The sequence below is a fragment of the Pseudomonas sp. 9Ag genome, assembly GCF_902506445.1.
GTDB lineage: Bacteria > Pseudomonadota > Gammaproteobacteria > Pseudomonadales > Pseudomonadaceae > Stutzerimonas > Stutzerimonas stutzeri_AB.
Window position 1 is genome coordinate 1478607 of the sequence record NZ_LR733836.1, and the last position, 461373, is coordinate 1939979.

General features: G+C 60.3%; 397 protein-coding genes, 4 tRNA genes, 3 pseudogenes and 3 riboswitches (2 of these 407 running past the window's edge). Of the genes and pseudogenes, 194 read left to right on the forward strand and 210 right to left on the reverse strand.

Annotated elements, in window-relative coordinates:
* From garD to kdgD, 4 genes are all read right to left on the reverse strand, one after another.
* Positions 1-1356: the 5' portion of a galactarate dehydratase gene (gene garD / locus ALTERO38_RS06550; protein ID WP_159969647.1), read on the reverse strand. 198 nt of this gene lie to the left of the window's left edge; only the first 1356 of its 1554 coding nucleotides appear in the window; the start codon lies at positions 1354-1356; its stop codon lies beyond the left edge, outside the window.
* A gap of 197 nt (positions 1357-1553) precedes the next feature.
* Complete coding sequence (gene gudD, locus ALTERO38_RS06555; protein ID WP_159967726.1) at positions 1554-2897, reverse strand: glucarate dehydratase; 1344 nt, start codon at positions 2895-2897, stop codon at positions 1554-1556.
* A gap of 120 nt (positions 2898-3017) precedes the next feature.
* On the reverse strand, positions 3018-4460 hold the full coding sequence (locus tag ALTERO38_RS06560; protein WP_159967727.1) for an aldehyde dehydrogenase family protein: 1443 nt from the start codon (positions 4458-4460) through the stop codon (positions 3018-3020).
* Between the two features lie 89 nt (positions 4461-4549).
* Entirely contained in the window at positions 4550-5461 is a 912-nt protein-coding gene (gene kdgD, locus ALTERO38_RS06565; protein WP_102835225.1) for a 5-dehydro-4-deoxyglucarate dehydratase, read from the reverse strand.
* A 519-nt stretch (positions 5462-5980) separates the two neighbouring features.
* On the opposite strand from kdgD, the gene ALTERO38_RS21760 reads away from it, so the two are divergent.
* From ALTERO38_RS21760 to ALTERO38_RS06590, 5 genes are all read left to right on the forward strand, one after another.
* Positions 5981-6160, forward strand: a complete 180-nt coding sequence (locus ALTERO38_RS21760) for a DALR domain-containing protein (RefSeq protein ID WP_146030692.1) — start codon at positions 5981-5983, stop codon at positions 6158-6160.
* A complete protein-coding gene (locus ALTERO38_RS06575; RefSeq protein WP_159967728.1) occupies positions 6093-7487 on the forward strand; it encodes an enolase C-terminal domain-like protein in 1395 nt (464 codons plus the stop codon). Before ALTERO38_RS21760 ends, ALTERO38_RS06575 begins: the two co-directional genes overlap by 68 nt.
* Before the next feature lie 64 nt (positions 7488-7551).
* The gene (locus tag ALTERO38_RS06580; protein ID WP_159967729.1) at positions 7552-8520 is read left to right on the forward strand and encodes a tripartite tricarboxylate transporter substrate binding protein; all 969 of its coding nucleotides are present in this window, start codon (positions 7552-7554) and stop codon (positions 8518-8520) included.
* A gap of 68 nt (positions 8521-8588) precedes the next feature.
* Entirely contained in the window at positions 8589-9077 is a 489-nt protein-coding gene (locus tag ALTERO38_RS06585) for a tripartite tricarboxylate transporter TctB family protein (RefSeq protein ID WP_148924259.1), read from the forward strand.
* Positions 9078-9086: 9 nt separating this feature from the next.
* A complete protein-coding gene (locus ALTERO38_RS06590; RefSeq protein ID WP_159967730.1) occupies positions 9087-10607 on the forward strand; it encodes a tripartite tricarboxylate transporter permease in 1521 nt (506 codons plus the stop codon).
* An 81-nt stretch (positions 10608-10688) separates the two neighbouring features.
* Here ALTERO38_RS06590 and ALTERO38_RS06595 read toward each other — a convergent pair whose 3' ends face one another.
* Positions 10689-11843: a mandelate racemase/muconate lactonizing enzyme family protein gene (locus ALTERO38_RS06595; RefSeq protein WP_159967731.1), complete on the reverse strand. Its 1155-nt coding sequence runs from the start codon at positions 11841-11843 to the stop codon at positions 10689-10691.
* Positions 11844-12212: 369 nt separating this feature from the next.
* Here ALTERO38_RS06595 and ALTERO38_RS06600 point away from each other — a divergent pair, with 369 nt between their 5' ends.
* The 6 genes from ALTERO38_RS06600 (at position 12213) to ALTERO38_RS06625 (ending at position 17972) form a co-directional block, all read left to right on the forward strand.
* Positions 12213-13037, forward strand: a complete 825-nt coding sequence (locus tag ALTERO38_RS06600) for an NAD(P)-dependent oxidoreductase (protein ID WP_159967732.1) — start codon at positions 12213-12215, stop codon at positions 13035-13037.
* A gap of 35 nt (positions 13038-13072) precedes the next feature.
* A complete protein-coding gene (locus ALTERO38_RS06605; RefSeq protein ID WP_159967733.1) occupies positions 13073-13972 on the forward strand; it encodes an SMP-30/gluconolactonase/LRE family protein in 900 nt (299 codons plus the stop codon).
* A gap of 86 nt (positions 13973-14058) precedes the next feature.
* The gene (locus tag ALTERO38_RS06610) at positions 14059-15033 is read left to right on the forward strand and encodes a TRAP transporter substrate-binding protein (RefSeq protein WP_148924265.1); all 975 of its coding nucleotides are present in this window, start codon (positions 14059-14061) and stop codon (positions 15031-15033) included.
* A gap of 66 nt (positions 15034-15099) precedes the next feature.
* On the forward strand, positions 15100-15627 hold the full coding sequence (locus ALTERO38_RS06615) for a TRAP transporter small permease (protein ID WP_159967734.1): 528 nt from the start codon (positions 15100-15102) through the stop codon (positions 15625-15627).
* Positions 15628-16908, forward strand: coding sequence for a TRAP transporter large permease (locus tag ALTERO38_RS06620; RefSeq protein WP_148924267.1), 1281 nt, complete (start codon positions 15628-15630; stop codon positions 16906-16908).
* Between the two features lie 155 nt (positions 16909-17063).
* Positions 17064-17972, forward strand: a complete 909-nt coding sequence (locus ALTERO38_RS06625; RefSeq protein WP_159967735.1) for a DMT family transporter — start codon at positions 17064-17066, stop codon at positions 17970-17972.
* A gap of 126 nt (positions 17973-18098) precedes the next feature.
* Here ALTERO38_RS06625 and ALTERO38_RS06630 read toward each other — a convergent pair whose 3' ends face one another.
* Positions 18099-18851, reverse strand: a complete 753-nt coding sequence (locus tag ALTERO38_RS06630; protein ID WP_159969648.1) for a FadR/GntR family transcriptional regulator — start codon at positions 18849-18851, stop codon at positions 18099-18101.
* Between the two features lie 169 nt (positions 18852-19020).
* Between ALTERO38_RS06630 and ALTERO38_RS06635 the strand changes: the two genes are divergently transcribed.
* Complete coding sequence (locus ALTERO38_RS06635; RefSeq protein ID WP_019339072.1) at positions 19021-19266, forward strand: hypothetical protein; 246 nt, start codon at positions 19021-19023, stop codon at positions 19264-19266.
* Between the two features lie 559 nt (positions 19267-19825).
* Here ALTERO38_RS06635 and ALTERO38_RS06640 read toward each other — a convergent pair.
* From ALTERO38_RS06640 to uvrY, 8 genes are all read right to left on the reverse strand, one after another.
* Positions 19826-20101, reverse strand: coding sequence for a hypothetical protein (locus tag ALTERO38_RS06640; RefSeq protein ID WP_159967736.1), 276 nt, complete (start codon positions 20099-20101; stop codon positions 19826-19828).
* Between the two features lie 184 nt (positions 20102-20285).
* Positions 20286-20372 (reverse strand) — tRNA-Leu (locus ALTERO38_RS06645).
* Between the two features lie 143 nt (positions 20373-20515).
* Complete coding sequence (locus tag ALTERO38_RS06650) at positions 20516-20710, reverse strand: PLD nuclease N-terminal domain-containing protein (protein WP_159967737.1); 195 nt, start codon at positions 20708-20710, stop codon at positions 20516-20518.
* 162 nt (positions 20711-20872) lie between these two features.
* Positions 20873-20946 (reverse strand) — tRNA-Cys (locus ALTERO38_RS06655).
* A 44-nt stretch (positions 20947-20990) separates the two neighbouring features.
* Positions 20991-21066: transfer RNA gene (locus tag ALTERO38_RS06660), tRNA-Gly, on the reverse strand.
* A 70-nt stretch (positions 21067-21136) separates the two neighbouring features.
* Positions 21137-21694: a CDP-diacylglycerol--glycerol-3-phosphate 3-phosphatidyltransferase gene (gene pgsA, locus ALTERO38_RS06665; protein ID WP_159967738.1), complete on the reverse strand. Its 558-nt coding sequence runs from the start codon at positions 21692-21694 to the stop codon at positions 21137-21139.
* A gap of 34 nt (positions 21695-21728) precedes the next feature.
* On the reverse strand, positions 21729-23549 hold the full coding sequence (gene uvrC, locus ALTERO38_RS06670; protein ID WP_372239356.1) for an excinuclease ABC subunit UvrC: 1821 nt from the start codon (positions 23547-23549) through the stop codon (positions 21729-21731).
* Positions 23549-24193, reverse strand: coding sequence for a UvrY/SirA/GacA family response regulator transcription factor (gene uvrY / locus ALTERO38_RS06675; RefSeq protein ID WP_159967740.1), 645 nt, complete (start codon positions 24191-24193; stop codon positions 23549-23551). Before uvrY ends, uvrC begins: the two co-directional genes overlap by 1 nt.
* A 219-nt stretch (positions 24194-24412) precedes the next feature.
* Here uvrY and ALTERO38_RS06680 point away from each other — a divergent pair, with 219 nt between their 5' ends.
* Positions 24413-25141 carry a hypothetical protein gene (locus tag ALTERO38_RS06680; protein WP_256663801.1) on the forward strand — a complete coding sequence of 243 codons (729 nt, stop codon included), beginning with the start codon at positions 24413-24415 and terminating at the stop codon, positions 25139-25141.
* Between the two features lie 86 nt (positions 25142-25227).
* Here the strand turns inward: ALTERO38_RS06680 and ALTERO38_RS06685 are convergent, their stop codons facing one another.
* The 3 genes from ALTERO38_RS06685 to arsB are packed head-to-tail and all read right to left on the reverse strand — an operon-like array spanning position 25228 to position 27579.
* A complete protein-coding gene (locus ALTERO38_RS06685) occupies positions 25228-25464 on the reverse strand; it encodes a thioredoxin family protein (RefSeq protein WP_159967742.1) in 237 nt (78 codons plus the stop codon).
* A gap of 19 nt (positions 25465-25483) precedes the next feature.
* On the reverse strand, positions 25484-26488 hold the full coding sequence (locus ALTERO38_RS06690; RefSeq protein WP_159967743.1) for a permease: 1005 nt from the start codon (positions 26486-26488) through the stop codon (positions 25484-25486).
* An 11-nt stretch (positions 26489-26499) separates the two neighbouring features.
* Entirely contained in the window at positions 26500-27579 is a 1080-nt protein-coding gene (arsB, locus tag ALTERO38_RS06695; RefSeq protein ID WP_159967744.1) for an ACR3 family arsenite efflux transporter, read from the reverse strand.
* Positions 27580-27858: 279 nt separating this feature from the next.
* On the opposite strand from arsB, the gene ALTERO38_RS06700 reads away from it, so the two are divergent.
* The 6 genes from ALTERO38_RS06700 to arsJ all read left to right on the forward strand — a co-directional run bounded on the left by ALTERO38_RS06700 (position 27859) and on the right by arsJ (position 32276).
* Positions 27859-28215 carry a metalloregulator ArsR/SmtB family transcription factor gene (locus ALTERO38_RS06700; protein WP_102835500.1) on the forward strand — a complete coding sequence of 119 codons (357 nt, stop codon included), beginning with the start codon at positions 27859-27861 and terminating at the stop codon, positions 28213-28215.
* A gap of 185 nt (positions 28216-28400) precedes the next feature.
* Positions 28401-29114 carry an arsenical resistance protein ArsH gene (gene arsH / locus ALTERO38_RS06705; RefSeq protein WP_159967745.1) on the forward strand — a complete coding sequence of 238 codons (714 nt, stop codon included), beginning with the start codon at positions 28401-28403 and terminating at the stop codon, positions 29112-29114.
* Between the two features lie 17 nt (positions 29115-29131).
* The gene (locus ALTERO38_RS06710) at positions 29132-29626 is read left to right on the forward strand and encodes a tyrosine-protein phosphatase (protein WP_159967746.1); all 495 of its coding nucleotides are present in this window, start codon (positions 29132-29134) and stop codon (positions 29624-29626) included.
* Positions 29627-29632: 6 nt separating this feature from the next.
* Positions 29633-29959, forward strand: coding sequence for a YnfA family protein (locus tag ALTERO38_RS06715; RefSeq protein WP_102835200.1), 327 nt, complete (start codon positions 29633-29635; stop codon positions 29957-29959).
* Positions 29960-29975: 16 nt separating this feature from the next.
* Positions 29976-30983 (forward strand): ArsJ-associated glyceraldehyde-3-phosphate dehydrogenase, encoded by a 1008-nt coding sequence (locus tag ALTERO38_RS06720; protein WP_159967747.1) that lies wholly within the window; start codon positions 29976-29978, stop codon positions 30981-30983.
* Positions 30984-31043: 60 nt separating this feature from the next.
* A complete protein-coding gene (arsJ, locus tag ALTERO38_RS06725; protein ID WP_159967748.1) occupies positions 31044-32276 on the forward strand; it encodes an organoarsenical effux MFS transporter ArsJ in 1233 nt (410 codons plus the stop codon).
* A 68-nt stretch (positions 32277-32344) separates the two neighbouring features.
* Here the strand turns inward: arsJ and ALTERO38_RS06730 are convergent, their stop codons facing one another.
* The 11 genes from ALTERO38_RS06730 to ALTERO38_RS06780 all read right to left on the reverse strand — a co-directional run bounded on the left by ALTERO38_RS06730 (position 32345) and on the right by ALTERO38_RS06780 (position 45751).
* Positions 32345-34021 carry a NahK/ErcS family hybrid sensor histidine kinase/response regulator gene (locus ALTERO38_RS06730; RefSeq protein WP_159967749.1) on the reverse strand — a complete coding sequence of 559 codons (1677 nt, stop codon included), beginning with the start codon at positions 34019-34021 and terminating at the stop codon, positions 32345-32347.
* Positions 34005-35168 (reverse strand): alcohol dehydrogenase-like regulatory protein ErcA, encoded by a 1164-nt coding sequence (gene ercA / locus ALTERO38_RS06735; RefSeq protein WP_102835196.1) that lies wholly within the window; start codon positions 35166-35168, stop codon positions 34005-34007. Before ercA ends, ALTERO38_RS06730 begins: the two co-directional genes overlap by 17 nt.
* Positions 35169-35267: 99 nt before the next feature.
* On the reverse strand, positions 35268-37166 hold the full coding sequence (locus ALTERO38_RS06740) for a S9 family peptidase (RefSeq protein WP_159967750.1): 1899 nt from the start codon (positions 37164-37166) through the stop codon (positions 35268-35270).
* Positions 37167-37210: 44 nt separating this feature from the next.
* Positions 37211-38365, reverse strand: a complete 1155-nt coding sequence (gene pqqE / locus ALTERO38_RS06745; protein WP_159967751.1) for a pyrroloquinoline quinone biosynthesis protein PqqE — start codon at positions 38363-38365, stop codon at positions 37211-37213.
* Positions 38337-38615 carry a pyrroloquinoline quinone biosynthesis peptide chaperone PqqD gene (gene pqqD / locus ALTERO38_RS06750; RefSeq protein ID WP_102835193.1) on the reverse strand — a complete coding sequence of 93 codons (279 nt, stop codon included), beginning with the start codon at positions 38613-38615 and terminating at the stop codon, positions 38337-38339. Before pqqD ends, pqqE begins: the two co-directional genes overlap by 29 nt.
* A gap of 85 nt (positions 38616-38700) precedes the next feature.
* A complete protein-coding gene (gene pqqC / locus ALTERO38_RS06755) occupies positions 38701-39453 on the reverse strand; it encodes a pyrroloquinoline-quinone synthase PqqC (RefSeq protein WP_148924298.1) in 753 nt (250 codons plus the stop codon).
* 94 nt (positions 39454-39547) lie between these two features.
* Positions 39548-40459 (reverse strand): pyrroloquinoline quinone biosynthesis protein PqqB, encoded by a 912-nt coding sequence (gene pqqB, locus ALTERO38_RS06760; RefSeq protein WP_159967752.1) that lies wholly within the window; start codon positions 40457-40459, stop codon positions 39548-39550.
* A 49-nt stretch (positions 40460-40508) separates the two neighbouring features.
* Positions 40509-40580 (reverse strand): pyrroloquinoline quinone precursor peptide PqqA, encoded by a 72-nt coding sequence (gene pqqA, locus ALTERO38_RS06765; protein WP_003253598.1) that lies wholly within the window; start codon positions 40578-40580, stop codon positions 40509-40511.
* 156 nt (positions 40581-40736) lie between these two features.
* Entirely contained in the window at positions 40737-41852 is a 1116-nt protein-coding gene (locus ALTERO38_RS06770; RefSeq protein WP_159967753.1) for an NADH:flavin oxidoreductase, read from the reverse strand.
* A 244-nt stretch (positions 41853-42096) separates the two neighbouring features.
* The gene (locus ALTERO38_RS06775; protein WP_159967754.1) at positions 42097-43617 is read right to left on the reverse strand and encodes an aldehyde dehydrogenase family protein; all 1521 of its coding nucleotides are present in this window, start codon (positions 43615-43617) and stop codon (positions 42097-42099) included.
* Between the two features lie 355 nt (positions 43618-43972).
* Positions 43973-45751 (reverse strand): PQQ-dependent methanol/ethanol family dehydrogenase, encoded by a 1779-nt coding sequence (locus ALTERO38_RS06780; RefSeq protein WP_159967755.1) that lies wholly within the window; start codon positions 45749-45751, stop codon positions 43973-43975.
* A gap of 284 nt (positions 45752-46035) precedes the next feature.
* Here ALTERO38_RS06780 and ALTERO38_RS06785 point away from each other — a divergent pair, with 284 nt between their 5' ends.
* The gene (locus tag ALTERO38_RS06785; protein WP_159967756.1) at positions 46036-47271 is read left to right on the forward strand and encodes an ABC transporter substrate-binding protein; all 1236 of its coding nucleotides are present in this window, start codon (positions 46036-46038) and stop codon (positions 47269-47271) included.
* A 188-nt stretch (positions 47272-47459) separates the two neighbouring features.
* A complete protein-coding gene (locus tag ALTERO38_RS06790; protein WP_159967757.1) occupies positions 47460-48659 on the forward strand; it encodes an MFS transporter in 1200 nt (399 codons plus the stop codon).
* Between the two features lie 54 nt (positions 48660-48713).
* Here ALTERO38_RS06790 and ALTERO38_RS06795 read toward each other — a convergent pair whose 3' ends face one another.
* From ALTERO38_RS06795 to pedF, 8 genes are all read right to left on the reverse strand, one after another.
* Positions 48714-49403, reverse strand: coding sequence for a response regulator (locus ALTERO38_RS06795; RefSeq protein WP_159967758.1), 690 nt, complete (start codon positions 49401-49403; stop codon positions 48714-48716).
* Positions 49400-52054 carry a sensor histidine kinase KdpD gene (locus ALTERO38_RS06800; protein ID WP_159967759.1) on the reverse strand — a complete coding sequence of 885 codons (2655 nt, stop codon included), beginning with the start codon at positions 52052-52054 and terminating at the stop codon, positions 49400-49402. The genes ALTERO38_RS06795 and ALTERO38_RS06800 overlap by 4 nt, the downstream gene beginning before the upstream one ends.
* Positions 52055-52059: 5 nt before the next feature.
* Positions 52060-52626: a potassium-transporting ATPase subunit KdpC gene (gene kdpC, locus ALTERO38_RS06805; RefSeq protein ID WP_159967760.1), complete on the reverse strand. Its 567-nt coding sequence runs from the start codon at positions 52624-52626 to the stop codon at positions 52060-52062.
* Positions 52627-52666: 40 nt separating this feature from the next.
* Positions 52667-54718 (reverse strand): potassium-transporting ATPase subunit KdpB, encoded by a 2052-nt coding sequence (gene kdpB / locus ALTERO38_RS06810; RefSeq protein ID WP_159967761.1) that lies wholly within the window; start codon positions 54716-54718, stop codon positions 52667-52669.
* Positions 54719-54729: 11 nt separating this feature from the next.
* A complete protein-coding gene (kdpA, locus tag ALTERO38_RS06815; protein ID WP_159967762.1) occupies positions 54730-56427 on the reverse strand; it encodes a potassium-transporting ATPase subunit KdpA in 1698 nt (565 codons plus the stop codon).
* Positions 56428-56435: 8 nt separating this feature from the next.
* Positions 56436-56525 carry a K(+)-transporting ATPase subunit F gene (kdpF, locus tag ALTERO38_RS06820; RefSeq protein WP_063880480.1) on the reverse strand — a complete coding sequence of 30 codons (90 nt, stop codon included), beginning with the start codon at positions 56523-56525 and terminating at the stop codon, positions 56436-56438.
* 263 nt (positions 56526-56788) lie between these two features.
* Entirely contained in the window at positions 56789-57688 is a 900-nt protein-coding gene (locus ALTERO38_RS06825) for an ABC transporter substrate-binding protein (RefSeq protein ID WP_159967763.1), read from the reverse strand.
* Positions 57689-57693: 5 nt separating this feature from the next.
* The gene (gene pedF, locus ALTERO38_RS06830; RefSeq protein WP_148924309.1) at positions 57694-58131 is read right to left on the reverse strand and encodes a cytochrome c-550 PedF; all 438 of its coding nucleotides are present in this window, start codon (positions 58129-58131) and stop codon (positions 57694-57696) included.
* 339 nt (positions 58132-58470) lie between these two features.
* On the opposite strand from pedF, the gene exaA reads away from it, so the two are divergent.
* The 4 genes from exaA to ALTERO38_RS06850 all read left to right on the forward strand — a co-directional run bounded on the left by exaA (position 58471) and on the right by ALTERO38_RS06850 (position 62523).
* Positions 58471-60330, forward strand: coding sequence for a quinoprotein ethanol dehydrogenase (exaA, locus tag ALTERO38_RS06835; protein WP_159967764.1), 1860 nt, complete (start codon positions 58471-58473; stop codon positions 60328-60330).
* 145 nt (positions 60331-60475) lie between these two features.
* The gene (locus ALTERO38_RS06840; RefSeq protein ID WP_159967765.1) at positions 60476-61126 is read left to right on the forward strand and encodes a pentapeptide repeat-containing protein; all 651 of its coding nucleotides are present in this window, start codon (positions 60476-60478) and stop codon (positions 61124-61126) included.
* Positions 61127-61232: 106 nt separating this feature from the next.
* A complete protein-coding gene (locus ALTERO38_RS06845) occupies positions 61233-61877 on the forward strand; it encodes a 3'-5' exonuclease (protein ID WP_159967766.1) in 645 nt (214 codons plus the stop codon).
* 106 nt (positions 61878-61983) lie between these two features.
* On the forward strand, positions 61984-62523 hold the full coding sequence (locus ALTERO38_RS06850; protein WP_148924313.1) for a DUF421 domain-containing protein: 540 nt from the start codon (positions 61984-61986) through the stop codon (positions 62521-62523).
* A gap of 16 nt (positions 62524-62539) precedes the next feature.
* Here the strand turns inward: ALTERO38_RS06850 and ALTERO38_RS06855 are convergent, their stop codons facing one another.
* The gene (locus tag ALTERO38_RS06855) at positions 62540-63535 is read right to left on the reverse strand and encodes a potassium channel family protein (RefSeq protein WP_159967767.1); all 996 of its coding nucleotides are present in this window, start codon (positions 63533-63535) and stop codon (positions 62540-62542) included.
* A 213-nt stretch (positions 63536-63748) separates the two neighbouring features.
* On the opposite strand from ALTERO38_RS06855, the gene ALTERO38_RS06860 reads away from it, so the two are divergent.
* On the forward strand, positions 63749-65434 hold the full coding sequence (locus ALTERO38_RS06860; protein ID WP_159967768.1) for a diguanylate cyclase: 1686 nt from the start codon (positions 63749-63751) through the stop codon (positions 65432-65434).
* Here ALTERO38_RS06860 and ALTERO38_RS06865 read toward each other — a convergent pair.
* The 4 genes from ALTERO38_RS06865 to ALTERO38_RS06880 all read right to left on the reverse strand — a co-directional run bounded on the left by ALTERO38_RS06865 (position 65409) and on the right by ALTERO38_RS06880 (position 68318).
* A complete protein-coding gene (locus tag ALTERO38_RS06865; RefSeq protein WP_102835175.1) occupies positions 65409-65726 on the reverse strand; it encodes an EthD family reductase in 318 nt (105 codons plus the stop codon). The genes ALTERO38_RS06860 and ALTERO38_RS06865 overlap by 26 nt on opposite strands.
* A 200-nt stretch (positions 65727-65926) precedes the next feature.
* Positions 65927-66580: a response regulator transcription factor gene (locus tag ALTERO38_RS06870; RefSeq protein ID WP_019339033.1), complete on the reverse strand. Its 654-nt coding sequence runs from the start codon at positions 66578-66580 to the stop codon at positions 65927-65929.
* Positions 66561-67844: a sensor histidine kinase gene (locus tag ALTERO38_RS06875; RefSeq protein WP_159967769.1), complete on the reverse strand. Its 1284-nt coding sequence runs from the start codon at positions 67842-67844 to the stop codon at positions 66561-66563. The genes ALTERO38_RS06870 and ALTERO38_RS06875 overlap by 20 nt, the downstream gene beginning before the upstream one ends.
* 36 nt (positions 67845-67880) lie before the next feature.
* Positions 67881-68318 (reverse strand): copper-binding protein, encoded by a 438-nt coding sequence (locus tag ALTERO38_RS06880; RefSeq protein ID WP_019339031.1) that lies wholly within the window; start codon positions 68316-68318, stop codon positions 67881-67883.
* A 152-nt stretch (positions 68319-68470) separates the two neighbouring features.
* Between ALTERO38_RS06880 and ALTERO38_RS06885 the strand changes: the two genes are divergently transcribed.
* From ALTERO38_RS06885 to ALTERO38_RS06910, 6 genes are all read left to right on the forward strand, one after another.
* Positions 68471-69664, forward strand: a complete 1194-nt coding sequence (locus ALTERO38_RS06885; RefSeq protein ID WP_159967770.1) for an ABC transporter substrate-binding protein — start codon at positions 68471-68473, stop codon at positions 69662-69664.
* The gene (locus tag ALTERO38_RS06890; RefSeq protein ID WP_159967771.1) at positions 69661-70140 is read left to right on the forward strand and encodes a tetratricopeptide repeat protein; all 480 of its coding nucleotides are present in this window, start codon (positions 69661-69663) and stop codon (positions 70138-70140) included. The genes ALTERO38_RS06885 and ALTERO38_RS06890 overlap by 4 nt, the downstream gene beginning before the upstream one ends.
* Positions 70141-70183: 43 nt before the next feature.
* Positions 70184-71155, forward strand: coding sequence for a YVTN family beta-propeller repeat protein (locus ALTERO38_RS06895; protein ID WP_159967772.1), 972 nt, complete (start codon positions 70184-70186; stop codon positions 71153-71155).
* Entirely contained in the window at positions 71152-71880 is a 729-nt protein-coding gene (locus ALTERO38_RS06900; protein ID WP_159967773.1) for an ABC transporter ATP-binding protein, read from the forward strand. The genes ALTERO38_RS06895 and ALTERO38_RS06900 overlap by 4 nt, the downstream gene beginning before the upstream one ends.
* A gap of 55 nt (positions 71881-71935) precedes the next feature.
* Entirely contained in the window at positions 71936-72727 is a 792-nt protein-coding gene (locus ALTERO38_RS06905; RefSeq protein WP_159967774.1) for an ABC transporter permease, read from the forward strand.
* Between the two features lie 331 nt (positions 72728-73058).
* Positions 73059-73724, forward strand: coding sequence for a response regulator transcription factor (locus tag ALTERO38_RS06910; RefSeq protein WP_102835168.1), 666 nt, complete (start codon positions 73059-73061; stop codon positions 73722-73724).
* 171 nt (positions 73725-73895) lie between these two features.
* On the opposite strand, the gene nahK is transcribed toward ALTERO38_RS06910, so the two are convergent.
* The 5 genes from nahK to ALTERO38_RS06935 all read right to left on the reverse strand — a co-directional run bounded on the left by nahK (position 73896) and on the right by ALTERO38_RS06935 (position 82902).
* Complete coding sequence (gene nahK / locus ALTERO38_RS06915) at positions 73896-76544, reverse strand: hybrid sensor histidine kinase/response regulator NahK/ErcS' (RefSeq protein ID WP_159967775.1); 2649 nt, start codon at positions 76542-76544, stop codon at positions 73896-73898.
* On the reverse strand, positions 76462-77655 hold the full coding sequence (gene nosP / locus ALTERO38_RS06920) for a nitric oxide-sensing protein NosP (protein WP_372239357.1): 1194 nt from the start codon (positions 77653-77655) through the stop codon (positions 76462-76464). The genes nahK and nosP overlap by 83 nt, the downstream gene beginning before the upstream one ends.
* 188 nt (positions 77656-77843) lie before the next feature.
* Complete coding sequence (locus ALTERO38_RS06925; RefSeq protein ID WP_159967777.1) at positions 77844-79031, reverse strand: porin; 1188 nt, start codon at positions 79029-79031, stop codon at positions 77844-77846.
* Positions 79032-79309: 278 nt separating this feature from the next.
* Positions 79310-81841, reverse strand: a complete 2532-nt coding sequence (pqqF, locus tag ALTERO38_RS06930) for a pyrroloquinoline quinone biosynthesis protein PqqF (RefSeq protein WP_159967778.1) — start codon at positions 81839-81841, stop codon at positions 79310-79312.
* A 104-nt stretch (positions 81842-81945) separates the two neighbouring features.
* A complete protein-coding gene (locus ALTERO38_RS06935) occupies positions 81946-82902 on the reverse strand; it encodes a MerR family transcriptional regulator (RefSeq protein ID WP_148924325.1) in 957 nt (318 codons plus the stop codon).
* A 94-nt stretch (positions 82903-82996) separates the two neighbouring features.
* On the opposite strand from ALTERO38_RS06935, the gene ALTERO38_RS06940 reads away from it, so the two are divergent.
* The 5 genes from ALTERO38_RS06940 to ALTERO38_RS06960 all read left to right on the forward strand — a co-directional run bounded on the left by ALTERO38_RS06940 (position 82997) and on the right by ALTERO38_RS06960 (position 88244).
* Positions 82997-83395 carry a thiol-disulfide oxidoreductase DCC family protein gene (locus ALTERO38_RS06940; RefSeq protein ID WP_159967779.1) on the forward strand — a complete coding sequence of 133 codons (399 nt, stop codon included), beginning with the start codon at positions 82997-82999 and terminating at the stop codon, positions 83393-83395.
* 285 nt (positions 83396-83680) lie between these two features.
* The gene (gene folE / locus ALTERO38_RS06945) at positions 83681-84238 is read left to right on the forward strand and encodes a GTP cyclohydrolase I FolE (protein WP_148924327.1); all 558 of its coding nucleotides are present in this window, start codon (positions 83681-83683) and stop codon (positions 84236-84238) included.
* Complete coding sequence (gene folX, locus ALTERO38_RS06950; protein ID WP_159967780.1) at positions 84238-84624, forward strand: dihydroneopterin triphosphate 2'-epimerase; 387 nt, start codon at positions 84238-84240, stop codon at positions 84622-84624. The genes folE and folX overlap by 1 nt, the downstream gene beginning before the upstream one ends.
* A gap of 323 nt (positions 84625-84947) precedes the next feature.
* A complete protein-coding gene (locus tag ALTERO38_RS06955) occupies positions 84948-85394 on the forward strand; it encodes a PAS domain-containing protein (protein ID WP_102835160.1) in 447 nt (148 codons plus the stop codon).
* 213 nt (positions 85395-85607) lie between these two features.
* Entirely contained in the window at positions 85608-88244 is a 2637-nt protein-coding gene (locus ALTERO38_RS06960) for an EAL domain-containing protein (protein WP_159967781.1), read from the forward strand.
* 37 nt (positions 88245-88281) lie between these two features.
* Here the strand turns inward: ALTERO38_RS06960 and hemH are convergent, their stop codons facing one another.
* Together hemH and ALTERO38_RS06970 are read right to left on the reverse strand one after the other, a co-directional pair.
* Entirely contained in the window at positions 88282-89307 is a 1026-nt protein-coding gene (hemH, locus tag ALTERO38_RS06965; RefSeq protein WP_159967782.1) for a ferrochelatase, read from the reverse strand.
* Between the two features lie 72 nt (positions 89308-89379).
* Positions 89380-90279 (reverse strand): TIGR01777 family oxidoreductase, encoded by a 900-nt coding sequence (locus ALTERO38_RS06970; RefSeq protein WP_159967783.1) that lies wholly within the window; start codon positions 90277-90279, stop codon positions 89380-89382.
* A gap of 178 nt (positions 90280-90457) precedes the next feature.
* Between ALTERO38_RS06970 and ALTERO38_RS06975 the strand changes: the two genes are divergently transcribed.
* The 7 genes from ALTERO38_RS06975 to ALTERO38_RS07005 all read left to right on the forward strand — a co-directional run bounded on the left by ALTERO38_RS06975 (position 90458) and on the right by ALTERO38_RS07005 (position 97330).
* The gene (locus ALTERO38_RS06975) at positions 90458-90673 is read left to right on the forward strand and encodes a TIGR02450 family Trp-rich protein (protein WP_148924333.1); all 216 of its coding nucleotides are present in this window, start codon (positions 90458-90460) and stop codon (positions 90671-90673) included.
* A 137-nt stretch (positions 90674-90810) separates the two neighbouring features.
* Positions 90811-91773: a DUF523 and DUF1722 domain-containing protein gene (locus tag ALTERO38_RS06980; RefSeq protein ID WP_159967784.1), complete on the forward strand. Its 963-nt coding sequence runs from the start codon at positions 90811-90813 to the stop codon at positions 91771-91773.
* Positions 91774-91775: 2 nt separating this feature from the next.
* Positions 91776-92717, forward strand: a complete 942-nt coding sequence (locus ALTERO38_RS06985; protein ID WP_159967785.1) for a MerR family transcriptional regulator — start codon at positions 91776-91778, stop codon at positions 92715-92717.
* Positions 92714-94141 (forward strand): deoxyribodipyrimidine photo-lyase, encoded by a 1428-nt coding sequence (gene phrB, locus ALTERO38_RS06990; RefSeq protein ID WP_159967786.1) that lies wholly within the window; start codon positions 92714-92716, stop codon positions 94139-94141. The genes ALTERO38_RS06985 and phrB overlap by 4 nt, the downstream gene beginning before the upstream one ends.
* Positions 94138-94566, forward strand: coding sequence for a nuclear transport factor 2 family protein (locus ALTERO38_RS06995; RefSeq protein ID WP_148924337.1), 429 nt, complete (start codon positions 94138-94140; stop codon positions 94564-94566). The genes phrB and ALTERO38_RS06995 overlap by 4 nt, the downstream gene beginning before the upstream one ends.
* 218 nt (positions 94567-94784) lie before the next feature.
* The gene (locus tag ALTERO38_RS07000) at positions 94785-96281 is read left to right on the forward strand and encodes a methyl-accepting chemotaxis protein (protein WP_159967787.1); all 1497 of its coding nucleotides are present in this window, start codon (positions 94785-94787) and stop codon (positions 96279-96281) included.
* Positions 96282-96559: 278 nt separating this feature from the next.
* Positions 96560-97330, forward strand: coding sequence for an NAD-dependent deacylase (locus tag ALTERO38_RS07005; protein ID WP_159967788.1), 771 nt, complete (start codon positions 96560-96562; stop codon positions 97328-97330).
* 66 nt (positions 97331-97396) lie between these two features.
* On the opposite strand, the gene ALTERO38_RS07010 is transcribed toward ALTERO38_RS07005, so the two are convergent.
* Positions 97397-98017, reverse strand: coding sequence for a glutathione S-transferase (locus ALTERO38_RS07010; protein ID WP_159967789.1), 621 nt, complete (start codon positions 98015-98017; stop codon positions 97397-97399).
* Between the two features lie 83 nt (positions 98018-98100).
* A complete protein-coding gene (locus tag ALTERO38_RS07015) occupies positions 98101-100080 on the reverse strand; it encodes a DEAD/DEAH box helicase (RefSeq protein WP_159967790.1) in 1980 nt (659 codons plus the stop codon).
* A 326-nt stretch (positions 100081-100406) separates the two neighbouring features.
* Here ALTERO38_RS07015 and uvsE point away from each other — a divergent pair, with 326 nt between their 5' ends.
* Positions 100407-101435, forward strand: coding sequence for a UV DNA damage repair endonuclease UvsE (gene uvsE, locus ALTERO38_RS07020; RefSeq protein ID WP_159967791.1), 1029 nt, complete (start codon positions 100407-100409; stop codon positions 101433-101435).
* Between the two features lie 51 nt (positions 101436-101486).
* Here uvsE and ALTERO38_RS07025 read toward each other — a convergent pair whose 3' ends face one another.
* Positions 101487-102077, reverse strand: coding sequence for a YqaA family protein (locus ALTERO38_RS07025; RefSeq protein ID WP_159967792.1), 591 nt, complete (start codon positions 102075-102077; stop codon positions 101487-101489).
* A 226-nt stretch (positions 102078-102303) separates the two neighbouring features.
* Here ALTERO38_RS07025 and ALTERO38_RS07030 point away from each other — a divergent pair, with 226 nt between their 5' ends.
* Positions 102304-103980, forward strand: a complete 1677-nt coding sequence (locus ALTERO38_RS07030) for a bifunctional diguanylate cyclase/phosphodiesterase (RefSeq protein ID WP_159967793.1) — start codon at positions 102304-102306, stop codon at positions 103978-103980.
* 94 nt (positions 103981-104074) lie between these two features.
* Here the strand turns inward: ALTERO38_RS07030 and ALTERO38_RS07035 are convergent, their stop codons facing one another.
* Together ALTERO38_RS07035 and ALTERO38_RS07040 are read right to left on the reverse strand one after the other, a co-directional pair.
* The gene (locus ALTERO38_RS07035; RefSeq protein WP_234484575.1) at positions 104075-104350 is read right to left on the reverse strand and encodes a hypothetical protein; all 276 of its coding nucleotides are present in this window, start codon (positions 104348-104350) and stop codon (positions 104075-104077) included.
* 202 nt (positions 104351-104552) lie between these two features.
* On the reverse strand, positions 104553-105686 hold the full coding sequence (locus tag ALTERO38_RS07040) for an aminotransferase class V-fold PLP-dependent enzyme (protein WP_159967794.1): 1134 nt from the start codon (positions 105684-105686) through the stop codon (positions 104553-104555).
* A 628-nt stretch (positions 105687-106314) separates the two neighbouring features.
* Here ALTERO38_RS07040 and ALTERO38_RS07045 point away from each other — a divergent pair.
* From ALTERO38_RS07045 to ALTERO38_RS07085, 9 genes are all read left to right on the forward strand, one after another.
* Entirely contained in the window at positions 106315-108012 is a 1698-nt protein-coding gene (locus tag ALTERO38_RS07045; protein ID WP_159967795.1) for a glycoside hydrolase family 5 protein, read from the forward strand.
* A 229-nt stretch (positions 108013-108241) separates the two neighbouring features.
* Positions 108242-109330 (forward strand): endonuclease/exonuclease/phosphatase family protein, encoded by a 1089-nt coding sequence (locus ALTERO38_RS07050; protein ID WP_159967796.1) that lies wholly within the window; start codon positions 108242-108244, stop codon positions 109328-109330.
* A 411-nt stretch (positions 109331-109741) separates the two neighbouring features.
* Positions 109742-113689, forward strand: a complete 3948-nt coding sequence (gene putA, locus ALTERO38_RS07055) for a trifunctional transcriptional regulator/proline dehydrogenase/L-glutamate gamma-semialdehyde dehydrogenase (protein WP_159967797.1) — start codon at positions 109742-109744, stop codon at positions 113687-113689.
* A 288-nt stretch (positions 113690-113977) separates the two neighbouring features.
* Positions 113978-115192: an MFS transporter gene (locus ALTERO38_RS07060; RefSeq protein WP_159967798.1), complete on the forward strand. Its 1215-nt coding sequence runs from the start codon at positions 113978-113980 to the stop codon at positions 115190-115192.
* 56 nt (positions 115193-115248) lie between these two features.
* Positions 115249-117216, forward strand: a complete 1968-nt coding sequence (locus ALTERO38_RS07065) for a TonB-dependent receptor domain-containing protein (RefSeq protein ID WP_178114574.1) — start codon at positions 115249-115251, stop codon at positions 117214-117216.
* 54 nt (positions 117217-117270) lie between these two features.
* The gene (locus tag ALTERO38_RS07070; RefSeq protein ID WP_159967799.1) at positions 117271-118308 is read left to right on the forward strand and encodes an iron ABC transporter permease; all 1038 of its coding nucleotides are present in this window, start codon (positions 117271-117273) and stop codon (positions 118306-118308) included.
* 2 nt (positions 118309-118310) lie between these two features.
* Positions 118311-119354 (forward strand): iron chelate uptake ABC transporter family permease subunit, encoded by a 1044-nt coding sequence (locus tag ALTERO38_RS07075; RefSeq protein WP_159967800.1) that lies wholly within the window; start codon positions 118311-118313, stop codon positions 119352-119354.
* A complete protein-coding gene (locus ALTERO38_RS07080) occupies positions 119354-120220 on the forward strand; it encodes an ABC transporter ATP-binding protein (RefSeq protein ID WP_159967801.1) in 867 nt (288 codons plus the stop codon). Before ALTERO38_RS07075 ends, ALTERO38_RS07080 begins: the two co-directional genes overlap by 1 nt.
* On the forward strand, positions 120217-121161 hold the full coding sequence (locus ALTERO38_RS07085; RefSeq protein ID WP_159967802.1) for an ABC transporter substrate-binding protein: 945 nt from the start codon (positions 120217-120219) through the stop codon (positions 121159-121161). The genes ALTERO38_RS07080 and ALTERO38_RS07085 overlap by 4 nt, the downstream gene beginning before the upstream one ends.
* A 46-nt stretch (positions 121162-121207) precedes the next feature.
* On the opposite strand, the gene ALTERO38_RS07090 is transcribed toward ALTERO38_RS07085, so the two are convergent.
* From ALTERO38_RS07090 to ALTERO38_RS07130, 8 genes are all read right to left on the reverse strand, one after another.
* Positions 121208-122656, reverse strand: a complete 1449-nt coding sequence (locus ALTERO38_RS07090) for an amino acid adenylation domain-containing protein (RefSeq protein WP_159967803.1) — start codon at positions 122654-122656, stop codon at positions 121208-121210.
* The gene (locus ALTERO38_RS07095; protein ID WP_256663807.1) at positions 122653-127374 is read right to left on the reverse strand and encodes a non-ribosomal peptide synthetase; all 4722 of its coding nucleotides are present in this window, start codon (positions 127372-127374) and stop codon (positions 122653-122655) included. The genes ALTERO38_RS07090 and ALTERO38_RS07095 overlap by 4 nt, the downstream gene beginning before the upstream one ends.
* Before the next feature lie 18 nt (positions 127375-127392).
* Entirely contained in the window at positions 127393-128151 is a 759-nt protein-coding gene (gene dhbA / locus ALTERO38_RS07105; protein WP_178114575.1) for a 2,3-dihydro-2,3-dihydroxybenzoate dehydrogenase, read from the reverse strand.
* Positions 128152-128165: 14 nt separating this feature from the next.
* A complete protein-coding gene (locus ALTERO38_RS07110) occupies positions 128166-131261 on the reverse strand; it encodes a non-ribosomal peptide synthetase (protein WP_159967804.1) in 3096 nt (1031 codons plus the stop codon).
* Complete coding sequence (locus ALTERO38_RS07115) at positions 131258-132130, reverse strand: isochorismatase family protein (protein ID WP_159967805.1); 873 nt, start codon at positions 132128-132130, stop codon at positions 131258-131260. Before ALTERO38_RS07115 ends, ALTERO38_RS07110 begins: the two co-directional genes overlap by 4 nt.
* An 11-nt stretch (positions 132131-132141) precedes the next feature.
* Positions 132142-133767, reverse strand: coding sequence for a (2,3-dihydroxybenzoyl)adenylate synthase (locus ALTERO38_RS07120; RefSeq protein WP_159967806.1), 1626 nt, complete (start codon positions 133765-133767; stop codon positions 132142-132144).
* Positions 133764-134936: an isochorismate synthase MenF gene (locus ALTERO38_RS07125; protein ID WP_178114576.1), complete on the reverse strand. Its 1173-nt coding sequence runs from the start codon at positions 134934-134936 to the stop codon at positions 133764-133766. Before ALTERO38_RS07125 ends, ALTERO38_RS07120 begins: the two co-directional genes overlap by 4 nt.
* 421 nt (positions 134937-135357) lie before the next feature.
* Positions 135358-135834 carry a GreA/GreB family elongation factor gene (locus tag ALTERO38_RS07130; protein WP_159967807.1) on the reverse strand — a complete coding sequence of 159 codons (477 nt, stop codon included), beginning with the start codon at positions 135832-135834 and terminating at the stop codon, positions 135358-135360.
* Positions 135835-136046: 212 nt separating this feature from the next.
* Here ALTERO38_RS07130 and ALTERO38_RS07135 point away from each other — a divergent pair, with 212 nt between their 5' ends.
* The 20 genes from ALTERO38_RS07135 to ALTERO38_RS07230 all read left to right on the forward strand — a co-directional run bounded on the left by ALTERO38_RS07135 (position 136047) and on the right by ALTERO38_RS07230 (position 157673).
* Complete coding sequence (locus ALTERO38_RS07135) at positions 136047-136475, forward strand: DUF2141 domain-containing protein (protein ID WP_159967808.1); 429 nt, start codon at positions 136047-136049, stop codon at positions 136473-136475.
* 300 nt (positions 136476-136775) lie between these two features.
* Positions 136776-137048, forward strand: coding sequence for an HU family DNA-binding protein (locus tag ALTERO38_RS07140; RefSeq protein ID WP_019339665.1), 273 nt, complete (start codon positions 136776-136778; stop codon positions 137046-137048).
* A 668-nt stretch (positions 137049-137716) separates the two neighbouring features.
* A riboswitch (guanidine-I (ykkC/yxkD leader) is annotated at positions 137717-137815 on the forward strand.
* 122 nt (positions 137816-137937) lie between these two features.
* On the forward strand, positions 137938-138753 hold the full coding sequence (locus ALTERO38_RS07145) for an ABC transporter permease (RefSeq protein WP_159967809.1): 816 nt from the start codon (positions 137938-137940) through the stop codon (positions 138751-138753).
* Positions 138750-139586: an ABC transporter ATP-binding protein gene (locus ALTERO38_RS07150; RefSeq protein ID WP_159967810.1), complete on the forward strand. Its 837-nt coding sequence runs from the start codon at positions 138750-138752 to the stop codon at positions 139584-139586. The genes ALTERO38_RS07145 and ALTERO38_RS07150 overlap by 4 nt, the downstream gene beginning before the upstream one ends.
* A gap of 1 nt (position 139587) precedes the next feature.
* The gene (locus ALTERO38_RS07155; protein ID WP_159967811.1) at positions 139588-140316 is read left to right on the forward strand and encodes an urea amidolyase associated protein UAAP1; all 729 of its coding nucleotides are present in this window, start codon (positions 139588-139590) and stop codon (positions 140314-140316) included.
* A 12-nt stretch (positions 140317-140328) separates the two neighbouring features.
* Positions 140329-140964 (forward strand): urea amidolyase associated protein UAAP2, encoded by a 636-nt coding sequence (locus ALTERO38_RS07160; RefSeq protein WP_159967812.1) that lies wholly within the window; start codon positions 140329-140331, stop codon positions 140962-140964.
* Positions 140965-141196: 232 nt separating this feature from the next.
* Positions 141197-144805, forward strand: a complete 3609-nt coding sequence (uca, locus tag ALTERO38_RS07165; protein ID WP_159967813.1) for an urea carboxylase — start codon at positions 141197-141199, stop codon at positions 144803-144805.
* 133 nt (positions 144806-144938) lie between these two features.
* Positions 144939-146741: an allophanate hydrolase gene (gene atzF / locus ALTERO38_RS07170; protein ID WP_159967814.1), complete on the forward strand. Its 1803-nt coding sequence runs from the start codon at positions 144939-144941 to the stop codon at positions 146739-146741.
* A 203-nt stretch (positions 146742-146944) separates the two neighbouring features.
* Complete coding sequence (locus ALTERO38_RS07175) at positions 146945-147916, forward strand: aldo/keto reductase (RefSeq protein ID WP_159967815.1); 972 nt, start codon at positions 146945-146947, stop codon at positions 147914-147916.
* A 373-nt stretch (positions 147917-148289) separates the two neighbouring features.
* Positions 148290-148392, forward strand: a riboswitch (guanidine-I (ykkC/yxkD leader).
* Between the two features lie 47 nt (positions 148393-148439).
* Positions 148440-149447 (forward strand): ABC transporter substrate-binding protein, encoded by a 1008-nt coding sequence (locus ALTERO38_RS07180; protein ID WP_102835128.1) that lies wholly within the window; start codon positions 148440-148442, stop codon positions 149445-149447.
* Between the two features lie 42 nt (positions 149448-149489).
* Complete coding sequence (locus ALTERO38_RS07185) at positions 149490-150512, forward strand: fatty acid desaturase (protein ID WP_159967816.1); 1023 nt, start codon at positions 149490-149492, stop codon at positions 150510-150512.
* A 2-nt stretch (positions 150513-150514) separates the two neighbouring features.
* Positions 150515-151303 (forward strand): SDR family NAD(P)-dependent oxidoreductase, encoded by a 789-nt coding sequence (locus ALTERO38_RS07190; RefSeq protein ID WP_159967817.1) that lies wholly within the window; start codon positions 150515-150517, stop codon positions 151301-151303.
* Positions 151303-152061: an SDR family NAD(P)-dependent oxidoreductase gene (locus ALTERO38_RS07195; protein WP_159967818.1), complete on the forward strand. Its 759-nt coding sequence runs from the start codon at positions 151303-151305 to the stop codon at positions 152059-152061. The genes ALTERO38_RS07190 and ALTERO38_RS07195 overlap by 1 nt, the downstream gene beginning before the upstream one ends.
* Entirely contained in the window at positions 152061-152942 is an 882-nt protein-coding gene (locus tag ALTERO38_RS07200; protein WP_256663808.1) for a DMT family transporter, read from the forward strand. The genes ALTERO38_RS07195 and ALTERO38_RS07200 overlap by 1 nt, the downstream gene beginning before the upstream one ends.
* Positions 152939-153715 carry a creatininase gene (locus ALTERO38_RS07205; RefSeq protein ID WP_159967820.1) on the forward strand — a complete coding sequence of 259 codons (777 nt, stop codon included), beginning with the start codon at positions 152939-152941 and terminating at the stop codon, positions 153713-153715. The genes ALTERO38_RS07200 and ALTERO38_RS07205 overlap by 4 nt, the downstream gene beginning before the upstream one ends.
* Complete coding sequence (locus tag ALTERO38_RS07210) at positions 153712-154356, forward strand: cysteine hydrolase family protein (protein ID WP_256663809.1); 645 nt, start codon at positions 153712-153714, stop codon at positions 154354-154356. The genes ALTERO38_RS07205 and ALTERO38_RS07210 overlap by 4 nt, the downstream gene beginning before the upstream one ends.
* The gene (locus ALTERO38_RS07215) at positions 154353-155147 is read left to right on the forward strand and encodes an N-acyl homoserine lactonase family protein (RefSeq protein WP_159967821.1); all 795 of its coding nucleotides are present in this window, start codon (positions 154353-154355) and stop codon (positions 155145-155147) included. Before ALTERO38_RS07210 ends, ALTERO38_RS07215 begins: the two co-directional genes overlap by 4 nt.
* Positions 155144-155947 carry a hypothetical protein gene (locus tag ALTERO38_RS07220; protein ID WP_159967822.1) on the forward strand — a complete coding sequence of 268 codons (804 nt, stop codon included), beginning with the start codon at positions 155144-155146 and terminating at the stop codon, positions 155945-155947. The genes ALTERO38_RS07215 and ALTERO38_RS07220 overlap by 4 nt, the downstream gene beginning before the upstream one ends.
* Positions 155944-156837 carry an ABC transporter permease gene (locus tag ALTERO38_RS07225; protein ID WP_159967823.1) on the forward strand — a complete coding sequence of 298 codons (894 nt, stop codon included), beginning with the start codon at positions 155944-155946 and terminating at the stop codon, positions 156835-156837. Before ALTERO38_RS07220 ends, ALTERO38_RS07225 begins: the two co-directional genes overlap by 4 nt.
* On the forward strand, positions 156834-157673 hold the full coding sequence (locus ALTERO38_RS07230) for an ABC transporter ATP-binding protein (RefSeq protein ID WP_159967824.1): 840 nt from the start codon (positions 156834-156836) through the stop codon (positions 157671-157673). The genes ALTERO38_RS07225 and ALTERO38_RS07230 overlap by 4 nt, the downstream gene beginning before the upstream one ends.
* A 126-nt stretch (positions 157674-157799) precedes the next feature.
* On the opposite strand, the gene ALTERO38_RS07235 is transcribed toward ALTERO38_RS07230, so the two are convergent.
* The 6 genes from ALTERO38_RS07235 to ALTERO38_RS07260 all read right to left on the reverse strand — a co-directional run bounded on the left by ALTERO38_RS07235 (position 157800) and on the right by ALTERO38_RS07260 (position 166637).
* The gene (locus tag ALTERO38_RS07235) at positions 157800-158534 is read right to left on the reverse strand and encodes a proteasome-type protease (RefSeq protein ID WP_159967825.1); all 735 of its coding nucleotides are present in this window, start codon (positions 158532-158534) and stop codon (positions 157800-157802) included.
* A gap of 85 nt (positions 158535-158619) precedes the next feature.
* Entirely contained in the window at positions 158620-159414 is a 795-nt protein-coding gene (locus ALTERO38_RS07240) for a transglutaminase family protein (protein ID WP_102835117.1), read from the reverse strand.
* A complete protein-coding gene (locus ALTERO38_RS07245; protein ID WP_148924375.1) occupies positions 159411-160361 on the reverse strand; it encodes an alpha-E domain-containing protein in 951 nt (316 codons plus the stop codon). The genes ALTERO38_RS07240 and ALTERO38_RS07245 overlap by 4 nt, the downstream gene beginning before the upstream one ends.
* The gene (locus ALTERO38_RS07250; RefSeq protein WP_148924376.1) at positions 160361-161773 is read right to left on the reverse strand and encodes a circularly permuted type 2 ATP-grasp protein; all 1413 of its coding nucleotides are present in this window, start codon (positions 161771-161773) and stop codon (positions 160361-160363) included. Before ALTERO38_RS07250 ends, ALTERO38_RS07245 begins: the two co-directional genes overlap by 1 nt.
* Positions 161774-162122: 349 nt before the next feature.
* Entirely contained in the window at positions 162123-165506 is a 3384-nt protein-coding gene (gene amt / locus ALTERO38_RS07255) for an ammonium transporter (RefSeq protein ID WP_159967826.1), read from the reverse strand.
* Positions 165507-165614: 108 nt separating this feature from the next.
* Positions 165615-166637 carry an alpha/beta fold hydrolase gene (locus ALTERO38_RS07260; protein WP_159967827.1) on the reverse strand — a complete coding sequence of 341 codons (1023 nt, stop codon included), beginning with the start codon at positions 166635-166637 and terminating at the stop codon, positions 165615-165617.
* A gap of 141 nt (positions 166638-166778) precedes the next feature.
* Between ALTERO38_RS07260 and glnT the strand changes: the two genes are divergently transcribed.
* The 4 genes from glnT (at position 166779) to ALTERO38_RS07280 (ending at position 171249) form a co-directional block, all read left to right on the forward strand.
* Positions 166779-168143, forward strand: coding sequence for a type III glutamate--ammonia ligase (gene glnT / locus ALTERO38_RS07265; protein WP_159967828.1), 1365 nt, complete (start codon positions 166779-166781; stop codon positions 168141-168143).
* A gap of 22 nt (positions 168144-168165) precedes the next feature.
* Positions 168166-169239, forward strand: a complete 1074-nt coding sequence (locus ALTERO38_RS07270; protein ID WP_159967829.1) for a putative urea ABC transporter substrate-binding protein — start codon at positions 168166-168168, stop codon at positions 169237-169239.
* An 82-nt stretch (positions 169240-169321) separates the two neighbouring features.
* On the forward strand, positions 169322-169930 hold the full coding sequence (locus ALTERO38_RS07275) for a TetR family transcriptional regulator (RefSeq protein ID WP_159967830.1): 609 nt from the start codon (positions 169322-169324) through the stop codon (positions 169928-169930).
* Between the two features lie 221 nt (positions 169931-170151).
* Complete coding sequence (locus ALTERO38_RS07280) at positions 170152-171249, forward strand: hypothetical protein (RefSeq protein WP_159967831.1); 1098 nt, start codon at positions 170152-170154, stop codon at positions 171247-171249.
* Between the two features lie 44 nt (positions 171250-171293).
* On the opposite strand, the gene ALTERO38_RS07285 is transcribed toward ALTERO38_RS07280, so the two are convergent.
* On the reverse strand, positions 171294-171656 hold the full coding sequence (locus tag ALTERO38_RS07285) for a response regulator (RefSeq protein ID WP_159967832.1): 363 nt from the start codon (positions 171654-171656) through the stop codon (positions 171294-171296).
* Positions 171653-173443, reverse strand: coding sequence for a PAS domain-containing protein (locus tag ALTERO38_RS07290; RefSeq protein ID WP_159967833.1), 1791 nt, complete (start codon positions 173441-173443; stop codon positions 171653-171655). Before ALTERO38_RS07290 ends, ALTERO38_RS07285 begins: the two co-directional genes overlap by 4 nt.
* Positions 173444-173671: 228 nt before the next feature.
* On the opposite strand from ALTERO38_RS07290, the gene ALTERO38_RS07295 reads away from it, so the two are divergent.
* The 6 genes from ALTERO38_RS07295 (at position 173672) to ALTERO38_RS07320 (ending at position 181717) form a co-directional block, all read left to right on the forward strand.
* Positions 173672-175183, forward strand: a complete 1512-nt coding sequence (locus tag ALTERO38_RS07295) for a CoA-acylating methylmalonate-semialdehyde dehydrogenase (protein ID WP_159967834.1) — start codon at positions 173672-173674, stop codon at positions 175181-175183.
* 67 nt (positions 175184-175250) lie between these two features.
* Complete coding sequence (mmsB, locus tag ALTERO38_RS07300) at positions 175251-176141, forward strand: 3-hydroxyisobutyrate dehydrogenase (protein ID WP_159967835.1); 891 nt, start codon at positions 175251-175253, stop codon at positions 176139-176141.
* Positions 176142-176143: 2 nt separating this feature from the next.
* Positions 176144-177199 (forward strand): enoyl-CoA hydratase/isomerase family protein, encoded by a 1056-nt coding sequence (locus ALTERO38_RS07305; protein ID WP_159967836.1) that lies wholly within the window; start codon positions 176144-176146, stop codon positions 177197-177199.
* 10 nt (positions 177200-177209) lie between these two features.
* Positions 177210-178361 carry an acyl-CoA dehydrogenase family protein gene (locus tag ALTERO38_RS07310; protein WP_159967837.1) on the forward strand — a complete coding sequence of 384 codons (1152 nt, stop codon included), beginning with the start codon at positions 177210-177212 and terminating at the stop codon, positions 178359-178361.
* A 277-nt stretch (positions 178362-178638) separates the two neighbouring features.
* Positions 178639-180291 carry a long-chain fatty acid--CoA ligase gene (locus tag ALTERO38_RS07315; protein WP_372239358.1) on the forward strand — a complete coding sequence of 551 codons (1653 nt, stop codon included), beginning with the start codon at positions 178639-178641 and terminating at the stop codon, positions 180289-180291.
* 346 nt (positions 180292-180637) lie between these two features.
* Positions 180638-181717, forward strand: a complete 1080-nt coding sequence (locus ALTERO38_RS07320; RefSeq protein ID WP_159967838.1) for a CaiB/BaiF CoA-transferase family protein — start codon at positions 180638-180640, stop codon at positions 181715-181717.
* 75 nt (positions 181718-181792) lie between these two features.
* Here ALTERO38_RS07320 and ALTERO38_RS07325 read toward each other — a convergent pair whose 3' ends face one another.
* The 6 genes from ALTERO38_RS07325 to ALTERO38_RS07350 form a co-directional block, all read right to left on the reverse strand.
* Complete coding sequence (locus ALTERO38_RS07325; protein WP_159967839.1) at positions 181793-183505, reverse strand: cation:proton antiporter; 1713 nt, start codon at positions 183503-183505, stop codon at positions 181793-181795.
* Positions 183506-183811: 306 nt separating this feature from the next.
* Positions 183812-184942, reverse strand: coding sequence for an acyl-CoA dehydrogenase (locus tag ALTERO38_RS07330; RefSeq protein ID WP_159967840.1), 1131 nt, complete (start codon positions 184940-184942; stop codon positions 183812-183814).
* A gap of 9 nt (positions 184943-184951) precedes the next feature.
* Positions 184952-186139 carry an acetyl-CoA C-acyltransferase gene (locus tag ALTERO38_RS07335; RefSeq protein ID WP_159967841.1) on the reverse strand — a complete coding sequence of 396 codons (1188 nt, stop codon included), beginning with the start codon at positions 186137-186139 and terminating at the stop codon, positions 184952-184954.
* Positions 186140-186153: 14 nt separating this feature from the next.
* Positions 186154-186921, reverse strand: coding sequence for an SDR family NAD(P)-dependent oxidoreductase (locus tag ALTERO38_RS07340; RefSeq protein ID WP_159967842.1), 768 nt, complete (start codon positions 186919-186921; stop codon positions 186154-186156).
* Between the two features lie 158 nt (positions 186922-187079).
* The gene (locus tag ALTERO38_RS07345; protein ID WP_159967843.1) at positions 187080-188126 is read right to left on the reverse strand and encodes an AraC family transcriptional regulator; all 1047 of its coding nucleotides are present in this window, start codon (positions 188124-188126) and stop codon (positions 187080-187082) included.
* A complete protein-coding gene (locus tag ALTERO38_RS07350; protein WP_148924429.1) occupies positions 188123-189013 on the reverse strand; it encodes a LysR family transcriptional regulator in 891 nt (296 codons plus the stop codon). The genes ALTERO38_RS07345 and ALTERO38_RS07350 overlap by 4 nt, the downstream gene beginning before the upstream one ends.
* 174 nt (positions 189014-189187) lie before the next feature.
* Between ALTERO38_RS07350 and ALTERO38_RS07355 the strand changes: the two genes are divergently transcribed.
* The gene (locus ALTERO38_RS07355) at positions 189188-189964 is read left to right on the forward strand and encodes an enoyl-CoA hydratase (protein ID WP_148924395.1); all 777 of its coding nucleotides are present in this window, start codon (positions 189188-189190) and stop codon (positions 189962-189964) included.
* 206 nt (positions 189965-190170) lie between these two features.
* Here ALTERO38_RS07355 and ALTERO38_RS07360 read toward each other — a convergent pair whose 3' ends face one another.
* The 8 genes from ALTERO38_RS07360 to ALTERO38_RS07395 form a co-directional block, all read right to left on the reverse strand.
* A complete protein-coding gene (locus ALTERO38_RS07360) occupies positions 190171-191196 on the reverse strand; it encodes a branched-chain amino acid ABC transporter permease (protein ID WP_102835096.1) in 1026 nt (341 codons plus the stop codon).
* A gap of 2 nt (positions 191197-191198) precedes the next feature.
* Positions 191199-192086 (reverse strand): branched-chain amino acid ABC transporter permease, encoded by an 888-nt coding sequence (locus tag ALTERO38_RS07365; RefSeq protein WP_102835095.1) that lies wholly within the window; start codon positions 192084-192086, stop codon positions 191199-191201.
* Between the two features lie 79 nt (positions 192087-192165).
* Positions 192166-193383, reverse strand: a complete 1218-nt coding sequence (locus ALTERO38_RS07370) for an ABC transporter substrate-binding protein (RefSeq protein ID WP_102835094.1) — start codon at positions 193381-193383, stop codon at positions 192166-192168.
* A 222-nt stretch (positions 193384-193605) separates the two neighbouring features.
* On the reverse strand, positions 193606-194322 hold the full coding sequence (locus tag ALTERO38_RS07375; RefSeq protein WP_148924396.1) for an ABC transporter ATP-binding protein: 717 nt from the start codon (positions 194320-194322) through the stop codon (positions 193606-193608).
* A complete protein-coding gene (locus ALTERO38_RS07380; protein WP_102835092.1) occupies positions 194319-195092 on the reverse strand; it encodes an ABC transporter ATP-binding protein in 774 nt (257 codons plus the stop codon). Before ALTERO38_RS07380 ends, ALTERO38_RS07375 begins: the two co-directional genes overlap by 4 nt.
* A 246-nt stretch (positions 195093-195338) precedes the next feature.
* Positions 195339-196601, reverse strand: coding sequence for an OprD family porin (locus tag ALTERO38_RS07385; RefSeq protein ID WP_159967844.1), 1263 nt, complete (start codon positions 196599-196601; stop codon positions 195339-195341).
* Between the two features lie 104 nt (positions 196602-196705).
* Positions 196706-197299: a peroxidase-related enzyme gene (locus ALTERO38_RS07390; protein ID WP_159967845.1), complete on the reverse strand. Its 594-nt coding sequence runs from the start codon at positions 197297-197299 to the stop codon at positions 196706-196708.
* A 63-nt stretch (positions 197300-197362) separates the two neighbouring features.
* Positions 197363-199039, reverse strand: coding sequence for an AMP-binding protein (locus tag ALTERO38_RS07395; RefSeq protein ID WP_159967846.1), 1677 nt, complete (start codon positions 199037-199039; stop codon positions 197363-197365).
* Positions 199040-199276: 237 nt separating this feature from the next.
* Here ALTERO38_RS07395 and ALTERO38_RS07400 point away from each other — a divergent pair, with 237 nt between their 5' ends.
* The 4 genes from ALTERO38_RS07400 to ALTERO38_RS07415 all read left to right on the forward strand — a co-directional run bounded on the left by ALTERO38_RS07400 (position 199277) and on the right by ALTERO38_RS07415 (position 204968).
* Positions 199277-200440, forward strand: coding sequence for an isovaleryl-CoA dehydrogenase (locus ALTERO38_RS07400; protein ID WP_102835090.1), 1164 nt, complete (start codon positions 199277-199279; stop codon positions 200438-200440).
* Between the two features lie 152 nt (positions 200441-200592).
* Positions 200593-202200: a carboxyl transferase domain-containing protein gene (locus tag ALTERO38_RS07405; RefSeq protein ID WP_159967847.1), complete on the forward strand. Its 1608-nt coding sequence runs from the start codon at positions 200593-200595 to the stop codon at positions 202198-202200.
* Positions 202201-202254: 54 nt separating this feature from the next.
* Positions 202255-203058, forward strand: a complete 804-nt coding sequence (locus ALTERO38_RS07410) for a gamma-carboxygeranoyl-CoA hydratase (RefSeq protein WP_102835088.1) — start codon at positions 202255-202257, stop codon at positions 203056-203058.
* On the forward strand, positions 203055-204968 hold the full coding sequence (locus tag ALTERO38_RS07415; RefSeq protein ID WP_159967848.1) for an acetyl/propionyl/methylcrotonyl-CoA carboxylase subunit alpha: 1914 nt from the start codon (positions 203055-203057) through the stop codon (positions 204966-204968). The genes ALTERO38_RS07410 and ALTERO38_RS07415 overlap by 4 nt, the downstream gene beginning before the upstream one ends.
* Before the next feature lie 200 nt (positions 204969-205168).
* On the opposite strand, the gene ALTERO38_RS07420 is transcribed toward ALTERO38_RS07415, so the two are convergent.
* Positions 205169-206791 (reverse strand): methyl-accepting chemotaxis protein, encoded by a 1623-nt coding sequence (locus tag ALTERO38_RS07420; protein WP_102835086.1) that lies wholly within the window; start codon positions 206789-206791, stop codon positions 205169-205171.
* A gap of 170 nt (positions 206792-206961) precedes the next feature.
* On the opposite strand from ALTERO38_RS07420, the gene ALTERO38_RS07425 reads away from it, so the two are divergent.
* The 8 genes from ALTERO38_RS07425 (at position 206962) to ALTERO38_RS07460 (ending at position 214988) form a co-directional block, all read left to right on the forward strand.
* On the forward strand, positions 206962-207858 hold the full coding sequence (locus tag ALTERO38_RS07425; protein WP_102835488.1) for a hydroxymethylglutaryl-CoA lyase: 897 nt from the start codon (positions 206962-206964) through the stop codon (positions 207856-207858).
* 40 nt (positions 207859-207898) lie between these two features.
* Entirely contained in the window at positions 207899-208594 is a 696-nt protein-coding gene (locus ALTERO38_RS07430) for a CoA transferase subunit A (protein WP_159967849.1), read from the forward strand.
* A 2-nt stretch (positions 208595-208596) separates the two neighbouring features.
* Positions 208597-209223, forward strand: coding sequence for a CoA transferase subunit B (locus tag ALTERO38_RS07435; protein ID WP_159967850.1), 627 nt, complete (start codon positions 208597-208599; stop codon positions 209221-209223).
* 132 nt (positions 209224-209355) lie between these two features.
* Positions 209356-209751 (forward strand): MerR family DNA-binding transcriptional regulator, encoded by a 396-nt coding sequence (locus tag ALTERO38_RS07440; RefSeq protein WP_102835083.1) that lies wholly within the window; start codon positions 209356-209358, stop codon positions 209749-209751.
* Positions 209752-210128: 377 nt separating this feature from the next.
* Entirely contained in the window at positions 210129-211214 is a 1086-nt protein-coding gene (locus tag ALTERO38_RS07445; RefSeq protein WP_159967851.1) for a TRAP transporter substrate-binding protein, read from the forward strand.
* A 208-nt stretch (positions 211215-211422) separates the two neighbouring features.
* Positions 211423-212037, forward strand: a complete 615-nt coding sequence (locus ALTERO38_RS07450; protein ID WP_256663810.1) for a TRAP transporter small permease subunit — start codon at positions 211423-211425, stop codon at positions 212035-212037.
* Between the two features lie 16 nt (positions 212038-212053).
* Positions 212054-213421 carry a TRAP transporter large permease subunit gene (locus ALTERO38_RS07455; RefSeq protein ID WP_102835080.1) on the forward strand — a complete coding sequence of 456 codons (1368 nt, stop codon included), beginning with the start codon at positions 212054-212056 and terminating at the stop codon, positions 213419-213421.
* A gap of 76 nt (positions 213422-213497) precedes the next feature.
* Complete coding sequence (locus tag ALTERO38_RS07460) at positions 213498-214988, forward strand: sigma-54-dependent Fis family transcriptional regulator (RefSeq protein ID WP_102835079.1); 1491 nt, start codon at positions 213498-213500, stop codon at positions 214986-214988.
* A gap of 202 nt (positions 214989-215190) precedes the next feature.
* Here ALTERO38_RS07460 and ALTERO38_RS07465 read toward each other — a convergent pair whose 3' ends face one another.
* The 3 genes and pseudogenes from ALTERO38_RS07465 to ALTERO38_RS21485 all read right to left on the reverse strand — a co-directional run.
* The gene (locus tag ALTERO38_RS07465; RefSeq protein WP_102835078.1) at positions 215191-215961 is read right to left on the reverse strand and encodes a 3-hydroxybutyrate dehydrogenase; all 771 of its coding nucleotides are present in this window, start codon (positions 215959-215961) and stop codon (positions 215191-215193) included.
* 555 nt (positions 215962-216516) lie between these two features.
* Complete coding sequence (locus ALTERO38_RS21480; RefSeq protein WP_306109797.1) at positions 216517-217689, reverse strand: M28 family peptidase; 1173 nt, start codon at positions 217687-217689, stop codon at positions 216517-216519.
* Positions 217672-218574: pseudogene (locus ALTERO38_RS21485) on the reverse strand (LysR substrate-binding domain-containing protein); the annotation flags it as partial. The pseudogene ALTERO38_RS21485 and the gene ALTERO38_RS21480, both read right to left, overlap by 18 nt.
* A gap of 122 nt (positions 218575-218696) precedes the next feature.
* Between ALTERO38_RS21485 and ALTERO38_RS07475 the strand changes: the two are divergent.
* Positions 218697-219101, forward strand: coding sequence for a RidA family protein (locus ALTERO38_RS07475; protein ID WP_159967853.1), 405 nt, complete (start codon positions 218697-218699; stop codon positions 219099-219101).
* Between the two features lie 57 nt (positions 219102-219158).
* Here the strand turns inward: ALTERO38_RS07475 and ALTERO38_RS07480 are convergent, their stop codons facing one another.
* From ALTERO38_RS07480 to ALTERO38_RS07495, 4 genes are all read right to left on the reverse strand, one after another.
* On the reverse strand, positions 219159-222041 hold the full coding sequence (locus ALTERO38_RS07480; RefSeq protein ID WP_159969655.1) for a hybrid sensor histidine kinase/response regulator: 2883 nt from the start codon (positions 222039-222041) through the stop codon (positions 219159-219161).
* A 480-nt stretch (positions 222042-222521) separates the two neighbouring features.
* Positions 222522-224186: a phosphoglucomutase (alpha-D-glucose-1,6-bisphosphate-dependent) gene (gene pgm / locus ALTERO38_RS07485; protein ID WP_159967854.1), complete on the reverse strand. Its 1665-nt coding sequence runs from the start codon at positions 224184-224186 to the stop codon at positions 222522-222524.
* Positions 224187-224410: 224 nt separating this feature from the next.
* On the reverse strand, positions 224411-225004 hold the full coding sequence (locus ALTERO38_RS07490; protein WP_159967855.1) for a LysE family translocator: 594 nt from the start codon (positions 225002-225004) through the stop codon (positions 224411-224413).
* A gap of 104 nt (positions 225005-225108) precedes the next feature.
* Positions 225109-225948 carry an AraC family transcriptional regulator gene (locus tag ALTERO38_RS07495; protein ID WP_159967856.1) on the reverse strand — a complete coding sequence of 280 codons (840 nt, stop codon included), beginning with the start codon at positions 225946-225948 and terminating at the stop codon, positions 225109-225111.
* 262 nt (positions 225949-226210) lie between these two features.
* Between ALTERO38_RS07495 and ALTERO38_RS07500 the strand changes: the two genes are divergently transcribed.
* Positions 226211-228733 carry an EAL domain-containing protein gene (locus tag ALTERO38_RS07500; RefSeq protein WP_256663811.1) on the forward strand — a complete coding sequence of 841 codons (2523 nt, stop codon included), beginning with the start codon at positions 226211-226213 and terminating at the stop codon, positions 228731-228733.
* Between the two features lie 64 nt (positions 228734-228797).
* Here ALTERO38_RS07500 and ALTERO38_RS07505 read toward each other — a convergent pair whose 3' ends face one another.
* The 3 genes from ALTERO38_RS07505 to ALTERO38_RS07515 form a co-directional block, all read right to left on the reverse strand.
* Positions 228798-230906, reverse strand: a complete 2109-nt coding sequence (locus tag ALTERO38_RS07505; protein WP_159967858.1) for an ATP-binding protein — start codon at positions 230904-230906, stop codon at positions 228798-228800.
* Between the two features lie 281 nt (positions 230907-231187).
* Positions 231188-233773: an EAL domain-containing protein gene (locus ALTERO38_RS07510; protein ID WP_159967859.1), complete on the reverse strand. Its 2586-nt coding sequence runs from the start codon at positions 233771-233773 to the stop codon at positions 231188-231190.
* Positions 233774-233970: 197 nt separating this feature from the next.
* Positions 233971-234864, reverse strand: coding sequence for a LysR family transcriptional regulator (locus tag ALTERO38_RS07515; RefSeq protein ID WP_159967860.1), 894 nt, complete (start codon positions 234862-234864; stop codon positions 233971-233973).
* 114 nt (positions 234865-234978) lie between these two features.
* Here ALTERO38_RS07515 and ALTERO38_RS07520 point away from each other — a divergent pair, with 114 nt between their 5' ends.
* The gene (locus ALTERO38_RS07520) at positions 234979-235404 is read left to right on the forward strand and encodes a VOC family protein (protein ID WP_148923790.1); all 426 of its coding nucleotides are present in this window, start codon (positions 234979-234981) and stop codon (positions 235402-235404) included.
* Between the two features lie 645 nt (positions 235405-236049).
* On the forward strand, positions 236050-236466 hold the full coding sequence (locus ALTERO38_RS07525) for a hypothetical protein (RefSeq protein WP_102835067.1): 417 nt from the start codon (positions 236050-236052) through the stop codon (positions 236464-236466).
* On the opposite strand, the gene ALTERO38_RS07530 is transcribed toward ALTERO38_RS07525, so the two are convergent.
* Positions 236463-238103 carry a Na+/H+ antiporter gene (locus tag ALTERO38_RS07530; RefSeq protein ID WP_159967861.1) on the reverse strand — a complete coding sequence of 547 codons (1641 nt, stop codon included), beginning with the start codon at positions 238101-238103 and terminating at the stop codon, positions 236463-236465. The two genes, ALTERO38_RS07525 and ALTERO38_RS07530, sit on opposite strands and share 4 nt — an antisense overlap.
* 521 nt (positions 238104-238624) lie before the next feature.
* On the opposite strand from ALTERO38_RS07530, the gene ALTERO38_RS07535 reads away from it, so the two are divergent.
* On the forward strand, positions 238625-240352 hold the full coding sequence (locus ALTERO38_RS07535) for a tannase/feruloyl esterase family alpha/beta hydrolase (RefSeq protein ID WP_256663813.1): 1728 nt from the start codon (positions 238625-238627) through the stop codon (positions 240350-240352).
* Positions 240353-240630: 278 nt separating this feature from the next.
* Positions 240631-241887, forward strand: a complete 1257-nt coding sequence (locus tag ALTERO38_RS07540) for an OprD family porin (RefSeq protein WP_159967862.1) — start codon at positions 240631-240633, stop codon at positions 241885-241887.
* 84 nt (positions 241888-241971) lie between these two features.
* Here the strand turns inward: ALTERO38_RS07540 and pcaD are convergent, their stop codons facing one another.
* The 18 genes from pcaD to ALTERO38_RS07630 all read right to left on the reverse strand — a co-directional run bounded on the left by pcaD (position 241972) and on the right by ALTERO38_RS07630 (position 261953).
* Positions 241972-242760: a 3-oxoadipate enol-lactonase gene (gene pcaD / locus ALTERO38_RS07545; protein WP_159967863.1), complete on the reverse strand. Its 789-nt coding sequence runs from the start codon at positions 242758-242760 to the stop codon at positions 241972-241974.
* 199 nt (positions 242761-242959) lie between these two features.
* The gene (pcaF, locus tag ALTERO38_RS07550) at positions 242960-244165 is read right to left on the reverse strand and encodes a 3-oxoadipyl-CoA thiolase (protein WP_159967864.1); all 1206 of its coding nucleotides are present in this window, start codon (positions 244163-244165) and stop codon (positions 242960-242962) included.
* A complete protein-coding gene (locus ALTERO38_RS07555; RefSeq protein ID WP_102835062.1) occupies positions 244162-244956 on the reverse strand; it encodes a CoA-transferase subunit beta in 795 nt (264 codons plus the stop codon). The genes pcaF and ALTERO38_RS07555 overlap by 4 nt, the downstream gene beginning before the upstream one ends.
* Positions 244956-245825: a CoA transferase subunit A gene (locus ALTERO38_RS07560; RefSeq protein WP_102835061.1), complete on the reverse strand. Its 870-nt coding sequence runs from the start codon at positions 245823-245825 to the stop codon at positions 244956-244958. Before ALTERO38_RS07560 ends, ALTERO38_RS07555 begins: the two co-directional genes overlap by 1 nt.
* A gap of 186 nt (positions 245826-246011) precedes the next feature.
* Entirely contained in the window at positions 246012-246854 is an 843-nt protein-coding gene (locus ALTERO38_RS07565) for an IclR family transcriptional regulator C-terminal domain-containing protein (protein ID WP_148925999.1), read from the reverse strand.
* Positions 246855-246945: 91 nt separating this feature from the next.
* The gene (locus ALTERO38_RS07570) at positions 246946-248217 is read right to left on the reverse strand and encodes an OprD family porin (RefSeq protein ID WP_159967865.1); all 1272 of its coding nucleotides are present in this window, start codon (positions 248215-248217) and stop codon (positions 246946-246948) included.
* 96 nt (positions 248218-248313) lie between these two features.
* Positions 248314-249525, reverse strand: a complete 1212-nt coding sequence (locus tag ALTERO38_RS07575; RefSeq protein WP_159969657.1) for a benzoate/H(+) symporter BenE family transporter — start codon at positions 249523-249525, stop codon at positions 248314-248316.
* Positions 249526-249881: 356 nt separating this feature from the next.
* Positions 249882-250820 carry a catechol 1,2-dioxygenase gene (gene catA, locus ALTERO38_RS07580; RefSeq protein ID WP_159967866.1) on the reverse strand — a complete coding sequence of 313 codons (939 nt, stop codon included), beginning with the start codon at positions 250818-250820 and terminating at the stop codon, positions 249882-249884.
* Positions 250821-250893: 73 nt separating this feature from the next.
* Positions 250894-251184 (reverse strand): muconolactone Delta-isomerase, encoded by a 291-nt coding sequence (gene catC, locus ALTERO38_RS07585; RefSeq protein WP_159967867.1) that lies wholly within the window; start codon positions 251182-251184, stop codon positions 250894-250896.
* A 15-nt stretch (positions 251185-251199) separates the two neighbouring features.
* Positions 251200-252321: a muconate cycloisomerase family protein gene (locus ALTERO38_RS07590; protein ID WP_159967868.1), complete on the reverse strand. Its 1122-nt coding sequence runs from the start codon at positions 252319-252321 to the stop codon at positions 251200-251202.
* A 28-nt stretch (positions 252322-252349) separates the two neighbouring features.
* Positions 252350-253693: an MFS transporter gene (locus ALTERO38_RS07595; RefSeq protein WP_159967869.1), complete on the reverse strand. Its 1344-nt coding sequence runs from the start codon at positions 253691-253693 to the stop codon at positions 252350-252352.
* Between the two features lie 103 nt (positions 253694-253796).
* Positions 253797-254576: a 1,6-dihydroxycyclohexa-2,4-diene-1-carboxylate dehydrogenase gene (locus tag ALTERO38_RS07600; RefSeq protein WP_159967870.1), complete on the reverse strand. Its 780-nt coding sequence runs from the start codon at positions 254574-254576 to the stop codon at positions 253797-253799.
* A 72-nt stretch (positions 254577-254648) separates the two neighbouring features.
* Positions 254649-255659: a benzoate 1,2-dioxygenase electron transfer component BenC gene (gene benC / locus ALTERO38_RS07605; protein ID WP_159967871.1), complete on the reverse strand. Its 1011-nt coding sequence runs from the start codon at positions 255657-255659 to the stop codon at positions 254649-254651.
* A 10-nt stretch (positions 255660-255669) separates the two neighbouring features.
* Positions 255670-256158 (reverse strand): benzoate 1,2-dioxygenase small subunit, encoded by a 489-nt coding sequence (gene benB / locus ALTERO38_RS07610; protein ID WP_159967872.1) that lies wholly within the window; start codon positions 256156-256158, stop codon positions 255670-255672.
* Positions 256158-257519: a benzoate 1,2-dioxygenase large subunit gene (gene benA / locus ALTERO38_RS07615; protein ID WP_159967873.1), complete on the reverse strand. Its 1362-nt coding sequence runs from the start codon at positions 257517-257519 to the stop codon at positions 256158-256160. The genes benB and benA overlap by 1 nt, the downstream gene beginning before the upstream one ends.
* A gap of 226 nt (positions 257520-257745) precedes the next feature.
* Positions 257746-259671 (reverse strand): PAS domain-containing sensor histidine kinase, encoded by a 1926-nt coding sequence (locus ALTERO38_RS07620; protein ID WP_159967874.1) that lies wholly within the window; start codon positions 259669-259671, stop codon positions 257746-257748.
* Positions 259672-259873: 202 nt separating this feature from the next.
* A complete protein-coding gene (locus ALTERO38_RS07625) occupies positions 259874-260827 on the reverse strand; it encodes an AraC family transcriptional regulator (RefSeq protein WP_159967875.1) in 954 nt (317 codons plus the stop codon).
* A gap of 226 nt (positions 260828-261053) precedes the next feature.
* A complete protein-coding gene (locus ALTERO38_RS07630; protein WP_159967876.1) occupies positions 261054-261953 on the reverse strand; it encodes a LysR family transcriptional regulator in 900 nt (299 codons plus the stop codon).
* Between the two features lie 167 nt (positions 261954-262120).
* On the opposite strand from ALTERO38_RS07630, the gene ALTERO38_RS07635 reads away from it, so the two are divergent.
* The 4 genes from ALTERO38_RS07635 to ALTERO38_RS07650 all read left to right on the forward strand — a co-directional run bounded on the left by ALTERO38_RS07635 (position 262121) and on the right by ALTERO38_RS07650 (position 266235).
* Complete coding sequence (locus tag ALTERO38_RS07635; protein ID WP_159967877.1) at positions 262121-262819, forward strand: CoA transferase subunit A; 699 nt, start codon at positions 262121-262123, stop codon at positions 262817-262819.
* 24 nt (positions 262820-262843) lie between these two features.
* Positions 262844-263503: a CoA transferase subunit B gene (locus ALTERO38_RS07640; RefSeq protein ID WP_159967878.1), complete on the forward strand. Its 660-nt coding sequence runs from the start codon at positions 262844-262846 to the stop codon at positions 263501-263503.
* Between the two features lie 75 nt (positions 263504-263578).
* Complete coding sequence (locus ALTERO38_RS07645) at positions 263579-264760, forward strand: acetyl-CoA C-acetyltransferase (RefSeq protein ID WP_159967879.1); 1182 nt, start codon at positions 263579-263581, stop codon at positions 264758-264760.
* A 134-nt stretch (positions 264761-264894) separates the two neighbouring features.
* On the forward strand, positions 264895-266235 hold the full coding sequence (locus ALTERO38_RS07650; RefSeq protein WP_159967880.1) for a short-chain fatty acid transporter: 1341 nt from the start codon (positions 264895-264897) through the stop codon (positions 266233-266235).
* Between the two features lie 87 nt (positions 266236-266322).
* On the opposite strand, the gene ALTERO38_RS07655 is transcribed toward ALTERO38_RS07650, so the two are convergent.
* The 3 genes and pseudogenes from ALTERO38_RS07655 to ALTERO38_RS21770 form a co-directional block, all read right to left on the reverse strand.
* Positions 266323-268284 carry a methyl-accepting chemotaxis protein gene (locus ALTERO38_RS07655; protein WP_159967881.1) on the reverse strand — a complete coding sequence of 654 codons (1962 nt, stop codon included), beginning with the start codon at positions 268282-268284 and terminating at the stop codon, positions 266323-266325.
* Positions 268285-268690: 406 nt separating this feature from the next.
* A complete protein-coding gene (locus ALTERO38_RS21765; protein WP_372239405.1) occupies positions 268691-269533 on the reverse strand; it encodes a methyl-accepting chemotaxis protein in 843 nt (280 codons plus the stop codon).
* Between the two features lie 15 nt (positions 269534-269548).
* Positions 269549-270409 (reverse strand): annotated as a pseudogene (locus tag ALTERO38_RS21770) (cache domain-containing protein); the annotation flags it as partial.
* 632 nt (positions 270410-271041) lie between these two features.
* Here ALTERO38_RS21770 and ALTERO38_RS07665 point away from each other — a divergent pair.
* The 4 genes from ALTERO38_RS07665 to ALTERO38_RS07680 are packed head-to-tail and all read left to right on the forward strand — an operon-like array spanning position 271042 to position 275846.
* Positions 271042-272580, forward strand: a complete 1539-nt coding sequence (locus tag ALTERO38_RS07665; protein WP_159967883.1) for an MBOAT family protein — start codon at positions 271042-271044, stop codon at positions 272578-272580.
* 30 nt (positions 272581-272610) lie between these two features.
* The gene (locus ALTERO38_RS07670) at positions 272611-274530 is read left to right on the forward strand and encodes an HAD-IIIC family phosphatase (RefSeq protein WP_159967884.1); all 1920 of its coding nucleotides are present in this window, start codon (positions 272611-272613) and stop codon (positions 274528-274530) included.
* Positions 274527-274775 (forward strand): acyl carrier protein, encoded by a 249-nt coding sequence (locus tag ALTERO38_RS07675; RefSeq protein ID WP_159967885.1) that lies wholly within the window; start codon positions 274527-274529, stop codon positions 274773-274775. Before ALTERO38_RS07670 ends, ALTERO38_RS07675 begins: the two co-directional genes overlap by 4 nt.
* Before the next feature lie 3 nt (positions 274776-274778).
* Positions 274779-275846: a hypothetical protein gene (locus ALTERO38_RS07680; protein ID WP_256663814.1), complete on the forward strand. Its 1068-nt coding sequence runs from the start codon at positions 274779-274781 to the stop codon at positions 275844-275846.
* 72 nt (positions 275847-275918) lie between these two features.
* Here the strand turns inward: ALTERO38_RS07680 and fahA are convergent, their stop codons facing one another.
* A complete protein-coding gene (fahA, locus tag ALTERO38_RS07685) occupies positions 275919-277220 on the reverse strand; it encodes a fumarylacetoacetase (RefSeq protein ID WP_159967886.1) in 1302 nt (433 codons plus the stop codon).
* 16 nt (positions 277221-277236) lie between these two features.
* Positions 277237-278523 carry a homogentisate 1,2-dioxygenase gene (hmgA, locus tag ALTERO38_RS07690; RefSeq protein ID WP_178114634.1) on the reverse strand — a complete coding sequence of 429 codons (1287 nt, stop codon included), beginning with the start codon at positions 278521-278523 and terminating at the stop codon, positions 277237-277239.
* 134 nt (positions 278524-278657) lie between these two features.
* Between hmgA and ALTERO38_RS07695 the strand changes: the two genes are divergently transcribed.
* Complete coding sequence (locus tag ALTERO38_RS07695; RefSeq protein WP_159967888.1) at positions 278658-279431, forward strand: IclR family transcriptional regulator; 774 nt, start codon at positions 278658-278660, stop codon at positions 279429-279431.
* A gap of 114 nt (positions 279432-279545) precedes the next feature.
* The gene (locus ALTERO38_RS07700) at positions 279546-279731 is read left to right on the forward strand and encodes a hypothetical protein (protein ID WP_159967889.1); all 186 of its coding nucleotides are present in this window, start codon (positions 279546-279548) and stop codon (positions 279729-279731) included.
* Positions 279732-279795: 64 nt separating this feature from the next.
* On the opposite strand, the gene ALTERO38_RS07705 is transcribed toward ALTERO38_RS07700, so the two are convergent.
* The 3 genes from ALTERO38_RS07705 to ALTERO38_RS07715 form a co-directional block, all read right to left on the reverse strand.
* Complete coding sequence (locus ALTERO38_RS07705) at positions 279796-281757, reverse strand: TonB-dependent receptor domain-containing protein (protein WP_159967890.1); 1962 nt, start codon at positions 281755-281757, stop codon at positions 279796-279798.
* A gap of 136 nt (positions 281758-281893) precedes the next feature.
* Positions 281894-283171 (reverse strand): sensor histidine kinase, encoded by a 1278-nt coding sequence (locus tag ALTERO38_RS07710; RefSeq protein ID WP_256663815.1) that lies wholly within the window; start codon positions 283169-283171, stop codon positions 281894-281896.
* A gap of 8 nt (positions 283172-283179) precedes the next feature.
* Entirely contained in the window at positions 283180-283875 is a 696-nt protein-coding gene (locus ALTERO38_RS07715; RefSeq protein WP_102838222.1) for a response regulator transcription factor, read from the reverse strand.
* Between the two features lie 243 nt (positions 283876-284118).
* Between ALTERO38_RS07715 and ALTERO38_RS21490 the strand changes: the two are divergent.
* Positions 284119-284241: pseudogene (locus ALTERO38_RS21490) on the forward strand (IclR family transcriptional regulator); the annotation flags it as partial.
* Between the two features lie 145 nt (positions 284242-284386).
* Here ALTERO38_RS21490 and ALTERO38_RS07720 read toward each other — a convergent pair.
* The 4 genes from ALTERO38_RS07720 to ALTERO38_RS07735 form a co-directional block, all read right to left on the reverse strand.
* Positions 284387-285922: a sensor domain-containing diguanylate cyclase gene (locus ALTERO38_RS07720; protein ID WP_306109785.1), complete on the reverse strand. Its 1536-nt coding sequence runs from the start codon at positions 285920-285922 to the stop codon at positions 284387-284389.
* A 323-nt stretch (positions 285923-286245) separates the two neighbouring features.
* Positions 286246-287448: an HDOD domain-containing protein gene (locus ALTERO38_RS07725; RefSeq protein ID WP_159967892.1), complete on the reverse strand. Its 1203-nt coding sequence runs from the start codon at positions 287446-287448 to the stop codon at positions 286246-286248.
* Positions 287449-287881: 433 nt separating this feature from the next.
* Positions 287882-288097, reverse strand: coding sequence for a hypothetical protein (locus ALTERO38_RS07730; RefSeq protein ID WP_102838220.1), 216 nt, complete (start codon positions 288095-288097; stop codon positions 287882-287884).
* 297 nt (positions 288098-288394) lie between these two features.
* Positions 288395-289162, reverse strand: a complete 768-nt coding sequence (locus ALTERO38_RS07735; RefSeq protein ID WP_148926026.1) for a TerC family protein — start codon at positions 289160-289162, stop codon at positions 288395-288397.
* A 618-nt stretch (positions 289163-289780) separates the two neighbouring features.
* On the opposite strand from ALTERO38_RS07735, the gene ALTERO38_RS07740 reads away from it, so the two are divergent.
* The 3 genes from ALTERO38_RS07740 to ALTERO38_RS07750 all read left to right on the forward strand — a co-directional run bounded on the left by ALTERO38_RS07740 (position 289781) and on the right by ALTERO38_RS07750 (position 293043).
* Complete coding sequence (locus ALTERO38_RS07740; protein WP_159967893.1) at positions 289781-291418, forward strand: AMP-binding protein; 1638 nt, start codon at positions 289781-289783, stop codon at positions 291416-291418.
* A 199-nt stretch (positions 291419-291617) separates the two neighbouring features.
* Positions 291618-292406 carry an alpha/beta fold hydrolase gene (locus ALTERO38_RS07745; protein ID WP_218581722.1) on the forward strand — a complete coding sequence of 263 codons (789 nt, stop codon included), beginning with the start codon at positions 291618-291620 and terminating at the stop codon, positions 292404-292406.
* A 220-nt stretch (positions 292407-292626) separates the two neighbouring features.
* Positions 292627-293043 (forward strand): GFA family protein, encoded by a 417-nt coding sequence (locus ALTERO38_RS07750; RefSeq protein ID WP_159967895.1) that lies wholly within the window; start codon positions 292627-292629, stop codon positions 293041-293043.
* A gap of 182 nt (positions 293044-293225) precedes the next feature.
* Here the strand turns inward: ALTERO38_RS07750 and hppD are convergent, their stop codons facing one another.
* A complete protein-coding gene (gene hppD / locus ALTERO38_RS07755) occupies positions 293226-294305 on the reverse strand; it encodes a 4-hydroxyphenylpyruvate dioxygenase (RefSeq protein ID WP_102838211.1) in 1080 nt (359 codons plus the stop codon).
* A 643-nt stretch (positions 294306-294948) separates the two neighbouring features.
* On the opposite strand from hppD, the gene ALTERO38_RS07760 reads away from it, so the two are divergent.
* Positions 294949-295320 carry a YgaP-like transmembrane domain gene (locus ALTERO38_RS07760; RefSeq protein ID WP_148926032.1) on the forward strand — a complete coding sequence of 124 codons (372 nt, stop codon included), beginning with the start codon at positions 294949-294951 and terminating at the stop codon, positions 295318-295320.
* 229 nt (positions 295321-295549) lie between these two features.
* Positions 295550-295759: a hypothetical protein gene (locus ALTERO38_RS07765; protein ID WP_102838210.1), complete on the forward strand. Its 210-nt coding sequence runs from the start codon at positions 295550-295552 to the stop codon at positions 295757-295759.
* Between the two features lie 200 nt (positions 295760-295959).
* Here ALTERO38_RS07765 and ALTERO38_RS07770 read toward each other — a convergent pair whose 3' ends face one another.
* The gene (locus ALTERO38_RS07770) at positions 295960-297123 is read right to left on the reverse strand and encodes an NAD(P)-dependent oxidoreductase (RefSeq protein WP_159967896.1); all 1164 of its coding nucleotides are present in this window, start codon (positions 297121-297123) and stop codon (positions 295960-295962) included.
* Positions 297124-297242: 119 nt separating this feature from the next.
* A complete protein-coding gene (gene rfbD, locus ALTERO38_RS07775; RefSeq protein ID WP_159967897.1) occupies positions 297243-299297 on the reverse strand; it encodes a dTDP-4-dehydrorhamnose reductase in 2055 nt (684 codons plus the stop codon).
* Between the two features lie 370 nt (positions 299298-299667).
* Here rfbD and ALTERO38_RS07780 point away from each other — a divergent pair, with 370 nt between their 5' ends.
* From ALTERO38_RS07780 to ALTERO38_RS07795, 4 genes are all read left to right on the forward strand, one after another.
* A complete protein-coding gene (locus tag ALTERO38_RS07780) occupies positions 299668-300021 on the forward strand; it encodes a hypothetical protein (protein ID WP_102838207.1) in 354 nt (117 codons plus the stop codon).
* 88 nt (positions 300022-300109) lie between these two features.
* On the forward strand, positions 300110-300430 hold the full coding sequence (locus ALTERO38_RS07785; RefSeq protein ID WP_178114578.1) for a hypothetical protein: 321 nt from the start codon (positions 300110-300112) through the stop codon (positions 300428-300430).
* A 343-nt stretch (positions 300431-300773) separates the two neighbouring features.
* A complete protein-coding gene (locus ALTERO38_RS07790; protein ID WP_159967898.1) occupies positions 300774-301106 on the forward strand; it encodes a hypothetical protein in 333 nt (110 codons plus the stop codon).
* Positions 301107-301361: 255 nt separating this feature from the next.
* On the forward strand, positions 301362-302315 hold the full coding sequence (locus ALTERO38_RS07795; RefSeq protein ID WP_306109786.1) for an NADP-dependent oxidoreductase: 954 nt from the start codon (positions 301362-301364) through the stop codon (positions 302313-302315).
* A gap of 261 nt (positions 302316-302576) precedes the next feature.
* Here ALTERO38_RS07795 and ALTERO38_RS07800 read toward each other — a convergent pair whose 3' ends face one another.
* Positions 302577-303923 (reverse strand): esterase-like activity of phytase family protein, encoded by a 1347-nt coding sequence (locus ALTERO38_RS07800; protein WP_159967899.1) that lies wholly within the window; start codon positions 303921-303923, stop codon positions 302577-302579.
* Positions 303924-304699: 776 nt separating this feature from the next.
* Between ALTERO38_RS07800 and nirB the strand changes: the two genes are divergently transcribed.
* From nirB to ALTERO38_RS07820, 4 genes are all read left to right on the forward strand, one after another.
* Entirely contained in the window at positions 304700-307273 is a 2574-nt protein-coding gene (nirB, locus tag ALTERO38_RS07805; RefSeq protein ID WP_159967900.1) for a nitrite reductase large subunit NirB, read from the forward strand.
* Positions 307273-307650 carry a nitrite reductase small subunit NirD gene (nirD, locus tag ALTERO38_RS07810; RefSeq protein WP_102836396.1) on the forward strand — a complete coding sequence of 126 codons (378 nt, stop codon included), beginning with the start codon at positions 307273-307275 and terminating at the stop codon, positions 307648-307650. Before nirB ends, nirD begins: the two co-directional genes overlap by 1 nt.
* Before the next feature lie 78 nt (positions 307651-307728).
* Entirely contained in the window at positions 307729-308544 is an 816-nt protein-coding gene (locus tag ALTERO38_RS07815) for a formate/nitrite transporter family protein (RefSeq protein ID WP_064482442.1), read from the forward strand.
* Between the two features lie 40 nt (positions 308545-308584).
* The gene (locus tag ALTERO38_RS07820) at positions 308585-310306 is read left to right on the forward strand and encodes a bifunctional protein-serine/threonine kinase/phosphatase (protein ID WP_159967901.1); all 1722 of its coding nucleotides are present in this window, start codon (positions 308585-308587) and stop codon (positions 310304-310306) included.
* A 9-nt stretch (positions 310307-310315) separates the two neighbouring features.
* On the opposite strand, the gene ALTERO38_RS07825 is transcribed toward ALTERO38_RS07820, so the two are convergent.
* A complete protein-coding gene (locus tag ALTERO38_RS07825) occupies positions 310316-310642 on the reverse strand; it encodes a hypothetical protein (protein ID WP_159967902.1) in 327 nt (108 codons plus the stop codon).
* Positions 310643-310794: 152 nt separating this feature from the next.
* On the opposite strand from ALTERO38_RS07825, the gene ALTERO38_RS07830 reads away from it, so the two are divergent.
* The 8 genes from ALTERO38_RS07830 (at position 310795) to ALTERO38_RS07865 (ending at position 318470) form a co-directional block, all read left to right on the forward strand.
* Positions 310795-311103: a hypothetical protein gene (locus tag ALTERO38_RS07830; RefSeq protein WP_159967904.1), complete on the forward strand. Its 309-nt coding sequence runs from the start codon at positions 310795-310797 to the stop codon at positions 311101-311103.
* A 308-nt stretch (positions 311104-311411) separates the two neighbouring features.
* Entirely contained in the window at positions 311412-312089 is a 678-nt protein-coding gene (locus tag ALTERO38_RS07835) for a TIGR04211 family SH3 domain-containing protein (protein WP_148926044.1), read from the forward strand.
* A 970-nt stretch (positions 312090-313059) separates the two neighbouring features.
* Complete coding sequence (locus ALTERO38_RS07840) at positions 313060-313911, forward strand: STAS domain-containing protein (RefSeq protein ID WP_102836390.1); 852 nt, start codon at positions 313060-313062, stop codon at positions 313909-313911.
* A complete protein-coding gene (locus ALTERO38_RS07845) occupies positions 313911-314273 on the forward strand; it encodes an STAS domain-containing protein (RefSeq protein ID WP_102836389.1) in 363 nt (120 codons plus the stop codon). Before ALTERO38_RS07840 ends, ALTERO38_RS07845 begins: the two co-directional genes overlap by 1 nt.
* Positions 314270-314674: an anti-sigma regulatory factor gene (locus ALTERO38_RS07850; protein ID WP_159967905.1), complete on the forward strand. Its 405-nt coding sequence runs from the start codon at positions 314270-314272 to the stop codon at positions 314672-314674. Before ALTERO38_RS07845 ends, ALTERO38_RS07850 begins: the two co-directional genes overlap by 4 nt.
* Complete coding sequence (locus tag ALTERO38_RS07855; RefSeq protein ID WP_159969660.1) at positions 314671-315675, forward strand: ATP-binding protein; 1005 nt, start codon at positions 314671-314673, stop codon at positions 315673-315675. Before ALTERO38_RS07850 ends, ALTERO38_RS07855 begins: the two co-directional genes overlap by 4 nt.
* Positions 315668-316522, forward strand: coding sequence for a sensor histidine kinase KdpD (locus tag ALTERO38_RS07860; protein WP_159967907.1), 855 nt, complete (start codon positions 315668-315670; stop codon positions 316520-316522). The genes ALTERO38_RS07855 and ALTERO38_RS07860 overlap by 8 nt, the downstream gene beginning before the upstream one ends.
* Complete coding sequence (locus ALTERO38_RS07865) at positions 316515-318470, forward strand: response regulator (RefSeq protein WP_159967908.1); 1956 nt, start codon at positions 316515-316517, stop codon at positions 318468-318470. The genes ALTERO38_RS07860 and ALTERO38_RS07865 overlap by 8 nt, the downstream gene beginning before the upstream one ends.
* 22 nt (positions 318471-318492) lie before the next feature.
* Here ALTERO38_RS07865 and ALTERO38_RS07870 read toward each other — a convergent pair whose 3' ends face one another.
* A complete protein-coding gene (locus ALTERO38_RS07870) occupies positions 318493-318699 on the reverse strand; it encodes a DUF3079 domain-containing protein (protein WP_102836386.1) in 207 nt (68 codons plus the stop codon).
* Between the two features lie 233 nt (positions 318700-318932).
* On the opposite strand from ALTERO38_RS07870, the gene ALTERO38_RS07875 reads away from it, so the two are divergent.
* Positions 318933-319982 (forward strand): sodium:calcium antiporter, encoded by a 1050-nt coding sequence (locus ALTERO38_RS07875; protein WP_218581723.1) that lies wholly within the window; start codon positions 318933-318935, stop codon positions 319980-319982.
* A gap of 8 nt (positions 319983-319990) precedes the next feature.
* Here the strand turns inward: ALTERO38_RS07875 and ALTERO38_RS07880 are convergent, their stop codons facing one another.
* On the reverse strand, positions 319991-322354 hold the full coding sequence (locus tag ALTERO38_RS07880) for a DNA polymerase II (RefSeq protein ID WP_159967909.1): 2364 nt from the start codon (positions 322352-322354) through the stop codon (positions 319991-319993).
* A gap of 221 nt (positions 322355-322575) precedes the next feature.
* Between ALTERO38_RS07880 and ALTERO38_RS07885 the strand changes: the two genes are divergently transcribed.
* Positions 322576-323697: an SMP-30/gluconolactonase/LRE family protein gene (locus ALTERO38_RS07885; RefSeq protein ID WP_159967910.1), complete on the forward strand. Its 1122-nt coding sequence runs from the start codon at positions 322576-322578 to the stop codon at positions 323695-323697.
* A gap of 72 nt (positions 323698-323769) precedes the next feature.
* On the opposite strand, the gene ALTERO38_RS07890 is transcribed toward ALTERO38_RS07885, so the two are convergent.
* The 3 genes from ALTERO38_RS07890 to ALTERO38_RS07900 all read right to left on the reverse strand — a co-directional run bounded on the left by ALTERO38_RS07890 (position 323770) and on the right by ALTERO38_RS07900 (position 328279).
* A complete protein-coding gene (locus ALTERO38_RS07890) occupies positions 323770-324678 on the reverse strand; it encodes a chemotaxis protein CheV (RefSeq protein WP_102836382.1) in 909 nt (302 codons plus the stop codon).
* 125 nt (positions 324679-324803) lie between these two features.
* On the reverse strand, positions 324804-325991 hold the full coding sequence (locus ALTERO38_RS07895) for an acetyl-CoA C-acyltransferase family protein (RefSeq protein ID WP_159967912.1): 1188 nt from the start codon (positions 325989-325991) through the stop codon (positions 324804-324806).
* A 152-nt stretch (positions 325992-326143) separates the two neighbouring features.
* Positions 326144-328279: a NosR/NirI family protein gene (locus ALTERO38_RS07900; RefSeq protein WP_159967914.1), complete on the reverse strand. Its 2136-nt coding sequence runs from the start codon at positions 328277-328279 to the stop codon at positions 326144-326146.
* Positions 328280-328483: 204 nt separating this feature from the next.
* Between ALTERO38_RS07900 and ALTERO38_RS07905 the strand changes: the two genes are divergently transcribed.
* The 4 genes from ALTERO38_RS07905 to ALTERO38_RS07920 all read left to right on the forward strand — a co-directional run bounded on the left by ALTERO38_RS07905 (position 328484) and on the right by ALTERO38_RS07920 (position 329952).
* The gene (locus ALTERO38_RS07905; RefSeq protein WP_159967915.1) at positions 328484-328795 is read left to right on the forward strand and encodes a hypothetical protein; all 312 of its coding nucleotides are present in this window, start codon (positions 328484-328486) and stop codon (positions 328793-328795) included.
* 62 nt (positions 328796-328857) lie between these two features.
* On the forward strand, positions 328858-329151 hold the full coding sequence (locus tag ALTERO38_RS07910; RefSeq protein WP_102836378.1) for a GNAT family N-acetyltransferase: 294 nt from the start codon (positions 328858-328860) through the stop codon (positions 329149-329151).
* A gap of 72 nt (positions 329152-329223) precedes the next feature.
* Positions 329224-329577, forward strand: a complete 354-nt coding sequence (locus ALTERO38_RS07915) for a YkgJ family cysteine cluster protein (protein WP_102836423.1) — start codon at positions 329224-329226, stop codon at positions 329575-329577.
* A gap of 33 nt (positions 329578-329610) precedes the next feature.
* Entirely contained in the window at positions 329611-329952 is a 342-nt protein-coding gene (locus tag ALTERO38_RS07920) for an FKBP-type peptidyl-prolyl cis-trans isomerase (protein ID WP_159967917.1), read from the forward strand.
* Between the two features lie 115 nt (positions 329953-330067).
* Here the strand turns inward: ALTERO38_RS07920 and ALTERO38_RS07925 are convergent, their stop codons facing one another.
* From ALTERO38_RS07925 to ALTERO38_RS07970, 10 genes are all read right to left on the reverse strand, one after another.
* Complete coding sequence (locus tag ALTERO38_RS07925; RefSeq protein WP_159967919.1) at positions 330068-331333, reverse strand: D-amino acid dehydrogenase; 1266 nt, start codon at positions 331331-331333, stop codon at positions 330068-330070.
* Positions 331334-331486: 153 nt separating this feature from the next.
* A riboswitch (glycine riboswitch) is annotated at positions 331487-331584 on the reverse strand.
* Between the two features lie 205 nt (positions 331585-331789).
* Complete coding sequence (locus ALTERO38_RS07930) at positions 331790-334867, reverse strand: ATP-binding protein (protein ID WP_159967921.1); 3078 nt, start codon at positions 334865-334867, stop codon at positions 331790-331792.
* 238 nt (positions 334868-335105) lie between these two features.
* Positions 335106-335456: a hypothetical protein gene (locus ALTERO38_RS07935; RefSeq protein ID WP_102836373.1), complete on the reverse strand. Its 351-nt coding sequence runs from the start codon at positions 335454-335456 to the stop codon at positions 335106-335108.
* Positions 335457-335614: 158 nt separating this feature from the next.
* A complete protein-coding gene (locus ALTERO38_RS07940) occupies positions 335615-337024 on the reverse strand; it encodes a DegQ family serine endoprotease (protein ID WP_102836372.1) in 1410 nt (469 codons plus the stop codon).
* Between the two features lie 285 nt (positions 337025-337309).
* Positions 337310-338572 carry a DUF2254 domain-containing protein gene (locus ALTERO38_RS07945; protein ID WP_102836422.1) on the reverse strand — a complete coding sequence of 421 codons (1263 nt, stop codon included), beginning with the start codon at positions 338570-338572 and terminating at the stop codon, positions 337310-337312.
* A gap of 98 nt (positions 338573-338670) precedes the next feature.
* Positions 338671-339339 carry an HAD family phosphatase gene (locus ALTERO38_RS07950; RefSeq protein WP_159967923.1) on the reverse strand — a complete coding sequence of 223 codons (669 nt, stop codon included), beginning with the start codon at positions 339337-339339 and terminating at the stop codon, positions 338671-338673.
* A gap of 124 nt (positions 339340-339463) precedes the next feature.
* Entirely contained in the window at positions 339464-339937 is a 474-nt protein-coding gene (locus tag ALTERO38_RS07955; RefSeq protein ID WP_159967924.1) for a DoxX family protein, read from the reverse strand.
* Positions 339938-339958: 21 nt separating this feature from the next.
* Entirely contained in the window at positions 339959-340738 is a 780-nt protein-coding gene (locus ALTERO38_RS07960; RefSeq protein WP_159967926.1) for a DNA-binding domain-containing protein, read from the reverse strand.
* Positions 340719-341564, reverse strand: coding sequence for a DUF692 domain-containing protein (locus ALTERO38_RS07965; RefSeq protein ID WP_372239406.1), 846 nt, complete (start codon positions 341562-341564; stop codon positions 340719-340721). Before ALTERO38_RS07965 ends, ALTERO38_RS07960 begins: the two co-directional genes overlap by 20 nt.
* Positions 341565-341583: 19 nt before the next feature.
* A complete protein-coding gene (locus ALTERO38_RS07970; RefSeq protein ID WP_159969662.1) occupies positions 341584-341856 on the reverse strand; it encodes a DUF2282 domain-containing protein in 273 nt (90 codons plus the stop codon).
* A gap of 219 nt (positions 341857-342075) precedes the next feature.
* On the opposite strand from ALTERO38_RS07970, the gene ALTERO38_RS07975 reads away from it, so the two are divergent.
* The 3 genes from ALTERO38_RS07975 to ALTERO38_RS07985 all read left to right on the forward strand — a co-directional run bounded on the left by ALTERO38_RS07975 (position 342076) and on the right by ALTERO38_RS07985 (position 343955).
* Positions 342076-342642, forward strand: coding sequence for a sigma-70 family RNA polymerase sigma factor (locus tag ALTERO38_RS07975; protein ID WP_159967931.1), 567 nt, complete (start codon positions 342076-342078; stop codon positions 342640-342642).
* Entirely contained in the window at positions 342639-343280 is a 642-nt protein-coding gene (locus ALTERO38_RS07980) for a DUF1109 domain-containing protein (protein WP_159967933.1), read from the forward strand. Before ALTERO38_RS07975 ends, ALTERO38_RS07980 begins: the two co-directional genes overlap by 4 nt.
* An 87-nt stretch (positions 343281-343367) precedes the next feature.
* On the forward strand, positions 343368-343955 hold the full coding sequence (locus ALTERO38_RS07985; RefSeq protein ID WP_159967935.1) for a LysE family translocator: 588 nt from the start codon (positions 343368-343370) through the stop codon (positions 343953-343955).
* Here the strand turns inward: ALTERO38_RS07985 and ALTERO38_RS07990 are convergent.
* Positions 343937-344815, reverse strand: a complete 879-nt coding sequence (locus tag ALTERO38_RS07990) for an AraC family transcriptional regulator (protein WP_159967937.1) — start codon at positions 344813-344815, stop codon at positions 343937-343939. The genes ALTERO38_RS07985 and ALTERO38_RS07990 overlap by 19 nt on opposite strands.
* 118 nt (positions 344816-344933) lie before the next feature.
* On the reverse strand, positions 344934-345896 hold the full coding sequence (locus ALTERO38_RS07995) for a hypothetical protein (RefSeq protein WP_159967939.1): 963 nt from the start codon (positions 345894-345896) through the stop codon (positions 344934-344936).
* Positions 345897-346061: 165 nt separating this feature from the next.
* Here ALTERO38_RS07995 and ALTERO38_RS08000 point away from each other — a divergent pair, with 165 nt between their 5' ends.
* The gene (locus ALTERO38_RS08000) at positions 346062-347231 is read left to right on the forward strand and encodes a DUF1615 domain-containing protein (RefSeq protein WP_256663818.1); all 1170 of its coding nucleotides are present in this window, start codon (positions 346062-346064) and stop codon (positions 347229-347231) included.
* A 59-nt stretch (positions 347232-347290) separates the two neighbouring features.
* Positions 347291-348544, forward strand: a complete 1254-nt coding sequence (locus ALTERO38_RS08005; protein WP_159967941.1) for a cation:proton antiporter — start codon at positions 347291-347293, stop codon at positions 348542-348544.
* A 51-nt stretch (positions 348545-348595) separates the two neighbouring features.
* Here the strand turns inward: ALTERO38_RS08005 and ALTERO38_RS08010 are convergent, their stop codons facing one another.
* Together ALTERO38_RS08010 and ALTERO38_RS08015 are read right to left on the reverse strand one after the other, a co-directional pair.
* Complete coding sequence (locus ALTERO38_RS08010; protein WP_148926066.1) at positions 348596-349189, reverse strand: exopolysaccharide biosynthesis protein; 594 nt, start codon at positions 349187-349189, stop codon at positions 348596-348598.
* 271 nt (positions 349190-349460) lie between these two features.
* The gene (locus ALTERO38_RS08015) at positions 349461-349772 is read right to left on the reverse strand and encodes a general stress protein (RefSeq protein ID WP_148926067.1); all 312 of its coding nucleotides are present in this window, start codon (positions 349770-349772) and stop codon (positions 349461-349463) included.
* Positions 349773-350211: 439 nt separating this feature from the next.
* Here ALTERO38_RS08015 and ALTERO38_RS08020 point away from each other — a divergent pair, with 439 nt between their 5' ends.
* The gene (locus ALTERO38_RS08020) at positions 350212-350382 is read left to right on the forward strand and encodes a hypothetical protein (RefSeq protein ID WP_159967943.1); all 171 of its coding nucleotides are present in this window, start codon (positions 350212-350214) and stop codon (positions 350380-350382) included.
* A gap of 45 nt (positions 350383-350427) precedes the next feature.
* Here ALTERO38_RS08020 and ALTERO38_RS08025 read toward each other — a convergent pair whose 3' ends face one another.
* The 3 genes from ALTERO38_RS08025 to ALTERO38_RS08035 all read right to left on the reverse strand — a co-directional run bounded on the left by ALTERO38_RS08025 (position 350428) and on the right by ALTERO38_RS08035 (position 354045).
* Positions 350428-351615 (reverse strand): MFS transporter, encoded by a 1188-nt coding sequence (locus tag ALTERO38_RS08025; RefSeq protein WP_159967945.1) that lies wholly within the window; start codon positions 351613-351615, stop codon positions 350428-350430.
* Positions 351616-351795: 180 nt separating this feature from the next.
* Entirely contained in the window at positions 351796-352701 is a 906-nt protein-coding gene (gene yedA, locus ALTERO38_RS08030; protein WP_159967947.1) for a drug/metabolite exporter YedA, read from the reverse strand.
* Positions 352702-352815: 114 nt separating this feature from the next.
* Entirely contained in the window at positions 352816-354045 is a 1230-nt protein-coding gene (locus ALTERO38_RS08035) for a Xaa-Pro peptidase family protein (RefSeq protein WP_159967949.1), read from the reverse strand.
* 162 nt (positions 354046-354207) lie between these two features.
* On the opposite strand from ALTERO38_RS08035, the gene ALTERO38_RS08040 reads away from it, so the two are divergent.
* The 6 genes from ALTERO38_RS08040 (at position 354208) to ALTERO38_RS08065 (ending at position 360811) form a co-directional block, all read left to right on the forward strand.
* A complete protein-coding gene (locus tag ALTERO38_RS08040; RefSeq protein WP_045426588.1) occupies positions 354208-354771 on the forward strand; it encodes a cupin domain-containing protein in 564 nt (187 codons plus the stop codon).
* A 250-nt stretch (positions 354772-355021) separates the two neighbouring features.
* Positions 355022-356623 (forward strand): ABC transporter substrate-binding protein, encoded by a 1602-nt coding sequence (locus tag ALTERO38_RS08045; protein WP_159967951.1) that lies wholly within the window; start codon positions 355022-355024, stop codon positions 356621-356623.
* A gap of 170 nt (positions 356624-356793) precedes the next feature.
* Positions 356794-357804 carry an ABC transporter permease subunit gene (locus ALTERO38_RS08050; protein ID WP_159967953.1) on the forward strand — a complete coding sequence of 337 codons (1011 nt, stop codon included), beginning with the start codon at positions 356794-356796 and terminating at the stop codon, positions 357802-357804.
* Between the two features lie 12 nt (positions 357805-357816).
* Positions 357817-358728: an ABC transporter permease subunit gene (locus tag ALTERO38_RS08055; protein ID WP_159967955.1), complete on the forward strand. Its 912-nt coding sequence runs from the start codon at positions 357817-357819 to the stop codon at positions 358726-358728.
* Positions 358729-358779: 51 nt separating this feature from the next.
* A complete protein-coding gene (locus ALTERO38_RS08060) occupies positions 358780-359808 on the forward strand; it encodes an ABC transporter ATP-binding protein (RefSeq protein WP_148926075.1) in 1029 nt (342 codons plus the stop codon).
* Complete coding sequence (locus tag ALTERO38_RS08065) at positions 359798-360811, forward strand: peptide ABC transporter ATP-binding protein (RefSeq protein WP_148926076.1); 1014 nt, start codon at positions 359798-359800, stop codon at positions 360809-360811. The genes ALTERO38_RS08060 and ALTERO38_RS08065 overlap by 11 nt, the downstream gene beginning before the upstream one ends.
* Positions 360812-360949: 138 nt before the next feature.
* Here ALTERO38_RS08065 and ALTERO38_RS08070 read toward each other — a convergent pair whose 3' ends face one another.
* Together ALTERO38_RS08070 and ALTERO38_RS08075 are read right to left on the reverse strand one after the other, a co-directional pair.
* On the reverse strand, positions 360950-361222 hold the full coding sequence (locus ALTERO38_RS08070) for a DUF1652 domain-containing protein (protein ID WP_159967957.1): 273 nt from the start codon (positions 361220-361222) through the stop codon (positions 360950-360952).
* A gap of 325 nt (positions 361223-361547) precedes the next feature.
* Positions 361548-361637 (reverse strand) — tRNA-Ser (locus ALTERO38_RS08075).
* A gap of 128 nt (positions 361638-361765) precedes the next feature.
* On the opposite strand from ALTERO38_RS08075, the gene ALTERO38_RS08080 reads away from it, so the two are divergent.
* The 7 genes from ALTERO38_RS08080 (at position 361766) to ALTERO38_RS08110 (ending at position 365968) form a co-directional block, all read left to right on the forward strand.
* On the forward strand, positions 361766-362434 hold the full coding sequence (locus ALTERO38_RS08080; RefSeq protein ID WP_159967959.1) for a Bax inhibitor-1/YccA family protein: 669 nt from the start codon (positions 361766-361768) through the stop codon (positions 362432-362434).
* Between the two features lie 89 nt (positions 362435-362523).
* The gene (tusD, locus tag ALTERO38_RS08085) at positions 362524-362916 is read left to right on the forward strand and encodes a sulfurtransferase complex subunit TusD (protein WP_148926079.1); all 393 of its coding nucleotides are present in this window, start codon (positions 362524-362526) and stop codon (positions 362914-362916) included.
* Entirely contained in the window at positions 362916-363275 is a 360-nt protein-coding gene (tusC, locus tag ALTERO38_RS08090) for a sulfurtransferase complex subunit TusC (protein WP_159967961.1), read from the forward strand. The genes tusD and tusC overlap by 1 nt, the downstream gene beginning before the upstream one ends.
* On the forward strand, positions 363275-363577 hold the full coding sequence (tusB, locus tag ALTERO38_RS08095) for a sulfurtransferase complex subunit TusB (RefSeq protein ID WP_102836351.1): 303 nt from the start codon (positions 363275-363277) through the stop codon (positions 363575-363577). The genes tusC and tusB overlap by 1 nt, the downstream gene beginning before the upstream one ends.
* A complete protein-coding gene (locus ALTERO38_RS08100; RefSeq protein ID WP_159967963.1) occupies positions 363574-363909 on the forward strand; it encodes a TusE/DsrC/DsvC family sulfur relay protein in 336 nt (111 codons plus the stop codon). Before tusB ends, ALTERO38_RS08100 begins: the two co-directional genes overlap by 4 nt.
* A complete protein-coding gene (locus ALTERO38_RS08105; RefSeq protein WP_159967965.1) occupies positions 363906-364886 on the forward strand; it encodes a glycosyl transferase family protein in 981 nt (326 codons plus the stop codon). Before ALTERO38_RS08100 ends, ALTERO38_RS08105 begins: the two co-directional genes overlap by 4 nt.
* Positions 364887-364969: 83 nt before the next feature.
* Entirely contained in the window at positions 364970-365968 is a 999-nt protein-coding gene (locus ALTERO38_RS08110) for a glutathione S-transferase family protein (protein WP_159967967.1), read from the forward strand.
* Between the two features lie 29 nt (positions 365969-365997).
* Here the strand turns inward: ALTERO38_RS08110 and cysG are convergent, their stop codons facing one another.
* The 6 genes from cysG to ftsK form a co-directional block, all read right to left on the reverse strand.
* Positions 365998-367395, reverse strand: a complete 1398-nt coding sequence (gene cysG, locus ALTERO38_RS08115; RefSeq protein ID WP_159967969.1) for a siroheme synthase CysG — start codon at positions 367393-367395, stop codon at positions 365998-366000.
* Between the two features lie 151 nt (positions 367396-367546).
* Positions 367547-368827, reverse strand: coding sequence for a serine--tRNA ligase (gene serS / locus ALTERO38_RS08120; protein WP_159967971.1), 1281 nt, complete (start codon positions 368825-368827; stop codon positions 367547-367549).
* A gap of 72 nt (positions 368828-368899) precedes the next feature.
* A complete protein-coding gene (gene crcB, locus ALTERO38_RS08125; protein WP_148926086.1) occupies positions 368900-369274 on the reverse strand; it encodes a fluoride efflux transporter CrcB in 375 nt (124 codons plus the stop codon).
* The gene (locus tag ALTERO38_RS08130; RefSeq protein WP_159967973.1) at positions 369271-370596 is read right to left on the reverse strand and encodes a replication-associated recombination protein A; all 1326 of its coding nucleotides are present in this window, start codon (positions 370594-370596) and stop codon (positions 369271-369273) included. The genes crcB and ALTERO38_RS08130 overlap by 4 nt, the downstream gene beginning before the upstream one ends.
* 75 nt (positions 370597-370671) lie before the next feature.
* Positions 370672-371298 carry an outer membrane lipoprotein chaperone LolA gene (gene lolA / locus ALTERO38_RS08135; RefSeq protein ID WP_102836343.1) on the reverse strand — a complete coding sequence of 209 codons (627 nt, stop codon included), beginning with the start codon at positions 371296-371298 and terminating at the stop codon, positions 370672-370674.
* 15 nt (positions 371299-371313) lie between these two features.
* A complete protein-coding gene (gene ftsK, locus ALTERO38_RS08140; RefSeq protein WP_178114579.1) occupies positions 371314-373716 on the reverse strand; it encodes a DNA translocase FtsK in 2403 nt (800 codons plus the stop codon).
* A gap of 214 nt (positions 373717-373930) precedes the next feature.
* Between ftsK and trxB the strand changes: the two genes are divergently transcribed.
* From trxB to infA, 4 genes are all read left to right on the forward strand, one after another.
* A complete protein-coding gene (gene trxB, locus ALTERO38_RS08145; protein WP_148926088.1) occupies positions 373931-374878 on the forward strand; it encodes a thioredoxin-disulfide reductase in 948 nt (315 codons plus the stop codon).
* 44 nt (positions 374879-374922) lie between these two features.
* The gene (gene aat, locus ALTERO38_RS08150; RefSeq protein WP_148926089.1) at positions 374923-375603 is read left to right on the forward strand and encodes a leucyl/phenylalanyl-tRNA--protein transferase; all 681 of its coding nucleotides are present in this window, start codon (positions 374923-374925) and stop codon (positions 375601-375603) included.
* A 52-nt stretch (positions 375604-375655) separates the two neighbouring features.
* Positions 375656-376363 (forward strand): arginyltransferase, encoded by a 708-nt coding sequence (locus tag ALTERO38_RS08155; protein WP_102836340.1) that lies wholly within the window; start codon positions 375656-375658, stop codon positions 376361-376363.
* Positions 376364-376462: 99 nt separating this feature from the next.
* Positions 376463-376681 (forward strand): translation initiation factor IF-1, encoded by a 219-nt coding sequence (gene infA / locus ALTERO38_RS08160; protein WP_002553999.1) that lies wholly within the window; start codon positions 376463-376465, stop codon positions 376679-376681.
* 186 nt (positions 376682-376867) lie between these two features.
* On the opposite strand, the gene clpA is transcribed toward infA, so the two are convergent.
* Entirely contained in the window at positions 376868-379138 is a 2271-nt protein-coding gene (clpA, locus tag ALTERO38_RS08165) for an ATP-dependent Clp protease ATP-binding subunit ClpA (protein WP_102836339.1), read from the reverse strand.
* Positions 379139-379167: 29 nt separating this feature from the next.
* Entirely contained in the window at positions 379168-379530 is a 363-nt protein-coding gene (gene clpS / locus ALTERO38_RS08170) for an ATP-dependent Clp protease adapter ClpS (protein WP_102836338.1), read from the reverse strand.
* 213 nt (positions 379531-379743) lie between these two features.
* On the opposite strand from clpS, the gene cspD reads away from it, so the two are divergent.
* Positions 379744-380001 carry a cold shock domain-containing protein CspD gene (gene cspD, locus ALTERO38_RS08175; RefSeq protein ID WP_045426519.1) on the forward strand — a complete coding sequence of 86 codons (258 nt, stop codon included), beginning with the start codon at positions 379744-379746 and terminating at the stop codon, positions 379999-380001.
* 61 nt (positions 380002-380062) lie between these two features.
* Here cspD and icd read toward each other — a convergent pair whose 3' ends face one another.
* The gene (gene icd / locus ALTERO38_RS08180) at positions 380063-381319 is read right to left on the reverse strand and encodes an NADP-dependent isocitrate dehydrogenase (protein WP_159967975.1); all 1257 of its coding nucleotides are present in this window, start codon (positions 381317-381319) and stop codon (positions 380063-380065) included.
* Positions 381320-381685: 366 nt separating this feature from the next.
* On the opposite strand from icd, the gene ALTERO38_RS08185 reads away from it, so the two are divergent.
* The 10 genes from ALTERO38_RS08185 (at position 381686) to ALTERO38_RS08225 (ending at position 392968) form a co-directional block, all read left to right on the forward strand.
* Positions 381686-383911 (forward strand): NADP-dependent isocitrate dehydrogenase, encoded by a 2226-nt coding sequence (locus ALTERO38_RS08185; protein ID WP_159967977.1) that lies wholly within the window; start codon positions 381686-381688, stop codon positions 383909-383911.
* A gap of 115 nt (positions 383912-384026) precedes the next feature.
* Positions 384027-384467 (forward strand): NUDIX hydrolase, encoded by a 441-nt coding sequence (locus ALTERO38_RS08190; RefSeq protein WP_159967979.1) that lies wholly within the window; start codon positions 384027-384029, stop codon positions 384465-384467.
* Between the two features lie 66 nt (positions 384468-384533).
* Positions 384534-385664 carry a tRNA 2-thiouridine(34) synthase MnmA gene (gene mnmA, locus ALTERO38_RS08195; RefSeq protein ID WP_159967981.1) on the forward strand — a complete coding sequence of 377 codons (1131 nt, stop codon included), beginning with the start codon at positions 384534-384536 and terminating at the stop codon, positions 385662-385664.
* On the forward strand, positions 385661-386284 hold the full coding sequence (hflD, locus tag ALTERO38_RS08200) for a high frequency lysogenization protein HflD (protein ID WP_102836333.1): 624 nt from the start codon (positions 385661-385663) through the stop codon (positions 386282-386284). The genes mnmA and hflD overlap by 4 nt, the downstream gene beginning before the upstream one ends.
* Positions 386285-386395: 111 nt before the next feature.
* Positions 386396-387766: an adenylosuccinate lyase gene (purB, locus tag ALTERO38_RS08205; RefSeq protein ID WP_148926094.1), complete on the forward strand. Its 1371-nt coding sequence runs from the start codon at positions 386396-386398 to the stop codon at positions 387764-387766.
* A 74-nt stretch (positions 387767-387840) separates the two neighbouring features.
* Positions 387841-389007: a cupin domain-containing protein gene (locus ALTERO38_RS08210; RefSeq protein ID WP_148926095.1), complete on the forward strand. Its 1167-nt coding sequence runs from the start codon at positions 387841-387843 to the stop codon at positions 389005-389007.
* Positions 389000-389425: a GNAT family N-acetyltransferase gene (locus ALTERO38_RS08215; RefSeq protein ID WP_159967983.1), complete on the forward strand. Its 426-nt coding sequence runs from the start codon at positions 389000-389002 to the stop codon at positions 389423-389425. Before ALTERO38_RS08210 ends, ALTERO38_RS08215 begins: the two co-directional genes overlap by 8 nt.
* Positions 389426-389429: 4 nt before the next feature.
* On the forward strand, positions 389430-390059 hold the full coding sequence (locus ALTERO38_RS21495; protein ID WP_256663822.1) for a histone acetyltransferase HPA2: 630 nt from the start codon (positions 389430-389432) through the stop codon (positions 390057-390059).
* On the forward strand, positions 390056-390862 hold the full coding sequence (locus tag ALTERO38_RS08220; RefSeq protein ID WP_159967985.1) for a secretin N-terminal domain-containing protein: 807 nt from the start codon (positions 390056-390058) through the stop codon (positions 390860-390862). The genes ALTERO38_RS21495 and ALTERO38_RS08220 overlap by 4 nt, the downstream gene beginning before the upstream one ends.
* Before the next feature lie 510 nt (positions 390863-391372).
* The gene (locus ALTERO38_RS08225; RefSeq protein WP_102836327.1) at positions 391373-392968 is read left to right on the forward strand and encodes an isocitrate lyase; all 1596 of its coding nucleotides are present in this window, start codon (positions 391373-391375) and stop codon (positions 392966-392968) included.
* Positions 392969-393676: 708 nt separating this feature from the next.
* On the opposite strand, the gene ALTERO38_RS08230 is transcribed toward ALTERO38_RS08225, so the two are convergent.
* From ALTERO38_RS08230 to ppsA, 7 genes are all read right to left on the reverse strand, one after another.
* Positions 393677-394669 (reverse strand): OmpA family protein, encoded by a 993-nt coding sequence (locus ALTERO38_RS08230; RefSeq protein ID WP_102836326.1) that lies wholly within the window; start codon positions 394667-394669, stop codon positions 393677-393679.
* 99 nt (positions 394670-394768) lie between these two features.
* Positions 394769-395359, reverse strand: coding sequence for an RNA polymerase sigma factor SigX (gene sigX, locus ALTERO38_RS08235; protein ID WP_159967987.1), 591 nt, complete (start codon positions 395357-395359; stop codon positions 394769-394771).
* 82 nt (positions 395360-395441) lie between these two features.
* A complete protein-coding gene (locus ALTERO38_RS08240) occupies positions 395442-396266 on the reverse strand; it encodes a mechanosensitive ion channel domain-containing protein (RefSeq protein WP_148926100.1) in 825 nt (274 codons plus the stop codon).
* 2 nt (positions 396267-396268) lie between these two features.
* A complete protein-coding gene (locus ALTERO38_RS08245; RefSeq protein ID WP_102836323.1) occupies positions 396269-396514 on the reverse strand; it encodes a CrfX protein in 246 nt (81 codons plus the stop codon).
* A 54-nt stretch (positions 396515-396568) separates the two neighbouring features.
* Positions 396569-397561 (reverse strand): zinc transporter ZntB, encoded by a 993-nt coding sequence (locus ALTERO38_RS08250; RefSeq protein WP_148926101.1) that lies wholly within the window; start codon positions 397559-397561, stop codon positions 396569-396571.
* Positions 397562-397629: 68 nt separating this feature from the next.
* Positions 397630-398118 carry a ribonuclease E activity regulator RraA gene (gene rraA, locus ALTERO38_RS08255; protein WP_102836321.1) on the reverse strand — a complete coding sequence of 163 codons (489 nt, stop codon included), beginning with the start codon at positions 398116-398118 and terminating at the stop codon, positions 397630-397632.
* 220 nt (positions 398119-398338) lie between these two features.
* Positions 398339-400711, reverse strand: coding sequence for a phosphoenolpyruvate synthase (gene ppsA, locus ALTERO38_RS08260; RefSeq protein WP_148926102.1), 2373 nt, complete (start codon positions 400709-400711; stop codon positions 398339-398341).
* Between the two features lie 156 nt (positions 400712-400867).
* On the opposite strand from ppsA, the gene ALTERO38_RS08265 reads away from it, so the two are divergent.
* The gene (locus ALTERO38_RS08265; RefSeq protein ID WP_148926103.1) at positions 400868-401686 is read left to right on the forward strand and encodes a pyruvate, water dikinase regulatory protein; all 819 of its coding nucleotides are present in this window, start codon (positions 400868-400870) and stop codon (positions 401684-401686) included.
* A 110-nt stretch (positions 401687-401796) separates the two neighbouring features.
* Here ALTERO38_RS08265 and prpF read toward each other — a convergent pair whose 3' ends face one another.
* The 5 genes from prpF to ALTERO38_RS08290 form a co-directional block, all read right to left on the reverse strand.
* Positions 401797-402984 (reverse strand): 2-methylaconitate cis-trans isomerase PrpF, encoded by a 1188-nt coding sequence (gene prpF / locus ALTERO38_RS08270; protein ID WP_159967989.1) that lies wholly within the window; start codon positions 402982-402984, stop codon positions 401797-401799.
* A gap of 116 nt (positions 402985-403100) precedes the next feature.
* Entirely contained in the window at positions 403101-405704 is a 2604-nt protein-coding gene (gene acnD / locus ALTERO38_RS08275) for a Fe/S-dependent 2-methylisocitrate dehydratase AcnD (RefSeq protein WP_159967991.1), read from the reverse strand.
* Positions 405705-405779: 75 nt separating this feature from the next.
* Positions 405780-406907, reverse strand: a complete 1128-nt coding sequence (gene prpC / locus ALTERO38_RS08280; protein ID WP_159967993.1) for a 2-methylcitrate synthase — start codon at positions 406905-406907, stop codon at positions 405780-405782.
* Positions 406908-407000: 93 nt separating this feature from the next.
* Complete coding sequence (prpB, locus tag ALTERO38_RS08285) at positions 407001-407888, reverse strand: methylisocitrate lyase (protein ID WP_159967995.1); 888 nt, start codon at positions 407886-407888, stop codon at positions 407001-407003.
* The gene (locus tag ALTERO38_RS08290; RefSeq protein WP_102836314.1) at positions 407885-408607 is read right to left on the reverse strand and encodes a GntR family transcriptional regulator; all 723 of its coding nucleotides are present in this window, start codon (positions 408605-408607) and stop codon (positions 407885-407887) included. The genes prpB and ALTERO38_RS08290 overlap by 4 nt, the downstream gene beginning before the upstream one ends.
* 266 nt (positions 408608-408873) lie before the next feature.
* Between ALTERO38_RS08290 and ALTERO38_RS08295 the strand changes: the two genes are divergently transcribed.
* Genes ALTERO38_RS08295 through pabB form a run of 4 tightly spaced genes read left to right on the forward strand, consistent with a single transcriptional unit; the run spans position 408874 to position 413327 of the window.
* The gene (locus ALTERO38_RS08295) at positions 408874-409410 is read left to right on the forward strand and encodes an ATP-dependent zinc protease (protein WP_159967997.1); all 537 of its coding nucleotides are present in this window, start codon (positions 408874-408876) and stop codon (positions 409408-409410) included.
* A gap of 4 nt (positions 409411-409414) precedes the next feature.
* Entirely contained in the window at positions 409415-410941 is a 1527-nt protein-coding gene (locus ALTERO38_RS08300; RefSeq protein WP_148926108.1) for an inactive transglutaminase family protein, read from the forward strand.
* A gap of 3 nt (positions 410942-410944) precedes the next feature.
* A complete protein-coding gene (locus ALTERO38_RS08305; RefSeq protein ID WP_102836311.1) occupies positions 410945-411928 on the forward strand; it encodes an alpha-L-glutamate ligase-like protein in 984 nt (327 codons plus the stop codon).
* Positions 411929-411977: 49 nt separating this feature from the next.
* Positions 411978-413327 (forward strand): aminodeoxychorismate synthase component I, encoded by a 1350-nt coding sequence (pabB, locus tag ALTERO38_RS08310; RefSeq protein ID WP_159967999.1) that lies wholly within the window; start codon positions 411978-411980, stop codon positions 413325-413327.
* A gap of 40 nt (positions 413328-413367) precedes the next feature.
* On the opposite strand, the gene thrH is transcribed toward pabB, so the two are convergent.
* The gene (thrH, locus tag ALTERO38_RS08315) at positions 413368-413985 is read right to left on the reverse strand and encodes a bifunctional phosphoserine phosphatase/homoserine phosphotransferase ThrH (RefSeq protein ID WP_148926111.1); all 618 of its coding nucleotides are present in this window, start codon (positions 413983-413985) and stop codon (positions 413368-413370) included.
* Between the two features lie 181 nt (positions 413986-414166).
* Between thrH and ALTERO38_RS08320 the strand changes: the two genes are divergently transcribed.
* Positions 414167-414901 carry a phosphoadenylyl-sulfate reductase gene (locus ALTERO38_RS08320; protein WP_159968001.1) on the forward strand — a complete coding sequence of 245 codons (735 nt, stop codon included), beginning with the start codon at positions 414167-414169 and terminating at the stop codon, positions 414899-414901.
* A gap of 98 nt (positions 414902-414999) precedes the next feature.
* Here ALTERO38_RS08320 and cysB read toward each other — a convergent pair whose 3' ends face one another.
* Positions 415000-415974: an HTH-type transcriptional regulator CysB gene (cysB, locus tag ALTERO38_RS08325; RefSeq protein ID WP_102836307.1), complete on the reverse strand. Its 975-nt coding sequence runs from the start codon at positions 415972-415974 to the stop codon at positions 415000-415002.
* Positions 415975-416282: 308 nt separating this feature from the next.
* Entirely contained in the window at positions 416283-417230 is a 948-nt protein-coding gene (locus tag ALTERO38_RS08330; RefSeq protein ID WP_159968003.1) for a putative 2-dehydropantoate 2-reductase, read from the reverse strand.
* Between the two features lie 272 nt (positions 417231-417502).
* Between ALTERO38_RS08330 and ALTERO38_RS08335 the strand changes: the two genes are divergently transcribed.
* A complete protein-coding gene (locus tag ALTERO38_RS08335; RefSeq protein WP_159968005.1) occupies positions 417503-418579 on the forward strand; it encodes a 3-deoxy-7-phosphoheptulonate synthase in 1077 nt (358 codons plus the stop codon).
* Between the two features lie 40 nt (positions 418580-418619).
* Here the strand turns inward: ALTERO38_RS08335 and ALTERO38_RS08340 are convergent, their stop codons facing one another.
* The gene (locus ALTERO38_RS08340; protein WP_159968006.1) at positions 418620-418910 is read right to left on the reverse strand and encodes a GNAT family N-acetyltransferase; all 291 of its coding nucleotides are present in this window, start codon (positions 418908-418910) and stop codon (positions 418620-418622) included.
* Between the two features lie 422 nt (positions 418911-419332).
* Here ALTERO38_RS08340 and ALTERO38_RS08345 point away from each other — a divergent pair, with 422 nt between their 5' ends.
* Positions 419333-419587 (forward strand): Lpp/OprI family alanine-zipper lipoprotein, encoded by a 255-nt coding sequence (locus ALTERO38_RS08345; RefSeq protein ID WP_029404583.1) that lies wholly within the window; start codon positions 419333-419335, stop codon positions 419585-419587.
* 88 nt (positions 419588-419675) lie between these two features.
* On the opposite strand, the gene ALTERO38_RS08350 is transcribed toward ALTERO38_RS08345, so the two are convergent.
* From ALTERO38_RS08350 to ALTERO38_RS08355, 3 genes are all read right to left on the reverse strand, one after another.
* Positions 419676-420638 carry a L,D-transpeptidase family protein gene (locus ALTERO38_RS08350; RefSeq protein WP_159968008.1) on the reverse strand — a complete coding sequence of 321 codons (963 nt, stop codon included), beginning with the start codon at positions 420636-420638 and terminating at the stop codon, positions 419676-419678.
* A gap of 67 nt (positions 420639-420705) precedes the next feature.
* Entirely contained in the window at positions 420706-420987 is a 282-nt protein-coding gene (locus tag ALTERO38_RS21500; protein ID WP_102836302.1) for a hypothetical protein, read from the reverse strand.
* Between the two features lie 45 nt (positions 420988-421032).
* On the reverse strand, positions 421033-421638 hold the full coding sequence (locus ALTERO38_RS08355; RefSeq protein WP_159968010.1) for an arylesterase: 606 nt from the start codon (positions 421636-421638) through the stop codon (positions 421033-421035).
* A gap of 10 nt (positions 421639-421648) precedes the next feature.
* Here ALTERO38_RS08355 and ALTERO38_RS08360 point away from each other — a divergent pair, with 10 nt between their 5' ends.
* The 5 genes from ALTERO38_RS08360 (at position 421649) to ALTERO38_RS08380 (ending at position 427705) form a co-directional block, all read left to right on the forward strand.
* Positions 421649-422335: an ABC transporter ATP-binding protein gene (locus tag ALTERO38_RS08360; RefSeq protein ID WP_159968012.1), complete on the forward strand. Its 687-nt coding sequence runs from the start codon at positions 421649-421651 to the stop codon at positions 422333-422335.
* A complete protein-coding gene (locus ALTERO38_RS08365; protein WP_159968014.1) occupies positions 422332-424833 on the forward strand; it encodes an ABC transporter permease in 2502 nt (833 codons plus the stop codon). Before ALTERO38_RS08360 ends, ALTERO38_RS08365 begins: the two co-directional genes overlap by 4 nt.
* A gap of 64 nt (positions 424834-424897) precedes the next feature.
* Positions 424898-425395 (forward strand): transcription elongation factor GreB, encoded by a 498-nt coding sequence (greB, locus tag ALTERO38_RS08370; protein ID WP_159968016.1) that lies wholly within the window; start codon positions 424898-424900, stop codon positions 425393-425395.
* 344 nt (positions 425396-425739) lie between these two features.
* Positions 425740-426636 (forward strand): triacylglycerol lipase, encoded by an 897-nt coding sequence (locus ALTERO38_RS08375; RefSeq protein ID WP_372239408.1) that lies wholly within the window; start codon positions 425740-425742, stop codon positions 426634-426636.
* Between the two features lie 49 nt (positions 426637-426685).
* On the forward strand, positions 426686-427705 hold the full coding sequence (locus tag ALTERO38_RS08380) for a lipase secretion chaperone (protein ID WP_159968020.1): 1020 nt from the start codon (positions 426686-426688) through the stop codon (positions 427703-427705).
* 4 nt (positions 427706-427709) lie between these two features.
* Here the strand turns inward: ALTERO38_RS08380 and ALTERO38_RS08385 are convergent, their stop codons facing one another.
* Complete coding sequence (locus ALTERO38_RS08385) at positions 427710-429119, reverse strand: transglycosylase SLT domain-containing protein (RefSeq protein ID WP_159968022.1); 1410 nt, start codon at positions 429117-429119, stop codon at positions 427710-427712.
* 175 nt (positions 429120-429294) lie between these two features.
* On the opposite strand from ALTERO38_RS08385, the gene ALTERO38_RS08390 reads away from it, so the two are divergent.
* Both ALTERO38_RS08390 and ALTERO38_RS08395 read left to right on the forward strand, forming a co-directional pair.
* A complete protein-coding gene (locus ALTERO38_RS08390; RefSeq protein WP_159968024.1) occupies positions 429295-430107 on the forward strand; it encodes a TatD family hydrolase in 813 nt (270 codons plus the stop codon).
* A gap of 110 nt (positions 430108-430217) precedes the next feature.
* Complete coding sequence (locus ALTERO38_RS08395; protein WP_159968026.1) at positions 430218-431690, forward strand: methyl-accepting chemotaxis protein; 1473 nt, start codon at positions 430218-430220, stop codon at positions 431688-431690.
* Positions 431691-431758: 68 nt separating this feature from the next.
* Here the strand turns inward: ALTERO38_RS08395 and ALTERO38_RS08400 are convergent, their stop codons facing one another.
* From ALTERO38_RS08400 to selD, 8 genes are all read right to left on the reverse strand, one after another.
* The gene (locus ALTERO38_RS08400; RefSeq protein ID WP_159968027.1) at positions 431759-432556 is read right to left on the reverse strand and encodes an acyl-CoA thioesterase II; all 798 of its coding nucleotides are present in this window, start codon (positions 432554-432556) and stop codon (positions 431759-431761) included.
* 98 nt (positions 432557-432654) lie between these two features.
* Positions 432655-434676 (reverse strand): DUF3488 and transglutaminase-like domain-containing protein, encoded by a 2022-nt coding sequence (locus tag ALTERO38_RS08405; protein ID WP_159968029.1) that lies wholly within the window; start codon positions 434674-434676, stop codon positions 432655-432657.
* Complete coding sequence (locus tag ALTERO38_RS08410) at positions 434673-435635, reverse strand: DUF58 domain-containing protein (RefSeq protein ID WP_159968031.1); 963 nt, start codon at positions 435633-435635, stop codon at positions 434673-434675. Before ALTERO38_RS08410 ends, ALTERO38_RS08405 begins: the two co-directional genes overlap by 4 nt.
* Before the next feature lie 31 nt (positions 435636-435666).
* Complete coding sequence (locus ALTERO38_RS08415) at positions 435667-436584, reverse strand: MoxR family ATPase (RefSeq protein ID WP_159968033.1); 918 nt, start codon at positions 436582-436584, stop codon at positions 435667-435669.
* A gap of 192 nt (positions 436585-436776) precedes the next feature.
* A complete protein-coding gene (locus ALTERO38_RS08420; protein ID WP_159968035.1) occupies positions 436777-437379 on the reverse strand; it encodes a flavin reductase family protein in 603 nt (200 codons plus the stop codon).
* A gap of 90 nt (positions 437380-437469) precedes the next feature.
* Positions 437470-437748: a hypothetical protein gene (locus ALTERO38_RS08425; RefSeq protein ID WP_073299532.1), complete on the reverse strand. Its 279-nt coding sequence runs from the start codon at positions 437746-437748 to the stop codon at positions 437470-437472.
* Between the two features lie 26 nt (positions 437749-437774).
* Complete coding sequence (mnmH, locus tag ALTERO38_RS08430; RefSeq protein WP_159968037.1) at positions 437775-438881, reverse strand: tRNA 2-selenouridine(34) synthase MnmH; 1107 nt, start codon at positions 438879-438881, stop codon at positions 437775-437777.
* Positions 438881-439915 carry a selenide, water dikinase SelD gene (gene selD / locus ALTERO38_RS08435; protein WP_159968039.1) on the reverse strand — a complete coding sequence of 345 codons (1035 nt, stop codon included), beginning with the start codon at positions 439913-439915 and terminating at the stop codon, positions 438881-438883. The genes mnmH and selD overlap by 1 nt, the downstream gene beginning before the upstream one ends.
* 175 nt (positions 439916-440090) lie before the next feature.
* Here selD and ALTERO38_RS08440 point away from each other — a divergent pair, with 175 nt between their 5' ends.
* Positions 440091-441077 (forward strand): patatin-like phospholipase family protein, encoded by a 987-nt coding sequence (locus tag ALTERO38_RS08440; RefSeq protein WP_159968040.1) that lies wholly within the window; start codon positions 440091-440093, stop codon positions 441075-441077.
* A gap of 51 nt (positions 441078-441128) precedes the next feature.
* On the opposite strand, the gene ALTERO38_RS08445 is transcribed toward ALTERO38_RS08440, so the two are convergent.
* The 8 genes from ALTERO38_RS08445 to ALTERO38_RS08480 form a co-directional block, all read right to left on the reverse strand.
* Positions 441129-442223 carry an AI-2E family transporter gene (locus ALTERO38_RS08445; RefSeq protein WP_159968041.1) on the reverse strand — a complete coding sequence of 365 codons (1095 nt, stop codon included), beginning with the start codon at positions 442221-442223 and terminating at the stop codon, positions 441129-441131.
* Between the two features lie 84 nt (positions 442224-442307).
* The gene (locus ALTERO38_RS08450) at positions 442308-443111 is read right to left on the reverse strand and encodes a DUF4892 domain-containing protein (protein WP_159968042.1); all 804 of its coding nucleotides are present in this window, start codon (positions 443109-443111) and stop codon (positions 442308-442310) included.
* A gap of 178 nt (positions 443112-443289) precedes the next feature.
* On the reverse strand, positions 443290-444147 hold the full coding sequence (locus tag ALTERO38_RS08455) for an alpha/beta fold hydrolase (RefSeq protein ID WP_159968043.1): 858 nt from the start codon (positions 444145-444147) through the stop codon (positions 443290-443292).
* The gene (locus ALTERO38_RS08460) at positions 444144-444950 is read right to left on the reverse strand and encodes an alpha/beta fold hydrolase (RefSeq protein ID WP_102836281.1); all 807 of its coding nucleotides are present in this window, start codon (positions 444948-444950) and stop codon (positions 444144-444146) included. Before ALTERO38_RS08460 ends, ALTERO38_RS08455 begins: the two co-directional genes overlap by 4 nt.
* A gap of 109 nt (positions 444951-445059) precedes the next feature.
* On the reverse strand, positions 445060-445515 hold the full coding sequence (locus ALTERO38_RS08465) for a hotdog fold thioesterase (RefSeq protein WP_102836280.1): 456 nt from the start codon (positions 445513-445515) through the stop codon (positions 445060-445062).
* An 83-nt stretch (positions 445516-445598) separates the two neighbouring features.
* On the reverse strand, positions 445599-446057 hold the full coding sequence (sixA, locus tag ALTERO38_RS08470; RefSeq protein WP_159968044.1) for a phosphohistidine phosphatase SixA: 459 nt from the start codon (positions 446055-446057) through the stop codon (positions 445599-445601).
* Positions 446054-446392 carry a DUF4389 domain-containing protein gene (locus ALTERO38_RS08475; protein ID WP_102836278.1) on the reverse strand — a complete coding sequence of 113 codons (339 nt, stop codon included), beginning with the start codon at positions 446390-446392 and terminating at the stop codon, positions 446054-446056. The genes sixA and ALTERO38_RS08475 overlap by 4 nt, the downstream gene beginning before the upstream one ends.
* Before the next feature lie 19 nt (positions 446393-446411).
* On the reverse strand, positions 446412-447434 hold the full coding sequence (locus tag ALTERO38_RS08480; RefSeq protein ID WP_102836277.1) for an NAD(P)H-dependent glycerol-3-phosphate dehydrogenase: 1023 nt from the start codon (positions 447432-447434) through the stop codon (positions 446412-446414).
* A 395-nt stretch (positions 447435-447829) separates the two neighbouring features.
* On the opposite strand from ALTERO38_RS08480, the gene fabA reads away from it, so the two are divergent.
* Both fabA and fabB read left to right on the forward strand, forming a co-directional pair.
* Positions 447830-448345: a 3-hydroxyacyl-[acyl-carrier-protein] dehydratase FabA gene (fabA, locus tag ALTERO38_RS08485; RefSeq protein ID WP_045426348.1), complete on the forward strand. Its 516-nt coding sequence runs from the start codon at positions 447830-447832 to the stop codon at positions 448343-448345.
* Positions 448346-448356: 11 nt separating this feature from the next.
* Entirely contained in the window at positions 448357-449574 is a 1218-nt protein-coding gene (gene fabB / locus ALTERO38_RS08490; protein WP_159968045.1) for a beta-ketoacyl-ACP synthase I, read from the forward strand.
* Positions 449575-449703: 129 nt separating this feature from the next.
* On the opposite strand, the gene sstT is transcribed toward fabB, so the two are convergent.
* The 11 genes from sstT to lpdA form a co-directional block, all read right to left on the reverse strand.
* Entirely contained in the window at positions 449704-450942 is a 1239-nt protein-coding gene (gene sstT, locus ALTERO38_RS08495) for a serine/threonine transporter SstT (protein ID WP_159968046.1), read from the reverse strand.
* 276 nt (positions 450943-451218) lie between these two features.
* Positions 451219-452229 carry an amidohydrolase family protein gene (locus ALTERO38_RS08500; RefSeq protein WP_256663942.1) on the reverse strand — a complete coding sequence of 337 codons (1011 nt, stop codon included), beginning with the start codon at positions 452227-452229 and terminating at the stop codon, positions 451219-451221.
* A 157-nt stretch (positions 452230-452386) separates the two neighbouring features.
* Positions 452387-454294 (reverse strand): molecular chaperone HtpG, encoded by a 1908-nt coding sequence (gene htpG / locus ALTERO38_RS08505; protein WP_159968048.1) that lies wholly within the window; start codon positions 454292-454294, stop codon positions 452387-452389.
* Between the two features lie 140 nt (positions 454295-454434).
* Positions 454435-455685, reverse strand: coding sequence for an MFS transporter (locus ALTERO38_RS08510; RefSeq protein ID WP_159968049.1), 1251 nt, complete (start codon positions 455683-455685; stop codon positions 454435-454437).
* A gap of 44 nt (positions 455686-455729) precedes the next feature.
* Complete coding sequence (locus ALTERO38_RS08515; protein WP_102836271.1) at positions 455730-456176, reverse strand: PaaI family thioesterase; 447 nt, start codon at positions 456174-456176, stop codon at positions 455730-455732.
* A complete protein-coding gene (locus ALTERO38_RS08520; protein WP_159968050.1) occupies positions 456173-456631 on the reverse strand; it encodes a PaaI family thioesterase in 459 nt (152 codons plus the stop codon). The genes ALTERO38_RS08515 and ALTERO38_RS08520 overlap by 4 nt, the downstream gene beginning before the upstream one ends.
* A 56-nt stretch (positions 456632-456687) precedes the next feature.
* A complete protein-coding gene (locus ALTERO38_RS08525; protein WP_102836269.1) occupies positions 456688-457413 on the reverse strand; it encodes a DUF599 domain-containing protein in 726 nt (241 codons plus the stop codon).
* Positions 457414-457506: 93 nt separating this feature from the next.
* Positions 457507-458817 carry a branched-chain amino acid transport system II carrier protein gene (brnQ, locus tag ALTERO38_RS08530; protein WP_159968051.1) on the reverse strand — a complete coding sequence of 437 codons (1311 nt, stop codon included), beginning with the start codon at positions 458815-458817 and terminating at the stop codon, positions 457507-457509.
* 274 nt (positions 458818-459091) lie between these two features.
* Positions 459092-459979 (reverse strand): succinate--CoA ligase subunit alpha, encoded by an 888-nt coding sequence (sucD, locus tag ALTERO38_RS08535; protein ID WP_102836267.1) that lies wholly within the window; start codon positions 459977-459979, stop codon positions 459092-459094.
* Positions 459979-461145: an ADP-forming succinate--CoA ligase subunit beta gene (sucC, locus tag ALTERO38_RS08540; RefSeq protein WP_102836266.1), complete on the reverse strand. Its 1167-nt coding sequence runs from the start codon at positions 461143-461145 to the stop codon at positions 459979-459981. Before sucC ends, sucD begins: the two co-directional genes overlap by 1 nt.
* A gap of 175 nt (positions 461146-461320) precedes the next feature.
* On the reverse strand, positions 461321-461373 hold the 3' end of the coding sequence (gene lpdA, locus ALTERO38_RS08545; protein ID WP_102836265.1) for a dihydrolipoyl dehydrogenase. It continues 1384 nt past the right edge of the window; 53 of the gene's 1437 nt are visible here — the last part of the coding sequence; its start codon lies beyond the right edge, outside the window; it ends in the stop codon at positions 461321-461323.

The following is a 461373-nucleotide window of genomic DNA, read 5'->3' on the forward strand; positions in this document are numbered from 1 at the left end:
GGTACGGGTCGCCACCTTGACTACCGGCGCCATGGCCAGGCCGTATGGCGTGCCGCGGCCGGTGGTGAACACGTGCAGGTTCATACCAGCTGCCAACTGGAGTGTGCCGCAAACAAAATCGCTGGCCGGCGTCGCGCAGAAGATCAGCCCCTTGCGATCAACCCGCTCGCCCGGACCGACCACGCCATTGATGGCGCCGCTGCCTGATTTGACGATCGAGCCTAGTGATTTCTCGACGATATTCGAGAGCCCACCTTTCTTGTTACCCGGCGTGGTGTTGGCGCTGCGGTCGGCGGCACCGCGCTCCAGGTACTGGTCGTACCAGTCCATCTCGGCGATCAGCGCGTCGGCGACTTCAGTCGACTCGGCACGTGCGGTGAGCATGAACACCGCGTCGCGCACCTCGGTGTTCTCGGAGAACATCACGGTGGCGCCGGCGCGAACCAGCAAGTCCGAGGCATAACCCAGCGCCGGATTGGCGGTGATGCCCGAAAAGGCATCGCTGCCGCCGCACTGCATGCCCAGCACCAGTTCGGACGCCGGCACCGTCTCGCGGCGGCGCTGATCGAGCTTCTTCAGCCGCGTTTCGGCCAGGGCCATGATCTGCTCGATCATTTCGCCGAAGCCGGTGTTGGATTCCTGCAGGCGATAGAGCCAGGGGTCGCGCAGATCCACCGAAGGATCGCCCTCGTGCATCACCTGCTCGGCTTGGAGCTTTTCGCAGCCGAGGCTGATCACCAGCGCCTCGCCGCCCAGGTTCGGGTTGCGCGCCAGGTTGCGCACGGTGCGGATCGGGATGTAGGCGTCGCGTGCGTTGATGGCCACCCCACAGCCGTAGCTGTGAGTCAGCGCGACCACGTCGTCGACGTTGGGGTATTTGGGCAGCAGCTCGTCACGGATGCGCTTGACTGCATGCTCCAGCACGCCGGTCACGCACTGCACGGTCGTGCTGATGCCGAGGATGTTGCGAGTGCCCACGGTGCCATCGGCGTTGCGATAGCCCTCAAAGGTGTAGCCCTCCAGCGGCTCGAGTTTGTCCGGCACGGCGTTTGCGCGCGGCAGGCTGTCGAGCGGCGGCGCGCTGGGCATCTTCAGCTGGGTTTCCTTGATCCAGGAGCCTTGGCGCAGTGGCTCGAGCGCGTAGCCAATGATCTGGCCATAACGGCGTACCGGCTCGCCTTGCGGGATATCGACCAGCGCGACCTTATGACTCTGCGGCACATTTTCGACCGTCACCAGGCCGTCCTCGAACCGGGCACCGGTCGGTACACCACCATCGTTGACCACTACGGCCACGTTGTCCGCCTCGTTGAGGCGAATGTAGCGTGGCGAATCCTGATGCTGAATCAATTCCACGGCGTCGTTCATCTCGGTCTCCGGTCAGGCCGGTTGTTGTTCTGGTCTGGTTGCGCAGCGCGGCAAGGTGGTTTCAGCCCACCAAGGTAGATGTTCAGGCTGCAAGCGGTGGGCTGAAGCCCACCCTACTCGCCTGCGCAGCCGCGCATTTCCCTTGGGCTGTCTGCTTTGCTCTAGCGCGGTTTCTCGCGTCGGTCTCAACGCACCAGACAAGGCTTCTTGTTGTTGAAGGTCCATTCCGGGATCAGGTACTGCATGGCAACGGCATCGTCCCGCGCGCCCAGGCCTTTTTCCAGATACAGCTCATGGGCCTTCTGTAAGGCATCTTCATCCAGTTCCACGCCCAGACCCGCCTTCGCCGGGACGGCCACCTTGCCGCCTACGATCCGCAGCGGTTCGCGGGTCAGGTACTGGTTGTCCTGCCAGATCCAGTGGGTATCGATCGCAGTGATCTTGCCCGGTGCGGCAGCCGCCACGTGGGTGAACATGGCCAACGAGATGTCGAAGTGGTTGTTCGAATGCGAGCCCCAGGTCAGTCCCCATTCGTGGCACATCTGCGCGACGCGCACCGAGCCGCTCATGGTCCAGAAATGCGGGTCCGCCAGCGGGATGTCCACGGAGTTCAGCTGAATGGTATGACCCATCTGCCGCCAGTCGGTGGCGATCATGTTGGTCGCGGTCGGCAGGCCGGTGGCACGGCGGAATTCGGCCATGACTTCACGGCCGGAATAGCCGTTTTCTGCACCACAGGGGTCTTCGGCATAGGCCAGCACACCGTGCAGGTCCTTGCACAGATCGATGGCTTCAGCCAGCGACCAGGCGCCGTTGGGGTCTAGGGTAATGCGGGCATCGGGGAAACGCTCGGCCAGTGCGCGGATCGCCTTGACCTCTTCGCTGCCCGGCAGCACGCCACCCTTGAGTTTGAAGTCCTTGAAGCCGTACCGCTCGTAGGCAGCTTCTGCCTGGCGCACGACGGTCTCGGGGGTCAGCGCTTCTTCGTTGCGCACGCGGAACCAGTTATCGCTGGCGTACGATTCGTCGCGGTAGCCAAGGTCGGTCTTGTTGCGGTCGGCAATGAAAAAGAGGTAACCGAGCATCTCGACTTCGTTGCGCTGCTGACCGTCACCGAGCAGTGCTGCAACCGGCACGCCGAGGTGCTGGCCGAGCAGGTCGAGCAGTGCCGACTCGATGGCGGTGATGGCGTGAATGGCGATACGCAGGTCGAACGTCTGCAAGCCCCGGCCCGCGACGTCGCGATCGGCGAATGCCTTGCGCGCCTGGTTCAGCAGACCGTTGAAATTGCCGACCGACTGGCCGATCAGAATCGCGCGAGCATCGTCCAGCGTTTTGCGGATGGCCTCGCCACCGGGGACTTCGCCGACACCCGTGTTGCCGGCGCTGTCCTTGAGAATGAGGATGTTGCGGGTGAAGTACGGACCATGGGCGCCACTCAGATTGAGCAGCATGCTGTCTTGTCCTGCGACCGGGACCACCTTGAGCTCAGTGATGACCGGAGCACCTTGATTCACAGAATCGTTCATATGTGTCTCTCTTTTGTTCTTATGGTCCACATTGCGGTGTAGCAATCTATTTGCCGCTGGCGCGGCCCGCCGAGTCATTGAGTGACTCGTACGGGTTGCGCCTTTGGGCGGCTCAGCTGATCAGCCGATGTAGGTAGTCTTCACCGTGGTGTAGAACTCCTGGGCGTAACGGCCCTGCTCGCGCGGGCCATAGGACGAGCCTTTGCGACCGCCGAACGGCACGTGGTAGTCGACGCCAGCGGTTGGCAGGTTGACCATCACCATCCCGGCCTGGGAGTGACGCTTGAAGTGATTGGCGTACTTCAACGACGTGGTGCAGATGCCCGCGGACAGGCCGAACTCTGTGTCGTTGGCCATCGCCAGCGCTTCGTCGTAATCCTTCACCTTCACCACGTTGGCGACCGGCCCGAAGATCTCTTCACGGCTGATACGCATGTCGGCGGTGCTGTCGACGAACAGGGTTGGCGCCAGGTAATAGCCCTCGGTGCCGCAGCTCACGCGCTCGCCGCCACAGGCCAGGCGTGCGCCTTCTTGCTTGCCGATTTCGATGTATTTCAGATCCTGGTCCAGCTGGGCCTGGGAAACCACCGGGCCTACGTCAACGCCCTGCTCCAGTGCCGAACCGACTTTGATCTTCTTGATGCGCTCGATCATGGCTTCGACAAAGCGGTCGTAGATGCCTTCGGTGACGATGATGCGGCTGGAGGCGGTGCAGCGCTGGCCGGTGGAATAGAACGCGCTCTGCGCGGCCAGTTCGACGGCAGTATTGAGGTCGGCATCGTCCAGAATGATTTGCGGGTTCTTGCCGCCCATTTCCAGCTGAACCTTGGCCTGACGACCCACGCAGGTCGCCGCAATGCCACGACCGACGCCCACCGAACCGGTAAAGCTGACGCCATCGACGCGCTTATCGTTGACGATGGCTTCGCCCACTTCGCGGCCCTTGCCCATCACCAGGTTGAACACGCCGGCCGGGAAGCCGGAGCGCGAGATGATGTCAGCGATGGCCCAGGCGCAGCCGGGAACCAGATCAGCCGGCTTGATGACAACACAGTTGCCGTAGGCCAGTGCCGGAGCGATCTTCCAGGCCGGGATGGCAATCGGGAAGTTCCACGGGGTGATCAGGCCGATCACGCCCAGCGGCTCGCGAGTGACTTCAACGCTGACGCCCGGACGAACCGATTGCAGCGTCTCGCCAGCCTGACGCAGGCATTCGCCAGCGAAGTACTTGAAGATGTTGCCGGCGCGGGTGACTTCACCGATGGCTTCCGGAAGGGTTTTGCCTTCTTCTCGGGCCAGCAGGTTGCCCAGCTCTTCGCGGCGGGCAAGGATTTCCAGCCCGACCTTTTCCAAGGCGTCAGCACGCGCCTGGATACCGGACGTGGACCACGCAGGGAAAGCCTTGCGTGCGGCGGCGATGGCCGCTTCGACTTGCGAGGCGTCCGCCTGGGCGTATTCGCCGATAACGTCCGACAGATCGGACGGGTTGATGTTGGCCTGGTAATTCTTGCCAGCTACCCATTGGCCATCGATGTAATTGTCATAACGTTTTGCGTCTGCCACGTAACGCTCTCCTTCGTGAGATCCGCCGCAGTGCCTGTCTCAATAAAGGCACCGCAGTGGTTGGGGCGAGTGATTGGTCTGACGTGCTCTTACTGAGCGCCCTGCTTCTCGATCAGCGCTGCAAGTGCTTCGTACTCGTCCGGGCGCAGGTCGGTCAGTGGTGCGCGGACGGGACCGGCGTCATACCCGGCGATCTTCGCGCCAGCTTTGACAATGCTGACTGCGTAACCCTTGCAACGGTTACGGATGTCGAGGTACGGCAGGAAGAAGTCGTCGATCAGCTTGCCGACGGTTTCGTCATCTTCACGCGCAATGGCGGCGTAGAAGTCCATGGCCAGCTTCGGTACGAAGTTGAAGACTGCCGATGAATAGACCGGCACGCCAAGGGCCTTGTAGGCAGCGGCGTAGACTTCTGCGGTCGGCAGACCACCAAGGTAGGTCAGGCGATCGCCCAGGCGACGGCGGATGGAAACCATCAGCTCGATATCACCGAGGCCATCCTTGTAACCGATGAGGTTCGGGCAGCGCTCGGCCAGTTGCTCGAGCAGCGGTGCGGTCAAGCGGCATACGTTGCGGTTATAGACCACGACACCGATGTTCACTGACTTGCACACTTCTTCCACGTGCAGTGCAACACCTTCCTGGCTGGCTTCGGTCAGGTAGTGCGGCAGCAGCAGCAGGCCCTTTGCACCAAGACGTTCAGCTTCCTGGGCGTACGCGATGGCCTGACGGGTTGGACCGCCTACACCGGCAAGAATCGGTACCTGACCGGCGCAGGTATCGACGGCGGTCTTGATGATGTCCGGATATTCCTGCGGGGTCAGCGAGAAGAACTCGCCCGTGCCGCCCGCGGCGAACAGTGCCGTTGCGCCGTAAGGAGCCAGCCATTCCAGACGCTTGATGTAGCCGGCACGGCTGAAGTCGCCTTGCTGGTCAAAGTCGGTGACCGGAAAAGACAGCAAACCAGAAGAGAGGATGGCCTTCAGTTCTTGTGGGTTCATTGTTCGAGCATCCTGTGAAACAAAGAGTAGATGATATAGGGCCTCAGCCTTGGAGATACGTTATCGTACAACATGTGGCTGCGCTACCTCTTTGTTGAAGATTTTCGTCGGCCTGCCCCTGCAGCTTCAGGTAGCGACGCTCACCCTGGACAGGCGAACAAGTGAAGCATAGATGCAGTATTCAAAAGCAATCTATGCCTTTGAAACAAAAAAATGACCGTCGGGTCATACGAGGCCCCGTTAGTTTGTTTCACCGATTTGACAAGGGCGAACCGCACTGATAAAAATCTCCACAAGTCATACGACAACGTATGACATTTAGAACAACCAGAGCTTGAAAGCCATGTATCAGCCTCCGATCTCTCGTCTTGAGCGCGCCCTGCCCTTCCTTGCTCAGCCCAGTCTGCTAGCTGGAACCACTACCTCAGTGGGTTTCGTTGGTTGCAGCATCGGTTCGGACCCTTGTCGCTCCGCACCTCGGGATATTCGGACGGCCTCGTCTTTAGTTGATTTCCAAACATCTATGCCAGCTCGACCAGGTCGAGGGCATGGACCTTTGGCGACTTCAACACGGCAATAGGCATTGCCCACCTTATTAAGCTCATAAAAATAATCAGGAGCAAGACAGCAGATGCAAGACACACGAACCGCGACGCCAGTGGTCAAGGAAATGCAAGTCATCCCGGTCGCGGGATATGACAGCATGCTGTTGAACCTGTGCGGGGCGCACGCGCCCCACTTCACTCGCAATCTGGTGATCCTCAAGGACAGCGCCGGGCGCACTGGTATCGGTGAAGTGCCGGGTGGCGAAGGCATTCGGCAAGCCTTGGAGCGATCCAAAGACCTGGTGATTGGCCAGCCCATCGGCCGCTATAACGGAATCCTCAACGCATTGCGCCGCAGCATTGCAGGCGGCTCGGCCAAGGGTCCGCAAGCTACGCAGCATGAGGTCACGTCCGAAGCGGAAGCGGCGGTTCTGAAGCAGCCGCACGAGATCAATCTGCGTTTGGACAACGTCATCACCGCTGTCGAAGCGGCCCTTCTCGATTTGCTTGGCCAGCATCTCGACGTGCCAGTTGCAGAACTCCTTGGCAGTGGCCAGCAGCGCAACAGCGTGCCGATGCTCGCTTACCTCTTCTATATAGGCGACCGCACCCGTACCGACCTGCCGTATCTGACCGGCACCGGTCCGGCTGATGACTGGTATCACATCCGTCATCAGGAGGCGGTGACCCCGGCCTCCATTGTCCGACTGGCCGAGGCCGCTACGGCGCGCTACGGTTTCAAGGATTTCAAGCTAAAGGGCGGTGTAATGCGTGGAAGCGAAGAGATGCAGGCGATTGCCGGCATCAAGTCGCGCTTCCCTGACGCCCGCGTGACGCTTGATCCCAATGGGGCCTGGTCACTCGCCGAAGCCATCCAACTGTGCAAAGGCCAGGGACATATCCTTTCCTACGCAGAAGATCCATGCGGGCCGGAAAACGGTTACTCCGGTCGGGAGATCATGGCCGAGTTCAAGCGCGCAACCGGCATTCCTACCGCCACCAACATGGTTGCAACCGACTGGCGGCAGATGGGCCATTCGTTGCGTCTCGAATCGGTCGACATCCCGCTGGCCGATCCGCACTTCTGGACCATGCAGGGTTCGGTGCGCCTCGCGCAGATGTGCGAGCAGTTCGGCCTGACCTGGGGTTCGCATTCGAACAATCACTTCGACGTGTCGCTGGCGATGTTCACCCACGCCGCCGCCGCAGCACCGGGCAACGTCACTGCGATCGACACCCACTGGATCTGGCAGGAAGGCCAGGAGCGGTTGACCCGCGAGCCGCTACAGATCGTCGGCGGTGCGGTTCAGGTTCCAGACAAACCGGGCCTGGGCGTTGAGCCGGACATGGATCGGATCATGGCTGCGCACGAGCTATACAACCAGGTCGCCACAGGCGCGCGTGACGACGCCATGGCGATGCAATACCTGATCCCTGGATGGAAATACGACCCCAAGCAACCCAGCGTGGGTCGCCCATAAAAGAAGATAAGCACTAGAAAAGAGATATCAAGCGCCGCAACCCCAACCACCGGAGAGACATACAATGAAAAAAGCAATCAGCGCCTCCCTTGTTTCCGCCCTTCTAGCCACTGCCGTAAGCGGCGCATTCGCTGCTGAAACCGAGTGGCCCACTCGCCCGGTACAGGTTGTCGTCATCGCCAACGCTGGCGGAGATACCGACTTCAATGCCCGTACCATGGCCAAGTACTTCACCAAAATTACCGGTGAAGCGATGGTCATCACCAACGTTGCCGGCGGTGGCGGCACCCTGGCGGCCGAGCAGGTAAAACAGGCCGACCCGGACGGCAACACCATTCTCTTCACCCATACCGGGCAAATGATCGTCAACGAAGTCGCTGGCCTGACCGAAGACAGCCTGCACGCCTTCGACATCTGCTGTATCGCCGGTGTGGACAAGGGCACCGTCTTCGTTGCCTCGAAGAGCTCGGGTCTGAAATCGCTGGAAGATCTGATCTCCAAATCCAAGGCTGAGCCGAGCAGCGTCACCTACGGTACCGAGATGGGCAGCTATTCCCATCTGCAGGGTTTGATGTTCGAAGGTTTGACTGATACCAAGTTGAAGATGGTCGATGCTGGCACGGTATCCGAGAAAGTTGTCGCTCTGCTGGGCGACCGTATCGACCTCGCTGCCATCAGCTACGGTTCGGTACAGGACTACGTCACGAGTGGTGAGATGGTTGCCCTGGGTCAGCCCAACGCCGAGCGCAACCCACTGCTCGGCGACGTACCGACCTTCAAGGAGCAAGGCGTCGATTTCGTCATGGAAAAGCCTTACATCGTGGCGTTCCCGGACGGTACCGATCCGGCGATCATCGAGAAGATGTCAGGCATCGTGAAGCAGATCACCGAGATGCCTGAATACGAGGAAGAGCTGCGCAAGACCTTCAAGCAGCCGGTCAGCTATTTCGATACCAACTCGTCGATTGACCGCCTGACGAACACCCGCGAAGACTTCATGAAGTACAAAGACGAACTGCGCCAGAGCAAGTAAGCCCGCGGCATGATGCCGGGCGCCGTCACTGCGCCCGGCAGCCTTTCCTCTGAATCGAGAGCTCTCCCATGGATACCTACAAGAGAAAGGAGTTACTGGTCGGAGCCCTGATGCTGGGCGCCGGCCTGTTCTACCTGTTCCTGACCATCAACCTTCCGCGCAAAGGTTTCATCGACGCTTCGACCGTGCCCTACGTGCTATCCGTTGGGCTTTGTCTACTGGGCGTGCTTCAGCTGCTGACGGCGACCAAGGCCACCCAGCCCCCTGTTGATCCGGATGCGGACGCCGACCCGTCGGCTGCAACGCCGCCGGACTACCCAACGGTGTTCAAAACGCTGGGGCTGATCGCGGTTTATGTCGCCCTGCTGCAAAAGGTCGGCTTCCCGATCATGACCGTGCTCTATCTGTATGCGCAGTTCATCGTCATCACGCCGCGCGAGCAGAAGATTAACCACATCACCTACATCGTCATCGCGGTCATCACCTCCGCCTTGATCTTCTTCACCTTCCGGCAGGGCTTCGATCTGATGCTCCCGACCGGCTTTCTGAAAATCTAGGAGGCGGCCATGTTCGAATTACTGCAGGCCGGCTTTGGCGCGGTTTTCTCGCCCTACATCTTTATTCTGATCACCCTGGGTGTTGCCGTCGGCATCGTCTTCGGTGCAGTTCCGGGGCTGTCGGCCACGATGGCAATCGCCCTGTGCTTGCCATTGACCTACACCATGGGCCCAGCTGCAGGGCTGTCGCTATTGGTGGCCCTGTTTATCGGTGCGACATCTGGTGGCCTGATCTCAGCCATTCTGCTGAAGATTCCAGGCACGCCCGCCTCCATCGCCACGACCTTCGACGGTGGCCCGATGATGGAAAAAGGCGAAGGGTTGAAGGCACTGGGCGTCGGTGTGGTGTTCTCCTTCCTCGGCACCATCTTCAGCATCGTCGCACTGATGTCCATTGCGCCCTCGCTGGCCAAGATCGCCTTGCGCTTCGGACCTCATGAATACTTCTCCATCGCGATCTTTTCGCTGACGCTGATCGCCACGCTGTCCACCGGCTCGCTGCTCAAAGGCATCTATGCCGGCACGCTTGGATTTGCGTTTTCGACCGTGGGTATCGCCCCGGTGGACGCCATCCGCCGCTTCACATTCGATTCGCCGAACCTCAACGGTGGATTTGCGATGTTGACGGTGATGATCGGCATGTTTGCCGTGGCGGAAGTGATCAAGATCGCCGAGACCGGCAGAGCGGCACACAAAAGCAAGATCGCCTCGGTCAGCATGAAAGGCGTGAAAGGTTTTGGTTTCTCGCTCAAGGAGTTCTTTGGGCAGATCCCCAACGCGTTTCGCTCTGCGCTGATCGGTATCGGAATTGGCATCCTCCCAGGCATCGGTGCCGGCACGTCGAACATCGTGTCCTACATCATCGCCAAGAAGCGCTCCAAGCATCCCGAGCAATTCGGCAAGGGTGCCGTAGACGGCGTAGTGGCCAGCGAAACCGCCAACAACGCAGGCATCGGCAGCGCCATGATCCCTCTGATGACCCTCGGCATTCCTGGCGACACCGTGACCGCGATTCTCCTTGGCGGCTTCATGATCCACGGCATCCAGCCTGGTCCGCTGCTGTTCATCAGCCAGGGCGCGTTGGTGTACACCATTTTTGCGGCGCTGATCCTCGCCTCGGTGATGATGCTGGTTCTGGAATTCTATGGACTGCGCATCTTCATCAAGTTGCTGGCCGTGCCCAAGCATATTTTGCTGCCGATCATTCTAGTGCTGTGCGTCGTGGGTGCGTTCGGTCTGAGCAGTCGGGTGTTCGATGTCTGGACCATTCTGTTGTTCGGCCTGATCGGCTACGGCTTCGTCAAGGCTGGCATGCCCGCGGCGCCGTTCATCATCGGCTTCATCCTCGGCCCCATGGCTGAAACGAATCTGCGGCGTGGCTTGATGTTGTCAGACGGGAGCTTCATGGGCTTTCTCACCAATCCCATCTCTGCGGTGTTCCTGTTCCTGGCGCTGGCTTCGGTGGCCTGGCACCTGTTCAGCGCGCTGCGTAGTCGCAAAGGCACTGCAAGCAGGCTGCAGGAATCCTGAGTCAGGCGCGCCCAGCCTGCGCTGACAGGCTGGGAGCTGTAACAGAGGATCGAGACCGCGCCCTAGGGCGCGGTCTTTCGTTCAGGCGCGCTTGCCGAACTCCACTTGGGCTTGCGTCCAGCCTGCAATCTGGTCGCTCAGGCTCAGCCCCAAGCCTGGGCGGTCCGGGACGATCATCTGCCCGTCGCGTATCTCGAGGCGTTCGTTGAAGGCTGGTTCCAGCCATTCGAAGTGCTCGACCCACGTCTGATGCTCGTAGGCTGCTGCCAGATGCAGGTGAATCTCCATTACGAAGTGTGGCGCCATGATCATGCCGCGCTGCTCGGCCGCATGTGCCACCTTGAGAAACGGCGTGATGCCTCCCAAGCGAGGGGCGTCGTGCATGATCACGTCCACAGCGCCGGTGTCGACATAACCCAGAGCTTCGGTGGCGCTGGTGAGCATTTCGCCGGTGCCGATTGGCGTATCCAGTTGTGCAGCCAGGGCGGCGTGGCCGGCAACGTCGTGCGCGTCCAGCGGCTCCTCGATCCACTCCAGATGGTACTGCTCCAGCTCGCGCCCCATACGCAGTGCAGTGATGCGGTCCCATTGCTGGTTGACGTCTACCATCAGCGGCACTTCATCGCCGAGATGCTTGCGCAAGGCCTCCACGCGTTGCAGATCTAGTCGCCGGCTCGGTTGGCCGACCTTCATCTTTATGCCACCAATGCCGCCCTCTCGTGATTGGGTGGCTTTATCGAGCACTTCCTCGATCGAGGCCTGCAGGTAACCACCCGAGGTGTTGTAACAGGGAACCGCGCTGCGGTGCGCGCCAAGCAATTTGGATAGCGGCAGCGCGGCACGGCGGGCTTTCAGATCCCAGAGCGCCGTGTCGATCGCCGCAATCGCCTGCGCCGCAACCCCACCGCGGCCAACCGATGCGCTGGCCCATATCAACTTGCTCCAGAGCCGTGCAATGTCGCTGGGGTCTTCTCCGAGCAGCAGCGGCGCTATTTCCTGAGCATGGGCATATTGTGCCGGGCCACCCGTGCGCAGGCTGTAAGTGAAACCGAGCCCGCTGTGACCCTGACTGGTTTGAATTTCCGCAAACAGCAGACTGACCGATTCGAGCGGTTTCTGTCGTCCAGTCAATACCTTTGCGTCGCTGACGGCTGTACGCAGGGGGAGCGTCACCAGCCTGAGTTTTATCCAGCAGATGCAGTCCCCTGCCCGTTCACCATTGGCCTGAATTGTCATTGTTATCCTCGTTCAGGTTAGCCAAGTCGCAGCGCGACTCGCAGCAATGTCATCATACAACTCGTAACCACAAGCGCGTGATTGATCGCCAAGCTGTGCCCGGATCGGATACTCGACTTTAGTGGTATGTGATTGCATCAGATTGCTCGCTAATTTTGTGTTCTGAGTAAATCAGCAACCACTGAAAGCTAGAAACTGCGCGGCATTGAGAGGCCTTTTCGATAGATAGGAGGCAGCTCGGCAGGTGCTCTCATCGCATCAACAAGTTCGAGCAGGCAGGTTGACAACAGCGCGGGCTGGCGGAAATAATCGAGGCAAGTCATCCGACAACAGATGACACCAAAAATAATAAGCGACGGGCAGACCTCAATGACAAACACGACGACCGCTCCCACACCCTTCAATCGCCTCCTGCTGACTGGCGCTGCAGGAGGACTGGGCAAGGTGCTACGTGAAACGCTTCGCCCTTATGCCAAGATCATCCGTCTCTCCGATATCGCCCCCATGGAGCCCGCAGCCGGCGAACATGAAGAAGTCGTGCAATGCAATCTTGCCGACAAAGCCGCTGTGCACACCCTTTGCGAAGGTGTCGATGCAATCGCGCATTTCGGTGGTGTGTCGGTAGAGCGGCCTTTCGAGGAAATCCTCGAAGGCAACATTCGCGGCGTATTCCATATCTACGAAGCGGCACGCAAGCACGGCATCAAGCGTGTGATTTTTGCTAGCTCCAATCACGTCATCGGTTTTCACAAGCAGACCGAGACCATCGACGCCAGCGCTCCACGCCGCCCTGACAGCTACTACGGCCTGTCCAAATCCTACGGCGAGGACATGGCAAGCTTCTATTACGATCGCTACGGCATCGAGACCGTCAGCATCCGCATCGGCTCTTCGTTCCCCGAGCCGCTGAACCGCCGAATGATGGCGACCTACCTCAGCTATCGCGACCTGACCAATCTGATCGAGCGGTCACTGTTTACCCCGAACGTGAAGCACACCGTCGTCTATGGTGCCTCGGCGAATCGTGACGCGTGGTGGGACAACCACATGGCTGCGCACCTGGGCTTCGAGCCTCAGGATACCTCGGAAGTGTTTCGCGAAAAGATCGAACAGCAACCGCCCTACGCGCCTAATGATCCAGCTCTGATCTATCAGGGTGGCGCCTTCTGCGAAGCAGGCCCATTCGAAGACTGATTCCGCCACGCCGCGAAAACAACAAGAGAATCGCCATGGCAAACTCAGCAGAACTGATAGTCGACGCACAGAACGCAACGGGCGAAAGCCCGGTCTGGGTAGCTTCGGAACAGGCGCTGTATTGGGTCGACATACCCAACAAGCAGCTGCTGCGCTGGAATGCTTCGGATGCCTCCGTGACACGCTGGATGGGTGACCAGATGATCGCCTGTATCGCTCGCCGCGAAGGTGTCGCGAACCGTTGGGTAGCCGGCATGGAAGACGGCATCTTCGATGTGGTTCCGCAGAACGACGGCACACTCCGCACTACCCGGCTTGCTGGCGTTCAGCATGGCGCAGGCAACATGAGATTCAACGACGGGCGCTGCGACCGCCAGGGCCGCTTCTGGGCCGGCACCATGGTCATGGATATGGCCGCGGGCACTCCGGCCGGCGCGCTGTACCGACTCGACGGCTCGGCTGACAGCGAGTCGCTCAAGGCTCATCTGCAGGATTTCATCGTACCCAACGGGCTGGGTTTCAGCCCCGACGGACGCACCATGTACCTGTCCGACTCCCACCCCAGCGTTCAGCGCATATGGGCCTTCGATTACGACATCGACAGCGGTACGCCGAGCAACCGCCGCCTGTTCGTCGACATGAACCAACACCCCGGCCGACCTGACGGCGCTGCGGTGGATGTCGATGGCTGTTACTGGATCTGCGGCAACGATGCCGGCCTCGTTCATCGTTTCACCCCGGATGGACGCCTCGATCGCTCGCTCCAGGTGCCGGTGAAGAAGCCCGCCATGTGCGCCTTTGGTGGCTCCGGCCTGGACACCCTGTTCGTCACATCCATTCGCCCAGGCGGTGATCTGTCCGATCAACCATTGGCGGGTGGCGTATTCGCCTTGCAACCCGGCGTCGCCGGACTGGAGGAATCGCGCTTCCGATAACGATTCACCGATAAGGACGGGCGAGACGACCGTTCAGCTCTTAAAGCGCAACACTGCATACCAACAAAAACAAGACGGAGATTCACATGGACTTCAAACGCAAGTTGCTCATCGCTGCACTTCCCCTGGCCTTCTGCCTGTCGACCACCGCCTACGCGGAAATGACGCTGAAGATTGCTGAGATCCACCCCGCCGGTTACCCGACTGTTGTGGCTCAGGAAAACATGGGCAAGAAGATTGAAGAAGCCACCGACGGTGAGCTCAAGTTCCGCATGTTCTCAGGAGGTGTACTGGGCTCTGAAAAAGAAGTTGTTGAGCAGGTCCAGCTCGGCGCGGTGCAGATGACCCGGGTTAGCTTGGGCACCCTCGGCCCGGTCGTACCGGACGTGAACGCCTTCAACATGCCCTTCGTGTTTCGCGATCACGAACACATGCGCAAAGTGATCGACGGTGAGATCGGCCAGGAAATCCTCGACAAGATCACCAACTCCGATTTCAACATGGTCGGCCTGGCGTGGATGGACGGTGGCGTTCGCAACCTCTACACCAAGGAGCCGGTGCGCAACCTTGAAGATCTCAAGGGCATGAAAATCCGTGTCATGGGTAACCCATTGTTCATCGATACGCTGAACGCCATGGGCGCTCAGGGTGTGGCGATGAACACCGGTGAAATCTTCAGTGCCCTGCAGACCGGTGTGGTCGATGGCGCCGAGAACAACCCGCCAACCATGCTTGAGCACAACCACTTCCGCGCTGCGAAAAACTACTCGCTGACCGGTCACCTGATTCTTCCTGAGCCGATCGTGATCTCCAAGACCACCTGGAACAAGCTCACCCCGGAGCAGCAGGAAATCGTCAAGAAGTACGCCAAGGAAGCGCAGATGGAAGAGCGCAAGCTGTGGGATGAAAAGACCGCCAGCAGCGAAGCGAAGCTCAAGGAAGAAGGCGTCACCTTCATCGAAGTTGACAAGAAGCCCTTCTACGATGCCACCGCCCCGGTTCGCGAGAAGTACGGCGCACCTTACGCCGAGCTGATCAAGCGTATCGAAGCCGTTCAGTAATTCGTTCTCTCCAAAAAAACTCGCGGCGACGGGCCTCGCTCGCCGCCGCGCCTGTGGTGAAGTCTGATGAAAAACACGCTGCTGCGCGTCAACGACGCGATCTACATGACCTGTGTTTGGGTCGCGGGGCTGGCCATCGTGGTCATGTCCATGATCATCCCCTGGGGGATATTCGCGCGCTACGTGCTGGGCTCTGGCGGCGGCTGGCCTGAACCCGTAGCCATCCTGCTGATGGTGATCTTTACCTTTCTCGGTGCAGCGGCGAGCTATCGAGCCGGTGCGCATATGGCGGTGACCATGTTCACCGACCGCCTGCCCCAGTTCCTGCACCGTCACGTCGAGCTGCTGGTGCAAATTCTGATGGGCATCATCTGCCTGTTCATGACGATCTGGGGCGTCAAGCTGTGCGCTGCGACCTGGAATCAGTTCATGAGCACGCTGCCGACACTTCGTGTGGGTATCACCTATTCCCCGATCCCAATCGGCGGCGCTATCACGCTGCTGTTTGTCATCGAACGCATTATCTTCGGCGACCAGAGCCATCGGCGTGCGGTCAACTACGAGCTGGTCGAAGACAGCAAGGAGGCCGCGTAAATGGACGCGCTGATTCTACTCGGCAGCTTTGCCGTACTTTTTCTCCTGCGCATGCCTGTCGCATACGCCCTGGGCATGTCAGCGCTGATTGGCGCCTGGTGGATCGACATTCCGTTCGATGCGGTGATGATTCAGGTCGCCGGGGGCGTTAACAAGTTCTCGCTACTCGCTATCCCCTTCTTTGTGTTGGCTGGTGCGATCATGGCCGAGGGTGGCATGTCTCGCCGACTGGTGGCGTTTGCCGCGGTGCTGGTCGGCTTCGTGCGCGGCGGCCTGTCCTTGGTAAACATCATGGCGTCGACCTTTTTCGGCGCAATCTCCGGATCATCATTGGCAGACACTGCTTCGGTAGGTTCGGTGCTGATCCCGGAGATGGAGAAGAAGGGCTACCCTCGCGAATTCTCCACGGCCGTTACGGTCAGTGGCTCAGTCCAGGCGTTGCTGACGCCACCCAGCCATAACTCGGTGCTGTATTCGCTGGCCGCTGGCGGCACTGTCTCGATCTCATCACTGTTCATCGCGGGTATCGGCCCCGGTCTGCTGCTCAGCGCGGTGATGATGACCATGTGCCTGATCTTTGCTCGGGTTCGCAACTACCCCAAGGGCGAGGTCGTCCCACTCAAGCAGGCATTGAAGATCTGCGTTGAAGCGCTGTGGGGCCTGATGACCATGGTCATCATTCTCGGCGGTATTCTGTCCGGTGTGTTTACCGCGACCGAATCGGCATCCATCGCCGTGGTGTGGGCCTTCTTCGTCACCATGTTCATCTATCGTGACTACAAATGGCGCGAGCTGCCAAAGCTGCTGCACCGCACCGTTCGTACCCTGTCGGTGGTCATGATTCTGATCGCCTTCGCCGCGAGCTTCGGCTACATCATGACGTTGATGCAGATCCCGTCGAAGATCACCACGATGTTCCTGACTCTGTCGGACAATCGCTACGTGATCCTCATGTGCATCAACATGATGTTGCTGGTGCTCGGCACGCTGATGGACATGGCGCCGCTGATCCTGATCCTTACGCCGATTCTGATGCCGGTAATCATGGGCATTGGTGTCGATCCGGTGCACTTCGGCATGATCATGCTGGTGAACCTCGGCATCGGGCTGATCACGCCACCGGTAGGCGCGGTGCTCTTTGTCGGCGCGGCGATCGGCAAGGTCACCATCGAGAATACGGTTAAGGCGCTGCTGCCTTTCTACGTCGCGCTGTTCATGGTGTTGCTTGCAGTAACCTACATCCCCGCAATCTCACTCTGGTTGCCCAACCTGGTGCTCTGACAGCCGTGCATGCACGGACGAGGACGCCGCCCACCGGGCGGCGTTTCTCTTTGTAAGCCAGTAAGCCGTTAACGCAACCAAACGACGAACCGCTGTCATGCTTACCACAGGCCGCAACCGAACCCAGTGAAGCTGCTCAGGACAGGATTGAACCGATGCAAACTGCCACACCCTTTCCGCGTCACATTGCTGTAGTGATTCTGGCCACCCTGGCTTGCTCGTTCGCCGCCAATCATATCGCTGCTCGCATTGCCTTCGATCACGACACCGGCCTGTTGCTGGCCATGCTCTGCCGCGCGGGTGTGACGCTGCTGGCCCTCGCTGCGCTCGTGCTCTGGCGGCGCGAGTCCTTGCGTTTGAGCGCTGCAACGTGGCGCTGGCAGACTCTTCTGGGACTGTTGATCACGATCCAGAGCTTCTGCATCTATTCGGCGGTCGCGCGCATTCCTGTCGCACTGGCTCTGCTGGTGGTCAATCTTTCACCCATCATGCTCGCGCTCCTGAGCTGGGCGCTTGGCGGCCCGAGACCGACCCGTCAGGCGCTGGCGATCATGGGGCTGATTCTGATCGGCCTGGTATTGGTGCTCGATGTTCCGACGCGGCTGATCAGCAGTGAGGCGCCTGAAGGTCAATGGGTGGCGGGCATTCTGTTCAGTCTGACCGCCGCCGCGGTGTTTGCCCTGGCGTTGTGGGTCACCGAGCATAAGCTGTCTAGCATGGCTGGCTCGGTACGGAGCATGCTAACGCTGATTCTGGTGTTCAGCGCCTCGGCCCTGCTCGGTGCCAGCGGTCTGATCCCGGGAGGGCTAGGCCTGCCCAGCGCAACCGTCGGCTGGATCGCGCTGGGGTGCCTGGTGCTTCTCTATGGCGCGGCGTTTTCCACACTGTTCATCTGCATGCCGCGGCTGAACATCGCTCGCAACGCCCCGGTCATGAATATGGAGCCGGTTGCCGGAATGCTGCTTGGGTGGCTGATACTTGGCCAGATGTTGGGTCCACTGCAAATACTGGGTGGCTTCATCGTGGTGGGAGGCATTGTCCTGCTGGCTTACCGCAAGCACTGATCAGGCGAACCGGTGATGGGTAGGCGCGAACAGCGCCTACGGATCGGAATTTACTTCAAAGCAGTATTGCCAGCGGCCCGATAGAGACCGGATGGGCCACTGGCGTTGTGGGGGCTGAAGAGTCGATCAGCTGACCTTGTCCGTCTCCGCCTCTTCATGGGCCTGGCGCAGACGCTCGCGGCTGTTGGTGAGATGCAGGCGCATCGCAGCACGGGCTGATTCAGCGTCCTGGCGGGCAATGGCGTCGTAGATCTGCTCGTGTTCACGACCGAGGCGCTGCTGGTAATGCGGCTGATCATCATGTGCCAGGCGTGCGGAATTCAGCCGACTGCGCGGGATGATCGCCGTGCCAAGGTGATTCATGATGTCCGTGAAGTAACGGTTGCCCGTTGCTTCAGCGATTTGCAGATGGAACTGGAAATCCGACACGGCGGCTTCACTGGAAAGCGCCGCACTTCGCTGGAGCGAATCCAGAAATTCCCGCATAGCTGTCAATTGTTCGGGAGTCCGGCGCTGTGCCGCTAGTCCAGCGGATTCGACTTCCAGGCTGATCCTCAGCTCCAGAATCGACAACACGTCGCGTAGCGTTCCGATAGTAGCCGGATCGATGCGCAGACCTGTGGTGCTCGGGGTATCGAGCACGAAAGTGCCAATGCCATGGCGAGTCTCGACCAGTCCGGACGCTTGCAGCCTGGAGATCGCCTCACGCACTACTGTGCGACTGACCCCCTGAGCCTGCATGATCGCTGACTCTGTCGGCAGCTTGTCGCCGCGTTTGATAGCGCCGTCGCGGATCTGCTGCGACAGCTCGGTCACCAGCTCCTGTGCGAGGCTGCGGTGCTTACGGCGAACACGCGGCTGAGCAATCTGATTTTCCATGGACACATCAATCTCGTTGAAGCGAAGTAACCCGTATCATAGCTCAGTAGTTGTACGATAACTATCCGACCACCGTCTATTGCTCGATCCTACCTTGCGTCCGAAAAACGGCGGGGTTCAGCGTGAATCCTATACTGCACTGACACTCATCAGTCAGGAGACCGACATCATGCGCCGAATCATGTTACTGCTCGCGGCCGCGGTTGTAAGTACGCCGCTTTGGGCTATGCACTGCCCGATGGACATGGCCAAGATCGACAAGCAGCTCGAGACCAATCCGCCAAGCGATCCGGCAACGCTGGAAAAAGTAAAAGAACTCCGAGCGGAAGGAGAGCAGTTGCACAAAGCGGGCGACCACACTCAATCGCTCCAGGTTCTCGAGCAGGCCCAGGCGTTACTCGATTCCGCTGATTGATCGTCCCAAGCGGACGGCCCGCTCCTGCGGCCGTCCCAACTAGGGCGGGTTTGCCTCACCTGTGCATCTGACTCGCAACTCCTTTCGTGCAAAATCTTCTTCGCTGCTGAGGGTGTCGTAACCCTCTGGACAGAGCTGCTCTGCACGAGTCTCACATCCAGGTTGCTCAACTTTCTCGCAGGCCAATACGTACTCGTCTGTTGGTTGAGCGGCTGGCACGCCCTCGAACGCACTGCAGCCAGCCAGCGTCAGCAACGCCCCTGCGGCAAGGCTGACGCGATAAACGCTTTTGATCATGGGCAAAGTATCTCGCTCGATATATACACCGATGCGTCGATCGCCTACTCGGCGTAAGCCTCGGCTGACCCACACTGGTGAAGTTGGATGATTTCGCGTCGTCTCTGTCTCGCCTACTCTAATCACAAGTAGCGCAGGACGCGCAGCGGGCCAGGGAGGCTCGACAAGGAGCGTTCGCAGGAGTGCGAGTTAAAGGACAACGGAACGACTGGCTAAACGCCTGCAGCCCCGCCCCGTGCGGGGCTTTTTAATTGCGCGACTGCTAACGGGGATTAGGTGCGTCATCCAGTTCTGCACTGTCGGGGTCGACATCAGGGACATTATTCATCTCCCCTCCTCGCTTGGCATTGTCTCGTGGAGTCTTGCCGTCATTGTTCGGCAACTCATCCACGCCTGCTTCGCTACCGGGACTGACATCCGTTCGCTCGGATCCCAACGGAGGTGGTGAACCGGGAATGATCACATCCTCTTTGCCCGCGCGCTCGGCGTGCGAAGGATCGTTATTCTGGTTTGAGAGACCGTCAGGGTCATTGGCCATCGTTAATCTCCTCTGCCATAGCAAATGCACTACAGGATAAGAGGAGAGTGTCGGCGCTGCGTTCACGACGATAGGGTGCCACTGGTCACATGCAATGAGCCATAGCGCAGAGGCGGGCTGCTCTATAAACAATAAAACCGGCTGCGGCGGCCGGTTTAGATACGGATGTATCAGTGTGTCCCGATGGTGCCCGGAGCGGGAATCGAACCCGCATACCCTTTCGGATGAGGGATTTTAAGTCCCTTGCGTCTACCAGTTTCGCCATCCGGGCGGGACGGTGATGCGCGACGTTGATCGCGGCGCAGGACTATAACGGGGCTCTGGCCGAGGCGCAACCCGAACGGCGATGCCGGCGCGTCTGTAGCGAGTTTGCTGCCATGGAACAGCCCGAAGTTAGGCTTACGACGTAACGATTCAATGACGACGGCGCATGCCGACGATCAACCAGAACACCAGCCCGAGAATCGGAAAAATGGCGATACCCAGCGCCCATAGGGCTTTCGCACCGACGCTTCGATCGCTTTTGAACACGCTGATGATGACCAATAGATCCAGCACGATAACGGCGCCAGCAAGCGCAATTGCAAGGTAGCTCATCGCATCTGACATAGAGGACTCCTTAATAGACTCTATGTTTCAGTCACCGTCCGAGGCGCTACAGTTCCGGCTGGAGAGGATGCTCACCAGACCAGGCCAAGCTGCAGTGTCACGAATCACAAATTGAGCGCGCATAAAAAAACCGCAAGCTTTCGCTTGCGGTTTTTTTATTACTGGAGGCCGATGTCGGAATCGAACCGGCGTACACGGATTTGCAATCCGCTGCATAACCACTCTGCCAACCGGCCTCAAAACGATAACGCCGCATGCAGCGGCGTCATCGTCAACAAACTGGAGCGGGAAACGAGACTCGAACTCGCGACCCCGACCTTGGCAAGGTCGTGCTCTACCAACTGAGCTATTCCCGCATCGTCTTGGTGACGGGCGCCATTTTATAGTTTCAGCACGCCCCGTCAAGCCCTTGATTAAAAAAGTTTTTTATTTCTTTTCAGTAGGGCTCAGATGGGGCCAGGCGGCCATCAGGTAATTGGCCATTGACCACAACGTCAGCCCGGCAGCGACGATCAGCAACGCATAACCCAGCCCAACCCAGACCGTAGTCAGCGGGGGGTTAGCCAGCAAAATGATGAGCGCCACCATTTGTGCCGCTGTTTTCCACTTGCCCAGATTGGACACCGCCACCTGTGCCCGGGCGCCCAGCTCTGCCATCCATTCGCGCAAAGCTGACACCACAATTTCCCTGCCAATAATGATCGCTGCCGGCAAGGTCAACCAGAGGTTCGAATGCTCCTCAACCAGCAGCACCAGGGCCACAGCCACCATCAGTTTGTCCGCCACTGGATCAAGGAAGGCGCCGAAGGGTGTGCTCTGCTGAAGTTTGCGGGCCAGATATCCATCCAGCCAGTCGGTGATGGCCGCGATGGCGAATACCGCGCTTGCCGCAAGATAGCTCCATTGGAAAGGCAGATAGAACAACAGGATGATGATCGGTATCAGCAGTACGCGTAGCACGGTGAGAATGTTTGGGATGTTCATCGATACCACTGGTCCGCGGATTTAGAGGGAGATTCTACTCACTGTGCAGAGCGGCATAAATCGACTCGGCAAGCTTTTTACTGATACCCGGCGCCTTGGCGATCTCGTCAAGGCTCGCACGGCTAAGTTCTTGAAGACCACCGAAGTGTTTGAGCAGTTCTCGGCGGCGTTTCGGTCCGATGCCGGCAACCCCCTCTAATGTTGAGGTGGTGCGCGCCTTTCCCCGTCGCGCTCGGTGGCCGGTGATCGCGAAACGGTGGGCTTCGTCGCGCACCTGCTGGATCAGGTGGAGCGCTGGCGAGTCGCCTGGTAGCGTGAATTCATGCGCTGCATCGTTCAGATAGAGGGTCTCCAGGCCCGGCTTGCGGGTGACGCCTTTTGCAACGCCCAGCAGGATCAAGTCGGGCACGGCGAGTTCCTGCAGCACCTCACGGGCCATGTTGAGCTGGCCCTTGCCACCGTCCACCAGCAAGATGTCCGGTAGCTTGCCCTCCCCCTCGGCTGCTTTTCTGAAGCGACGGGATAGCGCCTGGTGCATTGCCGCATAATCGTCACCTGCGGTAACGCCTTCGATGTTGTAGCGCCGGTAGTCAGACTTCAACGGCCCTTCCGGACCGAACACTACGCAGGACGCCACGGTAGCCTCGCCACTGGAGTGGCTGATATCGAAGCATTCCAGCCGACTTGGCTGTTCATCCATCTCCAATGCTTCGGCCAGCGCCTGGAACCGTGCAGCCAGATGCTGGCGGCTTGCCAGTCTTGCACCGAGTGCTTGCTCGGCGTTGGTCAGTGCCAGCTGCTGCCAGCGCGCGCGGGTACCGCGTACCCGATGGGTGATGGTCAATTCGACGTCGCGTAACTCGACGACCGCGCTGATGAGTGTTCCGAAGTCTTCGTGCACGGCGTTGACGATCAACTCGGCCGGCAGATCGCGCTCCATGGAGCTGAGGTAATACTGCTCCAAAAATGCCTGCAGTACGTCGCTGACACTTTCCTCTATTGCCACCTGAGGGAAGAAATTCTTGCTGCCCAGCACTCTTCCACTGCGCACGCTGATCAGGTGGACGCAAGCGCCGCCCGGGCTCACCACGGCTGAGACGATATCGACGTTGCCGCTGCCGCCTTCCATGCTTTGCTGATCCTGGACACGTCGCAGGATGCCTATCTGATCGCGTATTTCCGCGGCGCGCTCGAAATCAAGCGCCATCGCCGCCTTCTCCATGTTCTTTGAAAGCTCCTCAGCCAGAGCATTGCTGCGCCCTTCCAGAAACATCACCGAATGGCGAACGTCCTCAGCATATTCCTCTGGATTCACGAGGTTCACACACGGCGCCTTGCAGCGTTTGATCTGGTACTGCAGGCATGGGCGGGTGCGGTTTCGGTAGTAGCTGTCTTCACACTGGCGGACGAAGAATGCCTTCTGCAACAAGCTCAGGCTTTCGCGGATGGCCCCGGCGCTGGGATAGGGGCCGAAATAGCGACCGATCTCCTTCTTGGCGCCTCGATGAATGCTGAGCCGAGGAAAGTTCCCACTGGAAAGAAAAACATAGGGGTACGACTTATCGTCGCGTAGCAGAATGTTGTACGGCGGCCGCCATTGCTTGATAAGCGTTTGCTCAAGCAGTAGCGCTTCGGTTTCGTTGGCCGTAATCGTCGTTTCGACCTGGGCGATTCTGACCACGAGCGCGGCTGTTTTCGGTGCTTGCCCGACCTTGCGAAAGTAACTGGCCAGGCGCTTTTTAAGGTTCTTCGCTTTTCCTACATAAAGCAGCTTGGCTTCGGCATCGAACATCCGATAGACGCCGGGACGTCCGCTGCAAGAAGCCAGGAATGCTGAGGAATCGAAGCCGCTCATCAATTGATGGTGTCGACCATGCCGTGTCGTACGGCGAGCAACGCTAGCTCGACGTCACTGGTGATCGACAGCTTTTCATAGATGCGATAGCGGTAGGTGTTCACGGTCTTAGGCGACAAACAGAGCTTGTCGGAAATAGCCTGGACCTTTTGACAGTTCGCGATCATCAGCGCGATCTGGATTTCCCGTTCGGACAATAGATCGAAAGGAGAGCCGTTGACCTTGGGCTGAAAAGACTTCAGTGCGAGTTGCTGGGCGATCTGTGGGCTGATGTAGCGCTGGCCGGCGAACACCATGCGAATCGCCTGGATCATTTCTTCCAGCGCAGCGCCTTTGGTCAGGTAGCCAGCCGCACCGGCCTGAAGCAGCCGTGTTGGAAACGGATCTTCCTCGCAAATGGTGACCGCTATGACCTTGATGTCAGGATGGCTGCGCAGCAGCTTTCGTGTCGCCTCGAGGCCGCCAATGCCAGGCATCTTGACGTCCATCAAGACGACGTCCGGCTTGAGCTCACGGGACTTCTTGATCGCCGCCTCACCGGATTCCGCCTGACCGACCACTTGCAAGCCATCGATATCGGCAAGCATGCGGGAAATGCCTGTGCGTACTAGATCGTGGTCGTCGACCACAAGCACTCTAATCAAGCAGACACCTCTTTCTGGACAAATTCAAAGCTGGGCTGGCTGCTCGCTTCATAAGCGGCGAACTTTAACAAAAAAAATACCGCATTACCCAGACCATACATCGCAACATGGCGTTATGGCATCACAGGATCGACTTACGGGGCTTGTCGAGTGAACGCGAGAGCGCAGACTGAAGTCATTGGTAATGACCAACATCGTCACCCATGCATGGAGTCCCTCTTGTTTGCCAGCTTCGTCGCCGCCTTTGTTCTGGCTACCGTTCATGTTTTTGCAGGCCGTTTGCGCAGGCTCGATAGCCTGCCTCGTAGCCGATGGCTTTCCATGGCTGGCGGCGTTTCGGTCGCCTACGTGTTCGTCCATCTGCTGCCCGAACTGGCGCGCGGTCAGGCGGTAATGGACGGCAGTGATATCTGGGTGCTCAGCTATTTGGAGCATCATGTCTACTTGCTGGCGCTGCTTGGCCTCGCCTCATTCTATGGCTTGGAACGGCTGATCAAGGAACATCGCCGTCGCTTGCCGGAACATGCCGAATCCCATGCGGGTGTGTTCTGGCTGCATATCGGCGCATTCGCTGTCTACAACGGTCTCATTGGTTATCTGCTAATTCAGGGTGAAAACAGCAGCCTGACTACACTGGTGCTCTATTGTGTCGCGATGGGCCTGCATTTTCTGGTCAATGACTTCGCCCTTCAGCACGACCACAAAGGGTTATTCAGACGCCGCGGTCGTTGGTTTCTCGCCGCGATGCCGCTGGCCGGTTGGACGCTCGGCCTCGCTACGGAGATTTCGGAGCTCGCCGTGTCGGCACTGACCGCTTTTGTAGGCGGCTCGATCATTCTGAACGTATTGAAAGAGGAGTTACCCGAAGAGCGCGATAGCCGCTTCAGTGCCTTCCTGCTCGGCTCGGTCGGCTATTCGGTGTTGCTGCTCAGCTTTCAGGGCGGCTAGCCGGGGCGAGCGTGGTCCGCGGCCTGTACCGTCACTGCGCCATGAAGGCGGGTAAATATGCGACCAGCTATGGGAGGGCTCTCGGCTCAGCGAGCCTTCAGCAACCGCTCGATTTCGCTTGGCGCCAGTACTTTCCCCATCGACACGACTTTATCGTCAACCGCCAGAGCCGGGGTCGACATGACGCCGTGAGCGGCGATCTCCGCCATGTCGGTGACCTTGACGATCTGTGCTTCGATACCGAGATCGCTGACCGCTTGCTGAGCATTCTCAGTGAGTGCAACACACTTTTTGCAGCCTGTACCAAGGATTTTGATGATCATGAAATGATTCCCTTACAAGTCATTGAAGTAGGTGGCTGATGCTGTTGAAGAAGTAACCGATCAGCATGATGCCGACTACCACGATGCCAAAAAAGAGAGCCAGCAGCGGCGCCTGAACAACCTTTTTCAGCATGATGAGTGACGGCAGGGACAGCGCAGTCACCGCCATCATGAAGGCCAGCACAGTGCCAATGCCGACACCTTTTCCGACCAGCGCCTCTGCAATAGGCAGGGTGCCGAAGATGTCGGCGTACATCGGCACACCGACGAGCGCAGCCAGCGGCACCGACCACCAGTGGTCCTGACCAATGGCGTCGGTGATCACCTCTTCCGGAATCCAGTTGTGTATCGCCGCGCCAATGCCAACCCCGAGCAGCACGTAAAGCCAGACCCTTTGCGCGATTTCGATTACCTGATCCCGTGCATAGACAAGCCGATCACGCAGTACCAGTTGCTCTTCAGGGAGCTCGAGAGCCTTGTGCTGGGTTACGAAGGCTTCGACGTAGCGCTCCATCTGCGCTTTGCCAATGAGCGTCCCGCCAACTACCGCCAGGATGATGCCGACCACGAGGTAGGCCAGCGCGATGGACCAATTGAACACGCTGGCCAAGAGGATCATCGAGGCAAGGTCCACAAGCGGCGAGGAAATGAGAAAGGAGAAGGTCACGGCTAGCGGCAGTCCGGAGCTGGTAAAGCCGATGAACAACGGGATCGACGAGCAGGAGCAGAAAGGCGTGACTGTGCCGAGCAACGCTCCAGTCAGGTTTGCCTTGAAACCATGCATGCCGCCAAGAATCCGCCGAGTGCGTTCCGGCGGAAAGTAACTTTGTACCAACGAAATCAGGAAGATCAAAGCCGACAGCAGAATGAAAATCTTAATTACGTCATATATGAAGAAATGCAGACTGCCCCCCAGGCGGCTGGCCAGGTCCAGGCCGAATACGTCTTCGAGCAGTAAGCGCACCAGAGAGGACAGCCAATCCATTCGCAACAGCTGGTTATTGAGCCACGTGAAAGCGTCCACCTGTCTCTCCTTTAGCCTCGCGGCAGCGCCCGCTCGTACCAGTCTCGGCTTTTGTTGACGGTACGAACCAGCCAAAGCATCACCGGCACCTCGATGAGCACCCCTACGACCGTCGCCAGTGCCGCGCCCGAGTTGAAGCCGTACAGCACGATGGCGACGGCCACCGCGAGCTCGAAGAAATTCGACGCACCGATCATGGCGGACGGCCCTGCGATGTCATGGCGCACTTTCAGCTGTCGGTTGAGCCAGTAACCCAACGCGGCAATCACGAGTGTTTGCAGCAGGATCGGCACCGCCAACATGGCGATCACCAGAGGCTGTTCGACAATCGCTTCACCTTGAAAGGAGAACAGCAACACGAGCGTCGCCAGCAGCGCCAGGATAGCGAACGGCTGAATACGGGCCAGTGCTGCCTGAAATCTGTCTTCACCGCGCCTGCGAAGGCGGGAGCGAATGAGCTGAGCAATCGTCAGTGGGATGACGATATACATCACGACAGAAAGGATCAGCGTATCCCACGGCACAGGGATCGACGAGACTCCTAGCAGCAAGGCCACGATGGGCGCAAAAGCAAACACCATGATCAAGTCGTTTACTGCTACTTGAGTCAGGGTGAAGTTGGCGTTGCCGTTACACAGGTTGCTCCAGACGAACACCATGGCTGTGCAAGGGGCCGCGCCGAGCAGGATCAGGCCGGCGACGTAGCTATCGATCTGGTCAGCCGGCAGCCAATTCGTGAATACGTGCCGAAGAAACAGCCAGGCGAGAAACGCCATGGTGAAGGGTTTGATAGCCCAGTTCACGAGAAGGGTCACGCCCATACCGACGCGGTGCTCAAAGACCTCATGAAGTGCGCTGAAGTCGATTTTCATCAGCATCGGGATGATCATCACCCAGATCAGCACCCCTACGGGGATGTTCACGTTTGCCAGCTCCATCGCACCGACCGTCTGTGCCGCGTTTGGCGCAAACAGGCCGATAAGCGTCCCGGCAACGATGCACAGAAAGACCCAGAGGGTCAGGTAACGCTCAAAGAAACCGATTGGCGCACCTGCGGCTTTTTTTCCTATGGTTTCGCATTGGGTAGACATGGAGCTTCTCGTTATTTCATCTAGGTCGCAGTTCTGAAGTGTTAGCAGCCGGTGGCAGCTCCGTCAGCATCGAAGTCATCTGATGGGCCATGGGCCGCGCACGGCAGTTCACCCCCATCGAAGTCACGGCCCGGTCATGCTGCTGCGCTTTTGCAGCCGAGCTTGCCAAGAAGCCGCCTGAGCATATTCGCTTTACAGCATATGCGGCTATCAATATATTCTCAGCTTTCCGTGTGGAGCCTGCTCCACGTCAATCACATCGTCCAGGCCATGAATTCCATGATCGAACCTCTAACGCCTGACATGGTTTTTAAATGCCTCTCCGATGAAACCCGAGCGCGCATGACCTTGCTGATCACGCTCAAAGGGGAACTGTGCGTTTGCGAGCTGACGACCGCGCTTGAGCAAAGCCAGCCGAAGATTTCGCGGCATCTCTCCCAGTTGAGAAGCTGCGCAATCCTTGAAGACAGACGCCAGGGGCAGTGGGTGTATTACCGACTGCACCCGCATCTACCCGATTGGGTTCACGAGATGCTGCAGGTCGTGCTCAATGCCAATAAACAATGGTTGAGTAGTGATGCTGAGCGCCTTGAACGCATGCATGAACGGCCTGACCGCGCGGCAGTCTGCGGCTGAATCGGAGCGATCCGTGAGAGCGCAATGGCCGTGCACAGCAAGCGCGGCTTCGCACGCATCAGCCCGTGCGCGTTCGACGACAGGCTCGAATTTCCAGGTACGCATGGCGGCTATCCCCGCCCTTCCGCAACCGGCTCGATGCGAACGCCGCGAATGATGAGTGACGCCCTGATGCGAGAAAAGCAATGAACGAAAGTCTTCCCAATATCGACCTCGAGCATCTCGACCTACCGAGTCTGGATAAGCTCAACCTGCCCAGCGATCCAGCACACAAACCGCGCATTCTGTTGCTCTATGGCTCGAACCGCGAACGCTCGTTCAGTCGCTTGATGAGCCAGGAGGCGGCGCGTCTGTTGGAGGCAATGGGTTGCGAAACGCGAATCTTCGACCCCGCCGGCCTGCCCTTGCCAGACGACGCCCCCGAATCTCACCCCAAGGTGAAGGAGCTGCGCGAGCTGGTGATCTGGTCGGAAGGCCAGGTGTGGTGCTCGCCGGAACGACACGGGGCGATGAGTGCGGTGTTTAAGGCACAGATCGACTGGGTACCGCTGAGCATGGGTGCCGTCCGCCCGACGCAGGGCAAGACGCTGGCGCTGATGCAGGTCTGTGGGGGCTCGCAGTCCTTCAATGCGGTGAATCAGATGCGCGTGCTGGGCCGCTGGATGCGGATGGTCACGATCCCCAACCAGTCTTCAGTACCTAAGGCGTTTCTGGAGTTCGACGACGCCGGGCGAATGAAACCTTCAGCCTATTACGACCGGGTCGTGGACGTGATGGAGGAACTGGTCAAATTCACGCTGCTGGTACGTGGACGCGGTGGCTACCTTGTCGATCGCTACTCCGAACGCAAGGAATCGGCCGAGGCCCTGTCAGCACGCGTTAATCAGCGCTCGATTTGAAACACGGAAAGGCAACCATGTCGCACCCCTATGACCTTCTCGATATCCCGGATCACGCGGGCCGCTTGATGTTCACGCCATGCCCCGGCACCAAGGGCACCGGCGTAAGTGAAGCGCTGACGACGATCGAATCAGCTGGCGCGCAGGTGCTCATCACGCTGATGCCGAATGCCGAGCTGGCAGCCAACCAGGCGGATAATCTTCCGGCTCGCTGCGCCGAGCTTGGCATGGAGTGGTTGCAGCTACCGGTGTCCGATGAACAGGTCCCGCTGGCTGACTTCGATTCTGCTTGGCATCGCCATCGGGAAATCATCGTTGCGCGACTGGCCGAAGGCGCCACGCTGGCGATCCACTGCAAGGGTGGTTCCGGACGCACCGGGCTGATTGCCGCGCGCATCCTGATCGAGCTGGGCATGCCCCGGGAGACCGCCGTGAAAGAGGTCCAGGCGCTTCGGCCCAAAGCCATTCAACACCCGGCCCATGTCGGCTGGCTCGCACAATTTGGCGACTGACCTCTGATGCTGAAGACCTTTGGCTTGTTCTTCATCACCGCACTGGCCGAAATCGTCGGGTGCTATCTGCCGTACCTATGGCTTCGTCAAGGCAAAAGCGCCTGGCTCCTGATACCTGCCGCGGCATCATTGATGCTGTTTGCTTGGCTGTTATCGCTGCACCCGACAGCAGCCGGGCGCGTGTATGCCGCCTATGGCGGCGTTTACATCGGCGCTGCAATCGTCTGGCTGTGGCTCGTCGACGGCATCAGGCCTACCGGCTGGGATCTACTGGGGTCGGCCGTCGCATTGGTCGGCATGGCCATCATCATGTTTGCGCCTCGCGGCGCCTGACTTACGGAAATCAACCATGACGCTCAAAATCGGTATCAACGGTTTCGGCCGGATCGGCCGTCTGGCCCTGCGCGCGGCCTGGGACTGGCCGGAGCTGGAGTTCATCCAGATCAACGATCCCGCCGGCGACGCAGCTACTCACGCTCACCTGCTGAATTTCGACTCGGTGCACGGCCGCTGGCAGCACGAAGCAAGCAGCGACGGCGATTGCGTCGTGGTCGGCGGCAAGCGAATCCGGGTCACTGCAAACAAAGCCATTGCAGATACCGATTGGTTCGGCTGTGATCTGGTCATCGAAGCCAGCGGCAAGATGAAGACGGTGGCCGTGCTTCAAGGCTATCTGGACCAGGGCGTCAAGCGTGTCGTCGTCAGCGCGCCGGTCAAGGAAGCCGGGGCGCTCAATATCGTCATGGGGGTCAATGACACGCTGTTCGATCCAGCGCTGCACCGGATCGTTACCGCAGCCTCCTGCACCACCAACTGTCTCGCCCCGGTGGTCAAGGTGATCCATGAACACCTGGGCATCCGCCATGGTTCGATTACCACGATCCACGACCTGACCAATACCCAGAGCATCCTCGATCAGCCCCATAATGATCTGCGTCGCGCCCGCGCCTCGGGCATGAGCCTGATCCCAACCACTACCGGTTCAGCCACCGCGATCGCCGAGATCTTTCCGGAGTTGCGCGGCAAGCTCAACGGCCACGCGGTACGCGTCCCGCTGGCCAATGCATCGCTGACCGACTGCGTTTTCGAAGTCGAGCGAGCCACCTCTGTCGAGGAGGTCAACGCGCTACTGCAGGCCGCGGCAAACGAAGGCCCACTCAAGGGCATCCTCGGCTATGAAACGAGGCCGCTCGTTTCCATCGACTACCGCACCGACCCACGCTCCTCGATCATCGATGCATTGTCGACCATGGTCGTGAACGGTACACAGGTGAAGCTGTATGCCTGGTACGACAACGAGTGGGGCTACGCCAACCGCACCGTGGAATTGGCACGCAAGGTCGGTCTAGCCGATTGATCCCGAGGATGGCGCGCTCGCGACGCCATCCGTACCCTCCGCACCGCAACAGGACTCGTCATGCACGCCCTCTCCCGCCTCGCTCCGGAGGTTCGCCAGTATTTGCTGGTGACCGGCAACTACTGGGCCTTCACCCTGACCGATGGTGCGCTGCGGATGCTGGTAGTGCTGCACTTTCATGCGCTGGGCTATACGCCATTGCAAATTGCCGCCCTGTTTCTCTTCTACGAAGTGTTCGGTGTCATCACCAATCTGGTTGGCGGCTACCTGGGAGCCCGAATTGGGCTCAACCGCACTATGAACATTGGCCTCGCCATGCAGGTCGTGGCCCTAATGATGCTCACGGTGCCCGCCGCATGGCTGACGATTCCGTGGGTGATGGGCGCGCAAGCGCTGTCAGGCATTGCCAAGGACCTGAACAAGATGAGTGCCAAGAGCTCGATCAAGCTTTTGGTGCCGGAGGGTCAGCAAGGCACGCTGTACCAGTGGGTAGCTGTGTTGACCGGGTCGAAGAACGCGCTGAAGGGTGTCGGTTTTTTCCTCGGCGGTGCCCTGCTTGCAGTTATCGGCTTTCGCGGATCACTTCTCGTCATGGCCGCGGCACTGTCGCTGATCTGGATTTCTAGTCTGGTACTGCTGAAAAAAGACCTGGGCAAGGCCAAGGCGAAACCGAAGTTTCGCGAAATGCTCTCCAAGAGCCGGGCCATCAATGTTCTGTCAGCCGCACGGCTGTTCCTGTTCGGCGCCCGAGATGTCTGGTTCGTGGTGGCGCTACCGGTCTATCTGTCCGCGGTGTTTGGCTGGGACTTCTGGCAGGTAGGCGGCTTTCTCGCGCTCTGGGTGATCGGCTATGGCATCGTCCAGTCACTTGCCCCAGCTATTACGGGCAAGAGGCGTGGTGATGTTCCAGACGGGCGCTCGGCGTTTGGTTGGGCGCTACTTCTGGCCGGCTTGCCGGGGGGAATCGCGTTGGGGCTGGGCACCGATTGGTCAGCCCAGGCGGTACTGCTCGGCGGCTTGCTGCTGTTTGGAGCGCTTTTCGCCATAAACTCATCGCTGCACAGCTACCTGATCGTCTCTTATGCAAAGGCCGACGGTGTATCGCTGGACGTCGGCTTCTATTACATGTCCAACGCGCTGGGCCGACTGGTTGGCACCCTCCTCTCTGGTTGGGTCTATCAGCGATATGGACTCGAGGCCTGCCTCTGGATCTCGAGCGTCTTTGTGCTGCTGGCTGCACTGATCTCGATCGCCCTGCCTCACCGTGATCACGCAATCACACCAACCAGTTGAGCGTGACGCAGCGAACAACGCGACATTCCGGTCTGCGCCGGTACATCGCCAGTTCGCGTTCTGGGTTATCAGCGGTGACTTTCGCTGAGCAAGTGACTCAGTACTGATCGCAATTTCCCCGCCTTGACTGGCTTGTTCAGCACTGGCACGCCAAACCCGTGCAGTTGGCGGCGACACTGGTCGCTGCGATCGGCCGTCACCATCACCACGGGAATTGGCAGCGCAAAGTGCTCCCTCAACGCAGTGGCAACTTCCCAGCCGGTCACGCCCTGATCGAGATGGTAGTCGGCGAGAATTGCCTCCGGCGGCGCTCCGTCGAGCACAGCCAACGCGGCTTCCTGGTCGGTGGCCGTCAACACGTCGCAGCCCCATTGCCCCAGCAACGCAGCCATGCTGTGGAGGATGCTCAGCTCGTTGTCGAGGACCAGCAAACGACGCCCCGGTAGCGGGTTGCCAAGCACTGGCATCAACCCAGGCGCTTCGACCGGCAGGTGCTCCGGCGGATCGGCCAGTGGCACATCAATGCTGAAGACGGAGCCTCGACCAAGCTGCGAACGCACCTGAATCGGATAGGCCAGCATCGAGGCAATGCGATCGACAATGGCCAGACCCAGCCCGACGCCGGGGCGCTCGGTGGCGCGCTGTACACCCAGCTGGTTGAACTCGAGGAAGATCGATTGCATCTGATCCGCTTCGATTCCGCGACCGGTGTCCCAGACCTCGATGCGCAGGTATTCGCCGCGCTTGCGCGCGCCCAGCAATACTCGGCCGTGATCGGTATAGCGGCAGGCATTGCTGAGAAAATTACGCAGGATGCGCGTCAGCAGCCGGAAATCGCTGCGCAACGCGTAGGCCGGAATGTAGTGGTCAAAACCAAGGCCGGCTGCATCTGCCACGGACTGAAATTCAGAAACCAGTGGTAACAGCACTTCATCGAGACGATAAACATCGATGTCGGGCTTTATCGCCTGCTGGTCCAATTTGGAAATATCCAGCAAGTCCGTAAGCAGATCTTCAGCCCCTTCAAGCGCCTGATGCGCCCGCTCGACCAGATTGGTCTCAGCATCCGGCAGCCGGCGCTCCCTTAGTGTCGAAATTAAAAGACGCGCAGCATTGAGCGGCTGCAATAGATCGTGGCTGGCGGCGGCCAGGTATTTGTCTTTGCTGTGGTTCGCCGCCTCGGCAGCATCCCGCGCCTTACGCAGCTCTAGGGTCCGCTCGGTGACCCGCTGTTCAAGCTGCTCGTTGAGTTGCAACAGGCGCATCTGGGCCAGTTTGCGATCGGTGATGTCCGCTACAAAACCCTCGACCAAGCCGTCTTCGTCGGGCTTGAGCAAGAGGTTCATGATCACATCGATAGCGGTGCCGTCCTTGCGGCGCAGACGGGTGTCATACCCGAACAGGCCTTGCTGGGTCTTCAGGGTGTGGCGAATTTGCTCGAGCTCGGCCTCACCACCGATGAACAGATGATGCGACAGATCGGTCAGGTGCCAGAGCGCCTCGGCCGGGTTTTCGTAGCCGAGCATCCTTGCCAGGGCTGGATTGGCTGCACGGATGCCTTCCTGAAGGCTTGCCTGGAAAATGCCGTGCACAGCATGTTCGAACAGCCATTTGTAGCGGTTGCGCTCGGCCTCGAGTTCTTCAAGACGGGCCACGAGCTCAGGGTAATGGCTCTTGCGGGCGGAATGTGTACCCAGCCCAAGGAGCCCGGCGAGCGCATCGTCTTGTTCAGAGTGCTTCGGCATAGACCACTTCAACGTCTCGTTGGGTCGACGAACGAGGGTTGGTCAGAATGCAGGGGTCCTGCATAGCGTGCTGCGAAAGAAACGGGATGTCGGAGAGGTCCACGCCATGCAAGCCCAGTGTTTCGTGGAAACCAATGGCCTGCTTGAGGCTGATCAGATGTTGCATGAGCCGTTCACGGATCTGCCGATGGCTCAGCCCGCGACTATCGATACCCAGGGTTTCAGCGACCACTTTGAAGCGATCCGGCGCTGAATCGTAGTTGAACGCCACCACGTGCTCGACCAAAACCGCATTACACAGACCATGCGGTAGGTCCAGGTAACCGCCCAAGCTGTGCGACATCGCGTGTACTGCGCCAAGGATCGCGTTGGAGAAGGCCAAGCCGGCCTGCATGCTACCGAGCATGATTTTCTCGCGCAGTTGGATGTCTGCCGGATTGGCGATCATCTCAACCAGATGGCCGTTGATTAGCCGCATCGCCTCCAGCGCGTGAGGGTCGGTCAGCGGTCCATGGCCAGTCGAAACGAAGGCTTCGATGGCATGGACCAGCGCATCAATACCCGTACAAGCCGACAGGAACGGATCCATGCTGAGGGTGGTTTCCGGATCGATCAGTGAGACATCCGGTACGGCGCCCTTGCTGACGATGGAAAACTTCATCCGCTCGGTCTGGTTGGAAATGATCACGAACTGCGAAACGTCGGCAGAAGTGCCCGCGGTCGTGGGAATCAGAATCAACGGTGGGCTTGGCACACGCAGCGTGTCGACGCCCTCGAACTCGATGATATTCCGGCCATGCGCCACCGCGATACCGATGCCCTTGGCGCAGTCCATCGGGCTGCCGCCGCCAACCGCGACGATGACGTTACACCCCTCGCTGCGGTACATCTCGGCACCCAGCATCACTTCTTCTGAGCGGGGGTTGGCCGACACCTGGGTAAACAGGTGGTAGTCGATGTCCTGCCGGCTCAGGCTTGCCTGGACATCACCGACCCAACCGGCAGCTACCACGCCCGGATCAGACACGAGCAGCACCTTTCGGGCGCCGAAATTTTTCGCGTAATTGCCGGCGCTGTGCCGACAGCCCGCGCCGAACACGATCTCTGGGGATACGAACTTACGTTGCAGGCTAAGGTTGGGGCTCATACGACGGCCTCTCGTTATTATTTGTTACTTTTGGCAAGCGTACTGCTTTCCTCCATCAAAGCAATCGGCAAAACGGAGCATGGCGGTGCGAGGGCTGCTTTACTGGCCGCCGGTTCGACCCAGCAGCGACATATAGAAGCGGCACTCGCGCTCCAATGCATCTGCCAGGTTGGCTGCCTGGCGAAAACCATGACGTTCTTGCGGATAGAGGCAATATTCCACCCGCACACCCTGCTCGCGCAATGCGTCCACCATGGACCCGGTTTGTTCGGGCAGAACCACCGCATCCAGCGCGCCCTGGAAGAAAATCACCGGAACCCGTATCCGTGCAGCGTTGTTAAGCGGCGTCCGCTCCTTGTATCGCTGGGCGTCACGCTCAGGATCACCTATCAGCCAATCCAGATAATCCGCTTCGAATTTGTGCGTCACTCGCCGCAAGGCCATCGGATCGCTGACCCCGTAGAGGCTGGCGCCGCCAGTAAAGCCGGCATCGGCGGCCAACGCGCAGAGTGCACTGTAACCGCCGGCGCTGGAGCCTCGAATGAAGGTGCGCGCGGAATCGATCTGGCCGCGAACGGCCAATGCCTGCACCGCCGCGCACGCATCCTCGACGTCCACTACGCCCCATTTGCCGCGCAAACGCTGCCGATAGGCTCGGCCAAATCCACTGCTGCCCCGGTAATTGACATCGGCGACGGCGAAGCCCCGTTGCGTCCAGTACTGAATACGCGGGTCGAAAACCGGATAGCTCGCGGATGTCGGCCCGCCATGCATGAACACGACCAGCGGTGGTTTCTCCCCGGGCAGGCCAAGGCAGTCGACATTACGGGGTGGATAGAAAAAAGCGTGCGCCACCTCCTCCTGGCCCGTCGCAACACTGAACGGTTGCGCGCAAGACAGCTGCTCGGCCGGCAGGGGCTGTTCGCCGCCAGCCAGGATCGCAATTTCACCGGTTAGACGTTCGATCGCCAGCACGGCGGGCATCCGATCAGGAGCCCCGGCAATGCAATAGTAGTGGTGCTCATCCACGGCCAACTGACGACAACGACTGTATGCAGGCGCGAGCTGCCGCTCGCTTCCCCCGGCGTCATGCTCGAAAAGCAGGCCGTACCCCTCCACCAGCCGAGTCGATAGCCAGGCACCGCCAGTTAACGGCACATAGCTGACGGTCGCTAACTGCCAGGGCGCCGGAGCGTGGTCGAAGCGGTGTCGAGCGAAGCGCTCCGCGGGCACGAGAGAATCGCCTTGGCTCCGCCAGGGCTGCCACCAGCCGGCGCGGTCGGTCAGGCAAAACAGGTCGCCGTTGCTGGCGAAGCGAGGCTGTTGCAGTGACTCCGAATCGTCACTGCCAGCCATGCACACCGCGGGGCCGAGTTGGCCGTCTGTTAGGACGTCGGCGATCCAGAGACTGGTAGCCGTCCAGGGTTGCTCGGGACGCTGCCATTGAATCCAGGCCAGACGCTCACCTGTAGCGTCCAGCGTAGGCGAGGCATAGAAGTCGGCACCTTCGACAAGCATCTGATGCACGCCTGCAAGCGAAACGCTTACCAACCGATGCCGGACGTCCTCTTCATCATGGGCTTCCTCGACCGCCAGGATCGCGCCACGGCGTCGATCATATTGCAGATCACCGTAACGGCACTGCAGGCGCGAGGTAAGCGCCGCCGGCTGACTCGCACTCGAACCGTCAACGGCTTGCAGATAGATCTGCTGATCCTTTTCGTTGACGAACGCAACGCCATCATCGGTGAGAGTAAACGCACCGCCACCGTATTCGTATACCCGGCTGCGCAGCGAGAAGCCCGTAGGGGTCAGGCACTGTGTTGTACCGTTGCGCCAATACCACAGCGTGCAACGGGCGTCGGCTGGGTCGTATTGGATCCAGAACAGCCCGCCATGGCCGGCGCGCAGCTCAGCGAAGTCGCGGCTGGCCGAGGCCGCTTTTTCAGCGGTCCATTCACTCATCCAAAAGCCGTAGGGCGTTTCTGTCTTGATCATCACTGTCGATCCCGGTCGGTCAGGCTGCCGTTCTTTAAACGGACCTACACCTTGAGAATCAGCTTTGACGCCTTTTCGTTGCGGAAGGTCAGTTCATCCAGGCCGCGCGGAGACTGCTCGGCCTCGGTACGCGCTGCAAGAATCTTGTCGTGATGAGACGACTTGCTGCACACGGGATCGGCGTTGGCAGCATCGCCTGTGAGCATGAAGGCCTGGCAGCGGCAGCCGCCGAAGTCCTTTTCCTTCTCGTCACATGACTGACACGGCTCGGGCATCCAGTCGAAACCGCGGAATTTGTTGAAGCCCATCGAGTGCTTCCAGATCTGCTCGATGCTTTGCTCGCGGACGTTCGGAAACGTGATGGGCAGCTGTCGCGCACTGTGGCACGGTAGTGCCGTACCGTCTGGAGTGATGTCGAGGAACAGGTTGCCCCAGCTGTTCATGCAGCCCTTGGGACGCTCTTCGTAATAGTCCGGCGTGACGAAGATCAGCTTGCAGGGATGGTTCTCGGCAGCGAGCTTGTCGCGCCATTCATTGGTGATGCGTTCGGCACGCACCAGCTGTTCCTTGCTCGGCAGCAGGCCGGCGCGGTTGAGCTCGGCCCAGCCGTAGAACTGACAGGTCGCGAGTTCGACGAAGTCCGCTTCCAGCTCCAGACAGAGCTGAATGATGCGGTCGATGTTGTCGATATTGTGCCGATGGGTCACGAAATTCAGCACCATCGGATAGCCGTGCGCCTTGACCGCGCGCGCCATCGCAAGCTTCTGTGCGAACGCCTTCTTCGAGCCCGCCAGCAGGTTGTTCACCTCTTCGTCGGCGGCCTGAAAGCTGATCTGAATATGGTCGAGCCCAGCATCGGCGAACGAAGCGATCTTCTCCTCGGTCAAGCCGATGCCGGAGGTGATCAGGTTGGTGTAGTAGCCCAGATCCCGTGCCGCCTTGATCAGCTCGGCCAGATCCTGGCGAACCAACGGCTCGCCGCCGGAAAAGCCCAATTGTGCCGCGCCCATCTCGCGTGCCTGGCGGAACACCTCGATCCACTCGGCAGTGCTCAGCTCATCGTGGCTGCGCGCAAAATCGAGCGGATTCGAGCAATACGGGCACTGCAGCGGGCAGCGATAGGTCAGCTCGGCCAATAGCCACAGCGGTGGACCGGGCTCGAAACCCGGCTTAGCGAAGCTCGATCCAGAACCGTTCAACGGCTACCTCCAGGAATGCGACGATGTCCTCCTCAATGCCCTCGGCATCGGGAAAGCGGCTCTGCAGATCAGCCACAATGGCGCCCACGCTCCGAGTGCCATCGACCTCGCCCAGAACCGCTGATGCGCTCTCATTCAGCTTGATCATGCCTTCGGGATAGAGCAGCACATGACAGTTCTGCGCCGGCTCCCATTGAAAGCGGAAACCGCGGCGAAAGACTGGGATCTGCGTCAGTTGGATATCGCTCATGGTCCTCTGTCTCGCCAGTAATACATCATCGGTATGGGGCGGTGGGCTGCCGTCCCAGGGCTCATCAGGCCGTTCAGTCAGCCGGTTAAAAGCTGATGCCCTTATGCCAGACGCGCTCACGGGTCACCGTATGGTACGGCGGACGGTCCAGCTCATAAGCCATGCTCATGGCATCCAGCATGCTCCAGAGGACGTCCAGTTTGAACTGAAGAATATTCAGCATGCGCTCCTGTGCTTCTCGCGTCTTGTAGTGCTCGAGCGTGATGCGCAAGCCGTGCTCGACGTCGCGGCGCGCTTCCTTCAAGCGTTTGCGGAAGTAGTCGTAACCGGACGCATCAATCCAGCTGTAGTGCTGTGGCCACGCGTCCAGACGGGATTGGTGAATGGTCGGGGCGAACAGCTCGGTGAGTGAACTGCTGGCAGCCTCCTGCCAGACGGCGCGGCGGGCGAAATTGACATAGGCGTCGACGGCGAAGCGCACGCCCGGCAGCACCAGTTCCTGCGACAGCACCTGCTCGCGGTCCAGGCCCACCGACTCGGCCAAGCGCAGCCAGGCCTCGATGCCGCCCTCCTCGCCTGGGCCTCCATCATGATCGATGATGCGCTGGACCCACTCCCGGCGGGTATCGCGATCCGGACAGTTAGCCATGATCGCCGCATCCTTCACCGGGATGCAGACCTGATAGTAGAAGCGATTGGCGACCCAGCCCTGAATCTGCTCGCGGGTCGAGCGGCCTTCGTACATGGCGCGGTGAAACGGATGATGAATGTGGTAGTAGTCGCCCTTGGCGCGTAGCGCTGCTTCGAACTCGGACGGAGTCATGGCTGGCAGGGTCATAAAAACTTCCTTACGGGTTGTGCGGGCTGTTCCTTCAGGCACAGGTGAGCACCTTCAGCCACTGAGTTCTCTGGTGATCGCGGGCGGATGCAGGCTACAGCTCGATACTCATGCCATCGAACGAAACCTCGATCCCATGCTCCTCGAGCACTGCGCGTTCAGCGGAATCCTCGTCGAGGATCGGATTGGTGTTGTTGATGTGGATGAGAATCTTGCGTGCGGCGGGCATACCGTCGAGCACTTCGATCATGCCGCCAGGCCCGCTTTGTTGCAGGTGGCCCATTTCGGAGCCCAGCTTGGTCCCGACTTCGCGCACCTGCATTTCGTCGTCGCGCCAGAGCGTACCGTCAACCAGCAGGCAGTCTGCACCTCGCATCAGCTCCAGCAGCTCAGGGCTGACCTTACCGAGGCCCGGTGCGTAGAACAGCTTGCCGCCGGTGTTATGGTCCACGATCAGCAGGCCGATGTTGTCACCGGGATGCGGGTCGTTGCGGTGCGGCGAATACGGCGGCGCCGAGCTGCGCAGCGGGATCGGCGTGATTTCGAGCTGCGGGCAAGTCGGAATGCGGAAGCTGCCTTCCAGCGCAATCCGATTCCAGCGCAGTCCGCCGTTCCAGTGTTCCAGCATGTTGAACAGCGGGAAACCCGTGGTGAGGTCCTGGTGGACCATCTCGGTGCACCAAACCTGGTGCGGGCAACCTTCGCGCAGTGTCAGCAGACCGGTAGTGTGGTCGATCTGGCTGTCCAGCAGAATGATGGCGCCAATCGCCGTGTCGCGCGGCGCCCGTGCCGGCTGCAGCTTGGGAAAGGCTTCGAGCTGCGCGCGGATATCAGGCGAGGCGTTGCACAAGATCCAATCCTCGCCATTGTCGCTGATGGCGATGGACGACTGGGTGCGCGCCTGAGCACGGAGCGTGCCGGCTCGCAGCCCGGCGCAGTTGGCACAATTACAGTTCCACTGAGGAAAGCCGCCGCCAGCAGCAGAACCTAAAATCTGGATGAACATGGGCAGCTCCCAAAAAAACGGAGCCCCGACCGGGGCCGGGGCAGTTCAATCAGCGATTGGCGAAGTACATGGTGACTTCGAAACCAATGCGCAGGTCGGTAAAAGCAGGTTTAGTCCACATGGCTGATTCCTCTTTTTGTGATGACGGAAGTATTCCGGCAACTCATTAAGCACCCTGATCCGTCAAAAGCGGAATGGTACTTTGGAAGGAGACAGCGCTCTGCATTGGTAGTGCCTCGACTGCCTCCGTTTTCGTAACGCGCGCTAACCTGCCTGCTCAGCGGCGCACAGCAGAGCGGCCGTGGGTGCCGCGCCAGGCCAGCTCGTTGGTGATTGTCGCCATCGGCGAGAACATATCGAAGTCGAACGCGGTCAGCGGGGCCTGGTCCTGTACACGCAGCGGCCAGTCATGATTGGCCAGCGCCGCCTTGCCTATCGCCACGAAGTCCAGCACGCCAGCGTCGAGCAGTTGTTGCGCCTGATCACCGGTGCCGATGGCGCCGTTGCCGATGATCGGAATCTCGACGGCACCTTTGGCAATAGCCGTCAGACTCTCGCCCTCCTCGAATGCCGGGGCACTGATGTCGGCTTCGGTTACGTGGATATAGTCGAGCCCGGCGGCGGCTAGCGTGGCGATACGATAGCGCGCGGCCTCAAGGCCCCCGTCCCATTTGAGCCGGCTGTCAGTGACCATGCCTTGTGACAGCCGCATACCCACGACAAAGTCCGGCCCGACCGCTTCACGTACCGCGCGGATGATTTCCAGCGGCAGGGCCAGTCTCGCCTTGTAGTCACCGCCCCACCGATCGATGCGCTGATTGAACTCGGCTGTCATGAACTCGTGCAACAGATAACCATTGGCGCCGTGCAACTCCACCCCATCGAAACCGGCGTCGCGTGCATGTTTTGCTGACTGGACGAAGCCGGTGATCGCTTCTTGGATTTCTGCCTCGGTCATCTCCGCCGGCGTTGCGTAAGGGCCTTCGCCGCCGTAGAAGCTCAACTGCCGCCCGCCAGGCTGGACTGCCGATGGGGCTACGTGACGGGCGTGATGGATGTTGCCCTGGGTCTGGGCGCCGCCGTGCATCAGCTGGGCAATGATGGCTGCACCGGCCTGATGGACCGCACTGACAATCGGCTTCCAGCTGTCACGTTGTGCCTCGGTGGCCAGGCCTGGCTGGTTCAGGTAACCCTGGCTGTAAGCGATGTCTGTGTAGGTGCCTTCGGTAATCAAAAGGCCGAATCCGCCCTCGGCAAACGCCTGGTAGTAGTCACGCATCAATTCGTTCGGTTGCCCTTCCGGCTCGGCGCTTACGCGGGTCATCGGAGCCAGCACGGCGCGGTTGCGCAGGCGCAGCTGATTCAGCTGGGCAGGTTCGAGCAATTTGGGCATCAGCAAGTCCTCATGAGACGCGGGTCATGCTGAATCTGAGGCGCAACGAGCGCTGGAGTTCGCCACACGAGTGCGCTTGGTTTTGCGAGGACATAAAAAAACGCGGCCTTTGGGGCCGCGTTGCGTTGATGGACCACCTGCCGCACCCGGTCGGTCGAGGGTCCCCGCACTGATCGCGTGCGAGCAAGTCAGCCGGCGCGCTGGAGCGAACGCGCCGGGTCTCTCAAGTTGCAGTGCCGCGCGCTTAGAAGAAGCCCAGCGGGTTGATGTCGTAGCTGATCAGCAGGTTCTTGGTCTGCTGATAGTGATCGAGCATCATCTTGTGGGTTTCACGACCAACACCGGACTTCTTGTAGCCGCCGAACGCCGCGTGCGCTGGGTACAGGTGATAGCAGTTGGTCCAGACGCGACCGGCCTTGATGCCACGGCCCATGCGGTAGGCGCGGTTGATGTCGCGGGTCCAGACGCCAGCACCGAGACCGAACTCGGTGTCGTTGGCAATCGCCAAGGCTTCGGCCTCGTCCTTGAAGGTCGCAACCCCAACCACTGGCCCAAAGATCTCTTCCTGGAACACGCGCATCTTGTTGTGGCCCTTGATCAGGGTCGGCTGCACGTAATAACCGGTCGCCAGGCCGCCTTCGAGCTTCTCGGCGGCACCGCCTGTGAGGATCTCAGCACCTTCCTGCTGAGCGATTTCCATGTACGACAGGATCTTGTCGAACTGCTGTTCGGAGGCCTGAGCGCCGACCATGGTGTCGGTATCGAGCGGGTTGCCACGTTTGATCGCCTTGATCTTCTTCATTACCACTTCCATGAAGGGTTCGAAGATCGACTCCTGAATCAGTGCACGCGACGGGCAGGTGCACACTTCACCCTGGTTAAAGAACGCCAGTACCAGACCTTCAGCGGCTTTTTCGATGAATGCCGGTTCAGCATTCATGATGTCTTCGAAGAAGATGTTCGGGCTCTTGCCACCCAGCTCCACGGTGCTTGGAATGATGTTTTCGGCAGCGCAGCGCATGATGTGCGAACCAACCGGGGTGGAGCCGGTGAACGCGATCTTGGCGATACGGGTGCTGGTAGCCAGCGCCTGTCCTGCTTCGCGGCCGAAGCCTTGAACGATGTTCAGCACGCCTGGTGGCAGCAAGTCACTGACCAGCTCGGCAAAGACCATGATCGACAGCGGCGTCTGTTCGGCCGGCTTGAGCACGATGCAGTTACCCGCGGCCAAGGCCGGAGCGAGCTTCCACGCAGCCATCAGCAACGGGAAGTTCCACGGAATGATCTGACCGACTACACCCAGGGGCTCGTGGAAGTGATAAGCCGCGGTGTGCTCGTTGATTTCAGCGGCGCTGCCTTCCTGCGCACGGATGCAACCGGCGAAGTAACGGAAATGGTCAGCCGCGAGCGGCACGTCGGCGTTCAATGTTTCGCGGACCGCCTTGCCGTTGTCCCAGGTCTCGGCGATGGCCAGTTTTTCCAGGTTGGCTTCGATACGGTCGGCGATTTTCAGCAGCACCAGAGCGCGGTCCTGCACAGAGGTCTTGCCCCAGGCATCAGCGGCGGCGTGGGCGGCATCCAGAGCGTGCTCGACATCCTCGACCCCGGAGCGCGGGAATTCGGCGATGACTTCTCCGTTGACCGGCGAGGTGTTGACGAAATACTCACCCTTGACCGGCGGAACGAATTCACCACCGATGAAGTTGCCATAACGTGGCTTGAACGTAATGACGGAACCTTCTTTACCGGGTTGGGCGTAAATCATGAGCGGCCTCTCTAATTTTTCTGCTTGTCGGAGCCTGACCGAACATGGACAGGACATGGGACGATCTTAGGCAGCCCAACCGCTTGCCCGGAATGCACCCAAGGGACAGATGCGTTCCTCATTTGGTAGTAGATGCAATGGAGCTGTACGAGTCTCGGTGTGATGCACCACTAATGCGAACCGACCAAAACGGGCGAAACAGTCGAGTGCCGAGTGGTTCCTGTTAGGTCGCCAAGTCACAGTGCAAGAGTCGGTCAGCACTTTTGACGGTTCCGCTCCACAAACAAAAAACCCGCCACGAGTGGGCGGGTTTTTGCAGCATTGAGGCCGGATATCGGCCCCGTTGAATTGCCGCTTAGCGCTTGGCTACGACCTCATCCTTCGGCAATTTGAAGGTCCAGACCATGCCACCCTGGTTGAAGTCCTTGATGCGCTTGGCGACTTCGCCGCCCCAGAGCGGTACAGCGCCGCCCCAGCCGGAAAGGACCGAAACGTACTGTTCGCCATCCATTTCCCAGGTAACCGGAGAACCGATCACGCCGGAGCCGGTGTTGAACTCGTAGACCTTCTCACCCGTCTTGGCATTGAACGCCATCAGGAAGCCTTCAGGGTTACCGGTGAACACCAGATTGCCCTTGGTTGCCAGTACGCCACCCCACAGCGGCGCGTAGTTCTTGTAGCGCCAGACTTCCTTGCCGGTTTTCGGATCAATGGCGCGCAGCACGCCAATGTATTCCTCGTTCAGCGGATGGATGGTGAAGCCGGCACCCAGATAAGCCGCGCCCTTCTTGTAAGCGACGCCTTCGTTCCAGATGTCCATGGCCCATTCGTTAGACGGCACGTAGAACAGTCCGGTGTCCTGGCTGTACGCCATTGGCATCCAGTTCTTGCCGCCGAGGAACGATGGCGCCACGGTGACGGACTTGCCCTTGTCCGCCTCTCCTGGTGCGCCGGGACGGTTGGCGTCGTCGTAGATCGGACGGCCATCCTTGTCCAGACCCTTGGCCCAGGTGATCTTGTCAACGAACGGGAAGCCGCGGATGAACTTGCCGTTGGTGCGATCCAGTACATAGAAGAAGCCGTTACGGTCCGCAGTACCGGCTGCTTTGACGGTTTTGCCGTTCTCCTTGTAATCGAAGGAGATCAGCTCGTTGACACCGTCATAGTCCCAGCCGTCATGCGGCGTGGACTGGAAGTGCCATTTGATCGAACCGTCGTCCGGGTCCAGCGCCAGGCGCGAAGAGGAATAAAGGTTGTCGCCTGGGCGCAGGTGCGAGTTCCACGGCGAAGGGTTACCGGTGCCGAACAGCAGCGAGTCGGTGTCCGGATCGTAGTAGCCACCCAGCCAAGGCGCTGCACCGCCGGTCTTCCACAGGTCGCCGGGCCAGGTCTTGCCGGCTTCGCCGCCGGAAATGCCGTTCTCGACCTTTTTGCCGTCCTTCATCACGTAGCCCATATGACCTTCGACGGTCGGACGAGTCCACAGCAGTTCGCCGTTCTTGGGATTGAAGGCCTGGATCATGCCTACAACGCCGAACTCACCGCCGGCCAGGCCGGTGATCAGTTTGCCCTTGACCACCATCGGAGCGGCCGAGATGGAGTAGCCAGCCTTATAGTCGGCCACGGTCTTTTTCCAGACGACCTTGCCGGTGTCCTTGTTCAGCGCGACCAGCTTGGCGTCCAGGGTGCCGAAAATCACCAGGTCGTCATACAGGGCTACGCCACGGTTGATCACGTCACAGCAAGGCATGATGCCGTCCGGCAGGCGAGCGTCGTACTGCCACAGTTCCTTGCCGGTGCGGGCATCGACCGCAAACACGCGGGAGTAGGAGCCGGTGAGGTACATCACGCCGTCTTTGATCAGTGGCTGCGCTTCCTGGCCACGTTGCTTTTCGCCCCCCAGGGAAAAGCCCCAGACCGGGCGAAGCTGACTGACGTTTTCGGTGTTCAGGGCATCCAGGGTGCTGTAGCGCTGGCCTTGCAGCCCCAGGCCGTTGGTAACGATCTGATCGGTGGACTTGGCGTCATCGAGAATTTCCTGATCGGTGACTGCCCATGCCGACACGCTGGACACGGCCATGGCGGCGCAAAGCGCTGTCAGGGCGAAGGGCTTGCGAAGACCGGTGTGCTTCATTGCGGCTACCTCTACGGGTTCATTGTTATCGTCGCCGGGAAGTTTTCCCGGTCTAGTAGCGATTCTTGGATCTAGCCGCTCCTGCAACAATTACACGCAGTACCGATTTTTCTCCTCCCTTGGTAGCAATACTCGCCGTAGGCCACGCCATCCGTGCATCGTGATGACAGAGCCGGGCGACCACACCGGCACCGAAGTTGGGGTCGGTGTGCCCGAAAAGACAATTTCTCGCGCCGAGTTCGAGGCTTACAACGGACGCCCCTCTGCTCACAAGGACACGAGCCATGCGCCGCCTCATCATCTGCAGCATCCTGTTGGCATTGGCTGCCACCGCCAACGCCGCTCAGCCAATTCGGCTGGGCTTGAATTACCCAAGCACCGGCAACTACAAGAGTGAAGGTCTTGAGCTGCGCCGCGGCGCCCTCCTCGCCATCGAGACCATCAACCAACAGGGCGGCGTGCTGGGTAGACCGCTCGAGCTGATCAGCCGCAACTCAGCCGCCCGCGAAGAAAAGGCGCGGGCCAACATCGACAAGTTTGCCGCCAAAGGTGCCTCGATGGCCTTTGGCGGTGCCACCAGCGAGGAGGCCATAGCCGCCGGCCAGCGCGCCCGCGAGCTGGGCATGTTGTTCTTCCCTACGCTGGGTTACGCCAACGCAATCACCGGGCACGACGGCCAGCGCTACCTGTTCCGTGAAACCAACAGTGCCTTGATGAGTGCACGCGTGCTAGGCGAGTACCTGAGCTGGCATCTGCCGAACCGTCGCTACCACTACGTCAGCCTTGACGACACCTGGGGCCACAGCATGGAGCAGGCACTGCGCGAGGCCACCCGCAGCCGGGACCGAGCTCGCCACGGTTTCTCGCGCATCAGTGCCAGGGGCGCACACCATGAGGAGTATCGCGCCGCGCTGAAGAAGGCCGCGGCCAGTGACGCCGATGTATTGGTCGTCATCCTGCTCGGCCAGGATCTGGTGCAGACCATGCGTCTGGCGCATGACCTCAAGCTCGACCAGCGGATGCAGATCATCGTGCCCAACCTGACCGGCAGCATCGTCGAGCAGGCAGGCCCACAGGTGATGGAGCATGTTATTGGCACGGCAGCCTGGACCTGGCGCGTCCCGGCCCTGGTCAAAAGCGAGCAGGGCCAGGCCTTCGTCGATGCCTTTATCGCCCAGCATCAGCGCTACCCCGACAGTACAGCCGCATCCGCCTTCGCCATCGTTCAGCAATGGGCTGAGGCGGTACAGCGTGCAGGCAGCCTGCACAGCGAAAAAGTCATCAAGGCGCTGGAAGACCATCACTACAGCCTGCTCAAGGACGAACAGTACTGGCGCAGCTTCGACCATCAGAATGTTCAGAGCATCTACGCTGTCCGGGTCCGATCGCGTGATGAGATCATGCAGGACAGGTTCAAGCAGGATTACTTCACCATCATCCATCGCATGGATGGCGAAGCGGCAGCCCCAAGCCTCGATGATTGGCACGAGGAGCGCGGTGACGAGCTGATCTTGCGCTAGGCACTGCGTTGCGCAAGGGAACACCACAGTTTGAACGCCGGGCTCATGGGTCGTTAATCACCGAACGAATGAATGCCCGGAGTTCAATTCGAGCCGATACAGTAGGCGCCTAATGATCAGGGCGTTCATGTCCCCATGCGGGGCAGCGCTGGAATGACGCCATTCTCACGTCAAATCGGGCTTTATCAATGAAACAAACGTGGTCCCCTTTTCCCTGGGTGTGCTTCGCCATGTGCGTCGGTGTCATGGGCACAGCGCTCATCTCGCCGCTATACCCGCTGTACAAGCAGGCGTGGCAGCTTCGTACCAGCGATATATCGCTGATTTACATCATCTATATGGCAGGGGCGCTTTTCGGGCTGTTGTTCATGGGCCGCCTGTCCGACACCCTGGGCTTTCGCAAGGTCATGCTCAGTGGCTTGCTGCTCGGTTGGGCTGGGACGCTGGTGACGATGCTGGCGTGGAACCTGCCGAGCCTCAACATCGGCCGTTTTGCGGTCGGTCTTTCTTCAAGCCTGATCGTGACCAGCGCGTCAGTGGGCCTGGTGCAGATTTCCCGTGATGGCGCGTCGCAGCGGATATCGATGATCACCAGCTTCCTGCTTGCCTTGGGCTTCGGCCTTGGCCCGCTTACTGGCGGCGTCATTGGCCAGTGGTTCGCGCACCCGCTGAAAACCACCTACATCCCGTCCTTGATCCTCGGCGTGCTGGGTGTCTACGCCTTGATACGGGTGCAGCTCAAGCCGCATCCAGAGCTCAGCGCAGCCGCACCACTGGGTTTACGTACGTTCATTCCGCGGCTGACCTGGGCCTCACGCCAGGATTCGCTGGCGTTTCTGCTGACCTGTGTGTGCCCTTTTTTCGCCTTTGGCGTATTCGGGATCTACGCGTCGATGGCCCCGCTGTTTCTAGAGAAGATACTGCCCTGGCATGGCCCGGTGGTGAGCGGCACCTCCATTGGCGTCATTCTGCTGGCTTCCGCCATGATGCAACTGGCCTGCGCGCGGATGAGTCTGCGCTGGTGCGGACTGCTCGGTCTGTTGTCAGTGGTGTTGAGTAACGCAATGCTCGTACTCAACTTCACGGCCGGCTCGTCGCTGGTATTCATCATTGGGGTCTGCGCTGCTGCTGCGGGCCATGGCATGTGCCTGTTGGCCGGTATCAGCATGGTCAACCGTATTGCCAGCCCTGCCGAGCGCTCGGGGCTGATTTCGACCTATCTGGTGTGCGGCTACGTTGGCAGCATCGTGCCCTTGCTCGGCGTCGGCTGGGTCGCCGACCACTACGGTCTGCCTGTTGCGATCAGCTTGCTGGGCTGGATGGTGGTAGCACTCGCTACGCCGCTGGCCGTGTGGTTTTTCCGGCATCCGCGAATGCAGCCAGCCTGAGCGCGCTGCGAACCGACACCCAGGCCAACGAATTTGAGATGTAACCCGGAACGTCTAGTCCGTGACCAAGCGGTAGCCCACTCCCGCCTCGGTAATGATGAACCGCGGCGCGGACGGGTCATCCCCGAGCTTGCGCCGCAGATGCCCGACAACCACGCGCAGGTAATGGGTATCGCCGCTGTGGCTGGGGCCCCATATGTCCTTGAGCAGCTGCTGCTGCGTGACGACCCGGCCTGTGTGCTGGGCAAGCTCAGCCAGTACCGCGTACTCCTTGCGGGTCAGGCTGATCTCCTGCCCGTCCAGGCTAACCCGTCGGTACGCGAAGTCGATGCATAGCGGACCTGACATCGCCTGCGCCGGCCCGCTCGACGCGCCTTGGTTCTGACGCAGCAGTGCACGGACCCGAGCGAGGAACTCCTGGATGCCGAATGGTTTGGTCACGTAGTCATTCGCTCCGCCATCGAGCGCCATGACCTTCTCGGTCTCGCTCGAGCGTACCGACAGTACGATCACCGGCACCTGACTCCACTCTCGCAATTCGCGCAGCACAGTCTGCCCATCCATGTCCGGGAGGCCTAGGTCGAGCACGATCAGGTCAGGTTTGTTCAAGGCTGCCGAGGCCAGACCGTCCTGACCGTCTCCACTCTCGCTCACGCGATAACCCTGCGAGCCGAGGCTTATGCGAAGGAATTTCCTGATCTGCGGCTCATCGTCGATGATCAATATGCTGGCTTGCTGACTCACGTGAGGTCCTTTTCCATCTCAGGCTGAGGTTGTAGCGGAAGCTCCAGGGTGACGCTCGCGCCTCTTCCGCCGAGCCCGTCTGCAACCAACACCCGCCCCCCATGGGCGCCGATCATGCCTTGGCAAATAGCGAGGCCGAGTCCAGTGCCCGGCCCGCCCCGATCGCCGCGTGCGGCCGTATAGAACATGTCGAAAATGCGTTCACGTTCGGCCTCGGGAACGCCTGGGCCCTCATCGCTGACGATGAAACGCAGGGTGCCGGCTCCTGTCGAGACTGCAATCTGCAGCCTGCCTTGAGGTGCAGAAAAACGGGCCGCGTTCTCCAGCACATTGACCAGCGCCTGTTCGACCAATGCAGGGTGGACGTACAAAAGCGGCAGATCATCGGGGACCAGCACCTCAAGCCGCAGGTCTGCTAGCACACGGTGCAGGCGTTGCAGCGCACTGGCGATGATGTCGGCAGGTGTCGTCCAGTCACGGATCAGCTTCAGGCCGCCGTGACCGAGGCGCGTCATGTCCAATAAATTTTGAATGTAGCGGTCAAGGCGCTCGGCTTCGTCACGCGTCGCCTCAAGCAGTTCCTGCCGATCCGCCTCACTCATGCTGTGCCCCAGACTCGCCAGGCTGTCGATAGAGCCACGCATGGCTGTAAGCGGCGTGCGCAGATCGTGGGACACGGATGCAAGTAACGCGCTGCGCAGCTCCTCGGTCTGCCCGTGCAGTCGGGCCGCCTCCAACTCCTGAGCCAGCGTGGCGCGCCCCAGTGCTTGCGCCAGGGGTTGAGCGAGCGCAGCGATCAGGCGACGCTTCTGTAGCCCTGCCGGGTCTGCACCCAGCTGGCGAATGCCTAGCAAGCCCAGCGGCTGACCGTCGCCACTCAACGGCAACCACCACCATTGCCCACTGGGCAAGGTGTCGGTTCCCTTCCCCGCTGGCTGACCATGCTTGAACGCCCATTCAGCAGCTCCCCTTTCCGGCTCGGCCAGCAGCGGCTCAGCCCCGATGAACATCCATTTCCCCTGCTTGCCGCGCGTCGCGATGACGGCTTCCAGGTTCGCCACCAGTTGCAACTGGCGAACAGCGGCAGCGCCTACGGCCTGAACATCGGTGGCAGCACTCAACTGGCGCGAGAGATCGAGCAAAGCAGTGGTCTGCGCCTGAGTCTGACGCAACGCCTGAAGCTGTCGCCGTTGGCGGCTGGCAAGATTGCCCGCAAGGACAGCCATCAACAGGAAAAACATAAGCGTCAGAACGTCTTCCTGACGCGCGACGATGAACGTGAACGTCGGTGGAATGAACAGGAAATCGTAAAGAACAAACGACAGTCCCGCACATGCCAGGGCCGGCCCCAGACTGCTGCGTACGGCAACCACCAGCACGGCCGCGAGGAATACCAGCGAAATGTTAGGTAACGCGAGATAGCGGGACAACATCAGTGCCACGCCTGTGGCAGTCAAGGTCGCCAGCGTAGCAAGCAGATACTGACGCCAATCCAGAGTGGCGGTGGTTCTCACGGGTGCTGCGGCCAGTGCAGGCTCTTGGCCGAGCACACTGATCTCCAGACCGCGCCCTCCCTTGATCAGTTGCTCAGCTATTGATCGGCGCATCGAGAACTTCCAAACCCGACGGACTCGGCCGCCGCCTACCAACACGAGGGTGGCGCGACGCTCAACGGCATGTTCGATGAGCGTTCGCGCCACCCGCTCGTCACGCAACTCCACAACCTCTCCGCCAAGACGTTCGGCCAGTTGCTGGGCGGACTGGAGATAGCCGAGCTGAATCTCGCCTCGACTCGCGCCGGTGTCGACATGTACGACTGACCATGGGAGATGCCGGCGTTCAGCGACCCGGGCTGCATGCCTGACCAGTCCTTCCGCGTAGGCATCACCATCGATCCCTACCAGCAAGCGGCCCCGGACTGCTGGAGCGGTTTGACCCTGCAACCGGTGGCGTCGATGCAGGTCTGCATCCACTCGCGCCGCTGCGGTCTGCATCGCCAATTCGCGGAGCGCGGTCAGGTTGGTTTGAGTGAAGAAGGCATCGATCGCGGCCCGCGCCTGCTCCGGCACGTAGACCTTACCCTCACGAAGACGCTCCAGCAGCTCGCGCGGCGGCAGATCGATCAGCAGAATATCGTCGGCTTGATGAAGCACCCAGTCCGGGACCGTTTCCCTGACCTGCACACCGGTTATACCGCGCACCTGATCGTTGAGGCTCTCGAGGTGCTGAACGTTGACGGTGGTGTAGACATCGATACCCGCTTCGAGCAGCTCAAGGACATCCTGCCAGCGTTTGGCATGCCGGCTGCCGGGCGCGTTGCTGTGCGCCAGCTCGTCGACCAGCGCGAGACTTGGCCGCAATTGCAGCAGGCCGTCGAGGTCCATTTCGAACAGCGTCACACCTCGATACTCGCTGCGGCGCATCGGCTGTTCCGCCAATCCGACCCGCATCGCCTCGGTTTCTGCCCGACCGTGGGTCTCGATCACCCCCATCCGCACATCGCGCCCTAACTGTCGCTGGCGCTGTGCGGCCTGAAGCATCGCGTAGGTCTTGCCTACGCCAGGTGCCGCGCCGAGGAATACCTTGAGCCGCCCGCGTCCTTCACGGGGCGCGTCATCAAGCAGGGCATCGGCACGTTGAGCATCGCTCATTCATTTCACTCGCCGGAATCGGGCTGCGGATTGTCCGCCAGGGCGAGGTTCAGAGCCAGTACGTTGACGATCGCGGGGCCTACAAGAGGCGTCGTCAGCTGCGCCTGAATCAGGCGATCCAGCGCTTGCTCAGAGACCCCTCGAGCGGCAGCAACACGGACAGCCTGAAACTTCGCGGCGGCCAAGGTGAGGTGCGGATCCAGGCCGCTACCGGACGTCGTCACCAGCTCCATCGGTACGGGCTGTTGAGCCGTGCCGTTCCATTCGCTGACGCGCTCACGGACCTGATCGACCAACAGCGGGTTGCTCGGAGCCAGATTACTAGCGCCGCTGGCAACGGTTGCATAGCTGGCGGCAGACGGACGTGGTTGAAACCATTCTGGCCCGTCGAAAGGCTGGGCCAGCAACGTACTGCCTCTCACCTGCCCCTCCCGGTCGCGCACCAAGCTTCCGTTGGCCTGCTCGGCGAACGCCAACTGCGCCACGGCCGTAACAGACAATGGATGGAGCACGCCGGTTATCAGCGTCATCAGGATCAGCGCTGCAAGCGCCGGACGGATGTGTTTGAACATGTTTTTTCTCCAAAAGCCGCGCCGTCAGGCGCGGCAGCGTTCAGACCAGATCTGCCGCAGTCAGCAGCATGTCGATCAACTTGATCCCAACGAAGGGCGCGACCAACCCACCCAGGCCATAGACCAGCAAGTTGCGCCGCAAAAGGCTGGCCGAGTCGGCCGCTTTGACGTTGACGCCCCGCAGGGCCAGCGGAATCAAGGCAATGATGATCAGTGCGTTGAAGACAATGGCTGACAGGATCGCGCTCGATGCGCTGTGAAGCTGCATCACATTCAGCGCGGCAAGTTGCGGGTATAGGCCAATGAAAAGAGCCGGCAGGATGGCGAAGTACTTCGCCACGTCATTGGCAATCGAGAACGTGGTCAATGCGCCTCGGGTTACCAGCAGTTGCTTGCCCACCTGCACCACATCCAGCAGTTTGGTCGGGTCCGAGTCGAGGTCGACGAGATTCGCAGCCTCGCGCGCGGCCTGAGTGCCATCGTTCATGGCCATGCCCACGTCCGCTTGTGCCAGCGCTGGCGCGTCGTTGGCGCCGTCACCGCACATCGCAACCATCTTGCCGTCTGCCTGCTCCTGGCGAATCCGCTGCAGCTTCTTTTCCGGCGTCGCTTCGGCGATCACGTCATCGACGCCCGCTTCGGCGGCAATTGCAGCGGCCGTCAGGGGGTTGTCTCCGGTGACCATGACGGTCCGTATACCCAGCTGGCGCAGCTGGGCAAAGCGCTCTTTGATGCCCGGCTTGACTACGTCCTTGAGATGGATCGCGCCGAGCAGGCGGTCATCCGCGCATACCAGCAAGGGCGTCCCCCCGCTCTGTGCAATCGTTTGAATTTCTCTCGCCAGCACCATCGGAATCTGCTCGCGTACAAGTCCCAGATGGCCCAACACGGCATCGACAGCGCCTTTGCGGTAGCAGTGGCCCTCATGATCCGCACCCGACAAACGGGTTTCGGCAGTGAAAGGGATACCTGCCACTTCATGCCCAGCCGGCGCCTTTACCGGGTCAAGGCCGCGCAGATATTCAACGATGGATTTACCTTCTGCCGTGTCGTCGGCCAGCGATGACAGCAGCGCAGCCCATGAGAGTTCGGTCGATGAAACGCCTGGTGCCTTGAACATGGCCGTGCAACGACGATTGCCAAAGGTGATGGTGCCGGTCTTGTCTAGCAGCAACACCTGAACATCGCCGGCGGCCTCCACTGCCCGTCCAGACTTGGCGATGACGTTGAGCCGCACCAGTCGATCCATGCCGGCGATCCCGATGGCAGAAAGCAGGCCGCCAATGGTGGTAGGAATGAGCGTGACCAGCAGCGCCACCAGGTATACCAGCGGGAGATCCCCACCTGAGAATCGGGCAAAGGGTTGCAACGTGGCAACCACGACAAGAAAGATCAGCGTGAGCCCGATCAGCAAAACGTCGAGCGCGACTTCGTTGGGTGTCTTCTGTCGTTTGGCGCCTTCCACCAGCGCAATCATACGATCCAGCGTGGACTCGCCTGGATCGCTGCTGATACGCACAAGCAACCAGTCGGAAACCACGCGCGTATTGCCGGTGACCGCAGAGCGGTCGCCGCCCGATTCGCGGATAACGGGTGCCGATTCACCGGTAATCGCTGCCTCGTTGACGGCGGCGATGCCCTCGATGACTTCACCATCACCGGGGATCAGTTCACTGGCCTCGACCCTCACCACGTCTCCGCGTCGCAAGCTGCTGGCGGCAATGCTTCGGAACGCGCCGGTCTCCGTTCGCAGATGCGCCTCCAGACCCTGCGACCCGGTTTTCAGGCTATCCGCGCGGGCTTTGCCGCGGCCTTCAGCCAGCGCCTCGGCAAAGTTGGCAAAGAGCACCGTGAACCACAACCAGAGTGCGATCTGCACGGCGACACCCGTGCTGACCGCCTCGTTGGGCAGCAAGCACAGCACGCTGGTCAGCACTGCGGTGAGCTCTACCACCAGCATGACCGGCGAACGTGCCAACGTCCGGGGATCAAGCTTGATGAAGGCCTGGCGCAGCGCAGGCTTGCACAGCGAAGCGAAGGACGTGGCGGTGGTTTGCTCGGCACCCTCGAGTGCCGTTTGATGGACGTTCATCATGACGCTCCTCAGAAGCCCTGTAGCAAGAAATGTTCGGCGACCGGCCCGAGTGCCAGCGCAGGCAGAAACGTGAGCCCGCCGACGAGCAGAATCACCAGCGTCAGCAGGAGCACGAACATCGGCCCGTGGGTGGGGAAACTGTTTGCATCGATCGGCGCACGGTTCTTGGCCGCGAGGCCACCGGCAATGGCAAGCACCGGCAGGATGAAACCAAAGCGGCCCAGTAGCATGGCGAACGCGATCATGAGGTTGTGGTAAGGCGTGGCCGCGCCAAACCCGGCGAAGGCCGATCCGTTGTTTCCAGTGCCGGAGGTATAGGCGTAAAGGATTTGGCTGAGGCCGTGCGGCCCAGGATTGGTGATCGACTCGGCAGGCCCTGAAAGACTGACGCCGATAGCCGTGAGCACAAGAACACCCACCGGCATCACCAGCAGCGTTGCGACCAGCAGCCGAACCTCGCGCGCTTCAAGTTTCTTGCCCAGATATTCCGGCGTGCGCCCGATCATCAGGCCAGCCAGGAACACCGTGATCAGCACAAATAGCAACATGCCGTACAGCCCGGCCCCGACGCCGCCAAAGATGATTTCGCCCAGCATCATATTGACCAGAGGCACCATGCCGCCCAGCGCGCTGAAGCTGTCATGCATAGCGTTGACAGAGCCATTGGACGCCGCGCTGGTTGTTGTCGCCCATAGTGCCGAGGCCGCGATACCGAGTCGGCTCTCCTTGCCCTCCATCGACCCGACCTGCTCAACCGCCAGACCGGACAGCATTGGATTCACTTGATGCTCGGCTGCCAGCGTGACGCCAAGGCCCAGGACGAACACGGTCAGCATGCAGGCAAGAATGGCCCGGCTCTGCCGCAGGTCTCGTACGTAATGGCCGAACATGAAGACCAACGCGGTGGGAATCAAGATGATCGAGACCATCTCAAAGAGGTTGCTCCAGGCGGTCGGGTTCTCAAAGGGATGCGCCGAGTTAACGCCGAAAAAGCCGCCGCCGTTGGTACCCAGTTGCTTGATTGCGATCTGGCTGGCCGCTGGCCCCAGAGGAATGGTTTGCTCGCCGCCTTGCAACGTGACGGCCTGAACGTAGCCCGAAAAACTCTGCGGCACCCCCTGCCAGACCAGAACCAGCGCAAGCACGACGCAGAACGGCAACAGGCAATAAAGCACTGCTCGGGTCAGATCGACCCAGAAATTTCCGATTGCCTTTGCCGAACGGCGTGACAGTGCGCGACAAAGCACCACCAACACAGCCAGCCCCACTGCCGGACTGACGAAATTCTGCACGCCAAGGCCGACCATCTGGCTGAAATAGCTGAGCTGGGCCTCGCCGCTGTAGGCTTGCCAGTTGGTATTGGTCACGAAGCTCACAGCGGTATTGAAAGCAAGGTCCCACGCCATGCCCGGCACTGCTTGCGGGTTGAGCGGAAGCCTGGCTTGCAACATGAGCATCGTGAACAGCGATACCAGGCTCACAGCAGTCAACGCCAGTAACGCCAGGCTGTAGGTTTTCCAATCGTGCTCGCTGTGTTCGTCAATCCCGGCGGAGCGGTAGCAGATGCGCTCGATCGGGCCGAGAACAGGCGTCAACCAGGTACGTTCACCCTCCATGGCTCGAAACAGGTAGCGTCCCAACCAAGGGGCAGGTATCAGGACCAGCGCGAAGAACGCCGCGATCATCCAGTAATCGTGAGTGTTCATTGGCTCTCCTAGCTGCGTTCGGCGCGCAGCAGCGCAACCAGGAGATAGATGAACAGGGCGATGGCCAAGGCCAGCGATAGCCCGTCGAGAAATGTCATGGGATCAGCTCCGTAGGTCGCATCAGTGCGGTACGGAGAGTTTCAGAGCGAGGGGCGTAAAGATTCGATTGCGCCTTCAGCGCAGCGGCGTAAAGAAAGCGTATTTTTTCAAACGACTCGGCTGACTCATGCACTCGCATCGGCCTGGCCGAATGCGCTTAAGCGCAGCTTCAACCCAACACCTGGCAGCGTCCGGTTGAAGCCACCTGTACAGCGCCATGAGGACGGCGATATCAATCGAAGCAACGGTTTACCGTTGGACGTCAGTTCTCGCCCAGCTGCACCTGATACAGCTCGGGCAGTTCATAGCGCAGCCCGTAGTTGGCATAAATCGCTTCAACAGCACCGTCTTTGACCAGGCCCTCCAGCTCGCCCTCGAGCGCATAGGCCAGTTGCCGATTGGATTCGTGCACGGCCATACCCAGCTCCCATACCTGCTTGCCCATGTTCGGATAGGCGTTTTCTGCAGGTTTGAGATGACTGTCATTGGCCTGCCCGAGCATCCAGTCGATTTCACCGCGCATGGCCATCGTCGCGTCAACTTCTCCGGCCTGCATCGCTGCGAATGCGGCCTGGGCTGTCGGGTAGTGATGCAGCATCTTGGCGATGCTGCCGTTGAACACCGACGACAAATAGAACGAGGGAACGCTCTCCACTTCAACCCCGACCGGGTGGTAGCGGAACACCGCGACACTGGAGAGATCTTCCAGGCGGCGATCGTCATAGGCCGACTGCCAGCGCTCGCGCTGGTACGGACCAAACATGACCACCAGCTCGTTGATCAGCTCGCCCAGCTCGTTCTGTTTGTAGGAGAACTCGCGATCGTATGGCACGCGCATCATCACGTCGGCCAGTACGTTCGGTCTCAGGTAATGCCCTTTCCAGATGAAGTTGCGTAGGTCGTCATCCAGCGTCTCGTCTGGCGTTACCCACAACACTTCGATCTTCAGCCCGAGTTTGGACGCCAGTTTTTGCGCGAGGTCGAAGTCGACCCCACGCGGCTTGCCATCGGCCATGAAGCTGTAAGGCGGGAAGTTTTCATACATCGCCACCTTGAGTACGCCTGAATCGATGATGTCATCGAACGCACGCACCTTCACTACTTCCGCCTGTGCCAGCGCGCAAGCCATCAACAAGCAGAGCCCCGCAAGCAACTGGCGCATGATGATCACCGCTTGGCAGCTTCACTTTCGATGTAGGTACGGATCGCCCAGAGCGCTTCCTGGCTGAGGTAATCGGCCATACGTGGCATGTAGACGGCGCCGTCTCGAACGGCACCGTTGATTACACGTTCCTTGAACCACTCGTCACCATCGTAGTCCGCTTCAAGCTCACGCAGGTCGGGTGCGATGCCGCCGGATATTGCCTCAAGGCCATGGCAGCGCGCGCAGTTCTGGTTGTAGGCCGAGGAACCGATTTCAACAGCTTTGTCATGATCTTCGCTGGGCGCGCGGTAGGGGTTCTCGTCGACCCACTCTTCGCCTAGCGGCGTCAGCCCTTTGGTTTCCACGGTTTGCGGCGTGACATCGCCATGGGCAAAGGCAAAGCCGGCGAAGCCGAGCAGACCAGCAGCAAAGAGCGCACGCAATTCAGTTTTATTATTCATGACTACCACCGTTGAGTTCGAATACCTGAGCAAGGCAGCCCCAGTAGGAGCGCATGGTGGTCATCTTGAACATTGCATCCTGATGGCAGAATCCTGCTTTGGTTGTCGGAGTCTCCTCCCTTGGTAGTAGGGCCTCGTGCAACACCGATGTGGCACACAGGTAGCAGGCCGAAAATACAGCCGTATTGGGAAGTTTTCCCTGAATCAGCGGGAGCTTTTCCGTATCAGCCGTCGCGGCACCGTCCCAATAATCGAATCGCCTGACCAGCTGCTGCGCACAACCGATGCCTGGCAAGCGCCACAGCTGGTCGCGTCCGAATCGACCAAGGGAAACCAACCATGACAACAACAGCCCCCCTGGGCAGCAAACGCTCCCTCGCCATCGCCGTTCTGATTGGCGGTCTCTCAATCAGCGGCTTGGCAGCTGCCAAGAATGTCACCTGGGAAGACATAGCCAACGACCACCTCTCGACCGAAAACGTATTGCAGTACGGCCTGGGCACCAACGCCCAGCGCTGGAGCCCGCTGCAACAGGTAAATGACGAAAACGTCTTCAAGTTAACCCCGGCCTGGTCTTTTTCTTTCGGTGATGAAAAGCAGCGAGGACAGGAGTCCCAGGCGATCGTGCACGATGGGGTCATCTACGTGACCGGTTCGTACTCACGCGTGTTCGCGCTCGATTCGCGTACCGGCAAACGTCTCTGGAGCTACGCCCACCGCCTGCCCGCGGACATTCGCCCCTGCTGTGACGTGGTCAATCGAGGCGCGGCGATCTATGGCGACAAGATCTACTTTGGCACGCTGGATGCCCAGGTGGTCGCACTGAACAAGGACACTGGTAAGGTCATCTGGAAGAAGAAGTTCGGTGACCACGGCGCGGGTTACACCATGACCGGCGCACCAACTCTGATCAAAGACCAGAAAAGCGGCAAGGTGCTGTTGATTCATGGCAGCTCGGGCGACGAATTCGGCATTGTAGGCAAGCTGTTCGCCCGCGATCCGGACACCGGTGAAGAGGTCTGGATGCGTCCCTTCGTCGAAGGGCATGTAGGGCGGCTGAATGGAAAAGACAGCACACCAACAGGCGATGTGAAAGCGCCTTCCTGGCCGGATGATCCCAATTCACCCACCGGCAAGAAAGAAGCCTGGAGCCAGGGCGGCGGTGCCCCATGGCAGAGCGCGAGCTTCGATGCCGAGACCAACACCATCATCGTCGGTGCGGGTAACCCGGCGCCCTGGAACGGTTGGGCGCGTACCGCTGACGGCGGCGAGCCGAAAGACTACGACAGCCTTTATACCTCGGGGCAGGTAGGTGTCGACGCCACCACGGGCGAAGTGAAGTGGTTCTATCAGCACACACCGAACGATGCCTGGGATTTCTCCGGCAACAACGAGCTGGTGCTGTTCGATTACAAAAACAAGGACGGAAAAACCGTCAAGGCGACGGCCCACGCTGACCGCAATGGCTTCTTCTACGTGGTCAATCGAGAGGACGGCAAGCTGCAGAACGCCTTCCCTTTCGTCGACAACATCACCTGGGCCAGCCACATAGACCTGAAGACCGGTCGGCCTGTCGAGAACGAAGGCCAGCGCCCACCCATGCCCGAGCCAGGCGAAGCGCATGGCAAATCAGTGGAGGTTTCGCCGCCATTTCTCGGCGGCAAAAACTGGAATCCCATGGCCTACAGTCAGGACACAGGACTGTTCTACGTGCCGGCCAACCACTGGAAAGAGGACTACTGGACCGAAGAGGTCAGCTACAAGAAGGGTAATGCCTACCTCGGTCAGGGATTTCGCATCAAGCGCATGTACGACGATCACGTCGGCATTCTTCGCGCCATGGACCCGGCAACGGGCAAGGTCGCCTGGGAACACAAGGAGCCGCTGCCGCTCTGGGCTGGCGTGCTTGCCACTAAGGGCAACCTGGTATTCACCGGGACCGGTGATGGTTACCTGAAAGCCTTCAACGCCAAAACCGGCGAAGAGCTGTGGAAATTTCAGACCGGCAGCGGAATCATCGCCCCGCCCATCACCTGGGAGCAGGACGGTGAGCAATTCATCGGTGTGACCGTCGGCTACGGAGGCGCCGTACCGCTGTGGGGCGGTGACATGGCTGCGCTGACCAAGCCGGTTGCGCAAGGCGGCTCGTTCTGGGTGTTCCGGATCCCGAGTTGGGACAAGCAGACCGCCAAACGCTAAGTCGAGGCTGCGCCGTGATGCGGCGCAGTCACCCGCGCTGGACAGCTGGCGTTGCCAACTCGGTTGAACCGCAAGGGTTGGCGCTCTCCGGTTCATCGAGCCGTCACACATCAGCTGTCCTTCCCCCTTCGAATACGGAGCTGCCATGAACCCGATTCTTCTTTTGCTGCCCGTTGCATTGCTCGCCAGCACCTCGTTGCTCGCTGACGACGATCAGCCAACCATCATCAATGGCTGCGTCATCCAGCCAGAAAGCAGATGCCCCAACGCCGACCTACGTAATGCCGACCTGAGCAATCAGGACATGCGCAAGATGGACCTAGGCGGTGCCAATCTGGCAGGTGCCAACCTGCGTCATGCGAATCTCGATCTGGCTAATCTGGAAAAGGCTGACCTGACCGGCGCGACCCTCACCCGCGCCAGCCTGCAACAAGCCAACCTGCGGGTGGCGAACCTCACCAATGCCCATCTGGTGGCGATTCAGGGATGGGGCCTGTTCGCTCAGGCCGCACGCTTTAACGGGGCTGACCTGACCGCAGCAAATCTCGAGTTTGCGCGTTTGAGCGGGGCGAAAATGCAGGGCGCAAATCTAACCGCCGCCAACCTTGAAATGACCTGGCTGAGCAAGGCCGATCTTGCACGCGCAACGTTGACTGACGCGAACCTGCAAGAAGGCAAGTTCAACGATGCCAACCTCGCAGAGGCCACCCTGACTGGCGCGCGCCGGCACTATGCAACCTTTCAAGGTACCAATATGGATAGCTGCATCGATTGCCCTATGGATTGGGAGAAGTGAGGGATACGCATCAAATATGCGTCTGGGCGCGTTGTGCGATAGTCTCGCCTGCATCAACGACGCCACTGCACCCCGCTGCTCTTGTCAGCGCTTGCCGGAACCCTTCATGCCCCTCATCCGTATTCCGCAGGTCGTCGAATTGGATGCCCTGCCCCGCTTCGATGGCCTTCATCTCGATCTGATCATCACACCCGAAACCCCCGAAGCCTTCAGCCAAGCCAAGGAAGAGCTGCTGGGCTGGCCGCAGGTCGGCTTCGATACCGAATCCAAACCGACCTTCAAGGTGGGTGAAGTATCGACGGGGCCGCATTTGATTCAGTTTGCCAGCCCCGAGAAAGCTTACCTGTTCAAGGTCGGCTCGGATGGCTGTAGCGAAGCCGTCAGCGCAGTGCTCCAGTCAGATCGGGTGTTGAAGGTGGGGTTCGGGCTGAGCACCGACCGCAGCCGTTTGCGCAGCCGCCTGGGTATCGAAATGCGGTATTTCATCGACCTAGGCACAACCCTGCGCTACCAAGGCAAAAAGGGCCAGGTCGGACTACGCGGGGCGGTTGCGGCCGTATTGGGCTCCCGGGTGAGCAAGTCACGGAGCGTATCCACCTCGAATTGGAGCAATCGCTCACTTACGGATGCGCAACGGCTTTATGCGGCGAATGATGCCTACGCCGCACTCATGGTCTTTCTCGCCCTGAGTGGCGATGACGAAGGTGTTTTTGAAGACCGGATTGTTGCTGGAATGCAGCTAAAGCGCTGACCCGGCGGCCGGCTGACGCAGCCGCTTCTGCGTACTCATCGTACCGAGCGTGCAACCCATCTATCTCAGAGGCGTCTATCAAGAACCGACTCTTGAGGATATAGATGTGGAAGGCATGTTTTTCAGCGGCTGGTCGACACTGGTCCGCACCCTGGTCATTGGCATCCTGGCTTATATAAACCTGATCGTGCTGCTACGTATTTCCGGTCGCCGCACGCTCTCCAAGATGAACGCATTCGACCTGATCGTCACAGTAGCTCTGGGGTCGACCTTCGCTACCATTTTGCTGAACCGCGATGTATCGCTCGCCGAAGGCACCTTGGCTTTAGCGCTTCTGATCGGTTTGCAGTATCTGGTCACATGGTCCAGCGTCAGAGTCGGTTGGGTACGCAAGCTCGTCACCGGTGAACCAGCACTGCTGCTGTATCAAGGGCAGATGCTCAGCAGTGCGATGCGGGTGGCTCGGGTAACTGAAGACGAAGTTCGCTCGGCGATACGATCCAGCGGATCTTCTTCCATCGATGACGTTGAAGCGGTCGTTCTGGAGACAGATGGCAGCTTCAGCGTGATCAGCCAAGGTTCCGGCAGCCAGCGCTCGAGCCTATCCGGTGTCATGACGCCGGGTCCTAGAGACGTCGAGCTTTAGGCGAACACACTGGCCGTCAACGGCTCCGGTACACGTGGTGCCATCCCCAGCCGTCGGCGGCCAGTAACGCGCCCAACAAACGGCGCCGCTCGGGTGCGTCGAGCACGTGGTCCTGGTTCGATCTAAGCGGTATTCCGGCTTCTCCAAGTGACGCGAGATCCATGACCGGGGCCTTGGCGTGGCTATCTATGCGGCCGAGGTAATTGGCACGTTGCATCTCGAGATGCTGGTCCAACGCTGAAACGAGCATTTTGTGCTTCAGCGTATCTTGCGGCACCTCTCCAGCGACCCCTTCGAGCAACTGCAACACCTCGTGCAAGGTCGCCATGGCAGGTATGACGTTTTTCTCCGCCTGCTTGTTATGAAAGCAACGAATCACCGGATAGGCGTGATGATTAAGGGTGTGCTCAACCAGCATCTGCCGTATGTCGCTGGCGTTGTCGTAAAAGCGCGAAAAGTCAGACCCGTTCCAACTGTTGACGAGGATTTCCTGCGGCGTCCGGCCCATGCTGCTGATGAGCAGACTCAGCTGGTTTTGCAGGCTGACAGCCGACAGCACCGGAACGATGTAGGTGATCGCAGCCGTGATGAAGGTCAGCCCGCAGAAGGCTGCGGCACTGGTCAGTACCCGCCAGCCATCGGCGGATGCGGAGAAATCGCCCACACCTAGCGTCGATAACGTGAAGCCCGCGTAATAAAACGTCTCCCACCTGTCCGCGATGAGCTTGGTAGTGTCATTAACCACCGCGCCTGGATCCGACGCGAGCATCAAAAACAGGCTGAGCCATAGACTGGCGATCCAGGTGAGTAGCGCCAGCAGCAGCACGCATTGCCCGGCATACTCCAGCAGCCTGGACTCCCCTCGCCGTCCCGCAGCGCTGAAGAAGCAGTGCCATACCATCTTGGAAACCGCGTTGGTGATCAGCCCACCGCCTCGCGTCGACAGGGTGGTTTTGATGATATCCATCGCTGTAATCAGAAAAAGCACAATTCCCAAAACAAGAAAAACCATATGGCGCGTGTTGCTCCATTGCTGAAGGATTCAGAAGTTATGAAGAATCCAGCCGCTGTTAGTTCAGCGCCGGTTTCCTCTACCGAGTAACCAACCCGGCAAGACAGGCCCAACGCCACTACAAACTTTCATGTCAGACCCAGCGCTTTGAGGTATCTTCACCCACCAAATTAGCGCTCCCACACACCTATCGAATTGCCAGAGGACGGCCCGATGTCGGCCTGTTTGAATTCAGGCTGGAGTTTTTCAGCTCCGGTGCTGATGACGCTGCTAGTCGGCCTGGGCGTCGCGGTATTGGCACGCTGGGTCCGTCATCAACCGCAATTCGCCGGCAGTTCCGCTTTCACGCTGATGCATCTGGCCATCCTCTGGTGGCTCGGCGCCGCTGCCTTGGAAATGAGTGTCCACCAGCAGAGTTGCAAGATGTTCTGGGCAGGCATGGCCTGGCCCGCCATTCTCGGCGTCCCGACGTTCTGGTCGGTGTTTCTCTGGCAATACGTCAACAGTATTCGCAGCCCCCTCAGACCGCTCACCATTACGGCCTTGATGGCAATGCCAGTGGCGTTCTGGTTGTTGGCACTGAGTAATCCCTGGCATCTCCTGTTTTACGGTGCCGCGAGCGCGCCAATTTCATCAGCGCCAAACGCTCCGATTGCCTATCAGCACGGGTCGCTGTTCTATCTGGCAGCAGCTTACGGCTACCCCTTCATGATTTTCTGCATGGGTATCACGCTGCGCGCAGCCGCCCTCAGCAGCGGCCTGCATCGACGGCACTATCTTGTGTTCCTGGTGCTGACTACGATCCCATGGGGCGCCAATATCAGTTATGTGGCGTTCGATTGGACACTGTTCGGCTTTGATCCGACGCCATTCAGCTTCGCATTAACCATCGCCGGCTTTGGCTGGTTGATCAGCGGGCTGCGTCTGTTCGATCTGTTACCGGTGGCGCGCCACTTGCTGCTCGACGCATTGATCGACCCGGTGCTGGTGATCGATCCGCAACGCCGTGTTATCGAGGCCAACCCAGCCGCACTTCGCATGGCAAATCTGAAGAAGGACTGGCATGGCCGCGCCCTTTCGCAATGGCCTTACATAGGCGAAATGCTGGACGGCATATCGCAACGGACGGTGCTGGAAGAGTCACCCCAGCTTTTAAGCGTTGCCGCACGAAAACAGCACTTTGAGGTGCGTGTTCAGACAATCTCACGCACGACACGGGAAGGACCGGTGATCCTGGGCCAGATGCTCTATCTGCGCGATATCACAGAGTTTCAGCGCAGCCAGCAGCAGTTGGCCGAAGCGCTGGCGTTGAGCAAGCAGCAGTTGGCGACCATCTCGGACTTGCATGAAACCCTGCAAAATCAGGCACTGCGCGACCCGCTGACGGGTCTCTACAACCGCCGTTACCTGGATGATTTCTTTGCCCGTGAACTGGCTCGAGCGCAGCGTGATAACGCAGCTATCACCTTGGCCATGGTTGACCTTGACCATTTCAAGCTGCTGAACGATACCCACGGCCACGGGGTGGGAGACGATGCCTTGAAGGGCGTGGCGGCATTTCTATTAGGCGAACTGCGCAACACCGATGCGGCATTTCGTATCGGCGGCGAGGAGTTTTTGCTGATGTTGCCGCGCACGCAGCCGACAGAAGCCTTGGCAAAGCTGACGCGACTCTGTCGGCAATTCGCGGCTCAACCGCTGGAAACGCGTGCAGGACCTATGCAGCTGACCATGTCGATCGGCGTAGCGCACTGCCCATCGCAAGCAAGCGACCTGGACGGCCTGATGCAGCAGGCCGACAGGCAGCTTTATCTGGCCAAGGGCAGCGGGCGGAACCGGGTCATGGCGATGCCCGAGTTAATTGACGCAGCGGTCAGTGCCCGACCACTACCTCACTGATCTGCCGGACGGGCGTCAGGTCGGTGTAGTTGGCAATGTCAGCCACGATCTCCTCGGCATGCGGAGCGATACCCGCTTGGAAGGCCTCCAACGAGTCGCTGAAAATGTGACACATCGCGACATACGGCGCCGGTTCGTCAGGAGTGCGTCCGCAGATCGCCTTATCAATGGTGTAGTAAAGGCAGGCATCGCCCATGCGGGCCTTGAGAAGCGGTAGGTGCTTGTCGCGGTAGTAATCGTGATCGAACCTCGCGCCGGGGGTGTTGGGGTACATCACGCTGACTTTGATCATGGTTATCTGCCTATATGGGGACGTAACGCGTTCAGGACCCTTGCTCGATTGCAACCGTTGCGTGTGCAGTATCAACGTTCAGACACGACGCCACGAGGGTCAGCTTCTGACAAGCTGCGATGCCCAACGTTTTGCACAAAGAACCGTCAGTTCGCACTGCCGCCGACAAAGGCAACGTCATCATATCCCGGCCTACCGAGCTAACCGGCTGCACGATCACCCAGCCGCAGAATACCGGTATCGATGGCCAGATGAACCAGCTCGGCATGGGAGCTGACCTGCAGCTTGCTCTTGAGTAGCGTCAGGTAGTTGGAAACCGTCTTGCCACTGATGCAAAGCCGTTCGGCGATCAGCCTCGTTGGGGTGCCCTTGGCGAGCATCACGAAGATTTCAAATTCACGCTGGGTCATCCCTTGCAGACGTGGATCCAGCGCATTAGCGGTCGCCGGGTTGCGTGCCAATTGAGTAGCCAGCGGCTGTTCGATATAGGCATAACCAGCCAAGGTTCGGCGTACCGCATCCAGCAACACATCCGGCGACGAACTCTTGGTGATATAGCCGGCGGCCCCAGCATCCAGTGCCTGTCGTACCAGGGGCAATTCGTCGTGCATGCTAAAGAACAGCACGCGCAGTTGTGGCAGCCGCTGCAACAGACGCCGGGTGGTTTCGACGCCGCTGATGCCGGGTAGCCCCACATCCATGATGACCAGGCTTGGGGAAGCCTCCTGAGCTTTGGCCAGGGCCTCCTCGCCGTCGCAGGCCTCAATAACCTGAACTTCGGGTAGCAAGGCGCGTAGCAGCGCAGCGTAGCCTTGGCGGACCACAGCGTGATCGTCAACGAGAAGGATCTTCATTGGAGCATGACTCCCTGATCGGAATGTCCAGATAAACCACCCAGCCGTAACCTACTCGCCTGCACGCGATCAACCGGCCATCCAGCGCCCGCGCACGCTCATGCATCGAGCGCAGGCCAATGCCCGGCCGTCCGGGTGCGCCGTGGCCGTGGCCATTGTCACGGACAAGCAGCCTCAGTCGACCGCCGTTCATGCGCAGGCGGATGGACACGAAGCTGGCGCAGGCATGCTTGGCCACGTTTGTGAGCGATTCCTGCAGCAACCGGTACAGCTGTTCTTTCTTGCTCAGCGGAAGACAAGGAATGCGCCGGTCGATCCGCACGCGCAGCTCGATCCCTTGCGCGCTTTGCCACTGCTCGGCCAGCAACTGTATTGCTTCAGGCAACTCCAAATGGTCGAGCATCACGGGATAGAGCTCGCGCGTCAGCCTGCGAAAACCGTCCTGCAACTGTTCACAGTGATCATCCAGAGTGCGTGCCGTTGTGCTGACCAGCTGCGGCTGGTCTTTTATCGCCTGTAGCAGGCAGGCCTGGGCGCGGATACCGGCCAGGTATTGTCCAAGGTCGTCATGCAGCGCCTGAGCAAGCTGTGTGCGCTCCCGCTCCTGCAGCTCCAGCAACGAGCGCGTCAGGTCATCGTTTTCCCGCCGGGTGTACTCCAAGGCGCTGACCATGCGGTTGAAATGCCCGGAGAGCTGCTCTGCCTCCAGCAGGGAGTGGCTCGGCAGACGCGTATCGAGGCGGCCTTGGGAAACTTGGCCAAAGGCTGCAAGCAATTCGTTCAGCACGCCGAGCGCCGGCCGGACAGCCCACCGGATCGTCAGCAGGCTCAGCAATAACGCACTGCCAAACCATACCAATAGCTGTACCAGAGAGTCCTCTACCTCCTCAATTTCGTCTTGTGGGTCTACGCTCAATTGCAAGGTCCGACCTTCAGGCATCTGGACTGTCAGGGGCGCGGGCAACTCGGCGGGATACAACAGGGTCTCGAGCAAGGTGCTTCGCTGTGGGCGGATCTCACGGCTCGGAACGCCCGGGCCCAACCAGCGAACCTGCACATGGCGCAAATGACGCGTCAGCTCAGGTTGGAGTGCAGCGGGATCGCGTTCCGCTATATCGCCGAGATAGCTAAGCACGGCACCCGCCGCAGCCAGTTCACGGCTTACATCTTGGCTCGCCTGACGCAACAGTACGGCCAAGCAGACAGCCGCAACCAGGCTAAAAAACAGCGAGACCAGTAGGCTGATACGCCAGAGTGCTGACATGTTCAATGTCCGCTTCAAGAGCAGCAGGTTGCTGTGCTACTTGACCACGAAGCTCCCTTCCATGCCCTTGTTCTGCAGCCCTTTGCAATAGAAAGGGAAACGCCCGGGCTTGATCGGCAGGAAGAAAATTTCCGCCTCGCCCGCTTCTTCGAACTCCAGTTCGACGAGCGTCACGGCTTTGATCTCCACACCGCCGGCCTCGACCTTGCGCAGGAAGATGGCCTGTGAAAACTCAGGAGCCTGAAAAGCACACTCTTTCTGGCCATCGGCGATGACTTTGAGTTGATAGGCGACGCCGGTTTCCAGCTGGTATTCCTTCTGGGAAACCGCGTAATCGCTTTCTTCGGAGCCAAACCTGAGATCGGGCAGCGATTGTGTTCGACGGGTAAGGTCACCGGCGGCAAGCACCTGATCGAAGCCGATCAGGCTGGCGATCAGCAAGAGGTGAAGTGTTAGCGCTTTGAATGGAGGCATGGGGCTTCTCGTTTTTGTTATGGATGGCTTCATGCTAGAGGCGCTTGCCAGGGTCCGGTTTACTACCTTGGTACACAGCAGCTGGTACTTTCTGCATATTTCCCCACGCCGATAGGCTTCCTATGCTGACCGCAACGCCATAGGAGTCGTCCATGCGCCCTCTTTTGTATCGTACCGGTTGCTCGATCGCCCTTGCCTGCTGTGCCGTTTTCGTCAGTACTGCAGGCGCGGCGGGGCCAGAACTCTCGGCGCGCATCGGTTACCTCGGTTACCGCCCAGACCCAGGCCCGCTGCTATCGAATGTGATACCTGAGCCGGTTGACGCGGGCTTGAGCGGCGCCGAGCTGGCCATTACCGACAGCAACAGCACCGGTCGTTTTCTCAAGCACAGCTACACCCTGGACCGCGTCACGGCTGAAACCCCAGAGCAGCTACTGGACGAAGCGCGGCAGCTGCATGATCAGGGTGTGCGCCTGTTTGTGGTGAACGCTCCCGCGCAGAGCCTGGAAACGTTGGCCGGGGCCATGCCGGACAGTCTGCTGATCAATGCCGGCAGTCCCGATGATGAGCTGCGAACGTCTCGTTGCCTGGGTAACGTGCTGCACACCCTGCCAAGCCGCAGCATGTTGGCCGACGCGCTGGGGCAGTTCCTCGCCGTGCGCCGCTGGAATCGCTGGCTGGTGATCAGCGGGCCGACTGAAGAGGATCAGGCCTATGCCGAGGCACTCAAGCGGGCAGCCAAACGCTTCGGCCACAAGATCATCGAGGAAAAACCCTGGTCGTTCGATAACGACCAGCGGCGCACAGCCCAAGCCGAGATGCCTCTGTTCACCCAAGCTGGCGAATACGACGTGGTCGTGGTTGCCGATGAGCGCGGCGACTTCGGTGAATATGTGCCCTATCACACCTGGTTGCCGCGGCCGGTTGTGGGCACACAGGGCCTGACCCCGACCGGCTGGCACAAGACGGTCGAAACCTACGGCGCGGCGCAGCTGCAGAAGCGCTTCGAAGCCCATGCCAATCGCTGGATGAATGACCGCGACTTTGCCGCCTGGATCGGGGTCCGCAGCCTGGCCACTGCAATCACCAAGCTCGGAACCACGGACCCACTGGCAATCCGCCAGATATCGCTGAGCGAGTCGCTGCCGCTCGATGGGTTCAAGGGCCGCAAGTTGACGTTCCGGCCCTGGAACGGCCAGCTGCGGCAACCAGTTCCGCTGGTGCATCCGCGAGGGCTGGTCAGCAATTCGCCCCAGGATGGCTTCCTGCACCCCACCAGCGAGTTGGACACCCTGGGCTTCGATCGGCCTGAGAGCCAGTGCCGGCTGAGCGAGGCGACCCGATGAAAGCCATATCTCGCTGCGTCTCCGGTCTGCTTCTTGCCGGCTTGGCACAAACCGCGAGCGCCAGCGAGCTGGGGTATGACGCCTACATTGACAGCCCGAAGCGAATCAAATGCATGTACGGCTACGTCACTGCCAAGACCGGAAACTTTGGAGCTGCCAAGCAGATATTCGAAGACTGCATCGCGCGCTGGAACGACGTGTATTCGATGATCTGGCTGGCTCAGATGTATGAATCTGGCTCGGGCGTTCCGGTAGATATGGACAAAGCCGCTGCGCTCATAGAGCTCGGCGCTAATCAGCCAGATGAGGCTAGCTATGTAAGTCTGGCTCGCTACCACTGGGGTACCGCATTAGCCGAAGGGCGCGGCGTAAAAAAAGACCGGAAGGCCGCGCGCATGTGGCTGCGCCGGGCATCCGAAGGCGGGCAGACCGAAGCGGACGAATACCTGCTGCGCATGGAACAGTCGCCAAATTAATTCGCCCGCTGAGCGGTTCACACCACAACAAGAGAATATTCCAATGACCCGAACACTCCTTGCTGCTGCTGTTTCCTGTGCACTGGCTTGCGCCAGCGCATCCGCCCTCGCCGCCACCGCCTATGTGTCCAATGAGAAGGACGACACCGTCAGCGTGATCGATCTGGATACCCTGGAAACGGTCGAAACGCTTGACGTTGGCCAGCGTCCACGCGGGTTGACGCTGTCGCGCGACAACAAGCTGCTCTACATCTGCGCCAGCGACTCGGACACGGTTCAGGTCATGGACCTGGCGACCCGGAAGATCATCAAACAGCTGCCGTCCGGCGCTGACCCCGAACAGTTCGCGCTGCACCCGAACAACAAGTGGCTGTACATCTCCAACGAGGACGATGCGCTGGTGACGGTGGTCGACGTCGACAACGAAGAGGTGCTCGCACAGATCGATGTCGGCGTCGAGCCTGAAGGCATGGGCGTCAGCCCGGACGGCAAGTGGGCGGTGAACACTAGCGAAACCACCAATATGCTGCACTGGATCGACACCAGTACCAACCAATTGGTGGACAACACCCTCGTCGACCAGCGCCCGCGCCACGTGGAATTCAACAAGGACAGCACGCTGCTCTGGGCCTCGTCGGAAATCGGCGGGACGGTCAGCGTCGTTGACGTTGAGAAGCGGGAGATCATCAAGACCCTGAACTTCAAGATCAAGGGCGTGCATCCCGACAAGGTCCAGCCAGTCGGCATCAAACTCAGCTCGGACGGCAAATACGCCTTCGTCGCGCTCGGCCCGGCCAACCACATAGCCGTTGTGGATGCGAAGACCTACGAGGTACTCGACTACCTGCTGGTGGGGCGTCGGGTCTGGCACATGGCATTCAACATCGATGAGAGCCGACTGCTGGCCACCAATGGTGTCAGCGGTGATGTTTCGGTGATCGACGTGGACTCGCTCAAGGTGATCAAGTCGATCAAGGTTGGCCGCTATCCCTGGGGAGTGGTGGTCGCACCATGACGGCCTTGCGGGTTGAGGGCGTCAGCTTTGCCTATGGGGAACGTCAGGCGTTGCGCGACGTGAGTTTCAACACGGCAGCGGGCGGCTTCACCGCCCTGCTCGGCCCTAACGGAGCCGGAAAATCGACGCTTATCGCGCTGCTGACGCGCCTCTACGACTTGCAGCAGGGCGACATCCAGGTTGCCGGCTTCAGTCTGCGCAGCCAGCCGCGCGAAGCCTTGCGGCGGCTTGGGGTGGTCTTCCAACAAAGCACGCTGGACCTGGATCTCAGCGTCGAGCAGAACCTGCGCTATCACGCCGCCCTGCATGGCATGCCGCGCAAGGTTGCCAATGACCGGATCGAAGTGGAGCTGGATCGTCAGCAACTGGGCGAGCGCCGCAAAAGCAAGGTGCGAGAACTCAATGGCGGTCATCGCCGAAGGGTGGAAATTGCCCGTGCCCTGCTCCACAAGCCGAGCCTGCTGCTGCTCGATGAAGCCAGTGCGGGGCTCGATCCCGCCAGCCGCCAGAACCTCAACGATCACGTGAGATCCCTTTGCGATGAGCAAGGCATGAGTGTGCTCTGGACCACTCACCTGCTGGACGAGGTGCAGGCAAGTGACGAGCTGATCATCCTCAACCGCGGAAACCTGGTCGCGCAGGGTCGAGCCGATACGCTGGCTGCCGCAGATGGCAGTCTCCAGCAGACCTTTGCCCGGCTCACGCGTAACGCGGTGCCAGCGTGATGCGCTCCAGCCATGCCATACGCCCCAGGCCATGTCCAACTCAGGAATCCTCGCCATGACGCCCTATTGGGAATGCCTGCGAGCCATCGTGTTTCGCGAGTGGCTGCGCTTCGTGCAGCAGCGCTCGCGGTTCTTCAGCGCCCTGGTGCGACCGCTGCTCTGGCTGGTGGTGTTCGCTGCCGGATTTCGCGCCGCCCTGGGCATCGCCATCATCGAACCCTACGAGACCTATATCACCTACGAAACCTGGATCGTGCCGGGCCTGGCCTGCATGATCCTGCTGTTCAACGGCATGCAGGGCTCGCTCTCCATGGTGTACGACCGCGAGATGGGCAGCATGCGCGTACTGCTGACCAGCCCTCTGCCGCGCAGCTTCCTGCTGGCGAGCAAGCTGCTGGCAACTGCGCTGATCTCGCTGCTGCAGGTCTATGCGTTTCTTTTCATCGCCTGGTTGTATGGCGTACAGCCGCCTGCGACAGGCCTGCTGACGGCTCTGCCAGCGCTGTTGCTGGTAGCGTTGCTGCTCAGTGCCCTGGGATTGCTGTTATCCAACGGCATCAGGCAGCTGGAAAACTTTGCCGGGGTGATGAATTTCGTCATCTTCCCGATGTTTTTCCTGTCATCGGCGCTCTATCCGCTGTGGAAAATGCGCGAAGCCAGTGAGTGGCTGTTCTGGATCTGCTCGTTCAATCCCTTTACCTACGCCGTGGAGTTGGTTCGCTATGCGCTGTATGAACGTCTCAATCCGCTGGCGCTGGCGGTTTGCTTCGGCCTGACGCTGTTGTTCAGTCTGCTTGCAGTGCTCAGCTTCAATCCGCAGCACGCTGCGCTACGACGGTCTACCTGAGCAGTTCACTACTACTTTGGTGCTGGTTTTACTGTCGATTGTAGGATTTCAAACTGCGGCACTTTGCCCTGTAATGTGGCCGACTGAAGTACTGGAAAACAGGACATGCCAGAGCCCACCAGGCTTTGTAGCAAATCCAGACGCTATTGCGTCCAAACCCACGACTGTTTCCCCATGGTTTTCTTTCGCAGGACTGGGCAAGCTTGTCGGTGAACAGAACCTGATCAAATAGGCGCCGCACACAGGCTGCCATTGGTCGATCGAAGCCGCGCACAACGAAGGTCTTCTTCCGATCTACCCCACCATAATCACAACAATGAGGTGACCGGCCATGTACAAGATACTGATCGCTGACGACCACCCGCTTTTTCGTGAAGCCATCCATAACGTCATCCAGGACGGCTTCCCAGGCAGCGAGATCCTCGAAACTGCCGACCTCGACAGCGCGCTGTCGATGACTCTGGAAAACGACGACCTCGATCTGGTGCTGCTCGACCTGAACATGCCCGGAATGCACGGCCTTAACGGGCTGATCAATATGCGCAACGAGGCACCGACCATTCCCGTGGTGATCGTCTCTGCCGAGCAGGACAAGCAGATCGTGCTACAGGCGATCACCTATGGCGCGTGCGGCTTCATCACCAAATCATCGCCACGCGCGCAGATGACCGAAGCCATCGAGCAGATCCTCAACGGCAATGTTTACCTCCCTTCGGACATCATCCGCAGCCAGAAGGCGACCACCCGCCGCTCCCAGCACAACGAACAGAGCATCCCGCCCGAGCTGCTACAGGCGCTGACCCGCAAGCAGCTGCTGGTGCTGGAACGCATGACCAAGGGTGAGTCCAACAAGCAGATCGCCTACAACCTCGACATCGCCGAGACCACGGTCAAGGCCCATGTCTCGGCCATCCTGCGCAAGCTCAACGTGCACAACCGTGTGCAAGCTATCCTCTCGGCGGGCGACATCGACTTCACGGCATATCTGCGCCGCTGATCGGCAATTACCAACGCGGCCAGGTACGCCCCAGCGACAAGCCCTGTAGGAGCCAGTTTGCTGGTGATATCCGGGGCTCCTGAGTTACAGCTGATCGCGAGCAAGCTCGCTCCTACAGATTGACCATAGACGTCAGCGACGCCGAGCAATTGTAGAGCGAGCCTGGCGGTTCTAAGAATGCCCCTGTTCCATCATGTGGCACATGGCAGTCTTCAATTTCATCGGACGCACCGGCTTGTGCATCAGCATGTGCCCCAGCTCACGCACCTGTTGTTTCAGTTCATTGCTGTAATTGGCGGTGATCATCAGCGCCGGTAGCGGGCTGGCACGCCGGGCATTGACCGTCTCGACTACGTCGACGCCGTTGCAGCCGTTGTCCAGGTGGTAGTCGGCGATGATCAGGTCGGCATCGGCGTGGAAGTTGTCGACCTGCCCGGCCAGGTCCTGTTCCGAGAGCGCCGTTACAACGTGACAGCCCCAGCCTTCCAGCAATGTGCGCATGCCGGCACAGATCGCGGTGTCGTTATCCAGAACCCAGACGCGCGCGCCCTTGAGCCGTTCGAGCAACTGGTCGGTAGCTGACGGCTCTACGCTGGCTTTCGGCGCCCGCTTGGCCAGGGGCACTTCAATGGCGAATTTGGAGCCGCGCCCAGGCACCGAACTGACTTGAATCCGGTGGCCGAGAATACGCGCGATCTTCTCGACAATCGCCAGACCCAATCCAAGCCCACGATCCTGCTGAGGCCTCACGCCTTCGCCGCGTTTGAACTCGTGGAAGACCTCCTCGAGCTTGTCCTCGTGGATGCCGATTCCCGTGTCCCACACCTCGATTGACAAGCTCTGCCGCCGGCGACGGCAACCCAGCATCACACGGCCATGCGGCGTGTAGCGAATGGCATTGGTCAGCAGGTTGCGCAGGATGCGCGCCAATAGCTGGATGTCGCTGCGTACCAATGCTGAACAGGGAATGAAGTCCAGCTGCAGCTGTTCACTGCCGGCGATCTGGCGAAACTCCGCAGCCAGGGTCTCCAGCAGTTCACTGACGGCAAACGGGGCAATATCGGGCTTGATCACGCCTGCATCGAGCTTGGAAATGTCGACCAGCGTACCCAGCAGGTTTTCCACGTCTTCCAGAGAATTGCTGATGTTGCGGATCAGTCCGCCACTCGGTGCTGAAGGTTGCTCCAGCAGTGCGCTGGTGAACAGCCGAGCAGCGTTCAAGGGTTGCAGCAAGTCGTGGCTCACCGCGGCGAGAAACTTGGTCTTCGACAGGTTGGCCAGTTCCGCCTCGCGCTTGGCTTCACGCAACCGCGCCTCGGCGTGAGCGCGCTCGTCGATTTCGCATAGCAGCTGGTCGTTGAGGCTGGTGAGTTCTGCCGTGCGCTCACGGACACGCTGTTCGAGGTTCTGATAGGCCTGGTGCAGTGCTTCGGCCGTGCGCCGGCGATCCGTGATGTCCTGAATCAGCACAAAAATGCCAACCACCTCGCCGCTGGCCTGCCGGTTCGGCACATAAGAGCGCAGCATGTAACGCTGCTGCCCAGAGTGATTGTGCTCGGCCATCTCGAAGCTGACGCTTTCGCCGCACAAGGCTCGATCAATATAGGGCTCGAGCTGCTGCCAGTGTTCGCCGCTGTGGATGTCCCGCAGCGACTGGCCGAGCATGCCTTCGCTGGGCCAGCGATACCATTCCTCGTAGACCTTGTTGGTGAATTCGTAGGTCAGGTCGGCAGACACATAGGCGATGAGCGCGGGCACGTGGTCGGTGATCAGGCGGATCCAGCGCTCGCTCTCGCGCAGCGCTTCGGCATGGCGGTAACGTTCGGTGATATCGGTGAAGGTGTTGACGAAGCCGCCTGTGGGCAACGGATGTGTCCGAACTTCAAGCGTCCGCCCGTCGAACAGGTGCTGTTCCAGCTCCTTCAGGGGCTGGCCTTCGGCGTCAAGCGTGTTGGGCGTCAGCAGTTTCAGCTCACTGTCGGCCATCACCTCGTCGAATGGTCGATGCGCCTCGATGGGCGCCAAGCCGCAGAGCTCAAGAAAGCGACCGTTCCACAGCTCCAGGCCACCATCGGCGCTGACCATGGCCACGCCTTGGGAAAGGTTGTCTACGGCGCGCTGCAACAAGCGGGACTTCTGCGCCAAGGCCTGCTCGCGGCGCATGGTTTCGCTGATTTTTACCTCGGTGATGTCGGTGTAAAGCATCACCAGACCACCCTCGCGGGTGGGCCGCTCGCTGAGCTGCACCCAGCGTCCGTTTTGCAAACGGTAAACCGTCGGTTCGTTGGCCTTGCCCCGGTGTTCTTCGGCGATCAGCCCGCTGCTTTCAGCCAACCGCTTGAGCTCCGAGAGCCGAGTGCCGCTGTTGATGCGCGCTCGGGTTCGGCTCCAGAGCGCCTTGAAGCGCTTGTTGAACAGAACGATGCGCTGGTCCTTGTCGAACAGCACGAAGGCATCGGAAATGCTCTCGATGGCATCGACCAGATGCTGATGCGCAGTTTCGGCACGCAGGCGGGCGTCGCTGAGCAGGCGGTTGCTGGCTTTCAGTTCGGCCATCGCCTGGTTCAGCGCATCGGTGCGTTCGCGCACCTGCTCGGCCAGCTCTACCGAATGCTGGAAGGCGGCGTAAGACGCGTCGCGCCCGGTGCTGCTGGACTCGATTCGCTCGATCAGCGCCGCGTTGATGCGCCGCAGCTTATGGTTTTCGCGCTCGAGCTCGGCCTGCCGGTCGAGTTGCTCAACGGGCACCTCTTTCTCCAGCCCGTCCACCTGGCCGGCCGATGGCGACGCCGGTGAAGGTCTGGTTGATATGCATGCCATTGAACTGCTCTCCGTAGGTGTTGAAACCGATCACCTGCTGGCGTCGAAGGAACGCCGAGATGTCGTCGCTGGAGCCATTGCCGTCGATCTCCAGCCGTCGCAGAAAACAGTCGCAGCCGATGGTCAGCAACGGCGGGCCGAGACGCTGTTCGAGACGCTCGAACACAGCTTCGAGGTTGGGCATCAGCGGCCCCGGATGCATCGCGGTCAGCACGATGCCGTTCTCAACCGCGCAATAAAACGTCAGGCTGAGATCATCGTTGACCTTCTGAATCGAACGTACGTAGTAATGCTCGTTGATACGCACCGCCAGCGGATGCGCAGCGAACAGGCGGTGATCGAGATCGCTGACCTCGACACCGATAAGCCGTGCGTATTCTTCGGCGGCGGGCTCAGCGTTCAGTTCATAGACACGACGCGCATGGCTGTCCACGCGTGTCACCACCAGCTTGTCTGTGCGCGGCAGCATGTGATGTGTGGTGAACACCTCGAAATCCAGCCAGGTGTTGATCAGTACGACCGCCGCTGCCCCACTGTGGAACTTGCCGTCGTAGTAAACGTGCGTGTCGGCCAGGTGATTGTCGTCGCCGGCGGAGCCGCCGAAATGCGGAATGCTGCCAAAGGCAGCGCTGAGTGCGGAGAGCACGATTTCTTCGCGGCTGGACAGCCCGTCCAACAGGGTCAGTGCAAAGCTGTGATCCTTGATCGGCGCCAGCGAGTTGCTGCGGCAATCGCTGCCCAGCCGCTCTACCAGTTGCTGAGCATCGGTGAGGCTGAAACGGTCCATCTCATCGATCAGCTCGCAGGCGATGGAGAAGTTGCGGTGATCAAAGCCAACCGCGGTCACGCAGCTGCGCCCATAGCCCTGCGAGGTGATCTCACCAGCCGACGTACAGCCGACCATGCGCACGCCACCGAAGTACTGGTGCAGCGCATCACCCAGTGCCGGCAGATCGTACTCTGCAGAACAAAAGAACAGGACAAAGCCGAGATGCGGATGAATCAGCTGGCGTGCCAGGTCCTGGGCCACCGTTTCGGCGTCCCGCGCTTCAGACATTGCTGTGCGCACTGCTAAGGATTCTTGCTCGACCACGCACCCCACCCCATACATCGATATCGTATGACCGCATTCTTGGTCAGGGCATAGGGTACGAACATGCTACTTCAGTACCGGCTGCGGCCTGCCAAGGTAGCAAAGCGACGAAACACCACGGCGCCTGTTGCTGCGGCAGCGGGGGGCGCCCCAAACAAAAAAACGGATGCCCCGAAAGGCATCCGTCTGATTGTCGCCGGCTGGAGTTAGAAGCTCAGCGTGGCACCAATGGCGTAGGTGCGGGTTTCTTCATCAATGGCACTGGTATCTCGACCGGTCAATTCGAACTGGTTCACTTCCGCCACCAGCTTCAGGTTGTCATTGATGGTGCGGAAATAGGCGATGCCACGGGTTTCGTAATCGGCCGCCGTTCCCAGACCATTGCCGTCATCCTTGGTCTTGCCGGATGACAGCGCGATGCGGTTCTTGCCAAAGGTGTAGGAGCCTTGCAGCAGATAGCCATCGCTGTCCACGTCGCGCAGCTGCGCTTCGCCTGCGTTGTTGGTGTAGAAGGGGTTGATGCCCTCGGCCTGGAAGCCTGAGGCGGTCACGGAGAAGCCGGCCATCTTGGCCTGTACGCCGTAGCCGATGCCTTGAGAATCAACTTCGTCGATGGTGCTGTCTGTGTTTTTCGAGGTCTGCTGCATGCCGTTGACCCAGGAATAGATCTGAGCACCGCCAACTTCGAACTGATAGGTAATCTCGGTTTCGAAGCGCGGGCTATCCTGGTAGGCCTCGTCCAGCGCGCTGCTGGCGTCGTTCGTGGTGTCGACCGGGTCCATGATGCCGACGGCCACACGCAGGCCGCTCATCACCGGCGAGCGGTAGGTGACCTGGGAGGTTGGGAACGGATAGGGGTAACCCGTGCCAATGTTGCCAAAGGACACGCCACCGAAATCAACCAGGCCCAGGGTGTCGCTAACCTGACCATAGCCGGTCAGCATCTCGTCGAGGAAAATGTTGGAGCGGCCGAACAGGCCGAAGTCCTTACCGAAAAGCACCTCGCCCCACTGGTCGTTAGACGCCGTGCCGTAGAACTGACGAACGTCGATGCCGGTCTCGGTGCCGTTGGTGTCACTGTCGTTGATCGTGACCCAGAAGGAAGAGCGGCCGCCGACCTTGAGGTCGTCGAGCTGCTTGCCGAAGTTGAAGCCGATGTAATTGGGCAGGAAGCCCATCTTCACGCGGGACTGATCCCGGTCGAATTGCTCCCCAGCGCGATCGACATCGCTGCTGACGTAGAAGGTGTTGAAGTAGCCGTCTACGGTAAAGGTGGTGTCGTCTTTGTCGTAAAGCATGATTTCGGCAACTGCCGACTGGCTTAGGGTCATGCCAATCGCGCTGGCCAGAGCCAAAGGCAATAGTGTGGTAACCGCTTTCTTCTTGTTGTGCATGGCGCTCTCCGCTGATGTGACGACAGGCAGTCGTGTCGAGGCGGATTATCGAAAGCACAACCGGAGGGCCATACGCTCCAATGGCGGCGACTGGCTACTACTTTCGCCACGCTTAACGAATCAGGCGTTAAGGCCCTGCCTGCCGTTCCGTTCGGAGTAGCGCTTAGGTCTTACGCCGTTGCGCTTAAGTAGAGCAGCAGACGCAAGGCGGCAGCTCCGGACACGCATATGCGCGGTCAGGCAGTTCCAACGGAGCGTGTTTTTAGGAGCTGTTGAGGTCAGCGCCAGCTCAAGTCTGGGGCCGGCGCGTTGGCCACCGCTATCCAGCTGGCGTCATCCCGGCGCAGTGCATCCAGGGCTGCCATCAGATCCTGTCGCTGAAGCATGCGCATTTCGGCGGCAACTTCGGCAGGTCGATCGAGTTTATGTCCAGCCTGCAGGCACTGCCATGCCTGTTCGGCTTGGGCGCGAAAGTCTGCTCTGCTGGCTACGTGCTGGTCACCGGCCTGGCGTGCAGCTCGCTCGACCTCAATGTCTGCTTGGTCGGCCAGTTTCACCGCGCTGTCGTCGAGAAACTTCACGACATGCACGAGGATTTCCTTGGCCGACGCCCTCGGTGACTGCACCGCGAAAAGTATTCCAACATGCTCACCGAACTGACAGAAGCGGCTGAAGATAGCGTAGCCCAGTTGCAACTCGCTTCTTAACCGCCGGAAGAAGTCGGCTTCGATCACTCGCGCTAACAGCCGCCTGGACGCCTCGCACTTGGCGGTGCGGTCCGGCAACGGGCAGAACAACAGGAATCCGGTTTCGGCCATCGCGCTGACGCCGCGGACGTCGTACCAACGTTTCAAAGCTGCGGGCGTACGTCGATCAGGGGATATTACCGCAGGCGTTCCAGGCAATGCTTTGATGGCGTCGGCCAGCGGTCCACCCAGGGACGGCGCGAAGCCGATGGCCAGACCATGCCACTGAGCTGATTGCCACAGCCGAGACAGTGAGCCAGGGCCGATGTCCGCAGCCTGGCCGTCAACCGCAGCAGAGTCCGTCAGCAGTCGAGGCAGATGTTTAAGTAACTGGCGAATCAGCATCTCATCGTTGCCGAGCGCAGCATCGCGCTCGGCCAGTGCAACGCCCTCGGCGAACGCTGCGGCTGGCGGCGCGCCAAGCACTGGAATAATGTCAGTGAGAATTGCCGGTATGGCGTCGGCAAAACCTTCCAACCTGAGACACCAGGCACTCCCGAAATCCTCGAAGCGCAGCGTTACACCCGCTTGCTGCGCAGCCCATACAGCTGGCTGCAGGGCATGCACCACGGTGTGCCACAAAGCTGTGGAAGATTGGCCTCGCACCCAACGCCAGAGCAGAAACAGGGCGCCCTGCCCGCTCATGTCTTCCGGACCCTGCCAACGAAGTGCAGGCGTGATAGCACCCGCCTCATGGCGAACGATGTTGGGCTTCAACCAGGGATTCGCAGCGGGTTGTTGCCAGCGCCAGTCAGCCGGGACCGTCTGCTGCGGCGGCTCCGTTTTCAAGCGCAGCGGAAAACCGCAGGTTTCGATGGGCGGACAGTCGCTCTTGTCGGTGGTTAGGACCAGTGGCGGGGCCCCTAGCATCTGCGCCGTAAGCGACCGCAGCGCCAGGCGAATCTCGGCTTCATCGCTATCGAGGCCCCATGCCTGCGGATCCACCCAGTAACGTAGCCGTGCCAGAGGCTCCGCGTTTTGCAGGCCTCGCTCACGGATCAGTTGGTATTCCTCGCGGTATGCCTGCCAACGCGCGTCATCCGAGAAGAAACCTATCCAGTCGAGCACCGCAGCGACGACAGCGGCGCGAGCGTCCAACCCCCGCTCTGTCAGCAACAGCTCGATGACCGCAACGCCCTGCCCTGCATACCAGTATGGGGTGCGCAGCTTTACCGACTGGCACAGTCCGGCTTCTCGCAGCCGTTGAGAGAGACCTCCTGGCGCTTCGGAGGCGAGCCAGACAGACAGATAATCCAGCGCAGGCCCGGCATGCTCCGTCAACTGATCAAGCACAAACGCCAGGTGCAGGCGTGGCTGGGCATTGCTGAGTTGCAAGCGAAACCAGGCGTTGGCGTTCCAGCGCAATGGGCGAGCCTCATGTGGCACGAACGAATGGCTAGCAAGTTCAGCGTCCATCCGCTCGGCGAGATGCTGCAACGTGTCCTCATCCTGAGGCCCGGCCAGCAGTAACTCGATCTGGCCGGTGTGATAGAAGCGCCGGTGATAGCCAAGCAGCGCCTGCTGAAAGGCAGCGTCCTCTATCGGCAGCGTGCTGCGGTTGCCCGCATGAAAGCCTCCGAACGGATGGGCTGGATCGGTTGCATGCCCGAAAGCCGCATCGCACAGCGTTTCGGCATCCTGCGCACGCGCCAGATACTCAGCCTGCAACACCTCGCGTTCGCGCAGCTGCGCTCCGCGGTCGAGCAGCGGATGGGCGAGCATATCCAGGAGACGGTGCAAACCTTCTTCGAACTGACTGGCCGGTAGTTGAAAAAAGAAGTCGGTATGCCGTTCTCGGGTCGAGGCGTTCAGCTGCCCTCCGCACCGTTGGACGAAGGGCATCAGACCTTCTGCTGCAGAGTAGTTGTGACTGCCGAGAAACAGCAGGTGCTCAAGAAAGTGCGCCAATCCCGGATAGGCACTCGGCGCGTCATGAGAGCCGGCGTGCACTCGCACCAGTGCTGCCGCCTTCGAGTTGCCAACCAACGGCAACAGGCGCACGCGTAAACCATGGGTAAGGGTTTTTTGCGGTGGTCGCTGGGCGGGATCGGCTGACGAATGCATTGGCAAGTGTTCCGGCTGAGAGTTGGAGGATCGCGCCGAGGTTCGCTTGACACAATGCTGCCTAGGCATCAAACCCTGATCAGGCTCGGCAAGGCCCGCGGTCGTCAGGTGTCCAGATGCCCATCGAGAAACTGCAGCAGACGGCGCTGCATCAGTTTGCCGGCATTGCCCAGACAGGCGATCGGCGATCCGCGCAGCCCTTCCTGAGAAAACTCGGCCGCTTCGCCCGCCATAGCCAAGGGGCAGTCGAGGCTCAGCGCAAGCTTGGCCAGTTGCTTTAGCAAAGCTGCATTGGGCGGAACGTTGGAGTACAACACCAATGCGCGCGGGCGGACTTTTTCGCAGATCAGAGTCAGCTCATCCAATGGCTGGCCGATGGCCAATACGCTGGCGGCGACCTCGTCGCTGGAAAGCAACAGGCCGGCAATCAGTAATTCCAGTTCGCGGCATTGACCAGGGACAGCCGCCAAAAGCACGCGATCTTGCGCCTGGGCTCGGGCAAGTTGCAGCCGCTGCAACACGCGAGCACGCAGGAAGTTGTCGAGGAAGAGCCACTCGCTGGTTTGACCGAACTCATCCTGGCGCACCAGCAACTGTTGCCACAAAGGCAACAGCACGTCCTGAAATACCACGGGTAGTGGATACGTCGAGAAGACCTGTCCATACACTTGATCGAGGCGGCTCTCATCGAAACTGCTCACTGCCCGCTGCACCTGAGCCTGCCATTCACCCCACTCGCCGGCGACGGCCTCCTGCTGTTCAGGCGGCACCGCCGCTCGGGTTGCAGCGCTGCGTGACAGAATGCTGCCCACCTTGCTCACTGCCACGCCACGTTCCGTCCAAGCCACGATGCTGCGCACCGCCTCGACATCAGCCATCGAATAAAGGCGATGACCGCTTTCGGTGCGAGTCGGTTGGATCAAGCCATAGCGTCGTTCCCAGGCACGCAAGGTGACCGGGTTGACACCCGTCAGGCGTGAAACCTCTCGGATCGGGAACAACTCTTCCTGCTTAAGGGATGAAGAAGAAAGCAGCGAAGAGGCACGGGCAAATTCGGTCATGACGCGCACAGCTCATGCAAAGGAATGGGCGCATTGTAACTCAGGGCCTGCAGGCATAGGCTGTACAGAAGTTATACAAGTACAGGATTGTGCAATGTATCCTAAGCTACCGCTTACGCTCTATGTCGACGGTGCCTGCCCGCTCTGTGCCCGCGAAGTCATTTGGTTGCGGCGTCATGCCACACAGGAGCGCCTGCGACTGGTGGACATCAGTTCGCCTGGTTTCGTTAGCGAGGAGCGATCGCTTGACCAGCTCCGCGGCAAGCTTCACGCGCGCAGCGCCGATGGGCACTGGCTTACAGGTCTTGACGCGACCTACTGGAGCTGGCGCGCGGCAGGCCTTGGCAAATGGGCCGCGCCTCTGGGTTGGCGTCCGTTACGACCCCTGCTCCTGCTCGCCTATTGGCTGTTCAGCCTGGCGCGACCTCATCTTGGCTGGCTACCCCATCCCGAAGGCAGCAGCCGTTGTACCGACCGTTGCGATCCTTTTTGACACCTTGCCGCCCAGAAAAACCTCTACAGGCACAGATGCTCATGCGTGCTGCATTGTTCAGCTCAACTGCTCAGAAAACGCTACAAGACGCGGGAGATAAAGCCAGTTCAGCGGTTCAGGCTCTGATCTCATGGCGCCAGGCTGTTGTAATTTTATTGTACAGATAAATTATTTGGTATAGCTTTGCCTCACCAGCGAGGCTGTACAGGCTGCTCGCCATTGACGCCTTCGCCACGACCCAAACACGTAGGGTTTGCCTACGGATGGCTTCCCAGAGGATCACCCATGAACGAACTACCCGGCCATTTTCACCAAATACTTCTGGGGGTCGGTGAAGACCCGCAGCGCGAAGGCTTGCTCGACACCCCGAAGCGCGCCGCCAAGGCCATGCAGTACTTGTGCAATGGGTACGGCAAGAGCCTCGAGGAAGTGGTCAACGGCGCCCTATTTGCCTCGGATAGCGACGAAATGGTCATCGTCCGTGACATCGAGCTCTATTCTCTCTGCGAACACCACATGCTGCCCTTCATTGGCAAAGCACACGTTGCTTACATCCCGACCGGCAAGGTGCTCGGTCTGTCCAAGATTGCACGAATCGTCGACATGTATGCGCGCCGTTTGCAGATTCAAGAGAACCTCACCCGCCAGATCGCCGAGGCGATTCAGGAGGTGACTCGCGCAGCAGGTGTTGCGGTGGTCATCGAAGCCAAGCACATGTGCATGATGATGCGCGGGGTCGAGAAGCAGAACTCGCTGATGAACACGTCGGTGATGTTGGGTGCCTTCCGGGAGTCCTGCACCACCCGAATGGAATTCCTGCAGCTAATTGGGGGGAATCGCTAATGCCTCGTCTGGAATCCGGCATGGCCCGCATCCGCGTCAAGGATTTACGTCTGCGCACCTACATCGGCATCAATGAGGATGAAATCCTCAACAAGCAGGACGTGCTGATCAACCTGACGGTGCTCTACAAGGCCGTCGATGCGGTTCGCGATAACGACATAGACACTGCATTGAACTACCGGACGCTGACCAAAGCGGTCATCTCCCACGTCGAGCACAATCGGTTCAGCCTGCTGGAGCGCATGACACAGGAAATCTTGGACCTGGTTATGCGCCTGCCCAGCGTTGAGTACGCCGAGGTCGAGGTCGACAAGCCACATGCGCTGCGGTTTGCCGAATCGGTTTCCATTACGCTCGCTGCCAGCGGCGGGCAACGCCTCGCCTGAACCACTCCCCTCGTCAGCTGACGGGCTATCCATCGCTCGGCCGCACTTTCTACCGCCGGTACCGGAGCATCTGCTCTGCGCCAGCCCCTATAGATCTGCCGGGGCCGTGCCGAGGCTCTCGGCCTATGGCGACCGCAACTTCGCAACCAATAACCCAGCCGTTTACCAGGCACTGCGGGAGCGCAACGACTGAGCGCTTTCGCAGCCACCGTTGAGGCGTCAACCGACTTGCCAACCGGCAGAACCGCCTCGCTACAAAAAGCCTTGTGCCAGCCTTCAGGTAGTTGTTCTAGAATGCCGAAAAACGCACAAGAGACACCCTGATGATCAATGCCAAACTGCTGCAACTGGTAATCGAAGCCTCCAACGACGGGATCGTGGTAGCCGAGCAGGAAGGCGACGACAATATTCTGATCTACGCTAATCCTGCGTTTCAGCGCCTCACGGGCTATGAGGTCGACGACATCCTCTACCAGGACTGCCGTTTCCTGCAGGCGGACGACCGTGACCAGCCGGGTCTTGCAGCGATTCGTGAAGCAGTTCGAAGCAACACTCCCTGCCGCCAGATTATTCGTAACTACCGTAAGGACGGCAGTGCCTTCTGGAACGAACTGTCCATTACACCTGTGTTTAACGAGGGTGATCAGCTCACCTATTACATCGGTATCCAGAAGGACGTCACCCCGGAAGTCGAAGCCAAGCAACGAGTCCGTGAGCTTGAAGCCGAAGTCCAGCAACTCCGGGAGCAGCTTGCGGCCCTCCAAAGCTAACCAGTGTGCCGCATGTCGGCCTGTGCTCCGTGGCACTTCAGCCTTCATCAGGGCTGCCGATAAGGCTGGTAGGCGCTTCAGCCTGAAGTCGCGGCAACACTTGTGACCAGAAAGTGCATTTATTGATGCAGACTGCTGGGAAAACACGAATAATTGCCATCTGCCATTACATTCCCGCCAACTTGGACGGCGGCTGAATTCAGGTCCGCTTCTTTGACTTCCTACGCTTTCGTTGAAAACGCAACGGTGCTGCTTGCGCTTTGCTGGCTGCTATCGGTTACCGCGCGTCATTGGGGCCAGAGCCACCAGCTATGGGCGCAATGCACGGCCGGCATCTGGTTCGGCGGAGCCTGCATCGTTGGCATGCTGATGCCCATATCCGTCCAGGACGGTGTCATCTTCGATGCGCGCACTGTTGTGCTGAGCATGGCGGCCTTGTTTGGAGGCCCGATCGCCGCGGGTATCGCGGGTCTGGTTGCCGGCGCGTATCGGCTGTGGGTGGGTGGCGTAGGCGTCTGGGTCGGGTTGATCAACGTACTGCTACCCATCGCCCTGGGACTTGCCTACCGTCACTTCCATCGCCGCGGCCAGATCGCCGTCGGCAGCTGGCAATTGCTGATCTTTGGCCTGGTCCTGCATGGCGGTGTCGTAGCCTCACTGTTGTTGTTACCGGCTCAACTTGTCGCACCTACACTCGAGCAGGTTGCGGTGCCCATGTTGCTGGTGCTGCCAACAGCGGTAATGCTATTAGGTCTGCTATTGGCCGATCTGCTCAGACGCGACCAGATCGAACGTGCGATGCATCTCAGTGAGGCACGTTTGAGGGCGATCACTCAGGCGATCCCCGACGTGCTGTTGGTGCTTGATGAGGACGGTCGCTACCTGGAGGTGATCGCCAACGACTCGTCGCTGCTTCAAGGAGGCAGCCCAAACCTGATCGGTAAGACTGTGGATGATGTGCTCCCTCCCATCCAGGCAGAACGCTTCCGCGAACTGATTCGTGACACACTTTCAAGCGGCACACCCGGCCTGCTTGAATATTCTATCCAGACCGCAAACGGCTTGAAGATATTCGAAGTACGCGCCCAGCGCCTGCCACTGGCGCAACCGTACAAGCCAGCCGTGGTGTGTTTGAGCCGTGACATCAGCGAGCGTGCCAAAGCCGAACAGGAGCGTCGCATCGCCGCAATCGCCTTCGAATCCCAGCAGGGCATGATCATCACCGACGCCAAGAACCGCATTCTGCAGGTTAACCAGGCATTCACCGAGATCAGCGGCTACAGCGCAGACGAGGCCATCGGACAAGACACGCGCCTGCTCGCCTCCGGTCGCCACGCGCCCGATTTCTACCTGACCATGTGGCGCAGTATCCAGCAGACAGGGGCGTGGCAGGGCGAGATCTGGAACCGCCGCAAGACTGGCGAGGTATACCCCGAGTGGCTGTCGATCAGCACCGTGCTCGACGCTCAGGGCGCTGTGTCCAACTACGTGGCGGCCTTCACCGACATAACCGAACGCAAGCAAGCCGAAGAACGCATTCATAACCTCGCTTTTTACGACCCCCTGAGCGGCCTGCCCAACCGTCGCCTGTTGCTCGATCGCCTCAAGCAGGCCCTGGCAGCCACTGTACGCAGCCAGCATTACGGCGCGCTGATGTTCATCGATCTGGATAACTTCAAAAACATCAATGATCTTCATGGCCACCAGGCCGGCGACCAATTGCTCTGCATGGTGGCCGAACGCCTGAGCGGTGAGGTCCGTGGCATCAACACCGTTGCCCGCCTCGGCGGCGACGAATTCGTGGTCATGCTCGAAGATCTGGATGCCAAGGCGGAATACGCAGCAGCCCAGGCCGAGCAGATAGGCGAAAGGATTCTGTCGGCATTGGGTCAGCCTTACCGACTGGGCGCCCTGTTGCTGCACAGTAGCGCCAGCATTGGTGTGGTTTTGCTGAACAGCAATGACGGGGACGCAGAAGAGCTGATGAAGCGCGCCGACATGTCGATGTACGAAGCCAAACAGGCCGGCAAGAACGCCCTGCGCTTCTTCGACCCGCGCATGCAGCAGGCTGTACAAGAACGCCTGCGCTTGGAAGACGAAATCCGCCGCGGCCTGACAGCGGGCGAGTTTGTGATTCATTTCCAGCCCCAAATTGAACGCCATCGTGGGATCGTCGGTGCTGAAGTTCTGGTTCGCTGGCAGCATCCGCAACGCGGCTTGCTCAGCCCTTTCCACTTCATCGGGCCGGCCGAAAGGGCCGGGCTGATCGAGACATTGGATTTCGTGGTGCTCACCCAGGCCTGCGAACAGCTCGCCGCTTGGGCCAAACAGCCGCGCTGGGCGACACTGACGCTTGCCGTCAACTTGAGTGCAAGTCTGCTCTATCAGGCCGACTTCGTTGATCGTGTGCTCGCGTTGCTCGAACGCACCGGTGCCAATCCGCGACTGCTCAAGCTTGAAATTACCGAATCCCTGTTGCTCGATGATATGGAAGAAGCGGTAGTTCGAATGAGGACGCTGAAGCAGCACGGCATTCGGTTCTCGATCGACGACTTCGGCACAGGTTATTCGTCCATGGCCTACTTGCAGCGGTTGCCGCTCGACCAACTGAAAATCGACCAGTCGTTCGTTCGTCAGCTGGTCGATGATGTCAGCAGCCAGACCATCATCCGTGCCACCTGCGCGCTTGCCTCCGGGCTCAATCTGGAAGTGATCGCCGAAGGGGTCGAGACGGAAGAGCAGCGATCACTGTTGGTCGCCAATGGTTGCGACATGTTCCAGGGTTATCTGTTCAGCCGTCCCGTGCCGCTAGAAGCGTTCGAAGCGCTGGAGCTCGAACCCGTGGCGTGAGGGTCGCATTCGCGTACCTCACGCCGAGATGGGCCGCTTACAGCGCCAGCGGGGCCCGGCGACACAGGGTGACCAGCGCCTGCACCCACTGCTCATGGGTATTCAGGCAAGGGACCAGCTGTAGATCCATACCACCGGCCGCAACGAACTGTTCGCGGCCTCGATCACCGATTTCCTCAAGCGTTTCGATGCAGTCGGACACGAAGGCCGGGCACATCACCAGCAACTTCTTCACGCCTCTGGCCGCCAGCTCTTCGAGCTGCGCCTCGGTATAGGGCTCGATCCACTTGGCACGCCCCAGTCGTGACTGGAATGACACCGACCACTGTTCGGGGTGCAAGCCGGCACGCTCGGCAAATGCCGCTGCGCTCTGAATGCACTGCGCGCGGTAGCAGCTGGCGAGCACCGCGCCTTCGGCACGCTGGCAGCAATCATCGGTTTTCAGGCAATGCGCGCCGGTCGGATCCGTCTTGCGCAAATGCCGCTCAGGCAAGCCGTGATAGCTCAGCAGAAGGTGGTCGAACGATTGTTCCAGGTGCGGTTGAGCACTCGCAACCAACGCCTCGAGATATTCCGGCTGGTCGAAAAACGGCTGCAGAATGGACAGCTGAATGTCGAGGCCGCGTTCGCGAATCACCCGCCGTGCCTCTTCAATGACGGTGGTCGTGGTGCTGTCCGCGAATTGTGGATACAGCGGCGCCAGAGTGACCTGCCTGATGCCCTGCCCTGCCAATTTCAAGAGCGAGCGCTCAATGGACAGTTCGCCATAGCGCATCGCCAGCTCGACCGGGCCCTCTTTCCAATACGGCCGAACAGCGTCGGCCAGGCGTTGGCTCAGCACCACCAGAGGTGATCCTTCCGGCCACCAGATGGATGCATAGGCATGTGCCGACTGTTCCGGGCGCTTGATCAGGATGAGCGAGACCAGCAGCCGGCGAACGGGCCAAGGCAGGTCGATGACATAAGGGTCCATCAGAAACTGATTGAGATAGCGGCGAACATCGGCCACTTCGGTGGACGCCGGAGAACCCAGATTGACCAACAACAACGCCTGCTCGGACATGCACATTTCCAACTACTGATTTAATGGATCGCGCCGCACCCCTTGGGCCGCGACGCTATTTTCACACAGCGGTCACGCCTTGCGCAGGTCTGCCAATGCCGCATCCAATGTCACGAAACGAAACTGAAATCCTGCGACCTGCAATCGCAACGGTCGCACTTTTTGTCCGCCAAGGATCAGCCCGGAAAGTTCGCCCAAGCCGACCTTCAAGGCCAGCGCAGGCACCGGCAGTATTGCCGGACGCCCCATGCTCGCTGCGAAGGCTTTAGCAAACTCGGCATTGCGTGCCGGCTGTGGTGCGCACGCATTGTAGGGGCCGCCTGCTTCGGGCTGGTGTAACAGAAAATCTATCAGGCCGATCTGATCGTCTATGTGAATCCAAGGCATCCACTGACGGCCATTGCCCTGTCTGCCGCCAAGCCCAAGCGCGAACAGCGGCCTGAGACGTTGCAGAAAGCCGCCTTGAGGTGCCAGCACCAAGCCGGTCCGGATCAGGACCACGCGAATGCCCAACGACTCCGCTCGCATTGCACTCTCTTCCCAGGCAGCACACAGCTGGCTAGCGAAATCGTTGGTAACCGGGCTGTCGTCCTCGCTCAGTTCCCGCTCACCACCGTCGCCATACCAACCGACCGCCGAGCCGGAAATCAGCACACTGGGTTTCTGCTGCCGCGTCGCAAGCCATTCCACCAGCTGCTCGGTCAGTTTGATGCGACTGTTCCACAGCAGCAAACGACGGGACTTGGTCCAAGGCCGATCGGCAATCGGTGCACCTGCCAGATTGATAACTGCATCGAGCTGGACCTGGTCCAGTTCGCGAAGCTCGCCAATGCCTTTTACCGACTCGCCGCAACGCTCCGCAACCTGCTCGGGTGACCGACTCCAGACCCAGAGCCGATGCCCCTGTGGCAACCAGTGTTTACACAGCGCCTGACCAATTAGGCCAGTCCCGCCGGTGAGCAATATGTTCATTGCAGCCTCCGCATCTCAGCTGTGGGCCCGCACCAATGACTCAGCGGGCTGCTACATTCTGACGCCACACCTATACAGAAATCAAACGCTGTATAACTTGGTAATGCAAGCGTAGTCTATGTACAACTACTCAACAGGCTGCCAGTGCTCTTTCAGTCTTTTCAGGTGTCCGGTCGTTATGAATCGATTCAATCCAGACAAACTGCTGCTTTCCAAGTGGACGTCCACTACGCCCCAAAACAAGGAAAAGCACTTCCTCATTACCGAGCTGTTGCGGGATGAAAACGACGTTCTGCTGCAAGTTGAGCTTCAGGCTGTCCTCACTCAACGAAGCCAGTGGATCGACTGGCAGGTCCTGCGCGACGATCAGCAATGGCTGTTCGGGTGGCGTTAAAGTAGGCGCTTGGCAGGCAGCATCAGCTGCCTCACGGAATCTTGTACATGTAGTATTGACTTGTACAAGTAACCACTTATGATGGCCTCATATTGTACAGAAAACCCTACCTGTACAAGTGCAGCGAGGTCGATCACATGCCTAATAGCTCTCGTCCCCCGATCAAAGTCGGTATCAGTGCCTGCCTGCTGGGCAGCCCGGTGCGTTTCAATGGTGGCCATAAGGAATCGCGCCTATGCAGCGAAACGTTGGCCAGGCATTTCGAATTCGTGCCGGTCTGCCCTGAGGTCGCCATAGGTCTCGGCACGCCCCGTGAGCCAATCCGTCTGGTCGGTGATCCCGACAGTCCTCGCGCAGTGGGCACCGTGCACCCGGAGCTGGACGTAAGCGAAGCCCTGACTGCATACGGCAAGCAGATCGCTCGCGAACTGAGCGATATCAGCGGCTATATCCTGATGCAGAAATCCCCCTCCTGCGGGATGGAACGGGTCAAGGTCTACCAAGCCAATGGGCATCCCATTGACGGCGGCGGCACCGGCCTGTTCGCTCATGCGCTGATGGAAGCGCGACCGGACCTGCCCATCGAGGAAGACGGTCGGCTGAACGACCCCGTACTGCGAGAAAATTTCCTCACAAGAATTTTTGCCTACGCCGAATGGCAGCGTTTGCTCGAAGCCGGGCTTACCCGCAAGGCACTGGTCGAATTTCACTCGCGTCACAAGTATCAGCTGATGGCGACCAACCCTGGGCAATACAAAGCCCTCGGCCGGATGGTCGCAACGGTGGGCATAAAGCCGCTCGATGAGTTCGCACCGATCTACTTCAGCCAGCTGATGGCCGCGCTCAAGACCACCGCATCGCGCGGCACCCACAGCAATGTGCTGCAGCACCTGAGCGGGTACTTGAAGAACGATCTTTGCGGCGACGACAAGCAGGAACTGCAACGCCTTATCAGCCAATACCGCGAGGGCATCGTGCCGCTCGTCGTACCGATGACATTGCTCAAGCATCACTTCCGCCGTCATCCGGATCGCTATGTGGCCAGCCAGGTATATCTGCAGCCGCACCCCGAAGACCTCAGCCTGCGCAACGGCATCTAGACATGACCCTGACTGTTGATGACGACATCAATGTGAGCCGTGAAGACGGCTGGTTCCCGATCAGGGAAGTTGCGCGCCTCACCGGCGTCAATCCGGTCACGCTGCGTGCGTGGGAACGGCGCTACGGGCTGATCGTGCCGCGCCGCACACCCAAGGGCCATCGGCTCTATGACGACAGCCACGTCAAGCGGATCCAGAGCATTCTCAAGTGGCTGAATCGGGGCGTAGCCGTCGGCCAGGTCAAGCAGTTGCTGGATGCTCGCCAGACTCTCAATCTGAACGAGCACAGCCCATGGGGCGGTCTGCATGACCAGATGTTCCTGGCCGTCACCGAACTCTCCGAACGACAGCTCGACGACAGTTTTAACCGTGCGCTTTCGCTGTATCCGCCATTGACCTTGTGCAAGCACCTGTTGCTGCCACTGCTGCTGAGTCTCGAACAACGCTGGACCAGCTCTTTCGGCGCAGAAGTCGAGCGTGGATTGTTCTGTTCGTGGCTGCGAACCAAACTGGGCACTCGCATCTATCACAGCAACCGTCAGCATGGCGGCGCACCGCTGCTGTTGACGACCCTGTGCGATCAGCGCTTCGATCCGGGGCTGTGGCTCAGCGCCTGGCTGGTGTCCAGTGCAGGTTGCGCTGCCGAGGTGATCGAGTGGTCTGTACCACTGGCGGAACTGCCACTGGCCCTGGAGCGAATCAAACCGCGGGGTCTGCTGCTGTATGCCAGCCAGTCACTGGACAGCGGCTACCTCAAGCGGCATCTGCCCCGGCTGGCCGACCCGGAAGACATGCCGCTGCTGCTGGCGGGGCCGGCAGCCAGCATTCACTTTGCTGAACTGCGTGACATACCCGGCCTGACCCTCGCCGTTGACCCGCTCGCCGCGCTCGAAGCCCTGCAGGCTGGGTCGCTGCTTGAAAACCCTAAAGGGTATCTGGAATGAACCAGCTTCTCTGGCTACGCACCGACTTGCGCGTCAGTGACAACAGCGCCCTGGCAGCCGCGATGAGCGCCGGCCCCACTTTGGCGCTCTATCTGATCACGCCGGGCCAATGGCATGCCCATGACGATGCGCCTTGCAAGGTCGATTTCTGGCTACGCAACCTGGCTGAGCTGTCGCTACGCCTCTCAGAACTGAACGTTCCGTTGCTGATCCGCACCGTTCAAGACTGGCAGGCAGTGCCCGCAGTGATTGCCGACCTTTGCCGCACCCATGAGATCGGTACCCTGCATGTCAATGACGAGTATGGAGTGAACGAGCAGCGCCGTGACGAGGCAGTCGCCAAAGCGCTTCATGCAACCCCCACAAGCATGCGTCGCCACCTTGATCAGCTGCTGTTTGCCCCAGGAACTATCACTACGCAGTCGGGTGGCTACTTCAAAGTCTTCAGCCAGTTTCGAAAGGTGTGTTATGCCCGGCTGGCAGGGTCACTTCCCGCGTGTCTACCCGTTCCGGATCGCCAGGCATTGCTGCTGATTCCCAGCGACTCGGTACCGCAGACAGTCGATGGATTCGCCCAACCCAGCGATTATCTGCGCTCGCTGTGGCCGGCAGGCGAAGACTTCGCCCAGCTGCGCCTCGCCCAGTTCGCTGAAGATGACCTTGCAGACTATCAACAGCGTCGTGACTTCCCTGCCGAGCCTGGTACCAGCCAGATTTCCGCCTATCTGGCTGCGGGCGTCGTTTCGCCTCGGCAATGTCTGCATGCCGCGCTGAGAGCAAATCGCGGTGAACACGACAGCGGCAATCCAGGTGCCGTCACTTGGATCAATGAGCTGCTCTGGCGCGAGTTCTACAAACATATCCTGGTGGGCTATCCACACGTATCGATGGGCCGAGGCTTCCGGCGAGAAACCGAAGCCCTGCCCTGGCGTCACGCACCCGATGAGCTGGCCTCCTGGCAGCAGGGCCGTACCGGTTTTCCGATCATCGACGCGGCAATGCGTCAGTTGCTGGCGACCGGCTGGATGCATAACCGCCTGCGCATGATCGTCGCCATGTTTCTGAGCAAGAACCTGCTCATCGACTGGCGTGAAGGTGAGCGGTGGTTCATTCAAAACCTGATCGACGGCGACCTCGCAGCCAACAATGGCGGCTGGCAGTGGAGCGCCTCGACGGGAACCGACTCGGTGCCCTATTTCCGACTGTTCAATCCGCTCAGTCAGTCTGCCAAGTTCGACCCGGACGGCCGTTTCTTGCGGCGTTGGCTGCCTGAGCTGGCCGAGTTGGACAAACGCGCGATTCACAACCCTGCGAAACTCAACGGTCTGTTTGCTGCAGTCGATTACCCGACCCCTATCATCGACCTGCCGATGAGCCGGGACCGCGCGCTTACGGCCTTCAGGCAACTGGGGGAGGCGCTGTGAGCGGCTTTCTGCAGCAATTCTCGGCCAACTTCGCCCAGCTTAATGCTCATAACCTCGACCGCCTGAGTGAGCTCTATGCAGAAAACGTTCACTTCACAGATCCGCTGCATGAAATCTGCGGGCTGGCCGAACTGCACGAGTATTTCGCGGAGCTTTACGCCAACGTCACTGCCCTCGACTTCGCATTCTTCGCCTTCGACGAGGTGCGCGAAGGCGAAGGCTATCTACGCTGGATCATGAGTTTTCGTCACCCCCGCCTCAACCAAGGCCAGCTCATCAGCCTGGAAGGCTGCACCATGCTGCGCTGGGACGCTGCAGGCAAAGTGGTGCGTCATCGCGACTACTTCGACGCGGGCGCCCTGCTTTATCAACACGTCCCCGTCGTTGGCTCGATGATTAGATGGCTGCATCGGAGGATCGCGTGAACCCGACGCGAAGCTTCTGGCTCGTCCCATAGAACCAGCCTACCCCGCACCGTTGAGCGTCACCGACGTGCCGTGTGAACTGGGTTGAGCGCCCTGCCCTAAAGCAACCCGCTTGTTTAAAGCCACACATTGCCGCTGAGGCGATGAACGGTCTGATAGCCAGTTCAAGCCCAGCCGATATAGCAATGCGCGCCCGAGCGCTTTACGAGAGACACTCTATGAGCAACACGACCATCACCATGCAGGACCATTACCGCAAGGCCGACCGCATCATGCTCGGCGTGCTGTGGTTTCTCTTCGTATATGCGCTCGGTCTGGCTGCGATGAGTGGCAGCTGGGCACAGGCCTTCGTCATTGGCGGCGGTACCGCCCTCGCGATGACGGTGCTCAACGCACTGATTGCAGGCGAGCGGTTGATGCGTTGCCTCATCGGTGCAGCGTTCATGGTCATGTCAGCGCTGCACATCAACCAGGAACACGGCATGCTGGAAATGCACTTCGGCATCTTCGCCCTGCTCGCGTTTCTGGTGTACTACCGGGACTGGCTGCCCATCGTCGTGGCTGCTGCGACCATTGCAGTGCATCACTTGTCCTTCTTTGCACTGCAGCAACAAGGTGCCGGTGTGTTTTTGATGCCTGAGGGCAATTGGGGCGAGGTCTTCCTGCATGCGTTTTATGTGGTGCTTGAGAGTGCCATCCTCATTTACCTGGCGGTGCGCGCCAATGCCGAAGCGAGCGAAGGCGAGGCATTGCTCCGCGCTGCGGCAGAGATCACCCGCAACCCCGAACGGATCGACCTCAACCAGCGCTCTGCTGCCAGTGGCCCTGTGGGCGAGCGGTTCAATCACTTGCTCGATCAACTCTCCGAACTGGTGAGTGCGGTGGTAGCGGATGCGCGCGGCCTCGACGGCACGGCTGGCAGCCTGAACACTGCCACCCGGCAAATGCGTAATGGTGCTGACCTGCAACTGGGTGAAACCGCACAAATGGTCGATGCGATGCAACAGATGTCGACCGCCATCGAGGAAGTTGCCGGCCACGCCGATCGGGCCTCACAGGCGGCACAGGCTGCAAACGCGAAGGCGGGACAGGGGCGCCAATCGGTCCTGACTAGCCGTGAGGAGATCACCCTGCTGGCGCACCGCATCGACGGAACCGACGAGGTCATGCAAGACCTGGCCGCACAGTCCGAGCAGATCGGCCGCGTTTTGGAAGTGATCCGCAGCATCGCTGAACAGACCAACCTCCTGGCCTTGAACGCCGCTATCGAAGCCGCTCGGGCCGGGGAGCAAGGTCGAGGGTTTGCCGTGGTAGCCGATGAGGTACGTAACCTCGCGCAGAAAACGGCGACCTCGACCCGCGAGATCCAGGAGATCATCACACGCCTGCAGCAGAGCAGCCGAAAAGCGGCCGATTCGATGCAAGACAGCCGACTGAGCGTGGCCCGCTGCGTCGACGACAGTCAGAAAACTACTGTACTGCTGGAATCCATGGCGCAGGAAATCGAAGCCATCAGCCACATGAATGAACTGATAGCCGCTGCCACCCATGAGCAAACCGCGGTCTCTGCGGATATCGCCAGTCACCTGCAGAGCGTTCAGCAGATTGCCGAACAGAATGCCGTGGATGCGAGCCAGCTGGAGCAGGACAGTGCCGGGTTGAGTGCACTGGCTTCTCGACTTGGCACACTCAGCGGTCGCTTCGCCATTCGTTGACCGAATTCCTTAGGGCCCAGTTGAACACTGGCGCCCTGAGGCCATCGCTTGCTACCCCTCGCGGAGTTGCGCTTTCACTGAAACATCAGGCTGACATGCTCCCTGTTGTGCGCATCAATCAGTGGCATGTAACAAGTCTCTAAACCATCCCAGGGATGGAGCTTGAACAGTCGAAGTAGCCGAGCAAGACCTGGGAGAAATCGCTGCCGCTGGCGTATCGGTGTCCTCAGTGGTATCGATCCATGCCCGCTTAGCCGCTGATGCAAAGGAGTCAGTCTATGATCCCGGACCCACTGATCGACGCGCTGCACCGAGCCAGGCACGTTGTGGTTTTTTCAGGCGCAGGCGTGTCAGCAGAAAGCGGCATTCCGACATTTCGCGACTCGCTCACTGGCCTGTGGGAACGCTTCGACGCCGCATCGCTGGCTACGCCAGAAGCCTTCCGAGCTGACCCGGCTCTGGTCTGGGGGTGGTACGAGTGGCGGCGCATGAAGGTGCTGCAGGCTCAGCCGAACCCCGCCCACATGGCGATTGCCGAATTGGCTCGGCACGTCCCCCGTCTCACGCTCGTCACCCAGAACGTCGACGATTTGCATGAGCGAGCCGGCAGCACCGACGTTAACCATTTGCACGGCAGCCTCCATCAGCCTCGCTGTTTCAACTGCGGTGAACGCCCGGACACATCGCCGACCATGCCGGACGAGCCCGAAGGTGGCCGCCGTCTGGAGCCGCCACGTTGCGCGGCATGCGGTGGTCAGCTGCGTCCAGGTGTGGTCTGGTTTGGCGAAAGCCTGCCAACTGAGGCGATGAACACCGCTTTCGCTGCCGCGCAATCGTGCGACCTGCTGATCTCCGTCGGCACGTCTGGGATGGTCTACCCCGCCGCCGAGGTTCCGGGCTTGGCCTGGCGCGCCGGTGCTGTGGTCGTCCACGTCAATCCGCAACCCCAAACCGATCACAGCGAGCGGGAATTTGCATTGGCCGGGCCGGCTGGTGAACAGTTGCCACTGCTGATCAGGCAAGTTTTCGGTCAGGTGACCCCAGGTTGACCGAAGACTGAATTCCCTACAGATGTCAGCGCTGAAGCGTCTTCAAACGGGCCCGGGCGCGCCGCATCATGTCAAAGGCGTAACAACAGCGATCTGATACGCCCTACGCTGCTGAAGCCGCTCATACCAGGCCCGTAGGTGCGGCAGGTCAGGACGTTCGATGGGCATCTCGAACCAGGCATAGGCGAAACAACCCAGCGGAATGTCACCCATGGCGAACGACGCTCCGGACAGGTAGGGTTGGTTCGCCAGTGTTCGGTCGGCGATCGCCAGCAACTTGCAGCACTCTGCTGTTGCGGCGTGCACCGCAGGCATGTCGCGCTGCTCCGGCGCGGTGCGCACCATGTTCCAGAACACCGTGCGAAACGGCGCAGCCAGGGACGAGGTGACCCAGTCCATCCACTTGTCAGCCTCGGCGCGTTGCGCCGGATCGACCTGCCACAAGATGCCCTCACCGTACTGCGCCGCCAGATAACGAACGATGGCGTTGGATTCCCACAGCACCAATTCGCCATCCTCCAGGCAAGGCACCAGCTGGTTGGGATTCTTCGCAATGTAGTCCGCCTCACCAACCACCCCAAAGACTCCGCCGGCATCGACACGGGTGTATTCGATATTCAGCTCTTCCAGGCACCAGAGTGCTTTTTTCACGTTGGTCGAGTTAGTCCGGCCCCAAAGTTTCAGCATTCGATGTGCTCCCGTGCGTCGATATCAGATTCAAGCGCCCTCACCCTAGCTTCTGACGGCTATCGGCCGCCAGCCGGCCTTACTCATTGCGCCTTGCGATGGTCGGCTAGCAGCCGCGTTGCGCCCTGAACTTTCTGGGTATACCAGAACACCCGGCTAACGCCACGGGTGATCGCCACGTAAGCCAGGCGCAGGCTCTCGTCGGCCATCGCCTGGTCATAGCTGTTACGGAAAAAACCTGAGTAGGCATACAGCGCGTTTCGCAAAGGATGGCGCTCGGCTGGCAGACAATCATCGACGATGATCGCGACCTCAGCCTGCAGGCCCTTGGCGCGATGAATGGTGTAGGTCTTGACCGGCAGCTTGCGGTCCAGCTGCGCCTCGATGGCCCGCAATGGCTCGTTGCGCCGGCTGAGTACCAGTACCGCGTTGCGGTCAGCATTCGGCCGAGCGGCAACATGTTCGCATTGGGCCTGGATCTCGCAGATCAGCTCTGGCAGCCGGCTCTTCACATCGAAGCGAGTTACCAGTTTTACGCCATGATCGCCCTGTTGCGTCGCCTTGGCCGCTTGGCTGACCTTGGTCTGCTTGAACGTCACCCCGCTCAACACGGCCTCGCCATCGCGGATGACTGGCTCGATTGAACGGTAGTTGGTTTCCAGCATCAGCACCCTGCTCTTCTTCGATGCGCCGCGGCCAGGGAAGTATTTGTCGAAATCCATGAACAGCTCCGGCGAACTGCCGCGCCAGCCGTAGATCGACTGCCAGTCGTCGCCAATGGCCATCAAGCTGACGGCCTCGCCCTGGCTCGACAGCGCACGGTGCAGCGCCTGTAGCCACTGCACGATCTGCGGCGAGATGTCCTGAAATTCATCGATTAGCAAGTGGCTGAACGGCGTCAATGCCGCTGACGACACACTGCGGTCGGCCGCCGCAAGACGTTGGGTCAAGGCTTGGAACGCACCGTTGAAGGTGGTCAATCCCTGAGATGCGAGCAGCGCCTGGAAATGCCGCCAGAACAGCACCAAGGCCTCGCTGAAGGCACGTTCCACCGACGAACCCTGCAGTCGGGCGGGTTGCATCTGGTCGATGCGAATACCAATGCTTTCGATAAAACCGGCTTGCACGTAGAACGCCTCGAACAGCGGCGCAGGGGTGAACTCACCGGCCAGCTTGAATACGTCCAGAGGCGCCTTTGGGGCGCGCTTTTTATCGTCTGGCAATGGCAAGCGCAGTAGCTCGTGCACCAACGTGCGAAAACGATCCTCTTCGGCATAGCAGGACTGATAAGCCTGTTTGAGCAGTCGCTGTTGTGCCGGCCGCATGCGTGAAGCGGTCAGGGGGTTATCCAGATCTAGAGGCGAGGCACCCTTTTCGTCCAGTTGCTCGAACCAGACCGGCTTGCCCAGCACGTCCCTGGTCATTGCTGCCATGGCCGAATGGAACGTTCTAACGCACTGCCGCGCACTAGCGGGATCGAAATCGAAATTCCAGAATCCCAGCACCCGGATCAGCTGTTCGCGCAGTTGAGTGCAGGATGCATTAGTGAAGGAAATGACGGTCAGCCGTTCTGGCGCGATGCCCAAATGGCAGAGCATGAACACCACACGCAGCACCAGGGTGGTGGACTTGCCCGAGCCGGCACCAGCGAAGATGCGCGTCACTGGGCTGTCTTCGAGGATCATTGCCCATTGCTCATCCGACGGCGCGCAGATCACGCCAGCCTCTACCGCGCGACCGACACGAAGACGCATTGCCTGAATCTGCTGCTCATCGACCGTCAACTTAGCCGGCCCATAAATGCCTTCACTGGCCGGCTTGCGAGCTTTTGCGCGGGGCTTGGCTGGGGTAGCTGCCCCCGCAGGGGACTTGGTCGTACGGCCGATCTTCGCAGCTGCAGCTGACTTTTTGCTCGTACGAGGCAACGTCTGTTTGGACACGGCGTTCGGCCAGCGCCGCACTAACAGCTCCTCTTCCGACTGCAGATAAGCGGAGGTACGAGGGAAACAACGCGCCAAGGCACCCGACACCAGGAGCTTGTAGCGCTTGACGGCAGAAAACATTGAAATAAACAACCAAGGCGTCAACAGGTGGTTGATATGTTACGGGTTTTTCATCGCTGACTGATGGCCGAGCGAGCAATGGTCACGTCGACCAGCAATCACTTATCCCCGACTGCATCACCGTGCCTGCGGGACGATGGCTCGACGCTCCTGTGTACGGACCAAGATACGGATGCGACCCTTGCTGCCCCCACTGGGTGTACACATCACGTTCGGGCCGCGGCGGTCGACTGTTCATCAGAGGCAGGGCACCTGCCGCAGCGTCCGAGTACTAAACAAGACAGTCACTTGTAGCGGCTACACCAGCCGTCCGGCATAGGTCATTTATGTACAAAATCGGTTTCGCCTGCATGTACCGACACCCCGGCCACAGCGAGTCGCTGAAGGAGCTGGAAACCATCGAACGCGCCTTCAATCCGCGCTCGACCACGCTGCGCTGGCTCAACAGCGTGTCGCAGGACGCGGCGCGCGAGAAGCTGAATGGCATCATCGAACACAACCTGGCCGCGCAGTTGCGCTTGCTCGAATACGTCGAGACCTTGCCACCACCACTGCGCATGTTGCGCCTGAGCAGCGACTTGCTGCCGTTCTACAGCCATCCGGAAGCAGCCGACTTCTACCGTCAGGCCGAGGTGCAAGCAGCGACGGAGAAAGGCTTTGCCCTGATTGGCAAGCGTGCCCGAGCAGCCGGCATCAGGCTGTCGCTGCACCCGGGTCAATATTGCGTGCTCGGCTCGGACAAGCCTCAGGTCGTCGAGAACAGCCTGGCCGAGTTCGAATATCACGCCGACATGATCCGCATGATGGGCTTCGGTCGGCAGTTCCAGGACTTCAAATGCAACGTGCACATTGCCGGTCGCCTGGGCGGCGAAGGCATCCGCACGATCTGGCCGCGACTCTCTACCGAGGCGCGTAATTGCATCACCTTCGAGAACGAGGAAAAGACCTACGGCGTCGACGACTGCCTCCAGCTTGCCGACCTTGCGCCAGTGGTACTGGACATCCACCATTGCTGGATCAATGAAGACCGGTATATCGACCCACAGGACCCGCGTGTGGCGCGCATCATCGACAGCTGGCACGGTGTACGGCCGACCATGCATTACTCGCAGCCGCCGGAAAGCCTGATGGAGCTGGGATTCAACGTCGATGAGAAACTGGAAATACCGGCGCTGCTGGAAAAGGTCAGCAAACGTGACCTCTACAGCCACAGCAAACGCATGTGGAATCGCTGGACCAACCTTTATGCGCGTGAATTCCTCGACCGGTTTGACATGATGTTTGAGGCCAAGGACAAGAACCTCGCCACGCTGGACTACTATCGCGATTATCTTGAAACGGCCAAAGTCGAGTAGTCGCCACCGCGGAGCCAAAGCGCTTTTTTCAGCTATTAAAGACGCAGCGGCTCAAGCGCCCCATTTGAACCATACCCACACGCCAAACAACACAAGCCCGGCAATACCTATGGGTTTGGCATGTCGATTCCAGATATCCAGGGCCGCCTTGCCCGCCACCGCTATCAACAGCGCAAGACCGAAATAACGAGCCCCTCGGGCGAGACAGGCAGCGGCGAGAAAGAGAACGATGGGATAGGCGCTGGCGCCCGCTACGAGCATGGCGATCTGAAACGGTATAGGGACAATCCCGATGGCCAGGATTGCCATGAAACCGTCTTCCTGGAACTGCTTGTCGAATTCCTCGTACGCAGCCTCACCGCCAAAGAGCCCGACCAGCGTGTCGCCCCATTGATCCATCGCGAACATACCAAGGTAGTAACCCAGTGTGGCTGCGGTCAGGTTCCCTGCCAGCGCGACCGTCGCGATTCGCCATTTACGGTCCGCGTGGCAAAGCATCCAAGGGATGAGGATGACCTCGATCGGGATGGGGATCAGCAAGGTTTCCATCATGGAGGCTAGGAATAGCAGCGTCATCGCGTGACGTGACTTGTCGAGGCGATCAAGCCAGGCGCGTGCGGAGGTGAGGTTGGCTTGGGACATGAATGACGGGCTCGTCGTGGCTTAAAAATAGCGGGTTGATGAGCTAATCGGACTCGCCGACTAACGACCCATTCCAACCTATCGGAAAACAATGTGGGGGCATTGGTTCGAGAAGGCCGCCTATATCCGACCGTAACGCTGCACTTTTCCAAAGGCGTCGAGTCAACTAGTGCAACGGGCCACCTTCGAGCCCATAAGTGCGTAGCAGCCTTGCACGGATTAGTAGATGACAAACGATAAATACCGCACTGCAGTAGACGCTGCTGCTATTTATTCGGAGACGGACCTCCACGGCATGATCACTTATATCAACGATCAGTTTTGCGCCATTTCTGGCTACAGCCGTGAAGAACTGATCGGCGCCAACCATCGGCTGCTCAACTCCGGCCATCACTCGCCCGAGTTTTTTCGCAACCTCTGGCGCACCATCGCTGACGGGCGAATCTGGAAGGGCGAGATCTGCAATCGTCGCAAGGACGGCTCGATGTACTGGGTCAACAGCACCATCGTGCCCATCATGGACGACATGGCGTCGCGTGTAGAAAAGTACATTTCCATCCGTTTCGATGTAACGGAAAAGCAGGAGCTCCTCGAGGCCCTGCAATGGCGCGCCTCCCATGATGTGCTCACCGCTTTACCCAACCGCGTATATCTGCACGATCGAATGCATCAGGCCATCGCTGCCGCCCATCGCCATCAGCGTTCACTTGCGGTGTGCATACTCGATCTGGATGGTTTCAAGGCAGTGAATGACCGCTTCGGACACGCCATCGGCGACATGCTGCTTATTGAAGTCGCCAATCGGCTGACTCGTGAGATGCGCACCGAAGATCTGCTGGCGCGTCTGGGCGGTGATGAGTTTGTCCTGCTGCTTGACCAGGTCGACGAGCTACTTCTGCCCGCCGCGCTACAGCGGATCCTTGACGTGATAGCTGTTCCTTTTCACATCGATGGCAATTTGCTCAACGTCGCGGGCTCGCTCGGCGTCTCCATATACCCGAAAGATAACGAGGGCCCTGATACCTTGCTACGCCATGCCGACCAGGCGATGTACGAGGCCAAGCAAAACGGGCGCAATCGATACCGTTTTTTTGATGTCTCGATCAGCAACGAGACCAGAGCAGCGTTTCAAACGATTGAATGTATGCGGCATGCGCTGGAACGCGACGAGCTTGAGCTCCATTATCAGCCAAAGGTCAACCTGCGCAGCGGCACGGTGACGGGTTTCGAAGCTCTGCTGCGCTGGAACCATCCGGCACGGGGAATGCTCCTGCCGGACACCTTTCTCCCCGCAGTCGAGCGCACTGACTTGATAATTGATATCGGGGAGTGGGTAATTGATCGCGCGTTACAGCAGATCGAGTCATGGGCGGGTGAAGGCCATCACCGGCCGGTCAGCGTAAACATCGCGGCGCGGCATTTCCAACTTCCCGATTTCGTGGAGCGGCTGCGAATTTTGCTCGGACGACATCCCAGCGTTTCGCCGCATTACCTTGATATAGAAATCCTAGAGTCCACCGCAATCGACAACCTCGAGCATGTCAGCCAGTGCTTGATCGACTGCCAGAAAATAGGGATCACCTTCTCTCTGGACGATTTTGGTACCGGCTTCTCTTCGCTCAACTATCTCAAACGCCTACCCGCGCAAACCATAAAGATAGACAAGTCATTCATACGCGACATCCTCCATGACAAGGAAGACCTGGCGTTATCCGAGGCAATCATCAATTTGTCACGTACCTTCGAGCGTGAAGTCATTGCTGAAGGCGTCGAGACGAGCTTGCAGGAAAGCATGCTGCTTGGATTGGGCTGCTACCTGGCTCAGGGTTACGGCATTGCAGCGCCAATGCCGGCCCACGAGGTTGCAGAATGGGCGGCCCACTATGAATTTACCCATAAGTGAGGCAGCTAAGCTGGCAAATGGAAGGCGACGAGAACAACAGCGGAGGATGTTTATCCTGCGCGAACCGCACGGGTCGGCGCAGGATGGCAGGTGGTCAGGAATTCCTTAGTTGAATGTCATGCTCCCGACGTCTGGCCAACATGTCTGCAGCAACGAGCGCCAGTAACGGCAGCACGCCGACCTTGAGGCCCAGCTCCCATGATCCAAGGAACCCAATCAGTACCGCTCCTACAACAACGATGGCAGCAACGCAGTGTGCGCAAAAGCGCCATAACTCGAGTGCAACGACCTGAGCATTCTGGTTGTTGGTCATAGTTAGCCCCTCTTTCTTGTTGTAATAAGCTTTGTACAATTTCAGCGTAGTCAGCATAACGGCTCGTGCAAACACAATTTTGTTTCAAGAATGTGTCTATCTCGCAGGTTCCAGCCGCTTAACCCCCTCCCAACGACAGTATTCACGAGGCCTCCGGCACGCGGAATGGGTAAACAACTGGGCCGCGAATCGTTATTGACGCCTTTTGATTGCTCGACGAGCGGTCTTTATTCTTCCGGACCGCTCTTATAGCCGTGACCTAGACGGGAACGATCTCATTGAGCGCGCGCTGCAAGATATTCAAAGTCCGATCGATATTTTTCAGTTTTTCAAGACCAAATAGCCCCATGCGGAAGGTCTGGAAATCCGCTGGCTCGTCGCACTGTAGGGGCACACCCGCAGCAATTTGCAGCCCCTGCGCCGCAAACTTGCTACCGTTCTTGATGCCTGCATCGTCGGTGTAGCAGACCACTACGCCGGGCGCTTCGAATCCTTCGGCAGCCACACTCTTGAAGCCCTGCTGAGCCAGCAACGACCGAACTCGCTGACCGAGTTCCAGTTGCTGTGCACGAACGGTTTCGAAGCCGTAATCCCGTGTCTCCAACATGACGTCGCGAAATCGCGCCAATCCGTCGCTTGGCATGGTCGCGTGATAGGCATGACCGCCCTGCTCGTAGGCCTGCATGGTCTGCAGCCACTTCTTGAGGTCGCAAGCGAAACTGCTGCTCTGTGTCGCCTCGACGCGTGCCTGGGCAGCCTCGCTGAGCATCACCAGCGCGCAGCAGGGTGACGCGCTCCAGCCTTTTTGTGGCGCACTGATCAGCACATCCACACCGCTTGCCTGCATATCCACCCACAGCGCACCTGAGGCGATGCAGTCCAGAACAAATAGCCCCCCCACCGCGTGTACCGCATCGCTGACTGCGCGCAGGTAGTCGTCGGGGAGGATGATCCCAGACGATGTTTCCACGTGCGGAGCGAACACGAGGTCCGGCTTATTGGCGGCGATGTTGGCGACGACTTCTTCTATTGGCGGGGGCATGAAAGCAGCTTGCGCCGCCTGATCCACCGGTCGAGCCTTTAGCACCGTGGACTGCGCCGGAATGCTGCCCATATCGAATATTTGCGTCCATCGATAGCTGAACCAGCCGTTTCGGATAACCAAGCAGTTGCGGTCATGCGCAAGCTGGCGCGCAACAGCTTCCATTCCGAAAGTGCCACTGCCGGGCACCACTACAACCGAGTGGGCGTTGTAGACAGATTTCAGTGTGGTGGATATGTCGTTCATGACGCCCTGGAACGACTTGGACATGTGGTTTAGCGATCGGTCCGTGTAGACAACTGAATATTCGATCAGTCCATCGGGGTCGACGCGGGGGTATAGCTCCGACATGAGTTCACTCCGTAGATAGAAGCCTGGCTTCGACCCTGCCCGAAGCATCAGCGCTTTACAAGCACAACCAAAACCCTTCGTCAACGTAGCCACAAACTCGCGAACTGCGTGAGCGCAAGCCTCGCTTCGGGTGGCTTATCCGTGTACCGATTCGCCATGAACTTCACCCGCCTGCAAATAGTTCAAAAATAATGATGCCGTTTATCGGATTATCTCTGCCGCCTGAAGCGAGACGGCGTTAACGGTGAATTCAAAAAAATGACGCCACCATTACTGCCGCCTTTATAGCTAGGGGCTTCCAGCCCTTCTCGAAATCCGGTAAGCATGGCATTTGAATATCAAATTGATATCAAGCTTATAAGCGGACTTTTTTTTGACGACTTATAAAAGGCGCTTAATGTTTAAGCGATATATGAAATAAATTATAACTATCCAAGCGGAACGGGCGGCCTCGCAAGCCCATTTCGCTTACCCATTGGTTCGTTCTGTTTGTGGTATCCGCCTGCCTTTGCAGCGCCGCTTATTGATCAACCTCCCCCTGTCACTTCATCGAAACCTGCGTTTCGATGTTCATGATCACGGTGAGCCGATGTTTACCTCGTTTGTTTCTAAGGCCTGCAAAGGGCCCATGTCCGCAATTGCCCTGTCCACGCTGTTGGCTTTGGCCCCTGTAAGCGGTCTATACGCCGCTACCACCCCGACTACGGGCGTCTCGACTGTCTCCTACTCGGCGGTGATTAATAAATTCACCAACAGCTACTGGCTGAACGGCTCCTGGCGCGCATCGGCTGGGGTTTCGGTCGCCGCGACAAAACAGAACATGGCCGCTTTCAAAGTCGGCACCGCGGTGCGAACGGCAGATGGACAGATTCGAACTGTCACCGCGCTCAAACCCGCCAGCGGGGCGCTGACGGTGTTCATGAACGGTCCGGTGCTCAACGGCAATCTGGTCGGTTATCCCAACAGGCTCCGCGTGAGTACCGTGGCGAGCACGCTGCCCATGCCAGTCGAACCGAGTCCAGCTCCGGTTTCCGCTCCGAGCCATGCGGCGCTGATCAACAAATTCACCAATAGCTACTGGCTGAACGGCTCCTGGCGGGCGTCGGCGGGCGTCTCAGTCGCTGCGACGGCACAGAACAAGGCCGCCTTCATAGTTGGCGCATCGGTACGCACGGCCGACGGCCAAGTGCGCACCATCACCTCGGTGAAGCCCGCCAGCGGCGCGCTGTCTGTGTTCATGGATGGCCCTGCGCTTGACGGCAATCGTGTTGGGTACCCAAACAAACTGAGGCTGGCCGCAGGGCCGGCTCTTCTGCCCGCCGGATCTTCGCCGATAGGCAATGTCACGCTGCCAGCAATCGAGCCGGTCCAACTGGTCGGCGTTGCCTTGTCCGGGGCTGCCTTCGGTCCTTCTGTTTTGCCGGGCAGGCACGGGACCAATTACATCTATCCTGCCGAGTCCTATTACAAGAAGTACGCCGAACAAGGCCTGAAACTGGTCCGGTTGCCATTCCTATGGGAGCGCATCCAACCCCGGCTGGACACTGAACTCGACACTGCGCAACTGACATTGCTTACCCAGTCACTCGACTTTGCCCACAAGCACGGCGTCAAGGTTGTGCTGGACATGCATAACTACTATCGCTACTACCGCCAACCGATCGGATCCGAAACTGTATCGATCCAGTCGTTCGCCAATACCTGGAAGCGTATCGCGCAGAAAATCGGCAATCATCCGGCACTGAGTGGTTACGGACTGATGAATGAGCCAAACACCAAGGGACTTTGGCCCCAAGCGGCGTTGGCGGCCGCGAAGGAAATCCGCAAAGTCGACCGCACACATTGGATCTACGTGGCTGGCGACCGCTTCTCAAGCGCCTGGCATTGGCCGCAATCCAACACCCAGCTGATCGCGGATCCCTGGATGCGCGATCCGAACAACAAACTGATCTTCGAAGCTCACATGTACCTGGACCGTGACACCTCGGGCATGTACGCCGACAAGACCGAAACCTTTGCCCCGGAGCTCGGCATCAATCGCGCCAAGCCTTTCGTGGACTGGCTGCGGACCAACAACCTGCGCGGTTTCATCGGCGAGATGGGCGTGCCCAACTACGCCCCCGACGCGATCGTCGCGATGGATAACCTGCTCGGCTATCTACGCGAGAACTGCGTTCCAATGACCTACTGGGCCGGCGGCCCCTGGTGGGGCAACTACATTCTTGCCCTGGACGTAGCAGGAGGCGCGGAGCAGCCCCAGTTGGCGGTGTTGAGAAAGCATGCCGCGACGCCGAACAGCTGCGCAGCCATAGGCGAGCCGCTGTAACAGCCAGAGATAACCGTTCCAGCGAAGGCCTGACACGTTTTGCGTGTCAGGCTTTTTTGTGGGCTCCTTTTACTCAGCGCTTCCTTAACGCTGCCGCCCTCTCCCCGTTCCCTCCAGCACATAACAAGCGGAACCAATGAAGGCATCAACGGGACGAATCCCTAATGCCTGCTTTCAGGTACCCAAAAGGCCGATATCACATCGCGCCGAACTCCATGGAGAGTCGATCATGACGGAAGGGATCTTGTTGGCAGCGACTGGCCTGCTGGTCGTGCTAACGCTTCTACCGCTATGGAAGAACCCGGTCTGGTGGGTACGCGGGCTGGATTTTCCTCGCCTGCAACTGTGCGTACTCGCCTTTGCATTGCTACTGGCCCAGGCATTATTGCTGTCCTATTCAGAACCGCTGCAGGTTCTGATCAGCGCCCTGGCGATTTTCTGCCTCGCCTATCAGGCCTGGTGGATCATTCCCTACACCCGCTTGTGGCGCTCTGAGGTCAAAACCGCCGTCCCAGGCCGCGACAAGCCTCGCATACGCGTCATGGCGGCCAACGTTCTGACGCCGAACCGCCAGACGGACAAGCTCAAGGCGCTTGTCCGTGAGTATCGCCCCGACATTCTGGTGACACTCGAAACAGACCAATGGTGGGAGGATCAGCTCGAGGAGCTGAGCGACGATTACCCCTACTCCTGCCGGTGCCCGCTGGACAACCTTTACGGTATGCATGTCTGGTCCCGGTTGCCGCTGGAAAACGCGGAGACTCGTTTCCTGGTCGAAGACGATGTGCCGTCGATGCACGTCAAGGTCCATCTGAATGATGAGTTGGCGATTCGCATGCACTTCCTGCACCCCGCCCCGCCTAGCCCCACGGAAAACGACGAATCAACCGAGCGCGACGTCGAACTGCTGGTAGTGGCCGAAAGCGTTCGGGACGATCTGGAAGATATTCCGGTCATCGTGACAGGCGATCTCAACGATGTAGCCTGGTCACCCAACACACGTCTGTTTCGCAAGATCAGCGGCTTGCTGGACCCCCGGGTCGGGCGCGGCATGGTCAACAGTTTTCATGCCCAGCACTGGTTTCTACGCTGGCCGCTGGACCACCTGTTTCATAGCCACCATTTCCAGCTGGTACGCATCCAACGCCTGCCGGCGTTCGGCTCTGACCATTTCCCCGTGCTGGTCGAACTGCAATACGACCCAGCGCCTGATCAGCAGAGCCTGCAAGGCGACGAGGACGATGAACTTGAAGCGGAGGACAAAATCCGCGAGGAAGGAGTCAGCGTGACCGACGTGCCTGAGCCTGAAAAGCGTTGAGCTGAACAGGTTACTCGGGCGTGGTTAGGGCACCGAGTACCGGACAGGCGAGCAGCGACCCAGCGAAAATTGGCGCTCAGTGGGGTGCATCCACATCCCGTTGAACCGGCTGAATTGGGCTAATTCACGCTTGCTCATAGGAGTTGCGATGCTTGCGCGTCACTGGCCACTGCTCGCGCTCGAGAAGCCCAGTCGCATGCGGTTGAGCCAGCGCGCAGATGACCACGCACTCCGGCAACGGCCTGCACCGTTCTCCGGAGGACGGTCCAACGCACTGCAAGGGTCTACGCTGAGGAGGAGACACACGGATGCCGACCACGTTCGCATTCGGCTATCGGTCGACATGACAGACTGCATTGACCGTGCCGCCGCCCAGGTATCCAGCCTCACCTCACCCCGGAGGACAGCCACATGGTCACCAGCACGCTCGGTGTCGAGCTCGACGAGGCAATGCGCAATCGGCTCGAGGAGGCGGCCAGCCGGCTTGAGCGCCACCCACAGTGGGTGATCGAGCAAGCGCTGCTGCGCTACCTTGAACAGGTCGAGAGCGACACTCAACCACACGACGCCGAGCCGCCGCCGCAGGCCAGCCCGGACCATACGGCTGAAGTCACCCCTGGCAGTCAGCCATTTCTCGAGTTTGCCGAAAGCATCCTGCCGCAGTCGGTGCTCCGCGCGGCCATTACTGCAGCCTATCGCCGCCCCGAACCAGAGGCATTGCCGATGTTGTTGGAGCAGGCGCGGCTGTCACCGGAAAAGGCCGAAGCGACCCACCGTCTCGCGCTGCGCATCGCCGAGAAACTGCGTAATCAGAAAAGTGCCGGCGGACGTCAGGGGCTGGTTCAAGGGCTGCTTCAGGAATTCTCGTTGTCATCCCAGGAAGGCGTCGCCCTGATGTGCCTGGCCGAAGCGCTGCTCAGGGTGCCGGACAAAGGCACACGTGATGCGTTGATCCGCGACAAGATCAGCACCGGCAACTGGCAACCGCACCTGGGTAACAGCCAGTCGGTCTTCGTCAACGCCGCCACCTGGGGCTTGATGCTCACCGGCCGGCTGGTGGCCACGCACAATGAAACCAGCCTTTCCTCATCACTGAATCGCCTAATCGGCAAAGGTGGCGAGCCGCTCATCCGCAAGGGCGTGGATATGGCGATGCGGCTGATGGGCGAGCAGTTCGTTACCGGCGAAACCATCAACGAGGCGCTGGCCAATGCCCAAACCATGGAGGCAAGAGGCTTCCGCTACTCCTACGACATGCTTGGCGAAGCGGCGCTGACCGCTGCAGACGCACGTCGTTATCTGGCCTCGTACGAACAGGCGATCCACTCCATCGGCATGGCTTCGCGCGGTCGGGGGATCTACGAGGGCCCAGGCATCTCGATCAAACTGTCGGCGCTGCATCCGCGTTACAGCCGTGCGCAGTACGATCGGGTGATGGACGAGCTCTACCCGGTCCTGGTGTCGCTGACTGAACTGGCACGGCGCTACGACATTGGCATCAACATTGATGCCGAGGAAGCGGACCGTCTCGAGCTGTCGCTGGAACTGCTCGAACGGCTCTGCTTCGAGCCTTCACTGGCCGACTGGAATGGCATCGGCTTTGTCATTCAGGCTTACCAGAAGCGCTGCCCCTATGTAGTGGATTTCCTGATCGACCTGGCCAAGCGCAGCCACCATCGCTTGATGATCCGCTTGGTCAAGGGCGCTTACTGGGACAGCGAGATCAAACTGGCGCAACTTAACGGTCTGGAGGGCTACCCGGTCTATACGCGCAAGGCTTATACCGACGTGTCGTTCATTGCCTGTGCACGCAAACTGCTCGCTGCGCCCGAGGCGATCTATCCGCAGTTTGCCACGCACAATGCGCACACGCTGGCTGCGGTCTACCACTTAGCCGGCCAGAACTATTACCCCGGCCAATATGAATTTCAGTGCCTGCACGGCATGGGCGAGCCGCTGTACGAACAGGTAGTTGGCAAGGGTGAAGACCGTCTAAACCGGCCTTGCCGGATCTACGCACCGGTTGGCAGCCATGAAACCCTACTGGCCTATCTGGTGCGTCGCCTGCTGGAAAACGGCGCCAATACTTCCTTCGTCAACCGCATTGCGGACAAGAGCATCTCGTTGGACGAACTGGTGGCCGACCCGGTAACGACGGTCGAGCAGTTGTTCGCCTCGGAAGGCACCCTCGGCCTGCCGCATCCACGGATTCCGTTGCCGCACAATCTCTATGGCGAAGGCCGTCTCAACGCCTCCGGTATCGACCTGTCCAACGAGCAAAGGCTGGCCTCGCTTTCGTCCGCCTTGCTTGCCGGTGCACGCTTGCGCCTCACCGCCAGCCCATTGCTCGGCTGCGACACCGTTTCGACGACCTCTGCTGCCCCCTTGCTCAATCCTGCTGACCATCGAGACATCGTCGGTCACGTGCAAGAAGCGAGCGAAGCGGACGTCGATAATGCCCTGCGCTGTGCTCTCGACAGTGCCAGTGCCTGGCGCACCACACCACCGGCAGAGCGCGCCGCGGCATTGGAAAAAGCTGCGGAATTGATGGAACAGCGCATGCAGCAGCTGCTGGGTGTGCTCATCCGTGAAGCGGGCAAGTCGTATGCAAACGCCATCGCGGAGGTGCGCGAAGCTGTCGACTTCCTGCGCTTCTACGGCGCCGAGGTGCGTGACAACTTCCACAACGACACTCATCTCCCGCTCGGCCCGGTGGTCTGCATCAGCCCTTGGAACTTCCCATTGGCAATCTTTACCGGCCAGGTCTGCGCCGCGCTGGGCGCCGGCAATACAGTACTGGCCAAGCCCGCGGAGCAGACACCCTTGATTGCCATGCTGGGCGTGCAGATCCTGCATGAAGCAGGTGTGCCTAAAAGCGCGCTGCAGCTACTGCCGGGACGCGGCGAAACCGTCGGTGCCCAGCTGATCGCCGACGAGCGCATCCGCGGCGTGATGTTCACCGGCTCCACCGCGGTCGCTTCGATCCTGCAGCGCAGCATTGCCGGGCGCCTGGATGAGCGCGGCCGTAGCATTCCCTTGATTGCTGAAACCGGTGGCCAGAATGCGATGATCGTTGATTCGTCAGCATTGGCCGAGCAGGTGGTCATGGACGTGATGGCGTCGGCTTTCGACAGTGCCGGTCAACGCTGCTCAGCCCTGCGGGTGTTTTGCATACAGGAGGATGTCGCCGAAAGAGTTATCGGCATGCTCAAGGGTGCCATGGGCGAAGCGCGTATGGGGAACCCGCAGCGCCTGTCAGTGGATGTCGGCCCGGTAATCGACGCCGAGGCGCGCGACAACATCGAGCGCCACCTGCAAGCCATGCGCGACAAGGGTTGCCGCGTGCATCAGCTGGCCCGTGTCGATGAGAAAGCCTGTGCTCATGGCACTTATGTAACACCTACGCTGATCGAACTCGAACGCCTTGATGAGCTGCAGCAGGAAGTCTTCGGCCCGGTACTGCATGTGTTGCGCTATCGCCGCACCGAGCTTGATCAATTACTGGACCAGATCAACGCGGCGGGCTATGGACTGACGTTAGGGGTGCATACGCGCATCGACGAAACCATCGCCAGGGTCATCGACCGGGCCAAGGTGGGCAATCTGTACGTCAATCGCAACATCGTCGGCGCGGTTGTCGGGGTGCAGCCGTTCGGCGGCGAAGGGCTGTCCGGTACCGGCCCCAAGGCTGGCGGCCCACTGTATCTGTATCGTCTGCTGTCGGAGCGACCGGACGACGCACTGTTGCGCGCACTCGACTTCAGCGGTTCTCCTGCGCAGCCCGAAGTGCGTCGTTCCCCCGCCCAGGTCGACGCCGCCAGGCAGTTCCAGGACTGGGCCCGGCGAAACGGCCGGGAATCAATTGCCGCGTTGTGCGACCGTTACGCCAGTCAATCTCAGAGCGGCACCACGCGCCTGCTCAACGGCCCCACCGGTGAACGTAACAGCTACAGCCTGCTACCACGCGAACATGTCCTGTGTCTGGCGGATGACGAAGGCGACCTGTTGACCCAGTTGGCTGCGGTATTGGCCGTTGGCAGCGAGGCGGTGATGGCGGATCTACCGTCAGTACAAGCGCTGCACGGCACGCTCCCGCAGGCAGTTCAAACCAGGATCACGCTGACACCGGATTGGACCAGCGACGCGACGCGTTTCGATGCCGTGCTGTACCACGGCGAAACCGACCAGCTGCTTGAGGTCAGCCAGCGGCTGTCGCAGCGCAGCGGTCCGATTATCGGCGTGCAGGGAATGATGAGCGGCGACACAGACATTCCGCTTGAGCGGCTGTTGATCGAGCGGGCATTGAGCATCAATACCGCTGCGGCGGGGGGCAATGCCAGCCTGATGACCATCGGCTGATCGGCGTGGGTGACAGGCTGCATTAACGGAGAAGGTCACGCTCTCGCGGGTTTGGTCTCGACATGCTGGTCGACCGAACCCACCCACTCCGCTGCGAAATAAGCCGCCGCGACGCTGCGGTTTGAACATGTGGGTTGCGGTTTGGTGCGTTGCGCAATGTTCCTGTGGCATGTGAAAGCAACAACCGACATCGCCTGATTATGCTAATGCGAACGATTTGTGTTTGATATAGCGTTAAGCTTGTCTTAGGATGCAGCCCGCCTGACTAACCGAGCGTGCCGCAATCCGATGAAAGTTGCCGTCCAGACAAGGATCGCCGTTCACCTAGCGATGCTGATCAACATGCTGTCCATTGGCAGCCTGATGATGGTCATGCCGCTGGGGCCGGACCTCGTGCGCGAGCTCGGCATGACGGCCAGCCACATCGGCTACATCAGCGGCGGCGCCACCTTGGCTGCCGCGTTGAGCGGATTCGTCAGTGCACCCTGGTTGGATCGTTTCGACCGTAAGCGTGCACTGGTCGCCCTCCTCGTTTTGCGCTTTCTCCTGCTGCTCAGTTGTGCCTGGGCGACCGGGCCCAACCAACTGATTGCGTTTTTCGTGTTGTCCGGTCTGGTGGCGGGACCGATGGGCGCAATCCTGATGGCCACCATGCTCGACCTGATACCGCCCGCAGAGCGCGGCCGTCAGCTCGCCTACGTTGGAATGGGATTTTCACTTGCTGCGATCCTGATCATTCCATTGGCCTTGGAATGCTCGATTCGCTTGGACTGGACCGCTCCTTTCTTACTGTTGGGCGGCACTGGGCTGCTGCTGGCATTACTGTGCCAGTTGTTGCTTCCCAAACCCGTGACCATTGAGCGCCCGAAAGCCTCGGTCAAATCGCTGCTGGCTTCGCGCCTCTGCCTGGCCGCGCTCGGCATCACATCGTTACAGATGTTCGGGCACTTCCTGTTGGTGCCCCACTTCGCCACTTACTTTGAATTCAACCTGGGTTTTCCCCGCGCGCATCTCGGCATGCTGTATCTGCTCGGCGGGGTGGCCAGCCTTGCGGCCATGCGGATCGGCGGCGCCTGGATTGATCGCGGCAGCGCCGTAACAGTGGTGCTTGTCAGCAGTGGCTGCCTCTCGCTGGTGACGCTGCTCGGGTTCGCCGCCCCGGTTGGCATCACCCTTTACGTCATCTTCACGCTGTTCATGGCGCTGAGTGCCGTGCGCACCAACAGCAGCATGACCATTGCCGCCGGCGTTCCCCATGCTCACCAACGCGCAGCGTTCATGGCCTTTCAAGGAACGGTTTCGAACATCGCAGCGGGACTCGGCAGTCTGTTTTCAGCGCGCTACCTGAGCGAAGGGCCTCAACACCAGGTGATCGGCTTCGAACAGCTAGCAGCCTTCTACGCATTAGCGGGCGTCGTGGCCGGTCTGGGCGTGCTTTACCTGCTTCATGGCATCAGACAGCGCGACATGAGCCCGACCTCAACCAAACAACAGGCGGGCTAACCCGCCGCGGATACGTGATCAGTCCTTTCGACCCTCGAGCAGCAACGGAGCATGCTATGTCAATCGCACTAAACCGGGGTCTCAGCCGTCCCCGTCACCTATCCCTGACCATTCTGGCCAGCCTTATGCCGCTTGCCGCCCTTGCGGCCGAGCCTGTTGCCCTGGAACAGCAAGTCATCACCGCCACGCAGACCTCGCATAGCGAACTCAGTGCGCCGGCCAGCGTATCGGTCGTTACCCGCGAAGAGCTCGAGCAGCGTCCGGTGTACAACCTGGCCGATGCGGTGAAGTACCTGCCGGGCGTCCATCTCAACCCGTCGTCTACCTACGGACGGCAGGAAATCAAGCTGCGCGGAATGGACTCGGACTACACCCTATTGCTGGTCAACGGCCGCCGGATCAATTCACGCGATGCGCTGTCCTCCAACTATGCCAACGACTTCGATCTGTCCTCGATCCCGATGGCGGCTATCGAGCGCATCGAAGTGATTCGCGGCCCGATGTCATCGCTGTACGGTGCAGATGCGCTGGGCGGCGTGGTCAACGTGATCCTGCGTCAGCCCACCGAAGAGACCAAGGCCGGTATCGCCTACACCTACGAACACCCCACCGAGGGCGAATCGGGCGACAGCCATAAGGCTAGCGGGTACGTCAGCGGCTCGCTGATCGAGAACAAGCTGCTCGGCAATCTCATTCTGGAAACGACAGACCAGGCCGCCTGGCTCAGCGAACAAACGGTCAACCCCAATACCGATGCAGTCGAACAGCGCCAGGCCACCAGCGCATACGGCTCCCTCAGTTGGTTGCTGGACGAACGTCAGACGGTTGACCTGGATATCACCCACCGCAAGGATGACCGCGAAGCCGAGTGGAATAACTTCGGTGCGGTCGTTCAAAACATTCAGGAGATGGAGCGCTGGAGCTTTGGCCTCGGCCATACCGGCAACTGGGACGGATTCAACACACGGGTTCGGTATTACTACGAAAACGTGGAGTTGATGGACGACTCGCAGATCATGACCAACCTGCGCGGCATGAAAGGCGACATCGAGCAGAAGAACCACACCGTTGACGGCCAGGTGACCGCATTTCTCGGCAACCACCTGCTTACCCTCGGCAGTGAATTGCGCCGTACCGAGCTGGCTCACAACCAGAACCTGGGCAGCGAAACGGAGGTCGATCAGAAGGCTGTCTACCTGCAAGATGAGTTTTCTATCGGTGATCTGGACGTAACTCTGGGTGGACGCCTGGATGACCACGACAGCTTCGGCAGCGAATTCAGCCCTCGCGCCTATGGCGTGTACAACCTCACCGACAACTGGGTAATCAAAGGCGGCGTAGGTCGTTCGTTCAAGGCACCAAGCATTTATCAGTCTGACGAAACCTATGGCGTCTTGGCCTGCCGTGGCATGTGCACGTTGGTTGGCAATCCGAACTTGAAACCCGAGACGGCGACCAGCTACGAGATTGGCACGCTCTACCAGAACGAGCGCGTTGAGGCCGGCATCATGCTGTTCAACAACGATATCGACGACATGATCATCACCGACACCTGGCGTGTCGGCTACCGACCTGCCGTGATGACCTATAGCAATGTCAGCAAGGCGCGCGTTCGGGGCTACGAGTTGCAAGGTCGTTATAACCTGAGCGATACCATGGGACTGCGGGCGAACTACACCTATTCGGATGCAGAGGATCGAGATACCGACGAACAGCTGCGCAACAGCCCGCAGCATGTCGCCAACATCGGCTTCGACTGGCAGGCCATGCCGGATTTGGGGCTGAATCTGGATTACCAGTACACCGGTAGCCAACTCCTCTACGTCTCGGCAGCCCAGCCAAACGTTGAAAGCGGTGCGTTCCATCAGCTGAATCTTGGTGCGAGGTATCAGGCCACCCGCGAGCTTTCCCTGAAAGCCGGCATGAACAACCTGACCAACGAGAAGCGCGACGATGTCGCCCAGTCAGTCGACAACATCCTCATGGGCCGCACGGTGTTCGTTGGCTTCAGTTACGACATCTAACCCCCGCTACACCCCGGCAGCTCGCTGCCGGGTTCAGGAATTTGCTTAAAACCAATGACACGAACTGACGCGACTTTCCCCGGCTACCAGCAAGCTGTCCTCGTTATGGGTGGCGCGCTTCTGATGAGTTTGCTGGTGATCTCGATGAGCACCGGCGCCGGAGTCTACGGCGCGGTGGACGTGCTGCACTTTCTGCTCGGAGACCAACTCGCCGTGGCGGATGAAAAGCTCGCCATGGTCGTAGAAACACTGCGTTTGCCACGTACGCTGGCAGCGCTTGTTGTTGGCGGAAGTCTTGCCATTGCCGCCTCGCTGTTGCAAAGCGCGACACGTAATCCGTTGGCCGAACCCGGCTTGCTCGGCGTAAATGCCGGCGCCGTACTGGGTCTGGTCATCGGCCTCATTTTCTACGGCGTCGAATCGACACAGGGCTACCTGCTCTGGTCCGGTGCTGGTGCCCTGCTGGGCAATCTTGTGGTACTCGGCATCGGCCTCATGCTGGGCCAGGCCAGCCCGCTGAAACTCATTTTGGCCGGCGTGGCGCTGGCTGCGATATTCGGCGGTCTTTCGAATTTCATGCTGCTGTCGACACGGGTGGCGCTGGAGCAGTTTCGGTTCTGGAATCTGGGCTCCCTCTCGGCCACCCGGCTCGATGCGGTGGGCACCGTCACGCCCGTCGCGCTGATAGGCCTTGCGCTTGCTGGGCTGCTGTGCCGACAACTGACCCTGATGCAGATGGGTGACAGCCAGGCCCGGGCCCTGGGTATTCACACGACGTGGGTGCGACTGGGCGTACTGGTCGCGTCGACCTTGCTCACGGCCTGTGCGATCTCGTTAGCCGGGCCCGTTGGTTTCGTGGGGTTCTTGGCAGCGTACTGCGCTCGCTTGATCGAGCCGGTCGCCCTGCTCCGACAGCTGCTGTTCTCAACGCTTTTCGGCATGCTGTTTTTGCTTGCAGCTGACGTTCTGGCCCGCTGGCTGTTGCAGCCCTTCGAGCTGCCCGTCGGAACCTTGCTGGCCGCGCTTGGCGCGCCGGCGCTGATCGCTATCGTCTTGCGCGGTGGCTTCCGCTCTCTGTTGGCGGTGAGGTAAGAATGGAATCAACCACTCCCAGTGGCGTATGGGCCCTGAGCATCGGCGGCCTGAGCCTGCTGCTGCATCGCCGCAACTGGCTGATGTGTGGCCTGCTGACCCTGTTGCTTGCCGTACTGGCTACGCTGGCGATCAGTCTGGGCTCCGGCAAGATGGGCCTACAAGATGTGATCGCCACCCTGCTCGGCAATGGCAGCAAGCTGCACGAGATCATGGTGTTCAAGATACGTATGCCGCGGGTGGCAGCCGCCATCGTTGCCGGCCTCGCCATGGGCATGGCGGGCTGCCTGATACAGACACTGGTGCGCAATCGTCTGGCGACACCAGACATGATCGGTGTGAACGAAGGCGCCTCCCTGGCAGTAGTGGGTTTTTCCCTGTACCTGACGCTAGGTAGCTGGCCCTGGTGGGCTTCACCGCTGGGCGCGGTACTGGCCGCTGTGGCGTTGTTCACCCTGTGTCGGCGCCCCGGTGAGCAAGGCTATCTGTTCATTGTCATTGGTATCGCGCTGTCGGAGCTACTCGGGGCGATCGGTGACTTCGCCATGTCCACTCAACCGCTGGTGCACCTGGGCAGTCTCTATCTCTGGACCATGGGGCACTTCGCTGGCGTCAGCTACCAGACCGTTAACCCAATCGCCATGGTGCTGCTAGCGCTGTGTCCGCTGATGGCCTTGGTCAACCGCCCCCTCGCCTTGTTGCGCTTTGGCGACGCCACTGCGCAGAACCTGGGCATCCGCGTGCCGCTGGTGCAGCTCGGCGTGCTGGGCCTGGCCATTCTGGTGGCCTCGCTGGGTACAGCGATTGGCGGGCCAGTGGTGTTTATCGCCATGGCAGCGCCCATTCTGGCGTCGTGGCTGGCGCGCGATAACCTGGCCCCGCTCTGGCTATCGGCTCTTTGCGGAGCGGTCCTGCTGTTGGGCAGTGACACCCTGGTTCGGGTACTGGCGCAGCCGGCAGAGATCCCCACCGGCATCATGACACGGCTACTTGGCGGCATCCTGCTGCTGGCATTGCTGCTCAAGGACAGACGAGGAGCTGACTGATGACGGTACTGAGCGTCGAACACCTTCATTTCGCCTATCAGGACAAGGTGGTCCTGGACGACCTAACGTTCTCGCTGCCCAAGGGCCGGTTGATCGGAATCGTCGGGCCCAACGGCAGCGGCAAATCGACCCTGCTCAAGCTATTGGCGCGTCAGCTGCCCTTGCAGCGTGGCGAAATCCACGTGCATGGGCAGTCGCTTTCCCGTTACTCGATGAAAAGTCTGGCTCGTCAGCTGGCGTTTCTCCCGCAGCGCCCCGTGATGGCCGAAGGAATTCGTGTCGAGCAGTTGGTGCAGTACGGCCGGCATCCGCATCAAGGCTGGTTCAACCAGTGGACTGATGAGGATGCGCACCAGGTCGCCCGCGCACGTACCGCCATGCAGCTCGACGCCATCTGGCATCGCCAGGCTTCCTCGCTCTCCGGCGGCCAGGCGCAGCGAGCGTGGCTCGGCATGATCCTGGCGCAGAACACCGATCTGATCCTGCTCGACGAACCCACCAGCGCACTGGATATCGGCCATCAGGCCGAAGTCATGGAAGCGGTTCACCGGATCGCAGCCGAAGGCCGCACGGTGCTGATCGTCATCCATGACCTGGGCATCGCCGCGCGCTATTGCGATGAACTGATTGCCCTCGCCGATGGGCAGATTCAGGCCATGGGGCGTGCACGCGACGTGATGACCAAAGCGCTGGTGGACCGCCTTTACCAGACCGAAGTGGACATCCTGCCGGCACCCGGTGACGGCGCTCCGGTGATCGTCCCGCGTCGCCGTTCGCGCGCCGAGTCTGCGCTTCCCGCCTCTGCGCCATCAGCCACCCGCACCCCAGCGGTGCACGAACCCGCTCAAAAGGACACGACCCAATGATCAAACGAACCCCCTGGCACCTCACCATCGCACTTATAGCGGGGTTGATGACGCTCAGTGCGCACGCCGCCTCCCGTCAGGTGGAAGATGCGTTCGGCAACACCGTCACCGTTCCGGCCGAGCCTGAGCGTGTTGTCACGCTCAACGAAATCGATCTGGATACGGCGCTGACACTGGGGGTGACGCCGATCGGCACCGTCAACGGTCGCGGCCAGGCGGCACCGCCGCGTTACCTGGAAGGCAAGGTGCCGTCAGGCATCAAGGTCGTCGGCGATCTGGACAACCCCAACCTGGAGACACTGCTTGAGCTGGAACCGGATCTGATCCTCACCGGTCCGGTCAAGCCCGAGCAGCTGGCGATACTCAACGAGATCGCGCCGACCGTCACGACCTTTAAATGGGCGGAACCTTGGCAGTCCAGCATGCAGCGAACCGCTCATATCCTGAACAAGGATGCTGAAGCCAAGGCTTTTATGGACCGCTACGAAGCACGTGCAGCCGAGGCGCGTGAGCGTTTGAAGGACCATCAAGGCGAGACGTTCAGTATCGTTCGCTGGAACCCGAAGGGCCCGTCCTACATGTTCAAGGACGCGTTCTCCAGCACTGTGGTGGAAGACGTCGGCCTGGTCCGCCCGTCTCACCAGCAGGACCCAGGCCACACTCATTCCATGGCACTGAGCCTTGAATCCCTTGAACTGTTGGATGCGGACTGGCTGGTGATCGGGACTCTGGCCACCAGCGGCGAAGCCGTCGAGGCGCTTAGCCAGGCTGAAGAAACACCAGCGTTCCGCCAGCTCTCGGCTATCCAGGCCAAGCGTTTCGCCGCCGTCGATGGATCGCTATGGACCTCACTGGGTGGGCCGATGGCTGCCCTGCAGGTGATCGAAGATGTGGAATCCATCGTCGGCAAAACAGACGCTGAGCCGGTCGCGAAAAACTAACGCAGATCGTCCCGTGGCCGCCCGGGCCACGGGCTAGCGCACTCGATCAGACCGGCTCGGGTAACCGCTTACGGTCGATCTTGCCACTCGGAGTTTTCGGCAGCGAGTCCAGCAGCACGATGCGACTCGGAACCATATAGTGCGGCAGGCTCAGATGCAGTGCCCGGCGGATCTGAACCCGACCGGGCGCACCTTCGCCTCGTATCTCCACATAGCCGACCAGGCAGGCCTCGTCGCCTTTACCCAGCAACCGTACCGCAGCATCCTGTACCCCCTCGATGCGCCACAGGTTGGCTTCGATTTCGCCCAGTTCGATTCGAAAACCACGCAACTTGATCTGATCGTCACGACGTCCAAGGTATTGGAATTCGTCGTCGCCGGTGCGGCGAACCCGATCCCCGGTACGGTACAGACGCCGCCCTTGCCAGCTGATGAAGGCCTGCTCGCTCAGATCGCTGCGTTGCCAGTAACCCTGTGCCAGCGATACCCCTTCGATGCACAGTTCACCCTCGCCGCCCGGCCCGATGTCATTGCCGTTCTCGTCGAGAACCCAGTGTCGGTAGCCATCGAGTGAACGCTTGAGCCGCACACCATGGTCCGCCAATGGCTGTTCGACCTGCGCCATCATCGACCAGACGGTCGCCTCGGTGGGGCCATAGCAGTTCCACAGCTGCCCCACCGACTCGCTGAGCCGTGCCGCGAGCGTAGCGTCCAGAGCTTCACCACCACAGAGCGCGGTCAGACCTTCGCGCCCTTGCCATCCCGCTTTGAGCAGCATTCGCCAGAATGCAGGCGTGGCCTGCAGGGTGTTCAGGTCCGGCCGGCTGTCGAGCAACTGCAGCAGCGCCACCGGGTCTTTGTGAGCTGGTGCGCAGACCACTTCGACATAGCCGCCTACCCAAAGTGGCCCGAGCATCTCCAGCAGAGAGATATCGAAAGCCGGCGTGGTGGTGAACAGCCAACGTGTGTCCGGCCCGATCCCGACACGCCGGGTCGCGGCGTCGAGGAAGTTGCTTAAGGCAGCCCGGCCAATCACGACGCCCTTGGGTTTTCCTGTAGAGCCGGAGGTGAACATCATGTACGCAGGCAGCTGATCATCGAGCACCAGCGGCTCGGGCATCGCTGCCAGACCGGGTCTCAGGCGCAGCGAAGGTGCCAGCGACCGCGACGGCTGTTCATCCTGAATGATGCGGTGCAGGCATGCGTCGTCGGCGATGCCCTGCAGCCGGTCAAACGGAAACTCCGGCTCGAGTGGTACGAAACAAAGCCCTTCATGCAGGCAAGCGAGCAGCGCCGCAATCAGATCCGGCCCACGGGAAAGATGCAGCCCGACGCGATCACCTGCAGTCAATCCGTCTGCGCGCAGTTGCAACACGATGGCCGCGACGCGTGCCTGCAACTCGGCGTAGCTGAAACTGGCGCCGAGGCACCCTAGCGCCGGGCGCTCGGCGTGACGGGCGAAAACGTGGGCGAGCTGTAGGTTCAATGACGTCATTGCAGCTCTCCGCCAAGTGCAGCCAGGGTTTGCAGGTTAGTTCGCAACGACTGCAAAAAGCGGACACCGAGGTCCGAGCGCAGGCTGCCGATCTGCCGCAAGGTCAGCAGGCCGTCAAACACGCCACCATGCAGGCTGATCAGTTCTGCAGACAGGTTTCCAGCACCGCTCGGGTTGCCCGGTGGCAACGGCAATGGCTGCCACTCGCCTGCTCCGCTCTGGTAATTGCCGAGGTAATTCAGCGCGACGGCGGGCAGCGGAAGACTGTCACGATGCGCCGGATTGCTGCGCAGCGGCAAATAGCCAACGCCCTTGTCCGGCACCTGCCGCAACTGCTCGGCAGCGTGCTGAACCAGCGCCGGCCAGTCCGCCTGGTTATGCACCCTGACCGGGAACATGCTGGTGAACCAGCCCACCGTGCGGCTGACGTCCAACCCGGCATCAATCGGTTCGCGGCCGTGACCTTCCAGCATGATCAACTGCTGCTCGCCGAGCCCCAGCTCCACCAGCGACCGAGCCAGCGCAGCCAGCAGCAACTCGCGGACGTCGACCTGCAATCGCCTGGTCGTCATCTGAGTCAGTTGCCGAGTGGTGACTTCATCCAGCTGCAACAGTTGCGGCTCGGAGTGCTCGCTGGACGACCATTCTTGGGGAACGGTTTGATTGGTAAATGCCTGGCCCATCGCACCGACCTGCTCACGCCAGTACGGCAGCTGCGCTTCAGCACGCTGCGCATAGGCAGCGAGCCCCTCGCCCCAATGGCGGTAGCTGCTGGTCTTGTCCAGCAACCCATCGCCGCGGGCCAATCGCTGAAGGTCTTCAATCAGAATGCGCCATGACACCGCATCGATGACCAGATGGTGAAAGGCGATGAACAGCCCTCGCTGGCCGTTCGGCAAGTTCTCGATAACGGCCCACGCGAGCGTTCGAGCGCTCGCTGCATCAAAGCGAGATTGCAGCTCGGTTAGCGCGTGCTGTAATCCTGACTCGCCCAGCTCTGCCGCATCCAGCCATGCAGGTTCGGGCAATGACAAAAATTCGCGATAGCACTGGCCCGACGGCATGACCACCAGCCGAAGCGCATCGTGCTGAGCTAACAATTGCCGCATGTAATCCATAAGCTGGAGCTGACTCACCTCGGCCGGCAGACTCAGCACTACACCTTGGTTCCAATGCTGGGGTTGAGCGAACGGCTGGTCGAAAAACCACTCCTGGATCGGCTGCAGAGGGAAATCGCCAGCGAGAAGACCTTGGTCGGCGCGGATCATCTGGGTCTCGCGAGGTTTTTCGAGCACACGGCACAGTCGGCGCACGGTCTTCGCTTCGAATACTTCTTTTACGCTGCAGGGATAACCGGCATCGCGCAGGCGTGTGGCCAGTTGAATGCTCAGGATCGAATCGCCGCCCAACCGGAAGAAATCACTTTCAACGCCCAGCGGCTGCTCCAGCACACCCTGCCAAATCTCCAGCACGTGTCGCTCTAAATCGCCAGCAGGCGGCACGAGCTGTTCAGCTTCGGCCAGTTCAACCGTTGGCAGCAGCCCCTGATCCAGCTTGCCGTTGGCTGTAAGTGGCATTTTGTCGAGAATGATCAGACGCTTGGGCACCATGTATTCAGGCAGTCGGTTGGCCGCTGCCTGCAACACTGCGTCTGGCTCGGGTTTCGGTTCGCCAGCGGCTACCGTGGCGTAGGCGACCAGCGCCTGACGCGCGCCCTGACCGATGACGATGACCTTTACTTCCTGCAGGCCAGCACAGCTGGCCTGCAACTGGGCTTCGATTTCGCCCGGCTCGATGCGATAGCCGCGCAGTTTGATCTGCGCATCCAACCGACCCAGGTACTCGTACTCACCACTCGCCAACAGCCGTGCGCGGTCCCCGGTGTGATAGAGCCGTACCTTCACCCCGGCGATATCATGCTCACGGAACGCCTCTGCTGTGCGCTCCGGCTGGTTGAGGTAACCACGAGCCAGCCCCAGCCCCGCAAGACAGAGCTCACCCGGAACCCCTGCCGGACATACAGCGCCATACCGATCCAGAATCACAGTCTGCATCCCGTCTATAGGCCGGCCGATGGTCAGGCGAGTGCCTGTAGCGAGCGTTTTCGTCAGCGCCGTAACGGTGGCTTCTGTCGGACCATACATGTCGATCAGGCGGAACTGACTTGCCCAACGCTGCGGAATCGCAGACGGGCAAGCCTCCCCGCCAAACCCCACCGCTTTCATGGCCGGCAATGGGCGCTCCGGCAGTGTCGCGAGCAGCGCTGTGGGGAAGATCATCTGTGTGGTTTCGGTGCGTTCGATCTCGTCCAGCAGGCCCTCGCCGGGGTCGGCCCAGAGCAGGCACGCACCGTGAACCAACGGCACCAGCGCGCACATGTTGCCCGCATCGAACGACAACGACATGCAGTCCAGCATTCGATCACCCGGAGCGACATCGAGCCGCCGACCATGATCGAGCAACAGGTTGACCAGCGATCCATGTTCGATCATCACGCCCTTCGGCATGCCGGTCGAACCGGAGGTGTAAATCACCTGAGCAAGTTGCTGCGGGTCATGCTCGAGCGGCGGCGCGGTTGGCGACTGCGCATCCAGCTGCGCCTGGGTTCCCTGGCTGGCCAGATCCACCCAACGCTGGGTCGGCTCCAGCTCGAATGGCGCTGATCCCTGCCCGATGACCAGCTGCACGTTAGCGTCCCGCATGATGTAGCTAAGGCGCTGCTGGGGATAGCTCGGGTCCAATGGGACATAGGCCGCACCGACTTTCCAGCAGGCAAGTAACGCGACCGTAAAGGCGTTTTCACGCCGCGCAAGAACGCCAATCAGATCGCCCGGCGCGTTGCCCTGAGCCTGCAACCAGTGCGCAAGCCGGTTGGCACGGGCGTCCAACTCCGCATAACTGACATAGCCTTCCCCCTGCTGCAGCGCGGGACGATTTGGATGTAGCCGAGCCATCTCGCTGAACATCGAAAGCGCGGTCAGTCTTTCGGGAAAAGTCGCGGGCAATGCCGACAGACGCTCAGCGGTCTGCTCCAGCAATAATGGATCGTGCAAGGGCAGATGCCAGATGTCCTGCTCCGGTGCATCGACCACAGCCTTCAACAGATTCAGCAGGCGACTCGCATAGCCTTCTATACTGCTGCGGTCGAACAGCGCCGTCGCGTAAAGCCAATCGACTCGTACCGAATCCACAAGCTCGGTGACCTTGACCGAAATATCGGTCTTGGCAGGCAGTACCGGCGAGGTCTCCTCCACCGCGTCACAGCCAGGGATCAGGTCTTTGAAGTCGACCCGCGCCTGATACACCAGCATGATCTGGAAGATCGGGTTGATCGCAGTGTGGCGGTCCAGGCCCAATGCTTCGCTCAGCGCCTCGAACCGATAGAGCTGGTGATCGAACGCCTCGAGGTCGTCAGTGCGGCACTGTTGCAAATAGTCGACAAACCTTTGCTGCTCGGGAAGCTGCGTGCGCAACACCAGCGTGTTGACGAAGAAACCTACCAAAGGCTCGATATCCGCCCGCTCGCGGTAGGCCAAGGGGGTGCCAATGACAATGTCGCGCTCACCGGAATGGCGTGCCAGCAGCAGCGCGAACAGCGCATGCAGGCCGATGAAGGGTGAAGTGTTGTGTTGCTGACACAGCCCTTTGAAGCGCCCCCAGAGCGTATTGTCGATGGTCGAGAACACCACCTCGCCACCGCTGACGGGTTGGGCGGGCCGGGCTTTGTCCAGCGGTAGGCTGTGCACCTCAGGAATACCCGCCAAGCGTTCGACCCAGAACGGCTTGAACTGCTCGTGATAGTCACGGAACAGGGGCGAGTTGAACCAGAGTGCGTAATCGATGTAGGTCAGAGCGGGTTCGTCCCAGCGAACTGGCCCCTGCAAAGCTACCTGCGTTGGCAATACGTCGTTAAACACAGCCTCAGAATGCTCATTTACCGAACGTAAACTCCGCTTCTTCGGCTGTGTTTGCCTCGTCTTGCCTGCCTCGCCTACGTTTTGCAACGACCAGTTAAGCGGCTCACGATTCTGGTAAGCGAGAAAAGCGGTCTTGAGGTCCGCGAACATGTTCTTCACCGACCAGCCATCCGAAATGATGTGGTGCTGGTTGATCATTAGCACATGCTCACGCTCGCCCAGCTCCAGCAGCGTGACGCGCGTCAGTTGCCCACTGGTGATGTCGAACGGACGCTCGATCTCTTCCCGCACGTGCTGCGCGACTCGGTCCTCACGGGCCTGTGGCTCAAGGGAGCTCAGATTCTCCCGCGCCAGATGGAACCCGGTATGCGGGAGTATCTCCTGCTCGCCGCGGCCCTCGGCGCTGCGCTGGAAGCGCGTACGCAAACTGGCATGACGGGCTATCAGCGCATCGAACGCGAACTCCAGCGCCGCCACATCCAGCTCGCCCGTCAGGCGGAAGAAGACGGGCATGTTGTACAGGTGGGAATCCTGCTCGTACTGCTCGATGAACCAGAGCCCGCTCTGGGAGGAAGACAGCGGACCTACGCTGAGATGTTGCGGCACGATCGGCTCAATGAACGCGCGTTGGGCCCTCAGGCACTCGATAATGGCGTCGCGGTTGTCACGAATCTGCTGCCCGAGCGAGGGGTTCATTGCCTCTTTGCTCGACTGCGAAACCAGCTGTTGCTGATCGTTGAGCGCAAGGTGCACCCCCTGCTGAGCCAAGCGCTTCAGCAGGCCGATTATGTTCTTTTGCATCTGCTACCTCTCGGAGTCTCAGGCCGCCAGGGTGGCGCCGCCGTCGACGACGATGTCCTGCAGGGTAATGTGGCTCGCCAGGTCCGATGCGAGGAACAGCACGGTGCGGGCGACCTCTTCTGGCGTGGCGATCTTGCGCAGCGGAATCCCCAGCTTGTACTGCTCAGGGAAGCCCGCGATGGTCCGTTCCCGCGCGTCCTCGCTGTGCCACATACCGCGCTGCATGGCGGTATCGGTAGACCCCGGCGAGACCAGGTTGCAGCGCACGCCGTGCTCGGCCAGCTCCAGGCCCGCCGTTCGGACCAAACTGGTGAGTGCAACCTTGGATGCGCTGTACGCAGCCATCTGCATGCGCGGAACGTGGGTTGCGTTGCTGCTCACCGCCACCACCGCTCCGCTGCCTTGCGCCTTGAACTGCGGGATAAGTTCGCGTAGCAGATAAAAAGGGCCGGACACGTTGACGCGCATCGAATCGTCCCAGTCGGCCAAACTCAGCTCCTCGATAGCCCCAAGCCGCAAGATGCCCGCGACGCTGGCGAAGACATCAACCCGCTGTTGCCCGTCCAGCAGCTCGTGGCACGCGTGGCGCACCGCGTCCGCGTCACCGACATCAAGCAGGTAGGTGGTGAAGCCGTAGTCACGTTCGGAAAAGGTGCGGTCGAAACCAATGACTTGGCCACCCAGCCGCGCAAAGCCTTCAGCCACGGCGCGGCCGATGCCCTGTCCGGCTCCGGTAACCCAAATGCTGCGCCCGTTGAAACCCATCTGCTCATTCATTTGCCCGCCCCCTTTCACCAGACCATTTCCACGAGTTCTTCTCGTTGCTGCAGCCGGCTGTCCAAAAAGCTGCAGAAGTCCGCCAGCTGCGGGTGATCGAAGACATCGGAGACCTTCACTGCAGTGCCGAACTCCGCACCAAGTCGATTGACGATCTGGATGGTCTGCAATGACTGCCCTCCGAGCTCGAAGAAATTGTCGTCCGGTTGAATGCCGCCCACTCCGAGGATTTGCTGCCAGATAGCGCTGACGCGCCGCTGCGTCTCGTCGTTCAATACGCGTTCGGACGTGCCTTGCACGTAGGCCTGCTGAAGGCGCTTACGGTCGATCTTGTTGCTACCGGTGCGGGGCAGGACGTCGAAATGACGGTAATCGGTCGGCACCATTGCTGCGGGCAGTACGGCACTCAGCTCGCGCTTGATTGCTCGAACGTCGTCCCGCGGGCCAGCGAAAAACGCCACCAACCGACGCACCCCGGCATCGAGTTCCAGGCCCAGCACACACGCTTCGTCTATACCCTGTAGTGCCAGCATCCGGGCCTCGACCTCCCCCGGCTGGATGCGATAGCCGCTGATCTTGAATTCGTTGTCCAGTCGGCCTAGGTACACCAGCTGCCCGTCTACCAGCCGCACGCGATCACCGGTGCGGTAGACCCGCACCGTCTCGTCGCCAATGCGAATATGGGCAAACGCCGGCGAGTCGCTGTTGAGGTAACCATTGGCCAGCTGCGGACCGAACAACACCAGCTCACCTTCCGATCCGGGGCGATTGCCTCGCTCCAGAACCAGCGCCTCGACACCTGCCAATGGTTGACCGATAGGCAGCCGTTCGCGATTGGGTTCGAGGCTTTGCAGATCACAGCTAGTCGCTACAACCGTGGTCTCGGTCGGGCCATAGGTATTGACCAGGCGAACATCGTGCCGCCCGACGCGTTGCCAAGCCTGAAGCTGCTCGGGGTATACCGCTTCGCCACCTATGATCACCGTCTTGAGCGATGCTGGAATCTGCGCTTGACCACTGCGCAACGCCACGACCCACTCATTCCAAAAAGCCGTGGGCAGGTCGACTACGCTGATCGCCAGCTGCTCTAGCCCCTCTACAAACGAGGACATCGACTGCAACATCGGGTCGGTACGCAGCACCAATGTCGCCCCGGCCGACAAGCTGACGAAGACTTCTTCGATGCTCGCATCGAAGTTGAACGGTGCGAATTGCAGGACACGGTCGGCTGAATCGATGCCGTAGCGCTGCCGAGCCGCGTGAACGAAATGCGCCAATGCGCGATGGCTGACTTCAACCCCCTTCGGCGCACCTGTCGAACCGGAGGTAAACATCAAATAACAGCCCGCATCGGTGCTGCGCGGGCTGTATGTCCGGTTGGGCGAGGTCAGCAATCCGATCAGTTGGATCGGGCCTGAATGTATGTCCGCCAAACGATGCCGATAAGCTGCCTCAGTGATGACCAGAGCCAGGCCTGCCGTCTCGCAGATTAGCCTTTGTCTATCGGCGGGCTGCTCCGGGTCCAACGGCACATACACCGCACCTGCGAGCAAGACCCCCAACTGGGCGAGGATTGCCTGTGGCGACCGGCTCAGCATTACACCGACGCGCTGGCCAGGCTCAATCCCCTCATCGACAAGCGCGGCAGCGACCATCTCGGCCCGAGCTTGCAGTTCGCCGTAACTCAGCGCCTGCTCATGCTGAACCAGCGCGATGCCCTCGGGCTGGGTCTGTGCCTGTAGGCGTATGGCATCTAATACGTTGCTCGGTTGCACATGGGCGGCACTGCCCGGAGCCTTAATAACTTGCCAGGCTCGGCGAACTGCAAACAGCTCTTCGAGCAGCACAGCTCGTGGCTGCTGCGGCTCGGCCAGCCAGCATTCGAGCAGATCGAACAGTTCCTCCTGCAGGCCGCGCACTTGGTCGAGGCTGTAGCAGGCCGGATTGGCGTCGTAGTCGAGTATCGGCATACCGTCGGCGCCGATCTGGACTTCCAGCGTCAGATCCTCCACCGGCCCGGCGCTCAAGTTCAGCGTTCGCGCCGGGCAGTTGCCGTAAGCCAGTGGACGGTCGAACGGCATGATGTTGATCAGAGGGCCAAACAGGCGCTGCTCTCCACCAACACGACCGAGGTCCCGACGCAGCGATTCGTAGCGGTAATGCTGATGTTTGCGGCTGCTCCGACGTAGCTTACCGATGGTCTTGGCACTGACGATGAGATCAGCGTCGTCCGGCAGATCCAGACACAAGGGTGCGATGTTCATCTGCATGCACGGCACATTGAATGATGCCGAGCCGATGCGATTCATCACCATCAGCCCCAGTACCTGGGAGCGCGCCCCGCTCACCTGCCTGAGATGAGCGGATATACCTGCCAGAAGGAGGTCCGGCCAGCCCACGCCGTGAGCTTCGGCAACGTGGTTGAGAGCCCGCCATAAAGGTTCTGTGAACGGGGCGCCATGACGAATGAACGCCGCCGAAATGGGCGCACTGCGTTCGCTGAAGCTGGCCGGCTCCGGCATGCGTGACAACGTTTCCAGCCAGTAACCGCGCGCAGCGGCGGTACGGCCCTGGGCGTCCCGCTCGGCGTCTTCCTTGAGCACATCTTCATATCGGCCAAACCCATTGACGGGCGCTGGGTCACCGTTCAGTGCGGCGCCGTAGAGCTCGGCGATCCGCTGGTAAAGCAGGTTGGTGCCGTAACCATCCAGGGCAATGTGATGCACACAGCTGTAGAGAAAGTCGCGACCTCCTGCCTGTAGCAACACGAACCGGCACGGCAGTTCGCGTTCGAGATCGATCGGTACGCGAATGTCGCGCATGGCCCAATCACGGACCCACTCTTCCGGATCCTCTGTCACCGGAACCTGGACCTGTTGCACAACAACTGGCAGTTCGCAGGGTTTGAAAAATGCCGCGTCCTCATCCGCCACAAATAGCCCGGATAGCGCCTCGCACTCCCGCACCGCCTGTTGCACTGCAGCAATCAGCGTCACTGCGTGAATCTTGCCGGCGAACGCTATGCATTCAGCGGTATTGAACATGGCGCGGTCTTCGTTGAGCAGGTAGCCGAACCAGAGCCCTTGCTGGGCAGTCCCGAGCGCTCTCATCGGGCACCTCCATGCTCGCTGATCAGGGTCCACCAGCCGTTTAACGTCGGGGTCTTGGCCAGATCGGTGAAGCTCAGTTCAAGGCCCTGCTCGCGCCATTCGCTTAGCAGCGTCATGATCTGGATCGAATCCATACCATAGTCGAGCAAATTTTCGTCCGGATCGAAGGGCTCATCCATCTCGTCGAGCATCGACAGCAACCGGGCCTCTAGCCCTTCCCTGCTCGGTAATGCCCGGTTTACCGAGCCCAGTTCGAGCACTTCGCGGCAAGTCACTACCTTGCCGCATCGCGTCGCCACGTAGTTCAGGGCCATCTCGTGTTCGGCCGCCCCGAAATCAGCGATACCGTCCGCCAGCACGAAGGGTTGAATGTCTCGCATGAAGGCATCACATGCGGTCATCAGGCAGCCGATATGGCCGTAGATGCCACCGATGATCAGCTGGTCGCGGCCTAGCTCGTTCATCATGTGTTCCAGCGGTGAACGCTGGAAGGCGCTGTAGCGCCATTTCACCAAGACCGTGTCATCCTCCGCGGGAGCCAAGCCAGAGACGACCGTCTGACGCTCGGGATATTGGGTAATGCCCGGCCCCCACATATCGTTTAGCAGCGCCCTGTCCGCATCGGCTTGCTCGCCTGGCTGGGCGGTGTAGACGACTGGAATCCCCAATTCTTTGCAGCGCTGGCGAACCTGTGCCAGACGGGAAACCAGTTGGTCGATGAAGGCGCTGTCCTGGCCCCAAAAATCACAGAAGTACGCTTGCATGTCGTGAACCAGCAGAACCGCGCGATTCGGTTCGAGCGGCCACTGCACTTTGTTCGCGCTCCATTCGCTGGGCAGGCGGTATGGCGTCAGAGTGGGAATTGCCATGAAACGAATCCTTATTCGGTAACGGTCAGTTGTTCAGCGACGCGGCGGCGTAGGCGGTTCTTGTCCACCTTGCCGACTGCGGTCATCGGGAGCGCGTCGATGTCCTCGAATCGGTCGGGAAGCTTGTATTCAGCAAGGCCGAGCCCACGCAGAAACTTGCGCAGCACGACTCCCTTGAGCGTTGCGTCGCGGGTGACGATGTAGGCGCAGCTCTTCTCGCCCATGGCCTCATCAGGCACCGAAACCAGCGCCGCCTGCGCTACGGCGGGATGCGCCATCAGTAGGTTTTCCACTTCTTCGGCGGCGATCTTTTCGCCACCGCGGTTGATCTGATCCTTGATCCGGCCGACGACGACGATGTAGCCGTCATCCCGCTGACGGACGAGGTCACCGGAGCGATAGAACCCTTCAGCATCGAAAGCGACGGCGTTGTGCTCAGGACTTTGGAAGTAACCGCGAATCGTGTACGGCCCACGCGTCATCAGTGCCCCGACTTCGCCAACGGCCACGGGATTACCCTGACGGTCGACCACCCTGACCTCATCAGCTGGACTCATTGGCTGGCCCTGGGTCAGATAGACATGCTCGTCGCCATCATCCAACCGGGTGTAGTTGACCAATCCTTCAGCCATGCCGAAGACCTGTTGCAGCCTGCATCCCAATACCTGAGGGACACGCCTGGCCTGGGCCTCCGGCAGCTTGGCGCCGCCAACCTGAATCAACTGCAGCGAATCGAGCTCACCGTGGCTACTCGGTGCGGCCTGCAGCCACATGGCCAAAGCCGACGGCACTAGCGCGGTAACGTTGACCTGCTGCTGAGCAATCAAGGGAAAGCAACTCGCCGGACCGGGATCCGGACTCAGCACAACACGGCCGCCAGCGAGGAACACGCCCAGCGCGCCGGGTGAGCTCAGCGGAAAGTTGTGCGCAGCAGGTAGTGCACAGAGATAACGGGTGTCGCGGTCGAACTGACAGATCTCGATGCTGCGCCGAACGCTGTAGAGATAATCGTCATGGGTGCGGGGAATCAGTTTTGGCGTGCCGGTGCTGCCACCGGATAGCTGAAAGAACGCCACCTCGCCGGCCGGTGTCGGTCGGAACGACCGCAATTCCTTGGCCGGTTCGAACCAGCTCTGCAGACATAGCTCTGGATGGGGGTCGTCGTGCAGCAAGACGGTATCAAGGTCAGGAATACTCTCCGTTAGCTCTTCGACAAACGCATCTCTTGTGAACAGTGAATGAGCCCTGCTGGCAATCAGCAGTCGCGGGCGGATTTGCGCGGCATAGGCCACCAGCTCGAGACGGTTATGACTGAACAATGCGTTAACGGGCGCGATTCCAGCCTTGATCAGGGCGAAGAACACAACGTACAGCTCGGCCTGATTGCCCAATTGAACGAGGGCGCGGTCGCCCTGCCCCAGACCGCGGTTCGCCAGCCGCTGCGCCAGGTTCGTCGAAGCTTGGTCCAGATCGGCGTAGCTCATAACCTTGCTACCGTCGATTACGGCAACGGCGTCCGGCTGGGTGCTGGCCTGCTCAACGAGCATCTGGCTCAGCGGTTCGCCCCACCAATAACCGGCCTGGCGGTATCGCTCAGCAAATTCCTCAGGCCAGCGTGTAAACGGAACCAGGCTCATACAGCCTCCCGGTCAAGACCGAACGCCGCGAGCATGGTGCCAAGCTTGGTGCCGGTCTCGCGCCATTCAGACTCAGGGCAGGATTCCGATACCAGACCAGCCCCGGCAAACAGCCGAACTTTTCGCTCATCGATGACGCCACAGCGAATCACCACAGCCCATTCACCATTACCTGCCGCATCGCACCAGCCGACGATGCCGCCGAACACTCCCCGATCAAAGGGTTCGAGTTCTGCGATCAGCTGTTTGGCTGCTGCCGTAGGAAAGCCACAGAGCGCTGGGGTCGGGTGCAATTGGCAAGCAAGCTTGAGGGCTGACACGGGCTCGGCAAGCTCACCTTCAATTCGCGTGGACAGGTGCCATAGTTTCGCAGTGCTCATGAGGGATGGTGCGTCGGGAATATGCAGTTCCCGGCATATAGGCCGTAACTGGCGCTCCATATCGCGGATCACCAAGCGGTGTTCGTGCTGGTCTTTTGCAGAATCAAGAAGACACTGCGCCGAGTATTCGTCTTCCGCCGGTTCGGCATGGCGGCGGGCCGAGCCTGCCAGGGGGTTTGTTTCCAGACGTTGGCCGGTTTTGCGCAGTAGCAGCTCGGGACTGGCGCCGATCAGTACGCCACCGTCAGGCAGATCCGCGAAGAAGTGGTACGCCTCGGGATTCTGCTGACGCAACCCCTGAAAGATCGTTGTCGCGCAGGGCGGTTCGTCGAACTCAAGCTGCAACAGACGGGACAGCACCGCTTTGTCGAGACGCCCGTTACGAAGCGCTGCGAGCGCTCGGGTAACGGCCTGCTGAAAACCGGCCTGGTTGGGCTGCTCGATGCACTGACGGGCATTGCCACAGCCAAACCCGCAGATTGATGTGGGCGGTGCCGTAGGAGGGAGATGGCTAATGTGTCGCGGAATGAACAAGCTTGAAGGTTGCTGTTTATCGAAGGGGATCACGCCGACCAGTACCGGGTTACTCAGCCCGGCCGCCTGGGCTTCGGCGAATCCACGCTGGACATCCCGCTCCAAGCATGGCCCGGCACCCTCCGCCGGCGTGTCTATCACTTTGAAACAACCGCTGGCTTCGATACCCCCAGCCGGCGAATAGAATCGATACGACGAGGGGAATTTGTAACCTTCCCGAGGCCCGTCGTAGACGACGCGAGTCAGTGCGTTCACCATCACCTCCGCAAATACTAATGAGATTGCTTATCATCTGCATGCGGCACGATAGTCAGCTAGACGGAATGCGTCAAATTGTTTCTAAGCGAGTTGAAGGGTGGCATTTAGCTAGCGGGAACCGCCGCTGCGCCACCCGTGCAACTTGTTTGAATGGTTCGACAGAACGGTTGAGAGAGAGAGCTTCAGCTAGAAGGAAGGCAGGGAGTTATTATTATTTTTAACGTTTATAATCAGTAGGTTATAGAGCATTTTTGATATCGTTTATCTGATATCTTTGCGGCTCGCATGCTCAGCAGGTAAGTCGAGACAAAACCGATAATCGACATTAATTAAAACGCCTATCTAACTGATTCAAATGATAATAAACAGATTTATAGCGCTTCGGAGCCCTTCCGCTCCGTGCGCGCTGGATGCTGACTCAACTGACGCTTAACAGACTGTATCGAAGGGACTGTCCCTCGACCTTGATCTCGGCTTCATCACCTTCCTCGCAGCCCAGCAGTGCTCTGCCCAGCGGCGAACGCGGAGAGATCACCAGCACCTCTTCGCCTTCGACCGTCACACTCAGCCCAGCGGCATCCGGTCCCAGGAACACCCAACGGCAACTGTCAGCGGACTCCAGCGAAACCAGCGCGCCCAGGGTGATGGCTTCATTGCGATGCGATCGTACGGGCAGGTTTTGGTAGCTTGAGATCGCTGTCTCTATTTCGTGAACGCGCTTCCGTTGCCCATCGGCCAGGTAGGCGGCTTCCAATCCTCGGGTGTCGTACTTGTTCTCCGCTTTGCTTTCGGCGTGCGTCGCCGCCTCGTGTGAGGCCTTCAGTGCATCCTTTGCAACAGCCAGATCGGCCTGCAGCTTGTCGATTATCAGCGTCTGAAGATGGGTCTTGTTCATGCGGGCTCGGTAGATAGGTCGTTGGCGCCTAGCATCGCATTGCTGAGTTCGTGGAGCCACGGCGGCGTCATTCAATACAAGGCGAGACTGACTGGTCAGCCGTTTGGCTGGCCGATCCGTTAGAAGCACGGCACTATCGCCAGACATTTTGGGCAGCCTGATGCGCCCGCCCTCGATTTATTCGATAGACACGTCGACCAGGAGCGAATCCTATGACACTGCGCGTAGCGCTAACCTTGGTAACAATGGTGATAGGTCAAGCGGCTTTCGCCGATGGCCAGCCGTTGACAGTCAAACTCAACAACCTCGAGCACGATCGCGGCACTGTTCGCGTGGCTTTGTTCTCTGATCCGAAGACATTTCGTAAAGCGGACCAGGCCTTTGCCTCCAGCGAGTCGCCTGCCAAGGCCGGAACCGTCACCGTGATGTTCGAAGGCGTTCCAGCCGGTGAGTACGCGGTGATGGCCTACCATGACGAAAACGCTAACGGCGAATTGGACCTCAGGTTTGGCATGTTTCCCACCGAAGGCTATGGCTTGTCCAACAACCCCAAGGTGATGGGCCCGCCGGCGTTCGAGGATAGCCGGTTCGATGTGCCAGGCGACAAGCCTCTGGAGATCGGCATCGACGTCCATTATTGAAGTTGAAGACGAGCCAATCAGCCTGTGAATAGACGGTTACTGCCTTCAGATCTCGAACCATGTGTTCCATGCTGCGTGAGGGGCGCTTATGGCGCATCCAGCAGACAGCAAGCTACCAATGGTCGGGAGGGCAATGAACCGGAGCCAAAATTTCGATGTCCAGACAAAAGCGTCTGGATCAGGCAACCAAGTGATTTGTCGCCCCGCACGGGATATTTTTGAAAAAGAGGAAATTTGCCGCAGGCGACAGGGCAAGACGCTGCTTATACTGACCACCCATTCCAATCTGGAGCCACACCCGTGAATAAAGCCGAGTTGATTGAAGCGATCGCCGCCTCCGCCGATGTACCGAAGAGCACTGCCACTCGTGTGCTGGATGCCTTCACCGAAAGCGTGACCAACACCCTGCAGAACGGCGACAGCGTGACGCTCGTCGGCTTCGGCACCTTTGCTGTCAAAGAGCGCGCAGCCCGTGACGGCCGCAATCCGCAGACAGGTGCAACGATCAAGATCTCCGCAGCAAAGCTGCCAGGCTTCAAGCCAGGCAAGTCGCTGAAGGACGCAGTGAACTAAGTCACTGCATCCAGGAAACCGGGCCGCTGACGTCCTCGCGGACGCAGCGCCTGCTCGGACCCTCCCACCCTGCTCTATCCCACCTGATTCCAACGCGTCGCTCCGGTCCAGGACCGCGCCTTATGAACTCCGCATCTGTAGAAACCGAATAAGTCGGCAGATTCGCAACCCCTCCTGTACTCCAAATACCCAAACCACTATCAAGCGACACTGATCGGCTCGGCAAAACGTTCCGGCTGCCGGTTAAGGCTTACGCCTATGCGCACCCGGTCTCGATCAAACGCTCAGCGTTCGCTTCGCGTACGAAAACATGATCTGGGACCGGCTATGTCCAGGTGCGGCCACAACGTGGCGACGCAGATCACCGCCATGCCAGAGCGGGCTCGGCGTGCCTGACAGCGCAGTGAAGCGCGCATTACTTGGGATACGCCAGAACGACGCACATTACTACTGGCGAAGTCCGACTTCGCCCGGCCCCACCTGAGCTGCCGCCTATTCCAAATCGATGCTTCGAAACGAAGCACGCGACGCGCGCATCGCACCATCAAGGCGCGCCAGAGCTGCCCGCCAGCGTGGCAATGGCCCAAACCAGGCAAATCTGCGCTTGGCACCGCATTTGCAAAACCACTTATGCCAGGAAGCTGCGGCTCAGGGACGAGAAAAATTTAGAAATAGCCGACTAGGGTTCCGGCTCGCGTTGCGAGTGGCTGGTCCGAGAGTTGGCGACCTCCAGTGAGGTTACACGGCGGGATAAAAGCCCGGGAGACGGCGTTCGACACGCAGCTCCTTTGCTATGCCCACTCACTGGAGGCCCTTATATGCCACCGCTCGGATTCGACAAGACGACCGGCCCGCGGCAACACCCCCCAATCAAAAGGGGGTACTCCCCATGCGTCTAATCAATCGCGTTCCCGGCCGCACCGGCTGGACGCTGCTGGTAATTCTGCCCTTTGCCATCCTGCTGTTCACCTACCTGACCAGCTCTGCACAACGGCTTGAAACCAACCCCAACGACAAGCTCCTGCCCAGCTTCACGCAGATGTCCAGTGCAGTGGAACGCCTCGCGTTCACCCCGGACAAACGCAGCGGCGACTACCTGTTCTGGCAGGACACCGCGTCCAGTCTCAAACGCCTGGGTGTCGGCCTCGGCATTGCAGCGGTTGCCGGCTTGTGCCTCGGTGTTGCGGCTGGAACGCTGCCGCTGTTCAGCGCACCTCTGTCGCCGTTGCTGACGGTGCTGTCGATGGTTCCGCCGCTGGCAATCCTGCCGATTCTGTTCATCGTCTTCGGCCTCGGCGAGCTGTCCAAAGTCATGCTCATCGTCATTGGCGTAACCCCGGTTCTGGCGCGCGATCTGGAGCAGCGCGCTCGGGAGTTGCCGCCGGAGTTGCTGATAAAGGCACAGACGCTGGGTGCCAACACCTGGACGCTGATCCTGCGCGTGGTACTGCCGCAACTGCTGCCGCGCCTGTTGATCGCGCTGCGCCTGGTGTTGGGTTCGGCCTGGCTGTTTCTGATCGCCGCCGAGGCCATCGCATCCACTGACGGTCTGGGTTACCGCATTTTTCTGGTTCGCCGTTATCTGGCAATGGACGTGATCCTGCCGTATGTGGCCTGGATCACCCTGCTCGCCTGGAGCATGGATTTCGGTCTGCGCAAGCTCACCCAGCTGGCCTTCCCCTGGTACGAAGGAGCCAAGGCATGAGCGATGTCATCCGCACGGTAGGCGAACAACCTGCCAAACCATTCATACGAGTCAACAACGTCTGGCAGGAATATGGCGATCAGGTGGTGCTTGAACGCCTGAATCTGAGCGTCGATGAAGGTGAGTTCTGCACCCTGGTCGGCGCCTCCGGCTGTGGAAAATCCACTTTTCTACGCCTGTTGCTCGGCCAGGAACGGCCCAGCCGGGGCGAAATCCTGCTCGACGACGCTTCCATCGCCGGAGAGCCGGACGCCAGCCGCGGCGTCGTATTTCAGCGTTATTCGGTGTTTCCGCATCTGTCGGTGCTGGACAACGTCGCCCTTGGCCTGGAGCTGCCCAAGGCCCCGCTACTGGGCAGGCTGTTCGGCCGCAGCAAGCGCGAAGCACGCGAGCAGGCCGAAGTGATCCTGCGCAAGGTGGGCCTTGGACACTCGCTGGACAAGTACCCGGCGCAGCTCTCCGGCGGCATGCAGCAACGTTTGGCCATCGCCCAGGCACTGGTGATGAAGCCCCGCGTGCTGTTGCTGGACGAGCCGTTCGGCGCGCTTGATCCCGGTATTCGCAAGGACATGCACGAGCTGCTGCTGGAACTCTGGCGTGAAACCCGACTGACTGTGTTCATGGTCACCCATGACCTCTCCGAGGGTTTCACCCTCGGCACCCGCATTCTGGTGTTCGACAAGACCCGCCTTGATCCTCACGCCCCCGGCGCCTATGGCGCACGCGTCACTTACGACATCCCGCTGAACACCGATCGCCACGTTGCGCGCGCCTCTGCTGGCGACCTGCCGACGCACCTGGGCCATCTGCACACCGACAATCAAGGAGCCTGACATGAGTGCTTCACTCGCCATTCGCCCCACGCTGTACGAGGAACTCGTTCCTGGCGGCGGCCACACTTCTTTCATCCTCAAGCGCGGTCAGTTGCTGCGCCTGACCGATCTCGAAGGCGGCGCCAACGTCAGCCTGCTGATGTTCAACGCGTACGAAAAAAGCGAGCGCCTCAACCTGCCGGACACCCTGAAGTGTCAGCACACCGCCAAACTCACCGCCGGCCACTGCCTGTATTCGGACATGGGCCGGGTCCTGGCCTGCATCACGGCTGACACCTGCGGCTGGCATGACAGTTTCGGTGGCGTACTGAACGCAGACGAAGTCGCCGAGAAATACGGCCAGGGTCGCTATCAGGAACTGCGCAACGGTTTCTTCCGCAACGGCACGGACAACCTGCTGGTGGAAATGGGCAAGTGGAACCTGAACCTGCAGGATCTGCTGATGACCCTCAACCTGTTCAGCAAGGTCACCGTCGACGCCAATGGCTGCTTCGGCTTCGAGTCCGGCAACAGCAAAGCTGGCAACTATTTCGAGCTGTACGCGCCAATGGACACGCTGGTAGTGCTCACCAGCTTGCAGCACCCAATGGACCCGAATCCCGAGTACGCGCCAAAACCCGTGCAGCTCAGCTGGCACCGCGTCGACAGCGACGGTATCAGCGTCCTTTGCCGAACCTCGCGCCCGGAGAACGCCCGCGGCTTCCACAACACCGAACGACTCTACATCTGAGGGGGCGCCAACATGACCATCCACGAAAGCAACTTGCACCCCGAGGCCGCCACTTTTCGCCATATGATCCCGGCCGGCGAGCCTTATCTGTTCGAAGTGAAGGCCGGCCAGACCCTGCGCCTGCTCGACCTTGAGGGCAATCAGGCGGTCGATACACTGTTCTTCAGTGCCACGAACCCGCGTGAGCGCTATGACCCCCAGCGCACCCTGCGCAAGCAGAACAAGGTCTACCTCACCACCGGCACGGTGCTCTACTCCAACCTCGGCAACCCGCTGCTAACCATCGTTGCCGACACCTGCGGTCGCCACGACACCCTCGGCGGCGCCTGTGCACAGGAGAGCAACGTGGTGCGCTACGCACTGGACAAGCGCTACATGCACAGCTGCCGCGACAATTTCCTGCGCGCCAGCCTGCATGACGGTCGCCTGGAGAAACGCGATGTCGGCGCCAACATCAACTTCTTCATGAACGTTCCGGTCACGCCCGATGGCAGCCTGACCTTCGAGGACGGTATCTCCGCCCCGGGCAAATACGTTGAGCTGAAAGCCCAGCAGGACGTGATCGTGCTGATTTCCAACTGCCCACAGCTAAACAACCCGTGCAACGGCTGGAATCCCACGCCGGCCGAGGTACTGGTATGGGACTGATGCCGTTGCTGCAGCGTTATGTGCTGCCGCTTATGCAGGCGCGCGCCGGTCAGCGGCCTGCGACGCATGCCCCGGATGCGTCCGGCTCAGCACCTGCGAAAACCACTCGCACAGCCCCAGACAGCGGCCCGCCGCTTTGCTGAAACCACCCTACAGACGATTCAGTCCCTGGACGACCGGGGGCGACGACGAAAGAAAGCGGGACGGCCCGCCTCCCCCTGAGGGAATGAAGATGTTCGACAAACTCCTGATCGCCAACCGCGGCGCCATCGCCTGCCGCATTCTGCACACGCTGCGCGCCCTGGACGTAAAAGGCGTGGCCGTCTATTCAGAAGCGGATGCCGCCAGCTTGCACATCCAGCAGGCTGATGAAGCCCATAGCCTCGGTGAAGGCGCTGCATCGAACACCTATCTGGTGATCGACAAGATCCTCGGTATCGCGCAGGCCGCCGGTGCGACGGCGATTCATCCCGGCTACGGCTTTCTTTCCGAGAATGCCGCCTTTGCCGAGGCGTGCGAGGCGGCCGGCATCGCCTTTGTCGGGCCGACGCCCGAGCAGCTTCGGGTGTTTGGGCTCAAGCACACCGCCCGAGCGCTGGCCAAGCAGCACGGCGTGCCGATGCTGGAAGGCACCGAACTGCTGGAGAGCCTCGAAGCCGCGCTGGAAGCCGGCCAACAGGTCGGTTATCCGGTCATGCTCAAGAGCACGGCTGGCGGCGGCGGCATTGGCATGCGCGTATGCCGCTCGGCCGAGGAGCTGTCGGATGCCTTCGACGCAGTTAAACGCCTGGGGCAGAACAACTTCAGCGATTCGGGTGTGTTCATCGAAAAATACATTCAGCGCGCCCGCCATCTGGAAGTGCAGGTATTTGGTGATGGCCAGGGCGAGGTGATCGCGCTGGGCGTTCGCGACTGCTCGGTGCAACGCCGCAACCAGAAGGTGCTGGAAGAAACACCGGCACCGAACCTGCCGACCGGTATGGTCGAGGCTCTGTGCGAAGCCGCCATCAAGCTGGCCAAGGCGGTGAGCTACCGCAGCGCTGGAACCGTCGAGTTTGTCTATGACGCCGAGGCCGAGCGCTTCTACTTTCTCGAAGTGAACACCCGCCTGCAGGTCGAACATGGCGTGACCGAACAAGTCTGGGGCGTGGACTTGGTGCGCTGGATGATCGAACTGGCCGCCGGCGACCTGCCGCCGTTGGCGGAACTGGCGAAGGACTTGAAGCCCAGCGGCCATGCCGTCCAGGCACGCCTCTACGCCGAAGACCCGGGCCGCGACTTCCAACCGAGTCCGGGCCTGCTGACCGCCGTGGATTTCCCCAAGGGGGATCGCAAGTGCCTGCGCATCGACACCTGGGTCGAGGCTGGCTGCGAGATTCCGCCCTACTTCGACCCGATGATCGCCAAGCTCATCACCCATGCGCCGACCCGTGAAGCGGCCCACACTGCGCTCAAACAGGCTCTGGCCGACACCCTGCTCTATGGCGTCGAGACCAACCGCGACTACCTGCGTCAGATCCTCGCCTATGCGCCCTTTGCCGAAGGCAATCCCTGGACCCGCTGCCTGGAAGGGCTGACTTACCAAGCTGCCTCCTTCGAGGTGCTCGCAGCCGGCACTCAGACCACCGTGCAGGACTTCCCTGGACGGCTCGGCTACTGGGCTGTCGGCGTGCCACCGTCCGGTCCGATGGACAGCCGTGCGCTGCGCCTGGGCAATGCGCTGCTGGGCAATCCGCCCGATGCCGCGGGCCTGGAAGTCACCATGAGCGGGCCGATCCTGCGCTTCAATACCGATGCGGTGGCTGTGGTAACCGGCGCTGACATTCCAGTGACACTCGACGACGTCGAGCAATCGATGTGCACCGCGATTATGGTCAAGGCTGGCAGCACGCTTTCCCTTGGCACCATCGCCGGAGCCGGTGCTCGCAGCTACCTAAGCGTGCGCGGCGGACTGCAGGTGCCCGATTATCTGGGCAGCAAGAGCACCTTCACCCTCGGCCAATTCGGCGGCCATGCCGGACGGGCCTTGCGGGCCGGTGACGTGCTGCACCTTCCCGAGCTGGCTGACGACAGCGTTGGCGCAAGCCTGCCGCTGGAATTGTGCTCAGCCTTGCCCGCAGTGCGCGAGATCCGCGTGATCTACGGCCCGCATGGTGCACCGGAGTATTTCACCGAAGGCTATATCGACAAATTCTTCACCACCAACTGGGAAGTGCACTTCAACTCAAGCCGGACCGGCGTGCGCTTGATCGGCCCGAAACCCGAGTGGGTACGCGACAGTGGTGGCGAGGCCGGCCTGCACCCGTCGAACATCCACGACAACCCCTACGCCATCGGCGCGGTGGACTTCACTGGCGACATGCCGGTAATCCTCGGTCCGGACGGCCCGAGCCTCGGCGGCTTCGTCTGCCCGGTGACCATCATCGAGGCCGACCTCTGGCAGATGGGTCAGCTCAAGGCTGGCGACAAGGTGCGTTTCGTACCAGTGGAGGTGACCACCGCGCGGCAGCTGGCGAAGGCGCTGAGCGACGAATGTGCGCTTCGTGGCAGTCAGAGCGGCACCGTCGCTCCTACAAGTGCGCAAGCGCTCACCTCGCCCATCATCCTCGATCTAGGTGAGGACGATACACGGCTGGTCGCCCGCCTCTCCGGCGACACCCACCTGTTGCTGGAAATCGGCGCGCCTGAGCTGGATCTTGTTCTGCGCTTTCGTGGCCATGCGCTGATGCAGGCTCTGGAGGCGAAGAACCTCGACGGCGTAATCGACCTCACCCCCGGGATTCGCTCCCTCCAGGTCCACTACCAGCCAGAAACCCTGCCGTTGCGGACGTTGCTCGACATCGTCGAGGGCGAATGGGACGCGGTGTGCGCCGCCCGCGACCTGAAAGTCCCTTCGCGAACCGTCTACCTGCCCTTGTCCTGGGACGACCCGGCCTGCCAGTTGGCCATCGAAAAATACATGACCACCGTACGCAAGGATGCCCCGTGGTGCCCTAGCAACCTGGAATTCATCCGCCGCATCAACGATTTGCCAAACCTCGACGAAGTGTATCGCACGGTGTTCGAGGCCAGCTATCTGGTGATGGGCCTCGGTGATGTCTATCTCGGCGCCCCGGTCGCGACCCCGCTCGATCCAAGGCATCGGCTGGTGACCACCAAGTACAACCCGGCACGCACCTGGACCGCGGAAAACTCCGTGGGCATCGGTGGCGCTTATATGTGCGTCTACGGCATGGAAGGTCCGGGTGGCTACCAGTTCGTCGGCCGCACCCTGCAGATGTGGAACCGCTACCGCGCGGTGGAAGCCTTCGGCGGCAAGCCATGGCTGCTGCGCTTCTTCGACCAGATTCGCTTCTACCCGGTCTCTGCCGAAGAGCTCTTGAAGATCCGCCGCGATTTTCCCCTGGGCCGCTACCCGCTGAAGATCGAAGAGAGTGAGCTGCGCCTGTCCGACTATCAGGACTTTCTGGCGAAGGAAGCCGAAGGCATTGACGCCTTTCGCAGCCAGCAGCGCGCCGCGTTCGACGCCGAACGCCAACGCTGGATCGCCTCAGGCCAGGCGCACTTCGAGAGCGAGGAAGTCGCCGCTGAACTCGGTGAAGACGCCCCGCTCGGCGCCGGCGAGCACGGTATCGAAAGCCACATTGCCGGCAACCTCTGGCAGGTCTCGGTGGCCGAGGGCGCACGGGTGGAAGCCGGCGACGTGCTGGTGATCCTGGAAAGCATGAAGATGGAAATCCCGCTCACCGCCCCTGTTTCCGGCGTGATCAAGGAAGTCCGTGTGCAACCCGGCTCGCCAGTGCGCGCCGGACAGCGCGTGGTAGTGATTGAGGAGGCGTGACGCCCCAGGACCAACGCACAGATAACCGTAGGGTGGATCACGCTTCACCGATCCACCAACCGGCCCAACGGGTCGGCAACGAACATTGCGGTGGGAAAGGCTTTGCCGTTTTCCACCTTACGAGGAATACAACGTGACCATCGACTTCGATCTACGCCTCGACACACTGCGCACGGCTTACTCCGGCGCACAGCTGTCACCGCGCAACCTTATCGCTGCAGTGCTCGAGCAAGCCACCGCCCTGCAAGCCGAATTCAATCTCTTCATTCATCTGCTAACAGAGGATGAACTGGAGCCCTACCTCGCCGCTCTGGACAGTAAATCCCCGGAAGATCTGCCGCTGTACGGCATCCCCTTTGCCATCAAGGACAACATTGATCTGGCCGGCATCCCCACCACAGCCTCCTGCCCGGCCTTTGTCTACACGCCCAAAACCAGCGCCACCGTCGTCGAGCAGCTGATTGCCCTTGGCGCGATCCCGCTGGGCAAGACCAACCTTGACCAGTTCGCCACCGGCCTCAACGGCACTCGCTCGCCCTATGGTGAATGCCGTAACAGCGTGCACCCTGCCTACCCATCGGGCGGCTCCAGTGCCGGCTCATCCCTGGCCGTCGCGCTGGGCATCTGCAGTTTTGCACTGGGCACCGATACCGCCGGCTCCGGTCGGGTGCCGGCGGCGCTGAACAACCTGGTCGGCCTCAAGGCCAGCAAGGGACTGATCTCCACCGCAGGCGTCGTGCCGGCGTGCCGTACGCTGGACTGCGTCACCTTTTTCACCGCGACCGCAGCCGAAGCCAGCCAGCTTCTCGCCCTGACCGCCAGGCTGGATCCGCGTGACGAATACAGCCGCGCCAACCCGGCATGGAACGACGGTTTGGCCTTCGGCAAGATCGCTACCTTCCGCTTCGGCGTGCCAAGCGGGCTGGAGTTTCTCGGTTGTCCGGAAAGCCCGGCGCTGTTCGCCGCCACCATCGAGCACCTACAGGCCCTTGGTGGCGAGCCAGTCGAGATCGATTTCGCTCCGTTCCTTGAAGCAGCGCGCTTGCTGTATGAGGGGCCCTGGGTCGCAGAACGTTACAGCGTCGCCGGCGAGCTGATCGAACTACAGCCGGACGCCGTGCTGCCGGTAATCAAGGCCGTGCTGGAAAAGGCGCCCGGCACCACCGCGGTTCAGCTGTTCCGCGCGCAGTATCGGCTGCAGCAGCTCAAGACAATCTGCGACCGGATCATGGCGGAGGTCGACTGCATCCTCACGCCTGCCTACCCGCGACCGGTCACCCTGGACGAGCTGCACGCCGAACCGGTCAAGCGCAACTCGGATCTGGGCTATTACACCAACTTCATGAATATGCTCGACTATGCCGCCGTTGCGGTGCCCGCCGGCACAATGCAGAACGGCCTGCCGTGGGGCGTTACCCTGTTCGGTCGCGTGTTCACCGACCAGTACCTGCTGAGCCTGGCCGACGCACTGCAGCGTGGCACCGTAATCCCACTGGTCGGCGGTCAGTCCATCACCAAAGCCGCGCCGACACATCCGGCGCGCAATGACCGGGCCCGCCTGGTGGTTTGCGGTGCGCATCTGGACGGCCTGCCGCTGAACTGGCAGCTCAAGCAGCGCAATGGTCGGCGGCTGGAAGCCACCCACAGCTCAGCGGACTACAAGCTCTACGCGCTGGCCGGCGGCCCACCGTTCCGCCCCGGCATGGTCCGTGTTACCGATGACGGAGCCGCCATCGAAGTGGAAGTCTGGGAAATTCCCAGCAGCGAACTGGGCTCTTTTCTCACCGGCATCCCCGCGCCGTTGGGGCTGGGCAAGGTGCAGCTGGCCGATGGCCGCTGGGAAACCGGCTTCATCTGCGAGCCCTATGGCTTGGACGGTGCTGTCGACATCACCGAATTCGGTGGCTGGCGGGCCTATATGAAGAGTCGGCGCTAACAGCCATCCGGGCCGGATGATCCGGCCCTACGAACACCGCCACTCGCATCTGCTGCCGCTCGGCCTGGCTGCGACGTGGCTCGGTGTTGGGCGGGATTGATATCGCCACTCCTTTTCGTCCCCGCCGGAACATCCCTTACTGGACGTCCTCCGATGCAAAGCGACGCCGAACATTCGGCTCAATCTGCATCAGAGGAGGCTCCATGCGCATCACCCTTCCACCTCTCGGCTTTGGCGGCGCACCGCTGGGCAACATGTTCCAGCCACTCGACGAAGCCACCGCCGACGCGACGCTCAAGGCCGCCTGGGAAGCGGGCATCCGCTATTACGACACCTCGCCGCATTACGGCGCGGGTCTTGCCGAACAGCGCTTCGGCCGCCTGCTGAGCCACAAGCCGCGCGACGAATTTGTGCTGAGCACCAAGGTGGGCCGCCTGCTGCAGCCCGCGGCGGCACCGGAAAACGCCAAGCCTTTCGTTGATGAGCTGCCCAACAAGCGCGTCGTGGACTACTCCGCCGATGGCGCCCGCCGCTCCATTGAAGACAGTCTTGAGCGCATGGGCGTCGATCGAATCGATGTCGCCTTCATTCACGACGTGTCTGAAGACCAATGGGGGCCGCAGTGGACCGAGTACTTCCAGCAGGCCATGCAGGGCGCGGCGAAAGCCCTGACGCAAATGCGCGACGAAGGCCTGATTCGTGGCTGGGGCCTGGGCGTGAACCTGGTCGAGCCCTGCCGTCTGGCGCTCGAGCAGTCCGACCCTGACGTATTCCTGCTAGCCGGACGCTACTCGCTTCTGGATCACCGCGAAGCGCTGGACACCTTATTCCCACAGTGCGTGGAGCGTGGCGTTGGGATCGTCGTCGGTGGCCCCTTCAACTCCGGTGTGCTGGCCGGCGGCGAGCACTACGACTATGCCGACGCACCCGAGGCGATCCGCAAGAAGACCCAGGCGATCGAGGCCGTGTGCGGCGAGTTCGGCGTCGATATCCGTGCCGCAGCGCTGCAATTCTGCCTGGCTCATCCAGCGGTGCTGTCAGCCATCCCCGGCACCAGCAACCCGAAGCGTCCGGCGCAGTATGTGCAGCAGTTCGAAGCCGAGATACCGGCCGCGTTCTGGCGGGCACTGAAGGACAAGCAACTGCTGCCTGAGGATGTGCCGGTGCCGGCGTAGCGCCGACCGCAAGTATTAAATTGCTGGCATGACGCAGGACGTTATGCCAGCAATTGCTTGAGCCCCGCACACCCACTGCAGAACACCACGAGGCATCCCTCTCTCCCGGTTGATGCCTCGTCCTCCCCCTGATGACGTCCGTCGTGCTCCTCCCCTGTCACGACCAACGGGGCACCATTGCAGCGCACAACTCACCATTTGAGCGCAGCCCGGTTACGGCCATAGCGTGACGATCGGTCGAGATATGCCGGCCAACTCATTGAATCCGTTCAGCAAAAATCCACCAGATAAAGATGGCACGCAACCTGCTCATCCCAGATAGAACGGGATGAGTCGCCACCACGCTCATGACGCTCGGCACACAGGAGCAACACAACAGGCGAACTAGGGTTCCGGCTCATGCAGATGAGCGCTGGTCCGAGAGTTCTCCGGTCCCACGGATTGGGACTACACGGCGGGATAAAAGCCCGGGAGGACGCGATGTCATCCCGTGCCGGTTCTTCCACTGTGTAGGAGTTTCATCATGACTGGACCACTGCTGCGTTCGCTGCACCACACCTTGCTTGGCGCCACGCTGGCGGCCGCGACGATATTTGCTCCGCTGGCGGCCCAAGCAGCGGAAACGATGAAAATCGGCACTGTGGTATGGGCCGGTTATGGCCCCTTCTACGTCGCCGACAAGAAAGACCTGTTCAAGCCCCACGGCCTGGATGTCGAACTGCAGTTCTTCAACGACCCGGCGCTGATCCCCACCGCCATGCTCAGCCGCGCTCTGGACGGCGGCATGCTCACCTATGACCAAGTGGTGGCCTCGGTCGCCAAGGGCCTCAAGCACCGCGTGGTGATGCCCATCGACTTTTCCAACGGTGGTGACGCTATCGTCGCCGACGCTTCGATCAACTCTGTGGCCGATTTCAAAGGCAAGAAGGTGGGTTACAACCCGCTGTCACCTTCTGACTTTCTGCTCGCCTATGCGCTGCAGCAGAACGGAATGACCGAGAAGGACATCGATCCAGTCAACATGACGCCCGAAGGCATTCCCGGCGCCATGGCCTCTGGCAATCTGCCGGTCGGCGTGACCTACGAACCCAACGTTTCGCAGATCCTCTCCATGGGCAGCGGCGATAAGTTCAAGGTGGTGTATTCCTCCAAGGATGCGCCCGGCCTGATCACAGACGTGCTGGTGTTCGACGAGGCGGTAATCGCCAAGAAGCCGGAAGCCATCAAGGCGATGATCCAGGGCTACCTCGACGGCCTCGCCTATATGCAGGCGCACCCTGAAGAGTCAGCAGAAATCATCGGTGAAGTGCTGGGCGTAAGCGCCGAGGAAGCCACCGAGCAGATGTCCGGCGCCTACAACATTCCGCTCGCTGAAATGGGCAAGAGCTTCGCCCCCGGTGACGACACCCATTCTTTCCATGGCAGCGGCGCGATCATCGCCAAGCTGCTGGTCGACAACGGACAGATCCCGGCCATGCCGGACTTCAGCAACACCTACGACGCCCAGTTCATCGAGACGCTCGCCAAGTAGTGCATGCCGGGCGAGCCACCGCTCGCCCGGTAGGAGACCGATATGCAAACGCGCAAACCGCTCTACCGATATGCCGATGGCCGCGTGCCGAACAGCCTGGCCATGACCTACACCCTGCTCGGCTACCTCGCCGGCCTGGCACTGCTGTTCCCGGCCAATGGCTGGCTCAATGCCCTGGGCACGCTGTTGCTCGCTCACGCGATGATCATCGCTGCCTACCTGATCCACGAGTTTGCCCACGGCACCATTTTCAGCGTGCCCAAGCACAACCAGTGTGCCGGCAACGCCTGCAGCTGGCTGGCCGGCAGCTGCTACGCCGATTTCCAGGACCTGCGCAAAAAGCACATGCGCCACCACGTCGACCGTGCCGATGTGATCACCTTCGACAGCAAGGCCTTTCTCAAGGCACGCCCCGTGTGGTTCCAGAAGCTGGTCATCGCGCTGGAGTGGGCCTACGTGCCGGCGGTCGAGCTGATCATGCACCTCTACGTGATTGTGCTGCCCTTCGTGACCACCAACGAGAAGCACCGTGCCCGCCGCGGCAAAGTCGCCCGCGTCATGCTGATCCGGGCTCTGCTCTTTGCCCTGCTCGGTTGGGTATCGCTCAAAGCCCTGGCGCTGTATGCCGTGGCCTGGTTGCTGATGGTCACCGTGCTGCGCTTTGCCGACGCCTACCAGCACACCTACGACGCCTTCGCCGTGCTGGAAGACGGCCAGGTACCCGAAGACAAGCCACGCGACCGCGCCTACGAACAGCTCAATACCTACAGCAACGTGGTGTCCGCCCGTTGGCCATCGCTCAACCTGCTGCTGCTCAACTTTCCCTACCACAACGCCCACCACGAGAAACCCGTCGCGCCCTGGTATCGCCTCCCCGCGCTGCACGCCGAGCTGTATGGCAGCGCCTACAACCAGGTCATTCCGATGCGCGACCTGCTTGGCAGCTTCCACCGCTATCGCCTGCGTCGTGTACTGGATGACGACTACGGCGCAGTCAGTGAAGGTCCGCGAAAAGCAGAGGGTTTCTACGGTGCAGTTGGCGTGTCTTTCCTCACGGCGGTGTGAAAATGCATAAAGCACTCGATTATCGCGGACGTTGTGTCGTACTCACCGGGGCTGCTGGCGGCATTGGTCGGCAGCTGGCCAAGACCTACGCCGAGGCCGGCGCCACACTGGAATTGGTCGACCGCGACTCGGACGCCCTCGCCGAACTGGTCGAAAGTTTGCAACCGGAGGGCCCGCTGCACGCCACCACGCTTGAGCTCGGCGATTGGCGGGCGGTGCAGCTCTTCGCTGACGACCTCGCCTGCCGCAACCGCTCGGTCGAGGTGCTGGTGAATAATGCCGGTGTCGAGTACCAGACACCCATTACCGAACCCACTGCCGTAGCTGACGCTTGCTGGGCGCAGCTACTGGATAACAACGTGTCGTCCATGCAGCGCCTGACCCGCGCGCTGCTGCCTCGCCTGCGCGCCGGTGCCAGCGTGATCAACCAGGCTTCGATCTGGGGCTTGAAAGGCGTGCCAGGCTTTTCCGCCTATGCGGCAAGCAAGCATGCAGTGATCGGCCTGACCCGCTCCTTGGCGTGGGAACTGGGGCCTCGGCGCATCCGCGTCAATGCCGTCTGCCCTGGCTGGATAGGCACCGATGCCGCGATGCGCTCGCTGCGCATCATGGCAGCGGAAAATGGCCGCAGCGAGACCGAAGAACTGGTCGCCGTGCTGGCCGCGCAGGCCATTCCGGAATTGCTGACTCCCGCTGACCTGTCCGGCACCTTTCTGTTTCTCGGCTCGCCGTTGGCCGCGGCGCTGACGGGTCAGGCGCTGTCGGTCAGCCACGGCGAGGTCATGCATTGATGGATCGTCTGCCACTGGAGGGCAAGGTGGCCCTGGTCACCGGCGCGGCGACCGGCATTGGTCGTGCAACCGCCGTGGGCCTGGCAAGAGCCGGCGCGCGGGTCTGGATCAATCACCTCGGCCAGCACGAACTGGCGGAACAATTGTGTGCAGAAATCGAATCGCGCGGTGGCCAGGTGCGCCATGTCGAGGCTGATGTTGGTTCTGCAGCCGCCGTTGCAGGGATGTTCGAACAGATCCTCGCCGACGGGCCGCTGGATCTGCTGGTCAACAATGCCGGGATCATCCTGGAGAAACCTTTTCTCGACACCACAGAACAGGACTGGGCGCAGGTGCTCGGCGTCGACCTGCATGGCGTCTACCGCTGCTGCCAGCACGCACTGCGCCATATGCAACCGCGCGGCTGCGGGGCCATCGTCAATGTGGCCTCGGACCTCGGTTTTCTCGGCCGCAGCGATTACGCCGCCTATTGCACCGCCAAGGCCGCAGTGATCGGCCTGACGCGCTCACTGGCCCGCGAATTCGCCGCCAGCGGCATCCGTGTGAACGCCGTCGCGCCGGGTCCCATCGCCACGGCCATGGTCTCGCCAGCGCTCATGAGTCGTGAGTGGATGGCCAAGGAACTCGACATACCCATGGCCCGGCTTGGTACGCCGGACGAGGTCGCGGCCGCCATTGTTTTTCTGCTCTCGCCTCAGGCCAGCTACTTCACCGGGCAAACACTCGGGCCCAATGGCGGCTCCTGGATGGGCGCGTGATGACCCTGCTCCCGCAGATCTTACTGGTCACCGGCGCAGTCGCCTGGGGCCTCGGCTGGCTGCCCCTGCACCATTTCGCCAGCGTCGGGCTGGTCGGCATGCCGCTGGTGCTGCTGGTCTATGGCTTGCTCAGCTTCTTCGCCATTCCAGTGCTGTGGTTCGAGCGCCGTGCGTGGGTGTCGCAGCGCAACGGTTTGCTGGCCATCGCCGTCTGTGGAGGCGGTGCGACCGCTGCGCTGGTCACGGCGCTGGCCATCGGCGAGGTGGTGCGGGTCATGCTGCTGTTCTACCTCGCACCGGTCTGGGGCGTACTGGGTGGCTGGTTGCTGCTGGGCGAACGCCTGACGCCGCTGCGTATCGGTGCCCTGCTGCTGGCCATGCTCGGCATTGCCTTGACGCTGAATATCAGCAGCGCACTGACCCACCCACTGAGCGGCAGCGACTGGCTCGCACTCGCCGCTGGTCTCGGCTTCAGCCTGAACAATCTCGCCACACGCGCCGCCGATCAGGTGCCACTGGCGAGCAAGACGTTGGCGCCGTTCCTGGGCAGTGCACTGATTGCCGTTGTGCTCTGCCCTGTGCTTGGTGAATACCCGCCACCGCTGAGTCTCACGCTGAGCTGGCAGATCGGCCTGATGGCGCTGGGCTGGCTGCTGAGCATGGCTGCGGTGCAGTACGGCGTCAGTCACATCGAGGCCGGGCGCGCTGCGGTGCTGGTGGTCTTCGAACTGGTGGCCGCCGTGCTCTCTTCCGCCTGGCTCGGCAACCAGGCCATCGGCACCCATGAATGGCTGGGTGCAGCCCTTGTCATGATTGCCGCACTGACCGCCAGCTGGCCAGAACGCCCGGCCCTGACCGTAATTCGGAGTCCTTCGCTATGAACAGCGTGCACATGGATCAACTGAGCTGGGTCGAGTACGAACACCGCGTTCGTGACGGCTCCGTGCTCTTCCTGCCTTGCGGTGCCACCGAGCAGCACGGCCCGCACCTGCCACTGGGCACCGATGCGCTGCTTGCCAGCGCCATCTGCGCTGATGTGGCGCAACGTGTCGGCGGGCTGGTCGCGCCAGCGCTGTCCTACGGCTACAAATCACAGCCCAAATGCGGTGGCGGCCAGCACTTCTGCGGCACCACCAGCCTTGATGGCGCCACGCTAAGCGCCCTGGTGCGCGACGCCGTACGCGAATTCCATCGGCACGGCGTGAAGCGATTGGTGCTGGTGGTTGGCCATTACGAAAACCAGTGGTTCGTTGGCGAAGGCATTCAACTGGCGCTACGTGATCTGGGACCGGATGCGGGGCTCGAGGTCATGCGCCTGGAGCATTGGGACTTCTGCCGTGAGGACACCCTGGCCGATGTGTTTCCAGACGGTTTTCCAGGCTTCGCCCTGGAGCACGCCGCTGTCATCGAAACCTCGCTGATGCTGCATTACTACCCCAGCCTGGTGGCGCTGGAGCGCATCCCGGACGAAGCCCCCGCCGACTTTCCAGCCTACGACATGTATCCGCCCCGCACCGAGTGGGTACCGCCGTCTGGCGTGCTGTCTTCGGCCAAGGGCTCGACGGCAGCAAAAGGTCAGCGCATGGCCGACGACATCGTGGGCGGTATTGCTGCCGCTGTGCGCGGTGAGTTTGCTCTGGAGAATCTCCTGTGAATCCGGCATTGGCGCATACCGCGCTGCTGGTAATCGACATGCAGCGTGACTTCTGCGCACCGGGTGGCTATGCCGATCAAGCCGGCCTGGACATCGAGCGGCTGCGAGCGCCCATCGAGCCGATCCGCCAGTTGCTGGTCGCCGCACGCCGTTGCGGCCTGTTCATCGCGCACACCCGCGAAGGCCATCGGGCCGACCTCAGTGATCTGCCCGAGACCAAGCGGCGGCGCGCCGAAGCCAGCGGCGCCCCCATCGGCACGCCCGGCCCCATGGGTCGCCTGATGGTGCGTGGTGAATACGGCAATGACCTGATCGATGAACTGCAACCCGAGGCGGGTGAGCCGGTGATCGACAAGCCAGGCTACAGCGCCTTCGCTCACACCGACCTGGAATTGCTGCTGCGCAATCGCGGCATTCGTCAATTGATCCTGACAGGCGTGACCACCGAAGTCTGCGTGTCTTCGACCCTGCGACACGCGGTGGACCTCGGTTTCTCCTGCCTGACCGTCGCTGATGCCTGCGGCTCGGCCTACCCCGCGCTGCACGCGGCCGCCCTGTCGATGATTGGCGTCGAGGGCGGGCTGTTCGGTGAAGTCATCACCAGTGATGCGCTCATTGCCCTGCTGGAGATGCCCGCATGACCGATGTGCTCAAACTCTGGCCGCTGCTCACCGCGACCCATCGCTACGACAAGTCCATCTCGACCCGCAATCGGGGCCAGGGTGTCCAGATCGAGGCGCCGATCCTGGCGTTTCTGATCGAGACCCGGCAGGGCCGCATCCTTTTCGACGTCGGTTGCGACTACGCCAAGCTCAGCGATCCGGAACTCAGAGCCCGTTGGTACGACCCGGTGGAGTTCCCCATGGGCCCGCCGCAGATGACCGAGGAACAGCGCCTGCCCGCGCATCTGGCCCGGCACGGCCTGACACCAGCCGACATCGACCTGGTGTTTCTCAGCCACCTGCACTTCGACCACGCCGGTGGGCTGTGCGAGCTATGCGGTTGTGATGTGCACGTGCACGAGGCCGAACTGGAGGCTGCGCTGGCCGAGGCCGACGATGCCTACTTTGCGGACGACTTCTCCGACACCATCGTCGACCAGCAGCGCTGGAAATTGCAGCGCGAGGAATACCAGCTGGTGCCGGGTGTGCAGGCGATCAACACGCCTGGGCACACCGCCGGCCACATGTCATTGATGGTCGAGCTGCCGCACGGCAAGCCGGTGATTCTGACCGGCGACGCGGCCGACCTGCAGGAAAACCTCACCGATGAAATCGCGCCCGGTCTCTGCTGGCAAGACAGAGAAGACCTGGCGCTGGACAGCATTCGCAAGCTCAAGGGATTGGCCGCCGAAGCCAAGGCTGAGTTGTGGCCGAACCACGACATGGCCTTCTGGCGAACCCTAAAACGCTTCCCGGAGTACCACGCATGAACAGTGTTCCCGAATCTTATCTGGGCGTGTGGCGACGCCGTCTGTTGACCACCACCGACGGTCGCCGCGATGAAACCAGCGATGTCTACTGGCTGCAGACCGCCCAACTGCACGCCGACATACGCATCCCTCACCCGCCCACCGCCTCCGCGTCCCTGGCTACCTGTTCGCAGGCGCAACAGCTCGACCTGTGCGAGCAATCCGGCTTTGCCGGGCTGACCCTGGTGGAGGGTGACATCTGCCAATGGCAGCGTTTGATCGATTACCAGCCACCAGGCGCTGCATCGGACATCGGCCGTATGCGTTTCGAAGGAGCGGATCAGTTGCTTGAAGACGGTTTGGACGGCCGCTATCACGAGGTGTGGCAGCGCGTTCCCGAATCGGCAGGGACCAATTGGGGCCTGTGGCTGCGCTCAGCCGATGAGCCGGAGCGACAGGCCTGTCTGCTGGTCGCCGGAGACTACTTCATGTTCGCCGCCGACCGGCCCGTGGCCCTGGACGCGGATGGCAGTCGCCTGCGCGATCAGGTCGCCCGCGCCGCGCCGGCAAAACGGCTCGAACTGCTGGCCTGCGAGGTTTCCTTCGGCCGCCAACGCAACGGTGCAACGCCCTGGATGATCAGCCACTCGACCCTGCCCGGACGTGTCGGTGACAGCCTGCTGCCAAGCTATTGGAATTTCAGTCAGCCGTCCGGCGTTCCCGAAGAGGATTTGGCCCGCATCGGCCATTTTCCGCCGGCGCTGGGCTGGGTCAGCGTGGCGAATCCGCATTTACCGACCGTTCAAGAGGTAGTCGCATGACGGCGCATTTATCCCTTACCGCAGACACCGCTCAGGATCGTCCCACGGCGGCGGAAAGGCAGCCCGCCAGCACGCCGCACTCCGTCCCGGCCAAGCCACGCCGAGCGCGCTGGTGGCGCATCCGAGGCGATCTGCCGAAAACCACGGTCTGGGCACTGGCAGCCGCAGGCCTGATTGCGCCCTTCGTGCTCTGGTGGGCCTATACCGCTCTGGGGCTGGCGGACCCGATGTTCATGCCCAGCCCCAGCGCCGTGCTCGAACGCCTGGGCCGCTGGTGGACCAGCGAAGGCTTGCTCACCGACATAGGCATCAGCGTCTGGCGGGTGATGGCTGGCTTCGGCGCCTCGGCTCTGCTCGCGCTGCCGCTGGGGCTGTACATCGGCACCTATCGCCCGGTGCAGGCTTTTCTCGAGCCACTGACCGACTTTATCCGCTACATGCCGGCGGTAGCCTTCATTCCGCTGGTGATGCTCTGGGTCGGCATCGACGAGGGTTCGAAAGTGCTGATCATCTTTATCGGCACCTTCTTCCAGATGGTCTTGATGGTGGCCGAGGACGTGCGCCGTGTACCGATGACGCAGATCGAGGCGGCGCAGACCATGGGCGCCAACCGCGGCGAGATCGTCAAGCTGGTGATCCTGCCGTCGGCGCGTCCGGCCATTCTCGATACCCTGCGCATCACCTGCGGCTGGGCCTGGACCTACCTGGTCGTCGCCGAGCTGGTGGCCGCCAATTCGGGCCTCGGCTACGCCATCCTCAAGGCACAGCGCTACATGCACACCGACAAGATCTTCGCCGGCATTCTGCTGATCGGCATCATCGGCCTGCTCACCGACCAGGGTTTCCGCTGGCTGTCACGCCGGGCCTTCCCATGGAGAAAACAAGCATGAGCGACGCCAAGATCCGCATTCAGCAGGTGGGCAAGACTTTCCTCAGCGAGAAGCGTGAGGTCGAGGCCCTGAAGGCTGTCAGCCTGGATATCCAGCCAAACGAATTCATCACCTTTGTCGGCGCATCGGGCTGTGGCAAGTCCACCCTGCTGCGCATCATCGCCGGGCTGGAAACACTCAGCCGTGGCGAAATCCTGCTCGATGGCAAGCCGGTGGATGGCCCGGGGGTCGACCGCGCCATGGTGTTCCAGCACTACAGCCTCTACCCCTGGCTGACGGTGATGAAAAACATCAAGTTCTGCCGTCAGCTCAAGGTCATCTCTGACACCGTGCGCGGCGACGGCGATGTGGAAACGGCGGCCGGCCGAGCCGATGCGTTGCTCAGTTTGATGGGCCTGACCAACTTCGCCGAGGCCTTTCCAAGCCAGCTTTCCGGCGGCATGCAGCAGCGCGTAGCCATTGCCCGCGCCTTGATGCCCAAACCCGCCACCCTGCTGATGGACGAGCCCTTCGGCGCGCTGGATGCGCAGACCCGCGAGGTGATGCATGACCTGATCCGCCATGTTCACAGGCTGGAGAAAACCACGATTCTGTTCGTCACCCATGACGTCGAGGAAGCCATCTACCTGGGCGGCCGTGTGGTGCTGATGGCGCCGAGGCCGGGGCGCATCGATTCGATCTACGACGTCCCGCTGCCTTCACAGCGCCATCAGGACATGAAGCTCTCGCCTGAATTCACCGCCCTCAAGCGCGAGATCCTCGGGCGCATCCGCGAGACCTCCGGCATGCAGACCGACCTCGACCAGCTGGCGAAACTGACGGCCATCGCGGGTTAAGCGGAGTCCTGTTCAGCGGGCGCTCATAGACCCGTGCGCCCCCGCTTTTGAGAGAAAGACAGCGGGGCCGCAAGGTTTTACATCCAGGCGCACCCTGTGCGCCATCGTGATTGAAAGCCCAGCCCTTCAGTCGAGATAAAAAGCCGGCGCTGGCGGCAACTCTTCAAGCAAACGTCGCAGAGTGCTGCACCATTGCTCACGGATCTCCAGAAAATACGGATCGCCCTCGGTAATCCGGTGGCCTTCAGGAAGCTCCAGGCTGTCCTTGCGGTAGACCATCAGGTCCAAGGGCATTCCGACCGATAAATTGCTGCGGATGGTTGAGTCGAAGGAAATGAGCGCACAACGCATCGCCTGATCCAGCGTGGTGGTGTGGCTGAGGGCGCGGTCCAGAATCGGCTTTCCGTACTTGCTTTCGCCGATCTGAAAATAAGGCGTGTCAGTCGTTGCGCAGATGAAGTTTCCTTGCGGATACAGGTTGTACAACTCGGGTTCTTCACCAGCGATTTGTCCGCCAATCAGGAACGAGCTGCTCATGTCGATTTCCGGGCCTGTGCTTGGAGCGCTGTCGTGTGCGACGACCTCCCGCATGGTTTCACCCACCAGGCGAGCCGCAGCGAACATGGTCGGCACGTTGTTCAGATGAATGCCCTCACCCGTCAGTCGATGGCGCAGCAAACTGACTACTGCCTGCGATGTTGCCAGGTTGCCGGCCGTTTGCAGCACGATCATCCGCTCGCCGGGGACCCCAAATCGATAGAGTTTGCGAAACGTCGCGATGTGATCAACGCCCGCGTTGGTTCTCGAATCCGAAACGAACACCAGTCCGTCTGCCAGGTTCATGGCTACACAATAGGTCATGCTTTTCTGGCTCGTTAAGTAAAGGCTGGCCGTATAGGAGGCGCAGATAAATAGCCTCAGTGAGCGCCGGTAATTGACCCGGTCGCTACTGCGCCGCCATTTGCATAGGCATCACCTGTACGTGTGCATGCATCGACTCGCTTCCGCCGCCGCGGCGCATGCCCCGAACTGGACAGGCATCAAGATAATCCAGCCCGACTGCCAATTTCAGATGGCGGTCGGGGCGGATCAGTCGATTGGAGACGTCAAAGCTGTACCACTGCCCCTCGAACCACGCCTCAACCCATGCGTGACTGGCGAGATGGCCGCTGTCGTCGGTCAGCAAATACCCAGACACATAGCGTGCAGGAATGCCCAGCGAACGACTACATGCGATGAATGCATGACTGTGGTCCTGGCAGACACCGGCACCGCCGGCAAATGCCTGGGCCGCGGTGCTTTCCACCTGTGTGGAGCCAGGCGTGTAGATCATGTGGTCGGCCAGTGCGTTCATCAATCCACTCAGCGCCTCTCGATCGCGACGCGCACCGCACTGGCTATGGGCGAAGTCTTTGAGGGCGCCGTCGGCCTGGGTCAGGGGGCTCGATCGCAAGAAAGGCAGCGGCGATCCCTCTTCAGCCTCACACTCACAGGATTCGTCGATTTCCACTTGCCCCTGCGCACGGATGACCAATTCGTCATGCGGCTCATCGAGCGTCAGTACATGCAAGACGTTTCCATAGGGATCACGTTGTGCACGCACGGGTCTGGGCAACTCAAGCTGCCAATTGAAGACGTGCTGCCGTTGGCTCTGCTGAGGTGTCAGCCGCAGGTACTGAATACTTGCGCGCACCTGATCCTGATAGCGATAGCTGGTGTCATGGCTGATGGATAGTTTCATGCGGCCTCCAGATAAGAAGAATGAATGGCGCTGCCCAGTCGCCCGATCTGGTCGATATAGGCCGTGATCCAGTCATGCAGACCGGTATCCAGCACTTCATCGATAGAGGTGTAACGCAAGCCCGCTTCAAGCTCGGAGGCCAGGCGTTGGGCGGGCCGACCGTTATCTCCCGGCAGACTCGCCAGAATCAGTTGCAGTTCGACCAGACAGGACCGCAGCGAACGCGGCACATCAGCCCTCAGCAGCAACAACTCGGAAACCTTTGCCGTGCGTGGAGAGCCGCGATAGATCTCGGCGAACGCTTCGAATGATGACAGCGCACGCAACAAGGCGCTCCACTGGTAGTAAGCGCGAGCGGATCTGTCGTCGAGGTTTTCGCTTTCTTCGCCAAGCAACTCGTGCCGGGCGTCCAGCAAGCGCAGCGTGTTATCGGCCCGCTCGATGAAGGTACCGAGACGGATGAACCGGTAGGCGTCGCTGCGCATGATGGTGCCCACCGTGGCGCCTCTGAACAGATGCGAGCGCTCCTTTACCCATTCGCAAAAGCGGTTGATACCGTATCGCCCGAGCCCTTGCTCCGCGATGCCAGGCATTTCCAGCCAGGCCGCATTGATGTTCTCCCACATGTCTGACGTGATGCGCCCGCGCACAGCGTGAGCGTTGCTACGCGCCAAGCGCAGGCAATTGAAGAGGCTAGCGGGATTACTCTCGTCGAGCGCAAAGAAATGCAGCATCCGGTCGACGTTCAGTTCACCCTGCTGCTCCCGATAGTGATCCAGCGTACCGGTGATCAGCAGCGGCATGGCCAGTTCGTCGAGGCCATCGCCGCGGCCATCTTGCGGCATCAATGAAAGCGAGTAGCTGACCTCCAACATGCGCGCCATGTTCTCGGCACGCTCCAAATAACGAGACATCCAATACAGATCGGCAGCCGTTCGACTGAGCATCAGCAGTCCTCCACAATCCAGGTGTCCTTGGTGCCGCCACCCTGAGACGAGTTGACGACCAGCGATCCCTCCCGTAGCGCCACGCGTGTCAGGCCGCCAGGGACCAACCGTGTCTCGCGACCGCTCAAGACGAACGGACGCAGGTCGATGTGCCGAGGCGCGATGCCGTTTTCCACGAACGTTGGGCACGTCGACAGGCAGAGGGTCGGCTGAGCGATATAGGCGCTGGGATTGACCTTGATGCGGGCACGAAACATCTCGATCTCGGCAGCGCTCGCGGCCGGTCCGACCAGCATGCCGTAACCGCCAGACCCCTGTGTTTCCTTGACGACAAGATCCTTCAGGTTCGCCAGTACATGAGAGAGATCGGCCGGCTTTCGGCATTGCCAGGTCGGCACGTTGGCCAGAATCGGCTCCTCATCCAAATAGAAGCGGATCATGTCGGGCACGAATGGATACACCGACTTGTCATCGGCAACGCCGGTGCCGATGGCATTGGCCAGGACCAGATTGCCCGCCCGATAGGCCGACAGCAGACCCGGCACGCCCAGTGAAGAGTCGGGGTTGAAGGCCAGCGGATCCATGTACGCATCGTCGAGGCGACGGTAAATGACATCGACTTTGCGAGCTCCGGAGGTGGTGCGCATGTACAGGCATTCATCACGAACAAACATGTCCGCACCTTCGACCAGCTCCACGCCCATCTCGCGGGCAAGAAAGGCATGCTCGAAATACGCACTGTTATAGCGGCCCGGCGTCATCACCACTACACACGGATTATCCAGAGGACTGGCGTTCTTCAGTGTCTCCAACAGCAGGTTGGGATAATGGTTGATCGGAGCAATGCGCTGGGCTGAAAACAGCTCAGGAAACAGCCGCATCATCATCTTGCGATCTTCCAGCATGTAGCTGACGCCGCTTGGCGTGCGCAGATTGTCTTCCAGTACGTAGTAGGTCCCGTCACCGTCGCGAACGAGGTCGACGCCTGCGATGTGTGCATAGAGGTTGCGGTGCAAATCCAGGCCCTGCATGGCCGGCTGATAACCTTCGTTGGCCAGGACCTGCTCTGCTGGAACCAGTCCCGCCTTGATGATGCGCTGGTCTCGGTAAAGATCGGCAAGAAACATGTTGAGCGCCTGCACCCGCTGAATGCAGCCCCGCTCCACGACTCGCCACTCGCTCATGGGGATCGAGCGAGGAATGGTGTCGAACGGCAGAAGACGCTCGGTGCCTTGGTCATCTCCATAAAGGGTGAAGGTTATCCCGGCACGGTGAAACAGGAGGTCGGCCTCGCGCCTCCTTTGCGCGAGCAGCTCGGGTGGCGTATCGGAAAGCCAGGTCGAGAACGCTTGGTAGTGCGAGCGGCATTTGCCCTGCGCATCGTACATCTCATCGTAAAAAACGCGGTCCATGCGGAGCCCTCGAACAGAAACCTGCCCAACAGCAGTGCAAACTACGCGCCACGCGGTATAGCCCCACTGATTACGATGACATTGGGCTGTGGATCAGCGCAGTCCGCACCGTTACTGAGCATTCTGAACGGGGCTGGGAACGCGACGCTCCGTTTTGAGACATGGCTCACGATTTTGAAGGCGTTGGCTCTGCGAAATGCTTCGGCATTACGAATGCCTGCAAAGACGCCGGCGCCATCAGACAGCAATGCGGCAACAGCCCGACTTCCGACCTATCACTACGAAAACAATCGGAAGCGAGCAGCGCTCAAACAGCGATGTGCGTCGCCACGTCAGCCGACGCTGCCCTTCAGCGCGGCATCATCCGCACCCCGGACAGTTCGGACAGCGGTCCCGGCCGGCCCAGGTGATAGCCCTGCACGTAGTCGACGCCGATCTCCTGCAGGCACTCGAGAATGGCCGCCGACTCGACGAACTCCGCCACCGTGCTCAGCCCCATTTCGTGGCCGATGTTGTTGATCGAAGCCACCATGGCTCGTGCAATCGGGTCCTGGTCAATGTCGCGTACGAAACTGCCATCGATCTTCAGATAGTCCACTGGCAAGGTCTTCAGATAGCCAAAGGACGACAAACCGGAGCCGAAGTCATCCAGCGCGAAGCTGCAGCCGACCGCCTTGAGCCTCTTCATGAAAGTCATCGCGCGGCTAAGGTTGGCGATTGCTGCGGTTTCGGTGATCTCGAAACAGAGGCAATTGGGGGGGATCCGGTGACGCTCGATGGCTGACAGGACGAATTCGAGAAAGCCCTCCTCCCCCAGCGAGGTTGCCGACAGGTTGATCGAATAATGCCCGAGCGACGCACCGGGGCGACGTCGCAGATCGCCAACCCATGCCAGAAAATTACCCACGACCCAGCGGTCCACCGCCGGCGCCAGGTCGTAGCGCTCGGCCGCCGGCATGAACGCTCCGGGCGGAATGATGCTGCCATCCTCGCCCTGCATGCGTACCAGCACTTCATAACGCTGCGAACCGTCGTCGCCTGCGGCACGCACGATGGGCTGGACGAACAGCCGCAACAGGTCGCCGTCCAGCGCTTGCCTGAGCCGCTGCGTCCATTGCATCTCGCCGCGACGTTCCATCAGTTGTTGATCGTCCGCCTGATACACATGCACGCGATTGCGACCGCCGTCCTTGGCCGCATAGCAGGCGCTGTCAGCGGCGCCCAGCAAAGGCCCCAGGGTTTTGACGTGTTCATCAATGGCTACCAGGCCGATGCTGGCGCCAACCGCAAAGCTCTTGCCGTCCCAACTGAAGCGAAACTCGTCTACCGCGTGGCGTATGTCTTCGGCTATCCGCACCGCCTGCTGCAACGAGCAGTCGTTGAACAGGATGCCGAATTCATCGCCGCCCAGCCGCGCCAGCAGATCACTGCCACGCACGCGGCCTTTCAGTAACTGGCCCAGTTGGCGCAGCAGCTCGTCACCGGCTGCGTGGCCACAGGTGTCGTTGACCACCTTGAACTGATCCAGATCCATATAGCAGAGAACATGGTCGCCACCGCTGCACTCACGTAGCAGCGATTCGATTCGACGTTCGAACGCAGAGCGATTCATCAGCCCGGTGAGGTTGTCGTGGTTGGCCTGGAAGGTCAGCTTGCGGGCCAACTGGTGAGTAACCGTGACATCACGAAAGGTCAGCACCGCACCGATGATTACCCCTTCGGCGTCGCGGATGGGCGCCACCGCATCCTGCACCGCCAGTCGTGTGCCATCTGGCCGCTGCAGAAAGCCCGGCGGCCGTTCGGTACGATCCTGACGGTCGCTTCTGCGCCGCAGACCGAGGCTTGCGGCGTTGGGCAGTCGCGCACCAGTCGCTTCGTCGAAGAGCTGATACACCTCATCAAGCACCAGCCCCTGTGCGGCGGCCTGGCTCCAACCGATGAGACGCTCTGCACTGGGGTTGAGATAGCGCACACGCCCGAGCCTGTCGGTGGTGATCACACCATCGCCAATGGATGCCAGGGTGACCTGGGCGAGCATTTTCTCTGCAAACAGCTGCTCTTCGACCTGCCGGCGCTCGGTGATGTCTCGCACCATGCAGACAAACGCGTCATCCGGGCGACCACCCTGGCTGGCGGTCAGCTCTGCGGCGAACAACTCACCGTCTTTGCCGTGCAGCATCATTTCGGCTTTCATCTCGCCGCCGGCCTCCGGCAGCAGCGACGCGTTGCTGCCTAAGACAAAACGTTGAAAGGGCTGCCCGATGATCTGCTCGGCCGGCAAGCCGAACAGCCGCTCGGCACCCGGGTTGCAGCTGGTCAGGATGCCGTCTCGCCCATAAGTGACGATGCCGTCGCGAATATCCCGCACGATGGTCTGCGTCTTCGCCACGGCATCTTCCAGAGCGCGAATTACCTTGTTGTATTGCTCCGCGATCTGGCCTACCTCGGTGAAGGGTTCCACCTCCACTTCGCGCTGGAACTGCCCTTGCCGCTGATGCTCGGCCATGGCGTCAAGCAGCTCGATCAGTTCGGTGCGTGCGCCATGCTCGCTGACGTTCAGCCCCACCCGCTCGTCATCGGGGTCCACCCGCATCGGGTAATAACGATTGATCACTCGCAACAGCAGATAGGTCACGCCAAAGGCCCAGACCGCACACACTAATACGCCCTGCAGCTGAACCATCAGCTGATCGAGGCGACCCAGGCCAGTGCCGAGCAGTAGCGGGTCAGCGAACAGCGGCACCGCAACGGTGCCCCACAAGCCGGCCGCCAGGTGCACCGGCACTGCGCCGACGGCGTCATCGATACCGCAGCGCACCAATAGTCGGTCCGACAGCCACATGGCCAGGCCCCCGCCCGCGCCGATCAGCAGGGAATCCGCAATACCGACCGCATGCGCGCTGGCGGTAATGGCCACCAAACCTGCCAGCATGCCGTTGAGCAACGCGACGGGCGCGATGTAGCCGTGGCGCCACTGCGACAGCAACATCGACAAGGCCATGCCGGCCATGCCTGCCACTACGGTATTCACGACAATCCCCGGCACACGCCCGTCGAAGCTTAGGGTGCTGCCACCATTGAACCCAAACCAGCCGAACAGCAGCAGCAAGCCGCCCAGCATCGCCAGCGGCAGGTTCGAACCCGGCATGTTCTGCCGCAACCACTTGCTATCGAAGCGTCCCGCCCGAGGGCCGATAACCATAATGGTTGCCAGCGCGATCCAGCCACCGACCCCGTGCACCACGGTGGAACCGGCAAAGTCGACAAAGCCTTGCTGCGCCAGCCAACCCTGCCCCTCACGCAGGGCACCACCCCAGGCCCAATGGCCGAACAACGGGTAGATCAAACCAGCCGAAAGTGCAGCAACGATCAGATAGGCATTGAAACGCATGCGCTCAGCCGCTGCGCCGGACACGATGGTGGCGGCGGTCGTGCAGAACATGGCCTGGAACAGGAAAAACGCCATCGGCCAGCTGTCGTCGATGGCGAAGTCGAGCATGAACAAACCCGAGCCCATCAGGCCGTCCTGACTGGTGCCGAACATCAGCGCAAAGCCGAACAACCAATACAACAGCAAGGCGATGCACAGGTCGGCCATGTTCTTGGTTGCAACATTGATAGCGTTCTTGCTGCGCGTCAGACCGGCCTCCAGGCACAGAAAGCCAATCTGCATGTTGAACACCAGCCCGGCGCAGAGCACTACCCAGAGAATATCGATGGAATCTTTCGGCATAGGTGTCCCATGGAAGAAGTCGGCAGCGGCAGCGGTATGCACAGCACCTGGCAGCGCTGGCCAATAGCTATTAGCGAGAAACGTGCCAGTCCGGAAAAGACTTTTTGGTCAGGATGCGAGCAGGTCATGCATGGCAGAGAAGACCTGCGCCATGGCCTCTGGGCTGCGCCCAGGCCCGCCCGCGCAATGGCCCCAGTCCGACTCCAGCACGCGCAGTTCGGCGTTGGGCATCAGCGAGGCTTCGTGGCGCGCGTCCTCCACGGTGAAGTAAAGGTCGGTGCTGCTCGGCATGATGATCGCCCGCGCCGAGAGGCGGGCCAGCGCGTCCTCCAGGCTGCCCGCGCCGGCCAGCACCGACGGATCAGCCGACTGCCAGGTAGCCAGCACGCACAGCAGATCGTTGGCATCCTGTTCCAGATGGTCTTGCTCCCAGTAGTCGAGCAAGGCGTCGAGACTGGTGAAACCCAGTTCACGCCACTGTTCGTTGCGAAAGAACGCCTGCGAGTAGGCCCAACCGGCATAGGCGCGACCGAAGGCTCGCAGGCCGCGTTCGGGTGCTTGGGTATAGCGCCCGCCCCGCCAGGCCGAGTCAGCCTGCAACGCAGCCTTTACACCTTCGAGGAAGACGAAGTTGTGCGGCCAGCATCGCGCCGTGCAACAAAACGGCAGGATGCTTTGCACCTTTTCAGGGAACACCAATGCCCAGTAAAGCGCCTGCATCCCGCCCATGGACCAGCCCGTCACCAGCCGCAATTGCCAGGACGGCCCGAACAGCTGGTCGAGCAGCATGCGTTGAGCCCACACGTTGTCAGTCAGCGTGATGCGGGGAAAGTCAGCGCCCTGCTGCCCTGCGGCGGCATTACTGGGAGAGCTGGACCAGCCGGCACCGAACAGATTGGTCAGCACCACACAGTAGTCACCACCGGCCAGGGGGCTACCTGCACCAAGCAGGGGCAGACTGCCCCAATGCGAGCCACCGTAGTAGCTGGGAACCAGCGCGATGTTGTCTTTCTGGGCATTTGGCGAACCCACAACCTGATAGCACAACTGCGCTTTTTGCAAAGTCTGGCCACTGTCGAGCACTAGATCGCCCAACTCTGCGTATTGCTTTAGTCGTTCAACTTCAATCACTTGCAGGCCTCCTGAGGCACATTGGCGACGACCTTTGCGGGCTTCGCCATACCGTTTCTATACACACTGGCATGTATATTGGATGAAGGATTCGTGCCACAGCGCATGACGCTGGCCCGAATTCAGCAAGGGATTTTCACCATGACGACCTTTCCGCTTTCCCAGATCGACGAACTCAAACAAGGCCTGCAGGACAAGGGCGTCAAGTACGCCATGGCCAGCTACGTGGACATGCACGGGGTAATCAAGGGCAAGTTCGTGCCACTGGCTCATCTGGGCCAGATGCTGCGCGGTTCCGAGCTCTATACCGGCGCTGCGCTCGACGGCGTGCCGCAGCAGATCAGCGACAACGAAGTCGCCGCTATGCCGGATCCGGCCAGCGCCACCCAATGCAGTTGGAACCGCAGCCTGGCCTGGTTTGCCAGCGACCTGTACCTGGACGGCAAGCCCTTCGACGCCTGCTCACGCGGCATTCTCAAGCGCCAGACCGAAGCAGCGGCCGAGATGGGCTACAGCTTCAACCTGGGCATCGAAACCGAATTCTTCCTGTACAAGGACACGCCGGACGGCGGTTTCGCCCCGCTCAGCGATCGCGACACCGCGGCCAAGCCCTGCTACGACCCACGCCTGCTGATGGACAACCTGCCGGTGATCGATGAGCTGGTCGAAGCCATGAACGAGATGGGCTGGGGCGTCTATTCCTTCGACCATGAAGACGCCAACGGCCAGTTCGAAACCGATTTCAAGTATTCGGACGCGCTCACCATGGCCGACCGCTTCGTGTTCTTCCGCATGATGGCCAACGAGATCGCCCGCAAGCACGGCGCCTTCGCCACCTTCATGCCCAAACCCTCAGCGCAGCGCACCGGCAGCGGCGCGCACTACAACATGTCGCTGGCGGACCTGGCCTCCGGCAAGAACCTCTTTGAGGTAGACGGCAATGACCCCCATGGTTGTGGCGTCACCCCGCTCGCCTACCACTTCATTGCTGGCGTGTTGAAACACGCCAAGGCCATCTGCGCCGTGATCGCGCCCACCGTGAACAGCTACAAGCGCCTGATCCGCAAGGGCGCCATGTCCGGCTCGACCTGGGCGCCGGTGTTTGTCTGCTACGGCAACAACAACCGCACCAACATGCTGCGCATTCCATCCCAGGGCGCGCGCGTGGAATGTCGCGCGGCGGACATCGGCTGCAACCCTTATCTCGGCGCCGCGATGATCCTCGCCGCCGGCCTTGAAGGCATCCGCGAAAAGCTCGAACCGGGCCAGCCGCACCGCGAAAACATGTACGACTACAGCGAAAAAGACGTCGCAGACATGGGCATCGAGACCCTGCCGCGCACGCTGTCCGAAGCCATCGACGCCTTCGAGGCCGACCCGCTGTCGCGCCAGGTGTTCGGCGATGCCATGTACCAGGCCTTCGTCGACTACAAGCGCGACGAATGGAATGCCTACCACACCCACGTTTCCGACTGGGAAATCCAGCGCTACCTGAAATTCTTCTGACCAGATGACAAGGAGATTCACCATGCAAGCCAATACCTTCAAGCGAGCACTCTGTGCCGGCGCCGTCATCTTCGCTGCGCTTTCGCCGTTCGCCGCCCAGGCTGAAGAAAAGAAAAGCTTCGACATCGCTTGGACCATCTACGCCGGCTGGATGCCCTGGCAGTACGCCGACGAGTCGGGAATCATGAAAAAGTGGGCCGACAAGTACGGGATCGAGGTCAACATCACCCAGATCAACGACTACGTTGAATCCATCAACCAGTACACCGCGGGCCAGTTCGACGGCGTGGTCGCCACCAGCATGGATGCACTTTCGATCCCGGCTGCGGGCGGCGTCGATACCACAGCACTGATCGTTGGCGACTACTCCAACGGCAACGATGGGCTGGTGATGAAGGGCAGCGCTGATCTGAAAAGCCTCAAGGACCAGCAGATCCATCTGGTCGAACTGTCGGTCTCGCACTACCTGCTGGCCCAGGCGCTGGACAGCGTGGGGATGAGCGAGCGCGACGTGCAGGTGGTGAACACCTCGGATGCCGACCTGGTCGCCGCCTTCAGCACCGACGACGTGCGCAACGTGGTGACCTGGAATCCGCTGCTGGATGAAGTCGCCGCAATGCCCGACGCGCACAAGGCCTTCGACTCCAGCAATATCTCCGGTCACATCAAGGACTTGACCATCGTCAACAGCGAAACGCTGGCTGACAACCCGGACTTCGGCAAAGCGCTGGTCGGCGCCTGGTACGAGGTGATGGGCATTCTTGAAAGCGATACCGAGGAAGGGGCGAAAGCACGTGCGGCCCTTGGTCAGGCATCGGGCACCGATCAAGCCGGTTACGAGAGCCAGCTCAAGGGCATGAAGATGTTCTGGACGCCAACCGATTCGTTGGCCTTCATTCAGAGCGATGAGGCTTATCAGGCGATGGACAGCGTTCGTCAGTTCTCCTTCGATCACGGCCTGCTGGGCGACGGCGCCGACTCGGTTGATTTTGTCGGCATCGCCATGCCGGGCGACAAGTTGCTCGGCTCCGAGAGCAACGTCAAACTGCACTTCGATACCACCTACATGCAAATGGCGGCGGATGGAAAGCTGTAGAAAGCGTCTGGCTTCTAGCTTCCGGTCCAACGCTGGAAGCTAGAGCGCCCTCGCCCCACCCTCAACCCCGACGATCAAGCCCATGCGCCGTACGAAAGAAGACGCCGAGCAAACCCGCCTGAAGATCATCGCTGCCGCGCTGGAGCTGTTCAGCAAGAACGGTTATTCCAATACAACGCTGGCGATGATCGCTGACGAAGCGGGTTTCAGCCGTGGTCCGATCTACTGGCACTTCAAGAACAAGGACGAGTTGTTTCAGGCGGTTCTGGGATTTTCCCAGCAGCCGCTGGAGCAGTTGATCTCGCAGAGCCTGGGCATGGCGGATGAGCCGAGGTCGGCGCTTGAACACTTCATCAGCGAGTGGTTCCGCCTGTTGCTTGAAGATCGCTGGCACCGGCAGTCGTTCGAGATCTTGTTGAACAAGACCGAGTTCACCGAGCAGATGGCCGATACGCTCAAGCGTGAGCGCAAACTGACACGCGACATTGTCAAGCTGCTGGAGCAGCTGATCGAAGCGGCAGACTCCGGCAACAGCCCTGCTCCAGCCAAGTCGCACAGCCGTGCGCTGTTTCTCTATGCAAGCCTCATGGGCATCACCCACAGCTGGCTGTTCTCGCCTGAACTGTTCAGCCTCAAGTCGCAACAGGCATTGTTCACTCAGCAACTGCTGGCCGCCTGGCCACGGACCTAAGCAGACGCGGCCCCTTGCCACGCGGCCCTGCGGGTTCTTTATTTCCAATCGGTACAAAGCACAATGGTGGCAATACCCGCCTGAGACTCAGTGACTGCGTCTAATACAGAGCGACGGTGACCGGATTAATCCTCCATCCGCGCCAGATAAGCTTTCCGGCGGATACACAGCGGCAAACCCGACGAATAGAACTCAGGCTCCTGCACCGGAGGGACTCTGACATGCAAGCCACAAGAACGATTCTGGCAGCCGCCATTTCCGTACTGCTCATCAACCACGCCTACGCGGTCACTGAATCAACCCAGGACCAGGCGGGGTCCGACAACTACGCCGATGTCTTCCAGCGAGGCGAAGACAGCAGTATTTCCCAGCGCCAGAGCGGTACAGGCAACGTCGTTTACACCGACCAACGCGGTGCCGGGATGACGGCCGACAGCGAACAGGTCGGCAGCGGCAATATCTCAACCACCGATCAGAGTGGCGTTAACGGTAACGTCGCGATCAGCCAGGACGGGGAATACAACCTGGCCACGGTTCTTCAATCCTCGATAGGCACAGGCCAGTCGGTAGCCATATCCCAGGCCGGGATCAGCAACGTGGCTTATGTCGAACAACCAGACGGTGCCGGCAACGCCGCCACGGTTACCCAGAATGGCCAGGGCAACGCCACCGAGGTGTTCCAGGTTGGCCGTCTAGGGAAAAGCTACACCGGCGTTCAGAACGGTGACGGCAATACGGCCTACATCGAACAGACCGGCGGCGCCGCTGCCGATACCGAGCAGAGCGGTACAGCCAACGTCATCAGGCTCACCCAGGATGGTTTCCCTTATGGTGCATACGCGTCGATCAGCCAGAACGGCATAGGTAATGAGGCAACCCTAGACCAGCGTTCCGGGGGACGCTATTCGTCCGGTGATGTAACGCTGGTGCAAATCGGTACGGACAACGTCGCCGATGTCGTGGAGTCTGGTGGCTTCTCTTCGTTCTCTTTCACTCAGGATGGCACTGGCAACGTGCTGACCGCAGAGCAAGGCGGACGCTCGACGACAGTCGTCGGTCGCTCTACGGGTAACGAAAACCGGGTCGACATCGAGCAGAGCTTCGATGGCAGTGGTCTCGTCATCGACCAGAACGGGACGGCCAACGAGATCGATGTGGTTCAGATGGGCTACTACAGCAGCGGCACCGTCGAGCAGACCGGCACGGAGAATTACGCTTCGCTCCTGCAGACCGGTGCGTGGGACAACGTGCAGCAGTACGACGCGACCATCAGGCAGGACGGCATGGGCAATTCGGCGATTGTTACGCAGGGGCCATAACGCCCAGCGCCTGCAGCCGCCTCATTCCGCAGCAGCAGGCCAGTTCAATCAGCAGCCAGGGCCCGGCGCACGACTTGTTCGAGGTCACTGAAGAAGAAAGGTTTTTGCAGCGTCGGAATGTGCGCGTAGCGCGGGTCCATTCCGACCGAGCCATAGCCGGTCGCGAATACCAGCGGAATGTTGCGGCCAATCAGTCGATCGGCAATCGGAAAGCTACTTACCCCGTCCAGATTGACGTCCAGCACCGCCAGATCGAAATCACCGTTCTCGGCAGCCTGCATGCCTTCGGCAAACCGCGGCACCAGCTCCACATGCTCGCAGCCGATATCCTGCAGCATGTCTTCCAGCAGCATCCCGACCAGCGCCTCATCCTCGATGACCAGTACTCTTGAACACAGTCCGCTCATTGCAATGGCACCTCGATATCGCAGACAACGCCACCACTGGGAAAAGCGAGACGTACTTCAGCGTTCAGTTCACCGGCCAGACCGCGTTCGAGCAGGCGCGACCCGAAGCCTTTTCGCACGGGGGGTGAAACGATCGGCCCGCCGCCCTCTTCCCAGTGCAACTGCAAAGTGGCTGTCTGCTCTGACTGTGACAACTTCCAGACGATGCGAACCTGGCCCGAATCGATGGACAAGGCCCCATATTTGGCCGCGTTGGTGCACAGCTCATGCAGTGCCATGGCCAGCGCCAGTGCCTGCTTGGGCCGCAACCGCTGCGCCGGCCCCTCACTGATGAAACGCTGGCGACCATCGACCCGAAACGGCGCGATAGCCTGTTCAATCACCTCACGCAGGTCAGCGGCTTGCCAGTTCTCCCGAGACAACACGTCGTGCGCCTTTGATAGCGCAATCAGCCGCCCTTCAAACCAGTGATAGCCCTGGTTGCTGGCGTCTCGACGAAAGCTTTGCGCAGCGATCGACTGCACCGTCGCGAGCGTGTTCTTGACTCGATGATTGAGCTCATTGAGCAACAGCTGGCGGTGGTCTTCGGCGACTTTGCGCTCGGTGATATCGACCAGCATGTTGACCGCACCGATCAGCTCGCCCGCGCCATTGCGCAGCGGCGCGGGATAAGCGAGAAACGGCACGCGGGTTCCGTCAGGGCGCTCGGCTATCGCTTCGGCGCCCTGAATGGCGCTGTTTTCGGTAAGCGCCACCGCCATCGGGCAATCCTCGTGACCCATCGGTGTGCCGTCTGGCCAATACAACCGCCAGGTCACGCACCACTCATCGCTCCCGATCACCGGTACACGCCCGGCCAGCTCGACACAAGCCTGGTTGAAATAGCTGACCTTGCCATTCGCATCGGTGGTGTAAACGGCTGTGGGCAAGGCTTCCAAAAGATCGCGCAAGCGCTGTTCTGCCTCTCGGTTAGCGGCCTCCAGCTGCTTGCGTTCGGTGATGTCGCGGGTAATTGCCAGTTGCACGTAACCGCCGCTGGATCCGTTGCTGCCGTCTGGCATCGTCATGGGCACCGCGTGGGTTTCCATGTGCCGTCGTTCCCCAGCGAGGTTGATGATGTCGAATTCCCAGCTGAGTTTTTCGCCGTCGCAAACGCGCAGATGTTGCTCCTGCCAATACGCGCGGTGCTCAGACGCAACCAGCTCGAATACGCAGCCACCCTCTACGTCCTCTGAAGCATTTGCTGCCAGCATCTTCAGGCCGGCGGGGTTCATCTGGACCAGCGTCCCGTCGCGATCAACCACCTTCACGCACTCGGGCGTGTGGTTCACCATCGCACTCAACCAATCGACGTTACGCCGCCGGTCAGCACTCGATTGCCGCGCTGGCGTAATCGCCTGAAAGCAGACGACGGCGCCGGTGATCTGCCCGGCGTCGTTGCGCAGCGCTTCGATATTGGCCAGTGCGGCCGCCGGAATGCCATCGGGACGCTCGATCAGCAGCGCGACGTCCTGAGCGGCGCGTCCCGTGCGGATCGTGTGCGCCAAAGGGGTATCGGCAAGGGGAATCAGCTCGCCATCGCTTCGGACTATTCGCAGACGGCTATGACTGGCTAACACACCGCCGCACAGCTGATCGGCCATTCGGTTGTAGCGCAGCACGGCGCCATTGGCGTCGAGCACGCACACACCCATAGGCATGACGTCGAATACGGGATCATCGAACGGCGACGACTCCGCAAGGGATTCGGCTACCAGGTTCGCACCGGGGATATTTGCAATCTGCATCAGCACCTTTCACGACCAGTCGATGGATGTCCCGCCGACAGAGTTTACCGAACCAAGCGAGACGGCGGGTCCAGGCAGCCCAGCAGTATTCACCGCGAAGGACAGCGTGTGCATTTATGCAGACCAGCTATGCAGCGAGCCGCATTGATGTCGGCAAATATGCACTCTAGGATCAGGACAGCTCCATCCATTCTTCTATCCAAAGAACAACAATCGCTAGGACACGCCATGACCCAGTCAAGTGCCATCCCCACAGTCAAACTCCTGATCGGCGGTGAGCTGGTCGAGTCATCAACCAGCGAATGGCGCGACATTGTCAACCCGGCGACGCAGGAAGTCCTGGCCCGCGTGCCCTTCGCCACCGAAGCCGAAATGAACGCCGCAGTCGCCAGTGCCAAGGAAGCCTTCAAGACCTGGCGCAAGACCCCCATCGGCGCACGCTCGCGGATCTTCCTCAAGTACCAGCAGCTGATCCGCGAGAACATGAAGGAGTTGGCGGCGATCCTCACCGCTGAACAGGGCAAAACACTGCCAGACGCCGAGGGCGACGTTTTTCGCGGCTTGGAAGTGGTTGAACACGCCGCCGGTATCGGCAATCTGCAACTGGGCGAACTGGCCAACAACGTCGCCACCGGCGTCGACACCTATACCCTGCTGCAACCGCTGGGTGTCTGCGCCGGCATCACGCCGTTCAATTTCCCGGCGATGATTCCGCTGTGGATGTTCCCCATGGCGATTGCCACCGGAAACACTTTTGTTCTCAAACCATCCGAGCAAGACCCGATGGTGACCATGCGTCTCGCCGAACTGGCGATGGAAGCTGGCGTGCCGCCGGGCGTGCTGAACGTCATTCACGGCGGCGCCGACGCGGTGAATCTGATCTGCGATCACCCGGACATCAAGGCCGTTTCCTTTGTCGGTTCGACCAAGGTCGGCACCCATGTCTACAACCGCGCCAGCCAGGCCGGCAAGCGCGTGCAGTGCATGATGGGCGCCAAGAACCACGGCATCATCCTGCCCGACGCGCACAAGGAGCAGACCCTCAACAACCTCGTCGGCGCGGCCTTCGGCGCAGCTGGCCAGCGCTGCATGGCGCTGTCGGTGCTGATCCTAGTGGGCGAAGCACAGAGCTGGCTGCCGGATCTGGTCGCCAAGGCCAAAACACTGAAGGTTAATGCGGGTGCTGAAAGCGGGACCGATGTCGGCCCCGTGGTGTCCTGCACTGCGCTGGATCGCATCAGTTCGCTGATCGAGCACGGCGTGTCGGAAGGTGCAGAACTGGTGCTGGACGGCCGCAATCCGCAGGTCTCGGGCTTTGAGAAAGGCAACTTCGTCGGGCCGACCATCTTTTCCGGGGTGAAGCCGGACATGACCATCTACCGGGAGGAAATCTTCGGCCCGGTGCTCTGCGTGATGCAGGTCGACACACTCGACCAAGCCATCGAACTGATCAACGCCAACCCCAACGGCAACGGCACCGCCCTGTTCACCCGTTCCGGCGCCGCAGCCCGGCATTTTCAGGAAGAGATCGACGTTGGCCAGGTCGGCATCAACGTCCCGATCCCGGTACCGGTACCCATGTTCTCCTTTACCGGCTCGCGCGCCTCCAAGCTTGGCGACCTCGGCCCGTATGGCAAGCAAGTGGTGCAGTTCTACACTCAGACCAAGACCATCACACAGCGCTGGTTCGATGAAAACGAGGTCGGCGGCCCGGTGAACACCACCATCAACCTCAAATAACCGGATCGGCGTCGGCTAAACACCCGGCGCCGTTTCAGCCGTCAATCAGAACAAGAAGGAAACGGCCATGCATATCGGATTTCTAGGGCTCGGCAACATGGGTGGGCCCATGGCGCGCAACCTGCTCAAAGCCGGCCATCAAGTCACTGTGTTCGACCTTTCTGCAGCAGCTGTATCGGGCCTTGTCGAAGCCGGCGCCAAAGAGGCGACCTCTCCGGCTGCCGTCGCGGGTGCAGGCATTGAAGCCATCATCACCATGCTGCCGGCTGCCGCGCATGTGAAGCAGGTCTACCTCGGTGAAGACGGGCTTCTGGCCAACGTCCAATCCGGCGTTCTGCTGATCGACTCCTCCACCATCGACCCAATGTCCGCACGGGAAGTCGCCGCCGCCGCAGCAAACAACGGCAACCCCATGCTCGACGCTCCGGTATCCGGTGGCACCGTCGGCGCCGCAGCCGGCACCCTGACCTTCATGGTCGGCGGCAGCGAGGCGGACTTCCACAAGGCACAGCCAATCCTGGCGACGATGGGCAAAAACATCGTCCATTGCGGCGACACCGGAAACGGTCAGGTAGCCAAGGTCGCCAACAACATGCTGCTCGGCATCTCGATGATTGGCGTGGCCGAGGCCATGTCGCTGGGCGTGGCCCTGGGGATGGACGCAAAGGTGCTGGCCGGAATCATCAACTCGTCGAGCGGACGTTGCTGGGCATCGGAGATCAACAACCCCTTCCCTGGTGTACTGGAGAACGGCCCGGCCTCGCGCGGCTACAGCGGCGGGTTTGGCACCGACCTGATGCTCAAGGACCTCGGGCTGGCCAGCGAAGCGGCCAAACAAGTGCGCCAGCCGGTTATCCTCGGTGGTCTCGCGCAGCAGCTGTACCAGGCCTTCAGCATGCAAGGTCACGGTGGGCTGGACTTCTCCGCGATCATCAAACTCTACCGCCAAGAGGACTAGACATGACCCAGGCAGAAGCGCCGGTACTGATCGAAGTACGCAATCGCGTCGGCTATCTCACGCTGAACCGCCCCGCCGGGCTGAATGCCGTTACGCTGCCCATGGTGCGTATGCTCCACGAGCAACTGCAAGCCTGGGCGGACGACCCCGATGTGGTCGCCGTGGTGTTGCGCGGCGCTGGCGAGAAAGCCTTCTGCGCCGGCGGCGATATCCGCTCGCTGTACGACAGTTACAAGAGCGGCGACAGCCTGCATCGGGCGTTCTTCGAGGAAGAATATGCGCTGGACCAGTACATCCATGCCTACAGCAAACCCCTGCTGGCGCTGATGAACGGCTTCGTGCTCGGCGGCGGCACGGGCCTGGTTCAGGGAGCCTCGCTGCGGGTGATTTCCGAGCGCACGCGAATGGGCATGCCGGAGGTCGGCATCGGTTACTTCCCGGATGTGGGCGGTAGCTATTTCCTGCCGCGCCTGCCGGGCAACCTCGGCCTCTACATGGGCCTGACCGGTAACCACGTCGGCTCGGCTGACGCGCTGTATGCCGGTCTCGCCGATTATTGCGTGCCCTACGAGCGTTTCGCCGAGCTTGAACAGGCGCTGGACCGCCAGGACTGGAGCACTGCGCCGGTGCAGGCACTGACCAACCTGCTGGTGTCCATGGGTTGCACCGAGTTGCCGGATGCGCCGTTCAAGGCGCTGTTCCCAGCCATCGAGCAGCATTTCGCCCATGACAGCGTCGCTGCCATTCACCAGTCGCTGGCCGCCGAAACACGTCCCGAGTTTCGCGATTGGGCGGCCGAGACACTCAAGACCATGGACAGCCGCTCGCCGTTGTCGATGAGCGTCACGCTGGAAATGCTCCGTCGTGGTCGCACCCTGTCGCTGGCCGACTGCTTTGCCATGGAGCTTCACCTGGACCGCCAGTGGTTCGACGAAGGCGACATCATTGAAGGCGTGCGCGCGCTGATCGTCGACAAGGACAAGAACCCTCGCTGGAACCCGCCTACGCTGGAAGAAGTGACGCCCGAGCGCGTGGCGGCCTTCTTCGCCGGCGCCTGAGGAGCTGCATATGCAAGACATTGAACTGAGCGAAGAACAACGGATGATCCGCGACATGGCGCGCGACTTCGCCCGCGCTGAAATCGCGCCCAAGGCCGAGGCCTGGGAACAGGCCGGCTGGATCGGTGACGACACCGTGACCCAGCTGGGCGAGCTCGGTCTGCTGGGCATGATCGTGCCCGAGCAGTGGGGCGGCACCTATATCGACTATGTCGCCTATGCCCTTGCCGTCGAGGAAATCTCCGCCGGCGACGGCGCCATCGGTGCGCTGATGAGCATCCACAGCTCGGTGGGCTGCGGTCCGATTCTGAAATACGGTACGCCGGAGCAGCAGGACGAATGGCTGCCGGACCTGGCGGCGGGCCGTGCCATTGGCTGCTTCGCCCTGACGGAACCGCAGGCCGGTTCCGAGGCGCACAACCTGCGCACCCGCGCCGTGCTGGAAAACGGCGAATGGGTGATCAATGGCGCCAAGCAGTTCGTCAGCAACGGCAAGCGCGCCAAGATTGCGATCGTCTTCGCCGTCACTGATCCGGAGCTGGGCAAGAAGGGCCTGTCGGCGTTCCTGGTGCCCACCAATAACCCCGGTTTCGTCGTCGACCGCATGGAAAAGAAGATGGGCATCCGCGCTTCGGACACCTGTGGCGTGACCCTGCGTGACTGTCGCATTCCGGAAGCCAACCTGCTCGGCCCACGCGGCAAGGGGCTGGCCATCGCCCTCTCCAATCTCGAAGGCGGCCGCATTGGCATCGGCGCCCAAGCGCTGGGCATCGCCCGCGCCGCGTTCGAGGCAGCGCTGGGTTATGCCCGCGAGCGCATCCAGTTCGACAAACCGATCATCGAGCACCAGAGCGTGGCGAACATGCTGGCCGACATGCACACCCGCCTGAACGCCGCGCGATTGCTCATCCTGCATGCCGCGCGATTGCGCAGCGCCAACCTGCCGTGTTTGTCCGAGGCCTCCCAGGCCAAGCTGTTCGCTTCGGAAGTTGCCGAATACGTCTGCTCCAAAGCCATGCAGATCCACGGCGGCTACGGGTATCTCGAGGATTACCCGGTCGAGCGCTACTACCGCGATGCGCGCATCACGCAGATCTACGAAGGCTCCAGCGAGATTCAGCGGCTGTTGATCGCGCGGGAGCTGAACAACTACGGGCTTTAAAGATCGCGGGGGGAAACCTGGGCAACCGAGCGGACTTCGTCATTCGCGAGCAAGCTCGCTCCTACAGGTTTTGAGCGCGCGCGATGGCTGTTGAGAATTTGTAGGAGCGAGCTTGCTCGCGAAAAAGATGCTGAAGCGCCCGTGAAGCGCTAGGTCAGCATGACCATCACCTCATCCGGCGGGCAAAACCCGTACAAAAAAACAGCAGTAAGTAATGCGAATGACAGATGGCGGCAAGCGCGGCCGCCATTCAGACAACAATAAGAAGGATACGACGATGCTCAAAGGTACGATGCAGCAGACCCCGCTGATGATCAGCGGCATTCTGACCCATGCCGCCCTCGCCCATGGCGACCGGGAAATCGTCTCGCGGCTGGTGGATGAACCTATCTGGCGCTACGACTACGCCGGGCTCGCCACACGCACCGGCCAGGCAGCCGCAATGCTGCGAAGCCTGGGCGTGAAAGCTGGCGACATGGTGTCGTCCATGGCCTGGAACACGCATCGTCACTTCGAGCTGTTCTTTGCCGTACCCGGCATCGGCGCGGTGCTGCACACGGCCAACCCGCGGCTGTCGGACGAGCAGATCATCTACACCTTGAACCACGCCGGCAGTGGCGTGCTGCTGTTCGATCGCAGTTTTCTCGCCGTGGTCGAGCGCGTTCGGCCACGGCTTGAACATATCCAAACTTTCATCATGCTGTCGGATGCCGAACGCACCGAGCCTGGGGACGTCGGCGCGCAAAGCTACGAAACGCTGATCGCTCGGGAAGAGCCAATCACGGACTGGCCTCAGTTCGATGAAAACGCCGGCGCCATGCTCTGCTATACGTCCGGCACCACCGGCAATCCGAAAGGCGTGGTCTACAGCCACCGCTCGGTCGTTCTGCACGCCATGGCAGCCGGCCTCACCGGCGCCTTCGGCTTCTCGGCCTTCGATTGCATCATGCCCTGCTCCTCGCTCTACCACGCCACCGCTTGGGGCGTGCCTTTTACCGCTGCGATCAATGGCTGCAAGTTCGTCCTGCCGTGCGACAAGATGGACGGCGCCAGCCTGCAGGAGCTGATCCAGAACGAGGGCGTCACCTTTTCTGGCGGCGTGCCGACAATCTGGACGATGTACCTCAATCACCTGGAGCGCACCGGCGAAGATACCGGCAAGCTCAAGTGCCTGGTCATCGCCGGCTCGGCCGTGCCGCGCGCGCTGGCCGAGAAATTCGAGACGAAATATGGCGTCAGCGTCCGCCAACTCTGGGGCATGACTGAAACCAGCCCGCTCGGTGTCGTCGCCACGCCGACGCCCAAGCTCGCCGCCATGGGCGAAGCGGCCACCAACGAGGCCATCTGGACCCGCCAGGGCCGGCTGCAATTCGGTATCGAGTTGAAGATTGTCGATGAGGCAGGCAACGCACTGCCGCATGACGGTATCAGTTCCGGCGCCTTGCTAGTTCGCGGCCCCTGGACGGTCGAGCGTTACTTCCGCAGCGAAACCACCGCGCTGGACGCTGACGGCTGGTTCGACACCGGCGACATCGCGACCCTCGACCCCAACGGCTACATGCGCATCACTGACCGCAGCAAGGACGTGATCAAGTCCGGCGGCGAGTGGATCAGCTCCATCGACATCGAGAACATCGCCGTGGCCTGCCCCGGCGTGCGCATCGCCGCAGTGGTAGGCGTTACGCACGAAAAATGGGAAGAGCGCCCGATCTTGATCATCGAGCCCCACGACGACACCGAAATCTGCATCGAAACCGTGCTCGCCTTTCTCGAGCCACAGATCGTCAAATGGTGGATGCCCGACGCCGTCATCATCGACAGCGTCCCACTGACCGCGACCGGCAAGATCGACAAGAAAACCCTGCGCGACCGTTACCGCGACCATTTGATCGAGCTGGAGGAAAGCGCAGCGGATGCGGCGAGCCTCTAGCGCGACAGAACCGTGTGGCGCGCCGTAGGGTGGGCTTCAGCCCACCGTTCTCACCCAGCCAAGCGAGCGTAGCGGGCCGCACCGTTTCGCAGATTCACCCCGCCATCTCCGGCGAGCTAGCTGGCGACCCGTGAGCTGGAGCTTTGGCCCACCGCTCTCGTCTACTCGAGGGATCTAACGAACCGCGCCGTTTCACTGACTCACCGCGTCATCTCCGTGCGCATCCGTGAACTCAGCCATCAATGCCACTTAGCACGCCAGGCCGATCACAACCGCCCGCGCTGGAACCACACGGATGCCTGCACGTACGGGCGCGATGGACCCATCACCAAAAGGAACGCGCCTTATGTCGACCGCCACTGCCACCCCTCGCCAAGGACCGCTGCTCGGTCTGCGAGTACTGGAGTTCGCCAGCATTGGCCCCGGCCCACACTGCGCGATGTTGCTGGCTGACCTCGGCGCCGAAGTGATTCGCATCGAGCGCGAAGGCGGCAATGGCTGGCCCAATCCGGTGGTTGATCGCGGTCGCAAACACCTGACGCTGGACATCCGTACCGACGCCGGGCGGGAGCAATGCCTCACGCTTACCGAAGGTGCCGACGTGCTGATCGAAGGCTTCCGTCCTGGCGTAATGGAACGGCTTGGCCTCGGCCCGGAACAGGTTCATGCGCGTAATCCACGGCTGGTCTACGGCCGGATGACCGGCTGGGGTCAGACCGGACCCTTGGCCCAAAGCGCCGGCCATGACATCAACTATCTGGCGATCACCGGCGCTCTGGCGGCCATCGGTGGACGCGAAGGCCCGGCGATACCGCCGCTCAATCTGGTCGGGGATTTCGGCGGCGGCTCGTTGTATCTGGCGTTCGGCATCATGGCCGCGTTATGGGAACGCGAGCGGTCAGGCCTGGGCCAGGTGGTCGATGCCGCCATCGTCGACGGCGTGTCCTCGATGATGACCTTATTCGCCGGCCTCTTGCCCAGCGGCGCCATCTCGCTGGAGCGCGACCGCAACCTGCTCGCAGGAGCCGCCCCGCACTACCGCTGCTACACCTGCGCCGACGGCCGCGACATTGCCATCGGGCCGCTGGAGCCGCAGTTCCTGGCTGAACTGATGCAGCGCATCGATGCGCCCGACCTCTTGCGTCAGGGCTGCAACGACCCAGCGCTATGGGCCGAGCAGAGCGAAGCGCTCGCCTCGTTATTCGCCAGCCGCACCCAAGTCGAGTGGTGCGCCCTACTCGAAGGCAGCGACGCCTGCTTCGCCCCGGTGCTGAACCTGGAAGAAGCCGCGCAACATCCGCATATGCGCGAGCGCGGGGTTTATCACGACATCGATGGCGCCTTGCACGCCGCCCCCGCGCCGCGGTTTTCAAGAACGCCGGGGTCGATTACGGAGCCCATCGAAAACACAGGCGGTTGGGACTGATAGCGCGGTGTGAGAGCTCGATCTTGGTCAAACCGGATGGCTCATATCAGCCAATTGGCCGTACGACGCTCCGCTTCACCCCCACCCTTGCACGCCGCGCGGACCAAACGATGGTGCTGTGCCGCTAGTGCCGTGCCTTTTTTCCAAATCACTCACCAGCCAACGTGCCGCAAAGTCTGCTGCGTCGGTAAAGGGGTTGAGCACCATTGCGACACCGGCGTCATCGAGCGACCGGCCGTGCTGGTCGTCTCTTACCACCCCGGCCACCTGGCCACCGAAGCCTGCGACCCGCAGTGCATGTAAAAAGGCCCGGTTCGATTCCCACTGCGGGAAGGTGGTCACGACCCAGTCGGCATGCTGCAGCGGCAGCGCCTCCAGCAGACTGGGATCCTCCCCGTCACCAAAGCGCACATTTAACCCGCCCTGGGCCAGCGCACGCACCGCTTCGGGATCGAAATCAACACCCATTACGGTGACCCCCGCGCCGTCAAGCTGCCGCAGCAAGCGCGCACCATAGCGACCCATTCCAAAAACCAGAACCTGTGGCTGGCCTTCGGGACGCAACGGTCGGTCCACTTCGAGTTCGCGGAACGGTCGCTTGCGCTCGAACACGCCAAGCCAGGGCATCAAACGCTCGTAGAGCGGTTGTGAGAACAGAATCATGTAGGTCGACAACATGATGGTGACCAGCCCGACCAGGGTAGTCAGTCCCAGCGCATGGGCATCGACGTGGCCCAGGGTGATGCCCATGGCGACGAACACGATGGAGAACTCGCTGATCTGCGCAACGGTCAGCCCGGCCAGAAACCCTGTGCGCTTGCGATAACCCATGAACTCCATGATCGCCATGACGATCAACGGGTTGCCGATCAGCACGAAGAGCGACAGCACCACTGCGGGCAGCGCCTCACCGCCAAGGGTGGAAAAATCCAGTTTGGCGCCCAGGTCGATGAAGAAAAACAGCAGCATAAAATCACGAATCCCGGTCAATCTCGCGTTCATCGCTTCGCGGTACCCAGTCGAGGCCAGCGAGAAGCCGGCGATGAATGCGCCGGCCTCCTTGCTGAAGCCTGCCCACTCGCCGATCACTGCGAGCCCGCAACCCCACGCGATGGCGAAGATCAGCAGCAGCTCCTGAGAGCGAGCCATGGCGGCCATCACCCTCGGTAAGACATAGCGCATCAACAGAAACATCAGCAGCGCGGCGAGCACCAGGCGCAAGATCAGCGAACCCGCGATTTCCAATGTGCCCGCCTCGCCAGCCCCCCGCAGCGCACTCATCGTCATCATTGCCAGCACCACGGCCAGATCCTGGACAATCAGGAAGCCGACCGCGATGCGCCCGTGCAGCGAGTCCAGCTCACGTTTATCCGAAAGCAGTTTGACGATGATGATGGTGCTGGAAAAAGTCAGCGCGACGGCGATGTAGATCGCCTCCACCGGTGTCTTGCCCAATGCCAGCGTCAGGATAAATCCGAAGACGATGGTAAACGCTAACTGACCGAGCCCAGTGGCCAGCGCCACCGGTCCGATATGACGAATATGCTGCAGGTCGAGTTTGAGCCCGACCACGAAGAGCAACACCGTTACGCCAATTTCCGCCAACAGGTTGATCTGGTCATGCGCCCTCACCAGGCCGAATACCGCCGGGCCGACTAAAATGCCGATAACGATATAAGCGATCAACACCGGCTGTCGGAGCCGGACGGCAACCGCACCGGCTGCTGCCGAAAACATCAGCAGCACCGCGAATTCGACATAGGGCCCATGGGCCAGAATCGTCTCCATCCTCAGTCCCCCTCGCCAGCGCTCGGCATGCGGTTGCGAGGAAGTCTAGTTAAGACGGCGACGCTACGGGCTGGCTGAGCGTATCCAGTCGTTGCCGGCAAGGCTGGCCTCACTGGAACTGGGGAAGTGCGCGGCATTGAAACTATTGCTCGAAACGCAGCGCATCGTCTTGGCGGCTCGCATACCAGATGTGAGACACAAGCGTATGTGGGGGACTTGCGCCAAACGGACGGTGGGCGAGCGGCTCTGTCGCAAGTCGCGCAGCGAACGCAGGCCGCCCATGTAAGTTGTGACCGGGCCAGTCTCCTACCCCAAATTACGCGCGATCACCAACCGCTGGATGTCGCTGGTGCCTTCGTAGATCTGGCAGACCCGCACGTCGCGGTAGATGCGCTCGACTGGAAAGTCCTTGAGATAGCCGTAACCACCGAGCGTCTGGATCGCCGCCGAGCAGACCTTCTCGGCCATTTCCGAAGCGAACAGCTTGGCCATCGAGGCCTCGACCAGCGCTGGCTGACCGGCCTCGCGCAGCGCGGCGGCGTGCAGCACCATCTGCCGCGCCACGGCGATCTGGGTCGCCATGTCGGCCAGGCGAAAGGCGACGGCCTGGTGTTCGGTAAGCGCCTTGCCGAAAGCCTCTCGGTCTCGGGCGTAATCGCGGGCGGCTTCGAAGGCTGCACGCGCCATGCCCACAGCCTGGGCGGCAATGCCGATGCGCCCGCCTTCCAGGTTCGCCAAGGCAATGCGGTAACCCTCACCCTCCTCGCCCAGGCGCTGGGACTCATGCACGCGCATGTCCTCGAAGGCCAGTTGGCAGGTGTCCGAGGCGTGCTGGCCGAGCTTGTCCTCGACGCGTACCACCTGATAGCCGGGCGTGTCGGTGGGCACGATAAAGGCACTGATACCGCGCTTGCCAGCCTCCGGGTCGGTTACGGCGAACACGATCACCGTGCCGGCGTGCTGACCCGAGGTGATGAACTGCTTGGCGCCGTTGAGCACGTAGCTGTCGCCGTCACGCCGCGCGCGGGTGCGCAAGCTGCTGGCATCGGAACCGGCATGCGGCTCGGTAAGGGCGAAAGCACCGATCTGCGCACCACTGGCCAGTGGCGTCAGGTAGCGCTGCTTCTGTTTATCATTGCCAAAGCGCAGGATCGGCACGCAACCTACCGAGTTGTGCACACTCATGATGGTCGAGCAGGCACCGTCACCCGCCGCGATCTCCTCCAGCGCCAGCGCATAGGCGATGTAGCCGGTCTCGCTGCCGCCCCACTGCTCCGGGCAAAGCATGCCGAAAAAGCCGAGCTCGGCCATCTCGCCGATCGCCTCGGCCGGGTAACGGTGTTCACGGTCCCAGTCGGCGGCAAACGGCTTGAGGCGCTCCTGAGCGAACTGCCGGGCCATATCGCGAATGCTGGTTTGATCTTCATTGAGCAGCATGGCAAGTCCTCAGTCGAGCAGTTCGACGGCCATGGCAGTCGCTTCACCACCGCCAATGCAGATGGCAGCGATGCCCTTGCGCAGGCCACGGTCGCGCAGTGCAGCGATCAGCGTCACGAGAATACGTGCACCGGACGCGCCGATTGGGTGGCCCAACGCGCAGGCTCCGCCATTGACGTTGACCTTGGCCTGATCGAGCCCCAGCTCGCGCATGGTGACCATGCTGACCACCGCAAAAGCCTCGTTGATCTCGAACAGATCGACCTCGTCGAGACTCCAACCGGTGCGCTCCAATAGCTTGTGGATGGCCCCGATGGGCGCAGTCGGGAACAGATTGGGCGCGTCGGCGAATACCGCATGCCCATGAATCACCGCCTGAGGTTTCACCCCGAGTTGTTCGGCGTGGGAACGTCGCGTCAGTACCAAGGCGGCGGCACCGTCAGAAATCGAACTGGAATTGGCAGCCGTTACGGTGCCTCCTTCGCGGAAGGCCGGCTTGAGCGACGGAATCTTCTCCGGCATCGCCTTGGGTGGCTGCTCGTCTTCACTAACGGTGCGCTGCGCGCGTCCTTGAGTTACTTCAAGCGGGACGATTTCGCTGGCGAAGCGGCCACTGGAAATGGCATCGCGGGCCCGCTGCAGGGAGGCCAGCGCGTAGGCGTCCTGCTCCTCACGCGTGAACCCGTGATTCTGCGCGCAATCCTCGGCAAAGGTCCCCATCAAGCGGCCTTTGTCATAGGCGTCCTCAAGGCCGTCGAGGAACATGTGGTCGAGCACCTTGCCATGGCCCATGCGATAGCCACCGCGGGCTTTTTCCAGCAAATAAGGCGCATTGGACATGCTCTCCATGCCGCCAGCGATCACCACATCGACCGAGCCGGCACGTAACGCATCGTGGGCGAGGATCGCCGCCTGCATACCCGAGCCGCACATCTTGTTCAACGTGGTGGACGCGGTCGCCTTGCCCAGCCCCGCACCGAGTGCAGCCTGGCGGGCCGGCGCCTGGCCGAGGCCTGCCGGCAGCACGCAGCCCATCAGCACTTCCTGCACCTGTTCGGCGGCGACACCGCTGCGCTCGACCGCGGCGCGAATTGCAGCTGCGCCCAGCTCCGGCGCGCTGAGGCTTTTCAGATCACCCTGAAAACCGCCCATGGGGGTACGGGCCGAGCCCAATATGACGATTGGATCGTTGTTCATCACGTGTCTCCCGATTATTTCGCGGCCATGCGCAGCGCGCCGTCGAGGCGTATCACCTCGCCGTTGAGCATGTCGTTCTCGACGATATGGCGGACCAGCGCCGCGTATTCACTGGCACGACCCAGACGTGGCGGGAACGGCACACCCGCGGCCAGCGAGTCGCGGACCTCTTGGGTCATGCCAGCCATCATCGGCGTCTCGAAAACGCCCGGCGCGATGGTCATAACGCGGATACCATGGCGCGCCAGTTCACGCGCAGCCGGCAACGTCATGGCGACCACACCGCCCTTGGAAGCTGCATAGGCAGCCTGGCCAATCTGCCCGTCGTAGGCCGCGATAGAGGCTGTATTAATGATCACGCCACGGTTGCCCTGAGCATCGGGCTCGCCGCGGGCGATAACCTCGGCGGCCAGGCGCAGCATGTTGAAGCTGCCGATCAGGTTGAGGCCGATGACCTTGCTGAAACTGTCCAGGCCATGTGGGCCCTGACGACCGAGGATCTTTTCGCCGCTGGCGACGCCGGCGCAGTTGACCAGCCCGTGCAGGCCGCCGAACCGTTCGACCGCTGCGCTCACCGCTGCCTGCGCGGCCGCCTCGTCACACACATTGGTGACCACGGCGTGGGCGTTGGCGCCCAGCATTTCGCTGCGCTCGTTCAGCAGCTCGGCATTGATGTCGGCCAGCACCACCTTTGCGCCTGCGGCGACCAGCGCTTCGGCAGCGGCCGCACCCAGGCCGGATGCACCACCAGTGATCAGGAAAACCTTGTCTTGAATGTCCACAGCACGACCTCATGAAGATGGATGGGATCGCGGCACATTGGCTGCCGGATCCTGCTGGGCTCATCTTCTTCAGACCTATGGGTACGAACAATGGTCGATGCACGCAATCGCGATGACCGGTTTGGCCAAGCCAGGCGCTAAGGTCGGTGTGGGCTTCGTTATGAAAAGCGCGAAATAACCGGTTCGTCCGCCCGCAATATCAGGCTGCGGTACTGCCCCGGATTGGTCCCGGACCATTTGCGGAACGCCTTGTAGAACGAGCTGACATCGGCGAAACCCAAGCGCTCGGCGATTTCCGCGTAGGTGATGGAGGCGTCTGCCAGCCACAGGGTGGCCATTTCCTGGCGTACCTGGTCCTTTATCGCCTGGTAAGTCTGCCCAGCCTCAGCCAGCCGACGGCGCAGGGTCGAGGCTGATACGCACAACGTCTGCGCCAGCGCTTCGCTGGTCGGCCATTCTTCGGCTGGCAATTCACGCAGCTGCACCTTGATGCGGCTGGCTAGGCTCGTGGTGTCGCGGTATTTGACCAGGATGTTGGAAGGCGCATGCGCCAGGAAGCCGTGCAACTCCTGCTCGCTGCGGCGCACCGGAAGGTCGAGCACTTCGGCTGCGAAAATGATCCGTGTGGTCGGCCGTGCGAAGCGCAGGTTGCGCGAGAACATGACGCGGTAGTCGTCGGTGTAGGCCGGCTCGTCGCAACGCAGCTCGACGGCCAGCAGCGGGATGCGCCGTCCAACCAGCCAACAGGCCAGGCCGTGCAACAGCATCCAGAAAGTGAAGTAGCTGAAGGCTCTGAGCGGCCGGGCACCGGGTGGCTCCGACAGCGTGATTTCAGCCAGGCTCTCGCTGCGACACAGCTCGCCGCGAAAGCCTTCGAAGGTCAGCCCGAAGAAATCCAGGGCCACACGAAGTGCGCCATCGAGGGTTTGCTGGGCCATCGCCGCTCGGCATACAAAGGCGAAACTGCCGGCACGCATGCGCCGCGCATCCATACCAAAAAACTCATCGTCGAAGTGCCGCGCCAGGCGCCGCCAGAGCTTGCTGAAGTCAGCCACATCGATTCGCGCCTCGGAATCGGCGAAGTCGACCGACATCAGCCCGAGCTGATGCAGCAGCTGATCGGCTGGCAACGAGGGCGAGGTGAAGGCTTGCAGCGCCTCGTCCACCAGCCTGACGGAAATGGTGCCCTTGCCGTCGCGGTTCATGCGCGCCCCATCATCACGTCATGACTATTGGCGGCAACGTCCCGCAGGAAATCCCAACACACACGCATCCGCGCCAGGTCCTTGTTTTCCACCGGCATCAGCATCCAGAAGGTTCGGGTGAATTCGATTTCGCCAACCAGGACTTCCTTAAGCAGCGGCTCCTTGCGCGCCAGGAATGCCGGCAGGATGGCCAGCCCGGCCCCGGCTGCAACGGCTTCTTGCTGGGCAAGGATGCTGGTGCTGCGCAGCGAGTGCTGACGGGGACGAACAATCTCGTCGAGGTAGAACAGCTCCTTGCTGTACAGCAGGTCCTCGATATAGCTGACGAAGACATGACCGCTGAGGTCCTCCCGGCTGCGGATGGGCGGGTGTGACGCCAGGTAGGCTTCGGACGCATAAAGCCGCAACACGTAGTCGGTGAGCTTGGTGATCACATAAGGGCCACGCTCGGGGCGCTCCAGCGTGATGACGATGTCCGCCTCATGCCGCGCCAATCTGACCGAGCGCGGCACCGCCAGCAGATCCACGCCCAGGTGCGGGTAATCGCGGGTCAGGTTGGCCAGTTGGCCTGCCAGCATCACCGTGCCGTAGCCCTCGGTCGCACCAATGCGTACCTGGCCTGAGAGTTTGTCGGCGGTGAGGCTCGGTTGTTCGATGGAGGCAATGGCGCTCTCCATCGCCTCGGCCTGGGCCAGCAGTTCGCGGCCCGCCTCGGATAGCCGGTAGCCTGCTTTGGCACGGATGAACAGTTGCCGGTCCAGGCTTTTCTCCAGCGCCTGCACCCGTCGGGCCACCGTGGTGTGGTCTACAGCCAGGCGCCTGGCGGCGACCGTCAGTTTGCCCGCACGCGCGAGTTCGAGAAAAAAACGCAGGTTGTCCCAATCCACTGCAGACTCCAGATCCATCGAGTTGACGCGTGCCGTCCGCGGCGCGCTGTGCAAAAACACAGAATACCTCTGCATTTCGCACCATGGGTTTACTATTTTTACACTGCTAGGCTCGTCTATCGAACCTCGTATCGCCTCAGCGCGACCGTCCCCTTTCAAGCACAAGGAACCGACATGAGCCAGAAGATCCATCTCGAAATGCGCGACCACACGGCGCTGCTGACCATTGCCAATCCACCTGCCAATACATGGGATCGCGAGTCGCTAGCGGCGCTGGAACAGATGATCGGCCAGCTCAACGACAATCCAGACGTCTACGCGCTGGTCATTACCGGCCAGGGCGACAAATTCTTCTCGGCAGGAGCTGACCTCAAACAGTTTGCCGACGGTGACAAGAACGGCGCGCGAGAAGTCGCGCAACTCTTTGGCCGTGCCTTTGATGCACTGACGCGCTTTCGCGGCGTTTCCATCGCGGCCATCAACGGATACGCCATGGGTGGCGGCCTCGAATGCGCGCTGGCTTGCGACATTCGCATTGCCGAAGAACAAGCTCAGATGGCCTTGCCGGAAGCCAGCGTGGGTCTGCTGCCCTGCGCCGGAGGCACGCAGAACCTGCCTTGGCTGGTGGGCGAAGGCTGGGCCAAGCGCATGATTCTCTGCGGCGAGCGCATCGATGCTCAGCGCGCCGAGAAGATTGGTTTGGTAGAAGAAGTGGTCCCGCGTGGACAATCCCTGGACGCAGCCCTGAAGCTTGCCGAAGGTGCCAGCAAGCAGAGCCCTTCCTCGGTCAGCCGTTGCAAGCGCCTGGTAATGAACGCGCGCAACGACGATCACAGCTCAGGTTGGGCTGAGGAACGCGAGTTGTTCGCCGAGCTGTTCGACACCAAGGATCAGAAGGAAGGTGTCAACGCGTTCCTGGAGAAGCGCAAGCCTAACTGGCAGAACGCTTGAGGCGCTTCTGACCATCAACGGTACAGGCTGACAAGACGGGCTCAGGGAAGAGCCTGAACGAGGCGACGATGTTGCACCTCGTACGCTGGTACTGCGTCAGACCGATGCCATCCGGCCCCAGTGGAGGCATGCCCGGCCACACCTTTCGGCTCCCCTCTCCCGCCGCGTGTGGCTAACAGCGGCGGCGCGTCAGGAGCAGCGGCCCGCTATTTGAAGTTGCGCTTGATCAAGCGCTCCACCCACCCAACGATCCCCGAGCGGAACAGCAGCACGCAGAGCACGAAGATCACCCCGAGAATCACGTGCACCCATTCACCCAGCGGGCCGTTGGACAGCGAGCTCTGCAGCGTGACCACCACCGTCGCGCCCACCACCGGGCCGAGAATGGTGCCGACGCCGCCCAGCAGGGTCATCAGGATCACCTCTCCGGACATGTGCCAGTGGGCATCGGTCAGCGAGGCAAGCTGGAACACCACTGTCTTGGTCGAGCCAGCCAGGCCGGTCAATCCCGCGGAGATGACGAAGGCCAGCAACTTGTGCGCGTCGACGTTGTAGCCCAGCGAGATCGCCCGCGGCTCGTTTTCGCGAATCGCCTTGAGCACCTGACCGTAGGGCGAATGAATGGTGCGTTGGATGATCACGAAGCCAAGCACGAACACCGCCAGCACGAAGTAGTACAGGGACATGTTGTTCTGCATGTCGAACAGACCGAACAGATGCCCGCGCGGTACGCCCTGCATGCCGTTTTCGCCACCGGTAAACGGCGCCTGGACGAAGACAAAGAACACCATCTGCGCCAACGCCAAGGTGATCATCGCGAAGTAGATGCCTTGCCTGCGAATCGCCAGCAAGCCGAAGACGAAGCCCAGCACGGTGGACGCCAGTGTCCCGGCGACTATCCCCAGTTCGGTACTCAGACCCGTATAGGTACTCAGCATGTAGCCAGTGATATAGCCGCCGCAGGCGAAGAATGCAGCGTGGCCGAAGGACAGCAGCCCGGCGTATCCCAACAGCAGATTGAATGCACAGGCGAACAGGGCGAAGCACAACAGCTTCATCAGGAACACCGGGTACACCATTAGCGGCGCCACCATCGCTATGCCCAGCAGCGCCAGATAAAACAGGTGCTGGCGCCGTCGCGCAGCACGGCGGCGCTCGCGCTCGGCATTGGCGCGCACTTGTAGCGCCGAGGCCTGCATGGGAGACGCTTGAATGTTTTCTTGAGTCGACATGTTCATGCCTCCTTTCCGAACAGACCGGCTGGCCGCAGCAGCAGTACCAGCACCATGATCACGAAGATCACCGTGTTGGCCGCCTCCGGATAGAACACTTTGGTGAGCCCTTCGATGAGGCCCATCGCGAGTCCCGTGACAATCGCGCCCATGATCGAACCCATCCCGCCGATCACCACGACGGCGAACACCACGATCAGCAGATTCGAGCCCATCCCAGGCGTGACGGCGTAGATAGGCGCGGCGAGCACACCAGCGAACGCGGCCAGCGCGACGCCATAGCCGTAAGTCAGGGTGACCAGCAGCGGAACGTTGATACCGAAGGCCTGCATCAGTTTCGGATTCTCCGTACCGGCGCGCAGGTACGAGCCCAGCCGGGTGCGTTCGATCATGTACCAGGTCGCGAAGCACACCGTCAGGGCCGCAACGATCACCCAGCCGCGGTAGGTCGGCAGGAACATGAAGCCCAGGTTATGCCCGCCCTTCAGCAGGTCGGGCATCGGATACGGCGATCCGGACACGCCGAACAACTTGACGAAACTACCCTCGACGATCAGCGCCAGGCCGAAGGTCAGCAGCAGACCGTACAGATGGTCTTCCCCGGCGATACGGCGCAGCAGACCCCGTTCGATACCCATGCCCAGCAGGCCGATCAGCAACGGCGACAGCAGCAAAGCCATCCAGTAGTTGATGCCCAGGTAATTCAACCCGATGAAGGCGGCAAAGGCACCGAGCATATATTGCGCGCCGTGGGCGAAGTTGATGATGCGCAGCAAGCCAAAGATGATGGCCAGGCCGAGGCTCAACAGCGCATAGAACGACCCATTGATGAGGCCGAGCAGAAGCTGCCCGAACAGTACGCTCAGGGGAACGCCGAAAATGAGAGTCATGATTCACTACCCAAAGGGATTCCGGAAAACCCGGCCAGCGCAGCATGGCTGCTGACCGGGTAGCGGTACGCCAGTCTGGTCAGCCCTTCGGAGCCATCTGCTGGCACTGGCTCTCACCGATGGGACGGAAGGCCTCATCGCCCGGAATGGTGCTGACCACCTCATAGAGGTCCCACTCGCCCTTGGATTCGGCTGGGGTCTTCACCTTCACCAGATACATGTCGTGCACCATGCGGCCGTCTTCACGGATCTTCCCGTTCTTGGCAAACATGTCGTTGACCGGTGTCTTGGCCATCTGCGCGCGAACGACCTGGGCGTCGTCGCTGCCCGTTTCCTTCACGGCGTTGAGGTAATGCATGGTCGCCGAGTAGATACCGGCGGGGACCATGCCTGGCATGCGGCCAACGCGCTCTTCGTAACGCTTGGCCCAGGCGCGGGTTTCTTCGTTCATGTCCCAGTACCAGCCGGTGGTCAGCATCAGTCCCTGGGTGACGTCCAGCCCCATCGCGTGGATATCGTTGAGGAAGACGACCATGCCGGCGAGTTTCTGTCCGGATTGGGTCACGCCAAATTCGCTGGCGGTCTTCAACGAGTTCACCGTGTCTGCACCGGCGTTGGCCAGCGCGACCACATCGGCGCCTGAACCCTGGGCCTGGAGGATGTAGGAGGAGAAGTCACTGCTCGGGAATGGGTGGCGTACCGTGCCGACCACGCTGCCACCTTCGGCTTCGACGACCTTCTTGATGTCGTTTTCCATGGCGTGACCAAACGCGTAGTCCGCGGTGAGGATGAACCAGCTCTTGCCGCCATCTTTAAGCACGGCATTGGCGGTGCCGTTTGCCAGCGCGAAGGTGTCGTAGGTCCAGTGAATATGGCTTGGCGCGCAGTACTCGTTAGTGATGCTCGAAGCGGCGGCGCCGGAAATGAGCGCAAGCTTGCCGCCCTGCTCTACCACCTTGGCGGCTGCCAGCACCACGGAGCTGGCGACCATGCCGGTCACCATGTCGACGTTACGCTCGTCGATCCACTGGCGAACCGTATTGGCACCCACGTCGGGCTTGTTCAGATCGTCGGCGTTGAAGGTGACGATCTTCTTGCCGTTGACCGTGCCACCGAAATCCTCGATGGCCATTTGCAGTGCCTCCAGTCCACCAGGGCCAGACAGATCACGGTAGGTTCCTGACATATCGGCGAGATAACCGATGCGAACTTCATCGTTGCTGATTTCGGCCTGGGCGGCACCGGCGATCATGCTGGATACAAGGATGGCGGCTGCGGTTTTCTTGAGCATTTTCATATTCACCCACTGTGATTGTTTTTGTTGTGGCTATTGATCACCGGCATCTACTGCGGACCGGCTGGCTTGCAGGCGTTGTGAAGACATAACGAACGACGGGAAGGCAAGGCAAAAACAGGGGAGGATGCGGAGTTACGAGCTGTAAATGAGCATTCCAATCCTGTTCTTAACGCTGCATTACCGAGCGCAGTAGTTTTCACAATGACTGCTTGGCGAGGGTGGTCACACCCCCAGACAACTATTCAAAAACTCCTTTTTCGAATCCAGGTCTGCGGCGCTGATCTCTTCGATAATCTGCCCGTGCTCCATTACGTAATGACGGTCGGCCAGTGGTGCGGCGAAGCGGAAATTCTGCTCCACCAGCACGATGGTCAGGCCACGTTTCTTGAGCTTGATCAGGACCTCCGCGAGCTTTTGCACGATCACCGGAGCCAGACCTTCGGTGATTTCGTCGAGTAGAAGCAGATTGGCACCGGTGCGCAGGATGCGCGCCATCGCCAGCATCTGTTGCTCGCCGCCGGACAACCGCGTGCCTTGGCTGAAGCGACGCTCGTAGAGGTTGGGGAACATTTCGTAAAGCTCATCCAGCCCCATTCCGCCGCTGCGCACGGTCGGCGGTAACAACAGGTTTTCCTCGACGTTGAGACTGGAGAAAATGCCGCGCTCTTCAGGACAGTAGCCGACGCCGAGCCTTGGGATCTGGTGGGCAGGTATGCCGATGGTTTCGTTGCCATTGACGATGATGGAGCCGGTGCGCCGGCCGACCATGTTCATGATGGCGCGCAACGTGGTGCTGCGGCCGGAGCCGTTGCGACCCAGAAGGGTAACGAGTTCGCCTCGCCCCACCACCAGATCAACCCCATGCAGAATGTGGGATTCGCCGTAGAACGCATGCAGGTCATCGACCCGCAGCTGGTCGCGATCAGCTTTGGGCGTCATGCGTGAGCCTCCTCTGCGTTGGCTTCGCTACCCATGTAGGCCTCGCGCACCTCAGGATTTGCCGAGACGCTGTCGTAATCGCCCTCGGCCAGGACCGAACCGCGCGCCAGTACGGTGATGCGGTCACAAAGGCGGCTGACGACGCTGAGATTGTGCTCGACCATCAGCACCGTACGGTTTTCGGCAGCGCGTCGTACCAGCGCCACGACCATGTCGACGTCTTCACCGCCCATGCCTTGAGTCGGCTCGTCGAGCAGCAGCACGACCGGGTCCAGCGCGAGCGTAGTGGCCAGCTCAAGCGCGCGTTTGCGTCCGTAAGGCAGCTCGATGGCCAGCGTCTGGGCATAGCTTTCCAGATCGACCTCGGCAAGCAGCTGCAGCGCGCGCTCGTCGAGCTCGCGCAGAGTGCCTTCGGATTTCCAGAAGTGAAACGAATTGCCCATTTTCTGCTGCAATGCCACGCGCACGTTTTCCAGCACGCTCATGTGGCCGAACACCGCAGAAATCTGGAACGAGCGCACCAGGCCGAGACGTGCGATCTGATTCGCCTTCATCGAGGTGATGGCCTTGCCGCGGTAGAGGATCTCGCCCCGTGTAGGCGTCAGAAACTTGGTGAGGAGATTGAACACTGTCGTCTTGCCAGCCCCGTTGGGGCCGATCAGTGCATGGATGTGTCCCTTCTGTACACGCAGATCAACGGAATCCACTGCGGTGAAGCCGCGAAATTCCTTGGTCAGACCGCGCGTTTCCAGCACGAATTCCGGTGCCATGGGATGCCCTCTAACCCTGATTATTGTTGTTGGTTATGGCGCAGATCACTGGGTGACCTTTACGTAAACGATAACAACCGTTTACGAGTTGAAGCAAGCATCCTTTTCAAACGCTCGATTGAGCGTACTACTGGTCATGTCGGGCTATACAGCAGCAGCTGTACACGTGAAATGCCCTGAAAAAACCGGGCCGCAAGGGCCCGGCAAAAGATCAACGAGGAGTCATTGCTGTGTTGCTTTCTGGTCTTACCAGAGCGCCAGGGTGTAGCTGAGAATCACGCGGGTTTCGTTGATGTCACTGCCGAAGTTGCTGCGCACGGTTGCGTTGCGCACCTTCATGCCGAGGTTCTTCAACGGCCCGCTCTGGACTACATAGGCGATGTCGGTGTCGCGCTCCCACTCTTCACCTTCTGCGCCGCCTGCCAGGTTGACGTTGTCACCGGACACGTAGCGAGTCATCAGGCTCAGCCCGGGGATGCCCGCCGCAGCGAAGTCATAGTCGTAGCGAACCTGCCAGGATTTCTCGTCTTCGTTACCGAAGTCGTTGATCTGCAGCAGGTTGATCAGCATGTTGTCGCCACCGCTGATATACGCAAAACCGGTGTCGCCGCTCAACGTCTGGTAACCGCCAGTAAACGCGTGGCCGCCGAGCTTGTAGGTGAACAGTGCGCCGAAGGCGTTGTTGTCGACGTTGCTGCCGCCGTCATCGGTGGAGCGCACGTAGCGCAGGTCGGTCTTGAAGCTCTGGTTTTCGCCGAGCGCCATGATGTGGACCAGCTGCGTGTTGTGCTGCTTGTAGATGCCGTCCAGGCCGCCGTAGTAATAGCTACCGGTCAGTTCAGGCATGAACTGGTATTTGCCGCCGGCGAACATGAACTCGTCGCTGGTGGCGGTATTCCCCAGCACAATATTTCGCGCGCCGCCATTGAACACCGCCATCTCTTCGTAGTTCGAGGAGTCACGGTAGCTGGTGCGATCGAGCATGCCGACATCGAGCGTCAGCCCATCGACTTCCTTGCTCTGCAACCAGGCACCACGGTAGATGCTAGGCAACAGACGGCTGTCGTTGCGCATCACCACCGGGATGATCGGTTGCAGGGTGCCGACGTGCAGGGTCGTGTTGGACATCTTTGCTTTGGCAGTCAGGCCGGCGGTGCCGTAGTCGTCAGACGGCTGACCGGACGAGTCTCTCTGCAAGACACCGGTACCGGAGCGATCCGGGCTGGAATCAAGCTTGACGCCCAGCAGACCAAGGGCATCGAGGCCAAAGCCGACCGGCCCTTCGGTGTAGCCTGATTCCATTTTCAGAATGAAACCCTGCGCCCACTCGTCAGCCTTGGACTGCGGAGCGCCGGACTGACGGAAATCACGGTTCATGTAGAAGTTACGCAGCTCGACGGTGGCCTTGCTGTCATCGAGAAACGCGGCGGATGCCATGGTTGAGGTACCTAGCGCAGACGCTGCCAGGCTGCTGAAGAGGAAGAAACGGCTCAGGGGTTTCAATTGCATGATCATCTCTCTTGTTATTGTCTTCGTTGGTGCAGCTGATGGACCCGACCTCGCTCCTGTCGAGCCTCATTTACCGTCAGAGCGGTAAATCTCTTTACTGCCGCTCAATTCGCGACAGCCTTGGGCACCCGGCCCAGCAAATAGAATTCGTCGTTGGGCGGTGTTCTCGCCATCGACACCAGACGATTGGAAAGACCGAACAGCGCGGCAATCGCGCCAATGTCCCAAATGTCGTTCAGAGTGAAGCCCATCTTTTCCAGTCGCGCCTGCCACGCGTCATCCAGTACGCCACGCTCAGCGGCGAGATGCAGCGCAAAATCGAGCATAGCCCGCTGACGCTCACTGATTGTCGCGGTGCGGTAATTGACCGATATCTGGTCGGCGAGCAACGGATCCTTGGCGAGAATTCTCAGAATCGCGCCGTGCGCCACGACGCAGTACAGACAGCCGTGATCGGCACTAACCGCCACGACGATCATCTCCTTCTCGGCTTTGGTCAGGCTGTCACCTTCCCTTTCCATCAAAGCATCGTGGTAGTTAAAGAAGGCACGAAATTCATCGGGTCGATGAGCCAACATAAGAAAAACGTTAGGCACAAAGCCTGCTTTTTCCTGCACGGCGACAATCCGCTCGCGGATATCTGCCGGTAGCGCGTCCAGGTCATCGACCAGTGGAAAACGACTGATGGCTTGAGTCATGTGGCGCTCCGAATGGATACAGGGATGAACTACCGGCCAACCTCTGCCGACCGGGTAACCGTTCTAGTCGGCAAGCCCCAGCTCGGCGACGCTCACCTCACGCATGCGAAATTTCTGCACCTTGCCGCTGATCGTCATTGGAAACTCTTCCACGAACTTGATGTGCCTGGGCGTTTTGAAGTGCGCGATGCGGCCTTTGCAGAAACCGCGCAGATCGTCAGCACTGGCCTCATGCCCCGGATGCAGTTTGACCCAGGCAACGATCTCTTCACCGTAGGTCTTGTCAGGCACGCCGATCACCTGCACGTCTGCGACGGCCGGATGGGTAAACAGGAACTCCTCGACTTCCCGCGGATAAACGTTCTCACCGCCGCGAATAATCATGTCCTTGTTACGTCCGACGATCTTGATATAGCCCTCGTCGTCCATGATTGCCAGGTCGCCGGTATGCATCCAGCGCGCACCGTCAATCGCGCCGGCGGTAGCCTCCGGATTGCTCCAGTAGCCGAGCATCACGCTGTAGCCGCGTGTGCACAGCTCGCCGATCTGCCCGCGCGGAACGATGCGGTTGTGCTCGTCGACAACCTTGCTTTCCAGATGCGGCTGGGTACGCCCAACGCTGGTGACGCGGCGATCGAGGTCATCATCCGGGCCGGTTTGAGTCGAGACAGGACTGGTTTCGGTCATGCCATAGGCAATCTGCATCTCGGCCAGGTGCATATCGTCGATGACACGCTTCATGACTTCGATCGGGCAGGTGGAGCCGGCCATGATTCCGGTGCGCAGGTTGCTCAGATCCAGCGACTGGCGCTCTGGGTGGTCGAGCATGGCGATGAACATGGTCGGCACGCCGTACATGCCGGTGGCCTTTTCTTCGGCCGCTGCCTGCAGCGCCGCAAGCGGTTCGAACGCGGCACTTGGATAGATCATCGTGGTGCCGTGGGTGACGCAACCCAGATTGCCCATGACCATGCCAAAGCAGTGATAAAGCGGGACCGGAATCACCAGCCGGTCATGCTCGCTGAGTTTGAGGCTCTCACCGACCATGTAACCGTTATTGAGGATGTTGTAATGACTGAGCGTGGCGCCCTTGGGGAAGCCTGTGGTGCCGGAGGTGTACTGGATGTTGATCGGGTCATCGAACTGCAGCTGCTCGCCGCACTGGCGCAGTTGTTCCGGGCCTACGTTATCAGCCATGCCCATCAGCCCCTTCCACAGCAACATGCCATCTACCGGTTTGTCGCACAGGCTGATGACGCCACGTAGCTCCGGCAGCATATGGCTCTGCAGCGCGCCGATAGCGGAGCACTCCAGCTCCGGCAGCAGCTCATGGAGCATCGCGTGATAGTCGGAAGTCTTGAATGCATCTGCGCAGATCAGCCAACGGCAGCCGGACTGCTTCAGCGCGTATTCCAGTTCGTTCAGGCGATAGGCCGGGTTGATGTTCACCAGCACCACGCCCACCTTGGCGGTTGCAAACTGAGTGATGCACCACTGCGCATTGTTGGGCGACCAGATGCCCACCCGCTCGCCAGGCTTAAGGCCGAGCGCCAGCAAGCCGCGTGCGCAACGGTCCACTTCGTCGGCCAGCTGTGCCCAGGTGTAACGCAGGTTCTGGTGACGGACGACCAAGGCCTCACGGTCGGAGAACCGCTCGACAGCCCGGTCGAACGCCGCACCGATGGTCATCGGCAACAGGGGTTTGGTCTGCGGTCCGCAGGTGTAGCTCGGAAGACTCATGTCGAAATTCCTCAGTCTTATGTTTGTTATGAGGCCTTACTGCCACGAAGGCTGCAGTTGACAGTCATTCGGGACGTCGTTACGTTAACGTAAAGGTAACAGCGTGACAACCCACCGCACCCTACGCCTAAAGTCGGTATGGAAGCGGGACAAACGACAGGCTGAACCGCAGGTGAAAACCGGCTCTACTCCCTTCGGCGGCCGGATGAGAACAACTACAAGACAGACAGGTGGCACATGAACTATTCAGGCCTCAACTTCGCTCTCGGTGAAACCGTGGACATGCTTCGCGACCAGACCCGCGGTTTCGTTGCGAATGAACTGGCGCCTCGCGCCGAAGCCATCGACCGTGACAACCTCTTCCCCAGCGACATGTGGCGCAAGTTCGGCGACATGGGCCTGCTCGGTATCACCATAGACGAGGAATACGGCGGCGCTGGCATGGGTTACCTGGCGCATGTCATCGCCATCGAGGAGATCAGCCGCGGTTCAGCCTCGGTGGGCCTGTCCTACGGCGCGCATTCCAACCTCTGCGTCAACCAGATCAACCGCAACGGCACACCAGAGCAGAAGGCGAAGTACCTGCCCAAGCTGATTTCCGGTGAGCATGTCGGCGCACTGGCCATGAGCGAGCCCAACGCCGGCTCCGACGTGGTCTCGATGAAGCTGCGCGCCGACAAGAAAGGCGACCGCTACGTACTCAACGGCAGCAAGACCTGGATCACCAATGGTCCGGATGCCAACACCTACGTGATCTACGCCAAGACCGACCTCGACAAGGGTGCCCATGGCATCACGGCATTCATCGTCGAGCGCGACTGGAAGGGGTTCTCACGCGGCAGCAAGTTCGACAAGCTCGGCATGCGCGGCTCCAACACCTGCGAGCTGTTCTTCGATGACGTCGAGGTGCCGGAAGAGAACGTGCTGGGCGCCGAAAATGGCGGCGTCAAAGTACTGATGAGCGGCCTGGACTATGAACGCGTGGTGCTGGCCGGCGGCCCGGTCGGGATCATGCAGGCGTGCCTGGATGTCGTGGTGCCTTACATCCACGACCGCAAACAATTCGGCCAGAGCATCGGCGAATTCCAGTTCATCCAGGGCAAGGTGGCCGACATGTACACCCAGCTCAACGCCAGCCGCGCCTACCTGTACACCGTCGCGCAGGCTTGCGACCGTGGCGAAACCACCCGCAAGGATGCCGCCGGCGTGATCCTCTATACCGCCGAGGCGGCAACGCAGATGGCGCTGCAGGCTATCCAGATTCTCGGCGGCAACGGCTATATCAACGAATTCCCCACCGGCCGCCTGCTGCGAGATGCCAAGCTCTACGAGATTGGCGCTGGCACCAGCGAGATTCGTCGGATGTTGATCGGCCGCGAGCTGTTCAACGAAACCAAATAAGACAAAGCAGCAGAGGCGGAACGCGGTAACCGTAGGGTGGGCTTCAGCCCACCATTCCCGGAGGTGGTGGGCTGAAGCCCACCCTACCCAGGATGAAGTGCCACTTCGGCCATCGTCCAGCTCCAGCCTCCAGCGCTCTTTTCGAGGGTTCTATGGCCATCCTGAATACCCAGATCAACACCCGTTCACCCGAATTCGCCGCCAACCGCGTCGCGATGCTCGAACAGGTAAACAACCTGCGCACGCTGCTCGGGCGCGTCAGCGAAGGTGGTGGCGAGAAAGCCCAGCAACGCCACGTCGCCCGCGGCAAGCTGCTGGTACGCGACCGCATCAACGCACTCCTCGATCCCGGCTCAGCCTTTCTCGAAGTCGCGCCCCTGGCGGCTTATGAGGTCTACGGTGAAGACGTTGCTGCTGCGGGTGTGGTGGCTGGCATCGGCCGAGTCGAGGGCGTCGAATGCGTGATCATCGCCAATGACGCCACGGTAAAAGGTGGCAGCTACTACCCACTCACGGTGAAAAAACACCTGCGCGCGCAATCCATCGCCCAGCAGAATCGTTTGCCGTGCATCTATCTGGTGGATTCAGGCGGCGCCAACCTGCCGCGCCAGGATGAGGTGTTCCCGGACCGTGAACACTTCGGTCGCATCTTCTTCAACCAGGCCAACATGAGTGCCATGGGCATCCCGCAGCTCGCGGTGGTGATGGGCTCCTGCACCGCCGGTGGCGCCTATGTGCCAGCCATGGCTGACGAAACCATCATGGTGCGCAACCAGGCGACGATCTTTCTCGCCGGCCCGCCGTTGGTCAAAGCCGCGACGGGCGAAGTGGTCACCGCCGAAGATCTCGGCGGAGCCGATGTGCACTGTAAAACGTCCGGTGTGGCAGACCATTACGCCGAGAACGACGAGCACGCGCTGGCCATCGCCCGGCGCTGCGTCGCCAACCTCAACTGGAAAAAGCTTGGCCAGGTTCAGCCGCGCCAACCGCGTGCGCCGCTGTATGCCGCGGGCGAGCTTTATGGCGTAATCCCCGCACAATCCAAGCAGCCCTACGACGTGCGCGAGGTCATCGCGCGGCTGGTCGATGGCAGCGAATTCGACGAGTTCAAGGCGCTGTTCGGGACCACACTGGTCTGCGGCTTTGCCACGCTGCACGGCTACCCGATCGCGATCCTGGCGAACAACGGCATTCTGTTCGCCGAAGCCGCTCAGAAAGGTGCGCACTTTATCGAACTGGCCTGCCAGCGCGGCATCCCGCTGCTGTTCCTGCAGAACATCACCGGATTCATGGTTGGGCAGAAATACGAAACCGGCGGCATTGCCAAGCACGGCGCCAAGCTGGTCACTGCGGTCGCCTGCGCCCAGGTGCCGAAATTCACCGTAGTCATCGGCGGCAGCTTCGGTGCCGGCAACTACGGCATGTGCGGCCGAGCCTACGACCCGCGCTTCCTGTGGATGTGGCCCAACGCCCGTATCGGCGTGATGGGTGGCGAGCAGGCTGCCGGGGTATTGGTGCAGGTCAAGCGAGAGCAGGCCGAGCGCAGCGGACAGACCTTTTCGGAGCAGGACGAGGCGCAACTCAAACAGCCGATCCTCGAGCAATACGAGCACCAGGGGCACCCCTACTACTCCAGCGCGCGACTGTGGGATGACGGTGTTATTGATCCGGCGCAGACGCGCGACCTGCTGGGCCTGGCAATCTCGGCGAGTCTCAACGCACCGATCGAACAGACCCGGTTCGGCGTATTCCGGATGTAAGGCCCGCAACAGAGCGCAGTACTGACCGCTGGCTGGCTCGTATAGGAGAAGCAGATGACCGATTTCCAGACCATCGAATTGAACAAAGACGCGCGCGGCTTCGCCACCCTGTGGCTCAACCGACCGGAAAAGAACAACGCCTTCAACGCCGAAATGATCCGCGAGCTGGTACAGGCAATCGACACGGTACAGGCGGACAAGAGCCTGCGCTTCCTGCTGCTGCGCGGCCGCGGTAAGCACTTTTCGGCCGGGGCGGATCTGGCCTGGATGCAACAGTCGGCGAAGCTGGATTTCGATGCCAACCTCACCGACGCCCGCGAGCTGGCCGAACTGATGTACAGCCTCTACCACCTCAAGCTGCCGACGTTGGCGGTGGTGCAAGGCGCGGCTTTCGGCGGTGCAGTCGGGCTGGTGGCCTGCTGCGACATGGCCATCGGTGCGCATGACGCGCTGTTTTCCCTCTCCGAAGTGCGCATCGGCCTAGCGCCCGCGGTGATCAGCCCTTTCGTGGTCAAGGCCATGGGCGAACGCGCCACACGCCGCTACGCCATGACGGGCGAACGCTTCAGTGGCGAGCGCGCCCGCGACCTCGGCCTGTTGTCCGAGACCTACGCCGCCGCCGAACTGGATGACGCCTTGCACGGCTGGCTCGACAACCTGTTGCTCAACAGCCCGCAGGCCATGCGAGCCAGCAAGGATCTCTTACGCGAAGCCGCCAGCATCTCGCTGAGCCCGGCGCTGCGCCGCTACACCGAAAATGCCATTGCGCGCATACGGGTCAGCCCCGAAGGACAGGAAGGCCTCAACGCCTTTCTGGAGAAGCGCAAACCCAATTGGACGCAGGAGCCAGAACAATGATAACTACCCTGCTGGTCGCAAACCGGGGCGAAATCGCCTGCCGCGTGATGCGTACCGCCAAGGCCATGGGCCTCACCACCGTAGCTGTGCACAGCGCCATCGACCGTGATGCCCGGCATGCACGCGAAGCCGACATTCGCGTTGACCTCGGCGGCGCCAAGCCGGCCGACAGTTACCTGCTGATCGACAAGCTGATCGCCGCCGCCAAGGCCAGCGGCGCGCAGGCGATTCATCCGGGCTACGGCTTCCTTTCCGAGAATGCCGACTTCGCTCGCGCCATCGAGGATGCCGGCCTGATATTCCTTGGCCCGCCTGCCTCGGCCATCGATGCCATGGGCAGCAAATCGGCGGCCAAGGCACTGATGGAAAAGGCTGGCGTGCCACTGGTGCCCGGCTATCACGGCGAAGCCCAGGACGTGGAAACCTTCCGCATCGCTGCAGAAAAGATTGGCTACCCGGTATTGCTCAAGGCCACTGCAGGCGGTGGCGGCAAAGGCATGAAGGTGGTCGAGCGCGAGGCTGATCTGGCCGAGGCGCTGCAATCGGCCCAGCGCGAGGCGCAGTCGTCGTTTGGCGACTCGCGCATGCTGGTCGAGAAATACGTCCTCAAGCCCCGTCACGTCGAGATCCAGGTGTTCGCCGATCAGCACGGCAATTGCCTCTACCTCAACGAGCGCGACTGCTCGATCCAGCGCCGGCACCAGAAGGTCGTCGAGGAAGCGCCCGCCCCGGGTCTCTCCGCTGAGCTGCGCCGGGCCATGGGCGAAGCCGCGGTGAAGGCTGTGCAGGCCATCGGCTACGTCGGCGCCGGAACGGTCGAGTTCCTGCTTGATGCCCGTGGCGAGTTCTTCTTCATGGAAATGAACACCCGCCTGCAGGTCGAGCACCCGGTCACCGAGGCCATCACCGGACTCGACCTGGTGGCCTGGCAGATCCGCGTTGCCCGTGGCGAACCGCTGCCAATCACCCAGGATCAGGTACCGCTCACGGGCCACGCTATCGAAGTGCGGCTGTATGCCGAAGATCCGGACAACGACTTCCTGCCGGCCACCGGTACGCTCGACCTGTACCGCGAATCGGCCGCAGGGCCTGGGCGTCGGGTCGACAGCGGCGTGACAGAAGAAGACACCGTTTCGCCGTTCTACGACCCGATGCTCGGCAAACTCATCGCCTGGGGTGAAAACCGTGAAGAAGCGCGCCTGCGTTTGCTGGCGATGCTGGATGAGACCTGCGTTGGCGGCGTGCGCACCAACCTTGCTTTTCTGCGTCGCGTAATCGGGCATCCGGCGTTCGCAGCGGCAGAGCTGGACACCGGCTTCATCCCGCGCCACGAAGCGGAGCTGATGCGCGCACCCGGCGAACTGCCCGACGCGTTCTGGCAGCTGGCCGCCGGGCTGTTCGTGCAGACCGAGCCGGCGAAAATTCGTGAGGACGACCTTCATTCGCCTTGGGCAAAGCGCGATGGCCTGCGCTTCGGTATGCCGGCGCGGATCGGCGTGCACCTGCAATGCAACGGTGAAAGCCGACTGGTGCGCATCGATACTGCCACCGCCAGAAGCGAGTTGGCCGCCTCGCAAGCCAGCCGTCAGCCAAAGACCATCCGAAAGGACGAAACGCTTTACCTTGAATGGAATGGCGAGTTGCAGGCGGTCAGCGCGTTCGATCCCATCGCCGAAGTCGAGGCCAGCCACCACCATCACGGCGGCCTCACCGCCCCCATGAATGGCAGCATTGTTCGCGTACTGGTCGAGGCCGGGCAGACCGTCGAGGCCGGCACCACACTGGTCGTGCTGGAAGCGATGAAGATGGAGCACAGCATCCGAGCCGCCGAAGCGGGCGTGGTGAAAGCCGTCTTCTGCACTGAAGGCGAGATGATCAGTGAAGGCACCACTTTGGTAGAGCTTGAGTGATTAAAGCCGCCGCAGGCCAGGCAATCGGGCAGGCTCTGCCGGCCTCGCCAGGCACTGGCGGCGTAGGGCCGGCCGCTCAGAACGGCTGTTGTAGAAGCAAGCCTGCTTGCGAAGGCAGCGACCCGAGTGGTCGCCGTTCTCGCGGACGAGCAATAAATCTCCCTTCACGCTCCGGGAGCTGCGCAGTCACAGCGCAGCGGCTACATCCGGAAACGACTCACCAGTCCATTCAGATCCACCGCCAGGCGCGACAGCTCCTGAGTCGCCACACTGGTTTGCTGGGCGCCAGCAGAGGTTTGCACCGAGAGATCACGAATGCTGACAAGGTTACGGTCAATCTCACGGGCGACCTGCGCCTGCTCCTCCGACGCACTGGCGATGACCAGGTTGCGCTCGTTGATTCCGGCGACCGTCTCGGCAATCCGCACCAGGGCAACGCCAGCCGCTTCGGCCTTGTTCAGGGTGGTCTGCGCGCGCGAGGCGCCTTGTTGCAGCGCTTCGACTGTCAGCCCGGTGCCTTGCTGAATGCTGCCAAGCATCGACTCGATTTCTCGGGTCGACTCACCGGTACGTTTCGCCAATGCTCGCACCTCATCCGCCACCACGGCGAAGCCGCGGCCGGCGTCTCCGGCTCGCGCCGCCTCGATGGCAGCGTTCAGGGCCAGCAGGTTGGTCTGCTCGGCCACCGCGCGGATCACATCCAGCACACGGGTGATGTTGTGGGTCTGATCGGCCAACTCACCGGCACGGGCCGAGGCGCTGACAACATCAGCCGCCAAAGCCTGTATCGATGCAATGGCGTCTTCGAGCTGCATACGTCCCTGTTGAGCCGACTCGCTGGAAGCCCGCGACGCCTCGGAGGTGGAAACGGCATTGCTGGCCACCTCTTCGACCGCACAAGTCATCTCATTCACCGCCGTGGCGGCCTGTTCAATCTGATCGTTCTGCCGCTGCAAGCCCTCGGTGCTGTCCAGCATGACAGCGCTCATTTCTTCGGCCGAAGCCGTCAGCACATGGGCCGAATCGTTGATCTGCCCGATGATGCTACGCAGGTTGGCCTGCATCTCGCTCAGCGAGGTCAGCAGCTCAGTGGCTTCGTCGTTGCCATTAACATGAACTTCATGGGTGAGGTCGCCTTTGGCAATCTGATTCGAAACGGCGACAGCGCGACGCATGGGCCGCACGATGCTGGCGGTCAACAGCAGCGCCAGCGCAACGGTCGAGACCAACGCAACCAGGATCACCGAGGCGATCACCCTCTGCGCGTTCCGATAAACGGACGTGGCCGCCTCGACAGCATGATGGGCGCCCTCCTCGTTAAACGACCGGAGTTCCAACAAAGCCTGTTCGAGCTGGTGGCTAAGCTCGCTAACCCGCGCGTTCACCGCGGCAGCCCTGTCCTCGCTCGGGTTGGCGGCAAGCACGCGCTGGCGATCCTGAAGCGCTTGGGGATAGCTGGCGTATACATTCTTGACGACACCGAACACGCGAGCCTCATCAGGATTGGATATGTGCTCCTCGTAACGAGCCATCAGCTGGCTGAGCTTGGTCATTGCTGCAGCGATCTGCTCGTCGCTCTTGCGAAGCGTTTCGGCGTCTTGGAAGGCCAACTGCCGCATGGATTCGATCCGCACGTGAGCAAGATTCAGCGCCATATCGTCAGCGGCCGCCTGGCTTGGCATCCAATCGGAGTCGATCTCGCTGCCCGCAGCACGTATCGCGGACATCTGCATCAGGCTGAACAACCCAAGCGCGGCCAGCAGCACGGCTACAAGCGCAAAGAACAGCAGCGTGCGATGGGAGATTTTCAATTTGCGTAGCATGGCGGTTCTCAAACGTGGTGCCGCCAGCAAGAGGCGGGGCTTCCAGTTTTATCTGCCATGCTGTTGATAACTTGAGCCGCAGAGTCTTGCTATGACCTGCCGGTCATCGGCTTTCACCGCACGGCGCTCGAACTTGTTCATGAGGACAACCAATGACTCCAACCACTGAAATGCCACGTCGGGTACGCCTTGTAGAAGTCGGCCCCCGCGACGGCCTGCAGAACGAAAAGCAGCCCATCAGCGTTGCAGACAAGGTTCGCCTGGTCGACGACCTCACCAGCGCGGGGCTGCACTATGTCGAGGTGGGCAGCTTCGTCTCGCCCAAGTGGGTGCCACAAATGGCGGGTTCTGCCGATGTGTTCGCGCAGATCAAGCAGAAGCCCGGCGTCACCTACGCCGCGCTGACGCCCAATATGAAAGGACTCGAAGCAGCCATCGAAGCCGGAGTCAGTGAAGTGGCTGTGTTTGGCGCCGCCTCGGAAGCCTTCTCGCAAAAGAACATCAACTGCTCCATCGACGAAAGCCTGGCGCGCTTCGCTCCGCTGATGACTGCAGCGCGCGAGAACGGCATTCAGGTACGCGGCTACGTCTCTTGCGTGTTGGGCTGCCCTTACGAAGGCGAAGTAGACCCCAAGCGCGTCGCGCATGTGGCGCACGAGCTGTTCGCCATGGGCTGCTATGAGGTTTCGCTGGGCGACACCATCGGTGCCGGCACACCGGGCAAAACCCGTCAGCTGATCGAGGCGGTCAGTCGCGAGGTTCCGCGTGACAAGCTCGCCGGTCACTTTCACGACACCTATGGTCAGGCGCTGGCGAACATCTACGCCAGCCTGCTGGAAGGCGTCGGCACCTTCGACAGTTCGGTCGCAGGCCTCGGCGGTTGCCCCTATGCCAAAGGCGCCAGCGGCAATGTGGCCAGTGAAGACGTGCTCTACATGCTCGACGGCCTGGGCATTCAGACCGGCATCGACCTGAACGCGCTGATCGCGGCCGGTCAGCGCATCAGCGATGTGCTGGGTCGTCCCAACGGATCACGCGTCGCGCGGGCCCGACTGAGCGCTGAGTAACCCGAGTCTGTAGCCAACCTCAGATAACAAGAGGCATTTCATGAACAAGATCTATCCCAACGCCAAGCAGGCGCTCGACGGCCTGGTCGAGGATGGCATGACGCTCGCCGTTGGCGGTTTTGGCCTGTGCGGCATTCCCGAGGCACTGATCGAGGCACTGCGCGACACGGGCAAGAAAGACCTCACCGTGATCAGCAACAACGCTGGCGTCGACGGCTTTGGCCTCGGTCTGCTGCTCGAGACGCGCCAGGTGCGCAAGATGATTTCCTCCTACGTCGGTGAGAACAAGGAGTTCGAGCGCCAGTACCTGGCCGGCGAACTGGCACTCGAATTCACCCCGCAAGGCACCCTGGCCGAGAAACTGCGCGCCGCTGGCTCCGGCATACCCGCGTTCTATACCCGTACCGGTTACGGCACGCTGATCGCCGAAGGCAAGGAAACCCGCCAGTTCAATGGCGAGTGGTACGTGATGGAAGAGTCGCTGCCCGTCGACGTATCGCTGGTCAAAGCTTACAAGGCGGACAAGGCCGGCAACCTGGTTTTCAACAAGACCGCGCGCAACTTCAACCCGCTGGCGGCCATGGCAGGCAAGGTTTGCGTGGTCGAGGTTGATCATCTGGTGGAAACCGGAGAACTGGACGCCGACCAGATCCACCTGCCGGGCATTTACGTGCAGCGCATCATCCATAACCCGAACGCCGAGAAACGCATCGAAAAACGTACGGTGAGGAGCTGATCATGGCCTGGACACGCGAACAGATGGCGCAACGCGCCGCGCAGGAGCTGCAGGACGGTTTCTACGTCAACCTGGGCATCGGCTTGCCGACTCTCGTCGCCAACTACATTCCCGAAGGGATGGACGTCTGGCTGCAGAGTGAGAATGGCCTGCTCGGCATCGGTCCCTTCCCTACCGAAGACGAGATCGACCCGGACCTGATCAATGCCGGCAAGCAGACCGTCACCGCCCTCCCCGGCAGCGCCTTCTTCGACAATGCGATGAGTTTCGGCATGATCCGCGGCGGCCATATCAATCTAGCCATTCTTGGCGCCATGCAGGTCTCGGAGAAAGGCGACCTGGCGAACTGGATGATCCCCGGCAAGATGGTCAAGGGCATGGGCGGTGCGATGGATTTGGTGGCTGGGGTCAAGCGCGTGGTCGTCTTGATGGAGCACACCGCCAAAGGCGCGCACAAGATCATCAAGCAGTGCGACCTGCCGCTGACCGGCGTCGGTGTAGTCAACCGGATCATTACCGATTTGGGCGTGCTTGACGTAACCGAGCAAGGCCTGAAGCTGGTAGAGCTGGCCGACGGGGTGAGCTTCGAGGAGATGCAAAACGCCACTGGTTGTTCGATCCAGCAATGAGTGGCGCGATATGGCCCGACGCCACTGTGCACCGGGCCAACGCAGCGTGTAGCCTTGACTCGCTTTCAAACCGTAGTAAACGCGCCCGGCTCCACGTGAGCCGTGGGTGGATAGGCAGAACTGGATACCTTCATGGCAAAGCAGACGTACAGCATTTCCGATTTGGCCAACGAGCTCGATATCACCACCCGCGCCATACGCTTTTATGAGGAACAAGGCATGCTCTCGCCGAAGCGGCGCGGCCAGGAGCGTATCTACACCCCTAAGGATCGTGTCGCCCTGAAGCTCATCCTGCGTGGCAAGCGCATCGGCTTCTCGCTCGCCGAATGCAAGACCCTGATCGAACTCTACGACCCCAAGGCCGGCAACCAGAAACAGCTGAACATCATGCTTGGCATGATTGCCGAACGCCGCCAGCAGCTCGAACAGCAATTGCTTGATATTCAGCAAATGCAGCTGGAACTTGATACCGCCGAAGAACGTTGCCTCACCGCGCTGAAGGCGACCGTGGAAAAGGATGTGGGCTGAGTCCGGCCCCCGCTTTCGCTTAAAGCACCCTAGAGGGAAAGATCGCAGCGCTCCTAACGTCATGCTTGCTGCCGGATTGAGCCTTCGGGTCCAGATATATAGACATCAGTCCAGAGGTTTGGACAGCCCTTAGGTCGGCGCGGATGAGTGTCCGGCCAGTTGGACACATGCAAAATTGGCTGAACGCCGATAAGCCTCTGGCCCGTGGGTTATCAGGTTTTCCCACAGTCAGGCACAGAACCTGCTAAGTAATACAGGCAAGACGCCAGAACACCTGGCGGGACGATAAATCAGTGCTGCCTCGTCTCGCTTTCCGGCCAACTGAACGCCGGCCCGCGCCTCTGGTTACCAAAACAAAAAAAAGAAGGAAACCTGCAATGTCGATATCCAAAAAGCTGTCCCGACTCGCCTGCGCCATCGGTGCTACCACCCTTCTCAGCGCCAGCCTGATCAGCGCTGACGTCATGGCAGCCGAGAAGATTCGCTGGCAAGTGCCCCTGGCCTTTCCCTCTCACCTGGTCGGTCTGACCACACCTATCAAGCATCTCTCAGAATCCCTCAAAGCCATTTCTGGCGGTGATATCCAGCTGCGCTACTACGAGCCTGGCGAACTGGTGCCACCCTTCGAAATCATGGATGCAGTCAGCAACGGCAAGTACCCCGCTGGCTACACCTGGATCGGCTACGACCAGGGCACAATTGCCTCACTACCCCTGTACTCCGGCGCACCCTTCAACATGGAGCCGCCAGCGTATCTGGCCTGGTACTACGAGGGTGATGGCAAGAAGCTGCTTGAAGAGATTTATGCCGAGCGCAACATTCACCCGATGCTCTGCAGCATCATCGGTCCTGAGGGTGCGGGTTGGTTTGCCAAGCCAATCGAGAAGCTGGAAGACTTCGATGGCCTACGCATCCGCTTTGCCGGCATCGGCGGCAAGGTACTGGAGAAGCTCGGCGCCTCGGTCACCATGATCCCCGGCGGCGAGATCTATCAGGCGCTGGAGCGCAAGACCATCGACGCCACCGAGTTCTCGCAGCCAGCAATCGACAAGATGCTGGGCCTCGATCAGATCATCAAGAACTACATCATGCCGGGCTGGCACCAGACGCTGACCACCTCGCACCTGCTGGTCAACAAGGACGTCTGGAACAAGCTTGAGCCACAGAGCCGCGCGTTGATCGAGATGGGTTGCGAGTCGGCCACGCTCAAAGGCTTTGCAGAGAGCGAGTGGGCCCAGCCGACCGCCTTGCGCGAGTACGAAAAGCAAGGCGTGAAGGCCCAGGTGCTGCCTGAAGAAGTACTGCGTGAGCTGGAGCGCGTAACCAACGAAGTGCTCGATGAAATCGCCGCCAAGGACGAGATGTTCAACCGCGTTCTGAGCAGCCAGCGCGACTTCATGAAGCATCACTCGATCTGGCACGGCAAAGGCTACTTGCCGCGCGATTACTACCAGTACGAGTGATCCACTCAGCAAAGCCTAGTACCCGCTAGGGTTGGCCTTTCATAAACGTTTGGATCCTGCTGTGCTGAGGTCTCTGCGGTCGGTCGGCAACTGCCGAAGCGCAGTAACGCAGTCTTAGCACAGCAGGTGAAGAATCTTGCCGACCTGACAGGTCTCTAGCGCACGGTTCGCGCCGTGCTTTCTCCTGGTTCGGATCTCCGAGGTGGCCGTGTCCGCTCATCCCGTTTCCCCTGATGACGCAGTGCCTGCCGCTCAAGCGGATGCACTGCCTCACAACAAACTGTCCTGGTGGCTGGACAAGGCGCTGGTCGCCATTGGCGAAGCCAGCGCATGGATCTGGCTGCTGGTTCTGGCAGTGGTGCTGACCAACGTGTTCAGCCGCTTCGTGCTGTCTCGCGGCTCGATTGCGTTGGAAGAATTGTCCTGGCATCTGTTCGGTGCCGCTTTGATGCTCGCCCTGGCCTATGCCGTGGTGCGTGACGACCATGTCCGCGTCGACGTGCTGCGCGAGAAATTCACGCTGCGCAGCCAGGCCATCATCGAACTGCTGGCGATCCTGATATTGGCATTGCCAATCGTGGTGTTGATGGTCGATGCGCTGGTGCCCTTCGCCTACCAAGCCTTCATCTATGACGAGCGTTCTCAGGCGCCAAGCGGGCTGCCGCACCGTTACATCTTCAAGAGCGTATTGCCCATCGGGCTGACGCTGGTTGCGCTGGCCTTGCTGTCACGGGCCACGCGCTGCAGCACGCTGCTATTCAACTTTCCCCGGGCCTTCGTAGCCCCGACGCATGACCGCGACCGCGGCCATTCGCAGCCCTGATGGAGTAGCCGTAATCATGGGTCTGGAAGAAATTCTCGTCATCAGCATGTTCGCCACCTTCATGGGGCTACTGCTGCTTGGCTTCCCGGTCGCCTGGTCACTGGCCGGCATCGGATTGTTGTTCGCGGTACTCGGGCACGTCATGGTCGAACACTTCGATGCTGACCTCTGGTTCACCTGGGACGGCACCATTGGGGTACTGGACGCACGCATCTACGGCATCGTCGCCAATGAGCTGATGGTTGCCCTGCCGCTGTTCATCTTCATGGGCATCATGCTCGACCGCTCCGGCATCGCCGAGCGGCTGATGCACAGCCTGGTCCGGGTGCTCGGTCCGTTGCGTGGTGGTTACGCCGTAACGGTCGTGCTGGTGGGCATCCTGCTGGCCGCTTCTACCGGTATCGTCGGCGCCTCGGTGGCCTTGCTCGGCATGCTCTCGATCGGGCCGATGCTGCAGGCCAAATACAACAAGAGCCTTGCCGTCGGCACCGCTTGTTCGGTCGGTACGCTGGGCATTCTGATTCCGCCTAGCATCATGCTGGTCCTGATGGCCGACCGACTCGGCACCTCCGAAGCCTCGGTGGGCAAGCTGTTCATGGGTGCTCTGGTACCAGGGATGATGCTGGCCCTGATGTACATCCTCTACATCGTGGTGGTGTCGTGGCTGAAGAAGGACTTTGCGCCTGCTCCTGCCAATCGCCAGAAGCTTGATGCCAAGGCGCTGATCGATGTGTTCTGGGCAGTGGTGCCGCCCTTCGTCCTGATTCTGGCCGTGCTCGGCTCGATCTTCTTCGGTATCGCTACAACGACGGAAGCGTCTGCGGTCGGTGCGTTTGGTGCGGTGCTGATGGCGGCCCTCAGCCGCAAGCTGAACATGGCGGTATTGAAGGAAGCGCTCTACCAGACCAGCCGCACCTCGGCATTCATCTTCGGCATCTTTATCGGCGCCACGGTGTTCGCCGCAGTGTTGCGCGGCCTGGGCGGTGATGACGTGATCCGTGCCGCGCTCACGGGTTTGCCGTTCGGTCAGACCGGTGTGCTGCTAACCGTACTGTTCATCACCTTCCTGCTGGGCTTTTTCCTGGACTGGGTGGAGATCACGCTGATCATCCTGCCGCTGGTTGCGCCGGTGCTGTTTTCCATGGGTGTCGACCCGCTCTGGTTCGCGGTGCTCTTCGCGCTGTGCCTGCAAACCTCCTTCCTGACTCCGCCCGTGGGCTTCGCGCTGTTCTACATCAAGGGGGTCTGCCCTCCGGAGGTCACGACGCGGGACGTCTATCTCGGCGTTATGCCCTACATCCTGATCCAGCTGCTCGGCCTGGCCTTGGTGTTCTTCTTTGCGCCGTTGGCGACGTGGCTGCCCAACGAGGTGTACGGACTCTGAGCCCGGACCGGCTGCCTTGCCCACGGCAGCCTGCGCCTTCCATAATCGGCCGAACCTCACCGGACAGCTCGAACCCATGGCAATCGCCCGCAACGACCTTGACCTCAACGGCCTGACCATCGGCGTATCTCCCGAACGCTTCCGGGCGGTGGCCATGCCGCTGCTGTTCGACCACCTCAATGCCCAGTGCGAAGGCACCATCGCGGTCAATCGCCAGGCGCGTATCGTCTGGATCAATGACAAATACGCGGAAAAGATCGGCATCAGCGACCCGCGCAGTGTTCTCGGCAAGGAAATCGAAGAAGTGCTGCCCGCCAGCCGCTTGCGTGAAGTGGTGGAGAGCGGCCAGCCGAGCATGCTCGATCTGATGGCCTTCGGCAGCGAGCATTTTGTCGTGACGCGAATCCCGCTTCGTGACGAGGACGGCACCCTGGTCGGCGCCCTGGGTTTCGTGCTGTTCGACCGGGCCCGGCACCTGAAGCCTTTGATGTCCAAGTTCACCACGCTGCAGACGCAGCTGGTCGCGACCCAGAACGAACTGGCCAAGGCTCGCCGGGCGCGCTACACCATTGCAGGCTTTATCGGCACCAGCCCGGCGGCCAGTGAAGTTAAACGTCAGGCTCGTCGCGCCGCACAGCTGGACGCCACCGTGCTGATCCGGGGAGAGACCGGCACCGGCAAGGAGCTGCTGGCTCAGGGCATTCATAACCTGTCGCCGCGCGCCAATGGGCCTTTCGTTGCCGTCAACGTCGCGGCGATTCCAGAGACATTGGTCGAAGCCGAGCTGTTCGGCACCGCGCCTGGCGCCTTTACTGGTGCTGATCGCAAGGCACGCATCGGCAAGTTCGAAGTGGCCAACGGCGGCACACTTTTTCTCGACGAAATCGGCGACCTGCCGTTGGCCCTGCAAGCCAAGCTGTTGCGGGTGCTGCAGGAGCAGGAAATCGAGCCACTGGGCTCCAATCAGGTCAAGCCACTGAACGTGCGGGTGATCGCCGCCACGCACATTGATCTGGAAGCCAAGGTCGCTGCCGGCGAGTTTCGCGATGACCTCTATTATCGACTCAACGTGCTGGCGCTGCAGGTGCCGCCGTTGCGCGACCGTGCCGCCGACATACCCGCCGTGATCGAACATCTGCTCGATGACATTGCCAACCGCTCCGGGCAGGCTCCGATGGAACTTGCGCCGAGCGCCATTGCATTGCTCTGTAACCAGCCCTGGCGCGGCAACGTGCGCGAATTGGGCAACCTACTAGAACGCGCACAGCTGAGCGCGGATGGCACACCGCTGGAAGCGCGCCATTTCCTGCCGCTGTTGGGCGCGAAGACTGCCGCCGCGCCGCAGGCTGCGTTCACCCCCAGTGAGCCGATGCTTGCTGAACCCACACCGGAACCCAACGCCCCCCTGCAACTCCTCGCAGAGAGCATCGCCCAGGCCGAACGCCGCGCCTTGCAGACCGCCCTGCTCGCCTGCAAAGGCAACCGCCGCCGCGCAGCGGTCGAGCTGGGCATATCCAGAGCAAGCCTGTACTCAAAGCTTCAGTTGCATGGCTTGAGCGAGCGCTGAAGTCACGCCGCAAGATCATCGAGATACGCCACGAACTCGTGGACAGGTCAAAGCGCCGCTGCACGCGGTCGGCTGCTTCGTCCCAAGCGGTCAAGAAAACTTGCCGCAGGGTGTGAGCGATCGAGTCTCCCCGTCCGCACCCTGCGACAGCTCAGCGGAACCGGTTGGAACCGTACCGCTGCACCATGGTTTTTTCAGGCAGCTACTGCGCGACCCAGCCTCCATCCATGTTCCAGGCGACACCACGCACCTGAATGGCGGCATCGCTGCACAGGAAAAGCGTCAATTCACCGAGTTGCTCGGGCGTCACGAAGTCCAGTGACGGCTGCTTCTCCATCAGCAACTCACGCGTTGCACGCTGGGGGTCGCCATGGGCTTTGGCAATGTTGTCGATCTGCTGCTGCACCAGAGGCGTCAGCACCCAACCCGGGCATATGGCGTTGCAGGTTATTCCGGTAGTGGCGGTTTCCAGCGCGACACTTTTGGTCAATCCGACCAAGCCGTGCTTGGCCGCCACGTAGGCAGACTTCTGAGCCGAAGCCACCAGCCCGTGGGCCGAGGAAACGTTGATGATCCGCCCCCAGTTGCGCTGCCGCATACCGGGCAAGGCCAGGCGGATGGTGTGAAAGGCCGAAGACAGATTGATGGCGATGATGCTGTTCCAACGCTCTGCCGGAAAGCTCTCGATCGGCGCAACGTGCTGAATACCCGCGTTGTTCACCAGCACGTCCAGGGTGCCGAATTCGCGTTCGGTCTCGGCGACCATTTCCGCAATCTGATCGGCGTCCGACACGTCAGCTGGGTGATGCAGGACGCGGGTGCCATACGCTGATACTTGCGCAACGGCGGCATCGACATCGCCAAAACCATTGAGCATCACATTCGCGCCCGCCTCCGCCAGCTTGCAAGCGATGCCGAGCCCTATTCCGCTGGTCGAGCCAGTTACGAGAGCCGATCGGCCGTTGAGTTTCATACTGGCCTCCGCAGGCGCACAGCGTCACCTATAGCGGCGCGGGACATATCGCGCGCGCAATACACAGCATGAGCCATCAAGAGTAAGACGGAGACAGACGACACAAAGCAGACTGACGCGTCAGCAGATTCGGGACGGGGCTTCATTGCAAGATTCCTTATTGTTCTGGCGCCACATTTGGCGGTCCGGTTCGCTGAAAGATACCGAGCGAACAGGCAAGACCCAGACAACGGAGCGAAAGCCGTGCCAATAGGTTGGATGAGCTATAAAAGCCTCAGGCGTCCCTGAAATCGCCACGTTGCAGGGCTTTTTAAAAGGTTCCGTGACTCAACGACAGCCGACCCGATGTCTAGGAATCTGTACATGCGTACCCTGGCATACATAGCGCAACGCCAGTGTCCGATTGGCTGGACGCCCTTGCGTTCAATGACGCCGAAGGGGTGAGGTGCTTGGTCTGATTGAGCCTGAGACAAGCAGAGCACCCATGTTTGCTGCTTCGCCTTGGCTCAGTTGCGCCTGTGACGGCGAGAATCCGGCCAGCTGCGGCCAGCCTGTTTACGCTGCATTCAGTAGGTACTCGATGAGCGTGCGCGCACAGGCGTGCATACCGCCATCGGTAATCAACTCGTAGCCGTGCGTATTTTCCGTTGGAATAGCCAGGCAGCCGGCTTGAGGCGAAGAGCCCGAGCTGAGCACTGCGCTGGCATCGGAGGCAAAGCCGGGCATCAGCGCCGGTTGAGGGGTGTAGCCACAGCGGATGGCCGCGCCCAACAGGTCATCGGAGACGGACTTGGTGTACAGGCCCTTCTCGTCCCCGGTAAGGATGACCGGGTCCGCGCACAACCGCGTGCCGTACTCTTGCGCGATGGGTCCCACTTCAACCGCGATGCACACCACGCCCGGCAGTGTTCGCGCCGCGTACTGCGCGCCCGAGTTGGTTTCCTCTTCGTTGGTGGTCAACACGAAATACAGGTCCTGTTCGAGCTCGCCCTTGCGCTCAGCCAGCGCCTCGGCTGCACGCAGAACGGCGACCACCGGCGCCCGGTCATCGAGGAAGTGGCCGGCAATGGCGTCGTGTACGCGGAATGGTCGACGCCAATGTTGACTCAGAACGACCCGAGTGCCCGGTCTTACGCCCATTTGCGCCAGCTCGTCTTTGGTTCGCCGGGTGATGACGTGTACATCGCGCCACTGCACATTGCCGCTGAGGATATCCATCGACTGGGTCGATTCGGCTGTCCCGTGCATGGTGCCAAACGACAGCACCCCCGGCAGATTTTGCGATTCGCCCATCACATCGACCGGACACATCCCGAAGTTCACCGGAAAGGCCCCTCCCAGCGCAACGACGTGAAGCCGCCCATCGTCGCCGATGCGTTTGACCACCATGGCGATCTCATCCTGATGTGCCATGACCCGAATCGCTCGTGACTGCGCCGTTTCTCGCGCCACGTTTGCTGCACGGATCACCCCGATCAGGTTGTTCGCCGCATCTACCCAGACCTCATCGCAGCTCGCTTCAAGTTCCGCGCGGCACACCGCCCGGACTTCCTCTTCCTGGCCGCCAGGCCCACGGGCCAGCAACAGTGATTCAAGCAGTGAAAAATCCGCCTCGACCGACATGCACCCTCCTGTTCTGTCTACTCCTCGGTGTGACAGCAAGGCATCCGCAGGGTGCGGCAGTGGTTTCGCGCGCTCCCGACGCGCAACCGGCGCTTGCTGAGCCATCAGCTCAGCGATCCAGTCGATGAAGACGCGCACCTTCAGGCTGACGTGCCGGTTCGGTGGGAAGGCGACATACAGCGGCATCGGCTCAAGGCGCCAGTCTTCAAACAATGGCACCAAGTCGCCGTTTTCCAGATGAGCGTGGGACAGGTAGTCAGGCAGCCATAACACACCCAATCCCGCCAGGCCGGCAGCCAGATAGGCGTTGCCGTCGTCCACAGAAAGCACGTAACGACCCATGACGCTGACGCGTTCGCCGTCGCGATGCATGGCGTAGGGAAAGACCTTCCCGGTGCGCGCCCACAAAAATCCCACGATGCGGTGATGCGTGTCCTCCAGCTCACGTGGATGGGACGGCGTTCCTGCTCGCTCGAGGTAGCTGGGTGCGGCATAGACCCCCAGCTGGAGGTCGCCAATGTGCCGAGCCATGAGTGACAGGTCGGTGAGTTCACCCCCGCGCACCACGCAATCGACGTTCTCATTGATCAGATCCACCATCCGGTCGCTGACACCCAGGTCCAGCTGAATTTCCGGATACCTCGCATGAAAGGTGGGAAGCGCTGGTATCAGGATGGAACGCGCAAACGGGCTGGGCACGTCCACCCTGAGGCGACCACGCGGCGATGTCGACGCACTGGACAGGCTGGTTTCGGCATCATCCAGATCCGCCAATAACCGCACCACGCGCTCGTAATACGCGGCACCATCGGCGGTGACATTGACTTTGCGTGTCGTTCGGTTGAGCAGCTTTACGCGCAGCCGCGCTTCGAGCTGTTGCACCAGTTGAGTCACGCTGGTTTTGCTCAGGTGCAGTGTGTCGGCAGCTCTGGTGAAGCTGCCGGTTTCGACCACTCGAGCAAAGGCCTGCATCGCGACAAAGCGGTCCATGTCGGCTCCGGGCGCTGGGATTGTTTGGAATTTGAGAACAGTGCTTAACAGGCTGGCGAGTTTATCCCTACAACGGGCAGCTCTACAGTCTCCATCGAGATCAACCGACGCAAGAGGCTCTTATGAACACACGTGACGTGGTTTTCCCTGCTGGGCGACAAGCACTTTATGAGCAGAACCGTTACTCGCCGGCCGTTCGATCCAATGGAATGCTGTTCGTATCGGGCCAGGTCGGCAGCCGCGAGGACGGATCGCCGGAACCTGAACTCGAAGCTCAGGTAAGACTCGCCTTTGCGAACCTGAACGCGGTGCTCAAGGCTGCCAGTTGCACGTTTGACGATGTGGTTGACGTGACCGTATTCATGGTCGACCCACAGGCCATTTTCGAGCGAGTCTGGAGCGTTGTGCCGGAATATTGGGGCAGCGCGCCGCACCCTACCGTGACGGCCGTTGGCGTGACCTGGCTGTATGGGTTTCAGTTCGAAATCAAGGTGATCGCGAAGCTGCCCGGGTCATCTACCCACTGACGTCAGCCTTCAGACAGGCGCAAGCCGCCATCGTTAACGGTGCTCCCACCCGACAGGCTACAGAATCATCAGCCCCTGAACCCTGGTGGTAAGCGTGTCGATAGCGAACGGCTTCGTCAGCACCTGCATCCCTGGCCCAAGCGTTTGATACCCAAGGGCTGCGCTCTCTGCGTAACCGGTGATGAACAAAGTTTTCAGATCGGCACGGACTTCCCGGCCCGCATCGGCCATCTGCCGTCCGTTCATGCCGCCGGGCAAGCCGACGTCTGTGATGAGCAGATCGATGTTGACGTCCGATTGCAGCACCTTGAGGCCGCCGATGCTGTCGGCCGCTTCAATCAGCGTATAGCCAAGTTCGCCCAGGACATCCATGAGAAACAAGCGCACGGTGGGTTCGTCATCGACAATCAGAATGGTCCCCCTGGCTTCGCCGAGGACACTATCAGTGCACGCCGGGACAACTACTGACTCGCTCACATCACCCCTATAGCGCGGCAGGAACAGTGACACCCGGGTACCGCGCCCGACCTCTGAATCAATACGAACCTGACCACCAGACTGATTGGCGAAGCCATAGATCATCGACAGTCCCAGGCCTGTACCCTGACCGATCGGCTTGGTCGTGAAAAAGGGTTCGAAGGCCTTGGTAATCACTGCAGGCGTCATGCCCGTTCCGGTGTCGGTAACGCTCAATGACAGATATTGGCCTTCAGGAACATCGTAGGCACGGGCCGATTCGCCCTCGAGCCATCTGTTGGCCGTCTCGATGGTGATCCGTCCGCCGTCCGGCATGGCATCGCGTGAATTGAGGCACAGGTTGAGGATGGCACTCTCAAGCTGGCTGGCGTCGACGGACGCCGACCACAGGTCATCTGCACTGACAGTGTTGACCTGGATGCCAGGGCCGACCGTGCGCTGAATCAGCTCTGTCATACCCTCCACCAGCAGATTTGCGTCGATCGGCCGTGGATCGAGCGTCTGCCTCCGTGAAAACGCCAGAAGCCGGTGGGTCACACTGGCTGCGCGTTTTGCAGCGCCCTGGGCGGTCGCCAGGTATCGGTCGATATCGTCCAGACGGCCTTGGGACAAACGCAGGCTCATCAGCTCCAATGCACCCGAGATACCCGCGAGCAGGTTGTTGAAGTCATGGGCGAGCCCGCCAGTGAGCTGTCCGACTGCTTCCATCTTCTGCGCCTGTCGCAGCTTGTCTTCAGCCTGCATCAGTGCTGCAGTCCGGTCGGCCACACGTTGTTCCAACGTGTCATTGAGCGTTCTCAGTGCTGCGGTTGCCCGGTCGCGCTCTGCCTCGATCGACCGCTTGTGCTCGACATCGATCAGAACGCCCGGGAAATTTTGAGGGGTACCGTCCAGGGCATGATCGACACGTCCATTCGCCTCTATCCAGTAGTACCTGTCGTCAGCACGCCGTACCCGGTATTGGTGGGCATAGGCACCGCCGCGGGAAATTGCTTCCGCAATGGCAGCCTGCAGTCCTTCCCGGTCCTCGGCGTGCACAGTGGCGATGACCTGCGCAAGGCTCAGACCTTCACGACCTAAAGCCGGGTCGAGGCCGAAGGCACGGGCAAAGCCTTCATCGACCGTGAACCGGTCGTTCGGCAGATGCCAGTTCCAGGTGCCGATGATCGCGCCCGCCGCCAGGGCAAGCTGAACGCGCTGAATGTTTTCTCGCGCCAGCGCTTCACTGATGCGCAGACGCTCTTCGGCAGCTCGCCTTTGCGTGACATCGCTGAATAGAATCGCGATCTGGCGCTCGGCGGGGTCTCCGACCCGAACCGCCCTGACATCGAACCAACGCTCGAATGCTTCCGCATAATTCTCGAAACTGGCCGGTTCACCGGTTTTGGCAACATGGCCGTAGGTTTCAAACCAGAACTGCTCCAGCTCCGGGGCGAATTCAGTAACCCATTTGCCTCTCAGATCGACGCCAGCCTGCCGTTCGAAGGCTGGGTTGGCCTCCAGGAACATGTAATCCACGGGCTGATCATTGGCATCGAATTTGACCTGAACAATCGCGAACGCTGCTTCGATCGTTTCCAGAATGGTCCTGAAACGCTCCTCACTCTGACGTAACGCTATTTCCACGGCGCGCAGGCGCGTCAGATCAAGCATCGCCCCAATCATGCGAACCGCCCGACCTGCAGCGTTGCGAATGACCTGGCCGCGGTCGATTACCTCGGCGTATGTGCCGTCCTGACGTAGAAAGCGGTACTCATCTGTCCATGTGGCCCCGTTTCCATCGATAACGGCGTAGATCGATGAATGAATCCGTGTGCGGTCGTCGGGGTGGATGCGGCCGATCCACCACTCTGCCGCATTGTCGACGTCCGCTAGCGAGTAGCCATACGCCTGTTCCAACGCTTCGTTCCAAAGCACTTGGTTGCTGCTCAGATCCCAATCCCAGATGGCGTCATTGGTAGCTTCTGCAGCCAGGCGATAGCGCTGTTGGGATTCCTCGATAGCACGGCCCGCCAGTTGTTCGCTGGTTCGGTCCTGGAGCACTTTCATGTAGCCGATGTGGCTTCGATCATCGGCATACAGCGGCGACATTGCCTCCGACATCCAGTACTGCTGACCATCCTTGTGCAGATGCCAACGTTCATGGGTCATGCGACCCTGGTGGAGGGCATCGTCCATTTCCTGTTTGGCCCGATGCGTGGCTCGATCGGCGGCCGTAAAGATACGTTCGATGCTCTGGCCGATCATTTCTTCCGCGCGCCACCCCATCACCCGCTCGGCGCCCGCATTCCAGTCGGTAACGACACCGGCCGGGTCGGTCAGGATAATCGCCAGCTCGTCGAGGTTGTGGAACACCGCAAGTCGGCGTGCGTCGTTACTGACACCCGCGCCCGAGCTGGTAGCAGTTTCCCCGGCAGGTCCCTGCACCTGCGCCGGACCGTTCGCGCTTGTCGCCTGAGTCATCATTCCGGCAGCCGGCTGCGGGAGATCGGGGCACGTCTGCTGCTCAGCATTGGTTCCTGCCTGTTCGAGCAGCGTGCGCAGGCGCTTTATCTCTGCCTCAAGCGCCTCTCGGGTATGGTCTTTCAAGCGATACCTTTCTCTCTGATGACGGCGGCGGCCAATCTCCGCGACCTGCTGGCTAGATGACCTGTTGGCCTTATTCAGCCTTCATACAACACAAGCACAATCACCCCGGCTTTGGCGGAGCGAGCCCAAATGCACGTCAGGCCGCACGACAACCTGATTGCATCCACCGCCATTACACCGAACGCGTTCACAGCCTCAGCTGGGAATCGTGCCCCAGCAGAGGTGTGTGCTTTAGGCCGCGTCGACAGTAAACGGCTTCGCTGCCAGGAGCTGGCGTTTAAGTCGCACAAAGCAAACGCCTGCTCCGTTCAAACCAACCTGCAACACCTTGCCGCCCTGGCAGTGCAGAAACTCTTATCCTGCGAGCACGTTGTCGACCAGCGCCTTGGCCTCGTCCTGAATGCGCTTGAGGTGAGCGTCGCCCTCGAAACTCTCCGCATAGATTTTGTAGACGTCCTCGGTACCGGACGGCCGCGCGGCAAACCAGCCGTTGTCGGTTACCACCTTGAGGCCGCCAATGGCAGCGCCGTTGCCTGGAGCTTCAGTAAGGATCTGGGTAATTGGCTGACCCGCCAGTTCGCCCGCCGTGACCTGGGACGCCGAGAGTTTGCCGAGTTTGGCCTTCTGCTCACGGTTGGCAGGAGCATCGATACGCTGATAGACCGGAGCGCCGAAACGTTCGGTCAGCGCCTGATAGCGCTCGCCTGGGTCCTTGCCGGTCACTGCGGTGATCTCTGCCGCCAGCAGGCCGAGGATCAGGCCATCCTTGTCCGTCGACCAGGCGCCACCCTGCTTGCGCAGGAAAGACGCGCCAGCGGATTCCTCACCGCCGAAGCCCAGGCTGCCGTCCATCAAACCGTCGACGAACCACTTGAAGCCCACCGGCACCTCGACCACCTTGCGGTCGATGCCTTTGGCGACGCGGTCGATCATCGAAGACGACACCAACGTCTTGCCGATGCCGGCAGTGGCGCTCCACTCGGGGCGATGGGTGAACAGGTATTCGATGGCAACCGCCAGGTAGTGATTGGGGTTTAACAGACCCACCGAGCGCGCGACGATACCGTGGCGGTCGTGGTCGGTGTCGCAGGCAAAGGAGACGTCGAAGCGGTCCTTGTTCTCGATCAGACCAGCCATGGCATGCGGTGAACTGCAGTCCATACGGATCTTGCCGTCCCAGTCCAGGCGCATGAAGCGGAAGGTGGGATCCACGCGGGTCGAGAGCACCTCAAGCGGCAGGCTGTAGCGCTCGGCAATGCGCGTCCAATAGTGCACGCCAGCCCCGCCCAGCGGATCGACGCCAAACTTCAGCCCGGAATTACGGATCGCTTCGAGATCGATCACCTGCTCCAGGCCGCTTACATAGCTGTCGATGAAATCGAAGCGCTGAGTAGTGGGCGCCTTGAGCGCCTGGGCGTAATCCATTCGCTGGACGCCCTTGAGCCCGGCGACCAGCAGCGCATTGGCACGCTCCTGGATCCACTTGGTCACGCCGGTATCGGCCGGGCCGCCGTTGGTGGGGTTGTATTTGAAGCCGCCGTCAGCGGGCGGATTGTGCGACGGCGTGATGACAATGCCGTCAGCCAGGCTGCTGCTGCGACCGGCGTTGTACTCGAGAATGGCGTTGGAAATAGCAGGCGTCGGCGTATAGCCCGGCTCGCCGTTGGTTTCGCTGCAGCCGGCGTCGATGCGTGTCTCGACGCCGTTTGCCGAGAGCACTTCCAGCGCCGATACGAAAGCGGGCTCGGATAGCGCATGGGTGTCCATGCCCACGAAGATCGGGCCATTTATGCCCTGCTCCCGGCGATAGTCACAGATCGCCTGGGTGGTCGCCAGGATGTGCCACTCGTTGAAGCTCGCCTTCAGCGAGGAGCCGCGATGCCCGGAGGTGCCGAAAGAAACCTGCTGCGCCGGATCGGACGGATCTGGTCGCTCGCTGTAGTAGCGCGAGATCAGGCGCGGAATGTTGGTCAATGAATGTTCTTCCGGGAGGCGTCCTGCGTTGAGGTCGATGCTCATCTATCGTTCCTTTGAAGGTAAGTAGGTCGCCTCAGGCAACAGCGCCGCACGGGAGGCAATCGAAAACCACGACCGGTGGTGGTCATTGTCTAGGCGCTTCGACCCTCATAGATCCGGCTTTGGTTCCCCAGCCGTCACGATGAAAGTGCAAGCGTCCCGTCGGCGCATGATAGTTGCCTTTGCGAACCAGGCGTAGCGCGCTAAACGCAGCCCCAGAAAACGCCTCACATCAGCAGGCTGCTCCATGCTGAGACGAGCAGCAGCAGCGCCATGGCCTGATTGAAACGCCGCAGCGACGCTCTGGATCGCAGCAGTTTGGCCGCCCCGCGACCAAGTGCGGCCCATCCAATCAGGCAAGGCATCGCTATGCCAAGAAAGATGAGCGCGTAGACCGCGTATCCTGCCAGACCTGCATCAGCGCCCGCGAATACGCTGACTACCGCAAGTGCCATCATCCATGTCTTGGGATTTATCAGCTGCAAAGCCGCCCCGCCCCATGCCCCGATGCGTATGCCGGTCGAGTCTGTATCCAAGGGCTCATCGGCGCTGCGCCAGAGTTTCCAGGCCAGCAGCGTGATCCAGGCAACGCCCAACCAGGCCATCGCATGTTGCACAGCTGGCAGCCGCATCAATATTTCGCCCAACCCCAGGCCGACTAGCATGACGATCAGCGCGGCGCTTAGGCAGGCGCCCGTCAGCAGAGGGAGAGCGGCGCGCCAACCGAAACGGGCGCTGCTGCTGAGCACGAGCATGTTGGTGGGCCCAGGGGTGATCGAAGCGACAAAGGTGAAGAGTACAAACGGGAGAAGCTGGTTCATCGCCGCCCCCCGCTAACAGGTCGGGGAGCGATAAATGAATGGGGGGCGGTGGAAGGCATGGGCAGGTCTCCATTTTCGGTCCTGCCACTTTGTGTCTGTTCGACTCAGCAGTCTGGAAGGTTTGAGCAGCTTTTTCGATACGCCGCGGGGCTGAGGCCGTAGGTCCGGCGAAACCACCGTCCGAGGTGGCTCTGGTCCGCGAAGCCCAGCTCCATAGCGACGCTCGCGGGTGCCAAACCCTGCCGCAGCAGCTTGCGAGCGGCGCTTAGCCGGAGCTGAACGAGATAGGCATGGGGTGCCAGTCCGAAGGAAGCTTTGAACGCACGGGTCAAGCGGAAGCGGTCTACCCCAGCAACAGCTGCAAGCTCATCGAGCCCTAGGTCCTGGTCAAGATGAGCATGAAGGTAATCCCTGGTCCTGATCGCAACCGAAGGTAGCGGCGCGGAAGCCTCCAGGCGCTTGCGCCAGTGCATCCGCCCCGACAACACATCCAGCAGACCGTCGAGTGCGGCATGCCGCACGATGCGTAACTCGTTGAGGTGAACGGCCTGAAATGCGTAGGCGATGTGCTTCACCAGGCCCGGCTCATCGGCAAGGGTTTCCTTGAAACTGGGCAGGCAATCGCTCGGTGCGTCTTCGAACAGCCCGCGCAGCTGGGCCTCCAGCCAATGGGGCTGCAGGTAGAAGGTCGAGTAGGTGAAGCCGCCGGGAGTCGGCGCACGGCCATCGTGGATCTCGCCCGGCTCCAGCAGAAACGCCTGCCCTACGATGCTGCTGTGCAGAGCCCTACGGCAGTGGAACTGCTGAACGCCTTGCTCCGTAAAGCCGATGAGGTAGCTGTCATGCCAATGCGGATCGTAGGCATGGCCTTCGAAATGCGCGCGGATGGTCTCGATGCCTGTTTCGGCATCCAACTTCAGGTCGATCCAGCTGCTGTCTTTCATGTCGCCCCCGGCTTCTGGCCACCGCGTATCCGACGGAGATTATCGACTCGCGGAGGAGCAGGTGAGCTAGAACGTTTGTGCAGCGATAAGAATCGCACCTCGCGCCATCGGTCGGAATCTGCCGACCAGCACAGCGGCAAGACGGGCTTCAGCCGATACAGACCGTGCAAGCGTTCTCAGCGCAACTCACTCGAGCCCGGCCATATCGATGATACGTCCCATCGCAACTAGCATCCCCAACGAAGCAGCAGGCTACACCGCCATGACCCGCCGAGCCTCACTCGGCTTCATCTATGTGCTCGCTGCGCTGTTCATAATCGTCGCCCTGGCGCTGGTCTATCTGTGCATGGAGCTGGACGAACACCAGGTACAGCACAGCGAAACAGACGCAGCCAAGGCAATGGAGAGCCGGCGAGACAAGATCGGCACCGCGCTGGCCGACTACGCTTTCTGGAACGATGCCTACAAGCATATGAGCGGCAAAGTCGATGTGGACTGGGCCTTCGAAGGCGACAACATCGGCCCGTCGCTGTTTTCCACGTACGGCCTGGACGGCGTTTTCGTTCTGGGGCCCGACGCATCGACCCGCTATGCCATCGTCGATGGCGAGTTGAGCGACGTCGAAGCGCACGACTGGATAGCCGGCGACCTGCCCGCGCTGTTGGCCAGCGCCCGCAGCCGGTCTGCCGAAGACGGTGTCACGCAGGTCTACTTTTCAGTCACAGGAATGCCGGCCGTGGTGTCGGCCGCTGTGATACGGCCGGACAGCTCGTACGATGATTTCGAACAGCTGTCCTATCTCGTCTATGTCGACGTGCTGACCGGCCCGAAGCTGAAGGTGCTGGACGAAGCATTCGACCTGACCGGCCTCACTGCTACCGTCGGCACCATTCCCGACGGCTCGAGACCCATGCTGACGCTGCAAGAAAGCATCGGCATGGCCACCACTTTGCAATGGCAAAGCGAGGCGCTGGGCAGGTCGGTGTTGGAGAAATTCCTGCCGATGTGGTCGCTGCTCGGAACACTGGTCGCCATGCTGATGTTCTGGCTGCGTCGCCGCGTTATCCATGCAGCGGATATGATCGATGAAGCCCAGCAGGCGCTGCGGGTCAGCGAGCAACGGTTCAAGAATATTTCGGAGGCGTCCTCGGATTGGATCTGGGAAACCGATTCAGAACAGCGGCTGACGTTTCTGTCCGAGCGTTTCACGCAGGTTACGGGGCTAGCCTGCCACGCCTGGATAGGGCGTCCGCTCACCGAGTTGCTGGCGTACGACAAACAGCTGATGGCAGCCATTGCCGAAGGCGGCGTCGCTGCCGGTCGCAGACCAATTCCATGTGAAATGCGCGACGACCACCAGAGCCCACGTTATTGCCAGCTCTCCGCCCGCGCCGTGCGAGTTGCAGAACAGTTGCAGGGTTATCAGGGCACTGTCTGCGACATCACCGAGGAAATCGAAGCCAAGGCGCGCATCGAGCACATCAGCCAGCACGATGCCCTAACGGGGCTGGCCAATCGTCACCGTCTGAACAACTTTCTCAACACCCGCTTGAGCGAAGGCCTGAGCGGTGACCACCCCGTGTTTCTTCTCGCTTTGGATCTGGACCGCTTCAAGCCTGTCAACGACACCTTTGGTCACGCTGCGGGCGATGTGGTGCTTCGCGAAGTGGCCAAGGCGCTCACCGGCGGCACACGGGAGACAGACCTGGTAGCAAGGCTTGGCGGCGACGAGTTCATCGTTGTGGCCACCGACTGCCGCACCCAGGAGCAGGCAGAGCGCCTATGCCTGCGGCTGATCGAGCAGATCAACCAACCTATACGAATCGGAACCAACGACGTCAGCGTAGGCGCCAGCATCGGTATCGTTTCGGCGCCCTTCGACGGGCTGACCGCGGAGGACCTGCTGCGCTATGCCGACATCGCGCTGTACGAAGCCAAGTCCAGCGGCCGTAACCTGTTCCGGTTTTACGAGCCGGCGATGAACGAGCGAATCATGGAGCGTCGCCAACTCGAAATGGACATGCGACAGGCGTTGCGCCGCCATGAGTTCCGCCTCGATTTCCAGCCGCGCTACGATGCGTCTTCACAAACCATCGTCGGTGCCGAGGCGCTGGTGCGCTGGCAGCATCCGATCCGTGATCTGCTCAGCCCGGCCTGTTTCATCCCATTGGCCGAGGAAACAGGCCTGATCGTGGAGCTCAGCGACTGGGTGCTGCGTGAAGCCTGCCTTAACGCCCTGAGCTGGGGCGATGAGCTGATGGTTTCGGTGAACCTGTCTCCGGTTGAGTTTCAGCGCAGTGATCTAGTCGACCGTATCGCAACCGTTCTCAAGAGCACGGGCATTGCGCCGCAGCGTCTTGAGCTGGAAATCACCGAAAGCGTCATGCTCGAAGATGCCGCCTCGGCGCTGACGACCATGAACGCGCTCAAGGCGCTGGGAACTCGCCTGTCCATGGATGACTTTGGCACTGGCTATTCGTCCCTGAGCTACCTTCGCAGCTATCCGTTCGACGGCATCAAGATCGACCGCAGCTTCATCTCCGGACTTGACCAGTCACAAAGCAGCGAAGCAATCGTCCACGCCATTGTCAGCATGGGTCACGCCCTCTCGCTGACCGTTACCGCCGAAGGTATCGAGACAGTTGCACAGCTTGGAAAGCTGACCGAGCTTGCGTGTGACCAGGCACAGGGCTTCTATCTCGGTCGACCCATGTCACCGCTGCTGTTCCAGCAGGTCCTGGCGGATGCGCGGGTGGAGCAAGTCGTCGAGGCCGGCGGGAGCTAAACGGCGATCAAGCCAGCAGGCACTGGCCAGCACCTGTGCCTGTGCCTGCCCTGTGCGTGAGTCTTCAAATAGCGCCCGATGCAGCCTGCGCTTCAAAGGCGGCTGAAACCGTATCTGCCAGATGCTCGAGCGTGAAAGGTTTGGTCATCATGCTCATCCCCACGCCGAGAAACTCGGATCGAATCGCCGCGTTTTCCGCGTAGCCACTGATAAACAGGACGGGCAGATCTGGCCGTTTCTGCTGGATGATTTCTGCCAGCTGGCGGCCGTTCAGACCGGGCAACCCGACGTCGGTTATCAACAAGTCCAACGCATGCAAGCCATCGAGCAGACTCAACGCCTGCTGACCGTCTTCAGCGAGGTGGACTTGATAGCCAAAGTCTCCCAGCGCCGCGGCTAGCAGCAGGCGTACCGAATCATCGTCCTCGACCACCAGGATCGTCTGCCCTTTACCGCAGGTAAAATCCACGGGTGTGATGGTCGATGTCTTCTCGACAGCAGACGTCTGCGCCAGTGGTATATACAAGGTGATCGACGTACCGGCGCCCTCCTCGCTGCTTACCGAGACGAACCCGCTGCTCTGCTGGACGAATCCGTAAACCATGGAAAGGCCCAGCCCAGTACCTTGTCCCAAAGGTTTGGTCGTGAAGAAAGGTTCGAAAATTTTCCCCAGCACAGACTCAGGGATACCAACCCCGGTGTCCGATACCCTGATGCTGACATAGCAGCCCTTGTTACCACCCAGACGAATCGCGTCTGCCTCATCGACATCAGCCCGGCTGGTCACAATCGCCAGCGTGCCCCCGTCGGGCATGGCATCACGCGCATTGATGCAGAGGTTCAACAAGGCATTTTCAAGCTGGTTGGGGTCGACCAAAGCCAGTCCAGCATTGTCGTCAAGCTGAAGCTCAAGCTTGATTCGCTCCGTCATGGTCCGTTTGAGCAAATCACCTAACGACAGGATCAGTGGGTTAACCGACGTAGCGCGGGCTTCAAGCGACTGTCGGCGGGAGAACGCCAATAAACGCTGGGTCAGGGCCGCCGCGCGGCTGGCGGACGTGTGAGCGGCGGTCATGTAGCGATCCAGATCGCCGTATTGCTGCCGACCAATACGAAGGCGCATCAGGTCCAACGCGCCGATCACACCGGTCAGCATGTTGTTGAAGTCATGAGCGATGCCACCCGTGAGCTGACCCACCGCGTCCATCTTCATGGATTGACGAAGCTGTTCTTCGGTTCGGGCGCGCTCCTGGCTCTCCTGCGTCAGCTTTTCCAATGCCTCTTCCAGCGCACGGGTGCGTGCCTTAACCTGGTACTCGAGATCATCGTTGAAACGGCGCAGCATCTCTTCGTTCTGCTTTTCAGCGTTGATGTCGATGACCACCAGAGCGGCGCCTTTGATCTTCCGCTGGCTGTCATACAACGGCACGGCATTGACGCGCGTCCACAGCTCTGGCCCTTCGTCTGGGTAGTAGCGGAAATCCGCTCCTTCCACCGTTTCTCCGCGCAGCGCACGGGCGCCGGCGAACCGATTGCGCGGTATCAGTTGACCCTCGCTGTCCAGCCCCACCCACCGTTCGGCATGCTGAGTGTCGGCAGATGGGATTCTGCGATTGGGCACATACCGCTCGTAGGTGGGATTGCTGAGTACGGTGGTCCCGTTCACGTCGATCAGGCATATGCCAACCGGAAGGTGTTCGACCAGCCTCTCTAGCGTCGCCTGCTGCTCAGCAAGTTCGACAAGGCGGTCTGCAATTTCGAACTGACGGAGCCGTGAGCGCCAAGCCATCGCCACAGTACTCAGCAGAGCTGCCGGTGTTACCGGTTGCTCAAGAATCACCAGGTCCGTTAACCATGCAGGCAACCGCTCCTTGATCGCGGTGAAGTCGTCGCGTGATTCACTCCGGGTGTCGGAAATCAGGATAAAGGGGATATCCGCTTTGTCGCTTGGCTCCGCGATGGCGCCGCCGCTTACCATCGCCGATGAAAGAAATCGGTCGGTGGCGATCACCGCACCGACACGGTGATCCAGGTGTTGGAAGAAATTGTCGCTGGAGCAGAAAGCGATCTCATAACCCTCTTCGTCCAGTAGCTGGATCAGGTGAGAGAAATCGACGCCGCAGCCAGTGCCAATCAATAGCCGCCTGGCCTCGGATGAAATGTCAGCAGTCACGTCGATGCTTTCCGGTAGTTTAGGAACAGGTGAGGTTGCCCTTCGCGTCCGTTTAGCATTTAAACGTCTGCATAGAAAAAGCCGCTAAGTAAGCGCCCGATAGTCTGAAGGGACTGCTGTGCTGGACAGCAGTGCGCCAGTCAGCCGCCGCAGCGGTCTGGCCAACGCATCTAATGTAGTGGTGTAGGCAAATGGTACAGAGCCGACCGTGCGGGCAGAAGCCACCGTGCATCTGATTCCTACAAGAAACGAGTGCAGCGCGGGCAGTAACGGCGTAAAGCTCAACTCGCCCGGCGATCGATGATGTAGTCCCCAAGCTTGGTCAGCGGCATGGGCTGGGCGAACAGATAGCCCTGCGCCTCGTCGCATGACGACCGCATCAACTGACGCAGCATATCGGCATCCTCCACACCTTCGGCCACGACGCGCATGCCAAGCGAGTGACACATTTCGGTCACTGCCTTGATGAAGTCGAGACAGTTGTCGGCCTTGCTCGAGGGGCAGAGAAATGTCCTGTCGAGCTTCACGACATCAATAGGGTACTGGCGCAAATAGGCGATCCCGGCGTATCCGGTGCCAAAGTCATCGATTGCAAGCCGCACGCCGATGGCCCCAAGGTTTCTCAGCAGCTGATGCGACGTGTCGGTGTCTTCGATTAGCCCGGACTCGGTCAGCTCCAGTTCAAGACGGTGCGTATCCAAACCGGCCGCACTTAATGCTCCACTGACTTCGCTGCACAATGTCGGCGATTTGAGCTGCACCGGTGACACGTTGACCGATAGCATCAACTCGGTACCGATGCGTTCGGTCAATTGCTGAATGTCTTTGCACGCCTGCTGCAGCACCCAGTTACCGATCTTGCAGATCAGGCCGGTGGCCTCGGCGATGGGAATGAACACTGCCGGTGAAACCAGTCCCTTGCTTGGGTGGTTCCAACGGATCAGCGCTTCCACACCGCACGGCGTGTCGTCGTCCAGGCAGATGCGCGGCTGGTAATGCAGCACGAACTCGTTTCGTTCCAGCGCTTCGCGCAAATCGAGCTCCAGCGCCATGCGGTTCTTCGTCTCGATGCTCATCTCGGCGGAGAAGAACTGCATCCCGGTGCCGCCTGCATCCTTGGCGCGATACATGGCGATATCGGCGTGCTGCAGCAATTCGTCGATGGTGGTGTCAGGGTTTGGATACAGACACATGCCCATCGATGCCGAGGGGTAGTAACGGGTGCCGAGCACATCGCAGGGCACCTGGATCGCACGCAGCAGGTCGGTCGCCAGCCGCTCGGCCGAGCGCACGCCGTCAGGTAAATGGGCCACCACCACAAATTCGTCCCCGCCCAGGCGCGCCACCAGATCACCGGATGGCAGCGCCTCGCGCAGGCGATGGGCAATCTGCACCAACAGCACGTCGCCGTAGCCATGCCCCATCGAGTCGTTCACTTCCTTGAAGCGATCCAGGTCGATCAGCATGATCATCAGCTGCTGGTTTTCCGGGATGAAATTGACCAATTCGCGCAAGTGATCGTTGAGGTAGGTTCGGTTGGGAAGTCCCGTCAAGGAGTCATGCGTGGCCATGTGGTGCAGCCGGTGCTCGACCTGCTTGCGGTCGGTGATGTCGGTCAGCCCGCCTGACCATTCCTTCATAATTCCGCGGTCATCGAAGATGGGCACGGCATGACCGGACATATGCCGATACTCGCCGTCCGCCCGACGAATGCGGTACTCCGCGCGCTTGTTGGTATAGACCGAACGCATTTCTTCCATGACGGATTCAAGCTCGGCGCGATCTTCTGGATGCACGGCCTCAAGCCAGCCCTTGCCCCGCGACTGCTCAAACGTCTGGCCTGTGAATTCAATCCAGTCAGGCTGTGGCTCGACGATGTCCACCAGCGGGCTGGTCGACCAGACCAGACTGTTAGTGGCCCTGACCAGCCCCCTGAAGCGGCGCTCGTTGGCTGCCATTTTTCGTTCAACCTTGACCCGGGCCCGGTTGGCTCGATCTCGCTGCACCACCAATGCCGCCGTGTTGGCCAGGAGGGTGATGCCTTCCTGCTCCAAAGACGATGGCGCTGCACAGACAGTGCTGTAACAGGCGATGGTGCCCATCACCTCGCCGCCGTCGGAAAGCACGGGTGTCGACCAGCAGGCACGCAGGCCATTTTCGAGCGCCTTGTCCCGGTGCGTGGCCCAGTACGGATCGCTACCGATATCCACGGCAACACTTGGCTTGCCGGTGCTTACCGCCAAGCTGCAACTCGATTCATTGGAACCGGCATCCATTTCATCTACCGCTGCGACAAAATCCGCTGGGAGGCTGGAGGCTTCAACGAATCGCAGCTTGCCATCCTCATCCAGGCGCATGATCGCAGCACGAATGGTTCCAGCCGACTGCTTTTGCGCCGAGCGGGTAAGTTCAACCAGCACCTCCGTCAAAGGTGCACCGGCCACCGCCAGCTCGAGTGAGCGCATCTGCCCTTCGGCAATCGCCTCGGAGCGGCGGCAGTCGGTCACGTCCTGGCTGATGAAGTGCAGCGCGCGTAGTTCGGGATGGGCGGTGGAGCGACCGGTCACGCTGACCATTTGCACGCCGCTGTCGCCGACCAGAACACGGCATTCGAAGCGCACCTCATTACCGGTCGAGAGCGCTATGGCGACATGTTCGGCGACCGGATCGCGGTCGTCGGGATGGATATGTTCAAGAAATTCGGTGAGCGAGGTGCTGCCTAACGAACAGGCATCGAGCGCATGGGTAACGGCTTCGACCGTCGCCTGGGTATCGCTCAGCGAATCGTCCAGTTCGACGTACCACTCCAGCAATCCAGCCGATTGCAGCGTGAAAGCAAGCCGGGATTGCAGATCTGGTTGGGCCATGCAGATTATCCAATGGAGTGTATGGCGGGCTTCAGGTTGGACCCACAGAGTCGGTTACCGTTCTGAGGCGAATCCATATGCGCGGCATTGCATTGCCTTCAACCTTGACAAGGGTAGCCCAAGAGCCCGGCATGCCCCGGAAAAAGCCTTCTGTAGCCGACGTTCGGCGCGGCAGGCAGACGCTCTATCTCGTCGATTCACCAAGCCGGGGCCGGACGTCCCTGCTCCGCCAGCACTTCCCGCACACAGCGGCGAAACAGCTGCTGCACCGGCAGCTGTCGGGGGCTGTGTCGGCCAACCAAGACCAGCTCCCGGTGAAAGGTCGCGTCTCCCAGACGCAAGACGCGAACGGTCGGCTGACGCTCGAGCCATAAGCCGGCCTCTGGCACCAGCGCGACGCCTAAACCACAGGCGACCATCTTGACGATGGCATCCAGCTCATCGAGTTCCAGGCCTGGGCGTACATCCAGATGATGTTTGCGCAGGAACTGACTCACCTGCCGACCGCCAAACGAGCTGCGGTCGTAACGCACGAAAGGCTGCTCGACGAGCAGTTTCAGCGGGTCATCACCGGCTACATCGAGCGGCGTGATCAGCACGAACGGCTCGCGTTGAATCAGCTCGGCGTGCAGTTCCTTGGGCAGGGCGAAAGGCGGTCGGATCATGATGGCCAGGTCGATCTCGCCAGCATCGACCTGCGACAGCAGGTTCAGCGAAACGCCGGGAATCAGCTTTGGCGCGACACCCGGCGCCTGTTCCAGCAGGCGAAGCAGCACTGACGGTAACAGCCCTGTCTGTACGGTCCCGATCGCACCGATGCGCAGTTCGCCCCGGTAGTCTTCGAGAGAGTCCGGCTGCCCCATCAGACTGAACGTCTCCAGGATCTGCTCGGCCATCGGCACGGCCCGCAGTCCGGCCGGGTTGAGATAAGCCGAGCGGCCCGTTCGATCAAACAAACGCAGGCCCAGCGCCGTTTCGAGATTCTTGATCTGAGCGCTGACGGCGGATTGAGTCAGACCGACCTTGTGGCCTGCAGCAGCAAAACTGCCGCAGCGGGCAACCGCGAGAAAAGTTCTCAGTTCACGGATCATAAAGACCTAGATTGATCGAAATATTCGAGGCTCGACATGAACGATATCCGCTGTTGACGGGTGCGACAAATCGGCAAGATGGCACTCAAGGCCCCACAACAGAAGGAAGCCCTGATGAGCCTCTCCCCTTTTCACCTTGCGATTCCCGTCTACGACTTGCCCGCCGCGCGCCGCTTTTACGGTGAAGTCTTCGGCCTGGCCGAAGGACGATCGTCCGAGCACTGGGTCGACTTCGACTTCTACGGCCATCAACTGGTCATTCACGAGCACCCGCGCACTGCTACGCAGGAAGCCGCACACACCAACGCGGTAGACGGTCATGACGTCCCGGTCCCGCATTTCGGCATCGTGCTCAGCTGGCCCGAGTGGGAAGCCTTGGCAGAGCGCCTGCGCGCCCGCGGCACTCAGTTCGTGATCGAACCCTACGTGCGCTTTCAGGGGCAGGTCGGCGAACAGGCCACCATGTTTCTCTTCGACCCCTGCGGCAATGCCCTGGAATTCAAAGCCTTCAAGGACATGAGCCAGCTGTTCGCCAAATGACGTTAATGGTCTGGTCGGTTTTAGCATCGTCCATCAACTGCGCTGATTTTCACGGACGTCAACGCACTGCGAAGCAACGCCACTGACCTGCTACCGCGACCGGATGCGTATTGTTGGGACGGCGGTGCTGGCCAGGGACTTGCAACAGATCGCGATGAAGCATCGCAGCGGATTGCCTACTGATACTCAAACCCCGCTGCGAGCGAGTGCCGGTGTAACGCCGGCCTGAACGCACTCGTGCTGGTTAGTAGGTGTGGTTGGACTCCAACGACTAAGCGGAGCTCTCGCATCTGATTTCGAGATGGCGTTCGCCAGAGCGTCATCCGTTCGCTGCAGCCTGCTGTCTCCCCGCACGCCTTCGTTCTGCTCGCGTACACCCCTGCGGATACTCGATTACCTACACCGGGAATGGTGGCAGCGACAAAGGCATTCAGCAGATAAGAGCTGCGTGACGGACGAACTTTTCGCGCGCTCGGGGCTAAACAAAACCCTCGATCAACCGATAACCCGTCATGCCAAGCGAAGGCTCAACAGTTCACGGCTGAAGGCCCCGCACCGCGCTATCTCGCGAATTTCGTCCTGCTGCGTATTGATCGCTTCAGCTCGAAATGCGCAACCACCACCCTGCTGACGGAAGCCATTACCGTGCAACTCATTGATAACCGAGCGCTGATCAACGATGCCTTGAGCCAGTCTGCAGAGCTGACGGGGGGGCGTTTCGATCATCGCTATTGGTTGAGCAAGGTGGCGGATGTAAAGCTGCTGATCATCTCCAAGCCGGAAGTGCTTTTCGATCTTTCGGTCAAGGTCTACATCCCCTTACCAGCCGGGCAGCACACGCCGCTGACCTATGGCGATGGCTGGTTCAACTGGCACTTTCTCGGCAGCAAGAGCGCGGTTGTCACCATTGCTCGCGAGATTCTGGCGATCGCGATGCGCAACCGGAAATCTCACTCTCCGGTGCTGCAGGCCTGGTTGACCCAGCTGGTGGCGTTCAAGCACAGCGACCATACGATCGCCGTACTTGAACCCGAGCAACAACAGGACTCGGTAGGCGGTTAGACGCTCTCACCAGCGCCCAGCGCAGCCTCTTCGTAATCGAGTTCACGTAGCAGCGTCTGCAGCATCTGCTCGTCGATCTCGTGCCGCTTTCTCATCCGGTACATTTCCTTGCGCTGCACAGCAATGGCGTTGAGGCGGATATCGCGCTCCAGCGCCATGGTTTCACGTGCCTGATTCGCCCGGCCGTGATGATCCATCAGGGCCTCGATGTCGTGCCGGTAGGATTCGGTAACCCGCGCCGTGACTTCACTGCGCAGCAGCATCTCGTCCGGGTTCTCGACCGGGTTGGCCTGTTTCCAGTTCTCCAGCCAGCTGACCGCCGCCTGAGCGGCGATTCGGCGGGCTTTTTTCAACTCTTCCCGATGTTCTTCGAAGTCGTTGTTGGGTAACTGCTTGAGGAAATAGGGAATACCCAGCGCCCCGATCAGCAGGGACAGGATGATCACCGCCGCAGCGAGGAAGATCATCAGATCCCGGCCGGGAAACGGCGTGTCGCCGATCATCAATGGGATCGAGAGCACACCGGCCAGGGTGATCGCGCCGCGCACGCCAGCCACCGCGCTGAGTGCCGAGAACAAGCCAAGGGGCTTGGGCTGAACCGTCTTGCCGAGCAGGCGGCGCACCCGGGCCTCGCCCCAGTGATAGGCAAACACGAACACGAAGCGCACTACCAGCAGCAGCGCCATGATCGCCAGCGCACTGAACACCAGCATCGGCATGCTGTAGGTCTCGTGCCCGGCCGCTTCCCAGACACGCTCAACGATCCGCGGAAACTGCAGACCCAGCAACAGGAACACCAGTCCGTTGAAGCTGAAATCGAGCATTTCCCAGATGCTACGGTTGAGGATGCGGGTGCTGGTCTTGACCGGCAACATGTCGATGCGGCTCTGCACCATGCCTGCTGCCACTGCCGAAAGAATGCCGGACATGCCGGCATGCTCAGCCAGGAAGAACGCAGCGAACGGCAGTAGCAGGATCATCACCACGTAGGTCGAGGGATCGAACAGGTCCCGCGCGGTCATCCACTGCTTGGCCTTGCCCACTGACCAGCTCAGCCCTGCTCCGATTGCCAGCCCGCCCAGCGCAATAACGAAGAACTCTCCGGTGACGTTCAATAGAGAGAACGAACCGGTGATGGCCGCAGCCAAGGCGAACTTGAACGAGACCAGGCCCGTGGCGTCGTTCATCATCGCCTCACCTTCCAGTTGGTGAGACATGTGCCGTGGCAGCCGGCCCTGGGCGATGGCGATCACCGCCAGCGCATCGGTTGGCGAAAGGATCGCGGCCAGGGCGAAACTGGCGCCCAGCGGGATGGCCGGCAACAACCAGTGAATGAAATAGCCCACCACCACCAGAATGATCAGCACCAGCACCAGCGCCATGGCGGTCATTTCCGGACCGTGCTCGGTAAATTCGCGCTTGGGTATCTTCCAGCCGTCGTAGAACAACAGCGGGGGAATGAACAGCAGCATGAAGATCTCGGGCCGCAGTTCCACGCCCATACCAAACGGCGGGAGCGCCAGCACGCTGCCCATGATGATCTGCATGATCGGCAGTGGTAGCGGAACGACATTGGCCAGGATGCGACTTGCGCCGACTGCGAGCAGCAGCAGGAAGATGAGGTAAAGCGTTTCCATGGGGCGGGCTGATCTCTACAAAAAATAGGCGGGGGCATGCGGCCTGTGCGCGCACGCGACGAAAGTATAGTCGGGAGGTTTTGGAATAGCCGGTTCGCGGATCAGATCCGCTTGGACTAACTGGCGACAACCGCGACGCTTCGCGTGCTACAAGCACAGACGTCATCGCTCAGGCGCCCCGTCACGCCTGAACGCAGCTTTTCTGCGACTCTCCTCGCACCGCCTGTCGAAAAAGTTCGAGTAGCCATACAGAGTGTCCAGACGGGACGACATTGCGCCCGTCTATGTCCTGCAATCTGGACAGACGAGAACGTCTGAGAGCACCGCGTTCAGCCTGCTGCTCGACGCGCTAGAGCGGTCCGCCGGTGATCTGGTGACCGGTCATCGGCCTCAACCTCCACCCACGTATGACTGGCACAGCTTTGGCTCAACCTCCAGGCCCGGTTGCAGCGCTGTCTTCTCGGGTATCCACCTTGTGGCGTCAGCTGCAAGGCATGACAACAAGAAGAAGGAAACGCCAGATGAAAGCACCCCATGCACCCCGCTTTCGCTACGCCACATCCCAGCGGCTGCGGCTGACGATCCCGGCCTTACTCGCGCTGGCAGCGGCCGAACCCACGCTCGCTGCCAGTTGCGCTGAGTTGAACGGTGCCCAGATTCCTGCCGCTGCGATAGCTCTGCCAACCTCTGGGGCGAAAGTCACCGCTGCGACGTTGGCGCCAGGCGGTGGCAGCGCACCGCAGACCTTTGGCCCATATTGCGACCTGAGCGTGGAGATCGCGCCGATAGACCGGAGCGCGCCCAATATCAGGATGCGCATCGTTCTGCCTGAACAATGGAACAGCAAGGCGATGATGTATGGCGGTGGCGGCTATAACGGCACCGTGCCTAACGTGGCCGGCAATGTTCCGGCCGGCCCGGTCGACCAGCCGACGCCGCTGGGCCGGGGCTATGCGGTATTCGCCAGCGACTCGGGCCACGTGGCCAATCCCCTCAACCCCGGCGACTTCGCCTGGAACGAAGAGGCCTTGGCCAACTACGGTCACGATGCCTTGAAGAAAACCCGTGATACGGCGATGTACCTGATCGAGCAACGCTACGGCCAGCCTCCGGTGCACAGCTACTTCGCCGGCGGTTCCACGGGGGGCCGAGAGGCGCTTGCGGTGGTGCAGCAGTGGCCAACGGATTTTCACGGCGCGATCGTGCTCTACCCGGCCTACAACGCCGCCGCACTCGATCTGCAATTTGGCCGCATTACCCGCGCGCTAGCCGCGCTGGGCGCCTATCCCAGCCTGGAAAAGCGCTCTGCCTTGCTGGAAGCCTCGATGCAGGCCTGCGACGGGCTTGATGGCGTGCGCGACCGGGTGATCAGCAACCAGGCGGCATGCAACGCCCAGTTCGATCCAGCCACCGCCAAGCTCAACGGCCGCCCCTTGCGCTGCCCCGATGGCGCTGACACGGGTAGCAACTGCTTGTCCGATGCGCAGATCAGTGCGCTCAAGGTGTTCGATACGCCGATCCGTTTCAGCCAGCCCCTGGCCAGTGGCGAACGCGGCTACCCCGGCTTCAATACCTGGGGCACCGATCTGGGACGGCCTGGCGAAGGCCTGCAAGCGATCGTCAACCGGCTTGGCCTCAACACCCTGCAGCCCGACTATCCGATGCCGGTACACGGCACAGGCTTTGCCGAGGGCGCGCCCTACCACTCCGGGTTCTGGGATGAGTGGGTGCGCTATTTCGTGACCCGCAATCCAGCCTTCAACTCGCTGACACTTGACCCCGCCAACCTTGGCCCGTGGCAAGCGCGAGTCGATGCGCTGTCGTTGCGTCAGGACGTCAACCAGACTGACCTGTCGGCATTCGTTGCCAATGGCGGCAAGATTCTGATGGCTCACGGCACTTCGGATCAGCTAGTCAGCACCCGCGCCACGGCCGATTATTACCGGCGCGTGCAACAGGACATGGGCGTTGGGCAGACCCGTCGGTTCATGCGCTACTACGAGATTCCCGGCTACGCCCATGCGGCCAGCACGGTGTTCAACGCCGCCTGGGATTCGCTGTCGGCGCTGGAAAACTGGGTCGAGTTGGGCATCGCGCCCAAGCGCCAGGTCGTCACAGACACCGTCGCCGTCCCCGGTCGCACCCGCCCACTTTGTGAATACCCCGGCTGGCCGAAGTACAAGCGACGCGGCGATGTAAACGACGCCTCCAGTTTTGTCTGCGTGAAGAGCCATCAAGGCCGGCACTGAAGCCGCCGCCGCATTCATGCTGCTCAGGATGAATGCGGCGCTTCATAGTCTCCCCGACAAGCGTCCAGCGGACTGAACACTTCCTGGCTCCTGCCCTGAACATGTCCGCACGACTGGACATCCGATCCGTTGCCGCTGCCTCAGATCCTCGGTGCAGCAACTGCACATCCTGCTCCGATGACGCTCTGCGCACGCTGCTCCGGGATTTGTTAGCGCGCCCTGCCAGAGCTGGCACGGCATTCGCTGAGGCCAACCCAATAACAACAAGAGGAAAGACCATGCAAGACCACCGCAAGACCACCCGCAGCCTCCTTTGCCTAGGCGTTGCGCTAGGCACTGCCGGCACCGCCAACGCCGCATTTCTCGATGACAGCAAGGCTACCGTCGAGCTGCGTAACTTCTACATGAACCGTGATTTCCGTCAGTCCGGCGCACCGCAGTCCAAGGCTGACGAGTGGGCGCAGGGTTTCATTTTGAAAATGGAATCAGGCTACACCGAAGGGCCGGTCGGCTTTGGCCTCGATGCCCTAGGTCTGCTGGGCGTCAAGCTCGATTCCAGCCCGGATCGCTCCGGTACCGGTGTCTTGCAGAGAGACTCGTCCGGTCAGCCGTCTGACGACTACGGCACCGCCGGCCTGACCGCCAAAGCAAAGATGTCCAATACGACCCTGCACGTCGGCACCCTGCAACCGATCATCCCGGTGGTGATGCGCAACGACAGCCGTCTGTTGCCTAGCATCTACCGTGGTGCCTGGTTGCAGAGCAAAGAGGTCGATGGGCTGACGCTCGATCTCGGCATGCTCGACCGCACCAGCTACCGTGACTCCTCGAACTACGAAGAGATGGCGGTGTTCAATGGCGGCGCGCGAAATATTGTGCTGGGGAATACCGACACCAGCGACGAGTTCATGTTCGCCGGCGGCAAATACCAGTTCATGCCCGAACTGACCGGTAGCTATTACTACGGCGGACTGGACGGCATCTACAAGCAACACAACACGCAGCTGGTCCACATCATGGCGCTCGGCGAAAACCAGAGCTTCAAGACCGACCTGCGCTACGTGCGCTCCACCGATGACGGCGGCAGCAACGTCGACAACAACGCCTTCGGTGCGCTGTTCACTTACAAGCTCGGCGGCCACGCGTTTACTGGCGGTTACCAGACGTTGAGCGGCGACACCGGTTTTGCGTATATCAGCGGTGGCGACAACATGCTGATCAACCTGCTGCAGATCAACGACTTCGGTAACGAAGACGAGAAATCCTGGCAGGTCCGCTACGACTATGACTTCGCCGCGGCGGGCATCCCCGGGCTGAGCCTGATGACCCGCTATGTGTCCGGTGACAACGTCAACCTGGCAGGCGGCGGAGAAGGTGAAGAGTGGGAGCGCGACACCGACATCGCCTATGTAGTCCAGAGCGGGCCGTTGAAGAACCTCGGCATGAAGGTGCGCAACGCCACCGTGCGCAGCAACTTCGGCAGTGACATCAATGAAACCCGCGTGATTCTCAGCTACACCCTGGCGCTCTGGTAAGACCAGAAAGCAACACAGCAATGACTCCTCGTTGATCTTTTGCCGGGCCCTTGCGGCCCGGTTTTTTATCGAATCGAGGATCGCTCAGCCGCGCAGAAACGCCAGCACCGGACGGGTGAACTCATCGCCTGTCTCGACATTCGACAGGTGCGCCGCCTCCAGTTCGATCAGCTGTGCACCGTCCACATGAGCCTGGATGAAGCGCCCGTGCTCAGGTGTCGTGACCGGATCGTGGCGGCCACAGACCACCAGCGTCGGTACCTTGATCGCGCCCAGCTGCTCCCGATAATCGGCATCGCGCACCGCAGCGCAGTTGGCGGCGTATCCAGCCGGTGAGGTGCCTGCGATCATCTGGGTAATACGGCCAGTCTGCTCGGGCGAGCGACCGGCAAAGGTCGCTGTGAACCAGCGTGAAATGGCGGCATCGCGCATGTCGCGCATGGCCTGCTCGCCGCCGCGCAGCACGCCGTCGATCCGCTCGTTCCACACCGCGTCGGTGCCGATTTTCGCGCCGGTGTTGCACAGCACCAGACGGGTCAAGCGCTCGCCTGCGTGGATGCCCAGCCATTGGCCGATCAGGCCACCCATGGACAAACCGCAGAAGGCAAAACGGTCGATTGCCAGGGAATCGACCAGATCCAGCACGTCCCGGCCGAGCTGCTCGATGCTGTAAGGGCCGGGGGTGACAGACGAGCTGCCGTGGCCACGGGTGTCATAACGCAGCACACGAAAGTGCTCGCTGAATGCAGCGACCTGTGCATCCCACATCTCGAATGTCGTGCCCAGCGAGTTGGAAAGCACCAGCACAGGCGCATCCACCGGGCCATCGAAGCGGTAATTCAGTTCGCCATCGGCGAGTTTAATGCTGGGCATGGGAGCCCTCCTGAAAGTCGAATCAAAGTTGGCCGCCCGCACGCGAGAAAGACGCGGTGCCTGCAGTCACACAGTGCCGTGGCGCGGCAAATGCCGTCGTGGGTAGCACTGGTGGCCGAAGCCCTCCCTACACGGGCGCGACATTAACGGCCGTTGTTGGGCCGCGCGGCGTTCCGCTGCAGCCCACCCTGGCGAGACCTCAGACCTTTTCCAGTGCCAGCGCCAAACCCTGCCCCACGCCGACGCACATGGTCGCCAGCCCCAGCTTGCCGCCGTTCTTTTCCAGCGCATGCACGGTCGTCAGTACCAGCCTGGCGCCGCTCATGCCCAGTGGGTGGCCAAGGGCAATGGCGCCGCCCTGCGGGTTGACCTTCGGGCTGTCATCTTCCAGCCCGAGGTCACGCGTCACCGCCAGCGCCTGGGCGGCGAAGGCTTCGTTGAGTTCGATCACATCGAAGTCGCTCACGGCCAGATTCAGCCGCTCGCACAGCTTGCGCACTGCCGGCACCGGACCATAACCCATGACCCGTGGCGCCACGCCGGCGCTGGCCATGCCGAGCACTTTGGCGCGAGGCTTGAGGCCGTACTTCTTAACCGCTTCGGCGCTGGCGAGAATCATCGCTGCCGCGCCGTCGTTGACACCCGAAGCATTACCGGCGGTCACCGTCTTGTCCGGCCCGTTGACAGGTTTGAGCTTGGCCAGCGCTTCGGCGGTGGTGTCCGGACGCGGATGCTCGTCGGTATCCACGACGGTGTCGCCCTTACGGCCGTTGATCACCACCGGGACGATTTCCTCGGCAAAGAACCCGGCCGCCTGCGCCTTGCCAGTACGTTGCTGACTGCGTAACGCGAAGGCGTCCTGGTCCTCACGACTGATCTGGTGCTCTTCGGCCACGTTGTCGGCGGTCTGCGGCATGGCGTCGACGCCGTACATCTCCTTCATCTTCGGGTTGATGAAGCGCCAGCCAATGGTGGTGTCCTCGATCTTTTGCGTGCGACCAAAAGCGGTATCGGCCTTACCCATCACGTATGGCGCGCGGGTCATGGACTCGACGCCGCCGGCGATGGCCAGCTCCATCTCACCGCAGGCGATGGCGCGAAAGGCGCTGCCCACGGCATCCATGCCCGAGGCACAGAGCCGATTGAGTGTCATGCCCGGTACAGTTTCCGGCAGCCCGGCCAAGAGCGCGGCCATACGCGCGACGTTACGGTTGTCCTCACCCGCCTGGTTGGCGCTGCCCATGAAGACCTCGTCAACCGCCGCCGGGTCGAGCCCGGGGTTGCGCTCGAGCAGTGCCTTGATCGGCGTGGCAGCCAGATCATCGGTTCGCACGGCAGCCAGCGCACCGCCGAAGCGGCCAATGGGCGTGCGTACTGCATCGCAGATATAGACTTCGCGTGTCACTCGTCACCTCCAGCTTGTCCGTGGGCGGCGGCAGTGCGGGCCTCAAGGGCACGCAGGGCCTCCAGTTCAGTAGTGGTCGGCGCCTCGGTTTCGCCCAGCTGATCGGCGAAACGGATGGCCCAGCCGGTGTTCTCGATCACCTGTTCACGGGTCACACCCGGGTGCAGCGAGGTCACCACGAATTCGTTGGACCCGGCTTCGGGCTCCATGATGCACAGGTCAGTGATGATTCCCACCGGCCCATTGCCCGGCAGCCCGAGCTGCTTGCGGTGGTCACCGCCCTCGCCAAAGCCGACCGAGGTGATGAACGCCAGCTTGTCGACAAAGGTGCGGTGCGACTGTTTGAGAATGATCAGCACCTGCTTGGCCGACCCTGCAATTTCCGGCGCCCCGCCCGCCCCTGGCAAGCGAACTTTCGGTTGGTGATAGTCACCGATCACCGTGGTGTTGATGTTGCCGTACTTGTCGACCTGCGCCGCGCCGAGAAAGCCGACGTCGATGCGGCCGCCTTGCAGCCAGTAGCGGAAGATCTCCGCGGTGGGCACCACAGTGTCAGCGGTCTCGGCCAACTCGCCGTCGCCGATGGACAGCGGCAGCACGGACGGCTTGGCGCCAATGGGGCCGGATTCGTAGATCAGCACCACTTCCGGTGCGTGAGTCAGGCGCGCCAGATTGGCGGCTTTGGACGGCAGGCCGATGCCGACAAAGCAGACGCTTCCATCACCGAGCCGGCGGGAGGCGGCAACGGTCATCATTTCATTGGTGCTGTAGTCATTGGCGTGAGCGCTCATCACTTGGCTTCCTGCTGCGCGGCCAGCTTGGCCCCTATCTTTTCTTGAAACGCTGAGAAATCTTCGGTACCGCGAATGAACTCATCGATCCAGGCGGTGAAGCTGTCGCGGTCGCGAGCGATTGGATCCCACTGCTGATAGAAGCGGTTGTCGCGCTCGTAGTAGCCATGCGCGTAGGACGGATGCGCCCCTCCCGGTACCAGACACACGGCGCTCAGTGCCCAGGTCGGCAATACGCAGGCATTCATCGGTGCCTGCAGGTCATCGACGATTTCCTCGACGGTGACGATGCAGCGCTTGGCCGCCAGCGCCGCTTCCTTCTGCACACCCAGAATGCCGGCGATCAGCACGTTGCCCTTGCGATCGGCTTTTTGCGCGTGAATCACGGTGACGTCCGGGCGCACGCTGGGAACTGCAGCCAGGGTTTCGCCGGTAAAGGGGCAGTCGATGAACTTGATCATCGGATTGACCTTCGGCAAATCGGAACCGAGATAGGCGCGCAGGACGGCAAACGGCAGTCCCGACGCACCGGCAACGTAGGCGTTGGCCAGATCGGCATGGCTGTGCTCTTCGATTTCTAGCGGCTGCGGCCACTGCTTTTCCACCGCATCACGCAGGCGATGCAAGGAACCCACACCCGGATTGCCGCCCCAGGAGAACACCAGCTTCTTCGCGCAACCGGCGCCGATCAGCAGGTCATAGACCAGGTCGGGGGTCATCCGCACCAGGGTCAGGTCCTTCTTGTCCTGACGGATGAGTTCATGGGCGGCGGCGGTGGGAATCAGATGCGTGAAGCCTTCAAGCGCAACGGTGTCACCGTTGCTGACGAAGCGATCCACTGCTTCGCGAAGGGAAAGGAGGTCGGCCATGGGTCAGTCTCGTGTGAATAGCGAAATGCGCGTGATGCGCTTGCGATCCACACTACCCATCGAGCCCCGCCGGGACAATCCGATAATCGATTAGCCGTGCGATTAACGAACACTAACCTCGACACCTCGGTCCCACCAAGACAGAGTCCCCTCGCCATCCGCAGCATTCGGATAACGGCTGCAGCATCAGTGAAACAGACGGGTGCTCAGCTCCTGGCTTGCCTCCAGTAACACCGGCAGGAAGCGTGTCTCAAGCTCCTGCTTGGTCATGCGGCTGGCGTGGGTGCCGACGTTCAGCGCGGCCAGCACTTGACCCGCAGAATCCTTGAGCGGCACGGCCAGCGACCGCAGGCCGACTTCCAGCTCCTGGTCAATGATCACCCAGCCCTTCTGGCGTATCTCGGCTATCGAGCCACGGATGGCCTCGGGCGTATGCAGCGTACGGCTGGTCTTGATCTGCAGATTGGCATGTTCCAGATAGTCGTCTAGCGCCGCATCATCCAGCGCCGCGAGCAGAATGCGGCCCATGGACGTGCAGTACGCAGGCAACCGGCTGCCAACGCTAAGATCGACCGAAATCAGCCGCTGTGGCGTGGCCGAACGCGCCACGTAGAGGACTTCATCGCCTTCCAGCGTTGCCATCGAACAGGCTTCGTGGAGTTGATCGCTCAGGCGGTCGAGGATCGGCTGCGCGGTGACCGCCAGCGGCGTTGAGGACAGATAGGCATGGCCGAGGGTCAGTACCTTGGGCAGCAGCGAATAGGTGCGACCGTCAGTCGTGGCGTAGCCCAGCTTGATCAGCGTGTGCAGGCAACGCCGCACGGCGGCCCGGGGAATTTCCGTGCGGTGGCTGATCTGGGCAATGGTCAGGTGGCGCTTGCGCTCCTGAAACGCATGTATCACCGCCAGCCCCCGCGCAAGCGAGGTCATGAAATTCGGGTCACCGGTCAGCGCTTCGATGCGTTTGGCCGGCGACGCGATGATGGCCGGCGCCATTGGAGCAAGACTGGGGCGGGATTCGTCATTCATGGCAGGTGTCCTTGGCGAAAGCGATGGGCGATTATCGTACTAGCGTTCGATAATCGCAGAGCTGATCACTTAAAGCCAAGGGCTGTAGCTGTTACAAAAGTTGCCAGGTGTAGTTGAAGATCAACCGATTTTCGTCGATATCGCTGCGATAGTTGGAGCGCGCGGTGACGTTGCGCACCCGTACCGCCAGATTCTTCAGCACGCCGCTCTGGAAGGTGTAGCCAAGGTCCAGATCGCGCTCCCACTCTTCGCCCTCGAAGCCACTGCTGGTGTCCACATTGTTGCCGCGCAAGTAGCGCAGCGTGGTCACCAGCCCAGGAATGCCGACAGCGGAAAAGTCGAAGTCATGCCGCAACTGCCAGGATCGCTCATCAGCGCCAGCGAACTCGTAGGTGGGCACTTCGTTACCCAGCGGGCTGACATTGTTGAAGACCCGGGGAAAGGCATCGTCGCCAAACATCGCCTGGTAGCCGACCGAAAAGGTGTGGCCTCCACGCTTGGCCGACAGCAGCGAAAACAGCGCTTGGTTGTCGATTTCACCCAGCATGCGCTCGCCGTCCTCTTCAGAATCATAGAAGCCGAGATTGGCGCCGAACACCCAATCTCCCACTGGCTCACTGTGCTTGAAGTTATAGAAACGCTGGTTGTAGATGTCCTTGAGCTGCGCATACCAGATCCCGGCGCTGGTGCGCTTGTCGTTGAAGGCATAGTCCGCGCCGGCATAGTTGAAGCGGTCAGTCTCGGCATAGCCACCCAACTGCGGGACATGGCCGAGCTTCGCGCGCATCTTGCCGTCACCCGCTTCGTTGAGCACGCTGGCCGAGCGGAACTGACCGGCCAGCACGGTCAGGCCGTCGATTTCCTGGGATACGAGACTGGCGCCCTGATAGGTCGGTGGCAGCAGGCGGATGTCACTGAAGGTCAGCACTGGCAGGTTCGGGGTCAGCTCGCCGATCTTGAGTTCGGTCTTCGACAGCCGGGCCTTGAGCGCCGCGCCAATGCGACCGAAGTCATCTGCCGCATTGCCATCACTGCCGGTCGGAAGCAAGCCGGTGTTGACCCGACTTCCGCTGCTGTCGAGCTTGAAGCCGAGCTGGCCAAGCATATCGACGCCAAAACCGACCGTGCCTTCGGTGTAGCCCGACCTGACGTCTAGAATGAAACCTTGCGCCCACTCCTGCGCTTTGGATTGCAGGTTAGGCCCGACGATGTCGGAGAAATCGCGACTGAAGTAATAGTTTCGCGCCTGCAGTGTTGCCGTGGCGCCGTCGATGAAGCCCACCTCGGCGGCATGCGCTGCACAAAGGCTGAAGGTGGTTCCGATAGCCAGGGCGATGCGGGACGGTTTTAACTTGTTTGTCATCGTTATGGACTCGTTGTTGTTGTTTTTCAGGTACACGCCGCCGTACCGCCAGCATGAGCGGGCAGACAGACGAGGTTCAGGTGGAAGCGGTGTGGCTCAGCGCGTTGGCTGTTTCTCTTCAAGTACCGGGGCGCCAACCGGTGTGGTCGACCGAGGCCGTCGCGCCGCCAGCAGCAGATGAGCGGCCAGGCCGAAGATCAGCCCCCAGAATGCCGCGGACAAACCGAGCAACGACATCCCGGAGGCTGTCACCAGAAAGGTGATCAGTGCGGCTTCGCGATCCGCTGGCACTGACATCGCAGCGCTCAGTGCACCGCCGATGGCGGCCAGTAGCGCCAGCCCGGCCAAGGCAGCGATCAGTGCCGCGGGAAACGCCGTGAACACCGACACCAGGGTGGCGCCAAAAATACCCAGCAACAGGTAAAACACCCCGCCGGAGACGCCTGCGACATAGCGTTTGGCTGGATCCTCGTGGGCTTCCTTGCCAGTGCAGATGGCGGCGGTGATTGCCGCCAGGTTCAGGCCGTGGCAACCGAAAGGCGCCAGGATCAGCGAGCCCAGCGCACTGCTGCTGATCAAGGGGCTCGCCGGCGTCTGGTAACCGTCGTTACGCAGTACCGCCATGCCCGGCACGAACTGCCCGGTCAGCGCCACCATCGCCAGCGGCAAGGCCACGCCTACGACGACCTGCCAGCTGAATTCAGGGGTGATCCAGACCGGTGTCGCCAGCCCGATCACCAACGCCTCGCTGTGCAGCTCGCCGCTGGCAACGCCTACCACCAGCACGGCCATCACGGCATAGCGCGGCATTGCCCGCTTGAACAGCAGATAGGTTGTGAACATCGCCAGAACCAGGCCGGGCTGATCCTTGACTGCCACGAACAGCCCGGTGCCGAAGCGAAACAGAATGCCCGCCAGCATGGCCGCAGAGATCGCTGCGGGCAGCTTGCGAATGATTCGGTCAAATGCGCCCGACAGACCGACCAGCAGCACGATCAGGCTGGAGACCAGGTAAGCGCCCACCGCCTCGTTCAGGCTGATGTCGGGAAGCATACTGACCAGCAATGCCGACCCTGGCGCTGACCAGGCAATGATGATCGGCACGCGGTAGCGCAGACTGAGAACGATGCCCAGCACACCGCTCCCGATGGACACCGTCCACACCCAGGAAGACAGAATGTCGCGCGGCAAGCCGCCCGCCTCCGCCGCCTGGAAAATGATCACCAGTGGCCCAGCGTAGGAAATTATCGTCGCGATAAACCCGGCGACCACCGCCGACAGGGAAAAATCTTGGTACAGCGCTTTCATATCGCCTCGCACGTCAGGCATGGCACTCCGTGACAGTGTCCGGAGCGCTCTTGTTGTTGTGGTCATGCAGTGAGCCCGTTGAACGTAGGGTGTATGTCGCTTCACCCATCCACCTCCGACACCGCATGCAGCCGGTTGATGAAAAGAGCGTCATCCACCCTAAGTTGGCGTTGCCGTAGCGATACTTCGATCCACAGCGCCGACCCGCGCATTCGCCACGCTCACCTGCCGCATCTATGCGGGGATGTCCCTTCAGCCATCCACCTCCGGCACCGCATGGAGCCGGTGGATGAAAACGGCGTCATCCACCCTACGTCAGCCGCGACATCCGTGCTTGCCACCGCCGCCGCCGTGCCTCACGCCTTCTGCAAGGCGCGCGGGCGACTGCTGCGTTGCTCGGCAGTCGGTGCGGGCGCCTGCTGCAACTGAAAGTCGAATTCGACTTCGGCAAACCGCCCCTGCACCCCGCGAGCCTGCGCCGCCTCTGGATCGTTGTTGAAATGGATATCGCCGACCAGGCCGTCACGGGTGGCGTAGGCGAAGTCGTCCCACAGGTACTTGTCGCCGGCCAGGTTGATCTGGGTGGTCAGATGACGATGACCCGGTGCGGAGATAAAGAAGTGAATGTGCGCTGGGCGCTGCCCGTGCCGGCCCAGCTGGTTCAATACTTCCTGGGTTGGACCATCCGGCGAGCAACCGTAGCCGGACGGCACGATGCTGCGAGCACGGTAGCGGCCTTCGGCATCGGTGATGATGCGGCGGCGCAGGTTGTACTCCGACTGGCTCTGGTCGAAGTACGAGTAGTTGCCCTGAGTGTTGGCGTGCCACAGGTCTACAGTGGCGCCGGCGAGCGGCTTTCCGTCCGGCCCGGTAACACGCCCCTGGAGATACATCGTCGTGGCGACACCCTCCTCGCTGCCATCGTCCATGCGGACTTCACCTTCGGCAATAGGCGCGCCGGCGACGTAAAGCGGCCCTTCGATGGTGCGCGGCGTGCCACCGGTCAGGCCGATCTGAGCGTCCTTGGCATCTTCCAGCAAGTCGAGGAAGTGTTCGAGCCCGAGCCCGGCCACCAGCAAGCCGGCTTCATTGCGCCCGCCGAGGCGATTGAGGTAGTCAACTGCCTTCCAAAATTCGTCCTGGCTGATTTCCAGGTCTTCGATGATCTTCGCCGCGTCGACCAGGATGCGGTTGGTCACGGTCTTCATCCGGCTGCTGCCGTCGTCATTGTTGAATCCGCTGGCTCCCTTGAAGAATTGCTGGATTTCCGGGGAGTGGGAGATTTTCACAGTCATGGCTCAGGCCTCATCTTGTAGTTGTGGTGACGCTGGGTCGCTGGCCGGCGGACACCGGCCTTTTTAAAATCGGTCAGCTGTCGTTTTCCCGAATCGAAGACGGGTGCCGACAGAGCGGGTTGACCTCGATTTCCATATAGGGGAACAGCGGCAGCTGCATCAGGGTGTCGTGCAGCTCCTGCACGCTGGCGACATCGAACACGCTGTAGTTGGCGTACTGACCAGCGATGCGCCACAGGTGGCGCCACTTGCCCTCGCGCATCAGACGCTGGGCCAGTTCCTTCTCGTCGGCCTTGAGCTTGAAGGCCTTGCCCGGGTCCATGTCGACGGGCAGTTTTACGGTCATCTTTACGTGGAACAGCATCGGTTCAGCCTCCGGTTATTTGCGACTGAAGAACGCCAGGCGCTCTTCATCGAGGGTCAGGCCAAGGCCCGGCGTGCGAGGCACTTCCAGCTGGAAGTCGCGATAGACCGGTGCGTCGGTGACGATTTCTTCGGTGAGCAGCAGCGGCCCGAACAGCTCGGTGCCCCACTGCAGTTTGTTCAGCGTGAGGAAGGCATGCGCCGAAGCCAGGGTGCCGATGGCACCTTCGAGCATGGTGCCGCCGTACAGCGCGACGCCTGCGGCTTCGGCGATCTGCGCGGTGCGCAGCACGGCACGTGGGCCGCCGTTCTTGGCGATCTTCAGGGCGAAAATACTGGCGGCGCCGTCGGCGGCCAGGCTGAAGGCGTCCTCGACGCTCTCGATGGATTCGTCGGCCATGATCGGCGCGGGGCTGCGCTGGTTCAGCCTGATCTGCCCGCCGCGGTTGATCCGCGAGATGGGCTGCTCGATCAGATCAATGCCGTTGTCGCCGAGGATGCGGCAGGCCCGCAGCGCCACCGACTCGTCCCACGCCTGGTTGACGTCGACGCGCACACTGGCGCGCTCGCCAAGGGCCTGCTTGATGGCGATGACGTGCTTGAGGTCGGCATTCACTTCACCGGCGCCGATCTTCAGCTTGAAGATGCGGTGGCGGCGGATATCGAGCATGCGCTCGGCCTCTTCGATGTCCTCGGCCGTGTTGCCGCTGGCCAGGGTCCAGGCGACTTCCAGGCTGTCACGTACGCGGCCGCCGAGCAGCTCGCTGACCGGCAGCCCGAGGCGCTTGCCCTGAGCGTCCAGCAGCGCGCTTTCGAGGCCGGACTTGGCGAAGGTGTTGCCCTTGGCGGACTTGTCCAGCTGCAGCATGGCGGCGTTGATATTCGCCGCATCCTGACCCACCAGCAGCGGGCCGAGGTGGCTGTCGATGTTCTGCTTGATGCTTTCCGGGCTCTCGTTGCCGTAGGCCAGGCCACCAATGGTGGTGGACTCGCCGATGCCTTCGATACCGTCACTGCACTTCGCGCGAATGACCACCAGCGTCTGCTTCTGCATGGTGTGCATCGCCAGCTTGTGCGGGCGAATGGTCGGCAAGTCGACGACGATTGCCTGGATGCTTTCGATCAGGATGGGGTTCATATCGTTTTCCAATGTGCGGGTCTCAGGATCAGGCCTTCGCGGCCGACAGCACCACCGGGGCGGAGTCGGTGCTGCGCTTGCTGGAGAAGGCGAAGACAGCCATGGCCAAGGCGGCGATAACGCCCGGTACGGCGAAGGCCATGAAGTTGAGCTGCAGCGGCAGGTTTATGCCTAGCAGCGCACCACCCAGCAGCGGGCCGACGATGGCGCCGTTGCGGCCGATACCCGAGGCCCAGCCGAGACCGGTGGAGCGGATCGACAGCCCATAGAACTGGGCAGCGGTTGCGTACAGCAGGATCTGCGTGCCGATCACCGTGGCGCCGGCGATGAAGATCAGGGTGTAGAGCACCGGCATCGGCGTCTTGAAGCCCAGCAGGCTGATGGAAACCACCGACACGGCGAAGAACACCACCACGACTTTCGACAGGTTGAAACGGTCGCCCAGCCAGCCGCCGAGAATGGCACCGGCCATCCCGCCGAAGTTCAGCGCCAGCAGGAACGACAGGCTGGAACCCAGGCTGTAACCCGCGTTGGCCATCAGTTTCGGCAGCCAGGAGCCAAGCGCGTAGACCATCAACAGGCAGCAGAAGAACGCCAGCCACAGGGAGAAGGTCCGTACGCCACGGCCGTCGCGAAACAGCTCCAGCACCGAAGCGCTCTTGCCTTTCACATCGGTCATCACCAGCTCATCGTCCGCTGTCAGCTGGCGGCTTGGATCGACCTTGTTCAGCAGCGCCCGGGCCTGTTCACCTCGCCCCTGACGAACCAGGAAACCCACCGATTCCGGCAGATACCAGAGAATCAATGGCAACAGCAGCAGCGGCACAGCAGCAGCGAAGAACATCGCTTCCCAGCCGAAGCGCGGCAGCATGTAGATTCCGAGGCCGGCCGAAAGCATGCCACCCAGCGAGTAGCCGCTGAACATGACGGCTACCAGCGTGCTGCGCAGTTTCTTCGGCGCGTACTCATTCATCAGCGCCACCACGTTGGGCATCAGCCCGCCGCAGCCGAGGCCGGCGAGAAAGCGGAAGATGCCGAACTCCGTCGGCGTGCTGGCGAAACCATTGAGCACGGTGGCCCCGCTGAACAGCACGAAGCACACTGCGATGCCTTTCTTGCGGCCGATGCGGTCGGCCAGAGTGCCGAACACCAGCGCGCCGAACATCATGCCGAACAGCGCATAACTGCCGAGGGCGCCGGCTTCCAGTGGGCTCAGCCCCCACTCTTTCATGATCACCGGCAGCACCACGCCGTAGATGAACAGGTCGTAGCCGTCGAAGATCAGCAGCAGCGCGCAGAGGCACACGACCAGCCAGTGGAAGCGGCTGAAGCGCGCGTTATCGATGATTTCGTGAACATCTACTTTTCGCATGGCAAGACTCTCTATTGTTTTTGTTAGTCGCGGTTCGGCCGCAGCGGTAGCGCTGCAAGCCCGAGGTGCCCTGACGTTGGCCGGTCAGACCGTTCTATGTGATTCAGCCGAGATCGCCACCACCCACCGGCAGCGTCACGCCGGTGATGTAGGAAGCGTCGTCCGAAGCGAGAAACAGGATGGCGCCGGCCTGCTCGTCGACTGTCCCGTAGCGTTTCATCAGCGATGAGTCGACGGTTTGATCGACGATCTGCTGGTACCAGATCTTTTCCTGCTCGCTCTGCTCGGCGGCGTTGCGCGGAATGCGGCGCGGCGGCGCCTCGGTCCCGCCCGGCGCGGTGGCGTTGACGCGAATGCCGCGCTCGGCATTCTCGAAGGCCAGGCACGCGGTCAGCGCATTGACGCCGCCCTTGGCCGCGCCGTATGGCACGCGGTTGAGGCTGCGGGTGGCAATAGAGGAAACGTTGACGATGGCGCCCGCGCCCTGCTCCAGCATGTGCGACAGTGCGGCGTGGCAGCACCACAGCGTCGGGAACAGCGAGCGCCGCACCTCAGCCTCGATTTCGTGCTCCTGGTAACGCTCGAAGGGCTTGGCCCAGATGGTGCCGCCGACGTTATTGACGAGAATGTCGAGGCGGCCGAAGCGCGCCTTCGCCGCGGCCATGACGCGATGGCAGTCGGCGAACTGCTCGAGATCAGCCGTCAGCGTCAGTGCCTCGACACCCTTCGCCCCTAGCTCATCGGCCAGTTCATGGACCAACTCAGAGCGGTCGACCAGTACCAGCCGGCCACCCTCTTCGCCCATGCGCTCAGCCACGCGGCGGCCGATGCCCTGGGCCGCGCCGGTGATGACGGCGACCTTGTTCTGAAAGCGAGTGTTCATCTACCCAACCTCTGGAATGGCGACGGATTCGGTGGGCAATGCGGCGCAGTTGCCCACCCTACGGCTGGCGAATCAGGCGCTGGCGGCGAACTTCTCGTAGTAGAAGTTCGCCGGCTCCAGCCCCTGCTCACGAATGAACTGGCTGACCGCCTCGACCATCGGTGGCGGGCCGCAGAGGTAGATGTCCACCTCACCGTCATTCAGGTGCTTGGGCTCGATGTGCTGGGTCACGTAACCCTTCTGTGGATAGGCGCTGTCCGGGCTCGCTACGCAGGCGCTGTAGGTGAAGTTAGGGATGCGCGCGGCGAAGGCCTCGAGCTTGTCCATTTCCACCAGATCGTGGTCGTGGGTGACGCCGTAGATGAGGTGCAGCGGATGCTCGCTGCCGTGCTCGGCGATCTTCTCCAGCATCGCGGTGAACGGCGCGAGGCCGGTGCCGCCCGCCAGCAACAGCAGCGGCCGCCTGATCTCGCGCAGATAGAAGGCGCCAAGCGGGCCGGCCAGGTTGACGCTGTCCCCGGCCTTGGCGAGGTTGGTCAGAAAGCTGCTCATCAGGCCGCCCGGCACGTTGCGGATCAGGAAGCTGACCTCGCCGTCCTTCTGCAGCGAGCTGAAGGAATAGGCGCGGGTCTGGTCGCTGCCGGGCACCTGCAGGTTCACGTACTGCCCGGGCAGGAAGGCCAGCTGGTTCAGCGATTCGCCCTTGATCGACAGCGCAATGGTGCTCTCGGAGAGCTGGCGCACATTGCTGATCGCAGCCTGGTAGTTGGCCTGCTGGGTCTTGCAGATGTCCGAAGCGGCCGGCACACGAATCACGCAGTCACTTTCGGCGCGCATCTGGCAGGTCAATATATAGCCCTGCTCGGCTTCGGCTTCGCTCAACGCATCCTCGATGTATTCCTCGCCGAGGTCGTAGCGGCCGCTTTCGGCGAAGCACTTGCAGGCGCCGCAGGCACCGTCCCGGCAATCCAGCGGGACGTTGATGCCTTGGCGGTACGCGGCATCGGCGACGGTTTCGCCTAAGTTGGCGTCGATGAAACGGGTGACGCCGTCTTCGAAGTTCAATGCGATCTTGTGAGTCATGGCGGCGCCCTCAGAGGTGGTACACGTCGATCATCTGGCGGATGTAGTCGTTCTTCAGCACGACCTTCTTGGCCTTGATCAGCGGGTTCTCGCCGCGGGTATCGAGGGTGTAGAAGCTGGTGCCGTAGAAGTGGTCGACCGTCTTGTAGCGAAAGCTCATCGTGTGCCAGTTGAAGCGCAGCTTGCAGACGCCATCGGCCTGCTCGAGCAGTTCGAGGTTGCTGATGTTGTGGCTCGTGCGCGTATCCGGAATGGTCGCGCTGGAGCGCTCGGTGCGGATGCGGAACACCCGATCTTCCAAGCCACTGCGGTTGCCATACCAGATCAGCGAGATTTCGCTCATCGGGTCCTGGGTCAGCTGGTCGCGATCATCCCAGGCCGGCATCCAGAAGGTGGCGTCCGGCGCATAGAGTTCGAGCCACGCTTCCCAGTCCTTGTCGTCCAGATAGCGCGCTTCGCGGTAGAGGAAGTCGCGCGCGGCGTCGTAGGAAAGAGTCATCACGCACCCTCCACGTGGATCAGCTGGTCCTGCTCTTCCTTGAGCCCCTTGATCATTTGCTGCTGCCAGTAGTGGTGCTGCAGCACGAACAGGCCTTCATCCTCGGTACGTGCGCCGCTCATCAGCGGATGCAGGTCGATCTCCTGCGCGCCCTCGTCGGCGCCATCGATCCAGTGCTTGGCACCGCGGGACATGTCGTTCCATTCCATCGCCCTTCCGGCGAAGCCCTGCTGGCAGGCGCGGAATTCTTCCAGGTCGTCGGGGGTGGCCATGCCGCTGACGTTGAAGAAATCTTCGTACTGGCGGATGCGGCGGGCGCGGGCTTCGGCGCTCTCGCCCTTGGGCGCGATGCAGTAGATGGTGACTTCGGTCTTGTCGACGGAGATTGGCTTGGCGATGCGCAGCTGCGAGCCGAACTGGTCCATCAGGTACAGATTCGGGTAGAGGCAGAGGTTGCGGGAGTTCTCGATCATCCAGTCGGTCCGCGCCTGGCCGACCTCGGCGATCATCTCGTCGCGGCGCGCATAAAGCGGACGGTCTTCCGGGTTGTCCCAGCGGGTCCAGAGCAACAGGTGGCCGTTCTCGAAGGAGTAGAAGCCACCGCCCTTCTTGCCCCAGCCGCCGGCGCTCATGGCGCGGATGTCGTCGCCCGCTTCCTTGAGCTTTCGCTGCTGTTGGGTGGCGGCGTAGTTCCAGTGCACCGCGGTGACGTGGTAGCCGTCGGCGCCGTTTTCCGCCTGCAGCTTCCAGTTGCCTTCGTAAACGTAGGTGGACGAGCCGCGCAGGACTTCGATGCCCTCAGCGGACTGGTCGACCACCATGTCGATGATCTTTTTCGATTCGCCGAGGAAGTCCTCCAGTGGCGCCACGTCCTCACGCAGGCTGCCGAACAGGAAGCCGCGATAGGACTCGAAGCGGGCGACCTTCTTCAGGTCGTGGGAGCCGTCGCAGTTGAAGCTTTCGGGGTAGCCAGCTTCCTTCGGGTCCTTGACCTTCAGCAGCTTGCCCGAGTTGTTGAAGGTCCAGCCATGAAACGGGCAGGTGTAGGTCGCCTTGTTGCCGCTTTTGAAGCGGCAAAGCATGGCGCCGCGATGGCTGCAGGCGTTAATGAAGGCGTTGAGTTCGCCCTCCTTGTTGCGAGCAATGAAGACCGGCTGGCGACCCATCTGGGTGGTGTAGTAGTCGTTCTTCTCGGGAATCTGGCTCTCGTGAGCGAGGTACAGCCAGTTGCCCTCGAAGATGTGTTTCATCTCCAGATCGAACAATCGAGGGTCGGTGAACATCTCGCGCTTGCAGCGAAAGACGCCCTTCTCTTTATCTTCTTCGAGCAGCGAATCAAGGTAGTCGAATCCCAGGGACATGGCCGGGGCCTCCATTGTTATTGTGTCTACGTGATGAAGGCTACGGCGCGGGAGACGGCATCAATATCCGATTCCTGCAGCACCTTTATCCGTTTTCTGCAAAACAATGGAGAGCGTGGCCCGAACAGGCCGGACGACCTTGCGCAACAAGCCGTGACGCCATAAGCGGCGCCGGTTGATCGCGTCAGTGCGGATTACGAGAGGAATTGATCAGACGTGCCTGCCCTCAGGGCTGGCTCATGACCGCTGTAATCTTCTCGGCCAGCGCGTCCATATCGAACGGCTTGCCCAGTCTAGGCAGGTTGCCGGCGCCCCCTCCGAGCTTGTCGGCGTAACCGGTCGCGAGAATTACTTGCAGTTGCGGATAGCGGTTCCGGATGAAGTCGGCCAGCTGGGTGCCTGTCATCTGCGGCATGGCCTGATCGGTCAGCACCAGATCGACCTGATGTTGCGTCAGCACCTCGATCGCCTGCTCGGCAGAGCTTGCCTCGATCACCTCGCAACCAAGCTCTTCGAGCATTGCCGCGGTCGTCATCAGCACCAGCGGATCATCATCGACCACCAGCACTTGCAGCGCCATCAGGCACTGTGGCTCCGGCTGCTGGACGCTGTCAGGCTTAGCCGGTGCAACCGCACTGACCGCCAGGGGCAACCACAGCTCGGCGGTGGTACCGCGGCCCTTCTCGCTTTTGAGCAACAAACGCCCGCCCGACTGAGCGGCCAAGCCATGAACCATTGAGAGTCCCAGGCCCGTGCCCTTGCCAACGCCCTTGGTGGTAAAGAACGGTTCCATCGCCTGTGCAAGCGTCGCCTCGTCCATCCCCGAGCCTTCATCGGTCAGCGCCAGGCACACGTAGTTGCCCGGTTCCAAAGGCCCCTCCTTGTTATCGAAGCGATGTTCGCCTGCTGAGATGGTGACAGTGCCGCCATTGGGCATTGCGTCCCGTGCGTTTACGGCCAGATTCAGTAGCGCCAGTTCGACCTGATTGGCATCCGCCATGACGCGCTGGAGCGAAAGCGGAAAGCGCGTTTCGATGTCGATACAGGGACCGAGCGATTGTCTGAGCAGATCCGCCATGCCGCGCACCAGAGCAGACAGATCGACCAACTCGAAGTGCAGTTCCTGGCGTCGTGCATAGGCCAGCATGCGCTGGGACAGCGATATGCCCCGCTGCGCACCCTGGATGGCGTTGTCCAGCAAGGGAACGACTCTCGGATCGCCTTCCACACGCCGACGGACGATTTCGAGGCCGCCGCGCACGGCCATCAGCAGGTTATTGAAGTCATGGGCGATGCCGCCGGTCAGCCTGCCGAGCGATTCCATCTTCTGCGCCTGGAACAGCGCCTCGCGCGTCTTCTCCAGTGCGCGCTGCGCCTCGACCGTTTCGGTGATATCGCGGGTCACCTTGGCAAAGCCGATCAGAACGCCGGTCTCGCTGCGAATCGGGTCGACCACCACGCTCGCCCAGAACTGTGAACCGTCCTTGCGCACCCGCCAACCCTGACTCTCGAACCGACCATCGCGCAACGCAGTGGCGAGGCCTCGTTGTGGCGTGCCGTTCTGCCGATCCTCCTCGGTGAAAAACAGCGAGTAGTGCTGACCGATCACTTCATCGGGCCGATAACCCTTGATGCGCTGTGCGCCCGCGTTCCAGTTGGTGACGAGCCCGGTCGGGTCCAGCATGTAAATGGCGTAATCGGTGACGCTCTGAACCAGCAGCCGGAACTGCTGTTCGCTCTGCTTGAGCGATTCCTCGGCCAGCTTGCGCTCAGTGAGGTCGCGGGTGATCTTGGCAAAACCGATCAGGGCGCCGTCCGGCGAACGAATCGGGTCAACCACCACATGGCACCAGAAGCGCGAGCCGTCCTTGCGCATCCGCCAGCCCTCGCCTTCGAACCGGCCCCTCGCCGCCAGCTCCAGAGTCCGCTGCGGCATGCCGGCCGCGCGGTCCTCAGCCGTGTAGAAGCGGGAGAAGTGCTCGCCGATTATTTCGGCCTCTTCGTAGCCCTTGAAACGCTTCGCGCCGGCATTCCAACTGACGACACGGCCATCGATATCGAGCATGTAGATCGCATAGTCGGTTACCGCTTCGATCAACAGGCGGTAACGATCATCGAGTCCCATCAGCGTGTTCGACGCGGCCCCTTGCATGCCAATATTCCTTGCCGAGCGATTTAGTCAGGATTATGGACCAGCGCTGCCCGCAGAGGATATCCGCAGCTGGCCGGCTTTCCATCAGCATAGGCACTCTGGCAACGCGAGAGTTCGCCCGCGCGGTTGGGAATCGAATCGCCAGCCAAGCGCCGTGGGATGGCGCACAGCGCAAGCAGTTGCACTACCGCCAAGCGGAAGACTAGTGATGCTTGCGCAGGGTGTCCGACGGCAGCTCACCGAAGGTGCTCTTGTAGCTTTCGGAGAATCGCCCGAGATGGAGGAAGCCGTAGTCCATGGCAATTTCGGTGATGTTGCGAACCTTGGCCGAGGGGTCGCTCAGGCGCCCATAGATCTGCTCCAGCTTGCGTTGGCGGATGTAGGACTTCGGCGTGGTGCCAACCTTGCGCTCGAACAGCGTGTACAGCGAACGCGCGCTCATGTTCGCCAGTTGCGCCAGCTGCTCGATGGAGATGTCGTGTTTGAGGTGTTCGTCGATGTAATCGGTGATGCGCCCGAACGACGGGCAGCTCTCGCTCAGCGGCTCACGGTAGATGTTATTGGCCAGGGTGCAGAGCAGCTTGGAGGCGATGATGCGGCTGTACTGATCCTGCAGCTGAGGCACGCAATGTTCAGCTTCGGCTTCCTGGCAAATCAGGCCCAGCAGGCTTTCGATGCCGTCGAGCTGCTTGAGCTCGTAACGGCTGGCGGTAAAGCGGATGCCCTCACCGGGCGCTCGCCACTGGTCATCGGCGCAGGCCTTTTCAAGAAAAGAAGCGGGTAACTTGACGATCAGCTTCTCGCAATCGTCGGAGTAGGTCAGGTCTACCGGGTCGTCCGGGTTGATCAGCAGCAGCTCGCCTGGGGTGAAATAGTGCTCCTGTCCACGACCTCGCCACAGGCAATGCCCGCGCTGCAGCAGTTGCAGGTGGTAGATGGTTTCCAGAGCTGGCGAGGTGACATGGACACTGCCGCCGTAGCTTAGCTTGCAGAGATCGAGCTTGCCGAAGGTGCAATGGCTGAGGCTGGCTTGCGGGTGGCCCGTGCGCGGCAGCTGAATGCAGTGCGTGCCGACGTGCTGATTGACGTACTCCGAGACCAGGTGAGGGTCGACCCGGTCGAAGATCCGGCTTTTGCTATTCAGCAGATTGTCCATCGCGAGGCACTCTTGTCTTTATTATGGTGAGGCCGCGCCAGTACAGCGGCGCCAGGCCTGCCCATACCTGATTCCGGGCATTGGCCGGTCGGTCGGGCTGCGAAGCAAATAACTGCCAAGAGCATAGAAGATCGGTCCGGACTTCGACATCCCAGACGGCCGGTTACCGCACGCTTTCGAAGGATCCCCTCAGGCACAGAGTCACTGCTGCCGTGGCCTCGAGCGCTCAGGCAGGACCGTATGGATAGTTCGTTTCTGCGCGCAAGGTGTCTGCAATCGCCTGCGCCGCCACCGAGAGTTCGTGACCGGGCTTGGTCAGGATGCCCACCGGTTTCTCGATCACCGGATCGGTCAGTGCAACACAGCAAGCACCGAGCTCCAGCATCTGCTGACGACACAGCGCCGGTACGGCACTGACACCCAGACCACTGCCCACCATGCGCCCCACCGTTGCCAGCTGGTGACTCTCGAACTGCACCGGTAACTGACGGCCCCGCGGGCGCAGGTGGTCTTCAAGCATGACGCGCACCGTCGAGGGGCGCTGAAGGGTAATGAAGGGATATTCCAGCAAGGCGTCCCAACTCACTTCCGTCTGGCTCGCCAACATTGAGTCAGCCGGCACCACCGCCACGAAGCGGTCGGTGTACAGCGGCGTGAAGGTCAGCGGTGTGCTGGGCTCGGGCTCGAAGGCAATGCCGATTTCCACCAGGCGGTCACGGACCATCTCCATCACCTGCTCGTTGATCACGTCATGCACGGTGACGCTGATCGAGGGGTAACGGTCGCGGAAGGTACGCAGGACCGCCGGCAGCAGGTTGCCGGCAAAGGACGGCATCGAGGCCAGCACTACCCGCCCCTGTCGCAGCGTAAACCGCTGACGCAACTCATCCTCGGCATTATCCCAATCGGCCAGCAAGCGACGCGCAAGCGGCAGCAGCGCTTCGCCTTCAGGGGTAAGGCTGACGGCACGCGTGGTGCGGCTGAACAACCGCCCTCCCAGGCCGTCCTCAAGCGCCTTGATGGTCAGGCTCAGCGCCGACTGCGACAGATGCAGACGCTCGCAGGCCTGGGCAAAGCTCAAGGTGTGCGCCACAGCCAGGAATGCGCGAAGTTGTTTGACGGTCATCAGCAGCGTCCAGGAGCAACGGGGTTGCGGTAGCCGATAGGTTGTTTCGATTTATCAATTAATAGCGCTTAAAAATCAACTTAACAAATCCACCCATCAGGGGAAGACTCAAGCCACGACCCCGTCATCATCACGATCAGGTCTCCAACAACAAGAAGGAAAGGTTTATGGCTGGTTTCGACAAGCGCGTGAATTCCTATGCCGAGGCACTTGAAGGCCTCGAAGACGGCATGACCGTTCTGGCCGGTGGCTTCGGCCTCTGCGGCATCCCTGAAAACCTGATCGCCGAAATCAAGCGCAAGGGCACCCGCGATCTGACAGTCGTTTCCAACAACTGCGGCGTCGACGGCTTTGGCCTCGGGGTACTGCTGGAGGATCGGCAGATCCGCAAGATGATCGCCTCCTACGTCGGCGAGAACGCGCTGTTCGAAAAGCAGCTGCTCAACGGCGAGCTGGAGGTCGAGCTGACGCCCCAAGGCACTCTGGCGGAAAAGATGCGCGCAGGCGGAGCCGGCATTCCGGCCTTCTACACCGCCACCGGCTACGGCACCCCCATCGCCGAAGGCAAGGACGTGCGTGATTTCAATGGCCGTCCGCACATCCTCGAGCACGCCATTACCGGCGATTTCGCCATCGTCAAAGGCTGGAAGGCCGACCGCTACGGCAACGTGATCTACCGTCACACCGCGCAGAACTTCAATCCGCTGGCCGCGGCCGCCGGCAGGATCACCGTGGTGGAGGTCGAGGAAATCGTCGAACCCGGCGAGATCGACCCCACCCAGATCCACACGCCTGGCATCTACGTTGACCGCATCATCTGCGGCACCTTCGAAAAGCGCATCGAAAAGCGCACCGTCCGCAGCTAATCAAAAGAATAAGAGGAATAGACGATGGCACTGTCTCGCGAACAAATGGCTCAGCGCGTCGCCCGTGAACTGCAGGACGGCTACTACGTGAACCTGGGCATCGGCATTCCGACACTGGTTGCCAACTACGTGCCGGAAGGCATGGAAGTGATGCTGCAGTCGGAGAACGGCCTGCTCGGCATGGGCGCCTTCCCCACCGAGCAAGAGCTCGACGCCGACATGATCAACGCCGGCAAACAGACTGTCACCGCCCGGGTCGGGGCGTCGATTTTCAACTCCGCCGAATCCTTCGCGATGATCCGCGGTGGCCACATCGATCTCACCGTACTCGGCGCTTTCGAGGTCGACGTGCAGGGCAACATCGCCTCCTGGATGATCCCCGGCAAGCTGATCAAAGGCATGGGCGGCGCGATGGATCTGGTGGCTGGCGCCGAAAACATCATCGTGCTGATGACGCACGCGTCCAAGGATGGCGAGTCCAAGCTGCTACCCAAGTGCACCCTGCCGCTGACCGGTGCCGGCTGCATCAAGCGGGTGCTGACCGATCTGGCCTATCTGGAGATCGAGAACGGCGCCTTTGTCCTCAAGGAACGCGCGCCGGGCGTGAGCGTCGAGGAGATCGTCGCCAAGACTGCCGGTGAGCTGGTGGTCCCGGATCACGTGCCGGAAATGCAGTTCGCCTGATCGGCGTCGTTCGAGAGCCTCGTGGTGCGCACAACGCATGCGGGGCTTTTCCCGTTTCGGATTGGAGAATCTTTCATGCAAGACGTCGTTATCGTAGCCGCCACCCGCACTGCCATTGGCGCCTTCCAAGGCAGCCTGGCCAACATCGCCGCGCCTGATCTGGGTGCTGCCGTGATCAAGCGTCTGCTCGAGCAGACGGGACTCAACCCTGCCGAAGTCGACGAAGTCATTCTCGGCCAGGTACTGACCGCCGGTTCCGGCCAGAACCCTGCGCGTCAGGCGTCGATCAAGGCCGGCCTGCCCCATGCCGTACCGTCATTCACGCTGAACAAGGTGTGCGGTTCGGGGCTCAAGGCGCTGCATCTGGCGACCCAGGCCATTCGCTGCGGCGATGCCGAGGTGGTTATTGCCGGGGGCCAGGAAAACATGAGCCTCGCGCCCTATGTGCTGCCTAAGGCACGCACCGGGCTGCGCATGGGCCATGCCGAGCTGGTCGACAGCATGATCAGCGATGGTCTCTGGGATGCCTTCAATGATTTCCATATGGGTATCACGGCGGAGAACCTCGTCGACAAGTACGAGATTAGCCGTGAAGCGCAGGACGCATTTTCTGCCGCATCGCAGCAGAAGGCAGTCGCCGCCATCGAGGCCGGGCGTTTCAACGACGAGATCACGCCCATCGAAATCCCTCAGCGCAAAGGTGATCCGCTGCGTTTCGACACCGACGAGCAACCGCGCGCCGGCACCACCGCCGAGTCACTGGCCAAGCTCAAGCCGGCCTTCAAGAAGGACGGTTCGGTCACTGCCGGCAACGCCTCCAGTCTCAACGACGGCGCCGCGGCGGTGTTGCTGATGAGCGCCGACAAAGCCAAGGCCCTCGGCCTGCCGGTGCTGGCGACGATCAAGGCCTACGCCAATGCGGGCGTTGACCCGGCGATCATGGGGATTGCGCCCGTTTCAGCCACCCGTCGCTGCCTGGACAAGGCCGGCTGGTCGCTCGACGAGCTGGACCTGATCGAAGCCAACGAGGCCTTCGCCGCTCAGGCACTGTCGGTGGGGCAAGAGCTCGGCTGGGATGCGAGCAAGGTCAACGTCAACGGCGGCGCCATCGCCCTGGGCCACCCGATTGGTGCCTCGGGCTGCCGGGTGCTGGTCACGCTGCTGCACGAGATGATCCGCCGCGACGCGAAAAAAGGCCTTGCCACGCTGTGCATCGGCGGTGGCCAGGGCGTTGCGCTGGCCATCGAGCGCGGCTGAACCAACCTCATTGGCTCATAGAGGAGGATTAACGCTGCGGTCAGGACCGACCGCCTCGACGTATCGAAATGACTGCGGCGCACGCCACGCACGTGCGCCGCCTTAAAAAGAAGAACAACCAAGGATCAATAGCCATGCTCAGCTCCGTTACCGCTTTGAGCGTCAAGCTCATTCAGCGATACCTCCCCTCGCCTTTCGTGTTTGCTATTCTCCTAAGCCTCATCGTCCTCGCCGCCAGCATGCTGGTCACCGGCCAGGGTTTGCCCGCCATGGCCCAGCACTGGGGTACGGGTTTTTGGAATTTGCTCACCTTCGCCATGCAGATGGCGCTGATCCTGGTCACCGGCCATGCCCTGGCCAGCGCCCCCTTGATCCATCGTTTGCTGGCGGGCCTGGCGCGAACCGCCCGCACGCCGGGCCGTGCGGTAGTACTGGTTACGCTGGTGGCGCTGGCAGGCTCGTGGATCAACTGGGGCTTCGGCCTGGTGATCGGTGCGGTGTTTGCCCGTGCCCTGGCCCGTGAAGTAAAAGGCGTCGACTATCCACTGCTGGTCGCTGCGGCCTACTCGGGCTTTCTGATCTGGCACGGCGGACTGTCCGGTTCCATTCCCCTTTCGCTGGCCACCGGAGGCGCAGACCTGGAGCGCATGACCGGCGGCGTGGTGACGGCCGCCATCGGCGTCGGCGACACTCTGTTCACCACCATGAACCTGACCATCATTGCGCTGCTGGTGATCGGTCTGCCGATCCTCAATTGGGCCATGCATCCGAAAGACCCGAAAGTTGCAGACCCTGCAAAACTGCTCGACCCCGCCCATGAGGCCCTGCCGCGTAACACCCTGGCGCAGCGCATGGACGACAGCCGCATCCTCAACGTGATCATCGTTGCGCTGGCTGTAGTGTATTTCGGTTTCTACTTCGCCGAGAACGGCTTCGCCCTCACGCTGAACATTGTCATCGGCTTGTTCCTGTTTATCGGCCTGGCGCTGCACGGCTCGCCAGAACGCTACATGCGTGCGGTACAGGACGGGATCGGGGGCATCAGCGGCATCGTCATCCAGTTCCCCTTCTACGCCGGAATCATGGGGATGATGGTCGGCGCCAACGCCGAAGGATTGTCACTGGGCCGGCAGATCACCGACACCTTCATCGCCTGGTCTTCGGCTGACACCTTCCCGGTGCTGGCTTTCCTGAGCGCTGGGCTGGTCAACGTCTTCGTGCCATCCGGTGGCGGCCAATGGGCTGTGCAAGGGCCGATCATGCTGCCGGCTGGCCAGGCGCTCGGCGTGACGCCAGCCGTCACAGCCATGGCGATTGCCTGGGGGGACGCCTGGACCAATATGATCCAACCGTTCTGGGCATTGCCGATCCTCGGCATCGTTGGGCTCGGCGCGCGCGACATCATGGGCTATTGCCTGCTGATGCTGGTGTATTCGGGCATCGTCATTTCAGGCTGTCTGTATTTCTTCGGCTGAAAAAAAGGGCTGGCACCGTAACGGTCCCAGCCCTTCGCTTTTTCGCACCTGTCGCCAGAAGCTGGCTAGCAAACTCGCCCCGCGGCCTCAGACCAGACGGAATCGGCTTACCTGGGCCTGCAACTCACCGCCCAGCCGAGCAAGATCGGAACTGGCAGCCGAAGTCTGCTCCGTAGCCGCAGCGGACTGATCTGCCACATCGCGGATTTTGGACACGCTGCGATTGATCTCCTCGGCAACCACGCTCTGCTGTTCGGAGGCCGTCGCAATTTGCTGGTTCATCTGCTGGATGCTTGAAACCGCATCGTTGATGGCCGTCAGCGCCTCACCGGCCAGCTGTGCTGCCTCGACGGTCTGATCCGCAAGATCACAGCTTTTACCCATTACCTGCACAGCGCCTTCGGTCCCGGTTTGGAGCGCGACGATCAGCTGCTCGATCTCCGACGTCGATTGCTGCGTTCGCCGCGCGAGCGATCTGACTTCGTCCGCCACCACAGCGAATCCACGCCCAGCCTCCCCTGCACGGGCCGCTTCGATCGCAGCGTTGAGTGCCAACAGGTTCGTTTGATCGGCAACGCTCTTGATCACATCGAGCACATTGCCGATACCGGCGCTGTGGTGTTTCAACCGCTCAATGGATTCGGCGGACTCGCCAACCGAGCGAGCCAGTTCTTCGATATGTTCTATGGTCTGCCTGACAACCGAACGGCCTTGTTGGGCCTGTATGTCAGCAGACGACGCCGAATGTGCGGCGGTTTCCGCGTTACGAGCCACATCTTGAACGGTCGCTGTCATCTCGTTCATCGCCGTGGCCACCTGGTCAGTTTCAAGCTTCTGCTGGCCTACACCGACACTGGTTTGCTCGGTCACCGCCGACATCTGTTCTGCGGCAGTGGCGAGTTGCGCAATCCCGTCCGAGAGCCGGGTCAGCAAAGAGCGCAGGCTCTCGCTCATCTGCTGCATGGCCTGCATCAACTGGCCAAGTTCATCGCGGCGATCAACCGTCAGATCGGTAGACAGGTCGCCATCGGCTACACGACGTGCCACTGCAACAACCTCCTGCAAGGACTTGACGATCATTTGAGTAATCAGCGCCGCACACAGCACGCTGAGCACCAGTGCGATCACCGTGGCGACGATCAGCACTGTCCGCACCTGGCGTTGCTCGGTACGCAGCTCCTCGAGCTGACTGGCATAGGCCGTCTGCGCAACGTCGACGATCATCCGGGCGCTCTCGGTCAGTGCGTCTTCGCTGGCGATGCGATCCGACTGTGCCTTGCGGTAGTCGAGAAATTCCGACCGATACTGGTCCAGACGACCGAGCGCCTGGGCTAGCGCTTCGCTGCTGCGGCCGTCCGGCAGGCTGGCCTTCAACTCCCCGCCCGCCTGAGCTGAGACGTCGAGCTGGGCCAGCAGGGCCTCTGCGTCGCGCGGGTTACCGCCGCTCACGAAATTCTTTTCCAGCCGGCGGGTATCGAACAACTGCTTGGCAAGGTTGGATGCCTGGTCGGATAGGACCAGGGTCTGGATGCTTTCGGCGTCACCGGTGGCGACAATCTGCTCCTGCACCCTCCTACGCAGCTCCGCTTCGGCTGCATTGAAGCCTGCAAGGGCTTCACGAGCCGCTTCTTCCATGTTGTCTTCAGCCTTCTGCCGTTGACGCATGGCATCGGCAAGCTGGGCAAGCCGGGCCTGGTACTCGTTACCATCCTGCTCAATGCGATCCATCAGCTGGATGCTATCTGCGCTTTCGAAGGACTCACGGGCTTCCTGCGCGACGGCAATGGTTCTGTTGACAGCGTCTTTTGCCTCCTCCAAGAAGACCGCATCTCGCCTGAGCAGGAAGTTCTTTTCGCCTTGTCGGGCATCGGAAACGAGCGACTTGATTTCAGCCACACGGTTGAGTTTGGCGAACCGTTCGAACACGGAATCCAGCGCGTTGTAGCTTATCCACGCGATGATCAAGGTGATCAGCAGCACCAGGCCAAAGCCTGTCAGCAACTTGCGCCGTACGCTCAGATCGAGCAAGAGACTACGTAACCCTTTCATGGGAACCTTCTTTAAGTGTTACAAAACAGGAACGGAACGGACCGCTTTGTATAAGTTTCGCACAGGAAGGTCAATATATTAGCGCCATTATTACGGCGTGCAGACGACGACTGGCATTGCGGTGAAACGGGTTGTAACCCGGTAGGGTGGATGTCGCTTTTTACATCCACCGTGACATCGCTCGGTGGGGCGCCACCCGGTGGATCGCCACCCGGTGGATCGATGAAGCGTGTTCCACCGTACGTGAGCACGGAGATGGATGCGCAGGGTGCCGCCGCTACGTCTTTGGCAGGTAGGCTAAGACCGGCTATTTGAGCGCTAGCCTGCGCTAAACGGAAAACCCCGCATGTGCGGGGTTTGGTTTTTTAAGGCTGAAATGAGCCCGATCTGACCAGATCAGGCCGTGTCAGATGCGGAACTGGCGCACCAATCCACCCAGACGTTCCCCCACATTTGCCAGGTTGCGCGCGGTCTGGGCGCCCTGCTGGGTTTCCTCGGCGACGTTTTCCACTGCTGTGGCGATCTGGTGAACGCTGCGGTTGATCTCTTCTGCTACCGCCGTCTGCTCTTCAGCGGCGCTGGCGATCTGTGCGTTCATACCGTTGATGGTCGCGATCAGCTGGGCAATAGCGTCCAGCGAAGCGCCGGCCTGATTGGCCTGAGCACTGCTGGCATCACCCGCTTCGCTGGAACGGCTCATGGCGGCTACGGCCTGCTTGGCGCCGCTCTGCAAGCGGTCAATCATTCCCTGGATTTCCTGGGTGCTCTGCTGGGTGCGACTGGCCAGTGCCCGAACCTCGTCGGCGACGACAGCGAAGCCACGCCCGGCCTCTCCGGCACGTGCTGCCTCGATGGCGGCGTTCAGCGCTAGCAAGTTGGTCTGTTCGGCAATCGAGCGGATCACGTCGAGCACACCCACGATCGCATGCACATCCTGCTGCAAAGCATCCAGCGAGGTGCCGCTGCTGCGGATTTCTTCAACCAGTGAATGGATCTGGCGAATACTTGTATCGACCACGGCTTTTGCCTGCTGACCTTCCTGATCGGTCTGTTGAGCAGCTTCAGCGGCCCCTTGCGCGCTGTGTGCCACTTCCTGCGCCGCAGCGGACATCTCATTGATTGCCGTAGCGACCTGATCGGTTTCCTGGCGCTGGGTCTCCATGGCTTTTTCGGAGCGCTGTGCCTGGGATGCGACCTCGGCGACCATGCCGGTCAGTTGTCCGGTCATCTCCGCAACCTGGCTGACCATGGTGTGGATCTTGCCAACGAAGCGGTTGAACGAGCCGGCCAACTGGCCCAGCTCGTCGCTGCGATCTTCCGGCAGGCGGTGAGTCAGGTCACCGTCGCCAGCGGCGATGTCATCGAGCTGAGCGCGAATCACCTGGATCGGCCTGACGATGGAATTGCTGATCACCACGCCAGCGATGCACAGCGCTGCCAGCATCACGCCAGCGATAACCAGAATGCTGGTTAGGATCGAGTTGACCCGGCCGTCGATGTCCGTCCTTACCCGGTCCAGGGCCGATTCGATATTGTCGAGATTAACCGCCGTACCCAGCGCCAAGTCCCACTTCGGCAGGTAATAGCTGTAGGCAAGTTTTGGCACCGATACCTTGTCGTTACCGGGCAACGGCGATGAGTAATTCACGAAGTAGGTGTTGTTTTTCGCCACGGCCACCAATTCACGGTTGATGTAGACGCCGTTGGAGTCGCGGCGGTCGCTCAGATTGGAGCCGACATCCACCGGACTTTCCCCGCGAAACAGCCGAACCACATTGGAGTCATGGCCGAAAAAGTAACCGTCTTTGCCGTACTTGATCTTCTTGAGGATGGCGATGGCCTCCTCACGGCTGGCCAAATCCCCTTGCGCGGCCGGCTCGTAGAGGTGAGCCACACTGCTCACACCGATTCGCATGTAATCCTCGAGCCGAGTCCGAGCATCGTCGATCATACGCTCACGGGTAGTTTCCAACTCTTCGCCGGCCAGACCGTGAAGGATTTTTGCCGCGGCACCGCTTAGGACCAATGCAAAAAGGGTGACGGGCACCAGCGCAAGAAGAAGGACTTTAATTTTTAGCGTGAGTCGCATGGATGGCATCCGAGTATGTGAGTACTTATCAGTCATCGACTGACTCAGTCGGATCTTTACGCCGGTCCAACCTCACGTGGAGGTTCTGCGACGAACAGCACACTTGCCGCGAAAGAACCACAGAGCAGCGTTTTTTACGCTCCGCTTCAAATAGCTGCATGAATACAGAATTGCGCGCGGTGTAACTGCATATCGGCTTGTTCGAGGCGAATCATTAGTGACTTTCCGACGCTGGTCGCGTTGATGAAATTGCTGATTACCTAGGTTCAGCGTCCACTCGAGGCGAAGCGAATCCAAGCGCGCAGCGCCGGCGTGTGCCCTGACGCATGCGGCAACCTGCCGCCTCTTCTTTTTGCGTTTTCCCCGATCTCTCGCCAACGGCTCTAAAACGGCCGTTTCGCTTGATTTTACTGGCTTGCCCGCCTGTCTGGACTGTTTAGACAAAGGGATGAGCGGCGCAACTTTCCCTTACAACTCTGTGTCGCAGTTAACAGACCAGGCATTGGTTATGTGCAGCTGAAAACTGTTCGCAACAAGAGGCACTTCAGGCTTGTGTGAGTGACTTCGGAAACGCACCAGCGAGCGTAGTTCGGTAGGTGATAGGTCACCACAACGTGCACCGGTCCGAAGAACGGCTGTTATTTGTTCAGGGATAGGGAATAAGAACAATGCTCTTCAATTCGATGGTATTTATCGCCGGGTTTCTTCCGGTGGTTTTACTGGGCTTCATCCTTCTCGCGGGCTCCGGCAAACAACGCTTTGCTGCCATATGGCTGACCCTGGCGTCGCTGGTGTTTTACGGCTGGTGGAACCCCGCCTATGTGCCGCTGCTGGTGGGCAGCATGGTGGTCAACTACCTGATCGGTGGCTACCTGATGCGACGGCCCTCGAAGGCTGTGCTGATACTAGGCGTTGCCGCCAACGTCGCCCTGCTGGGTTATTACAAATACACAGGCTTTCTCTTCGGCACACTCGACAGTGCCTTCGACCTCGGTTGGTCGGTGGGCGACATCATCCTGCCGCTGGCGATTTCGTTCTTCACCTTTCAGCAGATCGCCTATCTGGTCGACGCGCACGACGGCGAAGTCGCCGAGCATGATTTCGTCAACTACTGCCTGTTCATCAGTTTTTTCCCACAGTTGATCGCCGGTCCCATCACCCACCACGGCGAGATGCTCAAGCAGTTCAATGACAGCAGCACCTTTCGCCCTCGTATCGACAATATCTCGCTGGGGCTCACGGTCTTCGTGCTCGGTCTGTTCAAGAAAGTGATCCTTGCCGACCCGCTAGGGGAAAACGCCTCACCGGTCTTCGCGGTGGCTGCGAGCGGCACCGTGCCTTCGCTGTACGACGCCTGGTATGGCGCGCTCAGCTATACGCTGCAGATCTACTTCGATTTTTCCGGTTACAGCGACATGGCGATCGGCCTGGGCTTGCTGTTCGGCCTGCGCCTGCCGGTGAACTTCAACAGCCCGTTCAAGGCGCACAACGTGATCGATTACTGGTCGCGCTGGCATATGACGCTGACGCGCTTTCTCACCGCCTATATTTATAACCCCATCGTGATGCGGATCACCCGCAAGCGGATGGCCGCCGGCAAGCCGTTGCCACGGCGAGGGAAGATGAGTGTCGGAACCTTCGTCGTGCTGATCGCCTACCCCACCGTGCTGACCATGTTCATCTCTGGCGTGTGGCACGGCGCCGGCTGGCAGTTCGTGGCGTTTGGACTGTTGCACGGCTTCTACCTGGTCGTCGCCCACGGTTTCCGGGCCTACAAGGCGCGCCATGGGCTGCCCTTGGACAGCGACAAGTTCTGGCACCACGCCGGCGCCGTGCTGCTGACCTTTCTCTGTGTAGTCGTGGCCATGGTGTTCTTCCGTGCCAACAGCCTGACGGCGGCGATGGCCATGTTGACGGGGATGGTTGGCTTGAGCGAGTTGCACACCGACTTCGACAAGTCCGACTACCTCACCGTCGCCATACTGCTTGCCTTCGTCTGGATCATGCCCAACGTGCAGCAGTGGATGGCAGGCTTTCGTACGGCGCTGGACGCCCAGCCGCGCGAGAACTGGCTGCTGCGCTGGTTCCCGATTGCCATGTGGAGCCCAACGCCGGTCATCGGCATGGCCATTGGCGTGCTGGGCTTCTTTGCCCTGGCGGTGGCTTTTTCCGTGGCGCCTACCGAGTTTCTCTACTTCCAGTTCTAACCGTCCAATAACAAAGGAGTGACACGCTAAATGGATCAGCTTCTCTGGTTAGCGCAGCACCCGGATCTTGGCTCCGCCATCGGCGAGGCCAAACGGGAAGCCGACCCCTTGGTTCGCCTGGGTCTGGCCGCGCAGCTCGCCGGGTACCGCCGCGACTTCACCCTCACCACCCGGCTGGATCGGCTTGCAAGCGAGGGTCTGCGCGCACTGGCAAACGGTGAAACCTCGGTCAGCGGGCTGCAGCCGTTGCGCATCGCCCTGCTGTCGTCGCATACCGTGGATCATCTGGTGCCAGCCATTCGCGTCGCGGGCCTGCAACGCCGGCTGGCGCTCTCGGTGCACGTCGCGCCGTATGGCATGTACCGTCAGGCCTTGTTGATGGACGATCCTGAGCTCGCCAGCTTTGCTCCGCAGCTGATCGTCCTGGCCCTGGATGCCAGAGATGCACCCTTGCAGCTGCCACTCGAAGCCTCGCAGCAAGACGTTGATGCTGCAGTGGCCGAGCGTGTCGACGAGTTGCGCCTGCTCTGGCGCCGGGCACGTGAGCGCTATGCCGCACAGGTCGTTCAGCAAACCATCGTGCCTGCCGACCCTCCGATTTTCGGCTCGTTCGAAGCGCTGGTCCCAGCCTCGCCCTGCGCTCTCATCGATCGCCTCAATGCGGCCATTCGTGCCGCGGCCCGTGAAGACGGCGTGCTGCTGATGGATCTGGCCTGGGAAGCGGCTCGCGGCAGCTACGGCGACGGTCTGGCCGAACCGGTGCGTTGGCACCAGGCCAAGCAACTGGTCAGCCCGAACCTGGCGCCGCAGTATGGCGACCAGCTGGCGCGCATCGCCGCAGCCAGCGCCGGCCTGTCGCGCAAGTGTCTGGTGCTGGATCTGGACAACACGCTGTGGGGCGGCGTGGTCGGCGACGATGGCGTCGAGGGTATCCATCTCGGCCAGGGCTCGCCCAGTGGCGAAGCTTTTCTCGCCTTTCAGCGCTATGCAGCACAACTGGCGCGCCGCGGCATCATCCTCGCGGTGTGCAGCAAGAATGATCTGAGTGTGGCCGAGGCAGCGTTCAATCACCCGGAAATGGCGCTCAAGCGCAGTGACATCGCCGCCTTTGTCGCCAACTGGGAAGACAAGGCCGGCAACCTGCGACGCATCGCCTCGATGCTGGACATTGGCCTCGACAGCCTGGTGTTCGTCGACGACAACCCGGCCGAGCGAGACATCGTGCGGCGCGAGCTGCCGGAAGTCGCCGTACCGGAGTTGCCGGACGACGTAGCCGACTACCCTGCTCGCGTAGCCGCCGCCGGCTACTTCGAAGCCGTCTCCTTTACCTCCGACGATGCCACCCGTGGGCGCAACTATGCCTTGAATGCCGAGCGCAAAGCGGCAATGAGCCAGGCCACCGACATGGAAGGCTATTTGCGCGGACTGGAGATGGTGCTCACCGCCACCCCGATCGGCGCCGCCGAACTGGCCCGCAGCACGCAGCTGATCAACAAGACCAACCAGTTCAACCTCACCACTCGCCGTTACAGCGAGGCGGAGGTCGAGCGCATCGCCAGCGACCCGGCGGCGGTCGCCCTGGCAATCCGCCTGGCTGACAAGTTTGGCGACAACGGTCTGATCAGCGTTGTCTTGGCGCGCCCGGATGCGGCCGTGGCCAGTGACGAACTGCTGATCGACAGCTGGCTGATGAGCTGCCGCGTGCTGGGTCGTCAGGTCGAAGACGCTGTGCTCGACGTGCTGGCTGCCGCGGCCACCGCTGCCGGCTATCGCGCATTGATCGGTGAGTACCGCCCGACCGAACGTAACGGCATGGTCGCGGAGCATTTCCCCCGGCTGGGCTTCGTTCAGCATCCGGCGCTTTCCGACAGCGAGCCAGACGCGACCTTCTGGCGTTGCGAACTCAAATCCCCCCGCACACCCCGCCATTTCATCGAGGTATTGGCATGACCGAAGCAGAAGTACTCAAGCAGCTCACCCCGGTTTTCCACGATGTGTTCGACGACGACAGCATTGTGCTTTCCCCGGAAATGACCGCCAACGATATCGAGGGCTGGGACAGTCAGACCCACGTCATGCTCACGGTTGCGGCCGAACAGCGCTTCGGCATCAAGTTTCGGACGGCGGAGCTGGAGTCGCTGCGCAACGTCGGTCATTTCGCACAGGCCATCAGCGCCAAGCTGGAGGGAAAATAAATCATGATCCAGACAGCAGATGTCCCCAAGGACGGGAGCCATGCCGAGCAGGATGCAGGCATCACGGCCCGCGCGCCGGGCCGGGTGCGTTCGCGGTATCTGCTGTCGCTGTTTGCCGGGCTGTTCGGTGCGCTGGCGATGTTCTGCCTGACGCTGTTGGCGCTGGATCGGACCGGCAACCTGCCGCCTCCCGCGTTCTCCAACATTTCCTGCGCTGACGAAAAGCTCAACTTCATGCGCGAGAACCCGATTCAGTCGCCGAATCTGCTGATCATCGGCTCCTCCGTGGCCTGGCGCCATGTGGACGGCAACGTCCTGACCGAGGCATTACCAGAGGTGCGGCCGATGAACGGCGCATTCTGTGGGCTGTTCGCCAACCAGTCGACTTACGTGGGGCACTGGCTGCTCGACCGTCAGCCGAGCATTCAGAGCGTGGTGATGATTGCCGACCCACAAGATTTCGCCGGTTGCTGGCGCGTACCTACCGCAGTGTTCAACCGTGAGCACGTCGACCCTTACGTCTACGAAAACGCCTCACCCTGGGGACACTACATGCGTTATTTCTCGCCGAAGTCGTTGGCGCGCAATGCCTTGACGGTCAAAGCGCAGCGCGCGGGCGAGATTGAATGGGACCCGCTGGTGTTCAATCGCTTCGGCGACGGCCCGCTGGACACCCGCAATACGCGCGAGCTGCTCTATGGCCGCCCGGACCCGCTCGATTCCAGTTGTTTCGAAGCACTTCAGGGGATGAGCGCGCGCCTGGCCCAAGAAGGCCGTGAGCTGATGGTTGTCTCCACGCCCCTGCATCCAAAGTGGAAGGAAAAATACGATCCGGACGGCACCTTCATGGCCGACTTCGACAAGCGAATCATGGACACCCTCAGCGCCACCGGTGGGACCTACTGGAACGCGGACAAGGACTGGAGCACGCCGGTCACCTCCTTTGTCGACGCGGTTCATATGCGCTGGTCCGTTGTCCATGACTTCACAGCAGCCTTGGCCGAACAAATGCGAGACACGGCAATGGCGCCTATGCCGTCACCATCCCTGGAAACCGCCAAGGTGCCCTGATTGGCGGTTATAGAAATATAAAAGCCCGGGCTGTCTGAACATGCCCGGGCTTTTTGCTCACTGCTCTCAGTATCAGGCCGGCATCACCCGCCCGCGACACTCGCCAAAACCGATAGATGACTGCTCATCCCGACGGCACCTCGCCTTGAGAATGATCTCGTCACCGTCTTCCAGGAAGGTACGGGTTTCGCCACTGGACAGTTCCAACGGCTGCTTGCCGCCCGCAGTGATCTCCAGCAGGCTGCCAAGGCTTTCAGGGCTGCTACCGGACAAGGTGCCGGAGCCAAACAGATCGCCAGGCTGCAGGCTGCAGCCGTTGACACTGTGGTGCGCGACCATCTGCGCCACGGTCCAGTACATGTTCTTCGTGCTGCTCAAAGCGATGCGCTGCGCTGGCTGACCCTTGTCGCGCATGGCCGCAGTCAGCAGCAACACTTCAAGTTCGATATCAAGCGCCCCCTGCTGCTGATCCTGCTCATCGAATAGATACGGCAACGGCTGCGGATCGCCTTCGGCACGCTTGGGTTGCGCACAGCGGAAAGGCTCAAGTGCTTCAGGCGTCACTACCCATGGCGAGACGCTGGTGGCAAAGCTCTTCGACAGGAACGGGCCCAGTGGCTGGTATTCCCAGGCTTGTAGATCACGTGCAGACCAGTCGTTGAGCAGGCAGAAACCGGCGACATGGCTGCTCGCTTCACCGATCGGGATCGACTCACCACGCGCGTTGCCTGGCCCGATCCAGATGCCCAGCTCCAGCTCGTGATCGAGCCGCTTGCTGGGCCCGAAGCTCGGCTCGCTGGCACCAGGTGGCAAGGTCTGCCCATTGGGGCGTTTGACTGTCACACCGGACACCTCAATAGTCGAAGCGCGGCCGTGATAGCCGATGGGCACGTACTTGTAGTTTGGCAGCAAGGGGTTGTCCGGCCGAAACAGCTTGCCGACGTTGTTGGCGTGGTGGATGCCGACATAGAAGTCGGTGTAGTCGCCCACCTTGGCTGGCAGATGCATCTGGCAGCGCTCCATGGGTTGCAGCAATGATTCGCCCAAGCCCTGCAGACGCTCACGCTGAGCAGCGCCCTTGCCGAGCAGATCCTGCAGCACGCCGCGCAGCGCTTGGCGTGCTGGGGCTCCAAGCGCAAAGAAGCTATTGAGGCTGCTGCCGCTGGCCGCCTTTGCCGCTTCCAGCGCTCGACCATCGAACAGGCCGGCTTCGCAGGCAGCCCTCAGATCAAAGATGAAATCACCAATGGCGACGCCGCCGCGTGGCTGGTCGCCGTCACGGCTGAACACGCCCAGCGGCAGGTTGGCGAGGGAGAAGTCCGAATGGCCATTGGCCGACTCGACCCAGCTGCGTTGATCGTTTTGTACGGTCATGGTCTGTGCCGTCCTGTCATTTCTGATTCTTGTCGAAAGTTTTGGCCAGGCCGGCCCAGCAGCTGTCGTATTCAGTCTGCAGCAGAGAGCTTTCCAGCGCCTGGCGTGTGGGGCGAAGCACCTGGCCGGTCTCGAACATGAAGGCCATGGTGTTTTCGATCTTGTGCGGTTTGAGTTCGGTCTTGATCGCCTGTTCGGTCGACAGGTGGTCCGGGCCGTGCGCGCTCATGCAGTTATGCAACGAGGCGCCACCCGGCAGGAAGCCGTCAGCCTTGGCGTCGTAGGCGCCATCGATCAGGCCCATGAACTCGTTCATCAGGTTGCGGTGGAACCACGGCGGACGGAAAGTGTTCTCCGCCACCATCCAGCGCGGCGGGAAAATCACGAAATCGATATTGGCCATCCCGTGAACCGCGCTGGGTGAGGTCAGCACGGTGAAGATCGACGGATCGGGATGATCGAAGCTGACCGTGCCGATGGTGTTGAAGCGGCGCAGGTCATACTTGTACGGCACGTTGTTGCCATGCCAGGCGGCCACATCCAGCGGTGAGTGATCCAGCTCGGTCGACCAGAGCTCGCCGAGGAACTTCTGTACCAGCTGCACCGGCTCGTCGCGCTCTTCGAAGTGCGCCACCGGCGTCTGGAAGTCGCGCGGGTTAGCCAGGCCATTGCTGCCAATCGGTCCGAGGTCCGGCAGGCGCAGCGCACATCCGTGGTTCTCGCAGACGTAGCCACGCGCAGTGGAGTCCAGCAGCTCGACCCGAAAGCGCATGCCGCGCGGGATCACCGCGATCTCAAGCGGTGCAACCTCCAGCACGCCCAATTCGGTAACCAGTTTCAGCGCACCCAACTGCGGCACGATCAAGAGCTCGCCGTCTGCGTTGAAGAACACCCGTTCCATCGACTGATTGGCTGCGTAGCGGTAGATGCTCGCCCCGGCAGGCTGACTGGGCTCGGCGTTGGCGACTACGCACGTCAGCCCGTCGAGAAAATCAGTCGCGCTCTCGGGAATGGGTTCAGGATTCCACCGCAGTCGGTTGGGTGTGATCGGCCCCAACTCGCTGTTCAGCTGCCGCTCCAGGCGCAGGTATTGCCCGTGATTGGCCGAGGGCCGAATGCGGTATAGCCAGGTCCGCCTTGCTTCGCTGCGTGCCACGGTAAAAGCAGTGCCGGAGAGCAACTCGGTATACAGCCCGTAGGGCACCGTCTGCGGTGAATTCTGGCCGACCGGCAGTGCGCCTGGCAGGGCCTCGCTGCTGAATTCGTTGCCGAAGCCGGACAAATATCGAGAGGTTTCGCCCATTTGTTGTTGTGGTTGCATAGCTATCTCTCATTTTGCGTAATGCGTTTACGCAAAAAGTAATTTGAACTCACTGGGGCGTCAAGCTATAAACAGCGCCTTATTCAAGCAGGCCGGCACAACGGGCATTGGAAACCATGGCAGACAGCAACGCGGACACGACGCCACGTCGACAGAAAGTGCAGGCCGCCGAGGTAGGCACGGACATCCTCACGGCGCTGGCCGAATTGGCCCCGGCGACCTCCTTGTCGCGCCTGGCCGAGCACGTCGGCATGCCCGCCAGCAAGGTTCATCGTTATCTGCAGGCACTGATGGCCAGCGGTTTCGCCGAACAGGATCCGCTGACCAACCACTACGGGCTGGGCCGCGCCGCGCTGTTCGTAGGGCTGGCCGCTTTGGGCCGACTGGACGTGGTCAAACTGGCGACGCCGCATCTGGCGCAGCTGCGCGATGAACTCAACGAAACCTGCTTTCTGGCGGTATGGGGCAACCGCGGCCCGGCCGTCGTGCATGTCGAGCAGGCGGTGCGTGCCGTGACGCTGGTGACGCAGGTGGGCTCGGTGCTACCCCTGCTGGGCTCCTCCACCGGGCTTGTGTTCAACGCGTTCATGCCCAATGCCGAAACCGCACAACTGCGCGAAGCGGAACAAAAGCTTCCCTCGGCCCCCACTCCTGATGCGCTGCTGCACACCATGAGCGAACTGCAACGCACCCACATCCAGCCTGTGCACGGTCTGTTGATGGCCGGCGTTAACGCACTCTCAGCGCCGCTGTTCAGTGGCGATCAGCGATTGGCAGGCGTCATCACCATTGTCGGCGGCGAGCCTGGCTTCATGGCTGAAGCGGACGGCGACGCGGCGAAGCGGCTGCGGGAAGTTGCACGCAAGATCAGCGCGCGGATGGGCGGCTAGCGGTCCACGCCATTGAAATTCCGAAGCGGCTGATTACTGCGTCAATGATGCAAATTGACGGGTAGCGGACTGAGGACTAGCGTTCGTCTGTCTTTTCCAGACCCCGGAGGCATCATGGATATCCAAGTCCGACCGCTTACGTCATTCGAAGGCAGCAGCTGGGAGGTTCGCATGAACCGAAACAAAGTGACGTTTCGCAGTGAGTCCGAGGCGCGAGCATTCGTCCAGAAACTTGAGTCGCGGTTGTCGGCGCCACATCAGCTACCTGACGACCACCATCTCCAGCGCCGGGCAGGCTGACGTAATCAGATAAAGTTGCCGGCACCTGATGCCGGCAACACTCCTTTCTTCGTTTGAACCCTTCTCAGATACGCAGCGCGACTCCCAGTCGCAGTTCACGGCCTGGCTCGTAACTGCCTCGAACACCTTCGTAACCCGGGATATTCTCGAAGTCTTCGTTGCTGGCGTGGTCCAGGTACTGTTTGTCGAACAGGTTCTTAAGCGTCAGGTTGAAGACGAGCCGGTCGTCGCTCAACGCCGCCCACTGAGCATAGAGATCGTGCACAGCGTAACCGTCCTTATCGATGGTGCCTACGCCCGTACGCAGCGAATCGACAGCGGTAACAAAGCGGCCCTGCCAGCCGAAACTCAACCTGTCGGTCGCGCGGTAATCGGCGAAACCGGTCCAGGTGACGCCCAGTGTCGTGCCCAGTCCATTGTGCTCGTAGACATTCAGCGGCTCACCGTCCAGCTCGGTATCGTTGTGGTGGTAGCTCAGCCCGACGCTCAGCTGCTGCCAGTAGTAGGCGCTCTGCAGCAGCACACCCTGGGTCTGTAGCGTCCCGCCATTGACGTAAAGGTTGGGACGGCCGCTCGGATCGTAGATCGCATCACGCACGCGGGTGTCATAGACCCGCCCGGACAGCTCCAGCCCGCCCTGGCGATATTCGAATCCGACCTCATTGGTTCGAGCCTTTTCGGCGTCCAGTTCCGGATCGTTGCCAGAGGCGTCGAGCTTGAACGCGTCACGTACCTGCACCCCACGTAACGCCTGCGCATGGCTGGCAAGCAGGGCCAGTTCCGGAGTCAGCTGATAACGAAGACTCACGTTGGGGCTGAAGCCGGCGTCCGAAAAACCCTGGCCGTCGCGGTCGTCGAGGCGGTAGCGGTCGTAGCGCACGCCCATGCCGAGCAGTAGCTTTTCGGTAGCCTGATAGCTGTCCTGTAGATAGAAGCCCAGCACATCGCCGGTTTCCTCATCCAGATCTCGGTCACCCTCCGGCCCCAGCCGAGTCCGGTCATCTCGGTAGTCGACCCCGTAGGTCAACCGATGGGCGCCCAGCTCGCTGGTGTTGCGCAGGTCCAGCCCGGCGCTGGTGGTGTCACCGATGTACAACCCATAGCGGCCGTCTTGCTGGAGCTCAGTAGAGGTATGGTAGGTCGTTACCTCGACATCGAGCAGGTCGTTGTTCTGCGGGTTCCAGCCGTAATTCAACGTCAGGGTCTCGCGCTCCGTCTCCAGCGGAAACAAAGGATTGAAGCCGCTTGGAATCCACTGAGGACGCTGGCTGCGTTCGCCTTCATCGGTACGTTGCTCATAGGACAGGCGCAACGTCTGCTCATCCGTCAGTCGCCCTACCAGCTTGGCGAACCCCAGCTTCTGGCGCGCTCCGGTACCAAGCACATCCTGGCCATTGCCGTCCTCATAGTCGTTCTGGTCCTGGTAGGTTGCGACCGCCATGGCAGACCACGCATCGTTGAACCGACCGAACAGGCTGGTGCTGGTCTTGTAGCCTTCGGCATTGCTGAAGTAGGTCCCTTTGACTAACGCGCCGACGCGCTCCCCCGCACGCAGCAGGTCGTCCGGGTCTTTGGTCACGAAACGGATCGAGCCGCCCAGGGCGCCCGGCCCTGCCGTTGCGTCGCCGGTGCCGGGCTGGACCTCGGCACGCTTGAGCAGCTCCGGCTCTATTCCAATACGACCGGTATGGTGGAAGGTCTGGCCCGGCTGGTTGGCGCCGTCGATTGTGATGTTCAACAGCGTATCTTCAAGACCCCGCAGGTAAAGCTTCTGAGCCACACCGGGGCCGCCACCGACAGACACCTCGGGGCTGGCCTCGAATACATCCTGTAGGTCAGCCGCTTGATAATGCTCTAGCTGTTCGGCTTCGACGCTGTCGCCTTGTATGTGGCGTGCAGTTACCTCGCTGCCGCTCAGTTCCAATGGCTCCTTGGTCTGCGCTTGTGCCTGGCAGGGCATGGCGACCATCAGCGCAGCAAACGACAGCGAACCGAGAAGCGATAGCGGGATAGGACAGTGTTGCATGAAGAACCTCGGACCATTAATGCGAACGTTTCGTATTAACGATTCTCACCCACAATACAGTTAGCGCGTATCACTTTTACAACTGTTACGTTGTGTCCGCGGTGCGAGGCAGCCAGATCGTCATGCACAACCCGCCTTACTCGTGGTTTGTCGCTGCCAGACGCCCGCCAATCGCACCAATCTGTCGTTGGGCCAAAGCCAGCCCCAGACCAAAACCTGGGCGGTCATCGCTGACGCGCTCGAACGGCTGAAAAATACGCTCAAGCCACGGCGGTGGTACGCCCGGCCCCTGATCAATGATGTCCAGCCGATACCTTTCGGCTTCGGCCTGAAGTTGAACCCATACTTTTTTGCCCGGCGGCGTGTGATCGAGTGCGTTACGCACGATGTTCTCGACCGCTTGGCCAAGCGAGCGGTGGCAGCTGCCAACCAGCTCTGCTTCGGCGGGTAGCTGCGTTTCGATTTGGCGATCCGGATATTCGAAGCGTGCATCATCGAGAATGCTGTCCAGCAAGTCCGTCAGATCCAGCGTTTCGTCACGCAGCATTGGCCGCTCCGTCTCCAGCCAACTGAGGGTCAGGGCATCCTCGACTAAGCGACGCATAGCCGAACAATCCTGGCGAATGCGGGGCAGCAATGCAGCACTGTCGCCGCCCTGCTCCGCCAGGCTGACCGCCATTTCGATTCGTGCCAGCGGGGTTCGAAGCTCATGGGACATTTCAGCCAGTCGCTGGCGCTGATCAATGATCAAACCGCCGATGCGTTCAGCCATGGCGTCGAAGGTTTCAGCCACGCCAGCCAATTCATCGCGCCGCGAGCCCAACAGCGCTCCCGCACGAGCTGAATAGTCCCCTTCGCTGAACTGGCGGGTCGCCTGCTCCAGCCTTCTCAGCGGCTGCATCAGGTGGCGATATAGCAACAAGCAGCCGCAGACCAACAACACCAGCGGCAACACCAGCTCGAGTAACAACCGAGCCGGATACCAGTAATGCCCCGGACGCATGCGCTGCGGCAGCTGGATCAGGAAACGCAGCTGTCCATCGGTGAACGGCACATCCATGATCGGGTTTTCCTGAAAGTAGAGATGAATCTTCCAGGACGGATCCCTCCCAAGGCTGAACTCCCGCATGAAGCGCTCGGACAGTTCACTTCCGGCAAGCGCGCGTAACTGGGGATTGATGATCGCCGCCCAGGTTTGCTCTTGCTGCTGAAGCCGCTGCAACCATTCCCGCAGCGCCTTTTCATCGCCGGCGCGGTACAAGGCCTCAGCCTGCGCGCCGTACTCACGCAAGGTGCGCTGGTGCTCGGCATCGATGAAGCTCATCTGCTCCTCTGCCTGACCGCTCAGACGCGCGATGACCCAGAACAGCGCCACACTCCCAAGGGCGACGCCAAGGCATAGTTTCCAGAACAATCGCCGGTTCATTGGAAGCTATAACCGCGGCCGTGGAGCGTCTGCAGGCGATCAGCGGCCAGCCCGGCCTCGGCCAGTCGGCGGCGGATGCGGCTGATGTGCATGTCGAGGCTGCGGTCGTAGCCGCTGTGCTCGCGCTCGAACACGACCCGGTACAAATACGGCTTGGTCAGCACTTCGCCGCGTTGCAACATCAGTTGCCAGAGCAGCCGGAACTGCAAGGGCGTCAGCGCCAGGTCCTGCTCTCCGACGCGGGCGCGTAGCGTGTGTCTGTCCAACGCCAGCGTTTCGATATTCAACGAAGGGGGCTGGACTGCCCTGCTATCGGCGCTGCGTGTGCGCCGCAATATGGCATCGATGCGCAGCTGCAATTCCGTCAGGTTGAAGGGTTTGGCAAGGTAGTCATCCGCGCCATGACGCAAGCCTCGGATACGTTCCTCCTCGGCTCCACACGCGGTCAGCATGATCACCGGGGTCTGTTGCTGCTCGCGCAAGCGACGCAATACCGAAAAGCCGCTCACGTCCGGCAACATTACGTCCAGCAGAACCAGGTCCGGCGCGCTAGCCAGTGCCATCGCCAGACCACTCTCGCCCAACGGGCTCAAGCGCACCGCATACCCCTGCAGGCGAAGCAACTCTCCCAACTGCGCGCTCAGCACCTGATCGTCCTCGATGACCAATAGTTCAGCCAGATACGCCCCCATCTCGACTCCCTGTCGGGTGAGCTCACCCATCGCCAGAAGATAATAATTCTCATATAGCCTAAGGGAAGAAGCTTGGCCGGGCTATATGACGCGTGCAGAACGAGAGAAAAGATGGGGCGCGCTGGAATTTTTTGTTTTGCCGAGCCGCCCCCTGCAGACGCGTAGCCATGGCGGTCAGGGTCGAACGCCGATGTACTCGCCGCGTGTTAGCAGCATTAAAAGCCGGACGGCTCGTATCACTAAGGTCTGGGCTGCGCCGCGCTTTTCGTAGGGCTGGCCGCTTTGGGCCAACTGGACGTGGTCAAACTGGCGACGCCGCATCTGGCGCAGCTGCGCGACGAACTCAACGAAACTTGCTTTTTGGCTAAAGCGAAGCGGGTGCGGGAAGTTGCACGCCAGATTTAGCGCGCAGATGGGTGCACCAAGCGTTGGCGACTAGGCCGGACCGCACCGTCAGGGCACGTTTACCGGTACAACCATAACGGCCCAGCGAAGCGCGTACCGAGCAACTCTAGACTGTTGCTGGTCCTGCGGTCTCAGGTTGAGGTGGAGAACCTTCGGCAGCAGGCGCGAAACAGACTCGATTCCGACCTGTCTGCTTTGCGGTGTAGAGAGCATCGTCTGCACGGATAACGAGACGACTTGAGTCCTCTCCCGCCGACTCGGCGCACGCAACGCCTGCGCTGATCGTGATCTGCACCGGGCCCCGCTCTGTTGAAATGACAGCATTCTCAACAGCTAGGCGCAGTTTCTCTGCGACGAGCAGCGCGCCCTCCTTGTCTGTCTGAGGAAGAATCAAACCGAACTCCTCACCGCCAAGCCTCCCGAACACATCATGTGCGCGCAGAACAGCGCTACACCGTGCCGACAGTTCTCGCAGAACGACGTCGCCAATCGGATGCCCGTACGTATCGTTCACTCGTTTGAAAAAATCGATATCAAGCAGCACCAGGCTGAGCGGCGCGTTGTGGCGCAACGCACGGCCTAGCTCGTTTTCCAAGGTCTCGAGAAAGTCACGCCGGCTTCGTGCTCCAGTCAGAAGGTCAATGTTGACGATCTGCCGCAGCGAGTCATGCGCTCGCTTGAGGGCCGCTGTGTTTTTTAGATGACGCCGTGTCGCAAAGTACAGATATGAAGCAAAGGCCAGTAATAAGGCCGAGATGGCAGCAGCACAAAAAATCAGGAACTGACGACGCTCACGAGAAGCTGACAGGTATTCGGCGGGTGACAGCTGAACGACAACAATCAGTCCAACATCCTCCAGACGGCGGTATGCGGTCAGGCGAGTAATCTGGTCAATGGCGCTCGGTCCCCGATAGAAGCCTTCGTCAGGTTTAGTGCTATCGAAATAGGGGCGATCCTCAGGCACCACCATCCCGTCCAGGCGCGCATCCAGGTTAATCGAAGAGGCCGCTGCGCGTGGCACCCGGTCCAGACCGACCAAAGCGATCAGACCATGCTGTCCGATGTTGATCTGTTTGTAGAAATCGGTGAAGAAGGCAACCGGAATCGAAAGAACGAGCACACCGGTAAACTTCCCGTCCCTGATGACCGGTCTGGTCAATTGTATGGACCAAATTCCCGACACGCGGCCGAGGATGGGTTTACTCACAAATAGCTGGTCTTGCCCAAGATTGTCTCGGTGCACGCGGAAATGTTCACGATCGCTCAGGTCGACTTTTTTGGCTAGCGAGTCCAGAGACGTGCCAACCAACCATCCTTCTGCATCTATCAGTGCGAGCTGGCCGACCAGGGCGCCGTACCGTGGAAGTTTTGTTTTGGCTAACGTCTGAAACGCGTCAGGGTCCTCTACCAGCTCTTCACGCATGTCCTGTATCAAGGCGTCGGCGTAGCGGACGACACTGTGCACATGCTCTTCAAAGGCTATCGCCAGGTTCATCGCATCGTTGCGCGCGGCTGTCTCTACCAACTCGTTTTCATGTTTGAGCCACGCGTTAAGAATGACCCACATGGGTATCAGCGTTGCCAGTAACGCAACGATAACCACGAGCCCGGCTTTGGCCTCGATAGAGCAATGTCGCAACAATTTTCAGTCTCCAGAACGGCGCCTATACAGTCAGGCAAGTACGCGTCCATCCAGACAGCGAAACCCCGGTGGGCTATCGAATGACAGCACCATAGAGCCGTAGAGTCAAAATGCTATCACTCTTGGTCAAACCGTCAAAAAACATTTTAGGGGTGACGGCGCACGGCTAGCAGAAGGAATACAGGCCGGTACTGGGCCGCTAGCGTCGAGGCTACTTCTGCCTGACGCTCGGCCGGAATGCTGCAGCCTTATTCCGGGTTCATTTAACGCTTGCCGAGTTGCACACGCCCAAAGCAACGGAGGCGATGGATCAGACTTCGCGTTCAGACTCGTTCACGCGGCGCTCGCTCAAGGATCGCTTCATCAAGTCGAAGCAGTCGAACCGCCCTGTCTTGCAGTAGCTCGTCAATGGGATTGGACGGTGGTAGGCGCAGCAATGAGCCGGTCACGTTGAGAACCAGCGCTTCTCGGGTGAAGACCTCCGCGCCCAGGGAATAGAACGCGGCGATTAGCTGGCGTAACCGCAACGGTATTCGCCACTGCGCCCGCAGGGCTGATCCAAAGCTGGCGGAGCGCTCGCGCAAGGCACAGAGGATTTCGTCCTCCGTCAGTTCACCACCGCTATCCAACCATTCCTGCAGACTTCTGAGCAGAGCAAGCTCGCCGATGTTATGCAGCAGTCCTGCGGTGTAGGAGATCTCTGTGTCGAGCTTGAGTTTGCCTGCCAGCCAGTGAGCAAGCTCTGCGGCGCGTTGGGCATAATCGGTGCTAGAAGCCGCCAGATGCTTCAAGCGAGGATCCGACAAGGTGGCATTATTCTGAACTGCAAGCTGCAACGTTAGATTCAGTGCTCGCTTCACACCTAGGCGCGGCAAAGCCTGGCCAAGCGTCTTGCACACGGCACCGCTGTGCTGCCCAGCACTATTGGCAATGGATACCAGGCGAGCCGTAATTTGAGGATCTGACGATAGCTTCGATTCCAGCACCGCAAGGTCCCAGTCTTCCGTTTGCATGCAGGCTGCGACAGCAACCTGCACCGACTCCATAACTGGCGCACCGGCGTTGTTTGAGCGCATCCGTTCTAGAAAGTCGCTTAGCGTCCCGGTTGCGTTAGCGGCCGGTGTGCTAACTGTACGGGGACCGGGCAAGAGTGAGTTCAGGCGAACCCGCAAGTCGCCCAAGCTATAAGGCTTTTTCAAATAGGCCTTCGGCGACAACGGACGCACCGCACGAACACTTGCACCGTCCACTCGATCGCTGATGACTATGGCGGGCAACAGCCGCGTCGCCTGGTGATTGCGCAGCTCGTGCAATAGATTTCGAGCATCCAATTGCGCCAGCTCACCGTCAGCTATCAAAAAGCTCGGCGGTTGCTTGCGGCAGACCCGGAGTGCCGCCTGACCATCATTGACCTGAACAGTACGGATTCCTGGACGCAGTGCTGCGACCAGGCGGGCAAGCTCGTCAGCGCGCCAGGGCTCGTTATAGGCAATCAATACGTAGGAGACACTCACTGGGACGCTCACACTACCGCTCCGTTGACAATGACCAGTCGGCACGCATGAGCGCTAGCCAAGCGGCCAGCGCCGGCCGCGGCTTTTCCAATATTGCTGAGACATGCGCTCGGTGGAGCCAACGACGCCACCTACGACGCCAGCATAAGGCTATGAATTACAAAGTATTTGACGGGGGACAACCCGCACTGACATCGCCTGCTATTAGAGCCTCTGCTGATGAGTCACTCTTCCCAAGAGCGGGCGATTGACATCAGCAGAGCACTGGCCACAAACGCTCCGAAAATGACTCGGACCGCCTTCACCTGCCGCGTTTAAGACGCAGTGCCAGGACGAAGAGTTGGCCTAGATAAGAAAAACCTATGGGCAACCGACCCCGAGGCTTCGCCACCCTTCAGGGGAGCAAGGCTGCTCCATCCGTACAGCGCTATGAAGCTTAACGAACTCAAGGCAGCGGATTGCCCAGCCCTGGCTCGTTCGGGTCGGTAGCTGGCGGGCGCTTCGTCGGGCCTGAGGGTTGGCTGCCGTTGCCACGGTCAGAACCAGGCTGCACATCAGGATTGTCGGTAATGAAATCAGGCTCAGGCGAATGGCTGGGGTTCTGGTCCTGCCCTGGCACCGGCTGCTGGTCGTGGGGTCTGTCGAGCGGATCGATACTCATGGAGCACCTCGCATTGAACGTCGATGGTTCCAACGTTCGATGCAGGCTGCGGAGATTGGTGCGGGCCGCATGTCGACAAGTAACGCATTCCTGCATCACTTGCCCCCTGAGTGGCCTGGCAATGGTCACGGGCCAATCAGCATTGTTACCCGCAATTACAACAAGACAAACTCAGGAGTTAGCCATTGCGATCGTGCACGCCGAGCGGCAGGCCCGATGAGGACACCTCCCCCGCATCTCCGTTCTGATCGATGGCGAAGCGGCCATCACCCGTTAAGACGGCCGCTGTCGTTCGCTTTAACGGGCCTGTGTCGAGTCGAGCTGCTTCCGCTTGGCACGTCGAGAAAGCATGTTCAGCATCTCGATCCCCGCCGAGAATGCCATGGCTGCGTAGACGTAGCCCTTGGGCACATGAGCGCCGAAACCTTCCGCGATCAGCGTCATGCCGATCATCAGCAGAAAGCCCAGGGCCAGCATGACCACTGTCGGGTTTTCGTTAATGAACTTGGCTAGCGGGTTGGCTGCCACGAGCATTACGGTCACTGCGACGACCACGGCAATAACCATTATCGAGACATGCTCCGTCATCCCCACGGCGGTGATGATGCTGTCGATCGAGAACACCAGATCCAGCAGCAGGATCTGCGCAATCGCAGTACCGAAGCCCATCGCAACCGCGTTTCCGAGCGGCTTGCCCTCGAACATGTCCCCTCCGGGCGTTGGGTCCATGCTGTGGTGAATCTCCTTCGTTGCCTTCCACAACAGAAACAGACCACCGGCAATCAGGATCATGTCCTTCCAGGAGAACGCATTGCCGAACAACTCGATCACCGGCTCGGTGAGTTGGACGATCCAGGCCACGGTTCCCAGCAGACCCAAACGCATGATCAGTGCGAGACCAATCCCGATCCGCCTCGCTCGTTCGCGCTGATGCTCTGGGAGCTTGTTCGTCAAGATCGATATGAAGATCAGATTATCGATGCCGAGTACCACTTCCATGGTGATCAGCGTGGCCACGGCCACCCATGTGGTGGGTTCGGAAAACAGCTGGATGAGGGATTCCATCAGGTATCTCAGGTTGTTGGCAGTCAGGACCCGTGAAGCTCAAAACGGGCGGCAGATCATATCCACATCGATCACCGCAATAACCACCACGGCTGGTCTGATTTGTATCAAGTCATTCGCAAAAGCGCTCGACCTGCATGGACCATGCCCTAGCGATCTGCATATCGCTCGCGTGGAAAGAGCAAGAAGCGGCATGCAGACCGCCCATTGGGGCGGCAATACTCCACCGGAGGTTCGTGCTGCGCAGCCATGACAAATGCCTTTTATCGATTTTCCTGACCGAGACCAGCTACATCCCGACAAGGTCGTTGGCTCTGCAATACTTGGCTGGGCATGTAACAGCTTCCCAAGAACAATCAGCCCAGCCGTCGCCGGTCATTTTCTGCGCCAGGCATGAATCGCCAGCGCGGTGGCAGCGGCATCAGTGTTGCCGCCCATGCTACGGCTGATGGTGTCTGCATTGCTGTCGACGGGCGGGTGGCGCCTAACAGCGCCCCTACTGGCTCTTGGCATTTGTCCAAACCGCTCAGCCACCTTGGTGGCTTTTGCCATTGTTGCGGACACCTTGCAGCGCCAATATCCGGACAACCCAATAACAACAAGATCCAGGAGCCAGCCATGCGCGACCATGCCACTGCGGCCAGTGAATTCGACTACGAGCAAACGGTCTCGGCCATTCTCAGCGGCGATCTCACCTCGATGAATGCCTGTGTCGAGTGCTGTGACCGCCACGCCGATTCAGACAAGGTCGCCCTCATCTGGGAAGGTCGCGAGGGTCAACGCGCTACATGGACCTTCGCCCAGCTCAAGGAAGCCTCGGCGCGCTTCGCCAACCTGCTGGACAGTTATGGTATCAAGCCGGGCGATACTGTTGCCGGTCTGCTGCCGCGCACGCCCGAGTTATTGATCACCATCCTCGGCACCTGGCGCGCGGGTGCCATCTATCAGCCATTGTTCACCGCCTTCGGCCCCAAAGCGGTCGAGCATCGGATCAAGGAATCCGGCGCGAAGATGGTCGTCACCGATGCTGCCAACAGCGAGAAGCTGGACGCCATCGAAGCCGCGCCGCGTCGTCTGGTGGTCGGCGACGGAGCTGGCGACTTCTGGTCACAGGTCAATCAACAACCGAGCGAATTCGAGCCGGTGCTGCTGGACGGCGAGGCGCCCTTTCTCGCCATGTTCACCTCGGGTACTACCGGGCCGGCAAAACAGCTGCATGTGCCGCTCAAGGCCATCGTGGCGTTCGTCACCTATATGCGCGATGCGGTCGATCTCCGACCCGAAGACAATTTCTGGAACATTGCCGATCCGGGCTGGGCGTACGGTCTGTACTACGCCGTTACCGGACCGCTCGCGATGGGCCATTCGACGTTGTTTTATGAGGGCGGATTTACTGTCGACAGCACCTGTCGCGTCGTCAATGAATACAAGATCACCAACATGGCCGGCTCACCTACCGCGTTCCGCCTGCTGCTGGCCGCGCGGCATGAGGTCGAAGGCAAGATCAAGGGGCAGCTGCGCGCCGTGAGCAGCGCGGGCGAACCACTCACTCCCGAGGTCATCCGCTGGTTCAGCAGCGGCCTTGGCTGCACGATCCATGATCATTACGGGCAGACCGAACTGGGTATGGTTCTGTGCAACCACCATGCGCTGAGCCATACCGTGCGCATCGGCACGGCGGGCTATGCGATGCCCGGGCACCGCGTCGTGGTCATCGACGATCAACAGCGCGAGCTGGAGCCTGGCAAACCCGGCATGCTCGCACTGGACCGCAATCAGTCACCGTTGCTCTGGTTCAATGGTTATGCGGGCGGCCGCACCAAGGCCTTCGTTGGGCACTACTACCTGAGCGGCGACACCGTCGAACTCAACGTCGACGGCAGCATCAGTTTCGTCGGCCGCGCCGATGACGTCATCACCACCTCGGGCTACCGAGTCGGCCCCTTTGACGTGGAGAGCGCCCTGGTGGAACACCCTGCAGTTATCGAAGCGGCGGTAATCGGCAAGCCAGATCCGGAGCGAACCGAACTGGTGAAAGCCTTTGTCGTGCTGCATGCAAGCCATCAGGCCGGCCATGCGCTGGCCGATGAGTTGCAGCAGCACGTGCGTCAGCGTCTGTCCGCCCATGCCTACCCGCGCGAAATCGAGTTCGTCAGCGAACTGCCGAAAACCCCGAGCGGGAAAATCCAGCGGTTCCTGCTGCGCGACCGAGAAGTGGCCGCACAGCAGCCAGCGGCAGCGGCCGCGGCGAACTGAAGCCAGCGCCGACGCACACGTCAGAGCATGGCCGCGACAGGCGGCCGCTGATCACTACTTCCGGCGCCGCCTGGGCCTTAAAGCTCGCAACGGCACGCGGTTTACTCAGCGACGAGGCGGCCTGCCTGAGGCCGCCATGCATAACGCTGACGCCCGGCGCAGATCGATGCCAACCAGAACCGGCGTCACAAGGATTCTCATGATCGTTTCGACGGAAGACCGCGTCCTATCCACGGCACGCGGCGACGTGTTCACCCGTCGCTGGCGCGTCCGTGATTCACGCAAATCGCCCATCGTCCTGATGCACGATTCCCTTGGTTGCGTAGAACTGTGGCGCGACCTTCCCGAGCGCCTGGCGAAGGCTACCGGTCACGACGTCATTGCCTATGACCGGCTTGGCTACGGTCGCTCCGCAGCGCATCCGGGTGACTGGTCCAACAGCTTCATTCGTGACGAAGCCGAGCAATTCTTCCCGCCGGTGCGGCACGCCCTGGACATCGAGCACTTCATTGCACTCGGCCACAGCGTTGGCGGCATCATGGCAGCCAGCCTTGCCGCCCATCACCCGAACAACTGTCGCGCGCTGATCACCATCGCCGCCCTCGCGTTCGTCGAAGACCGAACCCTGCAGGGCATTCGTGACACCCAGGCAGCATTCGCCGAACCCGGCCAGCTGGAACGGCTACGCAAATACCACGGGGATAAGGCTGAATGGATTCTGTGGGCCTGGATCCACACCTGGCTGTCAAACAGCTACGCCACCTGGACGATAGAAGAAAGCGCTCCCAGCTTCGCCTGCCCACTGCTGGCGATTCATGGCCGGGAAGACGAATACGGTTCGCTGGACCATCTTCATCGGGTCGCCGCGCTGGGAAGCGGCAGCGTTCAGAAGCTACCGCTCGACGGGTGTCAGCACGTTCCCCATCGTGAGCAACCTGAAACGGTGATCGAGGCAATCGCTCAGTTTCTCCGCACCTCGGTCGGATGACCGTTACAGCGAGCACTCGGTCGTGAAGCGTTAACAAGCGGCTGACGTTTGTCGTGAACGATTTAGTGCGACTTTCAGTGTTCGGTCGCCTGCGGGCGTCGCAGAGGAACTGATGCGTAGTCGCGGTCAACAATTGATCGGCCGCTCGGTCGCTTCTCGACATTTCGGCTATGACTGTTCATACAGATCCAATTTGCCCGCCTGCCAGAGGTAGCACAGCATGGAGCGATTCACTGGTGGTTGCCTTTGCGGCAACCTGCGCCTCGTGGCGACGGGTCTCCCGAGCCGGGTTGGCCTGTGTCATTGTCTCGACTGTCGCAAGCATCACGGCGCTCTCTTCTATGCCGCTGCGGTGTTTCCGCAGCATTCGGTGAGGATCAGTGGCGAAGCGCAGAGCTATGCCGGTCGATTCTTCTGCCCCCGCTGCGGCTCGTCCGTCTTCGCGCGCACTGCGAACGAAATCGAAGTGCATCTGGGCTCTCTTGATACTCCCAACCAACTGGCGCCCACCTACGAGTGCTGGACGGTTCGTCGCGAGGATTGGCTGCCGCTGTTCCCGCACACCCAACGCTACGAAAGGGATCGTGACGCCAGCGCTGGCGACCACAGCACCACGCCATGTGCCGACACGACATAACCGTCGCCTGACTCAATTTCGACGACCTGAGGGGCTTGCCCGGATAAGGGTGCGGATGATGACGCAGGCAACACGACCAAAGCGGCACCAACATCAGCTGGTGCCCTTAGGGTGCTCTCGAGCGGCCATCAAGCAAACCGACCGATCGGTTCGGCAACCGGAGCCGGTTGCCGTTTCGGCAGTTACTCGGTGGTGCTCAGCACGCCGCGTTGGATCTGGTCACGTTCGATGGATTCGAACAGCGCCTTGAAGTTGCCTTCGCCGAAGCCACTGTCACCCTTGCGCTGGATGAACTCGAAGAATACCGGGCCCAGCACCGTGCCTGAGAATATCTGCAGCAGCAGACGCTGCTCGCCGTTCTCCTCTGCACCATCGAGCAGGATGCCCCGCGACTTGAGTTCTTCCACAGGCTCACCGTGGTTGGGCAGCCGCTCTTCAAGCATCTGGTAGTAGGTTTCCGGCGGTGCCGTCATGAAGACTGTGCCGCCGGCCTTCAGCTTGTCCCAGGTTTCGATCAGGTTGTCGGTCAGGAAGGCGACGTGCTGAATGCCCTCGCCGTTGAACTGCATGAGGAATTCCTCGATCTGCCCGGCGCCCTTCGACGACTCCTCGTTGAGCGGGATGCGGATCATGCCGTCCGGCGCAGTCATGGCCTTCGACGTCAGGCCGGTGTACTCACCCTTGATGTCGAAGTACCGAATCTCACGGAAGTTGAACAGCTTCTCGTAGAAGTCCGCCCAATAGGCCATGCGCCCGCGGTAAACGTTATGGGTCAGGTGATCGATGAGCTTCAGGCCCGCTCCGACTGGATGACGCTCGACGCCTTCGAGGAATACGAAATCGATGTCGTAAATCGAGCTGCCCTCACCGAAGCGGTCGATTAGATACAGCGGCGCGCCGCCGATTCCCTTGATCGCCGGCAGACGCAGTTCCATCGGGCCAGTCGGCAGCTCGATGGCCTGCGCACCCAGTTCGAGGGCACGTGAATAGGCCTTCTGTGCGTCCTTTACGCGGAATGCCATGCCGCACACGGACGGTCCGTGCTCAGCCGCAAAATACGCCGGAAGCCCCGTTGCCTCGCGATTGACGATGGCGTTGATTTCGCCCTGACGGTAAAGCGCCACATCCTTCGAACGATGATTGGCGACATGGGTAAAGCCCATGCTTTCCAACACGGGCTCGATGACGTTCGGGGTGGGCGAGGCAAATTCGATGAACTCGAAGCCCATGAGGCCCATTGGGTTTTCAAACAGGTCGGCCATGATTGGCTCCTTGGAATAACGGTACGATTGGTGGTTGACGTCATTTGGAGGTCAACCCGGTGGCGCACAGGAAATCCCACGGACACTGCGACCCAGATGGTCGCCCAGCGTCAATCGAAAACCCAAGATCTTCATTTCAACGACTCATTCAGGCGTCAAGCCTGATTGCCACCCAGCTCTGCGCGCTTCGCTTTGGCTGGGTTGGCCGACGCGTATCGCCAGCCGCCAATCGGCCAACCGAAGCGATCAAGCTCACCGAGCGGGTGGTCGCCTGAGCGGTGTGGGGACGAGCGGACTCGATGAAGCGGAAGAAAACTGATGAATCCATATTCGTTGCCATGGCTGCATACAAGGTGCGCCGCATCTGCGCAGCGCTCTATTATTTTTTTGCGTAATTCGATTACGTTTAGCGAAATCTGCGGGACCCATGCCCAACTGTCAAGCCTTGTGTCGCGCCACTCATCTCCCGTCCCGAACGATTTCCCCTATGTTGCTGCCGAACCTAAGACCAACGAAACGAGCCATAGCGGCATCACACAGGCTAGTCAGGCTGGAGCAGCCCCTTTTGGGCAGCGTTGCCGCCACTGGACCCGTTTCCGCCCTCGACGGGCACCACGCTCAACGGCTGATCACTATTAAAGGAATGACTATGAATCTATTCGACAAGAACGCCCCGCAAAACGTGCATGGCTGGGAACGCAGCGCCTCGGTGGCAGGCGGCCTGGTGATGCTGGGCCGAGGCTTGCGGCGCGGCGGTTTGACCGGCCTGCTGCAGCTCGCAATGGGCGGCATGGCTCTGGCTCGCGGTATCAGCGGCCGCTGCGAGGCAAAACGTATTCTCACCGCAACCGAGCAGCCGCCACATCAGGTCTCTCCTGACAAGCAGCGCTACAGTCACATGCCATTGGACTCGGAAGTGCACAGCCCCGATTTCGCCGAGCCAGGCGTGACCCTTCCAGACACCACGCCGATGGGCCACGAAACGCATCCGGGCGAACGCCGTGGCACTTCGTGAAGAGTGCGATTACCGAACTGCCACACGATGCAGCCATTGAGCGCTTTTCGCTGCGGCAGTCCGGCGCGAGCGCATATCGGCATTGAGTTCGTGACTGGTTAAACAATCAGTACCAATCTGCCGTCTGGCGGTTAATTGCACCTCCGCCGAATGGCAATTGTCGGCGTTATGACGCCGTGCTATCTATGCGACGTATTTTTGTCACGCCCCGTGACATAAGGAGACGTCCATGGATTGCATCAAGGCAGATAACGAAAGCATGAATCACTGGGGAGTTGTTTACTCTTATGGCAGCGTGCTGACGGTATTCGACAACGAGCAGGATGCTCGAACAGAGGCCATCGGCTTTGGGGGTGCCGTGGTGCGCTTGGCGTGCAACCTTTGGAACACCCTCAATACGACCGCTGAGGTCAGCCCGGGCCCAGACTCAGCCGTGTAAGCCAGCCGATCAAGCCAGCAGGGTGAAACCATCTTCGTCGCCGGCCGACTTATCGTCGGCCAACGGCGCAGACGCTGCGGTTGGCAAAGGCAGGTTTGTAGCGCGAGATTCGTGGTGATAGGGGACGAGGCCGGTCCCGGTCCGCTGAAACTCCATGAAGCCGTACCCGTCAGCCCACACCTCTGCCTCGTCCCGGGCTCTCACGGCAGGCCCTGACACAACATCGCTGGCTCAGCCTTTGTTTGAACCTGCTGCAACATTTTCTGCTGCTGCTGGAAAATGATATCCAGCACTCGACTCGGCTGAACCTCGATGTCGTCGAAGGTGATCAACTGCCCCGGCTCAACCGGTCGTTTGAGAACCGTATTGCGCAACAGACCGATAGGTACGTGGTCTAGCTCGTCGGCAAGCTTCACCGCTTCGCCGCGAACGTCGAATCCGCCGATGCCTCGGACGATCATCTCTCCCGGCTTCATTGGACGTTTGGCTATGGCCGCAACACCCAGGGTGGGCGAGACAGAATTGTTCAGCAGCACGCCGCCGCCAGCCAATACCCGGCGAACGGTTTTGCCAACTTCCAGCGAGCACAGGTGGAACGGTCGTGTCAGCACGTAGTAAGGACCGGGCCCCAGCTTGAAGTATTCGATTGCTGGCGCCTGCATCTCATCGTGTCTGCATACCAGGAACACGCCGCCGGCCGAGTAACCGTTGGGCAGAACATAATCGACGATCGGCTGGCCGACGCCCTCGGCAATCAGGCCAAGTACGTTGCCACTGACATTGAGATCGGTGGATGCGAGCCCTTCCAGGCCGCGTCGGGTGATGGTCGCGCCAAACCCGTTGCCGACCACGACCTGCTCGATCTGCACCTTGGTGCCGTCGGTGAAGGACGTGGTCTGCTCAATGCTGATGCCCTGCCGCTTGGACCAGTAAGCCATGTCCTCAGGGCTGGGATTGTGGTTCAGGTAACCTTTCATGTTGCCGTACACGAGCGGCAGAAAGCCCATCTGCAGGGCCTCTTCGCGCAGTGCGGCGAGCGAGCCTGGCTGATCCCCTTCGGCTTCGGTCAGGAACCCCTTGCCCGAGAGGTAGGACCCAGTGGTGACCTGAAGCTCGGCATTGATAGTGACGACTGGTACCCCGGCCTCGAAGGCACGCTCGATCACTTCGGTACCGAAAAACACATCGCCCGTACACTCAACGATCACATCCGAGTTCGCAATCAGATCGTCAATGGAGTTCGTCAGCACCTCGGCCAACGGGAAGCTGCTCAATGTTCCGACGTTTCTGCGGGTCAAAACCCGGCTTATTCGCAGATCGCTGTAGTGCTGCATGATCAGACGAACGAAACAGTGCGAGATCATCCCTGTACCCGAAACACCTACTCTTTTAATCGCTGCGTCTGTCATGGCGACATCCCTTCGAAAAAGTCCTGCCCCTCGGACCGTAATATTTAGAAAAAGTTTTCTTTTGTGATGCGAGTCTAGTCGCCGGTGGCCGAGCGTCTGGACGAGGACAGCTGTGCAGGTCGTTCCTTGATGCAGAACGGATAAGCTTTGTACGGAACCCGGCTTGGCGAAGGCCCGAACGGCACGACCGGCATATCGCTGATTCGACGAATCACATGCCGCAATTCCTCTCGCCAGTGCTTGGGTCGAATGCCGAAGGTCTCCTCGATGAGCGCACAGTCGAGCACCGACCATGCAGGTCGCATCGCTGCGCGTGGGAGGCTCGAGCTAGGTACCGGCAGCACACGCGGCGCGGTGTCGATCAACCCGGCCGATTCCGCTTCCTGGAAGATCTGAGTGGCGAATTCGGCCCAGCTGCACGGTGAAGCACCGCTGTAGTGATACAGCCCCCATTCCAGATCACCGTCGCGGCAATAACGCAGCGCCAATTCAATCAGGACGCGTGCAACGCTACGGGCACGGGTCGGGCAACCGACCTGATCACTGACGACCGACACTTCCTCGGTCTTGTTGCTCAGGTTGAGCATCGTCTTCACGAAATTGTTTCCGCGCTCCCCATAAATCCAGCTGGTTCGCAGAATGAGGAAGCGGTCCAACGTCTGACTGATCGCCATCTCGCCCGCACGACGCGTGGAGCCGTAGACGCTGTTGGGTGTCGGCTGGTCGGTTTCACGGTAGGGTTTGTCAGCTTCGCCGGAGAAGACGTATTCGCTCGACAGGTGGAACAAGGGAATATCGAACTGCCGGGCGGCGGCGGCCAGGTTAGCTACACCGTCGCGATTGACTGCTTGCGCCTGCGCCACCTCTGCCTCGGCGTGGTCCAGGTTGGTGTATGCAGCGGCATTGATGATCAAGGCCGGCTCATGGCGCTCAATGGCCTCACGCACCTGCTCCGCGCTGGTAATGTCCAACGCTTGGCGAGACAAGCCGATGGCTTCCAATCCAAAGCTCGCAGCCTGATTGATGAGGCAGTAACCCACCTGCCCTTCAGCGCCGCAGACCAGAATCCGCAGATTGGACTGCCTGTCATGAGCGGGCTTATCGGTGCAGGGAGCAGCAGCGGCATCCGGCGGCCGTTGCTCAGCTAGCTCAGTTGCCTCAGTTGGAACGTCTGTCCGCTTTGGGAGCAGCTCACGCACGGTCACCCCCAGCGCCTCAACCGGCGCATCGGCCGATTCAGGGGAAGGCGAGAAGCTGACACTTTCCACCAGCCCGGAAAGAATGATGCGTGCCTTGGCGAACTGTCCTCGCAGCAGCATTGCCGCAACCAGGCTCAGCCGCGAGGAGAACAGACCCAAAACGCGTCGTTTGCGGAAATATTGGCGTGCGACAAAGATCTCGTTTCGAACCAGGTGCCGGTGCAGCGCAATCCGGCTCGGGTCAGGCTCGCGCAGGATGTCGATCGCGCCACTGACGCGTCGCAGGTGCAGTACCTTGCTGGCGACCACAAGGTAACCCGGCGTGTTCTGGCTGATACGCAGAGTAAACTCGGTGTCGTCCCCCCACATGAACATGGGGGCCAAAGGCACCCCATGCTGAGCCAGTGTTTCTCGCGGCACCAGGATAGAGACGTAGGTGGCCGGTCGCACCGGCACCACTCCGATATCCAGCAGCGCGGGCCAGTTTTCGTAATCGATGGCGTTGGTACGCTCATCGATCCGCGGCACGTTGGTCAACAGACCCGCCTCGGTAAACGCCATCGACAACAGGAAAGCGCGCGCCTGTTTGCGCTCCGCGAGCCGCTGATCAGCCTCGAGCAATTGTTCCAACGCATCTGGCTCTGGAATCACGTCATCGTCCATCATCCAGACGAAGTCAGCTCCTTGCTGATACGCGATGCGAAACCCGGCACTGAAACCACCTGATGCTCCGGTGTTCCGGGACAGTACATAGACCTTGAGATTGGCGATGTCTGACTCGAGCAACATCTCCTCGGTCCCATCGTTGCTGGCATTGTCGACCACGATGATGGCGTCGCAGGGGCGGCTCTGGGCACCGATCCCATCCAGACAACGCTTAAGCAAATCCTTGCGTTTATAAGACAGTACGACAGCGTAAATCTTATCCATTGGTGCGCTCAGCAACTTGAGTAGGGGGTAACAACCTGGCAGGGGTGAGCTGCGGTGCGTAGCAGCCTTGAGCCACGACGCTCAGCTCTGACCTAGGAAGACGAACGGGGTTCAGTGAATTGCAACAAGATATGGCCAGCTGTACGACAACTCATACGGCGCACGTTGAAGGCTGTGGAAGACGCGCTTATGTACCGGCATTGCTGGCGCTCGGCACGGCGCGCGGTTGCTCGGCCAGATAATCGGCGGGTCAATCGAAGCGGCCCGTGACGGGCTGATTCGACGATCTGTCCGACAGGTCGATTGGCGGCCCCGAACTCGCCGCGCCTACCCGGTTCAGATGAATAAGTCACTAAAACGGAGAAGCAGAATGAAGAGACCTCTATCAGCGCTGATCAGCTTGGCATTTGCTCTGCCTGCGCTCGCTCAGGAGCCTCTAGTCGTTACCCGTTTGAACGGCATGAACCTCGAAGTCGAGGAGCTTGGAGTGCCGCAGGCATCCTCGGATGACGTTGATTTGAGGGGCGTTCCAGCGATCAAGGTGACCAACCACAGTCGGGAAGTCGCGTCGTGCCAGTTCCACGCTCTGCCCGAAGAAACCGTGATGACCGCGTCGCCGGCGATGTCGATCAGCCCAAACGAACAGGCCGTGGCGAGGGTGCCCGGCAAATATTCCAGTGGTGGCCCCATCGCGTTGCTGGTGTGCCAGCCCGAGGGCGCCTAGATGCGTTGAGCGCGCACCAGCACAGACCGCCTGCCGGAACGGGCGCCACAACCGCCAACCTTCCGAAGATGCAGATCAGGAGACCGCTATGAACAGATCCCATTTGATGTCACTGGCGTTGACCGCATTACTGGCAAGCGCCGCCCAGCCAGCCCTGGCGCAGTGGCCAGCCGGCACGCCGAAGGACGATACCGGTTCACGTCCGAGCCCAATGGGCACGCCCGCGCCGATGGAGAAGCTCGAAACTCACCGCAATGAGCAGGGACAGATCGTGACCGAGGATGGCCGTGTCGTTAAGGGGCTGCCGGAGAATGACAGCGTGCCTAACCGCAACATGCATCGTACCGAGCAGGAAACCGTGACAGAGGACCCGGCGCACTACTCCGCCACACCTGGAGAAATTGAATAGCGTCGTAGGTCTGGACACGCTGTTCGTTGCGGCCTACCGATCTCGCAATACCGCGGCATCACGCCGGGTGGTCCAACCACCCGGCCCCAACCCGAAAAAGCGCCCCGCGCTGCAATCACATGATCGTTTAGCTAGTTGTCCGCTGAGCGTCCTGGCATTACCACCCCCTTGTCTTTCTGGCGCGGCGTGCAGCGACAGCGCTGGATGCTCGCCCTCACCCCGGCACAGCCGTGTGTCGGTAACCGGCGCTTTTCCAGAACTCTGTCTGCTGACTGGTTACGAAATTAATGTCAGCGCCATCCTCTGGTGATGACTACCCAGAAATTTGCAGAGGAGAAGCAGCATGAACACCAAATGGCAGAAAGCGATCGGCGGTCTCGTTGTAGCGGCGGCCCTTGCGGGCGGCTCGGCCATGACCTACGCCGCGGAGATGGACTACAACACCTGGGATGCCGACAAATCTGGCTCTGTGGACTACAACGAATGGGGCTCCCGCTTCGACAACGATGGCATGTTTTCACGCTGGGACTCGGACAGAGATGGAGTCCTGACCAATGACGAGTACGGTCAAGGCGTCTACAACACCTACGACCGCGACAAGAGCGGCGACTGGAACGAAGACGAGTACAACCGGTTCCGCGATGATTCTGACAACGAAGGCTGGCTCGACCTCTGACATCGTTGTTCGAGCCTCCATCGTGGTGTAGCCGCTCTCTCTCGGGGCGGCTGCACCAAACCTCCATCCCACCTATCGCGAGAGAGCGGGCGGCTCGGCTAACGATTGAACGTCCAGCGCGCAACAGGCTCCCACGTTGATCTGCTGATCGACTAAAGGGAGAACCTCGATGACTCAACAATCGCAACACAACCGCAGCATTCGCCTCGCCTCGCTTCGCGCCCGCACGGTGCGCCAACGTCCGACAATTTCCGTATGGAAACCGGCACGGTACCGAGCCCTGACAACGGGCAGCTGTTGCTGCGTACGGTCTATCTCTCGCTCGATCCCTATATGCGCGGCCGCATGAGTGCCGGGCCTTCCTATGCGCCCCCTATGGAAGTAGGCGATGTGATGGTTGGCGGCACGGTTGGCCGGGTCGTCGAGTCACGTCATCCCGATTACCAGGAAGGTGACTGGGTACTCAGTGGCAATGGCTGGCAGGACTATGCGTTGTCCGATGGACAAGGGCTGATCAAGCTCGCCCCTGATATGGCCCATCCTTCTCACGCTCTTGGTGTACTGGGCATGCCGGGCTTCACCGCTTACATGGGCCTGCTCGACATCGGCCAGCCCAAGGCTGGGGAAACCCTGGTGGTCGCAGCAGCCACCGGGCCCGTTGGGGCAACGGTCGGGCAGATCGGCAAGCTGAAAGGCTGCCGCGTGGTCGGTATCGCTGGCGGCGCTGAAAAATGCCGGCATGCGGTCGAAACGCTTGGCTTCGATGCCTGTATCGATCACCGGGCCAGCGACTTCCCACAACAACTGGCCCAACACTGCCCGGACGGTATTGACGTCTATTTCGAGAACGTCGGCGGCAAGGTATTCGATGCCGTGCTGCCGCTGCTCAACACCAGCGCACGGGTGCCGGTGTGCGGAGTGGTCGCGCAGTACAACAGCACCGACCTGCCGGATGGCCCGGATCGCCTACCATTGCTGCTCGACACCCTTCTGAAAAAGCGCATGCGCATGCAAGGCTTCATCATCTTCAACGACTACGGCCACCGCTACGACGAGTTCGCCCGTGAAATGGGCGCCTGGTATGCGGAAGGCAAGATCAAATACCGCGAGCAGATCGTCCAGGGGCTGGAAAATGCGCCCGAGGCATTTATCGGTCTCCTCGAAGGCAAGAATTTCGGAAAGCTGGTGGTGCAGGTCGGCGAGGCGTGATCTCGTTCGGCATTACGACAGCACGTTGCCCCGTAGGCTGAAGGGACGCGTCGCCTTGCTCACCCAACGGCAGAAATGCATACGCCAGGCGCTTGCCTGGCGTATGCACCGCCTCGTTTTCGAGCACGCTCGCTCCTACACGGAATACTTGCTCGCGGGTACCTGCTGTATGAGCGAGCTTGCTGGCGAAGCTTTCGATGCTTGATATGTAAGCTGTAGCGCCCCGCACTTGGTGTCCGCCACTTCGCTCACAAGCGAGGCTCAGCCCTGCCCCAGCCCGGCCGACATTTCACAGCGCCGCGCGTCTCTGGCCTGCTGCAAATGGGGCGGGCGGACGCCGGGTATCGGGTTGGCCAGGCGAATCTTCAGGAATTCGGTGACATCCGCATTCAGCCCACGCCCGCCTCCGTACGGGAAGTTGTTGTCATTGGTCACCAGCAAGGTGCGCGAATCCAACGGCAACACGCTTTCAATGGTCACGTAGGGAAAGCTGAACGAGCGTTGGCCATCGCCATTCAGGTCGTCAGGGTCAGCCAGCTGCATCAGATCGACCAGCTCGGTTTTGTGCACTGTCCCGCCACTGGCGACGCCGCGCGTATCGATCAGGTAGATCTTCTTGAACGGCGTGCCGCCGGTGGCCGTCGCGCCGTTGCGCTCGATGACCAGAAAGCGCGTCTCGTCGATGGCCGTCATGTCGCCGATGGCATGTTCGGGCGCTTGCAGGTGATAGAAGAACCGGTTGCCGGTGTAACGCTCCTGGTCGATATCGAACTCATTGATACGCAGTGTTCCGGTCGGATCGCCGTCAACGGTCTTCTCCAGCAACGCGTACAAACGGTCACCGCGCGGATTGATCGCCATGCCTTCGAAACCGCCCGACCCGGCCAGGTTGGCGGCCGCACGCCCCGCCACCACGTCCTTGTGCTGCGGTGCGTAAACGCCGGGCAATGAAATGGCGCTGCGCATGACCGTACCGGACGCATCGGTCTTGATCAGATAGGGGCCGAACTCATCGCCAAACCACATGGCGCAATGCTTGTCGCGGCGCACTGACTCGACGTCCAGGTCCGCGCCCGTCAGCAGGCGACCGAAGTCGATTGCACTGTCTACGCGTGGCTTGGAGCCGTCGTTGTAATAGAAACGATAGTCGGCCTGGATCGGCAGCTCGAGCTTCTGGTTGACGTCGTTGAGCGTCAGCCGAGACGGATGAGAGAAACGCGCCAGTGGCGCACCACTCAGGTAGTCGCTTGCGCTGACCTTGCCGCTGCCGCCGCTGGCCGTGCGGAAATCAGGCCGCACGCTATACAGGCGCAGCAAGGTGTCGGCCGAGTTCGTTTGCCCACCGAAGCCGTTGTCGGTCATGAAGATGAAGCTGTTTTCTTCTGCTCCCGGCAGCACGGCGGAAAAACCCTGGACCGGCTGGCGGTCTGCATACGGCGGCGCGAAGGTCCCGTAGGGATTGGCGCTAGCCATCTGACCCGACGTCGGGCCATCGGAGAAGGTATCGGCAGGCATCATGGCCCAACCCACCAAGGTATTGCTGGCGGCCATGGCGGGGGCGGAAATCGCAGCGACAAGCGCCACGACCAGCGGCTTCGAGATACGCATGGGTCAGTGTCTCCATCCGGTCGGAGCCGGCGCCGTGCGATATGCGCGGCACTCTGGCACCGGAGAATCACCTTAAAAAGTCACTGTGTCAGGAATATGGCTATAGCTGAAAAATAGCCAAACGGTCGGCGGCACCCAAAAAAACACGGATCATCAGCCACTCAACATCCGCTCAGCCCGTCCTGTCGGTGCTGCGCACTACGCAGCGACCCGGGAGTGCCACTAAAGCCGCGCTCGCGCTTAAAGCGCGAGGCGTCAGCAATGCAAGGTCCACAGTGCAACTGTGATCGTCGTCGCCGGCGTCTGGAGCCGAACGCTGATGAACCGAGGCATCAACGGCGCCTGACGTGGACCAAAGGTCCAACACCGGTTTGATAATGCCCTCAAATGGGGACCCTCAGGCGTTGCCGCACCATTGCAGCTCATGCAGACGCCCCATTTGGCTCTATGGCCCTGTGACAGCGACGCTAATCACACGTCTCAACGCCCCACCTACTCAAGGGCTCTGCCCCACCAGACAGTGCACGGGCTGCAATGGCACGCAACCTGCTATGGCCTATGCAACGCCTGCCGATTGATTCGGCAGTGCATCCCGGGGTCAGCGTAGACCCTCAGCCGTAAACGGCACGGGACGGGTGCAGCGGGCAACGTCGCTCGAACATCACCCCACAACACTCAAATTCCAGGCAAAGGCGCCTGGAGCTGCTCGACAGCTCCAGGCGCCTTTTTTGTTTTTGTACGACGACACCGCACGCGGTGTCGACGGAGGAACCGGCATGAACGCAATCGTCACCCCGCTCAAAAGTGAAACGCTGGTCGTCATCGGCAACGGGATGGTGGGTCACCACTGCGTGGAGCAGCTGGTCGAGCGCGGCGCGCTGGGCCAGTACCAGATCCATGTGTATGGCGAAGAGCGCCAGCGCGCCTATGACCGCGTTCATCTCTCCGAGTACTTCGGGGGTCGCGATGCCGACTCCCTGGCCATGTGCGAAGCCGACTACTACGCCACTCACGGCGTGCACATCCATCTCGGCGTGCAAGTGCTGGAGATCGACCGCGAGCGCAAGGAAGTGGTCACCGCCGAAGGCCGCCAGGCTTACGACAAGCTGATTCTGGCCACCGGCTCCTACCCGTTCGTGCCACCGATACCCGGTGCCGAAGGCAACTCACGCCTGGTCTACCGCACCCTGGATGACCTCGATGCCATCCGTGCTGCGGCCAGCAATGCCAAGCGAGGCGTCGTAGTCGGTGGTGGGCTGCTCGGCCTGGAAGCCGCCAACGCACTTAAGTCGCTCGGCCTCGAAGCCCATGTGGTCGAGTTCGCGCCGCGCCTGATGCCCGTTCAGCTGGACGAGGAAGGCGGCGCCGCACTCAAGGCTCGCATCGAGGCGCTGGGCGTTGGCGTGCATCTGTCACGCGCTACGCAGGAAATCGTCATCGGCGAAGAATACGCCTACCGGATGAACTTCCAGGACGGTGCTGATGGTAGAAGTCAGTATCTGGAAACGGACCTTATCGTTTTCTCTGCCGGTATCCGCCCGCAGGATGCCTTGGGCCGCAGCGCCGAGCTGGAGATCGCGCCGCGCGGCGGTGTGGTGATCGACACCGACTACCGCACCAGCGACCCCTCGATCTTTGCCATCGGTGAGTGTGCGTCCTGGAACGGTATGGTCTTCGGCCTGGTCGCCCCCGGCTACACCATGGCACGCAACCTGGCTGCCCTGCTTTGCGGCGAACCGCACCAGCCGTTCAGCGGCGCTGACATGTCGACCAAACTCAAGCTGCTCGGCGTCGATGTCGGTTCCATTGGCGACGCCCATGCCGCCACGCCTGGCGCCAAGAGCTACCGTTTTATCGATGAGGCCAATGCCAGCTATCGGCGTCTGGTGCTATCGGAGGACGGCAAACGCGTCATCGGCGCCGTGCTAATTGGTGACAACAGCTACTACGACACCTTGCTGCAATACGCGCAGAACGGCATCAAGCTCCCGGCCGACCCGTCCAGCCTGATCCTGCCGCTGTCCGATGGCGCGCCGACGCTGGGTGCGGACGCCCTCCCCGATACCGCCACACTCTGCTCCTGCCATAACGTCACCAAGGGTGCGGTGTGCTGCCAGGTCGACGCCGGCATCACCGACCTTGGCGAACTCAAGGCCGCAACCAAGGCCGGCACCGGCTGCGGCGGTTGCAGCGCGCTGCTCAAGCAGGTCTTCGAACATGAGCTGACCGCACGCGGTGTCGAAGTCGACAAGAGCCTGTGCGAGCACTTCGCCCACACCCGCCAGGAGCTGTACGGGATCGTTCGCGTCGAAGGGATCATCAGCTTCGATGAACTGCTCGCCAAACACGGCCGCGGCCACACCGGCTGCGACATCTGCAAACCGGCCGTGGGTTCGATTCTCGCGTCCTGCTGGAACCAGCCGATTACCGACCCAGGGCTGATTCCGCTGCAGGACACCAACGACACTTTCATGGCGAACATGCAGAAGAACGGCACCTACTCGGTGGTGCCGCGCATTGCCGGCGGTGAAATCACCCCGGACAAGCTGATCGCGCTCGGTGCGGTGGCCAAGAAATACGACCTCTATACCAAGATCACCGGCGGCCAGCGCATCGACCTGTTTGGCGCCCAGTTGCACGAACTGCCAGACATCTGGGGCGAGCTGATCGAAGCAGGCTTCGAGACCGGTCACGCCTACGGCAAGTCGCTGCGCACGGTGAAGTCGTGCGTTGGCAGCACCTGGTGCCGCTACGGCGTGCAGGACAGTGTCGGCATGGCGCTGCGTCTGGAGGATCGTTACAAGGGCCTGCGCTCGCCGCACAAGATCAAGTTTGGCGTCTCCGGTTGCACCCGCGAATGCGCCGAGGCGCAAAGCAAGGACATCGGCGTGATCGCTACCGAGAACGGCTGGAACCTGTACGTCGCCGGAAACGGCGGCATGCGTCCGCGCCACGCCGAGCTGTTCGCCACCGATCTGGATGACGAAACCCTGATCCGCTACATCGACCGTTTCCTGATGTTCTACATCCGTACCGCGGACAAGCTGCAGCGCACCTCGGTGTGGCGTGAATCGCTGGAAGGCGGCCTGGACTACCTCAAGGAGGTGGTTATCGACGACAGCCTGAACCTGGCCGCCGAGCTGGAAGCGCAGATGCAGCTGGTGGTCGACCGCTACGAATGCGAATGGGCCAACGCCATCAAGGACCCGGAAAAGCTCAAGCGCTTCCGCACCTTTATCAACGACAGGCGCGGCGACCCGGACGTCCATTTCGTCAGGGAACGCGGCCAGCGCCGGCCGGTACATGCACACGAACTTCACCTGATTCCCGTCACCGAGGAGGTGCTCTGATGAGCCAGCCCAACGCCGTACGTATTGATTCCGTTCAATCCGCCAGTTGGCGAGCCCTGTGCAGCCGCCGCGATCTGGTGGCCAATTCAGGCGTGGTCGCCTGGCTCGAGGGAGAACAGGTGGCGCTGTTCCACCTCCCCGATACCGAAACCGGCGAACAGGTCTTCGCCATCTCGAACAAGGACCCGAAATCGGGCGCCAATGTCATCGGTCGCGGCATCCTGGGGCAGCTGAAAGGCGACCTGGTGATTGCTTCGCCCCTGTACAAGCAGCACTTCCGACTGGCCGATGGCAGCTGCCTGGAGTACCCGGAACAGCAATTGCAAGTATGGCCAGCGCGCCTCAACGGCGATGCAGTGGAGATTGCCGCGGTCTGACCGCGGCCCGGCACAACGAGTAGCGATACGCCAACAGCAGGATGACCTGCTTTGCCAACACAACCAGAGAATTGAAAAATGTCCTACATCGTCCCTTCGGAATTCGTCACCAAAATGGTCGACGCCGGTGAGTCCAAGGTCTTCATGTCCACTCGCGACACGCTGATCCGCGCCTTCATGGCCGGCGCCATCCTGGCTCTGGCTGCGGTATTCGCCGTGACCATTACCGTGCAGACCGGCTCGCCGCTGGTGGGCGCCATGCTGTTCCCGGTCGGTTTCGTCATGCTTTACCTGATGGGCTTCGACCTGCTCACCGGCGTCTTCGTCCTCGCCCCGCTGGCGTTGCTGGACAAGCGTCCGGGCGTGACCGTCAACGGCGTGCTGCGCAACTGGGGGCTGGTGTTCCTGGGTAACTTCGGCGGAGCGCTGACGGTCGCCTTCATGATGGCCTTTGTCTTCACCATGGGGTTCTCCACCGATCCGGGCCCGGTCGGCGAAAAGATCTCTCACGTGGGTGAAGCGCGCACGCTGGGTTACGCCGAGTTTGGTGCCGCTGGCTGGTTCACCATCTTTCTGCGCGGCATGCTGTGCAACTGGATGGTCTCGATGGGTGTGGTCGGCGCGATGATTTCCACTTCGGTCAGCGGCAAGGTCATCGCCATGTGGATGCCGATCATGCTGTTCTTCTTCATGGGCTTCGAGCACTCGGTGGTGAACATGTTCCTGTTCCCCTCGGCGATGATCATGGGCGGCAACTTCTCGATCATGGACTACATGGTGTGGAATGAAATCCCGACCGCTCTGGGCAACTTGGTTGGCGGGCTGGCCTTCACCGGTCTGACGCTTTACACCACTCACGTGCGGACTGCACCGAAGCGCGCCCTGGTTCGCTGATCGGTTGTGGACCCCGGACAGCCGGGGTTCACTGCATCCCATGAGCAGTCAACTCAAGGTTTCGGTGGGCCAACACACCGACAAGGGCATCAAGGAAACCAACCAGGACTTCCACGGTGTCTACATTCCCAAAGAACCTCAACTGAGCAGCAAGGGCATCGCCATCGCCCTGGCCGATGGCATCAGCAGCAGCGCCGTCAGCCATATTGCCAGCGAGTCAGCGGTCAGCGGCTTTTTCGCTGACTACTACTGCACATCGGATGCCTGGTCCGTGAAGACCTCGGCGCAACGGGTGCTGATGGCGACCAATTCCTGGTTGCACGCCCAGGGCCAACAGAGCCCACATCGATTCGATCCGGATCGCGGCTACGTATGCACCTTCAGCGCCATGGTCATCAAATCGACCACGGCGCACTTCTTCCATGCAGGCGACTCCCGCATCTACCGAGTTCAGGGCGCTGCACTGGAGCAGCTGACCAATGACCACCGCATGTGGGTCTCGGAAGACAAGAGCTATCTGAGCCGAGCGCTGGGCATTCACCCGCAACTGGATCTGGACTATCGCGCCGAACCGGTCGATGTGGGCGACACCTTTATCTTCGCTACCGATGGCGTGTACGAGTACGTCAGCGCGCCATCGATGATCGGCGCCATCGCCCACAACGCGGATGATCTGGACGCAGCCGCACGGGCCATCGTCGCCCAGGCGCTGGAACAGGGCAGCGACGACAACCTCACTGTGCAAATCCTGCGTATCGAGGCGCTGCCGCTGCAGGCTGCCGACGAACTCTTGCAACAGCTGACCGAACTGCCCTTTCCGCCCATCCTTGAGGCGCGAGCCAAATTCGACGGCTACACCATCGTGCGAGAAGTCCACGCCAGCAGCCGCAGCCATGTCTACCTCGCCACCGATGATGACAGCCACGCAACGGTCATCATCAAAACACCCTCGATGGATCTGCAGCGGGATGTGCAGTACCTGGAACGTTTCCTCACGGAGGACTGGGTGGCACGACGCATCGATAGCGCACACGTCGCCAAGCCGTGCCTGCAGACGCGCAAACGCAGCTACCTCTACAGCGTGAGCGAATACATCGAAGGCCAGACGCTGGCGCAATGGATGATCGACAATCCGAGCCCCGACCTGGAAACGGTCCGCGGCATCGTCGAGCAGATTGCCAAGGGTGCTCGCGCCTTTCACCGGCTGGAAATGCTGCATCAGGATCTGCGCCCGGCCAACATCATGATCGACGCCACCGGCACGGTGAAAATCATCGACTTCGGTTCCACGCGGGTGGCCGGCATCATGGAAGTGGCGTCGCCCATCGAGCGCAACGAGCTGCTGGGCACAGCCCAGTACACTGCACCGGAGTACTTTCTCGGCGAGAGCGGTAGCACCCGATCCGACATGTTTTCGCTGGCGGTGATCACCTATCAGATGCTGACCGGCGCCCTGCCCTACGGCACTCAGGTCGCCAGCTGCCGCACCCGCGCCGCACAGAACAAACTCAGCTATCAACCGATCCGCGAGCACGACCGCGGCGTACCGGCCTGGATCGACGACGTGCTGCGCAAGGCGCTGCATCCGGACCCGTACAAGCGCTACGAGGAGCTGTCGGAGTTCGTTTTCGAGCTGCGCCAGCCAAATCAGGCTTTTCTGAACAAGGCGCGCCCGCCGCTTCTGGAGCGCAACCCGGTGCTGTTCTGGAAAGGTGTGTCGTTGCTGCTGATGATCGCCGTGATTGTTTTGCTGGCTCGCTAAGCGAAGGCATCAATCCGTACGTTGCGGCGCATAGACATTGAGTGCCGGATCGCTGATGCCGTCTTTCGAAGGGTCGAGAATCCAGCGCAGCTGCGTGACCAGCTCCTCACAGTTCTCGCCGCGCTGCTGCCAATCCTGAAAAGCAATGCGTGCCGCAGTCAGCGATGACTCCGCGATCTGCTCGGTTTCGGTCGTGGCATCGCCGGGCTGCCAGTGGTCAAAGACCGATTTGAGCGCATGCTGCGCCTCATCGGCACCCAGCTCGCCGTCGGCCCAGCGCGACGTGATGTCCTGCGCTTTCTGCAAGGCGGATACCGAGGGGGTTGACGATTCCATTTTAGGATTACCTCCAGCCAGTGCGTGTATCCGTTGGAGTCCGGCAGCGCCTGCAAATTCGCCGTTGAGCTGCCGTTGGTCCGCGGCTGTCGCATCGAGCGCGCGCCGGTTGGTCGTATCACAAAGCACGCCGATCGCTGGGGACCCTGACCATGCACCTCGTCCTTCTCTTTTTACCGCTGTACGACAACGCCCAACAGCCATTGCCAAAGTCCTTGTTGGCTGAAGTACGGGACGAACTCATGACCAAATTTGGTGGCCTGACCGCCCATAGCCGAGCCCCTGTCCACGGGCTCTGGCAGGAAGACGACAATCATCCCGTGCGAGACGACCTGATCATTTATGAAGTGATGACCTCCGAACTGGACCGTGCCTGGTGGAAGGAATATCGCAAGTCACTGGAGACCCGCTTTCGCCAGGAGCATCTGTTGATCCGCGCTCAGACAGTCGAAATGCTCTAGCGGCAAGCTGGTCTTTCGCACTGGTTCAGGCCCGCCCTGCAGCGGTGCTGGACACGCCGCCCGCACAAAATCGTGAAAATTTAATGAACCCCAGGGGCTTCCCGCTGTCAGTCCTGTCTGCAGAACTACAGGGGCCAATGGCTCCATTCTGGGAGAAAACATCCTCCCACTTACGATCGGCACTTCCGGAACGCCTGCTGTTCGACTCATCGAAACACGCAACTGGCGTACTTCGTCAGCCCGGAATTCCGCTTATGTTTAGGCCCGTTCACCGGGGCCTCCATTTTTGCCAGCGCGAACACTACCCCATGTCCCTATCTCGTCATCTCATTGCACTCTTGTCCCGAATGTCCTGGTCCGCTGCTCAGCGCCGCGCTTTCAACGCGGGTCTGCTCGGTACGCTGCTAGCCGTCATCGCGCCAGCCCATGCCCAGGAGGCGACCACTGATCGCTGGGTCAGCGACGCGCTCACCACCTACGTGCGCAGCGGCCCAACCGACGGCTACCGCATAGTCGGCAGCCTCACGTCCGGCCAGAAAGTCGAGCTGCTGGAAACCAGCGGCGACTACAGCCAGGTCCGCGGCGAAAATGGCGACCGGGTATGGATTCGCAGCAGTGATCTGCAGGAGGTTCCCGGTCAGGCAGAGCGTCTGCCGCAGCTTGAGCAACAAGTGGCCGAGCTCAGCGAAGAGCTGAAAACCATCGACGATTCGTGGAAAACCCGCGTCAAGGGAATGCAGGAGACTCTGGACTCGCGCAAGGCGCTGATAGATGAGCTGGAAGCACGCCGTGTGGCCCTGGACGAAGCCCTCACTGCCACCGAATCGGAGTTGCGTGACGCCCAGGCGCGGTTGGGCGACGAAAACAATCAGGTACTGATGCGTTACATGGTTTACGGCGGCAGCATCGCCGGCGCCGGGCTGCTGGTCGGCTTGATCCTCCCAGCCATGACCCGTGGCCGCAAGCGCAACGACCGCTGGTTCTAAGTGGCTGAACCGCGCCCTGCTTAGCTCGGCGCGGCAACCTGCTCAGGCTCAGATTGGACGAAAACCGAAGGGCCAGCCAGCGCCTGAGCCGCTCGTTGCAGAACCTGCCCCGGCATCAGTGGCCCATCCAACAGTAAACCTCGCAGCGCTTGGCAAACTTGGACATTGAGAAAGGCGTGTTGCTCGGCCGTTTCCACGCCTTCTTCCATACCTCCCAAGAGCTCTGGCCAGCATGGGGATAGCCGAGACGATTACCGAATCTTCGTGTCCGGCGCCCATCTCCTTGACGCACGTGCGATCGATTTTCCACCCCCGTCCTGCAGACGATTGAGCTGGAACAGGCTCACGTTTCGCCGAGCCGACGTCGTCATTGGATACCGAGCGCCAGTGTCGAGAGGCTTTTCTCCGTAACCATTCACCCCGCGCGAAGCCAGGCCGGCTCTCGCCGCCTGCGGCATAAACACGTCTGACGACGGCAAACCAAGCTGCCGATACTGCCAACGCAACGATGACCAAAGCCGCTCACCGGCCCGACCGGCGTTTCAAACCTGGCTCATATTTGCCGCTGCCACTCGCCGCTCACCGCCCGCCTCGAACTAGGCAACAGCTGAAACCGATGGGGCTCCTGTCCGCCCTCCAGGTACGGATTTGCTTAAGCAAACGGCTGGACCTGGACCACGACGTCTGTCCGGCAAACTTGACCGAGCTACCAACTTGAGGCGAAATGCGACACTTTGCCACTACACTGGAACCAGCACATCGAGATATCCGCATGCTCTATCTCGAGCCAACCTGGCGTCAGCCAGCAAGACACGTCTACCCTGGTTCTCCAAGATCGGTATAGCCTGCTCCAGAGCCCCATCCGTCTGCCTGCGTATCGAGCGTAAGAAGTTTTGCTCAACCGGAACGCCTGTCAGCAATTCGGATCAAACCCGACAATCGCTGCACCTCCCCTAAAGGACCCGCGCCAATGGCCTCATTGCAACAACGCACCTTCACTGTAATCGCCAAGAAAGAGCACGAGCTGCTCGACAGCTGGACCCGCGAACTTGAAGCCAGCGGCCTGTACCGCAACGTCAAGATCGAAGAGTTTCGCCAGCAGACGGCCGAGTTCATCCGTTTACTGATCGAGGGCGCTGGCCAGGCCGAGTCCACCGATCTGCGCGGATCAAATTGGGAAGACATGCGGCAGTTCCTCGAACAGCTGTCACACAGCCGCGTGTTGCTGGGCTTCGACTCTCAGCAAACCGCCGGCTTCATCTTTTCGTTCAAACGCCCGCTGATGCCGCTGATGCAGAGCGAATATGCCGATGAGCCGGCGATCCTCGCCGAGCAACTCTGGGCGCTGTCCGAGCTGATCGACCAATTCGGCCTGCACACGGTTCGCACGTTCCAGAAATCCCGCGAGGCGGTCATCAAGCGCCAGCAGGAAGAGCTGCTGGAGCTGTCCACGCCGGTGGTCAAGCTGTGGGATGGCGTCCTCGCGCTACCGATGATCGGCACCCTAGACTCGCAACGTACCCAGGTGGTGATGGAGTCGCTGCTGCAGCGCATCGTCGATACCGGTTCGGAAATCGCCATCATCGACATCACCGGCGTGCCGACCGTTGACACACTGGTCGCGCAGCACCTGCTGAAAACCGTCACGGCAATCCGCCTGATGGGCGCCGATGCAATCATCAGCGGCGTGCGCCCGCAGATTGCGCAAACCATCGTGCACCTCGGCCTGGATCTGCAGGGCATCGTCACCAAGGCTTCCCTGGCCGATGCGCTGGCGCTTGCGCTGCGTCGTTCCGGGCTGACTGTCAGCAAGGCGGTGTAATGGAGCGCATCCCAATACTCCGGATGGGCGAGTTCCTGCTCGTTACCATTCAAGTCGATATGCATGACCAACTGGCGATGACGCTGCAGGACGATCTGGCCGAGCGCATCAGCTCGACGTCGGCCAAAGCGGTGCTGATCGACATCTCCGCGCTGGACATGGTCGATTCGTTCATCGGCCGCATGATCAGCTCGATCTCGGGTCTGTCCAGCATCATGGACGCCGAAACCGTGGTGGTCGGCATGCAGCCTGCCGTAGCGATCACGCTGGTCGAGCTGGGTCTGACGCTGCAAGGCGTCAGCACGGCGCTCAATGTTGAGAGAGGCATGCAGCTACTGCATAAACGGATGGCCGCTAAATGACCGTGCGCGGCAGCGGCAGTACACCGGTACGGATCGAACAGGACGTGGTCTTGGCCCGCCAGGCGGTCCGTAAGCTGGCGCAGGACAGCGGTATGCGCTTGATCGACCAGACCAAGCTGGTTACTGCCGTCAGTGAGTTGGCCCGTAACACCGTCGTGTACGGTGGCGGCGGCGACATGGACTGGGAGATCCTCGACGAAGGCCCGCGTACCGGCATTCGGCTGACCTTCCGCGACGAGGGCCCCGGGATTGCCGATATCAAATTGGCCCTGACCGATGGCTGGACCTCTGGCGGCGGCCTCGGCCTGGGGCTGACCGGCGCCAAGCGTTTGGTCGACGACTTCGAGCTCGAAAGTACACCCGGCATCGGCACACGCATCAGCATTACCAAATGGTCATGAACATTCAAGGCTCGATGACCACCGTTCTGCCGATCGAAGACGAAAGTCAGGTCGGCCACGCGCGGCGCGCGGCGCAATCGCTAGCCACCGAATTTGCGTTCGATGAGACCGATGCCGGACGCGTTGCGCTCGTTGCGACAGAGCTGGCAACCAATCTGCTCAAGCATGCACACCATGGTGCTCTGCATCTGCGTGCGATACCGGCGCAGAGCGGATATGGCGTCGAACTGATCGCCATTGACCGTGGCCCCGGATTCAACCCCAATGAATGCCTGACCGATGGTTTCTCCACTGGCGGCACGCAGGGCACGGGGCTCGGTGCGTTGATGCGTCAGGCACAGCTGTTCGACATTTATTCCGACAGCAGAGGTTCGGTGGTCCTGGCGCAGCTGTACCCGCGGCACGTCTCGGCGCTGCCCCTTCGGTTCGGGGTCAGTCAGCATTCACTGAAGAACGATCCTGCATGCGGGGACGTCTGGCATCTGGCTGTCGATGGCTCGCGACTCAGCGCGTTGGTCATCGACGGTATCGGACATGGCGAAGATGCTGAGGCGGCCGGCCTGGCAGGTGCTGCCGCCTTTGCCGAGAACCCGTTCGCCGACCCGACGATCAGCATGCTCGACATGCACCAGGCGATGACCGGTTCGCGGGGTGGCGCAGCGGCGATCGCCTTACATGACGCTAGCAAGGTGCGTTTCGCCGGAATTGGCAACATCGGGGCCTGCCTGCTGACTGCTGAAAAGAGTCGCGGCATGGCATCCCATCCTGGCATCGTGGGCTCCCAGTTCCGCAAGGCCGTCGCCTTCGATTATCCCGTCGAGTCCCGACAGCTGCTGGTCATGTACAGCGATGGACTGCAGTCGCGCTGGGACCTGCGCGACTACCCCGGCCTGGTGCATCGTCACCCGGCCATAATTGCAGCGCTGTTGCACCGCGATTTCTGTCGCGGTCGTGATGACGTGACCGTTATGGTGATTGCACTGGAGGCAATCGTTGACTGACTCGAACACGAACGACCTCATCGAACAGCTGCGCAGCGAGAACGATCTGCTACGCGCCGAGCTCGAGGAAACCAACCAAGGTGTCCTAGCACTGTATGCCGAGCTCGACACCCAGGCCGAGCAGCTACGACAGGCATCGGACCTGAAAAGCCGCTTCCTGTCGTACATGAGCCACGAGTTCCGTACGCCTTTGGGCTCCATTCGCAGCATTACCCGCCTGCTCAGCGATGAGCTGGACGGCCCGCTCAGCGCGGAACAGCACAAGCAGGTATCGTTCATCAGTGGTGCTGCAGGCGAACTCAGCGACATGGTCGATGACTTGCTCGATCTGGCGAAGATCGAGGCCGGGCGCATCACCATATCGCCCGCCTGGTTCGACATGCTGGATCTGTTCGCTGCCTTGCGCGGAATGTTTCGCCCGATCGTCGATGCCAACGCGGTGGATCTGATTTTCGAAGAGCCCCACGACATGCCGCGGCTGTACACGGACGACAAAAAGCTCGCGCAGATTCTGCGTAACTTCATCTCCAACGCCCTCAAGTTCACCCAGAACGGCGAGGTGCGCATTTCCGCCTGCGCCGAAGGTGACGGCGAAGTTCGCTTCGCCGTAACAGACACGGGCATCGGCATCCCAGAAGACATGCACGGCAACCTGTTCGAGGATTTCGTGCAGATCGATACGCCGCTGCAGAAGCGTCTGCGTGGCACCGGCCTGGGGCTGTCGCTGTGCAAGCGTTTCGCCGAACTGCTGGGAGGCCGAGTGGGCGTCGACAGCAAACCGGGGGTGGGATCGACTTTCTACGTAATCATTCCCGTCGCGATTTCCACGGAGAGCGCTGATGGATAAGAGCCGGCTGCTGATCGTCGATGACAACGCTGCCACTCGCTATGCAATACGCCGGGTGCTGGAGCGCCACGGTTATGCCGTGCTCGAAGCCGGAACGGGTACCGAAGGATTGGGCCTGATCGCCACCGGGCAAATCGACGCGCTGATTCTCGACGTGAACTTACCGGACATGAGCGGCTTCGACATCGTGCGGCAGCTGCGAATCGATGACCGCACGCGGCTGCTGCCGGTTATTCACGTTTCGGCAGCCTCAATTCAGACCGGCGACATCATTACCGGCCTGGACGCGGGGGCCGACGCCTACCTCATCCACCCTGTCGATCCGGACGTGCTTCTGGCGACGCTGCGTACGCTGTTGCGTGTGCGCGATACCGAGCATGCGCTGCGCGAAAGCGAGGCTCGCTTTCGTGAAATCTTTTCCCAGGTAGCGGCACCTATCGCGGTGATCGACCCGAACCTGCAGATCCACGAGAGCAACCGTGCGCTGTCCCTGCTGCTGGGTGACCAGCCGCAACCATCGGCGCTTACGGCAAGCCTGGCCGAAGGACAGGACGCCAAGCTGCTGACATTGCGGGCGAGCCTGGCCAGTGGTGCGCGCTGGCAAGACACGCTGTTCATGCAGGTTGCCGGGGAACGTCGTGAAACCAAGTGGCAGGTTTCGCCATACCGGGCGTCCGAACTCGGGCTGGTCGTCATCGAAGACATCACCGAACAGCGTCAACGCGAGCGCTCTCAGCGGCAGCAACTCGACAATGCCACCAACGAGCTTGCCCGCGAGGTCGCCGAGCGCGTGCGCACCGAAGGGCAGCTGATGCAGGCGCAGAAAATGGACGCTCTGGGCAAGCTGACCGGCGGCATCGCACATGACTTCAACAACCTACTGACCGGCATCATCACCGGCATCGAACTGCTCAAGAAGCGCGTGCATGAAGGCCGCACCGATGCCGTCCTGCGTTTTGCCGATACAGCGCTGAATTCGGCTCGCAGCGCCGCCTCGATGACCAACCGGCTGTTGGCTTTCGCCCGCCAGCAACCGCTTGATGCACGCCCGGCCGACCTCAATGATCAGGTTCGCTCGCTCGAGGAACTCTTGCAGCGAACCATTGGCGAGCACATTTCGCTGAACCTGGAGCTGTCCGAGCAAGGTGCGGTGGCACAGGTCGATGCCAACCAGCTCGAAAGCGCCATCCTCAACCTGGTCATCAATGCACGCGACGCCCTGCCCCGTGGCGGCAGCATCACGATTCGCACCGCAGCGTTGCAGTGTGAGGGCGATGCGGACCTGGCTGACGGAAGCTACGTCGTACTTACGGTGGAAGATGATGGCACCGGCATTGCGCCGGATGTGCTGGGTAAGGTCTTCGATCCCTTCTTCACTACGAAACCGCTGGGCCAAGGCACCGGTTTAGGATTGTCCTCGATCTACGGTTTTGCCCGGCAGTCCGGTGGCGAAGCCCGACTAAGCAGCGTTGTTGGCGAAGGCACGCACGTTTCTCTGGTGCTACCGGCTGCCATTGCCACGCAATCGGTAGCCGCTTTGGTCAACGACATGCCGCAAGGCAACGGCGAGCACGTACTGATCGTCGAGGACATGCCGGCAGTGCGCATGCTGGTGGCCGAGATGCTCAGTGAGGCTGGCTACCGCTGCAGCGAAGCCGGCGATGTCGCCACTGCGTTGTCGGTGCTCCAGGACGACTCCAGCGTCGATCTGCTGTTGACCGACGTGGGGCTTCCACAACTGTCCGGGCGGGACCTGGCTGACGCAGCGCGAACCCACCGCCCTGCGTTGCCGGTGCTGTTCATGACGGGCTATGCCGAAAACGCCGTTCGCCGCGATCGCTTTCTTGCGGCAGGTATGGACATGGTGGTTAAGCCGTTTCAGATTGGCGAGCTGCTTGGCAAAGTGCGGCACATGCTCGATCAGTCGGCAACTTCGACTGCTGACTGACCGGGCAGCAACGCCCGCAGCGCTACTTGCTGCCTCGCTCAGCCTTGTCGGTCGCGATCAGGTCTCCCCAGTCGCCAAACTCGTACCAGTCGTCCCCCATCATTTCAGCCGGGTGCTGCGTTCTGCCGGCACCATTGCCGCAAGCCAGTGAGTCGGCTGGACAATAGCGATCGCAACCCCAACAGATGCGCTCGGGATGTGGCGGGTTAAGCGGGAATTTCTTGGCCATCGCAGGCCCCAGGGCTAGCTTGAAGAAGTCCTCAGGCTAACCAGCCCACCGCTGGCTGAACTTGATCAGGCTCAAAATCGCCACTTTCCGGCCGGTGCGTAACGGCTTGGCGACGCCTGAACGTGGCCCCTTGCACCGCGCTGACGGCCTCTACAGCTCTTGCGAGCTGAACCCTGGCCAAGCGAGTGGCTCTACAGAGTCATCACCGCAACGAAGCGGCCAGACGAGAGGGGGTGTTTTTGCCAGAACTTCAGGCAATGGGGTTGTCGATGAGCGTGGGCCTGCTGTTGGTCTGCGCAGTGGTGATTGGCATCGTGGGCACCCGCCTCACGCGGGTCGTCGATGAACTCGCCGACCGCACCGGCATGGGCGAAGCGATGGCCGGTGCCATCCTGCTGGGAATGGCGACGTCGCTGTCCGGGATCGTCCTGTCGGTCACCGCCGCCTGGGAAGGCCGCCCGGAGCTGGCCATGAGTAACGCGCTGGGCGGCATCGCCGTACAGACGCTGTTCCTGACGGTCGCCGACCTTGCCTTGCGGCGGGTCAACCTGGAGCATGCGGCCGCTTCAATCGGCAATCTCATGCAGGGCACGCTGGTGTTGTGCCTGCTGTCGCTGATCCTCGTCGGCTGCTTTTCCCCGGATGTCACCGTCTGGTCCATTCATCCTGTCACCCCGCTGCTGCTGCTCGGCTATCTCTATGGCCTGCGCGTAATTGCTAAAGGCCAAAATGAAGCCATGTGGTTTCCGGCGCGTACCCGCGAGACTCGCGAGGACACGCCGGATGAAGAATCGACGGATCGCTCGCTGACTTCACTCTGGGTCCGCTTCGTGATCATGGCTGCAATACTGGGCATCAGCGGCTGGTTGCTGGAGGGAGCGGCCAGTGAGATCGCAACCCAAACCTGGCTCAGCGAAGCGGTCGTTGGCGTTCTCATGACCGCCGTGGTGACGTCGCTGCCGGAGCTGGTCACCTCGGTCGCGGCCGTCAGGCGCGGTGCATTGACTCTGGCCGTTGGCGGCATCATCGGAGGCAACGCGTTCGATACATTGTTTGTCGCGGCCTCGGATATTGCGTACCGAGACGGCTCGATCTACCACCATGTTTCCAACAGCGTGCTGCTCTGGGTGGCGCTGTCGATACTGATGACCGGCGTGCTGCTCATGGGCCTGCTACGCCGCGAGAAGCACGGACTGGGCAAGATCGGCTTCGAAAGCGTCACGCTGATCGGCCTGTATTTCGCCGGCGTCGCAATGGTCCTCGCCAAAAGCCAGCTCGGCTGATAGCCGCGTTAGAACAAGCCGAGCTGCTCGTCGATCAGTGCGTTGAAGCTGTCATTCACGAACGGCAGGATGGCGTCGGCCACAGGCTGCAGTTGGCGGCTCACGTAGTGGTCGTAGTCGATAGGCGCCCGCCGCACTTCGAGCGGTTCCGGCCCGGCCACAGTGATCAGGTAGCTGATCCAGCCGCCGTTCTGGTACTGCCGCTGGCGACCGTTTTGCAGGTTGTATACGTCGGCAATACGCGCAGCCCGCACGTGTGGCGGGACGTTGCGCTCGTAGTCATCCAGACGCCGACGCAAGCGCTTGCGAAAGATCAGCAGGTCGTCCAGCTCCCCGGCCAGGGTGCGTTGGACGTAGCTGCGCACGTAGTCCTGATAGGGCTCGCGACTGAAGATGCGCCGATACAACTCCTGTTGGAACTGCTGAGCCAGCGGCGACCAGTCGGTCCGCACCGTTTCCAGCCCTTTGAACACCAGGCCGTCGCTGCCATCGGGACGCGTCACCAGCCCGGCATAGCGCTTCTTGCTGCCCTCCTCCGCGCCACGGATGGTCGGCATCAGGAAGCGCTTGAAGTGTGTTTCGTATTGCAGTTCCAGCGCACTGTGTAGACCGAACGTTTGCTGAAGGTGTTCGCGCCACCAATCGTTGATGCGCTGCACCAGTTGCTTGCCAATACGCGCGGCGTCTTCGTCATCATGGGCGCGCTTGAGCCAGACGAAGGTGGAGTCGGTATCGCCGTAAATCACGCTGTACCCCTCTGCCTCGATCAACTCGCGGGTGCGCCGCATGATCTCGTGGCCGCGCAAGGTGATCGATGAGGCCAGCCGCGGATCGAAAAACCGGCAGCCGCTTGAGCCGAGCACGCCGTAGAAAGCATTCATGATGATCTTCAGCGCCTGCGACAGCGGTTTGTTGCCCTCGCGCTTGGCCGATTCGCGCCCTTCCCAGACGCGCTCGACAATCGCCGGCAGGCAATGCCGCTTACGCGAGAAACGCGCACCACGAAAGCCGGGCACCGAGTCGCTGTCTTCCGGTTGGCGCATGCCTTCGACCAGCCCCACCGGATCGATCAGAAAGGTGCGGATGATCGAGGGGTACAGGCTCTTGTAGTCCAGCACCAGCACAGACTCGTACAGGCCCGGCTGTGAATTCATCACGAAACCGCCAGGGCTGGCCTCCGGTGGTCGCTCGCCGAGGTTGGGCGCGACGAAGCCCTGGCGATGCATCAATGGGATATAGAGGTGTTCGAACGCCGCCACCGAGCCTCCGCTACGGTCGGCTGGCAGCCCGGTGACAGTGGCGCGTTCGAGCAGAAAGGTCAGCAACTCGGTCTTGTGGAAGATCCGCGTGACCAGCTCGCAATCCTTGAGGTTGTAGCGCGCCAGCGCCGGCTTGTCTTCGGCGAACATGCGGTTGATTTCATCCATCCGCTGATAGGGCGTGTCGATGGCTTTGCCTTCACCAAGCAGCGTCTGCGCGACATTCTCCAGGCTGAACGAAGGAAAACTCCAAGTGGCCGAGCGCAGGGCTTCGATGCCATCGATGATCAGTCGGCCCGCCGCTGCAGCAAAAAAATGGTTGCCTCGGCTGCCGTGTTCACGCCAGGCCATTTCTTCCCCACCACGCCCCAAGCGCAGCGGCACCTGATAGCGCTGGGCCTGATCACGCAGCACCCGCAGGTCGAACTGCACCAGATTCCAGCCAATGATGGCGTCTGGGTCGTGCCGCGCCATCCAGTCGTTCAGTCTTTCGATCAACTGTTTGCGGCTGTCGCAGTATTCCAGGTGAAAATCCACGGTATCGGCATTGCCGTTGGCCGGACCGAGCATATAGACCTGGCGCTCCCCGCAGCCTTCCAGCCCTATGGAATACAGCTCGCCGCGCATGGTGGTCTCGATGTCCAGCGAGACCAGCCTGAGTTGCGGCCGATAGCTCGGCGCAGGCTTGATCTGCGCCTCGATCCACACGCCCTCTTCGTTCGGCTGGCCGGTATAGCTGACCGGGGCGGTGATAAAGCGCTCCATCAGGTAACGCTCTGGCGGGCGGATGTCCCCTTCGTAAACATCCAGTCCCGCGTCGCGCAGGCGCTTGTCGAGGTTCATCAGCTGACGGTGCTGCTTGCAATACAGCCCGACCACCGGACGGTGGCGGAAATCAGTCAGATTCAAGGGCCGCAGCTCAGCGTCTCGTTCGCCCTTGAGCAGCATTTCAACCTTGCGCTGCTGAGCCTCCGGAATGAAGGCAATCGAAGGCTGGTACGGCACCCGCAGGCGACGTGGGCCGGCATCAGTTGCCAACCAGAACTCGACCTCTGTACCCGCCGCGGTATCGCGCCAGTGCCGAGTGAGCACAAATCCTTGCTGCAGATCCACCGTTCGCCGCTCCCACTTATGCCGTGACGGCCATTCTACGTGGCTAAGGCCGCGGGAGCGCCCTTGGATGAAGAATCATAGTTATCGGACAACATTATGGCTGAGCAATTAACGAAGACCCCATTTCAGCGGCATTTCGCTTTGACAAGCGCGAAGACGCTGACAATACTCATCGCGGTTGTACGACAACTAAACCAACAATAACAACGGATGAAGCCCTCATGACGATCACCATCAACGCGCCACTGACCAGCGACAAACCAGAAAACGACAGGCGCTCTTTTTTGAAAAGCTCGCTGATGTTCTCAGCCGGCGTTGCGTCGATGGGCAGCCTCGGCTTTCCCAGGCTTGCTTCAGCTGAACCGCTGACCAAGCGTTACCCAGACGAGTTGGTTGAAATACTCGACGAGAGTTTCGCCAAGTACCGGTTGTTCAACGCCAGCGTCGAACGCCTCGCTACCGGCATGCGCTGGGCAGAGGGCCCTGTCTGGGTGGGCGACGGCCGCTACCTCCTGGTCAGCGATATTCCGGAAAACCGCATCATGCGTTGGGACGAAATCACCGGCTCCTTCGATGTGTTCCGCCAGCCTTCCAACCATTCCAACGGCCTCGCGCGCGACCTTCAGGGCCGGCTGCTGACGTGCGAAGGTTCGACCACCAATGATCTGGGCCGTCGTGTGACCCGCACCGAGCCCGACGGCAGCATCACTGTGCTGGCCAGCGAGTTCGAGGGTAAGCGCTTCAACTCGCCCAATGACCTGGCAGTTCGCGGCGACGGCTCGATCTGGTTTACCGACCCGCCTTTCCAGACCGGCAACTATTACGAGGGCCACAAGGTCCAGACTGAGCTGTCGGATGCCGTTTACCGTATCGACGGTGAAACCGGCGCCGTGACTCGCGTGATCGATTCGATTTCCGGGCCTAACGGGCTGTGCTTCTCCCCTGATCAGAAGACGCTCTATGTCGTGGAAGGTCGGGCCAAGCCAAACCGGTTGATCTGGGCTTACCCGGTCAAGGACGACGGCACCCTTGGCGAACGCCGCAAGCACATTGAAGCCTCGGCTTTTGGCGCACTAGACGGCATCAAATGCGACGAGGACGGTAATCTGTGGTGTGGCTGGGGCAGCTCAGGCGCCCCGGAAGCGGTGACCGCCGACCTTGATGGCGTGATGATCTTCAACCCGGCAGGCAAGGCGATCGGCAAGATCCGATTACCGGAACGCTGTGCCAATCTGTGCTTCGGCGGCGCCAAGGGCAACCGCCTGTTCATGGCGGGCAGCCACTCGCTGTATGCGCTCTACGTCAACACACGTGATGCGAGCTTCGGCAAGTACGGCGCGTGAAGATCAAGGCGGCGCTTTCAGCGCCGCCGCTACGCAGGAAACGCTTTCGCGAAAAATACGACAACAGGCTTTTCAAGCGACCGACGCATCCTCGCCGAGGTGAATCACCCGGGCCGCACGTAGCATGCACTTGGTCATTTCGGGTGGTGAAAACTTGGTCAGGATGTCATTGGCACCAGCAGCCTTGGCCTTGTCGGTGCTGATGGTGCTGTCCAGCGAGGTATGCAGCAGCACATAAATGGACGCGTAGTCCGGGTGCTTGCGCAGTGCCTGGGTAAAGGAGTAGCCATCCATTTCGGGCATCTCGATGTCCGACACCACGCAATTGATCGCCTCGTAGCCACCCTTGAGGCTATCGAGTGTCTCGAATGCTTCACGCGCACTTCTCACCGCATGGCAGGTGATGCCCATCTTGGTCAGCGCGGACACCGACATGTGGATGGCTACCTGGCTGTCATCAACGATCAACGCGCGGGTTTCGGTGAGCAGTTGCGCATCCTGGTCATCAAGATGAGAAATGTCGGCCTCACCGGGCACGGGGGCGATGTTGTGAATGACCTTTTCCACATCGAGGATCTGGATCAGCTCGCCATCTACTTCCGCCGTTCCGGTAATGAACGAGCTGGCGCGAGCGCCATAGGGCGGCGGCAGGATTTTCGACGTCTGGATATGCACGATCTTGACCACCGCCTGGACATGCAACCCCTGTTTGGAACGGCTGATCTCGGTGACGATCAGGCAGCCCCCTTTGGGGTCCTGCAACGGCGCCATGCCGATCGCCAGGCTGAGGTCGATCACCGACAACGGCTGGCCGCGCAGCGTAGCGACGCCGCGGACATGGGGATGCGACTCGGGCAGCCGCGTCAGTGACGGCGTCGGAATGATTTCGCTGACCTTCAACAGGTTGATCGCCATCTGCTTGCCGCTGCGCAGCGTGAACAGCAGAAGCGATAAGGCGTCGGTAGCGGATGCGTTGTTCATGGATGGTCCTGTGGAAAGCCGGTCTCGTGCCGAGTGGTCACCTCGCTAGAGCCTTGTCGGCTGCTGCGCGCAAATCTTCAATGCAATCGGCGCCGGCCGGACGAGTTGTTGCCGCGCCGCCGGATTCAGCAGCGCTCGAAGACCGCCGCGATACCCTGCCCGCCACCGATACACATGGTCACCAGCGCGTAGCGGCCCTGAACGCGCTGCAGTTCATGGATCGCCTTGACCGTGATGATCGCACCGGTCGCGCCCACTGGATGACCGAGGGAGATACCCGAACCGTTGGGATTGACTCGCGCCGGGTCCATGCCCAGCTCCTGCATGACTGCGCAAGCCTGGGCGGCGAAGGCTTCGTTGGCTTCGATCACGTCAATCTGATCGAGACTGATCCCAGCGCGTTCCAGCACCCTACGCACAGCCGGCACCGGTCCAATGCCCATGTACGCCGGGTCGACGCCGGCATGCGCGTAGCCAACCAGCCGAGCCATGGGCTTGAGCCCCAACGCACGCGCCCGCCCGACTTCGGCCAGCACCAGCGCAGCAGCACCATCGTTGAGGCCGGAGGCGTTACCCGCCGTCACGCTGCCACCGTCTTTCTTGAAGATCGGCTTCAACGCCGCGAGGCGCTCGGCGGTCAGGTCCGCGCGCGGGTGCTCGTCGGTGTCGAACAGCACACTGCCTTTTCGGGTGGTGATTTCAACCGGAACGATCTGCTCGCGAAAGCGGCCACTTTCGATTGCCTGCACGGCGCGCTGCTGACTTTCCAGCGCCAGCGCATCCTGCTGTTCGCGGCTGATGCCATAACGCTCGGCCACGTTTTCCGCGGTGACGCCCATGTGGAATTTGCCCCAAGGATCATGCAACAGGGTGTTCATGTAGTCGATTGCCTGGCTGTCACCGAGGCGCGCGCCCCAGCGCAGGTTCGGCAGGATGAACGGGCCGCGGCTCATGCTTTCCGCGCCGCCACCAATAGCCACATCGGTGTCACCCAGCAGGATTGACTGGGCCGCCGAAATCACCGCCTGCAAGCCCGAGCCGCACAGTCGGTTGACGTTGAATGCAGGAGTTTCCAATGGGATACCGGCGTCCACTGCAGCGACCCGCGCCAGGTAGCCGTCCCGTGGTTCGGTGGGGATCACGTTGCCCATCACCACGTGACCGACGGCGTCCGCTGGCGTGCCGGAACGCTCAAGCGCACCGCGACAGGCGGTGGTGACGAGAGTGATCAGGTCGACGTCCTTGAGTGCGCCACCAAAGGAGCCAATCGGCGTGCGCACTGCACCGACAACCACGATTTCACGTTCAGCCATGAGTTTCTCTCTGCAGCGAAGTTCGGGGCGTGCCGGGGATGCCGACACGGCGAGTCGTTCGATCCTAGCGACCTGAGGCAGGAGAACAATACGCAGCAGCGCAGACGCGTTGTGCGATTTTGCAGAACCGAGCGGTCAGCCAGAAGCGACGATCAGCAGGACGGTGCACGCGGCGCCATGGCATCACTGGCGATCAGCCCGCTCTGCGCCTGTCTGGCCGCCTTCTCGGCTCGCTTGCGCGCGCTGATGGTAGCCACGCACTGGTCATCGTTGTTGAGGATGACGATGCACTCCAGGCACTGGATGCACTCGTCATAGTCGATACGCCCATCGCGCTTGATGGCGCCGATCTCGCACTGATGCTTGCAGTGCTGGCATGGCTGGCCGCACGCGTCAATACGCTTGAGCCAGGAGAACAGGTGGAACTTGCCGAGCATCGCCAGCCCCGCACCCAGCGGGCAGACGTAGCGGCAATAGAACTTGTGCACGAACAGCCCGAGCCCGAGCAGAACCACTGCATAAAGCACGAACGGCCAGCTGCGCACGAAGAACAGCGTGATGCTGGTCTTGAACGGTTCCACTTCGGCAAGCCTCTCGGCCAACGTCAGTGAATAGAAGGCGGTCGGCACCAGACCAATGAGGATCAGGTACTTCAACCACTGCAAGCGCTGATGGCTACGATCGGAGATTTTCCATTGGCGAATGTGCAGGCGCTTGGCCAGCCAACCGAGCATTTCCTGCAGCGCGCCAAACGGACAGAGCCATCCGCAGAATACGCCACGGCCCCAGATGAACAGGCTGACAAAGGTAAAGCTCCATAGGATGAAGATCACCGGGTCCATCAGGAACACACGGATATCGAAGTTCTCCCCCAGCGCCAACAGCAGTGTGAAGATGTTCACCACCGAGAGCTGACCTTGGGCATAAAGACCAATAAACACCAGGGTGAACAACAAGAAACCCGCGCGGAACAGATGGAAACCACGGCTGTGCTGGCTGATGCGGTGCTGCCAGATAAACACCCCGCTCAGCAGGATCAGCGACACGCCAAGTACGCCGATCTGCCACACCCGCTCCTGCCACATGCGCAACCAGATGGGCGTCGGCTCGACTGCGGCCTGTGCCTCCTCGATGTTGAACAGCGCCTGGTCGAGCTGAAAGTCACGGGTGAAGTCCGTGCTGCTTTGCACCAGATGGTTGCGCTGCAGGTTCACGTTCAGGCGCAATCCGGCAGGCTCGGCCGGGTTGAACGCGCTATGTGCCTTGATGCGGAAGATCTGCGCCTCGCCCTCTTCAAGCGGTGCGTCGAGCAACTCCATCACCGCGCCGTTGTTGAAGTTCATGTCATAGAGGTCGATGGCGCGACCGTTCTGCATCAACACCAGTCGGCTGGGCGATGTGGCCGGCACGAAGTCGTCCGGCACATGGCGGTACATGCCCGAAGAGAGCACCAGCACAGTCTGCTCGTCGGCTTTCAATTCTTCGTTGAGTCTGGCGAATCCTGCGTCACCCAACAGGTTGCGACCGATGGTTGGCGCGTTCAGGTAGGCGAAGTAGAGGTCGGTGAAGGGCTGGGTATCGCTCTCCGGCTCGATGCCCAGGTATCCATCAATAGAATGGCCCAAGCCACGTTCGACCTCCTGGCGGCTGATCGTCCAGTGCTGAAGATAGTCACGCTGCAGCAGCTGTGACCAGTCGAGCGGTTCATAGAGGTCAGGCTTGGCCGTGGCCAAGGGACCACTGGCGAACCCTTCGAGCAGCTTGCGAGCCACGCTCAGGGCGGAGAGCAACACGGTTTCGTTGAGGATCACCACCGACACGGTTGCCTTGCTCACCCCGTCGATTCGGACAATCGACTCACTGGCGCTGGCCGATCCCTGTGAACCGCCCACCACAATGGGGATGCCGATAGATTTCTGTTGGTACTGGTCAACGAAGTCGAACAGAGGTTGTTCGCCCAGCCCGTGTAGGAAAACCGGCTCGTGATGTTCCAGCACTTTCACCCCGGCCAGCACACCCTGAGTGTCCATGCCGATCAGCAGACGGATCGGTTTGCCGGAAAACCCCTGCAGGTTCGAATAGTCGGTGGACTCGAAGGCATAGCCGAGCAATTCGTCCAACTGGTAGACACTGTGCACCGGCGGGTTGTCTTGCTTCGCCTCGATGCGCGTAGCTTTGGGAAATAGTTGCTGGATCTGCACGTCCAACTCCTGCGCAAACAGCGTTGGGCAGGCCAGCAGGCTCAACAGCAACAACATGCGCGAGAAGAAGCTGGCGCGACGAGTCATGAATGCTCCAGTCGTATTGTTATACGGCCATGCTATCCCCCACTCGACACACCGCCATGCGACTTGCTGGTTGATACGGCGCTACTTCAGTCGCATACCCAGCCCTCGCGGCTGATGTCGCGCCCGTCGCGCGCACTCACCGTGACGGAACGATGCCCGCCAACTGCGGGCCCAAGCTACACAACCCACAAGGGAGGCCCAGCGATGACCAAGGCAGTCAAACCGGACGCCGAAGAGCCCTACTTCGAAGCCCCTGCCCATATACCCAGCGGCAGCAACCATCAGATTCCGCACAGCCATCGGCTGATCTACCGCGATCACGACGTAATCGTGCACCTCACTGGGTATGAGTACGAAACCTTTGGCGAGACGTTGTGGGCCGTAGGCGCTGAAGTGGTGAAAGATCTGGAAATCATCGTCCCGGTAAGCGTCGACCAGACACAGCATTTCAGCAGCTATGACGAAGCCTTGGCACACGGCACCGACCTGGGCAAGCGCCTGGTCGACGAGCTCTAGCGCTCAACACTTGAACAGCCCTGCCGCCTGACCGCGGCCAGACCAACCGGAGATTCAATTCAATGAACGACAACAACGCAGTCGTGCGTCACGATGAGTCCCAGCAATGCTATGTCCTGGCCGTTGACGGCGAGGCGCTAGGCGTCGCCAGCTATGAAGACGATGGCGATCGCCGGGTATTCAGCCATACCGAGGTCGACTCAAGCCTGGAGGGTCAGGGCATGGGCAGCAAGTTGATCCGCGAATCCCTTGATGACACCCGTCAGAGTGGCAAGCGCATCGTGCCGGTGTGCGAGTTCGTTGCGGCGTACGTGAAAAAGCATCACGACTGGGACGACATCATCGAGGCGCGATAAAAGCACCCCGGGGGGGCAGGCATTTATCGCTCAGGCGAGTACCATGCCGGCCCCCTGATCAAAATGCCGCGCATGACCTGTACCAACCGCAAAATCGATCACCTGCGCCGCCAGATTCCTGGCTTCGCCTGCGAACCCGGCTGTCACGATTGTTGTGGCCCGGTCACCGCTTCTTCGGAAGAAATGGCCCGCTTGCCGCACAAGAGCGTTGCTGAGCACGACGCCGCCCTCGCCCACTGGAATTGCGTGCACCTGGGGCCGAACGGCTGCGAGGCCTATGCGCAGCGACCGCTGATCTGTCGACTGTTCGGCACCACCGCCAGCCTGCCCTGCCCGCGCGGCCGCGGCCCGGAAACGCCCACCGCGCCAGACGTGGAAAAGCAGGTGCATCAACTTATTGCCAGCACACGCCAGGTGCTGGTCTAGCAACGCACACAACAAGACATCACGAGAGACACGATGAGCAACGAACTTCGGATCGAAGACATCCAGCTTGGCCACGGCAAGGCCGTGGTCAAAGGCGCCCTGATCACCACGCAGTACCACGGCCAACTCGAAGACGGCCGCGTCTTCGACTCGTCCTATGATCGCGGCAAGCCGTTCCAGTGCGTGATCGGCACCGGCCGGGTGATCAAGGGCTGGGACCAGGGGTTGATAGGCATGAAAGTCGGCGGCAAACGCAGGCTTTTCGTCCCCGCCCACCTCGCCTATGGCGAACGGCAGGTAGGTGAACACATCGCGCCGAACTCGAACCTGCTGTTCGAGATCGAGCTGTTGGAAGTGCTGACCCGTGACGACTGAGCACAGCCGCTCACTGCAGGGTCGAATAGAGAGCAGCCTGTTCCGCAGCCGCTCCACAAGCAGACGCTACTCGCACCGATGACGGCTGCAGCCAGCGCAACAGCCGTCATACGCTTCAGGCGTGGGCGGGCTGGCCGCTAGCCGCGGTCGTCGATGAGGAGCTGCCCATCGAATCGCTGACCACGTCTCCCAGCATGTCGGCGGTGATGGCGCACAGCGTCCAGCCCAGGTGGCCATGACCGGTGTTGTAGAACACACAGGGTGAACTGCCGCGGCCGACCTTGGGCATCATGTTCGGCATCATCGGTCGAAGGCCGGCCCAGGGGACCACACTCTGGGTACTGACCCCTGGGAAGCACTCGGCTACCCACTCCACCAGCGGACGGATCCGATCCGCGCGAATGTCGCGGTTATAGCCGTTGAACTCGGCGGTGCCGGCTACCCGCAGACGGTTGTCACCCAGGCGACTGGTGACCAGCTTGGTTTCGTCGTCCAGCAAGCTAACGGTAGGCGCCGAGGCGCGGCTGGTCTCGTCGTTGAGGTTCACCGTGATCGAATAGCCCTTGACCGGGTAGATGTTCACCCGATCGCCGAGTTGTGCAGCCAGCGCGCGGCTGGCGGTTCCGGCACAGATCACCACGCCATCGAAGGTTTCGGTTTCGTCTCCGCCGGGCGTAGCGAGCGTCACCTTTGCTTGGTTGCCGTTAGTCAACACGCCTTTCACTTCCTGACCGTAACGGCATTCGACACCCAAGCGTATGGCCGCCGCCGCGAGGCCGTTGGTGAACATGTGAATGTCGCCAGTGGAATCGCACTCGGTGTAATAGCCACCGTAGTATTTCCCTGCCAGCGTTGGCTCGATAGCCCGCATCTCGTCGGGTGTCACGCTACGCCGCGGTAGCCCGCCTTGCGCCAATAAGCTGGAGACCTGGCCGGCATGGTCGTAGCCGGCCTTGTCACGGTAGATGTGCAGGATGCCGGCCTTTTTCAGGTCGAAATCGATGCCCTCTTCCTCGGCCCAGGCGAACAGGTGCTCGCGAGCGGCAATAGCCATGCGAGCCGTTTCGATGGTGTTCTGGCGGTATTGCGGAATAGAGCCGATGAACTCAGCGAACCAGGACAGCTTGTGCCAGCTCGGTTTGGGGTTGACCAGCAGAGGCGCGTCGCTCTTGAGCATCCACTTGATGCCCTTGAGGATGGTTGACCAGTGATTCCAGACCTCGGCGTTGGAGGCGGACAATTGGCCGCCGTTGGCGAACGAGGTTTCCATCGCCGCGTAGCGATGCTTTTCCAACAGCGTGACGGCGAAACCGCGCTTGGCCAGCGCGTAGGCCGTAGTGATGCCGGTGATACCGCCACCGATGACAGCGATCGTTTTCATGCTTACAGCTCCAGAACGTCAAGGGGTCAGAGCCCGTCCACACTATGCGGATCAGGCGCCCCCTCTGTTCTGGACCTGAGAGTTTCACGAGTTCTGCTCGCTTGCTCCTTCGGTGCGACGGGCGACGATGGCCCGACGGCTCTTCAGAGTTCACCCGTGATAACGGTCCTTTTGCCTGAGAGTTTCCGGGGCGGTTGCTCCTTCGGCGCTGCACACGGCCAAACCGCTGCAGTCTCTCCCGATATCACTTCAATGCCATGAACACGTGCTCACGGCAGTCTTGTCACTAGCACAATGCGCGCCACTCAGCACTGGTACGCCACGGCTGCAGTCAGCCCTTTGCCAGGTCCTGAGACTGCACCGCCACAGCTCAATGTCTATGCGCGCTGCAAGCGGATGCTCTTTTCTAGCGCAGTAGCGAGACAGAAGCTAGTCCTGCCTCAACCTCGCCTAACCTCAACCGCCGACTACGGCGATCAACCGACGCAGGTCGACCGGCTTGGTCATATGAATATCGAAGCCTGCGGCTAGAGCCTGCTCACGATCGCTCGGCTGGCCCCACCCAGTGATGGCGATCAATCGCACACTGGCGCCGCCTGGATGAGCACGGATCGCCCGTGCCACTTCGTCACCCCGCTGGCCGGGCATGCCAATGTCCAGCACAACCACCTCCGGTTTGAGCTGCAGGTAACGCTCGAAGGCTTCGATGCCATCAAACGCCAGGTGCACCTCGTGCCCTTCCAGCCGCAAGATCTCGGCCATGGTCTCGGCAATGTCCCGGTTGTCGTCCGCGACAAGAACGAGCCTTTTGTTCAGGGTGATGCTTTCGCTGACGTCATCGTCCGTGCCTATGCTACAGGCAGGCAGCGCCGGCAGGGTCAGGATGAACTCCGAGCCGTGACCCAGCCCTACGCTGCGCACCCGCAGGTCCGCTCCGTGCAGCTTCGCCAGCCCTTTGGCCAATGCCAGCCCGATGCCGAGGCCGGAGTTGATGTGCGATCCGGCGACCGGCACCTGAGCGAACCGTTCGAATATCAACCTGAGATTTTCACGTGCAATACCCACCCCGTTATCAATGACCGAGACCTTGGCGGTTTCGCCGTCCCGAGCTGCCGTGATGCGAATGCAACCACCATTGGGGGTGAATTTCGCGGCATTGTTGAGCAGGTTGGTCAGAATCTGCTCGAGACGAAGCGGATCGGCGTTCAGCAGGATAGGCGTGGCCGGCAGCGTCACTATCAGCTCATGTTGCTTCGCCTCAATTTTCTCCCTGGCAGTCTCGACAGCCGCCTCGATGACATTCCGCAGATCCAGCTGCTCCTTGCGCAGGGCCAGCTTGCCAAGCGTGATACGGGAAATGTCGAACAGGTCGTCGAGCAGCAGCGCCATGTGCCGTACCTGGCGTTCGATGATCTGCTGGCTGCGGATCTTTTGCGCATCGCTTGCTGCTGCTGAGCCGAAAATCCCGGCAGCCAGGCGAATCGGCGCCAGTGGGTTGCGCAACTCATGGGCCAAGGTCGCAAGGAATTCATCCTTGCGCTGCGCAGATTCACGGATCTCCTGCTCATGCTGCTTGGCCTGGGATACGTCAGCGAACCACACGGCCAGGCGCTGATCGAACGGCGTCGCGATCACCCGCACCCAGCGCTCATTTTCGAACGCCGTGCTACGGAGTTCCAGATCGCACGGTTGCTGAAACCGGGCCACCTCCAACAAAGTTTCCAAGGCTTGCGGATTCGCAGCATCGCCAAGCACCTCGCGTAGCCGCCGCCCAGTCAGTTCGGCGACTGTTCCGCGCAAGCTGGTCGCGCCAGTAAGGTTGATGAAGTCGAAGCGGAAATCATCCACCTCGCCCGCCGGGTTCCGCTGGGGATACAGGATTGCGAAGGGCACGGTGGAGGAGTTGAGCGCTACCTGCAGGCGCTGCTCGAACATGCCTGCCTTGGTCTGCGCCCGCGCTCGGTCAATGAACACCGCGGCGATCCCGGCCGCGAGATCGGCCAGACGAATCTCCCGTGCGGTGGGTAGCCGAGGAACTGGGCCGTGCACCGTGATCGTTCCGAGCACACTGTTGTCGCTGTGCCGAATGGGTGTGCTGTGCACCGAGCGGAAGCCTTCGCTGCGCGAAATGGCTACCAGATCGCCGAAGCGTGGCTCGGTCTCGGTACTGGCCAGGGTCACGCGCGTCCCGTCCTTTACCGCCATGCCACAGGGACTTGAGCCGGGCTCAAGGTTATCCATGAATGTCAGCGAGTCATCAGAAAACCCCGTCGAAGCATGGATGCGCAGCGGCGACGAGCCATCGCTGAGCATCACTAGCCCGTGCGAGGCGCCGTGAAGGGTGCAAAGCGCATCGAGAATGGCCTGCAACTGATCATCGAGCGCGGGCATCTGCAGCAGGCGATTACTCAGATCCTGTAGCAACTCCAGGTCGCTGACCTGCTGCGTCAGGTCCTGCTGCGCCAGCTCCAGCCGCGAAAGCATGTTGTCACGCTCGGCCTCGCTCGACAGACGCGCCTGCGCAGCACTTTCCAGCGCGCGCCCGACTTCGCGGATTTCTTCGATCTCGCTCTTGGGCGCCTGAAATGCCTGCCCCTGGCCGATAGCCTGAGCCGCGCGCCGCAAGTGCCTCATCGGGACGTTGATTCGCCGAGTTGCGAACAGTGCCGCGGCCACCGCAAACACCAGCGACAGCAGCAGTCCACCACCGTAAAGCGTGTAGGCCCGCGTTGCCCCGGCTTCGACAGCCTCGGTGGGCACCCCGGTCGCCACCACCCAGCCGGACGGCTGCAATCTCACGAACGAGGTATAGACCGAATTGCCTTCCATGGTCGTAGAGAGGCCGATGCCCTCTTCGCGGGAATTATCCTGCAGCATGGCCGCTAGCGTAGCCGAAGCCGGCATGCCCAGCGTCTGCTCGTGATGCAGCGATCGCGCGATACGCGTTCCGTTGGAATCCAGCACTGTGTTGACCCAACCGGTCGGCAGCCTGCGGTTAGCAATCACATCAGCCACAGCTTGCGGCTTGAGCACGGCGGTCAATACGTACTGAACCACATCGCCTTGCTGGACCGGTACACGCAGAGGGACACCCCAGATACCGCCGGGTCCCCGGCTCATGCTCCCGACCTGCGGTTTGCCCGTTCGAATCAGCTCGGTAAAGCTGCGCGGCTCGGCCATAGTTCTGGAAGCTGGAGGATTGTGCAGCGATACCCGCCTTAGCACCTCACCTTCCGGACTCAGGATCAGCAAGGCATACCAGCTGGGGACCGAGGGCAACACGCGGCGAACCATATCGGCGAAGCCATCAATATCGCCGTTATCCAGTAAGGGCGACTGCGACAGTGCCTGGAGCACGTTGAGCGACCGGCTCAGCTCTACTTCCACGGCGGTCGCGGCAAGGCGTGTCGCTTCAAGGCTGCGCTGCTTGGCCAGTTCTGTCTGTTCGGAGACGATCGAGAGCATACCCAGCCCTGCGACCAAGGCCAGCGGCAGGATTCCCGCCAATGCGATGGTCAACAGACGGCTGCGCAACGGTACCGACCGTCCCGATTTGGCTCCCGGTGCGTGATTCAAAATATCGTGTCCTTTGACGCCCAGACGGATCAGCCGCGAAATATTCTGCCGAAACGGGTACAGCGTGGCGCGCAGCGCGCTAGCTTAAGCGATCGGTCGATGGCGCGCATTGAATTGGAATGCCGGGTGCCAAACAGGTTCCATCTACCCCCTGGGCGTGCCCTGGCATGCAGTACCCCAGCCGGGGTGCCCGACGTCATTCGTCTCGGATGCAGGTCAGCAAGGCATTCAATGTTGAATCACCGTATTCGCCGCTCATCGTGAGCGCTCGGCGCCCTTCCGGCGCGATGATGGTGATGGGCGTGCTATCCAGGCCAGGCGAGGCTTCGGTTTCTCCGGGATGGAGCTGGCACGCTACTTTGAAGCGCTCGTGATTGGTGATCAGAACCTGAACCAACCCGGACTCGATTCCGGGGCCGGGATCTGTCTCCAGCTCACTGACCTCGACATCGACACGCAAGTCATTCAGCTCACGTTCAAGATGCAGCGGCTCGGCCATGGCCACCGCAGGTACTAGCAATAATCCCAGCGTCAGGGACGGATTCATGGAAACCTCCAGAGCGTGGTTCAAACCATATGGAGCCACTACCGGGCCGGGGAGTTCGCGACCAACGCCGCGAAGCCTGGCCTTGCACTCCCTGATATCCCTCTCTAATGCAAGAAGGCCCGCACATGGCGGGCCTTCTGGTCTTACTTGATGACCGCTTACTTGGGCAGCTTGAAGGTGATGAAACTGGCGCGACCTTCACGCAGTACCCGCATCGAAACAGAGCGGTTCTTCGGCAGATCCTTGACCACCTTAGTGAACTGCTTGACCGAATCGATCGCTTCGTTGTTCAGGTGAGTGATGACGTCACCCGGGCGCAGGCCGATCATCGCTGCCGGGCCCTGGCTGATGTCGCGAATCACCACGCCGCCGGAGATCTCCAGCGCCTGACGCTGCGCATCGGTCAGTTCGGCTACCGAAACGCCGAGGCGATTGGCGCTCTGCGTGTTGGCGCCCGAGCCATCGGCCGAAGCGACGACGTCACCGTCTTCCGGCAGCGCGCCAATTTCGATGTTCAGCGTCTGACGCTTGCCATCACGCACCACTTCGAGCTTGGCCTTGCTACCCGGCTTCATTGCGCCAACCAAATGTGGCAGGTCGCCAGACATGTCGATCGAGTTGCCATTGACGCTAAGAATCACGTCGCCAACTTTCAAACCACCCTTGGCTGCCGGACCGCCATCCATCACTTGTGCGACGAGCGCACCAGCGGGACGATCAAGCCCGAACGATTCGGCCAGGTCCTTGTTCACTTCCTGGATGACTACGCCAAGCCAACCGCGGCTGACCTTGCCGTCTTCACGCAGCTGGTTGGCCACGTCCATGGCAACGTCAATCGGGATGGCAAACGACAGCCCCATGAAACCACCGGAGCGGGTGAAGATCTGCGAGTTGATGCCTACGACTTCGCCTTCAAGGTTGAACAGCGGGCCGCCGGAGTTACCTGGGTTGATTGCCACGTCGGTCTGGATGAAAGGCACGTAGCTCTCGTTCGGCAGGCTGCGACCTTTGGCGCTGACCACGCCTGCAGTCACCGTATGGTCGAAACCGAAGGGCGAGCCAATCGCGACCACCCACTCCCCTGCTTTCAACTCTTCGGAGCTGCCAATCTTGACAGTCGGCAGGCCGTCACCTTCGATTTTCAGCAAGGCCACGTCGCTGCGCGGGTCAGCACCCACCAGCTTGGCTTGCATCTCGCTGCGATCCGGCAGGCGCACCATGATCTCGTCCGCGTCGGCGACAACGTGGTTGTTGGTCAGAACATAGCCGTCTTCGGAAATGATGAAGCCCGAACCCAGCGACTGAGCTTCACGGCGACGCTCGGGTTGCTGAGGCATTCCACGTTCGAAAAACTCGCGGAACATAGGCGGGATGCCCTCAAGATCAGGCATTTGTGCCTGCGCGTTGCCGCGCATCGGTTGTTTCTGCTTGGTGCTGATGTTCACCACCGCGGGCGAAGCATCCTCCACCAGAGGCGTGAAGTCCGGCAGGTCAGCGTGGGCCATGAGCGTCTGCCCAAACAGCGCTACGCCGGCCACGGCAGCCAGGAAGTTTCTACGAAGAATCATAGTGACGGGTCTCTCCACGATGAAAAAATGGGGTTGAAAACGACCGGTCTCGCGCCACAGCCGATCCTGGTCAAAAAAAGCAGCGGGTTGCCGCATGCACAATGGCTGACTCTAAGCTGACAGCCGGGTTGCGGCAAACCCACCCAAAGGAGCTGGCTGTTCCGTCGGCCTGAACCAGACTGTACGCGTAAGACAGTCAGCTTGGTGTGTAGCGGGCGTAAAGGAAAAGTAAGGTTTTACAAACAACGCCCAGCGGGGCCATAACACCTAGGGTCGGCTGACCTACTAGCCCGAAACGTCGAGCAGCCCTATCTCCTGTGCTGCCTGGCGTACCCGCTGATAGTCATCTGGCAACGACAGCCCTGCCTCCGCGCGTTTGAGCGCCGAATGGGCGTGATGGTTCGCTGCGAGTGTGATAGCCGCGTCGCCAAGGCGCCCGAGCGATGCCAATGCCTGCTGCAATCGAATGCCCACTTCGACCACCGCCGCACCGTCACGCGCAATGGGCGTGAAGAAATCGTCGAGCATGTCCGCTACGCTCAGTCCCGGCGCGAATACCCGGTCGAACTTAGGGTCTTCCGGCGGGGTCGGCCTGGACAGGTGCGACAGTACGCGAACGCCTCGGCCAATCACATCGACTGCGGTGCCCTGGTCGTTCATGGCAGGCGACAGCGCACGCGAGGCGACCTCTGCCATGACGATAATGCCGTAGCGTGGATCTCGGTCGAAGGTTCGCTGTGAGCCGACGACGAAGGCATCGCATAGCGCGCTGTCACATTCTTTATCGATCCCCACCGACCAGGCGATCGGCTGCGACGGCTCTACGAAGATCCCAGGAAGTGCACAAACATAGACTGCACAGCCTTCCTTCTTGGTCAGTTCGCCCAAGGCGGGCATGTCGATGTGCTGAACGAAGCCGATCTTGTCCGAGAACAACGGACGCGCGCCCGGCAATACTTTCGGATCGACTTCCAGCGGACGACCGCCCAGAAATGGTTGCTCCATCCGCTGGCACAGCGCCTGGGTAGCAGCTTTCTCGACACGGGCCGTTGTTTCGGCGACTCGGCCGAGCCCGGACAACTGATCGATCCAGCGCAACAGCGCGTAGAGCACCAGGATGACCACGATGATCGTCGCCGCGAACAGCACCACGCGGCCATTTTCGCCGTATAGCCCGGTACTCAACGCGATAATGCCAACAAGACTGAAAATGAATGAACCAATAAAGGTGGAGAGGGTGTTCTGCGTGGTGGGGTCTTCTACCAGCAGAGAAGTGGCACGTGGCGTGACATTGTTCGTTGCGGAGCCATATGCCGCCACCATAATGCTCAGGGAAAAGGTGGTGACCGCGAGCATGCTGGACGCCAGGACACCGAGGATGTTGTCGACGGCATCGGAACCGATCTTCGTCGACAGGTCATCCGGAATGTAGGGAGCCACCACCAGCGCCACCAGCGCAGTGGCTATTCCCAGGACCGAATACAGGCTGGCTCTAAACCAGGGCCGCTTGCTGATGCGGATGAGAAACCACTTCCAACGCTCGACCATGTCTTGCTCGCAATCCGTCCGTTTCAGTACAGACAAGCGCGCTGAAGGACCGTTGCGCAGGTTCGCCGGTTTCTTCACGCCGTCACGTTCATCAGTGCTTAGCGGGCCAGTGCCTCTACCGCTGCAGGCAGGTCGCGCATGTCATTGATTACCGCGGCCACGCCAAACTCCCGTAGCGCCTGATCATGCCCGGCGGGGATGTGGCTGGCACCGGTAAAGCCGATTACCTGCATCCCGGCTGTTCGCGCGGCCAGCACGCCGGTCGGGCTGTCTTCGACGACAAGGCAATGGCCAGGCGCGACGCCCATGCGTTCGGCCGCGAGCAGGTAGACGTCGGGCGCCGGTTTGGGTGAGCGGACCATTTCAGCGCAGAAGATGTTGCCGGCCACCCGCTCGACCAGGCCCGCACGCTGTAACGATGATTGAACGTTATGCAAACGGCTGTTCGAAGCTACTGCCAGCGGCAGCTTGATTGCCAGCAGCGCCTTGCGCACGCCGGGAATTGCCTGGACTTCTTCCGCCACGACCTTCTCACTCTGCCGACGCAGATCGGCATCGAAGGTTTCGGGCATGGCCAGGCCGAAGCGCTTTTCGATCAGATCGATGATGCTGGGGACGGTCAGACCGAACGTGCCCTCCAAAGCGGCGTGCAGTTGCTCGGCCGGAACATGCAGGCTCAACGCCTCGAACAGCACGCGGTGGCTGATGATTTCGCTGTCGACGATGACACCGTCACAGTCGCTGATCAGCAAGTCGATAGAGGCCATCGAATCTCCCGTGATTGATGCGCAGAAAGGCGCGGCGACTCCGGTGTGGAGACAGCGGCTTGGACTGCACCGGCAGCGTTGAGTTTAGCCCGCAACATTAACGCGACCGTTCAACCACGCCGCCTCAGCGAATGCCCAACATCCGGTCTGCGGACCAATGCCCGGCACCGCGTCCGATAACAACCAGCATCAGCCCGATCCAGGTCAGGTGCGTGGGCCAGGCATCGGGGTATACGAAGACCTGGATCACCAGCGTCATGCCCAGCAGGGCCAACGCTGATAGCCGCGTAAAGAGCCCGATCACCAGCAGAAGCGGAAACAGATGCTCGGCATAAGTGGCCAGATGCGCCGCCAGCTGAGGCGACAACAGCGGAAGCGCGTACTCGGTTTCGAACAGGTTGAAGGTGCTGGGTTTGATCGTGAGAAATCCGCTGACCTTGGTTCGCCCCGAATAGAAAAACACCGCGGCGATGGCCAGCCGCGCCACCAGGCTCAACGTCGAGTCGCTGACGTGGTGCTGCAGCCATAAGGCGAGTCGATTCCAGTGCTGCAACGGGCTCGATGTCGGGCTGGCTGGGTTCCTGTGCAAGATGTGCATGTCGGTTACTCCAGTGGGTTATCACTCGGCGGCGAAGACTTGGGCGGCAAACAGACCCGCCAGCAACGCATTGAAATCCAGCGCGGGCTGGGCCTCGAGCGCGAGGTCCGATGCGCTGGCAAGGGTATGGCCATCGGCACAGGCGTCGAGAAAGGCGCAACCGCCAAGACTCAGGGGCTGCCAGACGACCCGGTTGTCTCGCCTGCAGAGCAATGTGCCCTCGCCCTGCCAGACCAACGGATCGGGCAGCTCGGCGCCTTCGCGGTTGCAACGCCACAGCGTGAAGGCCGGCATACCGGACCAGTGCCAGTGCGCCGCTGCGCTGGGTCGCAGACGCAGTTCGGCGAGTTGCGCCGGCGCCATCGAACTCAGCGTATGCAATCCAAGTCGGGGATGTTCCGGCGCGGCAAAGGCTAAAAGCCACAGCTGATCGAGGCGCGCGACCTCGGCGATGTACGGCAAGTCGCGGGCAGGTTCGAACCGTTCAAGAAAGTCTGCAAAGCGCTCGCCATAGCGAACCAACTGCGGTTGGGTCGGAGGGCACTGCTGTGCAAACACGCGCGCTGCCGCACTCATCCACTCGGCACCCACCAGCCGCTCGACCGTCGGGAAGTTCGCCCGCAGCGCATCGACGCACCCCTTCAGCACGGTGTTGCGGTAGACCGCGAACCCTGGTTGCGCCGCCAGCCTCGCCAGCCAGTCAGTGGGGGGATTGGCAGCAGAAGGACCAGGGCCCATGGGTTCGTCGGTCCATAGCGCTTCAGCCAAGCCATCCTGAAAATCAGCAAGCGTGAGCGTCATGTCGCCCCCTTTTCTCAAGCAGCCGCTGCGCATGGTCGCGCTCGATCAGCAGCTCGGCGAAGGTTGGCAGCTGGTCATCACGTTCGATCAATGTGGGTCGTGTGCCGATACGCTCGATCAATCGGTCATAGAGCGACCAGACGGCGGCCGCTATCGGCGCGTCGTGCGAATCGATCAACAGCCCTGAATGCGCGGAGCTGTCCTGCCTATGCCCGGCCAGATGCACCTCCAGTACAGCTTCAGCGGGAAAACGATCGATATATGCAGCAGCATCGAAGCCGAGATTGTGAGCGCTGACGTGTACGTTATTGACGTCCAGCAACAGGCCGCAGCCGCTGCGACGGGCCAGCTCAGCCAGAAACTCGATTTCATCCCACTCATGTCCCTCGAGGCACACGTAGTAGCTGGGGTTTTCCACTGCGATCTGCCGACCCAGCACCTCCTGGGTGCGCTGGATGTTATCGACGATTCGAGCCAGAGCCGCCTCGGTTCGCGGAAAAGGCAACAGGTCGGGGTTGTACTGACCTCGCCAGGCAGACCAGGCCAGGTGTTCGGACACCAATGCCGGCCGAACCCGCTCGATCAATGATCTGAGGCCTTGCAGATGGGATTCGTCCGGCGGGCAATCGGCAGCCAGTGACAGTGATACGCCATGCAACGAAAGCGGATGACGCTCGCCGATGGCGTCCAACCAGGCCAGACGGGGGCCGCCGCCGAGCATGTAGTTTTCCGGATGCACTTCGAACCAGAGGCCCGGCGCGGCACAGTCGTACGCCGGCTCGTAATGCTCGGGCTTCAAGCCAACACCTGCTCCCAGAACTGACATGCTCATGCGGCGGCTCCTGTCAGGACTCGATCGGCGTCAGCGAGCCCATGCCTTCGGGCGTCTTGATTTCAATGCAAGTACCGGCCGGTACTTTTTTCCAGGCATTGCCCTGGTAATCCACTTTCGAGCTGCCGGCGCAGCTGGTGCCGGCACCGGCTTTGCAATCGTTTTGGCCGGCGAGCGCGACGCCGTAGCATTTCTCCATGGCGCCTTCGGTTTTTTCAGCAGCCGTGGCGCCGGCGGCGATGGATGCAAGGGCAACGGCTGCTGCAGCAAGGGCGAGATTATTCATTTGATGTTTCTCCAGTCTGTGTTGCTGACAGTGGTTTACTGGCAGCTCGACCAGTAATTCGCCCTTTTCGGTCACTCGGTTACAGCGGGAGCAAGAAATTTATTTTTGAGATTTCTTCCATCTCGTCCTACCGTAGCGGCGCGCCGCCACCCTGCCGTGGGTTGGATGCAACGGGCGCACAGCATCGATTTTTTTCCTTCCGTGTAACCAGAGCGACCGATGCAACGAACTACCAGTCATGAGGCGCTCAAGGCACGCGAAGCCCACCTGCAACAGCTGTTACTGCTGGGGCTGGACGGCGACGATGAGGCCTATCGGCAATTCTTGACGCTGCTCGGCGCGCATCTGCGCAGCTTCCTCAGGCGCCGACTGCAATCGCCGGAGGTCGAAGACCTGTTGCAGGAAGCCCTGCTGGCGGTGCACAACGCGCGGCATACCTATCGCCGCGAGCAACCGGTGACCGCCTGGGTACAGGCGATAGCGCGTTACAAACTGATGGACCATTTTCGAGCCCATGCAAGGCACGATGCCTTGAACGATTCATTGAGCGACCAGGCAGAGCTGCTGGCCGACGAAGACCACCAGGCCCAGCAAGCGCAGCGGGATCTGGCCCGACTGCTCGAACAACTCCCGGACAAGCAACGCTTGCCCATTCTTCACGTCAAATTGCAGGGGCTTTCGGTGGAAGAAACCGCTCGACGCACCGGGCTTTCGGCATCAGCAGTCAAGGTGGGCGTTCACCGCGGCCTGAAAGCGCTGGCCGCCCTGATTGGAGGACATCGATGAAGACCGACGAGCTGATCAACATGCTCGCCAACCACGCACCGCCCGTGGATCGGCAGATCGTCGCGCGACGCTTTGGTAAAGCCCTGGTGATCGGCCTGGTGCTGGCATTGCTGCTGTTACTGACGGTTTTCGGTATTCGCCCGGACATCGGCCAAGTCGCGACGACACCGTTGTTCTGGGCCAAGCTGGCGCTACCGGCAAGCCTGCTCGCCGGCGCTTTGCTGGTAACCACGCGGCTCGCCAGACCAGGAGCGCCTGTTGGTAATGGCTGGGCCACAGTCGCAGTGCCGGTGATAGCGGTTTGGCTCGCAGCATTGGGCCTATTGTTCAGCGTTTCGGCCAATAGCCGGTGGGCACTGATATTCGGTGAAACCTGGCGAGTCTGCCCGCTGAACATCGCGCTGCTGTCGATTCCCACGTTCGCCTGCGTGTTCTGGGCGATCCGTGGTTTCGCGCCGACCCGGCTGCGTCTCGCCGGCGCAGCTGGCGGGTTGTTGGCCGGTTCGATGGCAACACTTGCCTACAGCCTGCATTGCCCGGAGATGAGTGTCGCCTTCTGGGCCGTCTGGTATGTGCTTGGCATGCTCATCCCCACCGCCGTCGGCGCCCTCCTCGGCCCACGACTGTTGCGTTGGTAAACGTACAACGCGCATTTTCTTCAATACTGCGGTTGTGTCCGCTCCTATCGTCGCGCTGGTGTTCAAGCGTAGGTTCAGGAGTTTTCGATGAGTCTTTTACTATCTATGGCCGCCTTCGCGCTGGCATCCTCGATATCACCCGGCCCGGTCAATATCGTTGCGCTCAGCGCCGGCGCGCAGTTCGGCTTGCGCCCAGCCATGCGCCACGTCAGCGGCGCGACCCTTGGCTTCACGCTGTTGCTGTTGCTGATCGGGCTGGGCCTGAACCAAGTGCTCGATCATTGGCCCTGGCTGACGGAATCGATCAGGCTGGCTGGCGTGGCGTTCCTGCTGTACATGGCGTTTCGGCTGGCGGCAGACGACGGTCGTCTGAATGCAGACAAACCTGTGGTCCCGCCGACGATGCTGTATGGCGCAGCGATGCAGTGGCTCAATCCCAAGGCCTGGCTGGCTTCGGTCGCGGGAATGGGCTTGTTCGCTGCGGCCGGCGATGCGCCTTCGGTATGGCGCTTCGCCGCGGTCTATTTCGTGATTTGCTATGCCTCAGTAGCCTGCTGGGCGTACGCCGGCACCTTCCTGCGGCACTACCTTAACGAGCCCGCACGAGTACGGCTGTTCAATCGACTGATGGCAGCGCTACTGACCGCCTGCGCGACTTACTTGCTGCTGACCTGACGGATGTTGTGGCGCACGTTTCGATTCCCTGTTCGATAGTGCCCGGGCGTGGCGGCCAGCAGTTGCTTGAAGGCGCGCTGCAGGTGCGCCTGGTCGGCAAACCCCGCAGCCAGCGCCACATCCGAGATAGGCCGGCCGCGCCGCAGTTCGGCGCGCGCGAACTGCACGCGCCGGTTGGTCAGATACGCATGAGGGGTCATCCCGAAATGTTTTTTGAAAGCGCGGATGAGACTCGACGGTGAGACGCCCGCAATCAGGCTGATCTCGTGCAGCTTGAGGGAGCGCTGATAATTGTCCGCAATGTATTCAGCGGCGCGCTGCAGTTTCAGATCTCTCACTGGAACCTCAACGTCGAGTCCCAATCGCTCGTGCAGCTGGGAGAAGAACGCTACGGCGCCCGTCTCCTTTTGCAGCAAGTCGGCATTGTCGTCGATGAGTACCGCATGAAAACGGCGAAAACCAGCCTGCAGCAGCGGGTCGCGCGTCATTATCGGGGCGAAGCGGCGAAAACCTGCGCCATCCATGCCCAAGGCGTCCTGCAGTTCGCTCAGCCATCGGGGCTCGACATAGAGCATGCGATACGCCCACGGCTGGTTCTGGATCGGATTGCAGGCATGTACGTCGCCGGGGTTCATCAGCACCAGCGTGCCGGCCTCGATCCGGCACTGATGATCGCCGTTGATATAGGTACTGGCGCCGCTGTCGATCAAGCCGATGGAAAAGGTTTCGTGACTGTGCCGTGCATAACAGACGCGGCGACCATCTTCCACGCTGCGCGACTCGATGAACGGCAGTGCCGCGTCGCGCCAGAAGCTGGACCCGGAAGCTGAACGAGATTGCGCGGGGATGTGCTGATGCATGTTCGAGTCTGTAACGACGCCAGGGAGCCTCAGCGTAGCCGAAAACCGCGCCTGTGTTGGGCAACCCGCTGTGTTTCGGCATGGCGAGCAATGATCGTCTAGGCAACAAGAACGGTCATCAAAGAATTTCCAGACCCTCGCATTTGTAATCACCGATGAAGATATCGTCCAGAAGCACCTCGCCGTCGAGGTTGAAGCAGAACAGATAGCTCTCGGTTCGATCACCGATTTCGACGCTTTTCAGGCCAATGCATTCGTTGGGATGGCCCGGCAGGATCTTGAACGAGGAGATGCCCCGTTCAGGAATACGCTGACCGACTTCCAGGGTTCGGATCTGGCTGAAATCCTCATTGGCGATAATCAAGGTATTGGCCCCGCGCTCCCGCCCATCTACCGCCTCGTCGAAGGGCTCAGTCGAGATTTTGCGCGGAAAGAACAGCCATTCGCGGCGATAAGGATGCCACTCGGCCGCCTCGTGAATCACATAGCCGTCTGGCCCGACGCCGAGCGCATCGCGGATGCGTTGATAGCGACCCGACCAGTCCACGCTCTGCACGGCGTAATGCCGGTCAAGCAGCTTTATCCACTCCTCGGCGGCGTTCTTGCCGTGGCTCCCGACGACCAGCTGATCGTTGTAGAGCGTTGCCCACTCCGCCTTGAAGCCCTTGAAGGCCTCGTCGCCGCTGCCGGTCATGAGAATGTTTCGGGGCACCAACTGATTCTGGTCGCGTATCTCACAGACCAAACCGGTGCGGTCGTCGAAGGTCACCAAGCGTTTGCCGAACATGGCCAGCTCTGAAAACTCGGCGCCGCGCCCGCCCTCGGCGATGAGACTTACCAGCTGGAACTCACCACCTTCGTGCTCTGGAATATCCTCAAACCGGTAGTGTGGCTTGCCCGTTTGCGGGTCGATGTCACGGTGCAGCCGGTCATGGCGCAGGGTCGATTGCCAGCCGATCTGGCCGCAGTCCAGTTCAACCTGGGAGGCGTGGTCCTCATCGGTGATGATGGCCAGCAGGTATTCACGGGTGGTGCTGTCGTAGCGTTCGAGTCGCCGAACGTCGAAGTGCGATTCGCTCATGAGGTAAGGTGCTCGTCTCAGGTTGGCGCCACCAGCTCGCCGGGGGCTCGTCTGGTTTCGGACAGCACGCACCACTCAAGTTCACCAGCGATCGCATCAGCTGCGGCAGAACGGCTGCGTCTGTTTTACTGTCCGAACCTGCACCACGTATTCAGATGGGACCGCATGATTTTTCTGCTATCCAAACGGCCGGCCTCGGTTGCCGACTCGCACGCGCCTACCTCGACCCTTTCTACCTGGGCCAAGCGCCGGCTCGCCCTTACTGCGGCGGGCGCCTTGCTGGCTGGCCTGGCCGGCTGCGGCACGCAAAAACCTGAGATCCCAGCGCCTCGTCCGGACGAAGTCCGCGCCAAGATCGTTCGGCTGATTCCCAGCACCATCCCGAATCGCCAGGGCTGGGCCACCGACATCTACGCTGCCTTCGATGCGTTGGCGATCCCGCCGACCAATGAAAACCTCTGCGCTGTCCTGGCCGTCACGGTGCAGGAATCCACTTTCCAAGCGACGCCGCCGGTCCCAGGCCTGGCCAAAATCGCCCGTGAAGAGATCTACCGCCGCGCGTCCCGATTGCATGTTCCCCGCTTCATTGTCGACGCGGCTCTGGACGTTCAATCACCCAATGGCAAGACATACACCCAGCGCCTTGCAGCGGTGCGCACTGAAGAACAGCTAAGCGCGATCTTTGACGATTTCCTTGGGATCATGCCGCTCGGCAAGCAATTGTTCGGCACATTGAATCCGGTCAAGACCGGCGGCCCGATGCAAGTCAGCATCGCGTTCGCTGAAGACCGCGCACGTGACTATCCCTACCGCCGGGAAGGCTCTATCCGGGATGAGGTGTTCACGCGCCGCGGTGGCATGTACTTCGGCATCGCACATCTGTTGGATTACCCCGCCAGCTACACACAGCCGCTGTACCGCTTCGCAGACTTCAACGCCGGCTGGTATGCCAGCCGCAACGCCGCATTTCAGGCTGCAGTCAGCCGCGCCAGTGGCATCAAGCTGGCCATCGATGGCGACCTGATCATTCATGGAAGCAGCAAAGCCGGCCAGACCGAACGTGCGGTTCGCTCGCTGGCGGGCAAGCTCGACATGAGCGAGACGGCGATCCGCAACGCCCTTGAACGCGGCGACACACACGGATTCGAGAAAACTACCTTGTATGAACGAGTGTTCGCACTAGCCGAAAAACGCGCCGGAAAACCCCTTCCCCGCGCCGTGCTTCCCGGCATTCGGCTGGAAAGCCCGAAAATCACTCGCAACCTGACGACTGCCTGGTTTGCCAATCGGGTCAACGACCGCCATCTGGCCTGTATGAAACGCGCCGGCAGCTAGCGGGAACATTTTGTTACCGGCACCGTTCGCAATAGAGGTATCGCGAATTCGGAGCCTTCATGACCCAGCTGAACATTGCACTCGCCCTCATGGGCGGCGTTGCCGTCTGTATTGCCTTGCTGTCGGCGCTGATCAAGCGCAGCCCTGTATCCGAGCCGGCGCTGGCGATGCTAATCGGCGTTGCCGTTGGGCCCTACGGCCTGAGTTGGCTCGACCTTGCACGCTGGGGTGATACGTTCAGCATTCTCGAGCAGGCGGCTCGGCTGACGCTGGCAATTGGACTAATGGGAGTTGCGCTGCGCCTGAGGCCCGCGGCGCTGAAGGCTATGCTCAAGCCCGTCATGCTCTTGCTGATCTTCGTCATGCTCGGCATGTGGCTGGTGTCGTCGTTATTGGCCGGCTGGCTGCTCGGCTTGTCGCTATGGGCCGCCTTGCTGCTGGGTGCAGTAGTCACCCCCACTGATCCGGTTGTTGCAAGCTCGATCGTGACGGGCAAGTTCGCCAAGGAACATCTCCCCTTGCGCCTGCGCGACACCCTCTCGGCGGAATCCGGTGCCAACGACGGCCTCGCCTACGCCTTCGTCATGCTACCCATCCTGATGCTCAGCCATGCGCCAGATCAGGCCTGGTCTCGCTGGCTCATGGAGTCGGTGCTGATCGGCATCGGTGGCGCTGCGCTCCTGGGTGCAGTGGTAGGGTTTGCAGCAGCCAAACTGCTGGTTCTATCCGAGCGCAAGAAGCTGGTCGCCAGTTCCTCGCTGCTGGGTTACACCGTGGCGTTCTCGCTACTCACACTGGGCCTCGCCAAACTGCTACAGACGGATGGCGTGCTGGCGGTATTCGCGGCAGGTCTGGCGTTCAACCTCTTCAGCGAGAGGCACGAGGAGCAGGAGGAAGAGAACATCCAGGAGGCGGTGGCCAAGCTTTTCACACTGCCGATGTTTGTGATTTTCGGTATCGCCCTGCCGTTGCGCGAGTGGGCCACGCTGGGGTGGCCGCTGGTGGCACTTGCGGTGCTGATATTGCTGTTGCGTCGACCACCGGTGGTAATGTTTCTTTCCGCCACCTGGCGCAACTCGCTCAGCTCAAGGGACTCGCTCTACCTCGGCTGGTTCGGTCCGCTGGGTATCGCCGCGATCTACTACGCCGCGCTCGCCCATAGCCATCTGCACGATCCGCTCTATTGGCATGCGGCAAGCGCGTTGATCTTAGCGTCAATCATGATTCACGGCGTGTCCGCAGCACCGCTGTCGCGTCTGTATTCACGCCATCCCGGCGCAGCGCCGCGAGGCAGCGCTCACCTGGACGAGTAGTCTGGCTGAGCCAACGGAACGGACCGGGCGGACCGCGTTGGGACGAGGGAATCAGCCAATTAGCCCCATTCCTGCAAGCACGAACGCGCCGACCGCCACAATGAGCCCGAGAATGATGGCTGCTCCGTCTCGGGTGGTGATACCCAGACCGAACAGGCAGATGGCGGAGAACGGCGCGGTGCTGGCGAAGGGCAACAGTTCAAGCGGAGGCACCGAGGTCGCAAGCACTACGCAGAGCACCGCAATCACTCGTAGAAAGCTATTGCTGGTGGCCCAGACCAAACGCTTGTTGCTCACTTTGTCCAGCCAGCGCACAACCGGACGGATTTTGTTCAGGCCCTTCTCAAGCTTCTGACCGCTGACCGAGCGATGCGCGAGAAATCCGGGCATCCAGAAATGATGCCGACCAAACAACATCTGGATGGCGAACAACGCGACGATCAGTGCGAGCATGCTCGGCACGCCGGGGATGCCGCCGACCGGGCTGATCTCAATGATCGCGGGCACGAACAGGAACGGCCCGAAACTGCGCTGACCGATTTTGTTCTGAATGTCACCAACCGATACCTTAGATTGGTTATCGCCTAACTCCACGACACCGTCGATCACTTGTTCAAGGCAATCGTGTTCGTTGGCCTCACTCATTTGGCCTCCTCATCGCAGCGGCTTGAAGATGCGGCAAATACCGTCGCAGATGCTTCCTTATAGGTCAGCCTTGACGAGCTACAGCATTTTTATGCTCGCACCGAAACAGAGATTAACAATCAAAGCGACGTTATTTTACAGATCTTATACAGCCCCTTGAATATTGCGCTTACATCCAGCCACCGCGCAAGTTAACAGACTACAAAAAAGCGGAACCTGCTTAGCAAGTTCCGCTTATATTCGCTCACGTTAGCAATGAAGCATAAACGTCTTACGAATTACGACCACCGCCGTGGCTGTTCTGACCGCCTTTCTGGCCGGCTTCGGAGGCCTTCTCGCGATCATTGGCAAAGTTACCACCACTGTTCTGGCCGCCTTTCTGACCTGCTTCAGACGCTTTCTCGCGGTCGTTAGCAAAGTTCCCACCGCTGTTCTGGCCACCTTTATGGCCAGCTTCGGAAGCGCGTTGCGGATCATTGGCAAAGTTGCCGCCGCTGTTATGACCGCCCTTTTGCCCTGCTTCCGAGGCCTTCTCGCGATCGTTTGCAAAGTTACCCGGATTTCCGCTCTTATCGTTCGACATGAGATTACTCCAGTTACTTGTAGAACTTAGTGAAACTTAAACTGGCGACCACTCTGCAGTCGCCTCACTATCTCGGAGGGCAGGAGCGCCCCAAGAGTTCTATATAAATTATCGATTTCGATGAACGGTTTGCCACTTCAATTTGCCATTACAAACGCAACACATGAACGCCCGTAATTGCATTTAGATAGCAACGGAACGCTAACTTCATCTCCCGCGCTAGTTGTAGCGTTATAGCGATTCAGGCCCCACACCAGACATATACGAGGACAACTTAGCAGAGAGAAAACACCGCTCGTCAGGCCAGCTAAACAGACAGGCGTTGTCAACAACCTGTAACCGAACCAGGGCAGTCTCGGAGCCATGGAAAGCCGGGACGGCTGGCGCAAGGACGCGACTTCAGGACCACCAACCACTCTACCGAGACATTGGAGGCCACATGAGCAACAAAACGCTGGAAAACCTGGTCAAGCAATCCGACCTCAGCACCAAACAGCCGCTGGAACTCTGGAAGCAGCTGCACCGTAGCAAGCGCGACTACCGCCCCAGCGCGGCGGCACTGGCAAGGCGCGCTTCGCTGGATCTCGGCATGTGCGCGCCAAGCCAATGAGCCAGCATGGGTATCGGTCAGGCGGGCCCACCCGCCATGGCTGGATCAGACTTCGGTGCCACGTTCCTGCCGCAACAACAACCAGACAATCGACAGCCCAGCCATGGCCATGAAGGCCGCTCCCAGGAAGATGCTTTGCATACCGATATAGGCGGCAAGCGCACCCATAATGGCACCGGACAAACCCAGCGACAGGTCGAAAAACATCGCGAAAACGCTGAGACCGGAGCTGCGGTTAGCGACTCCTACGCGTGACACCACACCGACGCCCAGAGCTGGATACAGCAGCGACAAGCCGCAGCCGGTCAGTGCCGAGCCTGCCAAGGCAAAGCTCGGGGCCTCGGCCAGCCAGAGCAGCAACAGTCCTAAGATTTCCACCACCAGACAGACCATCGCCACCGAATAACCGCCGACTCGGTTGATCAGGTTGGGCAACAACAAACGCGTCCCGATAAAGGCAAACGCAAAGGCGGTGAGGCACCAGGCCGCGCCATCCCAGCCGCGCGCGTTGTAATACAACGCGATGAACGCGGTCAGCGTGCCGTAACCGATGGTCGCCAATGCCAGGCTGAGTCCGGGCGGTGCGACCTTCCACAGCACTTTGCCGAACGGCAGCCGCTTGCCGGGATTCAGCGGAGCATCGCCGCGCCGCCAGGCCAGCGCCAGGCCGGTCGAGGCGAGGAGCATCGTCACCAAACCCAGTGACCATAAGCCTAATGACTGCGACAGAAACACGCCTAGCGGCGCGCCGATGCCTACGCCGCCATACGCCGCAACACCGTTCCAGGAAATCATTCGCGCCGTGCTTTCTGCACCCAGCCGGCTGATGCCCCAGCTGATGGCGGAAATGCCGATCAGGCTTTGCGCGAAGCCCAGAATCAACCGGCTCCCGATCATCACCGCAATGCTCGCCATCGGCCAGGATTCCAACAGCGCTGACGCGAGCAGCAGCAGTCCGCTGATCAACCCAGACGTCATGCCGATCAAAACGGTTTTCTTAGCGCCCCGCTCGTCCGCCAGCCGCCCGGCCAAGGGTCGGCACAATAATGTGGTGAGGTATTGCGCACCGATCACGATGCCCGCGACGGCGGTGCTGAATCCCAGGTTTTCATGGATATAGCCAGGCAATGACGCCAGCGGAATACCAATGGAAATGAACGAGATGAAATTGAAAACCACCAGCGACAGGATGAAAAAAGTGTCGTTGGAAGCGGGTTGTTTCGCAGCGGGCATCGGAGCGCCTGTCGTGGATGAACAATGGGATATGACCATGCCGAGCCGGGCAGCCCCAGCGCAGGTCAGCGGGGGATACCGGGTCCCGGTTGCCAAGGCTCAGACCGCCAATCGAGCAGTTTGATCTTGCCCAAGAGGCAGTCATCATACAACTTCAATCAGGCCGACGGTTCAAGCGATCTAGGTATTGCTTGGCGCAACAGCGACTTTTGGTCGGCGCCACTGTGGCAGTCCGATCAGCACCACCGCGCTTACGATTACCGTCATCGCCAACCATTCTTCGACACCGATTCGCTCACCGGCAAAGGTAATACCCAGCAGCACGGCGACCACTGGGTTCACGTAGGCATAGCTGGTTGCCGCCGCTGGCCTTACATGTTTGAGCAGATAGAGATACGCGCTGAACGCTACGATCGAGCCGAGCAACGTGAGGTAGACCAGGGCAAGCCAACCGGCCATATCCGGCATTTGCTGCAAGCGTTCTCCGCTGACCGCGCTACCAAACAGCAACACAGCACCACCGATCAGCATTTGCGCGGCGCTCGCCATCGCACCGTTCGGCAAACTGAGATGCCTGCTCCACATCGAGCCGAACGCCCAGCTCGCAGCCGCCATTAGCACTATCACTGCGCCAAGCGGACTGGCCTGCAGGTTGTGTCCGAGATTGAGCAAACCGATGCCGATTAGCCCCAGAAGAATGCCGCCCCACTCCAACCCGGTCGTCCGCTGCCCCCAGATCAAGCCGAACAGCAACGCGAACAGCGGCACCGTAGCAATCGCCAGTGCCGCAACTGCAGACGCCACGCCGAGATGTTCGGCGATAGTGACACCACCGTTACCGCAGCTGAGCAGAAGAAAACCTACAACCGCGCAAGACCGCCATTCACGCGCAGTGGGTAGCGGCACACCGCGCCAACGCAGCCAGGCAAACATCAGGCTGCCAGCGATGACAAAGCGCAACCCGGCCAGCAGCATCGGCGGCCACGTCTGGACGCCAATCCTGATCACGAAATAGGTCGAACCCCAGATCAGATACAGGGCGAGAAAAGCGCCCACGAGCAGCAGCGGGAAGCGGCGCGAAGACATGAGACGAGATCCGGGTGGAAGGCTTGACCAATGATTCTAGATAACCCACGCACCGGAGAATAAGCACAGTCGGCTTCTTGTTTAACGGTGCAGTTAGCCGCACCGCGCGGCTGCTCAACGAGCGAGGCCGAAGGGGTCATCGATGCTGTGGCTCGGCTCGGTAAACCAGCGCGGCCCACTCTCGTCCATGTAGAAGTGGTCCTCCAGGCGAATGCCAAACTCACCGGGCACGCAGATCATCGGTTCATTGCTGAAACACATGCCGACGTCGATGGGTGTCTGGTCGCCGCGAACCAGATAGGGGCTTTCATGGATTTCCAGCCCGATCCCGTGACCAGTGCGATGAGGAAGCCCCGGCAACTGGTAATCAGGTCCGAGGCCGCATGCTTCAAGCGCACCTCGCGCCGCCTCGTCCACTTCTTCACAGCGCGCACCCAGCCGGGCCGCAGCGAACGCGGCCAACTGTGCGTCCTTTTCAAAGGTCCACAACGCTCGCTGGTGTTCGCTCGGCTCGCCGAAGACGTAGCTGCGCGTGATATCCGACAGATAGCTATGCACGCGACAACCCGTGTCGATCAGGACCATGTCACCGCGCTTGAGCGTCTGTGGATACTTCACCCCATGGGGAAATGCACTTGCCTCGCCGAACAGCACGATGCAGAAGGTAGACCCCGGCGCTCCAACCGCCCGATGCGCGAGCTCGATAAACCGAACCACCTCGGTGGTGCTGATGCCCTCGTGGAGGATGCTCGCCGCCGCTTTGTGCACTTCCAGTGTCATGTCCTTCGCCCGTTGCATCAAGGCGATCTCAGCAGGGGTCTTTCGCTGTCGGCAGTAGCTTGTCACGACGCTCGCATCGGTGAAGGCATAGCCTGGATCCAGCAAGCGCAGGCCGTCGAACATGAAAAACGGCAAAGACGGACAGAGACCGATGCACGGACGAAGGCTGGTGTTCGGCTGGATGCCCATGCGCTGCAGGCAATCGAGCAGCAAACGATAGGGGCTTTCATGCTCTTGCCATCCGTTGACCGGCCCGTTGACCACCATGAAATCGCGAATCGTGCCTTCCTCGAAGGCTGGTGCCAGGTATTCCAGCGCACCATTCGCGGGCAAGACTGCACCAACCATGCGCTCGCTCGGGCTCCAGCGCACGCCAGTGAAGTACTCGAGGTTGGCACCAGCGCTGAGAAAAATGGCATCGAGACCCAGCTGCTTCATGCGTCGCTGGGCGTTATCGATACGGGCCAGATATTCGGCGATCGCTATCGGCTCAACCCCATCGAGCATATTGCGCAAACGTCCAAGCGCTTCTTCCTGCGTGCTGCCGCCGATACCGATGGTCATGCCTGTTCTCCGAAACCAGCCGAAAAATGTCAGCCGAATTTAAGTACAGCTTAATTTTTCTGGCAAAGCTTTTTTCGGTCGTGCCGTGAAAAAGCCAAAATCAAGGCTGGCGCGAGCCTGTCCCGCTGGCCGTATACTGGCCACTTTCACAAGGCGAAACTTATGACAGTCGACCGTATCGGCGAGCGATTGCGTCGTCACAGGCGCGCCGCGAACAAGACCCTGAACCAGGTAGCCAAGGAATCGGGACTGACGGCGAGCTTCCTGTCGCAGGCCGAACGTAACCTTACCGGTGTCTCGATTTCGTCGCTGGCGAACATCGCAAAATCGCTCGGCGTGCCGCTCAATTCGCTGTTTGACCAGCCCAGCCAACCGCAGCCCGATTCCCACCAGGGCGAACGCGTTCGTTACACCATCGAAGGCCAGCCGCTGGCGTACGAGCGCCTATCTACAAGCTTTCCAGGCAATCTGCTGAACGCCGTCAAGGTCAGCATGCCAGTGGGTTACCAGTCCGAACTGATTGCTCACGAAGGCGCCGAATTCGCCTATGTCCTCTCCGGACGGATCATCTACACGGTCGATGGGCGCGACTACCCGCTAGCCAGCGGTGACTCCATACATTTCGATGCGGGCAAGCCACATCACCTCGCCAACGTGGGCGATCAACCAGCCGAAGTGCTCACCGTAACGACCATGGGCCTGTTCGACGACCTGACCACTCGCTAAGTGGCACCGCTATTGCTTGACCTCGACACCTGAAGCTCGCCAACGAAATTTAGCAGCGCTTAATTTCTGTTGACCGTGTTTTCAGCATGACTTAATTTCGAGGCAGGCTGAGCTGCGCTCTTCATAACGCAGCCGCCAACAGTGTTCTGCGCCGAGCGGGCGAACCCCCACGGCGACACCGGCGTGCAGTGAGCCACTGTTCGGTCCACGAGACCAACCCTCGATGAACATAAAAAAGAATGAGGTTTGCATGCGAAACACTCTCTCCATCCGAGCATTGCTCGCCGCGGGACTGATCCTCGGCTCGCCCCTCAGCTTCGCCGCCAGCAGTCTGGTGTACTGCTCCGAGGGCAGCCCCGCCGGTTTCGATCCCGGTCAGTACACCACCGGTACCGACTTCGACGCCGCCTCGGAAACCGTATTCAACCGTCTCGCCCAATTCGAACGAGGCGGCACTCGCGCCCTCCCCGCGCTGGCGACCAAATGGGAGGTCAGCGATGACGGCCTCACCTATACCTTCCATCTGCGTCCCGGGGTCAAGTTTCATACCACTGACTACTTCAAGCCCAGCCGCGAGTTCAATGCCGACGACGTCCTCTTCACTTTCCAGCGCATGCTCGATAAGGAGCATCCGTTCCGCAAGGCGTACGCCAGCGAGTTCCCCTATTTCGTCGACATGGGCATGGACAAGAACATCACCAAGGTCGAGAAGCTCGACGACATTACGGTCCGCTTTACCCTCGACAAAGTAGATGCCGCCTTCATACAGAACCTCGCGATGAACTTTGCCGCGATCCATTCAGCTGAATATGCCGATCAGTTGCTCCAAGCCGGCAACAGTGAACAGATCAACCAGAAGCCGATTGGCACTGGGCCGTTCGTTTTCAGCCGCTACCAGAAAGACGCTCAGATCCGCTTCAAGGGGAACAAGGAATACTGGAAACCTGAAGACGTGAAGATCGATAACTTGATTTTCGCGATCACTACCGACGCCTCGGTCCGCGCGCAGAAGCTTCGCGCCGGGGAATGCCAGGTCACGCTCAACCCTCGCCCGGCGGACATCGAAGCGTTGCAGAAAGATCCCAACATCGAGGTACCGAGCCAACCCGGCTTTAACCTCGGTTACATCGCCTACAACGTTGAGCACGAGCCACTAGGCAAGCTTGAGGTGCGCATGGCATTGGACATGGCCATCGACAAGAAATCCATCATCGAGGCCGTCTATCAGGGGGCCGGCCAATTGGCTGTGAACGCCCTTCCGCCCACTCAGTGGTCTTACGACGAGAGCATCAAGGGCACCGAATACAACCCGGAAAAAGCGCGCGAATTGCTTAAACAGGCAGGCGTCAAGGAAGGCACCGAGATCACCTTGTGGGCAATGCCCGTGCAGCGCCCCTACAACCCCAACGCCAAGCTGATGGCGCAAATGATCCAGGCTGACTGGGCGAAGATCGGGATCAAGGCACGCATCGTGAGCTACGAATGGGGCGAGTACATCAAGCGCGGCCATGCGGGGGAGCATGACGCCATGCTGATTGGCTGGACTGGGGACAATGGTGACCCGGACAACTGGATGAATACTCTGTATGGCTGTGATGCGGTAAATGGCAACAACTGGTCCAGATGGTGCGACGCGACATACGACAAAGTGGTCAAGGATGCCAAGCGCATTACAGACCAGGCTGAACGCACAAAGCTTTATGAACAGGCGCAGCAGATCATTCAGGAGCAGGTGCCCATCACGCCTATTGCCCACTCCACCGTCTACCAACCGATGCGCAACAGCGTGGAGGGCTTCGAAATCAGCCCCTTCGGTCGCAACTCCTTCTATGGCGTAGAAAACAAGCGTTGATAGTAGCGAAGCCAGGCCTGCCCTCGGGCATGTCTGGCTGAGCTCCTTTGCACGTTTTTTGGCTGCCGGTCCGCACAGCCAAGCGTCATCAGCCAACAATAGTCGCGAACTTGAGTACGGCGATCGAGGCTGTGCTGTTGCGTAGCCATAGTTTTACCAGGAGTTCTGCAATGTTCAGCTTCATAGCCCGCCGCGTGGGTCTGCTGATACCCACCTTTTTCGGCATCACGCTACTCACCTTTGCCCTGATTCGCATGATCCCCGGGGACCCGGTGGAAGTGATGATGGGAGAGCGAAAAGTCGATCCGGAGATGCATGCCCAGGCGATGGAGCGGCTGGGTCTGAACAAGCCGCTTTACCTGCAGTATTTCGATTACATCGGCAATCTGGCGCAAGGTGATCTTGGCGAGTCGCTGCGTACACGCACCAGCGTCTGGAAAGAGTTCACTACCCTGTTTCCCGCCACTCTCGAGCTTGCCTTTGCGGCACTGATCATCGCCGGCACCCTGGGCCTGCTGGCCGGAGTGGTCGCCGCACTTAAACGTGGCTCGCTGTTCGACCATGGCGTCATGGGCGTTTCGCTCGTGGGTTACTCGATGCCGATCTTCTGGTGGGGCCTGATCCTCATCATGTTTTTCTCCGTAGGCCTTGGCTGGACGCCTGTTTCGGGGCGTATCGATCTGCTTTACGACGTACCGCCAGTCACTGGCTTCATGCTCATAGATACCCTGCTAAGCGGCGAAGACGGCGCTTTTCTGGATGCCCTGCACCACATGATTCTTCCGGCGGTGGTGCTGGCAACGATTCCCCTGGCGGTCATCGCACGGATGACGCGCTCGGCGATGCTCGAAGTACTACGCGAAGACTATGTCCGCACGGCTCGGGCGAAAGGTCTATCGCCGAACCGAGTGGTGTTCGTTCATGGGCTGCGCAACGCGCTGATCCCCGTCCTGACCGTGTTCGGCTTGCAGATCGGCACCCTGCTGGCCGGAGCCGTACTGACCGAGACCATCTTCTCCTGGCCGGGCATCGGCAAGTGGCTGATCGAATCCATCGGCGCACGCGACTACCCGGTCGTGCAGAACGGCATCTTGCTGGTCGCCTGCCTCGTCATCCTGGTCAATTTCACCGTGGACATCCTCTACGGCCTGGCCAACCCCCGTATTCGCCACCAGCGCTAAGGAGGCCTAAGCATGAACAGCATCGAGACCCTGCCGGCCGCCGAACCGACTGCATATTACCCATCCCCCTTTCGGGAGTTCTGGAGTGCCTTTCGCCGCAACAAAGGCGCACTGGGCGGCCTGATCTATATGCTATTGCTGATTGCCTGCGCCCTGTTCGCACCAGCTTTGGCTCACTACAACCCCAGCGAACAATTTCGCGACTTCCTGCTCACCCCGCCGGCATGGCAGGAAGGCGGGACGGTGCAGTTCATGCTTGGCACCGACGAGCTCGGGCGGGACATGCTGTCGCGGTTGATCCACGGGGCGCGGTTGTCGCTGCTGATCGGGCTTGCTTCGGTCGTCTTTTCACTGATACCCGGCATCCTGCTCGGCCTGCTCGCAGGCTTTTCCCCTACCCGGCTGGGGCCGTTCATCATGCGCTTGATGGACATCATGCTGGCCCTGCCCTCGCTACTGTTGGCGGTAGCAATCGTCGCTATCCTCGGCCCTGGTCTGATCAATACCATCTTCGCCATCGCCATCGTCTCGCTGCCCTCTTACGTGCGCCTGACCCGCGCCGCAGTAATGACCGAACTCAACCGCGACTACGTAACGGCCTCAAAACTGGCAGGCGCCGGCCCCCTGAGGCTGATGTTTATCAGCGTGCTCCCTAACTGCATGGCACCGCTGATCGTGCAGGCCACCCTGAGCTTTTCCTCGGCAATCCTCGATGCTGCCGCGCTGGGCTTTCTCGGCCTTGGCGTGCAGCCGCCAACGCCTGAATGGGGAACCATGCTGGCCTCGGCACGTGATTACATCGAGCGTGCCTGGTGGGTGGTATCGCTGCCCGGCCTGGCGATTTTGCTCAGCGTGCTGGCGATCAACCTGCTCGGTGACGGGCTTCGCGATGCGCTTGATCCAAAGCTCAAGAACGCCGCGTGAGGAGCCAGAGATGCTTCGTTCAGAACTTACGGACACAGGGGACAACCGCCCATGAGCCTCCTCGAGATTCAAAACCTGTCGGTGCGCTTTGGAGACGACGGCGCGCCACCTGTGGTGGACAGGCTAGACCTCAGCGTCGACAAAGGTGAAGTGCTGGCCATCGTCGGTGAATCCGGCTCTGGCAAGTCAGTCACGATGATGGCATTGATGGGACTGGTCGATGCGCCGGGCAAGGTAGCGGCTGATCGACTCCGGTTTGCCGATCAGGACCTGCTGACCCTGAAGGGGCGTCAGCGTCGGCGCTTGATCGGTAAGGATCTGGCCATGGTCTTCCAAGACCCGATGACTGCACTCAATCCCAGCTACACGGTGGGGTTTCAGATTGAAGAAGTGCTACGCCAGCACCTGGGTCTTAAGGGCAAGGCGGCTCGGCAACGTGCACTTGAGCTACTGGAGCGTGTTGAAATTCCTGGCGCGGCCAGTCGCCTTGATGCCTATCCGCATCAGCTCTCTGGGGGCATGAGCCAACGGGTCGCTATCGCCATGGCCATCGCCGGCGAGCCACAGCTGCTGATCGCCGATGAGCCGACCACGGCGCTCGATGTCACCATCCAGGCGCAGATCATGGAGCTGTTATTGAACCTGCAGCGCGATCAGAACATGGCACTCATCCTGATCACCCACGACCTGGCGGTGGTGGCCGAAACCGCTCAGCGCGTCTGTGTGATGTATGCGGGCCAAGCGGTCGAGACCGGGCGCGTACCAGCGCTTTTCGACGAGCCCGCTCATCCGTACACCGAGGCGCTGCTGGCCTCCATCCCAGAACAGTCGAACAACCGTCGCCTTGCGACCTTGCCGGGCATCGTCCCGGGGCGATACGACCGCCCGGCGGGCTGCCTGCTCTCGCCACGTTGCCCTTACGCTCAACCACGCTGCGGAGAGCGGCCGGCACTGGAACCCTACGACCGCGGCGAGGTGCGCTGTTTTTATCCGCGCAATATGACGCCCGGCGAAGCACCTGAAGTGCTGCCGGAGTTGCAACGTCCGAGCCCGCCATCCGGAGAAAGCCATGTCTACTGAGCCATCGACAGGCAGCGTGCTGTCCGCACGCGAGCTGACCCGCCATTACCAGATCTCACGCGGGCTGTTCAAACCACACGCCACCGTACGCGCACTCAACGGCGTGTCCTTCGAACTGGCGGCCGGCGAAACATTGGCCGTAGTTGGGGAATCTGGCTGTGGCAAGTCCACGCTTGCACGAGCACTGACACTCATCGAGGAGCCGACGTCCGGATCGCTGCAGATTGCCGGGCAGGAAGTAGCAGGCGCAGACAAGGCTCAACGCAAACAGCTACGCCGCGACGTGCAGATGGTGTTCCAGAATCCCTACGCCTCGTTGAACCCAAGGCAGAAGATTGGCGACCAGCTGGCTGAACCGCTTGTTATCAATACCGGGCTGTCACGCAGCGAACGCCGGGAGCGCGTGCAGGCGATGATGCAGCAGGTCGGGCTGCGGCCCGAGCACTATCAGCGCTATCCGCATATGTTCTCCGGCGGCCAGCGCCAGCGCATCGCGCTTGCGCGGGCCATGATGCTCAATCCGAAGGTGCTGATTGCCGATGAGCCGACTTCGGCGCTGGATGTGTCGATTCAAGCGCAGGTGCTGAACCTCTTCATGGATCTGCAGGAACAGTTCAACGCCGGCTACGTCTTCATCTCCCATGACCTCGCGGTGGTCCGCCACGTTGCGGACAAGGTGCTGGTGATGTACTTCGGCAGCCCGATGGAAATGGGCCCTGCAGAGCTGATCTACACCCGCCCCCTACACCCCTACACTCAGGTGCTGCTGGCCGCGACGCCAAGCATTCGGCCTGACTCGACGAAGCCGAAAATCAAGGTCAGCGGCGAACTGCCCAACCCACTCGATCCGCCTACCGGCTGCGTTTTCCACACCCGCTGCCCTCACGCCACCGAACGCTGCACTTCAGAAGTACCGGCGTTCCGCCCAGTGGACGACAGACTGGTGGCCTGTCACTACGCAGAGGAAGTGGGCTCGGCACGACAAACCGCTTCGGTAGCCTGAGGCGCGCCAGGTCCGCGAGTTGCTTCATACACTCAAACGAAAAAGGCCCCAGAGCATGGGGCCTTTTACTTGAAAGGGGCAGAACACGTGAGATTCGACGTCGTCGCCTATCTTAGATAACGCAAAACAAACGTTCAGCTAGATGGCGATCTGCCGATCTCCCAAGCGCTCGAGCAGAGCCGGCCTTAGTGCACTGACGTCGAGTTCGATCACGCTGATCAACCCTGCCAATTGCGCTCGCGTAACCGATACGCCACAAGGAAGTCCAGTCAAGACCAACGACTCCCCTGTCACCTCATCCAGCAGCATCGCCTGGATGGTCTGAGGTGAATCCATTGTGGCCGTGAACATCAGCGGCCTGAAGTGTTCCCGCACGAGTGCCAAAGCCTCGGGCAGCCTAATCCGGATCATCTGACAATTCCTTTTGTCCGACGGAAATTTAGTAGCCAAGCGCACCCACAGCACGCTAACGAAACGCCAACCACCTCACGTTTAAGCACGGGGTCACGTCAATCATTGGGGCGAGGCAACCGGTTCGCTCAAAGTACCCCATCTGCAGACTTTACCCAGCGCCAACGCCTCGCACGATAGCTGGAGCAGGCGAAAACTGCGGCTCTGGCGTCTTAGGTCGGCCTCTCGTACTGCCGCACTCGTTTCCTTGGGAACGGTCATAAAGCCGTTTTCGTATCCCAGAAACACTGAAGGCCCCGGAATACGGGGCCTTCAGTTCACGATGTGGCGGAGGAGGTGAGATTCGAACTCACGGAAGAGTTTCCCCTTCGACGGTTTTCAAGACCGTTGCATTCAACCGCTCTGCCACTCCTCCGCAGAGAGCGGGCGCCATAGTACCCGAACGAAACAGTCTGTCAAACACTGTTGTTAGGACGAAACAAAAGCTCTGTTATGATCCGTGGCAGTTTGTTCCAGGCTGAATCCATTTGAAGGAGTGTCGCCATGCTTAGGCAACAGTACGCATCTACGCACACGCAGGTTGAACAGAAGGAAGTCAGCCGCGTTCTGCGCAACACCTATGGCCTTCTGGCCATCACACTGGGCTTCAGCGCCTTTGTCGCCTACATGGCGATGCAAGCCAACGCGGCCTATCCAAACATCTTCGTGGTGCTGGTCGGTTTCTACGGTCTGTTCTTCCTGACGGTCAAACTTCGCAACTCCGCGTGGGGTCTGCTCTCTACCTTCGCCTTGACCGGTTTCATGGGTTACACGCTGGGGCCGATCCTCAACATGTACCTGGGCACCGCCAATGGCGGTGAGCTGATTGCATCGGCGCTGTCGATGACCGCTCTGGTGTTCTTCGGGCTGTCAGCGTTCGTGCTGATTACGCGTAAGGACATGAGCTTCCTTAGCGGCTTTATCACCGCTGGTTTCTTTGTCCTGCTGGGCGCAATGGTTGCTGGTTTCTTCTTCGAGATCAGCGGCCTGCAACTGGCGATCAGCGCCGGCTTCGTGCTGTTCTCCTCGGTCTGCATCCTTTACCAGACCAGCGCGATCATCCATGGCGGCGAGCGTAACTACATCATGGCCACCATCGGCCTGTACGTTTCGCTGTACAACCTGTTCATCAGCCTGCTGCAACTGATGGGCATCATGGGCGGCGACGACTAACAGCCGCGCTTAGAATGAGCCCGCTTCGGCGGGCTTTTTCGTTTCCAAAGCTCGCGTATCATGTCGGCCAGTACTGAAACTGGTGGCCCATGAAATTCGCAATCGCTCTGTTCTCACCTCCGCACTCGCCTGCTGCACGGCGCGCATTGCGTTTTGCAGAAGCAGCGCTGGCGGGTGGACATGAGATTGTCCGGCTGTTCCTCTATCAGGACGGCGTGCATAGCGCCTCGGCCAACATTGTCGCTGCACAGGACGAGCTAAACGTGAGCGAACAGTGGAACCAGTTCATCACTCGCCACGGGCTGGATGGTGTTGTCTGCATCGCCGCCGGCCTGCGCCGCGGTGTGCTGGATCAACAGGAAGCAAACCGTTATCAGCGTCCAGCGGCAAACCTGGCTGCTGGGTGGGAGCTGTCCGGTCTAGGTCAACTACACGAAGCCAGCCAGCAGGCCGACCGCCTCGTGTGTTTCGGAGGTCATTGATGGCTCGCTCGATGCTCATCATCACTCGCCAATCGCCGTGGTCTGGTCCGTCTGCGCGCGAGGCGCTGGATATTGTCCTGGCAGGCGGTGCGTTTGAGCTGCCGCTCGCCCTGCTGTTTCTGGATGACGGTGTGTTTCAGCTGATGGCTGCACAACAAGCTGCTCGGCTCGAGCAGAAGGACCTGACTGCCAACCTGCAGGCGTTGCCGATGTTCGGCATCGAGTCGCTGTATGCAGCCAAGCGCAGCCTCAGCGAGCGCGGCCTGGATGATGCACAGCTGTCTCTTCCGGTTGAGCTGCTGGATGACGCTGACCTCGGTGCTCTTATCAACCGCTACGACCATGTGATCACGCTCTGATGGCAACCTTGCACCTGCTTTCACACTCGCCTTTTTCCGATGACCGCCTGGTCAGCTGCCTGCGACTGCTCTCGGTTGATGATGCGCTGTTGCTCTGCGGCGACGCCGTGTACGCCCTGCAAAACGGCACGGCTCAGTGTCAGGCACTGGAGTTGATGCCAGATAACATCGCGCTTTTCGCACTGGAGGAAGACATCTCCGCGCGCAACCTTGGTGCCCTTCCGGCACGCTTGCAACAGATTGACTATGAGGGTTTCGTCGAGCTGTGCTGCCGGTTTGAGCGGACCAACTCCTGGCTATGAACACGCTGAACGTGGATGGCACACAGGTTGCTGTGGATCAGGAAGGCTTTTTGCTCGACCTGAATGACTGGAGCGAACCCGTGGCCGAGGCACTGGCCCATGCAGAAGACATCTCGCTTCAGCCCGAGCACTGGGAAATCATCAAGGTACTGCGCGAGTTTTATCAGGAGTATCAGCTGTCGCCCGCAACGCGTCCGCTGATCAAGTACACCGCCCTGAAGCTAGGCCCGGACAAGGGCAACAGCATGCACCTGAACCGTCTATTCAAAGGCACCCCCGCCAAGCTTGCAGCAAAGTTGGCAGGCCTGCCGAAACCGAGCAACTGCATATGAGCGTCATCACCCCTGCTGAACACCCGTTCGCCGTCTTCGTCCGTATTCTCGGCAAAGGCAAACGCGGCGCCCGCGACCTGACTCGTGAAGAGGCCCGCGAAGCGATGGGCATGTTGCTGGACGGCAAGGCCGAGGACACGCAACTCGGCGCCTTTCTTATGCTGCTACGCCACAAAGAGGAAAGTGCAGAAGAACTCGCTGGTTTCACCGAAGCCGTGCGTGAACGGCTGAAGAGCCCAGCGATCGCGGTGGACATTGACTGGCCCACCTACGCGGGCAAAAAACGGCATCTACCGTGGTACCTGCTGGCGGCAAAATGCCTGGCACGCAACGGCGTTCGAATATTCATGCACGGCGGTGGCGCGCATACCGCAGGGCGCATGTATACCGAGCAGCAGCTTGAGTTGTTGGACATCCCTCGATGCGAGAACTGGGCTGAGGCTAGCGCCGCGCTGGACCGAGGTAATCTCGCATTCATGTCGCTCGGTGCCTGGATGCCTAGGCTTCAGCACATGATTGATCAACGCAACATTCTTGGCTTGCGATCACCGATCCATTCTCTGGCCCGAATCCTCAATCCCCTGGGTGCCCGCTGCGGTCTGCAGAGCATTTTTCATCCCGGCTATCAGGCCAATCACCGGGAAGCCAGCCGATTACTGGGCGACACCTCAATCGTGATCAAGGGCGAAGGTGGCGAAATAGAGGTCAACCCGGACGGTGTCGCCCACCTTTACGGTACGCAGGCAGGCGAATCTTGGGACGACGATTGGCCAGCCCTATCACCCCAACGTCACGTCAAGCCGGCGCAACTCGATCCGCAGCACCTGCTCGCTGTTTGGCAAGGGGGCGAAGATACCTACGGCGAACTCGCGGTCGTTGCGACCATGGCGTTAGCGCTGCGAGGCCTCGGACAGCCGCGCGACGCCGCGTTTGCGCAGGCCCGGGAGTTCTGGATGAATCGAAATCTATCGAGCTAAACGATTGGTTTGACCGGGCATTACGACTGATCCATCGAACCGTGCGACCTACACTGTTTCTCATTCGAAACCTGGAGGCGAACATGGGGCTTTTAGTAGACGGACAGTGGCAAGACCGTTGGTACGAAAACAATGGAGACGGTGAATTTCAGCGAGAGCAGGCTCAGCGGCGAGATTGGATTACTGCGGACGGCACGCCGGGCCCGGATGACCGCGCTGCGGTTCAGGCGCAAGCCGGCCGTTATCATCTCTATGTATCGCTGGCTTGTCCTTGGGCCCACCGCACTCTGATCTACCGCAAGCTCAAAGGACTCGAGTCGCTGATTGATGTTTCGGTAGTCAGCTGGCTCATGGCCGAACACGGCTGGACGTTCGACAGGGAGAAAGGCTCCACCGGCGATGCGCTGGACGGGCTGACCTACCTGCATCAGCGCTATACCGCGGACGATAAGGATTACACCGGCCGCGTGACGGTTCCCGTCCTGTGGGACCGGGAGCAGCAGCGGATCGTCAATAACGAGTCCGCCGAGCTGATCCGAATCTTCAATACTGCCTTCGATGAGCTGACCGGTTCGACGCTAGACCTCTACCCGGAGCCTCTACGTGCCGAGATTGACTCACTCAACGAGCGCATCTATCCGCACATCAACAACGGTGTTTACCGGGCAGGCTTCGCTTCGACGCAAAAAGCCTACGAGGCGGCGTTCGATGAGGTATTTGCGGAACTCGACTGGCTGGAGCAGCGCCTCGGTGAAAGACGCTACCTGACTGGGGGATACCTGACCGAAGCCGATTGGCGACTGTTCACCACGATCGTTCGCTTTGACGCGGTCTACCACGGCCATTTCAAGTGCAACCTGCGACGTATCGAAGACTACCCGAACCTTTCGAACTGGCTTCGAGAGCTTTACCAATGGTCAGGCGTTGCGGAAACCGTCGACTTCACCCACATCAAGCAGCACTACTACGCCAGTCATCGGCACATCAACGCCAACGGCATCGTGCCTAAAGGCCCCGACTTGGCCCTCCACCGCACCCATGACCGCGACCGTCTGCCCGGCAAAGGCGTCTGGTCGCGGTAATCACTCAACTGCCGACACTCCGCGACAGATCATCTGTCGCGGTTCTGAGCACCCTCGAACCAGGCGAGTTTCTCGCGCAACTGCACAACTTCGCCGACGATAACCAGGGTAGGAGCTTGAACCTGCTCACTGGCGACCCGCTCGGCCAGATCTGCAAGCGTTCCGGTGAAGACTCGCTGGTTCACCGTAGTGCCCTGCTGAACCAGTGCTGCTGGCGTATCAGCGGCGCGACCATGGGCAATCAATTGCTGGCAGATGACCGGCAACCCGACCAGGCCCATGTAAAACACCAGCGTCTGACTTGGCGCCACGAGCTCCGACCATGGCAGATCGCAGCTGCCATCCTTTAAGTGCCCGGTCACAAAGCGCACTGACTGCGCGTGGTCGCGATGCGTCAGCGGAATACCTGCATAGGCGGCGCAACCGCTGGCTGCCGTGATGCCGGGTACGACCTGGAACGGTACGTCGTGCGCAGCCAGCTCCTCGATCTCTTCACCACCGCGGCCAAAGATGAACGGATCACCTCCTTTGAGGCGCAGCACGCGCTTGCCTTCCTTGGCCAAGGTCACCAGCAACTGGTTGATCTGGTCCTGCGGCACCGCATGCGCGGCGCGCTGCTTCCCGACATAGATACGATCAGCATCCCGACGGCACAGATCGAGAATCGCTGGCGCGACGAGACGGTCATAGAGCACCACGTCGGCTTGCTGCATCAAACGCAGGGCGCGGAACGTCAGCAGGTCAGGGTCACCAGGGCCTGCGCCGACCAGATACACCTCTCCAAGGCTTTTTGGCTCGGCACCGGAAAGCTTCTCGACCAACAGACGCTCAGCTTCCTGCTGCTGTCCTGCCAGTGCTCGTTCAGCGACATCGCCTTGGAAGACTTCCTCCCAGAACACACGACGCTGTTGCACGTTGGCGAACTTCGCTTTGACCTGCCCGCGGAATTTTTTCGCCAGACCGGCCAGCTCGCCATAAACCGAGGGCACCCAGGTTTCGATGCGCGCACGCATCAGTCGGGCTAGCACCGGCGCGTCACCGCCGCTTGAGACTGCGATCATCAACGGAGAGCGATCGACGATTGCAGGGAAGATCACCGTGCACAGCTGTGGTGAGTCCACCACGTTGACGGGCATACCAAGCGCCTTGGCATCTTCAGAAACCTGCGCGTTCAAGGGCTCATCATCGGTCGCCGCAATGGCCAGCACGCACCCTGACAGATCGCTGTGGAAGTAACCGCGGTGCAGGGTCTGACCACCGCTCTCCGCAACCAACTCGTTCAGCTCTGCTGCTATTTCGGGAGCGACCACGCGCAGCACAGCGCCCGCTTCTGACAATAACCGCGCCTTGCGCAGCGCAATCTCACCGCCGCCGACAACCAATACCGTACGGCCCTTCAGATTGTGAAAAAGCGGCAGAAAATCCATGGGCAAGTCCTGGTGACGTAGTGAGATAGGGCCATCTCAACCATTACGGCAAAGACAACCCTTGTCGAGAATCAAGGAGCCCGGACGGGCCGTTGATTATCGGCTGGCAGCGAGTTCGATGCTCAGGTTCGCCAAAGCAGGCCCCGCCGAATCAACCGATTAGTTCAATTCCGCCCATGTATGGCTTGAGCGCTCCCGGCACACGGATAGTGCCGTCGGCCTGCTGGTAGTTTTCCAGCACGGCAACCAGCGTGCGGCCGACGGCGAGGCCGGAGCCATTCAATGTATGTACCAGTTCAGGCTTACCGGTTTCGGGGTTGCGGTAGCGCGCCTGCATGCGACGGGCCTGGAAGTCACCGCAGCTGGAGCAAGAGGAGATTTCACGATACTTGTCCTGGCTTGGAACCCAAACCTCCAGGTCGTAGGTCTTGACCGCGCTAAAGCCCATGTCGCCCGTGCACAGGGACAAAACCCGGTAAGGCAGCTCGAGAAGTTGAAGCACTTTCTCGGCATTCGCTGTGAGACCCTCAAGCGCTTCAAGTGACTGGCTTGGCTCGACGATCTGAACCATCTCGACCTTGTCGAACTGATGCTGGCGAATCATCCCGCGCGTGTCGCGGCCCGACGCGCCTGCCTCGCTGCGGAAACACGGAGTGTGCGCAACGAACTTCAGGGGTAGGAGCTTGGCATCAAGAATCTCACCAGCCACGATATTGGTCAGCGAGACCTCAGCTGTTGGAATCAGGTAGAGATCAGCTTCGTTCTCACGGGTGATCTTGAACAGGTCTTCTTCGAACTTGGGCAGCTGCCCGGTGCCCTGCAGTGCCGGCGCCTGGACCAGATAAGGCGTGTAGGCCTCTTCATAGCCGTGCTCGCGGGTATGCAGATCGAGCATGAACTGCGCCAGCGCACGATGCAGACGAGCAATCGGACCGCGCATCAGCGCAAAGCGTGCGCCGGACAACTTGGCAGCCGTCTCGAAATCCAGCCAACCGTGTTGCTCACCCAGCGCGACGTGGTCCTTGACCTCGAACTCGAACGCCTTGGGCGTCCCCCAGCGACGCACTTCAACGTTCTCATCCTCATCCTTGCCGACAGGAACCGACTCGTGAGGCAGGTTCGGCAGGCTGAGCATCAGTTGATCCAGTTCGCTCTGGATGTTCTCCAGTTCGGTCTTTCCGGCTTCCAGTTCGGACCCCATACGATCGACGTCAGCAAGTAACGGCGCGATGTCTTCACCACGCTGCTTGGCCTGACCAATGGACTTGGAGCGAGCGTTGCGCTCAGCCTGAAGTTGCTCGGTACGGGTTTGCACGGTTTTGCGCTGGGCTTCCAGGGCCTCGATACGCGCTACGTCCAGCTGATAGCCGCGGGTGGCGAGGCGCTCGGCCACGTCTTGCAGCTGTGTGCGTACCAGTTTCGAATCAAGCATGGTGGGTCTCGTCTATGAAAGCTTTGAGGAAAGGCGAAGAGGAACAGGAGTTTACTGCGATATGTGCCAGGTTCATAACCGCGCGAGCGCAAGCCCGGCCCAGGCAGCCAACAGACCACCGAATACGCTTACACCGATATAGCTAAACGCCGTCGCAGCCTGACCGCTCTCCAGCAAACGCAACCCATCCAGAGAAAAGCTGGAAAAGGTGGTCAAGGCGCCGAGGAAACCAATAATCAAACCGCCGCGTAGCTCCGGCGATAGGTCTGGGCGCTGCAAAAACGACGCGTAGAGATAGCCAATGAGCAGGCAACCGAGCACATTGACCGCCAAGGTCGCCAGGTAGAAATGCTTTGGCCATTGAGCAGAAACCCAGGTTGAAACACCGAACCGGATCAGTGTCCCGACAACCCCGCCAGCGGCCACAGCCAGTGCCATGCGAATCATGTCTTTCTCCGTTGACGCGGGCTCTGCCGATCAAGCCGCGTCAGGTGCTCAAGCTTGTCGCGTATCTTGCTTTCCAGCCCCCGCGGCGCCGGATGGTAGTACTGCCGCGGCTCTATGGCTTCCGGGAAGTAATCTTCGCCAGCGGCGTACGCCTCAGGTTCATCGTGTGCATAGCGGTATTCATTACCGTAACCCAGTTCCTTCATCAGGCGGGTTGGCGCATTGCGCAGGTGCAACGGAACCTCTTGTGAACCATTCTCGCGGACATCGCGCATCGCCGCATTGAAGGCGCTGTAGACGGCGTTGCTCTTGGGCGCACACGCGAGATAGACGATTGCCTGCGCCACTGCCAGTTCACCTTCAGGGCTACCCAGCCGTTCTTGAACATCCCAGGCCGATAGGCACAGGCTTAGCGCTCGTGGATCGGCATTCCCGACCTCTTCACTGGCCATGCGCACCACCCGGCGTGCGATGTACAGCGGGTCGCAGCCGCCGTCGATCATTCGTGCAAACCAATACAGCGAGGCATCCGGGTTCGATCCACGCACAGATTTGTGCAGCGCCGAGATCTGGTCGTAAAGAGCTTCGCCACCTTTATCGAAGCGCCGACGGCTGTCGCCCAACAGGTCCTGTAGCAGTTCGACGCTGATCTCGCCGCCTTCTTCCGCCAAATCGGAAGCGTTTTCCAGCAGATTCAGCAACCGTCGCCCATCGCCATCCGCGGCTGCCATCAGGATCTGAAAGCTTTCGTCCGGCAGGCTCAGATGCAAATCACCAAGGCCTTTCGGTTCGGTCAAGGCGCGGGTGACAAGTCTTCGCAGTGCCGCTTCATTGAGGCTCTTGAGTACATAAACGCGTGCGCGAGAGAGCAGCGCGTTGTTCAGCTCAAACGACGGATTTTCTGTAGTCGCACCGATAAATATCAGCGTGCCATCTTCGACATAGGGGAGGAACGCGTCCTGCTGGGACTTGTTGAAGCGGTGTACTTCGTCGACGAAGAGAATCGTACGTCGTCCGTACTGGGCCGCCTGCTGTTTAGCAATTTCGACTGCTTGCCGGATCTCTTTCACACCGGCTAGCACCGCCGAGACGGTTTCAAAATGAGCGTCCGAGACTTTCGCCAACAACCGGGCCAGTGTGGTCTTGCCAACTCCAGGCGGCCCCCAGAACACCATTGAGTGCAAAGCGCCCTGCTCGAGGGCCTCGCGCAACGGCTTGCCACGCGCCAACAGGTGCTCCTGCCCGACATATTCATCCAGGCTGGCGGCGCGCAGGCGCGCAGCAAGGGGTTGGGCGACAGGTTCACGACTGAACAGGTCCATCGGCGACGCAAGCCTCTGATGCAAACGGCCTGCAGGAAAGCAGGCCGTATAGGTAAACGGAGTGGCGAGCAGCTGTTACTCGGAAATGACGTCAGCCCCTTCCGGTACTTCGAAGGTAAACAGGTCAGCCTTGAGTGGCTGGTTCAACTTGACGCCCTGAAACAGGATATTGGTGCGCTGACCAACGCCGTCAACCATTTGCATGTCGTTGATCACACCACCTCGGAAAGACAAGCGAAGGCTGTCAAACAGCGTGTCCTTGGCTTTCGGCTTGAGAGTGAAATCAACCACTTCGCCCGCCTCTTGATGCGACACCTCGAAATTCTCGTTGATCGCCGAGACGTCACCCGACAACAGTAATGCAGGGGTATGCGTCAGGCGCTGATCGAGCGTCTGGATGGTTACCTGCTCCAGATCCGGATCGTACAGCCAGACCTTCTTGCCGTTGGAAACCAGCAACTGCTCCATCGGTTCATCGGTGTGCCAGCGAAACTGGCCAGGGCGCTTAAGCGACATTTCACCAGAGGTCTCCTGCAGCTGGGTTCCAGTGCCATCCAGAGACAATTGAGAAAACCGCCCGGTCAAGGTCTCGGCCTTCTGCAGCAAGCCCGTCAGGCGCTGCACAGAAGCCGCCTGGTCAGCGTGAGCTGGAGCCAGGGTGAAAAGCAGAGCGGATGCAAACAACGCACGAATCAATTGCATGAAGCCCTCGGCGAACTAGTCGCGGGTAGGAGGCGGCGCGAGTACTTCGCGCGAGCCGTTAGTGTTCATTGATGTCACCACGCCCGCCATTTCCATGGCTTCGATCATCCGCGCGGCGCGGTTGTAGCCGATCTTGAGTTTGCGCTGAACGGCAGAAATCGATGCGCGGCGACTTTCGGTAACAAAGCGTACCGCCTCATCGTAAAGCGGATCATCTTCACTGTTCTCACCGCCGCCTTCGCCTCCGCCGCCATCGAAGCCGCTACCGGACTCTTCCACGCCCACCAGAATTTCTTCGATGTAATCAGGCGCACCGCGAGCCTTCCAGGCTTCAACCACGCGATGAACCTCTTCATCGGAAACGAACGCACCATGGACGCGAATCGGCAGCCCGGTGCCCGGTGGCAGGTAAAGCATGTCGCCATGCCCAAGCAACTGTTCGGCGCCGCCCTGGTCGAGGATCGTCCGCGAGTCGATCTTGCTCGACACCTGGAACGCCATACGAGTCGGAATGTTGGCTTTGATCAAACCCGTGATGACGTCCACCGAGGGCCGCTGGGTCGCCAGGATCAAGTGAATGCCCGCTGCCCGCGCCTTTTGGGCAATGCGCGCAATCAACTCCTCGACCTTCTTGCCGACGATCATCATCATGTCGGCGAATTCGTCTACCACAACCACGATGGTCGGCAGTTTCTTCAGCAGCGGCGCTTCATCTTCCATGCTTTCGCGGCGATACAGCGGGTCGGTCAGCGGCGTGCCGGCCTCCTCCGCGTCTTTCACCTTACGGTTGAACCCGGCCAGGTTACGCACGCCCATGGCCGCCATCAGCTTATAGCGCCGCTCCATTTCGGCGACGCTCCAGCGTAGCGCGTTAGCGGCTTCCTTCATGTCAGTCACGACCGGGCACAGCAGGTGTGGGATGCCTTCGTAGATCGACAATTCGAGCATTTTTGGGTCGATCATAATCAACCGCGCATCTTCCGGCGTCGATTTGAAAAGGATCGAGAGGATCATCGCGTTCACACCGACCGACTTACCTGAACCGGTGGTACCGGCAACCAGCAGGTGCGGCATCTTTGCCAAGTCAGCAATCACCGGCTTACCGCCGATGTCGTGGCCAAGCGCGATGGTGACGGGCGATTTGGCATCATCGTAGGGCGCCGACGAGAGGACCTCGGAGAAGCGCACTATCTGGCGATCCTCGTTAGGAATCTCGATACCAACAGTGGTCTTGCCGGGGATTACCTCAACGACGCGCACGCTGATGACGGCCAGCGAGCGCGCAAGATCCTTCGCCAGGTTGGAGATGCGGCTGACCTTGACCCCAGCGGCCGGCTGGATTTCGAAACGCGTGATCACCGGGCCAGGGTGAACCGATTCGACAATGACCTCTACCCCGAATTCCTTCAGTTTGATTTCCAGCAGCCGCGACATGGCCTCAAGCGATTCCGGCGAGTACTGTTTCTGCTGCTTTTCCGCCACGTCCAGTAGCGACAATGGCGGCACGCTGCCTTCGATCAGCGGATCGACGAACAGGTTGGCCTGCTTCTCCTTTTGCACACGCTTGCTTTGCTCGACCGGCTTTTGCGGTGCGGCGGGAGGAATTACGGGAGGCGGTCGCTTGTCACGCTCGCTCATGTGCTTGCTCAACGACTCTTCGCGCTCCAGTAGGCGCTCCTTGACCTTGGCCCGCTCCCGCTGATCCGGAAGCGAGCTGGCGACGTCGTTTACCACATCGTCGGCTTCGCGCAGCTGCGCAACAATCTGCCTACGCTCGTTACGAGCGGACCACCAGCGACTGAAGAAACTCTGAATCAGTTCCACCAGGTCGAGGGTGATCTTGCCGGTCAGGTCCATCACTTTGAACCATGAAAGGTCCGTAAACACTGTTAGGCCAAATAGGAAGAAAGCCAGTAGCAGCAACGTGCTGCCTTGGACATTAAGCGCTGCCTCTGCGAGCTGGCCCAAGCTCTCGCCCAACGCCCCACCCGCAGAAGCAGGCAGACCATCTGCAAACTGGAAGTGGATATAGGCAAGTGCGGATCCGGAAAGAATCAGAAAAACGAGCCCGATCAGCCGCCAGGAAAACAGCCACCCATTCCAGCTCCAAGGTTGGTGACGCGCACGAAAGATCTGCCAAGTCTTGACGCCTAGCAACAACGGAAACAAGAAAGCAAAGTAGCCAAGCGCCATGAACAGCACGTCGGCAAACCAGGCGCCAGCGCGGCCGGCGGCGTTCTGGACCTGCTGGACATTGCTGGTATGCGTCCAACCAGGATCGGAGGGATCGTAGGTAAGCAGTGCCATCCAAAGGTAGGCACAAAGCGCGCCGAGCGCGATCAGTGCACCCTCTTTGAGACGGTAGTGCAGCTGCTGGCGCCAGACGGAAGCTGGCGCGGTAGAGGAGGTATTCTTCAAAACGCTTTATTTCCTGCGCCCGCGGCGCGCTCTATGAACCGTAATCTGCCTGAACTTGCACATTGTACGGGTTTGTCGATTCGATGGCATTGCCGGTTCCGTGCCGGCTTGGGCTTTTGTCCGTGCTTCGGTGTAGCATAAACGCCAGTTTTTTAAGCGTGACTCGACTGGAGCACGCTTCTCCATTGGCAACAAAGGCTTATGAGGGCTTTTTATGAATGAAGTCAAGCATTCACGTCTGATCATCCTCGGCTCTGGCCCGGCCGGTTATACCGCCGCCGTCTATGCAGCCCGGGCCAACCTGAAACCGGTGATGATCACCGGCATTCAGCCTGGCGGCCAGCTGACAACCACCACTGAGGTCGACAACTGGCCTGGAGACGTCGAAGGCCTGACTGGTCCGGCACTGATGGAGCGGATGCAGAAACACGCAGAGCGCTTCGACACTGAAGTTGTCTTCGATCACATTCACACCGCCGAACTGCAGCAGAAGCCCTTTATCCTCAAAGGAGACAGCGCAACGTACAGCTGCGACGCATTGATCATCGCAACCGGCGCATCGGCCCAGTATCTCGGCCTGCCATCAGAAGAAGCGTTCGCAGGACGAGGCGTGTCGGCATGCGCCACCTGTGACGGGTTCTTCTACCGCAACCAGGTCGTGGCCGTAATCGGTGGCGGCAACACCGCTGTGGAGGAAGCGCTGTATCTCTCAAACATTGCCAAGGAAGTGCATCTGATCCACCGCCGCGACAAGCTGCGCTCCGAGAAGATTCTGCAGGACAAGATCATGGAGAAGGCAGCCAATGGCAACATTCGCCTGCACTGGAACCACACGCTTGAAGAGGTGCTGGGCGATGCGAGCGGCGTAACCGGAGTGAGGCTGAAGAGCACCGAGTCCGGCGAGGAGCAGAAGCTCGACCTGGCAGGCGTTTTCATCGCTATCGGACACAAGCCCAACACGGACCTTTTCCAAGGCCAACTCGAGATGAAAGACGGCTACCTCATGATCAAGGGCGGCAATGAGGGAGACGCGACAAGCACCACTATCCCAGGCGTGTTTGCTGCAGGCGATGTAGCCGATCACGTTTATCGCCAGGCGATCACTTCGGCCGGCGCTGGCTGCATGGCCGCGCTCGATGCCGAAAAATATCTCGACCTGTAAACCTTATAAGGGCGGATGCGCCATCCGCCCGCGTGACTATTAATATGCTGACCTGGCTGCAGCGCGACGACCTGTCGTTCCCCCCGCTCGAAAAAGCCATGCGCGATCCCAACGGGCTTCTCGCTGCAGGAGGCGATCTCTCGCCTGAGCGTCTACTTGCAGCCTACCGTCACGGCTGCTTTCCCTGGTACCAGGAAGGACAACCACTACTCTGGTGGTCACCCGACCCACGCACCGTCCTCTACCCAAACGAGCTGCATGTCTCACGCAGCCTCGGCAAGAAATTGCGGCAAGGTGCATTCAGCGTCACCTTTGACCAAGCATTTAAAGCCGTCATCGAAGGCTGCGCCGGCCCTCGCAGCTACACCGACGGCACATGGATTACAACGCCAATGCAGGATGCCTATATCAAACTGCATCAGCTCGGCGTCGCCCACTCAGTTGAAGTCTGGCAAGACGAACGGTTGGTCGGAGGCCTCTATGGCCTCGCCATGGGTCGACTATTCTTCGGCGAATCAATGTTCAGTCGAACGACCGACGCGTCCAAGGCGGGATTCGTGACATTAGTGGAACGTCTCCGCGACTGGGAATTCAAATTGATTGACTGCCAGATGCACACGCAACACCTAGCCAGTTTTGGCGCGAGACCCATACCACGCCAGACCTTCGCCAAGACGCTAGCCAACTATCTGGATGAACCCAGTAAGGCCCGATGGGAGCCCTAGTCGACGAAGCCAAGCTGACCTACACTGATTCCAAGATTTTCGAGAGCTGCCCATGACTTCACTGGCTCGTCTCAAGTTCTATGCAACCCAGCCTCACGCCTGCAGTTATCTGCCCGACGAACAGGCCACTACGCTCTTCCTCGACCCCAGCCAGCCGATGGACGTACAGGTGTATGCAGAGCTGTCCGAAATGGGCTTTCGGCGCAGCGGCGACCATCTCTACCGCCCACACTGTCAACGCTGCACCGCTTGTATTCCAGCACGGATACCCGCCGACGGGCTGCAACTCAATCGCCAGCAGAAACGTATCCTCAAGCGCAACGCCGACCTTACCGTCACCGACGTCCGGCCTTCGTTCACCGAGGAGTACTACGCGCTATACGCGAACTATATTGAACAGCGCCATGCTGACGGTGACATGTATCCGCCGAGCCGAGATCAGTTTCATACCTTTCTGGTTCGCGATCTGCCGTTTTCTCGATTCTACGAGTTTCGCCTGGAAGGGCGCCTGCTTGCGCTGGCGGTGACGGACCTCCTGCCCAATGGTCTGTCCGCTGTTTACACCTTTTACGACCCCAGCGAGGAACGTCGCAGCCTAGGCCGCTTTGCGATTCTCTGGCAAGTTGGTGAGGCAGCCCGCCTAGGGCTGAAGGCGATCTACCTAGGCTACTGGATCAAAAACTGCCGCAAGATGAACTACAAGACTGAATACCGACCAATCGAGCTGTTGGTTAACCAACGCTGGATAACTCTAACCTGAGCTCTTGGCTCTCGGGGCCCTTTCAGGCACAATACTTGCCGCTTTTACCCGGGCATTCTTCGCACCGGGTCTATCATTGGACACCGAGGGCTTTACTGAATGTCGAAAGAAGACAGCTTCGAAATGGAAGGTACTGTCGTCGACACCCTGCCTAACACCATGTTTCGTGTGGAGTTGGAAAATGGGCACGTCGTTACTGCGCACATCTCCGGAAAGATGCGCAAGAACTACATCCGGATTCTTACCGGTGACAAGGTTCGCGTTGAACTTACGCCTTACGATCTGAGCAAAGGCCGCATCACTTACCGCGCCCGCTGACAGGACGCGAGCATGAACGCCCGGCATCGACCGGGCTTTTTTGTTGGTGCTCGCGCAACGGAGGTCCAACTCGCTCGGTTGCGTCAGCAGGTACGGTGCCGCGCTTCTCCTGGATAGGCGCCCGCCGTCACCATTCACAGAAACGCCCGGCGATGCCGGGCGTTTCTGTTTCGGTGCGTCAATGTGCTAGGCCAGCTCGGCAGACGTTTCGAAGTCGAAGTACGGCTCGCCATCACGTATGTCGATGTGCACCACACCACCGTGCTCGGCCAGCTCCCCGAACAAAATCTCCTCAGCCAGCGGCCGCTTGATTTTGTCTTGGATCAGACGAGCCATTGGCCGCGCGCCCATTTGCACATCATAGCCACGCTCAGCCAACCAACCACGAGCCGCATCCGAAACCTCAAGCGTGACGTGCTTATCCTCAAGCTGCGTCTGCAGCTCAATGAGGAATTTGTCGACAATGCTCTTGATGACTTCGTGGCTGAGGCGGCCAAACTGGATGATCGTGTCCAGGCGGTTCCGGAACTCCGGTGTGAAGCTCTTCTTGATCACTTCCATCGCATCTGAAGCGTGATCCTGATGCGTGAAGCCAATAGAAGCTCTGGCCGCGGTTTCCGCTCCGGCATTGGTCGTCATGATCATAATCACGTTACGGAAGTCAGCCTTGCGGCCGTTGTTGTCCGTCAGGGTGCCATGATCCATAACCTGCAAAAGCAGATTGAAGACTTCAGGATGCGCCTTCTCGATCTCATCTAGAAGCAGGACGCAGTGCGGCTGCTTGGTGATCGCCTCGGTCAACAACCCGCCCTGATCAAAGCCAACGTAACCTGGCGGCGCACCGATGAGCCGAGACACGGTATGACGCTCCATGTACTCAGACATATCGAAGCGAACAAGCTCAATGCCAAGCGCCCGCGCAAGCTGCCGAGCCGCTTCTGTTTTACCGACCCCAGTAGGGCCGGCGAAGAGGAACGAGCCTACCGGCTTATCTGGAGCCTTCAGCCCTGCACGCGATAGCTTGATCGCTGTGGACAGTGAATCGATAGCGTCATCCTGACCGAATACGGTCAGCTTCAAGTCGCGTTCCAGATTGCGTAGCAGCTCTTTGTCTGAGGTACTCACATGCTTTGGAGGAATGCGCGCAATCTTCGCGACAATGTCTTCAACCTGCTCGACGTCTATCCGCGAGACGCGTTTGTCTTCAGGCTGTAGACGCTGATATGCGCCCGCCTCATCAATTACATCGATCGCCTTGTCAGGCATGTGCCGGTCATTGATGTACCGAGAGGCGAGCTCCGCAGCAGCCCGAAGCGATTCGTCGCTGTACTCGATATTGTGGTGCTGCTCGAAGCGACCTTTCAAACCTCTCAGGATGCCGATTGTGTCCTCAACGGACGGTTCTGAAACGTCGACTTTCTGGAAGCGACGTGCGAGCGCCCGATCCTTCTCGAAGATGCCACGGAATTCTTGAAAAGTGGTGGACCCAATACAGCGGATCTCCCCAGATGACAGCAGCGGCTTGAGTAGATTTGACGCATCCATCACGCCACCCGAGGCGGCCCCAGCCCCGATAATGGTGTGAATTTCATCAATGAATAGCACAGCCTGCGGACGCTTGCGAAGCTCGTTTAAGAGCGCCTTGAAGCGCTTTTCGAAATCACCCCGATACTTCGTACCGGCCAACAGGGCGCCAAGATCGAGCGAGTAAACCACGCTATTGGCGAGCAACTCGGGCACTTGATTGTCGACGATGCGCTTGGCAAGACCCTCAGCAATCGCAGTTTTACCTACCCCGGCCTCACCAACCAGCAACGGATTATTCTTGCGACGACGAGCCAGAATCTGAGCGACTCGCTCGACCTCATGCTCACGGCCGACTAACGGATCGATACGACCCTGACGAGCCAAGTCATTCAAATTGCTTGCATAAGCATCGAGCGGGTTGCTCGCTGTAGAGGATTCACCGCCCTCCTCATCCTGCATTTCCGCGTCGCCATCAGGATTGCCATTGTTACCCGGCACCTTGGAAATACCATGAGCGATATAGTTGACGACATCGATGCGAGCCACGTTCTGCTGCTTTAGCAGGAATACCGCCTGGCTTTCCTGCTCGCTGAAGATCGCAACCAGCACGTTGGCTCCAGTAACCTCACGCTTACCCGAACTCTGGACATGAAAGACCGCTCGCTGCAGTACCCGCTGAAAGCCCAGAGTTGGCTGGGTTTCACGCTCGTCATCATGCTGTGGAATCAATGGTGTCGTGGAGTCAATAAATTCCTGAAGGTCGTGACGCAGTTTATCGAGGCTGGCTCCGCAGGCGCGCAAAACCGTTGCGGCCGCTTCATTGTCCAGCAGGGCTAGCAGAAGGTGCTCAACCGTCATGAATTCATGACGTTTGGTGCGCGCCTCCTTGAAAGCCAGATTCAGTGTGACTTCGAGCTCACGGTTCAACATAGCTTTCACCTCTTACCCAGCAGTCGGGTTTAACCGTCCTTCTCGATCTCACAAAGCAACGGATGCTGGCATTCCCTTGCATATTGATTGACCTGCATTGCTTTGGTTTCAGCGACGTCGCGCGTATAGACGCCACAAACGGCCCGCCCTTCGGTATGAACCGCCAGCATGATCTTGGTGGCCAGCTCCCGATTGTGATTGAAAATTCCCTCGAGCACCTCCACGACGAAATCCATCGGCGTGTAGTCATCATTAAACATGACAACTTTGAACATCGGTGGTGCCTTCAGTTGCGGCTTGGCTTCTTCGACCGCCAGGCCAGAAGAATCGTCGTCCGACGGCTTCGGACGATCCTGATTGAATGTTAGTCGAATCTTGGGAAATGCACGCATGCGTATAACAGTTCTAGATCGGGGCGCCGAGGCCGGGTAAATAGAAGGGCTTCACAGCCACCTGACGAGTCGCCTTGACTATCGGCAAAACGATGATACAAACAGTATGTGCCACAACGGCAACGGGCTGCGCATGTGGGCCATGTGCTGCATCAGCGCGGAATGAAATGGATGTTACTCCAGTGATGGACTCCTTTGCAGAGGGATAACAGCATGCTAAGCGGTAAGGTCAAGTGGTTCAACAACGCCAAAGGCTACGGATTTATCGTAGCAGACGGCGGCGATGAGGACCTGTTCGCCCACTACTCGGCCATTCAAATGGAAGGGTACAGAACTCTGAAAGCTGGGCAAGCGGTCATGTTCGACATACTGCAAGGTCCCAAGGGCCTACACGCAACCAATATACGGTCGCTGCAAACCACTGCGGAGGCAGTTGCGCCTGCCTCTCAGGGCTCGACTGTAGACGCCTGACGCTAGGCAACAAAAAGGCCGATCATTCATTGATCGGCCTTTTTGTGTTTCTCCCGAACAGTTACATGTGGGAGATCATGGCGTCGCCAAATTCAGAGCAGGACATAAGCTTCGCGCCGTCCATCAGGCGCTCGAAGTCGTAAGTCACTGTCTTGGCAGCGATAGCGCTTTCGGTCGACTTGATAATCAGATCCGCCGCTTCCAGCCACCCCATGTGACGCAGCATCATTTCCGCCGAAAGGATCAGCGACCCCGGGTTGACTTTGTCCTGCCCCGCGTACTTTGGCGCGGTGCCGTGCGTGGCCTCAAACATGGCAACCGTGTCCGAGAGATTGGCGCCCGGCGCGATACCGATGCCGCCTACTTCCGCCGCCAACGCATCGGACAGGTAGTCACCGTTCAGATTAAGGGTTGCAATAACGTCGTACTCGGCGGGACGCAGCAGGATCTGCTGGAGCATTGCATCAGCAATGGCGTCCTTGACGACGATATTCTTTCCTGTGGTGGGATTCTTGAACTGCATCCACGGGCCACCGTCTAGCAACTCGGCACCGAACTCATCGCGCGCCACCTCGTAGCCCCACTCCTTGAATGCACCTTCGGTGAACTTCATGATGTTGCCCTTGTGCACCAAGGTGACCGAGCCACGGTCATTATCGACTGCATACTGCAGTGCCTTGCGCACCAGCCGTTTGGTCCCTTCCAGCGAAACCGGCTTGATACCGATACCGCAGTTTTCAGTAAAGCGGATCTTCTTGACGCCCATTTCTTCAGTTAGAAACTTGATGACCTTTTCGCACTCAGGGGAACCGGCCTTCCACTCTACGCCCGCGTAAATGTCTTCTGAGTTCTCGCGGAAGATGACCATATCCACATCGGCAGGCTTCTTCACTGGGCTAGGCACACCGGTAAACCAGCGAACCGGACGCTGACATACATAAAGATCAAGCTCCTGACGCAGCGCGACGTTCAACGAGCGAATGCCGCCCCCGACCGGAGTGGTCAGCGGCCCCTTGATCGACACCACAAAATCACGCACTACATCCAGGGTTTCCTTGGGTAGCCAGGTGTCCTGGTCATACACCTGCGTCGCCTTCTCACCCGCATAGATCTCCATCCAGGCGATCTTGCGCTCACCGCCGTAGGCCTTCTCTACGGCAGCATCGACTACCTTGATCATCACTGGGCTGATGTCCACGCCAATACCGTCACCTTCTATATAAGGGATGATCGGATTGTTGGGTACGTTCAGAGTGTTATCGGTATTGACGGTGATTTTGTCACCGCTGGCAGGCACCTGGATCTTTTGGTATCCCATGCTGGACTCCGTTTTGTGGTTAAACATTAAACAGTGGTCATCTTCGAAGAGTAACCCAGTTGAATCGGCCTAAACCATATGTTCGTTCGTCGTATGGCCAGGGCATTCTTTGACAACGGGCGTCAGTGATATACTGCTTAGGTGACTAACGAGTCATGAGAGGCAGCCGATCTTTGACGAGATCCTTGTCTTTGCACCGCCAGGCTGCCAACCGCAGCCGGTCGGATCAAACACTCAACACTCCAGTGGTGCTGCATCCAACATCATCGCGGCGAACCTCGAGACTGGCACGGCTGACGCAGCCAGGGCGCCTACCTGCGCACTTCGAGTTTCTGTGCACGCTCAGCAAGAGAGAGTCAACTCTACATGTCCACCCGCTCGAAGATTATCTACACCTTCACCGATGAAGCCCCGGCGCTGGCCACCTACTCGCTTCTGCCAATTGTAGAAGCCTTTGCCGCCTCCGCTGATATAGCCGTCGAAACACGTGACATCTCTCTCGCAGGGCGCATTCTTGCAAGCTTTGCTGACCAGCTGGATGCCGATAAAGTAGTAGACGATGACTTGGCCAAGCTTGCCGAGCTGACGAACCAGCCGGACGCCAACCTCATCAAGCTGCCCAACATCAGCGCCTCCGTACCTCAGCTCAAGGCGGCTATCGCCGAACTGCAAGCCTTGGGCTATAACCTCCCCAACTTTCCAGAAGATCCGCAAACAGAAGCGGACAAGGAAGTGCGTGCGCGCTACGGCAAGGTGCTCGGCAGCGCGGTAAACCCCGTCTTGCGAGAAGGAAACTCTGATCGACGCGCACCAGCGGCCGTTAAAGCCTTCGCTCGCAAGCACCCGCACTCTATGGGCAAGTGGAGCAAGGCGTCGCAGTCGCATGCGGACTACATGCGCGGCGGCGATTTCTTCTCCAGCGAACAATCCATCACCATGGAAGCAGCCGGCGATGTGCGCATCGAGTTTGTCGGCAAGGATGGTAACGTCGAGGTCAAGAAGCAGCTCGCCCTACAAGAAGGCGAAGTGCTCGACGGCATGTTCATGAGCTGCAACAAGCTGCGCGAATTTTTCGAGCAAACGCTGCAGGATTGCAAAGAAACCGGCGTTATGTGGTCCCTGCACGTCAAGGCGACCATGATGAAAATCTCGCATCCGATCGTCTTCGGCCATGCCGTTAGCGTTTACTACAAGGACGTCTTCGACAAGTACGGCGAGCTCTTCAAAGAACTGGGCGTTAATCCGAACAATGGAATCAGCAGCGTCTACGACAAGATCAAGTCGCTGCCCGACTCCCAGCAGGAAGAGATCCTTCACGACATCCACGCCTGCTATGCCGAGCGTCCTGAAATGGCGATGGTTGACTCTGTCAAAGGCATCACCAACCTGCACATCCCGAGTGATGTGATCGTCGACGCCTCCATGCCCGCCATGATCCGCAATTCGGGTCAGATGTGGGGCAAAGACGGAAAGCAGAAAGACACCAAAGCGGTGATGCCGGAGAGCACCTATGCTCGCATCTACCAGGAGATGATCAACTTCTGCAAAACCAACGGCGCCTTTGATCCTGTGACCATGGGCAGCGTACCGAACGTTGGCCTGATGGCACAAAAGGCCGAAGAGTACGGCTCTCACGACAAGACCTTCGAGATGCAAGCGGACGGCATCATGCGTGTCGTGCTGGCCGACGGCACCGTACTGATGCAGCACCCCGTGGAGAAAGGCGACATCTGGCGCGCCTGCCAGACCAAAGACGCACCGATTCGCGACTGGGTCAAGCTGGCCGTGACCCGCGCGCGCCAATCGGATACGCCGGCGATTTTCTGGCTTGACCCCGAGCGCGCTCATGATCGCGAGCTGCAGAAGAAGGTTGAAACCTACCTGCAGGACCATGACCTAGCTGGCCTCGACATCCGCATGATGGGCTACAACGAAGCCATCCGCGTCAGCATGGAACGCCTGATTCGCGGCCAGGACACCATCTCCGTGACCGGCAACGTGCTTCGCGATTACCTGACCGACTTGTTCCCGATCATGGAACTCGGGACTTCAGCGAAGATGCTGTCTATCGTCCCTCTTATGGCCGGTGGCGGCATGTATGAAACCGGTGCTGGTGGCTCTGCACCCAAGCACGTCCAGCAGCTGATCGAAGAAAACCATCTGCGCTGGGACTCTCTGGGCGAATTCCTGGCGCTGGCCGTGTCGCTGGAAGAGACCGGCATAAAAACTGACAACGTCAAAGCCAAGCTACTTGGCAAGACGCTGGACGCTGCTACGGGCAAGCTGCTCGACAACAACAAGTCCCCGTCTCGCCGCACCGGCGAACTGGACAACCGCGGCAGTCACTTCTACCTGGCGCTGTACTGGGCGCAGGAGCTCGCAGCACAAACCGAAGACGCCGACCTGCAAGCCCAGTTCGCCCCCTTGGCGAAGCAGCTGAAGGATAACGAAGAAGCCATTCTTGCTGAGCTGGCCGAGGTGCAGGGTAAGCCAGTCGACATTGGCGGCTACTATCGCTCGAACCCCGAGCTGACCAGCAAGGCGATGCGCCCTAGCGCAACGTTCAACGCTGCGCTCGCCGCCCTGGCTTGATCAGGGCTGCTGTTACTGACGCATGAAACCGAACCCCGGCGCTAAGCCGGGGTTTCTTTTTTCGGACGCGCCCAATGCGCTGTCATCAAAGCTCGATAAAATGCAGAGGCCAAAAATGACCTGGCACCCACACATCACCGTGGCGACGATTGTCGAAGCCGATGGCCGCTTCCTCATGGTCGAGGAATCAAAAGGCGGTCGATTGGTACTCAACCAACCGGCGGGACACCTAGAGCCCGACGAGACGTTACGCCAGGCGGCGGTACGCGAAACCCTTGAGGAAACCGGCTGGGAAGTCCAGCTTGGGGGCGTAGTGGGAATCTACCTTTACACAGCCCCAAGCAATGGCGTGACCTACCAGCGCGTTTGCTTCTCGGCCTCGCCGATTCGCCATGACTCGCAGCGCGAGCTCGACACCGGCATTGTCGCCGCCCTCTGGTTGACTCGAGACGAACTGGCCCAGCAACCAGAACGTTGGCGCAGCGAGCTGATTCTTCGCTGTATTGATGACTACCTGACTGGCCCGACCCACGACCTCGCCGTCATCCGTGACTGATCGACCTTAACCGCTGGCTATGCCGGCCTGTTAGAATTGATGTTTTGCAGTTAATCCTGAGTCTTTATGCCTGATTCACCGCTTATTGCCCCTGAAAACCTGCGCGTCATCGTCGGCATGTCCGGCGGCGTCGACTCCTCGGTTTCCGCCCTGCTTTTGCTTGAGCAGGGATACCAGGTCGAAGGCCTGTTCATGAAGAACTGGGAGGAAGATGACGGCACCGAGTACTGCACTGCGCGGGAAGATCTCGCTGACGCTCAGGCCGTCTGTGACCGGATCGGCATCAAACTGCATACAGCCAACTTTGCCGCCGAGTATTGGGACAACGTGTTCGAGCACTTTTTGGCTGAATACAAAGCCGGAAGGACGCCGAACCCAGACATTCTTTGCAACCGCGAGATCAAGTTCAAGGCGTTTCTTGATTATGCCCTGGCGCTCGGCGCCGACCTGATTGCCACCGGACATTACGTGCGACGCCGCGACATTGATGGGCGCAGCGAGTTGCTCAAGGGCCTAGACCCGAACAAGGATCAAAGCTATTTCCTTCATGCTGTTGGCGGCGAGCAGCTGGGCAAGACACTGTTTCCGGTAGGCGAGCTAGAAAAGCCCGCAGTCCGGGCAGTTGCCGAAAAACACGGCTTGGCGACGGCAAAGAAGAAGGACTCGACAGGAATCTGCTTCATTGGCGAACGCCGGTTCAGCGATTTTCTCAAGCAGTATCTGCCTGCTCAGCCGGGCGACATCGAGACGATTGAAGGCGAGATCATTGGGCGCCATCACGGCCTCATGTATCACACCATTGGCCAGCGACAGGGTTTGGGAATTGGCGGCCTTAAGGATGCCAGCGACGAGCCCTGGTATGTTTTGAACAAAGATCTTGAACGCAACGTGCTGGTAGTAGGACAAGGCAATGATCACCCCTGGCTGTTTTCCCGCGCCCTGCTGGTGTCGGAAATTTTCTGGGTCAATCCGATCGATGTGTCCACGCCCTTGAGACTCTCAGCCAAGGTTCGCTACCGCCAGAGCGACCAGACCTGCACGCTGGAGCAGACCGATAGCGGCTATCGTGCGGTCTTCGAGGAGCCGCAACGCGCCGTAACGCCTGGGCAGTCCGTGGTGTTCTATGACGGCGAGGTCTGCCTCGGTGGCGGCGTGATCGAAACTGCAGAACCCTGGTTCGCTGGAGCCCGCCCATGACGCCGCGACAGGAACAGCTCGTTGCCCTCGGCGCTGTATTCGAAGCCGCGGCACTGGTTGATCGAATAGCCCGAACCGGCCAGGTACCAAACGCTGCCTTGGCAAACCTGCTGGGCAGCCTATTGGTTCGAGAAGACAAGCCTGCCCTGGAAATCTATGGCGGCGATGACTTGAACCTTCGGGAGGGCTATCGAGCCCTGGTCGGCGCACTGGAACGAGACACCAGCAGTCTGCAACGCGAGCCGCTGCGCTACGCGCTGGCGATGATAGGCCTGGAACGGCAACTGGATAAACGTAGAGACCTGTTACAGGTGATCGGTAGTCGCCTGGACCAGATACAGCAGCAGGCCGACCACTTTGGTCTGACGCACGAAAATGTGATCGCCTCATTTGGTGGACTGTACCAAGACACACTTAGCACCTTTCGCCAACGTATTCAGGTCCAAGGTGATATGCGCCACCTTCAGCAGAGCGACAACGCCGCCAAGATCCGCGCGCTTCTGCTGGCAGGCATACGTTCGGCGCGGCTCTGGCGCCAGCTTGGCGGGCACCGGTGGCAGATGGTATTCAGCCGGCGCAAGTTGCTCGACGAGCTCTACCCTATGCTCCGCTCGGAATAAGCCGCGACAGGTGGCTCGATAAGCAATGTCGCCACTGCAGCAGTCTACCCTTCGCTTTCATGTATAATCTGCGCCCTCTTTTCGTTGCTCGACTGTCCGAGAATGCCCTTTATGCAGCTTTCCTCGCTCACCGCGGTTTCCCCTGTCGATGGCCGCTACGCCGGCAAAACCAGCGCCCTGCGCCCCATTTTCAGTGAGTTCGGTTTGATTCGTTGCCGTGTCCAGGTTGAAGTTCGCTGGTTGCAGCGATTGGCGGCGCATGCCGGCATTCCTGAAGTGGCGCCCTTCTCGGACGAGGCCAACGCCCTTCTAGATCAGCTTGCCGAGAACTTTCAAGTCGAGCACGCCGAACGCGTCAAGGAATTCGAACGCACGACCAATCACGACGTGAAAGCTGTGGAATATCTCCTCAAGGAGCAAGCCAAGCAGCTGCCTGAACTGGCCAAGGTCAACGAGTTCATCCATTTCGCCTGCACCAGTGAGGACATCAACAACCTGTCCCACGGACTGATGCTGCGCGAAGGCCGGGACGAGGTGTTGTTGCCGCTGATGCGCCAACTGGCGGATGCAATCCGCAGCCTGGCCATCGCCCACGCCGATGTGCCGATGCTCTCCCGCACGCACGGCCAGCCGGCGTCGCCCACCACGCTGGGCAAGGAGCTGGCAAATGTGGTTTATCGTCTCGAACGCCAGATTGCACAGGTGGCGGCAGTACCACTGCTCGGCAAGATCAATGGCGCCGTCGGTAACTACAATGCCCACCTCTCAGCCTATCCCGACGTTGACTGGGAAGCTAACGCACGTGAATTCATCGAAAACGATCTTGGTCTTTCCTGGAACCCGTACACGACTCAGATCGAACCGCACGACTACATTGCTGAGCTGTTCGATGCAGTAGCACGCTTCAATACGATCCTCATCGACTTCGACCGCGACATCTGGGGCTACATCTCGTTGGGTTATTTCAAGCAGCGCACTGTCGCTGGCGAAATCGGCTCTTCGACCATGCCTCACAAGGTCAACCCGATCGACTTCGAAAACTCCGAAGGCAACCTCGGCATTGCCAATGCACTGCTCAGCCACTTGGCGAGCAAGTTGCCCATCTCGCGCTGGCAGCGGGACCTGACCGACTCCACCGTACTGCGCAATCTGGGTGTTGGTTTCGCTCACAGCATCATTGCGTACGAAGCCAGCCTCAAAGGCATCGGCAAACTGGAGCTCAACGAAGCGCGCATTGCCGAAGACCTCGACGCGTGCTGGGAAGTACTGGCCGAGCCGATCCAGACCGTCATGCGCCGGTATGCCATCGAAAACCCCTACGAGAAACTCAAGGAATTGACCCGAGGCAAAGGCATCAGCCCCGAGGCGCTGCAGACTTTCATCGAAGGACTGGATATGCCGGCCGAAGCCAAGCAGGAGCTGCGCAAACTGACTCCGGCCGCCTACATCGGCAATGCGGCCGAACAGGCCAAGCGGATCTGAGCGACCCATTTTTTGCACGCCCGGCTGTGCCGGGCGTTTTTATTTGCGGCTCTTGATAGAGCAAGGTACCTGGCATGACTTCCGACACCCCTTTGCAAATCCTCGGCGGGATCAGCGCGCGCGAGTTTCTTCGTGACTACTGGCAGAAAAAACCCCTACTGGTCCGCCAGGCCATTCCTGGGTTTGAAAGCCCGGTGTCTCCGGACGAATTGGCCGGTCTTTCGCTGGAAGAAGAAGTCGAGTCGCGCCTGGTCATCGAGCATGGCGACACGCCGTGGGAACTCCGCCGAGGACCGTTCAGCGAGGACACCTATCAGAACTTGCCAGAACGAGACTGGACTCTGCTCGTACAGGCCGTCGATCAGCTAGTGCCGGAAGTCGCCGAGCTGATCGAGCATTTTCGTTTCCTGCCAAACTGGCGAATCGACGACGTCATGGTCAGCTTCGCCGCGCCGGGCGGTGGAGTGGGTCCGCATTTCGACAATTACGACGTTTTCCTGCTACAGGCCCATGGACAGCGGCGCTGGCGCGTAGGACAGATGTGTGACAGCGAGAGCGCAATGCTCAAGCATGCCGACCTGCGCATACTTGCCGATTTTCAAGGCACTGACGAATGGGTTCTCGAGCCAGGCGACATGCTTTATCTGCCACCGAGACTGGCTCATTTCGGCACTGCCGAAGACGCATGCATGACCTACTCGCTGGGTTTCAGAGCACCCAGCGCAGCGGAGGTTCTAACCCACTTCACCGACTTCCTCGCGCAGTTTTTGCCAGATGAAGAACGTTACAGTGATGCAGACCTCCTCCCGATCGAAGACCCACACCAGATCCAGAGCGATGCGCTGGATCGTTTGCGAGCGATGCTCGCCGAGCATATGGGTGACGAGCGCTTGCTGCTCACCTGGTTCGGGCAGTTCATGACCGAGCCGCGCTATCCAGAGCGAGTACAGGGGCCGGAGATTGACGAACAGGCAATGCTGGCAGCGCTTGAGGATGGCGCCATACTGGTCCGCAACCTGAGTGCACGGCTGGCTTGGAGCGAGGTAGACATCGGCCTGTTGCTGTTTGCCAGCGGCCAAAGCCGACTGCTGCCAGGGCACTTAAAAGAGCTGCTGAAATTGGTTTGTTCCGCCGACGCGCTCCATGCAGAAAACCTCGCTGGGTGGCTGAGCGATGAGGATGGGCGTAATCTCATGCTGCAACTGGTCAAACAAGGAAGTCTGGAGTTTGCTGATGAGTGACATAGAAGTTCGCATCGCCGACTGGCAGCAGGACAACGCCGACCTACGCCGGATTCGGGAGACTGTGTTCATTGCTGAGCAATCGGTACCGCCCGAATTGGAATGGGATTCGGATGATGCTGAGGCCGTGCATTTCCTAGCTCTGGAAAGCGGCTATCCGATCGGTACCGCCCGACTACTTAATGACGGACACATTGGTCGCGTTTCGGTACTGCGCGACTGGCGAGGGATGAACGTCGGCGGCGCGCTGATGAAAGCGGTTATTAACGAGGCCGAGCGGCGCGGCCTCAATGAACAGCGACTCACCGCCCAAGTACACGCCACGTCGTTCTATGAGCGTCTTGGCTTTAAAGTCGTCAGCGAAGAATTTCTCGAGGCCGGCCTCCCCCACGTCGATATGCTACGAAAGAGCCACTAGTTATATGGCGCATGACGACCCGGATCACTCTGTCAGTAAAGACGCCCCGTCGATGATCGAGTTCCAGTCACCGGGTCGTTTCCAGATTGACAACCCAGCGGCAACGCCAACACCGCTTCCAGAATGGAGCGCAGCGCCGTTTTCGCTAGGTGTCGATACAACAATTCAGCCATTCCATGACATGACTGGAGCACGTGAGCACGCGCTTTCGCTGATTGAGCAAGTCAGGCTCAACCTGAGCATCTACACACCAGATCTGGAACCCTGGTTGTACAACCACAGCAGCATTCAAATGTCATGCTCGCGGTTTTTGCGGGCGCATCCACGCAATCGCCTGCGTATCCTGGTGGGTGACTCGTCTCGCGCAGTCATCGAAGGGCACCGCTTGGTCACCCTCAGTCGCAGGTTAACCAGCAACTGCCGCATTCGCAGCGCTCATCCGGATTATCCAATACAAGCCTCCGCATTTCTTATAGCCGATGAATGCGGCGTGCTGATTCGACCGAACGCTGATCAATTCTCTGGTCATGCGCTATACCGGGACCCAGGGCGTGCTCGCCAACAGCAAAGGCTATTCGATGCCGCCTGGGACCGTAGTCTCCCTGATCCCGATATGCGGAGTTTTCTATTATGACTCGTAACGTTCTCGTTGCCTGCCTGTTGATCATTAGCTCGACGCTGCCGGCCGCGACAGAGGTCATTCCTCTGGATTTCCGCATGGCTGAGGACGTCCTACCGATTGCTCAATCAGTGGTAGGTGATCAAGGCAAGGTCGACGCATATGGCAACCAGCTGATCGTAAATGCACCGCCAGCTGTAATCACTGAATTGCGCGAGGTGCTGACCAGGCTCGATACTGAACCCCGCAGATTGCTCATCAGCGTCGATACGCAAAACACGGCTACAGGCATCGAAAGTGGCTACCGCATCGACGGCGCTACGCGCATCGGCGACGTCGAGATCCAGAGCGGACGCGGCGAGAACAGAGGTCGGGACCAAGTGAGGATTATTCGTCACAGTACTAGTAGCCAAGGCGGCGGAGTTCAACAAGTGCAAGCCACCGAGGGCTATCCGGCGCTGATCCAGGTAGGTCAAAGCATCCCAATCAACACCACGGGGAGCGATGGCTACGGGCAGATCTATCAGCAAACGCAGTATCGGGATGTAACTCGTGGCTTCTACGCCACCGCTACGGTCCAAGGCGACCGGGTGCAAGTGACAATCAGCAGCCATAACGACCGCATGAGCAATTCTCAGCCAGGCGCGATCAATATCCAGCAAACCGATACTCGAGTGAGCGGGCGGCTTGGGGAATGGATTGAACTCGGTGGCGTCGACGAATCCGCAAGCTCTAGCGAGAGCGGCCTGGCACGCAGATATTCCACCGGCGGTCGCCAAGACCTATCGCTACGACTCAAAGTAGACACGCTGAATTAAAAAGGTTCAGCGGCGAAACACCGCTAAGTTAAAAGATGTAGTGCCTACTAAAGTTCACTACAAAACATTTGACGAACACTTTTCGCCAGCGCATTATGGCTCCGCTCCCGCTAACCAGGGGCCCTGAAGAGGGTCTCCGGATCGCACTCAGCCAACCAGCAGAGGCGTTCCGTGACTGTACTGCCCACAAGGCGGACTGACGAGGTTGCGACTGGAACGAGTCGTCCTGAGGGACGGGGAAGCGATTAACGCATCAGCTCGAGACATCAGTATGCTGACTCACTCAACGGCCCACGCGTCGCTGTGTGCAGGAATGCCACGATCATTCCACAGCTAACCGAATTCTCTTGCGGTCGTAACTGCATACCCTCCTCTCTTTGGTTCAATCCTCGTCTCGGTCGATATTTCGACGCTCTGCCGCGTGTTGCCCGCATCATCAGCGCAAACACGCAGGTTTCAGTGGGAAAAGTCGGTGCTCAACCAAACACGAATCTCTTTGAAGGATTGACCATGTCCGCTTATCAAAACGACATCAAAGCCGTTGCCGCTCTGAAAGAAGCAGCTGGAAGCAGCTGGAGCGCGATTAACCCTGAATCCGTAGCTCGCATGCGCGCTCAGAACAGATTCAAGACCGGTCTGGAAATTGCGCAGTACACTGCCGACATCATGCGCAAGGACATGGCCGAGTACGACGCCGACACGTCCGCCTACACGCAGTCCCTCGGCTGCTGGCACGGCTTCATCGGTCAGCAGAAGCTGATCTCCATCAAGAAGCACCTGAAGACTACCAACAAGCGTTACCTCTACCTGTCCGGCTGGATGGTTGCTGCTCTGCGCTCCGAGTTCGGCCCGCTGCCGGACCAGTCCATGCATGAGAAGACTGCCGTATCCGACCTGATCGAAGAGCTGTACACCTTCCTGCGTCAGGCTGACAGCCGCGAGCTGGACCTGCTGTTCACCGCGCTGGACGCTGCTCGTGAAGCTGGCGACAACGCCAAGGCTGCCGAAATTCAGAATCAGATCGATAACTACGAAACCCATATCGTACCGATCATCGCCGACATCGATGCTGGCTTCGGTAACCCGGAAGCCACTTACCTGCTGGCCAAGCGCATGATCGAAGCAGGCGCTTGCTGCATCCAGATCGAAAACCAGGTTTCCGACGAGAAGCAGTGCGGCCACCAGGACGGCAAAGTAACCGTTCCTCACGCCGACTTCCTGGCCAAGATCGCCGCCGTCCGCTATGCATTCCTCGAGCTGGGCATCGACAACGGCGTTATCGTTGCGCGTACCGACTCCCTGGGTGCCGGCCTGACCAAGCAGATCGCAGTGACCAAAGAGCCTGGTGACCTGGGCGACCTGTACAACTCCTTCCTGGATTGTGAAGAGGTCTCCGCTGCCGATCTGAACAACGGTGACGTGGTTCTGAACCGCGAAGGCAAGCTGCTGCGTCCTAAGCGCCTGCCGAGCAACCTGTTCCAGTTCCGCAAAGGCACCGGCGAAGCCCGCTGCGTCCTCGACTGCATCACTTCGCTGCAAAACGGCGCCGACCTGCTGTGGATCGAAACCGAGAAGCCTCATGTTGGCCAGATTGCAGCCATGGTTGACGAGATCCGTAAAGAGATCCCGAACGCCAAGCTGGTCTACAACAATAGCCCGTCGTTCAACTGGACCCTCAACTTCCGCCAGCAGGTGTTCGATGCATTCGTTGCCGAAGGCAAAGATGTTTCAGCCTACGATCGCGCCAAACTGATGAGCGTCGAGTACGACGAAACCGAACTGGCTCAAGTTGCCGACGAGAAGATCCGTACCTTCCAGAAGGATGGCTCCGCTCACGCCGGTATCTTCCACCACCTGATCACCCTGCCGACCTACCACACCGCCGCACTGTCGACCGACAATCTGGCAAAAGGGTACTTCGCAGATCAGGGCATGCTGGCCTACGTCAAAGGTGTACAGCGTCAAGAGCTGCGTCAGGGTATCGCCTGCGTCAAGCACCAGAACATGGCTGGCTCCGACATCGGCGACAACCACAAGGAGTACTTCGCTGGCGAAGCGGCTCTGAAAGCGAGCGGTAAAGACAACACCATGAACCAGTTCCACTAAAAGCTGGATCTGACCCAGACGCCGTCTGGGTCAATGGTCTGCAGATGCCTTGGCATCTGCCTAAAGGCTGCCCCTTAAAAGGGGCAGCCTTTTTGTTTGTGCAAGCGCTGCAATCTAGGCATGGGCATCACCTCAGTCGCCACGCGAGCTCCTCTACTTTGACATCCCCTAGCATTACGCTGCAGAGCAGCTGCAGATGCTCGGGAATATCCGTTCTGGATCGAAACTTGTGAGCGGGCTGCCGCCGCCCAATAAGGAATACTGTGCAGGCATACTCCCAACCTGCCGAACGCTTGGTTCATAGCGGTATGGCGCTAGCAAACTCCCCTGAGGCAGCAGAGTGACGCACCTGGCATCTCCTCAGAGCATCATGCCACTGGCAAGCAAAGAGGCGGACTTCCATACATCGAAGCAATGATTGTGGCGGCTGGGAGAAGGAACTGTGAGGAACAGATACACGCCGAACGCCCGTGACACGGGCGGCAGCCCTCAGGGTTATCGAGATGTGCGTCTTTCAGATAGCGCCTAGGGGCGATGGGTGCTGACGCTACTCACGTAGCACTCCCAAATAACAAGGCGCTCACGATTGACATAACCGCGTGGCGACAAAAGCAAAAAACCCGATGCCAGAGTCTGGCATCGGGTTTTTTATAGCTAGAAGGCACCTAAGACTTGCCAGGCGCCGGCTGAGCTAGCGAAACAAGATCATTAACGAACCTGTGCTTCGACTTCTGCTTCCACGCGACGGTTAATCTGACGCCCTTCTTCAGTGCTGTTGTCAGCAACCGGGCGGGTTTCACCGTAACCGACGGAATCGACACGCTGGCTCTCAACGCCGTACTGGTTAACCAGTACTTCGCGAACGGCCTGGGCACGACGCTCGGACAACCGCTGGTTGTACTGATCGGTACCCACCGAGTCAGTGTGACCCTCAACGGTAGTGTTGGTCTGAGGATACTGCTGCATGAAATCAGCCAGGTTCTTGATGTCGTTATAGCTTTCTTCGCGAACACGCGCCTTGTCAAAATCGAATTTGACGTCCAGCTCGACGCGGACCAGTTCTGGCTCTGGCTCTGGCTCGTTGTCGACCATAGGTGCAGGCGCTGGAGCTGGGGTCGGTTCGACCTGTGCAACCTGCTGCTGAGCACCACCACCGAAGTTCAGGCCAACGCCTACGCCAGCCATCCACTCGGCTTCGTCCGCGTCGATGTTGTACATGCCGTCAACACTTGCCTTGGCAAAGAAGTTTTCGGTGAAGTAGTACTTCACGCCAGTACCGACATTGGCAAAGGTGCTGTGATCACGACCGCCACGCGCGGCTTGACCGATGCTCTGGTGAGCTGCCCCGGCAGAAACATAGGGACGCAGACCGACACCTGGCTGACCGAAGTGATAGGTAGCATCAAGGGAAGTCAGGCTGCCTTTGATGTCCTTATGACCGCCCGCGCCAACAGGGTCTTGGGACGTCAAGTCATGGTATTCGCCATATGACAAACCAAGCGAAACGTCATCAGTCAGGAAATAGCTAGCGCCAGCCCCGTACAGTTCGCCGTCACGCTGCACATCGCGCGAGCTATCGGTGAAATAATGCTTACCGAATGCCTCCACCTCTACGGCACCTTGGCCTTGGGCCAGCGCGCTAATAGAAGTGGCGGCAACCAAAGAGCCAATTACAACGCCTAAGGTGTTTTTAAGCTTCATCCGTAAATCCCCATCTGGTGGTGAGTATCAGAACAATCTAAGGAAACCGGCTAACTGCAAGCCCAAGCTGTTCGCTAACAATAGGACAGCTTAATGCCATTAAGTTTCAGCGACTCCCGAGAATTTTTCGCGCAATTTATCAAGCGCTCGTTTGTAACGCATCTTCGTTGCGCTTAGTCCCATGTGCATGATGTCGGCAATTTCCTGAAACTCCAGTTCCGCGACAAAACGCAAAACAAGAATCTCCCGATCAATCTGATTCACATGAACGAGCCACTTGTCTAGCTCGGGCCTTTGTTCAACGCTGGGAGCCTTTTCGTCGGATGCTTCCTCGACAGGATCAAGGCTCAATGCATCAAGTAAACGCCGCTTGCGACGCTCCTTTCGGTATTGGGTAATGCACTCGTTATAAGTGATGCTATATAGCCATGTTTTAAACTTCGATTTACCTTCGAAGTTCTTCAAGCCATATAAAACCTTAAGCATCACTTCCTGACAGACGTCATCTGCGTCTCGGTCGTTTCCCAAATACCGCGCACATACATTGAAGAGCGTGCGTTGATAACGGCGCATTAACTCTTCATAGGCGCGTGTTATATGAAACAGCTCGGCATGGGCACGCTGCACCAGCTCCTCATCGGAGAGCTGGCGGGGGTCGTAGCTCATGGTCGGCAGTTGGGCTTTAGTCAAGACGCTTCGAACCGGCAATAATCGTGGCGGCCGTTTGCGGTAACCCGCAAAAGAGGCGGCGCACTTTAACAGAATACCGGGCCTAACGGCTGCCTACGCGCTGCTCAAGCAGCACTCTATTTGCAACCGAGATCAGCTCGCCCTCATCAGTGAGCAGCAAGGTTTTCGCTGTCCCGATCTCTTCAATCGAACCCTCCAGCTCTTCGATGCGCACCCTTTGGCCAACCTCATATAGTTCACGCACGTAGATGCCAGCGAGAATCTGACTCACCAGCTCTCGGCTGCCAAGGCCGAAAGCCAGCGCAACAGCCAACCCAATGGATATCAGCGCAATGGCAATAACGTAGTTGAGCAGCTCGGTCTTTACCTCGAGCTGACCGATTGCCACCGAGATGATGATGATGATCACCAAGCCTTGCGCAATCCGCCCGAGCCCAGCGGAGTATTCAAAGCCGACGCTCTCCGCAGCTCCTCTCACCAGCCCATTGACCAGCTGAGCCAGCAATATGCCAACCAACAGAATCAGCCCCGCGCCAAAAACCTTAGGCACATAAAGCGCGAGCATATCAAGTGTTGCCGAAACGCGGGCGAGGCCCAGGGATTCTGCAGCCGACACCAAGAAGATCAGCAACACGAACCAATAGACAATCTTGCCGAGCAACACCGAGATCGGCATGCGAATACCTGCACGCCCAAGCAGCTTTGTCGCCCCGGTACCGGCAACCAACCGGTCCAGTCCTATTTTGGCTAGGACCTTCGACAGCAGCGTGTCCAAAAGTTTGGCAACCACAAAACCGATAGCTACGAGCAACAGCGCCCCGAACAAGCGCGGGATGAATGCAGCGACGGGTTGCCAAAGAGCGCTCATAGCACCCAGAAAGCTCTGGCTCCAGGGATCAAGTTCCATGATCAATCGGCCTTATTGAAAGAGGTACGGGAATCGGAATGACGACGGGTAACAGCCGAGGTGTGCGGAGCGCCGCTATTGAATGCGATCATAACGCCCTGCAGCCAGTGGCCAATCAGGCCAAACAGGTCGCCAGCACCCACCTGTCGATTAGCTGTTTTCAGAACACGATCCAGACGGGCATCGTCGTGACGCTCCGGCTGCGTATTGAGCATGTCCCGCAGGGATTCTTCAAAGGGGTCGTGCATGGTATACCTCGACAACAGTGTGACTCTGACGGCACAGCCCTATGAGTAGTCACATCACACCCATTTCAGCCGGCGAAAGATCCACCACTGAAAAAACGCAACCGCACCAATGAGCACACAGGCTATTGCGAACCCGTAAGGGTTTTCGGAGCCAGGGATGCCGCCGACATTGATCCCGAGCAATCCCGTAAGAAAACTCATCGGCAGGAAAAAGCCGGTAATGATGCCGAGCAGGTACATGGTTCTGTTCATTCGCTCGCGCATTCGCCTTTCTTCGGCTTCAAGCACTAGATTGACGCGCTCACGAACCAGCTCCAGCTCTTCCAGATAACGAATCAACCGGTTACTAAGCTCATTCCAGTAGTCCGTATCGTCGTCGACAAACCACGGCAGTCGATTGCGTGTCAGCTGCGCATAGATTTCGCGCTGCGGTAGCAGGAAACGGCGCAGACCAGCCGCCTGGCGCCGCAATGACAACATCTTGTCTTGTGGCGGCGTGTACCGTTCATCCGTCTCGACTCTGTCCTCTTCGGCATCCAGTTTTTCGGTCAGGACGGCGACGAGTTGATCAACCCGATCGGTAAGCGCGTCAGCCAGGCTCAGTAATACTTCGGACGCTGTTTTCGGACCAACTCCAGTTTCCAGTTGATGAAGCACCACCTCGGTCGAGCGCAGCGGCCGCAGGCGCAACGAAATCACTCTGCGCGCATCGGCAAAAACACGTAGCGAAACCATGTCCTCAGGCTCGGCGTCGGGATTCAGGTTCACGCCTCGCAGGAACAACAGCAGCTCGTCGTCGGGCAGCGAAAGCAAACGCGGACGAGTATTTTCTTCCAACAATACGTCGCAGGCGAAAGCACTCAAACCGCTGTGGTTGCGCAGCCAAGCCTGTGCTTGTGCCTGACTTCGATCCCAATGGAGCCACAAGCTTTCATGCTCGGCCAATTCCAGAGTGGAGATGTCCGTATAGCCAATCCTGCGTGCACCGCCTTGCCCGTTTAACACAAGGGCATGCAGAAGCCCTGTACGCCCTAGTTCATCATGCAACGGTCCCGCCTCCTACAAATCGCAAAAAAGCCCGGCATTGCCGGGCTTGATCAACCGACGGCCGCTGCTCAATCAGGCATCTTGAGCTCTTCGGGCGAAACGATAATACCGTTGTTGTCGGCATACACGTATTCACCAGGGCGGAAAGTAACCCCGCAAAACGTCACCGGAACATTGAGGTCGCCGATGCCGCGCTTGTCGGTTTTCATCGGATGGGTAGCCAAGGCCTGAACGCCCAGTTCTGTCTGCGCGATCACGTCAACATCACGTATGCAACCATAGATGACCAGACCTTCCCAGCCATTGCGCGCCGCCTTTTCGGCAAGCATGTCACCAAGCAATGCGCGGCGCAGCGAGCCGCCACCATCAACTACCAGCACCTTGCCAGTACCGTCGAGATCCACCTGCTCCTTGACCAACGAATTGTCTTCGAAGCATTTGATGGTGACGATTTGACCGCCGAAGGAGTCGCGGCCACCGAAATTACTGAACATCGGCTCAACCACCTGCACCAACTCGGGGTAGGCATCGCAGAGATCAGGGGTGATGTATTGCATGGTAAGTTTCCTTATTCTTGAAACGCGTCCGGCGTTGGACGTAAACATCCACCATGGACAAGCAGTTCGCGCAACAATCTCTATCACCGAGTCCCGCAGCAATCGCTACAACAGCGCTGGCAAAGCCGCGCCTAACGCGACAGCGGTAGACGGCTGAGATTATGACGCGATGGAGATCAAGCAGAAGGGCGACAATCGCCCTTCTGCCGTTCTGCTGCGTTTATTTGATTTCGGCGTCCGCCAGGAAGAACCAGGTATCTAGTACAGAATCCGGGTTCAGCGATACGCTTTCAATGCCCTGCTCCATCAGCCATTTGGCCAGATCAGGGTGATCGGAAGGACCCTGACCACAGATGCCGATGTACTTGCCCGCTTTATTACAAGCTTCGATCGCGTTCGCCAGCAGCTTCTTGACGGCCGGGTTACGCTCATCGAACAGATGAGCAATGATCCCGGAGTCACGGTCCAGACCAAGCGTAAGCTGGGTCATGTCGTTTGAGCCAATGGAGAAGCCGTCAAAGAACTCTAGGAACTCATCTGCCAACAACGCGTTGGAAGGCAGCTCGCACATCATGATGATGCGCAGCCCGTTCTCGCCACGCTTGAGACCGAACTGTCCCAGGATGTCGATAACCTGGGAGGCTTCGCCCAAGGTGCGCACGAAAGGCACCATCAGCTCGACATTGGTCAGTCCCATCACGTCACGAACCTTGCGCATCGCACGGCATTCGAGCTCGAAGCAGTCGCGGAAGGATTCGCTGATGTAACGCGATGCGCCGCGGAAGCCGAGCATCGGATTTTCTTCTTCCGGCTCGTAGAGCTTGCCACCTATCAGATTGGCGTATTCGTTGGACTTGAAATCAGACAGCCGCACGATGACTTTTTTCGGCCAGAACGCAGCCGCCAGGGTGCTGACGCCCTCGACCAACTTCTCGACGTAGAAGTCGACCGGGTCGCCGTAGCCGGCAATGCGCTTCTCGACACTGCTCTTCACATCAGCCGGCAAGCCATCGAAGTTGAGCAGCGCCTTGGGGTGGACACCGATCATTCGGTTGATAATGAATTCGAGACGCGCCAGACCGACGCCTTCATTGGGCAGCTGGGCGAAATCAAACGCACGGTCCGGGTTACCGACGTTCATCATGATCTTGAACGGCAGTTCCGGCATAGCGTCGATAGAGTTCTGACGGATGTCAAAGCCCAGCTCGCCCTCAAAAATCAGGCCTGTGTCGCCCTCGGCACAGGTGACGGTGACCCGTTGGCCGTCCTGAAGCAACTCGGTGGCGTTACCGCAACCGACCACTGCAGGGATACCCAATTCGCGAGCGATAATGGCCGCGTGGCAGGTGCGACCACCGCGGTTAGTGACAATGGCGCTGGCGCGCTTCATCACCGGCTCCCAGTCAGGGTCGGTCATGTCGGAAACAAGCACATCGCCCGGCTGAACCTTGTCCATCTCGGAAACGTTGTGAATGATCTTTACCGGACCGGCACCGATACGCTGACCGATGGCACGGCCTTCGACCAGTACCTTGCCTTTCTCTTTCAGCAGGTAACGTTCCATGACGTTCCCGCTGCTGCGGCTCTTAACTGTTTCAGGGCGCGCCTGGACGATGTACAGCTGATTGTCATCACCATCTTTTGCCCACTCGATGTCCATCGGGCGGCCATAATGCTTCTCGATGGTCATCGCCTGATGGGCGAGATTAGCCACTTCCTCATCGGTCAGGCAGAAGCGCATGCGGTCAGCCTGGTCAACCTCGACGGTCTTGACCGACTTGCCGGCACTCGCCTCTTCCCCGTAGACCATCTTGATAGCCTTGCTGCCGAGATTGCGGCGCAGGATGGCTGGGCGGCCGGCTTCGAGGGTGTGCTTGTGTACGTAGAACTCATCTGGGTTGACCGCACCCTGGACAACAGTCTCGCCGAGGCCATAAGCACCGGTGATGAACACGACGTCGCGAAATCCTGACTCAGTGTCCAGCGTAAACATCACGCCTGCAGTGCCAGTCTCGGAGCGAACCATGCGCTGAACACCCGCTGACAGCGCGACCAACTTGTGGTCGAAGCCCTGATGGACACGGTATGCGATTGCACGGTCGTTGAAGAGGGAGGCGAAGACCTCCTTGGCAGCACGAATAACGTTGTCGACGCCACGGATGTTAAGGAAGGTTTCCTGCTGCCCGGCGAACGAAGCGTCCGGCAGGTCCTCCGCAGTCGCCGAAGAGCGAACTGCAACCGCCATGTGCTCATTGCCACCGGCCATTTCAGCAAATGCAGTTCGGATGTCGGCATCTAGCTTGGGAGGAAATTGCGCCTCCATGACCCAGCCGCGGATCTGCGCGCCGGCTTTGGCAAGCGCGTTGACGTCGTCCACGTCCAGCGCATCGAGAAGCTCATGGATTTGCTCGTTAAGACCGCTAAGCTCCATGAAATCACGATAGGCCTCGGCGGTAGTGGCGAAACCACCAGGTACCGAAACACCTGCACCTGCCAGGTTGCTGATCATCTCGCCGAGGGAGGCGTTCTTGCCCCCTACACGCTCAACATCATGATTGCCGAGCTTATCGAGGGAAACTACGTACTCTACCAAGGTGATCTCTCCACGTTGTGTTGGAAACTCGGTTCGTGCCCATCCGCGGCACGGTGGCCTGGCCCTGCAAAATAAGTAACAATGCCTGCCAATCGAGGCTCGGCGAAGGGGCCTACTATAGCTGAGAACCGTTCTTGACTTAAGGTCCCAAGCGCAATGAAACGAACTGCATTTTTCATATCCGACGGTACCGGGATTACGGCCGAAACGCTCGGCCAAAGCCTACTGGCACAGTTCGAAACCATTACTTTCACAAAGCTCACGCGGCCATATATCGATACGGCTGAAAAAGCGCGGGCAATGGTACAGCAAATCAATAAGGCGGCGGACAGCGACGGCGCCCGACCGATCATATTCGATACGCTGGTAAACCAGGAGATACGTGACATCCTGGCTGAGTCCAATGGATTCATGATCGACATTTTTTCATCCTTCCTTGCCCCGCTGGAACATGAACTGATGTCACGTTCTTCCTATTCCGTCGGCAAATCCCATTCGATCAGCCATAACGCCAACTACATGGAGCGAATTGACGCTGTCAATTTCGCTCTGGACAACGATGACGGTGCCCGCACGCACTACTATGACAAGGCCGATCTTATTTTGGTCGGCGTCTCCAGGTGCGGCAAAACGCCCACCTGCTTGTACATGGCAATGCAGTACGGCATCCGGGCCGCCAACTATCCGCTGACCGAAGACGACATGGAGCGGCTGCAACTTCCTACCGCCCTCAAGACCCACCGCGACAAGCTGTTCGGTTTGACCATTGACCCTGACCGTTTGACCGCCATTCGCAACGAGCGCAAACCCAACAGCCGCTATGCCAGTTACGCCCAATGCGAGTTCGAAGTTCGCGAGGTCGAGAACTTATTCCGTCGCGAGAACATCAACTACATCAACTCGACCCATTTCTCGGTGGAAGAAATATCCGCCAAGATTCTTGTCGAGAAAGGCGTGGAACGCCGGCTCAAATAGCTGCCGTTTTGCTAGACAACAAAAAGTCCGCTTTGTGCGGACTTTTTTGTTATTCAGCTCCAACCGAATCCGGTTCCGTCGCAAATCAGTCGTCGAGTGTCGTTATATCGTCAGAAGGTATCGCCGGGCACACACACACACCCCTCCATCAATATTCGAGCGCTGCGGCTCATGATCGCTTTGGTTACGGTCCACTGACCGTCGACCTGTTTTGCCTCTGCGCCGACACGTAGGGAGCCGGACGGATGGCCGAAGCGCACCGCCTGAGGCTCGCCGCCACCAGCAGCCAGATTGACCAGCGTACCCGGGACCGCAGCTGCCGTACCAATGGCCACCGCACACGTGCCCATCATCGCGTGATGCAGCTTGCCCATCGACAGAGCGCGGACGAGAAGATCCACTTCGGTCGCATCAATGGTTTTTCCGCTTGAGGTTCGATAGGTTTTAGGCGGCGAGACAAAGGCAACCTTCGGCGTGTGCTGACGGGTCAGCGCCTCGTCCGCGGTCTTGATCAAGCCCATGCGCAACGCACCGGCCACACGAATCGACTCCAGACGAGCCAGAGCATCCGGATTGCCGTTGATGTCCTCACGCAGTTCGGTGCCTTGGTAGCCGATGTCCTCGGCATTGACGAAAACTGTCGGGATGCCCGCACTGATCATTGTCGCCTTGAGCGTACCGATGGTGGGAACCTCAAGATCATCCACCAGGTTGCCGGTAGGGAACATCGAACTGCCCTCCTCGCCGTCGTCGGACGGATCGAGGAATTCGAGCACGATCTCGGCAGCGGGAAAGGTCACGCCGTCCAACTCGAAATCACCGGTCTCCTGCACCTGGCCGTTGGTGACCGGCACGTGGGCGATGATGGTTTTGCCTATGTTGGCCTGCCAGATCCGAACCACGCAGGTGCCGTTTTTCGGAATGCGCTTGGCGTCCACTAAACCGGCATGCAGCGCGAACGCACCGGCGCCGGTTGAAAGGTTGCCGCAGTTGCCACTCCAATCGACAAAGGGCTTATCGATCGACACCTGTCCATAGAGGTACTCGACGTCGTGTTCAGGCCGACTGCTCTTCGACAGGATGACGCATTTGCTGGTGCTCGACGTGGCCCCGCCCATACCGTCTATGTGCGCCGAATACGGGTCGGGGCTGCCGATCACGCGCATGAACAGCTTGTCGCGCGCAGCGCCCGGCACTTGGCAGCTTTCCGGCAGGTCCTGCAGCCGGAAGAACACGCCCTTGCTGGTGCCGCCGCGCATGTAGGTCGCGGGAATCTTGGTCTGAGGCTGATGAGCCATGAGTGACTCCTGGCTGAAAAATGAATGGGCCACAGGGTGGATCGCGTTTCACCGATCCACCGCTAGAGCAGGTCCGGTGGATGGAAAAACGCCATCCACCCTACGTGGTCGGACGGTCACGCCTGTCCGAGGAAGTCCTTGGCGAAACGCTGCAGCACGCCGCCGGCCTCATAAACGCCGACTTCGGCCGCGGTGTCGAGGCGGCAGGTGACCGGGACACGGGTCTCTTCACCGCTCTTGTGCCGAATGACCAGGGCCAGGTCGCAGCGCGGCGACAGTTCACCTTCAATATCGAAGGTTTCCGTGCCATCAAGACCGAGGGTCAGGCGGGTGGTGCCAGCCTTGAACTCAACCGGCAATACGCCCATGCCGACCAGGTTGGTGCGATGAATGCGCTCGAAGCCTTCGGCGACGATTACCTCGACACCCGCCAGGCGCACGCCCTTGGCAGCCCAGTCACGAGAGGACCCCTGCCCGTAGTCAGCGCCAGCCACAATGATGAGGTTCTGCTTACGAGTCATGTAGCTCTCGATGGCTTCCCACATGCGCATCACCTTGCCTTCCGGCTCGACGCGCGCCAGCGACCCCTTCTGCACCTTACCGTCGACCACGGCCATCTCATTGACCAGCTGCGGGTTGGCGAACGTCGCCCGCTGCGCCGTGAGGTGGTCGCCACGATGGGTCGCGTAGGAGTTGAAGTCTTCCTCCGGCAAGCCCATTTTCGCCAGGTACTCGCCGGCGGCCGAGTTCAGCAGAATGGCATTGGACGGCGACAGGTGATCGGTGGTGATGTTGTCCGGCAGGATCGCCAGCGGACGCATACCCTTGAGCGTACGCTCGCCGGCCAGCGCACCTTCCCAGTACGGCGGACGACGGATGTAAGTGGACATCGGACGCCAGTCGTAGAGCGGGCTCTTGGCTTCCTCGATGGTGCCCAGATCGAACATCGGGATGTAGATCTGCTTGAACTGCTCGGGCTTCACCGAGGACGCGACGATGGCGTCGATCTCTTCGTCGGACGGCCAGAGGTCCTTCAAAGTGATCGGATTGCCGTTCTTGTCGGTGCCCAGCACATCCTGCTCGATGTCGAAGCGCACGGTACCGGCGATGGCATAAGCGACCACCAGTGGCGGCGAGGCAAGGAATGCCTGCTTGGCGTAAGGGTGGATACGGCCATCGAAGTTGCGGTTGCCAGAGAGGACCGCGGTGGCATACAGGTCACGCTCGATGATTTCCTGCTGGATCACCGGATCCAGCGCACCGGACATGCCGTTACAGGTGGTGCAGGCGTAGGCGACGATGCCGAAACCGAGTTTTTCTAGCTCGCTCAGCAGCCCAGCTTCTTCCAGGTACAGCTTGGCGACCTTGGAACCCGGCGCGAAGGACGTCTTCACCCAAGGCTTGCGCACCAGCCCCAGCTCGTTGGCCTTCTTGGCCAGCAGGCCGGCCGCAACCACGTTGCGCGGGTTGGAGGTGTTGGTGCAGCTGGTGATGGCAGCAATGATCACCGCACCGTCCGGCAACAGGCCTTCGGCCTCCTCGGCCCTGGCCGCAGCCAGCATGTCTTCGTCGGCGATGCCACGCTCGTGCAGCGCCGAGGTAGGCAGACGCTTGTGCGGGTTGGACGGGCCCGCCATGTTGCGCACCACGCTGGACAGGTCGAATTCGAGGACGCGCTCGTATTCGGCGCCTTCCAGAGCCGTCGCCCACAGGCCCGTTTCCTTGGCGTACTGCTCGACGAGCGCAACCTGCTCCGGCTCGCGACCGGTCAGTTTGAGGTAATCGATGGTTTGCTGGTCGATGTAGAACATCGATGCGGTCGCGCCGTATTCCGGGCACATGTTGGAGATGGTCGCGCGATCGCCAATCGTCAGGCTGTCGGCACCTTCGCCGAAGAACTCGACCCAGGCCCCGACCACACGTTCCTTGCGCAGGAACTCAGTCAGCGCGAGGACGATATCGGTGGCGGTGATGCCAGGCTGACGCTTGCCGGTCAGACGTACGCCGACAATGTCAGGCAGGCGCATCATTGAAGGCAGACCGAGCATCACGGTTTCGGCTTCCAGACCGCCGACGCCGATGGCGATCACACCCAGCGCATCGACGTGAGGAGTGTGCGAGTCGGTACCTACGCAGGTATCCGGAAAGGCCACGCCACCGCGTGCCTGAATCACCGGCGACATCTTCTCCAGGTTGATCTGGTGCATGATGCCGTTGCCGGCCGGGATCACGTCGACGTTCTTGAACGCGGTCTTGGTCCACTCAATGAAGTGGAAGCGGTCCTCGTTGCGTCGCTCCTCGACGGCTCGGTTCTTTTCGAACGCATCGGCATCGAAACCGGCAAACTCCACCGCCAGCGAGTGGTCGACGATCAACTGAGTCGGAACAACCGGGTTGACCTTCGCCGGGTCGCCGCCCTGCTCCGCGATCGCATCGCGCAGACCGGCGAGGTCGACGAGCGCGGTCTGGCCAAGAATGTCATGGCAGACGACGCGTGCCGGATACCAGGGAAAGTCGAGGTCGCGCTTGCGTTCGATAATCTGCTTCAGCGAATCGGTCAGCGCTTCGGGCTCACAGCGACGCACCAGCTGTTCGGCCAGGACGCGGGACGTATAGGGCAGCTTGTCATAGGAACCCGGTTGAATAGCTTCGATCGCCTCACGGGTGTCAAAGTAGTCAAGCCCAGTGCCTGGCAAAGGTTTGCGGTGTTCTGTATTCATGCCGGAAGAACTCAATTCAGTAATGTTCTGTGGGGCAAGGTGCGGGGAGCCCGGCGACGAGCTCCCTCGCTCCGATCAACGCTGGGCGATCGGGACAACCTTGCGCTGCTCCGGACCGATGTACTCGGCGCTCGGCCGAATGATCCGGTTGTTGCTGCGTTGTTCGAACACATGGGATGCCCAACCGGTAACGCGCGAGCAGACGAAGATCGGCGTGAACAGCTTGGTCGGGATGCCCATGAAGTGATAGGCGGACGCATGGTAGAAGTCGGCGTTCGGGAAGAGCTTCTTCTGCTCCCACATGGTTTCGTCGACGGCGACCGAGACCGGATAGAGCACGGTGTCGCCCACTTCATCGGCGAGCTTTTCGGCCCAGACCTTGATCACCTCGTTGCGCGGGTCGGAAACGCTGTAGATCGCATGACCGAAGCCCATGATCTTGTCCTTGCGCTCGAGCATGCCGAGGATGGCTTCACGCGCTTCTTCCGGGCTCTTCCACTGCTCAATCATGTCCATGGCCGCTTCGTTGGCGCCGCCATGCAGTGGGCCACGCAGCGAACCGATAGCGCCGGTCACGCAAGAATAGAGATCCGACAGCGTTGAGGCGCAGACGCGGGCCGTGAAGGTCGAAGCGTTGAACTCGTGCTCGGCATAAAGAATCAGCGAGACGTTCATCACCTTGACGTGCAAGTCGCTAGGCTTCTTGTCATGCAACAGCGCGAGGAAATGACCGCCCAGGGTCTCTTCGTCGCTGGTGCAGTTGATGCGCACGCCATAATGAGTGAATCGGTACCAGTAGCACATGATTGCCGGGAAAGCGGCCATCAGGCGCTCGGCCACATCGCGCTGCTGGTCGAAGCTGAGCTCCGGCTCCAGCGTGCCGAGCACCGACGAACCGGTACGCATGACGTCCATCGGATGCGCACTGGCAGGGATGCGCTCGAGCACTTCCTTTAGCGCCTGCGGCAGGTCCCGCATGGTCTTCAGGCGACTTTTGTAATCGGTCAGCTGCTGTGTGTTTGGCAACTCGCCGTAGAACAGCAAGTAAGCCACCTCCTCGAAATCGCACTCGGCCGCCAGCTCACGTACGTCGTAACCGCGGTAGGTCAACCCGGCACCGGTCTTGCCCACGGTACACAGGGCAGTCTGGCCGGCGATCTGGCCACGCAGGCCTGCGCCACTCAAAACTTTTGCTTCAGCCATTGCTATCTCCTTCTTGGATTTGTTCTGGATACTGCAAATCACGTTGAAAAATGAACCGCACAGCCCCCTCTGGCTCGCAGCGGGGGCTTTCTGTCAGCTCTTCTTCTGAGCGAACAGTGAGTCGAGGTGCTGCTCGAATGCGTGGTAGTTGATGCGATCGTAGAGCTCCATGCGCGTCTGCATGGTGTCGATCACATTTTTCTGAGTACCGTCACGACGCAGCGCGGTGTAGACATTCTCGGCCGCCTTGTTCATGGCGCGGAACGCCGACAATGGGTAAAGCACCAGGGACACATCGACGCCGGCCAGCTCTTCGGTGGTGTACAGGGGCGTTGCACCAAACTCGGTGATGTTGGCCAGAATTGGCGCCTTCACGCGGTCGGCGAAGGTTTTGTACATCGCCAGCTCGGTAATGGCCTCGGGGAAGATCATGTCGGCACCCGCTTCGATGCAGGCGGCGGCGCGGTCCAGTGCGGCATTCAATCCTTCCACCGCCAGCGCATCGGTACGCGCCATGATCACGAAACTGTCGTCGGTACGTGCATCAACAGCCGCTTTGATGCGGTCGACCATTTCCTGCTGGGTGACGATTTCCTTGTTCGGGCGATGGCCGCAGCGCTTGGCCCCTACCTGATCCTCGATATGGATCGCCGCCGCGCCGAACTTGATCATCGACTTGACGGTACGCGCCACGTTGAACGCCGAGGAGCCGAAACCGGTGTCGACATCTACCAGTAGCGGCAGGTCGCAAACATCGGTGATGCGACGCACATCGGTCAGCACATCGTCGAGACCGGTGATACCGAGGTCCGGCAGCCCCAGCGAGCCCGCGGCAACGCCCCCGCCGGACAAGTAGATGGCCTTGAAGCCGGCGCGCTTGGCCAGCAAGGCGTGGTTGGCGTTGATGGCGCCAACGACCTGCAGCGGATGCTCGCTGGCCACCGCGTCACGGAAACGCTGACCGGGGGTAGGAAGTGTCATGCCTCACCTCTTGGTTGTGATGTCTGTTGTTGAGCAGCCAGGTAGTGCCGCTCGATATTGCGCTTGGAAGCGCAGATGTGGCGCCGCATCAGCAGCTCCGCCAGCTCGCCGTCACGGTCGGCAATGGCATCGAGAATCCGGTGGTGTTCGGCGAACGCCTGACGCGGGCGGTTGGGCGTTGCGGAAAACTGGATGCGGTACATACGGACAAGTTGATACAGCTCGTCGCACAACAACTTGGCCAGCGTGCGGTTACCGCTGCCTTGGATAATCCGGTAATGGAAGTCGAAGTCGCCTTCCTGCTGGTAGTAGCCAACGCCGGCCTGAAAGGCCTCATCGCGTTCGTGGGTGCTCAGTACCTTGCGCAGGTCTTGAATTTCCGCCTCGCTCATACGCTCGGCCGCCAGGCGACAGGCCATGCCTTCCAGTGACTCACGGATCTCGTAGAGCTCGATCAGCTCGGCATGGCTGAGCGACACCACCCGTGCGCCAACATGCGGCACGCGAACCAGCAGCTTCTGCCCTTCCAGCCGGTGGATCGCCTCGCGCAGTGGCCCGCGACTGATGCCGTAGGTACGCGCAAGCTCAGGCTCCGATATCTTGCTACCGGGCGCGATGTCGCCTTTTACAATGGCCGCCTGAATCCGTCGAAACACGTGCTCGGAGAGGGTTCCGCTGTCCACCTGATCAAGGCGGGGGACTTCCAGCGCATCCAGCATATTGTTGACACCTCAGCCGTTAATGGCCACAACTTAGCCCTGGAAACGCGCTTGGTCAATGATAAAAAAGTAGATTGTCGACAATCGCCTTGCCGTTACTGAGATCACCTGGAACCATGACGCCGCAGTACGGCTTGAGCCTAGCTTCGTGATCTGCCGCCCATGCTAGAATGCGCCGCTATATACGCCACGTCCGGCGCTCGCTCCGACGTGCTTCAGCCTGGCTCGTTGTTCCGGCCGCTTTCCCGACTCGACTACCTGGATTTATGAGCACCAAAACCCGTCTTCTATTGCTCTGCCTCTTAACCGCCCCGCTCTGGTCTCAGGCCGATGACAAAACGATCTACGGCCTGAATGAGCACGTGGCATTGCCGGATTTTGGTCTGGAGGTGCCAGCCAAGCTTGATACCGGCGCCCAGACTGCCTCGCTCAGCGCGCGCGACATCGAGCGCTTCAAGCGCAACGGAAAAAGCTGGGTGCGCTTTTACCTGGCTATTGATGAAGCCCATGACCGTCCCATCGAACTCCCGCTGCAACGCATCAGCAAGATCAAACGCCGTGCGGGTGACTTTGATCCAGAGGAAGAGAAAACTTATACGCCGCGCCCGGTTGTTGAGCTCAATTTGTGTATGGGCAAGGCAAAACGTAGCATCGAAGTGAACCTCACGGACCGAAGCGCATTCCAATACCCACTTTTGATCGGTTCCGATGCGCTCTCTCGCTTCGGTGCCTTGGTCGACCCTGACCTTAAGTACGCTGCTGGCAAACCCGGCTGCATTATCGAATCTGACGCTGACGAGTAACCCCATGCGCGCACTTACCCTGCACCTGAAAATCCTGATTCTTTTGCTCGTCTCGCTGGGCATCGCAATCACCGCCTACCAGATCTTCATCTTGGGCATTCCGGTGACTGAAGATGAAACCGATGACCTTTGGAATATCGACGCCAAAGTCGAATTCCAGGCCAACCCGCGCGAGCCGGTGAAGCTGCAGATGTACGTACCGCCGCTCAATCAGGAATTCGTCAGCCTCAATGAGAGCTTCATTTCCAACAACTATGGCGTGAGCATCAATCGTGCCGATGGCAACCGTCGGGTTACCTGGTCAGCACGGCGCGTCAATGGCAAGCAGACGCTGTACTACCGACTGGTACTGACCCGACGCTATAGCGGCGAACAGACCAAGGCTACCGGCCCGATCTTCCGTGACAGCATTCCGGTTGAAGGGGCTGAGAAAATTGCGGCAGAAGCATTGCTGTCACCCATTCGCCAGCATTCGGCAGACGTTGAAACCTTCATCAGCGAAGCCATCAAGCGGGTCAACAATGCCAATGACGACAACGTCAAGCTGCTGCTTGGCGGTGACGCTTCGACGCCCAACAAGGCAAGGGTGATCGAGCTATTGCTGTCCATAGCCCACGTCCCCATGGAGCGCGTACACACGGTTCGCCTGCAGGCCGACATGGCGCAATCTCCGGAGCTCTGGCTGCGGAGCTTCAACGGTGACAAGTGGCTGTACTTCAATCCGGAAACCGGGGAGCAAGGCCTGCCGGAAGACCGCCTGGTCTGGTGGACTGGCAACGAGCCGCTGATGAACCTCGAAGGAGGACGTAACCCGCAAGTCACCTTCACGCTAAACAGCAGCGAGATGAACGCCATCCGCCTGGCAAAGCTGACTGACGAAAACACCGACGCAGACTTCCTCGAATATTCGCTTTACGGACTGCCACTGCAAACCCAGCAGACGTACCAGATCATGATCATGATTCCGATCGGTGTTCTGGTGATTCTGATTCTGCGCAACCTTGGCGGCCTGCAGACACTGGGTACCTTTACACCAGTGCTGATTGCTCTGGCTTTCCGTGAAACCCAGATCGGGTTCGGCATCATCCTGTTCACCGTCATCACGGCAATGGGTCTGTCGCTGCGCTCGTATCTTGAGCATTTGAAACTGCAGATGCTGCCACGCCTGTCAGTGGTGCTCACGTTCGTCGTAGTGCTGATCGCGGTGATCAGTCTGTTCAGCCACAAGCTTGGGCTCGAGCGCGGCCTATCCGTTTCACTGTTCCCCATGGTCATCCTGACCATGACCATCGAGCGCCTCTCCATCACCTGGGAAGAACGTGGCGGCGGTCATGCGTTCAAGGTGGCGGTCGGTACGCTCATCGCAGCGGCGCTGGCATTCCTGCTGATGAACATTCCGGAGCTGACCTACTTCATGTTCACCTTCCCGGCAGTGCTGCTGATCATGGTTGGCTTCATGCTTGCGATGGGTCGTTATCGCGGCTATCGCCTGACCGAACTGTTTCGTTTCAAAGCCTTTTTGAAGGATTGAGCCATGTTCGGTCTAATCAAGACGTGGAAGGCACTCGAAGCCAAAGGCATCATGGGCATCAATCGCCGCAATGCGGACTACGTGCTCAAGTACAACAAGCGCAACCTGTATCCGATCGTCGATGACAAGATCATCACCAAGGAGCGAGCAATCGAAGCCGGTATCGATGTCCCGGAGATGTACGGGATCATCGAGACCGAGCGTGATATCGAAAAGCTCAAGGACATCGTCAAGGACCACACCGATTTTGTGGTCAAGCCGGCACAGGGTGCCGGCGGTGACGGCATCCTCGTCATCGCTGATCGCTTCGAGGGGCGTTATCGAACGGTGTCAGGAAAGATCCTGACTCACGACGAGATCGAGCATCAGATCTCCAACATCCTCACCGGGCTGTATTCGCTTGGTGGGCACCGCGACCGCGCTCTGATCGAGTACCGCGTGACCCCCGACCCGATCTTCAAGAGCATCAGCTACGAAGGCGTGCCGGATATCCGCATCATCGTCCTGATGGGCTACCCGGTCATGGCCATGCTACGTCTGCCAACTCGGCAGTCCGGTGGCAAGGCCAACCTCCACCAGGGTGCAATTGGCGTCGGAGTGGATCTGGCGACAGGCATCACGTTGCGCGGCACCTGGCTGAACAACAAGATCACCAAACACCCAGATACCACCAACGCCGTAGACGGCGTACAACTGCCAAACTGGGACGGCTTCATGAAGCTTGCAGCCGGCTGCTACGAGCTTTGCGGCCTTGGCTACATTGGTGTGGACATGGTGCTGGACGAGGATAAGGGACCGTTGATCCTCGAACTCAACGCGCGCCCGGGCCTCAACATTCAGATCGCCAACGACTGTGGCCTGACCCACCGCGCGCATGCCGTGGAGAACCGCGTCGAGGAGCTCAAGAAAAGCGGGGGGCAGGAAACCCCAGAAGAGCGCGTGCGATTCGCTCAAGAGCTGTTTGGCCACATCCCGGCTCACGATTAAGCCATAGTCCCGGTCTATTGGCCGGGTCACCCCCCGAACGAAACACATCATGCCCCTCTGCACGCTTCACGCCCTTCCCTATCGCCCCGATCCAGCCTTTTGGTTCGAGCGCATTCGCCATGCGCCAGGCGCGGTGCTGCTCGACTCAGGCCGCCCTGTGGCGGAACGTGGCCGATTCGACCTGCTCAGCGCCTGGCCAATACAGGTGTTAGACCCGAACGCGTCGGAAACAGGGGGCGCATTTTTTTCAAGACTACGAGAGGCGCTCCGATCACTGGGTGACGCCGAAGCGCCTTCGGGCACTGACCTACCCTTCGTAGGTGGCCTGCTGGGCTATATCAGTTACGACTTCGGCTCGCGACTGGAAAGGCTGCCCGATCATGCTGCCGATGACCTGGGCCTACCGCACGCCCGGTTCGGCGTCTATGCCTGGGCCTTGGTGAACGATCACCAGCGTCAAACCACGCACCTGGTCTTTCATCCGTCATTGGTCCAGGCGGAACGCAGTCGCCTGACCACCTTGTTCGAGGCTGATTGGGCATCCCCACCCTCGACGTTCAGCTTGTCGTCAGCTTTCGTCGCGGACCTGCTGCCCAGCGAGTATCAAGACGCTATCGCGCGTATTCAGCGGTATATCCAGGCAGGTGACTGTTACCAGGTGAACTTCGCCCAACGGTTTCAAGCGATCTATAGCGGCGATCCGTGGCAAGCGTTCCGCCTCTTGCGCGACGCCTGCCCGACCCCCTTCGCCGGATTCATGACGATGGAAGAAGGCGCAATCGCAAGCGTCTCCCCTGAGCGTTTCTTGCGCGTGAGCGACAGGACAGTCGAGACCCGCCCGATCAAGGGCACCCGTCCAAGAAATATGGACCCGGAAAGCGATCTGGCTCAAGCCGACGCGCTGATGGCCAGCACAAAGGACCGGGCAGAGAACCTGATGATTGTCGACCTGCTACGCAACGACCTGGGCCGCAGCTGTGAGATCGGAAGCGTACGGGTTCCGGAGCTTTTCTGCCTGGAAACCTACCCCAATGTGCATCATCTGGTTAGCAGCGTCACTGGCCGACTCGATCCCAACAAGGATGCGCTTGACCTGCTCACCGGTGCCTTTCCGGGCGGATCGATTACAGGCGCACCGAAAATTCGGGCCATGGAAATCATCGATGAGCTAGAGCCGACTCGCCGCTTCATTTACTGTGGCTCACTGCTCTATCTGGACGTGCGTGGCGAAATGGACAGCTCTATTGCGATCCGCACTCTTCTGTTCCGCAAGGACGGCGTGTATTGCTGGGGCGGCGGCGGAATCGTGGCTGACTCGGCGTGGCAGGCCGAATATCAGGAGACGCTGGACAAGGTGAGCGTGTTACTGAGAACCTTGGAGACGACGCTGACGTCATAGGCTCCACGGGACTTGGACAGCTACCGTGGAGCCTGGTCGTCTAGAGCGTCAGCTTGCGGTTGGATGCCTTGATGAACTCTTGCTTGAGCGCGTCGAAAGTATGCACCGCGGGAAACTGCGGGAACTCGCGAATCACGTTGTCCGGTGCATGAAAGAGGATGCCAGCGTGCGCCTCGGAGAGCATGGTGGTGTCGTTGTACGAATCGCCTGCTGCGATGATGCGGTAGTACAGGCTCTTCAGCGCAATGACCGACTGGCGCTTGGGGTCCTTCTGACGAAGCTGGTAATCCACGACGCGATCCGATTCGTCAGTGATCAAGCGATGGCAGAGCAGCGTCGGAAAACCTAGCTGACGCATCAGCGGCTGCGAAAACTCGTAGAAGGTGTCCGAGAGAATGACCACCTGGAAACGCTCACGCAGCCAGTCCACAAACTCGATGGCACCATCCAGCGGCTGCAATGTGGCAATAACCTTCTGGATGTCCGATAGCTTCAGGTTGTGCTCATCCAGAATACGCAGCCGCTGCTTCATCAGTACGTCGTAATCAGGGATGTCGCGCGTGGTTGCCCGCAACGATTCGATTCCAGTGGCCTCGGCAAACGCGATCCAGATTTCCGGAACCAATACCCCTTCAAGGTCGAGACAGGCGATTTCCACGGACGCGCTCCTTACAGCAGAAAAATTGAAGCGGCACTCTAACGGCAAGGTCCCTGCGAAGCAACGCGCTGCTTATGCCACAAAGAATGGGCTTTCTTCCTTAAACGTTATTTAGGGTAATAAAGACTCTTTGTTACCATCGCGCAGCAGAGCGCCAAGCGCCAACCAAGGAAGCCGCCTGATGAGCCAAACCATTGATATAGCCGAGCTGGCATTCTCTTATGCCGGTAAATCCCCGCAGGACATACTCAAACTTGCCTTCGAGCTCTTTGGGGATGATTTGTGGATCTCGTTCAGCGGAGCCGAGGATGTCGTATTGGTCGACATGGCCTGGAAGCTGAACAAGAACGTGAAAGTGTTCAGTCTCGATACCGGACGACTGCACAGCGAAACCTATCGGTTCATCGAGCAGGTCCGCGATCACTATGGCATTCCCATCGAGTTCATGACGCCAGACCCGGCGTTGTTGCAGCCGATGGTTAACGAGAAGGGACTGTTCAGCTTCTACCGAGACGGCCATGGCGAGTGCTGCGGGATTCGCAAGATCGAACCGCTTCGCCGCAAGCTGTCAGGCGTGCGCGCTTGGGCGACGGGCCAGCGCCGCGACCAAAGCCCGGGAACACGCAGCCAGGTTGCGGTTCTGGAAATCGACAACGCGTTCTCGACACCCGACCACAGCCTGTACAAGTTCAATCCGCTGGCACAGATGACCAGCGAAGAGGTCTGGGGTTATATCCGGATGCTCGAGGTGCCCTTCAACAGCCTGCACGAACGCGGGTTTATCAGCATCGGATGCGAGCCTTGCACACGCCCAGTGCTGCCAAATCAGCATGAGCGAGAGGGGCGCTGGTGGTGGGAAGAGTCGACCCAGAAGGAATGCGGCCTACACGCCGGGAACCTGATCGCTAAAAACTAACGATCTACGCCGGAATCTCTCTACCAAGGGGCTTTAAAACGGCCCCTTGCCGAGCCTGGCGTACTGTTGTCGGTTTAATGGATGGGATGGCGGTCGAATTAGAAGGTCGGTAGGTCGACATCCATGAACAATTCATCCAGCTCCACTTTGTTTTTGCATTGCACAGCTTTCTCGAGCATTTCTCGATCAAGATGCGGGGCAAAGGTTTCGATGAAGTCACACATGAAGCCGCGCAGAAAGGTGCCCCGACGAAAACCGATTTTGGTCACGCTGGGCTCGAACAGCTCGCTGGCGTCGAGCACGACCAGATCCGGGTCGAGCTTCGCGTCAACGGCCATGCGCGCGACGATTCCGACACCCAATCCCAGACGTACATAGGTCTTGATGACGTCGGCATCGGCGGCGGTAAACACCACCTTTGGCGACAGGCCCCGGTGGCTGAACGCTTCATCCAGCTTGGATCGCCCGGTGAAGCCAAACACGTAGGTCACGATTGGATGTTCGGCCAAGGCTTCCAGCGTGAGCTTCTGCAGCTTGGCCAACGGATGCCCCTGGGGCACAACAACGCAACGGTTCCAGCGATAGCAAGGCATCATCACCAGATCGCCAAACAGCTCCAGCCCTTCAGTTGCAATGGCGAAATCGACGGTTCCGTCAGCCGCCATCTCGGCAATCTGCATCGGCGTGCCTTGATGCATGTGCAGCGAGACATCCGGGTATTGCTTGATAAATGCACTGATCACCGGCGGCAGAGCGTAGCGCGCTTGCGTGTGGGTTGTGGCGATGCTGAGCGTGCCGCGTTTTTCATTGGAGAACTCCTGCGCAATCTGTTTGATGCTTTCGCACTTGCGCAGAATTTCTCCAGCGGTGGTGATTATTCGCTCGCCGGCTGGCGTAACCCGGGTCAGATGCTTCCCACTGCGCGCGAATACCTCCACGCCCAGCTCGTCTTCCAGCAGCCGGATTTGTTTGCTGATACCGGGCTGTGAAGTGAACAGGCTTTGCGCCGTTGCCGAGACATTGAGGTCATGGTGCGCCACCTCCCAGATGTAACGCAGTTGCTGAAGCTTCATAGAGATCCCTCAAAGGCCAATGGCGCCCGGACGCCACCCATGTTTTTATAACGTTATGCACCAGAACTGAGAAATTCTAGGCCATTTCCATATGAATCGCCGGTAGACCGCTGCTTGATCTGACATACCAGCGCGGCAAGCCTGACGCTTCAATCCAGTCGAGCCACCTACCAAATCACACCCCACCCGCCGGCCACAGGCCTCGAGTCATGGCTGGACTTGATTGAGCTTAGCAGCCGGGAATCAAATCACTATGCACCGAGCCCGCCCTGCCACCTGCCGCGCCGAGGAGGTGCCAGGCCAGATTGTCAGTGCGTGCGCGCCGACAAAAAACGCAGAGCTTGATACAGCGCCTCTGTTTTCGGCATCGCGAAACCAGCATCTGCCGCAGCGGCCAGCGGAGCAGCATAGATCGCATCGAGCTCCATCGGGCGCCCCTGCGCATGATCGTGGTACATGCTCGGCAGATAGTCCGGCATTTTATCGGTGAACGTCATCATTCGATCCACAAGCGCATCGGGTAGAGGTAGGCCACAGGCAGCGGCGGCGCCGCAGGCTTCCAACATGATCGATTTGACCAAGGCTCGGCTGTCGGGGTTTGACATCAAGGGTGCTGTGCTGGCATCGAGCAGGACGGAGAGACCGTTATACGGCAGGTTCCACACCAGCTTCTGCCACCGCGCCTGTGCGAGATTCGTGGCTGCATTGGAATCGATGCCCGCCTCGCGAAACATGGCAACCGCTTCTTCTACCAGCCTCTGCTGATCAGCTTCACTGGCCGGCCCGGAATGGTAACCAATGTTTACCCCGCCTAGTGCCTGATGCTCGACGACACCCAACGCCGAGCGGTGCGCACATATCAAACAGAGGCCACCCAGCAGATGAAGGTCACTCGGAAGCGCTTCGCGCAAGGTCTCCTCGACGCCCAGACCGTTCTGCAACACCACGACCTTGGCGTCTTCCGCTGCAGCCTCGGCAATCAGAGGGGCCAACTCTTTATTACTGGTGCTTTTCGCTCCGATCAACAACCAGTCGCATTTGGGCATCTGGGCAGCAGTGCGATACGCCTGGACCGAGTCCAGGTGTATCGAGCCATGCACCGCGCTGTTTATCTGCAACCCGTTCTGCTGGACCGTCTCGAACTCGCTGCGCAGAAGAAAGTGCACATCGTAGCCCGCCCGGGCGAGCATCGCGCCGTAAAAGCCGCCAATGGCGCCTGTACCAATGATTCCGATTCGGATGTTGGGAGCAGTCATGCAAGGACTCCAGCGGCAGATCAGTGAGGCGCCATGATGGGGGCGCGAATAAACGACCACCTTATCAGCGTCCACAGACAGCGCCCAGTGGCTATAAACAGCGGCCTGACAGAACGGGTACCAGCGATATCCGGCCAACCGTCCGACTTCAAGATGATTGTCGAGGCAACGCAATACGCGATAAGGTTCCGCTCCCCGCTGCGCCCTCAAGCTCTGCTCCGCCGCACCGGGGTTGGCTGGCGGACGGCATCTGTGACCCCGACGAGAACACGATGGCTGATTTACCGATCGACGACCTTAACGTTTCTTCCAACGAGACACTGATCACTCCAGATCAGTTGAAGCGTGAAATCCCGCTGACTGCTGCTGCGTTGGCGACCGTCTCCGAAGGGCGACAGGTGATACGCAACATTCTCGACGGCAAGGATCATCGCCTGTTCGTCGTGGTGGGACCCTGCTCGATTCATGACCTGAAGGCCGCGCACGAATATGCCGAACGCCTCAAGGTGCTGGCCGATAAGGTCTCCGATAGCCTGTTTCTGGTCATGCGGGTGTACTTCGAAAAGCCACGCACGACGGTCGGCTGGAAAGGCCTGATCAACGATCCTTACATGGACGATTCGTTCAAGATTCAGGATGGCCTGCATATCGGCCGCCAGTTACTGCTCGACCTCGCCGAGATGGGTTTGCCGACTGCTACCGAAGCCTTGGACCCGATTTCCCCACAGTACCTGCAGGACCTGATCAGCTGGTCGGCCATCGGTGCACGTACCACCGAATCCCAGACACACCGAGAAATGGCCTCCGGCCTGTCCTCTTCGGTGGGTTTCAAGAATGGCACCGATGGCAGCCTGACGGTTGCAATCAACGCGCTGCAGTCGGTTTCCAGCCCGCACCGTTTCCTGGGCATCAACCAGTCCGGCGGAGTGTCCATCGTCACCACCAAAGGCAACGCCTACGGTCATGTTGTGCTGCGTGGCGGGAACGGCAAGCCGAACTACGATTCGGTCAGCGTTGCAGTATGTGAACAGGAATTGAGCAAGTCTGGCATCAAGCCGAACATCATGGTCGACTGCAGCCACGCCAATTCAAACAAAGACCCAGCCTTGCAACCACTGGTGATGGACAACGTGGCCAACCAGATCCTAGAAGGCAACAATTCAATCGTGGGTTTGATGGTGGAAAGCCACCTGGGCTGGGGCAGCCAACCCATTCCCAAGGATTTGAACGATCTGAAATATGGCGTCTCCATCACCGATGCCTGCATCGACTGGGAAGCCACCGAAAAAGCGCTGCTCGGCATGCACACGAAGCTGAACGACGTTCTGCCTAAACGCGCCCGCAGCTAACGCTGTCAGAGCCGAAAAAACGCCGCTTGCCGGCGTTTTTTTATTCCCGGTCAGGACCGTCCGCAGCACCAGCCTGCCGTTCGATGTACCACTCAACATACGAGCAGGATGGAATAACCGTATACCCCTCGCGTTCGGCGTACTCCAGCGCATGCCGGGTCAACACCGCAGCCACACCTCGACCACGAAGCGCATCGGGCACGAAGGTCCGATAGATATCCAGCGTCTGCTTGCCTAGATCAACATAGGCCAGATAAGCGCGATGGCCATCCACGACTGTCTCGAACTGGTGGCTCGTTCGATCATGATGGATATTCAGCTGTTCGGTCATCTCGCCTCCTTAGCAGGCTGGACCTGCCATGATTGTCTGGAAGTTACGTGGATTACGCTCACGCACTCTCCGTTTTTATTGTTAGCTGGACGACGCATGCTACCGCCAGGCAAGACTTGGCTTCAATTGCTTAAATCATCAGCGCGCTGCAATGAACCGAATGGGCTGTAAACAAACGGTCAACGCCGATAAAAAACTGCAACTTTTCGGCGCTCGCACCGGTCCATGTAGCGAGTGCAGCGTTGGCTCTGATTGTTTTTCAATCAGTTCGGCCAGCAGATGCAGTTAAAAGAATGAGCATGCAGAAAAAATGTGGTAGCAGCTGCTTGGCTCAGTTTACTTAGCGCAACTAATCGGTAGTATGTGCGCGCCAACTTTCCATAACGGGAGTTGCCATGGATTTCATCCTTAAGGGGAACACGATGAACAACGTTCTGAAATTTTCTGCTCTGGCTTTCGCCGCAGTTCTGGCTACTGGTTGCAGCAACAGCATGACCAAAGAAAGCGAAGCCCGCCTGACCGCGACCGAAGACGCCTCCGCCCGCGCTCAAGCGCGTGCTGACGAAGCGTACAGCCGTGCCGACGAGGCTCTGCAGGCTGCTCAGAAGGCTCAGCAGACTGCTGACGAAGCCAATGAGCGTGCGCTGCGTATGCTGGAACGCGCCAGCCGCAAGTAAGCTTCAGGCAAAAAAAGCCGACCTGCAATCAGGTCGGCTTTTTTATGGGCGCCTGGTTTTACAGACGCCATATGCAGGCTGCAAAATTCTAGAAGACGGGTTCTTCATGAGTGGCCAGAGCCTGGCCTTGCTCGGCGATCTGGATTGGTAGACCGTCCTCGCCCGCAATGATCTCACGAACCATTTCCCAGTCCAGCTGCAGCGAACCTGCAGGCTCGTCACGCTTGAGCAATGTGTTGATCACCACCGCATGCTTGTCCATGAGCGTCATCTTATTTTCTTCGTCCTGGAGCGGAGTGTGCGCCTCCAAATAGACCTTGCCCTGGCTCACGCCAAATTTGTAAGGCTCATCGATGATCCGCACCGAGGTTCCAACCTTAACCAATCCCGCCAGCTCCAACACGTTGTGGTTGAGCATACGGAAGCAACCATGGCTGACGCGCATGCCGATTCCGAATTTCTTGTTCGAACCGTGGATGAGATAACCAGGCAACGCCAAGCTCATCTTGTAAGGACCAAGCGGATTATCCGGCCCTGGCGGCACCACCTTCGGCAGCGGATCACCGTCGGCGGCGTGTTCGTCGCGGATCGATTGCGGCGGATACCAAGCCGGGTTGCTGGTCATCGCTGAAATCCGCGTGTTGCCAACGGGAGAACCCCAGCCTTCACGCCCAATGCCGAGCGGAAAGGTGTGCACCACGTTCTCGCCCTCCGGGTAGTAATAAAGACGGTACTCCGCAAGATTGATCACAACGCCTTCCCGCGGTCCGGGCGGCAGAATGTACCGAGTCGGCAGAATGATGTCGGTCCCCTCGCCTGGCAACCATGGGTCTACGCCCGGATTTGCCGCAACCAATTCCAGATAGCCCAGATCATGTGTTTCGCCGAGCGCAGCGAAGGTGTCTTCGTACTTGGCCTTGATCACTTGGATCTGCCCGACGACGTCCTCGCCGTCTGGCGGCAGCGGTAATTCGAGTGCGACAGACTGGCTGGCCGAGAATAAAGCTGCGATAGACACACTGCAGGCGACTGCAAACGCACGCGAGAGCATTCAGGGGTTTCCTTGGGAGAGTGTTCGTGTTGCGCCGATTGTACTCGAAGCACCGGCGGACGCCGACCTACCAGGCGCTGACGGCAGACGGAAGGCCTTTTCTTTGGGCGCTGAGTGCATCGCGACACGCAGGGCAAAGTCGGCGATCCTTGAGCACGGAGCGCTCGATATCTTTCCAGAGCGGGCGCGCTGGCAGAAAACCTCCGCACAGTGTGCGATCAACCTGCCCGCTCAACTCCAGCTGCCGTAACGCCAGGTGCAGCCGGTTTTCCCGACAAGCAAACAGGTCGAACTGCTCGTCTGGAACGATGAGGCGATAGGCAAAAAGGGTCCAGGCTGGGCGCGGCATCTGAGGCTCCGATTCGAGGGGCGCGACAGTAGCCGCGCGCACGCTTCAAAGCAAGGGTTCGAGCACCGGCCAGACGTTATCCAGCAGCCGCTGCTGGGCACCCGCAGTGGGATGAATGCGATCGGCTTGCATCATGCCCTCAACACCCCCAACCCCATCGAGTAGAAACGGGACGTATGGCAGGTTCCGCTCGGCTGCAAGCGAGTCGAACGCTTCCTCAAATGCGCGCGTGTAACGTTGCCCCAAGTTCGGCGGCAAACGCATCCCGAGCAACACGACATTGGCATCGGCGTCACGTGATAGGTCGACCATTGCCGCCAGATTTCTGTTCAGTTGCTTCGGCGACTGGCCGCGAAGCCCGTCATTACCCCCCAGTTCAATGATGACCACCTCCGGATCGTATTCCGCCAGCAATGCGGGCAACCGCGCCAGCCCCCCCGCACTGGTATCACCACTAATCGAAGCATTCACCACGCGATGGTCGAGATTCTCTGTATCAAGGCGTTGCTGGAGCAGCTGTACCCAGCCCTGGCTGGTTTCCAGCCCGAAAGCGGCGCTGATACTATCCCCGACCACCAACACCGTTCCCGCCATGGCGCCCTGAGCCCAGCACAGCAAAACCAGGACCCCACCTTTCAGCCAATTTCGCATCGGATTCTCCATGAGCACCAGCATTCTTGACGCCCGGAACCTTAGCAAAGCGGTACCCAGCGCGGAAGGCGAGCTGGCGATACTAGACGATGTGTCGTTGAGTCTCGACAAGGGCGACAGCCTTGCCATCGTTGGCACTTCAGGTTCCGGCAAATCGACGCTGCTCGGTTTATTGGCCGGCCTGGATCTGCCGACATCAGGCGAGGTACAGCTGGCTGGTCATCTACTCGGGGCGCTGGACGAAGACCAGCGCGCCCGTGTGCGAGCCGAGCACGTCGGCTTCGTTTTTCAATCGTTTCAGCTGCTCGACAGCCTCAACGCCCTGGAAAACGTCATGCTTCCGCTTGAGCTGCACGGCCGTTCCAACGCACAGGCGAAAGCTACCGAGTTGCTCGACCGGGTCGGCCTTGGTGCCAGGCTGCACCATTATCCACGGCAACTGTCAGGCGGCGAACAACAGCGCGTGGCCGTCGCCCGCGCCTTTGCCGCCGAACCCGCGGTGCTGTTCGCCGACGAGCCGACCGGCAACCTCGACAGCCACACCGGCGCAACCATCACCGAACTGCTGTTCGAGCTCAACCGAGAGCGAGGCACTACATTGGTGTTGGTAACCCATGACGAACGCCTGGCCCAACGCTGCCAGCGCCTGCTTCGCCTGGAAGGCGGTCGCCAACTCGTCGACGAGTTGAGTCAATGAAGCATGTGCCCATCAGCCGTTTGGCAAAGTTAGCGCTGCGTCAGCTGTCGCGAGATGCGCGAGCTGGCGAGTTGCGTGTGTTGTTCTTCGCATTGCTGATCGCCGTTGCGGCCAGTACGGCCATTGGTTATTTCGGTGCGCGCCTGAACGACGCCATGTTGTTGCGCGCTACCGAGTTTCTGGGTGCCGATCTCGTACTGCGCGGAAGCGCACCCGCCGAGCCAGAGCAGATCGAAGCAGGCAGGCAAATACAGCTCAAGCACGCTCGTGTGGTTGAGTTTTCCAGTGTCGTCGCCACGGACGACAACCTGCAGCTGACCAGCGTCAAGGCCGCTGATGACAGCTATCCGTTACGCGGTGAGCTTCGCAGTGCAGCGGCGCCATATCAGCCCGAACAGCCCGGAACAGGCCCGAAGCCCGGGCAAGCCTGGGCCGAGGCACGCTTGTTCGCCGCCCTGAACCTCCAGATCGGTGACTGGATTGAGGTTGGTAACAAGCCGCTGCAGCTGACTCGCGTGCTGACTTACGAGCCCGATCGCGTCGGTGATTTCTACAGTTTGACGCCACGCGTGCTGATGCACCTGGATGATCTCGAAGCCACCGGCGTGGTACAGCCGGGCAGCCGCGTGCGCTATCGCGAACTCTGGCGAGGCTCTCCTGAACAACTGGAAGATTACGAAGAAGCAATCAAAGCTGATCTGCAACCGCACCAGCGCATCGAGACTGCCAAGGACGGCAACCGCCAGATCGGCGGCGCACTGGGACGCGCCGAACGCTACCTCAACCTGGCCAGCCTGGCCGCTGTGCTGCTCGCGGGGGTGGCGGTGGCGCTATCAGCCGCACGCTTCGCGGCGCGCCGTTTCGACGCCAGCGCGCTGTTGCGCTGCCTTGGATTGTCACGCCGCGAAGCATTACTGCTCTATACCTTTCAGCTCGCCTACCTCGGTTTGGTTGCCAGCACAGCTGGCGCGCTACTGGGCTGGGCCGCACAACATGGACTGTTTTTCCTGTTGCGTGAACTCGTCGTGAGTGAAGTGCCACCCGCCACGCTTTGGCCAGCGCTGGCTGGGATTGCGACCGGCCTGGTTGCACTGGCGGGTTTCGCCCTGCCGCCGCTGGCCGCGTTGGGACGAGTGCCCCCGCTGCGGGTTCTACGCCGCGACATGCTCCCGATCCCGCCGAGCTCCTGGCTGGTGTACGGCGCCGCCGTTATCGCACTCGGCTTGATCATGTGGCGCCTCAGTCTTGACCTGAAGATTACCCTCGCGCTGCTGGGCGGCGGTCTGCTCGCCACCGTGGTTCTCGGTGGACTGCTGTTGCTGGCATTGAAGGGGCTGCGTCGGGCGCTTTCAGGCGCATCGCTGACATGGCGTCTTGGCCTAGGACAGCTACTCCGTCACCCACTGGCGGCAGCTGGTCAGTCGCTGGCTTTCGGGCTGATACTGCTCGCCATGGCGTTGATCGGTTTGCTGCGCGGCGAACTGCTCGACACTTGGCAAAACCAGTTGCCGGATGACGCCCCCAACCATTTCGTACTGAATGTCCTGCCCGCCGACCGCGACGCGTTCGCCGCACGCATTGAGGCCCTCTCTGATCACGCGGCCCCCCTGTACCCAGTGGTCCCTGGTCGCCTGGTTGCCATCAACGGCGAACCGGTGCGCCAGTTGGTAAGCAAGGAAAGCCAGGGCGAGCGTGCGATTCGTAGAGACCTGAGCCTGACCTGGGCCGAGGACCTGCCCTCCGACAATCGGCTGACCGCCGGCCAATGGTGGACCGGAGCACGAGGCGAACTGCCTGGCGTGTCGGTGGAAGCCGAGCTGGCCGAAAGTCTTCAAGTCCAGCTGGGCGATCGACTCAGCTTCACAGTTGGTGGGCTCACCCGCGATGTCAGCGTGACGAGCCTGCGCGAGGTCAATTGGGACAGTTTCCAGCCCAACTTCTACATGATTTTCGAGCCCGACACTTTGCAGGACGTGCCCGCCACCTACATGACCAGCTTTCACCTGCCGGAAGGCAAGGATCGCGAATTGGTGCAGCTGGCCAGGGACTTTCCGTCTGCGACGATATTGCAGGTCGAAGCCTTGCTCAGCCAGTTACGCAGCATCCTGGCGCAGGTGTCGCTAGCGGTCGAATATGTGCTGATGTTCGTGCTGGCGGCAGGCCTGGCGGTATTGTTCGCCGGCCTACAAGCAACGCTGGACGAACGAATTCGTCAAGGTGCGCTGCTTCGGGCGCTGGGGGCGGAGCGGAAATTACTGCTCAGAGCCAGACGTACCGAATTCGGCGTATTAGGCGCCGCCAGCGGTGTGCTCGCAGCGTTGGGTTGTGAACTGGTCAGCGCCCTGCTCTACCACTTCGTCTTCGATCTTCGCTGGCAGCCCCACCCATGGCTGCTTTTGCTGCCCCTGATCGGCGCGCTACTGGTGGGCGCTGCGGGTGTGCTGGGTACGCGCCGAGCACTTAACGCCAGCCCGCTGAATGTGCTGCGTGAAAATTGACCGGAGCAGGCAGCGGGTTGGACTGCCTGTAGAATCCCCAGCCCGTGCCTGAACTGGAAACGCCATGAGCCGTTATCGTCCACCTCGCCCTGCCGGTACCCCTCTGATCACCCCCGAAGGCGAGGCAAGGCTACGAGCCGAGCTGCATGAACTGTGGCATGTGAAGCGGCCTCAGGTTACCCAGTCGGTCAGCGAGGCAGCCGCGCAAGGGGACCGTTCGGAAAACGCTGAATACACCTACGGCAAGAAGATGCTGCGCGAAATCGACAGCCGCGTGCGTTTTCTGACCAAACGGCTGGAGAAGCTCAAAGTGGTCGCAGAACAGCCCAGCGATCCCGGAAAGGTTTATTTCGGCGCATGGGTGACTGTCGAGGACGAAGAAGGAGAACAGGCCCGCTACCGTATCGTCGGCCCCGATGAGCTGGACCTGCGCCAAGGGCTGATCAGCATCGATTCACCGCTGGCGCGCGCTTTGGTGGGTAAAACGCTGGATGCCGAAGTCCAGGTGCAGACGCCTACCGGACCGAAACTCTGGTACATCACTGGCATCGACTATCCATGACCAGCTAGTTGTTTTCGGACCTATTGGTCACGAAATATCTCGATCTAGCCGATAAGTTCGGCCAACGTGCGCGCCATCACTTTCCTACCCAGCCGCTTGTTCCATCTGGTAACAGGCGTTTCGCTGATGCCGCTACGCCCACTAAGTTTCTGCGTAGGCGAAACACCGCGCCAGAGCACTTCACCCAGTCGCTAGACAAACTGGCACGAATGCTGCGCCGGTTATCGCTGCAGTACGCGCTAGGCGCGGTGAATGGCGAGGGATTGCCGAATCTCCAGTCACCCTAGATGAGTGCATTCATGAATAAGAACAAGACAGTGTTTGCTCTATGCCTCGGGACCGTCATGGCTGTTTCCAGCCAGGTCCAGGCCGGCCTGTTCGGCTCCAGCGGCTACACACAGACGCGTTATCCAATTGTGCTGGCGCACGGCATGCTCGGTTTCGACAGCATACTTGGCATCGATTACTGGTACGGCATTCCCCAGGCGCTTCGACGTGACGGTGCCCAGGTGTACGTCACTGAAGTCAGTCAGCTCAACACCTCGGAGCTTCGTGGGGAGGAGCTCCTGCAACAAGTCGAGGAGATCGTCGCGATCAGCGGCAAACCAAAGGTGAATCTGGTCGGCCACAGCCACGGCGGCCCGACTGTGCGCTACGTCGCTGCGGTCCGTCCCGACCTGGTGGCGTCGGTCACCAGCGTAGGCGCGCCGCACAAGGGGTCCGATGTTGCTGATCTGATCCGTCAGATTCCGGAAGGCTCCGGTGGCGAAGCCATCCTCGCCGGCATCATCAACGGAATGGGCGCATTGATTCACTTCCTTTCGGGAAGCACCAGTACCGAACCACAAGACTCGCTCGGTACGCTTGAATCGCTCAATAGCGAAGGTGCTGCTCGTTTCAATGCGAAGTATCCGCAAGGGGTGCCGACCAGTGCGTGCGGCGAAGGCGCCTACAAGGTCAACGGTGTGCGTTACTACTCCTGGAGCGGCACCAGCCCGCTGACCAACCCACTGGATGTGAGTGACGCCATGATGGGAGCAGGCTCGCTGGCATTTGACGAGCCCAATGACGGGCTCGTTGGCCGTTGTAGCTCACATCTGGGCATGGTCATCCGCGACAACTACCGGATGAACCATCTGGATGAAGTCAATCAGGTATTTGGCCTGACCAGCCTGTTTGAAACCGATCCGGTGACGGTGTATCGGCAGCATGCCAATCGGCTGAAAAACGCAGGTCTCTGAGGCTCCGGTGGGGCCTGCTGGCCCCACCTTCTGACTAGAAGGCATCCTGATGAAATTTATCGCCGCCCTGTTTGTGCTGACGCTGCTGATCGGCATTGTGATGAACGGCAGTGCCCCGCCCGACTCAGAACCTGCCCAAACGCAGAGCCGCACCGAGAACGATCGGATCAATACCAGCGAGACCCGTCTGCAAGAGCGCTCAGCTCCAATTACGCGGCCGCGGACAGACGCACCGCGCCGCCTGCCAGGCTCCTTTGCCGGCACCCAAGTGGACGGTCGACTTCGGGCTGACGCCGCCGGAAAGCTGATCATTGATGCTGAGATACGCCGCGTATTCGATTACTTCCTTGCCTCGATTGGCGAGGAGCCCCTGGAAACCAGCGTAACCCGCCTACGTCGCTATATCGAAGCGCACCTGCCCACGCCTGCAGCAGGCCACGCCACCCAGCTGCTGAGCCAGTACCTGAACTACAAGCGGCAGCTGCTGTTGCTGGAACAGCAGCATATGCAGCAGGCAGACATCGACGCCATGCGCAACCGGCTGCGCGCAGTTCAGCAGTTGCGTGCAGATATATTCGATGACCGGGTCCATCAGACCTTCTTCGGTCTGGACGAAGCAGCTGACCGCTTCATGCTGGAACGCCTGGCAATTCGTCATGACTCAAGTCTTGATGCGTCAGGCAAGGGCGCGGCACTGGACCGCTTGCGCAACAACCTGCCAGCGGAACTGCAGGATCCGATGGCGGCACAGATGCAAGTGCAGCTGCGCGAACAGACCCGCGCATTAGCAGCCAGTGGTGGCAACCCCACGGACCTGCGCCAGCTACGCCAGCAATTGGTTGGCAACGCAGCCGCAGCCCGTCTGGAGCAGCTCGACGCCAAGCGTCAAGCATGGCAGGCCCGCGTCACCGCCTACCGCGAGGAAAAACTTCAGATTGAACGCAGCCAGGGCCTCGGCCAAGCGGATAAACGTGCCGCCATTTCCCGCTTGGCGACCGAACGCTTCACCGAGCACGAGCGTCAGCGCCTTCAAGCGGCTGAGCAACTGGTTGCGGCTGAGCGCGGCTGAGCGTTCAGTTGCCGGCGCTTTGCGGGCCACCCTCGAGCAGATACCGCTCTCGGGTATAGGCCAGGTAATACTTGTTCACGGCATTGACGTAGCTGACCACGCCCATGCCCATGGTCGACATGGCAACGCGCTCGACCTGGAAAAACCATTGATCAGGATTGAGACCTCGACGCCGCGCTTCCGCACGCAAGCTCTGGACCCGCTGCGGACCGAGGTTGTACGCGGCCAGCACAAACGCCATGCGCTCGCGCTCATTCAGCCTGGGGCTGGAGAAAAAGGATTTGCGGATGCTTGCCAGATACTTCGCGCTGGCCAGCACATTGTTGTCCAGCTGGCCGATGTCCTGCACCCCCATGCTCCGAGCGGTCGCTGGCGTTACCTGCATCAGCCCGGTGGCGCCGGAGGCTCCGCGCGCAGATGGGTTCAGCGTCGACTCTTTGAAAGCCAAAGCCGCCAGGTTGAGCCAGTCAATCTCCTGCCCCTGAGCATGCCGCTGCAAGGTCGGACGCACCTTTTCCAGGCGCTGTCTGCCGACACGATCGAGCGGGTACTGAACCCGATAGAGCCTGCGGTAGACGCGAACAAATGCCGCATCCTGGTTATCCGGCGCGTTATAAGTTTGAAGAAAACGGTCGATGCTCGCGCGCAACATCCCCGCATTCTTTTGCACAAACCAGTGCATGTCAGCGGGAGCGCCCAACGTCAGCGTCGACTCGATGCGCAATTTCGGCAGCACTTTGACCCATCGCTCTGCAATCGGCTGCTCCACCACCGTTGCCGGATAGACGCCGGCCTGTACCATCTCCAGCACGTCTTCCACCGCCAGCGTGGGATCGACCCATTCGACGGCAATCGGTGCTCGCCCAGCCTGCATCAAGGTTCTATTGAGCTTGTCGAGCGCGGAGCCTGCGGCACTGCCAGCGGACAACGCCAAGCTACGACCGGAAAGTTGCTCGAAACTGTGATAGCGGGGTCCACCCTGCCGACTCACCAATACCATCGGCACCGGACCGATCAGCGAGCGACTGCGGCTCAGCCTGCGTATCGTTCCTTGCGGCAAGATTTCCCCGGGCGCGACCAGATCGCCCTCCCCGCGCTGCAGCGCGCCGAGCAGCTGATCCTTGGCCTTCGGAATGATCTTCAAGGTGATCGGAGGCCCTTTCGACCCGCGATTGAGATGCTGCTCGAACGCACGCAGGCGTACATACTCAACACCAATAGCTTCGCCTTTAACCTCGCCGGAGCTATTGCGACTTTGATTGACCAGCACCCGCAAAACGCCGCTGCGGCGGATGTCCGCAAGATCGCGTACGGTATCGCCCGATTGCCAGGCCTGCGGCCCCATCACCCGCGCAGACGCCGGCCAGGGCATAAGCACGAGCAGACACAGCAGCAAGGAAAATAGTCGGGTCATTTCCGGATATCGGCTCGAATCAGACAAGCTATACAGCGGATAGCCCGCCGCAGGGTGGCGAAGATTGTCACAGCCTTGGCCTGATCACCAGCAACACCTTTTCATCTACATTAATTATCATGCTCAAGTGCCTGATTTTAATGCATATATTTTGATCTCATAAGCGAGACATTTCATGCAGCTTGTCGACATCGGAGTCAACCTTACCCACCCTACCTTCGCCCGAGACCCACGCGCGGTCGTAGATCGTGCCCACGCAGCGGGCGTTGCCCAGCTGGTACTAACGGGCATCAGCCTCGACGAAAGCGAATCGGCGTTAGCACTCTGCCGGGAGCTGGATGAAGGCGGACATCGGCTGTTCTGCACAGCAGGCATTCACCCTCATGACGCGAGCCAATGGACTTCCAGTACCGGCGCACAGCTCATGGCCTTACTCGGCGAACCCGAGGCTCGCGCGGTTGGTGAATGCGGGTTGGATTTCAACCGGGACTTGTCTCCTCGCGCGCAACAGGAGCGAGTCCTTGAAGAACACCTGCAATTGGCAGTAGAAACCGGCCTGCCGGTGTTTCTTCATGAGCGCGACGCCGACCAACGTCTGGTACAGATTCTCAGGCCGTTCCGTGATCAGCTCAGCGCTGCAGTGGTGCACTGCTTTACCGGCGAAAAACGCGCCCTCTACGCCTATCTCGATCTAGACCTGCATATCGGTATCACCGGCTGGATCTGTGACGAGCGCCGCGGCACCCACCTACACCCATTGGTGCGCGACATTCCTGCGACCCGTTTGATGCTCGAAAGCGATGCTCCATATCTGCTACCACGCACGCTGCGACCCAAGCCCAAAGGTGGCCAGAACGAGCCAGCGTTTCTTCCTGAAGTGCTTCGTGAAGTGGCCCGGCACCGCGGTGTCAGCGAAGAACAGCTGGCGCAAAGCACGACGCATTGTGCTCAGGAATTCTTTCGTATACAGCCGATAAATGAGGACTGAACTGACTCAAGCCCAACACGTTTCGGCCGTTAACAGAACGGGTTCGCAAAAAAGCGGCGATGCCTCCGCACGACGAACCGTTCCGGTCATCGACATAAGAAGAGCATGCAATGGCTTTATGGATTCGCGATCTGTCACTGAAGTACAAGTTCTGGGCGCTGAACCTGGTGTCGTTCGCTACCACCTTGCTGCTGGTGCTCTTTGCCCTGCAACTTGAACAGCAGTCGCGAAGCCAGGACGCCCAGAACAACGCGCAGCAGATAGGGGCACTGATACAAAGCTGGCCAGAAGGCACAGCAATGCCCACGGGTGGTGACATTCAGATGTTTCCGGCTGGTCAGGCCATCACTATCGAGGGGCGACCAGTAGCCGCCCGCCAGGGGTGGGTAGCCATCGAGCATGACCGTCTGTTCGACACTACGCCGGTGCTGGGCGCCCAGCTTGTGACCAGACCGGGCGGAGAAACCCTAGCTGTGCTGGCGCGCGGGCCCAGTGCCATACAGCTGCTGGGTGAACATTTTCTGGGCTATGCCGTGGCTGTTGCTGTGCTGATGTTGGTGTTGCTGGCCGCATCCCAGCTGCTGATTCATTTCCTCCTCAGCCATCTCAATACACTCAAGAATGTCATGGTGCATGTCGAGCGCAGCGGCGATCTTGCGATGCGGGTGCCGTTGGCGAGCCGTGATGAAGTGGGCGAGATGGCAGCGGCATTTAACGCCATGCAGGCCGGTTATCAGCGCATTGTCGGCACCGTAGCCCAGGCGGCCACCCGCCTCGATGAAGGAGCGGCTCGCCTTGCATCGAGCATGGGTGAGGTCCGCCAGGGCATGCTCGGCCAGCAGAGCGAAACCGACCAGGCTGCAACCGCGATCAACGAGATGACCGCCACCGTCTACCACATCGCCGAACACGCCAGAGAGACGCGCGACCAATCACAGAGCGCGGACCAACTTGCGGGCAATGGGCAGCAGGTCGTAGGGCGAGTCGAGCGCTCGATATCCAGCCTGTCGCAGGGCGTACAGCAGACTGCCGAAACCATCGAGCAGCTTGCCGCCGACAGCCAGAAAATCAACGGCGTGGTCAGTGTCATTCACAGCATCGCCGAACAAACCAATCTGCTGGCATTGAACGCAGCCATTGAAGCGGCACGTGCGGGGGAAATGGGCCGAGGCTTCGCGGTGGTTGCGGATGAAGTGCGTAGCCTGGCCAAACGCGTTCAGGTATCCACTGACGAAATCACGCAGATGATCGCCGGGCTGCAGGGCATGACCCGCGACGCCGTCGAGTTCATGCAGGAGAGTTCGCTCAAGGCGGACGACTGCGTGCGCGAGGCACGTGAAGCAGGACTAGCACTTGAAGCCATCACCGCAGCGGTGGCACAGATGCGCGAGAGCAACACGCAGATTGCCGTCGCCGCCGAGCAACAAAGCGAAGTTGCCGAGGAGCTGAACCGCTCGGTCACCGGCATTCGCGACGTTACTGAGCAAACCGTGCAGCAAACCGTCGAGTCGGCGAATACCAGCGCTGAACTCGCCGCACTTTCTGGCGAGCTCAGCAAGGCTATCCACCAACTCAAGCTCTAACCGCGCATCAGCCTGTGAGGCTGACGTGCCTGCCCGCGGGGTTAACGACCCAGCGGGCAGCGCCCTAATTAACCGAAGACGGTTACCGTTTGCCGACTCAGGGCAATCAGCTCACCTTTGCCGGTCCATAACGCCGCGGCGCAATGACCGTAGCCGTCCTGAGCATGCTCGATCACCGCGCGGTATCGGCACCACTCGTGAGTGTCGATTATTGGCAGTGGCTGAACAAATTCGATAGTCCAGGTCAGCGAGCTGCCCGGCGCGAAACTGTTCAGATGAGGCAGCACTGCTGGCGGCCACGCGTCGACGAGCGCCAGCAGATGCGAGACGGTTACCGGCTCCCGGTCGACCTCGCCACGCTGACGAACCCATCCGCCCATTTCCCGTGAGGTATTACCAGAGAAAGGCAGACCACCGATGCCCCAGCGCATGACCAGATGGCGAGTGAACTCAGGTGTGGCGCCGCTGATGTAGGGCAACTCCTGACAGGCCTCCACCGGTGGCAGTTCAGGCGCCGGCTCAGCTTCCACCCTGACGGTAGAGACACGCGCCGCACCAAAACTGCCTTGCACCAATGTGACTACCTGCCCGTTCTGGACGGCACGGCCGAGCACCTGACTGACCGCCTTGCCTTCGCGCAGCACCTCGGCCTCAAAGCTAACGGGCACATCAACCGCAAGCGGCCCTACAAAGCTGATGGACAGCGACCGCACCGGGCGATCACTTGGCACCTTGGCCTGCATGGCTTCGAATACCAGCGCGGCGGCCAGCCCGCCGAAGCCGGCTCGCCCCTGCCCCCAGCTGGAAGGCACGACGACATCTTGAGGAGTTTCACGCACGGCTTGTAGCAGTTCGGACAGGGTCATTCCCAACCTCGGCTCGTTATTATTGGGTTTATCTTATCGCCGCACCCACCAGCACAGAAATCGGCGAATGATCGGTGATGTCATGCCATCGCGAGCAGCTATGGCTTCTCGCTGTCGATGTCACGCCGCCTTTTGCTCCCACTGCCACGCCAGGGTAGCTGTCGGCGCAACCTGTAGAGCGCAGCCTTCATCTCGGCCAGCTCGGTTGGCTGCCCCCCATAGCGGGCTTGTTCATACAGCCAGGAAAACCTCTGAATCTGGGCAGCAACATCCGGCAGCTGCTCTGCCGCGCGTTGTGCGAAGTCGCGCGCGCCTTCACCCGACTGCCGCGCTATGCCATGTCGCGCCAGTAGTTGTTCGAAGCGCTGGAACTGACGCAGCTGAGCATCCTGTTCCCGGCGCCAGGGCTTCAGGAGCGCAAGCGCCAGCAGGACAATCAGCAACGCACCCAGGGCGACCATCATAAAACCGAGATTGCGGGCGTCGACCTTGCCGAACAGGCCTCGCAACACTTCCAGCTGTCGTTCGCCCTGGTAATTCAGCACCCAGCGCTGCCAGCCGTAATTAAGACTGTTCCAACCAAACCGCAAGTCGTTCAGCCAGCTGATATCACGGTAGCGCCGGAGGTCCATCATGGCGCCTTCGATCAGATCCTGTTCATCGCCAAGCGCCTCCTCCAGCCCTCGCTCGATACGTTCCGGTGCGACCTGAAATGTCGGATCCACACTGACCCAACCGCTGCCCGCCTCCCAGTATTCGACCCAGGCATGAGCATCGAGTTGACGCACCGACAGGTAGTTGCCCGACGGGTTGACCTCCCCGCCCTGATAGCCGGCGACCACCCGCGCGGGAATACCTGCTGCGCGCAGGACAAAGGTCATCGCGCCTGCGTAATGCACGCAAAATCCGTTCAAGGTCTCGAATAGGAAACCGTCGACGATATCCTCACCAACGGGCGAAGGACGCAACGTATAGCGGTAGGGCTGCTGGTTGAAATGGCTAAGCAGTGCTTGCACGGTTGCCTTGGGTGTCTGGTGCTGACGCCGCAGTTCTGCGGCCCAGGCCCTGCTGCGTAAGTTACCCGATGAGGGCAGCTCTAGAGCCCGCCCGAGGGTCGTAGGTCCAGCGTCTGGTTCACGCAGCGCCTCCGGCCAGGATGTCGCCCGGTACAGCAGCGGCTTCTCAACCGGCCGTGGGCGCGCCAGGTGGAAGTCGCTCATCAGTCGCACGTCGCCTGCATCTACCTGCGCTACGTCTAATGCATACAACCAAGGCCGCCCACTGGGCTGCATGACGATACTGTACACAACCGGCGCGCCCCGCGGCGACCACTCCGGGGCTCGTGGAAGCTGCGATGAAAAAGACTGAGACCACCGCCGGCCATCGAAACGCTCGAAGGTGACCGCACGCCAGTACAGCTGGTCCCGCTCGGGGATCGGGCCTTCAAAACTGGCGCGAAACGCCAGTGCATTCGAGCGACTCAGTTCGGCCATGTCGCCCGGCGACATGCTGTCAGCCAGACCCGTCACGCCGCGATCCTTCGGCTGCGGCAATGACCAGAGCGGTCCCAAGCGCGGAAAAAGCACGAACAGGACCAGCATCAAGGGAATCGCCTGCAGAAGCAGAGCGCCAGCCAGTCGCAGCGTCGGCCAGGGATGTGTGCCCGCCGGACTCTGCTGCAGACCTATCATCGCCGCCAGCAGCGCGACGATTGGTGCCAGACTGTAAAGCCCGGCGAGCAGCCCGTCATTGAACAAATAACTGGTGACCACGGCAAAGAAGCCAAGAAACACCAGGACAAGGGCATCGCGACGGCTGCGCATTTCGACCAGCTTGAGGATGAACGCCGCGATGAGCAACACCACGCCAGCATCGAGCCCGATCAACCCCCCGCGCGAAAAATAGACGCCAAACGCAGCGCCTAGCATCATCACTGCTTTCACCCAACCCCGCGGGTATCGAGCGCGCATGCGAAAAATTTGCACCCGCCAGATCGCGCAACCCAGCCAGAGGCCAATGATCCAGAACGGCAGATGAGCCAGATGCGGCAAGATGACCAGCACCTGGGCTACCAACAGCCAGATCAGGCCATTGCGCGGGATGGGCTGCAGGCTGCTCATTTCGGCTCCACAGACGGCAGTCCGAACAACGCCAATGCCCGAAGGCTGCGGTTGCGGTGTTCTACGCCAGCGCCAGCTTCGATGGTGGCGTCCGCGACACGGAGGGCGAAGGGCTGCTGGCGCGCCGACAGCTCCACTACCCAGTGGCAGAGCAACGACAATCGGGATTCGACATCGCCGTCGAGTGCAGCAAAATCCAGTAATGGGTCCTCGCCGGACAGCGCAGTGAAATCCTTGACCAGCAAGCCTTGCCCTCTAGAGTAGGCTTTCCAGTTCAAACGTTTTCTCGAGTCGCCTGGTTGCCAGGGGCGCAAGCCTTGGTAATCGTCGATGCCGCTGCCCTGCGCCAGCGAACCCTCAGCGCTCTCTTCGGCGTGCCCGCCGGTTTTTGGCGGCTCGCCTGCGACTGGGCGTGGATAGACCAGTGCGGCCTGCTGCAGGTCTACCCAGCTCCAGGCCACCAGAATGCCCAAGGGAAACCTGCTTTCCACACGTAACCGTCCAGGTCTCAACCAGCCACGTTTCTCGGTGGGCAGGCTCAGTTCCAGTTCGCAGGTCCCTGCTGCCGGCACGTCGACCAACTGCAGGCCACTTTTAGGCCAACCCACCGAGACGGCCTGGTACAGGCGACCCCGGCTTTCCAGACGCACCCGCAAGCGGGCCTGCTCGCCGAGGAAAACCGCTTCGGAGCCACCTGCTTTCAATTCGAGCCCTGCCAGATTGCGCCAGGTATGCAGAATCGCCACGACAAATACCGAGCCCAATAAAAATGTCAGGGCGTAAGCCAGACTGTTCTCGTAGTTAATCGCGGCAAGCAACATCAACAGCAGCGCGACCAGGAAACTCATCCCGACCGTCGTAGGCATGATGAAGATGCGACGCTGGTTGAGGCGTACGCTAGGGCCTGGCGGTATGCGTTTCAGCAGCCAGCGATCTCGTATCCGTGGTAGCACTCGCATAACCGCCCCCGTCAGTCCGGCAGAGGCGGCGTCACAGCGCCGGCACTTCGCGCAGCAGCCATTGCACCAATGCGCCGCCGCCATGTCCGGTGGCATCGGCGCGTTCGCGCAAGCGATGGCCAACCACCGAGGGCAGTACCGCCTGGACGTCTTCCGGGATTACATAGTCTCGACCGTCGAGAAAGGCCCAGGCACGGGCTGCCGCCAGCAGCGCCAGGCTCGCACGGGGTGACAAGCCCCAGGCGAATTGCGGCTGGGTGCGCGTGGCCTCGACCAGGCGCAGGACGTAATCGACCAGAGCATCACTGACGCGAACGGCGCTCACCGCCTGCTGGATAGCAACTAACTCGGCGCGATCCAGCTGGGGTTGTAATCGGGCGAGCAAATCGCGACGCGAATCGCCGAGGAGTAATGCTTTCTCCGCCGCTTTAGCCGGGTAACCCAGCGAAAGGCGCATGAGAAAGCGATCCAGCTGTGATTCAGGCAGGGCAAATGTACCGCCGGAGCTGACCGGGTTCTGCGTGGCGACCACGAAGAAGGGCTCGGGCAAAGGTCGCGTCGCGCCCTCGATAGTGACTTGCCCTTCTTCCATGGCTTCAAGCAGCGCGCTCTGGCTCTTTGGTGTAGCCCGGTTGATTTCGTCCGCCAGTACCAGCTCAGCGAAGATCGGTCCCGGATGAAACACAAACTGAGCGCTTTCCTTGTCAAATACCGAGGTGCCGAGAATATCGCCCGGCAGCAGGTCGGAGGTAAACTGGATGCGCTGGAAATCCAGCCCCATGACCTTCGCAAGCGCATGGCTCAAGGTCGTCTTGCCCATACCGGGCAGGTCCTCGACCAGTAGGTGCCCCCTCGCCAGCAGGCAGGCCATGGCTAATCGCACCTGCGATTGCTTGCCGAGCAGCACTTCATTGACCGACCGCAGACAGACTTCCAATCGGGTGCGCATGCAACTCTCCTTTGTTTGTTCCTTCGATCCTACTGACCCGGCGAGCGCAGGCAAAGCGGTGAAAACCTGGTGTTGAGAAGTTGTGATACGTCACTTGATCCGGCGGGTGATGACGCCACACCGCTTCACAGCTTCACAGCTTCACAGCTTGGGTCGTTTCCTGACCCAAGCGATCAGAAACCTGGGCGACTGTCAGGGTCGCTGCATCTCGAAACGCTCACGCGTATAGCTATACGCTGCGCCGCCCAGCCTGCCGACCAGATCAAGCCGGGCCGAATCGACGCGACCGCGCTCATCGAGAACACCGTCGTCGATGTGCGCTAACAACACTTCGGCGAAGATGAGCTGGCAATTAGGCGACTCGGGCGGATATGGCAGGATCTGCGCTACGCGACATTCGAAGGCAACCGGCGCTCCGGCGACCCGCCGCACCTTCACGAGGCTAGCCGGTTCGCTGGCAATCTCGCAGTGCTCAAACTCGCTGATGCCGTGTGCCAAGGTAGCCGCAGAGGCGTTCATCGCTTCGGCATGCTCGGCGCTGACGAGTTGAACAACGAGCTCCCCTGTCTCGTGCGCGTTGCGAGCGGTGTCTTTGGGTAGGCCGTCTTTCAGACCGACATTGATCAGCAGTGTCGGGGGGTTACTGCTGATGACTTGGAAGAAGCTGAACGGGGCAAGATTGCTGACGCCCGACGTCGAGCATGTCGAGACCCAGGCAATCGGCCGCGGCGTAATGGTCGACGTTAGCCAACGATAGGCCTCGACCGGTGCCAGCGTGGAAAAATCAAGCTGCATGTAGATCCCTGCTGAGTCGGTTCGGTAATCGCGAGGAACCAATGGATAAGGAAGTGGCAGCCAGGCGACCGCCACAGCATGGCAGCAACATCAGCGTCCTGCGCGGGACTCACGCAGGTAGAAACGGGCCTTCTTGGCCTTCTCCACGCAGCCTTGGTAGGCCTCAAATTGTTGCTGGGTCTTGGCGCCGGTCAGCAGTGCCATCGCCTTGGAATAGCTAACAGTGCCGGCGAAGCCTTCCGCCTCGGCCAGGCTCTGCTCTTCCCAGGCGGCGTTCAGCTGAGACGCACAGCTGTCTCGATAGGCAGTCTTGGCGGCGCAACCGGTCAGGGTCAGTGCTAACAGCGATAGACAGATTAAGTTCTTCATCCCTAGATCCTCGTTTTGAGACCTGCTCAGTGTTGATGCCCCGCAGCGCGCTCGCGCAAAAACTCGACGACTGCGTGCTGCTCACCAGCGAACTCGATTCTGGCGGCCTTGCTTTCACGTTGGTAGGTATACATCGGATCGTAGTACTGCCTCAGCAACGCCTCGATCCATCCGCGATGCAGATCAACCGAACCCGTACTTGCCTGTTCGGCAAGTGCCTGATCCATGATCGCTGCCAGCCGTGCGTAGCATTCACCGCCGAGCCGCTTGCTGATATTGACCAGGCTTTGCTGCAAACGCTCGGCAAATGCGGTGAATCCTTCCTCGCCGAACTCGGTGATGAATTCTGCGCAGAGATCGATCACATAGTCCTTGAGGATACGATCAACCCGGCCCTCGAGACTGTCTTCGAGCCAGACCAGCGGATAGCGCTGCATACCCTGGAACAAGGGCAGCGGGATAGAACAGCGTCCGACCAGCCGCGCTTCATCTTCCAGCACGAACTGCCTGGCACCGGCTTTCTGCATCTTCAACAAGCGAATCGCCAGGGCGTTCTCGAAGTCGATCTGCACCGGCTGCGGCGTGGCGCGCTTGCCAAAGCTAGAGCCGCGATGATTGGCAATGCCTTCCAGATCGACCCCCTCTTCCAGACGCGCCAGCACCTCGGTTTTGCCCGTCCCGGTCATACCGCCGACCAGCACGAAATTGTCATGCGCGGCCGCATGTTCGATGGTGTCCAGCAGAAAATGGCGCATCGCCTTGTAGCCACCGGTCACGCGCGGATAGTCGATTCCCGCCTCGGTTTTGAGCCACTGCTGCACCAGCTGTGAACGCAACCCGCCACGGAAACAGTAGATGTAGCCCTGAGGGTTGTTGCGCGCGAAGTCGGCCCAAGCCTGAATACGTTCGTCCTTGACCTGACCACTCACCAGCCGGTGGCCCAACTCGATCGCCGCTTGCTGCCCCTGCTGCTTGTAACAGGTGCCGACCTTCTGGCGCTCGAGATCGTTCATCAGCGGCAGGTTGACCACCCCGGGGAACGCGCCCTTTGTAAATTCAACAGGCGCTCGTGCGTCCATCATCGGCACGTCGTTGAGGAAAAGCTCGGCAAAATTATCGGTATCGCCACGCATCAACGTACCTCAACCGCAAAGGCGCCGGCTTCGATCAACTCACCGATCGGTTGGAGAAGCAGGCCGAGTTCAGCGGCCACCGCGAGGAATTCGGTCTCACCTTCAGGGTCAACGGCTACCAACAAACCGCCGCTGGTTTGCGGATCGCACAGCAACTGCTTCTGCACCTCGTCAATGGCGGCGATACGGTCACCATAACTCTCGAAGTTGCGCCCCGTACCGCCAGGCACACAGCCCTGTTCGAGGTAATACTCGACACCTTCCAGACGCGGCACGTGGGCGTAGTCGATGCACGCAGTCACAGCGCTGCCATCGGCCATTTCGACCAGGTGCCCGAGCAGCCCGAAACCGGTGACGTCTGTCATCGCCCGCACGCAGTCGAGCTTGCCGAAGCGGCTACCGGGCGTGTTGAGCGTGCACATCCAGTCACGCGCCCTGCCGACATCCTCGGGCCGCAACTTGGTCTTCTTCTCCGCGGTGGTGAGAATGCCTATCCCAAGGGGCTTGGTTAGATAGAGCTTGCAGCCAACCGTGGCTGTGTCGTTACGTTTCATCTGGTTCTTTTTGACCAGACCGGTCACGGCCAGACCGAATATCGGTTCGGGCGCATCGATCGAATGCCCACCGGCTAGCGGAATGCCTGCGGCCTCACACACGGCTCGACCACCCGCGATGACCTCGCGCGCCACCTCAGGCGGCAGCACGTTGACGGGCCAGCCAAGGATGGCGATTGCCATCAGCGGATCACCGCCCATCGCATAGATATCACTGATGGCATTGGTCGCGGCGATACGGCCGAAATCGAAGGGATCGTCGACGATTGGCATGAAGAAATCGGTAGTCGATACCACGCCGCGTTCTTCGTCGATGCCGTAAACCGCAGCGTCATCACGCGAGGCATTTCCGACCCACAGGCGCGGGTCAAGGTTCTGTGCCCCGCTGCCGGCGAGGATCACGTCCAGCACCTTGGGCGAAATCTTGCAGCCGCAGCCGGCACCGTGGCTGTATTGAGTGAGGCGGATGGGTTCGCTCATATGGGAAAGACTCTCGTGATGCTGGCAAACGGGCGACGATTGTAGCAAGGCTGGTGGTCACATCGCTGCGGCGTGAGCCGAAGGGATTGCACGGAAACGACCAGCTCCTCGCTTTAGCTTGAAGCTTGCAGCCTGAAGCTGGAAGCTATCGCCCAACGCCAACAGGGAGAACTACATGGGCAACAAGGTCGCACTTGTGTTGGGGTCGGGGGGGGCTCGCGGTTATGCGCACATCGGCGTAATCGAAGAACTCGAGACCCGGGGCTACGAGATCACCTGTGTCGCAGGTTGTTCGATGGGCGCAGTCGTAGGTGGCATCTACGCAGCCGGGAAGCTTGAGGAATACCGCGAATGGATTGAAAGCCTGGACTACTTCGACATGCTGCGATTGGTCGATCCGAGTTTCAGCCTTGGGGCGATACGCGGCGAGAAGATTTTCGGACGCATCAGGGAGATGCTCGGCTCGGTCAACATCGAGGATTTACCAATCCCATTCACGGCCGTCGCGGCCGACCTGACGAATCAGCAGGAGATCTGGTTTCAGGAGGGCAATCTGGAACTGGCGATGCGCGCCTCGGCAGCTATCCCAAGCCTGTTCACGCCGGTCATGCAAGGCAACCGGATGCTGGTCGACGGCGGCATACTCAATCCCCTGCCCATCGTGCCGGTGGTCTCTAGCCACAGCGACATCATCATCGCCGTCAATCTTAACGCCAACAACCATCGGCAATACCCGCTGCCGGAAATAATCCGCCCAGGACGCTTCGATGCCATGGTCAGCTCGATCAGCTCACACCTGCCGTTCTGGCGCAGCAAAGGGCTCGAAGAGCATATCGCCGAACTCACTGCTGTTGATGGGCCTGGCGCGGATCAGCCACCAGCCGCCCCATCGGGGCAAAGTGCGCCGAAGTCGGCCGAGGGATCGATGGTGATTGATGTGGGCGGTCCTGCATCCTTACTGGAGCTCATCAACCAGAGCTTCGAAGTGATGCAATCCTCATTGACCCAATACAAGATCGCTGGCTACCCACCGAACGTGCTGGTCAACATCCCCAAGCGCGCCTGCAGGTTCTATGAATTCTACAAAGCCCCTGAGCTGATCAAGCTGGGACAGATCGTTGCCAGCGATGCGCTGGACAAATACGAGAGCGAGCAGCTCTAGCGGCTCGAACCTGCGTAACCGACCGGCAACAGAGCTGCCAGCAGCAGTCAGCTAGTCGCGTACCGCTGCATCTTCCAACTGATCGCTCGGACGCTTTGCCTGCACGACGATGCCTGGCACTTCCTTGACCAGCCAGTCTTCCAGCAGGCTGTAAGCAACAGCCAACAGTGTCGGACCAAGGAACAGCCCCATGAAACCGAACGCCAGCACGCCACCAAACACGCCAAGCAGCACCACCACCAAGGGCAGGTTACCGCCGCGGCTGATCAGGTAGGGTTTCAGCACGTTGTCCACGCCACTGATGATGAACATGCCCCATATCCCCAGAAATACGGCCATGCCGTACTGACCCTGCCAGGCAAGCCAGAGCGTGGCGGGGCCCCAGATCAGGGGCGGGACCATCAGGAAACTGAATGCGAACGTCAGCAGACCGAGGATCAGCGCACCGGGTATGCCAGCAATGCTGAATCCGACGTACGCCAGAATCGCCTGGGCAGCCGCGGTGCCGATCACACCGTTGACGACACGCTGAACCGTACCGGCCACCAATTCCAGGTAGTGATCAGCGCGGTCACCAATCAGTCGATGCAGCAGACTATGTACGAAGGCAGCCAGTTTCGGCCCATCGCGATAGAAGAAGAACACCAGTACCAGGCTGAGCGCCAGTTCCAGCATTCCACCGCCAACGCGCGCACTGCGCACCAACAACCAGTTGCCCACCTGACCGACGTACGGCCGGATCGTCGCGAAGAAGGCCGTCCCTTGCTCATCCAGTGTGTTCCAGAGACTCAGCAGGTTGTCGCCTATCAGCGGCAGTTCAGCGAGCCACGCCGGCGGCGGCGGAAGTCCCTGCACTTGCAGGTTGTGCACCAGCACGTTGACCTCGCGAATCTGGTCGGCAATGTTGAACCCCAACCAGACCAGCGGCACGGCAACCAAGACCATCCATCCGCCCGTCAAAAGGGTGGCGGCAAGCGTCGAGTTGCCGTTCATCCAGCGGGTCAGCACCCGCATGATCGGCCAGCTGGCAAATGCCAGCACCGCAGCCCAAAACAGCGCCGAGGCAAACGGGGCCAGCACCCACACACAGGCACCGAGCAGCACCAGGAGCAGAATCTGCACCAGCAGACGATCATTGTTGAGCATGGTGTTACCTATGAAAGAAGGTGGCGCACTTTAGAGCAAAGTGCGCCTGGTAGAGCAGTGGCTTTTGCAGTCTGAACCTGAGCCTCAACGCAACAACGTGATCCGCAGCCCATCCTCATCGGAGGCTTCTGCTTCGATGCGCCGCGCCTTGATCCGCTCTTGCGTAAGCGCTTCGTACCAAGCCGCTGCGCCCTTTCCTTTCAATGCGACCCGTATCGTACTATCGAGCCGCAGCACGTTCGCCAGCAGCGCCCCCCACTCCGCCGTCGGCTCTTGTGGCAATCGCGGCAGCCAGAGTTCGCCGGTGCTTTTCAACTGGCGCAGCAGGGTGCCCGGATTCGGCAGGATGATACCGAGCGGCTCATCCGGCTCGAACTGCTCCACTTGCAGATAGGGACGCCCGTTGCCGCGGGTAACACCATAGAGCGCCATGAGCCGATCCGATTCGCCTGGCAGACGCGCCAGCAGGTAAGCCTGCCTTGCCTCCGGGCCGTAAAGTGTCGAGCGGTGAAACACTTCATTGGCCCACAGGCTGCTCGACCCGCATGCGCGCCCCTCACACCAGAAGAGCAGCTCAGCACCCTCTTGCAACAGGCGACTCCGCGACCGCTCGAAGGCCTCTATGCCCGTATGGACGTCGGGCAACCTATAAGTCACCGCCGTCAGATAGCCGCTGGCGGTGATCTGATCGCTCATTCGTAGCCGCCCACTGATACGCCGAATCGAATCCAGAGGATAGGTTCGGTCCAGCACGTCCCGCTCTTTGAAGGCCACAATTTCAGACTGTGGGTATCGTGGCAGCATGTCGAAATCTCGGCTGCCCGGAAGATCTGCCGCCTCAGTGATGCCGACAGCCAAGAACAGCCCCGTTACCGATATAACTCGCATACGGCACCTCAATGGAGCACCGCCGTCGACGCGATCCGACCGTTGGAGATGGCAATGGTATGGAAGTCAATCATCGAGGTGGTCCCTGCTGAGGCGATGGCCCAGCCTCACCAGTTGCTAAAAGCAAGTCAAGCAGGGCTTTGCGACAGATTCTTGCGTAACGCCGTCCTGCCTCGGCTCAGCCTGCGAAGAACGGATTGAAAACGGCCGCCACCGCCTCAGCACCGAGCTGATCATCCAGGTGCAAATGATGGCCGCCGGGAAGGCGATGCAGCTCGAACGGCAAGGTCTGGGTTAGTTCGACCATGGCTGGCTGGTTGAGCAAACCTTGCTCCGCCAGGATCAGGCTCGCCGGGCAGGCTACGCGATGCACGAATGCCAAGGCGTGAGCGCGGGTCAGTCGCATCGATGACGGCAGCATCAAACGCGCATCAGTTCGCCAGGTATAGCCTCCAGGAACCGGCATCAATCCTCGCTGCGCAAGCCGCTCGGCCGCCTCGTGACTAACCGCCCCCACGCCTTTCATGCGTGCCGCGACAGCCTGCTCGAAGGTGGCGTAAACCGGCTTTCGCTTGTCGTCCACGGCGAGCAACTTCTGCAGCGATTCACCAAGCTTCTGTGGCGCAGTTTCGGCTTCGCCGGTAAAGGGAATCACCCCATCGATCAATGCCAGCCGCTCGACCCGCTCAGGCATGGCACCGGCCAGCAACACCGACACGATGGCGCCCATCGAGTGTCCCAATAAAGAGAACCGCTTCCAGCCGAACTGCTCGGCCGTCTGCAGTACATCATGCGCATAGTCCCAGATGTTATAGGCGGCACCGAGCGGTCGATGATCGGAATGGCCGTGTCCTGGAAGATCTAGCGCAACGATGCGGAGACCCTCGAGCAACGGCGCCAAACGAGAGAAGGTAGCCGCATTGTCCAACCAGCCGTGTAGGGCAATGACAGGCTGGCCGTCCTCCGGACCGTACAGGTGGGCAGCGACCTCGATATGGGGCAGGCTTAGCCGGATCTCTTCGAACGTAACACTCATGCAGCACCCCTTCTGTTCGATTCGCTCCAGCGAGTGAACAACTGCCTGAGCAGGACCGCGGTGTCATCCGGTCGCTCAAGCGGAAACATATGCCCACCAGGTAAGGTGTGTGCCTCCCCGTGGGCAACCAGTCGCAACAAATAGAGATGATGAGGCAGCACCACGCGGCTCTGACGCCCGCGCACCACGGCCAGCGGCATTTTCAGTGCATGGGGCCAGCCGGGCGTCACATGGGGCACGCTGCGATAGATCCGAATCTCCGTTTCCGGATCGAAGCGCAAGCGGACGCCTTGCTCGGTGGGCTCCAAACCATGCTCGACATACGCATCCAGGCAGGCAGGATCAAAGGCGCGAAACAGTGCTTTGCTCGCGAAGTAACGTCGCGCTTCGTCGACGCAGCTGAACTGCTCGCGACGGCCCAGGGTACGGCCGGCGGGCGTAAGGCGATCAATGAAACCAAAACGTTTGCCCGCCCAGATCAGCGTCTGGTCGAGCCAGGTCGGCATGGGTGAATCGAGCATGACCACCCCACGATAAAGCTCCGGGCGTTGCAGGGCAGCGTGGTAATGCAGCATTCCGCCAAGCGAATGCCCGACACCCCAGACCGGCTCCTGCAACTCGACCAGCTGCTCAATAAGCTCTTGCACCAGGTTCTGCCAATTGTCATTCACCGGAAAGCGCGGGTCATGACCGTGCTGATCGAGGTGGGTAACGGCGTACTCGGGCGTCAGGTTTTCGAACAGCTTGTGATAGGTAGCCGATGGAAAACCGTTGGCGTGAGCGAAAAAAATGCGTTGCGTCATGGGTTCTAAGCAGCTGAATGGAAACGACGGCCATTGTCTGGCGCCCCTTCCCTTAACGGCAATCGGCCGAAGCGGCAGAAGCAAAGGCAGTCCTGCCAAACAAGGGCGTCTACAACGTCCCTACAGGTTGTGGGCTATTTTCGCCAAGAGGTACGACTGCAACGGTCAGACGCGAGATACAGCTCAGCTTGCCGTCATCTCCGTGCAGCCGGATATCCCAGACGTGACTGGAGCGTCCAAGATGAACCGGTCGGCAGACTGCAGTGACACGGCCGCTACGCACCGCGCGGATATGGTTGGCGTTCACTTCCAGGCCGACACAATAGAATCGGTTGGGGTCGATGCACTGATAGCTAGCCATTGAACCAACGGTCTCAGCGAGCACAACCGAAGCGCCGCCGTGCAGCAGACCATAAGGCTGGTGGGTGCGGGAGTCGACAACCATGCTCGCCGTGAGACAGTCCTCTTCGACTGCTTCGAAACGAATATCGAGCAGTTCGACAATGGTGTTCTGCCGGTTGGCGTTGAGTTGTTCGAGGCTCGGTGGACGTTGCCAGATGCTCACGTGTGTCGCTCTCCTGTTTTTATCATTGTTTATGGATCATCACCTGCAGCAGTAGGCGCAGCATAGATAGGAAGCCGTTGACTTCAGACCGGGTGCCGCAGCCCAACCAGGTGCATCAACCCCGCAGCCACATGTTCCCCTTCCAATTCCGCCAGGCTGGCGGTTGCCATTGGTATGGGCGCTTCACGGTGACCACTGACCAGCCAGCCGCCGAACACACCGACAAAGGGCTGATGAGTGACCAGCAGCACATGCTGTTCGCTGCGACGATGAAGATAGAGCAGCGCATCGGCCGGGTCAGATTCCGGCGTCAGCCAGGGTACGGTTTCAACTGGACCGCCGAAACCGAGTGTCTGCCGAACAAGTTCAGCGGTCTGTTGGGCTCGCTGGTAGGGGCTTGCCAGAATGGCCTGCACCGGTCGCCCTTGCAGATGCGCGGCAGCGCCCTCCACTTCAACTCGACCGGCTGCAGTGAGGTTACGCTCGGCATCAGTGCGGTTCCGGGGCTCAGCTTCGCCGTGGCGTAGCAGCCACAACCTCACGGCTGAGGCTCCTGCTCCGAAGGGGCCGGTTGCACGGGAGGAGCTGCATCCCGGTCGGCTGGACGCGGCTTAGGCCAGTCGGACATTGGCCAGGGTTTACGGTCCGTATTGAAGGTGCCAAAACGACCGATTTGCGCCACGTACTGGCTGAGGCTGTCACCCAGCTCCAGCAAGCTGTCATTCGCTTTGCCGTTAACCGCCTGCAGCACCAGCTGCGCCACGACAATGACCAGCAATACCAATTCAGCCAGTTGCCAGACAAAAAAGAAAACCAGCATCCAGAGTGCGCGCAGAATCAGCGACTCGCGCTCTGCGCTGCGTTGTGATGTGTTCATTGATAGCTCCGTTGTCGTATCAGAAACCGTCGGTGGAAATGAAATCGACGTCAGTCTTCGGTTCGCCGCGCATCAGCAGCGCAATGACCTGATCCAGCGTACGCCCCTCGAACAAAATGGCATGCAGACCTGCGACCAGCGGCATGTAGACCTGCAGCTCCTCTGCCTTGACCTTCAAAACCTTGATGGTGTTGACGCCTTCAGCGACTTCACCCAGGCGTGACACGGCCTCATCGAGACTCAACCCCTCGCCGAGGGCATAGCCCACCTGAAAGTTTCGGCTTTTCGTTGAGGTACAGGTCACGATCAGGTCACCCACTCCGGCCAAGCCGAGGAAGGTCATCGGATTCGCTCCGAGCCTAACAGCAAAACGGGTCATTTCGGCCAGAGCGCGAGTGATCAGCATGCTACGGGTGTTTTCTCCCATACCGAGCGCCGCGGCCATGCCGGCCATGATGGCGTAAACGTTTTTCAATGCGCCGCCAAGCTCGACGCCAAACCGATCCGAGCTGGCATAGACACGAAAGGTCCGCCCATGCAGCGCCTGCTGCACACAACGGCAAAGCGCCTCGTCGTCACTGGCCACAACCGTCGCAGTCAGAGCGTGTTCAGCCACTTCGCGCGCCAGATTGGGCCCTGATATTACGCCGATGCGGGCCTGAGGCGCGATCTGTTCCAGGATCTGACTCATCAGCATGAAGCCCTGCGCCTCGATGCCTTTGGTTGTGCTTACCAACATCTTGCCCGACAGCTGCTCTGCGAAGGGGGAAAGAGCCTGGCGCAAGGCACTGGAGGGCAGCGCAACAAAGATCAGCCGACAATCGGCCAGCGTCTGCCCTAGATCAGTGACAGCGTTTACGGCCGGCAGCAGCGTCACGCCTTTCAAATAGCGTGGGTTCTGGCGGTGCGCTCGAATACTCTCGGCCTGCTCGGCATCGCGCATCCACAAGCGGACGCTGTGACCGTTCTCGGCGAGCAGGTTTGCGATGGCGGTTCCGAAGCTGCCGCCGCCAAGCACCGCGATGGGTTGCTGTTCAGTCATGAGGGATCCGTTTAGGCACCAAGTGCAATGGCCGGCATTATACGTGCCGCTTCGAGCGCAACCAGTGCAAACCCCCATACCCGCGGAATCATCAGATTACAATTTCCGGCCGATGCTACCGAGCTGTGTCGCAGACGTAGCGGGGGGCATTCCCCAATGGTCTATACAGAGGCAGAACGTCACATGGTCGTGGTGACGGGTCAGGAGTGTTAAAGTATGGGCCCGTTTCCACCATGGTCGTCTCGTGGTTGGTCGAAACGAGCGGTACTCATGTCCCTGCGCTGTGACTTTAAGCGCAAGGCAGCAGTCTATGACTAGTCTTATGACCGGACTCGCTATTGTCGAGTCGGATGAATGCAGCAAGCCCTCCATAAAGGGACCATTGAGGAATACGCATGACCAAACAACAGGCCTTTACTCGGGAAGATCTGCTCCGTTGCAGCCGCGGCGAGCTGTTCGGCCCCGGTAATGCGCAATTGCCGGCACCGAACATGCTAATGGTCGACCGCATCGTTCATATCAGCGAAGTCGGCGGCAAGTACGGCAAGGGCGAGCTGGTTGCTGAGCTGGATATCAATCCTGACCTCTGGTTCTTTGCCTGCCATTTCGAAGGGGACCCAGTCATGCCTGGCTGCCTGGGCCTCGACGCCATGTGGCAACTGGTCGGTTTCTACCTAGGGTGGCAAGGCAACCCAGGCCGTGGTCGGGCGCTGGGTTCTGGCGAGGTCAAGTTCTTCGGTCAGGTCCTGCCGACCGCCAAGAAAGTTACCTATAACATCCATATCAAACGCACCATCAGCCGCTCTCTGGTTCTCGGCATCGCCGATGGCACCGTTAGCGTGGATGGTCGCGAGATCTACAGTGCCGAAGGTTTGCGTGTCGGCCTGTTCACATCTACTGATAGCTTCTGAAGGACTTCCGCATGCGTCGCGTCGTAATCACCGGCCTGGGCATCGTTTCATGCCTCGGCAATGACAAAGAGACCGTTTCCGCCAATCTGCGGGCCAGCCGCCCCGGTATTCGCTTCAATCAGGCCTATGCCGATATGGGCCTGCGTAGCCAGGTCTCCGGCTCGGTCGACCTGAACCTCGAAGAGCTGATCGACCGCAAGGTCTTGCGCTTCATGGGCGATGCGGCGGCTTACGCCTATCTGGCGATGCAACAGGCTCTCGAAGATTCGGGGCTCAGCGCTGATGAGATCTCCGATCCACGCATCGGCCTGATCGCCGGCTCCGGCGGCGCTTCCACTATCAATCAGATGGAAGCCATCGACATCCTTCGAGAAAAGGGCGTCAAGCGCATCGGCCCATACCGCGTACCGCGCACCATGAGCAGCACGGTATCCGCCTGCCTCGCAACGCCGTTCCGTATCAAGGGCATCAACTACTCCATCGCCTCGGCCTGCGCGACCAGTGCGCATTGCATCGGCCATGCGATGGAGCAGATTCAGATGGGCAAGCAGGATGTCGTCTTTGCCGGCGGCGGCGAGGAAGAACACTGGAGCCAGAGCTGCCTGTTCGACGCCATGGGCGCCCTGTCCAGCCAGTACAACGCGACGCCGGAAAAGGCCTCGCGGGCTTACGACGCCAAGCGTGACGGTTTCGTCATAGCCGGCGGCGGCGGCATGGTGGTGGTTGAAGAGCTGGAGCATGCGCTCAAGCGCGGCGCCAAGATCTATGCGGAAATCGTCGGTTACGGCGCTACTTCCGATGGCTACGACATGGTTGCGCCGAGCGGCGAAGGCGCACTGCGCTGCATGCAGCAGGCGATGGCCACAGTCGAAGGTGACATTGATTACCTGAACACCCATGGCACCTCTACACCAGTCGGTGACGTCGCTGAGAGCAAGGCCGTACGCAACATGTTCGGCGATAAGATCCCAGCCATTAGCTCGACCAAGAGCCTGTCCGGACATTCGCTGGGCGCTGCAGGTGTCCACGAAGCGATCTATTGCATGCTGATGATGCAGGGCAACTTCATTGCTGGCTCGGCCAACATTGAAGAGCTCGATGCAGAGGTTGCCGATATGCCGATCGTTCGCGAAACCCGCGAAGATGCGAAAATCGACACCATCATGAGTAACAGCTTTGGCTTTGGCGGTACCAACGCAACGCTGGTACTGAAGCGCTGGAAAGGCTGATCGATTCCTCGCTACAAACAATAACGGCGCCTAAGGGCGCCGTTATTGTTTGTGGTGTGTTTTGTTCACTGGTAGATCACGCCGGGTCGAGTAGCCTAAGCAGGACGCGACCTGGTAGACGCACGCGGATCAGGACGTCTGCACAGCGCCTTCTACATCTCCGTGCGCCATGCACGAAGCTGCGGTAAAAAGCGCATCTGTCGAGGAGTTCAACGCGGTCTCGGCCGAGTCCTGAATCACGCCAATGATGAAGCCAACCGCAACGACTTGCATCGCCAGGTCGTTAGAAATTCCGAACAGGCTGCACGCCAGCGGAATCAGCAGCAGCGAGCCGCCTGCAACGCCAGACGCACCGCAGGCGCAGATCGCCGCCAGCAGACTGAGCAGAATTGCGGTTGGGATGTCCACAGCGATACCCAGCGTGTTAACGGCCGCCAGCGTCAACACCGTGATGGTAATAGCCGCACCGCCCATGTTGATGGTCGCGCCAAGCGGAATCGAAACCGAATAGGTGTCTTTATGTAGCCCCAGTCGCTCGCACAACTGCATGTTCACCGGGATGTTGGCTGCTGAGCTGCGGGTAAAGAATGCGGTTATGCCACTCTCCCGCAAACAGGTCAGCACCAGTGGATAGGGATTCCCACGAATCTGCCAGAACACGATCAGAGGGTTAACCACCAGCGCCATGAACAGCATGCTGCCGACCAACACCATCAGCAGCTGTAGGTAACCGGCCAGCGCCGCGAAACCGGACTCAGCCAAGGTACCGGCGACCAGTCCGAAAATGCCCAGTGGCGCAAACCCGATAACAACCTTGACGATCAGGGTCACGCCTTCTGACATATCGGAGATCAGATCGCGGGTGCTCTGACGAGCATGCCTGAAGGCAAATCCAAGTCCGATTGCCCACGCCAGGATACCGATGAAATTGCCTTCGATCAGCGCATGGACTGGGTTATCAACCACGTTGAACAGCAACGTTTTTAGAACAGCCCCTACCCCCGCCGGCGGCATGACGTCATTCGCCTGGCTGACCAACGTCAAACTCGTCGGAAACACGAAGCTGGCGACAACCGCAACGATTGCAGCGCTGACTGTACCCAATGCGTAGAGAACCAGGATTGGGCGAATGTGCGTCGGCTGCCCCCGCTTGTGGTTAGCCAGTGATGCAGTGACCAGGACGAAGACCAATACCGGCGCGACCGCCTTCAATCCCGCAACGAACAAATCACCCAGCAAACTGACCGACGCAGCGGTCTCAGGCCACAGCCAGGCCAGCAAACAGCCGGCAACAAGGCCAACGACGATCTGTGTAACAAGGCTGACTCGGTTGTAAGCGCGGAATAACTGGGTTGAAAGGCTAGACATGATGAAGTCTCGGCGTAGACGGCTGGGTCAGGCGAAGTCAATCGCCCTGGAAGCGACAGCCAATGCCTTGCGAAAAACGCCGAATGGTACCCATCTCCTCGCGCCCTGCCCAGCTTTGGGGCAAAACGGATAGTCGAACTCTTGAACCGATGGTGCTGAATACGTCACTTACCAGAGCGATGGTTTCGGCAGAGCTAGGCGCTGAGTGTTTGACCGATACACGCGCCGGCCTTGAGATCGCCACCGTGCGTGTACCTCATCAATCACTGCCTCATCTCACTCACCGCGGCCACGGTTTCGCGGCAGCACATCAAGGAAATTGTCTCGCGCCACCTTCTGCGCTGTAGGTTCTGACAAAGCATCAAGGAAAGGATCAAATGCGCGCATTGCTTCGCCGACCCCATCAAACCGGCCAACCACATCCGATCCGATCATGAAGCGCGTCGGATGGCGCTCGACCAAGGCCACCCAGGCTGGGTCGACATTACCCGAACGATCCAGTAGGTAAGGCTCCAGCATGGTCCATGACAGATCGATATACAGGTTTGGGTAGTCATCAAGCAGTCGCATAACGGTCGGCAAGAGAAAGTCGAGCTTCTTCTGATGCCGATACAACTCCATGCTCGTCCCAGCATGCGCCCAGATGAAACGGGTATGCGGGTGATTTCGCAGCGGCTCTTCGAGCTCCTCAAGATAGAGGGGATTGCGCTCGCGCTTGGAGGTGATGTTCGAATGCAGCATCACCGGTAGATCGAATTCGGCTGCAAGGTGATACACGCGCGTAAGCGCTTCATTGTTGGCGCGCGGCGTGTCGCCCTGGGTCAGGGCGGTTATATCGTCATGCCGAGTAAAGACCTCGCCTAACCCCTGCCATAGCCCAGGATCGAGATCCAGCATCCGACGGATGTGCGCATCGGCATTTTTGTCGTTTGGATTGAACCCTGACAGAAACGGGTGGAAGCGTTTGCGCTGGTCTTCGTCCAGCTCTTTAAGCGCGGCTGCAACTAACACATCAGTCGCGCTGTACCAGTAAACGGCAGCGTCATCCCCGGCGTAGTATCGCGGACGCTTAGGCTCGTTCTCGTGCCACTTCTTCGCAACCGGAATGCCGCTGATCATCACGTGGTCAATGTTGCTCTCGTCCATGGCCTTGAGCAGTTGCTGCATGCCATCGGTCTCTTGGAAAAAATCGACGAAATGAAGATGTGAATCGCTGTAGTGGTAATCCCGTGCCTGCACCGGCGTGACGGTAACAACCAGGCACAGCGCCGCGAGACAGTTTCGTATATTGAGCAACCGATGTCCTCCTAGTGAACAAGCGGATAGACCGTGCCGCCTCGTAGCGGTTCATAACGCCGCAACGGTACCGACGACAAAGCCCCGCGCCGCGTTCGAAACAAAAAAGGCCCGTCAATGACGGGCCTTTCAATGACACAGCTAAAGGTTAAGCGGACAGCTCAACCAGGAGCTTGTTGAGACGCTGCACATAAGCCGCAGGATCTTTCAGGCTATCGCCAGCTGCGAGTGCGGCCTGATCGAAGAGGACATGTGACAGATCGGAGAAGCGATCTTCGTCCGGCTCGGCATCAAGCTTCTCGATTAGAGGGTGTGCCGGGTTGATTTCAAAAATCGGCTTCGACTCCGGCACTTTCTGTCCGCTGGCTTCAAGAATCTGACGCATCTGCAGGCCCAGGTCTTGCTCACCGATCGCCAGGATTGCCGGCGAATCAGTCAGACGGTGCGACACTCGCACCTCTGCGACCTCGTCACCCAGCGCAGTCTTGAGACGCTCCACCAGTCCTTCCTTCGCTTTGGCAATCTCTTCCTGAGCCTTCTTGTCTTCTTCCGTATCCAGCTTGCCAAGGTCAAGGTCGCCGCGCGCGACGTCAACGAACTGCTTGCCGTCAAACTCGGTCAGGTAGCTCATCAGCCACTCATCGATGCGGTCAGTCAGCAGTAACACCTCGATGCCTTTCTTGCGGAAGACTTCCAGGTGCGGACTGTTCTTCACCTGTGCATAGGACTCACCGGTGAGGTAGTAAACCTTGTCCTGACCTTCCTTGACGCGGCCCAGGTAGTCAGCCAGCGAAACGCTTTGCTCACCAGAAGCATCTTGGGTGGAAGCGAAACGCAGCAGACCTGCGATCTTCTCCTTGTTGGCGAAGTCCTCCGCAGGGCCCTCTTTGAGAACCTGGCCGAACTGCTTCCAGAAGTTCTTGTAGTCTTCCGGCTTGTCTTTGGCCAGCTTGTCCAGCATGTCCAGCACGCGCTTGGTCAGCGCCGACTTCATCGAATCGATCACCGGATCCTTCTGCAGGATCTCGCGGGAAACGTTCAGCGAGAGGTCGTTGGAGTCGACCACACCCTTGATGAAACGCAGGTACAACGGCAGGAACTCATCCGCCTGATCCATGATGAAAACGCGCTGGACGTAGAGTTTCAGTCCCTTGGGCGCTTCGCGCTGATACAGGTCGAAGGGCGCGCGGCCAGGCACGAATAACAGCGAGGTGTATTCGAGCTTGCCCTCGACCTTGTTGTGGCTCCACGCCAAGGGATTCTCGAAGTCGTGACCGACGTGCTTGTAGAACTCCTGATACTCCTCGTCCTTCACCTCGGTGCGGGGACGGGTCCAGAGTGCACTGGCTCGGTTGACGGTTTCCCACTCAGCCTCTGCCGGCTTGTCTTTCTCCTCGCCATGAAACTCCTTTGGCAACTCAATCGGCAGTGCGATGTGGTCGGAGTACTTCTTGATGATGTTGCGAAGGCGCCAACCGTCGGCAAATTCCTCTTCGCCAGACTTGAGGTGCAGAACGATGCGGGTGCCGCGCTCCGCCTTGTCGATGTTGGCAACCTCGAAATCGCCCTCGCCCTTCGAAGACCAGTACACGCCCTCCTCTGCAGAGCTCCCGGCACGGCGGCTGAATACTTCTACCTGCTCCGCGACGATAAAGGCGGAATAGAAGCCGACGCCAAACTGACCGATCAGATGCGAGTCTTTCTTCTGGTCACCGGTCAGATGCTTCATGAAATCAGCCGTACCCGACTTGGCGATAGTGCCCAGGTGGGTAATGACATCTTCGCGGTTCATACCGATGCCGTTGTCATCAAGCGTGACAGTCTTGGCATCCTTGTCGAAGCTGACGCGAATCTTCAGGTCCGCCCCGCCCTCAAGCAGCTCAGGCTTGGCCAACGCTTCGAATCGAAGCTTGTCGGCGGCGTCCGAGGCGTTGGAAATCAATTCCCGAAGGAAGATTTCCTTATTCGAATACAAGGAATGAATCATCAGGTGAAGCAGCTGCTTCACTTCGGTCTGGAAGCCCAGGGTTTCTTTGTTTTGAGTCTCCACACTCATCGTCTTGCAAACTCCACTTCGTCAATGGCACGGACCGCGACTGCGGCGATGACAAGCAGATGGGGTCTTGCGCGGGAAATTCAAGTGCAGCCCTTGCAAGGCGAGCTGCAGTCTTTCTGGAGTAACGCTCGAGGCGCGAGCTAGGGTTCTAGCAGTTCGATCAGAACGATGTCGTCAGGACTCAGATTGAAAACCGCCTCTCCGGCACCCTTCAGCCTTTGCCGGATAGCGAGATTGCCATCTCGATCCAGCCCTTGGAAGCGCCCTTCCGCGACTCCCCCTCGTTTGGTCTGTGCGCGTACTTGCAGGTGCTCGTAACGCTCCGGATTGCGCAGCAACCGGGCCAGGGAAAACCGCTGGCGACGATCGACTCGGGGCGATGCAGTGCTGTCCGGCAGCGACGCTCCTTGGGTAGCGGTCTGCTTGAGCGGCGTTTCGGCTGCGGCGCTCAGAGGGGGAAAAGTGTCGTCTTCTACCGCCCAACCTTGGTCACCCTTGCTGATAGCCAGGTCGAAAAGCTGCACCGTTCCCTCAATCTTGGCGCTTATCGAGAGCACCAAGCTCGACGCGGGTAAATTGACAGGCGCTACGCTTTCGATGGTCACATCCCGCGTCTCGAACCGTCGCTGCAAATAATCACCGGCCACATAAGCGAGGGTATCAACCGAGTCATGCGTCAGATCCACGCGACCGGCGCGATAGCGAAGGTTGTCAGTGAACAGTTCGACCTGTCCGCTGAGGCTTGTTTGATAATGAGCCGGCAAGACCAGATGGAAGTCACCGACCAGCTTGTTCGGTGGCGCTGGCTGCAGGTTCAAGTGAAGGGTATAGCCGCTCTGAATTCGGCGGGCCTCTGGAAGCTCCTGCTCTGGCCGCATCCAGTTGATTTCGACCACTGGAGCAGGATCAACGTCCTGAGGAAGCACATCGACCTGTATGGCCCCAGATGGCTTTGCACCAAGGCGAATGCTCACTTCCTGCCGAGCGAACAACTGGTCGCCTTCACGCAGTGTCAGCACGCCATCAACGTAGCTGCCGAACTGAGGACTGAACGAACGACCATCAAGCTCGCCGTGCAAACGAAAACTCAGCTGTTGGCTCTGAGTCTGTTCATCAGGCTCAAGCCATTCAAGACTGGCAATGGCCACAACTCGCTCCGGCTCGTGGTTGGCGAGCAAGGTAAATCCGACCACAAGAGGGATAACGCCCAAACCGGACAGCCCCACCGCCTTCCGAGCGACCTTCCAATGCCGAGCTACATACACCAGGGTTACCGGAGGCAGTAGGCTGCCCACGCCCCACAACAAGCCTGTACCGAACGCCAGAACAACCAACCAGATCAGGCCCGCCAGGATCAGCAGTAGCCCACCCAGTATCAGCAACGCATCCATTCAACACCTTCGAGACAGCTACAGTAGCGCCGGCGGCTGGCCTGTCAGGGCTCGTTGACCTTGAAATGGCAACGCGCAGTCGCGATTGGCTCAGCCTGGTTGGTTTGCCAGGCTGTCACAGCAACATTGGCTACACGACGTCCCTGGCGCCAGACCTGGCAGGCGGCAAAGGTGTCACGATAGTGACCCGCTCGAAGATAATCTATCGAGAAGTCGATGATTTTGGGTAAATGTGGTGCGCCCATGAACATCAACAGATGGAGCATCGCCGCATGTTCCATGAAGCCCGCAATCACGCCGCCGTGGATCGCCGGAAGCGTAGGATTTCCGATGTTGTCCTGATTCTTTGGAAGCCGGAACACCATTTCATCGCCCAGTCGCAAACACTCAATACCGATTAGACGGGCGTACGGCACCATTTTTAACAGTGCGTCATAGTCATTGCTGGCGTGCGCTTCACTGACCAAAGCATCGAGATCCAATGCGCTCATTGCGGCGTCTCCGAACCTGTCATCAAGCTATTCCTGCCCATGCGCATGAAGGCGCCGACTACGTGGGCAATCGGCTCATTGATATCGCGCTGGTAAGCGACTCCACGGGTAAAAATGACCGTCGGCGTCACGCGGTAGCACTCGGCAAAGCCAAACACGTCGTGATTGGGCTCGGCGGGATGCATGTAATCGATGCGCAGATCAAGTGTGGGGCAGATCTCAAGCTCAGGCAGCGCGCATGCCGTCGAGATACCACAAGTGGTATCCATCAGGGTGGTAATCGCTCCGCCGTGAACGAGCCCGCTTTCAGGATTGCTGACGATCTTTTCGCTATAGGGGAGGCGCAACGTGAGCCCCTTGGCGTCTGCATGCTCGACACGCATGCCGAGCACCTGACAGTGGCGTAACAGGGAAAGGAAGCGCTGTGTACGCTCCAGTATCAGACTATCGCTCATGCGGACACTCAGAGAATATCAAGCCACGCAGTTTAGCGGCTCTACCTGCGTGAGCCCTACTCCTTAGGTTGCTCGACAGGCAATGTTGGCGTGAACACCATGACTTCAAGTACATCGGAATGAAATTCGCGGCGATAAAGAACCAGCACTACACCGGTGGTCACCACCATGAAGAACCACGGATGAATGAACCAGGACAAGGTAGCCATCCCGAAGTAATACGCCCTTAGACCGAAATTAAACTGGTTTGCGGCCATTGAGATAACCCTGGCAGCCCGCTCGGCGAACGACTTGCGCTCAAGGTCACTCACATTACGCTCACCCGCCATGGGTGCCGAGGCGACCAGTACTGCAGCGAAGTTGTACTGCCGCATGCACCAGCTGAATGTGAAAAAGGCATAAACGAAGACGACCGCCAACGCCAACAGCTTGATTTCGGAAAGGCCACGGCTGACCGGCTGCGCAAAGGGCAAGTCCGCCAACAGTGAAACAGCACGCTCCGATGCGCCGAGCGCGGTCAAAATGCCGGCCAGAATGATCAAGGTACTGGAGGCGAAAAACGCCGCGTTGCGCTCCAGATTGCCGATCACATTGGCATCGGCAATGCGGTTATCGCGCAGCAGCATGCGTCGCATCCAGTCCTGACGATACAGATGCAGGACGCTAGCGAGGCATGCCGTGTCCCTGCCTCGCCAGCTTGCGTAGCGGGTGTAGCCGGCCCAGCACAGCACGAACCACGCGACCGCGATCAGATGAGGCAGCAGATGACTGGGAATAGACATGACAATCCCTCTGAACACATGCGCGTGATTATAACCAGCGGAACCGCTGATCAGGCATCCGGGCGATCAGTCTTACACCAGGAGCAACGGCCCTCACGTTGCGAGACGCCGCTCACCAACCAGTCGATCCATAGCGAACGCAATTACCAGCGTCACCAGCACCGGCACCAACCAGCCCATGCTCTGCGCGGCCAAGGGTAGTTTGGTGAACAGAACGGGAACCAGGTCGGTAAAGCCGGCCGCCGACAACCCATCCGCAACACCGAAGACCAATGTCACCGCCATCACCGGGACGAAAACCCGGCTAGGCGAAACCCAGCAGCGATCCAGCAGGTTCAGCGCTACCAGCATGATCGCCAGTGGGTAGAGCCCGACCAGCACGGGCACAGAGACACTGATTAGCTGTGTCAGGCCCTGATTGGCCACCAACAGGCTGAACAGCGTGAAGACAACCACAACAGTGCGATAACCAACCGGCATCAAACCGCTGAAGAATTCGCCACAAGCAGTCGTCAGCCCAACCGCTGTCGTCAGGCAGGCCAGCGTAATCACGATCGCAAGCAACAGGCTCCCTGTAGTACCGAAAGTGTGTTGCACGTACGTAGTCAGAATCTGCACACCGTTTTGTGCCTCGCCAGCGATCCCCTGACTGGTTGCGCCCAGATAGAACAACGCCAGATACACCAGTGACAACCCAAGCGCGGCTATGGCACCTGCAACCATTGAGTAGCGTGTCACCAGAGCCGGACTGGACACACCGCGATCACGGATCGCTGTTGCGATCACAATGCCAAATACCAGCGCGCCCAGGGTGTCCATGGTCAGATATCCTTCCAGAAACCCTTTGAGCAACGGACCGCTGCGGTAGCTCTCCGCGGTGACGCCAATGTCGCCAGCCGGCGCGAACACGGCCGCGCCGCCCAGCACCAGCAGCGCTGCCAACAGAACCGGCGTGATGAACTTGCCGACGCGGTTCACCAGCTGACCAGGATTGACCGCCAGGAACAACGTCGCCGAAAAGAACAGCGCCGTATAAACGAACAGGGGAATGGTAGCGTTGCCGGTGAAGGGTGCAATTCCCATTTCAAACGAAACCACTGCCGTTCGCGGCGTCGCGAACAGCGGGCCGATGGCCAGGTACACGGCGACAGCCAGCAGCGTGCCAGCGCCACGCCCCAGCGGAGCGGTCAAACGATCCATCCCGCCGCCGACCCGCGCCAGCGCGACCACAGTCAGCAAGGGCAAGCCGACGCCTGTCAGCAGAAACCCCAACGCAGCAAACCAAAGTGACTGTCCCGCAGCCATCCCGGCACTGGGTGGAAAAATGATGTTGCCAGCGCCGAGAAACAGCGCGAACGTCATGAAGCCAAGGGCCAGCAGGTCGAGGCCTTTCAGTCGAGTCATTGAGCTATCACCACTACAGAAGGTTCAGGCGCGAGGAATGCACCAAGCGCGTACTTCCAGATACGACTCACACCGAGCCGCCTGAAAAAAAGCACGCACCTTAATCGAAATGGCCCGTAAGGGCGAGGAGTCACCGTCCCATCTGAGACGGCGCAAAGCTGGACGATTGCTGCTCGGGTTCGCGATGACGGAGCAATGCCACCGGCGGCGTCCTGCAGAAACAAAAATGCCAGTCAGACAGGGCTGACTGGCATCAGGCAACGCAGGCTGGAAATCAGGCCTGCTTGGCTTCCCAGCCAGTGACTTCCGCCAGCGCTTTACCGATATCGGCAAGCGAGCGAACTGTCTTCACGCCGGCATCCTGCAGCGCTGCAAACTTCTCGTCTGCCGTTCCTTTGCCGCCCGAGATGATCGCGCCAGCGTGCCCCATCCGCTTGCCTGCAGGCGCCGTAACACCGGCGATGTAAGACACTACCGGCTTGGTGACATTGGCCTTGATGTAAGCAGCAGCCTCCTCCTCGGCAGAACCACCGATCTCGCCGATCATGACGATCGCCTCGGTCTGCGGATCTTCTTGGAAGAGCTTGAGGATATCGATGAAGGTCGAGCCCGGAATCGGGTCGCCGCCGATACCCACGCAGGTGGACTGACCGAAACCGGCATCAGTGGTCTGCTTGACCGCTTCATAGGTCAGCGTGCCCGAACGAGACACGATGCCGACCTTGCCCGGCATGTGGATGTGACCAGGCTGGATACCGATTTTGCACTCGCCGGGCGTGATCACACCCGGGCAGTTCGGCCCAATCAGGCGAACGCCCATTTCATCGCACTTGATCTTCACTTCGAGCATATCGAGGGTCGGAATGCCTTCGGTGATGCAGACGATCAGCTTGATACCGCCGAACACCGCTTCAAGAATCGAGTCTTTGCAGAACGGTGCTGGCACGTAGATCACTGACGCATCAGCACCAGTAGCTGCAACCGCTTCTTTGACTGTGTTGAAAACAGGCAGCCCCAGATGCGTAGTACCGCCCTTACCCGGGGTAACGCCGCCGACCATCTTGGTGCCGTACTCGATAGCCTGCTCGGAGTGGAAGGTGCCCTGCGAGCCGGTGAAGCCCTGGCAAATGACCTTGGTGTCTTTATTGATCAGGACGCTCATTACTTGCCCTCCGCGGCTTTGACGACTTGAATGGCCGCATCGGTCAAGCTGGTTGCGCCGATGATGTTCAGACCACTTTCACCCAGCATCTTGGCACCGAGCTCGGCGTTGTTGCCTTCCAGGCGCACAACCACTGGCACCTTGACGCCGACTTCCTTGACCGCGCCGATGATGCCTTCGGCAATCATGTCGCAGCGAACGATGCCGCCGAAGATGTTGACCAGAACCGCTGCGACGTTTTCGTCCGACAGGATGATCTTGAAGGCCTCTGTCACGCGCTCTTCAGTCGCGCCGCCACCGACGTCGAGGAAGTTTGCAGGCTTGCCTCCATGCAGGTTGACGATGTCCATGGTGCCCATGGCCAGACCGGCACCATTGACCATGCAACCGATGTTACCTTCAAGCGCCACGTAGTTGAGTTCCCACTTCGCCGCATGGGCCTCACGTGGGTCGTCCTGGGAGGGGTCCTGCATACCGCGCAGCTTGGGCTGGCGATAAATCGCATTACTGTCGATATTCAGCTTGGCATCCAGGCAGTGCAGGTTGCCGTCTTTCTTGATCACCAGTGGATTCACTTCAAGCAGCGCCAAATCGTAGTCGACGAACAGCTTGGCCAAGCCTACGAAAATATGGACGAACTGCTTGACCTGATCGCCTTTGAGGCCAAGCTGGAACGCCAGCTCACGACCTTGGAACGGCTGAGCGCCAACGAGCGGATCAATGGTTGCCTTGAGGATTTTTTCCGGCGTGTCGTGAGCGACTTTTTCGATGTCGACGCCGCCTTCGGTAGAGGCCATGAAGACCACCCGGCGAGTAGCGCGATCAACGACGGCACCCAGGTACAGTTCTTTATCAATGTCGGTGCAGGCTTCTACGAGAATCTTGCTGACCGGCTGTCCGTTGGCGTCGGTCTGGTAGGTCACCAGGCGCTTGTCCAGCCACTGCTCGGCGAATGCTCGGGCTTCGTCCTTGCTGCGGACGAGTTTGACGCCGCCCGCCTTGCCGCGACCACCCGCATGAACCTGTGCCTTGACAACCCACTCGGTACCACCGATCTGATCACAGGCTTCAGCCGCTTCTTTAGGGCTATCGATCGCGTAGCCCTTGGAGACCGGCAGTCCGTACTCGGCAAACAGTTGCTTACCCTGATATTCGTGAAGATTCATCTTAGCTACCGTTCGGTTTGATGTGCATCAGACACCACATTGCTGCGGCGTCACCTCAAGTCGCTGAAAACTATCGAAGATACCTTTCAAAGACCTGTCATACCTTGCGCGAAGGTATTCGGCAGCTGCACTAGGCCTGAAAGCCCAGTGCATGCCGCCGTTTGCTACTGCGCCGTTAGCGCTTCTTGCGATTGGCAATGTGAATCGCGTGACCATTTACCGCCAGCG

Coding starts and splice junctions, on each gene's coding strand:
- gudD (WP_159967726.1), bottom strand. CDS start 2,897: ATGAACGATTCTGTGAATCAAGGTGCTCCGGTCATCACTGAGCTCAAG.
- kdgD (WP_102835225.1), bottom strand. CDS start 5,461: ATGAACCCACAAGAACTGAAGGCCATCCTCTCTTCTGGTTTGCTGTCT.
- ALTERO38_RS06575 (WP_159967728.1), top strand. CDS start 6,093: ATGCAAGACACACGAACCGCGACGCCAGTGGTCAAGGAAATGCAAGTC.
- ALTERO38_RS06580 (WP_159967729.1), top strand. CDS start 7,552: ATGAAAAAAGCAATCAGCGCCTCCCTTGTTTCCGCCCTTCTAGCCACT.
- ALTERO38_RS06585 (WP_148924259.1), top strand. CDS start 8,589: ATGGATACCTACAAGAGAAAGGAGTTACTGGTCGGAGCCCTGATGCTG.
- ALTERO38_RS06590 (WP_159967730.1), top strand. CDS start 9,087: ATGTTCGAATTACTGCAGGCCGGCTTTGGCGCGGTTTTCTCGCCCTAC.
- ALTERO38_RS06595 (WP_159967731.1), bottom strand. CDS start 11,843: ATGACAATTCAGGCCAATGGTGAACGGGCAGGGGACTGCATCTGCTGG.
- ALTERO38_RS06600 (WP_159967732.1), top strand. CDS start 12,213: ATGACAAACACGACGACCGCTCCCACACCCTTCAATCGCCTCCTGCTG.
- ALTERO38_RS06605 (WP_159967733.1), top strand. CDS start 13,073: ATGGCAAACTCAGCAGAACTGATAGTCGACGCACAGAACGCAACGGGC.
- ALTERO38_RS06610 (WP_148924265.1), top strand. CDS start 14,059: ATGGACTTCAAACGCAAGTTGCTCATCGCTGCACTTCCCCTGGCCTTC.
- ALTERO38_RS06615 (WP_159967734.1), top strand. CDS start 15,100: ATGAAAAACACGCTGCTGCGCGTCAACGACGCGATCTACATGACCTGT.
- ALTERO38_RS06620 (WP_148924267.1), top strand. CDS start 15,628: ATGGACGCGCTGATTCTACTCGGCAGCTTTGCCGTACTTTTTCTCCTG.
- ALTERO38_RS06625 (WP_159967735.1), top strand. CDS start 17,064: ATGCAAACTGCCACACCCTTTCCGCGTCACATTGCTGTAGTGATTCTG.
- ALTERO38_RS06630 (WP_159969648.1), bottom strand. CDS start 18,851: ATGGAAAATCAGATTGCTCAGCCGCGTGTTCGCCGTAAGCACCGCAGC.
- ALTERO38_RS06635 (WP_019339072.1), top strand. CDS start 19,021: ATGCGCCGAATCATGTTACTGCTCGCGGCCGCGGTTGTAAGTACGCCG.
- ALTERO38_RS06640 (WP_159967736.1), bottom strand. CDS start 20,101: ATGGCCAATGACCCTGACGGTCTCTCAAACCAGAATAACGATCCTTCG.
- ALTERO38_RS06650 (WP_159967737.1), bottom strand. CDS start 20,710: ATGTCAGATGCGATGAGCTACCTTGCAATTGCGCTTGCTGGCGCCGTT.
- pgsA (WP_159967738.1), bottom strand. CDS start 21,694: ATGAACATCCCAAACATTCTCACCGTGCTACGCGTACTGCTGATACCG.
- uvrC (WP_372239356.1), bottom strand. CDS start 23,549: ATGAGCGGCTTCGATTCCTCAGCATTCCTGGCTTCTTGCAGCGGACGT.
- ALTERO38_RS06685 (WP_159967742.1), bottom strand. CDS start 25,464: ATGATCATCAAAATCCTTGGTACAGGCTGCAAAAAGTGTGTTGCACTC.
- arsB (WP_159967744.1), bottom strand. CDS start 27,579: ATGTCTACCCAATGCGAAACCATAGGAAAAAAAGCCGCAGGTGCGCCA.
- ALTERO38_RS06700 (WP_102835500.1), top strand. CDS start 27,859: ATGATCGAACCTCTAACGCCTGACATGGTTTTTAAATGCCTCTCCGAT.
- arsH (WP_159967745.1), top strand. CDS start 28,401: ATGAACGAAAGTCTTCCCAATATCGACCTCGAGCATCTCGACCTACCG.
- ALTERO38_RS06710 (WP_159967746.1), top strand. CDS start 29,132: ATGTCGCACCCCTATGACCTTCTCGATATCCCGGATCACGCGGGCCGC.
- ALTERO38_RS06715 (WP_102835200.1), top strand. CDS start 29,633: ATGCTGAAGACCTTTGGCTTGTTCTTCATCACCGCACTGGCCGAAATC.
- ALTERO38_RS06720 (WP_159967747.1), top strand. CDS start 29,976: ATGACGCTCAAAATCGGTATCAACGGTTTCGGCCGGATCGGCCGTCTG.
- arsJ (WP_159967748.1), top strand. CDS start 31,044: ATGCACGCCCTCTCCCGCCTCGCTCCGGAGGTTCGCCAGTATTTGCTG.
- ALTERO38_RS06730 (WP_159967749.1), bottom strand. CDS start 34,021: ATGCCGAAGCACTCTGAACAAGACGATGCGCTCGCCGGGCTCCTTGGG.
- ercA (WP_102835196.1), bottom strand. CDS start 35,168: ATGAGCCCCAACCTTAGCCTGCAACGTAAGTTCGTATCCCCAGAGATC.
- ALTERO38_RS06740 (WP_159967750.1), bottom strand. CDS start 37,166: ATGATCAAGACAGAAACGCCCTACGGCTTTTGGATGAGTGAATGGACC.
- pqqD (WP_102835193.1), bottom strand. CDS start 38,615: ATGAGCGATATCCAACTGACGCAGATCCCAGTCTTTCGCCGCGGTTTC.
- pqqC (WP_148924298.1), bottom strand. CDS start 39,453: ATGACCCTGCCAGCCATGACTCCGTCCGAGTTCGAAGCAGCGCTACGC.
- pqqB (WP_159967752.1), bottom strand. CDS start 40,459: ATGTTCATCCAGATTTTAGGTTCTGCTGCTGGCGGCGGCTTTCCTCAG.
- ALTERO38_RS06770 (WP_159967753.1), bottom strand. CDS start 41,852: ATGCCCAAATTGCTCGAACCTGCCCAGCTGAATCAGCTGCGCCTGCGC.
- ALTERO38_RS06775 (WP_159967754.1), bottom strand. CDS start 43,617: ATGATTTACGCCCAACCCGGTAAAGAAGGTTCCGTCATTACGTTCAAG.
- ALTERO38_RS06780 (WP_159967755.1), bottom strand. CDS start 45,751: ATGAAGCACACCGGTCTTCGCAAGCCCTTCGCCCTGACAGCGCTTTGC.
- ALTERO38_RS06785 (WP_159967756.1), top strand. CDS start 46,036: ATGCGCCGCCTCATCATCTGCAGCATCCTGTTGGCATTGGCTGCCACC.
- ALTERO38_RS06790 (WP_159967757.1), top strand. CDS start 47,460: ATGAAACAAACGTGGTCCCCTTTTCCCTGGGTGTGCTTCGCCATGTGC.
- ALTERO38_RS06800 (WP_159967759.1), bottom strand. CDS start 52,054: ATGAGCGATGCTCAACGTGCCGATGCCCTGCTTGATGACGCGCCCCGT.
- kdpC (WP_159967760.1), bottom strand. CDS start 52,626: ATGTTCAAACACATCCGTCCGGCGCTTGCAGCGCTGATCCTGATGACG.
- kdpB (WP_159967761.1), bottom strand. CDS start 54,718: ATGAACGTCCATCAAACGGCACTCGAGGGTGCCGAGCAAACCACCGCC.
- kdpA (WP_159967762.1), bottom strand. CDS start 56,427: ATGAACACTCACGATTACTGGATGATCGCGGCGTTCTTCGCGCTGGTC.
- kdpF (WP_063880480.1), bottom strand. CDS start 56,525: ATGACATTTCTCGACGGGCTATCGCTGGCCTTGGCCATCGCCCTGTTC.
- ALTERO38_RS06825 (WP_159967763.1), bottom strand. CDS start 57,688: ATGCGCCAGTTGCTTGCGGGGCTCTGCTTGTTGATGGCTTGCGCGCTG.
- pedF (WP_148924309.1), bottom strand. CDS start 58,131: ATGAATAATAAAACTGAATTGCGTGCGCTCTTTGCTGCTGGTCTGCTC.
- exaA (WP_159967764.1), top strand. CDS start 58,471: ATGACAACAACAGCCCCCCTGGGCAGCAAACGCTCCCTCGCCATCGCC.
- ALTERO38_RS06840 (WP_159967765.1), top strand. CDS start 60,476: ATGAACCCGATTCTTCTTTTGCTGCCCGTTGCATTGCTCGCCAGCACC.
- ALTERO38_RS06845 (WP_159967766.1), top strand. CDS start 61,233: ATGCCCCTCATCCGTATTCCGCAGGTCGTCGAATTGGATGCCCTGCCC.
- ALTERO38_RS06855 (WP_159967767.1), bottom strand. CDS start 63,535: ATGGTTTTTCTTGTTTTGGGAATTGTGCTTTTTCTGATTACAGCGATG.
- ALTERO38_RS06860 (WP_159967768.1), top strand. CDS start 63,749: ATGTCGGCCTGTTTGAATTCAGGCTGGAGTTTTTCAGCTCCGGTGCTG.
- ALTERO38_RS06865 (WP_102835175.1), bottom strand. CDS start 65,726: ATGATCAAAGTCAGCGTGATGTACCCCAACACCCCCGGCGCGAGGTTC.
- ALTERO38_RS06870 (WP_019339033.1), bottom strand. CDS start 66,580: ATGAAGATCCTTCTCGTTGACGATCACGCTGTGGTCCGCCAAGGCTAC.
- ALTERO38_RS06875 (WP_159967769.1), bottom strand. CDS start 67,844: ATGTCAGCACTCTGGCGTATCAGCCTACTGGTCTCGCTGTTTTTTAGC.
- ALTERO38_RS06880 (WP_019339031.1), bottom strand. CDS start 68,318: ATGCCTCCATTCAAAGCGCTAACACTTCACCTCTTGCTGATCGCCAGC.
- ALTERO38_RS06885 (WP_159967770.1), top strand. CDS start 68,471: ATGCGCCCTCTTTTGTATCGTACCGGTTGCTCGATCGCCCTTGCCTGC.
- ALTERO38_RS06890 (WP_159967771.1), top strand. CDS start 69,661: ATGAAAGCCATATCTCGCTGCGTCTCCGGTCTGCTTCTTGCCGGCTTG.
- ALTERO38_RS06895 (WP_159967772.1), top strand. CDS start 70,184: ATGACCCGAACACTCCTTGCTGCTGCTGTTTCCTGTGCACTGGCTTGC.
- ALTERO38_RS06900 (WP_159967773.1), top strand. CDS start 71,152: ATGACGGCCTTGCGGGTTGAGGGCGTCAGCTTTGCCTATGGGGAACGT.
- ALTERO38_RS06905 (WP_159967774.1), top strand. CDS start 71,936: ATGACGCCCTATTGGGAATGCCTGCGAGCCATCGTGTTTCGCGAGTGG.
- ALTERO38_RS06910 (WP_102835168.1), top strand. CDS start 73,059: ATGTACAAGATACTGATCGCTGACGACCACCCGCTTTTTCGTGAAGCC.
- nahK (WP_159967775.1), bottom strand. CDS start 76,544: ATGGCATGCATATCAACCAGACCTTCACCGGCGTCGCCATCGGCCGGC.
- nosP (WP_372239357.1), bottom strand. CDS start 77,655: ATGTATGGGGTGGGGTGCGTGGTCGAGCAAGAATCCTTAGCAGTGCGC.
- ALTERO38_RS06925 (WP_159967777.1), bottom strand. CDS start 79,031: ATGCACAACAAGAAGAAAGCGGTTACCACACTATTGCCTTTGGCTCTG.
- pqqF (WP_159967778.1), bottom strand. CDS start 81,841: ATGCATTCGTCAGCCGATCCCGCCCAGCGACCACCGCAAAAAACCCTT.
- ALTERO38_RS06935 (WP_148924325.1), bottom strand. CDS start 82,902: ATGACCGAATTTGCCCGTGCCTCTTCGCTGCTTTCTTCTTCATCCCTT.
- ALTERO38_RS06940 (WP_159967779.1), top strand. CDS start 82,997: ATGTATCCTAAGCTACCGCTTACGCTCTATGTCGACGGTGCCTGCCCG.
- folE (WP_148924327.1), top strand. CDS start 83,681: ATGAACGAACTACCCGGCCATTTTCACCAAATACTTCTGGGGGTCGGT.
- folX (WP_159967780.1), top strand. CDS start 84,238: ATGCCTCGTCTGGAATCCGGCATGGCCCGCATCCGCGTCAAGGATTTA.
- ALTERO38_RS06955 (WP_102835160.1), top strand. CDS start 84,948: ATGATCAATGCCAAACTGCTGCAACTGGTAATCGAAGCCTCCAACGAC.
- hemH (WP_159967782.1), bottom strand. CDS start 89,307: ATGTCCGAGCAGGCGTTGTTGTTGGTCAATCTGGGTTCTCCGGCGTCC.
- ALTERO38_RS06970 (WP_159967783.1), bottom strand. CDS start 90,279: ATGAACATATTGCTCACCGGCGGGACTGGCCTAATTGGTCAGGCGCTG.
- ALTERO38_RS06975 (WP_148924333.1), top strand. CDS start 90,458: ATGAATCGATTCAATCCAGACAAACTGCTGCTTTCCAAGTGGACGTCC.
- ALTERO38_RS06980 (WP_159967784.1), top strand. CDS start 90,811: ATGCCTAATAGCTCTCGTCCCCCGATCAAAGTCGGTATCAGTGCCTGC.
- ALTERO38_RS06985 (WP_159967785.1), top strand. CDS start 91,776: ATGACCCTGACTGTTGATGACGACATCAATGTGAGCCGTGAAGACGGC.
- phrB (WP_159967786.1), top strand. CDS start 92,714: ATGAACCAGCTTCTCTGGCTACGCACCGACTTGCGCGTCAGTGACAAC.
- ALTERO38_RS07000 (WP_159967787.1), top strand. CDS start 94,785: ATGAGCAACACGACCATCACCATGCAGGACCATTACCGCAAGGCCGAC.
- ALTERO38_RS07005 (WP_159967788.1), top strand. CDS start 96,560: ATGATCCCGGACCCACTGATCGACGCGCTGCACCGAGCCAGGCACGTT.
- ALTERO38_RS07010 (WP_159967789.1), bottom strand. CDS start 98,017: ATGCTGAAACTTTGGGGCCGGACTAACTCGACCAACGTGAAAAAAGCA.
- ALTERO38_RS07015 (WP_159967790.1), bottom strand. CDS start 100,080: ATGTTTTCTGCCGTCAAGCGCTACAAGCTCCTGGTGTCGGGTGCCTTG.
- uvsE (WP_159967791.1), top strand. CDS start 100,407: ATGTACAAAATCGGTTTCGCCTGCATGTACCGACACCCCGGCCACAGC.
- ALTERO38_RS07025 (WP_159967792.1), bottom strand. CDS start 102,077: ATGTCCCAAGCCAACCTCACCTCCGCACGCGCCTGGCTTGATCGCCTC.
- ALTERO38_RS07030 (WP_159967793.1), top strand. CDS start 102,304: ATGACAAACGATAAATACCGCACTGCAGTAGACGCTGCTGCTATTTAT.
- ALTERO38_RS07035 (WP_234484575.1), bottom strand. CDS start 104,350: ATGCTGACTACGCTGAAATTGTACAAAGCTTATTACAACAAGAAAGAG.
- ALTERO38_RS07040 (WP_159967794.1), bottom strand. CDS start 105,686: ATGTCGGAGCTATACCCCCGCGTCGACCCCGATGGACTGATCGAATAT.
- ALTERO38_RS07045 (WP_159967795.1), top strand. CDS start 106,315: ATGTCCGCAATTGCCCTGTCCACGCTGTTGGCTTTGGCCCCTGTAAGC.
- ALTERO38_RS07050 (WP_159967796.1), top strand. CDS start 108,242: ATGACGGAAGGGATCTTGTTGGCAGCGACTGGCCTGCTGGTCGTGCTA.
- putA (WP_159967797.1), top strand. CDS start 109,742: ATGGTCACCAGCACGCTCGGTGTCGAGCTCGACGAGGCAATGCGCAAT.
- ALTERO38_RS07060 (WP_159967798.1), top strand. CDS start 113,978: ATGAAAGTTGCCGTCCAGACAAGGATCGCCGTTCACCTAGCGATGCTG.
- ALTERO38_RS07065 (WP_178114574.1), top strand. CDS start 115,249: ATGTCAATCGCACTAAACCGGGGTCTCAGCCGTCCCCGTCACCTATCC.
- ALTERO38_RS07070 (WP_159967799.1), top strand. CDS start 117,271: ATGACACGAACTGACGCGACTTTCCCCGGCTACCAGCAAGCTGTCCTC.
- ALTERO38_RS07075 (WP_159967800.1), top strand. CDS start 118,311: ATGGAATCAACCACTCCCAGTGGCGTATGGGCCCTGAGCATCGGCGGC.
- ALTERO38_RS07080 (WP_159967801.1), top strand. CDS start 119,354: ATGACGGTACTGAGCGTCGAACACCTTCATTTCGCCTATCAGGACAAG.
- ALTERO38_RS07085 (WP_159967802.1), top strand. CDS start 120,217: ATGATCAAACGAACCCCCTGGCACCTCACCATCGCACTTATAGCGGGG.
- ALTERO38_RS07090 (WP_159967803.1), bottom strand. CDS start 122,656: ATGACGTCATTGAACCTACAGCTCGCCCACGTTTTCGCCCGTCACGCC.
- ALTERO38_RS07095 (WP_256663807.1), bottom strand. CDS start 127,374: ATGCAAAAGAACATAATCGGCCTGCTGAAGCGCTTGGCTCAGCAGGGG.
- dhbA (WP_178114575.1), bottom strand. CDS start 128,151: ATGAATGAGCAGATGGGTTTCAACGGGCGCAGCATTTGGGTTACCGGA.
- ALTERO38_RS07110 (WP_159967804.1), bottom strand. CDS start 131,261: ATGAGAGCGCTCGGGACTGCCCAGCAAGGGCTCTGGTTCGGCTACCTG.
- ALTERO38_RS07115 (WP_159967805.1), bottom strand. CDS start 132,130: ATGGCAATTCCCACTCTGACGCCATACCGCCTGCCCAGCGAATGGAGC.
- ALTERO38_RS07120 (WP_159967806.1), bottom strand. CDS start 133,767: ATGAGCCTGGTTCCGTTTACACGCTGGCCTGAGGAATTTGCTGAGCGA.
- ALTERO38_RS07130 (WP_159967807.1), bottom strand. CDS start 135,834: ATGAACAAGACCCATCTTCAGACGCTGATAATCGACAAGCTGCAGGCC.
- ALTERO38_RS07135 (WP_159967808.1), top strand. CDS start 136,047: ATGACACTGCGCGTAGCGCTAACCTTGGTAACAATGGTGATAGGTCAA.
- ALTERO38_RS07145 (WP_159967809.1), top strand. CDS start 137,938: ATGCGTCTAATCAATCGCGTTCCCGGCCGCACCGGCTGGACGCTGCTG.
- ALTERO38_RS07150 (WP_159967810.1), top strand. CDS start 138,750: ATGAGCGATGTCATCCGCACGGTAGGCGAACAACCTGCCAAACCATTC.
- ALTERO38_RS07155 (WP_159967811.1), top strand. CDS start 139,588: ATGAGTGCTTCACTCGCCATTCGCCCCACGCTGTACGAGGAACTCGTT.
- ALTERO38_RS07160 (WP_159967812.1), top strand. CDS start 140,329: ATGACCATCCACGAAAGCAACTTGCACCCCGAGGCCGCCACTTTTCGC.
- uca (WP_159967813.1), top strand. CDS start 141,197: ATGTTCGACAAACTCCTGATCGCCAACCGCGGCGCCATCGCCTGCCGC.
- ALTERO38_RS07175 (WP_159967815.1), top strand. CDS start 146,945: ATGCGCATCACCCTTCCACCTCTCGGCTTTGGCGGCGCACCGCTGGGC.
- ALTERO38_RS07180 (WP_102835128.1), top strand. CDS start 148,440: ATGACTGGACCACTGCTGCGTTCGCTGCACCACACCTTGCTTGGCGCC.
- ALTERO38_RS07185 (WP_159967816.1), top strand. CDS start 149,490: ATGCAAACGCGCAAACCGCTCTACCGATATGCCGATGGCCGCGTGCCG.
- ALTERO38_RS07190 (WP_159967817.1), top strand. CDS start 150,515: ATGCATAAAGCACTCGATTATCGCGGACGTTGTGTCGTACTCACCGGG.
- ALTERO38_RS07195 (WP_159967818.1), top strand. CDS start 151,303: ATGGATCGTCTGCCACTGGAGGGCAAGGTGGCCCTGGTCACCGGCGCG.
- ALTERO38_RS07200 (WP_256663808.1), top strand. CDS start 152,061: ATGACCCTGCTCCCGCAGATCTTACTGGTCACCGGCGCAGTCGCCTGG.
- ALTERO38_RS07205 (WP_159967820.1), top strand. CDS start 152,939: ATGAACAGCGTGCACATGGATCAACTGAGCTGGGTCGAGTACGAACAC.
- ALTERO38_RS07215 (WP_159967821.1), top strand. CDS start 154,353: ATGACCGATGTGCTCAAACTCTGGCCGCTGCTCACCGCGACCCATCGC.
- ALTERO38_RS07220 (WP_159967822.1), top strand. CDS start 155,144: ATGAACAGTGTTCCCGAATCTTATCTGGGCGTGTGGCGACGCCGTCTG.
- ALTERO38_RS07225 (WP_159967823.1), top strand. CDS start 155,944: ATGACGGCGCATTTATCCCTTACCGCAGACACCGCTCAGGATCGTCCC.
- ALTERO38_RS07230 (WP_159967824.1), top strand. CDS start 156,834: ATGAGCGACGCCAAGATCCGCATTCAGCAGGTGGGCAAGACTTTCCTC.
- ALTERO38_RS07235 (WP_159967825.1), bottom strand. CDS start 158,534: ATGACCTATTGTGTAGCCATGAACCTGGCAGACGGACTGGTGTTCGTT.
- ALTERO38_RS07240 (WP_102835117.1), bottom strand. CDS start 159,414: ATGAAACTATCCATCAGCCATGACACCAGCTATCGCTATCAGGATCAG.
- ALTERO38_RS07245 (WP_148924375.1), bottom strand. CDS start 160,361: ATGCTCAGTCGAACGGCTGCCGATCTGTATTGGATGTCTCGTTATTTG.
- ALTERO38_RS07250 (WP_148924376.1), bottom strand. CDS start 161,773: ATGGACCGCGTTTTTTACGATGAGATGTACGATGCGCAGGGCAAATGC.
- amt (WP_159967826.1), bottom strand. CDS start 165,506: ATGCCGAAAGATTCCATCGATATTCTCTGGGTAGTGCTCTGCGCCGGG.
- glnT (WP_159967828.1), top strand. CDS start 166,779: ATGACGACCTTTCCGCTTTCCCAGATCGACGAACTCAAACAAGGCCTG.
- ALTERO38_RS07270 (WP_159967829.1), top strand. CDS start 168,166: ATGCAAGCCAATACCTTCAAGCGAGCACTCTGTGCCGGCGCCGTCATC.
- ALTERO38_RS07275 (WP_159967830.1), top strand. CDS start 169,322: ATGCGCCGTACGAAAGAAGACGCCGAGCAAACCCGCCTGAAGATCATC.
- ALTERO38_RS07280 (WP_159967831.1), top strand. CDS start 170,152: ATGCAAGCCACAAGAACGATTCTGGCAGCCGCCATTTCCGTACTGCTC.
- ALTERO38_RS07285 (WP_159967832.1), bottom strand. CDS start 171,656: ATGAGCGGACTGTGTTCAAGAGTACTGGTCATCGAGGATGAGGCGCTG.
- ALTERO38_RS07290 (WP_159967833.1), bottom strand. CDS start 173,443: ATGCAGATTGCAAATATCCCCGGTGCGAACCTGGTAGCCGAATCCCTT.
- ALTERO38_RS07295 (WP_159967834.1), top strand. CDS start 173,672: ATGACCCAGTCAAGTGCCATCCCCACAGTCAAACTCCTGATCGGCGGT.
- mmsB (WP_159967835.1), top strand. CDS start 175,251: ATGCATATCGGATTTCTAGGGCTCGGCAACATGGGTGGGCCCATGGCG.
- ALTERO38_RS07305 (WP_159967836.1), top strand. CDS start 176,144: ATGACCCAGGCAGAAGCGCCGGTACTGATCGAAGTACGCAATCGCGTC.
- ALTERO38_RS07310 (WP_159967837.1), top strand. CDS start 177,210: ATGCAAGACATTGAACTGAGCGAAGAACAACGGATGATCCGCGACATG.
- ALTERO38_RS07315 (WP_372239358.1), top strand. CDS start 178,639: ATGCTCAAAGGTACGATGCAGCAGACCCCGCTGATGATCAGCGGCATT.
- ALTERO38_RS07320 (WP_159967838.1), top strand. CDS start 180,638: ATGTCGACCGCCACTGCCACCCCTCGCCAAGGACCGCTGCTCGGTCTG.
- ALTERO38_RS07325 (WP_159967839.1), bottom strand. CDS start 183,505: ATGGAGACGATTCTGGCCCATGGGCCCTATGTCGAATTCGCGGTGCTG.
- ALTERO38_RS07330 (WP_159967840.1), bottom strand. CDS start 184,942: ATGCTGCTCAATGAAGATCAAACCAGCATTCGCGATATGGCCCGGCAG.
- ALTERO38_RS07335 (WP_159967841.1), bottom strand. CDS start 186,139: ATGAACAACGATCCAATCGTCATATTGGGCTCGGCCCGTACCCCCATG.
- ALTERO38_RS07345 (WP_159967843.1), bottom strand. CDS start 188,126: ATGAACCGCGACGGCAAGGGCACCATTTCCGTCAGGCTGGTGGACGAG.
- ALTERO38_RS07355 (WP_148924395.1), top strand. CDS start 189,188: ATGAGCCAGAAGATCCATCTCGAAATGCGCGACCACACGGCGCTGCTG.
- ALTERO38_RS07360 (WP_102835096.1), bottom strand. CDS start 191,196: ATGTCGACTCAAGAAAACATTCAAGCGTCTCCCATGCAGGCCTCGGCG.
- ALTERO38_RS07365 (WP_102835095.1), bottom strand. CDS start 192,086: ATGACTCTCATTTTCGGCGTTCCCCTGAGCGTACTGTTCGGGCAGCTT.
- ALTERO38_RS07370 (WP_102835094.1), bottom strand. CDS start 193,383: ATGAAAATGCTCAAGAAAACCGCAGCCGCCATCCTTGTATCCAGCATG.
- ALTERO38_RS07375 (WP_148924396.1), bottom strand. CDS start 194,322: ATGACGCCCAAAGCTGATCGCGACCAGCTGCGGGTCGATGACCTGCAT.
- ALTERO38_RS07380 (WP_102835092.1), bottom strand. CDS start 195,092: ATGGCACCGGAATTCGTGCTGGAAACGCGCGGTCTGACCAAGGAATTT.
- ALTERO38_RS07385 (WP_159967844.1), bottom strand. CDS start 196,601: ATGCAATTGAAACCCCTGAGCCGTTTCTTCCTCTTCAGCAGCCTGGCA.
- ALTERO38_RS07390 (WP_159967845.1), bottom strand. CDS start 197,299: ATGACTCAAGCCATCAGTCGTTTTCCACTGGTCGATGACCTGGACGCG.
- ALTERO38_RS07395 (WP_159967846.1), bottom strand. CDS start 199,039: ATGAGTCTTCCGAGCTACACCTGCGGACCGCAGACCAAACCCCTGTTG.
- ALTERO38_RS07400 (WP_102835090.1), top strand. CDS start 199,277: ATGAACTATTCAGGCCTCAACTTCGCTCTCGGTGAAACCGTGGACATG.
- ALTERO38_RS07405 (WP_159967847.1), top strand. CDS start 200,593: ATGGCCATCCTGAATACCCAGATCAACACCCGTTCACCCGAATTCGCC.
- ALTERO38_RS07410 (WP_102835088.1), top strand. CDS start 202,255: ATGACCGATTTCCAGACCATCGAATTGAACAAAGACGCGCGCGGCTTC.
- ALTERO38_RS07415 (WP_159967848.1), top strand. CDS start 203,055: ATGATAACTACCCTGCTGGTCGCAAACCGGGGCGAAATCGCCTGCCGC.
- ALTERO38_RS07420 (WP_102835086.1), bottom strand. CDS start 206,791: ATGCTACGCAAATTGAAAATCTCCCATCGCACGCTGCTGTTCTTTGCG.
- ALTERO38_RS07425 (WP_102835488.1), top strand. CDS start 206,962: ATGCCACGTCGGGTACGCCTTGTAGAAGTCGGCCCCCGCGACGGCCTG.
- ALTERO38_RS07430 (WP_159967849.1), top strand. CDS start 207,899: ATGAACAAGATCTATCCCAACGCCAAGCAGGCGCTCGACGGCCTGGTC.
- ALTERO38_RS07435 (WP_159967850.1), top strand. CDS start 208,597: ATGGCCTGGACACGCGAACAGATGGCGCAACGCGCCGCGCAGGAGCTG.
- ALTERO38_RS07440 (WP_102835083.1), top strand. CDS start 209,356: ATGGCAAAGCAGACGTACAGCATTTCCGATTTGGCCAACGAGCTCGAT.
- ALTERO38_RS07445 (WP_159967851.1), top strand. CDS start 210,129: ATGTCGATATCCAAAAAGCTGTCCCGACTCGCCTGCGCCATCGGTGCT.
- ALTERO38_RS07455 (WP_102835080.1), top strand. CDS start 212,054: ATGGGTCTGGAAGAAATTCTCGTCATCAGCATGTTCGCCACCTTCATG.
- ALTERO38_RS07460 (WP_102835079.1), top strand. CDS start 213,498: ATGGCAATCGCCCGCAACGACCTTGACCTCAACGGCCTGACCATCGGC.
- ALTERO38_RS07465 (WP_102835078.1), bottom strand. CDS start 215,961: ATGAAACTCAACGGCCGATCGGCTCTCGTAACTGGCTCGACCAGCGGA.
- ALTERO38_RS21480 (WP_306109797.1), bottom strand. CDS start 217,689: ATGGCTCAGCAAGCGCCGGTTGCGCGTCGGGAGCGCGCGAAACCACTG.
- ALTERO38_RS07475 (WP_159967853.1), top strand. CDS start 218,697: ATGAACACACGTGACGTGGTTTTCCCTGCTGGGCGACAAGCACTTTAT.
- ALTERO38_RS07480 (WP_159969655.1), bottom strand. CDS start 222,041: ATGACTCAGGCGACAAGCGCGAACGGTCCGGCGCAGGTGCAGGGACCT.
- pgm (WP_159967854.1), bottom strand. CDS start 224,186: ATGAGCATCGACCTCAACGCAGGACGCCTCCCGGAAGAACATTCATTG.
- ALTERO38_RS07490 (WP_159967855.1), bottom strand. CDS start 225,004: ATGAACCAGCTTCTCCCGTTTGTACTCTTCACCTTTGTCGCTTCGATC.
- ALTERO38_RS07495 (WP_159967856.1), bottom strand. CDS start 225,948: ATGAAAGACAGCAGCTGGATCGACCTGAAGTTGGATGCCGAAACAGGC.
- ALTERO38_RS07500 (WP_256663811.1), top strand. CDS start 226,211: ATGACCCGCCGAGCCTCACTCGGCTTCATCTATGTGCTCGCTGCGCTG.
- ALTERO38_RS07510 (WP_159967859.1), bottom strand. CDS start 233,773: ATGGCCCAACCAGATCTGCAATCCCGGCTTGCTTTCACGCTGCAATCG.
- ALTERO38_RS07515 (WP_159967860.1), bottom strand. CDS start 234,864: ATGATCCGTGAACTGAGAACTTTTCTCGCGGTTGCCCGCTGCGGCAGT.
- ALTERO38_RS07520 (WP_148923790.1), top strand. CDS start 234,979: ATGAGCCTCTCCCCTTTTCACCTTGCGATTCCCGTCTACGACTTGCCC.
- ALTERO38_RS07530 (WP_159967861.1), bottom strand. CDS start 238,103: ATGGAAACGCTTTACCTCATCTTCCTGCTGCTGCTCGCAGTCGGCGCA.
- ALTERO38_RS07535 (WP_256663813.1), top strand. CDS start 238,625: ATGAAAGCACCCCATGCACCCCGCTTTCGCTACGCCACATCCCAGCGG.
- ALTERO38_RS07540 (WP_159967862.1), top strand. CDS start 240,631: ATGCAAGACCACCGCAAGACCACCCGCAGCCTCCTTTGCCTAGGCGTT.
- pcaD (WP_159967863.1), bottom strand. CDS start 242,760: ATGCCCAGCATTAAACTCGCCGATGGCGAACTGAATTACCGCTTCGAT.
- ALTERO38_RS07555 (WP_102835062.1), bottom strand. CDS start 244,956: ATGAGCGCTCACGCCAATGACTACAGCACCAATGAAATGATGACCGTT.
- ALTERO38_RS07560 (WP_102835061.1), bottom strand. CDS start 245,825: ATGGCCGACCTCCTTTCCCTTCGCGAAGCAGTGGATCGCTTCGTCAGC.
- ALTERO38_RS07565 (WP_148925999.1), bottom strand. CDS start 246,854: ATGAATGACGAATCCCGCCCCAGTCTTGCTCCAATGGCGCCGGCCATC.
- ALTERO38_RS07570 (WP_159967865.1), bottom strand. CDS start 248,217: ATGACAAACAAGTTAAAACCGTCCCGCATCGCCCTGGCTATCGGAACC.
- ALTERO38_RS07575 (WP_159969657.1), bottom strand. CDS start 249,525: ATGAAAGCGCTGTACCAAGATTTTTCCCTGTCGGCGGTGGTCGCCGGG.
- catA (WP_159967866.1), bottom strand. CDS start 250,820: ATGACTGTGAAAATCTCCCACTCCCCGGAAATCCAGCAATTCTTCAAG.
- catC (WP_159967867.1), bottom strand. CDS start 251,184: ATGCTGTTCCACGTAAAGATGACCGTAAAACTGCCCGTCGACATGGAC.
- ALTERO38_RS07590 (WP_159967868.1), bottom strand. CDS start 252,321: ATGAACCCCATCCTGATCGAAAGCATCCAGGCAATCGTCGTCGACTTG.
- ALTERO38_RS07595 (WP_159967869.1), bottom strand. CDS start 253,693: ATGCGAAAAGTAGATGTTCACGAAATCATCGATAACGCGCGCTTCAGC.
- ALTERO38_RS07600 (WP_159967870.1), bottom strand. CDS start 254,576: ATGAACACTCGCTTTCAGAACAAGGTCGCCGTCATCACCGGCGCGGCC.
- benC (WP_159967871.1), bottom strand. CDS start 255,659: ATGACTCACAAGATCGCATTGAACTTCGAAGACGGCGTCACCCGTTTC.
- benB (WP_159967872.1), bottom strand. CDS start 256,158: ATGACTCTTTCCTACGACGCCGCGCGCGACTTCCTCTACCGCGAAGCG.
- benA (WP_159967873.1), bottom strand. CDS start 257,519: ATGTCCCTGGGATTCGACTACCTTGATTCGCTGCTCGAAGAAGATAAA.
- ALTERO38_RS07620 (WP_159967874.1), bottom strand. CDS start 259,671: ATGCAAGGGGCCGCGTCGAACACGCTGATGGGACTCGATGATCGTTAC.
- ALTERO38_RS07625 (WP_159967875.1), bottom strand. CDS start 260,827: ATGGACAATCTGCTGAATAGCAAAAGCCGGATCTTCGACCGGGTCGAC.
- ALTERO38_RS07630 (WP_159967876.1), bottom strand. CDS start 261,953: ATGACCGTCAAACAACTTCGCGCATTCCTGGCTGTGGCGCACACCTTG.
- ALTERO38_RS07635 (WP_159967877.1), top strand. CDS start 262,121: ATGGCTGGTTTCGACAAGCGCGTGAATTCCTATGCCGAGGCACTTGAA.
- ALTERO38_RS07640 (WP_159967878.1), top strand. CDS start 262,844: ATGGCACTGTCTCGCGAACAAATGGCTCAGCGCGTCGCCCGTGAACTG.
- ALTERO38_RS07645 (WP_159967879.1), top strand. CDS start 263,579: ATGCAAGACGTCGTTATCGTAGCCGCCACCCGCACTGCCATTGGCGCC.
- ALTERO38_RS07650 (WP_159967880.1), top strand. CDS start 264,895: ATGCTCAGCTCCGTTACCGCTTTGAGCGTCAAGCTCATTCAGCGATAC.
- ALTERO38_RS07655 (WP_159967881.1), bottom strand. CDS start 268,284: ATGAAAGGGTTACGTAGTCTCTTGCTCGATCTGAGCGTACGGCGCAAG.
- ALTERO38_RS21765 (WP_372239405.1), bottom strand. CDS start 269,533: ATGGTCAGCCAGGTTGCGGAGATGACCGGACAACTGACCGGCATGGTC.
- ALTERO38_RS07665 (WP_159967883.1), top strand. CDS start 271,042: ATGCTCTTCAATTCGATGGTATTTATCGCCGGGTTTCTTCCGGTGGTT.
- ALTERO38_RS07670 (WP_159967884.1), top strand. CDS start 272,611: ATGGATCAGCTTCTCTGGTTAGCGCAGCACCCGGATCTTGGCTCCGCC.
- ALTERO38_RS07675 (WP_159967885.1), top strand. CDS start 274,527: ATGACCGAAGCAGAAGTACTCAAGCAGCTCACCCCGGTTTTCCACGAT.
- ALTERO38_RS07680 (WP_256663814.1), top strand. CDS start 274,779: ATGATCCAGACAGCAGATGTCCCCAAGGACGGGAGCCATGCCGAGCAG.
- fahA (WP_159967886.1), bottom strand. CDS start 277,220: ATGACCGTACAAAACGATCAACGCAGCTGGGTCGAGTCGGCCAATGGC.
- hmgA (WP_178114634.1), bottom strand. CDS start 278,523: ATGGGCGAAACCTCTCGATATTTGTCCGGCTTCGGCAACGAATTCAGC.
- ALTERO38_RS07695 (WP_159967888.1), top strand. CDS start 278,658: ATGGCAGACAGCAACGCGGACACGACGCCACGTCGACAGAAAGTGCAG.
- ALTERO38_RS07700 (WP_159967889.1), top strand. CDS start 279,546: ATGGATATCCAAGTCCGACCGCTTACGTCATTCGAAGGCAGCAGCTGG.
- ALTERO38_RS07705 (WP_159967890.1), bottom strand. CDS start 281,757: ATGCAACACTGTCCTATCCCGCTATCGCTTCTCGGTTCGCTGTCGTTT.
- ALTERO38_RS07715 (WP_102838222.1), bottom strand. CDS start 283,875: ATGGGGGCGTATCTGGCTGAACTATTGGTCATCGAGGACGATCAGGTG.
- ALTERO38_RS07730 (WP_102838220.1), bottom strand. CDS start 288,097: ATGAGTATCGATCCGCTCGACAGACCCCACGACCAGCAGCCGGTGCCA.
- ALTERO38_RS07735 (WP_148926026.1), bottom strand. CDS start 289,162: ATGGAATCCCTCATCCAGCTGTTTTCCGAACCCACCACATGGGTGGCC.
- ALTERO38_RS07740 (WP_159967893.1), top strand. CDS start 289,781: ATGCGCGACCATGCCACTGCGGCCAGTGAATTCGACTACGAGCAAACG.
- ALTERO38_RS07745 (WP_218581722.1), top strand. CDS start 291,618: ATGATCGTTTCGACGGAAGACCGCGTCCTATCCACGGCACGCGGCGAC.
- ALTERO38_RS07750 (WP_159967895.1), top strand. CDS start 292,627: ATGGAGCGATTCACTGGTGGTTGCCTTTGCGGCAACCTGCGCCTCGTG.
- hppD (WP_102838211.1), bottom strand. CDS start 294,305: ATGGCCGACCTGTTTGAAAACCCAATGGGCCTCATGGGCTTCGAGTTC.
- ALTERO38_RS07760 (WP_148926032.1), top strand. CDS start 294,949: ATGACTATGAATCTATTCGACAAGAACGCCCCGCAAAACGTGCATGGC.
- ALTERO38_RS07765 (WP_102838210.1), top strand. CDS start 295,550: ATGGATTGCATCAAGGCAGATAACGAAAGCATGAATCACTGGGGAGTT.
- ALTERO38_RS07770 (WP_159967896.1), bottom strand. CDS start 297,123: ATGATCTCGCACTGTTTCGTTCGTCTGATCATGCAGCACTACAGCGAT.
- rfbD (WP_159967897.1), bottom strand. CDS start 299,297: ATGGATAAGATTTACGCTGTCGTACTGTCTTATAAACGCAAGGATTTG.
- ALTERO38_RS07780 (WP_102838207.1), top strand. CDS start 299,668: ATGAAGAGACCTCTATCAGCGCTGATCAGCTTGGCATTTGCTCTGCCT.
- ALTERO38_RS07785 (WP_178114578.1), top strand. CDS start 300,110: ATGAACAGATCCCATTTGATGTCACTGGCGTTGACCGCATTACTGGCA.
- ALTERO38_RS07790 (WP_159967898.1), top strand. CDS start 300,774: ATGAACACCAAATGGCAGAAAGCGATCGGCGGTCTCGTTGTAGCGGCG.
- ALTERO38_RS07795 (WP_306109786.1), top strand. CDS start 301,362: ATGGAAACCGGCACGGTACCGAGCCCTGACAACGGGCAGCTGTTGCTG.
- ALTERO38_RS07800 (WP_159967899.1), bottom strand. CDS start 303,923: ATGCGTATCTCGAAGCCGCTGGTCGTGGCGCTTGTCGCTGCGATTTCC.
- nirB (WP_159967900.1), top strand. CDS start 304,700: ATGAACGCAATCGTCACCCCGCTCAAAAGTGAAACGCTGGTCGTCATC.
- nirD (WP_102836396.1), top strand. CDS start 307,273: ATGAGCCAGCCCAACGCCGTACGTATTGATTCCGTTCAATCCGCCAGT.
- ALTERO38_RS07815 (WP_064482442.1), top strand. CDS start 307,729: ATGTCCTACATCGTCCCTTCGGAATTCGTCACCAAAATGGTCGACGCC.
- ALTERO38_RS07820 (WP_159967901.1), top strand. CDS start 308,585: ATGAGCAGTCAACTCAAGGTTTCGGTGGGCCAACACACCGACAAGGGC.
- ALTERO38_RS07825 (WP_159967902.1), bottom strand. CDS start 310,642: ATGGAATCGTCAACCCCCTCGGTATCCGCCTTGCAGAAAGCGCAGGAC.
- ALTERO38_RS07830 (WP_159967904.1), top strand. CDS start 310,795: ATGCACCTCGTCCTTCTCTTTTTACCGCTGTACGACAACGCCCAACAG.
- ALTERO38_RS07835 (WP_148926044.1), top strand. CDS start 311,412: ATGTCCCTATCTCGTCATCTCATTGCACTCTTGTCCCGAATGTCCTGG.
- ALTERO38_RS07840 (WP_102836390.1), top strand. CDS start 313,060: ATGGCCTCATTGCAACAACGCACCTTCACTGTAATCGCCAAGAAAGAG.
- ALTERO38_RS07845 (WP_102836389.1), top strand. CDS start 313,911: ATGGAGCGCATCCCAATACTCCGGATGGGCGAGTTCCTGCTCGTTACC.
- ALTERO38_RS07850 (WP_159967905.1), top strand. CDS start 314,270: ATGACCGTGCGCGGCAGCGGCAGTACACCGGTACGGATCGAACAGGAC.
- ALTERO38_RS07855 (WP_159969660.1), top strand. CDS start 314,671: ATGAACATTCAAGGCTCGATGACCACCGTTCTGCCGATCGAAGACGAA.
- ALTERO38_RS07865 (WP_159967908.1), top strand. CDS start 316,515: ATGGATAAGAGCCGGCTGCTGATCGTCGATGACAACGCTGCCACTCGC.
- ALTERO38_RS07870 (WP_102836386.1), bottom strand. CDS start 318,699: ATGGCCAAGAAATTCCCGCTTAACCCGCCACATCCCGAGCGCATCTGT.
- ALTERO38_RS07885 (WP_159967910.1), top strand. CDS start 322,576: ATGACGATCACCATCAACGCGCCACTGACCAGCGACAAACCAGAAAAC.
- ALTERO38_RS07890 (WP_102836382.1), bottom strand. CDS start 324,678: ATGAACAACGCATCCGCTACCGACGCCTTATCGCTTCTGCTGTTCACG.
- ALTERO38_RS07895 (WP_159967912.1), bottom strand. CDS start 325,991: ATGGCTGAACGTGAAATCGTGGTTGTCGGTGCAGTGCGCACGCCGATT.
- ALTERO38_RS07900 (WP_159967914.1), bottom strand. CDS start 328,279: ATGACTCGTCGCGCCAGCTTCTTCTCGCGCATGTTGTTGCTGTTGAGC.
- ALTERO38_RS07905 (WP_159967915.1), top strand. CDS start 328,484: ATGACCAAGGCAGTCAAACCGGACGCCGAAGAGCCCTACTTCGAAGCC.
- ALTERO38_RS07910 (WP_102836378.1), top strand. CDS start 328,858: ATGAACGACAACAACGCAGTCGTGCGTCACGATGAGTCCCAGCAATGC.
- ALTERO38_RS07915 (WP_102836423.1), top strand. CDS start 329,224: ATGACCTGTACCAACCGCAAAATCGATCACCTGCGCCGCCAGATTCCT.
- ALTERO38_RS07920 (WP_159967917.1), top strand. CDS start 329,611: ATGAGCAACGAACTTCGGATCGAAGACATCCAGCTTGGCCACGGCAAG.
- ALTERO38_RS07925 (WP_159967919.1), bottom strand. CDS start 331,333: ATGAAAACGATCGCTGTCATCGGTGGCGGTATCACCGGCATCACTACG.
- ALTERO38_RS07935 (WP_102836373.1), bottom strand. CDS start 335,456: ATGAATCCGTCCCTGACGCTGGGATTATTGCTAGTACCTGCGGTGGCC.
- ALTERO38_RS07940 (WP_102836372.1), bottom strand. CDS start 337,024: ATGATTCTTCGTAGAAACTTCCTGGCTGCCGTGGCCGGCGTAGCGCTG.
- ALTERO38_RS07945 (WP_102836422.1), bottom strand. CDS start 338,572: ATGGTCGAGCGTTGGAAGTGGTTTCTCATCCGCATCAGCAAGCGGCCC.
- ALTERO38_RS07950 (WP_159967923.1), bottom strand. CDS start 339,339: ATGGCCTCTATCGACTTGCTGATCAGCGACTGTGACGGTGTCATCGTC.
- ALTERO38_RS07955 (WP_159967924.1), bottom strand. CDS start 339,937: ATGCACATCTTGCACAGGAACCCAGCCAGCCCGACATCGAGCCCGTTG.
- ALTERO38_RS07960 (WP_159967926.1), bottom strand. CDS start 340,738: ATGACGCTCACGCTTGCTGATTTTCAGGATGGCTTGGCTGAAGCGCTA.
- ALTERO38_RS07965 (WP_372239406.1), bottom strand. CDS start 341,564: ATGTCAGTTCTGGGAGCAGGTGTTGGCTTGAAGCCCGAGCATTACGAG.
- ALTERO38_RS07970 (WP_159969662.1), bottom strand. CDS start 341,856: ATGAATAATCTCGCCCTTGCTGCAGCAGCCGTTGCCCTTGCATCCATC.
- ALTERO38_RS07975 (WP_159967931.1), top strand. CDS start 342,076: ATGCAACGAACTACCAGTCATGAGGCGCTCAAGGCACGCGAAGCCCAC.
- ALTERO38_RS07980 (WP_159967933.1), top strand. CDS start 342,639: ATGAAGACCGACGAGCTGATCAACATGCTCGCCAACCACGCACCGCCC.
- ALTERO38_RS07985 (WP_159967935.1), top strand. CDS start 343,368: ATGAGTCTTTTACTATCTATGGCCGCCTTCGCGCTGGCATCCTCGATA.
- ALTERO38_RS07990 (WP_159967937.1), bottom strand. CDS start 344,815: ATGCATCAGCACATCCCCGCGCAATCTCGTTCAGCTTCCGGGTCCAGC.
- ALTERO38_RS07995 (WP_159967939.1), bottom strand. CDS start 345,896: ATGAGCGAATCGCACTTCGACGTTCGGCGACTCGAACGCTACGACAGC.
- ALTERO38_RS08000 (WP_256663818.1), top strand. CDS start 346,062: ATGATTTTTCTGCTATCCAAACGGCCGGCCTCGGTTGCCGACTCGCAC.
- ALTERO38_RS08005 (WP_159967941.1), top strand. CDS start 347,291: ATGACCCAGCTGAACATTGCACTCGCCCTCATGGGCGGCGTTGCCGTC.
- ALTERO38_RS08010 (WP_148926066.1), bottom strand. CDS start 349,189: ATGAGTGAGGCCAACGAACACGATTGCCTTGAACAAGTGATCGACGGT.
- ALTERO38_RS08015 (WP_148926067.1), bottom strand. CDS start 349,772: ATGTCGAACGATAAGAGCGGAAATCCGGGTAACTTTGCAAACGATCGC.
- ALTERO38_RS08020 (WP_159967943.1), top strand. CDS start 350,212: ATGAGCAACAAAACGCTGGAAAACCTGGTCAAGCAATCCGACCTCAGC.
- ALTERO38_RS08025 (WP_159967945.1), bottom strand. CDS start 351,615: ATGCCCGCTGCGAAACAACCCGCTTCCAACGACACTTTTTTCATCCTG.
- yedA (WP_159967947.1), bottom strand. CDS start 352,701: ATGTCTTCGCGCCGCTTCCCGCTGCTGCTCGTGGGCGCTTTTCTCGCC.
- ALTERO38_RS08035 (WP_159967949.1), bottom strand. CDS start 354,045: ATGACCATCGGTATCGGCGGCAGCACGCAGGAAGAAGCGCTTGGACGT.
- ALTERO38_RS08040 (WP_045426588.1), top strand. CDS start 354,208: ATGACAGTCGACCGTATCGGCGAGCGATTGCGTCGTCACAGGCGCGCC.
- ALTERO38_RS08045 (WP_159967951.1), top strand. CDS start 355,022: ATGCGAAACACTCTCTCCATCCGAGCATTGCTCGCCGCGGGACTGATC.
- ALTERO38_RS08050 (WP_159967953.1), top strand. CDS start 356,794: ATGTTCAGCTTCATAGCCCGCCGCGTGGGTCTGCTGATACCCACCTTT.
- ALTERO38_RS08055 (WP_159967955.1), top strand. CDS start 357,817: ATGAACAGCATCGAGACCCTGCCGGCCGCCGAACCGACTGCATATTAC.
- ALTERO38_RS08060 (WP_148926075.1), top strand. CDS start 358,780: ATGAGCCTCCTCGAGATTCAAAACCTGTCGGTGCGCTTTGGAGACGAC.
- ALTERO38_RS08065 (WP_148926076.1), top strand. CDS start 359,798: ATGTCTACTGAGCCATCGACAGGCAGCGTGCTGTCCGCACGCGAGCTG.
- ALTERO38_RS08070 (WP_159967957.1), bottom strand. CDS start 361,222: ATGATCCGGATTAGGCTGCCCGAGGCTTTGGCACTCGTGCGGGAACAC.
- ALTERO38_RS08080 (WP_159967959.1), top strand. CDS start 361,766: ATGCTTAGGCAACAGTACGCATCTACGCACACGCAGGTTGAACAGAAG.
- tusD (WP_148926079.1), top strand. CDS start 362,524: ATGAAATTCGCAATCGCTCTGTTCTCACCTCCGCACTCGCCTGCTGCA.
- tusC (WP_159967961.1), top strand. CDS start 362,916: ATGGCTCGCTCGATGCTCATCATCACTCGCCAATCGCCGTGGTCTGGT.
- tusB (WP_102836351.1), top strand. CDS start 363,275: ATGGCAACCTTGCACCTGCTTTCACACTCGCCTTTTTCCGATGACCGC.
- ALTERO38_RS08100 (WP_159967963.1), top strand. CDS start 363,574: ATGAACACGCTGAACGTGGATGGCACACAGGTTGCTGTGGATCAGGAA.
- ALTERO38_RS08105 (WP_159967965.1), top strand. CDS start 363,906: ATGAGCGTCATCACCCCTGCTGAACACCCGTTCGCCGTCTTCGTCCGT.
- ALTERO38_RS08110 (WP_159967967.1), top strand. CDS start 364,970: ATGGGGCTTTTAGTAGACGGACAGTGGCAAGACCGTTGGTACGAAAAC.
- cysG (WP_159967969.1), bottom strand. CDS start 367,395: ATGGATTTTCTGCCGCTTTTTCACAATCTGAAGGGCCGTACGGTATTG.
- serS (WP_159967971.1), bottom strand. CDS start 368,827: ATGCTTGATTCGAAACTGGTACGCACACAGCTGCAAGACGTGGCCGAG.
- crcB (WP_148926086.1), bottom strand. CDS start 369,274: ATGATTCGCATGGCACTGGCTGTGGCCGCTGGCGGGGTTGTCGGGACA.
- ALTERO38_RS08130 (WP_159967973.1), bottom strand. CDS start 370,596: ATGGACCTGTTCAGTCGTGAACCTGTCGCCCAACCCCTTGCTGCGCGC.
- lolA (WP_102836343.1), bottom strand. CDS start 371,298: ATGCAATTGATTCGTGCGTTGTTTGCATCCGCTCTGCTTTTCACCCTG.
- trxB (WP_148926088.1), top strand. CDS start 373,931: ATGAATGAAGTCAAGCATTCACGTCTGATCATCCTCGGCTCTGGCCCG.
- aat (WP_148926089.1), top strand. CDS start 374,923: ATGCTGACCTGGCTGCAGCGCGACGACCTGTCGTTCCCCCCGCTCGAA.
- ALTERO38_RS08155 (WP_102836340.1), top strand. CDS start 375,656: ATGACTTCACTGGCTCGTCTCAAGTTCTATGCAACCCAGCCTCACGCC.
- infA (WP_002553999.1), top strand. CDS start 376,463: ATGTCGAAAGAAGACAGCTTCGAAATGGAAGGTACTGTCGTCGACACC.
- clpA (WP_102836339.1), bottom strand. CDS start 379,138: ATGTTGAACCGTGAGCTCGAAGTCACACTGAATCTGGCTTTCAAGGAG.
- clpS (WP_102836338.1), bottom strand. CDS start 379,530: ATGCGTGCATTTCCCAAGATTCGACTAACATTCAATCAGGATCGTCCG.
- cspD (WP_045426519.1), top strand. CDS start 379,744: ATGCTAAGCGGTAAGGTCAAGTGGTTCAACAACGCCAAAGGCTACGGA.
- icd (WP_159967975.1), bottom strand. CDS start 381,319: ATGGGATACCAAAAGATCCAGGTGCCTGCCAGCGGTGACAAAATCACC.
- ALTERO38_RS08185 (WP_159967977.1), top strand. CDS start 381,686: ATGTCCACCCGCTCGAAGATTATCTACACCTTCACCGATGAAGCCCCG.
- ALTERO38_RS08190 (WP_159967979.1), top strand. CDS start 384,027: ATGACCTGGCACCCACACATCACCGTGGCGACGATTGTCGAAGCCGAT.
- mnmA (WP_159967981.1), top strand. CDS start 384,534: ATGCCTGATTCACCGCTTATTGCCCCTGAAAACCTGCGCGTCATCGTC.
- hflD (WP_102836333.1), top strand. CDS start 385,661: ATGACGCCGCGACAGGAACAGCTCGTTGCCCTCGGCGCTGTATTCGAA.
- purB (WP_148926094.1), top strand. CDS start 386,396: ATGCAGCTTTCCTCGCTCACCGCGGTTTCCCCTGTCGATGGCCGCTAC.
- ALTERO38_RS08210 (WP_148926095.1), top strand. CDS start 387,841: ATGACTTCCGACACCCCTTTGCAAATCCTCGGCGGGATCAGCGCGCGC.
- ALTERO38_RS08215 (WP_159967983.1), top strand. CDS start 389,000: ATGAGTGACATAGAAGTTCGCATCGCCGACTGGCAGCAGGACAACGCC.
- ALTERO38_RS21495 (WP_256663822.1), top strand. CDS start 389,430: ATGGCGCATGACGACCCGGATCACTCTGTCAGTAAAGACGCCCCGTCG.
- ALTERO38_RS08220 (WP_159967985.1), top strand. CDS start 390,056: ATGACTCGTAACGTTCTCGTTGCCTGCCTGTTGATCATTAGCTCGACG.
- ALTERO38_RS08225 (WP_102836327.1), top strand. CDS start 391,373: ATGTCCGCTTATCAAAACGACATCAAAGCCGTTGCCGCTCTGAAAGAA.
- ALTERO38_RS08230 (WP_102836326.1), bottom strand. CDS start 394,669: ATGAAGCTTAAAAACACCTTAGGCGTTGTAATTGGCTCTTTGGTTGCC.
- ALTERO38_RS08240 (WP_148926100.1), bottom strand. CDS start 396,266: ATGGAACTTGATCCCTGGAGCCAGAGCTTTCTGGGTGCTATGAGCGCT.
- ALTERO38_RS08245 (WP_102836323.1), bottom strand. CDS start 396,514: ATGCACGACCCCTTTGAAGAATCCCTGCGGGACATGCTCAATACGCAG.
- rraA (WP_102836321.1), bottom strand. CDS start 398,118: ATGCAATACATCACCCCTGATCTCTGCGATGCCTACCCCGAGTTGGTG.
- ALTERO38_RS08265 (WP_148926103.1), top strand. CDS start 400,868: ATGAAACGAACTGCATTTTTCATATCCGACGGTACCGGGATTACGGCC.
- prpF (WP_159967989.1), bottom strand. CDS start 402,984: ATGGCTCATCAGCCTCAGACCAAGATTCCCGCGACCTACATGCGCGGC.
- acnD (WP_159967991.1), bottom strand. CDS start 405,704: ATGAATACAGAACACCGCAAACCTTTGCCAGGCACTGGGCTTGACTAC.
- prpC (WP_159967993.1), bottom strand. CDS start 406,907: ATGGCTGAAGCAAAAGTTTTGAGTGGCGCAGGCCTGCGTGGCCAGATC.
- prpB (WP_159967995.1), bottom strand. CDS start 407,888: ATGACACTTCCTACCCCCGGTCAGCGTTTCCGTGACGCGGTGGCCAGC.
- ALTERO38_RS08290 (WP_102836314.1), bottom strand. CDS start 408,607: ATGCTGGATGCGCTGGAAGTCCCCCGCCTTGATCAGGTGGACAGCGGA.
- ALTERO38_RS08295 (WP_159967997.1), top strand. CDS start 408,874: ATGAGCACCAAAACCCGTCTTCTATTGCTCTGCCTCTTAACCGCCCCG.
- ALTERO38_RS08300 (WP_148926108.1), top strand. CDS start 409,415: ATGCGCGCACTTACCCTGCACCTGAAAATCCTGATTCTTTTGCTCGTC.
- ALTERO38_RS08305 (WP_102836311.1), top strand. CDS start 410,945: ATGTTCGGTCTAATCAAGACGTGGAAGGCACTCGAAGCCAAAGGCATC.
- pabB (WP_159967999.1), top strand. CDS start 411,978: ATGCCCCTCTGCACGCTTCACGCCCTTCCCTATCGCCCCGATCCAGCC.
- ALTERO38_RS08320 (WP_159968001.1), top strand. CDS start 414,167: ATGAGCCAAACCATTGATATAGCCGAGCTGGCATTCTCTTATGCCGGT.
- cysB (WP_102836307.1), bottom strand. CDS start 415,974: ATGAAGCTTCAGCAACTGCGTTACATCTGGGAGGTGGCGCACCATGAC.
- ALTERO38_RS08330 (WP_159968003.1), bottom strand. CDS start 417,230: ATGACTGCTCCCAACATCCGAATCGGAATCATTGGTACAGGCGCCATT.
- ALTERO38_RS08335 (WP_159968005.1), top strand. CDS start 417,503: ATGGCTGATTTACCGATCGACGACCTTAACGTTTCTTCCAACGAGACA.
- ALTERO38_RS08340 (WP_159968006.1), bottom strand. CDS start 418,910: ATGACCGAACAGCTGAATATCCATCATGATCGAACGAGCCACCAGTTC.
- ALTERO38_RS08345 (WP_029404583.1), top strand. CDS start 419,333: ATGAACAACGTTCTGAAATTTTCTGCTCTGGCTTTCGCCGCAGTTCTG.
- ALTERO38_RS08350 (WP_159968008.1), bottom strand. CDS start 420,638: ATGCTCTCGCGTGCGTTTGCAGTCGCCTGCAGTGTGTCTATCGCAGCT.
- ALTERO38_RS21500 (WP_102836302.1), bottom strand. CDS start 420,987: ATGCCGCGCCCAGCCTGGACCCTTTTTGCCTATCGCCTCATCGTTCCA.
- ALTERO38_RS08355 (WP_159968010.1), bottom strand. CDS start 421,638: ATGCGAAATTGGCTGAAAGGTGGGGTCCTGGTTTTGCTGTGCTGGGCT.
- ALTERO38_RS08360 (WP_159968012.1), top strand. CDS start 421,649: ATGAGCACCAGCATTCTTGACGCCCGGAACCTTAGCAAAGCGGTACCC.
- ALTERO38_RS08365 (WP_159968014.1), top strand. CDS start 422,332: ATGAAGCATGTGCCCATCAGCCGTTTGGCAAAGTTAGCGCTGCGTCAG.
- greB (WP_159968016.1), top strand. CDS start 424,898: ATGAGCCGTTATCGTCCACCTCGCCCTGCCGGTACCCCTCTGATCACC.
- ALTERO38_RS08375 (WP_372239408.1), top strand. CDS start 425,740: ATGGCTGTTTCCAGCCAGGTCCAGGCCGGCCTGTTCGGCTCCAGCGGC.
- ALTERO38_RS08380 (WP_159968020.1), top strand. CDS start 426,686: ATGAAATTTATCGCCGCCCTGTTTGTGCTGACGCTGCTGATCGGCATT.
- ALTERO38_RS08385 (WP_159968022.1), bottom strand. CDS start 429,119: ATGACCCGACTATTTTCCTTGCTGCTGTGTCTGCTCGTGCTTATGCCC.
- ALTERO38_RS08390 (WP_159968024.1), top strand. CDS start 429,295: ATGCAGCTTGTCGACATCGGAGTCAACCTTACCCACCCTACCTTCGCC.
- ALTERO38_RS08395 (WP_159968026.1), top strand. CDS start 430,218: ATGGCTTTATGGATTCGCGATCTGTCACTGAAGTACAAGTTCTGGGCG.
- ALTERO38_RS08400 (WP_159968027.1), bottom strand. CDS start 432,556: ATGACCCTGTCCGAACTGCTACAAGCCGTGCGTGAAACTCCTCAAGAT.
- ALTERO38_RS08405 (WP_159968029.1), bottom strand. CDS start 434,676: ATGAGCAGCCTGCAGCCCATCCCGCGCAATGGCCTGATCTGGCTGTTG.
- ALTERO38_RS08410 (WP_159968031.1), bottom strand. CDS start 435,635: ATGCGAGTGCTACCACGGATACGAGATCGCTGGCTGCTGAAACGCATA.
- ALTERO38_RS08415 (WP_159968033.1), bottom strand. CDS start 436,584: ATGCGCACCCGATTGGAAGTCTGTCTGCGGTCGGTCAATGAAGTGCTG.
- ALTERO38_RS08420 (WP_159968035.1), bottom strand. CDS start 437,379: ATGCAGCTTGATTTTTCCACGCTGGCACCGGTCGAGGCCTATCGTTGG.
- ALTERO38_RS08425 (WP_073299532.1), bottom strand. CDS start 437,748: ATGAAGAACTTAATCTGTCTATCGCTGTTAGCACTGACCCTGACCGGT.
- mnmH (WP_159968037.1), bottom strand. CDS start 438,881: ATGCGTGGCGATACCGATAATTTTGCCGAGCTTTTCCTCAACGACGTG.
- selD (WP_159968039.1), bottom strand. CDS start 439,915: ATGAGCGAACCCATCCGCCTCACTCAATACAGCCACGGTGCCGGCTGC.
- ALTERO38_RS08440 (WP_159968040.1), top strand. CDS start 440,091: ATGGGCAACAAGGTCGCACTTGTGTTGGGGTCGGGGGGGGCTCGCGGT.
- ALTERO38_RS08445 (WP_159968041.1), bottom strand. CDS start 442,223: ATGCTCAACAATGATCGTCTGCTGGTGCAGATTCTGCTCCTGGTGCTG.
- ALTERO38_RS08450 (WP_159968042.1), bottom strand. CDS start 443,111: ATGCGAGTTATATCGGTAACGGGGCTGTTCTTGGCTGTCGGCATCACT.
- ALTERO38_RS08455 (WP_159968043.1), bottom strand. CDS start 444,147: ATGAGTGTTACGTTCGAAGAGATCCGGCTAAGCCTGCCCCATATCGAG.
- ALTERO38_RS08460 (WP_102836281.1), bottom strand. CDS start 444,950: ATGACGCAACGCATTTTTTTCGCTCACGCCAACGGTTTTCCATCGGCT.
- ALTERO38_RS08475 (WP_102836278.1), bottom strand. CDS start 446,392: ATGAACACATCACAACGCAGCGCAGAGCGCGAGTCGCTGATTCTGCGC.
- ALTERO38_RS08480 (WP_102836277.1), bottom strand. CDS start 447,434: ATGACTGAACAGCAACCCATCGCGGTGCTTGGCGGCGGCAGCTTCGGA.
- fabA (WP_045426348.1), top strand. CDS start 447,830: ATGACCAAACAACAGGCCTTTACTCGGGAAGATCTGCTCCGTTGCAGC.
- fabB (WP_159968045.1), top strand. CDS start 448,357: ATGCGTCGCGTCGTAATCACCGGCCTGGGCATCGTTTCATGCCTCGGC.
- sstT (WP_159968046.1), bottom strand. CDS start 450,942: ATGTCTAGCCTTTCAACCCAGTTATTCCGCGCTTACAACCGAGTCAGC.
- htpG (WP_159968048.1), bottom strand. CDS start 454,294: ATGAGTGTGGAGACTCAAAACAAAGAAACCCTGGGCTTCCAGACCGAA.
- ALTERO38_RS08510 (WP_159968049.1), bottom strand. CDS start 455,685: ATGGATGCGTTGCTGATACTGGGTGGGCTACTGCTGATCCTGGCGGGC.
- ALTERO38_RS08515 (WP_102836271.1), bottom strand. CDS start 456,176: ATGAGCGCATTGGATCTCGATGCTTTGGTCAGTGAAGCGCACGCCAGC.
- ALTERO38_RS08520 (WP_159968050.1), bottom strand. CDS start 456,631: ATGAGCGATAGTCTGATACTGGAGCGTACACAGCGCTTCCTTTCCCTG.
- ALTERO38_RS08525 (WP_102836269.1), bottom strand. CDS start 457,413: ATGTCTATTCCCAGTCATCTGCTGCCTCATCTGATCGCGGTCGCGTGG.
- brnQ (WP_159968051.1), bottom strand. CDS start 458,817: ATGACTCGACTGAAAGGCCTCGACCTGCTGGCCCTTGGCTTCATGACG.
- sucD (WP_102836267.1), bottom strand. CDS start 459,979: ATGAGCGTCCTGATCAATAAAGACACCAAGGTCATTTGCCAGGGCTTC.
- sucC (WP_102836266.1), bottom strand. CDS start 461,145: ATGAATCTTCACGAATATCAGGGTAAGCAACTGTTTGCCGAGTACGGA.